The 461,373-nt window shown below is 67.6% G+C and carries 378 protein-coding genes, 2 tRNA genes, 3 pseudogenes and 1 riboswitch (2 of these 384 cut by a window edge); of the genes and pseudogenes, 156 read left to right on the top strand and 227 right to left on the bottom strand.

Annotation, left to right across the window (positions count from 1 at the left end; genetic code table 11):
• A protein-coding gene (locus KZ820_RS05870) for a dipeptidase (RefSeq protein WP_219747639.1) crosses the window boundary here: on the top strand, positions 1 to 31 show its end. 1,199 nt of this gene lie to the left of the window's left edge; 31 of the gene's 1,230 nt are visible here — the last part of the coding sequence; its start codon lies off the left edge, out of view; its stop codon occupies positions 29 to 31.
• Between the two features lie 76 nt (positions 32 to 107).
• Here the strand turns inward: KZ820_RS05870 and KZ820_RS05875 are convergent, their stop codons facing one another.
• The 7 genes from KZ820_RS05875 to KZ820_RS05905 form a co-directional block, all read right to left on the bottom strand.
• A complete protein-coding gene (locus tag KZ820_RS05875; RefSeq protein ID WP_219747640.1) occupies positions 108 to 2,810 on the bottom strand; it encodes a TonB-dependent receptor in 2,703 nt (900 codons plus the stop codon).
• A gap of 382 nt (positions 2,811 to 3,192) precedes the next feature.
• Positions 3,193 to 5,118 (bottom strand): NPCBM/NEW2 domain-containing protein, encoded by a 1,926-nt coding sequence (locus KZ820_RS05880; RefSeq protein ID WP_219747641.1) that lies wholly within the window; start codon positions 5,116 to 5,118, stop codon positions 3,193 to 3,195.
• 135 nt (positions 5,119 to 5,253) lie between these two features.
• Positions 5,254 to 6,183 carry an N-acetylglucosamine kinase gene (locus tag KZ820_RS05885; protein WP_219747642.1) on the bottom strand — a complete coding sequence of 310 codons (930 nt, stop codon included), beginning with the start codon at positions 6,181 to 6,183 and terminating at the stop codon, positions 5,254 to 5,256.
• Complete coding sequence (locus KZ820_RS05890) at positions 6,180 to 7,322, bottom strand: SIS domain-containing protein (RefSeq protein WP_219747643.1); 1,143 nt, start codon at positions 7,320 to 7,322, stop codon at positions 6,180 to 6,182. Before KZ820_RS05890 ends, KZ820_RS05885 begins: the two co-directional genes overlap by 4 nt.
• Complete coding sequence (locus KZ820_RS05895) at positions 7,315 to 8,598, bottom strand: D-tagatose-bisphosphate aldolase, class II, non-catalytic subunit (RefSeq protein ID WP_219747644.1); 1,284 nt, start codon at positions 8,596 to 8,598, stop codon at positions 7,315 to 7,317. Before KZ820_RS05895 ends, KZ820_RS05890 begins: the two co-directional genes overlap by 8 nt.
• Positions 8,599 to 8,669: 71 nt before the next feature.
• Positions 8,670 to 9,614, bottom strand: coding sequence for a DMT family transporter (locus KZ820_RS05900; RefSeq protein WP_258047746.1), 945 nt, complete (start codon positions 9,612 to 9,614; stop codon positions 8,670 to 8,672).
• Positions 9,611 to 11,701, bottom strand: a complete 2,091-nt coding sequence (locus tag KZ820_RS05905; RefSeq protein WP_219747645.1) for a glycoside hydrolase family 36 protein — start codon at positions 11,699 to 11,701, stop codon at positions 9,611 to 9,613. The genes KZ820_RS05900 and KZ820_RS05905 overlap by 4 nt, the downstream gene beginning before the upstream one ends.
• Before the next feature lie 129 nt (positions 11,702 to 11,830).
• On the opposite strand from KZ820_RS05905, the gene KZ820_RS05910 reads away from it, so the two are divergent.
• Positions 11,831 to 12,916: an amidohydrolase family protein gene (locus tag KZ820_RS05910; protein WP_219747646.1), complete on the top strand. Its 1,086-nt coding sequence runs from the start codon at positions 11,831 to 11,833 to the stop codon at positions 12,914 to 12,916.
• 306 nt (positions 12,917 to 13,222) lie between these two features.
• Here KZ820_RS05910 and agaR read toward each other — a convergent pair whose 3' ends face one another.
• Positions 13,223 to 14,002 carry a transcriptional repressor AgaR gene (gene agaR / locus KZ820_RS05915; protein ID WP_219747647.1) on the bottom strand — a complete coding sequence of 260 codons (780 nt, stop codon included), beginning with the start codon at positions 14,000 to 14,002 and terminating at the stop codon, positions 13,223 to 13,225.
• 155 nt (positions 14,003 to 14,157) lie between these two features.
• Between agaR and KZ820_RS05920 the strand changes: the two genes are divergently transcribed.
• From KZ820_RS05920 to KZ820_RS05930, 3 genes are all read left to right on the top strand, one after another.
• Complete coding sequence (locus KZ820_RS05920; RefSeq protein WP_219747648.1) at positions 14,158 to 17,076, top strand: TonB-dependent receptor; 2,919 nt, start codon at positions 14,158 to 14,160, stop codon at positions 17,074 to 17,076.
• Between the two features lie 134 nt (positions 17,077 to 17,210).
• The gene (locus KZ820_RS05925; protein ID WP_219747649.1) at positions 17,211 to 17,792 is read left to right on the top strand and encodes a pseudouridine synthase; all 582 of its coding nucleotides are present in this window, start codon (positions 17,211 to 17,213) and stop codon (positions 17,790 to 17,792) included.
• Positions 17,793 to 17,853: 61 nt separating this feature from the next.
• Complete coding sequence (locus KZ820_RS05930; protein ID WP_219747650.1) at positions 17,854 to 18,684, top strand: 23S rRNA (adenine(2030)-N(6))-methyltransferase RlmJ; 831 nt, start codon at positions 17,854 to 17,856, stop codon at positions 18,682 to 18,684.
• A gap of 161 nt (positions 18,685 to 18,845) precedes the next feature.
• On the opposite strand, the gene KZ820_RS05935 is transcribed toward KZ820_RS05930, so the two are convergent.
• Positions 18,846 to 20,297 carry a glycoside hydrolase family 125 protein gene (locus KZ820_RS05935; protein WP_219747651.1) on the bottom strand — a complete coding sequence of 484 codons (1,452 nt, stop codon included), beginning with the start codon at positions 20,295 to 20,297 and terminating at the stop codon, positions 18,846 to 18,848.
• A gap of 174 nt (positions 20,298 to 20,471) precedes the next feature.
• On the opposite strand from KZ820_RS05935, the gene KZ820_RS05940 reads away from it, so the two are divergent.
• Positions 20,472 to 21,902 (top strand): glycoside hydrolase family 125 protein, encoded by a 1,431-nt coding sequence (locus KZ820_RS05940; protein WP_219747652.1) that lies wholly within the window; start codon positions 20,472 to 20,474, stop codon positions 21,900 to 21,902.
• A 12-nt stretch (positions 21,903 to 21,914) separates the two neighbouring features.
• Here KZ820_RS05940 and KZ820_RS05945 read toward each other — a convergent pair whose 3' ends face one another.
• Positions 21,915 to 23,102: an ROK family transcriptional regulator gene (locus tag KZ820_RS05945; protein WP_219747653.1), complete on the bottom strand. Its 1,188-nt coding sequence runs from the start codon at positions 23,100 to 23,102 to the stop codon at positions 21,915 to 21,917.
• Between the two features lie 261 nt (positions 23,103 to 23,363).
• Between KZ820_RS05945 and KZ820_RS05950 the strand changes: the two genes are divergently transcribed.
• The 6 genes from KZ820_RS05950 to KZ820_RS05975 are packed head-to-tail and all read left to right on the top strand — an operon-like array spanning position 23,364 to position 32,125.
• A complete protein-coding gene (locus tag KZ820_RS05950) occupies positions 23,364 to 24,701 on the top strand; it encodes a sugar porter family MFS transporter (RefSeq protein WP_219747654.1) in 1,338 nt (445 codons plus the stop codon).
• On the top strand, positions 24,698 to 25,627 hold the full coding sequence (locus tag KZ820_RS05955) for an ROK family protein (protein WP_219747655.1): 930 nt from the start codon (positions 24,698 to 24,700) through the stop codon (positions 25,625 to 25,627). The genes KZ820_RS05950 and KZ820_RS05955 overlap by 4 nt, the downstream gene beginning before the upstream one ends.
• Complete coding sequence (locus tag KZ820_RS05960) at positions 25,614 to 27,338, top strand: class I mannose-6-phosphate isomerase (protein WP_219747656.1); 1,725 nt, start codon at positions 25,614 to 25,616, stop codon at positions 27,336 to 27,338. Before KZ820_RS05955 ends, KZ820_RS05960 begins: the two co-directional genes overlap by 14 nt.
• 37 nt (positions 27,339 to 27,375) lie before the next feature.
• A complete protein-coding gene (locus KZ820_RS05965) occupies positions 27,376 to 30,162 on the top strand; it encodes a TonB-dependent receptor (protein WP_219747657.1) in 2,787 nt (928 codons plus the stop codon).
• Positions 30,162 to 31,313, top strand: coding sequence for a glycoside hydrolase family 76 protein (locus tag KZ820_RS05970; RefSeq protein ID WP_219747658.1), 1,152 nt, complete (start codon positions 30,162 to 30,164; stop codon positions 31,311 to 31,313). Before KZ820_RS05965 ends, KZ820_RS05970 begins: the two co-directional genes overlap by 1 nt.
• The gene (locus KZ820_RS05975) at positions 31,280 to 32,125 is read left to right on the top strand and encodes an SGNH/GDSL hydrolase family protein (RefSeq protein WP_219747659.1); all 846 of its coding nucleotides are present in this window, start codon (positions 31,280 to 31,282) and stop codon (positions 32,123 to 32,125) included. The genes KZ820_RS05970 and KZ820_RS05975 overlap by 34 nt, the downstream gene beginning before the upstream one ends.
• 110 nt (positions 32,126 to 32,235) lie before the next feature.
• Here KZ820_RS05975 and KZ820_RS05980 read toward each other — a convergent pair whose 3' ends face one another.
• The 3 genes from KZ820_RS05980 to KZ820_RS21770 form a co-directional block, all read right to left on the bottom strand.
• On the bottom strand, positions 32,236 to 32,571 hold the full coding sequence (locus KZ820_RS05980) for a hypothetical protein (RefSeq protein ID WP_219747660.1): 336 nt from the start codon (positions 32,569 to 32,571) through the stop codon (positions 32,236 to 32,238).
• A gap of 163 nt (positions 32,572 to 32,734) precedes the next feature.
• The gene (locus tag KZ820_RS05985; RefSeq protein WP_258047747.1) at positions 32,735 to 33,931 is read right to left on the bottom strand and encodes a DUF2252 family protein; all 1,197 of its coding nucleotides are present in this window, start codon (positions 33,929 to 33,931) and stop codon (positions 32,735 to 32,737) included.
• Positions 33,932 to 34,038: 107 nt separating this feature from the next.
• Positions 34,039 to 34,194, bottom strand: coding sequence for a hypothetical protein (locus KZ820_RS21770; protein ID WP_258047748.1), 156 nt, complete (start codon positions 34,192 to 34,194; stop codon positions 34,039 to 34,041).
• Between the two features lie 215 nt (positions 34,195 to 34,409).
• On the opposite strand from KZ820_RS21770, the gene KZ820_RS05990 reads away from it, so the two are divergent.
• Both KZ820_RS05990 and KZ820_RS05995 read left to right on the top strand, forming a co-directional pair.
• A complete protein-coding gene (locus tag KZ820_RS05990; RefSeq protein WP_219747662.1) occupies positions 34,410 to 34,844 on the top strand; it encodes a pyridoxamine 5'-phosphate oxidase family protein in 435 nt (144 codons plus the stop codon).
• A gap of 170 nt (positions 34,845 to 35,014) precedes the next feature.
• On the top strand, positions 35,015 to 37,102 hold the full coding sequence (locus tag KZ820_RS05995) for a catalase (protein WP_219747663.1): 2,088 nt from the start codon (positions 35,015 to 35,017) through the stop codon (positions 37,100 to 37,102).
• A 141-nt stretch (positions 37,103 to 37,243) separates the two neighbouring features.
• Here KZ820_RS05995 and KZ820_RS06000 read toward each other — a convergent pair whose 3' ends face one another.
• From KZ820_RS06000 to KZ820_RS06010, 3 genes are all read right to left on the bottom strand, one after another.
• On the bottom strand, positions 37,244 to 37,438 hold the full coding sequence (locus tag KZ820_RS06000; RefSeq protein WP_219747664.1) for a hypothetical protein: 195 nt from the start codon (positions 37,436 to 37,438) through the stop codon (positions 37,244 to 37,246).
• Between the two features lie 315 nt (positions 37,439 to 37,753).
• Positions 37,754 to 39,109, bottom strand: coding sequence for a sensor histidine kinase (locus tag KZ820_RS22130; protein WP_219747665.1), 1,356 nt, complete (start codon positions 39,107 to 39,109; stop codon positions 37,754 to 37,756).
• Positions 39,106 to 39,783 (bottom strand): response regulator transcription factor, encoded by a 678-nt coding sequence (locus KZ820_RS06010; RefSeq protein ID WP_219747666.1) that lies wholly within the window; start codon positions 39,781 to 39,783, stop codon positions 39,106 to 39,108. Before KZ820_RS06010 ends, KZ820_RS22130 begins: the two co-directional genes overlap by 4 nt.
• 99 nt (positions 39,784 to 39,882) lie before the next feature.
• Between KZ820_RS06010 and KZ820_RS06015 the strand changes: the two genes are divergently transcribed.
• Positions 39,883 to 41,088, top strand: coding sequence for a glycosyltransferase family 4 protein (locus tag KZ820_RS06015; RefSeq protein ID WP_219747667.1), 1,206 nt, complete (start codon positions 39,883 to 39,885; stop codon positions 41,086 to 41,088).
• Entirely contained in the window at positions 41,085 to 41,786 is a 702-nt protein-coding gene (locus KZ820_RS06020) for a hypothetical protein (RefSeq protein WP_258047749.1), read from the top strand. The genes KZ820_RS06015 and KZ820_RS06020 overlap by 4 nt, the downstream gene beginning before the upstream one ends.
• A gap of 33 nt (positions 41,787 to 41,819) precedes the next feature.
• On the opposite strand, the gene KZ820_RS06025 is transcribed toward KZ820_RS06020, so the two are convergent.
• Genes KZ820_RS06025 through KZ820_RS06035 form a run of 3 tightly spaced genes read right to left on the bottom strand, consistent with a single transcriptional unit; the run spans position 41,820 to position 45,589 of the window.
• Positions 41,820 to 43,727, bottom strand: coding sequence for a BCCT family transporter (locus KZ820_RS06025; protein WP_219747668.1), 1,908 nt, complete (start codon positions 43,725 to 43,727; stop codon positions 41,820 to 41,822).
• A 51-nt stretch (positions 43,728 to 43,778) separates the two neighbouring features.
• A complete protein-coding gene (locus KZ820_RS06030; protein WP_219747669.1) occupies positions 43,779 to 44,624 on the bottom strand; it encodes an undecaprenyl-diphosphate phosphatase in 846 nt (281 codons plus the stop codon).
• Positions 44,621 to 45,589 carry a lysylphosphatidylglycerol synthase domain-containing protein gene (locus KZ820_RS06035; RefSeq protein WP_219747670.1) on the bottom strand — a complete coding sequence of 323 codons (969 nt, stop codon included), beginning with the start codon at positions 45,587 to 45,589 and terminating at the stop codon, positions 44,621 to 44,623. Before KZ820_RS06035 ends, KZ820_RS06030 begins: the two co-directional genes overlap by 4 nt.
• An 807-nt stretch (positions 45,590 to 46,396) precedes the next feature.
• Between KZ820_RS06035 and KZ820_RS06040 the strand changes: the two genes are divergently transcribed.
• The 5 genes from KZ820_RS06040 (at position 46,397) to KZ820_RS06060 (ending at position 50,481) form a co-directional block, all read left to right on the top strand.
• Positions 46,397 to 46,669, top strand: coding sequence for a PadR family transcriptional regulator (locus tag KZ820_RS06040; protein WP_219747671.1), 273 nt, complete (start codon positions 46,397 to 46,399; stop codon positions 46,667 to 46,669).
• Positions 46,666 to 47,310: a hypothetical protein gene (locus tag KZ820_RS06045; RefSeq protein ID WP_258047750.1), complete on the top strand. Its 645-nt coding sequence runs from the start codon at positions 46,666 to 46,668 to the stop codon at positions 47,308 to 47,310. Before KZ820_RS06040 ends, KZ820_RS06045 begins: the two co-directional genes overlap by 4 nt.
• Positions 47,311 to 47,437: 127 nt before the next feature.
• A complete protein-coding gene (locus tag KZ820_RS06050; RefSeq protein ID WP_258047751.1) occupies positions 47,438 to 47,962 on the top strand; it encodes a hypothetical protein in 525 nt (174 codons plus the stop codon).
• Positions 47,963 to 48,144: 182 nt separating this feature from the next.
• Positions 48,145 to 49,530 (top strand): serine hydrolase domain-containing protein, encoded by a 1,386-nt coding sequence (locus KZ820_RS06055; RefSeq protein ID WP_219747672.1) that lies wholly within the window; start codon positions 48,145 to 48,147, stop codon positions 49,528 to 49,530.
• Between the two features lie 201 nt (positions 49,531 to 49,731).
• Entirely contained in the window at positions 49,732 to 50,481 is a 750-nt protein-coding gene (locus KZ820_RS06060; RefSeq protein WP_219747673.1) for a sulfite exporter TauE/SafE family protein, read from the top strand.
• Between the two features lie 139 nt (positions 50,482 to 50,620).
• Here KZ820_RS06060 and KZ820_RS06065 read toward each other — a convergent pair whose 3' ends face one another.
• Together KZ820_RS06065 and KZ820_RS06070 are read right to left on the bottom strand one after the other, a co-directional pair.
• Positions 50,621 to 52,738 (bottom strand): outer membrane protein assembly factor BamB family protein, encoded by a 2,118-nt coding sequence (locus KZ820_RS06065; protein ID WP_219747674.1) that lies wholly within the window; start codon positions 52,736 to 52,738, stop codon positions 50,621 to 50,623.
• A gap of 263 nt (positions 52,739 to 53,001) precedes the next feature.
• Entirely contained in the window at positions 53,002 to 53,871 is an 870-nt protein-coding gene (locus KZ820_RS06070) for an alpha/beta fold hydrolase (protein ID WP_219747675.1), read from the bottom strand.
• 93 nt (positions 53,872 to 53,964) lie between these two features.
• Here KZ820_RS06070 and KZ820_RS06075 point away from each other — a divergent pair, with 93 nt between their 5' ends.
• Complete coding sequence (locus KZ820_RS06075) at positions 53,965 to 54,858, top strand: LysR family transcriptional regulator (protein ID WP_219747676.1); 894 nt, start codon at positions 53,965 to 53,967, stop codon at positions 54,856 to 54,858.
• A 247-nt stretch (positions 54,859 to 55,105) separates the two neighbouring features.
• On the opposite strand, the gene otnI is transcribed toward KZ820_RS06075, so the two are convergent.
• Genes otnI through KZ820_RS06090 form a run of 3 tightly spaced genes read right to left on the bottom strand, consistent with a single transcriptional unit; the run spans position 55,106 to position 59,420 of the window.
• Positions 55,106 to 55,912: a 2-oxo-tetronate isomerase gene (gene otnI, locus KZ820_RS06080; protein WP_219747677.1), complete on the bottom strand. Its 807-nt coding sequence runs from the start codon at positions 55,910 to 55,912 to the stop codon at positions 55,106 to 55,108.
• Entirely contained in the window at positions 55,909 to 57,198 is a 1,290-nt protein-coding gene (locus tag KZ820_RS06085; RefSeq protein WP_219748176.1) for a glycerate kinase type-2 family protein, read from the bottom strand. The genes otnI and KZ820_RS06085 overlap by 4 nt, the downstream gene beginning before the upstream one ends.
• On the bottom strand, positions 57,195 to 59,420 hold the full coding sequence (locus KZ820_RS06090) for an alpha-amylase family protein (protein WP_258047752.1): 2,226 nt from the start codon (positions 59,418 to 59,420) through the stop codon (positions 57,195 to 57,197). The genes KZ820_RS06085 and KZ820_RS06090 overlap by 4 nt, the downstream gene beginning before the upstream one ends.
• 236 nt (positions 59,421 to 59,656) lie before the next feature.
• Here KZ820_RS06090 and KZ820_RS06095 point away from each other — a divergent pair, with 236 nt between their 5' ends.
• Entirely contained in the window at positions 59,657 to 61,252 is a 1,596-nt protein-coding gene (locus tag KZ820_RS06095; RefSeq protein WP_219747679.1) for an L-lactate permease, read from the top strand.
• Positions 61,253 to 61,294: 42 nt separating this feature from the next.
• Here KZ820_RS06095 and KZ820_RS06100 read toward each other — a convergent pair whose 3' ends face one another.
• From KZ820_RS06100 to KZ820_RS06115, 4 genes are all read right to left on the bottom strand, one after another.
• Positions 61,295 to 62,089, bottom strand: a complete 795-nt coding sequence (locus KZ820_RS06100) for an FCD domain-containing protein (protein ID WP_219747680.1) — start codon at positions 62,087 to 62,089, stop codon at positions 61,295 to 61,297.
• Between the two features lie 65 nt (positions 62,090 to 62,154).
• Positions 62,155 to 64,302, bottom strand: coding sequence for a beta-galactosidase trimerization domain-containing protein (locus KZ820_RS06105; RefSeq protein ID WP_219747681.1), 2,148 nt, complete (start codon positions 64,300 to 64,302; stop codon positions 62,155 to 62,157).
• Positions 64,299 to 65,192 (bottom strand): 2-hydroxy-3-oxopropionate reductase, encoded by an 894-nt coding sequence (locus tag KZ820_RS06110; RefSeq protein ID WP_219747682.1) that lies wholly within the window; start codon positions 65,190 to 65,192, stop codon positions 64,299 to 64,301. Before KZ820_RS06110 ends, KZ820_RS06105 begins: the two co-directional genes overlap by 4 nt.
• 28 nt (positions 65,193 to 65,220) lie before the next feature.
• Complete coding sequence (locus KZ820_RS06115) at positions 65,221 to 68,025, bottom strand: TonB-dependent receptor plug domain-containing protein (protein WP_219747683.1); 2,805 nt, start codon at positions 68,023 to 68,025, stop codon at positions 65,221 to 65,223.
• A gap of 504 nt (positions 68,026 to 68,529) precedes the next feature.
• On the opposite strand from KZ820_RS06115, the gene KZ820_RS06120 reads away from it, so the two are divergent.
• The 4 genes and pseudogenes from KZ820_RS06120 (at position 68,530) to KZ820_RS06135 (ending at position 73,449) form a co-directional block, all read left to right on the top strand.
• Entirely contained in the window at positions 68,530 to 70,644 is a 2,115-nt protein-coding gene (locus KZ820_RS06120) for a malate synthase G (RefSeq protein WP_219747684.1), read from the top strand.
• A gap of 30 nt (positions 70,645 to 70,674) precedes the next feature.
• A pseudogene (locus KZ820_RS06125) lies at positions 70,675 to 70,928 on the top strand (SDR family oxidoreductase); the annotation flags it as partial.
• Positions 70,929 to 71,344: 416 nt separating this feature from the next.
• Positions 71,345 to 72,172, top strand: coding sequence for a c-type cytochrome (locus KZ820_RS06130; RefSeq protein WP_219747685.1), 828 nt, complete (start codon positions 71,345 to 71,347; stop codon positions 72,170 to 72,172).
• Positions 72,173 to 72,333: 161 nt separating this feature from the next.
• Positions 72,334 to 73,449, top strand: a complete 1,116-nt coding sequence (locus KZ820_RS06135) for a Gfo/Idh/MocA family protein (protein ID WP_219747686.1) — start codon at positions 72,334 to 72,336, stop codon at positions 73,447 to 73,449.
• Between the two features lie 214 nt (positions 73,450 to 73,663).
• Here the strand turns inward: KZ820_RS06135 and KZ820_RS06140 are convergent, their stop codons facing one another.
• Positions 73,664 to 74,164 (bottom strand): TlpA family protein disulfide reductase, encoded by a 501-nt coding sequence (locus tag KZ820_RS06140; protein WP_219747687.1) that lies wholly within the window; start codon positions 74,162 to 74,164, stop codon positions 73,664 to 73,666.
• On the opposite strand from KZ820_RS06140, the gene KZ820_RS06145 reads away from it, so the two are divergent.
• Positions 74,163 to 76,130 (top strand): energy transducer TonB, encoded by a 1,968-nt coding sequence (locus KZ820_RS06145; RefSeq protein WP_219747688.1) that lies wholly within the window; start codon positions 74,163 to 74,165, stop codon positions 76,128 to 76,130. The two genes, KZ820_RS06140 and KZ820_RS06145, sit on opposite strands and share 2 nt — an antisense overlap.
• 105 nt (positions 76,131 to 76,235) lie before the next feature.
• Here the strand turns inward: KZ820_RS06145 and kdpC are convergent, their stop codons facing one another.
• From kdpC to KZ820_RS06170, 5 genes are all read right to left on the bottom strand, one after another.
• Positions 76,236 to 76,835 carry a potassium-transporting ATPase subunit KdpC gene (gene kdpC / locus KZ820_RS06150; protein WP_219747689.1) on the bottom strand — a complete coding sequence of 200 codons (600 nt, stop codon included), beginning with the start codon at positions 76,833 to 76,835 and terminating at the stop codon, positions 76,236 to 76,238.
• 11 nt (positions 76,836 to 76,846) lie between these two features.
• Positions 76,847 to 78,880: a potassium-transporting ATPase subunit KdpB gene (kdpB, locus tag KZ820_RS06155; protein WP_219747690.1), complete on the bottom strand. Its 2,034-nt coding sequence runs from the start codon at positions 78,878 to 78,880 to the stop codon at positions 76,847 to 76,849.
• An 11-nt stretch (positions 78,881 to 78,891) separates the two neighbouring features.
• Complete coding sequence (gene kdpA, locus KZ820_RS06160) at positions 78,892 to 80,595, bottom strand: potassium-transporting ATPase subunit KdpA (protein ID WP_219747691.1); 1,704 nt, start codon at positions 80,593 to 80,595, stop codon at positions 78,892 to 78,894.
• Between the two features lie 13 nt (positions 80,596 to 80,608).
• Complete coding sequence (gene kdpF / locus KZ820_RS06165) at positions 80,609 to 80,698, bottom strand: K(+)-transporting ATPase subunit F (protein WP_219747692.1); 90 nt, start codon at positions 80,696 to 80,698, stop codon at positions 80,609 to 80,611.
• A gap of 110 nt (positions 80,699 to 80,808) precedes the next feature.
• A complete protein-coding gene (locus tag KZ820_RS06170) occupies positions 80,809 to 81,687 on the bottom strand; it encodes a TorF family putative porin (RefSeq protein ID WP_219747693.1) in 879 nt (292 codons plus the stop codon).
• An 881-nt stretch (positions 81,688 to 82,568) separates the two neighbouring features.
• On the opposite strand from KZ820_RS06170, the gene KZ820_RS06175 reads away from it, so the two are divergent.
• The gene (locus KZ820_RS06175) at positions 82,569 to 83,351 is read left to right on the top strand and encodes a FadR/GntR family transcriptional regulator (RefSeq protein ID WP_219747694.1); all 783 of its coding nucleotides are present in this window, start codon (positions 82,569 to 82,571) and stop codon (positions 83,349 to 83,351) included.
• A gap of 83 nt (positions 83,352 to 83,434) precedes the next feature.
• On the opposite strand, the gene KZ820_RS06180 is transcribed toward KZ820_RS06175, so the two are convergent.
• From KZ820_RS06180 to KZ820_RS06190, 3 genes are all read right to left on the bottom strand, one after another.
• Positions 83,435 to 85,291 carry a GH35 family beta-galactosidase gene (locus KZ820_RS06180; protein ID WP_258047753.1) on the bottom strand — a complete coding sequence of 619 codons (1,857 nt, stop codon included), beginning with the start codon at positions 85,289 to 85,291 and terminating at the stop codon, positions 83,435 to 83,437.
• Complete coding sequence (locus KZ820_RS06185; protein WP_308462138.1) at positions 85,227 to 88,235, bottom strand: TonB-dependent receptor; 3,009 nt, start codon at positions 88,233 to 88,235, stop codon at positions 85,227 to 85,229. The genes KZ820_RS06180 and KZ820_RS06185 overlap by 65 nt, the downstream gene beginning before the upstream one ends.
• Positions 88,236 to 88,571: 336 nt before the next feature.
• Entirely contained in the window at positions 88,572 to 89,474 is a 903-nt protein-coding gene (locus KZ820_RS06190) for an SDR family oxidoreductase (protein ID WP_219747696.1), read from the bottom strand.
• Between the two features lie 96 nt (positions 89,475 to 89,570).
• Between KZ820_RS06190 and KZ820_RS06195 the strand changes: the two genes are divergently transcribed.
• The gene (locus KZ820_RS06195; protein WP_219747697.1) at positions 89,571 to 90,407 is read left to right on the top strand and encodes a helix-turn-helix transcriptional regulator; all 837 of its coding nucleotides are present in this window, start codon (positions 89,571 to 89,573) and stop codon (positions 90,405 to 90,407) included.
• 105 nt (positions 90,408 to 90,512) lie between these two features.
• Here the strand turns inward: KZ820_RS06195 and KZ820_RS06200 are convergent, their stop codons facing one another.
• Complete coding sequence (locus KZ820_RS06200) at positions 90,513 to 91,559, bottom strand: PEP-CTERM sorting domain-containing protein (RefSeq protein WP_219747698.1); 1,047 nt, start codon at positions 91,557 to 91,559, stop codon at positions 90,513 to 90,515.
• Between the two features lie 82 nt (positions 91,560 to 91,641).
• Positions 91,642 to 93,486, bottom strand: coding sequence for a toll/interleukin-1 receptor domain-containing protein (locus tag KZ820_RS06205; protein ID WP_219747699.1), 1,845 nt, complete (start codon positions 93,484 to 93,486; stop codon positions 91,642 to 91,644).
• Positions 93,487 to 93,720: 234 nt separating this feature from the next.
• On the opposite strand from KZ820_RS06205, the gene KZ820_RS06210 reads away from it, so the two are divergent.
• Complete coding sequence (locus tag KZ820_RS06210; protein ID WP_219747700.1) at positions 93,721 to 95,505, top strand: hypothetical protein; 1,785 nt, start codon at positions 93,721 to 93,723, stop codon at positions 95,503 to 95,505.
• Between the two features lie 253 nt (positions 95,506 to 95,758).
• Here the strand turns inward: KZ820_RS06210 and KZ820_RS06215 are convergent, their stop codons facing one another.
• The 5 genes from KZ820_RS06215 to KZ820_RS06235 form a co-directional block, all read right to left on the bottom strand.
• Positions 95,759 to 97,009 (bottom strand): dicarboxylate/amino acid:cation symporter, encoded by a 1,251-nt coding sequence (locus KZ820_RS06215; RefSeq protein WP_308462139.1) that lies wholly within the window; start codon positions 97,007 to 97,009, stop codon positions 95,759 to 95,761.
• Positions 97,010 to 97,045: 36 nt separating this feature from the next.
• Positions 97,046 to 97,630 (bottom strand): FMN-binding negative transcriptional regulator, encoded by a 585-nt coding sequence (locus KZ820_RS06220; protein WP_219747701.1) that lies wholly within the window; start codon positions 97,628 to 97,630, stop codon positions 97,046 to 97,048.
• The gene (locus KZ820_RS06225) at positions 97,627 to 98,589 is read right to left on the bottom strand and encodes an alpha/beta hydrolase (RefSeq protein WP_219747702.1); all 963 of its coding nucleotides are present in this window, start codon (positions 98,587 to 98,589) and stop codon (positions 97,627 to 97,629) included. Before KZ820_RS06225 ends, KZ820_RS06220 begins: the two co-directional genes overlap by 4 nt.
• A gap of 127 nt (positions 98,590 to 98,716) precedes the next feature.
• Positions 98,717 to 99,556 carry an AraC family transcriptional regulator gene (locus KZ820_RS06230; RefSeq protein WP_308462140.1) on the bottom strand — a complete coding sequence of 280 codons (840 nt, stop codon included), beginning with the start codon at positions 99,554 to 99,556 and terminating at the stop codon, positions 98,717 to 98,719.
• Positions 99,557 to 99,564: 8 nt separating this feature from the next.
• The gene (locus KZ820_RS06235) at positions 99,565 to 101,793 is read right to left on the bottom strand and encodes a TonB-dependent receptor (protein ID WP_219747703.1); all 2,229 of its coding nucleotides are present in this window, start codon (positions 101,791 to 101,793) and stop codon (positions 99,565 to 99,567) included.
• A 183-nt stretch (positions 101,794 to 101,976) separates the two neighbouring features.
• Between KZ820_RS06235 and KZ820_RS06240 the strand changes: the two genes are divergently transcribed.
• Both KZ820_RS06240 and KZ820_RS06245 read left to right on the top strand, forming a co-directional pair.
• The gene (locus KZ820_RS06240) at positions 101,977 to 104,145 is read left to right on the top strand and encodes a prolyl oligopeptidase family serine peptidase (protein WP_258047918.1); all 2,169 of its coding nucleotides are present in this window, start codon (positions 101,977 to 101,979) and stop codon (positions 104,143 to 104,145) included.
• Entirely contained in the window at positions 104,142 to 105,161 is a 1,020-nt protein-coding gene (locus KZ820_RS06245; protein WP_219747705.1) for a histone deacetylase family protein, read from the top strand. Before KZ820_RS06240 ends, KZ820_RS06245 begins: the two co-directional genes overlap by 4 nt.
• A gap of 663 nt (positions 105,162 to 105,824) precedes the next feature.
• Here KZ820_RS06245 and KZ820_RS06250 read toward each other — a convergent pair.
• Positions 105,825 to 106,346, bottom strand: a complete 522-nt coding sequence (locus tag KZ820_RS06250) for an MgtC/SapB family protein (protein WP_258047754.1) — start codon at positions 106,344 to 106,346, stop codon at positions 105,825 to 105,827.
• A gap of 244 nt (positions 106,347 to 106,590) precedes the next feature.
• On the opposite strand from KZ820_RS06250, the gene KZ820_RS06255 reads away from it, so the two are divergent.
• Entirely contained in the window at positions 106,591 to 107,406 is an 816-nt protein-coding gene (locus KZ820_RS06255) for an acid phosphatase (protein ID WP_219747706.1), read from the top strand.
• Positions 107,407 to 107,506: 100 nt separating this feature from the next.
• On the opposite strand, the gene KZ820_RS06260 is transcribed toward KZ820_RS06255, so the two are convergent.
• Complete coding sequence (locus KZ820_RS06260; protein WP_258047755.1) at positions 107,507 to 107,875, bottom strand: DDE-type integrase/transposase/recombinase; 369 nt, start codon at positions 107,873 to 107,875, stop codon at positions 107,507 to 107,509.
• Positions 107,876 to 108,196: 321 nt separating this feature from the next.
• Between KZ820_RS06260 and KZ820_RS06265 the strand changes: the two genes are divergently transcribed.
• Together KZ820_RS06265 and KZ820_RS06270 are read left to right on the top strand one after the other, a co-directional pair.
• Positions 108,197 to 108,646 (top strand): response regulator, encoded by a 450-nt coding sequence (locus KZ820_RS06265; protein ID WP_219747708.1) that lies wholly within the window; start codon positions 108,197 to 108,199, stop codon positions 108,644 to 108,646.
• A 93-nt stretch (positions 108,647 to 108,739) separates the two neighbouring features.
• Positions 108,740 to 108,925 carry a hypothetical protein gene (locus KZ820_RS06270; RefSeq protein WP_219747709.1) on the top strand — a complete coding sequence of 62 codons (186 nt, stop codon included), beginning with the start codon at positions 108,740 to 108,742 and terminating at the stop codon, positions 108,923 to 108,925.
• A gap of 231 nt (positions 108,926 to 109,156) precedes the next feature.
• Here KZ820_RS06270 and KZ820_RS06275 read toward each other — a convergent pair whose 3' ends face one another.
• A complete protein-coding gene (locus KZ820_RS06275; RefSeq protein ID WP_308462141.1) occupies positions 109,157 to 110,962 on the bottom strand; it encodes a diguanylate cyclase in 1,806 nt (601 codons plus the stop codon).
• A 259-nt stretch (positions 110,963 to 111,221) separates the two neighbouring features.
• Between KZ820_RS06275 and KZ820_RS06280 the strand changes: the two genes are divergently transcribed.
• Positions 111,222 to 111,629, top strand: coding sequence for a hypothetical protein (locus KZ820_RS06280; protein WP_219747711.1), 408 nt, complete (start codon positions 111,222 to 111,224; stop codon positions 111,627 to 111,629).
• Between the two features lie 185 nt (positions 111,630 to 111,814).
• Here the strand turns inward: KZ820_RS06280 and KZ820_RS06285 are convergent, their stop codons facing one another.
• The 12 genes from KZ820_RS06285 to KZ820_RS06340 form a co-directional block, all read right to left on the bottom strand.
• Entirely contained in the window at positions 111,815 to 113,110 is a 1,296-nt protein-coding gene (locus KZ820_RS06285) for a serine hydrolase domain-containing protein (protein WP_219747712.1), read from the bottom strand.
• 497 nt (positions 113,111 to 113,607) lie between these two features.
• Positions 113,608 to 115,539: a S9 family peptidase gene (locus tag KZ820_RS06290; RefSeq protein ID WP_219747713.1), complete on the bottom strand. Its 1,932-nt coding sequence runs from the start codon at positions 115,537 to 115,539 to the stop codon at positions 113,608 to 113,610.
• Positions 115,540 to 115,685: 146 nt separating this feature from the next.
• On the bottom strand, positions 115,686 to 116,423 hold the full coding sequence (locus KZ820_RS06295) for a porin family protein (RefSeq protein WP_373369001.1): 738 nt from the start codon (positions 116,421 to 116,423) through the stop codon (positions 115,686 to 115,688).
• 1,205 nt (positions 116,424 to 117,628) lie between these two features.
• Positions 117,629 to 117,778, bottom strand: a complete 150-nt coding sequence (locus KZ820_RS06300) for a hypothetical protein (protein WP_219747714.1) — start codon at positions 117,776 to 117,778, stop codon at positions 117,629 to 117,631.
• 137 nt (positions 117,779 to 117,915) lie between these two features.
• A complete protein-coding gene (locus KZ820_RS06305) occupies positions 117,916 to 118,326 on the bottom strand; it encodes a c-type cytochrome (protein ID WP_219747715.1) in 411 nt (136 codons plus the stop codon).
• Positions 118,316 to 119,209, bottom strand: a complete 894-nt coding sequence (locus KZ820_RS06310) for a cytochrome c oxidase assembly protein (RefSeq protein WP_219747716.1) — start codon at positions 119,207 to 119,209, stop codon at positions 118,316 to 118,318. Before KZ820_RS06310 ends, KZ820_RS06305 begins: the two co-directional genes overlap by 11 nt.
• Entirely contained in the window at positions 119,197 to 119,511 is a 315-nt protein-coding gene (locus KZ820_RS06315) for a hypothetical protein (RefSeq protein WP_219747717.1), read from the bottom strand. The genes KZ820_RS06310 and KZ820_RS06315 overlap by 13 nt, the downstream gene beginning before the upstream one ends.
• A complete protein-coding gene (locus tag KZ820_RS06320) occupies positions 119,505 to 120,131 on the bottom strand; it encodes a cytochrome c oxidase subunit 3 (protein ID WP_219747718.1) in 627 nt (208 codons plus the stop codon). The genes KZ820_RS06315 and KZ820_RS06320 overlap by 7 nt, the downstream gene beginning before the upstream one ends.
• Complete coding sequence (locus KZ820_RS06325) at positions 120,128 to 122,017, bottom strand: cbb3-type cytochrome c oxidase subunit I (RefSeq protein ID WP_219747719.1); 1,890 nt, start codon at positions 122,015 to 122,017, stop codon at positions 120,128 to 120,130. Before KZ820_RS06325 ends, KZ820_RS06320 begins: the two co-directional genes overlap by 4 nt.
• Positions 122,014 to 122,997, bottom strand: coding sequence for a cytochrome c oxidase subunit II (gene coxB, locus KZ820_RS06330; protein WP_219747720.1), 984 nt, complete (start codon positions 122,995 to 122,997; stop codon positions 122,014 to 122,016). The genes KZ820_RS06325 and coxB overlap by 4 nt, the downstream gene beginning before the upstream one ends.
• An 8-nt stretch (positions 122,998 to 123,005) precedes the next feature.
• Positions 123,006 to 123,476 (bottom strand): hypothetical protein, encoded by a 471-nt coding sequence (locus KZ820_RS06335; RefSeq protein ID WP_219747721.1) that lies wholly within the window; start codon positions 123,474 to 123,476, stop codon positions 123,006 to 123,008.
• Positions 123,477 to 123,617: 141 nt separating this feature from the next.
• Positions 123,618 to 123,809, bottom strand: a complete 192-nt coding sequence (locus KZ820_RS06340; RefSeq protein WP_219747722.1) for a hypothetical protein — start codon at positions 123,807 to 123,809, stop codon at positions 123,618 to 123,620.
• Between the two features lie 663 nt (positions 123,810 to 124,472).
• Here KZ820_RS06340 and KZ820_RS06345 point away from each other — a divergent pair.
• Complete coding sequence (locus tag KZ820_RS06345) at positions 124,473 to 126,620, top strand: putative bifunctional diguanylate cyclase/phosphodiesterase (protein WP_219747723.1); 2,148 nt, start codon at positions 124,473 to 124,475, stop codon at positions 126,618 to 126,620.
• A 54-nt stretch (positions 126,621 to 126,674) separates the two neighbouring features.
• Here KZ820_RS06345 and KZ820_RS06350 read toward each other — a convergent pair whose 3' ends face one another.
• The 3 genes from KZ820_RS06350 to KZ820_RS06360 form a co-directional block, all read right to left on the bottom strand.
• A complete protein-coding gene (locus KZ820_RS06350; protein WP_219747724.1) occupies positions 126,675 to 126,896 on the bottom strand; it encodes a hypothetical protein in 222 nt (73 codons plus the stop codon).
• A gap of 247 nt (positions 126,897 to 127,143) precedes the next feature.
• Positions 127,144 to 127,623: a group I truncated hemoglobin gene (locus KZ820_RS06355; RefSeq protein ID WP_219747725.1), complete on the bottom strand. Its 480-nt coding sequence runs from the start codon at positions 127,621 to 127,623 to the stop codon at positions 127,144 to 127,146.
• Between the two features lie 28 nt (positions 127,624 to 127,651).
• Positions 127,652 to 128,524: a DUF3034 family protein gene (locus KZ820_RS06360; RefSeq protein ID WP_219747726.1), complete on the bottom strand. Its 873-nt coding sequence runs from the start codon at positions 128,522 to 128,524 to the stop codon at positions 127,652 to 127,654.
• A 109-nt stretch (positions 128,525 to 128,633) separates the two neighbouring features.
• Here KZ820_RS06360 and KZ820_RS06365 point away from each other — a divergent pair, with 109 nt between their 5' ends.
• Together KZ820_RS06365 and KZ820_RS06370 are read left to right on the top strand one after the other, a co-directional pair.
• A complete protein-coding gene (locus KZ820_RS06365) occupies positions 128,634 to 129,239 on the top strand; it encodes a cupredoxin domain-containing protein (RefSeq protein WP_219747727.1) in 606 nt (201 codons plus the stop codon).
• 5 nt (positions 129,240 to 129,244) lie between these two features.
• Positions 129,245 to 131,593 (top strand): putative bifunctional diguanylate cyclase/phosphodiesterase, encoded by a 2,349-nt coding sequence (locus KZ820_RS06370; protein ID WP_308462142.1) that lies wholly within the window; start codon positions 129,245 to 129,247, stop codon positions 131,591 to 131,593.
• A gap of 97 nt (positions 131,594 to 131,690) precedes the next feature.
• On the opposite strand, the gene KZ820_RS06375 is transcribed toward KZ820_RS06370, so the two are convergent.
• Positions 131,691 to 132,092, bottom strand: coding sequence for a hypothetical protein (locus KZ820_RS06375; RefSeq protein ID WP_219747728.1), 402 nt, complete (start codon positions 132,090 to 132,092; stop codon positions 131,691 to 131,693).
• 296 nt (positions 132,093 to 132,388) lie between these two features.
• Here KZ820_RS06375 and KZ820_RS06380 point away from each other — a divergent pair, with 296 nt between their 5' ends.
• On the top strand, positions 132,389 to 133,444 hold the full coding sequence (locus tag KZ820_RS06380) for a GGDEF domain-containing protein (protein ID WP_219747729.1): 1,056 nt from the start codon (positions 132,389 to 132,391) through the stop codon (positions 133,442 to 133,444).
• A gap of 157 nt (positions 133,445 to 133,601) precedes the next feature.
• On the opposite strand, the gene KZ820_RS06385 is transcribed toward KZ820_RS06380, so the two are convergent.
• From KZ820_RS06385 to KZ820_RS06395, 3 genes and pseudogenes are all read right to left on the bottom strand, one after another.
• Positions 133,602 to 134,642, bottom strand: a complete 1,041-nt coding sequence (locus KZ820_RS06385; protein WP_219747730.1) for a HupA family protein — start codon at positions 134,640 to 134,642, stop codon at positions 133,602 to 133,604.
• 176 nt (positions 134,643 to 134,818) lie between these two features.
• The gene (locus KZ820_RS06390; RefSeq protein ID WP_219748137.1) at positions 134,819 to 135,031 is read right to left on the bottom strand and encodes a flagellin; all 213 of its coding nucleotides are present in this window, start codon (positions 135,029 to 135,031) and stop codon (positions 134,819 to 134,821) included.
• Positions 135,032 to 135,158: 127 nt separating this feature from the next.
• Positions 135,159 to 135,368 (bottom strand): annotated as a pseudogene (locus KZ820_RS06395) (IS6 family transposase); the annotation flags it as partial.
• Between the two features lie 344 nt (positions 135,369 to 135,712).
• Here KZ820_RS06395 and KZ820_RS06400 point away from each other — a divergent pair.
• From KZ820_RS06400 to KZ820_RS06435, 9 genes are all read left to right on the top strand, one after another.
• On the top strand, positions 135,713 to 138,574 hold the full coding sequence (locus tag KZ820_RS06400; protein WP_219747731.1) for a TonB-dependent receptor: 2,862 nt from the start codon (positions 135,713 to 135,715) through the stop codon (positions 138,572 to 138,574).
• An 80-nt stretch (positions 138,575 to 138,654) separates the two neighbouring features.
• The gene (locus KZ820_RS06405) at positions 138,655 to 140,331 is read left to right on the top strand and encodes an alpha-amylase family protein (RefSeq protein ID WP_219747732.1); all 1,677 of its coding nucleotides are present in this window, start codon (positions 138,655 to 138,657) and stop codon (positions 140,329 to 140,331) included.
• A 145-nt stretch (positions 140,332 to 140,476) separates the two neighbouring features.
• The gene (locus KZ820_RS06410) at positions 140,477 to 140,959 is read left to right on the top strand and encodes a FadR/GntR family transcriptional regulator (protein WP_308462143.1); all 483 of its coding nucleotides are present in this window, start codon (positions 140,477 to 140,479) and stop codon (positions 140,957 to 140,959) included.
• Complete coding sequence (locus KZ820_RS22135; RefSeq protein ID WP_308462168.1) at positions 140,850 to 141,215, top strand: FadR/GntR family transcriptional regulator; 366 nt, start codon at positions 140,850 to 140,852, stop codon at positions 141,213 to 141,215. Before KZ820_RS06410 ends, KZ820_RS22135 begins: the two co-directional genes overlap by 110 nt.
• Before the next feature lie 584 nt (positions 141,216 to 141,799).
• The gene (locus KZ820_RS06415; protein WP_219747733.1) at positions 141,800 to 142,648 is read left to right on the top strand and encodes a LysR substrate-binding domain-containing protein; all 849 of its coding nucleotides are present in this window, start codon (positions 141,800 to 141,802) and stop codon (positions 142,646 to 142,648) included.
• A gap of 113 nt (positions 142,649 to 142,761) precedes the next feature.
• Positions 142,762 to 143,409: a redoxin domain-containing protein gene (locus tag KZ820_RS06420; RefSeq protein WP_219747734.1), complete on the top strand. Its 648-nt coding sequence runs from the start codon at positions 142,762 to 142,764 to the stop codon at positions 143,407 to 143,409.
• Positions 143,406 to 144,335, top strand: coding sequence for an ABC transporter substrate-binding protein (locus tag KZ820_RS06425; protein WP_219747735.1), 930 nt, complete (start codon positions 143,406 to 143,408; stop codon positions 144,333 to 144,335). Before KZ820_RS06420 ends, KZ820_RS06425 begins: the two co-directional genes overlap by 4 nt.
• A gap of 206 nt (positions 144,336 to 144,541) precedes the next feature.
• Positions 144,542 to 146,854 (top strand): TonB-dependent receptor, encoded by a 2,313-nt coding sequence (locus tag KZ820_RS06430; RefSeq protein WP_219747736.1) that lies wholly within the window; start codon positions 144,542 to 144,544, stop codon positions 146,852 to 146,854.
• A 32-nt stretch (positions 146,855 to 146,886) separates the two neighbouring features.
• Positions 146,887 to 148,242, top strand: coding sequence for an LLM class flavin-dependent oxidoreductase (locus KZ820_RS06435; protein ID WP_219747737.1), 1,356 nt, complete (start codon positions 146,887 to 146,889; stop codon positions 148,240 to 148,242).
• Between the two features lie 35 nt (positions 148,243 to 148,277).
• On the opposite strand, the gene KZ820_RS06440 is transcribed toward KZ820_RS06435, so the two are convergent.
• The 7 genes from KZ820_RS06440 to KZ820_RS06470 all read right to left on the bottom strand — a co-directional run bounded on the left by KZ820_RS06440 (position 148,278) and on the right by KZ820_RS06470 (position 157,785).
• Complete coding sequence (locus KZ820_RS06440; protein WP_219748138.1) at positions 148,278 to 149,507, bottom strand: rhodanese-like domain-containing protein; 1,230 nt, start codon at positions 149,505 to 149,507, stop codon at positions 148,278 to 148,280.
• Positions 149,508 to 149,521: 14 nt separating this feature from the next.
• Positions 149,522 to 150,088 (bottom strand): cysteine dioxygenase family protein, encoded by a 567-nt coding sequence (locus tag KZ820_RS06445; RefSeq protein ID WP_219747738.1) that lies wholly within the window; start codon positions 150,086 to 150,088, stop codon positions 149,522 to 149,524.
• The gene (locus tag KZ820_RS06450; protein ID WP_219747739.1) at positions 150,085 to 150,864 is read right to left on the bottom strand and encodes an ABC transporter ATP-binding protein; all 780 of its coding nucleotides are present in this window, start codon (positions 150,862 to 150,864) and stop codon (positions 150,085 to 150,087) included. Before KZ820_RS06450 ends, KZ820_RS06445 begins: the two co-directional genes overlap by 4 nt.
• 4 nt (positions 150,865 to 150,868) lie before the next feature.
• Positions 150,869 to 151,663 (bottom strand): ABC transporter permease, encoded by a 795-nt coding sequence (locus KZ820_RS06455; protein WP_219747740.1) that lies wholly within the window; start codon positions 151,661 to 151,663, stop codon positions 150,869 to 150,871.
• Positions 151,664 to 152,068: 405 nt separating this feature from the next.
• On the bottom strand, positions 152,069 to 153,571 hold the full coding sequence (locus KZ820_RS06460; protein WP_219747741.1) for a nucleoside hydrolase-like domain-containing protein: 1,503 nt from the start codon (positions 153,569 to 153,571) through the stop codon (positions 152,069 to 152,071).
• A 285-nt stretch (positions 153,572 to 153,856) separates the two neighbouring features.
• Complete coding sequence (locus KZ820_RS06465) at positions 153,857 to 155,320, bottom strand: CehA/McbA family metallohydrolase (RefSeq protein ID WP_219747742.1); 1,464 nt, start codon at positions 155,318 to 155,320, stop codon at positions 153,857 to 153,859.
• Between the two features lie 92 nt (positions 155,321 to 155,412).
• Positions 155,413 to 157,785 carry a TonB-dependent receptor gene (locus KZ820_RS06470; RefSeq protein ID WP_308462144.1) on the bottom strand — a complete coding sequence of 791 codons (2,373 nt, stop codon included), beginning with the start codon at positions 157,783 to 157,785 and terminating at the stop codon, positions 155,413 to 155,415.
• Between the two features lie 241 nt (positions 157,786 to 158,026).
• Here KZ820_RS06470 and KZ820_RS06475 point away from each other — a divergent pair, with 241 nt between their 5' ends.
• A complete protein-coding gene (locus tag KZ820_RS06475) occupies positions 158,027 to 158,410 on the top strand; it encodes a hypothetical protein (protein WP_219747744.1) in 384 nt (127 codons plus the stop codon).
• Here KZ820_RS06475 and KZ820_RS21780 read toward each other — a convergent pair.
• The 4 genes and pseudogenes from KZ820_RS21780 to KZ820_RS06490 form a co-directional block, all read right to left on the bottom strand.
• Positions 158,407 to 158,661, bottom strand: a complete 255-nt coding sequence (locus tag KZ820_RS21780) for a hypothetical protein (RefSeq protein ID WP_258047969.1) — start codon at positions 158,659 to 158,661, stop codon at positions 158,407 to 158,409. The genes KZ820_RS06475 and KZ820_RS21780 overlap by 4 nt on opposite strands.
• A gap of 125 nt (positions 158,662 to 158,786) precedes the next feature.
• A pseudogene (locus KZ820_RS22365) lies at positions 158,787 to 159,200 on the bottom strand (IS110 family transposase); the annotation flags it as partial.
• A gap of 236 nt (positions 159,201 to 159,436) precedes the next feature.
• Entirely contained in the window at positions 159,437 to 160,459 is a 1,023-nt protein-coding gene (locus tag KZ820_RS06485; RefSeq protein ID WP_219747745.1) for an alpha/beta fold hydrolase, read from the bottom strand.
• A 1-nt stretch (position 160,460) separates the two neighbouring features.
• Positions 160,461 to 160,877, bottom strand: a complete 417-nt coding sequence (locus tag KZ820_RS06490) for a hypothetical protein (protein ID WP_219747746.1) — start codon at positions 160,875 to 160,877, stop codon at positions 160,461 to 160,463.
• Between the two features lie 85 nt (positions 160,878 to 160,962).
• On the opposite strand from KZ820_RS06490, the gene KZ820_RS06495 reads away from it, so the two are divergent.
• Complete coding sequence (locus tag KZ820_RS06495) at positions 160,963 to 161,901, top strand: LysR family transcriptional regulator (protein WP_219747747.1); 939 nt, start codon at positions 160,963 to 160,965, stop codon at positions 161,899 to 161,901.
• 262 nt (positions 161,902 to 162,163) lie between these two features.
• Here the strand turns inward: KZ820_RS06495 and KZ820_RS06500 are convergent, their stop codons facing one another.
• Positions 162,164 to 163,300, bottom strand: coding sequence for an aldo/keto reductase (locus KZ820_RS06500; protein ID WP_219748139.1), 1,137 nt, complete (start codon positions 163,298 to 163,300; stop codon positions 162,164 to 162,166).
• 95 nt (positions 163,301 to 163,395) lie between these two features.
• On the opposite strand from KZ820_RS06500, the gene KZ820_RS06505 reads away from it, so the two are divergent.
• A complete protein-coding gene (locus KZ820_RS06505; RefSeq protein WP_219747748.1) occupies positions 163,396 to 164,280 on the top strand; it encodes a LysR family transcriptional regulator in 885 nt (294 codons plus the stop codon).
• A 109-nt stretch (positions 164,281 to 164,389) separates the two neighbouring features.
• Here KZ820_RS06505 and KZ820_RS06510 read toward each other — a convergent pair whose 3' ends face one another.
• Positions 164,390 to 165,550: an FAD-dependent monooxygenase gene (locus KZ820_RS06510; protein ID WP_219747749.1), complete on the bottom strand. Its 1,161-nt coding sequence runs from the start codon at positions 165,548 to 165,550 to the stop codon at positions 164,390 to 164,392.
• A 51-nt stretch (positions 165,551 to 165,601) separates the two neighbouring features.
• Here KZ820_RS06510 and KZ820_RS06515 point away from each other — a divergent pair, with 51 nt between their 5' ends.
• Positions 165,602 to 166,264 (top strand): TetR/AcrR family transcriptional regulator, encoded by a 663-nt coding sequence (locus KZ820_RS06515; RefSeq protein ID WP_219747750.1) that lies wholly within the window; start codon positions 165,602 to 165,604, stop codon positions 166,262 to 166,264.
• 25 nt (positions 166,265 to 166,289) lie between these two features.
• Here KZ820_RS06515 and KZ820_RS06520 read toward each other — a convergent pair whose 3' ends face one another.
• The 8 genes from KZ820_RS06520 to KZ820_RS06555 form a co-directional block, all read right to left on the bottom strand.
• Positions 166,290 to 167,039, bottom strand: coding sequence for a DJ-1/PfpI family protein (locus tag KZ820_RS06520; protein WP_219747751.1), 750 nt, complete (start codon positions 167,037 to 167,039; stop codon positions 166,290 to 166,292).
• Between the two features lie 42 nt (positions 167,040 to 167,081).
• Entirely contained in the window at positions 167,082 to 169,304 is a 2,223-nt protein-coding gene (locus KZ820_RS06525) for a xanthine dehydrogenase family protein molybdopterin-binding subunit (protein ID WP_219747752.1), read from the bottom strand.
• Positions 169,301 to 170,290, bottom strand: a complete 990-nt coding sequence (locus tag KZ820_RS06530; protein ID WP_219747753.1) for an FAD binding domain-containing protein — start codon at positions 170,288 to 170,290, stop codon at positions 169,301 to 169,303. The genes KZ820_RS06525 and KZ820_RS06530 overlap by 4 nt, the downstream gene beginning before the upstream one ends.
• Complete coding sequence (locus tag KZ820_RS06535) at positions 170,287 to 170,832, bottom strand: 2Fe-2S iron-sulfur cluster-binding protein (RefSeq protein ID WP_219747754.1); 546 nt, start codon at positions 170,830 to 170,832, stop codon at positions 170,287 to 170,289. The genes KZ820_RS06530 and KZ820_RS06535 overlap by 4 nt, the downstream gene beginning before the upstream one ends.
• Before the next feature lie 10 nt (positions 170,833 to 170,842).
• Complete coding sequence (locus tag KZ820_RS06540; protein ID WP_219747755.1) at positions 170,843 to 171,259, bottom strand: nuclear transport factor 2 family protein; 417 nt, start codon at positions 171,257 to 171,259, stop codon at positions 170,843 to 170,845.
• Between the two features lie 188 nt (positions 171,260 to 171,447).
• The gene (locus KZ820_RS06545; RefSeq protein WP_219747756.1) at positions 171,448 to 172,383 is read right to left on the bottom strand and encodes a LysR family transcriptional regulator; all 936 of its coding nucleotides are present in this window, start codon (positions 172,381 to 172,383) and stop codon (positions 171,448 to 171,450) included.
• Between the two features lie 552 nt (positions 172,384 to 172,935).
• The gene (locus KZ820_RS06550; protein WP_308462146.1) at positions 172,936 to 173,505 is read right to left on the bottom strand and encodes an aldo/keto reductase; all 570 of its coding nucleotides are present in this window, start codon (positions 173,503 to 173,505) and stop codon (positions 172,936 to 172,938) included.
• On the bottom strand, positions 173,484 to 174,200 hold the full coding sequence (locus tag KZ820_RS06555; protein ID WP_219747758.1) for an IS6 family transposase: 717 nt from the start codon (positions 174,198 to 174,200) through the stop codon (positions 173,484 to 173,486). The genes KZ820_RS06550 and KZ820_RS06555 overlap by 22 nt, the downstream gene beginning before the upstream one ends.
• Positions 174,201 to 174,442: 242 nt before the next feature.
• Here KZ820_RS06555 and KZ820_RS06560 point away from each other — a divergent pair, with 242 nt between their 5' ends.
• The 3 genes from KZ820_RS06560 to KZ820_RS06570 all read left to right on the top strand — a co-directional run bounded on the left by KZ820_RS06560 (position 174,443) and on the right by KZ820_RS06570 (position 179,045).
• Entirely contained in the window at positions 174,443 to 176,830 is a 2,388-nt protein-coding gene (locus tag KZ820_RS06560; RefSeq protein WP_219747759.1) for a DUF5703 domain-containing protein, read from the top strand.
• Positions 176,831 to 177,202: 372 nt separating this feature from the next.
• Positions 177,203 to 177,856, top strand: a complete 654-nt coding sequence (locus KZ820_RS06565; protein WP_219747760.1) for a TonB family protein — start codon at positions 177,203 to 177,205, stop codon at positions 177,854 to 177,856.
• Positions 177,857 to 178,601: 745 nt separating this feature from the next.
• Positions 178,602 to 179,045 (top strand): hypothetical protein, encoded by a 444-nt coding sequence (locus KZ820_RS06570; RefSeq protein ID WP_219747761.1) that lies wholly within the window; start codon positions 178,602 to 178,604, stop codon positions 179,043 to 179,045.
• A 551-nt stretch (positions 179,046 to 179,596) separates the two neighbouring features.
• On the opposite strand, the gene KZ820_RS06575 is transcribed toward KZ820_RS06570, so the two are convergent.
• Positions 179,597 to 181,702, bottom strand: coding sequence for a putative bifunctional diguanylate cyclase/phosphodiesterase (locus tag KZ820_RS06575; protein WP_219747762.1), 2,106 nt, complete (start codon positions 181,700 to 181,702; stop codon positions 179,597 to 179,599).
• 799 nt (positions 181,703 to 182,501) lie between these two features.
• Positions 182,502 to 183,044 carry a hypothetical protein gene (locus KZ820_RS06580; protein ID WP_219747763.1) on the bottom strand — a complete coding sequence of 181 codons (543 nt, stop codon included), beginning with the start codon at positions 183,042 to 183,044 and terminating at the stop codon, positions 182,502 to 182,504.
• A 436-nt stretch (positions 183,045 to 183,480) separates the two neighbouring features.
• Between KZ820_RS06580 and KZ820_RS06585 the strand changes: the two genes are divergently transcribed.
• The 11 genes from KZ820_RS06585 (at position 183,481) to KZ820_RS06635 (ending at position 198,993) form a co-directional block, all read left to right on the top strand.
• A complete protein-coding gene (locus KZ820_RS06585) occupies positions 183,481 to 185,325 on the top strand; it encodes a methyl-accepting chemotaxis protein (RefSeq protein ID WP_219747764.1) in 1,845 nt (614 codons plus the stop codon).
• Between the two features lie 295 nt (positions 185,326 to 185,620).
• Positions 185,621 to 187,549, top strand: a complete 1,929-nt coding sequence (locus tag KZ820_RS06590) for a methyl-accepting chemotaxis protein (RefSeq protein ID WP_219747765.1) — start codon at positions 185,621 to 185,623, stop codon at positions 187,547 to 187,549.
• A 419-nt stretch (positions 187,550 to 187,968) separates the two neighbouring features.
• The gene (locus tag KZ820_RS06595) at positions 187,969 to 188,742 is read left to right on the top strand and encodes a Crp/Fnr family transcriptional regulator (protein ID WP_219747766.1); all 774 of its coding nucleotides are present in this window, start codon (positions 187,969 to 187,971) and stop codon (positions 188,740 to 188,742) included.
• Between the two features lie 58 nt (positions 188,743 to 188,800).
• The gene (locus KZ820_RS06600; RefSeq protein WP_219747767.1) at positions 188,801 to 189,043 is read left to right on the top strand and encodes a DUF6894 family protein; all 243 of its coding nucleotides are present in this window, start codon (positions 188,801 to 188,803) and stop codon (positions 189,041 to 189,043) included.
• A 1,252-nt stretch (positions 189,044 to 190,295) separates the two neighbouring features.
• Positions 190,296 to 190,568 carry a PadR family transcriptional regulator gene (locus KZ820_RS06605; protein ID WP_219747768.1) on the top strand — a complete coding sequence of 91 codons (273 nt, stop codon included), beginning with the start codon at positions 190,296 to 190,298 and terminating at the stop codon, positions 190,566 to 190,568.
• On the top strand, positions 190,565 to 191,209 hold the full coding sequence (locus tag KZ820_RS06610; protein WP_219747769.1) for a hypothetical protein: 645 nt from the start codon (positions 190,565 to 190,567) through the stop codon (positions 191,207 to 191,209). The genes KZ820_RS06605 and KZ820_RS06610 overlap by 4 nt, the downstream gene beginning before the upstream one ends.
• Positions 191,209 to 192,312, top strand: coding sequence for an acyltransferase family protein (locus KZ820_RS06615; protein WP_258047928.1), 1,104 nt, complete (start codon positions 191,209 to 191,211; stop codon positions 192,310 to 192,312). The genes KZ820_RS06610 and KZ820_RS06615 overlap by 1 nt, the downstream gene beginning before the upstream one ends.
• Positions 192,313 to 192,362: 50 nt before the next feature.
• On the top strand, positions 192,363 to 194,843 hold the full coding sequence (locus KZ820_RS22140; RefSeq protein ID WP_219747771.1) for a TonB-dependent receptor: 2,481 nt from the start codon (positions 192,363 to 192,365) through the stop codon (positions 194,841 to 194,843).
• A 755-nt stretch (positions 194,844 to 195,598) separates the two neighbouring features.
• Positions 195,599 to 196,174 (top strand): YdeI/OmpD-associated family protein, encoded by a 576-nt coding sequence (locus tag KZ820_RS21800; RefSeq protein WP_258047930.1) that lies wholly within the window; start codon positions 195,599 to 195,601, stop codon positions 196,172 to 196,174.
• Positions 196,175 to 196,406: 232 nt separating this feature from the next.
• Positions 196,407 to 196,748, top strand: a complete 342-nt coding sequence (locus KZ820_RS06630) for a hypothetical protein (protein ID WP_219747772.1) — start codon at positions 196,407 to 196,409, stop codon at positions 196,746 to 196,748.
• A gap of 343 nt (positions 196,749 to 197,091) precedes the next feature.
• Positions 197,092 to 198,993 (top strand): sensor histidine kinase, encoded by a 1,902-nt coding sequence (locus tag KZ820_RS06635; protein ID WP_219747773.1) that lies wholly within the window; start codon positions 197,092 to 197,094, stop codon positions 198,991 to 198,993.
• Positions 198,994 to 199,439: 446 nt separating this feature from the next.
• Here KZ820_RS06635 and KZ820_RS06640 read toward each other — a convergent pair whose 3' ends face one another.
• Entirely contained in the window at positions 199,440 to 200,420 is a 981-nt protein-coding gene (locus tag KZ820_RS06640) for a hypothetical protein (protein ID WP_219747774.1), read from the bottom strand.
• A gap of 808 nt (positions 200,421 to 201,228) precedes the next feature.
• Between KZ820_RS06640 and KZ820_RS06645 the strand changes: the two genes are divergently transcribed.
• Positions 201,229 to 201,519, top strand: coding sequence for a DUF6894 family protein (locus tag KZ820_RS06645; RefSeq protein ID WP_219747775.1), 291 nt, complete (start codon positions 201,229 to 201,231; stop codon positions 201,517 to 201,519).
• A gap of 561 nt (positions 201,520 to 202,080) precedes the next feature.
• On the opposite strand, the gene KZ820_RS06650 is transcribed toward KZ820_RS06645, so the two are convergent.
• Both KZ820_RS06650 and KZ820_RS06655 read right to left on the bottom strand, forming a co-directional pair.
• Positions 202,081 to 202,611 (bottom strand): hypothetical protein, encoded by a 531-nt coding sequence (locus tag KZ820_RS06650; protein WP_219747776.1) that lies wholly within the window; start codon positions 202,609 to 202,611, stop codon positions 202,081 to 202,083.
• 1,239 nt (positions 202,612 to 203,850) lie between these two features.
• Positions 203,851 to 204,141, bottom strand: coding sequence for a hypothetical protein (locus KZ820_RS06655; RefSeq protein ID WP_219747777.1), 291 nt, complete (start codon positions 204,139 to 204,141; stop codon positions 203,851 to 203,853).
• A 123-nt stretch (positions 204,142 to 204,264) separates the two neighbouring features.
• Here KZ820_RS06655 and KZ820_RS06660 point away from each other — a divergent pair, with 123 nt between their 5' ends.
• The gene (locus KZ820_RS06660; protein WP_219747778.1) at positions 204,265 to 204,750 is read left to right on the top strand and encodes a nuclear transport factor 2 family protein; all 486 of its coding nucleotides are present in this window, start codon (positions 204,265 to 204,267) and stop codon (positions 204,748 to 204,750) included.
• 179 nt (positions 204,751 to 204,929) lie between these two features.
• Here the strand turns inward: KZ820_RS06660 and KZ820_RS06665 are convergent, their stop codons facing one another.
• Together KZ820_RS06665 and KZ820_RS06670 are read right to left on the bottom strand one after the other, a co-directional pair.
• Positions 204,930 to 205,700 carry an enoyl-CoA hydratase/isomerase family protein gene (locus KZ820_RS06665; protein WP_219747779.1) on the bottom strand — a complete coding sequence of 257 codons (771 nt, stop codon included), beginning with the start codon at positions 205,698 to 205,700 and terminating at the stop codon, positions 204,930 to 204,932.
• Positions 205,701 to 205,797: 97 nt separating this feature from the next.
• Positions 205,798 to 206,694 (bottom strand): LysR family transcriptional regulator, encoded by an 897-nt coding sequence (locus tag KZ820_RS06670; RefSeq protein WP_308462147.1) that lies wholly within the window; start codon positions 206,692 to 206,694, stop codon positions 205,798 to 205,800.
• A gap of 110 nt (positions 206,695 to 206,804) precedes the next feature.
• On the opposite strand from KZ820_RS06670, the gene KZ820_RS06675 reads away from it, so the two are divergent.
• From KZ820_RS06675 to KZ820_RS06700, 6 genes are all read left to right on the top strand, one after another.
• Positions 206,805 to 207,479 carry a peroxiredoxin-like family protein gene (locus KZ820_RS06675; protein WP_219747780.1) on the top strand — a complete coding sequence of 225 codons (675 nt, stop codon included), beginning with the start codon at positions 206,805 to 206,807 and terminating at the stop codon, positions 207,477 to 207,479.
• Between the two features lie 51 nt (positions 207,480 to 207,530).
• Positions 207,531 to 208,247 (top strand): SDR family oxidoreductase, encoded by a 717-nt coding sequence (locus tag KZ820_RS06680; RefSeq protein ID WP_219747781.1) that lies wholly within the window; start codon positions 207,531 to 207,533, stop codon positions 208,245 to 208,247.
• A gap of 28 nt (positions 208,248 to 208,275) precedes the next feature.
• Positions 208,276 to 208,962 (top strand): SDR family NAD(P)-dependent oxidoreductase, encoded by a 687-nt coding sequence (locus KZ820_RS06685; protein WP_219747782.1) that lies wholly within the window; start codon positions 208,276 to 208,278, stop codon positions 208,960 to 208,962.
• Between the two features lie 1,477 nt (positions 208,963 to 210,439).
• A complete protein-coding gene (locus KZ820_RS06690; RefSeq protein WP_219747783.1) occupies positions 210,440 to 212,548 on the top strand; it encodes an ATP-binding protein in 2,109 nt (702 codons plus the stop codon).
• Positions 212,549 to 213,262: 714 nt separating this feature from the next.
• The gene (locus KZ820_RS06695; RefSeq protein WP_219747784.1) at positions 213,263 to 214,600 is read left to right on the top strand and encodes a S41 family peptidase; all 1,338 of its coding nucleotides are present in this window, start codon (positions 213,263 to 213,265) and stop codon (positions 214,598 to 214,600) included.
• A gap of 489 nt (positions 214,601 to 215,089) precedes the next feature.
• Positions 215,090 to 215,338 (top strand): hypothetical protein, encoded by a 249-nt coding sequence (locus tag KZ820_RS06700; protein WP_219747785.1) that lies wholly within the window; start codon positions 215,090 to 215,092, stop codon positions 215,336 to 215,338.
• A gap of 179 nt (positions 215,339 to 215,517) precedes the next feature.
• On the opposite strand, the gene KZ820_RS06705 is transcribed toward KZ820_RS06700, so the two are convergent.
• From KZ820_RS06705 to KZ820_RS06715, 3 genes are all read right to left on the bottom strand, one after another.
• Positions 215,518 to 216,633 carry a helix-turn-helix transcriptional regulator gene (locus tag KZ820_RS06705; RefSeq protein ID WP_219747786.1) on the bottom strand — a complete coding sequence of 372 codons (1,116 nt, stop codon included), beginning with the start codon at positions 216,631 to 216,633 and terminating at the stop codon, positions 215,518 to 215,520.
• 132 nt (positions 216,634 to 216,765) lie between these two features.
• Entirely contained in the window at positions 216,766 to 217,062 is a 297-nt protein-coding gene (locus KZ820_RS06710; RefSeq protein WP_219747787.1) for a type II toxin-antitoxin system RelE/ParE family toxin, read from the bottom strand.
• Entirely contained in the window at positions 217,059 to 217,316 is a 258-nt protein-coding gene (locus KZ820_RS06715) for a type II toxin-antitoxin system ParD family antitoxin (RefSeq protein ID WP_219747788.1), read from the bottom strand. The genes KZ820_RS06710 and KZ820_RS06715 overlap by 4 nt, the downstream gene beginning before the upstream one ends.
• 129 nt (positions 217,317 to 217,445) lie before the next feature.
• Here KZ820_RS06715 and KZ820_RS06720 point away from each other — a divergent pair, with 129 nt between their 5' ends.
• The gene (locus tag KZ820_RS06720) at positions 217,446 to 217,934 is read left to right on the top strand and encodes a nuclear transport factor 2 family protein (protein ID WP_308462148.1); all 489 of its coding nucleotides are present in this window, start codon (positions 217,446 to 217,448) and stop codon (positions 217,932 to 217,934) included.
• A gap of 940 nt (positions 217,935 to 218,874) precedes the next feature.
• On the opposite strand, the gene KZ820_RS06725 is transcribed toward KZ820_RS06720, so the two are convergent.
• From KZ820_RS06725 to KZ820_RS06760, 8 genes are all read right to left on the bottom strand, one after another.
• Entirely contained in the window at positions 218,875 to 219,432 is a 558-nt protein-coding gene (locus KZ820_RS06725; protein WP_219747789.1) for a hypothetical protein, read from the bottom strand.
• Between the two features lie 252 nt (positions 219,433 to 219,684).
• Positions 219,685 to 221,676, bottom strand: a complete 1,992-nt coding sequence (locus KZ820_RS06730; protein ID WP_219747790.1) for a S9 family peptidase — start codon at positions 221,674 to 221,676, stop codon at positions 219,685 to 219,687.
• A gap of 54 nt (positions 221,677 to 221,730) precedes the next feature.
• Positions 221,731 to 224,529: a TonB-dependent receptor plug domain-containing protein gene (locus KZ820_RS06735; protein ID WP_219747791.1), complete on the bottom strand. Its 2,799-nt coding sequence runs from the start codon at positions 224,527 to 224,529 to the stop codon at positions 221,731 to 221,733.
• 253 nt (positions 224,530 to 224,782) lie between these two features.
• Positions 224,783 to 225,679 carry a LysR family transcriptional regulator gene (locus tag KZ820_RS06740; protein ID WP_258047762.1) on the bottom strand — a complete coding sequence of 299 codons (897 nt, stop codon included), beginning with the start codon at positions 225,677 to 225,679 and terminating at the stop codon, positions 224,783 to 224,785.
• 399 nt (positions 225,680 to 226,078) lie between these two features.
• Positions 226,079 to 227,047 carry a zinc-binding dehydrogenase gene (locus KZ820_RS06745; RefSeq protein WP_219747792.1) on the bottom strand — a complete coding sequence of 323 codons (969 nt, stop codon included), beginning with the start codon at positions 227,045 to 227,047 and terminating at the stop codon, positions 226,079 to 226,081.
• 68 nt (positions 227,048 to 227,115) lie between these two features.
• On the bottom strand, positions 227,116 to 227,691 hold the full coding sequence (locus KZ820_RS06750; RefSeq protein ID WP_219747793.1) for a DNA-3-methyladenine glycosylase I: 576 nt from the start codon (positions 227,689 to 227,691) through the stop codon (positions 227,116 to 227,118).
• Positions 227,692 to 227,710: 19 nt separating this feature from the next.
• Positions 227,711 to 228,499, bottom strand: coding sequence for an SDR family oxidoreductase (locus KZ820_RS06755; RefSeq protein WP_219747794.1), 789 nt, complete (start codon positions 228,497 to 228,499; stop codon positions 227,711 to 227,713).
• On the bottom strand, positions 228,490 to 228,825 hold the full coding sequence (locus KZ820_RS06760) for a nuclear transport factor 2 family protein (RefSeq protein ID WP_219747795.1): 336 nt from the start codon (positions 228,823 to 228,825) through the stop codon (positions 228,490 to 228,492). The genes KZ820_RS06755 and KZ820_RS06760 overlap by 10 nt, the downstream gene beginning before the upstream one ends.
• Positions 228,826 to 228,922: 97 nt before the next feature.
• Between KZ820_RS06760 and KZ820_RS06765 the strand changes: the two genes are divergently transcribed.
• Positions 228,923 to 229,825, top strand: coding sequence for a LysR family transcriptional regulator (locus KZ820_RS06765; protein WP_219747796.1), 903 nt, complete (start codon positions 228,923 to 228,925; stop codon positions 229,823 to 229,825).
• A gap of 320 nt (positions 229,826 to 230,145) precedes the next feature.
• On the opposite strand, the gene KZ820_RS06770 is transcribed toward KZ820_RS06765, so the two are convergent.
• The 10 genes from KZ820_RS06770 to KZ820_RS06815 form a co-directional block, all read right to left on the bottom strand.
• Positions 230,146 to 230,367 (bottom strand): hypothetical protein, encoded by a 222-nt coding sequence (locus KZ820_RS06770; RefSeq protein ID WP_219747797.1) that lies wholly within the window; start codon positions 230,365 to 230,367, stop codon positions 230,146 to 230,148.
• Positions 230,360 to 231,889 (bottom strand): FAD-dependent oxidoreductase, encoded by a 1,530-nt coding sequence (locus KZ820_RS06775; protein WP_219747798.1) that lies wholly within the window; start codon positions 231,887 to 231,889, stop codon positions 230,360 to 230,362. Before KZ820_RS06775 ends, KZ820_RS06770 begins: the two co-directional genes overlap by 8 nt.
• Before the next feature lie 21 nt (positions 231,890 to 231,910).
• On the bottom strand, positions 231,911 to 232,480 hold the full coding sequence (locus tag KZ820_RS06780; protein WP_219747799.1) for a Dps family protein: 570 nt from the start codon (positions 232,478 to 232,480) through the stop codon (positions 231,911 to 231,913).
• Between the two features lie 69 nt (positions 232,481 to 232,549).
• Positions 232,550 to 233,353: an SDR family NAD(P)-dependent oxidoreductase gene (locus KZ820_RS06785; protein WP_219747800.1), complete on the bottom strand. Its 804-nt coding sequence runs from the start codon at positions 233,351 to 233,353 to the stop codon at positions 232,550 to 232,552.
• 11 nt (positions 233,354 to 233,364) lie between these two features.
• Positions 233,365 to 234,891, bottom strand: coding sequence for a GMC family oxidoreductase (locus tag KZ820_RS06790; RefSeq protein ID WP_219747801.1), 1,527 nt, complete (start codon positions 234,889 to 234,891; stop codon positions 233,365 to 233,367).
• The gene (locus tag KZ820_RS22145; RefSeq protein WP_219747802.1) at positions 234,888 to 236,225 is read right to left on the bottom strand and encodes an alpha/beta hydrolase; all 1,338 of its coding nucleotides are present in this window, start codon (positions 236,223 to 236,225) and stop codon (positions 234,888 to 234,890) included. The genes KZ820_RS06790 and KZ820_RS22145 overlap by 4 nt, the downstream gene beginning before the upstream one ends.
• 185 nt (positions 236,226 to 236,410) lie before the next feature.
• Entirely contained in the window at positions 236,411 to 237,304 is an 894-nt protein-coding gene (locus tag KZ820_RS06800) for an SDR family oxidoreductase (RefSeq protein ID WP_219747803.1), read from the bottom strand.
• A gap of 51 nt (positions 237,305 to 237,355) precedes the next feature.
• A complete protein-coding gene (locus KZ820_RS06805; RefSeq protein ID WP_219747804.1) occupies positions 237,356 to 239,182 on the bottom strand; it encodes a glycoside hydrolase family 15 protein in 1,827 nt (608 codons plus the stop codon).
• A complete protein-coding gene (locus KZ820_RS06810) occupies positions 239,179 to 240,186 on the bottom strand; it encodes an SDR family oxidoreductase (RefSeq protein WP_258047763.1) in 1,008 nt (335 codons plus the stop codon). Before KZ820_RS06810 ends, KZ820_RS06805 begins: the two co-directional genes overlap by 4 nt.
• A 778-nt stretch (positions 240,187 to 240,964) precedes the next feature.
• The gene (locus KZ820_RS06815) at positions 240,965 to 241,363 is read right to left on the bottom strand and encodes a VOC family protein (protein ID WP_308462149.1); all 399 of its coding nucleotides are present in this window, start codon (positions 241,361 to 241,363) and stop codon (positions 240,965 to 240,967) included.
• Positions 241,364 to 242,031: 668 nt separating this feature from the next.
• Between KZ820_RS06815 and KZ820_RS06820 the strand changes: the two genes are divergently transcribed.
• From KZ820_RS06820 to arsH, 4 genes are read left to right on the top strand one after another with little or no spacing between them, the layout of a single operon-like run.
• Positions 242,032 to 242,364, top strand: a complete 333-nt coding sequence (locus KZ820_RS06820) for an ArsR/SmtB family transcription factor (RefSeq protein ID WP_219747805.1) — start codon at positions 242,032 to 242,034, stop codon at positions 242,362 to 242,364.
• Positions 242,365 to 242,375: 11 nt separating this feature from the next.
• Positions 242,376 to 242,804 (top strand): arsenate reductase (glutaredoxin), encoded by a 429-nt coding sequence (arsC, locus tag KZ820_RS06825; protein ID WP_219747806.1) that lies wholly within the window; start codon positions 242,376 to 242,378, stop codon positions 242,802 to 242,804.
• Positions 242,804 to 244,090: an arsenic transporter gene (locus KZ820_RS06830; RefSeq protein ID WP_219747807.1), complete on the top strand. Its 1,287-nt coding sequence runs from the start codon at positions 242,804 to 242,806 to the stop codon at positions 244,088 to 244,090. The genes arsC and KZ820_RS06830 overlap by 1 nt, the downstream gene beginning before the upstream one ends.
• Before the next feature lie 40 nt (positions 244,091 to 244,130).
• Positions 244,131 to 244,883 (top strand): arsenical resistance protein ArsH, encoded by a 753-nt coding sequence (gene arsH / locus KZ820_RS06835; RefSeq protein ID WP_219747808.1) that lies wholly within the window; start codon positions 244,131 to 244,133, stop codon positions 244,881 to 244,883.
• 213 nt (positions 244,884 to 245,096) lie between these two features.
• Here the strand turns inward: arsH and KZ820_RS06840 are convergent, their stop codons facing one another.
• The 4 genes from KZ820_RS06840 to KZ820_RS06855 all read right to left on the bottom strand — a co-directional run bounded on the left by KZ820_RS06840 (position 245,097) and on the right by KZ820_RS06855 (position 251,337).
• Positions 245,097 to 246,134: a serine hydrolase domain-containing protein gene (locus KZ820_RS06840; protein ID WP_219747809.1), complete on the bottom strand. Its 1,038-nt coding sequence runs from the start codon at positions 246,132 to 246,134 to the stop codon at positions 245,097 to 245,099.
• 321 nt (positions 246,135 to 246,455) lie between these two features.
• Positions 246,456 to 247,454 (bottom strand): hypothetical protein, encoded by a 999-nt coding sequence (locus tag KZ820_RS06845; protein ID WP_219747810.1) that lies wholly within the window; start codon positions 247,452 to 247,454, stop codon positions 246,456 to 246,458.
• 219 nt (positions 247,455 to 247,673) lie between these two features.
• On the bottom strand, positions 247,674 to 249,164 hold the full coding sequence (locus tag KZ820_RS06850) for a PepSY domain-containing protein (protein ID WP_219747811.1): 1,491 nt from the start codon (positions 249,162 to 249,164) through the stop codon (positions 247,674 to 247,676).
• A gap of 1 nt (position 249,165) precedes the next feature.
• Entirely contained in the window at positions 249,166 to 251,337 is a 2,172-nt protein-coding gene (locus tag KZ820_RS06855) for a TonB-dependent receptor (protein WP_219747812.1), read from the bottom strand.
• A 100-nt stretch (positions 251,338 to 251,437) separates the two neighbouring features.
• Positions 251,438 to 251,644: riboswitch (cobalamin riboswitch) on the bottom strand.
• Positions 251,645 to 251,710: 66 nt separating this feature from the next.
• Here KZ820_RS06855 and KZ820_RS06860 point away from each other — a divergent pair.
• From KZ820_RS06860 to KZ820_RS06905, 10 genes are all read left to right on the top strand, one after another.
• Positions 251,711 to 252,199 (top strand): DUF2946 family protein, encoded by a 489-nt coding sequence (locus tag KZ820_RS06860; protein WP_258047764.1) that lies wholly within the window; start codon positions 251,711 to 251,713, stop codon positions 252,197 to 252,199.
• Between the two features lie 81 nt (positions 252,200 to 252,280).
• The gene (locus KZ820_RS06865; RefSeq protein ID WP_219747813.1) at positions 252,281 to 254,626 is read left to right on the top strand and encodes a TonB-dependent receptor; all 2,346 of its coding nucleotides are present in this window, start codon (positions 252,281 to 252,283) and stop codon (positions 254,624 to 254,626) included.
• Positions 254,627 to 255,191: 565 nt separating this feature from the next.
• Entirely contained in the window at positions 255,192 to 256,691 is a 1,500-nt protein-coding gene (locus tag KZ820_RS06870; RefSeq protein ID WP_258047765.1) for a recombinase family protein, read from the top strand.
• Positions 256,692 to 257,049: 358 nt separating this feature from the next.
• On the top strand, positions 257,050 to 257,682 hold the full coding sequence (locus tag KZ820_RS06875; protein WP_132911411.1) for a tyrosine-type recombinase/integrase: 633 nt from the start codon (positions 257,050 to 257,052) through the stop codon (positions 257,680 to 257,682).
• A gap of 260 nt (positions 257,683 to 257,942) precedes the next feature.
• Positions 257,943 to 258,947: an aldo/keto reductase gene (locus tag KZ820_RS06880; RefSeq protein WP_219747815.1), complete on the top strand. Its 1,005-nt coding sequence runs from the start codon at positions 257,943 to 257,945 to the stop codon at positions 258,945 to 258,947.
• A 509-nt stretch (positions 258,948 to 259,456) separates the two neighbouring features.
• Positions 259,457 to 260,416, top strand: coding sequence for a hypothetical protein (locus tag KZ820_RS06885; RefSeq protein WP_219747816.1), 960 nt, complete (start codon positions 259,457 to 259,459; stop codon positions 260,414 to 260,416).
• Between the two features lie 959 nt (positions 260,417 to 261,375).
• Positions 261,376 to 262,143: an SDR family NAD(P)-dependent oxidoreductase gene (locus KZ820_RS06890; protein ID WP_219747817.1), complete on the top strand. Its 768-nt coding sequence runs from the start codon at positions 261,376 to 261,378 to the stop codon at positions 262,141 to 262,143.
• 3 nt (positions 262,144 to 262,146) lie between these two features.
• The gene (locus tag KZ820_RS06895) at positions 262,147 to 263,061 is read left to right on the top strand and encodes a glycoside hydrolase family protein (protein WP_219747818.1); all 915 of its coding nucleotides are present in this window, start codon (positions 262,147 to 262,149) and stop codon (positions 263,059 to 263,061) included.
• A gap of 889 nt (positions 263,062 to 263,950) precedes the next feature.
• Positions 263,951 to 267,226, top strand: coding sequence for a TonB-dependent receptor domain-containing protein (locus KZ820_RS06900; protein WP_219747819.1), 3,276 nt, complete (start codon positions 263,951 to 263,953; stop codon positions 267,224 to 267,226).
• Positions 267,227 to 267,370: 144 nt separating this feature from the next.
• The gene (locus tag KZ820_RS06905) at positions 267,371 to 267,901 is read left to right on the top strand and encodes a recombinase family protein (RefSeq protein ID WP_219747820.1); all 531 of its coding nucleotides are present in this window, start codon (positions 267,371 to 267,373) and stop codon (positions 267,899 to 267,901) included.
• A gap of 427 nt (positions 267,902 to 268,328) precedes the next feature.
• Here the strand turns inward: KZ820_RS06905 and KZ820_RS06910 are convergent, their stop codons facing one another.
• The gene (locus KZ820_RS06910; protein ID WP_219747821.1) at positions 268,329 to 268,808 is read right to left on the bottom strand and encodes a hypothetical protein; all 480 of its coding nucleotides are present in this window, start codon (positions 268,806 to 268,808) and stop codon (positions 268,329 to 268,331) included.
• Between the two features lie 151 nt (positions 268,809 to 268,959).
• On the bottom strand, positions 268,960 to 270,165 hold the full coding sequence (locus KZ820_RS06915) for an ABC transporter permease (RefSeq protein WP_219747822.1): 1,206 nt from the start codon (positions 270,163 to 270,165) through the stop codon (positions 268,960 to 268,962).
• A gap of 148 nt (positions 270,166 to 270,313) precedes the next feature.
• On the opposite strand from KZ820_RS06915, the gene KZ820_RS06920 reads away from it, so the two are divergent.
• The gene (locus KZ820_RS06920; protein WP_219747823.1) at positions 270,314 to 270,664 is read left to right on the top strand and encodes an EF-hand domain-containing protein; all 351 of its coding nucleotides are present in this window, start codon (positions 270,314 to 270,316) and stop codon (positions 270,662 to 270,664) included.
• Here KZ820_RS06920 and KZ820_RS06925 read toward each other — a convergent pair.
• Positions 270,661 to 270,807 carry a hypothetical protein gene (locus tag KZ820_RS06925; protein WP_219747824.1) on the bottom strand — a complete coding sequence of 49 codons (147 nt, stop codon included), beginning with the start codon at positions 270,805 to 270,807 and terminating at the stop codon, positions 270,661 to 270,663. The two genes, KZ820_RS06920 and KZ820_RS06925, sit on opposite strands and share 4 nt — an antisense overlap.
• 594 nt (positions 270,808 to 271,401) lie before the next feature.
• On the opposite strand from KZ820_RS06925, the gene KZ820_RS06930 reads away from it, so the two are divergent.
• Positions 271,402 to 272,217, top strand: a complete 816-nt coding sequence (locus KZ820_RS06930) for a hypothetical protein (protein WP_219747825.1) — start codon at positions 271,402 to 271,404, stop codon at positions 272,215 to 272,217.
• A 226-nt stretch (positions 272,218 to 272,443) separates the two neighbouring features.
• The gene (locus tag KZ820_RS06935) at positions 272,444 to 273,055 is read left to right on the top strand and encodes a hypothetical protein (protein WP_308462150.1); all 612 of its coding nucleotides are present in this window, start codon (positions 272,444 to 272,446) and stop codon (positions 273,053 to 273,055) included.
• Between the two features lie 81 nt (positions 273,056 to 273,136).
• Here the strand turns inward: KZ820_RS06935 and KZ820_RS06940 are convergent, their stop codons facing one another.
• The 5 genes from KZ820_RS06940 to KZ820_RS06960 are packed head-to-tail and all read right to left on the bottom strand — an operon-like array spanning position 273,137 to position 279,747.
• Positions 273,137 to 274,687, bottom strand: coding sequence for a tannase/feruloyl esterase family alpha/beta hydrolase (locus KZ820_RS06940; RefSeq protein ID WP_308462151.1), 1,551 nt, complete (start codon positions 274,685 to 274,687; stop codon positions 273,137 to 273,139).
• Positions 274,674 to 276,659 (bottom strand): alpha/beta hydrolase domain-containing protein, encoded by a 1,986-nt coding sequence (locus KZ820_RS06945; protein WP_219747827.1) that lies wholly within the window; start codon positions 276,657 to 276,659, stop codon positions 274,674 to 274,676. The genes KZ820_RS06940 and KZ820_RS06945 overlap by 14 nt, the downstream gene beginning before the upstream one ends.
• A complete protein-coding gene (locus KZ820_RS06950) occupies positions 276,656 to 276,976 on the bottom strand; it encodes an AtuA-related protein (RefSeq protein WP_219747828.1) in 321 nt (106 codons plus the stop codon). The genes KZ820_RS06945 and KZ820_RS06950 overlap by 4 nt, the downstream gene beginning before the upstream one ends.
• Entirely contained in the window at positions 276,977 to 278,320 is a 1,344-nt protein-coding gene (locus KZ820_RS06955) for an acyclic terpene utilization AtuA family protein (RefSeq protein WP_219747829.1), read from the bottom strand. It lies immediately after the preceding gene.
• Entirely contained in the window at positions 278,317 to 279,747 is a 1,431-nt protein-coding gene (locus KZ820_RS06960; protein WP_219747830.1) for a CitMHS family transporter, read from the bottom strand. The genes KZ820_RS06955 and KZ820_RS06960 overlap by 4 nt, the downstream gene beginning before the upstream one ends.
• 179 nt (positions 279,748 to 279,926) lie before the next feature.
• Between KZ820_RS06960 and KZ820_RS06965 the strand changes: the two genes are divergently transcribed.
• The gene (locus KZ820_RS06965) at positions 279,927 to 282,710 is read left to right on the top strand and encodes a TonB-dependent receptor domain-containing protein (RefSeq protein WP_219747831.1); all 2,784 of its coding nucleotides are present in this window, start codon (positions 279,927 to 279,929) and stop codon (positions 282,708 to 282,710) included.
• Between the two features lie 7 nt (positions 282,711 to 282,717).
• On the opposite strand, the gene KZ820_RS06970 is transcribed toward KZ820_RS06965, so the two are convergent.
• From KZ820_RS06970 to KZ820_RS07030, 13 genes are all read right to left on the bottom strand, one after another.
• Entirely contained in the window at positions 282,718 to 283,614 is an 897-nt protein-coding gene (locus tag KZ820_RS06970; protein ID WP_219747832.1) for a LysR family transcriptional regulator, read from the bottom strand.
• 316 nt (positions 283,615 to 283,930) lie between these two features.
• A complete protein-coding gene (locus tag KZ820_RS06975; protein ID WP_219747833.1) occupies positions 283,931 to 284,299 on the bottom strand; it encodes a low molecular weight protein tyrosine phosphatase family protein in 369 nt (122 codons plus the stop codon).
• Positions 284,300 to 284,308: 9 nt separating this feature from the next.
• On the bottom strand, positions 284,309 to 285,103 hold the full coding sequence (locus KZ820_RS06980) for a phytanoyl-CoA dioxygenase family protein (protein ID WP_258047767.1): 795 nt from the start codon (positions 285,101 to 285,103) through the stop codon (positions 284,309 to 284,311).
• Between the two features lie 900 nt (positions 285,104 to 286,003).
• The gene (locus KZ820_RS06985; protein ID WP_219748149.1) at positions 286,004 to 286,213 is read right to left on the bottom strand and encodes a DUF4287 domain-containing protein; all 210 of its coding nucleotides are present in this window, start codon (positions 286,211 to 286,213) and stop codon (positions 286,004 to 286,006) included.
• Positions 286,214 to 286,989: 776 nt separating this feature from the next.
• Positions 286,990 to 287,379, bottom strand: a complete 390-nt coding sequence (locus tag KZ820_RS22290; RefSeq protein ID WP_219747834.1) for a response regulator — start codon at positions 287,377 to 287,379, stop codon at positions 286,990 to 286,992.
• 606 nt (positions 287,380 to 287,985) lie between these two features.
• A complete protein-coding gene (locus KZ820_RS06995) occupies positions 287,986 to 288,171 on the bottom strand; it encodes a hypothetical protein (RefSeq protein WP_219747835.1) in 186 nt (61 codons plus the stop codon).
• A gap of 68 nt (positions 288,172 to 288,239) precedes the next feature.
• A complete protein-coding gene (locus tag KZ820_RS07000) occupies positions 288,240 to 288,494 on the bottom strand; it encodes a DUF6894 family protein (protein ID WP_219747836.1) in 255 nt (84 codons plus the stop codon).
• Between the two features lie 699 nt (positions 288,495 to 289,193).
• Positions 289,194 to 289,529: a hypothetical protein gene (locus KZ820_RS07005; RefSeq protein ID WP_219747837.1), complete on the bottom strand. Its 336-nt coding sequence runs from the start codon at positions 289,527 to 289,529 to the stop codon at positions 289,194 to 289,196.
• A 414-nt stretch (positions 289,530 to 289,943) separates the two neighbouring features.
• The gene (locus tag KZ820_RS07010) at positions 289,944 to 290,132 is read right to left on the bottom strand and encodes a flagellar FlbD family protein (RefSeq protein ID WP_219747838.1); all 189 of its coding nucleotides are present in this window, start codon (positions 290,130 to 290,132) and stop codon (positions 289,944 to 289,946) included.
• Positions 290,129 to 290,308, bottom strand: a complete 180-nt coding sequence (locus KZ820_RS07015; protein ID WP_132908826.1) for a hypothetical protein — start codon at positions 290,306 to 290,308, stop codon at positions 290,129 to 290,131. The genes KZ820_RS07010 and KZ820_RS07015 overlap by 4 nt, the downstream gene beginning before the upstream one ends.
• Positions 290,309 to 290,438: 130 nt before the next feature.
• A complete protein-coding gene (locus KZ820_RS07020) occupies positions 290,439 to 290,609 on the bottom strand; it encodes a hypothetical protein (protein WP_219747839.1) in 171 nt (56 codons plus the stop codon).
• Between the two features lie 222 nt (positions 290,610 to 290,831).
• On the bottom strand, positions 290,832 to 291,590 hold the full coding sequence (locus tag KZ820_RS07025; RefSeq protein ID WP_258047937.1) for a spermidine synthase family protein: 759 nt from the start codon (positions 291,588 to 291,590) through the stop codon (positions 290,832 to 290,834).
• Between the two features lie 309 nt (positions 291,591 to 291,899).
• Positions 291,900 to 292,106, bottom strand: a complete 207-nt coding sequence (locus tag KZ820_RS07030; RefSeq protein ID WP_219747841.1) for a cold-shock protein — start codon at positions 292,104 to 292,106, stop codon at positions 291,900 to 291,902.
• Between the two features lie 775 nt (positions 292,107 to 292,881).
• Between KZ820_RS07030 and KZ820_RS07035 the strand changes: the two genes are divergently transcribed.
• Positions 292,882 to 295,269: a DUF5703 domain-containing protein gene (locus KZ820_RS07035; RefSeq protein ID WP_219747842.1), complete on the top strand. Its 2,388-nt coding sequence runs from the start codon at positions 292,882 to 292,884 to the stop codon at positions 295,267 to 295,269.
• 855 nt (positions 295,270 to 296,124) lie between these two features.
• Here KZ820_RS07035 and KZ820_RS07040 read toward each other — a convergent pair.
• The 7 genes from KZ820_RS07040 to KZ820_RS07070 form a co-directional block, all read right to left on the bottom strand.
• Entirely contained in the window at positions 296,125 to 296,736 is a 612-nt protein-coding gene (locus tag KZ820_RS07040; protein WP_219747843.1) for a class I SAM-dependent methyltransferase, read from the bottom strand.
• Positions 296,733 to 297,356 (bottom strand): PIG-L deacetylase family protein, encoded by a 624-nt coding sequence (locus KZ820_RS07045; protein ID WP_258047768.1) that lies wholly within the window; start codon positions 297,354 to 297,356, stop codon positions 296,733 to 296,735. The genes KZ820_RS07040 and KZ820_RS07045 overlap by 4 nt, the downstream gene beginning before the upstream one ends.
• 26 nt (positions 297,357 to 297,382) lie before the next feature.
• Positions 297,383 to 298,357 carry an acyl-CoA dehydrogenase family protein gene (locus KZ820_RS07050; protein ID WP_219747845.1) on the bottom strand — a complete coding sequence of 325 codons (975 nt, stop codon included), beginning with the start codon at positions 298,355 to 298,357 and terminating at the stop codon, positions 297,383 to 297,385.
• Positions 298,354 to 299,391, bottom strand: coding sequence for a glycosyltransferase family 2 protein (locus KZ820_RS07055; RefSeq protein WP_308462152.1), 1,038 nt, complete (start codon positions 299,389 to 299,391; stop codon positions 298,354 to 298,356). Before KZ820_RS07055 ends, KZ820_RS07050 begins: the two co-directional genes overlap by 4 nt.
• A 284-nt stretch (positions 299,392 to 299,675) precedes the next feature.
• Complete coding sequence (locus tag KZ820_RS07060) at positions 299,676 to 300,809, bottom strand: glycoside hydrolase family 130 protein (protein ID WP_258047769.1); 1,134 nt, start codon at positions 300,807 to 300,809, stop codon at positions 299,676 to 299,678.
• A gap of 37 nt (positions 300,810 to 300,846) precedes the next feature.
• On the bottom strand, positions 300,847 to 301,725 hold the full coding sequence (locus KZ820_RS07065; protein ID WP_219747847.1) for a FecR family protein: 879 nt from the start codon (positions 301,723 to 301,725) through the stop codon (positions 300,847 to 300,849).
• Positions 301,726 to 301,736: 11 nt separating this feature from the next.
• A complete protein-coding gene (locus KZ820_RS07070) occupies positions 301,737 to 302,264 on the bottom strand; it encodes an RNA polymerase sigma factor (protein WP_219747848.1) in 528 nt (175 codons plus the stop codon).
• 148 nt (positions 302,265 to 302,412) lie between these two features.
• Here KZ820_RS07070 and KZ820_RS07075 point away from each other — a divergent pair, with 148 nt between their 5' ends.
• The 3 genes from KZ820_RS07075 to KZ820_RS07085 all read left to right on the top strand — a co-directional run bounded on the left by KZ820_RS07075 (position 302,413) and on the right by KZ820_RS07085 (position 308,440).
• A complete protein-coding gene (locus tag KZ820_RS07075; protein WP_258047770.1) occupies positions 302,413 to 305,853 on the top strand; it encodes a TonB-dependent receptor in 3,441 nt (1,146 codons plus the stop codon).
• A gap of 72 nt (positions 305,854 to 305,925) precedes the next feature.
• Entirely contained in the window at positions 305,926 to 306,759 is an 834-nt protein-coding gene (locus tag KZ820_RS07080) for a sugar phosphate isomerase/epimerase family protein (protein ID WP_219747849.1), read from the top strand.
• 1 nt (position 306,760) lies between these two features.
• A complete protein-coding gene (locus tag KZ820_RS07085) occupies positions 306,761 to 308,440 on the top strand; it encodes a GMC oxidoreductase (protein ID WP_219747850.1) in 1,680 nt (559 codons plus the stop codon).
• Positions 308,441 to 308,808: 368 nt separating this feature from the next.
• Here KZ820_RS07085 and KZ820_RS07090 read toward each other — a convergent pair whose 3' ends face one another.
• Positions 308,809 to 309,714 (bottom strand): LysR family transcriptional regulator, encoded by a 906-nt coding sequence (locus tag KZ820_RS07090; RefSeq protein WP_219747851.1) that lies wholly within the window; start codon positions 309,712 to 309,714, stop codon positions 308,809 to 308,811.
• A gap of 114 nt (positions 309,715 to 309,828) precedes the next feature.
• Between KZ820_RS07090 and KZ820_RS07095 the strand changes: the two genes are divergently transcribed.
• The 3 genes from KZ820_RS07095 to KZ820_RS07105 all read left to right on the top strand — a co-directional run bounded on the left by KZ820_RS07095 (position 309,829) and on the right by KZ820_RS07105 (position 311,925).
• Positions 309,829 to 310,746: an alpha/beta fold hydrolase gene (locus tag KZ820_RS07095; RefSeq protein WP_219747852.1), complete on the top strand. Its 918-nt coding sequence runs from the start codon at positions 309,829 to 309,831 to the stop codon at positions 310,744 to 310,746.
• Entirely contained in the window at positions 310,743 to 311,219 is a 477-nt protein-coding gene (locus KZ820_RS07100) for a cupin domain-containing protein (protein WP_308462153.1), read from the top strand. Before KZ820_RS07095 ends, KZ820_RS07100 begins: the two co-directional genes overlap by 4 nt.
• 532 nt (positions 311,220 to 311,751) lie before the next feature.
• Positions 311,752 to 311,925: a hypothetical protein gene (locus tag KZ820_RS07105; RefSeq protein ID WP_219747853.1), complete on the top strand. Its 174-nt coding sequence runs from the start codon at positions 311,752 to 311,754 to the stop codon at positions 311,923 to 311,925.
• Positions 311,926 to 312,038: 113 nt separating this feature from the next.
• Here the strand turns inward: KZ820_RS07105 and KZ820_RS07110 are convergent, their stop codons facing one another.
• From KZ820_RS07110 to KZ820_RS07135, 6 genes are all read right to left on the bottom strand, one after another.
• Entirely contained in the window at positions 312,039 to 312,866 is an 828-nt protein-coding gene (locus KZ820_RS07110) for a flagellin N-terminal helical domain-containing protein (RefSeq protein ID WP_219747854.1), read from the bottom strand.
• 292 nt (positions 312,867 to 313,158) lie between these two features.
• Positions 313,159 to 313,563 (bottom strand): hypothetical protein, encoded by a 405-nt coding sequence (locus tag KZ820_RS07115; protein ID WP_219747855.1) that lies wholly within the window; start codon positions 313,561 to 313,563, stop codon positions 313,159 to 313,161.
• 471 nt (positions 313,564 to 314,034) lie between these two features.
• Positions 314,035 to 314,742 (bottom strand): fimbrial biogenesis chaperone, encoded by a 708-nt coding sequence (locus KZ820_RS07120; RefSeq protein ID WP_219747856.1) that lies wholly within the window; start codon positions 314,740 to 314,742, stop codon positions 314,035 to 314,037.
• Positions 314,730 to 317,183, bottom strand: coding sequence for a TcfC E-set like domain-containing protein (locus tag KZ820_RS07125; RefSeq protein WP_219747857.1), 2,454 nt, complete (start codon positions 317,181 to 317,183; stop codon positions 314,730 to 314,732). The genes KZ820_RS07120 and KZ820_RS07125 overlap by 13 nt, the downstream gene beginning before the upstream one ends.
• Positions 317,184 to 317,217: 34 nt before the next feature.
• Positions 317,218 to 317,682: a hypothetical protein gene (locus KZ820_RS07130; protein WP_219747858.1), complete on the bottom strand. Its 465-nt coding sequence runs from the start codon at positions 317,680 to 317,682 to the stop codon at positions 317,218 to 317,220.
• A 29-nt stretch (positions 317,683 to 317,711) separates the two neighbouring features.
• Positions 317,712 to 318,287 carry a hypothetical protein gene (locus tag KZ820_RS07135; RefSeq protein WP_219747859.1) on the bottom strand — a complete coding sequence of 192 codons (576 nt, stop codon included), beginning with the start codon at positions 318,285 to 318,287 and terminating at the stop codon, positions 317,712 to 317,714.
• Positions 318,288 to 318,535: 248 nt separating this feature from the next.
• Here KZ820_RS07135 and KZ820_RS07140 point away from each other — a divergent pair, with 248 nt between their 5' ends.
• Positions 318,536 to 318,796, top strand: a complete 261-nt coding sequence (locus tag KZ820_RS07140) for a hypothetical protein (RefSeq protein WP_219747860.1) — start codon at positions 318,536 to 318,538, stop codon at positions 318,794 to 318,796.
• Between the two features lie 45 nt (positions 318,797 to 318,841).
• On the opposite strand, the gene KZ820_RS07145 is transcribed toward KZ820_RS07140, so the two are convergent.
• Entirely contained in the window at positions 318,842 to 323,398 is a 4,557-nt protein-coding gene (locus KZ820_RS07145; RefSeq protein ID WP_219747861.1) for a YadA-like family protein, read from the bottom strand.
• 727 nt (positions 323,399 to 324,125) lie between these two features.
• On the opposite strand from KZ820_RS07145, the gene KZ820_RS07150 reads away from it, so the two are divergent.
• Positions 324,126 to 324,560, top strand: coding sequence for a hypothetical protein (locus KZ820_RS07150; protein WP_219747862.1), 435 nt, complete (start codon positions 324,126 to 324,128; stop codon positions 324,558 to 324,560).
• 919 nt (positions 324,561 to 325,479) lie between these two features.
• Here the strand turns inward: KZ820_RS07150 and KZ820_RS07155 are convergent.
• From KZ820_RS07155 to KZ820_RS07165, 3 genes are all read right to left on the bottom strand, one after another.
• Positions 325,480 to 326,196, bottom strand: a complete 717-nt coding sequence (locus KZ820_RS07155; protein WP_219747863.1) for an IS6 family transposase — start codon at positions 326,194 to 326,196, stop codon at positions 325,480 to 325,482.
• 167 nt (positions 326,197 to 326,363) lie between these two features.
• Positions 326,364 to 332,702, bottom strand: coding sequence for a hypothetical protein (locus KZ820_RS07160; RefSeq protein WP_219747864.1), 6,339 nt, complete (start codon positions 332,700 to 332,702; stop codon positions 326,364 to 326,366).
• Between the two features lie 201 nt (positions 332,703 to 332,903).
• Positions 332,904 to 339,896, bottom strand: a complete 6,993-nt coding sequence (locus KZ820_RS07165; RefSeq protein WP_219747865.1) for a hypothetical protein — start codon at positions 339,894 to 339,896, stop codon at positions 332,904 to 332,906.
• A 184-nt stretch (positions 339,897 to 340,080) separates the two neighbouring features.
• Here KZ820_RS07165 and KZ820_RS07170 point away from each other — a divergent pair, with 184 nt between their 5' ends.
• Positions 340,081 to 341,727: a hypothetical protein gene (locus KZ820_RS07170; RefSeq protein ID WP_219747866.1), complete on the top strand. Its 1,647-nt coding sequence runs from the start codon at positions 340,081 to 340,083 to the stop codon at positions 341,725 to 341,727.
• A 735-nt stretch (positions 341,728 to 342,462) separates the two neighbouring features.
• Entirely contained in the window at positions 342,463 to 342,720 is a 258-nt protein-coding gene (locus KZ820_RS07175; RefSeq protein WP_219747867.1) for a hypothetical protein, read from the top strand.
• A gap of 470 nt (positions 342,721 to 343,190) precedes the next feature.
• Here the strand turns inward: KZ820_RS07175 and KZ820_RS07180 are convergent, their stop codons facing one another.
• The 8 genes from KZ820_RS07180 to KZ820_RS07215 all read right to left on the bottom strand — a co-directional run bounded on the left by KZ820_RS07180 (position 343,191) and on the right by KZ820_RS07215 (position 354,243).
• Positions 343,191 to 344,939, bottom strand: coding sequence for an MBL fold metallo-hydrolase (locus tag KZ820_RS07180; RefSeq protein ID WP_219747868.1), 1,749 nt, complete (start codon positions 344,937 to 344,939; stop codon positions 343,191 to 343,193).
• Between the two features lie 12 nt (positions 344,940 to 344,951).
• Positions 344,952 to 347,117, bottom strand: coding sequence for a gluzincin family metallopeptidase (locus tag KZ820_RS07185; RefSeq protein WP_219747869.1), 2,166 nt, complete (start codon positions 347,115 to 347,117; stop codon positions 344,952 to 344,954).
• Positions 347,114 to 348,325 carry a T6SS phospholipase effector Tle1-like catalytic domain-containing protein gene (locus tag KZ820_RS07190; protein ID WP_219747870.1) on the bottom strand — a complete coding sequence of 404 codons (1,212 nt, stop codon included), beginning with the start codon at positions 348,323 to 348,325 and terminating at the stop codon, positions 347,114 to 347,116. Before KZ820_RS07190 ends, KZ820_RS07185 begins: the two co-directional genes overlap by 4 nt.
• Positions 348,326 to 348,829: 504 nt before the next feature.
• Complete coding sequence (locus KZ820_RS07195; protein ID WP_219747871.1) at positions 348,830 to 349,285, bottom strand: DUF4231 domain-containing protein; 456 nt, start codon at positions 349,283 to 349,285, stop codon at positions 348,830 to 348,832.
• A gap of 575 nt (positions 349,286 to 349,860) precedes the next feature.
• A complete protein-coding gene (locus KZ820_RS07200) occupies positions 349,861 to 350,946 on the bottom strand; it encodes a CHAT domain-containing protein (protein WP_219747872.1) in 1,086 nt (361 codons plus the stop codon).
• Positions 350,947 to 351,011: 65 nt separating this feature from the next.
• Positions 351,012 to 351,947 (bottom strand): cyclic nucleotide-binding domain-containing protein, encoded by a 936-nt coding sequence (locus tag KZ820_RS07205; RefSeq protein WP_219747873.1) that lies wholly within the window; start codon positions 351,945 to 351,947, stop codon positions 351,012 to 351,014.
• The gene (locus KZ820_RS07210; RefSeq protein WP_219747874.1) at positions 351,944 to 352,672 is read right to left on the bottom strand and encodes an E2 domain-containing protein; all 729 of its coding nucleotides are present in this window, start codon (positions 352,670 to 352,672) and stop codon (positions 351,944 to 351,946) included. Before KZ820_RS07210 ends, KZ820_RS07205 begins: the two co-directional genes overlap by 4 nt.
• Positions 352,669 to 354,243 carry an adenylate/guanylate cyclase domain-containing protein gene (locus KZ820_RS07215; RefSeq protein WP_219747875.1) on the bottom strand — a complete coding sequence of 525 codons (1,575 nt, stop codon included), beginning with the start codon at positions 354,241 to 354,243 and terminating at the stop codon, positions 352,669 to 352,671. Before KZ820_RS07215 ends, KZ820_RS07210 begins: the two co-directional genes overlap by 4 nt.
• A gap of 243 nt (positions 354,244 to 354,486) precedes the next feature.
• On the opposite strand from KZ820_RS07215, the gene KZ820_RS07220 reads away from it, so the two are divergent.
• From KZ820_RS07220 to KZ820_RS07230, 3 genes are read left to right on the top strand one after another with little or no spacing between them, the layout of a single operon-like run.
• Complete coding sequence (locus KZ820_RS07220; RefSeq protein ID WP_219747876.1) at positions 354,487 to 354,891, top strand: hypothetical protein; 405 nt, start codon at positions 354,487 to 354,489, stop codon at positions 354,889 to 354,891.
• Positions 354,884 to 355,345, top strand: a complete 462-nt coding sequence (locus KZ820_RS07225) for a helix-turn-helix domain-containing protein (RefSeq protein WP_219747877.1) — start codon at positions 354,884 to 354,886, stop codon at positions 355,343 to 355,345. Before KZ820_RS07220 ends, KZ820_RS07225 begins: the two co-directional genes overlap by 8 nt.
• Positions 355,346 to 355,351: 6 nt before the next feature.
• On the top strand, positions 355,352 to 355,831 hold the full coding sequence (locus KZ820_RS07230; RefSeq protein WP_219747878.1) for a hypothetical protein: 480 nt from the start codon (positions 355,352 to 355,354) through the stop codon (positions 355,829 to 355,831).
• A gap of 62 nt (positions 355,832 to 355,893) precedes the next feature.
• Here the strand turns inward: KZ820_RS07230 and KZ820_RS21815 are convergent, their stop codons facing one another.
• Together KZ820_RS21815 and KZ820_RS07235 are read right to left on the bottom strand one after the other, a co-directional pair.
• The gene (locus KZ820_RS21815; RefSeq protein ID WP_258047771.1) at positions 355,894 to 356,019 is read right to left on the bottom strand and encodes a hypothetical protein; all 126 of its coding nucleotides are present in this window, start codon (positions 356,017 to 356,019) and stop codon (positions 355,894 to 355,896) included.
• Positions 356,020 to 356,121: 102 nt separating this feature from the next.
• Positions 356,122 to 357,207: a ComEC/Rec2 family competence protein gene (locus KZ820_RS07235; protein WP_219747879.1), complete on the bottom strand. Its 1,086-nt coding sequence runs from the start codon at positions 357,205 to 357,207 to the stop codon at positions 356,122 to 356,124.
• A 606-nt stretch (positions 357,208 to 357,813) separates the two neighbouring features.
• Here KZ820_RS07235 and KZ820_RS07240 point away from each other — a divergent pair.
• The 3 genes from KZ820_RS07240 to KZ820_RS07250 are packed head-to-tail and all read left to right on the top strand — an operon-like array spanning position 357,814 to position 360,403.
• Positions 357,814 to 358,314 carry a DUF3489 domain-containing protein gene (locus tag KZ820_RS07240; protein WP_219747880.1) on the top strand — a complete coding sequence of 167 codons (501 nt, stop codon included), beginning with the start codon at positions 357,814 to 357,816 and terminating at the stop codon, positions 358,312 to 358,314.
• 2 nt (positions 358,315 to 358,316) lie between these two features.
• Positions 358,317 to 358,724: a DUF2924 domain-containing protein gene (locus tag KZ820_RS07245; RefSeq protein WP_219747881.1), complete on the top strand. Its 408-nt coding sequence runs from the start codon at positions 358,317 to 358,319 to the stop codon at positions 358,722 to 358,724.
• Positions 358,721 to 360,403, top strand: a complete 1,683-nt coding sequence (locus tag KZ820_RS07250; RefSeq protein ID WP_219747882.1) for a recombinase family protein — start codon at positions 358,721 to 358,723, stop codon at positions 360,401 to 360,403. The genes KZ820_RS07245 and KZ820_RS07250 overlap by 4 nt, the downstream gene beginning before the upstream one ends.
• Here KZ820_RS07250 and KZ820_RS07255 read toward each other — a convergent pair.
• The 3 genes from KZ820_RS07255 to KZ820_RS07260 all read right to left on the bottom strand — a co-directional run bounded on the left by KZ820_RS07255 (position 360,400) and on the right by KZ820_RS07260 (position 361,503).
• Positions 360,400 to 360,939 carry a Ros/MucR family transcriptional regulator gene (locus tag KZ820_RS07255; RefSeq protein WP_219747883.1) on the bottom strand — a complete coding sequence of 180 codons (540 nt, stop codon included), beginning with the start codon at positions 360,937 to 360,939 and terminating at the stop codon, positions 360,400 to 360,402. The genes KZ820_RS07250 and KZ820_RS07255 overlap by 4 nt on opposite strands.
• 163 nt (positions 360,940 to 361,102) lie before the next feature.
• The gene (locus tag KZ820_RS21820) at positions 361,103 to 361,228 is read right to left on the bottom strand and encodes a hypothetical protein (RefSeq protein WP_258047772.1); all 126 of its coding nucleotides are present in this window, start codon (positions 361,226 to 361,228) and stop codon (positions 361,103 to 361,105) included.
• 71 nt (positions 361,229 to 361,299) lie between these two features.
• Positions 361,300 to 361,503 (bottom strand): helix-turn-helix domain-containing protein, encoded by a 204-nt coding sequence (locus tag KZ820_RS07260; protein ID WP_219747884.1) that lies wholly within the window; start codon positions 361,501 to 361,503, stop codon positions 361,300 to 361,302.
• Between the two features lie 134 nt (positions 361,504 to 361,637).
• On the opposite strand from KZ820_RS07260, the gene KZ820_RS07265 reads away from it, so the two are divergent.
• Positions 361,638 to 362,150, top strand: a complete 513-nt coding sequence (locus KZ820_RS07265) for a hypothetical protein (protein ID WP_219747885.1) — start codon at positions 361,638 to 361,640, stop codon at positions 362,148 to 362,150.
• Positions 362,147 to 362,473, top strand: coding sequence for a hypothetical protein (locus KZ820_RS07270; RefSeq protein ID WP_219747886.1), 327 nt, complete (start codon positions 362,147 to 362,149; stop codon positions 362,471 to 362,473). Before KZ820_RS07265 ends, KZ820_RS07270 begins: the two co-directional genes overlap by 4 nt.
• A gap of 79 nt (positions 362,474 to 362,552) precedes the next feature.
• Here KZ820_RS07270 and terL read toward each other — a convergent pair whose 3' ends face one another.
• From terL to KZ820_RS07325, 11 genes are all read right to left on the bottom strand, one after another.
• A complete protein-coding gene (terL, locus tag KZ820_RS07275) occupies positions 362,553 to 364,031 on the bottom strand; it encodes a phage terminase large subunit (RefSeq protein ID WP_219747887.1) in 1,479 nt (492 codons plus the stop codon).
• Positions 364,015 to 364,437 (bottom strand): DUF5681 domain-containing protein, encoded by a 423-nt coding sequence (locus tag KZ820_RS07280; protein ID WP_219747888.1) that lies wholly within the window; start codon positions 364,435 to 364,437, stop codon positions 364,015 to 364,017. Before KZ820_RS07280 ends, terL begins: the two co-directional genes overlap by 17 nt.
• A gap of 10 nt (positions 364,438 to 364,447) precedes the next feature.
• Positions 364,448 to 365,836: a site-specific DNA-methyltransferase gene (locus KZ820_RS07285; protein ID WP_219747889.1), complete on the bottom strand. Its 1,389-nt coding sequence runs from the start codon at positions 365,834 to 365,836 to the stop codon at positions 364,448 to 364,450.
• Between the two features lie 587 nt (positions 365,837 to 366,423).
• Positions 366,424 to 366,514: transfer RNA gene (locus KZ820_RS07290), tRNA-Ser, on the bottom strand.
• Between the two features lie 73 nt (positions 366,515 to 366,587).
• Complete coding sequence (locus KZ820_RS07295) at positions 366,588 to 367,193, bottom strand: ABC-type transport auxiliary lipoprotein family protein (protein WP_219747890.1); 606 nt, start codon at positions 367,191 to 367,193, stop codon at positions 366,588 to 366,590.
• A complete protein-coding gene (locus tag KZ820_RS07300; RefSeq protein WP_132907167.1) occupies positions 367,190 to 368,152 on the bottom strand; it encodes an MlaD family protein in 963 nt (320 codons plus the stop codon). The genes KZ820_RS07295 and KZ820_RS07300 overlap by 4 nt, the downstream gene beginning before the upstream one ends.
• Entirely contained in the window at positions 368,152 to 369,081 is a 930-nt protein-coding gene (locus KZ820_RS07305) for an ABC transporter ATP-binding protein (RefSeq protein ID WP_219747891.1), read from the bottom strand. The genes KZ820_RS07300 and KZ820_RS07305 overlap by 1 nt, the downstream gene beginning before the upstream one ends.
• Positions 369,081 to 370,190, bottom strand: a complete 1,110-nt coding sequence (locus KZ820_RS07310) for an ABC transporter permease (protein WP_219747892.1) — start codon at positions 370,188 to 370,190, stop codon at positions 369,081 to 369,083. The genes KZ820_RS07305 and KZ820_RS07310 overlap by 1 nt, the downstream gene beginning before the upstream one ends.
• A 225-nt stretch (positions 370,191 to 370,415) precedes the next feature.
• Positions 370,416 to 371,669, bottom strand: a complete 1,254-nt coding sequence (locus KZ820_RS07315; RefSeq protein ID WP_258047773.1) for a DUF445 domain-containing protein — start codon at positions 371,667 to 371,669, stop codon at positions 370,416 to 370,418.
• A gap of 399 nt (positions 371,670 to 372,068) precedes the next feature.
• On the bottom strand, positions 372,069 to 375,278 hold the full coding sequence (locus KZ820_RS07320; protein WP_219747893.1) for an efflux RND transporter permease subunit: 3,210 nt from the start codon (positions 375,276 to 375,278) through the stop codon (positions 372,069 to 372,071).
• Between the two features lie 15 nt (positions 375,279 to 375,293).
• Positions 375,294 to 376,463 (bottom strand): efflux RND transporter periplasmic adaptor subunit, encoded by a 1,170-nt coding sequence (locus KZ820_RS07325; protein ID WP_219747894.1) that lies wholly within the window; start codon positions 376,461 to 376,463, stop codon positions 375,294 to 375,296.
• Positions 376,464 to 376,683: 220 nt separating this feature from the next.
• Here KZ820_RS07325 and KZ820_RS07330 point away from each other — a divergent pair, with 220 nt between their 5' ends.
• Positions 376,684 to 377,361 (top strand): SIMPL domain-containing protein, encoded by a 678-nt coding sequence (locus KZ820_RS07330; protein ID WP_258047774.1) that lies wholly within the window; start codon positions 376,684 to 376,686, stop codon positions 377,359 to 377,361.
• A gap of 160 nt (positions 377,362 to 377,521) precedes the next feature.
• On the opposite strand, the gene KZ820_RS07335 is transcribed toward KZ820_RS07330, so the two are convergent.
• The 3 genes from KZ820_RS07335 to KZ820_RS07345 form a co-directional block, all read right to left on the bottom strand.
• Complete coding sequence (locus KZ820_RS07335) at positions 377,522 to 377,779, bottom strand: GlsB/YeaQ/YmgE family stress response membrane protein (protein WP_183921614.1); 258 nt, start codon at positions 377,777 to 377,779, stop codon at positions 377,522 to 377,524.
• Positions 377,780 to 377,887: 108 nt separating this feature from the next.
• Positions 377,888 to 378,187 (bottom strand): CtrA inhibitor SciP, encoded by a 300-nt coding sequence (gene sciP / locus KZ820_RS07340; protein ID WP_183921615.1) that lies wholly within the window; start codon positions 378,185 to 378,187, stop codon positions 377,888 to 377,890.
• Positions 378,188 to 378,296: 109 nt separating this feature from the next.
• Entirely contained in the window at positions 378,297 to 378,479 is a 183-nt protein-coding gene (locus tag KZ820_RS07345) for a hypothetical protein (RefSeq protein WP_183921616.1), read from the bottom strand.
• Positions 378,480 to 378,587: 108 nt separating this feature from the next.
• Between KZ820_RS07345 and mnmA the strand changes: the two genes are divergently transcribed.
• Both mnmA and KZ820_RS22150 read left to right on the top strand, forming a co-directional pair.
• Complete coding sequence (mnmA, locus tag KZ820_RS07350) at positions 378,588 to 379,685, top strand: tRNA 2-thiouridine(34) synthase MnmA (protein ID WP_219747896.1); 1,098 nt, start codon at positions 378,588 to 378,590, stop codon at positions 379,683 to 379,685.
• Between the two features lie 236 nt (positions 379,686 to 379,921).
• On the top strand, positions 379,922 to 380,629 hold the full coding sequence (locus KZ820_RS22150; RefSeq protein WP_219747897.1) for a FadR/GntR family transcriptional regulator: 708 nt from the start codon (positions 379,922 to 379,924) through the stop codon (positions 380,627 to 380,629).
• A gap of 43 nt (positions 380,630 to 380,672) precedes the next feature.
• On the opposite strand, the gene KZ820_RS07360 is transcribed toward KZ820_RS22150, so the two are convergent.
• On the bottom strand, positions 380,673 to 382,403 hold the full coding sequence (locus tag KZ820_RS07360; RefSeq protein ID WP_219747898.1) for a class I adenylate-forming enzyme family protein: 1,731 nt from the start codon (positions 382,401 to 382,403) through the stop codon (positions 380,673 to 380,675).
• Positions 382,404 to 382,468: 65 nt separating this feature from the next.
• Between KZ820_RS07360 and lgt the strand changes: the two genes are divergently transcribed.
• The 4 genes from lgt to pgeF are packed head-to-tail and all read left to right on the top strand — an operon-like array spanning position 382,469 to position 385,654.
• Entirely contained in the window at positions 382,469 to 383,371 is a 903-nt protein-coding gene (lgt, locus tag KZ820_RS07365) for a prolipoprotein diacylglyceryl transferase (protein ID WP_258047775.1), read from the top strand.
• Entirely contained in the window at positions 383,368 to 384,387 is a 1,020-nt protein-coding gene (locus KZ820_RS07370; RefSeq protein WP_373369005.1) for a class I SAM-dependent methyltransferase, read from the top strand. Before lgt ends, KZ820_RS07370 begins: the two co-directional genes overlap by 4 nt.
• A complete protein-coding gene (locus tag KZ820_RS07375; protein WP_258047776.1) occupies positions 384,384 to 384,899 on the top strand; it encodes a GNAT family N-acetyltransferase in 516 nt (171 codons plus the stop codon). Before KZ820_RS07370 ends, KZ820_RS07375 begins: the two co-directional genes overlap by 4 nt.
• The gene (pgeF, locus tag KZ820_RS07380) at positions 384,896 to 385,654 is read left to right on the top strand and encodes a peptidoglycan editing factor PgeF (RefSeq protein WP_219747900.1); all 759 of its coding nucleotides are present in this window, start codon (positions 384,896 to 384,898) and stop codon (positions 385,652 to 385,654) included. Before KZ820_RS07375 ends, pgeF begins: the two co-directional genes overlap by 4 nt.
• A gap of 186 nt (positions 385,655 to 385,840) precedes the next feature.
• Here pgeF and hslU read toward each other — a convergent pair whose 3' ends face one another.
• Together hslU and hslV are read right to left on the bottom strand one after the other, a co-directional pair.
• A complete protein-coding gene (hslU, locus tag KZ820_RS07385) occupies positions 385,841 to 387,142 on the bottom strand; it encodes an ATP-dependent protease ATPase subunit HslU (protein ID WP_219747901.1) in 1,302 nt (433 codons plus the stop codon).
• 66 nt (positions 387,143 to 387,208) lie between these two features.
• Positions 387,209 to 387,775, bottom strand: a complete 567-nt coding sequence (gene hslV / locus KZ820_RS07390; RefSeq protein ID WP_219747902.1) for an ATP-dependent protease subunit HslV — start codon at positions 387,773 to 387,775, stop codon at positions 387,209 to 387,211.
• A gap of 125 nt (positions 387,776 to 387,900) precedes the next feature.
• On the opposite strand from hslV, the gene KZ820_RS07395 reads away from it, so the two are divergent.
• A complete protein-coding gene (locus KZ820_RS07395; RefSeq protein ID WP_132908728.1) occupies positions 387,901 to 388,089 on the top strand; it encodes a hypothetical protein in 189 nt (62 codons plus the stop codon).
• A gap of 192 nt (positions 388,090 to 388,281) precedes the next feature.
• On the opposite strand, the gene KZ820_RS22155 is transcribed toward KZ820_RS07395, so the two are convergent.
• The 3 genes from KZ820_RS22155 to KZ820_RS07410 all read right to left on the bottom strand — a co-directional run bounded on the left by KZ820_RS22155 (position 388,282) and on the right by KZ820_RS07410 (position 389,898).
• Entirely contained in the window at positions 388,282 to 388,887 is a 606-nt protein-coding gene (locus tag KZ820_RS22155) for a cell wall hydrolase (RefSeq protein WP_308462154.1), read from the bottom strand.
• A 120-nt stretch (positions 388,888 to 389,007) separates the two neighbouring features.
• Positions 389,008 to 389,553, bottom strand: coding sequence for a hypothetical protein (locus KZ820_RS07405; protein WP_219747904.1), 546 nt, complete (start codon positions 389,551 to 389,553; stop codon positions 389,008 to 389,010).
• Between the two features lie 72 nt (positions 389,554 to 389,625).
• Positions 389,626 to 389,898, bottom strand: coding sequence for an SWIB/MDM2 domain-containing protein (locus tag KZ820_RS07410; protein ID WP_219747905.1), 273 nt, complete (start codon positions 389,896 to 389,898; stop codon positions 389,626 to 389,628).
• A gap of 174 nt (positions 389,899 to 390,072) precedes the next feature.
• Between KZ820_RS07410 and folE the strand changes: the two genes are divergently transcribed.
• The 3 genes from folE to KZ820_RS07425 are packed head-to-tail and all read left to right on the top strand — an operon-like array spanning position 390,073 to position 391,782.
• The gene (gene folE / locus KZ820_RS07415; RefSeq protein ID WP_183921627.1) at positions 390,073 to 390,699 is read left to right on the top strand and encodes a GTP cyclohydrolase I FolE; all 627 of its coding nucleotides are present in this window, start codon (positions 390,073 to 390,075) and stop codon (positions 390,697 to 390,699) included.
• On the top strand, positions 390,696 to 391,445 hold the full coding sequence (locus KZ820_RS07420) for an SDR family oxidoreductase (protein ID WP_219747906.1): 750 nt from the start codon (positions 390,696 to 390,698) through the stop codon (positions 391,443 to 391,445). The genes folE and KZ820_RS07420 overlap by 4 nt, the downstream gene beginning before the upstream one ends.
• The gene (locus KZ820_RS07425; RefSeq protein ID WP_219747907.1) at positions 391,438 to 391,782 is read left to right on the top strand and encodes a dihydroneopterin aldolase; all 345 of its coding nucleotides are present in this window, start codon (positions 391,438 to 391,440) and stop codon (positions 391,780 to 391,782) included. The genes KZ820_RS07420 and KZ820_RS07425 overlap by 8 nt, the downstream gene beginning before the upstream one ends.
• 111 nt (positions 391,783 to 391,893) lie before the next feature.
• On the opposite strand, the gene KZ820_RS07430 is transcribed toward KZ820_RS07425, so the two are convergent.
• Both KZ820_RS07430 and KZ820_RS07435 read right to left on the bottom strand, forming a co-directional pair.
• On the bottom strand, positions 391,894 to 392,745 hold the full coding sequence (locus tag KZ820_RS07430; protein WP_219747908.1) for an MBL fold metallo-hydrolase: 852 nt from the start codon (positions 392,743 to 392,745) through the stop codon (positions 391,894 to 391,896).
• The gene (locus KZ820_RS07435) at positions 392,745 to 392,933 is read right to left on the bottom strand and encodes a hypothetical protein (protein WP_219747909.1); all 189 of its coding nucleotides are present in this window, start codon (positions 392,931 to 392,933) and stop codon (positions 392,745 to 392,747) included. The genes KZ820_RS07430 and KZ820_RS07435 overlap by 1 nt, the downstream gene beginning before the upstream one ends.
• A 206-nt stretch (positions 392,934 to 393,139) precedes the next feature.
• Between KZ820_RS07435 and KZ820_RS07440 the strand changes: the two genes are divergently transcribed.
• Positions 393,140 to 393,676 (top strand): glycoside hydrolase family 108 protein, encoded by a 537-nt coding sequence (locus KZ820_RS07440; RefSeq protein WP_219747910.1) that lies wholly within the window; start codon positions 393,140 to 393,142, stop codon positions 393,674 to 393,676.
• 11 nt (positions 393,677 to 393,687) lie between these two features.
• On the top strand, positions 393,688 to 394,095 hold the full coding sequence (locus KZ820_RS07445; protein WP_219747911.1) for a holin family protein: 408 nt from the start codon (positions 393,688 to 393,690) through the stop codon (positions 394,093 to 394,095).
• A 266-nt stretch (positions 394,096 to 394,361) separates the two neighbouring features.
• Here KZ820_RS07445 and map read toward each other — a convergent pair whose 3' ends face one another.
• Positions 394,362 to 395,186, bottom strand: coding sequence for a type I methionyl aminopeptidase (gene map / locus KZ820_RS07450; RefSeq protein WP_183921634.1), 825 nt, complete (start codon positions 395,184 to 395,186; stop codon positions 394,362 to 394,364).
• Between the two features lie 52 nt (positions 395,187 to 395,238).
• On the opposite strand from map, the gene KZ820_RS07455 reads away from it, so the two are divergent.
• The gene (locus KZ820_RS07455) at positions 395,239 to 395,997 is read left to right on the top strand and encodes a competence/damage-inducible protein A (protein WP_219747912.1); all 759 of its coding nucleotides are present in this window, start codon (positions 395,239 to 395,241) and stop codon (positions 395,995 to 395,997) included.
• A gap of 181 nt (positions 395,998 to 396,178) precedes the next feature.
• Here KZ820_RS07455 and KZ820_RS07460 read toward each other — a convergent pair whose 3' ends face one another.
• Positions 396,179 to 397,291, bottom strand: a complete 1,113-nt coding sequence (locus tag KZ820_RS07460; protein WP_219747913.1) for an RluA family pseudouridine synthase — start codon at positions 397,289 to 397,291, stop codon at positions 396,179 to 396,181.
• The gene (gene crcB / locus KZ820_RS07465; RefSeq protein WP_219747914.1) at positions 397,288 to 397,662 is read right to left on the bottom strand and encodes a fluoride efflux transporter CrcB; all 375 of its coding nucleotides are present in this window, start codon (positions 397,660 to 397,662) and stop codon (positions 397,288 to 397,290) included. Before crcB ends, KZ820_RS07460 begins: the two co-directional genes overlap by 4 nt.
• Positions 397,663 to 398,226: 564 nt before the next feature.
• Here crcB and KZ820_RS07470 point away from each other — a divergent pair.
• Complete coding sequence (locus KZ820_RS07470) at positions 398,227 to 398,448, top strand: hypothetical protein (protein WP_183928480.1); 222 nt, start codon at positions 398,227 to 398,229, stop codon at positions 398,446 to 398,448.
• A gap of 64 nt (positions 398,449 to 398,512) precedes the next feature.
• Here KZ820_RS07470 and KZ820_RS07475 read toward each other — a convergent pair whose 3' ends face one another.
• The 6 genes from KZ820_RS07475 to KZ820_RS07500 all read right to left on the bottom strand — a co-directional run bounded on the left by KZ820_RS07475 (position 398,513) and on the right by KZ820_RS07500 (position 404,677).
• Positions 398,513 to 399,079 carry a glycine zipper 2TM domain-containing protein gene (locus KZ820_RS07475; protein WP_219747915.1) on the bottom strand — a complete coding sequence of 189 codons (567 nt, stop codon included), beginning with the start codon at positions 399,077 to 399,079 and terminating at the stop codon, positions 398,513 to 398,515.
• A 94-nt stretch (positions 399,080 to 399,173) separates the two neighbouring features.
• Positions 399,174 to 399,602 carry an OsmC family protein gene (locus KZ820_RS07480; protein WP_219747916.1) on the bottom strand — a complete coding sequence of 143 codons (429 nt, stop codon included), beginning with the start codon at positions 399,600 to 399,602 and terminating at the stop codon, positions 399,174 to 399,176.
• A 107-nt stretch (positions 399,603 to 399,709) separates the two neighbouring features.
• Complete coding sequence (locus tag KZ820_RS07485; RefSeq protein ID WP_183921641.1) at positions 399,710 to 400,015, bottom strand: glycine zipper 2TM domain-containing protein; 306 nt, start codon at positions 400,013 to 400,015, stop codon at positions 399,710 to 399,712.
• Positions 400,016 to 400,330: 315 nt separating this feature from the next.
• Entirely contained in the window at positions 400,331 to 401,119 is a 789-nt protein-coding gene (locus tag KZ820_RS07490; RefSeq protein ID WP_219747917.1) for a crotonase/enoyl-CoA hydratase family protein, read from the bottom strand.
• Positions 401,120 to 401,206: 87 nt separating this feature from the next.
• Entirely contained in the window at positions 401,207 to 404,014 is a 2,808-nt protein-coding gene (locus KZ820_RS07495; RefSeq protein ID WP_219747918.1) for a TonB-dependent receptor, read from the bottom strand.
• A 456-nt stretch (positions 404,015 to 404,470) separates the two neighbouring features.
• Positions 404,471 to 404,677: a hypothetical protein gene (locus KZ820_RS07500; protein WP_219747919.1), complete on the bottom strand. Its 207-nt coding sequence runs from the start codon at positions 404,675 to 404,677 to the stop codon at positions 404,471 to 404,473.
• 187 nt (positions 404,678 to 404,864) lie between these two features.
• Between KZ820_RS07500 and KZ820_RS07505 the strand changes: the two genes are divergently transcribed.
• From KZ820_RS07505 to KZ820_RS07515, 3 genes are read left to right on the top strand one after another with little or no spacing between them, the layout of a single operon-like run.
• Positions 404,865 to 405,521, top strand: coding sequence for an HAD-IA family hydrolase (locus KZ820_RS07505; RefSeq protein ID WP_219747920.1), 657 nt, complete (start codon positions 404,865 to 404,867; stop codon positions 405,519 to 405,521).
• Entirely contained in the window at positions 405,518 to 405,733 is a 216-nt protein-coding gene (locus KZ820_RS07510) for a hypothetical protein (RefSeq protein ID WP_219748177.1), read from the top strand. Before KZ820_RS07505 ends, KZ820_RS07510 begins: the two co-directional genes overlap by 4 nt.
• On the top strand, positions 405,730 to 406,410 hold the full coding sequence (locus KZ820_RS07515; RefSeq protein WP_219747921.1) for an ATP12 family chaperone protein: 681 nt from the start codon (positions 405,730 to 405,732) through the stop codon (positions 406,408 to 406,410). The genes KZ820_RS07510 and KZ820_RS07515 overlap by 4 nt, the downstream gene beginning before the upstream one ends.
• A gap of 144 nt (positions 406,411 to 406,554) precedes the next feature.
• Here KZ820_RS07515 and gmk read toward each other — a convergent pair whose 3' ends face one another.
• The 3 genes from gmk to KZ820_RS07530 form a co-directional block, all read right to left on the bottom strand.
• Positions 406,555 to 407,214: a guanylate kinase gene (gmk, locus tag KZ820_RS07520; RefSeq protein WP_183921647.1), complete on the bottom strand. Its 660-nt coding sequence runs from the start codon at positions 407,212 to 407,214 to the stop codon at positions 406,555 to 406,557.
• Between the two features lie 143 nt (positions 407,215 to 407,357).
• On the bottom strand, positions 407,358 to 408,140 hold the full coding sequence (locus KZ820_RS07525) for a metallophosphoesterase family protein (protein ID WP_308462155.1): 783 nt from the start codon (positions 408,138 to 408,140) through the stop codon (positions 407,358 to 407,360).
• Positions 408,131 to 408,943: a hypothetical protein gene (locus tag KZ820_RS07530; RefSeq protein WP_219747922.1), complete on the bottom strand. Its 813-nt coding sequence runs from the start codon at positions 408,941 to 408,943 to the stop codon at positions 408,131 to 408,133. The genes KZ820_RS07525 and KZ820_RS07530 overlap by 10 nt, the downstream gene beginning before the upstream one ends.
• A 291-nt stretch (positions 408,944 to 409,234) precedes the next feature.
• On the opposite strand from KZ820_RS07530, the gene KZ820_RS07535 reads away from it, so the two are divergent.
• Entirely contained in the window at positions 409,235 to 411,553 is a 2,319-nt protein-coding gene (locus KZ820_RS07535; RefSeq protein WP_219747923.1) for a TonB-dependent receptor domain-containing protein, read from the top strand.
• Positions 411,554 to 411,570: 17 nt separating this feature from the next.
• Here KZ820_RS07535 and KZ820_RS07540 read toward each other — a convergent pair whose 3' ends face one another.
• On the bottom strand, positions 411,571 to 412,440 hold the full coding sequence (locus tag KZ820_RS07540) for a phosphorylase family protein (RefSeq protein WP_219747924.1): 870 nt from the start codon (positions 412,438 to 412,440) through the stop codon (positions 411,571 to 411,573).
• Between the two features lie 24 nt (positions 412,441 to 412,464).
• Here KZ820_RS07540 and KZ820_RS07545 point away from each other — a divergent pair, with 24 nt between their 5' ends.
• Positions 412,465 to 412,893, top strand: coding sequence for a DUF2147 domain-containing protein (locus KZ820_RS07545; RefSeq protein ID WP_219747925.1), 429 nt, complete (start codon positions 412,465 to 412,467; stop codon positions 412,891 to 412,893).
• 69 nt (positions 412,894 to 412,962) lie between these two features.
• Complete coding sequence (locus KZ820_RS07550; RefSeq protein WP_219747926.1) at positions 412,963 to 413,268, top strand: hypothetical protein; 306 nt, start codon at positions 412,963 to 412,965, stop codon at positions 413,266 to 413,268.
• Between the two features lie 15 nt (positions 413,269 to 413,283).
• Here the strand turns inward: KZ820_RS07550 and KZ820_RS07555 are convergent, their stop codons facing one another.
• A complete protein-coding gene (locus KZ820_RS07555; protein ID WP_219747927.1) occupies positions 413,284 to 414,123 on the bottom strand; it encodes a DUF2306 domain-containing protein in 840 nt (279 codons plus the stop codon).
• Between the two features lie 59 nt (positions 414,124 to 414,182).
• On the bottom strand, positions 414,183 to 415,028 hold the full coding sequence (locus KZ820_RS07560) for a DUF6454 family protein (protein ID WP_219747928.1): 846 nt from the start codon (positions 415,026 to 415,028) through the stop codon (positions 414,183 to 414,185).
• A 300-nt stretch (positions 415,029 to 415,328) separates the two neighbouring features.
• On the opposite strand from KZ820_RS07560, the gene KZ820_RS07565 reads away from it, so the two are divergent.
• The gene (locus KZ820_RS07565) at positions 415,329 to 416,141 is read left to right on the top strand and encodes a hypothetical protein (protein ID WP_219747929.1); all 813 of its coding nucleotides are present in this window, start codon (positions 415,329 to 415,331) and stop codon (positions 416,139 to 416,141) included.
• Between the two features lie 5 nt (positions 416,142 to 416,146).
• On the opposite strand, the gene KZ820_RS07570 is transcribed toward KZ820_RS07565, so the two are convergent.
• Entirely contained in the window at positions 416,147 to 416,773 is a 627-nt protein-coding gene (locus KZ820_RS07570; protein WP_219747930.1) for a DNA-3-methyladenine glycosylase family protein, read from the bottom strand.
• A gap of 54 nt (positions 416,774 to 416,827) precedes the next feature.
• Here KZ820_RS07570 and KZ820_RS07575 point away from each other — a divergent pair, with 54 nt between their 5' ends.
• Entirely contained in the window at positions 416,828 to 417,145 is a 318-nt protein-coding gene (locus KZ820_RS07575; RefSeq protein WP_219747931.1) for a 2Fe-2S iron-sulfur cluster-binding protein, read from the top strand.
• 145 nt (positions 417,146 to 417,290) lie between these two features.
• Here the strand turns inward: KZ820_RS07575 and rlmB are convergent, their stop codons facing one another.
• Positions 417,291 to 418,040 (bottom strand): 23S rRNA (guanosine(2251)-2'-O)-methyltransferase RlmB, encoded by a 750-nt coding sequence (rlmB, locus tag KZ820_RS07580; RefSeq protein WP_219747932.1) that lies wholly within the window; start codon positions 418,038 to 418,040, stop codon positions 417,291 to 417,293.
• A gap of 212 nt (positions 418,041 to 418,252) precedes the next feature.
• Here rlmB and KZ820_RS07585 point away from each other — a divergent pair.
• The 8 genes from KZ820_RS07585 to cobA all read left to right on the top strand — a co-directional run bounded on the left by KZ820_RS07585 (position 418,253) and on the right by cobA (position 428,017).
• Positions 418,253 to 418,338 (top strand) — tRNA-Tyr (locus tag KZ820_RS07585).
• A 200-nt stretch (positions 418,339 to 418,538) separates the two neighbouring features.
• A complete protein-coding gene (locus KZ820_RS07590; RefSeq protein ID WP_219747933.1) occupies positions 418,539 to 419,120 on the top strand; it encodes an ANTAR domain-containing response regulator in 582 nt (193 codons plus the stop codon).
• Positions 419,117 to 420,328, top strand: coding sequence for a CmpA/NrtA family ABC transporter substrate-binding protein (locus tag KZ820_RS07595; RefSeq protein WP_219747934.1), 1,212 nt, complete (start codon positions 419,117 to 419,119; stop codon positions 420,326 to 420,328). Before KZ820_RS07590 ends, KZ820_RS07595 begins: the two co-directional genes overlap by 4 nt.
• Positions 420,329 to 420,578: 250 nt before the next feature.
• A complete protein-coding gene (locus KZ820_RS07600) occupies positions 420,579 to 421,814 on the top strand; it encodes a nitrate/nitrite transporter (protein ID WP_219747935.1) in 1,236 nt (411 codons plus the stop codon).
• Positions 421,815 to 421,850: 36 nt separating this feature from the next.
• Positions 421,851 to 424,331, top strand: coding sequence for a nitrite reductase large subunit NirB (gene nirB, locus KZ820_RS07605; RefSeq protein WP_219747936.1), 2,481 nt, complete (start codon positions 421,851 to 421,853; stop codon positions 424,329 to 424,331).
• The gene (nirD, locus tag KZ820_RS07610; protein ID WP_219747937.1) at positions 424,328 to 424,666 is read left to right on the top strand and encodes a nitrite reductase small subunit NirD; all 339 of its coding nucleotides are present in this window, start codon (positions 424,328 to 424,330) and stop codon (positions 424,664 to 424,666) included. Before nirB ends, nirD begins: the two co-directional genes overlap by 4 nt.
• Positions 424,663 to 427,248 (top strand): nitrate reductase, encoded by a 2,586-nt coding sequence (locus KZ820_RS07615; protein ID WP_219747938.1) that lies wholly within the window; start codon positions 424,663 to 424,665, stop codon positions 427,246 to 427,248. Before nirD ends, KZ820_RS07615 begins: the two co-directional genes overlap by 4 nt.
• Positions 427,238 to 428,017, top strand: coding sequence for a uroporphyrinogen-III C-methyltransferase (gene cobA / locus KZ820_RS07620; protein ID WP_219747939.1), 780 nt, complete (start codon positions 427,238 to 427,240; stop codon positions 428,015 to 428,017). The genes KZ820_RS07615 and cobA overlap by 11 nt, the downstream gene beginning before the upstream one ends.
• Before the next feature lie 505 nt (positions 428,018 to 428,522).
• Here the strand turns inward: cobA and KZ820_RS07625 are convergent.
• A complete protein-coding gene (locus KZ820_RS07625; protein WP_258047778.1) occupies positions 428,523 to 429,764 on the bottom strand; it encodes a hypothetical protein in 1,242 nt (413 codons plus the stop codon).
• A 153-nt stretch (positions 429,765 to 429,917) separates the two neighbouring features.
• Between KZ820_RS07625 and KZ820_RS07630 the strand changes: the two genes are divergently transcribed.
• Positions 429,918 to 431,723 carry a methyl-accepting chemotaxis protein gene (locus KZ820_RS07630; RefSeq protein ID WP_219747940.1) on the top strand — a complete coding sequence of 602 codons (1,806 nt, stop codon included), beginning with the start codon at positions 429,918 to 429,920 and terminating at the stop codon, positions 431,721 to 431,723.
• A 40-nt stretch (positions 431,724 to 431,763) separates the two neighbouring features.
• Here KZ820_RS07630 and KZ820_RS07635 read toward each other — a convergent pair whose 3' ends face one another.
• From KZ820_RS07635 to KZ820_RS07670, 8 genes are all read right to left on the bottom strand, one after another.
• A complete protein-coding gene (locus KZ820_RS07635) occupies positions 431,764 to 432,957 on the bottom strand; it encodes a multidrug effflux MFS transporter (protein WP_219748158.1) in 1,194 nt (397 codons plus the stop codon).
• A gap of 171 nt (positions 432,958 to 433,128) precedes the next feature.
• Positions 433,129 to 434,268, bottom strand: coding sequence for a metallophosphoesterase (locus KZ820_RS07640; RefSeq protein WP_258047779.1), 1,140 nt, complete (start codon positions 434,266 to 434,268; stop codon positions 433,129 to 433,131).
• 49 nt (positions 434,269 to 434,317) lie between these two features.
• Positions 434,318 to 435,304: an NAD(P)H-dependent flavin oxidoreductase gene (locus KZ820_RS07645; RefSeq protein ID WP_219748160.1), complete on the bottom strand. Its 987-nt coding sequence runs from the start codon at positions 435,302 to 435,304 to the stop codon at positions 434,318 to 434,320.
• Between the two features lie 645 nt (positions 435,305 to 435,949).
• Positions 435,950 to 436,222, bottom strand: a complete 273-nt coding sequence (locus KZ820_RS07650; protein ID WP_219747941.1) for a hypothetical protein — start codon at positions 436,220 to 436,222, stop codon at positions 435,950 to 435,952.
• Positions 436,223 to 436,360: 138 nt separating this feature from the next.
• Positions 436,361 to 437,398: a sensor histidine kinase gene (locus KZ820_RS07655; RefSeq protein ID WP_183921666.1), complete on the bottom strand. Its 1,038-nt coding sequence runs from the start codon at positions 437,396 to 437,398 to the stop codon at positions 436,361 to 436,363.
• A 7-nt stretch (positions 437,399 to 437,405) separates the two neighbouring features.
• Positions 437,406 to 437,855: a response regulator gene (locus KZ820_RS07660; protein ID WP_183921667.1), complete on the bottom strand. Its 450-nt coding sequence runs from the start codon at positions 437,853 to 437,855 to the stop codon at positions 437,406 to 437,408.
• On the bottom strand, positions 437,852 to 439,375 hold the full coding sequence (locus tag KZ820_RS07665; RefSeq protein WP_219747942.1) for a sensor histidine kinase: 1,524 nt from the start codon (positions 439,373 to 439,375) through the stop codon (positions 437,852 to 437,854). The genes KZ820_RS07660 and KZ820_RS07665 overlap by 4 nt, the downstream gene beginning before the upstream one ends.
• 55 nt (positions 439,376 to 439,430) lie before the next feature.
• Complete coding sequence (locus tag KZ820_RS07670; protein WP_219747943.1) at positions 439,431 to 441,782, bottom strand: PAS domain-containing protein; 2,352 nt, start codon at positions 441,780 to 441,782, stop codon at positions 439,431 to 439,433.
• 100 nt (positions 441,783 to 441,882) lie between these two features.
• Between KZ820_RS07670 and KZ820_RS07675 the strand changes: the two genes are divergently transcribed.
• The 3 genes from KZ820_RS07675 to KZ820_RS07685 all read left to right on the top strand — a co-directional run bounded on the left by KZ820_RS07675 (position 441,883) and on the right by KZ820_RS07685 (position 443,649).
• Positions 441,883 to 443,211, top strand: coding sequence for a PQQ-dependent sugar dehydrogenase (locus KZ820_RS07675; RefSeq protein ID WP_219747944.1), 1,329 nt, complete (start codon positions 441,883 to 441,885; stop codon positions 443,209 to 443,211).
• 56 nt (positions 443,212 to 443,267) lie between these two features.
• Positions 443,268 to 443,408: a lmo0937 family membrane protein gene (locus tag KZ820_RS07680; protein ID WP_219747945.1), complete on the top strand. Its 141-nt coding sequence runs from the start codon at positions 443,268 to 443,270 to the stop codon at positions 443,406 to 443,408.
• 97 nt (positions 443,409 to 443,505) lie between these two features.
• Positions 443,506 to 443,649, top strand: coding sequence for a lmo0937 family membrane protein (locus KZ820_RS07685; RefSeq protein ID WP_219747946.1), 144 nt, complete (start codon positions 443,506 to 443,508; stop codon positions 443,647 to 443,649).
• A 147-nt stretch (positions 443,650 to 443,796) separates the two neighbouring features.
• On the opposite strand, the gene KZ820_RS07690 is transcribed toward KZ820_RS07685, so the two are convergent.
• The 4 genes from KZ820_RS07690 to KZ820_RS07705 form a co-directional block, all read right to left on the bottom strand.
• Positions 443,797 to 444,648 (bottom strand): PP2C family serine/threonine-protein phosphatase, encoded by an 852-nt coding sequence (locus tag KZ820_RS07690; protein ID WP_219747947.1) that lies wholly within the window; start codon positions 444,646 to 444,648, stop codon positions 443,797 to 443,799.
• 27 nt (positions 444,649 to 444,675) lie between these two features.
• Entirely contained in the window at positions 444,676 to 446,034 is a 1,359-nt protein-coding gene (locus KZ820_RS07695) for a dihydrolipoamide acetyltransferase family protein (protein ID WP_219747948.1), read from the bottom strand.
• A gap of 6 nt (positions 446,035 to 446,040) precedes the next feature.
• Entirely contained in the window at positions 446,041 to 447,045 is a 1,005-nt protein-coding gene (locus KZ820_RS07700; RefSeq protein ID WP_132908876.1) for an alpha-ketoacid dehydrogenase subunit beta, read from the bottom strand.
• Between the two features lie 181 nt (positions 447,046 to 447,226).
• Positions 447,227 to 448,504 carry a 3-methyl-2-oxobutanoate dehydrogenase (2-methylpropanoyl-transferring) subunit alpha gene (locus KZ820_RS07705; protein WP_258047780.1) on the bottom strand — a complete coding sequence of 426 codons (1,278 nt, stop codon included), beginning with the start codon at positions 448,502 to 448,504 and terminating at the stop codon, positions 447,227 to 447,229.
• 434 nt (positions 448,505 to 448,938) lie between these two features.
• Here KZ820_RS07705 and KZ820_RS07710 point away from each other — a divergent pair, with 434 nt between their 5' ends.
• Together KZ820_RS07710 and KZ820_RS21840 are read left to right on the top strand one after the other, a co-directional pair.
• On the top strand, positions 448,939 to 449,688 hold the full coding sequence (locus tag KZ820_RS07710; protein ID WP_219747950.1) for an ImuA family protein: 750 nt from the start codon (positions 448,939 to 448,941) through the stop codon (positions 449,686 to 449,688).
• Entirely contained in the window at positions 449,603 to 452,308 is a 2,706-nt protein-coding gene (locus KZ820_RS21840) for a Y-family DNA polymerase (RefSeq protein WP_258047781.1), read from the top strand. The genes KZ820_RS07710 and KZ820_RS21840 overlap by 86 nt, the downstream gene beginning before the upstream one ends.
• A gap of 548 nt (positions 452,309 to 452,856) precedes the next feature.
• Here KZ820_RS21840 and KZ820_RS07720 read toward each other — a convergent pair.
• Together KZ820_RS07720 and KZ820_RS07725 are read right to left on the bottom strand one after the other, a co-directional pair.
• Positions 452,857 to 453,261, bottom strand: a complete 405-nt coding sequence (locus KZ820_RS07720) for a type II toxin-antitoxin system VapC family toxin (protein ID WP_219747951.1) — start codon at positions 453,259 to 453,261, stop codon at positions 452,857 to 452,859.
• Positions 453,258 to 453,542 carry a type II toxin-antitoxin system Phd/YefM family antitoxin gene (locus KZ820_RS07725; protein ID WP_219747952.1) on the bottom strand — a complete coding sequence of 95 codons (285 nt, stop codon included), beginning with the start codon at positions 453,540 to 453,542 and terminating at the stop codon, positions 453,258 to 453,260. Before KZ820_RS07725 ends, KZ820_RS07720 begins: the two co-directional genes overlap by 4 nt.
• 41 nt (positions 453,543 to 453,583) lie before the next feature.
• On the opposite strand from KZ820_RS07725, the gene KZ820_RS07730 reads away from it, so the two are divergent.
• The 4 genes from KZ820_RS07730 (at position 453,584) to KZ820_RS07745 (ending at position 458,952) form a co-directional block, all read left to right on the top strand.
• Positions 453,584 to 456,916, top strand: a complete 3,333-nt coding sequence (locus tag KZ820_RS07730; protein WP_219747953.1) for an error-prone DNA polymerase — start codon at positions 453,584 to 453,586, stop codon at positions 456,914 to 456,916.
• 88 nt (positions 456,917 to 457,004) lie between these two features.
• The gene (locus KZ820_RS07735; RefSeq protein ID WP_219747954.1) at positions 457,005 to 457,448 is read left to right on the top strand and encodes a BLUF domain-containing protein; all 444 of its coding nucleotides are present in this window, start codon (positions 457,005 to 457,007) and stop codon (positions 457,446 to 457,448) included.
• Between the two features lie 183 nt (positions 457,449 to 457,631).
• Complete coding sequence (locus KZ820_RS07740) at positions 457,632 to 458,525, top strand: DUF535 family protein (protein WP_219747955.1); 894 nt, start codon at positions 457,632 to 457,634, stop codon at positions 458,523 to 458,525.
• A 136-nt stretch (positions 458,526 to 458,661) separates the two neighbouring features.
• Complete coding sequence (locus tag KZ820_RS07745) at positions 458,662 to 458,952, top strand: hypothetical protein (protein WP_219747956.1); 291 nt, start codon at positions 458,662 to 458,664, stop codon at positions 458,950 to 458,952.
• Between the two features lie 9 nt (positions 458,953 to 458,961).
• Here the strand turns inward: KZ820_RS07745 and treF are convergent, their stop codons facing one another.
• Positions 458,962 to 460,536, bottom strand: coding sequence for an alpha,alpha-trehalase TreF (treF, locus tag KZ820_RS07750; RefSeq protein ID WP_308462156.1), 1,575 nt, complete (start codon positions 460,534 to 460,536; stop codon positions 458,962 to 458,964).
• Positions 460,537 to 460,682: 146 nt separating this feature from the next.
• Positions 460,683 to 461,373: the 3' portion of a fumarylacetoacetate hydrolase family protein gene (locus tag KZ820_RS07755; RefSeq protein ID WP_219747957.1), read on the bottom strand. 311 nt of this gene lie beyond the right edge of the window; 691 of the gene's 1,002 nt are visible here — the last part of the coding sequence; its start codon lies off the right edge, out of view — the gene reads right to left on this strand; it ends in the stop codon at positions 460,683 to 460,685.

Here is a 461,373-nt window from a genome sequence, read left to right on the forward strand (position 1 = left end):
GGTCAAGGCGGAGCTCACGTCGCGGCAGTGACCGGGTCGGCGGGACGCAACGTGGTTCACGCCCGACGGGCCGGTGCGCGCGAAACCGCGCCGGCCCGTCGTCGCGCTCACATGATCAGGCGGGCGGTCAGGACGAAGCGGCGCTCCTGTTCGAGGAAGCTGGCGGGCAGCTCCGCACCGCTGCCGATCAGGATGTACTCCTTGCGCTGCGTATCCAGCAGGTTGTTGACGTTGAAGCCGAGCTGGACGTTGCGCGTGACGAAGGCGTTCACCGACAGGTCGAGCTGCCCGTAGTCGCGGACGTAGCGCTCGGCGCCGAACTGCCGCCCCACGTTGTCGTCGCGCAGATAGGCGCTGCGCCAGGCATAAGCGAGCCGCGCGTCGATCCCGGCATGATCATAATAGAGCACCGCATTGGCGCTCTTCTTCGACAGGCCCGGCAGCGGCGTGGTGCGCGACACGCCGTCGGCGCTGCGCACGCTGGCCTTGCTGTCGGCATAGGTGAAGTTGAGGATCGTGCCAAAGTAGCTCAGCGCGCCGGGCAGGAAGAAGAAGGGCGACTGGAGCCCGGCCTCGAGCCCGTGGATCGTCGCGCTGTCGCCGTTGGTCGGCTGGGTGAAGGCGATGATGCCGCTGGTCGGCAGGCCGGTCTCCTGGTCGGGGAAGCTGGCCAGCTCCGAGACGGTCGTCTGCGAGATAAGCGAGCCGATCTGCTTGGCGAAGCCGTTGATCGTCAGCAGCGCGCCCGGGTGGAAATACCACTCGAAGCCGAGATCTTCCTGGTCGGCGAGATAGGGTCGGAGATTGGGATTGCCGCGATTGCCGGTGCGCGGCCCCGAGTTGATCGTCGTCGCGGGGCTCAGCTGATCGAGCGTCGGGCGCGTCATCGCGCGCGAGTAGGTGCCGCGGATCAGCATGTTGGGCGCGACCTCCCAGCGCGCGTTGATGGCGGGCAGGAAGTTCGTGTAGCGCGCGTCGACGTTGCTCGGCGTCAGCTCGGTGCCGATCAGGCCGAAACCGTCAGATGACGTATCCGTCACGATCACGCGCAGCCCGGCGTTGACCGACAGCGCGCCCATCGTGAAATTGCCCTGGAGGTAACCGCCGTAGGTCTGCTCCACCACCTGGAAGGAGTTGAGCTGGTCGCCCTGGGGATCGGTCGCGAACTGGTCCGAGGTGAACGGGTCTAGCCCCGGGTAGATCGTCTGGATCAGCTTCGCGCGATCGACCGAGAGGATGCGATCGGGCGTGGTCGCGTTGCGCACGCTGAACGGCAGCGTATCGGCGAACGCACCGAGGCCGAGCGGGCTAGCGCCGAGCAGCTCGGCACCATTGTACAGCCCGACGTTGCGCGCCTGCTGGCGCGAGGTGCGGTGGGTGTAGCGCGCGCCGGCCTGGATGCTGGTGAGGCCGGGCACGCCCTCGAACTCGCGGGTCGCGTCGACGCGACCGACATATTCGTCGATCGTGTTCACCGCGCGGTTGAAGATGAAGACGTTGTAGCCGAAGCGATCGGGGTTGCTGCTGAAGTCCGTCGCGGTGGAGGAGAATTGCGGCACGTCACCGTCGACGCGATAGGTCACGTCGGCACCGTAGGCGGCGAAGGAGTAGAGGTCGAGCTCGTTGCTCGAGCGCTGGTGCGCGTAGCTGAAGCCGGGCGTGATCGTCAGATGGTCGGCCGCCTCCCATTTGGCGCGCAGCGTGCCCTGATAGACCTTGTTCTCCTGCGGCTGGTAGCTGTAGCCGACGCGGTTCTGGATGTTGCGGAAGGTCGCCTGGGTGACCGCACCGTTCTCGATGACATAGTCGGTCGGCGCCTGGTTGCCCGGTGAGCTGGTGCCGTCGGCGAAGAAGCTGGTCCCCTCGATCGGCGCGTCGGGGCGATCGTCGATCTGCGTTCCCTTGCGCCGCGCGTAGAGGAAGTCGGCGGTCAGCTCGAGCCGCTCGGTCGGGCGCGCCTGCCCGGCGACCGTGACGCCGAGATTCTCGCGCTTCTGCTGGTAGCTGTAGAAAGCGGTTGTGCGCGGCGTCGCGGCATCGAGCAGTGTAGCCGGCGCGGCGGCGAGCACGTCGGCCGAGGCGATGTTGCGGAACGCGACCCAGGGCCCGAAGTCGACCTCGTTCGTGCGGAAGTCGGTTTTCGAATAGGCCGCGGCGACGGTGATGCCGTAACGGTCGTCCCAGTTCTGGCTGACGAGCCCGAACACGCGCGGCACCGCCTTGCCCTTCTGACCGATCGTGACGCCGCCGGTGGCGGTGGCGCGGAAGCCGGGGATGTCGAAAGGCTTGGGCGTTTCCTGCAGGATCGTGCCGGCGAGCCCGCCCTCGACGGTGCTGGCGGTGGGCGACTTTTCGACCGTCACCTTGGCGAACAGCTCGGGGGCGAGCACGCTGAAGTCAAAACCGTTGAGCGCGGTGCCGCCGTTGATCTCGCTGCGCGTGAACTGCGGGCCGAGGCCGCGCAGGTTGATCGTCTGCCCCTCGCCGTTCACCGAGCGGTCGATCGTGATGCCCGGCACGCGCTGAAGCGACTCCGCCAGGTTGTTGTCGGGGAACTTGCCGATGTCCTGCGCCGAGATCACGTCGACGACCGAGATGGAGCGGCGCTTGTCGGAGAGCGAACGCTCGATGCCGGCGCGCAGACCGGTGACGACGACGTCGGTTCCCTCGGCGTCCGACGAAGCAATCTCGGCGCCGTCGGTAGGGGCGTTCGCGCCGATCGTCTGCGCCTGCGCGCTGACGCTGGCCGAGAGGATCGCAGTTCCGACGAGGAGGGTTCGACGCAGTCGGCGATACGCACAGCTCTTCATGTTAGCCCCCTGTTTCGTTTTGCATCGTTGTTCATCACGTCAATGCCGCTGCTCGCTGCACCTGCGGCGGTGGCCGGCGTCGCCCGCTGGCGCGGCAGTCGCGCATCTCGATCGACTACATGTCGGGCGATGCCGCTGGAGCACCCCGGCCCTCCGCTTCATTGAGCCGATCAGCAGCTTCGACGCGCTTTCTTTCGCTGTGGTATCGTCAGCGCAACATAGCCGTCAATACGAAAAGAAGTGAAAGAACGCGAATATAGATGAAACGCAACGTCAGCTTAGACGGTCGCGCAACAAACGTGCGGTACCCGGTTTATCGATCGGTCCGGTACACGGGAAGGGCGGCAGCCCAGCGGCGGCTCCGATCGGAACGGCGTCGCTCCTACCGTGACGCGAGCCCCGCTCCGCCGCCGCGCAATGCCGCTTCGGCCCATGTCGTGACGAGCGGCAAATCGGTGGCGTGCCCGACCTTGCGCGTGACCAACTCGACCACCCGCACGCCGCGCAGCTCGGCGCGCAGCGGGCGCGCAGCCTCGCCGAGGCGCATCGCACCCGAACGCGCGAGCAGCCGACCGTCGCCGTAGACCAGGAACTCCGCGGCGTCGCGCGTGTCGCGGGTGGAATCGTCGACGCCGACGAGCGCCTCGAACCGCGCGGCATCTCGCGTCCGCACCTCGAGCCGCGACTGCGCCAGCACGCCGATGCCGGTATCGTAGCTACGCCCGGCGACCTGCAGCGTCTGGTCGAAGGGCGTGGCGTCCGCCTGCGCGCCGCCCCAGCCGGCGTAGGTCGGGCGCTCGCCGGTGTCGCGCGTGCCGCTCCACTGCCCCATCATGCGGTGCACCACCGGATCGGGCTCGGGCGCGACCACGCCGTCGACCGCGACGTTCACGTCGCCGGGCACCTCCGAGAGGTACATGCCGTCGGGCAGCCGTCGCACGCCGCTCACCTCGAAGACGCGGCTCTCGCGCGGCGCCAGCGTGAACGTGGTCTCGCCGGTGAAGGGCACGAGGGTTCGACCGCTCCACAGGTCGCGCAGGGTTATCGGCGCGTCGGGCACGAGCTTGAGCTGCGCCGCGGTGAGGTTCATCTCCGCCGGCGCCAGCCCGCGGTTGAGCAGCACGACCGCCTTGTGGCCGTTGCTCAATGTCTTCACGATCGTCTGCACGTCGTCCGAAGCGTAGGCGATCACGCCCTGGTGGCCGGTGGGGTCCTGGTTGACCCGCACGATGTCGGCATTGCCCCAGATCCTCATCAGGCTGTCGGGCGCCTGCCGCAGGTCGTAACCGATGAACAAGGGCGCGTTGATGATCGCCCAGAGCGCGAAATGCGTGCGCGCCTCGGTGAGGTGCTGCGCGTCGAAATCGCCTTGGCCGATGAACAGCATGTCCGGGTCGTTCCAGGCGCCGGGCTTGGCGTAGAGCGCGCGGGTCGACGCGCTGTCGAACGAGTGGAGCATGCGCGTCCAGTGCGGCGTGATGTCCTGGCTGGTACGCCACATCTGGCCCACCTCCTTGCCCCAGCGGCGCACGTCGGCGCTGCCCCAGGTGCACAGCGCGAGGATCGAGTCGCCGTCCGGCCGATAGCGCGCGATCGCCGCGGCGACCGCGGCATAGAGCGAGCGCACCTGGGCCACGTCGGTGCGGTTGATCGAGGCCTGGTCGATCAGCGGCGAGAAAGCGCGGTAGCCGTTCTGCACCACCACCGGCGCGCCGGGTGCGTAGACGTTGATCCCGCAGGCGTCGACCTTGAGATAGTCGAAGCCCCAGTCGCGGAAGTAGAGTGCCACGTCCTGGTCGACATGGCCGTACAGGCCGACCTCGCGCTCCGCCGTCGTGCCCTCGGGCAGGTTGGGCGAGTGCAGGTCATAGGCCTGCGAGCAGGCGTTGCGCCCGATGTCGCTGTACAGCCCGGCCTTGAGCCCCATCGCGTGGAGCCGGTCGGTGAAGGGGCGGAAGCTGCTGTCGCCCCCGGCGATCGCGGCGGAGGGGAAGATGCGCGTGCGGATCATCAGCCGCCCGTCGGCGGTGCGGCGCTTGAGCCACCAGCCGTCGTCGACGTTAACGTAGCGATAGCCGAGCTTGGCCAGCCCGCTGTCGACCAGCTTCTGCGCGGCGCCGAGCACTTTCTCCTCGTCCACCTCGGTGCGGAAGGCGTTCCACGAGCTCCACCCCATCGGTGGGGTGCGCGCGGCAGCATGCTCGGGCGCCGACCAGCGACCGGTCGGGGCGAGCGGGTCGGGCGCCGCCGCGGCGGGGCCGGCGAGCACGAGCGCGAGCGTGGCGAGGGAGAGGGTCGGCAGGCGCATCGGACGGGACCTCGCTGTTCGCCACATATTTGATTTCACTTCGGCGCGGGAGAGAGCCGGAGATGATACCTGCTCGCTCCGCCGTGCTCCCGCGCACGCTGGAGCACAGCGGCGGATCAGGCGGGGACCAAAGCGCTACTGCTGCGCCAGGTGCCGCGCGTAGAGCGCCGCACCATAGCCGGGCGCGTGGAGCGGCTCGACCGGCGTGCAGCCCGCCGCCTCCAGTCCCCTCGTGAAAGCGTCGCGCACCACGGAAACGTTGGCGAGCACCCCGCCCGACCAGGACACCGCCACGCGCTCGTCGGGATCGAAGCCAAGCCGGTCGCGCACCGCGGTCGCGAGCAGCACCAGCTCGGCCGCCGCCTCCGCCAGGATCGCGCGCGCCGCGGCGTCGCTCGCGTCGGCGGCGCGCGACACGATCGTCGCCAGCGCCGCGATCTCGCCGCGCGCCATGCCGCGCGCGCCCATCACGCGCTCGCACAGCGCGAGGTCGTGGTCGAGCGCGAGCGCCTCACGCAGCAGCGCGTGCAGCGGGCCGACCGGTACGCGCCCGTCGCTCATCCGCGAGAAAGCGGCGAGCCCGGCGCGTGCGATCCCATAGGCCGAGCCCTCGTCGCCGAACACCTCGCCCCAGCCGCCCGCGCGCGCGCCGCGGCCGCCGCGCTCGCCATAGGCGATCGAGCCGGTGCCCGCGACGACGTTGATCCCGTCGGCGCACGCAAGCGACCCCGCCCAGCCGCACACCATGTCATTGTCGCAGCGATAGCGCGCGTGGCCGAGCAGGTCGCGCACCGCGGCGTCGAGCCGCGGGTCGACCTCGCTGTCCTCGCCGTAAGCAGGCAGCCCGAGGAAGACGTGGTCGAGCTGCGCGGGCGCGGCGTCGATCTGGGTGCAGATCGCGCTCACCCCCTCGGCGATGCGCCGCACCGCTTCCGCCTCGCCGACCTCGAGATGGTAGGTCGTGCCCGTCACCGCGCGCGCGGTCACCGCGCCCGCGGCGTCGATGCAGACGAACTCGGTCTTGGTCCCGCCGCCGTCGACGCCGAGATAGAAGCGCGCGCTCATGCCTCGTCGGCGTGGATCCGCACGCCCTGCACCACGCGGTTGACGGTGCCGCTCGCGTTGGGCTGGTCGGGCGTGAGTCCGAGCGCGAGCGAAACGTGGAGCGCGAACAATTGCGCCGGCACGATGTACGGGAAGAGCAGGTCGGCGTCGGGCGAGTCGGCCATCCCGGCGAGTGCGATCGTGGCGCCCTCGTCCGCCCCCGCCGAGATCACCGCCACCTCGCCCGCACGCGCGTCGGCGCGCAGCTCGGCGATGATGTCGAGGTCGTAACGACGAGTCAGCGGGTCGTTGGCGACGAACACCACCGCCAGCGTACGGTCGGTGATGATCGTCTTCGGCCCGTGGCGGAAGCCCAGCGCGCTGTCGAAGGCGGTGACGACCCCGCCGTCGCTCAGCTCCATCAGCTTGAGCGCGGCCTCGCGCGCCAGCCCGCTGAACACGCCGCTGCCGAGATAGACGACGCGGTCGAACCCGCGCGCGGCCAGCGTCGCGGCGACCGGCTCGGCGCGCGCCAGCATGTCCTGCACGCCCGCCGCGATCGCCTCGATCCGCGCGTCCATCGCGGCAATGCCGCCGAGCGCGGACAACGCCGCCAGCGTCATCGCGGTGAAGCTCGACGTCATCGCGAAGCTGCGGTCGTGCGTCGCCTCGGGCAGCACGATCACGTGCGCGCGCGGACCGCCGCGGCGCGCCAGTTCACCCTCTGCGTTGCAGGTCACGATCAGATGATGCGCCTCGGCGACGCGGCGGTCGACCAGCTCGACCGCGGCGACGCTCTCGGGACTGCTGCCCGAGCGGCCGAACGAGACCAGCAGCGTCGGCGCGGCGGCGCGCAGGTGCAGGTCGGGCGCGCCGACGATGTCGGTGGTGGCGATCGCCTCGACCGAGCGGCCGAGCGCGCGCGACAGCCACGGCGCCAAACACTCGCCGATGAACGCCGAGGTGCCCGCGCCGGTCAGCACGACGCGCAGCTCGGGGCGCGCGAGCAGCGGCGCGAGGAACGCGTCGATCTCGCCGCGCGCGTCGCTCAGCAGCTTCTGGGTGGCGCGCAGCGTCGCGGGCTGCTGCGCGATCTCGCGGCGCGTCCAGGAAGAGTCGCCGGGCTCCGCGGCGGGGGCGGCGATCAGCGTGTCAGTCATGGGGAAAGCAGGCTCCGTTATAGGCGTCGAGCGTGGCGCCGACCTGCGCCATCACGAGCTCGGCGGGATCGAGGCCGGCGCGGCCGGCGCGCACCGCGGCATAGGACGCGGGCAGATACTGGCTGAGCAGCGGCAACGGCGGCGGGGTCTCGCGCAAATTGGCGAACAGCCGCTCCTGCGCCGCCGCGATCGTCGCGTCGGGCCAGTAATAGCGGATCCGGTCCGACAGGCTGTATTGCAGCTGCAGGTCGAGCGCCGCGCCGGTGGCGTGGTAATATCTCGCCCAGTTCTTCGGCTCGGCGCGCAGCCGCTCGAGCGTGACCGCGCGCAGGTTCGCGCGTTCGCCCTCCGCGACCGTCTCGCGCTCGATCGCGTCGAGCGCCCATAGCGCCTCGCGCAGCGCGAAGGTGACACCGGGGCCGACCTTGAGGATGGCGAAATGGTCGCGCACCAGCGCGGCGAGCGCCTGCGGCGTCTGATAGTCGGTCGAGTGCGCCTCATAGACCAGGTGCGGCACCGGCTCGATCGCGCGGCTCAGCGCGACCGCGCGCTCGGGGCGATAGTCGACCACCTTGTCATGGTCGAACTCGACGCCGGGCTGCACCACGGTGGCGATCACGCGTTCCCACGCGTCGGCCAGGCCCGCGGCGCGGAACAGCTCGCGGTGCATGTCGACGGTGGCGATCGCCGCTTCGGGACCGGTCACCGCCAGCTCGTCGAGATCCTCGGCGGCGCCGCCGGGCACGGGCACCTCGGTGCCGATGACATAGACCGGGGCCGCCGCGGGATCGCCCGCGAAGGCGTCCTCCGCGGCGCGGCACAGACGCGCGGCGCGCTCGGCGATCGCCCGCTCGGGCAGCGGCACGGGATCGTCGGCGCAGCTCATCGAACAGTCGAGGTGGATTTTGGCGAAGCCGGCGCGGACGTAATCGGCGACCATCACCTCGGCCTTGGCCATCGCCTCGGCCGCGGGCAGCGCGGTCCAGGCGTTGGGGCCGAGATGGTCACCGCCGAGCACCAGCCGCTCGGGCGGATAGGCGACGCGCGCCGCGATGCGCTCGACGAAGGCGCAGAAATCGGCCGGGACCATGCCGGTATAGCCGCCGTCCTGGTTCACCTGGTTGGAGGTCGCCTCCACCAACGCGAAGGGCGTGTCGTGCGCCAGCGCGTGGCGCAGCGCCGCCTCGATCACCAGCGGGTGCGCCGAGCAGACCGAGGTCACGCCGACGCGCTCTCCCGCCTTATGCCGGTTCACCAGGTCGAGAAGTAAGTGCACGTGCGTCTCCCTATACGCGGCCGGCATAGCGCCGGCCGCAGCAGAACACAAGAAAGCGAAACTTAGCGAAACTAAATAGTGGCGGGTGCGGGTTCGGCCTCGCTCTCGGGATCGGTCGCGTCGGGCTCGATCGCGAGCAGCAGCGAGGCGGTGAGCGCGAGCACGATCCCCAGCGTCTTGAGCGGCCCCGGCACGACATGGAGCACCGCGAGCGAGATCAGCGCGGTGGCGAGCGGTGCCCCCGCATTGGCGAGCGGCGCGACGATGATCGCCTTGCCGTAGCGAAAGGCGAACACCAGCGTCAGCGCACCGATCGCGTTGAGCAGCTGGATCGCCGCGGCCAGCCCCGGCCCGTCGAGCCCCCAGTTGATCGCGCGGCTGGTGTCGGTCATCGCCCAGGCCACGGGGGCGAGCGCGAGCCCCGACAAGGTCATGTAGACGAAGATGCTCTCCGCCGAAGTGACGTGGTTGGCCGCCTTCATGAAATAGGCCTGCACGCCCCAGCACAGCATCACCGCTACCGCGGGCAGCAGCCACGCCGCCGAGGCCCCCGCCCCGCCCGCGCCGGGCGCGAAGTCGAAGGTGGGCAGCGCGAGGAGCGCGAGCACGATGCCGAGCGCGCCCAGCCTGCCGGTGCGCTCGCCCATCAGCAGGAACGACAGCGCGATCGTCACCACCGGCGACAGCGAGATGATCGGGAAGATCAGATAGGCCGGTCCGCGCGCCACCGCATAGAACAGCAGCATCTGCCCGCCCGCGCCGAGCAGCCCCACCGCCAGCCCGTAGCCGATCGCGCGCGGCGAGCGGTCGAGCTGCCAGCCCGCCTGTTTCAGCACCACCAGCGCCGGCGGCACCATCGTCAGCGCCCAGACGACATAGACCAATGTCTCGGGGAAGCCGCGCTGCGGCGACAGGCCCGAGAAGGCGCCCCACACGCCCCATAGCACCACGGTGACGAGCGCGTTGACGAGCCAGCCGCGTCCCGCCGGCGCCCCCGTGCTGATACCGCCGCTCATGCCGCGCCCCGCGCGACCGGGGTGGCGCGCACCAGCAGCGCGCGCTCGAACGTCGCCGTCAGCGTCGGCCGGGTGCGCGAGGCGGTGCCGAGCGAGCGGCCGGTGAAGCCGTCCACCAGCGCGTAGCTCCCCTCGCCCAGCCCGCGCAATGCGATCGGGCCGGACCAGCTATCGGCGTAGAAGGCGTAGTGAAGCACATTGTCCTTGGCGATCGCGTGCGCCTCGGGCTTGTCGAAGCCGATGTCGTACAGCCCGCCGAGATACTGCCCCTTGGGCAGCATGTGCTCGCGGTACAGCGCCACCCACTTGCCCCACAGCGCCTCCTTGGCGGGGGTGAGGACGAACCCGCCCGGCGGCAGCTTCTCCATCGGCTTGGGCGTGTCGCGCGGCCAGGTGAACTTGGTCGAGGGGATCGCGCCGATGCCGTAAGCGGAGGCGAAGTCGTCACCGCCGTCGCTCAGCTCGACATGGTCGCCCGAATAGGGCGCGGACGGGCCCATCAGCGCCTTGAACGTCTTGCCCTTCAGCCGGATCTGCCAGGACGACAGCGGGTCGGAGGCGGGCGTGTTGTTGGTGGCGGGCAGGTTGTGGAAGGCGAAGCTGTCGCCGCACGGGCACAGCTCGACCACGGCCTGCGGGTTGGCGGCGACCGCTTCGTCGTGGATCGCCTTCCAGAAATCCTGCAGCTTCTCGCTCGATTCCTCAGGGCGCGCGTGGCGGTGGGCGGGATTGTAGCAGGGCGCGACACCGTTGAGATGCTGGCCGTCGAGCTTGAGCCCGTCATAACCCCAGTCGGTGACGATCCGGCGCACCAGCGCGCGGAAATAGTCGACCGTCGGCTGATATGCCGGGCAGAGCGTGAAGGCGTTCCAGAAGCTGACGTTCTGCGCCGAGCCGTCGCGGTCGAGCAGCAGCATGTCGGGATGGTCGCGCAGCAGGTCGGTGCCGGGATCGACCGCGAGCGGCGCCAGCCACAGCCGCGGGCGCATGCCGTCCGCCTTGATGCGATCGGTGAAGGCGCGCATGTCGGCGTCGCCGCGCGGGAATTTGGCGGGGTTGAGCTTCCAGTCGCCCTCCGCGGTCTGCCAGCCGTCGTCGAGCACGGCCCATTCGAAGCCGAGCGCCTTGGCCTTGGGCAAGGTGCCGTAGACCTGGTCGAGCGTGAAGTCGCGCTCATAGCCCCAGGCGCACCAGATCGGCCCGTAGCTCGACTCGGGGATCGCGGGCGCCGCGACGCCGCGCTCGGCCATCAGCCGGCGATAGGCGTCGAGCGGGCGGAAATGATCGCCGGTGTGCGCCATCAGGAAAGCGGTCGGCAGCGTCAGCGTCGCGCCGGGCGCGAGCAGCGCGGGCTGGTCGCCGCTCAGCCCGATCCGGGTGGCGCCGGGCTGCGCCGCGACCGGCAGCGCGACCTGGCGCGGGCTGGTCTCGAGGTGGCCCACCGCCAGCCCGACGTCGCGCCGCCACACCACCGCCACGGGCGTCCCGCCGCCATAGTCCGAGGCGTTCATCCCCATGAAGTTGCGCTGCTCGAACCCGGGCGCGACCTTCTGCACCCAGTCGCGCCGGTCGGGATAGGAGGCACCCGCGAAGGTCCAGACGCCGTCGGCGTGCGCGGTGAGATCGTGCGTGGCGACGCGCCAGCCGGCGATCGCCAGCGGCATTGCGCCGGTGTTGCGATAGCTCACCTCATAGAGTGCGAGGCCGGGGAAGGCGTCGAGGAAGGTCACCGCCACCATCTGCTCGACCCGCCCGCCCGCAGTGGCGCGCAGCACGTGGCGCCGCCCCCTGCCGTGCGGCCCGGCGGCGGACTCCTCGCGATGGTCGAGCAGCAGGAAGCTGCCGAGCGGCGCCGCGCCCGCCAGGAACAATGCCTCGGGCTGCGCACGCGGCGTGATCACCTGGCCGCGATGCGCGACCGTGGCGCGCATCGCGCGGTCATAGTCGATCGTCAGCGTGCCGTCGCTCAGCCGCACGCCCGCGGGCGCGGCCGCCCACACCGCGCCGCCGAGCTCGGGGAGCGCCACCGCCGCGCCGCCGACGAGCAGGCGGGCGAGCATCGATCGGCGCGTGGCGGTGAACGGCATCGCTGACTCTCTCCTGTGCGGCTCGCAGGCCAGTGAGAAAGAGCTTGCACCAACGCGGACGGGCGCGCAAACGAAAACCGCAACATCAACGCGCGTTTTCTTTCGTTACGCGCGAGTGGGAGAGAGACGATGAGCCTGATCGCGGCCCTGCTGATGGCGAGCGCGGCGACGCCCTCGGCGCATTACACCGAGGCCGATTTCGCGCGCGTCGCCAAGTTCGACTCGCACTTCCACGCCAACGTCGAGGACCCGCGCTTCCTCGCTTTGGCCAAGCGCGATCGCTTCGAGGTGCTGTCGATCAACGTCGACTATCCCGACTTTCCCCCGCTCGCGCGCCAGGCCGCGATCGCGCGCACGATGCGCGCCGCCGACCCGGCGCACTTCCGCTACGCCACCACCTTCTCGATGGCGGGCTTCGGCACACCGGGCTGGACCGAGCGCACGATCGCGCAGCTCGACCAGGCCTTCGCGCGCGGCGCGATCGCGGTGAAGGTGTGGAAGAACATCGGGATGGTCGCCAAGGACGCGAGCGGCAAGCGCGTCTTCCTCGACGACCCGCGGCTCGACGGCGTGATGACGCATCTCGAGCAGCGCGGCATCCCGCTGATCGCGCACCAGGCCGAGCCCAAGAACTGCTGGCTCCCGCTCGACCAGATGACCACCGACAACGACCGCGAATATTTCAAGGCGCACCCGGAATATTACATGTACCTCCACCCCGAGGAGCCGAGCTACGAGGCGTTGATGGCGGCGCGCGATCGCTTCGTCGCGCGGCACCCGAAGCTGGCGTTCGACGGCGCGCACATGGCCAGCCTCGAGTGGAGCGTCGACGAGCTGGCGCGCTTCTTCGACCGTTACCCCAATACCGTGGTCGACCTTGCCGCGCGCCTGTCCAACCTGCAGGTCCAGTCGAACGCCGATCTCGCGAAGGTGCGCGCCTTCTTCATCAAGTACCAGGACCGCATCCTCTACGGCACAGACCTCACCGACAGCCCGCCCGACCCCGCGGCGCGCGCGCAGAACCCCCCTGCGACCAGCGACTTCCCCAAGGAGGCCGACCGCGTCTGGCGCGCCGACTGGCGCTATCTCGCGACGCCGCTGCCGCAGCGCGTCGACGCCATCGGCGCCGACGCCAAGGGGCTCAACCTGCCGCGCGCGGTGATCGACAAGATCTACTGGGGCAACGCGCGGCGGTTCTTCCACCTGGCGGGGTGAGGTGTTGGGGCGGAGGCACGTGCTTCAGCCTCCCCCACACGCTTAGCCCGTCATCCCGGACCTGTTCCGGGATCCAGGCCACCGCGAGAGCAACGCAGGTGGAACAAGCGGCACCGTGGATCCCGGAACAAGTCCGGGATGACGGAGGGAAGGGAAAGGGAGCGGCTCGCTTCAAACCCTCACGCTCCTGCGCACGCAGGAGCCCAGAGTCTCGGGCGACGACCCGTGTGGCCCCGTGTTCCTGCGTGCGCAGGAACACGGGCGCGCTCACCACCGCCGTCTCCGCATCCGCGGAGACGGCCCCCATCACGCCACGTGCAGGCGGAACCCCAGCCGCTCGGCCGCGGCCTGCAATCCCTCGGACGCGCTGGCGTCGGTGACGAGGTCGTCGATCTCGGCGACGTTGAGGATGCGGTGCAGACACACGCGGCCGAACTTGGACTGGTCGGTCACCGCGATCACCTGTTGCGCGGCGCGCACCATCTTGCGGTTGAGCATCGCCTCGGGCTCGTAGTGCGTTGTGATGCCGCGCTCGAGATCGAAACCGTCGACGCCGAGGAACAGCTTGTCGACGTGCAGGTCGTCGAGCGCGGCCTCGGTCTGCGCGCCGTAGAAGGCGCGGTTGCGCCGGCGCAGCGCGCCGCCCAGCATCACCACGCGGATCCGCTCCTTGCGCGCCAGCGCGCAGAGGATGTCGAGGTCGTTGGTGAGGACGGTAATCTCCTCGTCGTCGGGCAGATGGTGCGCGATCTGGAGCGTCGTCGTGCCCGAATCGAGCACCACCGACTCGCCCGGCCGCACCATCGCCGCCGCCAGCGCGCCGATCCGCGCCTTCTCGTCGACGTGCGCCGCGCGTTTCGCTTCCACCGCCGGCTCGGCGATCACGTTCACCGCGTCCGCCACGATCGCACCGCCATAGGAACGCTCGGCCACGCCGCGTTTGGCGAGGAAGTGCAGGTCCTTGCGGATCGTCTGCATCGACACGCCGAAGCGCTCTGCGAGCGGTGCGACCTGCACGCTGCCGCGCTCGCGCACCATCGCGCTGATCTGCTGCCGTCTGCCGCTCGTGTCCCGTACCGTGGACATCGCATCCTCCCGTTCGCGCACCGGCTTACCAGCCGTGACCGACGGCTACAATGCTCCCACTAGGTTTCGTTTCTTTTCTATTTGACAGTATTGCTACGCTCACGATAGCAAGTCGCAACGTTTCGCACCGGGTGCGGGGAAGAGGGAGAGTGGCGATGACGCAGCTGCAGCACGGGCGCGGCAAGATCCTGGCCGGCGCGAGCCTGGCCGCCCTGCTCGTCGCCGGCCAGGCCGCGGCGCAGGACGCCACTGCCCCCGTCGACGGCACGCAGCAGTCCTCGACCGCCTCGCCCGACCCGCAGGCGGTGCTGTCCGACCCCTCGCAGCAGCCCGGTGAGACCGGGCAGCCCGACGGCCCCGTTACCACCGGCGGCGACATCGTCGTGCGCGGCGTCCGCGGCAGCCTGCTCCGCTCGATCCAGGCCAAGCGCAACGCCGACACGATCGTCGACGCCATCTCCTCCGAGGAGCTCGGCAAGTTTCCCAACCGCAACGTCGCCGAGGCACTCGCCAACATCCCGGGCGTGACGGTGGGGCGCGACGGCCGCGGCGAAGGCCGCGACATCACCGTGCGCGGGCTCGGCTCCAACTTCGCGATCACCACGCTCAACGGCCGCATCCTGCCGACCGACGGCACCGACCGCTCGTTCCAGTTCGACGTGCTGCCGTCCGAGATCATCTCGGGCGCCGAGGTGAAGAAAGCGGTGCGCGCGTCCGAGCTCGAAGGCAGCATCGGCGGCAACGTCGACCTGCGCACCGCGCGACCGCTCGACCGACCCGGCTTCCACGCCTCCGCCGCGCTGGAGGGCCAGTATAACGACCTTGTCGACAAGGGCGGCTACAAGGCCAGCGGCGTCGTCAGCACCACCTTCGCCGACGACACGATGGGGTTGCTGGTCGGCGCCAGCTACAACAAGTATAAGTTCCGTACCGACAATCTCGGCGAATATTCGATCACCGACGGGACCGAGGCGGGCTATGGCATCGACTTCAACCGCGACGGGAAGGTCGATCCGAACGCCGCCGGGCCGGCCTATATCTGGCCGGATTACTACAGCGTCGGCTATGTCACCGGCGAGCGCGAGCGGATCGGCGCGGCGGGCGCGTTCCAGTGGAAGCCGTCGAGCCGCGTCGAGCTGACCATCGACGGCGTCTACAGCCATTTCGACGTCACCCAGCACAATTACCGCTCGTCCAACTACCTCAACCCGCTCGGTGACGACGGCTCGCCGCGCTGGGACACGGCGTCCATCTCGGTCGACCGCAACAACGTGGTCACCGGCTTCGCCATCAACGACCTCGTCTCCGAGGTGCTGACCACCGACGAGCCGCGGCAGAGCCAGACCTATCAGATCGGCGGCCGGATCGACTGGCGTCCGGTCGACCAGCTCAAGCTCGCCTTCGACGGCTATTACGGCAAGGCCACCAACAATACCGGCGGTCGCAACCGCTTCGTTGTCGCGGGCGTCCCCGGCGCCGCCGCGACCTTCGCGACGCGCGACAACGGCCTGCCCGATCTCGCGATCACGCTACCCGGCGGTCGGACGATCGATCAGGCCACCAACGACGACTATCGCGCGCACTATATCGGCATCCAGGGCCAGGACGTCTCGGACGAGATCAAGAGCGCCAAGGTCGACGGCGAGTATCGCATCAACAACGGCGCATTCAAGGCGATCAGCTTCGGCGCCGCCTGGACCGACCGCCGCAAGAACGTCACCACCGTCGACAACCAGTACACGACGTCATGCAACTATTGCGGCTATCCCTTCACCTTCGGGCAGATCGGCGCCGACGTGGTGCGCCCCGGGCAGGCCAACATTCTCGACAAGCTGCCGGGCAACTTCCCGCGCAACTTCCCGACCTTCGACATCGACACCTATCTCGCCGCGCTGCCCAGGGCCGACAACAACCCGGCGGTGCTCAACCCCAACAGCTGCCTCGATGCGAGCGGCGCGACGATCGAGGGATGCGCGCTGTCGCCCTATCCCGCGGGCTACTCGACCCAGATCATCCAGGACGACCTGCCCGCCTCCTACCGCATCCGCGAGCGCACCTGGGCGGGCTACGTCCAGTTCAACCTCGCCGGCGAGCGCTGGCGCGCCGACATCGGCGGGCGACTGGTCGCCACCAAGGTGTCGTCGGTGGGCTATGGCGCCTCGATCGCGACGATCATCCCGCGCGCCGGCACGCAGGACAATGCGGTCGCCTTCAACGAGGTCGAGCCGATCACGGGCGGCGGCGACTATCTGCGGCTGCTGCCCGCGGCGAACTTCGCCTATGATCTCGCGGACGGGCTGCGCGTGCGACTCGCGGCGTCGCAGGCGATCTCGCGCCCGACCTTCGCCGAGCTGTCCCCGGCCAAGGACGCCACCTCGGCGCAGTCGGGCACCTATATCATCTACGACGCGGGCAACCCGAACCTAAAGCCGACCGAGGCCAACCAGCTCGACCTGTCGCTCGAATATTACCCGTCCAATCGCCTCGCGCTGACCGCCGCGGCCTTCTACAAGCATATCACCAACTTCGTCTCGACCGTGCCGGTCGATGTGGTGGTCACGCCGACCGCGCAGCCTGCCAACCAGCAACAGAATTTCGACTTCGTCGAGTATCAGGTGCGCAACGGCGACAGCGCCGACGTCTACGGCGTCGAGGTCGGCGGGCAGTATTTCCTCGACAACGGCTTCGGCGTGCAGGCGAACCTCACCTACAATCGCTCGCGCGCGACATCCGGCGACGTCACCACCGACCTGCCCGGCGCGATCCCCTTCTCGGCCAACGGCAAATTGTTCTATGAGAACCACGGGATCGGCGCACAGGTGTCGTACAGCTTCCAGTCGCGCTTCACCTACGCGCAGTCGGGCAACCTCGCCTATCTGCCGGTGAAGGAGGATCCGTACCACGAGGTCTCGGCGACCCTGTCCTATGACCTGAGCAGCCACCTCACTGTCTACGCGCAGGGCTCGAACCTGCTCGGCCAAGCGGTGAAGCGCTTCAACGACCTACGCAACGTGCCCAACTTCTACGAATATTCGGGTCGGGCCTTCTTCTTCGGAGTGCGCGGCCGGTTGTAATCGCGTGACACGACAGGCGGGCGCGCATCGGGACGGATATCGGTCGGCCGCATCGGCTTGCCTGGTCGGTCGGGCTCGCCGCGCCCGTGCACGCGCCAGGAGACATCGCCCCGGCCGAGCGATAAGGGCGCCGGATGAGCCGGCTGTTGCTGTTCAACAAACCCTTCGGGGTCCTGTCCCAGTTCACCGACCGCGGATCGCCGACGGCTCGGTCGACGCTCTCGGACTTCATCGACGCGAAGGGGGTCTATCCCGCCGGGCGGCTCGATCGCGACAGTGAGGGCCTGCTGCTGCTATGCGACGACGGCCGGCTACAGGCGCGCATCGCCGATCCACGCTTCAAGATGCCCAAGACCTATCTCGTCCAGGTCGAAGGCGATCCGCGGGAGCCGGACCTGGCGCGCCTGCGGCAGGGCGTCAGGCTCAAGGATGGCATGACCCTTCCCGCCGAGGTCGATCGCATCGATGCGCCGGAGCTGTGGCCGCGCGATCCGCCGATCCGCCGGCGCGCGACCATCCCCGACAGCTGGCTGAGGCTCACCATCCGTGAAGGGCGTAACCGGCAGGTACGCCGCATGACCGCGGCGGTCGGGTTGCCCACGCTGAGGCTGGTCCGCTGGTCGATCGGCGACTGGTCGCTCGCCGGGATCGCGCCGGGTGAGTTCGAGGTGTTCTCGGGACCGAGCGCGCTCGCCAACGGCCGGACCGAGTCATGACGGTGCGCGCCAGGAGAACGGAGGCCCATACAAGGGCAGGTCAGCGGGGCTCAGATAGAAGATGAACTATCGCCACTCCTTCCATGCCGGCAACAGCGCCGATGTCGTCAAGCACAGCCTGCTGATCGAGCTCGTTCGGGCCTTGCAGCAGAAAGACGGTGCGCTGACCCTGATCGACACGCACGCCGGCTGCGCGCTCTACGACCTCGGCGGCGAACAGGCCCAGCGAACGGGCGAGGCCGCAGGTGGCGTGCTGCGGGCCTTCGCCGACGCGAACCCTTTGTTGGACAGCTACCGCGCCGCCGTACAGGCAGTGAACGTCGGAGCGGAGCCGCGTCTCTATCCCGGCTCACCGCAGGTCCTGGCGCAGTTGCTGCGCCCGCAGGACGTGTTGATCGTCAACGAGAAGCATCCCGAGGACGCGCGAGCCCTGCGCGCCGCGATGCGCGGCACGCCCGCTGCCGTGCATGAGCGCGACGCCTATGAGCTGTGGCTGGCACTGCTGCCGACCCGCACCGGTCGCGGGGTGGTGGTGGTCGATCCACCGTATGAGCAGACCGACGAACGCGCCCGCATCACCGCCACTTTGGCCGCGGCGCACCGCAAGTGGGCGCATGGCGTGACGGTGATCTGGTATCCCTTGAAAGATCGCGTGACGCATCAGCGATGGAAGGACGCGCTGCGGCGGCTCGACATCGCGAAGTTCCTGTCGATCGAGCATTGGTTGTACGATGCCGATGCGCCCGGCATCTACAACGGCGCCGGCCTGTTCATCATCAATCCACCCTATGCCTTCACGCAGGCGTTGGCGCCTTTGCTGGACGCTCTTCGCGCCGCACTGGCGCCAGAAGGGCATCGGGGCGAGCTCACGGCGGATTGGTTGAAGGAGTGAGTCGCGCTCAGCGATCGGCCCGCATGCTAGCGGGTCGTTGGCCATGCTGATCACCCCAGCGATCGACTGACGCGAGCGCGGCTCGACCCGCTCGCCGCTCACGCAGCGACGGCACGCGGAACGGCGATGCTGCCGGTGGTCGGCGGCATCCCCGCAGGGTGTCACAGACGCTGGCGCAGCGTCTGCGGCCTGTCGCGTGCCAGGGTCACGATCAGTTCGCCCAGCAACCCGTTCGCCCAGGCGAACCACGGCCGGGTGAAGCGTGCGGGATCGTCCTTGTGGAAGGTCTCATGGACGAAGCCAGTGTCGGCATCGGTGTCGCGGATCGACCTGAGGCACGCGCGGATCAGCGCGTCGTCGCGGCTCGAGGCAGCGCGCACCAGCGTCGCCATCGGCCAGATCAGGTCGAAGCCGGCGTGCGGCCCGCCCAGCCCCGCCCCGGCGCGACCGCGGACGAACCAGGGATTACGCTCGCTCCACGCCGCCGCCTCGGTGCGGCGCCAGAGCGGATCGTCGAGCGATGCACAGCCGAGGAACGCCAGGCCGGAGAGCGAGAGCTCGCAGCAATCGTCCATGAACAGCGCGTTGCCGAAGCCGTCGACCTCGAACGCCCAGACCTCGCTCCCGTCCGCCAGCCGCATGCGGCCGTGCGCGGCGAGCGCGGCCTCGATCTCCGCCGCCAGTGCGGCAGCGTCGGTGGCGAGCGCGGTGTCGCCGCGCGCCTCGGTTGCGACCGCGGCGAGTTCACGCAGCGTTCGCGCGGCAAAGATGTTGGCGGGGATGAGGAACGGCAGGATCGTCGCGTCGTCGGACGGGCGGAAGCTCGAGTGGATCAGGCCGACCTTGCGCGTCGGATTGCCGACGCTCCACAATTGCGTCTCGGTCGGCTGCACGCTGCTGCGCTGGAAGCGGTACGGGCCGAGATCGTCGCGGCGCTGCTGTTCGCGGAAGGTGCGGACGATCGCGCGCGCCGACTCCGCCCATTCCGCGGTGAAGGCCGCGCGATCCCTGGTCGCGCGCCAGTAGCTCGACGCGAGCCGGAGGACGTAGCAGAGCGAGTCCACCTCCCACTTCCGCTCCGCCACACCGGGCTTCATCTCCGTCTGGTCGTGCTGCGACGAGTCGAGGTCGGTGCGCCCGCCCGGATCCTGCAGGAAGGCGTTGGCATAGGGATCGATCAGCACGCAGCGCGCCTGCCGCGCGATCAGCCCGCGGAACAGCCTCGTCAGCGCCGGGTCGCCCGCGGCGAGGTGAAGATAGGGGCGCAACTGTGCCGAGGAATCGCGCAGCCACAGGCACGGGATGTCGCCGGTGATGACGAAGGCGTCGTCGTCGGTGACCGACAACACCGTCGTGTCGAGCGTGTTCGGGTAGCAATTCTCGAACATCCACGCGAGCTTCGGGTCGGCGATCCGCCGCTTCAAGCGCACGATCTCGCGCTCCACCGCGGCGCTGTGGAAGCGGCGCTCGGATAGCGGCGGACGCTTCGACGGTCGTGCCGCCGTGGCGGCCCGGGCCGGCCGGGCGGCGGCGAACGCGACCGGTGCGGCCAGCACAGTGCGTCGGTCGAGGCCGAGCGTCGCACCCGTTCCGGCGCCGTGTCGACCGTCCATGCTCAACCTCCTCGTCTGCCGGCTGGCGCTACATCGGCGCCCGCCTCTCATCCGCCTGGCTAGCATAGTCGCGGCATAATCTTCCACCTACTTTCTTTTTGATTGCTGTGCCTCCATCCCCGTGTCACATCGCGCTCGATCACCGGCCGCACCGGGGCAGACCAGGAGAGAGACATGCACCCGACGCGACGCGCCGTCATGGGCGCCGCCGCCGCGCTGACGATCGGCGCCCCCGCCGCTGGCGCCGCCCCGGCCGGCTTCGTCAGCCAGCGCCCACCGGTGGCGAAACGCCGCTTCGTCAGCGCCGCGGTGGAGCGCGAGCTCGGCCGCCTCAAGGCCCGCATCGCCGACCCCGAACTCGCGTGGATGTTCGAGAATTGCTATCCCAACACGCTCGACACCACCGTCTTCACCGGCACGATCGACGGCAAGCCCGACACGTTCGTGATCACCGGCGACATCGACGCGATGTGGCTGCGCGACAGCGCGGTGCAGGTCGAACCCTATCTACCTCTCGCCCGGGACGACCGGCCCCTGCGCGAGATGCTGCACGGGCTGATCCAGCGCCAGGCGCGCTGCATCCTGATCGACCCTTATGCCAACGCCTTCGTCCGCGACCCCGGCGCGCGCTCCAACCTCGACTCGGCGACGCTCGACGACACCGAGATGCGGCCGGGCGTGGCGCAGCGCAAATGGGAGATCGACTCGCTGTGCTACCCGATGCGGCTGGCGCACGATTACTGGGCGATCACGCGCGACCGCGCGCCCTTCGACGACCTGTGGCGCCGCTCGGCCGCGCTGATCGTCGAGACGCTGCGCGTGCAGCAGCGCAAGGAGGCGCCGGGGCCATACCGCTACCAGCGGCTGACCAAGATCCCGACCGACAGTCTGATGCTCGACGGCCATGGCCCGCCCTCGAACAAGGTCGGCCTGATCCACTCGGCCTTTCGCCCCTCGGACGACGCCTGCGTCTACCCCTTCCTCGTCCCCGCCAATCTGTTCGCGGTGTCGAGCCTGCGTCAGGTCGCGCGCGTCCACCGCGAGGCGCGCGGCGACGCCGCTGCGGCGCGCGAAGCGGAGGCACTGGCGAACGAGGTCGAGGCGGCGGTGCGCGCGCACGCGATCGTGCCCGACGGGCGCGGCGGGCAGGTCTGGGCCTATGAGGTGGACGGCTTCGGCAACTGGCTGTTCGCCGACGACGCCGGGATCCCGAGCCTGTACGGCCTGCCGCTGATCGAGGCGGCGTCGGTCGACGACCCGCTCTACCAGCGCACCGCCGCGCTGGCGTGGAGCCCGCGCAACCCCTTCTTCGTTCAGGGCAGCGCCGCGAGCGGCATCGGCAGTCCGCACATGGGGCTCGACAAGGTGTGGCCGATGGCGCTCATCGCGCGCGCGATGGTGACGCGTGACGAGGGGGTGGTGCGCGACTGCCTGCGCACGCTCAAGGCGACGCACGCGGGCACCGGCTTCATGCACGAGTCGTTCCACAAGGACGATCCGGCGCGCTTCACCCGCGCCTGGTTCGCCTGGGTCAACGGCATGTTCGGGCAGATGATCGGCGCGGTCGCCGCGCGCTACCCGCGGCTGCTCGCCGAGCGCCTCTGAGGCGCACGCGGCTTAGTCGGCGGGCGACAGGAAGACGAGGTCGTTGAAGGGCAGGATCGCGGCGCCGATCGCGGGCGCGTCGGCGGCGAGCTGCGCGGTCAGCACGGGTGCGGCGGGCACCACCGGATCGTCCACTGCGTCGCGGTGCCGCTCGATCGCGGCGGTGAGTTCGTCGATAAGCGACACCGGCAGCCGCCCGCCGATCACGATGGCGCCGGGATCGATCAGGCAACTGATCGTCGCGATCGGCCCCGCCAGCGCGGCGGCGGCGCGCTCGATCCAGCCGCGGATCACCGCGGCCGCGGCGGCGTCGGCGCTCGCCAGCTCGGCGGGCGCGATCGGCGCGACGCCGTGCGCGGTGAGATCGGCCTTGAGCGCCGAGAGCGAGACGATCGACTGGAGCGGCGCGCCGGCGCGATCGGTCAGGAAGCCGATCCGCCCGGCGCGGCCGGTCGCGCCATGGTGATAGTTGCCGGCGACGACCAGCCCGCCGCCCAGACCGGCGGAGAGCAGGACGTAGAAGAAACTGCGGTGCGCCAGCCCGCTGCCGAAGCGCGCCTCACCGATGGCCGCCGCGGCCGCGTCATTCTCGGTGATCACCGGCCACGCGCCGAGCGGCGCGAGCAAAGCGGGCAGGTCGATGCTGTCCCACTCGGCATAGGCGCGCGGCAGGCCGGGCAGGTCGACGTGCCCCAGCCCGCCCGGCAGCGCGACGCCCATGCCGAGCACGCGGTCGCGCTCGACCAGGCCCCCGTCGAGTAACGTGGCGAGGGCGTCGCCGATGAAGGCAGTGACCGCGCGCGGCGCGGCGAAGTCGATCTCCTGCGTGTAGCGCGCGCGCACCGCGCCGGTGAGATCGAGCGCCACCAACGTGATATGGTCACGGTCGATGTTGACGCCGTAGCTGAAGCAGCCGTCGGGGTTCACCGCGAAGCGGATCGCGGGCATGCCGCGCACGCCGGTGCGCCGGCCCTTCTCGAACACGAAGCCGCGGTCGGTCAGCCGCTGGGTGATGTTCGCGATCGCCGCGGGCGACAGGCCGGTCTGCTCCGCGAGCTGGAGTCGCGTCGACTCACCGGCGCGCAGGATTGCCTCGAGTACGAGCCGCTCGTTGCGCTCGCCCGCGCGCGCCGGGTTGGTGCCGTGCAGCGTCCGCTGGCCCGTCCCGCTCGCTCCCGTCGCATGTGGTGGCAGGGGCAAAAAGGGTCTCCGAAGCGGTTGCCGAGAAGCGGCCTTTCACAGGTAAACGCCGCGAGCCTCAGGTACAACTGCTGCTCTGCATCAAACTTACACCTACTTTCTTTTTTAAATTGACGCGCTCGCCGGATCGCGGGAAAGGACGGCGACTGCCCCGATCGCGGCGCGCCTCCCAAGGGCGTGACACAGAGCGCGACCCGGTGAGGCAGGAGGGAGAGGGTGGCGCGATCGCATCGCGTCGCCTCCGGTCGGGAGGAGCGTGCCATGGGCAGTGCAGCACCGCGCGCGCGCCTGTTGTTCACCGCCTTCGCGGTGTCGCTCTCCGGCCTGCTCTTCGGCTTCGACACCGCGGTGATCGCGGGCGTGACCGGCGCGTTGCGCGCACAGTTCGGCCTGTCGCCCGCCGCCCTGGGCGTGACGGTCTCGTCCGCGCTGCTTGGGACCATGGTCGGCGCCGCGGTAGCGGGCGTGTACGGCGACCGCCGCGGCGCACGTGCCGGCCTGCGGCTCGCCGCCGCGCTCTACCTCGTCTCTGGCCTCGGCTGCGCGCTGGCGTGGGACTGGGGCGCGCTGATCTTGTTCCGCGTCATGGCCGGCGTCGCGATCGGCGCCTCCTCGGTGCTCGCGCCGGTCTATCTCGCCGAAGTGGCGCCGCCCGCGCGCCGCGGGGCGATCGTCGGCAGCTTCCAGATCAGCATCGTCACCGGCATCCTGCTCGCCTACGCCAGCAATGCTGCGGTCGGCGCGCTGCTGGCGGACGCGGCGGCGGCGTGGCGGTGGAAGCTCGGGCTGACCGCGTTGCCCGCCGCGCTGTTCCAGCTGCTGCTCGTCGCGGTGCCCGACAGCCCACGCTGGCTGATGCTGCGCGGCCGGCGCGACGAGGCCGCGGCGGCGGCGCTGCTGCTCCACGGCGATCCCGCGGTCGACGTGCCCCCTGCCCCGCCGGCGCGCGCGGCATCGCTGGCGTCGCTGTGGCGCGAGGCGCCGCGGCCGATGATGCTGGCGATCGTGCTGGGCGCGCTCAACCAGCTCACCGGCATCAACGCCATCCTCTACTATCTCAACGACATCTTCGCCGCGGCCGGGTTCCGCCAGATCTCCGCCGACCTGCAGTCGATCGCGGTAGGCGCGGCCAATCTCGTCTTCACGCTCGTCGGCATGGCGCTGATCGACCGGCTCGGCCGCCGCCCGCTCCTCCTCGCCGGCGGCGCGGCGATGGCGGTGCTGCTGCTCGCCGCGACCGCGGTCATGCTCGGCCTCCTGCCGCGCGCGCTGATGCTGGCGGTGCTGGTCGGCTTCATCGCCGCCTTCGCCACCTCGCAGGGCGCGGTGATCTGGGTCTATCTCAGCGAGATCTTCCCCGCGCACGCGCGCGCCGCGGGCCAGGCGCTGGGCGCGGGCACGATCTGGCTGTTCGACGCGTTGGTCGCGGCGATCTTCCCCGTCGCCGCCGCCGCCTCGCCCGCCGCGCCGTTCCTGTTCTTCGCCGCGTGCATGGCGGCGCAGTGCGTGCTGGTGTTCCGCTGGTTCCCCGAGACGCGCGCAGCGTCGCTCGAGCAGATCGAGCGGCAGATGCGCGGCGCGCCGGAGCCGGCGCGATGACCGCCTATCTCGCGGTCGACGTCGGCGGCTCGCACATCGCCTGCGCGCGTGTCCGCGGCGGCACGGTGGAGGGGCGGCGAGAGCTAAAGGTGACCGCGCCGTCCTCGCTCGCGGCGGTGCTGCCGGCGCTAGAGGCGCATCTGGTGGCGCTGCGCGGCAGCGAACCCGCCGCCGGCGTGTCGATCGCTTTCCCCGGTCTGGTCGACCCCCGCTCGGGTCGCGTGGTCTCGACCCCGGCGGGCAAGTTCGAGGATGCGGTCGGCTTCGACTTCGCTGGCTGGGCGAGCGAGCGGCTCGGCCTACCACTGATGCTCGAGGTTGACGGGCGCATGGCGCTGCTCGGCGAGCATCGCTACGGCGCGCTGCGCGACGCCGACGACGCGGTGCTTCTCAGCCTCGGCACCGGGATCGGCTCGGCCGCGCTGATGCAGGGAGCGGTGGTGCGCGGGCGTAGCGGGCATGCCTCGGTGCTCGGCGGCCATCTCACCGTCGCGATCGACGGGCCCGCGTGCCTGTGCGGCAACCTGGGCTGCGCCGAGGCGCTGGCGTCGAGCTGGGCGCTGCCGCGGCTGATCGCGGCGCTGCCGCGGCGCGGCGCGCTCCACGATCTCGCCGCGCCCGACCTCAAGGCGGTGTTCGACCTCGCGCGCGACGGCGACGACGGCGCCGCGACTTTGCGCACCGCCTGCCTCGCCGCCTGGGCCACTGCCGCGCTCAACCTGGTCCATGCCTATGACGCGACGCGCGTGCTGGTCACCGGCGGGGTCGCCGCGGCGGCGGAGGTGGTGCCCTTCATCCAGGCGCATGTGCGCCGCCACGCCTGGTGCCTGGGCGAGCCGCCGCTGGTGCTGCGCGGCACGCTCGGCGCCGACGCCGCGCTGCTCGCCGCCACGCCGCTGTGGGAGAGCCATCGTGACCAACTATGACAAGCGGCCCGTCGTCCGCGTCGACGACGCGGCGGACGTCTGCCTGGTCGGGTGGGGCGCGATCCTGCCGCGGCTCGCCGCGGCGTGTGACCTCTGCGTCGAATGCTACCCCGGCGCGCCGGTCGCGGCGATCGTCGCGGTGCTGCGCGAGGCCTGGCCCGAGGCGGAGGTGGTCGACACCGCCGCGCTGTTCCGCGATCCCGCGGTGCTCGACGCCGAGATCGACGAGATGCTCGGCGACGACCCGGTGTTCGCGCGCTTCCCCGCGATCGGCATCGCCGACTTCCTGGACGAGGCCAAGGTCGCGGCGTGGCGCGCGGAGCGCGCGCCGGGTCGTCGCACGGTCGTCGTCGGTCCGGGCGCCGCCACCGTGCTGCCCGCGCGCGACCGGCTGGTCTATGTCGCGATGGCGCGCTGGGAGCTCCAGCAGCGCCAGCGCCGCGGCGAGATCGCCAGCCTTGGCGGGAGCGAACGCTCCGCGCGCGCTGCGGCGCTCTACCGCCGCGCCTTCTTCGTCGACTGGCGCGTCGGCGACGCGGTCAAATATGCGCTGCTGCCCGACGCCGACTTCGTCATGGAGGCGAACGGGCCGGTGCCGCGGATGATCGCTGGCGACACCTATCATCGTTCGCTCGACGCGGTGGCGGCGCGCCCGTTCCGCGTCGTGCCTTTCTTCGACGCCGGGCCGTGGGGCGGGCAGTGGATGCGGCACAACTTCGACCTGCCCGACGGCCCGCCCAATTACGCCTGGTGCTTCGACTGCGTGCCCGAGGAGAACAGCCTGCTGCTCGGCTTCGGCGAGGAGGCCTTCGAGCTCCCCGCGCTCGACCTCGTGCGGCTCCGCCCCGACGCGCTGCTCGGCGGCGACATCGTCGCGCGTTTCGGCGCCGAGTTCCCGATCCGCTTCGACCTGCTCGACACGATGGAGGGCGGCAACCTCTCGCTCCAGGTCCACCCGCGCGCCGACTATGCGTGCACCGCTTTCGGCCTGCCCTACACCCAGGACGAGAGCTATTACCTGCTCGACGCCGGCGCGGACGCCTGCGTCTATCTCGGGCTCACCGACGCGGCCGAGCCCGACGCCGTCACCGAGGCGCTCACCGCGGCACAGGCGGGCGGGCCCACGCCCGACGTCGACGCGCTGGTCAACCGCCTCCCCGCGCGCGCGCACGATCACTTTCTCATCCCCGCGGGCACGATCCATTGTTCCGGGCGCGACGCGATGGTGCTCGAGATCAGCGCCACGCCGTATATCTTCACCTTCAAGCTATGGGACTGGGGCCGGGTCGGGCTCGACGGTCGCCCTCGCCCGATCCACCTCGAGCATGGCCTCGCCAACATCGACTGGACCCGCCGCGAGACGGTGACGCGCACCGAGCTAGTCAACCAGGTCACGCCGGTCGCGAGCGGCAGCAACTGGCGCCGCGAGCGCACCGGGCTGCACCCGCTCGAGTTCATCGAGACCGAGCGCGCTTGGTTCGAGACGAGCGTCGAGCTCGACACCGCGGGCACGCTCAACGTCCTCAACCTCGTCGCCGGCACCGCGGCGGTGGTGGAGAGCCCGAGCGACGCCTTCGCCCCCTTCGAGGTCCATTATGCCGAGACCTTCGTGATCCCGGCGGCGCTCGGCCGCTACCGCCTGCGTTCGCTCGCGCCGCCCGGCGCGACTTGCGCGGTGATGCGCGCCTGGGTGCGACCGACTGGCCAGTGACATGACAGCAACGACAAGAACGCAGGGGAGAGTGACCATGATCCAGTTGAACCAGCTCGCGCGGACCTCCGCGCTCGCGCTCGCCGCGGCCTCGCTGTGGCCCAGCGCTGCCATGGCGCAGGACGCGCCACCCGCCGCGCCGGAAGGCCAGGCACCCGCCGAGGCCGGGCCGCCGGCCGCGGCGGACGGCGCGGTCGCCGCGGCGCCCGGCTCGGACGACATCGTCGTCACCGGGCTGCGCCGCAGCCTCCAGACCGCACAGGCGCTCAAGCGTGACTCCGACCAGATCGTCGACGCGGTGGTGGCCGAGGACATCGGCAAGCTGCCCGACAACAACGCTTCCGAGGCGCTGGCGCGGATCACCGGCGTGCAGGTCAACCGCAGCAGCGACGAGGCCGGCGGCGTGCAAGTGCGCGGCCTGCCCAACCTCACCACCACCTACAACGGCCGCGAGATGTTCACCGCCGAGCTGCGCAACGTCGCGCTGCAGGACTTCCCCGCGGGCGCGCTCGCCGGGCTGGAGGTGTACAAGACCACCAGTGCCGACCTGATCGAGGGCGGCATCGCCGGCCTGATCAACGTGCGCTCGCGCCGCCCGTTCGACTTCGACGGTTTCCAGATCGCGGGCGCGGTGCGGGGCACCTACGGCGACCAGGCACGCAAATACGATCCCAACTTCAACGTGCTGGTGACCGATCGCTGGGACACCGCGATCGGCGAGCTGGGCGCGCTGGTCAACGTGTCCTACACCCAGCTCCACTACCTGACCTCGTCGCGCTACATCAACGGCAACATCGTCAGCCCGGGCGCGAACCAGCCGGTCGACGGCCCGCGCGACTTCGTGCTGCCCGAGAGCGCCGGCGTCTATTACGACCGCGGCAAGCGCTGGCGGCCGTCGGTCAACGGCACGATCCAGTGGCGCCCCGCCCCCAACCTCGAATTCTACGTCGACGGGCTGTTTCAGGGCGCGCGCACCGACGTCGCCAATGATTTCGCGGGCTTCGACCTCGTCAACAACAACCCGGCGCTGAGCAACATCGTCCGCAACGCCGCCGAGCCCGGCACGCTCGAGAGCGTCACCGTCACGCCCGATTTCGCCAACGGCCGCGGCATCGACTTCTCGCGCAGCACGCGCGCGGGGCGCACCAACGCCTATCAGGGCGCAATCGGCGGATCGTGGAAGACCGGGCGCGCGACGCTGACGACCGACTTCGCCTATACCGACTCCAAGGCCGAATATACCGACTATAACGTCGACTTCGCACCGGCGACCGCGCAGTCCGCCAACCTCGTCTTCGACATCGGCGGGCAGGACGGTGGTGCCCAGTTCGGCCTGCCCGGCTTTGCCGCCAACGATCCCAACAGCTACATCCTGCGCGGCATCTACGACCGCCGCTCGCTGGCGACCGGCAAGGGCATCCAGTGGCGCGTCGACCTCAAGCTCGACACCGAGCTGCCCGTGATCACCCAGCTCGACGTCGGCTTCCGCCTGACCGATCGCGACGCACGGCTGCAGAGCGGCGGCCGCTACGCCACGCTGCGCCCGCTCGGCCTGCGCCTCTCCGACATCCCCGGCGGGGATACCGGCACGCCGATCGACCGCGGCTTCCGCGGCGGCCAGGCCCCCGGGCTGAGCCAGTGGTACGCGCCGACGCGGGCGGGGATCGTCGACAATATCGAGGCGCTGCGCGATCTCGCGCGGAGCGGCCTCGACCAGATCGGGACCGCCAACGCGCAGGCCGAGCGCGCGCTGTGGAACTCCGACATCCCCGCCTATGTGCAGAACGAGCGGCTCGACGCGCTGGAGAAATCCTACGCCTTCTACGGCCAGTTCCACTACGGCTTCGACGTCGGCGGCGTGCCGGTCGACGGCGTGGTCGGGGCGCGCATCGTCAACACCAAGGCACAGCTGACCGGCAACGCGCTGGTCGGCGGGGAGCTTCAGACCACCACCTCGCGGCAGAACTATGTCGACGTGCTGCCCAGCGCCTCATTCCGCGCCAAGTTCACCGACCAGCTCCAGCTCCGCCTCTCCGCCACCGAGACGCGCACGCGACCCGAGTACAACCAGCTCAACCCGGCGGTGACGATCGGCAGCCCCGGCGTGACGCCGATCACCGGCAACAGCGGCAACATCAACCTGCAACCGATCCTGTCGACCAACTATGACGCGTCGCTGGAATGGTATTTCTCCAAGACCGGCTCGCTGACCGGGGCGATCTTCCGGCGCGACGTGCAGGGCTTCATCACCAATCTCAACAGCCAGGTCGACCTCGGCTATCCCACACTGGTGACGGTCAACCGGCCGGAGAACGGCGGCAAGGGCCGGCTGCAGGGCGCCGAGGTGGCGTTCCAGACCTTCTTCGACTTCCTGCCCGGCGTGCTGAGCGGCTTCGGTACCCAGCTCAACGCCACCTATATCGACGCGTCGCAGGCGCTCCCGATCGCGCTCGGCGAGGCCGGGCAGGACAGCGACATCCCCGGCGTGTCGAAGTGGAGCTACAACGCGGTGGGCATCTACGAGAAGGGACCGGTGTCGGCGCGGCTGGCGTATAACTGGCGCTCGCGCGTGACCAACTTCTTCGCCACCGACAACGCCGGGCAGCTGATCGGCGCCGAGTTCAACCGGCCGATCGAGCGGCTCGACTTCTCGCTGTCGGTCGCCGCGATCGAGGCGGTGACGCTGACCTTCGACGTCAGCAACATCACCGGCTCGCCCTATCGCGCGCTGCGCGCGGTGCCCGGGCTGGCCAACGCGAGCTACCCGCGCGACGTGCGGTACGAGAGCCGCGTCTTCGCGCTCGGCGCGCGGTTCCGCTTCTGATGGCGGCGCTTCCGACGCGACGCGCCTTCGTCGGCGGCGCGCTCGCGCTCGCCGGCTCGCGGGGGACGGCGGGGACCGCCCCCGCGCCCGGCGCGCGCGCGCTCGCCTGGCACGCGGCGCTCGAGAAGGCGTTCGCGGTGGGCGACGGCACCGGGCTCTACCGCGAGTATCACCCGCCGCGCGCGGGGGACGAGCGTTACTCGACCGAATGGCCCTTCTCGCAGGCGCATGTGGCGCTGCTGGACCTCGCGATGATGCCGGGCGCCGCCGGTCGCCGCTTCGCGCCCGCGCTCGCCCAGGTGCGCGCGGCGCAGCAGCGCTACTGGTCGACGACCTCGACCACCGGCGTCGCGGGCCATCTCGCCAAGGTGGTGGCACCGCTCGGCCGCGGCGACGATCTCTACTACGACGACAATATGTGGGTCGGGCTCGCCGAGGTGCAGCACCACCTTTTCCGCCGCGACGCCGAGTCGCTGCGCCGCGCGCGCGCAATCTTCGCGCTGATCCGCTCGGGCTGGTCCGAGGAGAAGGGGCTGCCTTCGCCCGGCGGGGTGGTATGGACGCAGAAGAGCGACAACGGCGACCGGAACACCGTGTCGAACATGCCCGCGGCCGAGCTCGGCGTGCGGCTGTACCTGATCACGCGCGAGCGCGCCTATCTCGACGACGCGCTGCGTTACTATCGCTGGACCAACGCGACCTTGCAGCGGCGCGATGGCCTCTACGCCGACCATATCAAGCGCGACGGCACGATCGAGCCGCGCGTGTGGAGCTACAACCAGGGCGTCCCGGTCGGCGTCAACGTGCTGCTGTGGCGCGCCACCGGCGAGGGGCGCTACCTCGCCGAGGCGCGTAGGATCGCCGCCGCGAGCCGCGACCAGCTCGTCGCGGGCGGCCAGGTCGACGATCAGCCGCCGCCCTTCAACGCGATCTATTTCAAGAACCTGCTGCTGCTCGCCGACGCGACGCGCGAGCGCGGCGACCTAGATGCGATGCGCGGCTACGCCGATCGCATGTGGCGGCGCCGGCGCAATGCCGCCGGGCTCGTCCAGTTCGCCGGTCGCCGCGCCGAGCTGATCGACACCGCGGCGCTGGTGCAGGTGGAGGCAGTGTCGGCGTGGCGACCGGCCGACTGGGCGCTGCTGTACTGATGCGCGGCGCCGTCGCGCTTTTCGCGCTCGCGCTCGCCGCGGCGCCGGCGTCCGCTGCCGCGCCCCCGCCCGGCTCGACCTATGTCGCGCTCGGCAGCTCCTATGCGGCGGGTGCGCGGATCGGCGCGCCGGCGCCCGCCACGCCGGTGCGCTGCGGCCAGACCGTCAACAACTACCCGCGGCTGGTCGCGGCACGGCTGCACCTCGACCTCGTCGACGCGAGCTGCGGCGGCGCCACCACCGAGCATCTGCTCCGCGCCTGGGACGAGCTGCCCGCGCAGCTCGACCATCTCACCCCCGCGACCCGGCTGGTGACGGTGACGATCGGGGGCAATGACGTGCACCTCGTGGGCGATCTCGCCCGCGCCGAGTGCACGCCCGCGCGCGACGGTGCGCCTCCGCGCTGCGGCCCGCCGCCCGCCCCGAGCGCGGCGGAATGGACGCGACTGGAGCGCAACCTTACCGAGGTCGCGCGCGAGGTGCGCCGCCGCGCGCCGCGCGCCCGGCTCGTCTTCGTCGACTATCTCGACATGCTGCCGGTGCGGCCCTGCGCCTCCATCCCCTATGACGCGGCGAGGCTGGCGCGGGCGCGCGCGACCGTCCGCCAGCTCGCGCGCGTCACCGCGGCGGTGGCGCGGCGCGAGCGCGCGACGCTGCTGCGCGCCGGCGCGCTCTCGCGCGGCCACGATTCCTGCTCGGCCGAGCCCTATGCCGTCGGGCGCTCTGACACGGGAGCGTCGTGGCACCCGACCGCGGCGGGACATGCCGCGGTCGCGGCGGCGCTCGTCCGCCTGCTGGACAACACCGGCTGACCCGTGCGCCCGTCGGCGTCGTCGACAGGCGGTAGTGCCCGCGCGCGACCGCGGCGCGCGGTCGCCAGGACGAGCAGCGCCCCGCGTATCGCGGGCCGGGTGTCGAGCTGTCAGCGCTGCTTCTTCGTGATGGTCGCGGTGAAATCCGGATCCTTCTTCGCCACCCAGTCGACGAATTTGCGTACGTTCGGATGATCGAGCAGACCGCTCACGTCCATGCCGTGACGCTGCAGTTCGGAGTTCGTGAAGTTCGCGATCAGGGTCTGCTGGCAGATCGGATGCATCGGCACGACGTCGCGGCCGCCACGACTCTTCGGCACAGGATGATGCCACACGATCGTCTTGCCGGTCGGCCGCCCGCAGAGCCAGCACGGCACCGGCGCGGACGCGACCTCCTCCTCCTGCGGAAGATGATCGTACGGATCATGTTTGGAACGTCTGGCCATCGCTCGATCCGCCTCCACCGCGGTCGCCAGCCTGTAGCCAAGCGGTTCGGCGCTTCCAACCGAAAGCTGCCGACGCGAGGCTCGCGTCGCCGACCTCTCGCGAGACACGCATCGCCCCTCGCGAGACCCGACGGCCGCGCGGCAGTCCACCTCGACGGTCGTGCTACGCTGCCAGCCGGCGCAGCGCGACCGTGCGGCAATGGTCGAGATAGCCGCTCTCATGCTGGCCGGCGAGCGCCACGACGCTGCGCCACAGCCACGTCGGCGTGCCATTGTCGTCGGTCGTGTCGGCGAGCAGCCGCTCACCCCACATCGCGCGACTGCTCGCGTCCATCTGCCGGCTGTGCGCCACGCCGACGACGAAGGCGAGATAGCGCGCCGCCCGCACGGCCTCGTCGCGGGAGAATTGCTCCACCTCGATCTTGAGGTCCTGCGGCGCGAGCTCGCGGATGAAGAAGGAGCCGTCGATCATGGTCACCGGCAGCATGCGCGAGCCCAGGAAGGGAGACAGCGCGCAGGCGGCGCGACGCACGCGCTCGGCCGGATCGGCGGGCATCGCGGCGGCGTGGGTGGTCGGCGCGACCGACGCCACCGCTTCCTTGATGTCGACCAAGGCGTAGCGCGAGCGCCGCCGCGTGCGATCGAGCGCCACGAGCACCGCATAGCGTCGCAGCCCGAGCGAACTGCACCCCTTCATCCAATAGGCCGCGTCGACGAGCCGGACGCGGCGCCGGCGATTGCTCGGATCGAGCGAGAGTACCATGTCGCACACGTCGGAACGGGAGAAGAGCTCGTCGAGCGCCCCGCGCTCGCGGTCGGTGAGCGGCCAGAACTTGTCCCCGAGCGGCAGGCGCGGCTCGCCGCCTTCCAGGCGTTCGCGCGCGAGATGTTTCCAGCGTCGCCGCGCGGCGCGGCGGCGCACGCTCTTCACCGCATCGGGCTCCACCCCGGCCTGACCCGCGACCGGATCGACGATGCCGGCGACATAACCGGCGAGCATCGCATCAAGGATCTGCATCGTGGCCAGGCCGGGCAGGTCCGAACCGCGCGCGGCGGTGGCGAGCGACAGGCCGAGCCGGATCAGGTCGTGCGTCGGATTGCCGATGACCGCCTGATCCAGATCACGGATATGGACGTCCAGTCCCTCACCGCCGTCGGAGATCGCGCCGAGGTTGCCGAGATGGCAGTCGCCGCAGATCCACACCGGTGGCCCCTCGGGCAGGCGGACCGGTGCGGCCGCCAGCCACTCGTAGAAGCGCGCGGTGTTGCCGCGAACATAGGCGTGGGCGGATCGGGCCATCTTGGCGTCGCGGGCGGCGCTGAGCGCTCCTCGGCGTTGCGACGGGACGACGCCGTTCAATCGGGTCGCCTGATATGGGTTATCGTCATCTCCGCCGAACGGCGCGTGGCTCGCGTCGTTCCGTCGCCGTGGCTGGCCTCGGCGATCAGAGGCGCGAATGAGCTCCCTTACTGGCGCATCTCGTCGATCAGCCGCTCCGCCTCGCGCTTGGAACGGAAAACGATATCGATCCAGCGATCCTCGGTCGGCAGATAAAGGCCCCATTGCTCTTCGCCGTCCACGGAAGGGCGACGCGCGGCGAGGTAGCGGACATGTTCAGACACATTGCCCGCTTAGCTCACCGCGGCGGCGATGATAGAGGCGCTGTGGTCCCGCGCTGGGACAAGTGCCGGCACGTCGATCGGCGAGAAGCGGTCGCACGATCAGGCGAACAGCCGAGACCGATGAACCAGCGCGCCCGCGCATCGTTGAGAAGGTCAAGGCGGATCAGTGAGTTGGCGGCGGTCGCCGACGTGTATGTCGCCGATCGTGAGGGCACATGGCCGAACTGACGTTGCACGAGCTGTCACGAAAGATGGCGAAGCTCGATTTCGCGATGCTGGCCACGCGATCCGCCGCGGGCGCGCTCACCGCGCGGCCGATGAGCAACAACGGCGACGTCGAATACCGGGGCGACAGCTATTTCTTCGCCATCGACGACTCGCGCAAGATCTCCGACATCCGCGCCGACCCCGCGGTGACGCTGAGCTACACCGGCGCCGTCGGGATGCTCGGCGGCCCGCCGCTGTTCGTCGCGGTCGAGGGACGGGCCTTGCTGATCGAGGACCAGGCGCAGTTCGAGGCGCATTGGACCAAGGACCTCGACCGCTATTTCCCGGAGGGCATCGACACACCGGGCATCGTCATGATCGTCGTCCGAGCGGACCGGATCCGCTATTGGGACGGCGGCGATGAAGGCGAGATCGCCGTCTGAGCCACGGCGCAGGGGCGGAAGACGCGCCGGCCGCAGCTGTTCGAGGCGTTGCAGCGGCTTGCCGCGCCCGCCGCCCTCGCGTCTCGCCGGCCGATCGTGCTGATTTAGATTATACATGTACCCGAGACCCGCGCTGATCCGTTCGCTCGCTTGATTCCCAAGGAGCTAACATGGCCGAGTCATTCTCACGCAGCGCCGGCGCAGGTGGCGAAACGCATCAGGTCGCCGACGATGCGCATCCTGTCCTCACCACCAATCACGGGACGCCGATCGCGGACAACCAGAACCAGCTGAAGGCCGGCCCGCGCGGGCCGGTGCTGCTGGAGGACGAGATATATCGCGAGAAGATCAATCATTTCGACCACGAGCGCATCCCCGAGCGCATCGTCCACGCGCGCGGTTCTGCCGCCCACGGCTATTTCGAGTGCACGAAGAGCCTGGCCGACATCACCGTCGCCGACCTGTTCCAGAAGGAGGGCCAGCGCACCGAGGTGTTCACGCGCTTCTCCACCGTCGCCGGCGGCGCGGGGTCGGTCGATACGCCGCGCGACGTGCGGGGCTTCGCGGTGAAGTTCTACACTCGCCAGGGCAATTGGGACCTCGTCGGCAACAACATCCCCGTCTTCTTCATCCAGGACGCGATCAAGTTCCCCGACCTGATCCACGCCGCGAAGATGGAAGCCGATCGCGGCTATCCCCAGGCGGCGACCGCGCACGACACCTTCTGGGACTTCATCAGCCTGATGCCTGAATCGACCCACATGATCATGTGGGCGATGTCGGACCGAACGCTGCCGCGGACCTTCGCCAACATGGAGGGGTTCGGCGTTCACACCTTCCGTTTCATCAACAAGGAAGGGAAAAGCACCTTCGTCAAGTTCCACTGGAAGCCCAAGGCGGGTCTCGCCTCGACGATCTGGGATGAGACGGTGAAGATCGCCGGCGCCGATCCCGACTTCCAGCGCCGCAACCTGTTCGAGAGCATCGATCGCGGTGACTTCCCGACCTGGGAGCTGGGCGTGCAGCTGTTCGACGAGGAGTTCGCCGACAGCCAGCCGTACGACGTGCTCGACGCGACCAAGATCATCCCGGAAGAGGTCCTGCCCGTCACGATCGTAGGCAAGATGGTGCTCGATCGCTACCCCGACAATTTCTTCGCCGAGACCGAGCAGGCCGCGTTCGTCCCGAGCCATGTCGTCCCCGGCATCGGCTTCTCCAACGATCCACTGTTGCAGGGCAGGCTCTTCAGCTACACCGACACGCAGCTTTCGCGGCTCGGCTCGGTCAACTTCCACCAGCTGCCGATCAACGCTGCCAAGGGCCGCGCGGCGGCGGCGGGCTGCCCCTTCATGAACCAGCAGCGCGACGGCCACATGCAGATGGCGGTGCCGAAAGGCCGCGCCAACTACGAGCCCAACAGCCTGGCCCGAGCGGGCGAAGAAGCCGGCGCGCGCGAGGATCCGACCGCGGGTTACACCACCTTCCCGTCGCAGGAAGAAGGCCCGAAGCTGCGCGTCCGCCCGGAGAGCTTCGCCGACCATTACAGCCAGGCGCGCTTGTTCTTCCGCTCGATGGATCCGGCCGAGCAGGCGCATATCGCCTCGGCGCTGGTGTTCGAGCTGAGCAAGGTCAGCATCGAGCATATCCGCGTGGCGGTGATGGCCAATCTTCGCAACGTCGACGAGAGTCTCGCCAGCCGCGTCGCCGACGGACTCGCGATGGACCTGCCCCCCGCGTCGAAGACGGCCGCGCCGGTGCTCGACATGGATCCCTCACCGGCGCTCCGCATCATTCGCGGTCCGCTCGAGAAGCACACGCTGGAGGGTCGCACCGTCGGCATCCTGATCGCGGACGGCACCGACGCCGGCGAGCTCGACGCGGTGAAGACCGCGGTGAAGCAGGCCGGCGGCACGCCGATGACGATCGCGCCCAAAGTCGGGAAGGTGCCGCTCGCCGACGGCTCCGCCATCACCGCGGACGCGCAACTGTTCGGCCAGCCTTCCGTGACGGTGGACGCCTGCGCGGTGATCCTGGCCGAGGCTGCCTGTGCCAAGCTGCTCAAGGAGGGGGCGGCGGTACAATGGGTGATGGACGCGTTCGGTCACCTGAAAGCGATCGGCTACAACGCCGCTGCCAAGCCGCTGCTCGACAAGGCGGGCGTCGAGCCTGACGACGGTGTCACCGACCTGGCCGGCTTCGTCGAGGCGGCGAAGAAGCGCTACTGGGATCGGGAGCCCAGCGTCCGGACGCTGGCGTGATCGACGCCGCGGCTGGTCCTGTCCCGCGGGACCAGCCGCGGCGCCGCACCTTTCGGGCGCGCGTGTCGCCTATTCACCTCGTCGCCACGTCAGCCGGTCGGTTCCCGGGCTCGCGACAGCGGACCACGCGAGCGCGGGCCGTCATCCGTGATGTTGCAGCAGGCCTGGCGTCATCGACTCGCTGGTCATGGCGAAAACCTCCGCACCGCCCTCGCTCGACAAGGTCAGCGCCTGATCGGTTGCCTGATCCGCGAACAGACCGATGCGGCTGGCAGCAAGGATCACGGCGAGACGTGCGCCGTCATCACTCGCCCGCGCGAAGCGGACCGAGGCCATGACGCGATCGTTGACCCTGTGCTCCAGTCTGTAACTCGGCATCGATTATCCCCCCGATCGCGTCTTCTCATCTGCCGGCGCGCATCCCGCTTCACCGCTCCTCGATGGCCCGCGAGACAGTAGCGATCCGTTCCCCGCGCTGGCTCACCCGCGCTACCTGATCGAACCATCGGCGGGCGACCAGGTCGCTGCGATCCGGCGCTTGCCGCGATGCGGTCTACGAAGACCAGCTTACCTGAACCTTACGCGGCGACGGCCGTCGACTCGACATCTACCGGGGAGCGCCGTCGTTCTGACTCACTCACCCCGCTCCTTCTACCGAGAATCGTTCGGCTCGGGCATCGCGAAGCGGAAGCGCGTCTGCCCGGGGCGGGACACCAGCTCGACGTGGCCGCCATGGATGCTCGCGACCCGCGCCACGATGGCGAGGCCGAGCCCGGCACCACCTCCCGCCCCGCGCTCGCGCCGCCAGAAGCGCTGGAAGACGGCGTCCTGCTGATGCGGCGCGATCCCGGGGCCATCATCGGTGACGCTGACGTCACCCGCCGAGCTTACCTCGACCGTGACGCTCGTGCCCGACGGCGTGTGCTGAACCGCATTCTCCACGAGCGCGCCCAGCGCGCGCGCCAGGAAGCTGGCATGCCCGGAGACCATGACGGGAGCTGCCGGCCGGTCGAGCGCGATCGCGTGACCGCGCCGGTACGCCAGCGGCGCGATCGCCGCGACCGTCTGCTCGGCCAAAGCGGCGAGGTCGACCGGTGCGTTTGGCACGCGCGCGAGCGAGTCGAGCTCCGCGATCTCCAATAGCTGCGCGACGATCTGCCCCAGAGCGTCGAGGTCGCGCTTGAGCGCGGCGCCGAGCGCGGGATCGCTCACCTGCTCGGCGCGAATACGCGCGAGCGTGATGGGGGTCCGCAGCTCGTGCGCGGCGTCGGCGGTGAAGGCGCGCTGCGTGTCCAGGCTCTCCGTCAAGCGGTCGAGCGCGTCGTTGACCGCCTCGGCGAGCGGGCGCACCTCGGCGGGCAGATCGGCCGCGGCGAGCCGCACGTCGGGTCGCGCCGGACCGACCGTGCGCACCAGTGCCGAGGCGCGACGGACCGGGCGGAGCGCACGTCGCACGATCAGCGCGTCCACGCCGAGCAGCAGCACCAGCAGTGGCAGCACCACCAGCGCGGCGTGAGCGAGGAACTGCTGGATCACGTCGTCGACGACGTTGGCGGGATGGTCGAGGTTCTGCACCGCGACGATCCAGTGGCGCTCGCCGCCGAGCGTCACCGGCACGCTCAGCGCGGCGTAGAAGGCACGCCGGGAGCGCCGCGTCAGATAGCGTTCGCCGTCCCCGCGCGCGATCCGGAGCGCGGGGCGCAGCGCCGCGGGCAGCCGGTCCAGCACCACCGTGCCGCGCGCATCGACCACCGCATAGCCCAGACCCGCCGCCTCCAGCCGCGTACGGTCCCCCGGGCTCGCCGGGGCCGACGCGCCTGCCGCGCGTGCCGCGACCTGGTCGCGCACAGCCAGCGCCTCCGACCGCAGCGTCTGCCGCTCGAAGCGGTCGGCGGTGGCGTTGAGGAACAGGTAGACGCTCGCCGATGCCGCCAGCGCGGTGAGCAGCACCGCCGCCGCGTGCCACCACAGGATGCGCGCGAGCAGCGAGCGCCGCGGGCGTCTCACGCCCCCGTCTCGGCCAACATGTAGCCGACGCCGCGCACGGTCACGATCTGCGCGCTGGCGCCCGCCTCGGCGAGGCGGCGGCGCAGCCGATGGACGCAGACCTCCAGCGCGTTCGAGCCGAGCGTCTCCTCCATGCCGAACAGCTGCGCCTCGATCTGCGCCTTGGCGACGACGCGCTCGCGCCGCTGGATCAGCAGCTCAAACAGCGCGAGCTCACGCGCGAACAGGACCGCCGGACGCCCGGCGACGCGCACCTCCCGGGTGGCGGGATCGAAGCGCAGATTGCCGCACGCGATCGGACGATCGGCCACCAGTCCGCTGCGCCGCAGCAGCGCCTGGACGCGCGCGACCAGCTCCTCCGGCGCGAACGGCTTCACCAGATAGTCGTCGCCTCCCGCTGCCAGCCCGGCGACGCGATCCTCGACGCTGCCGCGCGCGGTGAGCAGGATCACGGGAATGGTGTCGCCGCGCGCGCGCAGCTGCCGCGCCACCTCGCGGCCGTCGCCGTCGGGCAGGCCGACGTCGAGCACCACCCCGGCATAGCTGCCGAGCTCCAGCATCAGCAGTGCGTCCTCGGCGGTGCCGGCATGGTCGCTCGCGAACCCCGCCTCCGCCAGCAGCCGGCGCAGCAGCGCGACCAGCTCGTTATGATCCTCGACGATCAGCAGCCGCACGCGCGCCCCCACCGATCCGCCGTAAGGCTGGCGTAAGCCGCCCGGCCTAGCCCGCGCCGGAGCGACGCAGCCCCCGCGCCGCGACCGAAGAGATCAACCATGGCCACCATCGTCACCCGGGTGCGCGACCGCGCTCCCGCTCCTGTCCCCGCGCCTGCCTCGACGCGTCCGCCACGGATCGCGCTGTTCTCGGGCAATTACAATTATGTTCGCGACGGCGCCAACCGCGCGCTCAATCGCCTGGTCGGCGACCTGGAGCAACGCGGTGCGCACGTGCGGGTCTATTCCCCTACCGCGCGCGAACCCGCCTTCGCTGCGGCCGGAACGCTCGTCTCCGTCCCCTCGGTGAGCCTGCCGGGACGGGGGGAATATCGGCTCGGCCTCGGCCTGCCGCGCGGCGTCCGCGCCGACCTGCGCCGCTTCGCGCCCGATCTTATCCACGTCTCCGCTCCCGATTGGACTGGCGCCGCCGCGCAGCGCTTCGCGCAGGCCGAGCGCCTGCCGCTGGTCGCCAGCCTGCACACCCGCTTCGAGACCTATGCCGCTTTCTACGGCGCCGGTCTGATCCGGCCGCTGCTCGAGCGCCATCTCGAGCGCTTCTACGCGCGCTGCGACCGGGTGCTGGTGCCCACGCTGCCGATCCTGGAGGAGTTCGTCGCCGCCGGTGCGGGCGCGCGCGCGCGGCTGTGGAGCCGCGGCGTCGATCGCGCGCAGTTCGATCCGGCGCGCCGTGATCTGGGCTGGCGCCGCGCGCACGGCATCGCCGACGATGCCTGCGCGATACTCTTCTTCGGGCGGCTGGTGCGCGAGAAAGGCGTCGCCGATTACGCTCAGGTGATCGAGGCGCTGGCGACCGCCGGAGTCGCGGTGCGGCCGCTCGTGGTCGGCGACGGACCCGAGTTGGCTGCCCTGCGCCGCCGCCTGCCGCAGGCGGTGACGACTGGTCACCTGGCCGGCGCCGAACTCGGCCGCGCGGTGGCGAGCGCCGACATCTTCTTCAATCCCAGCGTCACCGAGGCGTTCGGCAACGTCACGCTGGAGGCGATGGCGGCCGGGCTGCCGATCGTCAGCGTCGACGTGGCGAGCGCGCGCGCGCTGCTCGGCGACGACGGTCTCTACTATCGCCGCGGCGATCTCGCCGGCGCGACCGAGGCGCTGGCGCGGCTGACGATGTTTCCCGATCGCCGGCGTCTGCTCGGCCGCCGCGTCCGCGTCGCGAGCGCCGGCTGGAGCTGGGAACGCGCCAGCGCGATGGTCTGGGACACCTATCACGAGCTGCTCGCCGAGCGCGGGGATGGCCGATGAGGCGCGCCGTCGCGCTCGTCGTGCCGCTGCTCGCCTGCGCTCCGGCAGCGGCGCAGGAGGCACCCGATATCGCCGAGCCGATGGTGTTCGATCTCGTCCGCCCGCTCGGCGCCAGACGCGGCGAGCTCGAGGTCAACACGCTGGCGCAGCGCGACCTCTCCGGTCCGTCGCCGGTCGTGGGATGGGCGCCCGAGGTGGAACTGGCGGTCGCCGACGGCTTCGCGTTGGAGCTGGAGCTGCCGTTCGAGAACCGGCGCCTCACCGACCTGAAGCTGGGCGTCCAGGGCACGTTCGGCCTGCTCGACGGCGGCCGTGGCATCCACGGCGTCCAGTACCTCGGCCTGTGGAACCGCGAACATCGCCGCTGGGAGAGCTCGCTGCTCTACGTGATCGGCTATCGCTTCGGCGCACGCGTGAGCACGCTCAGCATGGTCGGGATCGGCGACGTCGGCGCGGCGGGAGCAGCCGAGCGGGCTCTCCTGGTCAATCACACCAGCTTCTACGCCGCGGGGGATGACACCACGGTTGGAATCGAGATCAACGTGCGCGCGGGTCGCGAGCGATCGACGCTGATCATGCCGCAGCTGCACCAGGCGCTGTCGCCGCGGCTCGAGGTGCAGGCCGGGCTGGGGGCCCGGCGCGAGACGGGCGATGCCTGGCGCCCGCGCGCGGGCATCCGCCTCGTCCGCTCCCTGTGACGTGCGGGATCCGCGCACGCGCTGAGGCCCCGACTAGCCGAGCCGCCAGCGTTCGAGCTGAGCGACGACGTCCGCCTTCACCTGTTCGACGGTGAGATCGGTGAGGTCGCGCGCACGCGTGCCCACGCTGCTCTGCGCGGCGAGGAACCACGCCACGCTGCGGCGCGCCTCCGACGCCTCCAGCGCGGTGTAGGCGGCGAGCGGCCGTGACCGGGGCGTAAGGCGATAACTGAAGGCGCGCTGGGTATCGGCGCCGACTGACAAGGCGATCGCGTCCTCGGTCAGCACGAGCTCGCTATCGGTCCAGCCTTCCTCCCGCAGCGCCTCGTACACCGATCGGAGCGCGGGTTCGCCGGTGTCGCGCAGCTGTCGCAGGATGTCGTCGCGGCGGGCCGGCACCAGCAGTCGCCTGAGCCGCTCGCCGACCGCCGGCGCCGCGTCGGAGAGCGTGATGCCGGCGAGATCGGCGTTGGTCTGCCGGATCAGCCCGATCGCCAGCATCAGCATGATGAAGCAGAACGGCAGCGCCGCGAGCAGCGTCGCCGCCTGGAGCGCGCCGAGGCCGCCGGCGATCAGCAGAAGCGCCGCGGTCACGCCCAGCAGCACGCACCAGTAGATCCGCTGCCACCGCGGCGTGTCTTCCGCGCCGCCCGAGGCGAGCGTATCGATCACCAGCGCCCCCGAGTCCGCCGAGGTGACGAAGAAGACCGCCACCAGCGCGATCGCCAGCGTCGAGGTGAACCCCGCCGCGGGCAGATACTCCAGGAATTTGAACAGCGCGGTCGAGAGATCGGCCTGGACCGCGCGCGCGATGCCGCCGTGTGCGACGCCGAGGTCGAGCGCGATCGCGGTGTTGCCGAAGACTGTCATCCACAGGAAGGTGAAGGCGGTCGGCACGAACAGCACGCCGATGACGAACTCGCGGATCGTGCGTCCGCGCGAGATGCGCGCGATGAACATGCCGACGAACGGCGACCAGGCGATCCACCACGCCCAGTAGAACAGCGTCCAGTCCGCCATCCACGCGCGCGGCTCATAGGCGTAGAGCGTGAAGGTGCGCATCACGAGATGGTCGAGGTAGAGGCCGAAGTTCTGCACCAGCGCGCGCAGCAGGAACAGCGTCGGCCCGAGCGCCAGAACGAACAGCATCAGCAGCACGGCCATGGCCAGGTTCAGCTCGGACAGACGGCGGATGCCGCGGTCCGCGCCGCTCAGCACCGACAGCGTCGCCGCGCCCATGACCACGACGATGATCGCGATCTTGGTGCTCACGCCGTCGGCCACGCCGTAGTTATAAGCCAGCCCGGCGGTCATCTGCGAGACACCGAAGCCGAGCGAGGTGGCGATGCCGAACACCGTGCCGCACACCGCGAAGATGTCGATCGCGTCGCCTAGCGGCCCGTCGATGCGCCTGCCCAGTAGCGGCGACAGCCCCGACCGGAGCGTCAGCGGCAAGTCCTTGCGGTAAGAGAAATAGGCCAGGCTGAGACCGACCAGCGCGTAGATCGCCCAGGCGTGGACGCCGTAATGGTGGAAGGTGATCGCCATCGCCTCGCGCGCGGCGCCGATCGTCCCGCTCTCGGCCTCCGGCGGCGAGATGTAATGCTGGATCGGCTCGGCGACCGCGAAATACATCAGGCCGATGCCCATGCCCGCGGCGAACAGCATCGCCAGCCAGGACACATAGGGGAAATCGGGCTCGGCGTCGTCGGGGCCGAGCTTCAGCCTGCCCGCGGGACCGAAACCGAGCAGGACGACGACGACGAGGAAGAACGCCACCGCGGCGATGTAGAACCAGCCGAACGTATCGATCGCCCAGGCCTGCGCGGCCTTGAAGGCGTGATCGGCACTGCCCGGCACCGCGATGGTGGTGAGGAGCAGCGCGGCGATGATCGCGGACGCGCCCCAGAAGACGCGGGGATTGATATGGCGGGCTGTCATCCCGGCGCTTTAACCTAGATCGCGATCGATGACGACCGGGCCCCACCCGCCTCAGCGCGCCGCGATAGTGCCGCTCGCCAGCAGCGCCAGCACGGTCGCGCCGACGGCGAGCCGGTACACGACGAACGGCAGGAAGCTGCGGGTCCGAAGCAGGCGGAGGAAGGCGACGATCACGCCATAGCCGACGATGAACGCGATAACGGTCGCGAGCAGCGTCGGCCCGGCGTCGATCGGGTTCGCCTTGCCCCAGCTGTCGGCCAGCTCGAACACGCCCGAGGCGAGCACCGCCGGGATCGCGAGCAGGAAGGAATAGCGCGCCGCCGCCTCGCGCGTGTAGCCGAGCAGCAGCGCCGCGCTGATGGTGCCGCCCGAGCGCGACACGCCGGGCACCAGCGCGAGCGCCTGGGCGAGGCCGAGCAACAGACCGTGGCGCCAGCCGAGCCGCTCGAGCGACCGGCGGCGCGCGCCCAAGCGGTCGGCCAGTCCGAGCACCAGTCCGAAGCCGATGAGCATGGTCGCGGTCACGTGCAGGTCGCGCAGATTGCCCTCGATCTGATGCTTGAGCGCGAGCCCGAGCAGCGCGATCGGCAGCGTGCCGAGCAGGATCAGCCAGCCGAGCCGCGCGTCGGGCGACGATGCCGCGCGCGGTCGTGCCAGCGCGCCGCACCACGCCACCGCGATCCGCCAGATGTCGCGGCGGAAGTAGAGCAGCACCGCGGCCTCGGTCCCGATCTGCGTGATCGCGGTGAAGGCCGCGCCGGGGTCACCGCCCGAGGGGAGCAGCGCGCCGGCGATGCGCACGTGCGCGCTGGACGAGACCGGCAGGAACTCGGTCAGTCCCTGCACCAGGCCGAGAAAGGCGGCCTCCAACCAGCGCGCGCCGTCGGTGGTGATCATGCGCGATCGGTCCTTCCCCGATCGCAGGATCGATGCGCGCGCGGGCGGCGCAGCGCCGCGGCCTCTAGGCTGAGGAAGAGCAGCAGGCCGATCGCGAGCGGGATGAGATAATAGACGAGGCGGAAGATCAGCAGCGCGGCGAGCAGCGCGGCCCGATCGACCTGCGGCAGCGCCACCAACATGATCGCCTCGAACACGCCCAGCCCACCGGGCGCGTGTACGACCAGGCTGGCGATGATCGCGACCAGATAGCTCACCAGCACCGACTGGTAGAGCTCCATGCCCGGGGCGGGCAGCAGCACGAAGAGCGCGCCCGACGCGATCAGCAGGTCCGTCACGCCGAGCGCGAGCTGGAGCAGCGCCACGCGCCAGCCGGGTAGCGGGAGCCGCCAGCCGAACAGCCGCAGCGGAGCGCCATCGCGCCGCGCGAGCAGCAGGACATAGCCGCCGAGCAGCGCGAGGATCAGCACCGCCGCCAGGCTCTGTAACGCGGGAGACGGGACCCAGCCAGCGACCGCCGGCACCGTCGGCACGATCAGTAGCATGGCACCGAGCAGCAGGAGTGCGCCGAGCCAGAAGGTGACGCCCGCGGTGACCATGATCTGCCCGACCTCTGCGGCGGAGAGTCCGTGTCGTCGATAGATGCGATAGCGTGCACTCCCGCCGGTCAGCACCGCGAAGCCGAGATTGTGGCTGAAAATGTAGCTGGTGAAGGATGCGATCGCGGCGATCGGATAGGGAACGCACCGGCCGAGCAGGCGCAGCGACAGCACGTCATAGCCGGTTAGCACGACATAGCTGGCCGCGCTCAACGCCAGCGCCGCGGCGAGCGCCGGCGTGGGCATCGCGTGCAGCGCCGCCCGCACCTCGTCCCAATCGGTGCCCGCGAGGATCTCGCGCAGTGCGAGGCCAGCGACGGCCAGCACTGCGACCGTCAGGGCCGCCACGATCAAGGGACGAATCACGTGAACTCTGTCTCGGCGTCTCACGCCGCGTACCGACGTGCCGCTCTCGGCGGTCGGGTCCGGGGCGCGGCGGGGCCGGCGCGGTGGTCGAGACCTTTCTGACGGCGCGCGCTTACACGAACCTTACTGCAGCGACTGACGGAGGCGGATCAGAATAGCCGCTTAGACGGAACGAGCGGCCCGAGCACAGGTGGCGCGCGCTGGCATCGACATGCGTCGCTCACACCTGATGGACGATGCGCGCTTCAATGCTCCAACGAACGCTGCCGGTCTATTTTCCACGGTGCGGTCCGGCCAGTCTCACCGGTCGCTGTCCGCGATGAGCGACCGTCGATGCCCGACGCCGCCGCCTCAAGCCCGAACCAATGCGGTCGTTCGACCGCGACGAGGATCGCCAGGAGGCCGCCCGCCACCGCGACCCACACAGAGAGCCCTCGTACCGTCATCAGCTTCTCTCCCTCAGCGCACACGGGGTTTCGACGCGATCGAACATCTATATCCGACGTACGGCTCACGATTAGCTCAGGGGTGACAAAGTTTGTCTGAGAGGGCCGAGGTCGCCCCACCTCTGTGACCCAGCGTTGCCTCGCAGAACGGTATCAACAACGCGCGATCGCGCCGCCTCACGTCTTGATCGTGCTAATGGGTGCTGTCGGACGGCGCGACTGCGTCCCGTGCACGATGCTCCGACTTTCGCAGGCTAACCGGGACAGAAAACCCGATCGAGGCCGCACAGCACCCCGTTGACTCTTAAGTCTACATATGTTGCTATGGGTCATGGCGCGGAACAGGCAACCCTCTCGACAGATGCGTCTCGTTCTCGCCGTGCTGCTCGAACAACGCCTCGAGTGGCGACATGGCTACGATCTGCTCAAGCAGACCGGGCTGTCTTCGGGGACGCTCTACCCGCTCCTGATGCGCATGACCGACGGCGGGCTGGTCGAGGCGGAGTGGCGCGAGCCCGCGAAGGTCGGGCGCCCGCCGCGGCACGCCTATCGGCTGACGGCATCAGGGATCGCGTTGGCATTGCAGCTCGCCGGATCCAGCGACGTGCTGTCAGGCAGGGAGGCACTGGCATGACGAAGACCTTCCCGCACGCAGTCATGGCGCTCGCGCTGGCGATTGTCAGCGCGGAGCGCCGCAGCTGGGCGCTGGCGATGCGGGCGGAGTTCGACGTCGCAGCAGTGGAGGGCGGCGCGCTGTCCTTCGCGTCGGGTTGCCTGGTCGCGGCCTGGCGGGATCGCCTGTCGCATGCACGCGGTCGCTTCGTGCCTGGTCTCTATGCTTTGGCCTTGCTCCTCATGCTGCCGATGGCGGCGTTGCAGATCGGCTGTGCGGTGCTCGGACTACCGTACCTCTATCCCGGCCAGCGCGGCCTCGCCGGCGCCATGCTGGTCGGCGATGCACATGAGGCCTTGCTGAGCGGCATCTATCTCAGCGCCGTCCCTTCGCTCGTGCTGTTGCAGCTCATGACGGGGCTCGCGCATCTCAGGCTCGCCTGGGTGCTGGTGGAGCAGGACTGGTCCGCCGCGCTGGATTGGGCGCTCCGTACGCTGGCCGCGACGATCGCGCTCATCGTCTTCATGGGCGTCCTCTTCCTCGATAGTCGCCAAGTGCTGCTGCAAGGCCTGGTGGTCGGGATCGAACTCGCCCTCATCGTTATCGTCGCGCGGCGCCACCGATCGCTCTGGCCGACAAGCGACGTCGAACGGACCGGCTGATATCCGACCTGGCGGGCGCCGGGATCTTTTGAAGTCACTTGCTCGGGCGAGCGGCCCGAGGGCGACCCGGCGCGCCCGATCCCCGCCGCCGCATCGGATCCCCTCAACGTCGAACAGGAGAGCTACGATGTCTTCTCGTCCCGGTCGCCGCGCGGCGATCTTGCTGGTGGCGATCCCGTTGGGGATCGCGACCAGTCCTGCCTGCGCGCAGGCAGGAAGTGCTTCCCCGGCGGACGACTCGTCGTCACCGTTCCTCGGGCGTTGGGAGCTCGACCTGCGTCGCCTGCCGGACGATTACGGCGCCGCGCCCAAGCGGGTCACCTACGGGTTCGCGGACATCGGCGCAGGCAAATGGCGCAGCACGATCGACGTGACCGACCCTGATGACCGTGTCCGCCACATGGTCGTCGACTTTCGACGCGATGGCACGGCGGTTCGCGGCGGGGGAGACACGAGCGAGGCCGATGAAGCCGCGTTTATCTCCCCGTCGCCGCGGGTGCTGATCATGAACCTGGCCAAGGAACGGCGACCCGGCTCGGTCCGCGTCTACACCGTGTCCGACGATGGCGGCGAGATGACCGAGAGCGCCGCTTCGGTCACGACGAACGGCGCCCCGATGATCCGGCGCTTTCACTACAGGCGTCTGCCCTGAAGCAGCCCGCTCCGCGGAGCACGGACACGAATACGGCGATCGCGGCCGATTGGCTTTCTGGCGCCATCCCGCACCACGACAGGAGAGACGCGACGCGATGGGGGAATATCTGCGCCTGCCTATGTCTCCCGGCAGCGTTGGCGCTGCCCCGCACGGCCGGCGCTCAGGTGGCGGGATGCGCGATGCCAGCGCGCGCGTCGGGCGGCGCGAGCAATGCGCACAGCCTTTACGTCGAACGTCATCTGCGGCCACCGGTGATCAGGCGCGGCGACCGACCGTTCACGATCGCCGACCGCCTGCGCCAGTATGACGTGCCCGGGGTCAGCGTCGCCGTGATCCGCCGCGGTCGCATCGCCTGGGCGCGCGGCTGGGGCGTGCGTGACCTCGTCAGCTGCGCGCCGGTCACGCCCGAGACCGCCTTCCAGGCAGCGTCGATCAGCAAGGTGGTGACCGCGATGGTCGCGCTCCGCCTGGCCGAGCAGGGCCGGATCGACCTCGACCGGGACGTGGACGATACGCTGCGATCCTGGCGACTGCCGCATGATCCGCGGCTCGCGCCCGGCGGGGTGACGCTCCGCCAGCTACTCAGCCACACCGCCGGCCTGGGCGTGCATGGCTTCGCCGGCTACGCACGCGGCGCGCCGCTGCCCACGCCCGTCGAGATCGTCGACGGCACTGCGCCCGCCAACACGCCGGCGGTGCGCAGCGTCCTGCCAGCCGGAGGCCAGTTCAGCTATTCTGGCGGCGGTTATGTCGTGGCGCAGCTCGCGCTGTCGGACGCGAGCGGCCTGCCCTTCGCGGAACTGGCGCGCCGGGAGGTGCTCGGCCCGCTCGGGATGAGCCGCAGTGCGTTCGCCATGCCCCCATCCGACGCGATCCGCGCCGACATGGCATCCGGCTCGGTCGGGGGAAAGCCCCTGCCCGGCGGCTTCAAGCTCTACCCCGAACTCGCGCCGGCGGGCCTGTGGACGAGTGCCGGTGACCTCGCCCGCGTCATCGTCGACCTTCAAGCCTCCGCGTCCGGACGGCGAGGGCACCGCCTCTCACCGGCCATGACACGGCAGATGATGACGCCGATCAAGGACAATTGGGGCCTTGGCCTGGCTCTGTACGGGGGCGCGCGCGCGAGGTTCATGCATGACGGCGTCAACGAGGGCTATGAGTCATTCATGATCGCCTATGCGGGGGGCGGCGACGGCATCGTCGTTTTGACCAACGGTGGTGACGGGCATCGCCTGATCGGCGAGATCGTCCGCGCGGTCGCCACAGACTATGGCTGGCCGGAGATCGCCGCGCCGGCGGCCGAGGAGAGGAGGTTGTCGCCGGCCGAGCTCTCCCGGGTCGCCGGTCGCTTCGAAGGCGGCGACCTGAAGGTCGATCTCGAGGCTCGACCGGACGGCCTGTTCGCGCGCCTCGTCGGCGGCGTGCAGGCCGAGCGGCTGATCGCCCTCTCGCCGTCACGCTTCCGCTCGGACTCACTCGGTGTCACGGTCGAGTTCGACCGTGATTTCCAGAGCTGCACCATGATCGAGGGTGCGCCGCCGATGAAGCTCTCGCGCATCAAGTAAGATGCCATCGAGGGTCATCGCGGCAGGACGGGACAGCGCGGACAACCCGATGGCGCGATAGGAGGATGGGGCGGACCGGACGCGCGGTTGCATCGGAAGAGAGCATCGGAGGCGGTGGATCGCCGAGCAAGCGCCTCGGCGGCGCTCACCTTATCGAGCTTGCCTGTGGGCTAGACCCGCCGGACCGGATAACGGCACGCCATGATCACCGACTGGCACTTCTATGCCCTGGCCATACCCGCCATCATCCTGCTGGGACTCGCCAAGGGCGGCTTCGCGGGCATGGGGGCGTTGTCGCTCCCGCTGCTCGTGCTGGTGATCGATCCGGTTCGAGCCGCGGCGATCACGCTGCCGCTTCTCATCGCGCAGGACATCGTGGGCGTGTGGGCGTTCCGGCGCAGCGTCGACTGGCGCCTCATCGGCTGGATGCTGCCCGGCGCGATGATCGGCATCGCGCTGGGATATGGCTTCGCCGCGAGCGTGTCGCCCAAGGCGGTGATGGCCGCGGTCGGCGTGATCTCGATCCTCTTCGGCCTCTACCGGCTCTGGATGGCGCGCCGCCCGCGTCCCCGCGAGATCGCGCGTTGGCCCGAGTGGCTCGGGACCCTATTCGGCGTGGCCTCGGGCTTCACCAGCCAGATCGCGCACGCGGGCCAGCCGCCCTTCCAACTCTGGGTGCTTCCCCGTGATCTGCCGCGCGAGCGCCTGGTGGGCACGACCGCGATCTTCTTCGCCGCGGTGAACTGGATCAAGGTGCCGGCCTATCTCGCGCTCGGCCAGTTCACGCGGGCCAACCTCCTGACGTCGTTCCTGCTGCTTCCCGTAGCGCTCGCTGCCACGGTCGCCGGCGTAGCATTGGTTCGCCGCATCGCGCCGGAGCGCTTCTTCACGGCCATCTACGTGCTGATGATCGTCGTCGGCGCGGCATTGACATGGGAGGCTCTGGCGTGACGGCGGCCGGGCCGCTCGCACGGCGGTGACGCGCGCATCGCGGGTGAGGCGCGCGCGCCACGCCAGTGACCGGATCGACCAACCAGATGCCCTCGTCATCAGGCGGCCCGCTCCCGCTATTGCCGCACCGAGGCTCGCGTCACCGTCGCCGCGGCAGCGTGAAGGCGATCACCGAGCCGCCCGGCCGCCGCCCGCGATCCTTGCCGCCGCCCGCCGCGATCGCGACATATTGCCGGCCGTCGACCGCATAGGTGGCGGGCGTCGCGAGCCCCGCGGCGGGCAGCTCGGTCGACCACAATAACCGGCCGTTGCGCTTGTCATAGGCGCGGAAACGACGGTCGTAGACGGTCGCGGCGATGAACAGCAACCCGCCGCGCGTGACGACCGCGCCGCCGTAATTCTCGCTCCCCGTCTCTGCCGGTCCGAGCTCGGGATAGCGGCCGAAGGGCACGCGCCACACCCATCGACCGGTGTTGACGTCCAGCGCGGACAAGGTGCCCCAGGGCGGCGTCAGCGCGGGATAACCGTCGGGGTCGAGCAGGCGATGGTAGCCGTCGAACACATAGGGCTCGTCGAAGACCGGCGCTGCCGCGGGCGTGGCGTCGCTCTCGTTGCCGCGCGGCGCCGTACCCTCCCGATCACCCCTCAGGTCGCGCACCAGCGTCGCCACCTGCGCCGGCGACAGCGTGCCGGCGAAGCCGGGCATGCGCCCGCCGCCCTGCGTGATCTGACGCCCGAGCTGCGCCGCGCTCAGCCGTGCGCCGACGTCGCGCAAGCCGGGCACCTGCGGCGGATCGCCCGCGCGATCGGCGCCGTGACAGGCCGCGCAATGGTTGGCATACAGCGCCGCACCCGAGCTGCCCGCCGCGCGCGCCGGGCGCGGCTTCAGTCGCAATGTCCAGGCCATCTCGTTGGCGTTGACGTAGAGCAGACCGCTGTCGGGATCATAGGCCGCCCCGCCCCACTCCGCGCCACCGTCCATGCCGGGCAGCAGCACCGTGCCCTGCAGGCTGGGCGGATCGAACGGGCCGCGATTACGCAACCCGGCGAGTTGCGCCGTCACCGCGGCATGCGCTGCCGGCGTCCGTCGCGTCACGATGTCGGGTGTGAGCCGCTGACGCGCGAACGGCGCGATCCCGGTCGGCATCGGCTGGGTCGGCCACGCCTGCTCGCCGGGCATGTCGCTGGCGGGCACCGGTCGCTCCTCGATCGGATAGAGCGGACGGCCGTCGCGCCGATCGAACACATAGACCAGCCCCGACTTGGTGGTCTGCGCGATCGCGGGCACGCCGCGCACCGTCACCAGCGTCGGCTGCGCCGGGAAGTCGCGGTCCCACAGGTCGTGATGGACGCTCTGAAAGTGCCAGCGCCGTCGGCCGGTGCGCGCGTCGAGCGCGACCAGGCTGTTGGCGTAGAGATTGGCGCCCGCGCGCGTCGGCCCGTAGAAGTCGCGGTCGCCCATCCCGCTCGAGGCCACGGGCAGGAACACCAGGCCGCGCGCGACGTCGACGGTGAGCCCGGCCCAGGCGTTGGCGCCAATCTCGGTCTTCCAGGCGTCGCGCGGCCAGGTCTCGGCGCCGGGCTCGCCGCTGTGCGGGATGGTGTGGAAGGTCCAGCGGATCGCGCCGGTGCGCACGTCGAAGGCGCGGACGTCGCCCGGCGTATGGCCGGTCGAGCCCATGATGATCAGGTCCTCGAACACCGCCCCGGGCGTGACATTGTTGACGGTCAGCTGCGCGTATGGCCGCCCGAAGCCCTCGCGCAGGTCGACGCGGCCGCCGCGGCCGAAGCGCGCGTCGGGGCGCCCGGTCAGCACGTCGACCGAGATCAGCTCCTGACCGAAGGTGAAGAGGATGCGGCGTTCCTCGCCGTCCCGCCAATAGGAGACGCCCCGCAGGCGCTGGCGTGTCGCGACCGGCGCGGGCGCCGGGTCGAAGGCCCAGAGCTCGCGCCCGGTCGCGGCGTTCAGCGCCACGAGCCGTCCCTTGGGCGTGACGATGTACATGCGGCCGTCGACGACGAGCGGGTTGGCCTGCATGTCGGATTGCGAGCCGCCCTCGCCGAACGCGTCGCCGCTGTCATATTCCCACGCCTTCGTCAGGCGAGCGACGTTGCGCGCGGTGATCTGGTCCAGCGCGGAATAATGCGTGGCGGCGGGATCGCCGTGGTAATAGGGCCAGTCCGCGGCGGCCGGCGCCGGCGCGTCGTCGCGCGGCGGCGGCGCCCCGCTCCCCAGAAACAGCGCGCCCGCGAGCACAACCGTCGCTCTCCCTCGCCCGCCCGCCCGCATCGTCGCTCCCCTTGTCGGCCCCTTCTCGGCGACGCGTCACCGTGCATCCAGCGTAGGCGGAGGCGCCACGCCATGTCATCACCCCGTGTGCGCCGGTCGCATCGACTAAGGACCGGCCCCCTCTCCCAAGGATTATGCCGAGCGGGGCACATTCCGCTCGCTCGGTCGAGGCGAGTCCCACCAGCGCTTCGGCGGCACGTGAGCGGCCGCTCAGGCATGGCGTGCAGCAGCTATCGCTGCGGCCCGAGCCGACGTTCGAGGAAGTCGTCGATCAGTGCTGCGATCTCGGCACATCGCGTGTGCAGCGCGAAATGGCCGGCATCGAGCAGGTGGATCTCAGCGTCCGGCACGTCGCGCGCGTAGGCCTCGGCACCGGCAGGCAGAAAGAAGGCGTCATGCCGCCCCCACGTCGCCAGCAGCGGCGGTCGATGCCGGCGCAGATACGCCTGAAAATCAGGGTAACGAGCGACGTTCGAGCGGTAATCGAGGATCAGATCGAGCTGGATCTCGATCGCGTCCGGCCGCTCCAGGAAATGTTCGTCGAGCAGCCAATGGTCCGGCGCCACCGTGCCGTCGGGCGCGCCATGCTCGTGCTGGAAGCGGATCGCCGATGCCGCGAGCGACGCCCGGCACGCCTCCCGGTTCGCCGCACTCGGATCTCGCCAGTAAGCCTGCCACGGCTCCCATTCGCCGCTGAACCCCTCCTCATAGGCATTGCCGTTCTGGGTGACGATGGCGGTGACGCGCTCCGGATGGCGCACGGCGAGGCGAAACCCGATCGGCGCACCATAGTCGAACACGTAGAGGGCATAGCGCTCAAGCCCGAGCGCCTCGACGAAGCCCCCGAGGGTCTCCGCCAGCGCGTCGAAGCTGTAAGGATATCCTCCGCGCGCCGGCGCCTGCGTCAGCCCGAAGCCGGGCAGGTCGGGCGCGATCACGCGGTAGCGCGCCGCCAGCAGCGGGATCAGGTCGCGGAACATGTGGCTCGAGGTCGGGAACCCGTGGAGCAGCAGCAAGACGGGCGCATCTGCGGCCCCCGCCTCGCGGTAGAACATGGTCACATCCCCGACCTGTCGGGTGCGGTAGAAGACAGTCGACATCGAACTCTCCTGATCGGTCGGTCCGAACATATTACCTGCGCCGATCAGCGGAATGCTTGATCCTTGACCATCTCGATTGCAGGATCTGAAACGATGGACCGGCTCGATGCGATGGCCTTGTGCGTGGCAGCAGTGGAGGAAGGCTCGCTCGCGGGCGGGGCGCGCCGCTGCGGTCGCTCGCCGGCCGCGGTAACCCGCGCGGTCGCGATGCTGGAGCGCCTCGCGGGCGAGCCGCTGCTGCTGCGCTCGACGCGCCGGCTCCACGTCACTCCATCGGGTGAGCGCCAACTCGCCGTATGGCGCGACGTCCTCGCCCAGCTGCGCGGCATCGCCTCGGACCAGACCGGCGATGGCCTGAGCGGCCGGATCGTGCTCACCGCCCCCGAATTGTTCGGGCGACTGAAGGTGATGCCCGTGGTCGAGACCTTCCTGACCGAACATCCGGGCGTCTCGGCGCGCGTGCTGCTGTTGAATCGGCTGGTAGACCTGATCGGCGAGGGCGTCGACGTCGCGGTGCGACTGGCGCCGCTATCGGATTCGACGTTGCACGCGGTCCGACTGGGCGAGGTACGAACGCTGCTCTGCGCCGCCCCTGACTATCTAGGACGCCGCGGCGCTCCCGCCACGCCGGCCGACCTGGAGTCTCACGCGTGCATCGGGCTGAACGCCGACGGTGATCGGGAGCTATGGTCGTTCGCGACGCCGGCCGGCCGGGCCCGCTCGGTCAGCGTACGAACTCGCCTCAGCGTCAACAACGCCGGTGCCGCGATCGACGCCGCGCTGCGCGGCCAGGGGATCGTGCGCGTTCGCTCGTACCAGGTGGGCGAACACCTTGCCCGCGGCCACCTCGTCCGCCTGCTTCCCGAGGCGGAGCCGGCGCCAACGCCGGTACAGCTCGTCTTCCACCCCGAGCGCGCGCGGCGAGGCGCGCTGCGCGCTTTCATCGATCACGTGACCCCGGCGTTGCGCCGGTCTTTCGTCGCGTGAATCGAGCGGGAAGGGTCACGGCGGTGCGGCCGGCCGTACCACGGTTCAGCCGTCGCTCACGTGGCGACGCGGGCGCATCGCCCGATCGCCGGCCACGCTCAGGTGCAACGATGCCCGACGAGGCGTGATCCTCGACGTCCAGCCCGCGCGACGCTTCGTCTTCTCCGACATTGCGGCAGGTTGTTCGCACCTGACACGATGATGGCGCAACCGCCCCGCTCGGCTTACCGGTCGAGCCGCACTTCAACTACACTGTCGGCGCCGTTCTCGCCGTCCTTAGATAGGGTCGCGCCCAGCCCAGACCGGCGAGCGTGCCCGCCGCGGGGACATATTCGCAGCCGATCCAGCCGCCGTAACCGAGCGAGTCGATGTGCGGCAGCAGCCAGACATAGTCGATTTCGCCCGTGCCGGGCTCGTGTCGTCCCGGGTTGCCGGCGATCTGGATGTGGCCGATCCGCGGCAGCAAGCGCTCGATCGAGCGCGCCACGTCACCCTCCGAGATCTGCAGGTGGTAGACATCGAACAGCAGCTTGACGTTGTCGCGCGCGACGGCGTCGATCACCGTTAGCACCGCGTCCGAGCGATCGTAGAAATAGCCGGGCACGTCGACGCGCGTGTTGATCGGCTCCAGCACCAGCGTCACCCCCGCCTCGGCGGCGCGATCGGCCGCGTCCCTCAGCCCGGCGACGAGCGCGCGCGTCCATTCGGCGCGGTCGGCGTCGGCGGGGATCTTGCCCGCCATGGCGTGGAGCGTGGTGCACCCGGTCGCGCGCGCATAATCGAGCGCGAGCGTCACGCCGCGCGAGAACTCGTCGGCGCGTGCGGGGTCGGCGGCGAAGCCGCGCTCGCCCGCGGCCCAGTCGCCCGCGGGCAGATTGAACAGCGCGACGGCGAGCCCGTTCTGCTCTGCCGCCGAGGCGACGTCGTCCGCGCTCTCGCCATAGGGCGAGACGAACTCCACCGCCGCGAAGCCCGCATCCGCCGCGGCGGCGAAGCGATCGAGGAACGGCAGGTCGGTGAACAACATCGAGAGGTTGGCGGCGAGACGGATCATGCACTCTCTCCCGGCAGCACCAGCACTGCCCTGAAATCGTTGACGTTGGTACGTGTCGGGCCGGTGACGAGCAGGTCGCCGATCGAATCGAACAGCGTCGCGCTGTCATGCCCGGCGAGCCGGGCCGCGGCATCATGCCCCATGGTGGCCGCGCGCGCGATCGTATCGGGCGCGACCAGCGCGCCGGCGGCGCGGCTGGCGCCGTCCTCGCCGTCGGTGTCCGCCGCGATCGCCCACACGCGCGCATCACCGTCGAGCGCGCAGGCGAGCGCGAGCGCGAACTCGGTGTTGCGCCCGCCGCGGCCGTGATCGCCGCCGTTGAGCGTCACGGTGGTCTCCCCCCCGGACAGCAGCACGGTCGGGATCGCCACCGCGCGCGCCGCCAGCCGCGCCATCTCGCGCCCGAGCGCGTGGCTCTCGCCCTCCAGATCGTCGCCGAGCACGACCGGCTCGATCCCGAGGTCGCGCGCCGCCGCCGCCGCCGCCGCGAGCATCCCCGCTGGCGTGCTCGCCAGCCGCACGTCGGGCGGCTCGGTCGCGGGCGGCGCGGGGAGAACGCAGCCGAGCCGCGCCGCCACCGCGGGCGGCAACCGCTCGCCGAGCAGCGCGATCACCGGGGTGAGATCGATCTGCGCGGTCGAATCGGGGACCGACGGCCCCGAGGCGATGGCGGCGACGTCGTCGCCGGGAATGTCGCTGATCGCGATGGTGACGACGCGGGCGGGCCTCGCCGCCGCGAGCAGCTTGCCCCCCTTGATCGCGGAAAGTCGACGCCGCACCGTGTTCATCGTCCGAATGTCGAGCCCCGAGGCGAGCAGCAGGCGGCTCACTTCCTGCTTGTCGGCGAGGGTGATACCCGGCGCGGGCAGCGCCAGCACCGACGAGCCGCCGCCGGAGATCAGCACCAGGGCGAGGTCCTCCGCGCCGAGCCCCTCCACCGCGGCGAGCACCGCGCGCGCCGCCGCCTCGCTCGCGGCGTCGGGGACCGGATGCGCCGCCTCGCGCACCGCGATCCGGCCCGCCGGCATCGCATAGCCATAGGGTACGACGACCACGCCCGAGAGATCGACGTCGCCCCACGCCGCGTCGACCGCCGCGGCCATCGCCGCCGCCGCCTTGCCCGCGCCGACGACGACGCAGCGCCCGAGCGGCGGCGCCGGGAGATGGCGTGGCAGCACCCGCGCGGGATCGGCGCTCGCCACCGCGACGTCGAACAGCCGGCGCAGCGCGGCGCGCGCGGCGGCATCGTCCCAGCCGCGGTCGAGCGGCAGCGACGCCGCGCTCACGCCAGGTCCACCGCGACGACCTCGTGGAGCGCGACCCGGGGCACCTCGACGATCAGACGGTCGCGGTCGCGGCGGAAGCGCGCGTCCTGCTCGGCCTCGAGCAGCCGCACCCGCGCGGGCGTCGCGCTCGGCGGCAGTCGGAGCGTCACCTGATATGGCCCGGCGGGCAGCACCTCGCGCATATAGCCGCGCATCGCCATCGGGTTGGTGAGGTTGACGAGATGCGCCGCGAGCGAGCGTCGCTGACGCCAGTAGGCGATGTCGAGCAGTCCGGGCCCGCTCACCTCCAGCGGCGGCGCAGAGTCGCTCGCCCAGCGCACCGCATTGGCGAGCAGGGTGAGGTGATCGCCGGTCGAATTCTCCCAGAAGGTGCGGTCGAGATCGAACGGGAAATAGACCACGCGGCCTCTCCCAAATCGGCCCGCGAACACCATCGGCGTGTCGGTCTGGCGCGTCGCGGTATAGACCTTCTCCATTGGCAGGTCGGGGTAGCTCGGCACCAGCGTGAACGGCGCGGGCGCGGCGCCGGCGCGCGCGCGAACGTGGACCCGCCGGGTGCCCCCCATGATGCGCGGCGTATCGTCCAGACCCGCGGTGAGCGGGTGCGGCCCGCGCACGCTGAGGTAGCTGTTGGGCACGCGCTGGTCGACGCGACCGGCGAAGTCGCAGCCGAACAGGTCGGCGAGGCCGAAGTTCGCGCGCCGCTTGCCCCATTCGTCGTACAGCGAGGTCTCGTGCGTCGCCACCAGCGCGCCGCCGCGCTCGACATAGCCGCGCAGCGCGGCGCATTGCGCGTCGGACAGAGCGGCGATGTTGGGCAGCACGATCGCCTGGTAGCGGTCGATCGCGGCCGGCTCGAGCAGCCGCTCGTCGACGAAAGCGAAGGGCACGCGCGCCTCGACCAGCGCCTGGTAGAATCCATTGACCGCGTCGTCCGATCCGCCGCGGAGCGACTGAGCGTCCTGCGGCCCGCCCGCGCCGCCGCCGACCGGCTCGGCTACATAATAGGTCGAGGTCTGCGCGGAATGCAGCATCGCCACGCGCGCGAGATTCTCGGTGTTGCGAAAATAGGCCTCGTGGCGCGCGTGCCACGCGTAGGAATCGGCGACCGCGGGCACCCAGCGCTTGTCGAACACCTCGGCCTTGAACTTGGTCATCCATGGGCGAAAGCCGTGCGCCAGGCCGTCGTGCAGATAGGCGCGAATCTCGGTGGGCGCCTGCACCGAATCCATGAAGCGATAGGGGGTCGCGGTCTCACCCACCGCGAAGATGCCGCTGACCGGGCGGTCGGGCATCAGGCAGGCGGTCTCCTTGGCGCTGCGACCGTTGAGCCAGGCGGGCGCGTTGCCGCTGCGCGCCTGGCGATCGGCGAACAGCGCGCGCGCGGTGCGGCGGAGCCGACGCGGATCGAGCCGACCCCAGGTGCCCGGCGTGAAGAAGGCGCGCGGGTTGGCGGCGGTGACCGTCTTGTTCCAGGCGTCGAGCTGCGCGTAGCGGACCTCGTCGTCCCACACGAGATAGGCGCGCACCGCGGGATCGGCGACGTCGGTGAGCGCGGCCGGGATGGCGCGACCGCTCGCGGCGCGGAACTTCGTGGTGCAGACGTCGCAGTGACAGATCCCCGCGCTGCCCGCCCAGCGATTGCCGAACACCCCGTCCACCGGGTAACGCGAGACGATCTCGCGCAGCACCTGCGGCATCCACTCGAACGTCACCGGCCCGTTGGGGCAGGTGAGGTACAGTTCCGGGTCGGCCGGGTGGCGCTTGGGCTGGCCGCTCGCGTCGCGCGCGACCCAGCCGGGTTGCGCGGCGAGCACGTCGGCGCGCATCGCGTGCGGATCGACACGCGCCAGCACGCGGATGTCCATCGCCTTCGCCTCCTGCACCAGCTCGCCGAACATGTCGCCGCCGCCGAGGAAGGGGCTGCGATAATGGTGCGGCACCTCGGTCGGGTAGAAAGCGGTGACGCCGCCGGCGCTGAGGCACACGCCCTGCGTGCGCGTGCGGCGCAGGAAGTCGAGCCAGAACGCCTTGTCGTAGCGGCCGGGATCATCCTCGGTCGCGCAGATCTGCACCCAGCGCATCGGCTCCCATTCCCACCCGGCGCCGGGAGCCTGCGCCTCCCCGGGTGCCGCCGGGGCCGCCGCCACCCCGAGCGCGGCGGCACCGCCGATCACCGCACGGCGGTCCAGCACCGGACCCCGGGCTTCGCTCTCGTCCATGTTCCTCTCCCCATCTGGAATAGTGGCTAATCTTTCTTACCATGGCCCGCAAGGGTGAAGAATCGCCGGGTAGAATGTTGCACGTCGCTACATTCGTGCGACCGGAGCCGGGTCGAACAAAGCGCATCATGTAAATGATTTTGGCTAACTCAACTATCCAATTGATCAGCTTGTGGCACTGTCCTATCCAATCGGCCCGACGCCCACAGGCGCGGGGTCAGCGAGGGGAGAAGGACATGTTCCACCAACAGGTGACGCCCGTGGCGGGTGCGCTGCTGCCGTCCTTCCTCGTCGCCGCGCTGCCGATCGCCACCGTGCTCCTGCTGCTCGGCGTGCTGCGACGCCCGGCGTGGCAGGCGTCGCTCGCCGGCCTCGCGGTCGCGCTGCTGCTCGCGGTGATGGTGTGGCGATTGCCCACCGGCCTCGCGCTCAACAGCGTCGCCGCCGGCGCCACCTTCGCCGCCTGGCCGGTGATGTGGATCGTGCTCAACGCGCTGCTGCTCTACAATGTCGCGGTCGCCTCGGGCAGCTTCGCGGCGTTCAGCGCCTGGATGGTGCGGCACCTGCCCAACGACCGTCGCGTGGCGCTGATCGTCATCGGCTTCTCCTTCGGCTGCCTGCTCGAGGGCGTCGCCGGCTTCGGCACGCCGATCGCGATCACCAGCGCGCTGCTGGTCACGCTCGGCTTCCCCGCGGTGGAGGCGATCGTCTTCACCCTGATGTTCAACACCGCGCCGGTCGCGTTCGGCGCGCTGGGATCGCCGATCATCACGCTCGGCGCGGTGACCCAGCTGCACGACGTCGCGCTGGGGGCGATGGTCGGGCGCCAGCTACCGCTCATCGCGCTGCTGCTGCCCTTCTACGTCATCGCGGTCTACGGCGGCGTGCGCGCGGTGCGCGGCGTATGGCCGGTGCTGCTGGTCGCGGGCGGGTCGTTCGCGACGATGCAGTTCGTCTCGTCGAACTTCCTCGGCTACGCGTTGACCGACGTGCTGTCGTCGCTCGCCTCGCTGATCTGCACGCTGGTGTTCGTCAAGCTGTGGCGGTTCGCGCCCGATCCCGCCTTCGCGCTGCGTCCGGCCGAGGACCTGCCCGCCGCCGCCGGTGCCGGGCTGAAGGGCTGGCTGCCGTGGATCGTGCTCTCGGTGACGGTGATCCTGTGGGTGCACCTGAAGGTGAGCGCGCTGGGCGAGTTCAAGCTCGACTGGCCGGGGCTGCACGAGGCGATCTTCATCACCACCTATGGCAAGGCCTATGCCGCGGTTTGGTCGTTCCAGCCGCTCGCCACCGGCACCGCCATCCTGGTGGCCACGATCATCACCGCGCTACTGGTGCGGCTGACGCGCGCGCAGCTCGCCGCGGCGGCGCGCCAGACGCTGCGGCAGATCCGGCTGCCGCTGGCCACCACGATGACGATCGTGGGGCTGGCCTATCTGATGAACTATTCGGGCATGGCCTATACGCTGGGGGTCGGCGTCGCCTCGGTGGGGCCGCTGTTCCCGCTGCTGTCGGCCTTCCTCGGCTGGCTCGCGGTGTTCCTGTCGGGCAGCGACACGTCGGGCAACGCGCTGTTCGGGAACCTGCAGGTGGTGGCGGCGCGCCAGCTCGATCTCGATCCGGTGCTGATGGCGGCGACCAACGCCTCGGGCGGCGTGCTCGGCAAGATGATCTCGCCGCAGAACATCGCCACCGGCACCAGCACCACCGACTGCCGCGGCCACGAGGGGACGATCCTGGCGCGCACCTTCAAGCACAGCGTGGCGCTGACGCTGCTGCTCGGCGTGATCGTGATGGTGCAGCAGCACCTGCTGCCGGGCTTGATCCCGGGCTGACGGCACGGCGGTGCCGCGGATCGGCGGCGCACCGCTTCGGCGCTAGACCTCCGCCGCGCCGCGCCGCCGCGGCGCGACGATGTCGCCGCGGGCGAGCCGCCGGATGCTCGCTTCCAGCCGGCGTTCCGCCTCCTGGATCTCGCGCTGGGTCCGCATCGCGGTGGTCATGTGAAGCCGCGCCGCGGCGCGCGCCGCCTCGATCTCGCCCGCCATGATCGCGTCGTAGATCGCCTGATGCTCGCGCAGCTGCGAGTCCTTCTCGCGCCGATGCTCGTAGAGGTTCTTGCGGTTGAGATAGACGTTCGAGCGCAGGATGCCCTCGATGCTGCGCATGAAGTGCAGCATCATCAGATTGTGGCTCGCTTCGTAGATGGCGAAGTGGAACTCGGCGTCGGTGCGCGCGATCTCGTCGACGTCCTGCGCCTCGTGCGCCGCCACCATCGCGGCGAAGCAGCGCGTGATCGCCTCGCGGTCGACCGGGGAGGCGCGCTCGGCCGCGAAGGCGGCGGCAGCGGCCTCCATCTCGGCGCGCAGCTCGAGACAGTCGAGCCGCGCCTCGGGCGTGTCCATCAGCTGGATCAGCGGGTCGCGCAGGCTCTTGCCGATCTGGTCGCTGACGTATGCGACGCCCTGCGCGTTGGTGGTGAGCAGGCCGGCGGCGATCAGCTTGTCCAGCGCCTCGCGCAGCGAGGGGCGCGATACGTCCAGCTTGGCGGAGAGCTCGCGCTCCGACAGCAGCCGCTCGCCCGGGCGCAACGCCCCTTCCAGGATCATCTGCTGGACATGCTCGGCGATCGCGTCGGCCAGCTTGGCGGGGCGGAGCGAGGGCGCGTTCATCGGGAAGAGCCTGGCAGCATGGCAGGAATATAGCGCCGCGCGAGGCGTGCCGGAAGGACGAAGGCTCAGGCGGTGAGCAGCACCGCCTCGAAGGCGCGCACCGGCGGGAGCGCGAACCACGAGAAGCCGCCGCGGCGCTCGCCGGTGATCGCCTGCCCCGCCACCAGCGCGCGCGCGCCGCGCGGCGTGCCGCGTACGCCGAGGCGCAGGCCGTGCAAGGCGGGCGGGTCGACGTAGCGCGTGTCGCGCTGGCCGGCATAGTTCACGACGGTGATCAGCGCCGCGCCGTCGTCGCGCGCCAGCGTCATCAGCTCGACCGGCCCGTCCCCCGCGAGCACGTAGCGCGGCGCCGGCTGGCCTCGCGCCACCAGCGCGGCGATCAGCTCGCGATGCGCGGCGAGCCCGTCGCGGTGATAGTGCCAGCCGATCCACCACGGCACGTGGATCGCCTCGCCACGACCGTGCGCCAACGCGGCGACGCCGGGGTCGCGTCGCGCCGGATCGCCCGGCACGGCATAGCTGAACTCGGGCGGGCCGTAGCGCTGGTCGGGCGCGAAGCGCATCAGCGCCGCCGCGCCAGGGCGCGACGTCCCGCCGACATAGTCGCCGTCGAGGGGCACGCGGCCGGCGACACGGATCGTCCCCAGCTTCGGATCGAGCGTCCAGCCCTCCGCCGCGCGCGGCGCTGCGTAGCGCGCCAGCGGGAAGGCGGCGAGCGGCACCGTCGCGCGCGCGCGGCCGCGCTCGTCGTAGCCGCCCAGCAGCCCGGTCGCGATCAGCGTGCCGCCGCGTGCGACGAAGCCGTCGAGCGCGCGCGCCTCGGCGTCGGACAGCAGCATGACGTTGGGGCAGAGGATCACGTCATAGCCGGCGAGATCGTCGCCGCCGTCGGCGACGCGCGCGTCGCTGATCAGGCGGAACGGCACGCGCGCATCGACCAGCGCGCTGTACAGGCCGCGGAACTCGCTGGTCTGCCGCGCCGCGTGCGGCGTCATGCCGGCGCGCCGCGCCGTCGCGCCCGACTGGTAGAGGCCGACGCGCGCGTCCGCCGCCATGCCGGCATAATGCGCGGCGTGGGCGGCGCGCCAGTGGAACAGCGCGGAGACCGGCGGCAGGTAGCCGGGGTCGTCCTGGTCCGCGAGCGTGCCCATCAGGTACAGGTCGAGCTTGGCCCCCGCCCCCATCGCCTGAGCGAGGCGGTTGGCGTGATAGGCCGCGCTCTCGGTCACCTGCCGCCAGGGATAGTCGACGTGCGCGGTCGAGGTCGACGACCAGGGTGTGCCGGGCGCGCGCGCCAGCGCGGCGCGGCATTGTTCGCCCGACTGGTGCGCCCACTCGGGCGCGGCGCGATCGACGCGGCGCTGCACCTCGCCGCGCCCGACCTGCTCGACGCTGTCGTGCTGCGCGATCGGGATACCGGGCGCGAGCCGGGCGACATGCGCCACGATGCGCTGGCGCAGGTCCTCCGAGGTGCGCGCCTGGAAGTCGAGATAGTCAGGCCACGCCGGGTCGGCGAAGCCCTCGCGTGCCGGCAGGGCGCGGCCGTACATCGCGCGGAAGGCCGAGGCGCAATTTTCGCAGACGCAGATGCCGTGATCGACGTTGGCGTAATCGGTGCGCGGATAGCCCGTCATGTTGAAGAACAGGCCATCGGGCCGGTAGCGCGTCAGCCCCTCGCTGAGCAGCTGCAACCCATAATCGCGCGCCCAGCCGCCGTTGGGGCACGCCTGATAGGTCCCCGCGAAGGTACGCGGCGTGCCGTCGCGGTTGCGCATGAACCAGCCGGGATTGGCATCATAGGCGGGCTTCATCGCCTTGGAGAGATCGAAGCGGCCGACATAGGCGAGCCCCTCGGCGCGGGCGGCGTCGATCATCGCGCGGACGAAGTCGCCGCGCAGATAGGGGTTGCGCCGCTGGTAGCGCAGCACGGTCGGGTAAAAAGCGACGATGCCGCCGATGTTCGAGACGATCGTGTTGCCGCCGAACGCACGCACCGCGCGCGCGATCGTGCGCGGATCCTCGCGCGCGTCGACCTCGCGCAGGTTGGTCTGCACGATCCGATAATCGCCCTCCCACCAGCGCCGCGGATCGAAGGTCGGGACGCGCGCCACGGCGCCGGGCGCCGCGTCCGCCGCGCCGGCGACACCCAGCCCGGCGAGCGACAGCGCCTGGATCACGCCGCGCCGCGACCAGCGATCGGCCGGCGCGCTCACGGCGCCGCTCGCGCGATCTCGTGATCGGCCAGCGCCTCGAGCGCGCGCACCAGCGCCGAATGGTCCCAGTCGGCGCCACCGCGCGCGACACAGGCGCTGAACAGCTGTTGCGCCCCCGCGGTCCCCGGCAGTGCCAGGCCGAGCGCGCGCGCGCTGCCGAGCGCCAGGTTGAGGTCCTTCTGATGCAGCGCGATGCGGAAGCCCGGCGCGAAGGTGCGGTCGATCATGCGCTGGCCGTGTACCTCAAGCACGCGGGAGGCGGCGAAGCCGCCGAGCAGCGCCTCGCGCACCTTGCCGGGATCGACCCCGGCCTTGGCGGCGAACAGCAGCGCCTCGCCGACCGCGGCGATGTTGAGCGCGACGACGATCTGGTTGGCCACCTTCGCCACCTGCCCGGCGCCGACCTCGCCCACCAGGGTGATGTTCTTGCCCATCGCGCCGAACAGCGGCTTCGCGCGCGCGAACGCCGCCGCGCTGCCGCCGCACATGATGGTGAGCGAGGCTGCCTTGGCACCGACCTCGCCACCCGACACCGGGGCGTCGACATACTCGCCTCCCGCTTCCGCGACGCGCGCGGCGAAGTCACGCGTGGCGATCGGATCGATCGAGCTCATGTCGATCACCAGCGTGCCTGGTCGCAGCCCGGCGACGACGCCATCGGCGCCGAAGAGCGCGCGTTCGACGTCGGGCGTGTCGGGCAGCATCAGGATGACGGCCTCGACCGCCGCGGCGAGCGCGCGCGCGCTGGCGCACACCGTCGCGCCACCTGCGACAAGTTCCTCCGGCGCCGGGGAGCGATGCGGCGCCAGCCAGAGCTGATGCCCCGCCGCCTGAAGGTGCCCGGCCATCGGCCGTCCCATGATCCCGGTGCCGATGAACCCGATCCGCATCGTCTCTCTCCTTCTTAGGCGGGCATGATCAGAAGCGCAGCCGCGCGCCGACGCCGACCACCCGCCCGCGCAGGTCGTGATATTGCGACAGCGTCGCCAGCGCGACCGTGATGCTCGATTCCGCCAGCAGCGGCGGAGCGGTGTCGGTGAGGTTCTCGACCTTGGCGTAGAGCTGCAACCGGTCGGTCACGTCATACTGCACCGACATGTCGGTGTAGAGGAACGCCGGATAATGGTTGCGGTTGAGATCGAGCGGGCCGAACGCATTGTCGAACGTGCCCGGCCCGATATAGTTGAACAGCACGCGCAGGTTCAGCGGCCCCTGATCGTACAGGAAGGTGGTCGACCCGCGCCACTTGGGCGTGGCGAAGCCGCCCTGCAGCTGCCCGGCGGTGTCGACCTGACCGGTCGCGGTCGAGGAGATCAGCCGGTCGACATAGGTGGCCAGCGCGCGAGCGGTGAATCGCCCGGCGAACAGCGGGAAATTGTAGCTCGCCTCGAAGTCGATGCCGCGCGTCTTCAGCGTCTGTGCGTTGAACGAATTGGCGTTGACCTGGGTGATCGCGCCGCTCTCGTCGCGGATCACGCCCTGGCAGAAGATCGGGTCACCGCGGCCGCAGCGGTCCACCACCTCCTGCTGTCCCGGCGTGATGATCGCGTCGCGCAGGTCGATGTCGTAGAAGTCGGCGGAGAGCTGGAGCCGCGGGATGAAGGCGGGCTGGAGCACGATGCCGCCGGTAAGGGTGTACGCCGTCTCCGGCCCCAGCTTGGGGTTTCCGCCGATCAGGAAATTGACGTTGGCGGTGCGGTTGGTGAGAAAGTCCGTGACCGTGCCGATGCGGATATTGGCTTGCGCGAACAGGTCGTTGATCCGCGGCGCGCGAAAGTCGCGCGAGTAGGTGCCGCGCAAGCGGACGCTGTCGTTGATCGCGTAGTTGAGGCCGACCTTCCACACCCCGGTCGACCCGACGGTGCTGTAGTCGACGAAACGGCCGGCGAGGTCGAGGTCGAGGTTGCGCGCGAAGCCGGTCTCGCGCGCGAGCGGGATCGAGATCTCGCCATAGCCCTCCTTCACCTCGAGCTTGCCGTAGTAGGAACCGAACGTGCCCTGGCGCCAGCCGTTGACGTCGGAGACCGGGTCCGAGCGGTTGTCGACCGAGTCCCGGCGATATTCCGCGCCCAGCGCGACCTTCACCGGGCCGGCCCAGGTGTCAAACAGGTCGCCGGAGACGTTCGCGTTCGCGATCGCGCTCTGCGAGCGCGAGTCCTGCCGCGAGGTGCCGAGCACGTAGGCGTTCACCTCCGGCGTGAGCGCGTCGATGCCGAAGATGTTGGCGGGCACGCAGCCGTTGCCGGGACTGGTCAGCGTCGATCGGCACACCACCTGGCCCGACGGACCGACCACCGGGTCGAGCGCCAGCGCCCATTTCGCCTGGTCGCGATTGTTGCGGCCGAGGATCAGCGAGCGCGCAAAGGTATAGCTGCCGCCCAGCTGCCACTTCCACGTCTCGCTGAGCTGGCCGCTGAGGCCACCGCTGACGCGGTAATAGCTGTTCTCTGTCGAGTTGAGGTTCCGCCCCTGCTCGGGATTGTAGCGGCCGACGCGGATCGTCGTGAGATTGTTCGCGATCATCGCGTCGCGGATGTTGGCGGGCAGAAAGGCGTTGTCTCGGCGGACCGTGATGTCGCCGTTGTTGGTGTTGTAATTGCCGGTGCTGCGCGCCAGCGTGTTGGCGGCGAGAACGTCGAGCCTCGCCGACAGGCTCTGCGATACCTCGTAGCTCAGCCGCGCGAAGCCGCTGATCTGCCGCGATGCCACCTGCAGCGGGGCGAAGTTGGGCTGCGGCATCAGCCCCTCGCCCCCCTCCATCCAGACCGTGCCGACGTTGCTGCCCTGCTGGAAGCGCGACTGCGCGCCGCCCTGCCCGAACTGGATGTTGCGCAGCGGCCCCGGCGTGGTGATGACGCCGCCGGCGGTCATCTGCGAGTAGCGCGCGTCGGGCACGATCAGCTGGCGGAACTCGCCGTTGGTCGGCGTGTAGGCCGCGTTGGGGATGAAGGTGACGCCGCGGCGCCCCCACTCGCGCGCGCCCTGGTAGATCACGTCGGGCTGGTCGAAGTAGGAAGCGGCGGCGACGAAGCGCCCGCGTCCGTCGCCGAACTTGCCGCCATAGATCGCGCTGGCCGACACCTGGCCGAGATCGCCGTGGGTGGAGACGTTGTACTGCGCGTCGATCTTCCCGCCCTGGACGTTGTCCGCCAGGATGAGGTTGACCACGCCCGTCACCGCGTCCGACCCGTAGACGGACGAGGCGCCGGCGGTGACGATGTCGAGCCGCGCCACCAGCGGCGCAGGGATGATGTTGATGTCGAAGCCGTTGGCGATCGGGCTGCTGTCGAGCACGCGCTGCCCGTCGATCAGCAGCAGCGTCCGCGTCGAACCGAGCGCGCGCATGTTGAAGGTGGCGAGACCGAGGTTGCGCCCGCTGCCGTTGTTGCGATTGGGGCGGAGCGCCGGGATGTCGCGCAGCAGGTCGACGACGTTGGTCGCCGCTTTCTGCTCGAGCTGCTGCTCGGTGATCGTGGTGATCGGCGTCGGCGTCTGGAAGGTGGAGCGCGCGATACGGCTGCCGGTCACCACCACGTCGTCGAGCGCCTGCGTCGCCGGATCGGTGGCCTGCTCCTGGCCCGGGTCGGAGTACACCTGCGGCGTAGCGGCCGAAGCGGCGGCGTCGACAGGCGCGACCGCTTGGGCTGCGGCCGCGCCGGCCTGAACCAGCACGAGCGTCGACACGCCGAGTGCGAGCGCGCGCGCGCCCAGGATGCTGCTCATATCCCCTCCATCAGATGGTTGTACCATCTCTCGCGTCTTCTAAGCTATGGATAGAATATATTACCACTCTGTCCAGTGGTTAATATGCCATACCGTACAGCCATGTTTCGTCACGAAAGGCGCGCGGATGTTTACCGTCGGGGAGACTCTCGGTTATGGACAGATAATGGTCTTTCGCCGCGTTTTCTTTGGACTGCGGGCGCGCGCGCGAGCGCTGCCGGGGCGATCTCAGGTCGGGGGTGGAGCAGCGAAGGCGTCGGGCATTCGCGGGATCGTGCCGGACCGAGTGCCCCGGGCGGCGGGGCGTTCTGCCGCCGCAGACCAACCACCACGAGGAAGAGTGACCGCCTTGTCGAACGACAGCATGACGACGACCGACCACCAGCCGGGTCGCGCCCGCGTCGGTGACACGGGTGATGACGCCGCCCTCCTGCCGGCAGCGATACCGGAGCGGGTGGGGGAACGCCGCGCCGCTCGTCGTCACGGGCGGCTGGGCTGACGACCGTGGTTGCCTATGTGACGCGCGCCGGCCTGTCGGTAGCCGCCGAACTCGCCGCCTTCGTCGAGGACGAGGCCTTGACCGGCACCGGCGTGTCGGCCGACGCCTTCTGGGCAGGCGCAGCGGCCATCGTCACGCGGTTCGCGCCGGAGAACCGCGCGCTGCTGGCGACGCGCGACCGGCTTCAGGCCTCGATCGATGCGTGGCATCGTGAGCGCCGCGGCGCGCCGATCGACGCCGACTCCTATCGCGCCTTCCTCGAGGAAATCGGCTATCTCGTGGCGGAGCCCGCGCCCTTCGCGATCACCACGCACGGCGTCGACGCGGAGGTGGCGACGCGCGCGGGGCCGCAGCTCGTCGTCCCCGCGCTGAACGCGCGCTTCCTGCTCAACGCCGCCAACGCGCGCTGGGGAAGCCTGTACGACGCGCTCTACGGCACCGATGCACTCGGCGATCCCGCTCCGTCCGGTGGCTATGATCCCGCGCGCGGCGCGGCGGTGGTCGCCTTTGCCAAGACCTTCCTCGATGCGACGGTGCCGCTCGCCGGGATCAGCTGGGCCGACTGGCGCGGCGGGACGCCCCCGCTCGCCGATCCCGCGCAGCTGGTCGGGCGCCGCGGCGACAGCCTGCTGCTGCGCCATCACGGCCTGCACATCGAGGTGGCGATCGATCCCGGGCATGCGATCGGCCGCGACGATCCTGCCGGGATCGCCGACGTCGTGCTCGAGTCGGCGCTGACGACGATCGTCGATCTGGAAGACTCGATCGCGGCGGTCGACGCCGCCGACAAGGTCGCCGCTTATGCGAACTGGCTGGGCCTGCTCCGCGGCGATCTGACCGCCACCTTCGCCAAGGACGGGCGGAGCGTGACGCGGACGCCCGCGCCCGATCGCCGCTACACCGCGGAAGACGGCGGCACTCTCGTGCTGCCGGGACGATCGCTGCTGTTCGTCCGCACCGTCGGCCACCTGATGACCACACCGGCCCTGCTCCTGCCGGACGGCACCGAGGCGCCAGAAGGTATCGTCGACGCGCTCGTCGTCGGCCTGATCGGCACGCACGACGTGCGCGGCGATCGCGCCGCCGGCAACAGCGCGGCCGGGGCGATCTACGTGGTCAAGCCGAAGATGCACGGCCCCGAAGAATGCGCCTTTACCGATCGCCTGTTCGATGCGGTGGAGGATCTGCTCGGGCTGGCGCGCCACACCATCAAGGTCGGCGTGATGGACGAGGAACGCCGCACCTCGGCCAACCTCGCCGCCTGCATCCACGCGGTGCGGCATCGCATCTGCTTCATCAACACCGGCTTCCTCGACCGCACCGGGGACGAGATCCACACCAGCTTCGAGGCCGGGCCGATGGTGCCCAAAGCGGCGATGAGGGACAGCACGTGGATCGCCGCCTACGAGGATCGCAACGTCCGCATCGGGCTGGCGTGCGGCCTCGGCGGTCGGGCGCAGATCGGCAAAGGCATGTGGGCGGCGCCGGATCGCATGGCCGACATGCTGGCGCAGAAAAGCGCGCACCCGCTCGCCGGGGCGAGCACCGCGTGGGTACCCAGCCCGACCGCGGCGACGCTCCACGCGATCCACTATCATCAGGTCGACGTCGGCGCGCGCCAGCGCGCGATCGCCGGCCAACCGGTGCCGCCACTGGCGGCCCTGCTCTCCATCCCGCTCGCCACGCCGACGTGGCTGCCGCACGATGTGCGTGCCGAGCTGGACAACAACGCGCAGGGCCTGCTCGGCTATGTGGTGCGCTGGATCGACCAGGGGATCGGCTGCTCCAAGGTGCCCGACCTGACCGACGTAGGGCTGATGGAAGATCGCGCCACGCTGCGTATCTCGTCGCAGCATATGGCGAACTGGCTGCACCACGGGGTCTGCTCGCGCGCGGACATCGAGGACGCGCTGGCGCGCATGGCGGCGCGGGTGGACCAGCAGAACGCGGGCGAGCCGCATTACCGGCCCCTGCTGGCTCCCGGTAGCCTCGCCATGGACGCCGCACGCGCTATGATCTTGGACGGCGCGCGCCAGCCGAACGGCTATACCGAGCCGCTGCTGCATCACTATCGGACCGTGGCCAAGCAGGCGATGGATCGCGCGCGGGCCGACACGTGATCGCCCGGCACGATCCGGATTTCCGCCGCGTTGTTCAGGTCGCTGGCGAACGAGTGGGCACCGCTGGAGATCACCGTCAACGCGATCGCGCCCGGCTACATCGCCACCAACAACGACGCGGCGCTACGCGCCGACGTGGAGCGCGCGCGATCCTCGGTCGCATTCCGGCGGGACGCTGGGGTGAGCCAGGCGACATCGGCGGAGGCGCCGTCTTCCTCGCCTCGGACGCGGCCGCCTATGTGCAGGGACACGTGCTCGCCGTGGATGGCGGCTGGCTGGCGCGCGGAGCGGACGATCTCGTGAGCCTCCGACACCAGGATGGGCGATTGAACCACGCTGACCGGTCGCGATCGTCACTTGCCGACTGAGATCCGCGACGGAGATGTGAGACTGGACGCGGCGGGCTAGGCGCGCCCGGACCAGAGCGCTAGTCTGCGGTATCGGGCCGCGATCCCACGGCTCCAGCGCTCGACGGGCGCTGACACAGCGAAGGCGAAGCACCATGTTGTCGTTCAGATCCGCTCTGCTGAACGGTGCGGTCGTGGCGGTTCTCGCCTCCGGCTTCGTCGCCTGTCGCGCCTACCAGGCGTTCGCCGCCGAGAAAGCGACGTTCGATCCTCCGCCGGCGCTGGCGCGAACGGACTTCCCCGCTTGGCCGTACCCGCGCGGCATCCCGGACGACGAGAAGGAAGAGGGCAAGTTGTTCCACGTCCCCGGGAGCAAGCAGGCCTTCACCTTCACCCAGATCAACGGACAGCGGGCGACGATCGACTGGTTCCCGGAGCGTCATCCGACGCCGCCACCGCCCGTGATCAGCGGAAGAGAGGGTGCCTATAACGCCTGCGGACAATGTCATCTCATCGACGGCGGCGGTAAGCCGGACACGAGCGATCTGCGCGGTCTGCCCGTCGACTACATGCTGCAACAGCTGGCCGACATGAGGGACGACCATCGGCACGCGTCGATCAACGGTGCGCCGCTCGCCAAGATGATCGAGATCGCGAAGGCACTGCCGCTCGACGATGCGCGACAAGCCTCCGAATATTTCCACTCGATCAAGCCTGTGAAGAGACTCCGTCTGATCGAGGGCGATGTCGTGCCCGTCACCCACCCGGCGGCGCACGCGATACAGAAGGTTGACCCGAGCGGCGCCACCGAGCCGATCGGAACCCGGATCATCGAAGTGCCGCAGAACTTCGAGCGCACCTCGTTGCGCGATCCGTCGTCCGGCTTCATCGCCTATGTACCGGCGGGCAGCATCAAGAAGGGCAAGGCACTGGCGACGAGCGGCGGAGGGGGCAGGACCTTGCCCTGCGCCTCGTGCCATGGTGACGACATGAGGGGATCGGGCGCCGAATTCCCTGGGATCGCCGGCCGATCGCCGACCGCTATGGCGCGCCAGCTGTATGATTTCAAGAGCGGCACGCGCGACGGCAAGAACGCGGTGGCGATGAAGCCGGTGGTCGCGCGGCTCTCCGACGCGGACATCGTCAATCTCGCGGCCTATCTGGCATCGCTCGATCCTTGACGGCGTCGATCCCGCGTCACGCTCGGCGGCGCGGCGCGGTAAGAGGGGCGCGGCAGCGGCTCGGATGCGGCCAGGTGGTGATCTGATCCTGCGCCTCGCCCCCGCAGCGCGTCGGACCTGAGGTGAATGGGCCGCCTCCCGCGCGGTTCGCTGGAGGTGAGATGTACCGGCTGATCGCTCTTCTGATGATCATGTTCGCCGCGACGGCGGCGACCGCGCCGCAGCGGCCGGATCGACCGGTTCGCGTCGCGATCGCGCGCCTGACCCACGGCCATGTCGGCGGACTTCTCGGTCGGCGCGCGATCGGCGATGTCGAGATCGTCGGCATCTACGAGCCCGATCGCGCCGTCGCCGCGCGCTACGTCCGCGATTACCACCTCGATTCCGCGCTCGTGCACGACCGGCTCGCGCCGATGCTGGACCAGGTACGACCTGAGGCGGTGCTGGCCTTCGGTGCGGTCGCGGAGCACCGCGCCGTGGTCGAGGCGGCGGCGCCGCGGCGGATCCATGTCATGGTCGAGAAGCCGCTCAGCTTCGACGCGGCGGAGGCCAGCGCCATGGCGGCCCTGGCGCGACGGCACCATGTCCAGCTGCTCACCAATTACGAGACCAGTTGGTATCCGAGCCGAACGGCGCTGGGTCGGGCGCTCGCGGCAGGCAACGTTGGGGCGATCCGCAAGGTGGTATTCCGCGACGGTCATTACGGCCCGAAGGAGATCGGCGTACAGCCCGAGTTCCTCTCCTGGTTGGTCGATCCGAGCGCCAACGGCGGCGGCGCGATCGTCGATTTCGGCTGCTATGGCGCCAACCTGATGACCTGGCTGATGCAGGGCAAGGCGCCGACCAGTGTCACCGCGGTGACGCAGCGGCTCAAGCGCGACCCGGTCTACGCGCGAGTCGACGACGAGGCGACGATCGTGCTGACCTATCCGAACGCCACCGCCGTCCTGCAGGCGTCGTGGAACTGGCCCGACCACCGCAAGGACATCGAGCTGTTCGGCGAGACGGGCGTGCTGTCGACGCCCGACGGGAAGACGCTGGTGCTGCGGCGCCGCGGCGAGTCGACGGTCCGGACGCTCGCGACGCCCGCACCCACGTTCACCGACCCGTTCGCCTTTCTGGCCGCGGTCGTCCGCGGGCGCACCGACGTGGCCGAGACAGACCCGACCTCGCTCGACAACGCGCTGGTTGTGGCGCGAATCCTCGATGCTGCGCGGCGCTCCGCCGCGACCGGGCGGACGGTGGCTTTACCGACGTCACCCGGCGCGACGAATTGAGATAGCGATCGGGTTAGATGCAGCCCGATCTTGCACGGTGCACTGGAATGAAGGTCGGCGAGCAACCCCGATCGGGAAGCGGGACATCAATTCCAGTCTCCACCGCTCCTCTCGTGTGAGCGCACGCGCGACCGCAAGCCCAGGTGCTTAGGGCGCCATCCCTCTTGAAGCGAGGAGATACATCCGAAGCGCAGCTCTGCCCGATCGAGCGAGGCTAGGACTTCCCACAATCGGCAATGAGAAGGCCGACGCGCTCAGCATCCATGCCGCCGCCTTTCGCAGCACACACCCGGCCACTTGCATCAGTCACAAGCCCGAACGGCAGGCCCGCCGCCCGTGACATGGCATCGCTACGATAGCGACGTTCTTCATTCGCCGGCGGCGTCCAGCGGTAGACCGCCGGAACACCGCGCCACATCGCCTGGGCACGAGGTCCGTCCTCTACCATGAACACACGCACCGCCCGAGGTTTGGCCGCCTGCGCGATCGCATCGAGCCGCGAGATCTCAGCGTGACAAGGGGCGCACCAGGGAGCGACGAGCAACAGCACGCTGCCCGCCGGGTAGCGGACGGGCTGTTCGGCGGCGAAGGCCGGCGCGCCGAAGCATGTCAGAACGGTGATGACTCCACGTCCCATCGCACGCCAACGTGCGCTTCTTCCCTCGACAGCGCCGTCGTGCCGTGATGTCTCTGCCGCAAACAAGGGAGGGGTCATGTCCGTATCATTGCTCGCGCTGGCGTTGGCGGGTCAAGCGGCAGCAGCCGCGCAAGCGCCCGCGCCTGCGTCTCCGCCTGCGCATCAGAGCGCACAGGCGCGCTTCGACGCAGCGAGCCAGGCTGTGGCGGAGGGCCGCTGCGCGGAGGCCGTCAAGATGTTCGCTACGATGGCGAAAAGCCGCAATCCTCTACTCGCTGCCACGATTGACGTGCGCAACGGGCGCTGCCTGGTTGATCTCGGGCAGGTGGAGGATGGCAAGGCAGCGATCGCGCGGGGGCTGCCTGTGCTTGCTGGCAAGGGCGTCGAGTTTTCCGGTGACGTCTACGAGGCGCACATGACGCTCGCACGCCTGGCCGAGCGCACCTTCGACTATGATGAGGCAGCTAAGGAATATCGCGCCGCGGCTGATCCGCTGAAGGGGGGAGCGCGGGTCCCGGCATTGTTGCGCCTGGCATTGGTGACGATGTTCGATCACGACGGCCGCGCGCTGGCCGCGGCCGAAGAGGCCCGCACACTGGTGCTCGCCGAGCCGGCTCTCAGCAAAAAGGACCTGGCGGCGGTGCAGACCGTGCACGCACGCGTCCTGCTGAACGAGGGACGCGCGAGGGAGGCTTATGCCGAGCTCAAGAACAGCCTGAGCAAGCAGGGCGGACTGACCAGCCGTGTCAGCGCCGACGATATTGCGACACGTTCGGACCTGGCGATCGCGGCGCTGAAGAACAACGATCGTGACAATGCGCGACTCTACCTCGCCTATACCGGTGCTGGGCGGATGCGGGACACACCGTTCACCAGAGCCGCCTCGATGGATCCGCCGGCGTGCGGCGAAGGTGGGCTGGTCCCGGAGGATGAAGCGATCGTCGAGTTCTCGCTGGAGCGCGACGGGCACGTCGCCGGTGTCGCCCCAGTCTACACCAACGGCGATCGCGCAAAGGCACTGGCATTCGCTCGCGCCGTGACGGACTGGTCGTGGCGTGCGGAGGACGTCGCCAAGATTCCGGCGCTGTTCCGCTACACCACCCGGGTCGAGTTGCGCTGCGTCAGGGCGGACGGTGCGCCTGGCGTGACACGCCCCCTCAAGGATGCGTTCGAGGCATGGCTGGTCGAGAAAGGTGCGCCAACCCCAAAATGGGCCGAGCAACCCGCCGCGGTGGCGCTCGCCACGCAACGCACGGCGCTCGCCGCGGCCAACACCAAGAACGATGCCGTAGCCCAGGCGCAGGCCGCACTGGCTCTGAGCGACAATCCGGTGCTGGACGGACAGGAGCGCCCCGCCCTTCACGCCATCGTGCGAACGGCTGTGGCATCGCTCTCGCCGCCGGTCGCGGTGCGCACCTATGTCGAGATGGTCGCGCCCGAGAAGGTGGACGAAGATAGCGAGTCGTGGCGGACGCGGATGCGCGCCATTCTGGCGCGGCCTGACGTATCTGGCGATCCACTGTCGGCGGCAACGCTGCGACTGCTGATCGCCCAACCCGCGTACCGCAAGGGACCGCCTGCGGACGCGGCCGTTCTCGTGGCAGCGGTGAGCGGCGACCCGGCGCTGCCACCACGTCATCCGTTGAAGATCGCGGCCTTGCTCGAGGAAGCCAACGTCCTTGCGGCGAAGGGCGATGTCGCGGGCGCTCGTGCCGTGTTCGATCGCACCGGGCTCACTGCCGAGCAATGTGCGACCGTTGGCCTTCAGCCCGCGGTACAGCGCATGAGTGGCAGCGCCAGCGACTTTCCCCAGGAGGCACAGCGGCTTGGCTTCGAGGGCTGGGTACGCACCTCCTTCGACATCACTCCGGACGGACGTACGATCGCGCCGCGAGCCGTAATCGCCTACCCGCCCTTCATTTTCGACGAAGCCGCGAATGGCATCATACGCGTCGCTCGCTTCAGCAGCACCTTCCGACCGGAAGGCGCGCTGGCCTGCTCAGGTCAGCAGCAATCCGTGCTTTTCCTGCTCCCGAACCGGTGACGCCGGGCGCGACGCCGCGAGTAATCGGGAGCCGTCCCCTTCCCTCCTGCGCTGCCTGGCGCAGGAGGGCGGCGGGATCCGGTCACTCGCCAGCCCCGGCCAACATCAGCGCAACGGCGTGTCCGCTGCCGCGGTGCGCGGCAGCGCGTCGAGTGCCTGGTTGAGCGCGAGGACGTTGACATGCTCCTCGCCGAGAACGGAGCCCTCGGACAGCTTGACGACCAGATTGCGCACCCGATCAACCGACACACCTCGCACGCGCGCGATCCGTGGCGCCTGCGCCAGCGCGCTCGCCGGTGACAGATCAGGATCGAGCCCCGAGCCGCTTGCGGTGACCAGATCGCCCGGGAGCGGGCCCGAGACACCCTCCCCCTGCCGCCTCGCGACGTCAGCCTTGACCCGGTCGACGAGCGCCTGGCTCGCCGGTCCGAGGTTGGAGCCGGAGGACGACAACCCGTCATAGCCCTTGCCGGCAGCCGACGGGCGGGTCTGGAAGTAGCGCTCGGTCGTGAACGCCTGACCCACGACGGTCGAGCCGATCACGATGCCGCGCGTGTCCCGCACGAGGCTGCCGTTGGCCTGGCTCGGGAAGATCGCTTGTCCGATGCCCGTCATGGCGAGCGGATAGGCGATACCAAGGAGGGCTGCGAACAGGACGGTCATGACGATCGCCGGGCGCAGTGCGGAAGAGAAGTCCTTGCCCATCTTCTATCTCCTTAGGCGAGGCCGAGGCCACCGACGACGAGGTCGATGAGCTTGATGCCGACGAACGGGGCGAGCAGGCCGCCGAGGCCATAGACCGCAAGGTTGCGCGCCAGCAGCGGGCCGGCCGCCATCGGCTTGTACGTCACGCCCCTGAGCGCCAGCGGCACCAGCAGCGGGATGATCAGCGCGTTGAAGATGATCGCGCTGAGGATCGCCGACTGCGGGGTCGCGAGCCCCATCACGTTGAGCACGCCGAGGCCCGGATAGAGCGCGACGAACATCGCCGGGATGATCGCGAAATATTTCGCCACGTCGTTCGCCACCGAGAAGGTGGTGAGCGCGCCGCGCGTCATCAGCAATTGCTTGCCGAGCCCGACGACCTCGATCAGCTTGGTCGGATCGCTGTCGAGGTCGACCATGTTGCCCGCCTCGCGCGCCGCCTGCGTGCCGGTGTTCATCGCCACCCCGACGTCGGCCTGCGCCAGTGCGGGCGCATCGTTGGTGCCGTCACCGCACATCGCCACGAGCTTGCCGCCGGTCTGCTCCTGGCGGATCAGCGCCAATTTGTCCTCGGGCGTCGCCTGGGCGAGGAAGTCGTCCACCCCCGCCTCGGCCGCGATCGCCGCGGCGGTGAGCGGGTTGTCGCCGGTGATCATCACGGTGCGAATGCCCATGGTACGCAGCTCGCCGAAGCGCTCGCGGATGCCGGCCTTGACCACGTCCTTGAGGAATATCGCGCCGAGCAGGCGGCCGTTCTTGGCGACTGCAAGCGGCGTACCGCCAGCCCGCGAGATTTCATCGGTGATGCGGCGCAGCTCGGTCGCCGCGGCGGTCTCGCCTGCTCCGGCATTCGCCTTGAGGATCGAGTCGACCGCACCCTTCTGGATCAGCGTGTCACCGGTCTTGATGCCGGAGACGCGCGTCTGCGCGGTGAAGGGGATGATCTCGGCGCCCTGCGGCATCGGTCGCCGCGAGTCGAACTTGTCGCGCGCGAGCACCACAATCGAGCGGCCCTCGGGGGTCTCGTCGGCGAGGCTTGCGAGCAGCGCTGCTTCGGCGAGCTCGGCATCACTCACGCCGCCGACTGAGCGGAACTCGCTTGCCTGGCGGTCGCCGATCGTGATCGTGCCGGTCTTGTCGAGCAGCAGCACGTCGATGTCGCCCGCCGCCTCGACCGCCCGGCCCGACTTGGCTAGCACGTTGAAGCGTACGAGCCGGTCCATGCCAGCGATGCCGATCGCCGACAGCAGCGCCGCGATCGTGGTCGGGATCAGCGTGATGAGCAGCGCGGCGAGGATCGCCACCGGGATGCTGCCGCCGGTATAAGCGGCGAAGCCCGGGATCGTCGCGACCGCGATCAGGAAGATGATCGTCAGCCCGACGAGCAGCACGGTGAGCGCCACCTCATTGGGGGTCTTCTGCCGCTCGGCCCCCTCGACCAAAGCGATCATGCGATCGAGGAAGCCTTTGCCCGGCTCCACCGTGACCTTGACGCGGATCTCGTCGGAGATGACGCGCGTGCCAGCGGTCACCGCCGAGCGGTCGCCGCCCGCCTCGCGGATCACCGGCGCGCTCTCGCCCGTGATCGCGGCCTCGTTGACCGAGGCGACGCCGGAGACGACGTCGCCGTCCGAGGGGATCAGGTCGCCCGTCTCGACCAGCACGATGTCGCCGACCTTGAGCTGGCTGGCGGCGACGCTCTCATACTGGCGACCGTCACCTTTCAGCCGCTTGGCGGTGAGCTCGGCCTTGGTGGCGCGGAGGCTCGCCGCCTGCGCCTTGCCGCGCCCCTCCGCCAGTGCCTCGGCGAAGGTGCCGAACAGCACCGTCAGCCACAGCCACACGACGAGCTGCGCCTTGAAGGCGAGCGTCAGCCCGTCGCCGCCCATGTTGATCGTGATCGTCAGCAGCGCCGCCACACACGCGGTCACGAACATGACCGGGTTGCGGACCAGCTCCTTGGGATTGAGCTTGAGGAAGCTTGCCTTGATCGCGGCTACGACGAGGTCGGCCGTGAACAGGCTCTTGGTCTGGGTTTTCGCCATATTGGCCCCCGTTAGAACAGCTGGCCGCGGATCATCGCGAGATGATCGGCGATCGGACCGAGCGCGAGGCTCGGCAGGAAGGTGAGGCCGCCCAGGATCAGGATGATGCCGACGAGCAGCCCGACCCACAGCGCGCCGGTAGTCGGGAAAGAGCCCGCGCTCTCCGGCGTGTACTTCTTGGCGGCGAGGCTGCCCGCGATGGCGAGCATCGGCACGATGATGAAGAAGCGGCCGACCCACATCGCTACCCCCAACAACCCGTTGTAGTAGGGGGTATTGGCGGTGAGACCGGCGAAGGCGGAGCCGTTGTTCGCCACCGCACTGGTGAAGGCGTAGAGGATCTCGGAGAAGCCGTGCGGCCCCTTGTTGAGCGGCCCCGCCAGCCCTTGCTGCAGCACCGACGACAAAGCCGTGAGCCCGAGGATGACGAGCGGCAGCACCGCGATCGCCAGCACCGCGAGCTTCACCTCGCGGCTCTCGATCTTCTTGCCGACGTACTCGGGTGTGCGCCCGACCATCAGCCCGGCGACGAACACCGCCAGGATCGCGAACAGCAGGAAGCCGTAGATGCCGGCGCCGACGCCGCCGACGACGACTTCGCCGAGCTGCATGTTGAACAGCGGGATCATCCCACCCAGCGCGGTGAAGCTGTCGTGCATGGCGTTGACCGCGCCGCACGAGGCCGCGGTGGTCACCACCGAGAACAGCGCCGAGGCGGCGATGCCGAAGCGCGCCTCCTTGCCCTCCATGTTGCCGCCCCCGACGCCGAGCTGGTGCAGCACGGGGTTACCCGCAGCCTCGGCGGCATAGGTCACGCTCACGCCGGCGAGGAACAGGATCAACATCGCCGCCAGGATCGCCCAGCCCTGGCGCGTGTTGCCCACCGCCCTGCCGAAAGTCCAAGTCAGCCCGATGCCGAGCAGGAAGATCGACAGCATCTGCACGAAGTTGGTCAGCGCGGTCGGGTTCTCGAACGGGTGCGCCGAATTGGCGTTGAAGAAGCCGCCGCCGTTGGTACCGAGCATCTTGATCGCTTCCTGGCTGGCCACCGGGCCGAGCAGGATCGATTGGCGCGCGCCCTCCAGCGTCTGCACGTCGACGACGCCGGCGAGCGTCTGCGGCACGCCGCTGGCGATGTAGAAGAGCGCGAGCGCGACGCAGAGCGGCAGCAGCAGGTAGAGCGTGATGCGGGTGACATCGGCCCAGAAGTTGCCGATCGTCTTGGTCTCGCGTCGCGCGAAGCCGCGGAACAAGGCGAAGGCGAGCGCGATGCCCGTCGCCGCGGAGAGAAAGTTATGGATCGTCAGCCCCAGCATCTGGCTGAGGTTCGACATGGTGCTCTCGCCGCCGTAGCTCTGCCAGTTGGTGTTGGCGGTGAAGCTGATCGCGGTGTTGAACGACAGATGCTCGCTCACCGCGCCCAGCCCTTGCGGGTTGAGCGGCAGCACCGCCTGTAAGCGCAGCACGGCATAGGTGAACAGCATCAGCGCGACGTTGAAGAGCAGCATGTGGAGCGCGTAGCGCCGCCATCCCTGCTCCTCCTTCGGGTCAATGCCCGCGAGCGCATAGAAGCCGCGCTCGACCGGGCCGAGCACGACGTGCAGCGGCGTGCGCCGCCCCTCGTAGAGCGCGAACATCCACATGCCGATCGGCTTGGTGAGCGCCAGCAGGATGCCGACGAACAGGAGGATCAGGAACCAGCCCTGGAGTGTCATGGGACCGCCTCCTTCAGAAGCGTTCGGGGCGGATGAGCACCGCCACCAGGTAGACGAGGAGGCCGAGCGCGGTGGGCGCGGCCAGCCAGAGGTCGAGCGTCATGTCGCGTCTCCTCAGGCGTTGTCGCACAGGCGGACATAGGCGAGCGTTAGCGCCACCAGCCCGACCATGATCGCGACCCAGAGCAGGTCCTGCATCACATCAACTCCGCGTCAGAAGGCGGCGGTCAGCGAGACCACGACGGTGCTGCCGGCGATGTTGCCGGTGCCGTCCTGGCCCTTGCTGAAGCTCGGCCGAAGGTAGCTCGCCGCACGATCCGAGATGTCGGTATCGATGTAGCTCACGTTGAAGAGCACATTCTTGTACGTGGCGTCGGCGCCGAGCGACCAGTCCCAGTACGCCCCGGTCGGCGCCACCGCGGTGGCGTTGGGGCCGAGACCGTCCTGACCCCAGCTATGGCCGATATGCGCTTTGGCGGTGAGCGGCGTGCCCGCGAGCGCCAGCGCGCCGTCGCCCCACAGGTAGAGGTTGTCGTCCTTGGCGCCGGGGGCGGTGTAGACGCCCGCCGCGGCGTCGGCGCCGGTGCGGTACCAGCGCCCGATCGCCTGCTGCTTGGGCGCATAGGCCGCGCCGGCGGTCAGCGTCGCCGCGCCGGCGGTGCCGCTCAGCTTGGCATAGGGCTCGGCGAAGTCGGTCTTGTCGGCGCCGCCGGGGTACATGTACCAGGTCAGCCCGACGTCGAGCGTGGCGTTGTCCGCCAGCTTTGCCTTGTAGCCGCCGATCAGGTCCAGCTCCATGTTGGCGCCGCCGAACGTGCCCCAGCCCGCCAGGTTCGACGCCCAGGTGCCGACATAAAGTCCGCTCTCGTGCGAGACGGTGATGCCGCCCTGCACCGCCATCTCCTGATCGGACTGCGACACGCCGCGGAAGCGATAGTCGGACGCGATGGCGGCAGAACCGCTGACCGTGACCGGTGACGCAGGAGCGGCAGTCTCGGTCGACTCGATCTTGTCCTCGACCGTCGACTGCGCATGCGCGGCGATCGGCATGCCGAGAACGGCAGCGAGCGAGGCCGCGAAGACGAACTTCATTCTTGTTACCCCTCGAAGGGGCACCATCACGTGACGGTGCCTTCAAGGATCGCCGATTAGGCGCACCGATCGTAGCAATTCGAGATCGATAATGAGCAAGACCGTATAGTCGGCATATAGCTGACACTATCGGTGCTGCCTGCCGGCGACCGCCGGTGCACGACCGACCGTATGTATCCGCCAGGGGTTCGTTGAGCATCGCCTACGCGTCGATGAGAAAGACACGGTTGTAGCCGTGATGTCGAGCTTAGCCCGCATCGGACTCGTTTGATCGGCGCCGATATCCTCGGCGAGACCGCCTTCTGATCGTGGTTTCCCTGACAACGACATCCAACAGCGACGAAGCTGTGTCGGATGCGCGACAAAGCAGGTCCGTCTGACATTCATCTTCTGGCTGGACCCTCAGAGTAAGGCCACTGAAGTCCTAAGGGTTTGCCGTCTGCACCTGCGCGCTCATACCTTTGCCCAACAACCGGTCGTCCAACGCGCCCTCCCCAGCTCCCAACTTCGATCGTTCCTTCATCCCGTGCTCACAGCGCCTGAGGGTTTGCAGTGGTGTCTGATCGACTAGATTGGCAGGAGCTGCTGCTCCTATCTTGGTGACAAGAGGGTGCCGGCATCGGCAGGTGCTTCCCGCACATGATCTCGACCTTTTACCTTCGCCGGCCGGCAGCATGGTGCGAGAGGCGCTCGCGACGGCCGCGCTTCCTTGCTCGGTGGCAGGGACGTCTCCGCTCCTCGCGCGACCTAGCGAGCCTTCGAGCTCGATCGCGTTTGGGAATGTCTGACACCATGGTAGAGCATGCAATCTAACGATGATGGTGCGAGTGGTGTTCGGACCGTGACCCACGCCGCGCAGTGGATAGGACGAAACGACGCTGATGACTGATCGGTCCAAGGATGCACCCGAGAGACTCTACATGCATGTAGCAAGGCGTCTGCAGCAGTCGATCAGACTGGGGCACTATCCGGTGAACAGTCGGCTGCCGTCTGAGCGTGAGATCGCGGATGCATATGGGGTCAGTCGACCAACGATCCGCGAGGCCACTATTGTTCTTGAGTTACGAGGCCTGGTTGAGATGCGCCACAGAGCGGGCGTTTACGTCATCGCCACCGAGCCCGAAGAAGTTGAATCCAATCTGGCGGACAACGTCGGCCCTTTCGAGGTCACCGAGGCACGGCGGCTCTTCGAAGGGGAGGCCGCGGCTTTGGCGGCTGGGACAATCGAGCAAGCCGAGCTGACCGAACTCGAGGACTTGCTATCGCAGATGGCAGAGGATGAATTAGATCAATCGATCCGGGAACGCGCAGACCGGGATTTTCACCTGACGCTGGCTCGCGCAACCCGCAATGAAGCGATCGTGAGCGTCGTGCAGACTCTCTGGGACAAGAGGTACAGCTCCCCGCTTTGCGCCTACCTCTTCTCGCTTGCCAAACAGATCGGCATCCAGCCGCCGGTCGAGGATCATCGGCGAATCCTCGCCGCACTACAGGCCCGAGACCCGGAAGGGGCTCGCCAGGCGATGCGGGCTCACCTGACGCGCGTCACCGAGAGCCTCTATCGAGCAACGGAGCACGACGCACGCGAGCGCACGAGGCTCAAGATGGACGAGCGGCGGCACGTCTTCGCGCGGCGCGCAGGAGTGTCCGAGCCCGCCGAGTGACGGCGCGACGTTCCGCCTTGTCAACGATCCGTCGGTCCGCGCTGATCTGACGCTGGCGACGCCCCGCGCGGCTCGTCCAGGTGCTAGCGGTAGCGGTAGAGCCGGACTCGGTAGATCTTCCTGTCGCCGGCGTCCTTCGAGAACAACCGCAGTGATTGCCCTTGCCCCGTCTCGTCCCCGTTCAGTCGCCGCCCGGCGACCATCCCGCCGTCGCGAAGGTATTGCTCATCGATGCTCTCGATGCCGACGATCGGCTCGCCGGGGCGATCTGTGGTGAAACTGAGCTGCGCATCGCCGCTGCCGACGACCAGGAACTCATCCGAGGTGGTCTGCAGGAACATCGCCGCGACGCGACTGGTCTGGTCGACATCACCCTTCGGTCCGCCGGCGCGCGTCATGTTGACCACATAGTCGCCGATGCGTCCGCGTCCGGCGCGCTGCGCGCCGCCTTCCATCAGCACGGTCGTGAGCCCACCTTCTACCTGCTTCTGCAGGATCAGAGGAGCGAGAGGGGCAAGCTGGCCGTAGAGCGCTGTCATCGCCGGATCGCCCTCGCCTGCTGCACTGAGCCCGATACTCGCGTCCCCCTGCAGCACCACGCCCTCACCGTCGATGCCGAAGGGCGAGAAACCGACGGCGCGGAGCGTACCGAGGCTGTAGAGCGCGTTGGCCGCCCCGACCGGGCCGCCGCGCGCCTCCGGCACGAACAACGGATTGTCAGAGCGCGCGTACTGCGACGCCCAGTTGGCGTAGTCCTCGAAATAGATGTCGGGCGCGAGAAAGTCGAGCGACGGCGCGCCCGCCTTGTAGATATCGATGGCGTACGGGAGCGGGCCGCCCGAGTTATATTGGCCGGGCTCGTAATTGGGCCGGATCAGCGCCGCATTGGTGAACATGGGGAGCCGGTACTGCGCCTTCCCCGCTGCGGTGACGCCCTCGATATAGGTTGCATAGGCCCATGACATGAACAGCGAGTCCGTCATCGCCGCATCACCGAACACCTCGCGCCACGTCCCCGCGGTGCGCGCTCCGGCGGCCTCCCAGGCGGTGCGCAGCGTCGGGTGAAGCGTGGAACGGTTCGCGGCAAGGTAGCGTAGCAGCGGCTCGGGCACCGGCGCGGCCAGCGCAGCGTCAGCGGGCGCCGAATGATCGCGCGATTCCGGTATGACGCCGACCTCGTTCTCGACCTGCACCATCAATATCGTGTGCTGCACCTCGTCCACCGCGCGCAGGTGTCGCATCAGCGCGGTGAAGGCGCGCGCATCCGCGTCGCGCGTGCTGGTCGAGAATGGCGACAGCCGTTCGGTTCCCCGACCGTCGCTGGTCTCAGCGCGCGGGAACCGCGTCTGATCGCGCTTCACCCACGCGGGCACGTAGCTGGAATAGGTGTTCTTCCACGCCCCGAACCAGAGAAGCACCAGCCGGAGGTTCTGGGCGCGCGCGCCCTTCAGCAAGCCATCGACATTGCTGAAGTCGAAGCGGCCTTCCTGCGGCTCGATCGTCTCCCACGCGATCGGGGCGAGCACCGTATTGAGGTTCATTCCCTTCAGCTTTGGCCAGATCGGCGCCATATAGGCGAGGTCGCTACTGCTGGAGTTATGGAGTTCGCCGCCCAGCACGAGGAACGGATTGCCATCGACGATCAGCTGCGTCGCCTCACCGCGCCGCTCAAGGTGCGGTGCGCCCGCGGACTGCGCCTGTGCGGCCGTGCTGGCGAGCAGGACGATCCCAGCCGAGAACAGACGGGTAGCGGCTAAGAGGCTGGACATCGCAGCTCCTTGAGGCTTGTAGCGTGAGAAAAGGGTCGGTCCCTCGTAGGAGACCGACCTAGCATCGACACATCTCGGAGAAGGAGTCGAGACGTGCCGGAGTCGATCAGAAGCTGGCGCGCAGGCCGAACAGGACTTGCCGCCCCGGATAGTAGACGTTGTACGTGGCATTGTCGTAGCCGAAGGTCGTCCGGATCGGCGCATTGGTGAGGTTCAGCATGTCGAGTGTGAGCCGCACTGCCTTGTTCATGAAGGGCAACTGATAGCCGGCCGACAGGTCGAGCTGGCCGCGCGCGTCCGCCAGCAGGCCAAGCGGGAGGTTGTTCTGCGGCGCGTTGGCCGCGATCACTCCGCCCTGCCAGACGTAGTTGAGGCTCAGTGAAAGGCCATAGTTCTCGTAATAGCCCTGCAGATTGTACTGCCAGCGCGGGACGCCCGCGGCGACGAGCCCGCTGTCGGACTTCTGCGTGATGTGCGTGCCGTTCGCCTGGAAGCCGAGCCCCTTGAACAGGAAGTCGAGCGGCTGATTCCACGTCCCCTCAATACCCTTGATCACGAGGTTGTTGAGGTTGACCGGCAGGTTGACCGTGATCGGCACCGCGGAAACCGCCACGCCCGAGGCGGCGGCACGGTCGAGCAGCGCCTGGCGCTGCGTCGCCTGCAGTGCGTCCACCGGGATGTTGAGCTCGGAGAAGGGAGTCGCCTGCTGGATGGTGGCGGTGAAGCCGTTGATGCTCTTACGGAAGAGCGCCACGCCGATGTAGCCGGCGCCGCCCGTGTAGAACTCGCCACCGACATCGATGTTGTCGGACGTGTAGGGCTGGAGCGCGGGGTTGCCCGCCGTGGCGATCTGCGCGCTCGGGTCGGAGAAGGTGACGCCGGGAAGGATCGAGCCCGCGTCAGGCCGCGTCAGCGACTTGGACACGGCGAAGCGCAACTTTAGATTGTCGAGCACGTCGTAGCTGAGATTCGCCGACGGCAGCACTTCCTCGTAATCCGAGTCCGCGACGATATCGACGATGGCGGTGCCGATCTGGCTGGGACCGACGACGTGCTGCTTGGTGTAGGTGTAGCGGAAGCCCGCGTTCGCGCGAAGCTCGCGGCCGAACAACTCGGACGTGCCGTTGATCTCGGCGTAGCCGCCGTAGACCTTCTCGTCGATGTCACCCGTCGATCCGCCGGTCACCGCTCCGCGGGTCTCCGGCGCGGTATCGCGGAACTGCGCATAGTTGGTCACCTCCTTCAGGCGATCGAGGTCGGGGACGATGAAGCTCGTGACGCCGAACGTGCCGCGCGACAGATGGCCGAAGTTCGTCGCCGAGGTGCGCATCAGATATTGCGGGATCGCGCTGGTGGGGACGCTGCCGGTGTTGCCGGTGCACGGGCTGCCGCACACGGACAGCTGGAACGGGTTGGTGTTGTCATAGGCGCGGACGCTGCGCTTGGCCTGGTCATAGGCCGCGCCGAACTTCACGTTGAGCGCGTCGTCGCCGACATAGACGTCCAGGTGTGCGCCGCGCGTCTCGGTCTCGCGACGCACGTTCTGGACGTTGACGCGATACCATTGCCAGCCGAGGTTCGGGTCGCCCAGGTCGACGTTGGCGGCGATTGTCGGCTGTGGGTTGCCGTTGGTGTTGTCGTAAGTCACCTCGACGCCAGAGTTGGGCGCGGTCTGGAACGCGAAGGTCGGCTGCTCCCGGAAGAAGGTGCTCTTGCCGAAGTTGGCCGACAGGTCGACCTTCACCGTCTCGCTCGGCTTCCACGACGCGCTCGGCGTCACGTTCCAGAACTTGGTGTCCTGGTTGAAGATGCTGTTCTCGGAGAAGAAAGACGAGTTGGCGAACACGCCCGAGGTGACCACGTTGTTCGAATCGACCTCGATGTCGAACGGCACCATGCCGCCGGTCGACTGCGGCGACGTGCCCGGCCCCGAGTTGCGGACCTGCCAGTTCATGTTCGAGCGCAGGTAATCGCGCTTCGACCGCGCCCAGATCCCGTCGAGTGCGAAGTGCAGCGCGTCCGAGGGGCGCCACTCGACCGCGCCGACCACCGAGATGCGCTCGCGGGTGCCCTCGGTCAGCACCGGCCGGCCGAGCCGCGGGATGATCGCCTTGGAGAGCTGCGACAGCGACAGCCCCGAAGTCGCCGCGAGGTCCACCGGCGTGCCAGCGACCAACCCATGGCCGACGTTGGCGGGTGTGATCGAGGCGAAGCTGAAGCCGTTGCTCTCGGGCGGCGAGACGTTGCACCCGGTGCCGCAGGCGAGGTTCGCGTCGGTGAAGCCTACCGTGTCGTAACCGTCGACACGGGTCTTCTGGCGGACGCCCGCGACGCCGAGCAGCACGCCGAACGTGTCGCCGAAGGTGTGGCTGGCGACCAGCGCGCCGCGCGGCCCGACCTTGTCGTTGCTGTCGGTATAGGCACCCTGCGCGACCACGGTGATATGCGTGCCCGGCTTGTCGAACGGCCGCGCGTTGCGCAGGTTGACCGTGCCGGCGATGCCGCCCTCCAGGGTCGAGGCGGTCGGCGTCTTGGCGACGTCGAGCCGGGTGAACAGCTCGGAAGGGAAGAAGTCGAGGTCCACCTCGCGGTTGCCGCCGCCGGAGCCATTGGTGCCGCCGTCCGACGCCACGGCGAACTGAGTGCCGTTGAGCAGCACCTTGGAGAAGCTGGGACCGAGACCGCGGATCGAGACCTGCGTGCCCTCGCCGCTGATGTCGCGGTTGAGGCGCACGCCTGGTATGCGGTTGAGCGTCTCGGCGAGATTGGTGGCGGGAAGCTTGCCGATGTCCTCGGCGAAGATCGAGTCGCCGAATGCGACCGAGTTGCGTTTGGCGTTCGTCGCGCTTTGCAAAGAGGCGCGGATCCCGGTGACGACGATGTCGGCGCTCGGTTGGCCCGTCTCGGTGGTCTGCTCGACGCTCTGCACCGCACCCTGCGGCACCTGCGCGTCCGGGTTGGCGGCGGTATCCACCTGGGTCGCCGGAGAAGGCTGCTGACCGCCAGGTCCCGATGCTCCGGCGTCCTGCGCCTGCGCCTCGGCAGCGATAAGGGCAATTCCAGCGGCAGCGACCAGCAGTGCCAAGCGATTGTTGTGGCGACGTCGTACGGACACCAGGCCTCTCCTCCGATGTTGTGACGCCCGCTTCGATCCGGCGGGCTGCGCAGCGCCGTTAGCGCTATCATCGAATTGGTAGGCCGAGAAGCTGAGGTCGTCAAGCCGGTGAAGAGCTCTGGCCTGACAGTTTTCTGCCATCACTCCATATAGATGTCAGTCACGTGTTCGATCCTGCGATCGGTGCAGGTCGCTCGGAGGTGCGAGGGGTGTCTATCGCGTCTTCCGGGATAGCCGCCTGTTCATCTGGGAGCGGGTCGGGACGCGGCTTCACGCGTCCGGCGCCGTTGCTGGCCGACCTCACGATCCGATCAGCCAGCGAGCAACGGCGATCGATCAGCCGGCGGTGATCGCCGCATGATCCATTCCGGCGAGGTCCGTTAGGAGATCGGGGCCGCTCGGCTCCCACCCAAGCCGCGCGCAGGTCCATGCGTTCGACGCGGTCATGTCGAGGCCGGCGAAGGGCGCCATCCAGCCGAAATAGTGTTCCACTTCATCTGCCCCGACCGATCGGACCGGCAGCCCGGTGCCCGTACCGATCGCCTCGGCGATGGCGCGGGCGGTGACGCCCTCCTCCGCCGATGCATGGTAACGCGCACCTGGCTCGCCCTTCTCCAGTGCCAGGGCGTAGAGCTTCGCCACATCGCTGACGTGCGCCGCCGACCAGCGCGACTGTCCTTCGCCGAGATACGCAATTGCGCCGGCGCGGCGCGCCTCGGCGATCAACGGCGTGATCAGCCCGGCCTTGGTGGTGTCGTGCACCTGCGGCAAGCGGATGGTGCGTACGTCGATGCGCTGCGCGATCAACGCCGCGCCAGCGAGCTCGGTCGCAATGCGCGGATTGGCGTGGCGAGGGTTGAGCACGTCCTCGGTCGCCGGACCTCCGTGGAGCGGAGTGCCGATACCGACGCCCGAGGTGATCAGGATGGGCTTCTGCGTGCCGGCCAACGCCTCACCCATGGCGGCGATGTTGCGCTCATCCTTCTTGGTGTTCTCGAAGAACCGCTCGAAGTTGTGGTCGAACGCGCAGTGGATCACCGCATCGCTCGCCTGCGCGCCACTTACGAGCGTCGCGGGCGCGTCGAGGTCGCCGCGGTGGACGTCGACACCGGCCGCTTCAAGCTGACGGGCGCCCGCGTCGGAACGCGTCAGGCCGAGCACCCGATGGCCGCGGGAGAGCAGTTCGGGAATGATGTGCGAGCCGATGAAGCCGGTCGCACCGGTCAGGAACACACGCATGATGGGTCTCCGTCTTGTCAGAACGGCATATCGCGGCCAGCCGAAACCTGTTAAAGTAGTGAGCTTATCGGGGTATAAGCTTCAACAGGATCGACCGTGGCCAGTGAGGCACCCAACCAGCTCGGTACGTATCTGCGCGATCGTCGCACCCGTCTCGATCCGGCGGCTCTCGGGTTCGGCGGCGGTCGGCGCCGCACGCCTGGCCTCCGGCGTGAGGAGGTGGCGAGCCGAGCCAATATCAGCCCGACGTGGTACACGTGGCTGGAACAGGGCCGCGGCGGCGCGCCGTCGGCGGACGTGCTCGACCGCATCGCCAAGGGGCTGATGCTGACGGAGCCGGAGCGCGAGCACCTGTACATGCTGGGCCTCGGGCGACTGCCCGAAGCGCGCTATCAGGCGGTTGACGGCATCACTCCCCGGCTGCAGCGCGTGCTGGACGGAATGGTGTCGAGCCCGGCCATCATCAAAACGGCGATGTGGGATGTCGTGGGCTGGAATCGTGCGGCGGCGGTGCTGCTGACCGATTACGCGAAGCTGCCGCGTGAGGGGCGCAACATTCTCCGCCTGATGTTCGGCAGCGACCATGTTCGCAGGCGGAATGAAGACTGGGAACGCATCGCTCGCTTCGTCGTCGGCGCCTTTCGCGCCGACGTGGCGCGGGCCGGCGCGAGTGCCAGCGCGGAGGTCACGAAGCTGGTGGGTGAGCTATGCGGGATCAGCCCCGAGTTTGCAGCCCTGTGGCAGGACAACGACGTGATCGCTCACGGGGAAGGCGTTAAGCGGATTTACCACCCCGATGCAGGGCCGCTCGCGATGGAGTTCTCCTCTTTCGCTGTCGAAGGCAGGCCGGAGCTGGTGATGATCATCTATAATCCCGCGTCACCCGAAGATGCCGAACGACTGCGCGTGCTGCTGGACGCGCACGATGGTTGATCCAACAGGTACGCGCGAGGTGTCTCTCGACCCAGTAGCGGACGCCCGGGCGATCTTACCCGCTCTCAACTTCGGCAATTTGATTTATCGTGGAGAGACAGGCATTTAAGCTGTCGCACCGGATCGCCTGAGCGTCGACGCCGCACGCGCGCGGCGCAGCATCATGCCGATGAGCCCCATACCCACGATCAGGCTCATCCACGTTCCCGGCTCGGGCACCGCGCCGAGCTTCAGCGGATCATAGCCGCCGTCATACGTCACCGGCCCCTGCGCCGGCGGCAGCTTGGGGTAAGGGCTGCCCGAGAGGTTGAAGGCATAGGGCACCTCCACCGCGTCATACTCGCGGTTGATCAGCGTCACCGCATCATCGCTCGCGAGCCCGCGCGCGAGGCTCGACACGCTGCCGTTGCGCCGCGGGTCACCGAACACGACCTGCAACCCGTTGCAGCTGTTGATGTCGCCGCACTCGCCGAAGGCAGTCACGAAGTAGGAGGCGTTATATTCCACCTCGGTTGTCGCGCCCGCGGCGAGCGAGCCGAGCTCGAGGTTGAGCGGCGTGGTGCTCCAGTCGAGCACGCGGCCGTAACCGAAGTCGGTGAAGGTCTGGCCAAGGAAGGGATCGCTGTTGAATTTGTCGTCGCCGACCCTCAGTTCCTCATCGTTGACGTTGCCATAGGCCGAGTACAGCACGTTGTCCTGCTGCCCGCGCGTGCGCTGGATCACGCTGAACTCGAAGCCGCCACGCGCCGGCGCGCCGTCGACAATAGCGAGATGCCCCGGCGTGATCAGCGAGTCGAAGCGCAGGTCGACCGCGTTTGGCCCGGTGTTGGTGACGCTGAAGGTGATCACCGTGCTCGACGCGATCGAGCAGCCGCCGACACAATAATCGTTGTGCAGGAAGAAGAAGCTGCCAGAGCCCGCCTCGCCCACGAGGTCGACGCCGAGGTCGGACTGGGTCGGCGAACGCTGGCCGGTGAAGATCTGCTCGCGCGTGCCGCCAGGATTGCGCCCCGGCAGCGACCCGTCCAGGCCGAAGGCGTAGCCGAGGCCGTTGCTTACCGTGACCGTCTCGATCAGCGCCGCCCGCGCCGGCAGCGCCGTTGCCAACAGCCCCGCCGCCGCGGCGACCGCGAACACTCTTCCCCTGTTCATCGCGACACCCCCCGCGTTTGATGGTTAAGACGTTAAGGGGCTCGCGCGCCGCCGATAGGTAAAAACTTGCTGTTTCGTGGATTTATTTGTTCGCGGCGCAGCCGGCGCGCACGGTCGCGAGGGCCGCGCCGGTAGGATCGATGCGACGCTGCAACGCGAGCGCGTCGTCGCAGGCGGCCGCGGCCATGGCAGCGCGCCGACCCGCCGCGAGCACGCGCGCGCGCAGCAGGCGCACCTCGACCTGATCGGGATCGGTCGCGGCATAGGTCGCGTCGTAGATCGACTGGGTCGCGGCGACGTGGCGCAGCGCGGCATCGATATCGCCCGCCGCGGCCTCGGCTTCGGCGGCGTAGAAGTGCGCATCGCCGACTGAAGATGCAGTCGGACCATAGAGACGGGTGTAGATTGCCGCGGCGCGATCGAGCACAGTCAGCGCCCCCGGTCCGTCGCGTTCCGCGATACGGATGCGGCCCATCAGCACCAGCGCGTCGGCGACCGCTGGATGGTCGCGCTCGAGCACGCGGTCGTATATCCGCAGCACCTGCGCCATGCGGCGCTCCGCCACCGCGACCCGGCCGCTCTCGAAGTCGGCGAAGGCGCGGTTCTGCAACGCGCGCGCCGTAAGCACATGGGCAACGCCGAACTTGGCGGCATAAGTCGCGACCGCGCGCGAGAAGAGCGGATCCGCCTCGGCGTAGCGGTGCAGCCGCACCAACGCGATAGCCTGGTTCATCCACACGCCGCCGAGCGCCTCGCGCTGGTCACCGTCGAGCGTGCCGCGCCGCCGCGCCGCCTCGGCAAGGTCCCGCTCCGCGCCGGCATAGTCGCCGCCCAGCACCTTGGCCTGCCCGCGCGCCCCCGCCGCTGCCGCCTCGACGCTGGGGGCGTAGCGCGCGCGTCGATCCACCGCCGCCGCCGCGGCGTCGAGCGCGCGACGCGCGCCCCGGGCGTCGCCACGCTCATAAGCGACGCGCGAGAGGCCGAGCTCGACGAGCGCGCGCTGCTCGCCGCGCGCCGGCAGCCGCGCCAGCGCCGCGCGCAGATCGCGCTCCGCCTCGCGTGGCAGGCCGAGATTGGCGTAGATCTCGCCGGTGGCGCGCAGCAGCCGCGCGCCGACAGCGGGCTCGTCGGCCAGCTCGGCGCGCGCGCTGCGGCTCGCGCGGGTCAGCACCGTCAGCGCGGTGATCGTGCGCGGGTTCTCGGTCGCCGGGTTGGCGATGTTGAAGGTGCCGATGAGGAACTCGAGGCTGCGGTCGGCGAGACGACGCTGACGCTCGGCGACGCGTCGCTGGCCCTCGGCATAGACCGCCAGCCCGACGGTGACGAGCGCCACCGCCACCGAGGCGGCGGTGATCCACATCAGCCGGCGCTGGCGCCGGGAGACGTCGCGACGCACCAGCGAGTCGAGCCGAACGTCCGCGAGCGCGGCGATCAGCTTTAGCGCGGCGAGCCGGCGGCCGTCCTTGCCCGGGCGGACGTCCGCCGCGATCGGCTCGGCGGGTACGTCGCCGAGTTCGCCGTCGGCGCCGATCCGCCAGCGCAGCGCCGGCGGAAAGCATTCGTCGTCCGGATCGCCGGGCTCGCCGGCGACGATCAGTGCCAGAACGCGGCCCTCGCCGTGGAGCCGCTTGAAGCTGAGAACTTCCTCGTTGACCCAGCGCGACCGCGCCGCGTGCGGGCTGCACACTACGATCAGGCAGCGCGCGGCGACCAGCGCGGCGCGCAGCTCCTGGCCGAGGTCGCCGCTCGCGGGCAGCTCGTCGCGGTCCCGGAACACAGGTGGCAATCGCCGCGGCACCGGGCCGAACGTCGAGTCGGTGCCGACCAGTGCGCGCGGCAGGCGATAGGTTTCGATCCGGTGGTGCAGCCAGCGCACCGTCGCGGTGTCGGCGTGGCTGTAACTGATGAACGCGGCGTACTGACGCATCGGCCCCCCACGCCGTAGCTCGATCGGATAGCGGGGGGTGCCCGATGCCGCCGCGCCCCGCGCCCGGTCCTCTCCCGCACGGGCGAGCGTGGCAGAGCGCGCGAGGGCTGGCAATGCGATGGTTAACGGGATCGTCGCAAGGCGCTTGCCCCGGCGCCCCGAAGCCTCGTAGCAGGAGGTGCGAGACGCGCGGTCGGGGGGCCGAGATCAGATGTCAGTGGGCGAGGTTCAGTCGTGAGTCACCCGCCGCGCCCCGGCTTCGGATTGGCGGTCGGGATCACCGGGCACCGCCCGCCGCTGCTGGACGCTGCCGCGGCCGAGCGCGCCGCGCCTCGTCTGCGCGAGGCGCTGGTGGCGCTGGCCGAGGCGGCGGCGCGGATCCATGCCGCCGAGGCGCGCTATTTCGCCGACGCGCCACCGTCGCTCCGCTTCGTCACCCCGCTGGCGGAGGGCGCCGACCAGCTCGCCGCGGAGCTCGCGCTCGCGGCGGGCTATCGCGTCGAGGCGGTGCTGCCACTGCCGCGCGACGACTATCGCCGCGACTTCACCGACAACGCCAGCGACAATGCGTTCGACGCACTGCTGGATCGCGCGGGATGCGCGCTCGAGTTGCCCGCACTGCCCGCGGGGCGGCCGGCGAGCTATGCGCTGGCGGGGCGCGCGGTGCTGGCGCACAGCGACGTGCTGGTGGCGCTGTGGGACGGCGCGCCCGGGCGCGGCATCGGCGGCACCGCCGACCTCGTCGCGCGTGCGCTGCGCCAGGGGCTTCCGGTGATCCACGTGCCGCTCGACGGCGGTGCGACGGTGATCCGCTGGGCCGGTTACGACCCGCTCGCCAACCCCGATTCCTTCGATCAGATGCCCGCGCGCACGTTCGATCCCGCCGCGGCCGACGCGCTGGTGGTGCAGCTGCTCGCGCCGCCCGCCGCACCGGTCGAGCGCGCCTGCCTAGACCGGTTCCTCGGCGAGACCGAGCGGCGGGTGCGCGCGCGCGTCGAATATCCGGCGCTTCTCGCGGTGCTGGGAATCAAGCGCCTGCGCCGCGCCACCTTCCGCAGCGGACCCTATGATGCCGACACGCGGCGCGAGTGGGAGCGCTTCCGCACCTTCTGCCGCGACGGCGCGCACGGCGTGCGGCCGCGACTGGACTCGATCGAGGCGGCCTATGGCTGGAGCGACCGGCTCGCGCAGCATTTCGCACAGAGCTATCGCAGCGGGCACGTGCTCAACTTCCTGCTCGGCGCCGCGGCGGTGCTGCTGGCGCTCTCCGGGCTGCTGTTCAAGGAACTGAAGTTTTGGCTGGCGCTGTGCGAGCTCGCCGCGGTGGCGGGGTTCGTGCTCAACACGCGCGTCGGCATCGCGCGCGAGTGGCATCGGCGATGGCTCGATTATCGCCAGCTCGCCGAGCGATTGCGGCCGATGCGCAGTCTCAAGCTGCTCGGCGTCGGTCGCCCCGCGGTGCGCCCCGGCGCCGAGCGCGAGCCGCGCTGGCTTGACTGGTACGCCGCCGCGGTGTGGCGCGCGAGCGGGTGCGCGAGCGGCTGCCTCAGCGACCGGCGCGCGGTGGCCGCCTTCATCGCCGAGGAGGAGCTGTGCCCGCAGCTCGCCTATCACCGCGCCGCGGCGCACCAGCTCCACCTGCTCGACCATCGGCTACATCGGATCGGCATGTGGCTGTTCCTCGCCTCGCTGCTGAGCTGCCTGGTGTTCCTGGTCGGCTATGTCGCGGCGCACGCGTGGGTGCGCGCGAACGCGGGCGTGTTCGTCGCCCTCTCGGCCGGGCTGCCGGCACTGGGCGCTGCGATCTTCGGCATCCGCGTGCAGGGCGATTTCGGCGCCAGCGCGGCGCGCTCCAGTGCTACCGCGGCCGATCTGGCGCGCTACGTCGACGCGCTCGAAGCCAATGGCGACGACCTGCCGCGCGTCGTCGACCTTGTCGAAGGAGCCGCCGCGACGATGCTGGCGGATCTCAGCGACTGGCGGCAGGCCTATGAGCGCCGACAACTGGAGCTTCCCTAGCTGCACCGCAGCCATCGCCAGACGAGGGCGGACGTCGATAGCTCATCCGGGCGCTGCCAGTCTGACGCGAACTCGTCCCGACGCCAGGCACTCCGGCCTTCATGCGCGGCGAGTCAGCTGGCGACTGCCTGCCACTCGGCCAGCACCGCTGAACGGCGCTACTTGTAGGTTTGACATCGCCCCACCCGCTCATTTGCGTCGCTCGAGGTGCACTAGGATCGAGGTGGCTGGCGTGGCTAGTATCCTATCGCTCTCAGACTTCGGGCGATGGTCTCGTGCGGCGATCCCGGCCGGGGTGGCGCGCGCCAGCGATGCGCAGCACGGCCAGGTCGGCGGTGACGTTGCCGAGCGTACGGAAGATGTCGGGCACCGTCTCGATCGCCAGCAGCAGCGGCAGCAGCGTCACGGGCACGCCCATGGCGAGGCAGACCGGCGCGATCACCGCGAAGAACGACACCTGCGCAGGTAGCCCCACAGCGGCCACGCTCACCGTCGCCGCGACCACCGCGCCCAGCCCCAGCGTCGCCGGGCCGAGCGCGACGCCGTGCACCGCGGCGAGATTGGTCGCCACCGCGACATTGGCCGCCGCGGTGGTGGCGCGGAACAGCGACACCGCGAGCGGCAGCACCACGCCCGCGGCCTCGTCGCGCACGCGCAGCGCGGGCGCCGCCGCCACCATCGCGGGCAGCGAGGCGAGCGAGGACTGCGTGCTCACCGCGATCACCTGGGCCGGCAGTGCGGCGCGCGCGAAGGCGAGCGGGCTGATCCGGCCGAGCAGCGCCGCCGCGACATAGGCGAGCGCGATCGAGGCGAGCGCGGCGCCGACGATCACCGCGACATAATGCGCCAGCACGCCCGCCGCGCCCCCGCCGAGCACCAGCCCGACCCCGATCGCGAGGGCGAAGACGCCGAGCGGCGCCACCCACAGCACCCAGCCGACGATCCGCAGCATCGTCTGTGCCACGCCGGTGAACACTTGCACTAGCGCGGCGCGGGGCCCTGGTTCGATCCCGTTGGCGGCGAGGCCGAACAGCAGCGCGAAGACGACCAGCGGCACCATCGCGCTCTCGGCCGCGGCGCGCACAGGGTTGGTCGGCACGATGCTGCCGAGCCAGTCGGACGCGGCGGGTACCGCCGGGCCGGGGCCGCTCACCGCCGCGGGCAGCGCCGCCGCGGCCGCGGGCAGTGGCGCGAGCTGGAGCAGCAGCGCGGTGGCCGCGGCGCCGACCGAGGCCGCGACGAGCAGCAACACCGCGAACCAGCCGAGCGCGCGCGCGGCGAGCCGCCCGCCCGCGGCCTGCTCGGCGGCGCGCATCACCCCGGTGACGAGCAGCGAGAAGACCAGCGGCACCACCGTCATCGTGAGCGAGTCGAGCCACAAGCCGCCGACCGGCTTGGCCACACCGGCGACGACGGGCGCCGCCGCGCTGCCCGCCAGCAGCGCACCCGCGACCAGCCCCAGCACCAGCCCGGCGAGGATTCGTGCCGAGGGGCCGCTCAGCACGTCGGCGCGGTCGCGTTCGACGGGGCAAGAGCGCGGTCAGTTCGCATCGTCGGGTCGGTTCCTCCGCATGGCCGCGACCAGCACCGCGTCACCGTGCCCGGCGACGATCTCGGCGAAGGTCGCCGCGCGCTCGTCCTGGCCCAGCTTGAACTGCGGCTCGCACGAGACGATCCGCGCGCGGAAGGCGACGACGTGGCGCGCGAGCTCGTCGAAGCGCGCGCCCATCTGCTCGGGTCGCCACCCTCCGGCGGGCTCGAGCTGCGCGGCGAGGCGGCGCAGCGCGTCCTCGGTCTCCTCCGGCACGAAGGCGAGCGTGGCGGTGATCCGCAGTGCGGCATAGTTCCAGGTCGCGCCCCAGGTCGGGTTCGACACCAGTCGCGGCGAGACATAGCCCTCGGGCCCGCGGAAAAGGATGAGCGCCTGCGGGTCGCGCTCGAATGCGGCGAGCTGCGGGTTGCGACGGGGATAATGGCCGACCAGCGCCACCGGCGTGCCGTCCGCGCTGCACTCGGCGATGAGCGGGAGCAGCGTGGCGTCGCGATCGCCCGACACCACCCAGGCGAGCGGGTGGTCGCGGATCAGCGCGCCGATCTCGGCCGGCGAGAGCGGGACGAAGCTCACGCCGGCGCGTGCCCCAGCACCGCCGCGAGCCAGCGCGCGGCGTCCTCGAACGCCGCGTCGGACAGCGGCGAGACCGACACCGCCTCGAGGAAGCTGTGCGTCGCGCCGGGATAGATGCACGCCTCGACCGCGACGCCGGCGGCATGGAGCCGCTCCGCCATGGCGCGGTTGGCGTCGGCGAGGATGTCGCACTCGGGGATCGTCACGAAGGCGGGCGGCAGGCCGGTCAGGTCGGCGCGCGCGGGGACCACCAAAGGGTCGTCGAGCGTCGCGGGCTCGCCGGCATAGTCGCGCCAGAACTGGTCCATCTCCGCGATCGTCAGCATATAGGCGGGGCCGTCGTAGCGCGCGTAGCTCGGCGTCGGTGCCGGATCGAAGGCGCCGTAATTGAGCAGCAGCGCGGCGGGCAGCGGCTCGCCCAGCGCGCGCAGCCGCAGGCTCATCGCCACCGCGAGATTGGCGCCGGCGGAGTCGCCGCCCACCGCGATCCGCTCCGCGGCGATGCCGTGCGCGGCCGCTTCGCCCCGCAGCTGGCGATAGGCCGCGACGACCTCGTCGAGCGCGACCGGGAAGCGCGCCTCGGGCGACAGGCTGTAGTCGATCCCGACGACCACGACGCCGGCGCGCGCGGCATATTCGCGCATCAGACGATCATGCGTGTCGATGCTGAACATCGTCCAGCCGCCGCCGTGCACGTACAGCAGCGCCGACCGCGGCGTCCGGCTCGTGCCCGGGTAATGGAACCGCGCGCGGCAGCCGGCGAGCGTGCCGTCGCGCGTCTCGGCCATCGCCGGCCCGCCGGCACGCCACGGCGCGCGCACCACCTCCGCGGCGGCGCGGCGCTCGGGCAGCGGCAGCGCGGCGAAGTCTGAGAATTGCCCGTAGCCGTGGTTCAGCGCCACGACGAAGCGGCGAATGTCGGGGTCGACGTCGTCGTGCGCCTCTTGGGTGGAAGTCATGCGTCCTGCTCCTCGCGCGGGCGCTGACGGCCCGTCGCGCTGTCGTGTTCCCGCGCGCCGCTCTCGCACGGCTTCACCCGTCCCGCCCCTATCCGCGCGGGCCGATCATGCGCGCGCGCGGGCCGCGTCACGGCAGCGCGTAGAGGCTGGGCGGTACGCCATAGGCGCGGCGGAACATCGCGGTGAAGGCGCTGGGGCTGTCATAGCCGACGTCGAACGCGATCGTCGTGACCGAGCGCCCCGCCGCCATCAGCGACAGCGCCTCCATCAGCCGAACCTGCTGCCGCCACACCGCCAGTCCCATCCCGGTCTCGCGCTTGAACGCGCGCGTGAAGGTGCGCCGCCCCATGCCAGCGACACGCGCCCAGTCGTCGACGTCGCGGTCGTCCGCCGGCTGGGCGAGGATCGCGCGGCAGACGCGCAGCAGGCGCGCGTCGGCGGGCATCACCGCGCCATAGGGCGCCAGCGGCATGGCGGCGATCTCGTCGAGCAGCACCGCGACGATGCGCCCGGCATGGCCGTCCGCGTCATAGTCGGCGCCGAAGGACACGACCTTGAGAATCAGCGCCTTGAGAAAGTCGCTCACCTCGATCACGCGGCACGGCGGCGGATCGGGGTAGAGCGCCGGGTCGACGTAGAGCGTGCGCAACGACACCGGGCCGCGGCACGACACCTCGTGGCGCTGCCCCGCCGGTAGCCACAAGGCACGCTGCGGCGGCACGACGAAGCTGGTCGACGGCGTCTCCACCGACATCACGCCCGAGCAGGCGTACAGCACCTGGATCCAGTCGTGCGCGTGCATCGGGTCGACGAAGCCGACGCCATATTCGTCGGTGAGCCCGCGCACCGGCAACGCCGCACGGCCGTTCGGCCCGGTCACGATGCTGTGTGGTCCATCGTCGCGAAGCTGCCACGCGCGCCGCGGCGGGACAAGGCCGCGGCGCGGGCCCGCGGCGATGGCGGCCACTCCGCCCCTCACCGCAGCGCGAAGCGCAGGTTGGCGCCAATTGTCCGGGGCCGCGTCACGCTGCCGGCGAAGGAGAAGGGGGCGTTGAGGATGCCATAGGTGTCGAACAGGTTCTTGGCGAACACGCCGGCCTCGATGCCGTCGCCGAGCCGGATCGCGGCGTTGAGGTCGACCAGGCTATAGTCCCCCTTCTGCAGCGTCGCGCCGAAGGCGACCGGGGCCGCCGATAGATAGCGGTGCGCAATGCCGATGCGCGGCCGCAGCGGCGAGCTCCGCAGCTCCCAGTCGAGCTGGTTGGCGATGATCCAGTCCGACGCGCCGGGCAGCTGCGTGCCCGCGGCATAGCCGCCGCCCGCCGCATTGCTGTCGGGCAGCAGCCCGGACAGCCGCGCGTCATTGTAGGTGACGTTGGCGCTGTAGGTCAGGTTGGCGGTCGGACGGAAGACCAGCGACAGCTCGACGCCGTCGATCTTGGCCCCGCCGCCGTTGACGGTATAGGCATCGAAGGTGACGGGCGTGAACAGCCGCGACTGGATGTCGTTCCACTTGATGTGGAAGGCGGCGATGTCGAACGACATCGCGCCCGGCACCAGCTCGAACTTGGCGCCGACCTCGTAGTTCTGCGTGCTGTCGCTGCCGAACGTCAGCGGCGTGCCCGAGGCGGCGCTGTAGACGTTGACGCCGCCGATGCGGAAACCCTCGGAATACAGGCCGTAGAGCGTGAAGCGGTCACTCGGCTTGTAGGCGAGCGACACCTTGGGGACGAAGCCCGACTGTTTCTGCGAGCCGGGCTGATAGTCGAACGGCGCGATCAGCGCTGCGTTCGGCAGGAACTGCAAGCGCGGCCGCGACTCATATTGGAAGACGCGGCCGCCGAGCGTCAGTGTCACCTGGTCGAAGAAGGTGTAGGCCAGTTCGCCGAAGGCGGCGATCTCGCGCACGCGGTTGGTGCTGACGGTGCGCCGCAGCAGGTCTCCCGGCGCGATCACGCTGCTGGGCTGGCCGTCGAAGTCGGCAGGGTTGGCGTCGATATAATCGGCGATGCCGTCGAGCCGCGCGCCGTCGGTCGAGTCGGACCGCAGCTTGGTGTAATTGGCGCCGATCAGCCAGGTGAACGGCCCGGTGCCGCTCGAAGCCAGCCGCATCTCGCCATAATAGTTAGTGGACTTGCCGGTCGAGCTGGAGAGCTGCGGCGTGCCGGTGCGCGCGTCGATGCCGAGGAAGATGGAATCGTCGAACGCCAGATCCGCCTTCTTCTGCGTGTAGCTGCCGATCGCGGTGAAGTTGGCGAAGCCGAGCTCCTGGTCGAGCCGCAGGCTGTACAGCTGGATCTCGGTGTCCTGGTATTCGTCGACGTTGGTGTTCCGCTCGAACGTCTTCGGGTTGTCGCCGAACAGCACGTAGGTCTGGTCGTCGAGGTCATATTCCTGGTACATCGCGAGTGCGGCGAGCTTGGTGGTCGCGCCCGGCTGCCATATCACCGAGCCGCGCAGCCCGCGCACGCGCAGGTCGTTGCTGCCCTTCTCGCCGGTGCCGACGTTGTCGAGATAGCCCGCGTCGTAGCGCTGCAACGCCACCAGCCGCACCGCCAATTTGTCGTCGACCAGCGGGACGTTGACCATCGCCTTGGCGGCGTAGCTCGCCTCGCCTGCGCGCCGCGTGCTCGATACGATCCCCTCGGCGCCGGCGTCGAGCCGGGTGGGGTCGGCCTCGTTGACGACATAATTGACCGCGCCGCCCAGCGAGGAGGAGCCGAACAGCGTGCCCTGCGGCCCGCGCAGCACCTCAACCTGCTTCACGTCGAACGCGTCGATATCGGGGATGACGAGCGGGAAACCCGGCTCGACCAGCGGGATCTGATTGATGTAATAACCCGTCGTCGCCTGGTTGGCCTCGTGATAGGTGGTCGAGGCGACGCCGCGGATCACCACCTCGGAGACGCCCGGCTGATAGTCGTTGAAGACCACGCCCGGCACGCGCGTGATATAATCCGACAGGCTCTGCGCGTTGAGCCGTTGCAGATTCTCCTGGGTCACCGCCGAGACCGAGCCGGCGACGTCGCTCGCGGCCTCGTCGCGCTTGGTCGCGGTGACCACGATCTCGCGCTCGCTGCCCGCGTCGGCGTCCGCGCTCGCCGCAGTGGGCGCTGCCTGCGCCGCCGCGGTGGTGCTCGCGAGCGTCATCGCCGCCGCTGCCAGGATACTCGCCCCCGCGAGTTGTGAAACGATCGTGCGCATCGCCGCCCCCGTTCTTCTCAACATTGCTGTCGAAGATCATAGTTGACGCCGTTTCTTGCGGCGTGGCCGCGCGGACAGGGCCGATCGCCGTCGCGATCGGGCCATTTGCGCGGGCGCGATTGCGGCACGCGCCGGCCTGGCCCTAGCGTCGGCGACGACGCAGCGCGAGGACCCTTGACCGTCATGCCCTCCCCCCTGACCGATCGCGCGCGCCGGCGCTTCCTCGTCGGCGCGGGTGCGACGGCGTTGCTCGTCGCGACGGAGGGGCCGGCGCGCGCGGGCGCCGCTCTGCCGACGCCGCCGGTCACGCCGCGCGTACCGCTGCTGCGTCACCAGCTCGGGCGGACGCGCGACGATCCCTATGCCTGGCTCAAATACGTCCCGCCTCAAGGGCAGCGCGACATCGCGACGATGCCGTCCGCGATCCGCGATCATCTGCTCGCCGAGAACGCTTATGCCGGCGCCGTGCTCGACCGCGTCGCCACCGCGGAGCGCCGCTTCCTCGCCGCGCTCGACGCGCGCGCGCCGCTGGGCGGCGGCGCGCCCGACGTGACGCGCGGCGGCTGGACCTACAGCGTCGACGAGGCCGCGGGCGCGCACCCGCGCTACACCCGCCGCCGCACCGACACCGGGAACATCGAGCTGCTGCTCGACGAGAACGAGCGCGCGCACGGCCAAGCCTATTACCGCACCACCGGGCAGCAGGTCAGCCCGGACGGGCGCCTATACGCCTGGGCGGAGGACGTCGGCGGCAACGACCGGCATCGGCTGTGCGTGCGCGACCTCGCCAGCGGCGCGGTGCGCGTCGTCGTCGACACCGACGCTTATGGCTATGGCGGGCTGGTGTTCTCGCCCTCGTCGCGGTGGCTGTTCTGGATCTGGCGCGACGCGCGCAACCGGCCGACGCGGGTGTATCGCACGCCGGTGACCGGCGGCGAGCGCGTGCTGGTCTACGAGGAGCACGACCCCGCGATCTTCATGGCGATCGCGCGCACCGCGGCGGACGGTTTCGTCGCGATCACGCTCTCGGGCCCGGACACGAGCGAGGTGCGGCTCGTCGCCGCCGAGGCGGAGGAGCGCGCCCCCGCGCTGGTCCGCCCGCGCGCGCCCGGGCGTCGCTACACGATCGATGAATGGGACGGCGCGCTGATCGCGCTGATCGAGGACGAGCAGGCGATCGACGGACGCGTCGCCCGGCTGGATCGCCGCAGCTTCGCCGAGACGAAAACGCTGGTGCCGCACCGCGCCGGCACGCAGATCCTCCAGCTGGTGCCGTTCCGGCGCACGCTGGCCTGGGTCGAGCGCCGCGACACCTTGCCGCGGCTGATGCTGCTCGCCCCCGGCGGCACCGCGCGCGAGGTCGCCTTCGCCGGCGACGCCTATGCGCTGACAGTGCCGGGCGAGCAGGATTATGCCGCACCGACCTGTCGCGCCACGATCGAGACCCCCGCCGCGCCGCCGCGCTGGGTCGCGGTCGATCTCGCGAGCGCGCGCGTGACGACGATCGCGACGCAGCGGTTCGCCGGCTACGACCCGGCACGCTTCACCGTGCGCCGGCTCTACGCCACCGCGCCTGACGGCGACCGCGTGCCGATCACCGTGCTGACTCGCCGCGGCGCGCGCGCGGATGGGCGTTCCCCGCTGCTGCTCTACGGCTATGGCGCCTACGGCGTGTCGAGCGAGGCGCTGTTCGACGTCGCGCCCACCGTCCTGGTGGAGCAGGGCTGGACCTACGCGATCGCGCACGTGCGCGGCGGCGCCGAGAAGGGCCGGCGCTGGTTCCTCGACGGGCGTCGCCACCACAAGCGCAACAGCTTCACCGACTTCATCGCCTGCGCGCAGCATCTCGCCGCGACCGGCCATGCGGCGCGCGACCGGATCGTGTCCTACGGCCTGTCCGCGGGCGGGCTGCTGGTGGGGGGCGCGATGAACCTGGCGCCGGCGCTCTGGGCGGGGGTGATCGCGACCGTGCCCTTCGTCGACATGCTCAACACGATGAGCGACGCGGATCATCCGCTGGTGCCGCTGTTCCGCCCGGACTGGGGCGATCCGCTGTCGAACGCGGCCGACTATGACTACATGCTGGGCACCTCGCCCTATGAGAATGTACGGCCGGCGCCCTACCCGCCGCTGTTCACCACCGCCGGGCTCAAGGACGATCGCGTCGGTTACTGGGAGCCGGCCAAGCTGGTCGCCGCTGTCCGCGCCGCCTCGACCGCGCGCGCGCCCGCGCTGCTGCTCACCGACCTTGCCGCGGGCCACCAGGGCAGCGCCGGGCGTGACTCGGTCAACCACAAGATGGCGCGGCTCTACGCCTTCGCGCAGGGCTGCGTCGACGGGAGCTTCGCGTGACGATCGTGTTCGACCCGCGCCAGCTGGCGCACGCCCCCGTGCGCGAGCTGCACAACGGCGACTGGATCGCCTACAACGAATGCCCCGCGCGCGCGGAGTCGATCGTGGCGGCGCTCGGCGCCACGACGTGTGCGCGCGACCTCGGCATGACGCCGCTCGCGGCGGTGCACGACCCCGATTATCTCGCCTTCCTCCGCGTCGCGCACAGCGACTGGATCGCCGCGGGGCGGCAGGGCGACGCGATCGGCTATACTTGGCCAGTGGTCGGACGGCGCGCGCTCGACCTGACGCGGATCGACGCGCGTCTCGGGCGCTACAGCTACGACGCGGGGACGCCGATCGCGGCAGGCACGTGGGAGGCGGCCTATTGGTCGGCGCAGACCGCGCTGACCGCGCTCGACGAGGTCGCCGCGGGGGCGACGCGGCGGGCCTTCGCGCTGTGCCGCCCGCCCGGTCACCATGCCGGGCGCGACTATCTCGGCGGCTATTGCTACCTCAACAACGCCGCGATCGTGGCGGCCGAGGCGCGGCGCCGCGGGCTCGGCCCGGTCGCGATCCTCGACGTCGACTATCACCACGGCAACGGCACGCAGGACATCTTCTACGCCGACGGCGAGATGCTGTTCGTCTCGATCCACGCCGATCCAGTGACCGACTATCCCTTCTACTGGGGCCATGCCGACGAGATCGGCGCGGGCGCGGGCCGCGGTGCGACGCTCAACCTGCCGCTGCCGCGTGGCACCGGCTGGACGAGCTACGAACCCGCGCTGGACCGCGCCCTCGAGGCGATCGCACGCTACGGCACTCGGCTGCTGGTGCTGTCGCTGGGCGCGGATCTCTACGCGGGCGACCCGATCTCCTACTTCACCTTCGCGCGCGACGATTTCACCGCACTGGCCGCACGGCTCGCGGCGAGCGGACTGGCGATCGTGACGGTGATGGAAGGCGGCTATGCCACTGCCGCGCTGGGAGACAATGTCGCGGCGTTCGTCGCCGGGCTGCACGGCGGAGAGTAAGCGGCAACCATCAATATGATGCCAAAGACCCCTAAGCAGCCGTTCAGGCGCGACCGCGGCGCAGTTCATTCTCGGCCCCCATGGCGTGCTGGACCAAACCCGCGATCTGGAGCTGATCGGGGTCGGCCGAACACGACTCGAGATGGACCTCTTCCGCGTGGCCGCGGCGCAGGCTCGCGGATCGTGCCACACAGAGATGGCGAGGCGGGATATCTTAGACAGATGTATCAGCGAGTGTCACGGGCCCTTGAGAGCGGCCGCTCTTGACCCTCTCAAACCGCATCGTTGCACCTTGTGCAATCATGATTGCAGAGACAGATTGTTGCGCATCTGGGAAACATTCCTAAATGGGCGCTCGGCCGGTATGTCGGCCACGGAGACTACCCATGCGTATGTTTGAGACCGCCGCCAGCACCGCGCTGGCGATCGCGGCGCAAGCGCTGGTGGTTGGTGTTGTGCTTACCACGCTCTGATCATCGGCTGACCGCTCCCCTTACCAAGGGGAGCGGCGCGTCCGTTCGAGATCGAACGCTCCCATAGGCCGCAGCATTCGACATACTCTCGCTCCGGTGCGATGGCGACGGTCTATGAGGCTGGGAGCGCCGTCTCAGCCGTCGACGCTCGAGCCGTTCGCCTCTTCATCACTCGATCGTCCTTTGCGGCTTACCTCAAGGGACTGGACACCTGGAACCATCCGCAGGCGCCCCCCCCAACGCGTAGGTCCGCCTGAGACACTCGCGTCAGGTGCAGCGTCCACGCTGCCTGATCAGTTTGGACCGGCGTGACCAGCATCCTGCGGACCTGCCCGCCTCTCACGCGCAACAGCTTCCTGATCTGCTTCTCGGACAGCGCGCCGCGCTCGGCGACGGCGCGGATCACGCAGCTTTGGACACGCGCTCGATAAACTTCCTCGAGCGGCTTGAGGCCGGCAAGGATGACGAGGATGATGACGGTGGCTATCGCGGCAGCAGCGTAGAGGCCGGCTCCTGCGGCGAGGCCAAGCGCGGCTACCGCCCAGATGCTGGCGGCCGTGATCATGCCTCGCACGGTGTTGCCGCGATGCAGGATCGACCCGGCACCGAGGAACCCCACGCCTGAGACGACCTGCGCAGCGATCCGTGAGGGACCAAGCATCAGGTGGGCCATCCGCTTGGCAACCTCGAACCCGTGAGCCGAGACGATCATGAGCCGTGCCGCCCCAGGGCGACCAACATGTGCGTCCGTATGCCAGCCGACCAGAGCAGAGGCTCGCGCTCGAAGCCGACGAAGCTTCCCAGCGCTGCTTCTGCCAACAACCGTATAGCGATACCCACATGCGAGATCACATCAGCGTAAAGCGTCGAGGCCCCGCTGCGTTCCGGTGCAAGGTCAACAAGGTTGACCCATCATCGCAGCGCCGACACAAGGCAGCCTGCACCGGGAGATCAGCATGCGCCTTTGGCTCAAAGCATCGTGTCTGTCCGCGCTGGCGCTTGGCGTCGGGGCGGTCGCCTTCGGCGCCGATCGGCCGTCCGGGTACTTGGCGCCAGGCGAGTTCGATGTCACTCACGTGATCGAGCCGGCGCCCCGGAAGGGCGATCCTCGCTACGAGACCGATCGCAAGATCTTCAAGGCGACGCGCGCGCTGGTGGGCACGCCGCGGTGGCAGCTCGCCACCAACGACGCCGAGATCAACGCGCGCGCGCTCCTGCGTGATTTCAGCTGCTCCGTCGGCGTGGTGTTGACCCCGGAGAGCGCCCCTCACGTCGCGAACGTGATCGCACGCGCCGCGCGGGACACTGGGGCGCAGACATCGCGCGCGAAGGAGTTCTACCAGCGCAATCGACCATACACGATCGACAAGGGACGCATCTGCCAGGCGCCGGCCGAGCTGTACGACGAGAAGGCGCACCGGGTCAGCTACGACTATCCATCGGGGCATACGACCTACGGGTGGACCCATGCGCTGGTGCTCGCCGCGCTGGCACCCGATCGGGCGCAGCAGATCCTGGAGCGCGGGCGTGCTTATGGCGACAGTCGCTTCATCTGCGGCGCACACAACGAGAGCGCGGTCGAGGGCGGCATGCTGTCCGCCTCGGCCACGATGGCGCTCGTGGCCACCAAGACGGCCTATCAGGCCGACCTGTCCGCAGCGCGTGCCGAGCTCGCCGCATTGCGCGCGAGCGGTCCGCAGCCGCAGGGATGTGAGACGGAGGCTGCGCTTCTCGCACAGCATGTCATGCCCAATCTCGGTCGCGACCATTGAGCTCCTTTGCGGCTGGATCTGCAGGGCGTATCTGAGGGTGCTGTCAATTTTATGCGACATCGTCTCTACACGATATAGGTCGCCTTCGGCCCACGTCGGATCAGCTGACGAGCGCCTTCCACTCGGCCAGCGCCTCGGAGCGGCCCTTCTTGTAGGCCTGCCTGTCGACGAGATGGCGTTCGTGGTGGAAGGGGGCATGGACGGTGGCGTGAACCGAGGCGAACTTCTGTGGCGTTCGCATTCGTCGAAACCGCAGCATCGCTCGTTCTCGTCGTCGGAACGGCAGGTGCGAGTTCTCGACGCGGTTGTTCGCCCAGCGACCCACCTCCTGCTTCTCGCGGCTGCTAAGCTCCTTCAGCGGCGCACCGTTGGAGCGCAGACCATCGGTGGTGATCGCCTCAGGCGAGCCATGGCGTTTGAGCGCCTTCTTCATACGTGCGAGCGCTGCCCTGGTTTGGCAGATAAGCAAGTCGATGCTGACGCCTCGTACCTTTGGCCAGGCCGAGGGGTGTGACCAGACATGTCGATCGAGGTCAAAATCACAGTTGAAGGCGGCTCGAACCGAGACGCGCTAGCTTGGCGGGATGGCCATGCTTCCCTGCCTACCTTGCTCGGCGGCTGGATACCGCCAGGATGCTGAGCGATGTCGTCGCCTCGCTGAAGGCGTCGCAGACCACGACGCAGAGCTGATGCGGTCGCTCGCTCGCGTCAACGATCTTCGCGTTGTGCAGGCTGAGGCGTGTGAACGATTGCGCGCCGCTGCACCCAACATAGGTGAAGGCATTTTTCTTTGACCTCGAACCCCAATCTCGGCCTTGATGTGCATCATAAGTCACAAGGAGAAGCGCCCGTGGCTGGCGAAGCTGCGTTCATCCTGCTGATTGAGGATGATCCTGACATAAGCGCCATAGCGATCATGGCATTGCACCTAGATCCAAACTTTACAGTCACAGCCATGCGGACCGGCTCGGACGCTCTTCAACACCTCGAACATTCACCGAGACCGGATATTATACTGATCGACAACAACCTCCCTGACATGGAGGGAGTGGCTCTCTTGCAATCTATTAAGGTTAATATGGAGGATGCACCTCCAATCGCGTTTCTCACAGCGGCGGTGCGATCCTCCGATGTCGAGCGGTATACGGCGGCAGGCGCGGTGGGCACCATCGCGAAGCCGTTCGACCCGATTAGCCTGGCTGCGCAGGTTCGGGCACTGCTCCCTTCGACGCTCGGCTAAGTCGCTGCGTCGATTTCGGCGCAAGCAGGTAGCGCTTTTGTCAGAAGATGGATGCTACTCGGCGCTGATGCCCAAGCGACGAAGGCCAATCACATGACCGACAAGCCGAACCTAGTGGAAGCGTTCAGTGCTGCGTTTCTTGATACGTTCGGCTCCCGAGCGATCGAAGTGGCGGAAAGCCAGCGCGATCAGGCAGATGGCATCGTTCGAGAGCGATGGCAGCAGGTCATCGACGCGCTTATGGCGCCTGCGTCGCAAGAGACTGAGCGCACTACGTAGCACGCCCAAAAGGAGGTAACACGGCGTACAATCGCGTAAGCGCGCTTAACCGCGTCACAGAGATACTCCGCGCTGCCTGACCCAACAGCGGCCCCTGATGATGTCCCAATTGCCTCCATCTTCGATCGGCTTTTCAGGTCTGCGATCGAGGCACTCGCGCGGGCTTGATGGCGATCTGCCTGGCCTCAGGAAAGTTCTATGGATCTGTTACCGGCGACGATCCGGTACGTCTCAGGCGGCGAGACGCTCGGCCACGATCGCTCGGTCACGCCCTTCCCGCTTCGCGCGATAGAGCGCCGCGTCGGCACTCGCGATCAGCGGTGGGTTGTCCCGGCCCAAGGCTTCGCCCCACTCCGCCACACCGAACGAGAGGCTGATGGGTCCCAACGCACGCGCGCCCTGACGCGGCCGCAAAGAAGTCAGCGCGGCGCGAAGCCGGTCGATCCTAGGCAGCAGCGCCGCTGCCGTCGCGCCAGGCGCGATGATCGCGAACTCTTCGCCGCCGTAGCGGCAAGCGACGTCGCCGTCGCGAAAATGCTCCCGCAACGCGGCGCCGACAAGCTTTAGCACGGCGTCGCCGGCGTCGTGGCCGAACTCATCGTTGAAGCGCTTGAAGTGATCGACGTCGCACATGACAAAGGCGAGCGGCGTCCCGGCGCGGGCCGCGCGCGCGATCTCAAGCTGAAGGGCTTCCTCCATGTAGCGGCGGTTGTTCAATCCGGTGAGCGCGTCGCGGACGGTCTGCTCCCTGAGATCGCGCTGAAGCCGATGATTGACGAGAGCGGAGGCGATGTTTTCGCCGAGCGCGTTGAGCCGGAACGCTTCCTCGACGCCGACGACACCCTGGAGATAGAGCAACCCGATGACCTCGCCACCGGCGAGCAGCGGCTCGCAGCGGTAGGCGCCGGCATCGTCCGCAGCGTGACGACAGCCCACCTCCTCACTGTCGCCGAGCACGACATGACCCTGACCGAGACGAAGCGCCCAGCACTCGTCCGGACCGAAGCTCTCTGGCAGCATCTCGCCCTCACCCCAGCCGGCAAGCCGTACCAACAGATTGCGGGAGTTGTTGTGAGCGTAAAGCGCGCCCGCCACTCCTGGCAGCACCTGCGGCACGAAACAGTCGATGATTTGCGCCAACTCGGCATCGGTGCGCGCCGCCTGAAGCCGATGCGCCATGTCACCGAGTTTCGCGATCACGTGTCCACGTGTCTCCAGAGCGCCACGCTGCGCGAGCAGGTCGGCGTTGGCCGCCTGCAGTCGTAAATCGGTGGCACGTTGCTCGCAAAGTGCCTCGCTGAGCCGCTCCGCCATGCGGTTATAACCGGCGGCAAGGCGATCGAACTCGAGCGAACCGGTGCGCGTATCGAGCCTGCTGTCCCCCTCCCCTTCGCCCAGCGCCTCCATGGCATCAAGAACACGACGGAGGGGCCGCCGCACGCCGAATGCCACGGTGCCGACCAGAAGGGCGAGCAGCACCGCGACGAGCGGTCCACCAACTATCACGGCGCGCTTGGTGCCGCCGAGGCGCGCCTCAGCGTCCGCAGCGCGTTGTGCCAGCAGGTCACGCTCGGGCTGTAGCAGGAGACTTGCGCGCCGATCGACCTCGGCCATCAGCTCGCGCCCTTGTCCTGCGGCGACGATCCGCGTTGCTGCTGTAAAATCACCCCGGCGGCCCAGCAGCAAGGGCGTGCGCAGCACAGTGATCCGCCGCGCGACCGCGTCTTTAAGCGCGACGGCGCGCTCGTGCTGGAGTGGATTATCCGCGGTGAGCCGTTCGAGCCGGCCGAACTGGCGGGCGGCGTCTGCGAGCCGCTGGTCGACCGTCGCGACGAAGCGGACGTCCTGCGTCAACAAGAAGCCGCGCTGGCCTGATTCCGCCTCGCGCAGCTCGGCGAGCGCTTCGTCGAGGCCGACGATCACCTGTTGGGAATGAGTGACCCATGCGAAGCTCTCGCGCGTCTCGAGCGACGATTGCAGCAGCAGCGCGATAAGACCGGCTAAAGCGGCACCGACGATGACTCCAAGAACGGTCACGCGCGAGATCAACGAGGGGAGCACGGCGAATGATCCAAATCAAGTTGCTACGTTGGGGGCGGTAGGGCGGCCATGGTTTCTGACACGTTAAGATCAAGCGCTGGCTCAAGCGCGTGAGCTCAGCCATCCCCGCCTTCGTTCCGACGCCTGGCATGCCGCTTCTAACGCCACTGACGATGACGTTGTCACCGTCTGCAGCTTGCCGAGTGCCGGCATGCTGATCTAGGTCAGTTCGGCAGGGAGGGGATTATATGGCAACATGCTGCGGACGTTGAGCGGCTATCATCGTCGGATCGCGATGGGGCTCGACGAGATTAGACGTTTGTGCCGGGACGATGCTCCGGATACCATCGTGTTGCCCCGCGCACGGGCCGCGCTCGGACAAGTCAGCATCGAACGCAGCCGCTTTATCAACCAGGTGGTTGTTCCTCGGCTGTTGGTGGGGGCGAACTATGCCTCTGCGCGAGATATGCTGGCCCTACAGAACTCATTTGCTGCCAATCGCTTGGTGTCGGATCAGCACGTAGCCAAATGGACAGATGTGACCATTGCTGCTGACTGGTCGGGCTACCGGGCCGCAGCCGCCGCGATCTGGCGCATGATGGAGCAGCAGATGGCTGACGAGCAGGCTCTCGTCAGCAGGCACCTTGAACATGTTTACCTTTGACTGACCGGAGTGTCAGCGGCTCCCGACCTCGGTGGTGACGACCATGATCGGACGCTGTCCGGGCAGCGCGATGGCATCGAGCGCTTTTCCAGCCACCCCTGCGGCCCAGTCGCGAGTGGTGCTGCCGGCATGGGCGGACGGCCTTGTGCCTAGCTAAGAACCAGAAGCGGTAAAAAGGCGACCTTTTAGCGAGCAGGAAGTCTATGGGCTGCGAACAGCGCGATGCTTTCAGCGGTGCCAGGATCTCGGTTTGCCAAAACAATGACGGTATAGCCGTTATCTAGAGAATGAAGCAGCAGGCCGCTCATGCCCGGCGCTCCGCCGCCATGTCCGATGTACCGACCAGCGCCGGGCATCGATCCGCCAAAGTCGAAGCGCGCGAGCTGTCCGTCCTCCGTTTGCACCCCGCCCTCGACGAGCTTTGCGAGGGTCTCACGCCGCAGTAGACGATTGGACGTAAGGCCTGCCACGAAGCGTTGGAAGTCACCCACTGTGGAATAATCGCCACCCGCGGACGTGCCCCCGAGCGGCAGTGTCTCGTCTGCTCGCTTAAGGCGTGCGCCAGATCCCATATAACTGACGGCTCGCCGAGGAAGAACGATGCTCTCTGGCTGATTACCAGTAGAGGTCATACCTACAGGGCGGAGTATGCTACGTTGGATATACTCATTGTAGCTCAACCCGGACACCTTCTCTATGATGCGACCGAGCAGAATGAAGCCGTAGTTACTGTAAGACGACCGACTACCAGGAGAAAATTCCGGGGCACGTGATCCATACAAACTGACGTAATCCGAAGTGTCGCGCAAAGAGGCTTTGTTCGCCTCGAATTCAGGCCCGAAGATATCGCCAGTTCCTCCGGTGTGAGAAAGAAGCTGCGCGACAGTGACCTTCGTTGCCGTATCTAGGTTCGGGTAATCGGTCAGGTATGTTCCGATGGGTGCGGCCAAGTCGACCCTACCTGCCTCGACCAGCTGCATGACGCCTACAGCCGTGAGCATCTTACCCATCGAGCCGAAACGAAATTGTGTATCGAGGCGGTTTGGGGTGCCAGCCGCACGATCCGCGAGGCCATACGCTTCTTGAAAAAGCAGCCGCCCGTTGCGCGCAAGCAGGATAGCGCCGGAGAACCGATCCTTCGCAGCCCTGTCCGCCGCACGCTGCCGAACAGCCTTGACCAGCATTGATTGACTTAGCCTCGGCGGCTGCGGGGTACCGGCTGGATGCTCGTCGCTTAGCCGTGTGAAGATGAATTCTATCTTGTCCCCATACTTTTCTCCTAATTTGAACCTTGCAACGCCGAAGGAGTCGTATTCGGGATCGAAGATCCAAAGATCTACATGTTTCTGATCTAGGGATTTAAATCCACAAAACTGAATTTCTCGAAGATTGCTTCGTAGTTCAAGCCACTGCCTCGCACCATCTCGCAGGATGGGACCTCGCTCTTTGATGAAGCGGATGTACTCGGCATCACTCGCCATGTTTATGGCTCTAAACCATTGCTCAGCTAAGCTGACTACCGCACTCGCTGGGCGAGACTTTGACGCAGTCGTTGCAGGTGCCCGTTGGCACCTAAAGGCGTACGATGACGGCGAGCTCGGATCGGAAGCGACAAGCGACATTGCAAGAGCGATCGGAAGCATGTGTCACCTGCACGAGACGAGGAGAGTGACCCACCTTACGCACGTATTTCATGACCGCAACATGCGTGATCAATGGGCAAGCGTGACACTTGATCTTCGCTATCGCGCTTGCGGTTTGGCACTAGCTGTTCAGCAGCTTCTACATTCTAGAAGTGCCCAACTTTGTGGTAGCGCAGGTTGGCCAATGGCCGACACTGGGTGAGCTCGGCCCGCTCCGCGCTCGTGGCGAGGACCCATTCGCGATTGTTCGACACCGATCTAGGCAGCACCGAGTCCGGGCATTCGTTTATCCCGAAAACAAAATTGCGCCACCACTCAGTATCAGGCTCGCTGGCCTATCTTAGATACCGATCAAACCAAGCCACTGATCGCTGGCGTACGTCTGCAGCGTTCTTGGGATCGCGAATACCATGTCCTTCGTCGGGGTAGATGACGAGGCTGGTCGACACGCCCAGGTCCTTCAACGCATGCCAGTACTCGATCGACTGGGTCGGCGGCACCTCGATGTCTCGTTCGCCCACGTAGATGAAGGTGGGCGTCCTCGCCTGCTTGATGACCGTGATCGCGGACACGCGGGCGTACGCCGCGGGATCGTCGTACATCGACGCGCCGAAGAACGGCAGCATCCACTGATCGATGCCGTTGGTGCCGTAGTAGCTGATCCAGTTGGACAGCCCAGCCCCCGCGACGATAGCCTTGAAGCGGTTCGTCTGCGTGTTCGCCCACATCGACATGAAGCCGCCGTAGCTGCCACCGGTCAGCCCCAATCGCGCGTCGTCGATCGGGGCGATTTTTTCCACGGCGTCGATCCCCGCAAGGATATCGCGCAGGTCGCCCCCGCCGAAATCACGACGATTGGCGGCGGTGAACGCCTCGCCCTGCCCGTAACTGCCGCGCGGATTGGGCAGGAACACCCAGTAACCGCCGGCGAGCAGAGCCCCTGGGCCGCTCTCGCGCGTGACGTAGCTAGGGGTAGAGGCCGCAGAGGGACCGCCGTGAACGATCGTCACCATGGGCGCCTTCGCCGCCTTTCCGGCGTTGGTTGGCGCGAGCAACCAGCCTTGAACGTCGAAGCCCTCATTTTTCCAGGTGACGCTGCGCGCGACCACGTTGGCGGGCGCCTCGTCATTGTCTCGGGTTATCCGCTTCGGTCGCGAGATCGGCCCTGCCCAGAGCGCGGGTGCTGTGGCGAAATCCTGCACCGACGTGGCAATCGTCCGGCCGTCGGCGCTGACCGCGACGCGACCGTCGCCCGCGACGAAGGACGCCGGGAGGCTCCACCGAACACGCATCTTACCGTCGGCGGCGACAGTGGCGACCTCCGCCGCGTCGCCCGTGAGACGCGCTGCGAGCAGCCCCGACGATGGCCAGTGAAGCGAAGTCACGGTGGTCTTCGCACCCGCTGTCAGATTTGTTGGCTCGCCGCCCGCGAGCGGCACCGTCCACACATCGCCGCCGACCGGGCCAAAATCGCTCATCAGTCCGCCGATGTAGGCGACGGTGCGTCCATCGGGTGAGACACGAGGCATATTGATCTGCGTCTTCGGCTTGGCGATGGGCCGCACCGTCCCGGTCTCCGCATCGACAGCGTCGAGCGTCGCTACCCACCAATTGTTGTCGCCATTGCCGATCGCTGTGGTTGCCACCAACGTGCGGCCGTCTGGCGCCCAGTCATACTCGTACACGTAGCGCTCGGCCGGTGACAGCGGGCGGACCGCGCCGGTGGCGAGATCGACCACCACGATCCGCTGCTCGTCGCTCTTCTCTCCGATCTCGCCGACCTGACGGATGCCCGCCTGCGTCGCGCCAGCTTCCTTGGCCGCGCCGTAGGTGGCGAGCATGGCCAGCCGCTTACCGTCCGGAGAGAAGCGTAAGGTCTGGGCTATGCCGTCGATGACCGCCACCTGCCGTTCGCCCGCGCCATCGGCGAGCACCACCGTCACCCTTCCCTTGTCGCGCGCAAGGAAGGCGAGCCGTCCGTCAGCCGAGAAGGTCGGCGAAGCGTACGTGCACGCGGCACATGGATCGATCATGCGGACGACGCCGCCACCCTCCACCCGTCGGACCACCACCGCGGAGTGATCGTTGCGTACGTTCTCGACCGCAACGACCCGGTCGCCGTTCGGCGCCATTTGCACGGCGGCGAACTGGCGTATCGGCGCGGCCTGCCCGACTGCAGATATTGGAACGCTGACGAGCGCCAAGGCGACGGCGGTGCAACCCGCACGCAGACCAGCGGCGGTTCGCGGATCGACGGGAAGCGGCATGGAGGCACTCCGAAAGCATGCAGATCGCTTCTGCGTCGATCGCGTGATAGTTACAATAGGATCTGACCGGCCCAGGCTCGGAAGGCCGGAGACCCCGATGAAGGCCTCGCCTTCCCCAACTGGCCGACCGATCCTCTCTCGGCCGCTTAGAAATCAAAGCTCGCGCCCGCTCTGAAAACGCGTCCGATCACACCTGCGTAGTGCCAGGTCGGCTGGTAGTTGGTTCCGAAGTAGGAAGCGGGCGCAATCGGCGCCCTTGCATTGGTAACGTTGTTGACGTTGACGAAGAACGTGTAGCTGTCGTTGACCTTCACCGATGCGTTCAGATCCGCGTAGATGAAGCGCTTGATGTAGCAGGCGTCGTCGCCGGTGCCGTACAGGTTCTGGTCGCATGACAGGTCGATGTTGCCGGCATCGTCGGGGTCGACCTCGTCCGCCGCGACCGACTTGATGCGCGAGACGTAGTACGCCGTGGCCGTCACCGAGAACGCGCCGAACTCGAGCGTGTTCTGCCAGTTGCCGCGCCAGCGCGGCGTGCCTGCGCCCGAGGACAACTCGTACGGTCCCAGCGTACCGACGTACCGGCGCACCACGCCATTGCCGAAGTCGACGTTGAACTTGTCGATGTAGTTGGCGTCCAGACGGCTGAAGAAGCGGATGTCGCCCGTGATCGGCGCCCGCACCGTCGCCGAGAAGTCCAGGCCCTGGGTCTTGAAGTAGCCGGAGTTCACGTAGGGTCCGTTGATGACCAGCACGCGTGGCAGGGCGTTCGGGAACAGCGGATCCGGCGCGTCGACGATCGCGGCGGTGTAGCCCGCCGGCAGCGGCTGTCCGGCAAAGTTCGCGGCGCGCGCCGCGCCCGCGTTCGGACCCGCGACGTTCACGTCCTTCTTCCTCACGATGTAGAAGTCGACCGTGAAGCTGAATCAGTGCACCGGCTCGACCACGATGCCCGCGGTGAAGCTGCGCGACGTCTCGGGCTTGAGGTCCGGACGAGCGTTCACGAGCGGTCCCCGTTGTTATCGCCTGCCCTGTCGACGACGTCGCGGGAAAGCTGTCAGCTCACCGAAAACTTTGCGGCCCGATGGCATAGCTCGAGTGTGTCTGGCATGTTGCGCGTTGTAGAGCATCGATTGCGTCTAAACGGCTGAAGCAGATCCGGCGCGGCCCGTTTCAAACCGATGGTCAGAGCTCTCCGGTTCACGTGCTTCCTCACGAAACCAGAGGATTGGTGCTCGACCCGCTGCCGGGTCATAAGGAACGCAACCATGCGGAACAGCTGCTAGAAAGGCTTATGGATCAACCGAGATACATTAGATTGATGTGGATCAACCCGACGCGCGTGTGACTTGATGACCGATAGGCGTGGCCAAGGTTCGTTAAGGCGAACCATTTCACCGCTTCGGAGCAATCTTCCTCCAAACGTATGGCTGCCCTTCAGCTAACGTACCGCACCGCAGTAAACGAGGTTGAGCCGTTCTGGTCCGACAGCGGCGTTGGAACGAAACATGGTCGACGGAACGTCCGATGACGACTGGGAAGTGCTCGCCGAAGCAGCCCTTGCGGCTGCTAGGAACGCTGGAACGGACGAAGAGAGGCGTCACCAGCTAGAGCGTGCCGCCATCTACGCCGAGCTTGCTGAGCACGCACGCTGGCCGCGCTCGAACGTGCCGCCCACGTCAGATTGACCGCAGCCCGGTGACTCCGTTTTTGCCAAGATGCATGGGCCGCGCTTAACACACGTTGCGATCGCTTAAACTTGCGGCAGGGACGCCGCGGGCGCTTCATAATCGTGTGCGGTGACTCACGGATGCCGCGATCCAGTCGGTCGCGCCGAGCTCGCGATCTGCCTTGCTCGTCGCAATGTCCGATGGATCTCTACGGTCGACGATCCGATGCAAGTCAGCGACCCGCCGCTCGGCCACGATCGCTCGGTCACGCGCTTCACCTCTCGCACGGTAGAGCGCCGCGTCGGCACTCGCGATCAGCGATGGGTTGTCCCGGCCCAGGGCTTCGCCACACTCCGCCACACCGAACGAGAGGCTGATCGGTCCCAACGCACGCGCGCCCTGACGCGGCCGCAAAGAAGTCAGCGCGGCGTGAAGCCGGTCCAAAGCAGCAGCGCCGCTGCTATCGCACGAGGCGCGATGATCGCGAACTCCTCGCCGTCATAGCGCCGAGCGACGTCGCCGAGGCCAAAAGTTTCGGGATCATCGCTGTGCTTTCCCGCTAAGATCACGTCACCTCATCCATTTGCGGTCGCTTATTGAACGACCTCAGTCAGGTGGGCCGGAACGCTTGCTCACCTCATGAGCTGCGCCATTCATCCTCGGTCTAAGCGCTCCCTCTGCCCAACCAGCGGGTACCAAGACCCAGTCACTTCAGTGTGTAAAGGTAGGCGGTGATGTCGCGCGCGTCGCCTCTCGTGACGCCCTGCTCAGGCATGCCATTTCCCGGCGCGACGGCCTGCGGATGGCGTAGCCACAGCATCATCGCCTCCGCGTCGTTCGGCAGGCGCCCGGCGATCGTCACCCGCACCGCCACCTTCGCCAGTGACGGGCCGACCGAGCCGCTCGCGCCCGCGATGCCGGAAATGACGTGACAGCTGCCGCAGCCATAGCGCGCGATCGCGGCGCGGCCCGCCGCGACCGTCCCGCCGCCGCTCACCTGCTCCGCCATCACGCGGGTACGCGCGCGCGTCTCGGCGTACATCGCCGCGCCGGCCGTCATCGCCGCCAGGAAGCTGGCCGCGAGCAGCAAGGCGAGCCACTTGAGGCTAGCCGGCATGATGCGCTCCCGTCCCCGCACCGACGAGCAGCCGCCGCATCAGCACCAGCGCGGCGCCGGCATGGACCAGCCCGCCCGGCACCCACATCAGCAGCCCCGCGAGCTGCTGGTCCTCCGCCGGGGTCAGACCGAATGGCGCCAGGCCGAGGCTGGCATAGCCGGCGTACCAGGGGCTGGTGGCGAAGGCCATCAGCGCGCCGAGCGCGCCCGACACGATCGCGGTGGCGACGAGACACAGCGCCGCCATGCCGGCCGGTGTGCGCCGGTGCAGCATCGCGGTCCAGAACAGCAGCGCCGTGACGAGGAAGGAGAGATGCTGCGCCACGTGCCAACCCTCGCTCGCCAGCGCGCGATCGAACAGGACGGGAGCGTGCCACAGCCACAGAGCGGCGGCCTGGAGCGCCGTCGCGGTCACCGCGCCGGTGAGCCGCCGCCAGGGCGCGGCGATCATCGGCACCCCCGAAGCGATGGCGCGCCGGCCCGCCGGCAGGAAGGCCCAGAGCATTACCGCCATCGGCTCGGCCAGTACCAGCAGCGGTGCACCGACCAGCATCAACAGCTCATGCTCGAACATATGCGCCGCGAACGAGCGCTCCCCGGCCTCGTGGAGCGGCGACACCAGCGCCGCGGCGAGCACCCCCATCCCCGCGGCATAGAGCAGGCCGCGGCGACGCAGTGCGCCGCTGCCCTGCGCCGAGCGCGCGTGCAGCCGGCGCCACCCGCGCGCGAACAGCCACGCGGCGAGCAGCAGCGGCACGACGATCCACGGGTCGAGCGTCCAGCCCGGCGGCGCGTGATGGTCGCGCGCGCCGGTCGCATGGGCCGCGGCGGGCACGGCGCGCAGCAGCGCCGCGAGCGGGAGCAGGCCGATCAGCCGACGCATGCCGGCAACAGCAGGATCGCGAGCGTCTGAAAGGCGATCGCCAGCGCGAAGATGCCGGCGAGCACCAGCGCCAGCCGCGCCAGCCACGCGCCGGCGAGCAGGTCGCCACCGCGTCGCGCCAGCGGCCGCGCGAGCGACGCCGCGAGCGCACAGACGGCGAGGCTCACCGTGCCCCAGGCGAGTCCCCAGCCGGCGAGGTCGCAGCGCGCGTGCAGCAGCGCGGACAGGCCCTGCTCGAAGCCGAACCAGGCGAGCGGCGGCACTGCCAGCGCCGTCCAGCCGCGCGCACGCACGCTTACCATAGCCGCGCCAGCCCGTAGACGATTGCGCCGATCGGCAACCAGGTGAGCACGACGAAGGTCCAGTAATTGGCATTGTCCTCGACATCGGCGAACTGGTCGTCGCCGATCTCGTGGGTGAACAGCCACGCCGCCTGCACTGCGGTGTCACCCCAGTCGGTGACGACATGGCTGGTGTGCAACACCATCAGCATCCACACCACCGAGCCGTAGGCGTCGCTGTCCCAGCGCGTGTTGAGATGCGCCAGCTCATAGCCGCGCGGGATCAGCAGCAGCAGGCCGAGCACGGCCATCGCCGCCACGCCGACCCGCACCCCCCGCGCGTCCTTGGCGAGCGCGCGACGGCGCACCCACAGGTTGGGGAGCTCGCTCAGCAGCAGTCCGAGCGTGAAGACCAGGCCCCAGCTCAGATCCGGGGGGCGTGCGCCGGGCGGCGGCCAGGCGGGGGCCTGCTGAGTCATCAGGTACAGATAGGCCGCGGCAGCGAGCGCGAAGCCGGTGCCCTCGATCAGCATGAAGCCGATGTTGCCCCACCAGACGAGGTGGCGCACGCCGCTCGCGCTCGCCGGCAGGCCGGAGAGATCGCCGACGACCTGCACGTCGCGCGGCGCCACGACGCTCATGATCGCACCCGCAACGGGCCGGTCGTGGCGCGTCCGCGCTGCGGCCAGAACCAGCCGGTCAGCGCCGCCGCGATCGGCAGCGCGCCCGCCGCGATCGCCCAGGGCGTGAAGATGCTGCCGAGGAACATCGCCGTCACCGCCAGCGCTGCGACGACGGGCCAGATCGACGGTGCCGCGCTCTTCTGGCGGTACAGCGGCGCGGCATCGACCACGGAGGTGACGATCACCTCGCGCCGCTCGATCGCGACGCCGTCCATCACCCGCAACACCGGCGAGTCCCAGAGCGGGGTGAGGCTATCGACTACAGGCGTGTAGGCGAGGTTCCACGGCGGCGACGGCGACTCCCCCGCCCATTCGAGCGTCGACGCTCCCCACGGATCGGCCCCCGCCGGCGCGCCGCGCCAGTAGCTCAGCAGCGCGTTGGCGACGAACACCAGTCCGCCCGCCACCGCGATGGCGCTGCCCAGCGTCGCGATCTGGTTGAGGCCCTCCCAACCCATCCCGGCGGGATAGGTATAGACGCGCCGCGGCATCCCCATCAGCCCGAGCAGGTGCATCGGCGCGAAACCGAGATTGAACCCGCCGACGATCAGCGCGAACGCGACCCGCCCCCAGCGCTCCGACATCATCCGCCCGGTCGCCTTGGGGTACCAGTAGCAGAAGGCACCGAAGAGCGGGAACATCGCCCCGCCGACCAGCACGTAGTGGAAGTGCGCGACGACGAAATAGCTGTCGGTCAGCTGGAGGTCGAGCGCGGCCGAGGCGGTCATCACGCCGGAGAGCCCGCCGAGCACGAAGGTGGCGACGAAGCCGAGCACCCACAGCATCGGCGTCGCCAGCCACGTCCGCCCGGTCGCCATCGTCGCGATCCAGCAGAAGATCTGCAGCCCCGCGGGCACCGCGATCGCCATGCTCGCCGCGGTGTAGAAGTCGTTGCCGAGCCGTGGCAGTCCGACCGCGAACATGTGGTGCACCCATAGCCCGAAGGCGAGGCAGCCGATCGCCAGGATCGCGAGCACCAGCACGTGGTGGCCGAAGAGGCGCCGTCGCGCAAAGGTCTCGACGATCGACGAGACGAAGCCGGTCGCGGGGATGAAGATGATGTACACCTCGGGATGGCCGAAGAACCAGAACAGGTGCTGGAACAGCAGCACGTCGCCGTTGGCGGCAGGCGCGAAGAAGTGCGTCGAGACGAGCCGATCGGCGATCAGCATGCTCGTCACCAGCATGATCGCGGGCATCGACAGGATCGTCATCAGCGACGCCACCAGCATCGCCCAGAGGAACACCGGCATGCGCGCCAGCGTCATGCCCGGCGGCCGCATCTTCAGGATGGTGGCGGCGACGTTGACCGAGGCGCACAGCGCCGCCACCTCGGTGAAGGTGATCATCTGCGCCCAGATGTCGGCGCGATGCCCGGGCGCGTAGTTCGGCCCCGATAGCGGTGGATATTCGAACCAGCCGAGGTCCGGTGTGACGTCGAGCGCGTGCGCCACCCACAAGGTCAGCACGCCGCCGAGATACAGCCAGTAGCTGAAGGCACCGAGCCGTGGGAAGGCCATGTTGCGCTGCCCCAGCATCAGCGGCACCAGCCACAGCGCCATCGCCTCCATCGCCGGCACCGACACCAGGAACAGCATGGTCGAGCCGTGGAGCGAGAAGCTCTCGTTGTAGAGCTGCGGCCCCATCCGATCGTTCTCGGCCCAGGACAGCTGCCAGCGCATGTCGAGGGCGAGCAGGCCGGCGAGGAACAGCAGCAGCAGCGCAGTGACGATGTAGCGCGCCGCGATCCGCTTGTGATCCACGGTGGTGAGGAAACCCCACCAGCCCGGCGGATCGCGCCAGGTGAGCGAGAGCCGGTCGCGGCGGTCGAGGTCGGGGATCATCGTAGCGTCGCCAGATAGGTCGCCACCGCGTCGGCGTCGGCGGGGGTGAGCGGGATGGCGGGCATCGACGTGCCGGGCTTGATCGCCTTCGGCTGCGCGATCCAGCCCTGGAGATTGCCGCGCGTCATCGTCAGCGCGCCCGCGGCGAGGGTGCGGCGCGCGGCGACATGGGTGAGGTCGGGGCCGGCGCGCCCTGCCGCTCCGGCGCCGCGGATCGCGTGGCAGGCGGCGCAGGTCGCCTGGAACGCCGCGGCGCCGCGGCCTTCGGCGGGAGCGGCAGGCGCCGCCTGTGCGGCCAGCCAGGCGCGAAACGCCGCGGGCGGCTCGACCTTCACCGCGAACGCCATGTGCGCGTGCTGTGTGCCGCAGAATTCGGCGCATTGCCCGCGATACCAGCCGGGGCGGCGCGCGGTGACGTCGAGCCGGTTGGTTCGCCCCGGGACCATGTCGAGCTTGCCCGCCACGTTGGGCACCCAGAAGCTGTGGATCACGTCCGCAGAGTTCAGCACCAGCCGCACCGTAACGCCCTGCGGCAGATGAAGCTCGTTGGCGGTCTCGATCCAGCCGTCGCTCACGCGGTCGCGATACTGGACCCGCCACCACCATTGGTGACCGGTGACGCGCACCTCGAGCGCCGGGGCGGCGCGCGTCGCGAACAGCGCGCGATCCGCGAAGAAGCTGCCGGTGATCAGCACGGTGAGCCCGAGGACGATGGCACCGGCGACGACGGGCAGCGTACGGTCCAGGCGGGCGTCGACGCCGCCGACCAACGTCGCGTCCCTGCGCGCGTCGGTGCCGCGTCGACGCCACGCGCGCCACAGCGCCCACCCCAGCCCCGCCAGCACGACGGCGTAGATCGCGCCGCTTACCCACAGCATCAGCCCGAACAACGAGAACAGCGCGTGTGCCTGATCGCCGCCGGGATCGAGCGCGCTCTGCGGCCCCGCGCATCCGGCGAGCAGCAGGCCGGCGGTGGGCAAGCCGCGCCTCACCGCACCGGCCCCGACCAGCTGCGCCCGTGCGGCTCGCCGACCTGATCGATCGCGAGGCGCCGGCGCTTCTCGGGCGTGTGCTGCGGTAGGTCGCGAACATAAGCGGTGAGCTGCCACAGCGGCTCGGCCGGGATGCGCGCAGCATAGTTGAGCGCGCCATGGCGCCGCGCGATCGCGGCATAGACTTGGTCGAACCCGCCGCCATGCTGCCAGCGACCGTCGCCGAGGTCGCGCACGCCGACTGCGCCTTCGACGTGGCAGGCGACGCAGCCGTACCAGCCGAAGTAACGGCCGCCCTGCGCCACCTGGTATACATTGTCCTGATAGTAAGGGATGCGCGGGTCGGAGCCGCCGCGCGGCGGGGTCTCGCCGAGCGACGGGCCGATGTCGCGCGCCTCGCGACCGCAGGCGGCCAGCAGCAGCGCTGCCAGCACCGCCGTCGTCGCCCCACCGCGCCCGATCGCCATCGCTCTCCCTTGCCGTCACTACGCAGAAACAAAATGTTAGACGGCCGGACGGCGGGGCGCATTGTGCTGGATCAAGCGTGGGCGCGCCTGCGATGAAGCGTAGAGGCAGGCGCCGCCGCCGCCACACCGGCGCCTTCGCGCTTACCCCGTGGCATATTCCATCTGCGGCTCCAGCACCGTGTCGCCGTCGCTATAAATCGTCACCGGGATCGACTTGGCCGCCGGCGTCTTGCTGCCGACCGCGTGATGGCGGTCGACGCAGTCATCGGCGACGGTGCGGGGCGCGGATGCCCGTAGCCAGGTCATGAAGGCGGCTGCCACGAGTAAGCTCACAAGGAACGCTCCGGGAACCGCGTAGATGGTGGGGCGCCGCTCAGCTCGCACGATCGAAGGAGGGCTAGATGGCGACGGGATCCTTCTTGACCGTGGCCACACTCCCGGAAAGGTCGGACGCTTGGGGTGCTAGCTGCTGGGACTCGTCCGCTGCCGTCATCAGCTCGCCGGACGGCGGCAGAGGGTTGGCACGCGACACCCGTGTGCGCTGGGCGCTTGAGGAAGTCGGCCAGCCTCATGACGTCCGCCTCGTGTCCTTCGAAGCAACGAAGAAGCCAGCGCATCTTGCGCTGCATCCGTTCGGCCGAATCCGGCCTATGAAGACGGCAGTCTCGTCCTGTTCGAGACCGGCCCGATCGTCCTTTACATCGCGGAGCGGCATGCCGGTCTGCTTCCCGCCGACCCTGACGCCCGAGCTTGCGCGAACATGTGGACGCTCGCGGCGCTGAACACGGTAGAATGCCTGCGGTGAGTGGCACTCGGGTTCAGCTCACGTTAGACCTATGTCTAACGATCTCCTCTATATCTTTCGCTCGGTCGGCTTGCGCTAACCAGCCTTAAAGCGTTGCTGGGTATAGTTTTCTTCAACGCTACGCAGCGATTGCTGACGGGCTCGGTTGGGGCAAGGCGGGCTGGAAAGCTGGTTCGATGCAGCGGTCATCTGTGAAGCACGACGTCGACTCAAGGCCGCCTTCAACCCCTCGATCTTTGCTGGACGCGCTTGCCGCCGCTCAGCGTGACGCAGATCACTACCGCACCAGCGTGGAGATGGCCCGGCACATCAGCTGGAGCGCGGACGCGAGCGGCGCCATTCGGACTGCCAGCGCCCGATGGACAGAAGTCACCGGTATCGATCTCGCGGAAGCTCTGGACAGCGGCTGGCTTGACGCCCTTCATCCTGACGACATCGAGCGGACGCGACACGCCTGGCGTGTGGCGCTCGAGACCAGCTCGCCGGTCGACGTCGACTACCGTCTACGCACGCCCGGCGGCCATCGCTGGTTCCGGTCATGTGCCTCACCACGAATGGATTGCTCGGGCGCGGTGCTCGGCTGGTTCGGCACGCTCGAAGACATTGACGATCGGAAGCGGGCCGAGACGGCCCTGCAAGCGAGCGAGGAACGCTTCCGCTTGGCCGCGGAGGCGGCGGGCGTTGGCATCTGGGACTATGACGTCCTGCTCGGCAAACGTTTATGGTCGGACGTATTCCGTGCCATGCTCGGTCTTGCTCCCGAGGTGCCGGCGGAGCCTGCCACCGCCCTCGCCCTGGTCGTTCCAGAAGACCGGCCCATCCTGCAGCAGCTCGTCGACTCGATCAGCCACGGCGACGCTCACCCTCGCTTCGAGCTGACGGTCCGAATTCACCGCGCCAACGACGGTGCGCTGCGCTGGATGCAGACCAGTGGTTGGCGAGTGAAGTCGGCGAATGGTCGCATGGAGCGCGTCCTCGTCACCGTCCGCGACGTCACCGAGCAACTCACCGCCGAGCAGCGAGTGCGTTGGGCGGCCGAGCACGATCCGCTGACCGGGCTGGTCAATCGAGCCGCTTTCAACGGCCTTCTCGATGGAGCCATCGCTCGCGCGGATCGATCGGCCAAGGCAGTGCTCACGCTCGCGCTGTTCGACGTCGACCATCTCAAGGAGACCAACGATACCGTCGGGCACGACGCCGGCGACCTGTTGCTCAGGACCGTCGCGGAGCGACTCGTCGCCGCCATTGGGGATGACGCTGTGATCGCGCGCCTTGGCGGCGATGAGTTCGCGGCGATCTTCGAGGCAGCCTCACAGGAGCTTGCGGTTGAACGCCTGCAAGCCGCATTGCGCGCGCTGCGCGCGCCCGTGGCGACCGACTCGATAACGCTCGACTGCCAGGCGACGGCGGGACTGGCCTTCTACCCGCAGGATGGGCGCGGCGCGCGTGATCTGCTCAAGACGGCCGATCTCGCACTTTATTCCGGCAAGGCGAGCGCGCGAGGAGAACTCTCGCGCTTTCGACCCGAGATGCGGTCGAGCATGCAGCGCCGAACGTCGATGCTCTCGGTAGCGCGGATGGTCGCGCGCGACGATCGCGTTGTACCGTTCTACCAACCCAAGGTGAGACTGAGCGACGGCACGCTGTCGGGGTTCGAGGCGCTCCTGCGTTGGCGGCATGACACGTTGGGCATTCAGGGGCCCGAAACGATCGCGGCCGCGTTCGACGATCTCACCGCGGCGATCTCGCTGGGTGAGCGGATGCTCGAGCAGGTCTGCGCCGATCTCGCGCGCTGGCGCGACACGGGCCTGCCGCTCACGCGCGTGGCGCTGAACCTGTCGCCTGCCGAGTTTCGCCGTGACGATCTGTTCGACCGCATCATGGCGCAGCTTGGCCGCTATGACTTGCCCGCCGAGCTTTTAGAGCTTGAGGTTACTGAAACGGTGTTCCTCGGGCGCGGAGCCGACACCGCGGGCGACACTCTGGCCGCGTTCCACGATGCCGGCGTCACCGTCGCGCTCGACGACTTCGGCACGGGCTACGCCTCGCTCAAGCACCTGCGGGAATTTCCGGTCGACGTCATCAAGATCGATCGCAGCTTCGTCGCAGATCTCCTGACGGATCCAGGCGACGCTGCCATCGTCAACGCCGTGCTGAGCTTGGCGAACCAACTCGGGATCGCGGTGGTCGCCGAAGGCGTGGAGACGTCGGAGCAGGCGGCCTATCTGCTCGCGCAGAACTGTGGCCATGCACAGGGCTATCTGTTCGGCCGGCCGATGCCCGCCAGAGCGGCAGAAGCGTTGCTCACAACGGCTTCAAAGAGCGGCGACGCCCACTAGCGTGCTATCAACGATGATCGCAAAATCTATGCTGAGCTCGGCTCCTACATGCCACTATTTGCCCGTCTTCGTTGGATCGCCGTCGCGAAGCGATGCACGCGGCACCGGCGGAGCCCTCCGACGCTCCACCGCTTGCTGCGACTCAACCACGGAAGCGTAACGCTCAGCAAGTTCCGAGTGCATTTTCGCGATGTTCGGATCGCGCGCCTCGGCCGCACGCTTGCGATGCGTTGCTTCCCTCCGGCGGTAGTAGTCTAGCGAGTTCTCGTCGTTCATAGCGCACTCGGTTCGCGAGCCGACTTTAATCGCGATTAGAAAACCCTGCCTTTATCTCGGTCAAGCCCTTGCATCGTAGCACCGATGATTGGTGCTGCACACCAAGAGGCTGACCTCGGCTCGCGGCATGTCTGGCTAAGACTTAATCGTCGACGCCTCTGTAAAGAGCCTGCCATCCGCTCGCGCAACGGCAAGCCTAGCTCGCTTCCACGCGCTAAACGCACCAGCTAAAAACATGACTGCCAAATCACCGCTGCACAACTGCGCTTCGCATGGGAGCGAGCTTCGCCAAGAACCGGTTTTGCGCAGCGAAAGGCACTCGCTCGGTGGCCATGGCTCGTTGCAGGTTCTCGACAAGGCGATTCATGTCGGCTTGCTGCACGCCCATGTTGGTGTGCGCCGTCCGCATGTCCCTTCCGGTGTAAGTGCAACCGGCATTTAGAATATAACAGAACTGCTCGAAAATCACGCGACGCAGTCTTACCGCATCCTGGTTCTTGAAGATCTCGCCGATGTGGGGGTCAGCAAAGTTCGAAGTGACAAAGCTGTCGACGATACGACGGATGCCGGGCTGACCACCAAATTGCCGCGCCATACGGTCGCCCGAGAATGGCTTGGCTCCGGCGTTGGCTGGGTCGACGCGATATGGTGCGACCGCCTCTTCGCCCTGCGGAGCCGGCGCTGCAACCTGCGCAGTTGCGAGAAGGATCGACAGCAAGACCATCATCGGGATGTCTCCTATTGAACAGACAGCGTCAGAAGCTACCTTGAAGCTGGACTAGCAACCCGCGCTGACCATCGACTGTGGCGATTGAGCCGAGATCGGCAAAGGCCATGGTTGCAGTAAGGTGCCCGCCGATACCGTAGGCGGCAAAGATGTCCCACGCGTCGTCCTCGCGAGCAAACGCGAGATTGTTGGGCTTCCTCCGGTATTCAGCGCCGACAACAAGGCGGCGGCTGAACTGATAACCAATCGAAGCCTCAGGAACGACACGCCTTTGTGTCCCGTTCGGCCCGCCGAAACCGAGCAACCCAAGCTGATTCGCCTTCGTCGCCCGGATGGTGGTGTTCACTAGCAGCGAGTAGTTCAAAATAAGCTTCGTGGCGGTCACATAGAGGTCGGCACCCGAGCGCTCGTGCGCCCCGACTGCTCGAGCCACGAGCGGGTCAAGACTTTTCTTGTACTGAACGCCAAGGGCGATGGCGGGCATCCAGGTCGGACCGAAGACCGCATCACCTGCCAGCTTGACCTTGGCCCCCCACACATCCTGGTCGAAGGAGAAGTTATCTCCGAGCCCAAGAGCTCCGCCAACTTTGTTTGTGTCGAACGACTGACGCGCGTAGCTAAGCTCCAGGCGATCCCGAAGGCCAACTGCCACCGAGAATGCCTTGAGGTCGTAGTCGGGCAGCGTGACAACGGTGACCGCTGCCTGTGCGCCAAAGCCGTCGCGTGTCTCGTTCCCGGAAATCACCGCCCAAGGTGCAAGCCCGCCTCCGGAGCTGCCCTCCACGGTCGAGATCCCGTTCGTCAGAAGGAGCTTGCCAGCCCCTCCCCCCTGCTGCGCGGCCGCCGGACTTGCCGCGGCGACCGATGCCAAAAGCACGAAGTAGATGGAGCGCGGTACCATAGGTTCCGCATCGCAGATTGTGGTTAAGTACTCACTTACACGGATCTAGCAGTCGCGCTGCGGAATGGCCGTTCACCGATGTTTGACGACTGGCTGTCATAAGGCGCTCATGAGCAGATTTGCCCTGATCGCGTGTGCCAGCGCCTGTACGGCAGCGCAGGCCCAAGCGGCGACCGTCTCAGTCCACGTCGTCGATGCTGGCGGACAGCCGGTTTCGGATGCCGTCGTCACCATAAGACCGCCCGCAGGACCACCAACCCAGCCGATCCGCTTCGCCTGGCGCATGGCGATGGTGCAGAAGGACATCACTTTCAACCCGCATGTTCTGATAGTGCCGGTGGGCGCCACCGTCGCTTTTCCGAACCAAGACAAGGTTCGCCATCACGTCTACAGCTTCTCCAAGCCGGCCCGCTTCGAGCTGAAGCTCTTCGGCCGAGATGAGACGCGCAGCTACACCTTCACCAGACCGGGGGCAGTCGCGCTCGGGTGCAACATTCACGACACGATGAGCGGCTTCATCAAGGTCGTTGACACGCCGTTCGCCGGCAAGACGGATGCCGCAGGCAACGTCAGCATCCCGTCGGTGACGGCGGGCGCAGCGACGCTCACCGTGTGGCATCCGCGCTTAAAGGCTAAGGACAACGAAGCTAGCTTCGCGCTGCCCGTCTCAGCGATCGGCGACGTGTCGCGCCAGCTGCGGCTTAGTCTGCGCTGATCGCTGTGTTTATCGTTCCCCAGATCGTGCGCGCGGTGCGGCGACGCATCGTCGGCTCGCTATCGACGAAGCTGACGCTGTTCTACGCGACGCTGATCGCCGTCATCGTCGTGACGACGCTCGGCACGGCGAAGGCAGGTATCAGCGGCTATGCCGAGCGCATGATCCGAAGCGAGATGGTGAGCGGCGCGGCTGTGTTCGACCGCGTCATCACCATGCGATACGCGCAGCTGGGCGATGCGGGCCGCGTGCTCGCCGCAGACTTTGGCTTTCGCACGGCCGCAGCGACTGGCGACGCTCCGACGATCGCCTCCGCGCTTGACTCGCTGCGTGCCCGCTTGCGGCTTGATGAGGCCGTCTACGTCTCGACCGCCGGGCGGGTGATAGGCTTTCGCAGCAAGTTGGCACAACGGGAAGCCACGGCGCTGCGCGACGCACTGGAGGATGGCAGCACCAGCGGTATTCTGACCATCGGGGACCGGCACTTCAACGCCACTGCCGCGGAAATCCGAGCGCCAGTCACGATAGGCTGGGTCGTCTTCGCCAACGCGCTGGATACACGCGAGATCGCCCGCCTTTCGCGGTTGTCCGCCATAAACCTGTCGCCGCGGGTTGTGCCTGCCGTCAACCTCTCGCCGAGCGAGCGCTCCGGCGCCGTTGTGGAGAGGCGGGTGAGCGGCCAAGACATGCTGCTGCAGGCTACGCCGCTCGCCACCTTCGGGCGCGGCCGACCGCAAATGCTGGTGTTGCAGTATAGCGTCACCCGCGCGATGGGTGATTACGCTCCAATCCTTTGGTTGCTGTTCGCCTGCGGCGTCGCCGGAACTGCCTTGGCCGCGCTTGGCAGCTGGCTTCTCGCGAAGCGGATCACTCGACCGATCGCGACGCTCGACGCTGCGGCACGCCGAGTGGCTCAGGGTGAATACGCCCAAGTGCCCGTTACCACGCGAGACGAGCTCGGCACTTTGGCTGAAAGCTTCAACCGCATGGTCGATGACATCGGCCAGCGCGAACGTCAAATCACTCATATGGCGCTGCACGACGGCTTGACCGGGCTAGCCAACCGAGCATTGCTGGGAGAACGCCTTAGTGCACTGTCGCTCCGTCCCACAGTCGGTCGGCAGCATGCGCTCTTCTGCCTCGATCTCGACAACTTCAAGGTTGTCAACGATACGCTGGGCCATCCGACGGGCGACGCGTTGCTCTGCGAGATCGCTCGGCGCCTCTGCGACGTTGCGGGTGACGGCTTCGTCGCGCGGCTCGGTGGCGATGAGTTCGCCCTGGTCGTCGACGACCTGCGCTTCTCTCACGCTCGATTCGCGCACGAGCTCATCCGTGCCGTGTCTGCACCCTGCGTCGTCAATGGGCACCGAATCGTGCCGGGTACCAGCGTGGGGATTGCCATCTTCGGACCGGACGGTGGAGATGCGATGACGTTGGCGAAAAACGCGGACCTCGCGCTCTACCGCGCCAAGCACGAGGGGCGCGGGGGCTTTCGCTTTTTCGAGGCCGCGATGGACGCGGAGGCACAGCGACGCCGACAGATGGAGCTCGATCTCCACGATGCGATCGAGCACGGTCACTTATTCCTGATGTTCCAGCCTCTCTTCAACCTGTCCGAGGGGCGTATCTCCGCGTTCGAGGCGCTGCTGCGCTGGCAACATCCCGAACGTGGCACGATCCCGCCGGCCGACTTCATCCCGCTCGCTGAAGACACCGGTTTGATCGTCCCGATCGGTGCATGGGTGATTCGCGAGGCGTGCAGGATCGCTTGCGACTGGCCAGATCACGTCCGTATCGCGGTAAACGTCTCACCGGTACAATTTCGCAATCCGGGGCTGAGCGCGGTGATACTTCAGGCGCTTGCGGAAAGCGGGCTCGCGCCTGAAAGGCTGGAGCTCGAGATCACCGAGAGCCTGTTCATCGACAATCCTCAGACGACGCTGGCGTCGTTGCATAGCTTACGGAACCTCGGCGTGCGGGTGGCATTGGACGATTTCGGTACGGGCTATTCCTCCCTCAGCTACCTGCGCTCCTTTCCGTTCGACAAAATCAAGATTGATCGCAGCTTTATCATCGATCTGCTGAACAGCGACGGAGCTACCGCCATCATCAAATCGATCACGACGCTCGCAGAAGCGCTTGGGATGGAGACGACGGCCGAAGGAGTTGAGAATGCCGGTCAGCTGGATATCCTTCGCGCGCAAGGTTGCAGCCATATTCAAGGCTACTACTTCAGCAAACCGATCGGCGTGACCGAGATCACCGCGTTGATGGCTTCAAAAACCGGGGACGAGGCAAACCCCCGGCTCGAGCCAACAGACATGTCATGGGCATCTTCCACTCGGATGTGAGCGTCGCCTCACCCTAGACCCTGTTCGCCACAATTTACGCTTGGTGGCTCAGGCGGCCACCTCCACTCTCATCGCGCTGACCCAGAACTACGGGCGATCAGGAAGCCAGCTGGAGCTTGTCGAGGACCTGAGTTTCCTCGCGCTCGATGTAGCTGCGGAGGTCTTCAGCCAGCGGGCGGAACGCGGAGGCGAAACCGCTCTGGTCGTGCTCGATGCGAGCACTCGACCAAGCACCATTGAGACAGACCAGAGCAGCACGCCATTGTTGCAGTTCGCGATGAAAGGTGGCAGCGACGCGCGGGCATAATAGGCCGGCGTTAACGGCCGCTCGGATGCTTCTGCCTTCCGCCTCGCAGTGTGTATTCACGAGTCGAGAGAAGCTCAGCCTTAGTCGGCCGAGACTGTCACGCCGGCATGGTTGCTGCGCTGACGTCTCAGCGAGGATCGCGGCAGCGAGATCGAGCATCTGGCGGTGCTCCGCCACGTGGATAGCCTTCATGTACTTATCCGCCTGGGTGACCGACAAGATCGTTGGATTGGGCGCAAGGCGTTAACGCGCCTTGTCGCCTGCGAGCACGACTGCTGGCGATACGACCTTTGTAGAACCGCAACGCGCATTGCGCGCTGTTCGGCCGGGGCGTGCATGATCGCACCGTTCTGCGGTAACGCGGCTTCTCATGATCTTAATCTGTCACCGTCAGGGTCGAGGGCGAGATGCCTTTACCGCCCCTAGACCACGCGCCTCAGCACGAGGATCCTTATGCCGAGCGGGTCGCTAGCCTGGTCGCGACAAGAATGCCCGCGACCATCATGAGCGCGCTTTTCCTGCTGGTGGCCACGCTTGTGTCGTTGCGCTCGCGCGATGGCGCTGCGTCGCTGCTTCTAGGCATCGGCGTAGCAGTCAGCGGCTGGCGGCTATGGATCCTCTATCGCGGCCGAGCACGCTGCGCTGCAGCGGCCCTCTCGAGGGATGACGCGCATGAGCTTGAGCGACGGTTCGGCGTGTCTTACCTCGCCTTCGCCGTGCTGTTCGGCTGCTTTGCGGCGCGCGCGTTGGTGCTGCCCATCTCATCGCTTCACCTGCCGGTCGCGATCCTCGTCGTGGGCTATGCCGCAGGCGCCGTAGCCACCACGGCCTTACGACCGCTGATCGCCGGGGGAAGCGTCCTTCTGGCGGTCCTGCCGTCCGTCCTGGTGTTGGCCGCGCGAGCAGAGCCCGACCATGCGGTCGCAGCGTTATGCCTCGTCGCGCTGCTGACGGGCGGGCTTCGCAGCCTTACCAAGCGTCACCTTGCACAGGAGCGGCAGTCCGCCACAAGTTCCGCCTTCGCAGCGCTCGCGCGCCGCGACCACCTGACCGGCTTGATGAACCGCTTCGCCCTCGCAGAGGCGATCGCGGGCTTCAATCCCGCCGGTGCTTCCGCAAGCAGCTATGCACTTCACTACCTCGATCTCGACGGCTTCAAGCAGATCAACGATCAACTCGGCCATGCTGCGGGTGACGCGCTCCTCTGTGCCGTAGGCGAGCGATTGACCGCAGCGGCACGAAGCCGTGACGCTGTCGCGCGTCTCGGTGGAGACGAGTTCGTCGTCATGCAAGTCGATGCTTCTTCGACGAGGGTGGTCACCGAGCGGGCCCACGAGATCGTGCAGCGATTGAGCGCACCCTACCAGATCAACGGGCAGGTCGTCAGCGTCGGCGCCAGTATCGGCTCGAGCCGACCGTCCAGCCGAGCCGGCGAGATGAAGTCCCTGCTTGAGGAAGCGGATGCGGCGCTTCGGCGTCACAAGCTTAGTCGTGCCGTATGTGCCTCGTCGGTTCGGCGCCAAGGGCTCGAGGCGTGCGCCTAAGCCGTTAATCTGGTTCATGCTCTCGGCCGGGCCGATTGACGAGGGCGGGCTGCGGTCGTGGGAAGCGCTCGCACATCAACCTATAATCAGTTGTTAGTCGCCTTTCTGCCGAGATGCCCATTGATGCGGGCGTCTCCGGGCCCCACCCCAGATCGGTTCAGTGGCCCGACCCCAGGATCGCACCTCCGATGAGGATGCCGCTCGGACCTCGAGCCGAGATCGTGAAGCCGAGCTCGCTCGCATCGTCGCCATAGAAGCTGCCGGCCACCGCCCCGTACTGCACCATGTTTCCGGTGCCAGTCACCTGGATCGAGCGCGTGACCAACTTGCCGCGGACGATGTCCGCAACGAAGTCAATCGTCAGCGCGGTTCCACGATTATCGGTGCGCTCATATTGCGAAAACTTGATCAGCCCGGTCACGTGTGACTGCGCGCCATCGAAATAGACGTTGAGGACGCAGTCACCCACCAGCCGGCTCGGCGCCTCGCCGGTCGGGTAAACCGTTCCGAAAAGCTCGCCAACGTAACGCGAGCTTCCCTTCTCCGGGACAGAGCTCGTCAGCGTGTTCGAACCGAAGACGCGTATGCCGCGGAAGTTGGGGCTCCCAACCTCCAACAGGCGTGCGTGCTTGGGCAGCATGCCGGTTGTGCTGCTGGTGCCCGGGAGCTTCTCGACGATTTCCGCGAGCGGCATAGCGAGCGGCTCGGAGTCACTCGGCGATGTCCACAGCAACACTGGCATTTGTCGCGGAAGCGTCCCCATCTGTGTGAACCGCAAAACGGAGGACGCCTGATAGGTCGCTGGCGATGCCGAGATGCTGATGCCGCTGTGCGAGCCAAAACCGCTGGCTCTGATCGTTTCGTTGCCATCGAGGCGGAAGTCTTCGAAACGTGTAGCTGCCGGTGCGTGCGGATCCGACACGATGATCGGCGAGGAGCTTTCCGCGGGGATCGACATCTGCAGCACGCCCGACGCGTCGGTGTCGACGCCAACCTCCACCGTCGTGAAGCTGAGCGCGTTTGGGATCGGAGCTGGCGTCGGCGTCGCGATGGGCGACGCAGGTACCGACGCCTGCGCTGGGGCGGGCGCAGATGTTGACGCTTCCCCACCTCCGCCCCCGCAAGCTGCGATCGCGAGACTCGCCGTTAACATCAAGCCGCGTTTGAAGATGCCGATTGATCGATGGGAAAGGGTCAAGGCAACCTCCTGAGAGACGTCATGACAAGCCGGAGCTAGCGATTGCTTAACCGACCTAGCATGTAAGACCGAAGTCGGAGATGTTGCTGCAGAACGCCGTTGAGGCGTAAACGGCGCTGGGCCGGCTGTCGACCGGCAGCATCTGCTTTGATGTATCTATTCGCTAGTGGGCACTGTCAGCTGAGCAGCTTCAACACACCCTGGCTGGATTGATTGGCCTGAGCGAGCATGGCGATCGGGGTCCGGGTCAGGATCTGCAATTTCGCAAGCGCGGTGGTCTCAGTCGAGAAGTCGGCGACCTCGACGCGACTGCGCGCTGCCGTGAGGTGGGTCACATGGGTGAGCGTGTCGTTGATGGCCGACTGCGGGCCGTTCTGCGATGAGCCCAGCGATGCGCGCGCGCTCGAGACTTCAGCGTAGCATTGTCATAGTTGGACAACAAACCGCTTGTTGGTGCTGTCAGCCTGATGCGAACTCGTCTCTGCACGATGCACTCCGGCCCTTGCAGGTGACTGATCAGCCGGCGAGCGCCTGCCACTCAGCCAGCGCCGCGGAGCGGCGCTGCTTGTAGGTCTGCCTGTCGACGAGGTGGCGTTCGTGGTTTAAGCGGTTGTGGACGTTTGGGTGAACCAAGGCGAACTTCTTTAGCGTTCGCATTCGTCGAAAACGCAGCATCGCCCGCTCTCGTCGCCTGGACGGCAGGTGCTTTGGGGAATTGCGGGTTCGTTCGGCTTGGCGACCATGCGCCAACACGGAAGAGAACGTTCTCTGCGAAATAAAGCGAAATGGCTTAAAAACCTACTGGCGAAACTTCTTATATCTAATTAAACCCACCTAGTTGGTGATTAGGATCGGGCGGCAAGCCGCCGTGCGGCCGATCACAACGCGGTAAAGGTTGAGGTACAGGCCGCAGACGAGAGGCGCCGTGATGGAGCGCTTCGCGGCTTCAGATCGTCGAAGCGGATCAATACCGGTCTTCTATCGAACATTTCGTTAAGCAGCGTCACCACCAACAGGTCGGGCGCCCGCTGACTTAGTCACATGTCCAACTGCACCTGGGAGGGGTTGTCATGGCTTCTAAGATGAAGTTCACGCTCTTGGTCGGCGCCGCCTTGCTTGCGGCTCCTGCCGCCGCGCAGGACGCTGCCCAGCCGGCCGCAGGCGCGCCGCAGACAAGTCCCGGCGGCACCGTACAGGAGCCGACCCCTGCCGCCGCCCAGGTCGGTCCAGGCGTGATCGACACCACCGACGACATCGTCGTGACGGGTATCCGCAGCAGCCTCGCCTCGTCCGCCAGGATCAAGCGCGACGCGCAGCAGATCGTCGACTCCATCTCGGCCGAGGACGTCGGCAAGTTCCCCGACGCCAACATCGCGGAGTCGCTCCAACGCATCACGGGCGTCGCGATCGATCGATCGGGCGGCGAGGGTCAGTTCATCACCGTCCGGGGGCTCGGGCCCGAGTTCAACACGGTGCTGGTCAACGGCCGAGTGATGGCGACCGACAATCCGGGCCGCGAGTTCTCGTTCGACGTGCTATCGTCGAACATGATCCAACGTACCGATGTCTTCAAGTCGAGCGTGCCCGAGCTCCAAGAGGGCGGCATCGGCGCGACGGTCAACATCATCACCGCGCGCCCGCTCGACGGCCGCAGCGGCTTCCATCTCGCCGCCTCCGCGGGCGGCATCTACGACACCTTGCGCGAGAAGCTCAGCCCCGACTTCTCGGCGGTGACCTCGGTGACCAACGAGGCCAAAACGCTGGGCCTCGTGCTTTCGGGCTCCTACACCGATCGGCGCAGCCAGCTCGACTTCGTCGATGTCGGCGGATGGCTCTACGGCCCGCAGAACGTCGTGAACGGCACCGGTGACTCCGCGGGCCTCCAGCCGGGTGCGATCACCAGCACCGGTGCGACCGTGAACGTGCCGCAGAGCGTCAACTACCGTCGCGAACTCGATCGTCGGCGCCGGATCAACGTGGCGGGTGCAGTGCAGGCCCAGGTCAGCGACCAGCTGCTGCTCACCGTCGACGGCATTTACTCCAAGTTCGACGTCTTCGCGGACACCAACAGCTTCGCCAACTTCTACTCGAGCCCGTATATCGGATTGCAGCTCGATGACACCGCCTCGGCGATTGGCTTCAACCGGCCGGGCCAGCAGTTCCTCGCCGCCAATCCTGCCCTCAACGGCCTCGTGTCGCTGTCGCAGAACGACAACATCGTCAGCAAGAACGTCCGCCAGACGCAGACCTACCAGATCGGCGGCAACCTGAAGTGGAACCCTGCCGAGGACGTCGAGGTGCGCCTCGACGCCTCGACCACCCAGGCGACGCAGCGCGCGCCCAACCAGTTCGTCGTGGTCGGCTCGCTCGCGCAGACCAGCCCGCGCTTCGACCTCAACAAGGACGGCGACCTGCCGATCGCGTCGAACTTCGGCAACATCACCGATCCTTCGCTGATGCGCGCCCACTACACGGGCGTCGACGCGGACCGCGTCCGCGACACCAGCTCCGAGTTCCACCTCGACACCGACTATAAGATCCATGACAGCATCCTGCGCTCGGTCCGGATCGGCGTGGCCTATTCGGATCGGACGAAGGATCGCCGCTCCTTCAGCAACCGCGACGGGAACAGCGCCTACACCGGCTATGAGATCCCGATCGATCCGTCACTACTGTCGACCTATAAGCTCGACAACTTCCTGCCCGGCGTGTCCGGCAGCGAGAGCGCGCCGCAGCAGTTCTTCACCTACGATCCCAACGCGATCATCGCCTTCCTCTCCGATCCGAGGACGCTCGCCTTACCGCGTCAGGGTCGCACCGCGGCGGAGCAGGCCGCGGAGGCCGCACGTCTGCTGGCGCTGCCCGGCGGCCCTTTCGGCCTGCGAGAAAATCCTGGCAGCAACGCCAACGTGAACGAGCGACTGCTCGCCGGTTATGTCGCGATGTCGTTCGGCGGCGAGAACTGGAGCGCCAACGCGGGCATCCGTGTGGTGCGGACCCAGACGATCTCTCGTGGATTTAGCCAGCCGGTGGTCGACGTCTCGAACGCTCGCGGTGACGACACGCTGATCTACACCTACGGGCCATCCACGCCCATCTCGGTGCGCAACAGCTACGTCAACGCGCTGCCCTCGGCGAACATCAAGTTCAACGTCACAGAGAAGCTGATCGCGCGCGCCGCTTTCTCGCAGACGGTGACGCGACCGACGCTGACGGATCTGGGCGTCGACAATTCGTTCGGCGGGCGCATCTCCGTCCCGCTATCGAGTGGCGGCAATCCGACGCTCGAGCCGTTCAAGTCGACCAACTATGATCTGTCGATCGAATATTATCTCAACTCGATCAGCTATGTCAGCGTCGGCGGCTTCTACAAGGACCTGAGCAACTTCCTCGAACTGCAGACCGTGCCGGTAGAGCGCTTCGGCCGGACCTACCAGGACACCCGTACGCGAAATGGTCAGAGCGGCTATATCCGCGGAGTCGAGGTCGGCGGGCAATATACGTTCGACTGGCTGCCCAGCGTGCTGTCCGGGTTGGGCGTGGCGGGCAACTACACCTATGTAAAGAGCAAGGCTGAGCGCGACGCTTCGCTGGCCGACTATGACTGCGGCTACAACGGCCTGTCGCCGCACTCGGCCAACGGCAGCATCTTCTATGAGAAGTATGGTCTGTCCGCACGTGGCTCGTACAATTGGCGCTCGGACTATCTCCGCTCGTGCCGCTCCGATCAGAGCCGTCCGCGCAATCGCTCGAGCTACGGGCAGCTGGACTTCAACGTGGGCTACGACGTCACGCCCAACGTCCAGATCTACGTGCAGGGAGTCAACGTGACCAATCAGCGGATTGACGAATGGTCGGCGATCGAGGAGCGGTTCCTGCTGCTGCAGGAGACCGGCGCCCGCTACAATTTCGGGGCGCGCGTCAAGTTCTGAGCGGACCTTCGTCGATGAGCGCGGTCGTGGGCGAAACTTTGCGCGACCGCGGCTCTTCGCTTCAACGGAGAACACGAAGAATGCTGATCAATCGTCGTGATCTCGTCACGCGGGCAGGTGCGCTCGGCCTCTCATCGCCGCTCCTCGCGAGCGCGGGCGATGCGGCAGCCCGTGGGGGCGCCGCACCCGACGCCCTCGGCGCCCCTGATGCGGTCGCGGCTCGCACTGCGGACGGCACGGTCGCCGCGCTCACCCAGCAGGGCACGACCTGGAGCACGCGCGGACTGAAGCTCAGCGTCGACGGTGACCGGCAGGCGAACGGGCACGGCTTGACTGTCGCGCTGGAGAGCGGCGGTACCGACGTCACCTTCGTACGCTTGCGCTGGCGCCGGCGGATCGCACCCGACGCGCGTGTGCTCGCGGACACGTGGGAGCGCGCCTATGGCGAGCTCGGCTGGCGCGGCCTTGCTCCCGAGCGAGCGCTCCCCTGGTATTTCGTGCTGCAACAGGGCGAGGACGTCGCCGCCTTCGGCGTAAAGACCCAGCCCAACGCTTTCTGCTTCTGGCAGTGCGACCCCGATGGTCTGTCGCTGTGGATCGACCTGCGGAATGGCGGCGAGCCCGCGAACCTCACCGGCCGTCACCTCGCACTATGCCGGGTGCTCTCGTCGCAGTGGAGCGGCGGGGCAGACAGCTACGACCGCCTGCGCGCCTTCTGCACGCGGATGTGCCAGAAGCCGCTGCTGCCGGCCGGACCGATCGTCGGCAGCAACGACTGGAATTACGCCTATGGCCGCAATACCGCGGCGGGAATCCTGCGCGATGCCAAGCTGATGGTGGAGCTATCCCCGCCGGGCCACCGACCGTTCGTCGTCATCGATGACGGCTGGCAGGACAAGGCCCGCTTTCCCGACCTGAGCGTGCTCGCGGCGCAGATGAGACAGAGCGGCGCGCGGCCCGGTATCTGGATCCGTCCGCTCCGCGCCGAGGAGCAGGTTCGCGCGACGCGGTTATCGCCCAAACGCTTCGGGGACGCCGCTGCGGCGGAGATCGCGGCCTACGATCCCTCGGTGTCGGACGGCATGGACGCCATCCTGCGCTCAGTACGCGACGCGCGCGCGCAGGGCTTCGAGTTCATCAAGCACGACTTCACCACCTTCGAGATCTTCGGGCAGTGGGGCCGCGACATGGGCGCGCAACCCGGGCGGCGCGGCTGGCGCTTCGCCGACCCGACGCGCACGACGGCGGAGATCGTGCTCGACCTGTACCGATCGATCCGCTCGGCGGCGGGGTCGAGCTGCACCATCCTGGGCTGTAACACCTTCGGTCACCTCGCCGCGGGCATCTTCGAGACGCAGCGTATCTCGGATGATACCAGCGGTCGCGAGTGGGAGCGGACCCGGCGCTTCGGCGTTAACGCGCTGGCCTACCGCCTCCCCCAGCATCGTACCTTCTTCCACGCCGATCCCGACATCGTCGCGGTCACCCGCATCATCCCCTGGCGGCTCACCGCGCAGTGGCTCGACGTCGTGGCACGCAGCGGGACGACCCTGTTCATCGCCCCGGCACCCGACGCCATGACCGACGAGGCCAGGGCTGCCGTGCGCGCCGCCTTCGCCATCGCCGTCGGCGAGCCTCAGGGACATCCGATCGCCGGATCCACCTCCCCGACCCCAGAAGAGTGGCGGTTCACATCGCCCCCGATGACGAGGCGATACGATTGGGACGTACCCGATGGAGCCGATCCCTTTGTGTGACAAGCCGGTCCGCGCCCGGAGGCGAATGGCCGTACGCGCGAGCCGCCGCGCCCGTACATACCGTTTGTCCGACCAGCTGCCTGCTCGGCGAGGCGTGCTATGACCCGTGTGCCAAGCCCTTCGGCTCGCCCAGCAACACCCCGCCATGGCCTTTAGGGTGACATCCGCTAGCGGCGGCTCGGACAGGGCGCCGATCGGCAGGCTGGATCTTGGGCGCAACCTGACATTCGGGCTGCTGGATCTGCTCGGACGCGCGATCGTGGCAGGCGATTATGAAGGCCCTTCGTTCCCGAACGAAAAGGAGCTGGCGACGCGTCACGGTGTCAGCCGCTCTGTCACGCGCGAAGCGTTGAAGATGCTCGCAGCCAAGGGCCTGATAGGCACACGCCCGAAATCGGGAACCTTTGTGATGCCGCAGGAGCATTGGAACCTGTTCGACACCGACGTGCTGAGCTGGATGCTCGAGCGTCCCCCGTCGATTTGCGCTGCTGCGGCGCTTCAACGAGCTGCGAGCCGGGATCGAGCCTCAGGCTGCCGCACTCGCGGCGCATCGCGCCGACCAGCAGCAGCGCGAGGCGATCCGGCGCGGATTGGAGCGGATGCGAGCGGCCGAGCGCGACCAGGATGATCCGCTAGACTCCGATCTCGCCTTCCACGAGGCGGTTCTACGGGCCACCGACAACCCGTTTTTCATCCAGTTCCGGGACGTCGTTGCCACCGCCCTGCGCGTCTCAATACGTTTGACCAACAAGATCGCGGGTCACACCGCGCGCGTCGACGAGCATGACGCCGTGTACCGGGCGATCAGCGCGGGTGACGGCGCCAGCGCCGCCGAGAACATGCGAGCTGTGATCGACGAGGTTCTTATGACATCGACCGAGTAGATCCGTGACGAGGCAAATAACGCTTTGAAAGCCGATCAGGCTGTGACTACCCTCGCCCTCTCCAGACCACGCCCTCTCATCAATTGTTGCCGTTGTTATCTAAGAGCGGATGGAGGCGGTCCACTCTCGGCCACTCAGGCCCGCATGGCGCCCTTCCAACTTCGGACGCTTGTTCATCTCGCCGCTCGACCCGCGCGGCTGCCCAGCTGACCTGATGGGGAGCAAACTGACCGTAATCGGGGTGCTGCTTGACTATATCTCAAGCGGACCGGGCAGTCCTCCCTACCGCTCGGCGAAGGATCGAACCGCGCACGTCTTCGCCGACGGGATTTGAGACCTCGGTTCCATTCGGCGATCAGGTCACCGGATATTTGCGCAAGGACCGAGGTAGCAAGATGGGCGACGTGGCTGGGTCGCGCGCCGCGACTGGCGGATCCGAAGCGGCCGATTACCAATTCGTCTGCGATGAGGCCTCCGCAGACTAGCCCATGACGACCTATCGGAACAAGCCGATCCGCGCTGGACGGCGCCTCGACGATAGTGATATCATACCGGATTAGTAGGGTATCGAATGAGGCCTGACTGTGCCGGTGAACTTGCCAACCAACGTCCTGCGCAGCTTCGTCGCGATCGTGGACTCCGGATCGATGCTGAGCGCCGCCGATCAGGTGTTCGTCACGCAATCCGCGCTGAGCCTCCAGATCAAGCGACTGGAGGACATGCTGCAGCAGAGCCTGTTCACGCGCGACGGGCGCAAGCTCACGCTCACGCCCGCGGGCACGTTGATGCTCGACTATGCGCGCCGCGTGCTCGCGCTCCACGACGAGGCGGTGCAGGCGGTCGGCTCGGGTCAGTTCGCCGGTCCGATCCGCATCGGCATGGTGCAGGATTTCGCGGAGGCGCTGCTCGGCGGCGTGCTGGCCCATTTCGCCCGGCTCCATCCCGAGTCGCAGGTGTTCGCGCGAGTCGCCGGCACCGCCGAGCTGCTGAGCCTGCTCGCACGCGACCAGCTCGACATCGCGATCGGCTATGCCGGCGCGCACGAAGAGGACGCGATCCTGCGCGCGCCCACCGCCTGGTTCGGCAAGCCCGACCTGCTCGCGCGCGAGGTGCTGCCACTGGCGGTGCTGGAGCGCCCGTGCCGCTTCCGTGAGGCCGCGATCACCGCGCTCGACGCCAGCGCGCGACCGTGGCGCATCGCGGTGGAGACACCCAATCTCTCCACGCTGCGCGCCGCGGTCGAGGCGGGCCTGGGCGTGACCGCGCGCACCGCACTCTTCCTGCCCGACGAGGTGCCGCTGCCGCCGGGCGTGCTGCCGTCGATGCCGCCGGTCACGACGATCATCCGCGCCGGGGAGCGCGCCGATGTCGCCACGCTGCGGCTGCGCGACCTCAGCCGCGACGTGATGGCGCAGCTCCAGCCCGCCTTATGAGCAGAGGTCATCCACACCGCGGCGAAGTCGTTGGAGGCGCATCCGCCCGCTTCCTAGACCCGCCGGGGCGCGCGCCGCGGCGGCGCGGCGCGGCGAGACGGAGGAAGGCGGTGATGACGACGTTGAGGGCACGTTTCCGCGCGCTGGAGGAAGCGCGCGAGCGCGACTGGCCTCGCGCGCGGCTCGAACACAATCGCGCCGAGCGCCGGGCGCTGCTGGATGCCAGCGATCCGGGACGAATGGTGACGCGCGGCGACCGGCTGCCGGACGCGCCGCTGCTCGACAGCCGCGGCGGCGCGCTGACGCTCGCGCAGGCGGTGGGCGCGGGGCCGGCGATCCTGATCTTCTTCCGCTTCGCCACCTGTCCGGCGGACGCCTTGGCCCTGCCGCATTATGACCGCGCCTTCGCCGCGGCGGGCGTGCCCGTCGTGGCGCTGAGCCCGCAGCTGCCCGAGCGGCTCGACGCGATCCGCGTCGCGCACGCACTGCAACTGCGCGTCGTCAGCGATCCCGGCGGCGCGCTGGCCGAGCAGCTCGGGCTCAACTTCACGCCGATCGACACGCCCGAGCCGCCCCCCGCCGGCTGGATCGGCGAGGTCACCGGCACGGGCACGTGGAAGCTGCCGCGGACGAGCGTGCTGATCGTCGACGGCGAGCTGACCGCCCGCTACGTCGCGATCAGCCCCGACTGGCTCGATCGCGTCGAGGCCGAGGACGTGCTGGCGGCACTGGCCGCGCCGGCACGGGCGGACGCGGCATGAGGCTGCACCGCCGCTCCCTCCTCGCCGATGCGGGTCTGGGCCTGCTCGCCGCCTGCGCGCGCGGTGGCGCGCGGGACGACGTGCTGCTCGTCGGTGACCAGCGCGGCGGATCGAAGGTGGTGCTCGACGCGATCGGCGCCCTTGCCGCCCTGCCCTATCACATCGAATGGTCGTCCTTTCCCAATGCGGCACCGCTGCTGGAGGCGCTCAACGCGGGCGCGATCGACACCGGCATCGGCGGTGACGCCGCCTTCATCTTCGCGATCGGCAGCGGCGCCAAGATCAAGGCGATCGGCGCACAACGCTACGAGGGGCCGGGGCCGGTGCTGATCGTCCGCGGCGACTCGCCGATCCGCACGGTCGAGCAGATCGCGGGCAAACGGATCGCGACGCCGCGCGGGTCGATCTCGCACAATCTGATCCTCGCCGCGCTGGAGGCGCAGGGGCGCCCGCTCGACGCGGTCAACTTCGCCTTTCTGTCGCCGCAGGACGGGCAAGCGGCGATGCAGGGGGGCTCGGTCGATGGCTGGGCGATCTGGGATCCTTATGCCGAGCTGGCAGTGCGCGGCGGCGCGCGCGTGGTGGGCGGTCTGGACGGGCTGGTGCCGTCCTACGCGCTCGTCTTCGGACGCGACGGCGCGATCGCCGACAAGCGCCCGCTGCTCGCCGATTATCAGGCGCGACTGCGACGCGGCTGGGCGTGGGCGGCGGCGCACGGCGACGATTATGCGCGGCTGCTGGCGCGGGAGACCGGCGTCGACGTCGCGGCGTGGCAGTCGGTGACCCGCCGCACGCGGCGGCTGGCGGCGCCGATCGACGCAACCCTGATCGCCGATCAGCAGCGCACCGCCGACCGCTATCGCCGCGCCGGTCTGATCGACCGGCCGGTCGATGTCGCCACCGGTTTCGACGCCAGCTTCGCCTGAGCCGCGATCATAGCCGTTGAAATGTTCTCATAGCATCTAATCACCTACTGAAATGATAGGTAAAAGGATGTAGGAGACCCAGGCAATGATGGGGGTTTCCGATGACGCCAGCCGGCAGGAATACGATCAGAAAAGCTTTTCTTGCGACGGCCTCTATTTTGTCTTTCCACGACATGCCGGCGCTTGCACTTGAAGCATCCACGCCGATGGCGCCCGTGTTCGCGGATGAACCTAAGCCAGAAGACGATGTCGCCGATCAGCCGGGCGGCGCCGACATTACCGTGACGGCACGCTACCGGCGCGAGAGCGCGCAGGACGTGCCGATCGCGATCACCGCGCTCGCCGGCGACACGCTCGAGCGACAGGGGGCCTTCAACCTCAAACAGGTGGTGCAGCAGCTCCCCAGCCTCAACATTCAGGGCATCAGCGGGCGCAACCAGACGATCACCGTCCGCGGCATCGGCACCAACGCCGGCGGCACCAATGACGGGCTGGAGCAAGGGGTCGGGCTCTACGTCGACGGCATCTATCGCCCGCGGACCGGCTCGGTGATCACCGACCTGATCGACGTGGAGAGCATCCAGTTGCTGCGCGGGCCGCAGGGCACCTTGTTCGGCAAGAACACCGTGGCCGGCGCGATCGACATCCGCACCCGCGAGCCGAGCTTCGACGGCCCGGAGGGGCGCGCCGAGATCAGCTACGGCAATTACGATTATCTGCGCGGTTATCTCGCCGTAGGAGCACCGCTGACCGACGATCTCGCGGTGCGGGTCAGCTATCTGCGCACGCAGCGCGACGGGCTGATCTACAACACCACCTATCGCGAACGCTGGGACGGACTGGACAATCACGCCGCGCGCTTCGACCTGGTGTGGAAGCCGCGCGACGATCTCAAGCTGCGGCTCATCGCGGATTATAGTCTGCAGGTGGGCGACGTCGGCTTCCAGAGCGTCGCCGCGGTGCTGCCGACCACGCTCGGCAACGGCACGCAGGTGCGCGGTTTCTATCGCCGCGCGGCGGACGTCGGCTATGCGCCGATCGCGATCGACCCGTTCGCGCGCCGCGTCGACGTCGACAGCTCGCAATATGACGAGATGCCGAGCTGGGGTGTCTCGCTGCGCGGCGACTGGACCAGCCCGGGCGGGCTGACGCTCACCTCGCTCAGCGCGTTCCGCCGCTGGCAGTGGATCCCCAATTACGACGGCGACCAGTTCGGCGCCAACGTCTCCACCCAGTCGATCGTCAAGACCGATCAGCGCCAGGTGAGCCAGGAGTTGCGCCTCGCCTCGCCCGGCCACCAGACGATCGATTATAGCGGCGGCCTCTATTTCTTCTGGCAGGAGGCCGACGATCTGTCGGTCACCGGCTATGGCCGAGACGCGGCGGCGTGGCTCACCACCGCCAACACGCCGACCGCGCCGGTGAGCACCCTGCCCAGCGCCGCGCTCGACGGACTGCTCGCGATCGCGCGCGTGGTGCCGCAGACGTACAGCTACGCCGGCTATGGTCAGGCGACGTGGAACGCCTCGCCCGTGTTCCGGCTGACCGCCGGGCTGCGCTATACGTGGGAGCACAAGACCGGGCTCTACGATGCCTATGCGGGCGGCACCGCGGCGCCGCTGTCGAGCTTCGCCGCCGCGCTGCAGCCAGCGATCGCGGCGCGGCGCGCGGCGCTGACGCCGACCGGCTCCTACACCGCGTCGCGCGACACGCGGAACCTGTCCGGCATCGTCACCGCCGCCTACGACCTGTCCGCCGACGTACACGGCTATGCGACCTATTCGCGCGGCTACAAGTCGCCCGGGATCAACCTGATCAATCGCAGCAACGGCGTCGACATCTTCGTCCGGCCGGAGAAGGTGGACGCCTATGAGCTGGGGCTCAAGAGCCGCTTCTGGGGACAGCGCGCCGAGCTCAACCTCGCGCTCTTCTGGACCGACGACAGCGACTATCAGGCCAATTTCGTCAACAACACCGTCACCCCGGTGGTCGCCTATATCACCAACGTCGGCAAGCTGCGGTCGCGCGGGGTCGAGCTGGACGCGCGCGTCGCGCCGCTCGACGGGCTGACGCTGACGGCCGCGGGCACCTACAATGACGCGCGCTACGTCACCTATCGCGCCGCGCCGGCGCAATATCTCAACAGCTATCTCGGGCTGATCGACCTGTCCGGCCGCACCGCCTCGAGTGCGCCGAAATGGGCGCTGACGGGCGCCACCGAATATGTCCATCATGCCGGGGCACACGACCTCTACGTAGGGGGTGACGCGAGCTATCGCTCGGGCTTCTACGCCGCGGTCAACCTCGATCCCTATTCCTGGGTGCCGGGCTATGCGCTGGCCGGGCTGCACGCCGGGGTGCGCGACGCCGAGGGCCATTGGGACCTGTCGGCCTGGGTCCGCAACCTCACCGGCACCGACTTCTACAACACCAAGGCGGTGAACAACACCTACGGCCTCGTCTTCGCCGCGCTGGGCGAGCCGCGCACCTACGGCATTACGCTGCGCGGCCGGCTGTGACGCCGCATCCCCGATCCTGAGGAGTGACCATCATGACCAAGCGACAGCTCAAGCTCGGCCTCGTCCCCACCGGAGTCGGTGGTCCGGGCGAATATAATCGCTGGCTCGACCCCGAGATCCCGGTCGACGCCAGCGTCAGCATCGACTGGTACATCGACGTCGTGCGCCACGCCGAGGCGGCCAAGTTCGACCTCGTCTTCATCGTCGACAGCCAGTTCATCACGCCCGACTCGCCGCCGCACTATCTCAACCGGCTCGAGCCGCTGACGCTGCTGTCCGCGCTGGCGGTGGCGACCCGCCATATCGGGCTGATCGGCACGCTCACCACCTCCTACAACGATCCCTATAACGTCGCGCGGCGGCTCGCCTCGCTCGATCTCATCAGCAAGGGGCGCGCTGGCTGGAACGTGGTCACCAGCGGCGACGCCGGCACCGCGGGCAATTACAACCGCGACGAGCATTTCGACTATGACACGCGCTACGCCCGCGCGCACGAGTATCTCGACGTGACGCGCGGCCTGTGGCGCTCCTACGAGGATGACGCGCTGGTGCGCGACCGGACGACCGGGCAGTTCCTCGATCCCGCCAAGCTCCACACGCTCGACCACAAGGGGCGCTTCTTCTCGGTCGTCGGGCCGCTCAACATCCAGCGCTCGCCGCAGGGCGAGCCGGTGATCTTCCAGGCCGGCGACAGCGAGCAGGGGCGCGACCTCGGCGCCGCGATCGCCGACGGCATCTTCACGCACGCGCAGAGCCTCGAACAGGGCCAGGCCTTCTATGCCGACCTGAAGGGACGCGCGTCACGGCTCGGCCGCGACCCGGATCAGGTCGTCGTCATGCCCGGCTTCACCGTCTATGTCGGCGATACCGACGCGGACGCGCGCGAGATCGAGCGGCACTGGCGCGCGCACGATCACAGCTTCGAACAGGCGCTGGGCGAGTTCGGCCGCGCCTTCGGCTGGCACGATTTCCGCCAATATGAGCTCGACGCGCCCTTCCCGGTCGGCGCGCTGGACCATGCCAAGACGAGCTTCTTTACCCAGGCCAAGAAGATCACCGATCTGGCGGTGGCACGCGGGCTGACGCTGCGCCAGGCGGTGGAGACGCAGCGGTCGGGCCGCTCCAGCCCGTTCGTCGGCTCCGCCGCGACGGTGGCTGCCGAGATCGAGCGCTGGTTCGAGGCGCGCGCGCTCGACGGGCTCAACATCCACGCCGGCCATCCCAGCCAGTTCCGCCGCTTCACCGAGGAGGTGGTGCCGATCCTGCAGGAGCGCGGCACGTTCCGCCGCGATTATACGGCGACCACGCTGCGCGGCCATCTCGGGCTGCCGATCCCGTTCAACCGCCGCACCGCGCCGCCGCAGGAGCTGGAGATCGCCGCGGAGTGAGACATAGCGGGCGCCGGTTCGACCGGCGCCCCGGCTCAGATAACGTAGAAGCCGTGCGTGGCATCGCGCTCGAGCTGGGCGACCAGGCCATATTCCCAGTCGAGATAGGCCTGCATGGCGGCGTGCTGATTGTCGGTGCCCTCGTACGGCCGCTTGTAGCGCTGGTCGGCCGCCAGCGCGGGCCAGACCTCGGGCGCGCCGGTCTCCAGATCCGGCCCGAAGCCGCCCTCGAGCACATAGACCTCCCAGCCCATCTGCGCGAGCCAGGAGGCGGTCATGTCCGCGCGCGATCCGAGATCGTCCGCCAGCAGCAGTCGCGCGCCGCGCACCGGCGCCGCCATGTCGGTCTCCTGCACCAACTGGCCGCCGGGATAGTGGCGGAAGCCGGGAAGATGCCCCGCGGCATAGTCGGCCGCACCGCGAACGTCGAAGCGGTACAAGGTCCGCGTCGGGTCGATCGCCAGCGTGGCCGCGTCCTCGGCCGACAGGTGGCGGACGCCCGCGCGATACGCCACCGCGCGCGCCGCGACGCGCGCCGCCGCGACGTCGCCCGCCGCGGCGTCGCGCGACGCGCCGTGCTCGAGCGCCTGCCCCGCCAGCGTCCAGCCGATCGTGCCGTTGCGCAGCGCCACGACGCGGTTGCGCACGCCGGCGTTGCGGAGCGACTGCGCGCCGATGATCGAGCGCGTGCGGCCAGCGCAATTGACGATGATGGTCGTGCCCGGATCGGGCGCGGCCGTGCCAGCGCGCAGCACCAGCTCGGCCCCGGGCACGCTGAGCGAGCCCGGGATGTTCATCGTGGCATATTCCACCGGTCGGCGCGCATCGAGGATGGCGATATCGGCGCGCGCGTCGATGAGGGCGGCGACGTCCTCGGCCGCGAGTGAGGGCGTGTGCCGCCGCGCCTCGACCAGCTCGCCGAACGCCTTGGAATAGGAATTCACGTCCTCGAAGATCTCAAAGCCGGCGGCGCGCCAGCCCGCCAGCCCGCCAGCCAGCCGCGCCACCTCGCCATAGCCGAGCGCGGCCAGACGGCGCGCCGCCTCGTCCACCAGGCCCTCGCCATCGTCGTAGAGCACGATCGGCACGTCCCGCCGGGGCAGCCGCGCGTGCGCCTCGATCGCGATCCGATCGAGCGCCAGATGGGCGGCGAACAGCGGGTGTCCGGTGGCGAAGGCGGCCTCGCTGCGCAGGTCGAGCAGCGCGATCTCGTGGCGCAGCAGCAGCGCGCGGCGCACCTCCGCCGCGGTGCGTTCGATCGTCATCATGTCATGATCCCTCAGAGCGACAGCGCGGGCGCGGGCGAGTAGCCCGAGACGAACGGTTTGGCGTCACCCGACGCATCGTAGGTGAAGCGCCGGACGGCGCCGATGTCCGCGCCATAGACGTGGATGCTGACCGACGGCGCGTCGGCGAGCCCGTTGCTCACCTTGTGCAGGTCGCCGAGCGTCGGCGACACCGCGTCGATCGCGCCGCGCTCCAGCCGCGTGACCTCGGTACGGCGCAGCCCCGCCGCGTCGCGAACGTAGCTCTCCGCGATCTCGGCGCCGCGCAGCACCCCCACCAGTCCCCAGACGCGATGATCGTGGATCGGCGTCGACTGCCCCGGCCCCCAGACGAAGCTGACGACCGAGAAGCGGCCGCCGAGGTCGCGGTGGAGCAGATATTGGCGGTAGCGCTCGGGATCGGGCATCGCGTGCGTGTCGGGCAGCCAGTCGTCGGCGGCGAGCAGGTCGCGCAGCAACGCGCCGCCGCGCGCGAGCGTCGCGGTCTCGTCCGGGCCGGTATCGAGCAGTGCCGAGAAGGCGGCGACGAAGCGATGGAGCGGCGCGAGCGATCCGCTCACGCGTGCCGTTCCAGCAGGTCGGCGTAGGCGGCGCCGCCGACGTCGATGCCGAGGTGACGCAGCAGCGTGGCGCGCAGGTCACGGACGATCGCGCCGCGGCTGCCGCGCGGGGCGAGCAGCCGCTCCTCCGCGACGATGCGCCCGCGGTCGAGCACCAGGACTCGGTCGGCCAGCGCCATGGCCTCCTCGACATCGTGGGTGACCAGCAGCAACGCCGGGCGATGGCGCTGCCACAGCGCCAGCACCAGCGCGTGCATCTTCATCCGCGTCAGCGCGTCCAGCGCGGCGAAGGGTTCGTCGAGCAGCAGCAGCTCGGGCTCGCGCACCAGCGCCCGCGCGATCGCGGCGCGCTGCGCCTCACCCCCCGAGAGCGTCAGCGGCCAGGCGTCCACGCGGTGCGCCAGCCCTACCTCCTCGAGGGCGGCGAGTGCGCGCGGCCGCGCGTCGCGCCCGCGCAGCCCGAGCGCGACATTCTGCCACACGCGCTTCCACGGCAGCAGCCGCGCATCCTGGAAGACGGTGGCGCGCGATCCGGGCAGGCGGATGTCCTGCGCCTGCGGCGGGTCGAGCGCGGCGAGCGTCCGCAACAGCGTGGTCTTGCCCGAGCCGGACCGGCCGAGCAGAGCGACGAACTCGCCCGGTGCGATCGACAGGTTCAACGAGTCGAGCACGACGGTGGCACCGAAGGCGCGCGACACGTCGCGGAGCCGCACGACAGGTTCGGGTGGCAGCGGATCGGGCACGATCTGCAGCGGCGAGCGGAGCGCCTCGGTCATCGTCTCAGGCCTCCACCAGCGCGGGGCACCACGCCAAGGTCCGCGTCTCGATCGCACGCACCAGCGCGTCCCCCGTCAACCCCAGCAGCGCATAGACCAGCAGGCAAACCACGATGATGTCGGTGCGCATCGCGTCGCGGGCGTTGTTGATAAGGTAACCCAGCCCGGCCGAGGCATTGATCTGCTCGGCGAAGACCAGCATCAGCACCGAGATCGACAGGGCGTAGCGCAGGCCGGTCAGCAGCGCGGGAAGCGCACCGGGCAGCACGACCTCGCGGATCAGCGCCGCGCGCCCCAAGCCGAAGCTGCGCGCCGCGTCCATCAGCCGCACGTCGACGCCGCGGATGCCGGCGTGAAGATTGATGTAGACCGGCAGCATCGCCGCGAAGGCGATCAGCGCGATCTTGGTCGTCTCGCCGATGCCGAACCAGATGATGAACAGCGGCGTGAGCGCGACCACCGGGATGGTGCGCTTCACCTGCACCAGCGGGTCGATCCAGGCATCGCCGCGTCGGGCGAGCCCCGCGGCGAGCGCCAACGCGACCCCGACGGTGGCGCCGATGATGAGGCCCAGGATCGCGCGCCGCAGCGACACCGCGAGGTTGATCGGCAGATCACCCGAGCCGATCATCTGCGCCAGCGTACTCCCCACCGACGAGGGCGCGGCCAGGGTGTGAGCCGGAATGACCCCGAGCCGGCAGAGACCCTCCCAGACGAGCAGCAGCAGCAACGGCGACAGCCAGCGGCTTTGGAGCGGATCGCGGCGCAAGGTCGAACGGGCGTGGGTAGGCAGGGGCATGTCGGGCGTCTCCGAGCCGCACCTTTCTCCACCATGACGCGCACGACAAACGAGGTTTCGCGCAGCGCTATGAGCGACGCTCATACTGGTGGATTGATAAAGATGTCGCGGCCAGCATGGATGTTCGTCGGAAGGCAGGACGCGCTGACCAGCCCGGTGAGACCCGCTCTGGGTGGAAGCGCAATGATCCGTTTGGGACGCGGGGCCGGCTCTTGCCTCTTGGACAGTTGTGATCCGCGACAATGGTCTTTCTTTCAGCGGTGCGCTCCAGGCCTGCCTCTAGCGGACCGAACGATCAGACTACGCGACGTGGACGTCGCAAAAGCCAGGGCTATGCCCATGCGGCAGGCACAGCGTCCTCGATTTCGCAGGAGATTATGGATGCGACCGGTATGCCTTCTACCCTCAGCGGCTCACCGACAGGATGATCCGGCGGTAGCTCGTCAGGCTCGGGACGCCGTCGTCGGTCACCTCCAGCACGACGTGGACTGTGCCGCGATCGCACCGTACCGAGCGCGTCGGCCACGGCGTGTCGCAGAGCCGCGTCGGCGTGATCGCGGCGACCGCGCGGTCCGTGCCCGCGATCGTCACCACCGCGGAGCGCTGCCCCGCGGGCTGCCCTGCCTCGGGATAGGCGTACCAGCGATAGTGCAGCCGATCGCGGTCGGGATCCGCGCTGGCGCTCGCGTCGAGCCGCATCGCCTGCCCTAGCCGGACGTCGCGTCGCACCCATGCAGTGCCGGTGTCGCCGTCGATGGCGGCGAGCGGGGCATGGTTGGCGCCGCCCCAAGGACGATGAGTCCAGGCCATTCGCGCCGCGAAATCATGCTGGAAGGCGGTGCGCCAGCGCCAGATCGTCGCCTGATCCGAGACAAGAGACTGGCCGTCGCGGCCGATCACCGTGTCGCGCGAGCTCAGCCGCAGCGTGTCGTCGCTGCCCTGCGTCCAGATCGCGCGGGTCTCGCCGGCAGGGCGGCGAAGCACGTACCGCCCGCCCCAGCCGCCCCAGTCGGGCTGGTCTTGGCGGTTGAGCCCGTTCGGGATCAACCCGAGAAAGGCAGGCGTGTCACCTTCCATAATATAGGCATAGCGCAGGTAATGCCGGGCGAGCGGACGGTCGCCGCGAATATGGCGGTCGAGCCAGTCATTGGTCACGGTGCGAGGGTCGCCCCCCGCGCCGTTGCGATAGAAGGCATCGCCGCTGATCCCGGTCCAGGTCGCCGCCGCGTAATCACCGCTGTCCTGCGATGAAGGCGAGACGATGAAGAATAGGTCGGGAAACTCGCGCCGGACCCACGCGCCCGAGTCGTCCTGGTCGGAGATGGCGTAGACCCGCAGCCGCGACACGAACGCGCGCAGTGCCTCGGGCGATCGCGTCCGCCGCACATCGTAGAGCGCTTGCGCCAGCGCGTTGGTGCCGCCCCAGGCGCTGATCCACAACGGCCGCACGTCGGCGCGGTCGGCCGCGGCGATGATCGCGCGGGAGGCCGCGGAGGCGCGCCCCTCGCCCACCCCCGCCATGCCATAGACTGGGAGTCCCTCCACGACGCGGCCGAGCAACTCGGTCGCGGTCGGCCATCCGCGGGCGTGTCGCATCAACCGCGGGCGCACGGCGCCATAGTCCGCGACGATCGCGCGCAGCGTGGGCGCGTTCGTCGTGTTACGCAGCCAGGTGGACGTGACCGCGGCGAGCCCCTCGATGTCGACCGACTGCGCATAGAGCAGCAGGCGGACGAGCGACATCTGGTCGTCCGGCTCATTGCCGATGTCGGTCAGGACGAAGAGGCGCGCCCGATCGGGCGGCTGGGGCACCGGCGGGGGCACCGCTTCGCGCGGCACCGAGGCCGCGGCGCCCGACATCGCCGCACCCGCGATGCCGGCAGCGAGGAACAGGCGCGGGATCGTCATCAGTGCGAACGTCGCATAGCGGCGAGCGGTTGGCCAGCGTCTCGCGCGGCTTCAGTCTTCGGGTCGAAAGCTGTCGTGCGTCGCTGGGTTACTTGATCGTCCGCTATTGGGCGCACCGCGCCCCCTCCCTCTCGCGTCGACGACCAGAGACGGTCGTTATCCGCGCGGGAGAAGCGTCCCGGAAGCAGTCATCTGTTCAGGATCGGACGTGGATAGGAAGCGTCAGCTTCCAGGCGGAACCTTGTCAGTGGAGGTAGCCCATTGCCCCGCCTCGCCGCCGTGCGATCATTCTATCGTTCGGCCGCACGGGGCTAGATAGATGGCGTTGCCGATCAGCAATGGCGCGCCGTCCCGCTCGACGACCGCCGCCACCCACTTCGTCGCCGCGCCTTTGCCCAAGGTGGTCCGGACCGTTGAGTCAGCCTCGCTGATCGCGGTCGCATTTATCTCGCCGCGGTCGCCGAGCAATCTGACTGTGGCGCCCATACCACCGATCACGTGCGTACTGACGTAGACGGAGCCGCACAGCGGCAGGCTTCCCCCCATCGCCGCCCTCACCCCGCCCGCGGTCGCGGTGAAATCGAGTAGGCGTTCCCTCGTGCCGGCGACGTCGACGAACACCCGGCCGGCGCGGATGCCGTCGAGGATAGCCGGCGTCGACAGCTCGTTCGCCTCGATCACCGTGGTCGGACGCCCGACACGCGACGGACCGGTCACACCGTCAGGATCGTGACTGTCGCTTCCCGCGATCGCCGTGACACGATCTCCGGCGTCGAGCCGCTCACGCCATCGCGTCAGCCCCGTCATGGGGCCGGTGGTCACCGCGGCGTTGATCACCTCGATCGCGTCGACCCGGCGCCAGTCGGTGTCGGGCCATGTCCAGCCGCACCCCATGCAGCGCTCGCCCGACGGTAGTTCCGGGTGGTTGAGCGAGAACAGCGCGCCGGCGGCATGCGCGTCACGCTGCAACGCCGCCATGCCCTCGCGCCCCGCGAGCCGGAAGTCGACGAAGCGAGACGGCGCGAAGATGTTGGCGTGGCCGTGGAAGGTGGTGAGCTCGACGCCGGGGATCAGCAGCAGCGGCGCGACCCAGGGCTGAAGCTCGCGCAACGCGGCGAAATGCGCGACGGTGTTGTGGTCGGTCACCGCGACGAAATCGAGCCCCGCCGCCGCGGCGGCGAGAACGGTGCGGAACAGCGGACACGGCACGCGCGCGGGAACCGCCGCGGCGGCGGTAGCGCGGGTGGCGCAGGAGCCGTCACTGTTGGCGTCGTGGAGGTGGAGGTCGCCGCGGTACCAGGCGCGGCCGCTACGCAGCGGCGCGCCCTCGGCCTGGACCGTGGCGGCGCGCCCACCGGCACGATCGAACCAGAGCTGGACGCGGTAGCGGCTGTGCGTGCCGGCGCGGATGTTCGGCACGCCGAGCATCACCTGCCATGTGCCAGCGGGAAGCGGGCCGGCGAGATAGCCCGGCGTCGCGTCGGTGGTGGCCACCGTCACGCGGTCGCGCGCGCCGCCGCTCCAGCCGCGGAAACGCGTCGGATCCCACAACCCGAGGTCGAGCACCGTGTGGTCCGCCTTGTCGTAGCTGAGCGCGAGCGTGATCCGCTCGACGCCCGCAGGGACGGTGACGGGAACGGCGCGATAGGTCTCGTGGTCGGCGCGGGTGAGCTCGCCCGTGAGGGTGATATCCTGAGCGCGCGCGACCTGCGGGTCGAGAAGAAAAAACGCGAGGAAGGTCAGGAGCAAGCGCCACGCATCGCCCTTCTTCTTCCCGAGCGAGGGCGACGACGCCCGGAGCGGCCCGCGACGTGAGAGACGGCAAGGCGCCACGCTCCCGCTCAGAACCGCACGTCCACCGCGAAGCGCACGTTGCGCCCGAGGATCGGGCGGCCGATGAACAGCGAGTCGGTCGCTTGGCCGCTGGTCAGCTCGCCCGCGCGCGGGTTGCCCTCGGTCAGCCCGAGCGCGTTGGTGAGATTGTCGCCATAGGCCCAGAGCGACACGCGATCGGTCAGAGTGAACCGCGCGCTCGCGTTGAGCACGGTATAGGCCGGCAGCTCGGAGGTATTGGCCGCGTCGGCGTAGCGCTTGGTGTAATGCTCGACGTCGCCCTGCACGCGCAGCCGATCGCCCAGCAGCGTCACCGCCGGCGTGGCGCGCAGCGCGAGCTTGGGCACGCGCAGCAGCTGGTTGCCCGAGTAATCGCGCGGCGTCAGCGTCGTACCCGCCAGCTCGTTGTAGCGCAGGTCGCGGAAGGTCGGATCCTGCGCGGTGGCGTTGAGCGTGAAGTCGAACCAGCGCACCGGCCGCACCGTCGCTTCGAACTCTAGGCCATAGGCACGCGTGTTGGTGTAAATCGTCTGCTGTGTGTAACCGCCGGTCGCGGCGTCGAACTGGAAGTTGCCGATCGAGTAAGCGTCGAAGTCGGTCAGGAAGGCGGTGGCATAGGCGCTCAGCAGCGGGTCCGCATATTTCAAGCCGGCCTCGTACATCCGGATGCCCTGGGTCCGCGGCTGCGCGGTGGCGCTGGTGATGAAGCTGCCGACGCTCGGCAGGCGGAAGGCCGAGGTGTAACGCGCGAAGACACCCGCCACGTCGGCGAACTGCCAGTCGACGCCGATGGTCGCGCCGACCCGGTCGAAGGTGCGATCGAAGCCGACGAACTGGCCGTTGCCGGTGAGCACGTTGTTGTCCGCCAGCGTCGCGGGGTCGCCGAGGTTGACGCTGGTCGACCCCTCCTGCGCCCCATCGGTCTGGACATGCTCGTAGCGCAGCCCGCCGTCCACCCGCACGCTCGGCAGCAGCTGCCACTCGTCCGAGGCATAGACCGCCCAGGTCGTCTGCTGCCCGCTGCCGTCGGCGAACTCGGAGCCGTAGCGCGACACGCCGTTCTGCGTCGCCGCGCCGACCACCTGCCCCGCCGCGTTCACCGCGACGAAGTCGAGCAGGCGCGAATTGTCGGAGACGTCCTGCAGCGTCGTCGCCGAGTAGCGCCGGAAGGTCTCCTTCACGCGCGCGAGATAGCCGCCGATCGCGACGTCGTGGCTCTGGCCGAACAGCTCGAAGCGGCGGCTCAGCCGCAGGTCGTCGAGGAACTCGCTCTCGATCACCGTCACCGGGCGCGCGCTGTTCTCGAACACCAGCCCGTTGCCGTTCTGCGCGGCAAGGTCGAACGCCTCGCCCGTGTCGGTGTAGCGCAGCCGCACGTCGCTCGCGCCCGGGTACGCCGCGAGCAGCGCGGCGCGGCGCGACGCGACATAGCTCGCCGCGGTCGCGATCGAGGCGGGATAGACGCCGTTGCGCACCGTGTTCGACGAGCGATAGCGCGCGTTGTTGGTCAGCTTGAACCCGTCACCCATGTCCCAGGCGGCGAGCACCGAGAACTGGTCGAGCCGGATGCTGGTGCCGTCGGTATTGTCGAAGTTGACCGGACCGTTCGCGCTGCGCAGCGTGCGATAGGCCGAGGCGCGACTGGCGGTGGTGCCGTAATGCGGGTCGAATCCCGGTATGCCGGTGACCTTGCCGTCGCGGTTCTTGGTCAGCGGGATGCCGGTGTAGAAGATCGCGTTGTCGTCGAGGTGCTTGTAGCTGAGCGTCAGCTGCGCGTCGCCGAAATCCTTGGCGAGGTCGGCGCGCACCTGCCCGCCCTTGTTGCCGGTATAGCCGGGATCGCGCACGCCCTGTTCGCTGCGGTAGAAACCGCCGACGCCGAGCGTCCAGCCGTCAGCCAGCGGCGTGCCGACCCAGCCGTCGAAGCGGAACAGCTCGGCGGTGGGTCCGTAGAGCACGCGCGCGTTGGCGCTGAGCGCGTCGCCGGGTTTGCGCGTGATGTAATTGACCACGCCGCCGGGCGCGTTGGAGTAGAAGATCGAGGATGGGCCGCCTCGCACCACCTCGATGCGCTGGACCGACTCGTCGATGCGATAGGCCTGGTCGGCGTTGAGGTAACCGAGCGCGGGATCGTGCTGCACCGGGAGGCCGTCCTCGAGCAGATTGATCGAGCCGAAGCCGTCGACCGGGATGCCGCGCGCACGCACGTTGCCGCTGCCCTCGCCGCCCGAAGCCTCGACCCAGAAGCCGGGGACCGACTTGAGCGTCTCGGTCACGCTCGACGGCGCGCGCGAGCGGATCGCGGCGTCGTCAAGCGTGGTGACCGAGTAGCTGGTCTCCAGCTTGGTGCGCTCGCCGCTGCCGGCGCGACCCGTGACCACGATCTCGTCGCCCTCTGAAGCGGCCGGCGCGCCGCCCGCGGGCGCCGGTCCGGTCTGCGCCGATCCCGATGTAGCCGCGAGACAAGCAGCACCGGCACACAGCGACGCGAAAACTCTGGCTCTCATCATTTCCACCCGTGGCGTACTTCAATTGCTTGCGGGTCGGTTAGGGCAAAGGCATGTCACTTCCGAGACAAGCCCGTCGAACAGGCGGGAACGGTTTCGACCGCCTCGACGCGGTGTGGACCGCACCACAAGCGCCCACTTCGCGCTGTCTCCTTGGCGGCAGGAACCAAGCAATCACTCAGACTTCTTTGCATGGCGCATTGGGCGCAACTACGAGCTCTTCCGCCACCAGCTTGGCACCAATGCGCGCGGCGCCTGGCCGACCAAGTTCAATGGTGGCAATTTCACGGTCGATCCCGAGTTTACCCAGCCCGAGCTGCGCCTCTCACCCGATTATCGCGCCTGGGGCGGCGGCGAGTTCACCGCGCAGAACCAGCGGCTGGTCCATTGGCCGATGCTGAAGAGCGGCGACTCCGACCTCATGCGACCGCAACTCGACTTCTACCGTCGGCTCCGCCGCACGGCGGAGCTGCGGACGCAGCATTATTGGGGGCACTAGGGCGCGTGCTTCGTCGAGCAGATCGAGAATTTCGGCCTCTGCTGCGGGCAGGAGTGGGGCTGGCAGCGGACCTGGAACAAGCCCGCCACGCGCATCGCCGCAATGGCGGTTGCGGTGATCGGACCGATGCCGGGGATCGTCATCAGCCGGCGCGCCACCTCGTCCTCGCGGGCGCGACGCACGATCTCCTTTTCCAGTGCCGCGATCCGCTCGTCGAGCCCGGCCAGCATGTCGACCACCATCGCGAACATCGGACGTGCCGCCTCGGGCAGCGTTTCCCGATCTCGCCACCCTCTAGCAGATCGGCCAGCATTGCGAGGTGAGCTGTGCCCTTGGGCGCGACCCAGCCATACTCGGCCAGGTGCCCGCGGATCGCATTGCCGAGCTGGGTGCGCTGCTTCACGGCAAGGTCGCGCGTGCGGAACTCCAGCGCGGCCGCCTGTTGCTGCTCAGTCTTTACCGCCACGAACCGCATGCTCGTCCGCTGCGCCGCTTCGCAGATCGCTTTCGCATCGACCGCATCGTTCTTGTGCCGATTTACATAGGGCTTCACGTACGCTGGCGGAATGAGCCGAACTTCGTGACCTATAGCCTCAAGTTCTCGCGCCTAGTGATGCGCACCACCACACGCCTCCAGCGCCACCAGGCACCGCGGGTGGGCAGCGAAAAAGTCGAGCAGCTTGCCTCGCGTGAGCCGGCGACTGGACACCGCTCGACCAGCAGCATCAGCTCCGTGCGCGTGGAAAACTTGCTTGGCGAAATCCAACCCGATCGTGGTAGCCTCTAACATGGGCGCCTCCCTCGGTGGTGCTTCAACACCTCCGCTCTGGCACATCGATACCGTCGAGTGGCGTCCACCCCATCATAAACGGCCATTCAGCTGCACGATTCGGTTGATCGAAAACCGGCCATTCGTTCATACCTCCATTCTGAAGCGGTCGCGTGGAAGATGCGCGGTTGAGGCGCTGCAACTTGGAGGACCGGCTCATTCTCCCCAACGCTGCAGCGATGTTCCTCGCACGAGCTTCAGGACCGCTCTTTGACAGTATCGAGCCATCGTCCGAGCGCGTCGTTCACGGCGTCAGGCGCTTCCAGCATCAGCATGTGACCGGTCTCGACGACGGCCTCCGTGAGCGTGGTGCAATCCTCCCGCATCGGCACGGCGAGATCGCTGTGCACCGTGTCGCAGACGGTGTCCCAAGCGGCGTGGACGAACAGCGCGGGCAGATCGATCCGGCCGAACGCGGGCGCCTCCCGCGCGAAGATCGCATTGTCCGCGTCGTTGAGATACCAGGCGTTTGCTCCTCGAAAGCCTGTCCGCTCGAACGCGGTTACAAAGGCTTCGAAGGTGTCAGCGCTGAGCATCGTCTCGTCCCTCGCCATCACGGGCGCGCGCTGGTCAGGTCCGAAAAAGCCGCCGCGCGATCGCACGTCCGAGTATTTTGACGGCCTGCCAATGACATCGGGCGACGTGCGACGATACATGGCCGCGAAGGTGGCGCGGACGTCCGCCGCGAGCGCGCCCGCGGCAGGGCCGGCATGCTCGCGGTGGTAGAGCCAGTAGTCGAACTGTCCGGCCGGATGAGCCTCCATCGGGTAGAGCCCGCGGTTCACCGTCGCGATCATGTTCTCGGCGGTCGCGCCGCGGGCAAAATACGGCACGCACAGCGCCGCGACCGCTCGACATCGTTCGGGATGGTGCGCCGCTATCGACCAGACCGGTGCGCACCCCCAGTCGTGCCCGACCCAGACAGCCGGCGCCGCGCCGAGCGCGTCGTGCAGTTCGATCAAGTCGGCAGTGATCTCGCGGACCGAGTAATCCGTCACCCGCGTCGGGACCGAGGAGGCGCCGTAGCCGCGCATGTCCGGCGCCACGCATCGACAACCCGCGGCGGCGAAATGGCGCAGCTGATGCTCCCAGATGATGCCGAGCTCGGGCCACCCGTGGACGAAGATCATCAACGGCCCCTCGGCGGGTCCCGCCTCGATCCAGACAGTGCGATGGCGCGGCGTCTCACAGGCACCGCTGCGGAACCGATCGGCCGTCATGTCAGCGCTCCTTGGTAGCGATGAAGCGCCAGTCGGCGAGCACAGCGAAGCGGTGCGGCTTGGCGTGCCGGACGTAGGTGTCGCTGGCCAGGATGCGCCGCAGGTCGGCGAAGTCGGCGTAACGCACGATCGCGATCTCGTCCCACAGGTCGTCTTGGCCGACCAGAAGACCGGCGAGCTGAGCGCCAGCATAGACGAGCTCCGGCGCGATGCCGAGTTCCTCGGCAGCCAGCCGGAAGCCGCCGACATACCCATGGTAATATCCGCTCCGCGAGTCCGCGTGCGCGCCCTCGAAGCCGAGGGGGTAGTCGGGCGTCGCGCGAAAGCGGAGCAGGTTGACCATGACGACGGGTCCGTCGCCGATCGCGCGTGCGGCCTCATCCAACTCAGGGTCCTTGAGATCCATGTTCGGGTTCATCGTAGCGCTCCTTGTTGATCGAGAGACCATCGCCACGTGCGGCGCTCTTGTGTAGAGCTGGTCGAAGCAGGACGGAGTTGCCGCCGTGTCCACACCGCCCTCGTTCCAGCGCCTCATCAACCTGCTGCACTTCGCTCGCGTGGTGGACGCCGGATCCTTCGCCGAGGCCGCCCACCGCGCGGGCACGACGACCTCTGCGCTCTCGAAGGCTGTCTCGCGGTTCGAGCAGGCGCACGGCGTCCGCCTGCTCCACCGCACCACCCATGCCATCTCGCTGACGCCCGAGGGCGAGCGGCTGCTGGAGGGCACGCGCGATCTTCTGCGTGAGGCGGAACGGCTCGAGGCGGTGCTTGACCGCGCCTCCGCCAGCGGCGCGGGCGGGCGTATTCGTCTGAGCGCACCGGCGTCGCTGATCCGCGCGCGGCTGGCGCGGCAGATGCCAAGGCTGCTGCGCGCGAACCCGGGCATAGAGCTCGAGCTCAAGGCCGACGACGGCACGCTCGACCTTGCCGCCGAGGGGATCGACATCGCGATCAGGCTCGGCCCACTGGAAGGTCAGCCCGGCATCGTCGCCACGCCACTCGGTAGGTTCCCGTGGGTGCTGTGCGCGACGACGCGCTACGTCGAACTGATCGGCGCGCCACACTCTCCGGCCGACCTCGACGCGCACAAACAGATCGGCTTCCGCGATCCCGCCAGCGGCCGACTGCTCGCGTGGCAGTTCACCGACCCAGAGACCGGAACGACAATCCGGCACCTGCCCCGGCCACGTATTGTCGTAGAGGACATGAGTGCGATCTGGTCGATGATGCGCATGGGGCTTGGCCTCGCCTGGTTACCCGAGTGGGTCGGGCTGCGCGATTTGAGCGATGGGCGCATCGTCGAACTGCTTGGAGACTGGCGCGGCCCGGAAACAGCGGTCCATGCCGTCCGGCTCGACCGTCGGCACACGCCGATCCGGGTCAGGCGGCTTCTCGATGATCTTCGCGAGGCAGCCCTGGAATGGCGATCTGCCAAATCGTGAGCGGCAGCAGCCTGACGAGAAAACCTCCTCCGGTACCAGGTGCCGCACGAGTGACGGCCTCGGCGCCCGCAAGGGTCGGGTGAACGCTCTAGCTTCCCTTACCCCATGCCCACATTCGATCGCTCCTTATGGGCCCAAGCGCACCGCGAGCCACTCCTCAGAGAGGACTCAACAATCCGCCGCTAGCGCGGTTCGCTGCCGCCGTCACGAAGAGACGCTTGTTCATCGACGGGAACAAACGTCCACGTGCCCGGCCTACTTATCAAGCGACCAAGCCCGTATGGTCGTAAGATCTGCCGGTAGCCTCACCCCAGCGTCGGACGGCGGTGCCGCCGAAGATGCTCGTTAACGGCAAATCAAAGATGAAATAGGGGTTGAGCGGCGGCAGCGCTCCCGCCGCGTCGAGACGCTGCTGCTGCGATGAGGACAGCACGATGTCGAGCGACGCGACGTTCTCCCGGACCTGCTCGGGTCGGCTCGCGCCGAGCAACACGGAAGAGACGCCCGGCCGGTTCATCACCCACGCGAGCGCGACTTGCGCCATCGTCCGACCAACCTCCTCCGCCACCGCGCGCAGCTCGTCGACGATGCTGAAGTTCGCCTCTGTGAACAGCATTCCGCCATAAGGATTGTCGCCGTTCAGCCGGCCATCGCTGCCGCCACCCGGCTTTCCCCGCTTGTTAGGAACACCGCCCGCCGGCCCAAATGCTGCGAGCTTGTCGCGCCCGTACTTGCCCGTCAGCATGCCGAAGGCGAGCGGGCTCCAGGCCACCAGCCCCAGGCCCAGTGCTCGGCCTGCTGGGATCAGGTCCAGCTCGACGCCTCGATCAAGAAGCGAGTAGCTGTACTGCAGCCCGACCGGTTGCGGCAGTCCGTGGGCACGGGCCAGGGTGGCCACCTGCGCGGCATACCAAGCGGGGGCGTTGGAGAAGCCGTAGTAGAGGATATCGCCGCGGCGCACCGCATCGGTCAGCGCGCGCAGCACCTCCTCCGGCGGCGTCGTGCGGTCCCACACATGCGTCCAGTACATGTCGATATGGCCGCAGCCGAGCCGCCGCAGCGATCCCTCGAGACCATCCCGGATGTTGCGCGCCGAGTTGCCGCCCGCGAGCGGGTTGCCCGGGCAGCGCGGGAAGCCCGACTTGGTGGCGATCACCAGTCGGTCGCGACCGCCGCGCTCCCGGAGAAAGCGACCGATCATGGCCTCGCTCTCGCCGCCCGAGTAGACGTCGGCGGTATCGATGAGATTTCCACCCGCGTCGACATAGGCGTCGAAGATTGCTCGCGCTCCGTCTTCCTCGGCGCCCCATCTGCCCGCGCCGAAGGTCATCGTGCCGAGCGCCAGCGGACTCACCGCCAGGCCCGAGCGGCCCAGCGTGCGATAAGATGTCAGGTCCATGGTGCAGCACTCCTCGTTCCCGAACACAGGTACGCCCCGAGCATTGTCAGGATTAGCCGTTGCCGATCGCAAGGGCTTGTGAGCAGGATGCATCAATGCGGCGCGGTGACCTCGACGATCTCGCAGCCTTCGCCAGCGTCGCGCGGACACGCAGCTTCACGCGCGCGGCGGCTGAGCTGGGGCTATCCCCGTCCGCGCTGAGCCACGCGATGGCGGCGCTAGAGCGACGGCTCGGCGTGCGGCTGCTCGCCCGCACGACGCGCTCCGTCGCGCCCACCGCCGCCGGACAGCAGCTACTTCAATCGCTCGATCCAGCGCTGGCGCAGGTGCGGGACGGCGTGGCATCGCTCGCGGACTGGCGCGGCGCTCCGTCCGGCACCGTTCGGCTCGCGACCTTCGGCTATGCCGCGCGGACGATCCTGGCGCCGCGATTGCCGCAGTTCCTGCTCGACCATCCGGACGTTTCGGTGGAAGTGATCGTCGAGGATCGGCTGATCGACCTCGTCGCCGGCGGCTTCGATGCCGGCATCCGGCTCAGCGAGGCGGTTGAGAAGGACATGGTCGCCGTGCCGGTGGGCCCAGACCTGCGCACCGTCGTGGTCGGGACCCCCGCTTACTTCGCGCGGCACCCGCCGCCTGCAACCCTCGCCGAGCTCGATCGGCATGTCTGCGTCAACTATCGCCTGCTCGGCGGGGGTGGCCTCCTGCCGTGGGAGTTCGAGGACGCAGGGCGTGACGTGAGGCTCAAGGTGCCGGGGCAGCTGATCGTCAACGACGAGGTGCTGGCAGGCGCGGCGGTGCGCGCCGGCGTGGGCCTGGGCTACATGATGGAGCACGACGTCGCCGACGAGATCGCCGATGGTCGGCTGGTCCAGGTGCTGGCGCCCTGGTGCCCGCCCTACCCCGGCTGCCGTCTCTACTACCCCGATCGTCGGGTCTCTCCGGCATTGCGCGCGCTGATCGATGCGCTTCGCGCGTGACCTGACCCGGAAACGATCACTGCAGGCGCCCTTGTCCGCTCTCTATCTCGGCCAGTCGTTGATCCGGCGGGCAACGCTCGTGACGCTCCTCGAAGCTGTATGGGAGGGGTCACCAGCCCATGTGACCCGCGGCGATCTCTCGATCGCGAGCGGCGAGCTCCGCCTCGTCGGCCGGACACATCGTCGACATGCCTTCGTCCGCCGCCCGCTGCTGGATCTGCTCAACGAACGGCCGCAACTCGTCCTCATAATGACGGAACGCTGAAGCATGATCGTCAGGAAATCGCTCCAAAGCGGCCGCCAGGCGACCGGCACCGATGATCGCCATCGAGCCGCCGAGACCAGCGAGCGGAGAGACGCAGTAGCCCGCGTCGCCCACCAGAACGACCCGCCCACGAGACCAACATGGCATCCGGATCTGATTGATCCTGTCGAAGTAGAAGTCATCGTCGCCCGCGACGGAGGCCAGCATGTCGGGCACCTTCCAGCCCAGGTCGCCGCACCGCTGCTGGATCAGTCGCCGCTGCTGCGCGCGGTCGCGATAGTCATAGGCGATCTCGGCGTCGGTGCGGAAACCGAAGCCGATGTCGGTCCGATCATCGTAGCCGTTGAGCATGGCCATCCGCCCGGGCGCGCGGAAAACCTCGCTCGTGTCGGCGGCCACCAACCCCGTCTCTGGCACGACCTTCAGGAAGAAATACCCACCCAGAAAATAGGTGAATTGGTCTCCGTTCCCGAATACAAGTCGCCGCGTGTTCGACCGGTTGCCATCGCACCCCACCATTAAGGCGACGTCGCGGCGCTTGCCATCGTTCAAGGTCACGGACACGCTTTCGGCCTGTTCGTCGAGGCTCGAGATGGATCGGCCAAACAGCACCTCGACGTCGTTGGCCACCGCGCCGAACAGGATGTCGAGCAGATCGTCGCGATGGATCTCGTATCGTACCTCGGAGGCTTGATCGCCGCTGACCCCGATCGACCCCAGTGTCGTGTTGTCCGCGTTCTTGAACTCGAAGCGGCGCGACGGCAGTGCCTTGGCACGAACGAGCTCGACGAGCCCCATTTGTTCGAGGATCGCGATCGTCTCGCCCTCGATATCCACAGGCGTTCCACCGCGCCGCAATCCCGCAGCCGCCTCCACGACGGTGACCTGATAGCCGAGCCGGTTCAGGCCGTAGGCGGTCGCTAGGCCGGCGAAGCTGGCACCGCTGATGAGGGCCGCGCGGCGACCTACGTCTGCCCCACGCTCGTTGAAGGTTGACGACACCATAAAAACATCCTCAATCTGGACGAGCTACGGACATATACCGAGTACATGTTAATGCGCAATACGAACAATGACCTGCGGCCAGACAGGCGTACCCGCAAGCGCATGGCCACTCGCCAGGCGATCTCTGACGTCGCGACGCGCCTGTTCATGGAGCGCGGGTTCGATCAGGTGACCATCGACGAGATCGCGAACGCCGCTGACGTTGGCCGCATGACGGTCTTCAACCATTTTCCCCGCAAGGAGGACATGTTCTTCGACCGTGAGGAGGAGGCACGCGCGCTGGCGTTCGAGACGGTTCGGTCACGCACGCCGGGTAGCTCGCCGATCGAAGCCTTGGGGACCCTCGCGCACCGCATGATCGAGCAGCCGTCGGAGGCCTTTCCCTTGTTCGAAGCTACGCGGGTGTTCGTCGAGACGGCACAGGCGAGCGAGACGCTGAAGGCGCGCGCGCGGCAGATGCGCGACGATTTCGTCAAGGATCTGGCGTTACTCTTCCGGCAGGAGCTGTCCGACGAAGACGACGAGAACTTTGCCTTTCTGGCAGCGGGGCTGATCACCTCGGCATGGAGCACGGCATTCCTGCGGGCGCACGATGAACTGAGCCGGACGGGTGACGCGCAGGCCGCCAAGAGCGTCTTTCTTTCGATCGTCGATCGAGGGGTCGTCGGTGCGTTGACCGCCGTTGAAGGAACCTCGCTCGCAGGCACGCGGTGACTTAGAAACGGTCGTCGAAGGTCACCTACCCGCCCTTCAAAGGTCGGACCGCGAAGGGATCGCTTTCGGGGTCGTCGTTCCAATGGTACTCGGCGACGGCGGCTGCCGCTCTAGCCGCCGTGCGGTCATACAGACGCTCCACCAGCGCCAGCGCCATGTCGGTTCCCGCCGACACGCCGGAGGAGGTGACGTACTTGCCATCAACGACCCAGCGCGCCCGGGAACGCCAGATCACCGCGTCCGACTGGGATCTGACCCATTCGAAAGCGAGTTTGTTGGTGGTCGCCGCCCGGCCATCGAGGACGCCCGCCCTCGCCAGGATCGCCGCGCCTGTACAAACCGACGTGGTCCACGAGCTGCCCTCGTCCTGCCGGCGAACGAATGCGAGCAGCGCCGCGTCATCGACGAGGCGGCGGGTGCCCGCCCCGCCGGGCACCATCAGCACGTCGAGCGGCGGGGCGGAGGCGAACGAATGGTCCGGTGTAATCCGAACACCATGCGATGACTGCACCGGGCGTCCGTCCGCCGAAACGAACGTCAGTCCATGGTCCGCCAAACGACCCCACATCTGTACCGGGCCGAACACGTCCAGCGTCTCGAAGTCATCGAACAGGACGATGCCGATCTGCTTTGGCTTCATCACCTCCACCTGCTGGTCATGCGTAGACGCCAGTGGATCTAACCTCCCCGCGAGAGCCGACTTCGCGCCCGCGACGATCGCGGCGGCGGCGCCGCCGATCATCACTCGTCGCGTAAGCTGTTCGGCGATCGACATCGCTGCGGATGCTCTCCCGCACTGCCCAGGTCAGACAAGCGCTCACGGCGTGATTCCGGGAAACAGCTTGTCGAGGGTAATGGGAAAGTCCCGAACCCGTACACCGGTCGCGTTATAGATCGCGTTGGCGACCGCCGCACCCGAACCGCACACGCCTAGCTCTCCGATACCCTTGGCCAGCAGCGGGTTGGCCAGACGATCCCGCTCCTCGAGGTAGAGCACGTCGATGTCCGGGATGTCGGCATGCACCGGCACGTGGTATTCGCCGAGGTCGCGGTTCACGACCTTGCCCGTGCGGACATCGTGAACGAGCTCCTCGGTCAGAGCGCCGCCGATCCCGAACACGATGCCGCCGATCGCCTGGGAAGTCGCTGTCTTGGTGTTGAGAATGCGGCCGGCAGCGAACACGCTGTTCCAACGCGCGACGCGCATCTCTCCTGTGACGGCATTCACGCGCATCTCGCAGAAATGGGCGCCATAGGACGACTGGCTGAAATGGGCATTGCTCGTCCCGGGAGCTGTGGCACCATCAACCACCATGCCGTTGCCGACCAGCTCGGAGAGCGGCCGCCGAACCTCGCCGGCCACGATCATGCCGTCGGCGAAGACCGCATTCCCGCTTGTCACGCCGGCCGCCTCTGCCAGCATGACGCGCAATTTCTCGCAGGCGGCGTAGACGGCAGAGCCGGCGGTGGTCGCGCCCCAGCTACCACCCGATCCGGCGCTGGTCGGAGCGTCGGTATCGCCCAGCCGCACCTCGACCCGATCGAGCGCCACTCCCAGCAGGTCGGCAACGATCTGTGACAGGATCGTGTAGGTGCCGGTACCGATATCGGTCATCTCGGTTTCAACCGCCGCCAGTCCGTCCGCGTCGATCCGCACGCGCACTTTGGCCGGTCCGAACAGGTTGCCGCGCGCCGACGCGGCCATGCCGTGCCCGATCAGCCACTCGCCGTCCCGGCATCGCCCGGGAGCGCGGTTGCGCGCCGTCCAGCCGAACCGCTCGGCACCGACGCGCAGGCATTCGGCGAGCGAACGGCTGCTGAACGCCTGGCCGGTCTCAGGATGCACCTCGGGCTCGTTGCGCAGGCGCAATTCGACGGGATCCAGATCGAGCTTCTCCGCCAGCTCGTCCATCGCGCACTCAAGCGACAGCTGCCCCACCCCTTCGCCGGGCGCGCGCATGGAGACGCCCAGCAATTTGTTCACCCGCGCGACCTTGTGATCGACCAGACGATTGGGGGCGGCGTACAGTAGATGCGTCGCGATGCCGGCTGGCTCGAAAAACATCTCACCTTCCAGCTGATCGGTGATCGTCTCGTGCGCGATCGTGGTGAGCTTGCCGTCTGCGTCGGCGCCTAAGCGCAGGCGCTGGTGCGTGGCCGGACGTCGGCCGGTCATCTCGAAGACATGCTGGCGTGGCAACGCCACCTTGACTGGCCGGCCGAGCCGTTGCGCGGCGATCGCCGCAGCCGCCGCTTCGGGCATGAGGCCGAGCTTGCTGCCGAAGCCACCGCCCACGAACGGCGCCAGCACCCGCACCTGTGCGGTCTCAAGTCCCAGCAGCGTCGCCAGCTGGTCGCGCGTCGTCACCGGTGACTGATAACTGCCGTGCAATGTCAGGCGCCTGCCGTCCCACTGCGCCACCGTGGCATGCGGCTCCATCGGGGCATGGCTCTGACTGGGCGTGGTCCATACCTCATCGACGACGACGGCTGCCTGCTTCAGCGCGCCCGCGACATCGCCCTGTTCGGTATGGATCAGGAACAGGCCGAAGATGTCGTTGGTCGGCGGTTCTGCCGAGTCCAGCACCTCTGCCAGGTCGAAAACGCCGGGCTTTCGCTCATACGAGAGCCGCACCGCAGACGCGGCTGCGCGCGCCCGCTCGAAGCTGTCCGCCACGACCAGAGCGATCGGCTGGCCGAAATACACCACGTCGCGCGAGCCGTGCGGCGGCGCCGCAGCCCCGGCGAAGTCTCCGCCGTTGCGGATCAGTCGAGCGTCGGTGATGACGGCAAGCACGCCCGGCATCGCCTCTGCAGCCGCAGTGTCCAGCCGATCGATACGCCCGCTACCGACTGGAGCGCGCACCAACATACCGTACGCCAGATCGCCGGAACCGTGCTCGGCGGCATAGCGCGCCTGCCCGGTCACCTTGAACGGCCCGTCGACGCGGCTAACCGAAGTGCCCACGAGCGGCGCGGGCGCGGTGTCCAGCAACGAGCGCTCGAACGGCGCGTCCATGGTGATGCTCGCCTCGCTCATGCGACCGTCTCCGTCAGCTTACCCAGCACCGCAGCCAGCGTGCGGCGCAGCAGGGGTATCTTGAAGTCGTTCTCGCCGTGCCCGATCGCCGCTGCGAGCACAGTGTCCGCCGCCTGATCGAACAAGGCGCGGCTCGGCTGCTGGCCGACCAGAAGGTCTTCGGCGGCACGATCGCGCCAAGGCATGGTGCCGACGCCGCCGAAGGCCAGCGCGGCCCCGCTTATCCGATCCTGCTCCATCGAGACGATGCCGGCGACCGACACCAGCGCGAAGGCGTAGGAAGCACGATCGCGCACCTTGCGATACGTTTGCCGGCCGGTGGGGGGAGAGGGCAGCAGCACCGCGGTGATCAGTTCGCCCGGCTGCAAGTGCGTCTCTATCTGCGGCGTGTCGCCGGGCAGCCGGTAGAGCTCGTCCAGGCTCAGCGCGCGGCGCTCACCTGATGGCAGCACCGTCTCGACGCGCGCATCGAGGACGCGCATCGCCACCGCCATGTCCGACGGGTGAGACGCGATGCACTGCTCGGACGTGCCCAGGACCGCCATGATCCGGTTGAACCCGCCGATCGCCGAGCAGCCCGATCCAGGCGTGCGCTTGTTGCACGGCACGGCCGGGTCGTAGAAGAAGTAGCAGCGCGTCCGCTGGAGCAGGTTTCCCGCAGTGGTCGCCTTGTTGCGAAGCTGGGCTGACGCGCCGGCCAGAATCGCGCGCGACAGGACGGGATAACGTGCCCGGACGAGCGGGTGCGCCGCGAGATCCGCGTTCGACACCAGGGCGCCAATGCGCAGCCCACCTTCGTCGGTCCGCTCGATCTGGCGCAGATCCAGTGCGCCGATGTCCACCAGTCGGCGCGGCGCCTCGACCTGCAACTTCATCAGGTCGAGCAGGTTGGTGCCGCCGGCGATGAAGCGCGCGCCGTCGCGCGACTGAGCGGCGGAGAGGGCCTGATCGCGGTCTGCCGCGCGCAGATAGTCGAAGGCGATCATGCCCCCTCCCCCTCCCTGCTGGCAGCATAGGATTGGATCGCCGCCACGATCCGCGGGTAGGCTGCGCACCGGCAGAGATTACCGCTCATCCGCTCGCAGATCTCGCCGAGATCGAGTGGCGGCGCGGGCATCAGGTCACCACTGACATGGCTCGGCCAGCCGGCAGCGACTTCCTCCAGCATGCCGAGGGCCGAGCAGATCTGCCCGGACGTGCAGTAGCCGCATTGGAACCCGTCCGCGTCGATGAACGCGGTCTGCAACGGGTGCAACGCGCCGGGTGCCCCCACACCCTCGATCGTGGTGATCTCGTCGTCGGCGTGCATCATTGCCAGCGAAAGGCAGCTGTTGATCCGTCGGCCGTTCACCAGCACGGTGCAGGCGCCGCATTGGCCATGATCGCACCCTTTCTTGGTCCCGGTCAGTCCGAAGCGCTCGCGCAGGGCATCGAGCAGCGTAGTGCGGGTGTCGATCCGCACCGAATGTGGTACGCCGTTGACCCGCAATGTGAGCGGGGCTTCGACCTCGGCGTCGATCCAATCCATCGCCGCCCCGTCACGGCCTGGGGCGCGCGAGCGCCGCCTTGAACGTCGGAATGTCGAGGAAGGCCGTGACCTCCACGATCCGGGACCCGCGCACCGTCAAGATCCAGAGATAGGTGTTGCGGTATCGCGTGCCGTCGGGGAACGGAGCAGTTCCGTCCCATTGCACGATCACATCGTCGCCGTCGGCCCAGATGCGCTTGACCTCCGGCCTCAAGGGCGCCGCCAGTCGCTCGCGCAGCGGCCCTGCCGCAGCGTCGAGAAGCGCCTGGCGCGAACGGTGGGTTTGCGAGACCGCCGGATCGTTGCCGGTGATGTGCCATACCACGTCATCGGCGAGCAGGCTGAAAACATCGCCTTCGCCTCTCGCCCATTTAGCGAACGCCTCGGCGATGAAGGCACGACTGCCCTCCGTTGTTGACGCCGTCACGGCCGGTCTCTCCTGTGCAAGCGCTGGCGCAGACCCGATGCCGATGAGAGCCAGCGAAGCCAGGGGCGACACAATTACCGGTGTCATCTGCGACAGCCTCCCACGCGCAACGATGCGCAGTTGAGGCGTTAACACGCAGGCCCAGCGAGCGTCTGTCGCCTAAACGTCTCGCGTAGACGGACCGTCAGTCACGTCCAGGATGAGCAGGCGACCGTTCCCTCACATTTCTCCCCATAGCGGCGGATAAAATCTTTGAAGGCCTCAATCGCGTGCGATTGATGCGCTTGTGCCGGCGTATAAAGGTACCCCGGCCATTGCAGGTGGTTCCACTCCGGCAGCACCTCCACCAAACGACCGGTACGGAGGTGTTCTGACGCTACGACGTCGAGGAGCCGGACGATCCCGAAATCGTTGAGTGCGGCGGCGACGAGCGAAGGCGCATCATTCAACGTCAAGCCGCAGTCGGGCGCCACGACGTGCTGCTCACCCGCTGCGTTGACGAAGTGCCAGAGGTGGGGCCTGCCCGTTGTGTCATCGAACATACGCACACAGGTATGCCCGCTCAGCAGGTCATGCGGCGCAGCCGGCGTGCCATGCCTGGCGATATACTCTGCACTGGCGCAGGTTACCACGCGACTTTGCAGCAGCAGCTGCTTGTTGAGATCACGCGCTTCCGGCTCGCCGAAGCGAAGGGCGAGATCGACGCCCTCCGCCAGGAGATTATCAACACGGTCACGCACGAGCACATCGACCTTCACTTTCGGGTATTCGGCTAGAAAGCGCGGGAGCAGTGGGATGAGCAGATACGGTCCGAACGCCCCGTCGGTGGTAATCCTGATCCGGCCCTTCACCTTGTCGGGCCGAGAAGGCGTCGCGATGCGGCCGAGCTCGGCGAGTAGCGGAGTGACTTCCTCCAGCAACGCACGTCCTTCATCGGTGAGTTTGAGGTGCCGGCTGGTGCGGTCGAACAGCCGCATCCCTGTCCGTTCCTCGAGCCGCCCAATCGCCTTGCCGACGCCCGACCGCGACAATCCTATCTGTTCGGCCGCGCGCCCATAGCTTTCGGCACGCGCAACGGCGACGAACACGGTTATTCCGGAGATGATCCGACCGTCGAACAGCACGCGAGGCCAAACTCCTTTCCCGTCATTCAGAAGCAATGGGTCGTTCAGCCCGCCAGTGTCTTCGCCGAGAATCGACGCGGCGGGCTGAGTGCTTTTCAGCTCGCTTACGCAGCGTATCTGGCAGAGAGGGGCAGCAGCGCAATCACCGAGCGAGGCGACCAGACTACCGCATCTGCCGCGCTGCTCACGAAGGGTGGCGATCGCGTCCGCTCCGATCAGGGAGCCTCCCTCGAGGTTTCGCCGCAAGCCTTTGTAACCCAAGGATAGCGACGGTCGAGCCCCCCTCCCGAGGAGTTGTGTGACCCTTGGACGCTCCTTTTTGTCCGCCCTGAGCCGATCTTATGGCGCCGCCGCTCACCGACGAACGAGTTCCAGGGCGCTCGGCGACGACCAGCCGGGAGGGATCCGCGATCGCGTACGTTCCGCATGCTAATTGGCTCCGCGGACCGGTCTGATATCGCCAGAAGAGGAACTGCAATGATCGCGGTCGCAGTAAAAACTTTATAGAAGTCTGCGACGATAAGCATGCCAGTCTGTGCGACCCCGCCGGCTTCAGCGATCCACCATCGTCAGCGCCTTCTCACCGTAGCGCTCGCCTGATACGCCGAGCGTCGCCACGGCGCCGTCCAGACGCGCTACGTCGTCCTGCGAAAGCATCAAGTCGTCAGCGGCGAGGTTCTCCTCCAGATAGCTTCGTCGCTTCGTCCCCGGGATCGGGACGATGCCATTCCCCTTCTGAAGCAACCAGGCGAGCGCCACTTGCCCCGGCGTCGCGCCGTATGGTGCCGCGATCTCGCGTACCAAGTCGGCGATACGTTGATTGGCGTCGAAGTTCGCACCCTGCAAACGGGGATCGCCCGTTGAGCGGAAATCTCCGGCAGGATAGTCCTCCGCGCGCTTGGCCGTACCCGTCAGGAACCCCCGACCGAGAGGGCTGAAAGGAACGAGGCCGATGCCCAGCTCTGCGAGCAGCGGCAGGATCTCGTCATCGAGGTTCCGCTCCCAAATAGAATACTCGCTCTGCAAGGCGGCGACAGGTGCTGTCAGTCTAACGCGAACTCGTCTCTGCACGATGCACCTCGAGCTTTGTGGGCAACGGATCAGCTGGCGAGCGCCTGCCACTGAGCCAGCGCCGCGGAGCGGCGTTGCTTGTAGGTCTGACGGTCGACGAGGTGACGTTCGTGGTTGAAGTGATTGTGGACGTTGGCGTGGACCGAGGCGAACTTCTGTAACGTTCGCATCTGTCGGAAGCGCAGCATCGCTCGCTCTCGTCGCCTGAAGGGCAGGTGCGAGTTCTCCACCCGGTTGTTAGCCCAGCGACCCACCTCCTGCTTCTCGCGGTTGCCAAGCTCGGTCAACGCGGCACCGTAGGAGCGCAGACCATCGGTGATGATCGCCTCAGGTGAGCCGTGGCGCTTGAGCGCCTTCTTCATGAAGGAGAGCGCTGCCTTCTTGTCGCGTGTCCTGGTAACGTAGCTCTCGAGGATTTCGCCCTCGTGATCCACCGCTCGCCACAGGTAGACCATCTCGCCATTCAACTTCACGTACATTTCATCGAGGTGCCAGCGCCAGTGCCGGAAGCCGCGCATGCGGCTCACCCGCTGCCGCCGCACCTCGCCCGCGAACAGCGGACCGAACCTGTTCCACCACAGCCTCACCGTCTCGTGGCAGATGTCGATCCCGCGCTCGAACAGCAGGTCTTCCACGTTCCGCAGCGACAGCGGGAAGCGCACATACATCAGCACCACCAGGCGGATCACCTCGGGCGACGAGTTGAAGTAGCGAAACGGACTGGCTGGCTTGCGCGGGCGGGGCATGCCCCTCTCCTACCCCGGCGAGCTCCGGGAGTGCATTAGCTTTGACAGAGCCGCATCGAGCGCCGTTCCCAGCCACCTCAAGGTCAATCGCGTCAGCACCAGGAGAAGGCACCATCTGGCCATCAGCTCTCTAGGCGTGGTCCATCTTGCGATCGCGAGAGATAGGCGCAGATTTGTCCGCCAACTAGGCACCTTTGTGCACCAATCCTTGCCTCGCCGCTCATCAGCCGCGACACTGCACCATGGATGAGGCGAAACGCGCGACGCTGGCGGGTCTGACGGCGACGGCCGTGGTCGCCTCGGCGAGCCCTGGTGCCGGCGCCGAGTGGCGGCAAGACGGTGTCGATCCGCTCGATCGACGCATGGCCGGCTATGATCCCGTGTGGCGCAGCGCCAGCCGCAACGCGGGCGAGTCAATGCCCTGCGGGGCGGGCGATATCGGGCTGAACGTGTGGGTCGAGGGCGACGACGTGCTGTTCTACGTCGCCCGCAGCGGCGCGTTCGACGAGACCAACAGCTATCTAAAGCTCGGCCGCGCGCGGCTCCGCTTCGATCCGTCGCCGTTCGGCCGCGGCGCCTCCTTCGAGCAGCGCCTCAACCTCGTGACGGGCGAGATGGTGGTGACCTGCGGCGATATCGTCGTCACGCTGTGGGCGGACGTCGCGGCACCGATCGTCCGCGTCGCGGTTGAGAGCACCGCCGCTGTCGCGATGACGGCGACCTGGGAAAGCTGGCGAACGCACGACCGCGACTATCTGCTGGCCGAGATGTCGATGCACCGCGCCTATGATGGCGCGCCCGTCACACCGCACCAATATGCCGATGAGGTCGGCTTCGCAGAGGGTGGTGTGCTCAGCCTTCACCACAATCGAGACGACAGCGTCTTCGACCTGCTCGTCGAGCAGCAGGGGCTGGATAAGGTAAAGGCTCAGCTGTGCAACCCGCTCGCCGGGCTGGGCTTCGGCGCCTTGTTGCGCGGTGACGGGTTCGTTCCTGCCGGTACGGCCGAGGGACGATATGCCAGCACCGCCTTCATCGGCTGGACGCTCGGCAGCCGCCGCCCGCGGCGCCGGCACGCGCTCCGCCTCTTCTGCCACATCGCCCAGGTGCCGACGCGCGATGAGTGGATCGCGGGCCTGCGCCGGCTGGCTATGTCGGATCCGGGCGCGGCAGTGTCTCGCCGGCGCAGCCGACGATGGTGGCGGTCCTTCTGGGAGCGCAGCTGGATCGTGGTCGAGCCCGGCGGCGCTCGGCCGAACAGCCAGCCGTGGCGCATCGGGCGCAACTACCAGCTCTTCCGCCACCAGCTTGGCACCAACGCACGCGGCGCCTGGCCGACCAAGTTCAATGGTGGCAATTTCACGGTCGACCCCGAGTTTACCCAGCCCGAGCTGCGCCTCTCACCCGATTATCGCGCCTGGGGCGGCGGCGAGTTCACCGCGCAGAACCAGCGGCTGGTCCATTGGCCGATGCTGAAGAGCGGCGACGCCGACCTCATGCGACCGCAACTCGACTTCTACCGTCGGCTCCGCCGCACGGCGGAGCTGCGGACGCAGCGTTATTGGGGGCACAAGGGCGCATGTTTCGTCGAGCAGATCGAGAATTTCGGCCTCTGCTGCGGGCAGGAGTGGGGCTGGCAGCGGACCTGGAACAAGCCCGCCACACGCATGCCTGGGGTGGAGGACAGCGCCTTCGTCGATTATCTCTGGGACACCGTCCTCGAATTCTGCCTCATGATGCTTGAGGTCGGTCGTTTCACCGGTGCCGACGTGTCGGGCGACCTCGCGTTCGTCGACAGCTGCCTCACCTTCTTCGACGAGCATTACCGGCGGGAGCACGCGCGCATCACCGGATCCGAGCTGGGCGCCGACGGCAAACTGGTCCTCTTCCCGGGCACCGCGTGCGAGACCTACAAGAACACGCTGAACTCGACCGTCACCATCGCCGGCCTGGACGCAGTTCTGGCCGCCCTGCTCGCCCTGCCCGAACGGATGCTCGGCACGGCGCTTCGCGCGCGCTACGCTGCCCTGCGCGCGACCTTGCCGACGCTCCCGACCCGCCGCATGGGCGACCGTGAGGTGATCGCGCCCGCCGCGCTATGGGACCGTATCCAGAACGTCGAGATCCCGCAGCTGTACCCGGTTTTTCCATACCATCGCTTCGGCGTCGGCCTCCCCGACCTTCAACTCGCGGTCGACACCTGGCACCACGGGATCGACACGGCTGCGCAGAAGGACATCAAGAGCTGGCACCAGGATGCGATCTTCTGCGCCCGCCTTGGCCTGACCGACGAGGCTGCCAAGCTCACCGCGCACAAGTTGGACGATTCGGGCCGCCGCTATCCGACCTTCTGGGGTCCCGGTCACGACTGGGCGCCGGATCATAACTGGGGCGGGTCGGGGATGATCGGTCTACAGGAGATGCTGATGCAGACGCCCGGCAACTCGATCCACCTCTTCCCCGCCTGGCCACGCGATTGGGACGTCGACTTTCGCCTTCACGCGCCGCACGGCACCCGCGTCGATGCCACCCTGCAAGCGGGCCGGTTGGTCGCGCTGTTGGTTGAACCCCCTGCCGCCCAGTCGCGGGTGGTGCTGCCGGCATGGGCGAACGGCCTTGAGCCTAGCTAGACCCAATTTCGGTCACTCAGGGCCGCCTGTCGGCCGCCCAATTTCGGACGCTTGTTCACCTCATCGCGCGCGACAGCACGCCGGACGGGCCGTGCCGTTGCGTCCGCAAAAAGGCAGGACCGACAGCGCTTGTATTGAGCACCGTCGACATCTCGGCCGTGGGGTCCTCCGCCGCGAAGTGCGCTACAGAGCGTCGGGAACGCTCGATATGGTCAGAATGCCTTTTGTCCGACGCGTATACCCCTTGCACGTACTCTGCGGTGCAAACTACGCTTCGAAGCTGGGGATGGTGGCGTGATCAACTGACCTAGGCGGGCGTCTGGGAGAGGTGCTGCGACAGAGCATCAGCCACATAGTGGGGAAAGGTAGAAAATGATCTGGCTGGCTATGCTCATGCTTGAGGAGACCCAAGCAGCATTGACGCCTGCGACGGTTATCAATCAGAGTGAATTGCTGTCGCCCGAGGACTATGTCACGCGTGCCGCAGGCCTTGAGAAGAGTGGTTTGACAGTCGTCGAGGTTCTCGTCGATCAGACAGGAAAGCCGCAAACGTGCGGCGTAGCCTCCTCCAGCGGGTCCAAGGACCTCGATTTAAAGGCCTGCGCAGCGGCGGTGCTCCGGGGCAAGTACACGCCGGCAGCAGACGAAAATAAGCGGCCTATGTATGGCATTCTCCGACTACGCGTTCGATGGATATTGACCAACGTCTTCGATGGGCCGTCTGGTAAGCCCCAGTCCCCTCCCGACATCGTGTTTGAGGTTGCTAAGCTGCCCGAAGCGCGAAAGTCTGTCCAAATCGCTCTGACATACCTCGTCAACGAGCAGGGCGCGATCGAACGCTGTTCCGTCTTGCAGTCAAGCGGCTTTCAGGCGTTCGACGCGAGCGCCTGCGCTACCATGAGAAAGCTATATCGTTTCGCTCCGGCCAAAGACAAGGCCGACAAGCCGTGGCCGGTCGTCCGCATGCAAAGGGTTGAGTTCACGACCGCCCAAACACCTCCCCGTGACGCCCCTGAGGCACCATAATGGGCGCTTGCGGCCGCCTCCCGTCTCGTGGCAAGGGACCCATAACCGGTCACTCACGGCGCACTGCCCAGCTCCCAAGTTCGGACGCCCATTCATCTCTGCGGTCGACACGGGTGACGCGCCGCAACGCCGGTGACCTGGTCCGGTCTTGGCAGGAAAGCGGACGTTGCGGCTAGTCGACGCAAACGCCCCCTTCGGGTGAGACCTTGCCATCCTCGACCTTCGCATAGCAGCCAAACGTAGACCGTTCTGCCTCGCAGACGCCGAGAGCGGGTGCTCCAGGTTCAGGGTCAAACCCAGGTGGGCCCGCGATCTCTAGAATGCATTGGCCTCGGCAATCAGATTTGCCTGAGCAGATCTTGCCTCCGTCGGAATACCGGAACTGACAGAACGGGTAGCCGAAAGGGCCACGACTTTCGTATCCGCCTTGCAAGACGCAGCTCCGGCTCTCCGACGCATTCAAGCGCTTGAGCGGCCGGCTGCAACTGCCGATCCCGAGGATAGCCAGCATGAGCAGGGCCGTTGCGGGACGGAAGAGTGCGGATCCCATCGAGCAAACGTGTCATACGGACGAGATGTCGGCAATTGGGCGCTAGCGGCCGTCGCGAGGGGGTATTGTGCGGGTATAGCAGCCGCGCTCCTCGGAATTTGCAGGGGGCGAGAACGAAATCGCGGCTGAGGGCGTCTCCGCCGCAATGGTGCCGCATCCGGTTGCCACGCACCAGGGCGCGTTGCAGGTTACCTCATGAGCGATTTCACCTGGCTGCACCCCGAGCGTCACGACCTGTACCTAGCCGCGCGCATCTTCGCGGGAGGAGAGCGCGATGGTGATTGGATCCAGTGGGCAACAAACACGGTGCTGATCCACATCGAACTTTACGACGACCCGCTGCAGGGCAGGAACGCCTGGCTCTTCGATGACGAGCTCGCCCCAGCGAATGCCTTCGGGGAAGCGTTATGGGCTGCCGTTGAGGCTGATCCTTACAGAGCGCCTGCGCTGCTAGCGTCCTCCTCCGTCGCCGAAGCTGTCCAGCTAGCAGCGGCGACGCTCGTCGCCGCGATCGAGCGGAACGGCCGCGGAATTTCAAATAGCTTGGCGATCGACCTTGTCCGAGCAGCCGCAGCCGAGCGCCTTTCTGGAGGTGTGCAGGGCTGGTGGGCGAACGTTCTCCCGTTCTTAAACAAGTGACCTGCCTAGGAGGCGGAAATTGTCACTTAGGCCCAGGCGCGTGGCGAGCGTTCAACCGCGGGTATCGCGCGGGTACAGGGGCGCCCGATCACCGCTCACGTCAAGCCCGACCGCACCACCTCGGCGAAGGGCTCCTCCACCGCGTTGTTCGCTCTTGGCAGGAAAGCGGCCTGTCACCTTTCGGACGAATACGGCGAAATGCGGACGCTTGCTCAGCTGGCGATCACGAGGCTTGATGGCCTTCGCCGAGAGTTGAGCCGTCTTGCCCTAGAGTTTGCCGGGTACTGTACGACATGTGACCGCGACCGCGACCGCTCCAGTATCGACGATGGAGCGTGAGAATGGATTGCAACGAAGAGAATACAAGCATTGCTTAAGGGAGCTTACGAAGCAGTCTGGTTCATTGACGCCCCGCTTCCCTGCTGCCCCGAACCTGCTTCCTTATTGGGCGCCATCCAAAGCCCTTTATGAGAAAAGGGCAGCCGTATGCTTGCAGCCAATGCGGCGCCCTTCTCCCGGCCCATCTTTTGTCGCAGGCTAAAGCCTCTTGCTCACGGTAGAGCGATCGACGATGAGGCCGAGCTATATAAGGCAACGTCATCGTCATGCCTCGCGGTAGGAGCTGCCAGCCTCTTCGCCATACCGCGGTTCGCGTGTAGAAAGTCGCGTACCATGCTCTCGACGAGGGGACGTCCAAGCAGATAGCCTTGCACGTGAGTGCAGCCCAGTGAAACGAGCATCTGCATCTGCTCCTCGGTCTCCACCCCCTCCGCGACGACGCCCATGCCGAGCGTCTGACCGACCTGTGTCACGGCTTGGATGATCGCTTGAGCGGCCAGCGCGGTCGGCGCCGTCTCGACGAAGGAGCGGTCGATCTTGACCTTGTCGAACCGGAATCGCTGGAAGTAGCTGAGCGAGGAATAGCCCACCCCGAAGTCGTCCATCAGGATCTGGATGCCGATCGCGCGCAGCTCCTCGAGCTGCTGGAAGGTGCGCTCCACGTCCCGGATCAGCAGCCCTTCGGTCACCTCCAGCTGCAGCCGACCGGCCCGCAGGCCGCTCGCCGCCAGCACGCTGCGCACGGTCTCGCACAGGCGGCCCGTCTGGAACTGAAGCGGCGACAGGTTGACGGCCACCGACACATCGTCCGGCCAGGAGCGTGCGGCGTCGCACGCGCGGCGCAGCACGTTGGTGCCGAGCGCCTCGACCAGACCGCACTCCTCGGCCAGCGCGATGAACTCGGAGGGCGGGATCGGGCCCTTGGCGGGATGGTGCCAGCGCGCCAATGCCTCGAAGCTGGTGACCAGGCGCGTCTCCGTCGAGAGGACGGGCTGGAAGGCGACGTCGATCAAGTCTTGCTCGAGCGCGAGCCGCAGCGCCTGCTCCAGGCGACGGTGCTCGCGCAGCGCGGCGTCGAGCGCAGCGTCGTAGAAGCAGGTCGAACCGCGCCCGTTCTCCTTGGCGCGATACAGCGCCAGGTCGGCGGCCTGTCGCACCTCTATCGGCGTGCCGCCGTCGGTCGGAAAGGCTGCGCCGCCGATGCTGCACCCGATGTAGGCGAGCGCACGATTGGTGGTGATCGGCACCTCCAGCGCGGCGACGATGATGGGCGCCAGCGCGCGCGCGCGCGCGCCCGCGTCATCGCCGACCAGGATCAGCGCGAACTCGTCGCCGCCGACACGGGCGACGACGTCGCCCGCGCTGACGACACGGCCCAGCCTGACACCGACCTCGCCGAGCACCTCGTCGCCGGCCAAGTGGCCGAACTGATCGTTGACCGACTTGAACCGATCGAGATCGATGCTGAGCACGGTGAAGGGCGTCGTCGCGGCGACGAGCGTGTCGATCCGCTCGACGAAACCGGCGCGGTTCCGCAGGCCGGTCAGCGAATCATATTCGGCCAGCCGTCTGACCTCGGCCTGCGCGCGCCGCGCCTCGGTCATGTCCTCGGTTATTCCGAGCAGCAGACGCTTGCCGCCGGGAGCCGGGTCAATCACGAGCCGCTTAGTCCTTAGGGTGAAACGCCGCCCATCAGCGCGCACGTAATTGCCCTCGAATACGTGAACGCCAGGGCGCGCCTCGGCGGCTCGGTCGCGAGCCTCGTAGGCCTCGCCTCTGCCGGGAAAGAGCTCGCTATCGGTACGCCCGACGAAGTCGCTCTGCGGCCGACCGGCAAGTTCGGCGCCAGCCTTGTTCATCAGCAAATAGCGCTGATCCTCCGCGTTCTTGACGAAAAGCATGGCGGGCAGGTTCTCGATCACCGTGTCGAGGAACACGCGCGCCTGCTCGCGCTCGTGCTCGAGCAGTTTGCGCGATGAGATATCGCGCACGATCGCGGCGAAGGCGACGGTCGCCCCGTCGTGCCAGCGCCCCAGCGACAGCTCGATCGGGAACGTCTCGCCGTCCGCGCGCAGCCCGATCAGCTCGACCGGCTTGCCCTGGAGCGTCATCGCGCCGCCCGCCGCGGCACGCGCGAAGCCGCGCGCGTGCGCGCCGCGGAAGCCCTCGGGCATGATGATACTCAGCGGCGACCCGATCGCGACTTCGGCCGCATGCCCAAACATGCACTCAGCAGCGGCGTTCCAATAGGTAATCCGCCCGCTCGCGTCGGCGCACAGGATCGCGTCGGAGGTGACGTCGGCCACCTTGGCGGCCATGCGGCCAATCTGTCGAAAGCGCGCGCTTTCCATTCGTTCGACGATCATGCCGGCGAGACTCAGCAGAGCGTCCTCCTGAGCCGCGGTCAGACGGTCGCGCGGCGCAGTGTCGAAGACGCACAAACGTCCGACACATGCTCCTGTCGGAGATACGATCAGTGGCGCACCGGCGTAGAAGCGGATCGCGCCGTCACCCGCGATCAACGGGTTGTTAGCGCAGCGTGGATCGAGCTGCGTGTCGGGGATGACCAGCAGATCCCCGCGCGTAATCTCAAGGCTGCAGAAAGCGTGCTCGCGCTGCATCTCCGGGACTTCTACGCAGACGCGTGACTTGAACCAAACACGGTCCGCGTCCACCAGCGTGACCGCGGCGCTGGCCGTGCCGCACGCGAGGGCCGCGAGCCGTGTGACGGCGTCGAAGCTCCCCTCGGCCGGCGTGTCGAGGAGGTTCAGGCTCAGGAGGCTCGTAAGCCTCGACGCCTCCGCTTCATCGGCAGTCTTCAGAGCTTCACTCATTTAGTCGCCATACGCCGACAAAGCTAAACGCTTTGTCACCGTTTCGCCGCTACCAACCCCGCTGGCTTGTGCCAATACCGAAGCCGGCGGATCGCCAGCAACGCCACTAGCCCGCATGCGCACAGACTTAAACTGAGACGTTCATGATGCATACGGCGGGTGACCAGGACGAGTGGCGGACATTGGCAGGAAAGCGGGCGCTCGCGAGGGGTGGCAGGGTGAGGGCTCTGTCGCCTTGATCAGCAACCCGGATGCAGGCAAGCTCAGATTGACTAAAGTCAATTTAGTTTGGAAGCCATTTGGAGAGGAATGCATCAGCCCTCTCCTCAAGGTCGGCGGTACGCCTATCATCGAATGACCATTCGATATCTCGGCTTTTCAGACCTAGATATGCCTGAACAGCGACTAATGCCGCATCTCGGAGTGGTCTACTTCTTTCTTTAATGCTATCAGACAAGATAGCCGCCACTCTTGCGCTCATCGGAACTACGTCGGGTCCGATATTATTGAGGGCCGCAAGCCGCGCCATATCCATAAAGTCGTTGTCGTTTCCGCGAAGGCATTCGCAGACCAGTTTGTCATAGCCATCGGCATCGCGATACAGGCGACCAACTCCGGTGATAACGGCTGCCTTAAACGACCAATCTGACTGCATCCTAGCACAATTGACGATCGCGTCGCCGTCAACATCTCTCGCGTACTTCAGGTATGGGGTGATAACGTCTTCAAGCCGACTAACGTCACAGGCCTTGATAAGGCTCTCAACAAAGGCTCTATCTTCGGCCGTATCCTCACCGTTCCTGAAACGATCTGCAAGCGATTTCACTGCAAAAGCCTCTTCGATTGAGTGAGCCGACGCGAGCTAAACAATAGCCTCAGAAGCCGCTGAGCAGGCTTGAGTGTCGGTTCGTCCCACCGACCGATCGCTTCATTATTATCCAGGCATGCCAGAGCGGCCTTAAGTCCGAAAGTGGGCGGTTCCGGCCCCCTGCCCTCTCGTGCCGAGGACCCAGTATCGGTCATTCCAAGCGCCCTGACCTCGTCCCAACTTCAGACATTTGTTCATCTTGAGCCCGGCCCCTCGCCGGTTGACCGCTGCAAGCCTCGCTTACCCAGATAGCACTTCGTACCGGATGCGTCGAAGCTCGCTGGCAGCAGCGCCCACGCAGGCGGATTTGGTGGCCGTCTAAAGCGCCAGACAGTGGCAGCTCGTTAACATATGTTGCTCTACGTTGCTGACACCTCTTGAGAGTGTCGCAAACGTGAAGAACCTGAAGATCAGCTCGAAGCTGCTCGTTGCCTTCGGCATCCTACTCGGCTCCCTCCTGCTCATGGCAGCCGCGTCCATCACCAGCCAGCGCACCTTGAACGGCGCAGCCGAGCTGCTCGGGCACGACCGACGGGACAAGCTGGTCGCCGTTGCCGCGCTCGACACGGCGACGTCGGACTACCGAAACGCCGAGGCGAACAGCATCCTATCCGAGGCGCCTGCCGACATCGCCGCTGCCGAAACCGACGCGGCGGCTCAGGCGGCAGAGGTCGGCAAGAACGTCGGGTTCTTGGACGAGGCGCTTAAGAACCCTGCCGCTCGATCCATGTTCGAGCGGTTTGAGGCGGATTGGCGCACTTACCTGGCGCAGTCGAAGACCACACTGACGCTATCGCATGACAATCAGAACGATGCGGCGCTCGCCAGCTTCCGGCGCAGCAAGGCGATCTACGATCAAGCCAGCGATGATGCCGGCAAGCTGAAGGCGATCCAGATCAGCCTGATGGACGGCGACATGGCCGCGGCTAACGCGACCTACACGACCTCGCGCAGTGTCTCGATCGGGATCGCCGTCGCGGTGCTTGCGCTCACCGTCGTCATGCTGTTGTCGCTGATCCGCGGCATCGCGACCCCGCTGACGGCGATGACCGCGACGATGCGCCGGCTCGGCGCGGGTGACCTCAACGCCGAGGTCGCGGTCGACCCGCGGCGCGACGAGGTGGGCGAGCTCGCGGGCTCGATGGTGGCGTTCCGCGATCAGCTCGTCGCCGCCGAGCGCGCCAAGCAGGAGCAGACCCGGCTGATCGTCGACAGCGTCGGCAGCGGGCTCGACTCGCTCGCGCGCGGCGACCTGACCGCACGTATCGAGGCCGATCTCACCGGCCCCTTCGCCAAGCTCAAGGACGACTTCAACAACGCGATGGATTCAGTCGCGGGCACGCTCACCGCGGTCAATGCCAGCGCCGAGGGGATCACCAACGGCGTCAGTGACATCCGCCAGGCGTCGGACGATCTGTCGCGTCGCACCGAGCAGCAGGCCGCCAGCCTCGAGGAGACCGCGGCGGCGATGCACCAGATCACCATCACGGTGCGCGAGACCGCCGCCAACGCCACCAAGGCCAACGGCGTGGTCATCAACACCCGCCGCGACGCTGAGCAATCGGGTGACGTGGTGCGCCGCGCGGTCGAGGCGATGAACGGGATCGAGCGCTCCTCGACCGAGATCAGCGACATCATCGCGGTGATCGACGGGATCGCGTTCCAGACCAACCTGCTCGCGCTCAACGCGGGCGTCGAGGCGGCACGCGCCGGCGACGCCGGCAAGGGCTTCGCGGTGGTCGCCTCCGAGGTGCGCGCGCTCGCCCAACGCTCCGCCGACGCCGCCAAGGACGTAAAGAGCAAGATCACCGCCTCGACCCATCAGGTCGACGCCGGGGTCGAGCTGGTGGCGCAGGCGGGTGAGGCGCTTACTCGGATCACCGGGCAGATTGGCGAGATCAGCACGCTCGTGTCGGATATCGCCGCTGCGGCCGAGCAGCAGGCGACCGGGCTCCAGCAGGTCAACACCGCGGTCAGCGAGATGGACGGCGTCACTCAGCAGAACGCCGCGATGGTCGAGGAAGCCACCGCCGCGGCGCGCAGCCTCGCCGAGGAGACCGAGAACATGTCGCGTCAGGTCAGGCGCTTTAATTTAGGCGAGGCCGCGGTACCGACCTCGCCGGTCCACCAGCTCCAGGCACGCGCCGCGCAGGTTGGTGCTCGATTGGCTGGCACCGCGCGTGCGCGGCGCACCGGCGCAGCAGCGGCGTCACCGCAGGATGATTGGTCTTCCTTCTAGGAGATTGATGATGGACCGACGCCAAGAAGCCGCTTCTTCCGTGGTTGTCGCCGAAGCTATCCTGCTGTCTGCACAGGCAGAGTGCCTGCTGCTGGATCTGGCCGAGCTTAGGCAGCAGGTCGAAGCGACCCTTGGCTTGCTACGGGCGTCCAAGGAGGGCGCCCGAATAATTGCATCTTCAGCTACGACGAGACCGGCGTGATTGGTCTAGGTAGGTCGAGGATGCCAGGCCTGGTGCCGTGCTACCGAGCCGCGCCTGTCGCCGCCTAACGCGCTCGTTCGTCGGCTCTCGCACGTGAAGAACTTGGTGATTGTAGCGGGGTATGGTGACGCCATGCACGGCAAGGTTCACGTGGAGCAGGATGACCGCAGGTCGATGCTCGATCACGCTTTAGATTATCGGCGCGACTTCGTGGCGCCGCTCGTGCGTATGATCGGCCTGGCGGTCGCATCGGTCGCAGCGCTGCTGCTTTGGCTTTCCGTACAGGCGGACAAACGCGAAATGGAGACTGAGCGGAATGCCGCCAGGACGGCTATCGACATGCACCTGGCCGACATGCAGCGGTATCTGAAGGACTGCGCCGCCTGGGACGTGGCGCTGCAGAACCTCGTGGTGAAACTCGACATTGGTTGGGCGAACGAGAACATTGGGCCCTACCTCTTCAAGTCGCAGGATTACGAGAGCAGCTTCGTCGTGGACAGCGCGGGCCATACTACTTACGCCTCATACGGCGATCGCCTCGTCAGACTGGATGCAACGAGCTACCTGGGACTGCCGGTAAGCCTGGCGATCAACACGCTGAAGACCGCCTCGGCGGCATCCCACCGGCAGATGTCGGGCCTCACGCTAACGGCGAGAGGGAGCGTCGCTGCCTTCGCTGTCGCACCAATCACCCCCGACAAGGGACTAGTTGCGCAGCCGCCTGGAGGACCGTCGTTCCTAATCCTGGTCGACGATCTGACCGCACGAGACGCTCGGAGCATTGGTGTCAACCATCAGCTTGCCGATCTCCGGCTGGTCCCCACGGGCCAGCCTGCCGATCTGGTGCTGAGGACGTTGCAGGGTCAGGCGGTCGGCGGGCTCCGCTGGTCTCCGAGGCGGCCGGGCTCGGCACTGCGGCGGCAGGCTGTTCCCATCATGCTGATGGTCTGCCTCGGGCTGGCCCTTGCTGGCAGGCGACTGCTCGCCCGGGCGCGGACGGCCATTGCCGACGCAAACGCGGCAACTGCCGGCGCGGATGCGGCGACGCGCGAGGCGCTGGAGGCTCGAGAGCGCGTGGCGGCACAGGAACGTGAGGCGCGGCTGACGCTTGAGCGCACGGTGTCGGAGGTGAGGACGGAGAATATCAAGCTGAACCGGCAGGCGGAGGCGAGCAGGAGCGCGGCCCTTCAAGAGGCCGGTAGGGCGTTCCAGGTCCGCATCGCGCCGGAACTCGCGGCCATTCGCACCAACGCGGATGCTATGACCTCAGCGGCGGAGTCGGTCCGCGCACGCGTGATCGGCCTCTTGGACAGCATGGACGCCACAAGCCGGCTGGCGGAGGATGCAGCCCGACGAAGCGCTGCAGTATCGCCCGAGACGGCCGCCTTCGACACCTCGGCAGGCGCCATCGCCGAGGAGGCCGTAGTGGGCCTTGACCTCGCCCGGGCTGGCACCGCGCACGGAGACGACGCGAGTGCCTCCCTGATAGGCCTTGCCGAGGCGCTTGACAGCATCGATGCGGTCGTCGGCTCGATCGACGCGATTGCGCGGCAGACCGACTTCCTTGCGCTGAACGCCAAAATCGAGGCTGCTCGGTCGGGAGGGGCGGGCGCAGGCTTCTCCGTGGTCGCCGCCGAGGTCAAGACGCTGGCGCTGGAAGCAGCGGATTTGACGCGCTCGGTGGCTGAGAAGGTCGCGGGCGTGCGTACGAGCGCCGGCGTCGCCGCGGCATCGATATCGAAAGTCTCGGACGCGCTCGCGAGGTCGGAGCGCGCGTCAGACGCCATCACGCACGCCGTCGAACGGCAGCGTCTCGGCGCCACTATCATTCGCGAGAGCGTGGATTCGATCGTTGCCGGGAGCCAGGCTCTCACCCTGTCGGTTCAGCAGTCGCGAGACCTAGTCGTAGAGAGCAGGCACGATGCCGATGTGCTGGAGGCTATGTCCCAGCAGCTTGATGCCTCTCTCGCTAGCCTGAGATCCTCGTCCGACCAGTTCGTAGAGGAACTCGCGAGGGCGTAGCGCAGGCCGAGCGGGTCAGGGCCAGCGACCAGTTCTCGGGCGCGAAGCCGATCGGCCGGTCAGCGTGATCCGAATAACGGGTTGAAGCAAGAGCCGCCGCTCACATCAACGACGCTGGATGTCTTAAGCCTGGTCGACAGCTGCCGCCATATCCTGCTTCAGCGAGTGACCCAAGAGCAGTCGTTCAGAGTTCCAGGTCAGCCTCCCAACTTCAGCCACTCGTCCATTGGCGGGATGGGACCCTAGGCAACCCGCAGGTCTGGTCGGCGTTAGGCCAGCGTGAGCCTAGGTCCGCTCACGCGTAGCCATCGTTCTGCCTGCCACCGCCCGCTTACAGCTCGATTAGGGTCAGGATTGCTAAATCCCCCCCTTATGATCATGACCGGCATTTGATCTTGCAGAGCCGAGGGAGCACAACGATGACGCTGGTTGAAGGGGGTGAGGTACTCGCCCTTTGGCTGCAGCGGCTCATGCTCCGCTCACCGCTCAGCCAACAGGATCAGGACATCGTCAGGTCCTTTCCAGGGGTCATACGAAAGGTCGACGGTACACGTGACATCGTTCGGTTGGGGGAGAGGACCAGCCACGTCTCGCTCGTGGTAGACGGCATTGTTGCGCGCTTTGGTCAGACGGCTGACGGGAACCGGCAATTCACCGCCTTCTTCATCCGCGGCGACATGGCCGATTTGCACGCAGCGGTAATGCCTGTCGTGAGTTCCCCTCTGCAATCCACATGTCCCACGGTCCTCTACCAGATCGATCGTGAGATCATCCGCACCGCGGCCGCTCAATCACCTTCCCTGGCAAAGGCGTTTTGGTGTGATTGCGTGACAGAAAGCCAGATCGGCGCTGAGTGGCTTGTGTCTATCGGTCGCGGATCAGCACTCTCGCGCATCGCGCACCTCTTGTGCGAGCTTGCCTGCCGATACGGCGTCATGTCCGGCGAGCGCGATCGCTTCCCGCTCCTTCTCACACAGGCGCATATCGGCGATGCTGTCGGGCTCACCGCCGTACATGTAAATCGAATGATTCGTGCGCTACGAGAGAGTGGCAGCGTGATAGCAGAGGCTGGCCACGTCACGATCCGAGACTGGGATCTTCTCCGTCGGCAGGGCGGCTTCGACCCTGGATACCTGCATTTAAACGACCTCGATTCGCGTAGCGGCCTGCATATCGAGTTGGAGCTGCAGTAAGAACGGGGAGCCTGGCGACCGGGTGAGCGTTAGCCACCCGCCAGCAAGGATACTCGTGATGCCGCGCTTCCTGTTTCACCTACACGAATGCGGCGTCAACACGCTTGATGACAGCGGCCGCGAGCTACCAAATCTCACCTCCGCATTAGAAGCGGCGAGAAGAGACGCTTTATCGATCATGGCTCACGAAGTGCATGACGGCCACCTTTGTCTCAGCTGTCATATCGAAGTTGAGGAGCCGGCCACCGGTAAGCGAACTTCGCTTGCATTCAGGGACGTGCTGTTGGTGAGCGGCCTATAAGCGGCCTACAGATTACCTTATGAGGTTTGTTCGATGTCTGGGGCACCCTGTCCCTATCGCATTGAGGACCCAATTGCAGATATTCGCGGCTCGTTTTAGCCTCCCCAGCTTGGGTCAATTCTTCGGTTCAGTTTGGGGCGTACGGATTCCTCGCGGGCACTTACGTCGCTGGAGTGGTCGCGATGCGATATCACTCCGCATATATGTGATTGCCCCTTGCGCTCTCCTCTCGCTGCCGTGATCATGCCTGTATCGCGTTCAGCAATCGATGGAGGCGCGGCATGCACGTAAACGCTGAGGGCGAGGACACTGAGTCCGAGCGCGCGGAGGTCCACTTCCTTGCCGCGCTGCTAGACGAGCTGATGCGCAAGGTACTCGCGGCCGGCGTCTTAACCCAGGCGGAGCTAAACGAGGTGGAAGCGGCAGCTGCTAAAAGGGTTGGTGGTGTTCCTCGCGCTTGGTAGCACCGATCAGACCAGCCGTTTACCCGCCCGATACCGGCTCTCCGCTCCCTGAGCCAAGGACCCAGAACCGGTCACTCAGGCGCCCCTTCACGCTCCCCAACTCCAGCCGCTCGTTCATCTAGCCGCTTGCGCCTTCTGGGCGCTCCGCGCAGCGGTCCGGCTGGCCTGATGGCAGGAAAGCAGAATGGCTGCTGTCGACGAGCGTCTTGCAGAAACAGCCGTTCGGGCAGAGCCTCTCGCCATGCACTCCCTCACGCTCCTTTGCTTACCAGTGGCGCTGACCGCTTGCTCGTTAAGTTCAGACGAACCCAGCAAGCGGGACGCGGTCCGCGATGCCTCGGAGGAAAGCGAGCCTGCCGCAATCAGATCCGCTCGGCAGGCCTGTAAGCACCTCCGCGAGTCGCCGAGAGAACGTGAGAAGTTCGACGTCGGCATCTCGGACTATGAAGCGTGCCTTGGCCGAAGGGCGAACCTGACCCACCCGGCTGATCCGCGACTTTGTCATCTCGCTAGGAGCAGAGTGTCGGCTTCTGGGACCTGCATCTTAGGGGAGTGATGTCCACGAGTGAGCGCTAGCGGCCCTCACGTTTCCTAAGCTGAGGACCCAGGCCTGTCCTCCTTGCTTTTAGAGAACGGACATTCCTTCATACGGCGAGCGAGGGCGCTGGGTGGCGCATGAACTTGCCGACGTCTAACGCCGACCGCTGGTGAGGTCAGCGGGCTTGCAGGTGTAACTCTACATATGTATAAAAAATTAAATGGTCCGGTCTCGTCGTCCCTCACCTCAGATGATCGCACTCCTCCTGGCGCTGTCTGAGGAGGCACCGGGATGGACGCACGGTTATGAGCTGATGAAGGTCACGGGACTGAAATCAGGCTCGCTCTACCCGCTCCTGATGCGGATGACCGACCAGGGCTTGGTCGAGGCGGAATGGCGCGAGCCGATCGTGATGGGACGGCCGCCACGTCACGCCTACCGACTGACCGCACAGGGGTTGGCGCTGGCGCGCGGCGCGACGAACGATCTCCCGCTCCCTCGTCTTCCGGCTCTCCCGGCATGAGCGCCTCGCTGTCGCGTATGGTGATGGCGGTGGCGATCGCGAGCCTCGGTCCGCATCGCTACGGCTGGAAGCTGGCGATGGAAGCCGAGCTCGAAGAGGTGATGGCGGAAGGCCAAGGCCTGCCCTTCGCTACCGGTTGTCTGTTGACGGCGTGGCGCGAGCTGCCGGCCCACGTGGAAGGGCGGCTTGTCTTGGCCAGCTACACCTTGGTGCTGGGTTTGATCCTACCCGCGGCGGCGCTGCTGCTGGCCGGCGTGTTCGCCGGCTACCCTTATCTCCTTGCCTACGGCACCCAAGCTACGAGCTCGTTCGCGGGAAGTCAGATGCTCATGCCTTGGCTGAACGCCGGCAACGCCGCCGCAATGCCGGCACTCACGCTGATCGTGTTGCTGCGTATCGCCAGCGACGTGCTGGCCGCATGGTTCGCGGCGGAGCGGGACTGGACGCGAACGGCTGCCGCACAGCGGTTCGGCGCGGCGACGACCCTCACGCTGGCTACGTCGGCTGGCTTGGTCCTGCTCGACGCGACCTGCGCCTTGCTGCCCGCCCTCACCTTGGTGCTCGACGTGCTCGCCGTTGCCCTGCTGCGTCGCTTGTACATCGCGGCGGAACAGGATCACTCGGTGGGCCAAACGACGTGATGCGGCGAGGTGAAGGTCTGCTCCGGCTGCCACCTTCACCTACTCCCGCAGCGACGTGCCATGCTTCCACGCCTCCCGACCTCTTCTATAACCTGCAGGCCCTACGAGGCTATGCGGCGGTCAGCGTCGCCACCTTCCACTTCGCGCTGATCCCGGCGGCATCAGTGCCGTGGCCCTACGGCAGCTTCGGCGTCGACCTGTTCTTCGTGCTCAGCGGCTTCATCATCGCGTGGAGCACCAGGGCTGGGCACCACGGCTTTCTGATGCACCGCGCGATCAGGGTCCTTCCGGCCTACTGGATCGCGACCGGCCTGTTTGGCGTGATCGTGCTCATCGCCATGCCTACTGAGGCCGCGCTCGGCTGGATCGGCCGATCGCTGCTGTTCCTGCACGGCACGGACGGCCGGCCACCCCTCCTCTTCGTCGGCTGGACGCTGGTCTATGAGCTAGTCTTCTATCTACTGTACGCTGGCGCGCTGCGCGCTGGGCCACGCCGCGCGCCGTTCCTCGCCATCGCAGCATTGCCTGTGCTGGCTTATGGTGGACGGCTGATCGGCCTTGCTCCGCGTGACTGGCCATTGCTGATCGAGTTCGCCTTCGGTCTGGCGATCTTTCTGTGGGTCGACCGGCGACGTACGCCTTTTCCGCCTGGCGCGGCTCTGGCGCTGGTGCTCGTAGCGGCTGCGCTTCTCTACCTATTGGAACTCGGCCTACACGGGCGGGACGGCGGCGCTGCCGACCAGATCCGGGTGGCGGCGCTCGGCTTGCCTGCCGCGGCGGTCGTGCTGGGGCTGGTGCAGCTCGAGCGCGCAGGGTTCGCGCTGCGAAGCCGACCCGTCCTCGCGCTGGGTGCAGCTTCCTATGCTGTGTATCTGCTTCACCCGATTGTTTTCTCCTTCGTACTGCCCGTTGCGCCCGGATCATACGCCCGGCGCTTCGCCGTCTTCACCCTTCTGCTGGCGATCACCATCGGCGTGTCGTTGGCCTTTCGCGCCTGGATCGAGGTGCCCATGCTCCGCTTTATGCGGCGCTGCCTGACCGGCATCGCGGCCGCGCCGAGCCGGGCCACGGCGAACGTACCATCGTCGAGGGAGGGTATGTGAGGCGGTACCGTACGGCTTCCCTGCTGGCGGTGAGCTGGGTCGGGTCTCACGTGACCGATGCCTGCGCGCAGGAGGTACCTTCCGGGCGGCCGGCCGCCACCATCGACGCAGCACCGGACATCGTCGTCGTGGGCCGCCGCGGCTCGGCCGTCACCGACATTGCCCCGCTCGCGGAGCTGGACGCAGACGCTATCGCCGCGCTCGGCGCGCAGAGCCTGGACGAGGTGAACCGCGCCATCCAGGGCCAGACTCGCGCCGCCGACGGATCAGCGCCGATCCTTCTGCTCAACGCGCAACGCGTTTCGGGCTATCAGGAGATCCAGTCGCTCCCGCCCGAGGCAATCGAGAAGATCGAGATCCTGCCTGAGCCGGCAGCGCTGCGGTACGGCTTTCCACCGTCGCGACGCGTGGTGAACTACATCACGAAGCGCCGCTTCACCCAGGTGGAAGCGCGCACGGCGCTCGGATCGACGCTGCCGACCGGGCGCGGGACGATCAATGCTCGCTCGGGCTACACCCACCTGCGCGACGACGCGCGGCTCACCGCCAATCTGGACTATGCCCGCTCCGATCCGCTCTACTGGTCCGACCGCAGGCTTCAGCCCGATCCCGACGTTCCGTTCGACGCGCTGGGGAACGTCACCGGTCTTGCCGGGGGTGCGATCGACCCGGCCCTGTCCACGCTAGCGGGGGGCACCGTCATGATCGCGCCGGTTCCGGCCGACGCCGGGGCGCGCGAAACGCTTGTGGGCTATGCTGCGGCGGCCAATCGGCCGCGCCTGTTTGATTATGGACGCACCCTCACGCTCGCGCCCGCCAATGACACGATCAAAGGCGAGGCGGTTTTGGGCGCTCGTGTCGGCGCGACACTCGGCGCATCGCTGTCGCTGTCGCTTGAGCACAGCCGCGATCGCTCACTGGCAGGACCGGCTTCCGCCTCGCTGATCGTTCCGCCGAGCGACCGCTACTCGCCCTTTGCTGGGCCGGTGATGCTGAACCGCTTCCTCACCGAAGCGACTCCGCTCCATGTGTCCGAGGGGCGCACCACGCTCGCGGTCGGCGCGACGCTGCGCGGCGCTCTCGCAGGCTGGCAGTGGGACGCGACTGTCGCGCTGAACCAGACCGTCCAGAGCGGTGTCACCGAGCGAGCGATCGACCTATTCGGCGCGCAGGCCGCGCTCGTCGGCGGAGCCGACCCTTTTGTGCCGCTAAGCTCCGCCCTGCTCGCGAAGCGGCTGACCGATCGAACGTGGCAGCGTACCCGCACGCTCGCGGCCAAGCTCGTCGCCAGCGACGATCCCTTCCTCCTGCCCGCCGGCCGCGCGACTGTCACCGCCACGTTGGAGGCAACGCGATTGTCCGCAGCCTCCTCGCTGCGCGGCGTCGACACCTTCGACCTGCGGCTGAGGCGGAACCAAGCCGAGGTCGGTCTGGCGCTCAACCTGCCGCTCGCCTCGCGCGCCAACAACGTGTTGGGGGCGATCGGAGACGTGTCGGCGAGCGCGTCGGTGAACGTTCGCCAGATCGAGCGCTTCGGTACCCTGTCCGACAACACCATCGGGCTCGCCTGGACTCCCTTCCGAGGACTGCAACTGATCGGCTCGCTGCGCCGCAGCCGAGCGGCGCCCGATCTGATCCAGCTGTCGGCCCCGCCGCGTACGCTCGAGAACGTGCCGCTGTTCGATCTCGCCAGCGGACGCACCACGGTCGTGACGCTGTCGCGGAGCGGCAACCCCGCCCTCCTGGCCGACCGTCGCACAATGCGATCGCTGTCCCTCACCTGGAAGCCGTGGCAGAACAGCGAGCTGAGACTGGCAGCGTCGTACGAGGTGACGCAGATCCGCGACCAGACCGGCGTCCTGGTGACGCTCACGCCGCGGGCCGAGGCGCTGGTACCAGAGCTGTTCGTCCGCGATGCCGGTGGACGCCTTCGCTCGGTGACCTTTCGCCCAATTAACTTCGATCTCGAGCGTCAGCGCAAGCTGCAACTGACGCTGACCTCGAGCGGCCGGATCGGCAGGTCTCCGCTAGCGTCGAGCAAAGGCGAGGCTTCGCCCGGCGACGAGCGGCCGAGCTATTATCTCGGGCTGATCCCGACCTACGCCTTCGAAGACCGGTTGCGGCTCCGCGAGGGTGCCTTCTTCCTGGACCTGCTGAATGGTGACACGATCGGGAGCTACGCGCCGCGCGTCTCGGGCTATGCTTATGCCGGGGCGAACAAGCGCGGCTACGGCGGGACGCTTGGCCTCTACTACGGCGGCGAACGCCTCATCCGCGGCGATGATCGGCTCAATGACCTGCGTTTCGCCTCCATCTTCCAGGTCGCCCTCTCCGCCTATGTGCCGGTCTCCGGCCTCCTCCCCGACCGAGACTGGGCGCAACACCTGCAACTACGGCTGGAAGGTGCCAACCTCCTCGACTCCCGTCAGCAGGTGCGGAACGGCAGTGGGGCTACCCCCAGCCGGTACCAAACCGACTCCATCGACCCGCTCGGCAGGACCGTGACCGTCTCGCTTCGCAAACGATTCTGAGGAGACAACCTCCCAGTACCGGGTGGGACCCATAAGCCGCCACTCAGGGCTACCTGGCCCCCTCCCACCTTCGGACGCTTGTTCATCGTGCCGCTCGAACCGTCTAGGGCGTTCCGCACAGCTGTCCGCTGGCCTGATTGGCGGCTTTGAGACTGGCCGCTTTCGAGCGACGAAGGCCGAAGAAGCAGTTATTATTCGCCCCGCCGCCTCCTTGCTTGCGCCTCTTGCCAATCAGTTCGGCTATACCCCCGGAGGCCTCGGTACATCGACAGACCAAAAAGTAGCAGGCTGAGGACGATACCTATCGGCAAGCCCCAATCGTATAGTACGTCGCCGGGTGCGGTGCCCGCTATGTATCCAACGATTCCAACCACCAGGATTGGGACGCACCAGAGCAGCTTTTGGGCAAAGAGAGACACCGGATTGAAGCGGAGCCTCTCCCAATCCTTGTCTATCCAATCGATTAGAGACCTAAGCGCTTTCACGACGCCCTCCTTCAGCCATCGATAACACTGTGAACGATTGTCGCCTATCAGGAAGGCCGTAGGTGAGCCCGAAGGGCCAACCATGGGCGCTTTCGGCCCTCTGCCCTCTCGTTCCGAGGACCCAAAAGCGGCCATTTAGCGCCGGCTGCATGCTTCCCCAGAGCCGCCGTTTGTTCATGCGACGATCGCCTCCGTCAACCATTTGACGGCGACATCGGGGGAGGTGTCATGCGGCTTCTCAGCGGCGTACGCTTACGTTAGCTTCTGGTGATGACCAATCCTCAAGCCGATGCTCTCGCGTTCGAGAGCCCGAAGGATCTGGCCTGCTGGCTCGCTGAGCACCACGCGGACAGTGCGGAGCTTTGGGTCCGCATCTACAAAGCGGGATCGGGCCAGCGCTCGGTCACATGGGCTGATTGCGTCGTAGAGGCGATCCGCTTCGGCTGGATCGACGGCTTGAAGCAGTCCGGCGACGAGCGCTCCTACCTCCAGCGTCTAACGCCGCGTCGGGCGGGGTCGAGTTGGTCAACCAAAAACCGTGAACATGCCGATCGGCTGATCGCTGAAGGGCGCATCACCCCCGCCGGGCTCGCCCATGTCGAGGCCGCGCGCGCTGATGGACGTTGGGATGCCGCCTATGACGGCTCGGCCACCATGGTCATTCCGCAGGACTTTCTGGACGCGTTAGCGTCCCTGCCCGAGGCCGAAGCGTTCTTCCGGACGCTTGACCGCAAGAACCTGTACCCGATCTACTACCGCCTGCAGACGGCCAAACGGCCGGAGACACGCGCGCGCAGAATGCAGCAGATACTTCAGCAGCTCAGTCGAGGTGAACGCTTCCACTGAGACCCAGGATCGGTCACTCAGGGCCACCTGACGCCCTCCCATCTTCGGGCGCTTGTTCACCTCGCCGATCGGGCCTTCTGGACGTGCGCCGCTGTCCGGCTGGCCTGATTGGCAGGAAAGCGGATGTTGGACCCGCTGCGACAGCAGCGGGCTCGGTCACGCGATGAACGGCCTCCAACGCCTCATTGCAGCCGCTGCTTGAGCCGCTATCCTCGCGTCGGAGGGTAGTCGTATGGCCATGTTCGGCATCGCACTTTTCTTTGGTCTGCTACTCTGCGGATTAGCGATCCGTGCGAATTCGCGCTTCCGCCGTGAGGATCGACTCCCGATGCAATGGTGGCTGACTGGAGACGTGACGTGGTCTGTTCCTCGGGTCCTGGCTCTCGCATTCATCCCGGCGTTGGCGATCGGCGTTCTGGCGATCAATGCTGCGCTAGCGATGAACCTGCAGCCCCGGCCGGGCCAGGAGGGTATGGTGCTGCCGGGGCTCATCGGCACCGGCCTTCTTTTCCTCATGGTTCAGCGCCTTCACTTCTGGCTCATCGAGAAGACGCTGCGTCGTGGTGACAGCTAACCCTTCTCACGGCGATCGCCACCGCTCCCGATCGGACCTACCTTGAGCGTCTGACATTGGGCGCTTGCGGCCCTTCCCCCTCGTGCCGACGACCCAGAAGCGGCCATTCCCGACATCCTGCCCGCCTCCGAACTCCGGTCATTCGTTCATGTCGGCGACCGAGGCGTTCGGCCACTCGGCGCACGTGAGCAAGACGCACGCGTGCGGCCGAAGCGTTTCGGCAGCCGCAAGGTGCTATGCGCTGGGCGAGACTTTCGCGTTGCCTAAAGCGTTTCGGAGGAGGTCGAGAAAAGCTGCGGCACATTGATTTTGATCAATGGCCTTGGATCCTTGGAGGCATCAGTTGGTCGAAGAACACAGGTCACCGCAGACAATTGGTTCACGTTCTTCGATCGACAACGAGCATTCGTGGAGCCGTCTCCATCTCCTGGCGGCGTGTAGCGCGCTCACCAGCGTGATCATCGGCGCTATCGTGATTGTCGGCTGGACGCTCGACGCGATTACGTTGACCCAGTTCTTTATGGGTCGCAGCGCGATGCAGCCGGTCACCGCCGTATGCGCCGTTCTAACGGGTGCGAGCGTTCTGAGCGCTTCGAGGCGAGCGATCGGGATCGCCTCGGCGCTCGCGCTGTGCGTTACGATCATAGCTATTCAGACGTTGGTACAACACGCTTTCGCCGTCGACTTGGGTACCGACAAATTGTTGTTTCCGCGAGCGGTCGCGGCCCAACCGGCATTTTACTCGTTTCCAGGGAGGATGGCGGAGCCGACCGCGGTATCGTTCCTGCTCATCGCGGTGGCGCAGTTGCTCGCTGCCCGCCACGGGCGCCGCTCGAGCCTGCTGCTCACCGCCTGCACCACGATCGTGCTGATGCTGGTGACCATCGCACTGGCGAGCCATCTCTTCGTCGTCGCCCCGCTGACCGGGATCCTCGGCTTCACCCAGGTCGCGGTTCCTACCGCCTTGGCGCTGGGAGCTAGCGCGATCGGTGTGCTGGCGCTTCGTCCAAGCGAAGGCTGGCTCGGCCTGCTGGTCGGTGAGAGTGTGGCGGCCACTGCCGCTCGGTGGCTGGTGCCCGGCGTCGTGATCGTGCCGACGGTCGTTGCCTGGCTTGCTGCGCGCGGCTCGGCCGCCGGCGTGTTCCCGAACGACTTCCGACTGGCCTTCACGACGGCGCTGACCGTCATCCTGCTTGTCACGCTGGCGCTATGGGGTTCCAGGCAGCTGGACAAGCTGGTGAGCGTTCGCCGGGTCACCGAGACTTTGCGCGAGAGCGAGGCAACCCTGCGCGCGTTCTTCGAGACGGAAGGACTGCTCGCCTCCATCGTCGAGGTGCGTGGGGGCGACGCACGCTATTTAAGCGCGAACCGCGCACTCTCGCGGCTGTACGGCCGTGAGGACGTCAGCGGTCTTGCCGTGCGGGAGGTCCAGCCGCCCGATGACGCAAGTGCCTTTCTCCAACGCGTGAAGCAAGCGCAGGCGAGCGGCCTACCCACCAGCCTCGAGCGATCGATCGAGGCGAGCAACGGAGTGCGGTGGTTCATCGAGACGATCAGCCCCATCGCAGGCAGCCCGGTCGACGCGCCGCGCTTCACCACCGCGGCACTCGACATCACGGAGCGCAAACGCGCCGAAGCGCAGCAGCAGCTGTTACTGCTCGAGCTCAATCATCGTGTGAAGAACACGCTCGCGGTGGTGCAAAGCCTGGCTCTGCAAACGTTTCGTGGCGATCAGGCGACGCCCGCGGCGCGGCGCGCCTTCGACGCACGGCTTGCTGCCGTAGCTGCGGCGCATCACCAACTCGTGCGACAGGATTGGCGTGCTGCCTCCATCGGCGTGCTCGTCGGCGATGTGGTAGGCCCAGGGTGTGGCACGACCTTCGACCGGTTCGACATCGCCGGCCCCGACGTCATGCTCCCGCCGCGCACCTCGGTCTCGCTCGCGCTTGCGCTGCACGAGCTATGCACCAACGCGGTGAAATATGGCGCCCTATCAAACGACTCCGGCCGGGTCGCAGTGAGCTGGTCGATCGTCGGCGAGGCGCCCGGCCGGCTGCGATTGATCTGGCAGGAGAGCGGCGGCCCGCCGGTCAGCGCACCGTCGGCGCGCGGCTTCGGCTCCCGTCTGATCGAGCGGGCACTCGCGGCCGAGCTCGAGGCGCCGGTCGAGCTGATCTTTCTGCCGGGCGGCGTACGCTGTGTGGTCGAGACAATTTTTGCAGAGGCGTCCGCCGACGCGGCTTGAGCGGGAGGTCTCAGCACGGACCATTTCGTCCGGGCAATTGCATTTCACTGCCTTCCGTCGCTGACATGAGACCCAAATCCGACGCTCCCGGCGCCCTCCCAACTCCCAATTTCGGCCGTCCGTTCACCTCGGTCTCGAATCTTTTCGACGGTCCGCAAGGCCCTCAAACGGGCACGGTGCGAGGAAAGCGGCCTGTCACCTTATCGGACGGAAACGGCGAGTTGCGGACGCTTGCTCACTTGGCGATCACAAGGTTCGAGGGCCTTCGTCGAAAGGGCGAGCCGCCCTGCTCTTGAGTTTGCCGGGTACTGTTCAGACGCGGCTGTGACCTTAGACGCTTCGGTATCAAGGATGAAGCGTGGGCATGGATTGCAGAATGATATCAGAATCGCTACTTGAGGCGGCCACCGCAGCGTTCGGGTATCATGATGCCCAACTGATATTCGCTACTTTGCCAGGCTTGCTTCCTTATTAGGTCCCATCCAAAGATCCTCATGAGAAAACGGCAGCCGAATGCTTGCAGCCCACTTTTTGCCATCGATCTGGACAGCTCCTTTTTCCTTTCGAGTGGCAAGGAAAGAACGCACAGCCGGCAACTCCGAGGACGGCATAAACAGACTGTAGGATTCGCCGCGTTTACGTGTTGTCGAACTCTCGAGAGAGGGCCACTGCTTGGGCCAAATAATCGACCGATCAGGAGCGTATTCGTAAGGCCAAATCATGATCTCAATTTCACGAGGGAGCCAAGGTCGGGCGCTCTGAACATAGAATTTGCGAACGCGATCAAGCGCCGCAAGTACCGGATCTGGGATCCTGCTCCTAACATTTCCGTCCTCTAAGGATCCATATATTGAAATTACAACCGGGCTTTTCCCAATGAATAGTAGTAGGTTGTTGATCGGTTGGTCCGTTGAATCTGCAGCTTCGTATTGGCCTGAAAGCTGAGCTAGCTCCGATCCGGCGAATTCTTCAGTGAATTTCTTAAGACCATTCGGATTAAACCTAGCGACACCGAAATCATTCGCTCTTCGAAACAGCACAGTTCCATCGCTGTAGAGCGCGAAAGTCGGTGAGTCGGATCCGACCACCATAAGCCACGGATCTTTCGATAGCAGCACGATTAGCGGAAATGGGGTCGGTGACCCGCGAGCAGCAGCAAGCGCGGCAGGTCGCGTGAAAAACGCTGTTTGCGTTTTATCCGGTTTGAGAGCGCTCGCTTTCGTAGAAGGCGCCGCTGCCTGGCATCCGGCCAATAACACCAGAAGCGAGCAGACGATGCACAACGAGGTGCGGATCAAGGCACGATCGATCATCCCGACAGGCTGACCGAACGGCCGCTCACGAGCAATAAGCTTGACGGCGCTGACTGGCGCTTTTTGGGCGTCGTGGACCGGGCCGCGCCGCGCGCATACCATGGAACTGATCATTGCTCGTCACTGCACGGCGAAAATGCCGATGGCTCCCAGCAGAGCGATAGCGGCGCCCAATAGGGCGAGAACCCCTAGCGTGGCATCATGCCGTCGGCCCGACCTACGGTCGGACACCATGTGCCGGCCGCAATAAATGATGTTTACCGTAAGCAGGACGGGGGAGGCAAGCAGCAGCACCGCCAGCATACTACATATCGCCTGTTGCCAATCTCGCGAACGTCCGCATCGGGGGTTCCTGCCAAACCCTTTGGATGTCCGCAGGTGGGCGCTTGCGACAGCCTGCCCCCTCGTGCCGAGGACCCAGTAGCGGTCACTCAGGAGCCCCTGCCCGCCTCCCAACTCCGGTCACTCGTTCATCTCGCGGGTGGAGCCTTCCGAGCGATCCGCGTAGCTGTCCGGCCGGCTCGATTGGCAGGATTGCCGTCCGGCCGATATGAGAGCGGCGACGGCGTAAGCCGACAAACGCGCCCGTAGAGGGGTATGCTTGGAACAGCGAATTACTAGCGAAGCGAGAGTCTATGCGCAGCGCTGCCGGTATACATGGTTCGCGTATGAGAACATACGAGGAACATGTAAGGAAGTGGGTCTAGTTCCGACGAAAGGGTGAGAGAAAGTTGAGCGAGATCAAGCTTTTCTGATCCACATCAGTTGTCGCCGTCAGATGTGAGCGTAGATTGTATATGGAACGGACAAGTCGCGGCGCCAGTAATCGGGCCGACCTGGTCCTTCATGTGTGGCTTAAGGGCAAGCGGTAGCGCGTATTCGCTATGAGGCGCAGTTGCGCGCCTAACTTCAAGGAGGCCGTATGCCTCGCTTTTTCTTCCATGTGACTGACGGCGTCGACATTAGAGATGAGGAAGGAACGGAGCTTCCAAACCTCAAGGCTGCCCGACGAGTCGCCGTGCAGTACGCAGGCGCGCTGCTCAGGGAAGTCGACAGCGATGAGCTTGATCGTCACGATTGGGTAATGACTGTCACTGATGATACCGGGCTAACGATGTTCACCCTGAACATCTTCCTCATGCTGGCTCCAAGCATCAGCGGCCTAGGAGATCAGGGAGGGGGCAGTGCTACGCATGCCTATGAACGCCTATAATGAGGGACGGCTCGTCGCATTGAGGCGGCAAGGATCGATAGAGGATTGCCCCTATCGTTCCGACCTCATGGCGCAGGAGCGGCAGGAGTGGCTGAGGGAATTTGCGGCCGGAACGTGCCTCGACGGCTTCCTGTCAGTGGCCCCGATGGTCCCTAGGGCGCCGGGGGGCGGCGAGAGGGCCTGAGCGCCGTCAGGTACACCCATAGGTAAACCCACGCCTCGATCGTGGCGCGGTTCGATCAGTCCCGCAGAAAACGTAAGCTCCTGATTGGCGTTGCTGAATGAACGTCCACGATCGAGATCGCTCTGCGCCTCCTCGGATGCCCTTTTATGGGCGCTTGCGCCCCCTGCCCTCTCGTACCGAGGACCCACTTTCGGTCACTCGAAGCCACCTGCCGTCCTCCCAGCTCCGGTCACTCGTTCATCTCGCGATTGGAGCGTTCCGAGCGATCGGCGTAGCTGTCCGGCCGGCTTGATTGGCAGGAGAGCGGAACTTCGCCGTTGAGCGCTTTGGGCTACTCTGCCGGAGGGTTCCTACGCCGCCACGTTTGCCACTCCGTGTCAGCTGTTCGCCTCTTTTTGCAGCAACTCGTAGACGCGCCGCGCATCTGGCACGCGGATAAGCTGTGGCGTGGAATCGAAAGTAGGCTGCCAAATGCCGAAACTATTCTGACCGCTGAAAAGCCCGCCGGACACACCAAACCGTATTGATCCCGAGCCATCCGATCGCTCGTCGAGTTCGATCGTGGGTAGACGTTTTATGTCCAACGACTTTAGCTTCGAACCTCTTGCAATCAAGACGCGTCTGTTCGTTATGAAAATTGAGGTCGATCTACGGATTATCATTTCGGCGAGAAAACGACCGATGATAAAATAGAGACCGATAAGTAGAAATGGCAGGCCAAATATCTTGAATGATAGTTCCGCATCAGTTACCCACACGGAGGCATTCCAGAATAGCGCAAAGCCGCCCCATAGGAAGCTAAAAGGGACCAGGAAAACGTCGACCGAGCGGAAGAGTATGCCGGCGAACGGACGCCCCTCCCAGATTATCTGCTCTCCCGAAAGAAGCTGCGCCCTTGCTCCTGTCACGGATCACCCCCTTTTCAGCCGCGGCTGTATTCCTCAGCAGCGTTCCAAAGCATCTAAGCCAGCTGCACAACGCCCGCAAATGGGTTCTTGCCTTCGCGGCGGGTACGGCGTGGGCGTCGATCCCACCATCCTTGGAAGTGCGAGAGGCTAGGCCGGAAGCACGGCCTTGGTTCTACGCCGCGGTGAAAGCGGCTGGTCGGGTTTCGGGGAGGCGGCCGGGGATAGCTGCCGCGGCGATCGACGTTCCTTTCTCGAGAACGGTCCGTTTAGGATCCTTCTGGTCTAGATGCCTTGGTAAGAACCGCGGATAATGGTACGTCAATTTGGTGAGGTGTGGCGTGGCTATGATCCGAGCTGCTGTTCTGGTTTGCACAGCTGCCCTCTCTGATGCTTCGATCGCCCAATCAGTCACCTCAATCTCGCCATTGCAGGGCGAAGCGTCCGGTCCCCCGGCACGTCCCTCGACCTATCCGCTTACTCAGGCTGACCTGCTTGTGCTTCGTCAGGCTCTGAGGCCAAAGGATGAGCGGACACCGAGGCAGCGCTGTTTGGACAAAGAGCGGCGCATGCTGGGTGGGCACGTTTCCGATCTCGCTGCAGCCGCTACTGACCTGAAGTGCAGTCAGCTGTGACACGCCGCTGAAAGGGCGTTTGTGAACGAACGACCGCCTTAAGGCGGCTGGATTGCGTAGCCGGTGGGAAGGTTTGATGCGCTTCCGGCCCCTTCCCTCTCGTGGCAAGGACCCAAAACCGGTCACTCAGGCGCTCCTGCCCGCTTCCCAACTCCGGTCGCTCGTTCACCTCGCCGCTCGAGCCTTTCGGGCGTTTCGCGCAGCTGTCCGGCTAGTCTGATTTGGCAGGAAAGCGGACATCGAGCTTGCGGCGAACGCGCAGCCGCTGATGCATTATTCGGTCGAAAGTGGGCGGACGCTCACGGCTGAAAAGCCAGCTTGCGCCGCCGCCACCTTAGCTCTGTCTACACACTTCCTTGGTGTCCCCTCACGGACTGAAATGATGACCTCCCGTCCGCCCCACTTCCAGCTTTGTCTTAGATACCTACGAAGGCCCGTTGCCGCTTCATAGTAGCTGTCGGGGCTCTGCCAGTAGGCGCATTTTCCGTCCAACGCGCCGACCACCACGCGAACATCTGGTGGAAGGACCGCGCTTGCAGCCGCGATCAAGCCAATAAGGATCATCGCAAGAGCATGCCTCAGACGGTTCACGCCCACAAGTTAGGCGTTAGCTGCCGTTCCATTTGAACCGCTCTACTTGGGCTTTGTCGCCTCCCATGTGGCGAACGAACGACTCCCGCAGATCGTCATAGTGGGCCTGCCACTTCGCCGGGTCGTCGCTCAGGTCGATGCCATCAGCGGCGAACAGCCACATGACGAACTGGTCTGCCGTCACCTCTCCGCTCGCTGGCAGATAGTCGGTGACGTGGCGCGGCTCACCTCCGACCACCGAACCGCACCAACCCTTCTCCACGCAGACCTCATGCATCATGGCGTCGAAGGCTGCCTGTTCGTTCATGGTACGAGCATACCAGAGCCGATCGACGATGTCCGCTTGTGGGCGAAGCGGGACGTCAGCTCTCGGTGGCGCTTCGCTGAGGTATCTGTCAGTCTCGTCGTCAACGCCTATCGGAGACTCGACATGCGCCTCGTGCCTGCGTCCACCGTCGGCCTCGTCCTCGTACTGTCGTCACCGTCTCTCGCCCAAACTCAGCCCTTGAAGGGGGCGGAAGCCGCGCTGGCCGCTCTCGACATGGAGCAGAAGGGAATGGTTGCCCGCGCCGACGTCGGCGCGCTGGACGCTTTGTCCGCGCCCGGACTGACGATCAACGCCCCCACCGGTCGCGTCCTCACCCGTGCGCAGTTCCTTGCGATGATGCGCGACGGCCGCATCGGCGCGGAGGATTTCGAGCGCACGATCGAGAGCGTCACCGTCGACGGCGACGTCGGCGTTGTGATGGGACGCGAGGTCTTCACGCCCACCCCGCAAAGCGAGCTCGGCCGCACCTACGGCGCGGTTCCGCTCGATCGCCGCTACACCAACGTGTACCGCCGGGAGGGCGGCAGATGGCGCTGGTTCGCGCGGCATGCGAACGTCGTGGCAAAGAGGGCAGCGGAAGCCCGCTAGTCGGCGTGGCGACCCTCCTGCCCTCTCGCGCCGAGGACCCACTTCCAGCCATTCAGGGCCTATCCGGCGCTTCCCGGAACCGGTCATACGTTCATGTGGCGATCACGAGATCAACCTGGACTTGCTTCTCGATCGACGGGCGACACCGCCCGGCATCGCTGCCGGACGGCTGAGCCTGGTCAGCCCTGCGCGGCCATTGTGCGAGCGACATCGGCAGCGCTGATGCCCTCGAGCGCAAGCCCGTAACTGGCGCCCTCATCGATCAGGCGGCGGAGCTGCTGGGTGAGCGCGATGCGGGTGTAGCGGCCGGTGAGCGGCGGGAGTGCCGCGATGCCGTCGGCGATCTCGTGCGCACGGGCGAGCAAGCGGTCGGCGGGCACGATCTCGTTGACCACGCCGTAATCCTTGGCCGTTTCGGCATCGAGCAGCTGCCGGGTCAGCAGGAAGTAGCGGCCGCGGATCGAGCCGATCACGTGCGGCCAGAGCAGGTGCACGCCGTCCCCGGGCACAATCCCAAACTCGAAATGCGGCTTGTCCTGGAACACTGTTTCCGGCGTCGCGAGGATGATGTCGGTCAGCAGCGCATATTCGCTGTGGAGCAGCACCGGGCCGTTGAGCGCGGTGATCATCGGCACCTCGATGTCGAGGATGTTCGACAGCACCTTGCGGCCCTCGCGCAGGATCTTGTCGTAGCCCTGGGGGCTGAAGAAGTCGAAGCCGTCCGGATCGATCGTATCCATGAAGGCATCGCCAGTGCCGGTCAGGATCACCGCTCGAGTGTCGCGATCCTCGCCGATCTGATGAAACAGCTCGACGAACTGCTCGTGCGTGTGGCCGTTGAAAACGAGCTTGCCGCCACCGGTGTGGAGCGCGACCTCGAGCACGCCATTGTCCTTGCGGGTCAGGCGGGCATTGGGGAAAGCGTCACGATAGGTGTCGAACTTGGCCATGGTGCTGATCCTTGATCTCGTGCCGGTCGGAAGCGCCGGCGTGGGATCAGCTAGGCGGGTTCGCGGCAGCGCGGACGATGGCGCGAGGCAATAAGGCTTATGCCGCCGCGGAATAGACGCCGTCGAGCGCCGCCTCGACGAAGCTCGCGAAGGCCCGCGCCTTGGCGCTGGCCATACGACCGCCCGGAAAGACCGCCCAAAGGTCGATCGGCGGCAGCGACCAGCCCTGCAGCACGCGCACGACCGCGCCGCTCGCGAGCTCCGGTCCGAACATCCAATCCGATCCGATCGTCAGCCCCATGTCGGCGAGCACCGCCGCGCGCAGCCCTTCCGCGGCGTTCACGCGCACCCGGCCACGCACTGTCACCGATGCTTCCGTTCCCGCACGCGTGAACGACCACGCGTCAGTCAGCTGGGTGTAGATGATCGTCTCATGCGCCGCGAGGTCGGCGGGGCTTCGCGGCTCGCCGGCGCGCGCGAGATAGGCCGGCGTCGCGAACACCGAGCGGCCGCCTGTCGCCAGCTTGCGCGCGACGGCCGAAGAATCTGGCAGCGCCCCCATTCGCAGCGACACGTCTATGCCCTCGGCGATCAGGTCGATCGCGCGGTCGTCGAGGATGACGTCGATCTCGAGCTCGGGATGTGCGTCGAGAAAGCGCGGCAGCAGCGGCAGGATGTAGAGGCGCGCGAAGGTGGTCGCCGCCGAGACACGCAGGCACCCCGAGAGACCCGCGCCCGCGCCGCGCGCGGCCAGCTCGGCTTCGTCCGCCTCGCGAATGGCGGTCTTGGCGCGCTCGTAGAAGCGCATCCCCGCCTCGGTCGGCGTGAGACGATGCGTCGAGCGGGTCAGCAGGCTAACTTGAAGCCGCCCCTCGAGCTGCGCGACCGTCTTCGACACGGCGGGCTGGCCGACATTGAGCTGGCGCGCGGCGGCGGAGAAGGAGCCCGTCTCCACCACGCGCACGAACGTCGTCATCGCCTGATATCGGTCCACGTCATTCCTCCTCGGAATGAGCGTTATCGCTCCGACCCGGCTGCCCTGTCGAGGAGCGACAGTGCATCTCCTCCCTGTCCGGCGATGCCGCCGCCCCGAGGAGAAGACCCATGACCCTGCAAGCCAAGCTCGATGCGTTCAAAGCCGATTTCGAGGCGGGCAAGCCGCCCTACAACGTGCCGCCTTCCGTCATCGAGACGATGCACCGGGCGACCGCCGAGCTGATCGCGAGCGGCGCCGCAGCCCGCGCGCTCAAGGCGGGTGACAAGGCACCCGCCTTCACGCTCAAGAATCCCGAAGGCCAGCCCGTTTTGTCCGCTGACCTGCTCGCCAACGGGCCTCTGGTCGTCAGCTTCTATCGCGGCGTCTGGTGCCCCTATTGCAACATGGAGCTGCAGGCGCTCCAGGCCGCGCTGCCCGCCTTCGAGGAGCTTGGCGCCAGCCTGGTGGCGATCTCGCCGCAGACGGCGGTGAACAGTCGCAAGTCGGTGCGCCAGAACGAGCTCGGCTTTCCGATCCTGTCGGACACGCACAATGACGTCGCGGCCGCCTTCGGCCTGCGTTTCGAGCTGCCCGATTACCTGATCGATCTCTACAAGGGCCTCAAAAACGACCTGCCGGCGTTCAACGGCGATCCCAGCTGGACGCTGCCGATGCCCGGCCGCTTCGTCATCGGTCAGGACGGCACGATCCTCTACGCCGAGGTGAACCCGGACTATACGCGCCGCCCCGAGCCCGAGGCCATGCTGCCGGCGCTCCGCCGCGCCGCCACCGTCGCCGCCTGAACGTCATGCCCGGCCGCGTCACGTGGCCGGCCGCCAGCCACGGGGACTTGTATGCCACGCACCTTCCTCATCACCGGCGCTAGCAAGGGCATCGGCCTCGCGCTTGCGCATCGCCTGACACGCAGCGGGCATCAGGTCGTGGGTCTCGCCCGTGGCGAGGCTCCGCGCTTTCCGGGCACGCTGGCTAAGGTTGATCTGGCCGATGGCCGTATGACGGACGAGGCGCTCGCAGATCTAGTTGCGCGGTTCGACTTCGATGGCGTCGTCAACAATGTCGGGATCGTCCGGCCGCAGCGTCTCGGCGCGGTGGAGATCCCGGCGCTCGAGGAGGTGATGCGCGTCAACCTCCATCCCGCGCTCCAGTCCGTGCAGGCGCTGCTGCCCGGCATGACGGCGCGCGGCTGGGGCCGCGTCGTCAACATCACCAGCCTCACCGTCCTCGGCGCGGTCGAGCGCACCGCTTATGCCGCCGCCAAGGCTGCGTTGGTCAGCTTCACGCGAAGCTGGGCGCTGGAGCTCGCAACGACAGGGATCACCGTCAACGCTGTCTCACCAGGCCCGACCGAGACCGAGCTGTTCCGCGCCAACAACGCGCCTGGCAGCGAGGGCGAGCGCCGCTACCTGGCGGGCGTGCCGATGGGCCGCTTCGGACAGCCCGACGAGATCGCCGCCGCGATCGCCTTCCTCCTGTCCGAGGACGCGGGCTTCGTCACCGGCCAGACCATCCAAGTCGATGGCGGCGCCTCGATCGGCAGAGCCGCGTTCTAATTGCGATATACAATAGGGAGAAAACAACATGACCGATCAGACTGTCCTCGTCCTTGGCGCATCGCGCGGACTGGGCTTTGCGCTCGCCGAGGAGTGGCTCGGCCGCGGCTGGAACGTCATCGCGACCGCACGCGGCTCATCGGACGAGTTGAACGCCCTCGCTAAGCGTAATCCCGGCAAGCTCGAGATCGAGAACGTCGATATCAATGACGCGGATGGTGTGCGGGCCTTGCGCGATGGGTTGGACGGCCGGCGCCTCGACGTCCTCTTCATCAACGCCGGCATCGCCCGCGCCATCAAGGCGAGCCCCGCGACGGCGAGCGAGCGCGACTTCCTCGACATGATGCTCACCAACGCTTTCTCGCCCGTGCGCGCGGCCGAGATCCTGCGCGACCTCGTGCCTGCGGGTGGAACGATTGCGATCATGACCTCCGAACTCGGCAGCATCGCGAACGCGAACGGCGGTTGGCAGCTCTATTCGTCGAGCAAGGCCGCGCTCAACATGCTGATGAAGGGCTATGCCGCCAAGAACGCCGGCGACGGGCACACGCTGCTGCTGGTCGCTCCCGGCTGGGTCCGTACCGACATGGGTGGCAGCGACGCGGCGTTGTCGATCGAGGAAAGCATCCCGTTGGTCGTGAACATGATCGGGGCGAACCGTGGAACGCCGGGGCTGCGCTACGTCGACCGCTTCAACCAGAGGTTGCCTTGGTGACCCAGTAGCGGTCGTTCAGGGACCTAGGAGCACCATCCGAAAGCCGACATTCGTTCATCGGCCCGTGCGGGCGATTTCAATCTCCATAGTGCCGTTCAATTTCGTCCAACCGAAGTGTGATCGCCCTGCTAGGCAGATGGATGGTTAGCCTCTGCCGCTCCTGTTCGTTGAAACGAGCCGCCTTGATCAGCAGATCACGGATGGCGGCGCGACCAACGACCCTGTCACCTCCAAGCCATCCACTACCGAGGGCGATCTCAGGTGCTAGAACGAGGAGGCCGTAGGCGTCAGGGGGAACATGCTCGATTATGACAGTGGTGCCCTTTTCGCCCTGATCTCAAATTCGTTCTAGCCTGAGGATCTCGGCTTGGCGACCACCGGACGTTTGGACCCAATTTCGGTCACTCAGGGCCGCTTCCCGGAACCCCATTCTGGACGCCTGTTCATTTCACCGCTCGGGCCTTCCGGACCTTCCGAGCAGCTGTAGCTCCGCCTCGCCTAGCTGCCACCACGCTGCGCTGACGCCGCGAGCTGATCGAGCTTCCAAGGGCTGATCTCAAGTAGGAGACCTCGCTGGCTCTTGCCGAAGGCCTTGAGCGGCACACGCGCCTCGCTGTGCGCGGTCCTCACGACCGCCTCGCTGTCGGTCACATAGGTGACTGTGCCGATCGGAGGTCCGTAGATGCTGTTGACCGTAGCGCCTACCACGATGTCGGAGGCTGTCGCTTGCGAGGCCGGTAGGAAGCGGGGCTTGCTTGCCAGGCCAGCATAGCTCCACGGGTTCGGCTCGTACGACCCTGAGGACGTGGAGGGGAGCGGCGGGAGCGGCTGCGGCGTAGACGATTGAGCCATCGCTGCTCCGGTCAGCGTGGCAGAAGCGACAAACGAGATGAGGTAAGCTCGGCTGAACATAGCACCTCCTGCTTCAGCAAATCGCTGGCGAGGCGATGCTTGCATCGGCAGGTGAGTCGTGCAAGCTACGGGCTCAAGCACCACCTGGGCTAAGCGCTTTGCAGCGCTGACAAACGGCACGCTGCGACCTGCGCGCGGAGATCTTTGTCGATCGTACCTGTGCCGTCCTATCGGTGCTTCTGGGCAAACCGATGGGTCATCGCGCGGTCTGAAAGTCAGGTATATCCAGGTTCTATCACGTAGAGACCCAATAAACGGTCACTCAGAGGCTTCTGCCCGCCTCCCCACTCCGGCCGCTCGTTCACCTCGCGGTAGAGCCCTTTAGCGCGTCGCGCTGCGGTGCTTTCAGGCCGTGCTGGGCAATGCGGACTGCCGATCCGGGTACCGGTCCGCCCGCTGCAAAGCGAGGCGCTACTGCCCCGTCCGTCGACGCCACTCAAAAGCGCAAGCTCCATCGATTTTGCCGTTTGTCGACGCGCGTTGGAGCGTAGACCCACGCTGATGGTTGAATGCGCCGGACCGAGTAGGAGTTACGCGTGGAGCGTTGCATAGGCGATCAAGCCGAATGGACGATAAGGTTGGCGTGCCGTGGCGGCGTGAGATGAGCGGACGAGACCTCGACCGGCTTATCGTGGATAGCGCCACCGACTTCGCCATGATTGCCACCGACGTAGATGGCCACGTCACACGGTGGAACCCCGGCGCCGAGAAGGTGCTTGGGTGGACGGAGGCCGAGATGCTTGGCGAACCGCTCGAGCGCATCTTCACGCCGGAAGATCGCGCCATCGATCGAGCACTAACGGAGATGCGTCTCGCACGCGAGACAGGGAGAGCGAACGACGAACGTTGGCACTTGCGCGAGGATGGAAACCGCTTCTGGGCTCAGGGAGAGATGACGCCACTGCGATCAGCCGACGGCGTGCTGGGGGGATACGTGAAGGTGCTGCGGGATCGTACTACCGAGCGACTTCGCGAGGAGCGTCTAAGCCTGCTTGTTAAAGCCTCCGATGGCCTTCTGTCCGGATCCGACCCCGACGCGGTGAACCAGGCGGTTCTTGAGAGCGGCATTCGATCGCTCGGTTTCGACCAGAGCTTCACCTACGCCCTCAGCGAGGACGGGCGGCACCTTCGCCTCATCTACTCGGTGAACGTGCCGCAGGAGCAGCAGGAACAGCTCCGGCATGCTCCCTTCACATTGCCGCTCTGTGGCATCGTGGCGGAGCAGCGTGAACCGCTCATCCTGAACAAGGCGCAGCTGAGTTCGAGTTCGCGCTACGAGGTCGCCTACAATGAGGGCATCACCGCGTACGCCGGGTACCCCCTTCGCGGCCGGGCCGACCTATTCGGTGTCATCTCCTTTGCATCGTTCCACTGTAACCAGTTCGACCCTGAAGCACTGACCTTCTTCTCGACCCTCGCTCGGTTCCTGGCGGTCGGGCGGGAGCGGCTGGAGAACGAGGGGACTTTGCGCAACCTGGCCCATCAACTCGAGGTCCGGGTCGACGAACGCACTCGAGAGCTCCTCAAGGCCGAGGAAACGCTGCGGCATTCGCAGAAGATGGAAGCGATCGGCCAGCTCACCGGGGGCGTTGCGCACGACTTCAACAATCTGCTGACGGTGATCCGCGGTTCAGTCGACCTGCTACGCCGCGGCAATCTCGCGCCCGAGAAGCACGCTCGCTACATTGACGCGATTGCTGACACTGCGGCGAGAGCGACGAAGCTGACAGGCCAGCTTCTGGCCTTTGCGCGCCGCCAGGCGCTTAAACCCGAGGTGTTCGACGCGGTAGCCCGGGCGAACAACGTGGCGGACATGATCGACACCATCACGGGCGCGCGTGTCGCCGTCCGGCTCCGACTGCCGACGACCCCCTGCTATGTGCGCGCCGACCTTAGCCAGTTCGAGACCGCACTGGTCAACATGGCGGTCAACGCACGGGACGCCATGGATGGTGCTGGTACGCTGACGATCGAGGTTCGCTGCGGCGCGTCGCTCCCGCCGCTGCGTGGACACGCCGGCTCACCGGGCAAGTTCGTCGCTGTATCGCTGACCGACACCGGTACCGGCATCACCTCTGGAGACCTGCAACGCATCTTTGAACCGTTTTTCACGACCAAGGATGTAGGCAAGGGCACGGGGCTTGGTCTGAGTCAGGCGTTCGGCTTCGCCAAGCAGTCCGGCGGTGACATCGAGGTGACGAGCGAGGCAGGCGCCGGTGCCACGTTCACGCTCTACCTGCCCGAGGCGGAGAATGGCCCGGAAGCGATCGATGAGAGGCCGGCAGGAACCAGCAGCGGAGAAGGTGCGGGTCTGTGCGTTCTCGTGGTCGAGGACAACGAGGAGGTAGGGCGTTTCTCAACGCAGGCGTTAGAGGAGCTGGGTTATGAGACGCGCTGGGTTGCTACGGCGGAAGAGGCGTTAAGCGTTCTGGAAGGAGGAAAGGCCGGCTTTGATGTCGTCTTCTCCGACGTCGTCATGCCGGGTATCGGCGGGCTTGAACTTGCCAAGAGGCTGTCGCGCGACATGCCTGAACTGCCGGTGGTTCTCGCCAGCGGCTACAGTCACGTGATCGCGCAGGAGGGAAGCCATGGCTTCACTCTCGTCCACAAGCCGTATTCCGCGGACGAGGTATCACGAGTGCTTCGAGCAGTCACGAGCGAGAGCGCCCGCTGAACTGACGCTCACGATGTATGGCCTGCTGGGTTGGCGCGCGATAGGCTATACGACGCAACTGAGGCTTGACGGCACTACTTGACCCAACTCCGGTCAATCAGGTCGGCCTGCCGGCCGCCGAACTTCGGACGCCCATTCATCTCGCGGCTTAAGCCTTCCGATCCCTCCGCAACTGTTCGTCTGACCTAATTGGCAGGTAATCAGCCGTGCGAACGGCCGTCAGCTGCCGCTACCAGAGAAGATGATCAGTAATCACACCGAACCTGACGAGCACGCCAAGCGCCGCGCCGACGAGAAGTAGGACTCCGTACGTGCCTATGGCTCGCGCCCGGCTTCGACGATCCGTTTGATAGCTCATGTCTGACCGCCTTGTAGCTTGTCGGGCATTAAGGATGAGCGATCCGGCCCATGTCTGCAATGGGGCGGTTCCAGCCCCCCTGCCCCCTCGCGTCCAGGCCCAAGAGCGGTCATCCAGCCGCCCCTGACCGTTTCCCAACTCCGGCCGCTTGTTCATCTCACCGCTCGAGCCTTCCGGTCGTTCCGCGCCGCTGTCCGCCTGACCTAATGGCAGGTTTACGGACCGGCCGATTACGGGCGCAACGCCGGCCTCGATGACAGATTGCATGCTCCCCGGCCGATCAGAGGCCCTTGAGCGAGCATACTACGTCGGGCACCCTGGCTGCACGAGTTTTGCCCTTCGGCGGGGACAGCACCATGAAATTCCGGCCTGTCGCGTTTTTAGCGTCCGTGCTTTTCGCGGCCTTGGCCGCACGCACGCCCGCGCAAACCACTACGCTGGGCGCTTCTCGGGTTGCGTCCTCGCCGCTCGACGCTGCCAGTCGCACCGCGATCGCAACGCGATTGGCGGCCGAGTTGCGAAGCCGATACGTGTACCCAGACGTCGGAGAGCGGGGTGCTGCCGCGATCACCGCCGCTGCAGCATCAGGAGCGTACGATCGGATCGTGGACATGCCGGCGTTCACCACACGGCTGACTGCTGACCTACGCCGCGTCATGGACGATGCGCATCTGGTGGTATTCGACTCAACTAGCCGGCCGCCTTTTCCCGTCGAAACTGGGCTGCCAGGCGAGGCCGGGATCGTCCGCGCTGACCGGCTGACAGGCGGCATCGGCTACTTAGAAATGTTTGGATTCTCCAATCCTTGGGCCTTCAAGCCCGCGCTTGATCGCGCAATGGCAGGACTGAAAGGTAGCCGCGCCTTGATCCTTGACGTGCGCGGCAATGGTGGCGGTGATCCGGCCGCTGTAAGCTACTTAGTAAGCTACTTTTTGCCCGCTAGCAAGCGTATTGAAGTTAGCAGCATCGTAGCGCGTAAGAAGGGGACCGCCTCAGTAAGGAGAAAATCATTCTTTAGCGAACCCACGCCAACCAGCTTTGCTGGTACGCCTACTTATATCCTTACCAGCGGCCACACCTTTTCAGGTGGCGAAGAGCTCGCCTACGACATGAAGACGTTGAAGCTAGGTACAGTGGTCGGCGAGGTGACTGGTGGCGGCGCAAACCCAGGCGAGCAAATAACAGTCGGGGAAGGTGTAACGGCATTCATCCCGACCGGTCGCCAGGAAAGCCCCATTACTAGATCCAATTGGGAAAAGCGCGGAGTACAACCCGACCTGAAGGCGACCGCTGCGGATGCGCTCGCAGTGACGATGCGTCGCCTCGGCCAAACGCCCGCTCCCGCGACAGTCGAAGCGGCATCACCTGTATCAGTCTTCTCGCGGCGGACCATGCCGCTAGTGGGCTCGGAAGCGATGCTACGTCGCCTTCTTGCCAACCTTAACGCGCCTGAACCTGATTACACATTGCTGCCGTCAGACATCCCGGACGCCGGCCGAGAGGCACTCGCGGAAACACACCGGCGTTTAAAGCCGCTCGGCACACCAAAGGCCATCCGCTTCCGAAAGCCTGACGCATTCGGGAATGATGTATTCGAGCTTATTTATCCCGATCGTTCCTTCGTCGTTGCAATTACCCTCGACAGGGCCGGTAACTTTATCGGCCTCATCGGCCCCGATCGGGTTGCGACTTAGCACGTCATTTGTACTTAGCGCTGCGGTTTCAAGCCGAAGTGCGACACGCCTTGTGGCAGCGTGGCCAGCGTGTGGCCCTCCAAACAGCGCACCGCTGGCGACGCTCATGGGATAACTGAGCAGGGAAGCGGAAGGGCAGCTTACGGTCGGACGCGTGGCGAAAGCTGCCACTTAAGAAGCGCGCGCATTCGCCGACCCGTCTGGGCGTAATAAGGAGAGCTGTGCCAGTGGCGATGCCGAGGCGTAGAGGAAAATCAGATCGGCGGATTGAGCCAAGATGCGCGAGGGCATATTCGGAAAATCACAGCCGGACCGCTGCAGTGCGCTCAGCGGCGGCAGTTGCCGCTCGGCTGCGAGTGCCGGAGGGGGACTGACCGCACATAGGTCAGACACTGCATCATTCAGATCCTCGGTCCAGTATGGTTGCAAGTTCGCTTGCCTTCGTCTCCAAACAGGAGCGATGTGACCGAAAAGGCAGAGGAAAATTCGATGACCGTAGGTACGCTGCTCCTCTCCGCTTTGGCGCTTGCTCTGCAAGCCGATCAAGGCGGCGCGCAGGACAAAGCCGCAGATCCTTTGATCAAGGAACGGCCGATCTGCCGAAGCGAGGGACGGAGTGGCTCGCGCATGCAACGCCGTGTCTGCCACACAAAGGCTGAATGGCAGCAGATCGATGCGGCCGCCAGTCCGATCAAAGGTGGTTCACCAGACTGGATCGGGCCAATCGGAGGCAAGTAGATCGGGTGAGTAGCGGCCTGGCCGCTTTCGCCTGGTGTTCTGCAGTGACGTTCTATCGATCAACCGGCTCTCTGCAGATCAGCTCGATGCAGGCCATGCTCACTGAGCGCAGCGAGAGCTATGCGGTGCATCATCCCCCTGCGCGCACGAAGCCGCGGGACTGCCGCGTCGCGGTAGGCTCAGGGTATAGGCGTGCCTGGTGGGGCGATGATCCCTCCAGCCATGCGTCCTTGCCCATCAAGGACAGCCGACATCAAGACACCCCCATTGGCGAAAACCAGATTGTAGACGTCGTCGTTCATCCTGCCCTTGCCACGATAGGTGACCGACTTCAGCTCTCCCATGGATGCGAACATGGGCTGAGACATCGGCATGTCTCGTCGCACCAGAGCACCGAATTCCGGAGCGAGCTTATCGTAATCGGGCGATCCGCTAGCCAGGCCAGCGACAAGGCGCCGTACAGCGGCTTCCGTACCAGGCGACGGCGTTACCGAGACAGGGCTGCGATTGCCCGGTCGTAGCATGCCTCCGGTCATCCTGCCCTCGCTGTCGATTGCGGCCGACATCAGGACTTCACCGTTGGCGAAGACGAGGTTGTAGATGTCGTCCCGCATTGGCCCACGCGAGCTGAACGTCACGCTTTTGAGCTCGCCCAAGGCTTTAAACATAGGGTGTGTCCCCGGCAGGTCGCGGCGCACGACCTCGGCAAACGCGGGCGTTAGCTGGCGATAATCGGGCGAGCCGCTAGCGAGGCCCGCGACGAGCTGTCGCAGAACAGCTTCTGTCCCGGGTCTTGGCGTCGCGCTGGAGGACCCGCTCGAAACGGACTGAGCGGCGGCTTGAGAGACAGCCTGCGACCCAATGGGCGCGGATGCCTGTAGCCAGGTTATAAAGGCTGCTGCCACGAGTAAGCTCATAAGGATCGCTCCAGAGACTACGTAGAGGGTGGGGCGACGCTCAGCTCGCACGATCGAAGGGGGCGAGATGGCGACGGGATCCTTCTTGACTGTGGCCGCACTCCCGGAAAGGTCGGACGCTTGGGGTCCTAGCTGCTGGGACTCGTCCGCTGCCGCCACCAGCTTCGCTGCCTCCAGCGACGACGACAACCCCAGCTTCGCCCGAGCCATCTTCAGCCGTTTCTCGACCGCGTGGGGGGAGACGCCCAAATCGAGCGCCATCTCCTTCGCAGTCTGGTGATCCAGGCACCGCTTCAGGCACTCTCGTTCGCCTGGCGTCAGGCGCAGGATCGCGGCTCGCATGCTGTCGTCAATTTCGTTCATCGTCATACGAGCCATGGTAGAGCCTCAGGCAAAAGTACCAACTCGGCTGGCCTGGTACCGCTCTGGTACCCTAATCGGGGGGAGCTCTCCCCGCCTGAATGTCGTGCTTGTCGCCGCATCAACGCGGACCGCAGCGCACCCTGTCAGTCACAGCAGATCCAGATGCTCGGCGTAATCCATCGCGCCGTGGAGGATCGTCAGGATGACCACAGCGTCCGGCTCGACACGGTAGAAGACGAGGTAGTTGCCATGAACAAGGTGGCGGACGCCCTGGCTCTCAAAGCGCGGTACGAGCGGAAAGCGGTTCGGGAAGGAGGCGAGGCTCATGCACCGATCTCGGATTTCGCGGACGAAGCTGAGCGCGCGTGCTGGATTGCGCTCGGCGATGGTCACGCCAATGCCCTCGAGAGCCCGCTCCGCCTCACCCGTCAGCCGGACCTTCATCGCTGTCCGTTGACCGCCTTTGCGAACCGCTCCTCCAGCCGGTCGAACACCGCCGCGGCATCCTGTGTCTGGCCACGATCCGCGTCTCTAAGCCCCCGATTGATCGCGGCATCGAGCGTCGCCAGACGCGCCTCGCGGTCCTGCACGAGCCGGACGCCTTCGCGCAGTACTTCACTCTTCGAGTTGTAGCGGCCCGTCTCCACGAGGCTGGCAACGAAAGCCTCTAACTGCTGCCCAAGCTCCGCACTGATCACCTGGCACCCTCCATCACCCTGCTATCAACAGTTATCAGCTTTCCACAGCCGTGTCCCATATTTTACGTGCAGACCTAGGAGAAGCTTGACCGGCGTGTTAGTGCCGCAACACACACAGGGAGCTCAGCCGTGTCCGTCCTGCATGCCCTCGCGCAAGGCGCTGCCGCAGCCGCAATCGTCGTGCCGCCGACCGGTCCCGCGCTTACTGCCGAGATCAGGACGCGCGACGCTGCTTTTTTCGCCGCATTCTTCGAGCGCTGCGATCGTCAGGTCGTGGCCGCCTATCTCACGCCCGACTTCGAGATGTACCACGATAAAGGCGGCAAGCTGGCCGGAGGGGCAGCGGTGTTCCTGGACGATTACATGAAATCTTGTACCGAAGCTGCCAAGCCAGATGGCTGGCGTCATCAGCGTGAGCTGGTGTTATCCTCCCTGCGCGTCGAGGCCGTGCCAGGCTTTGGAGCCATCGAGGAAGGCGACCACGACTTCTACGAAGGCAAAGGGGACCGCCCAAAGCGGAAGGTCGGAACGGCACACTTCGTCCAGCTATGGCAGCGCGCGCCAGACGGCTGGCGCCTGGCGCGCGTCTTCAGCTACTCGCATCGCAAGACTCCCTGACTACGGAATGGCCTCAATGAGGGCACGCCGTACCCTCCTAAACCGTGCTGAGACCCAAAAGCGTCGCACTGCCCGCTCGTACGAGGACCCAGAAGCCGCCGTTCCCGGTGCCCTGCCCGCTTCCCAACTCCGGTCGCTCATTCACGTCGGTAATTCAGGCATCCGGGGATTTTTACGTAGCTGTCTGGCTGGCTTAGTCTGGCAGGTTAGCGGTCAGTCCGCTTCCTCCGAGCAAGGACATTCCTTGACCCTACCTACTCTCGAACGCCGCTGACAATGGCCGGAATCAATGAGCGCTAACGGTCGTCGCAAGCGGGTATCGCGCGGGTACAGGAGCGCGCTCGGGGGCATCTGCAGGGGGGGGGGGGCACGAACGGCATCGCGGCGGAGGGCGACTTCGCCGCAGTGTGCCTGCTGAAGGTCTAGACGCCTTGGAATGCAAAACCCAGCCAAACGTAAGCTGCGATGAACGCTAGCGATGAGACCCCGACTATCAACGCGCCAGGAAGAGGATGACCCCTCGCAAGCCGAGCGAGGGTCAACGTGAGCACGATCATCAGCAGGGGAATACCTAGAAGAGGTATGGTGTCATGATTGTAGGTGCCACGATTATCGTAGAGGCCGGAGTGCCAGAAAAACGATATAGCGGAGATCAAGGGCACGAGCCAGAACGCGCATCCCAACGCCGTTAGAACGTAGGTTTTCATACCGTCAGGATGCCTTTGAAAACGAGCGTCTGCCAGTGTGCGCTTGCTACCCCCGTCTCTCTTGAGCGAGGACCCAATATCGGTCACTCAGCGCCATTTACCCGGCTCCCAAATCCCGCCATTCGTTCAGCCGGCTCGCAACAGTCGTGCTTCGGCGTGACTGGCCACCCTCTGGCGCTAAAACAACAAGGAAAGCGGACGCCGAGTCTTCCGGCCAATCGAGCGCTGCTCGATCACTTGCCAGATCCGAGCGCGCGCCGTGCCTCTGGAACGACCGTGTAGACCGCCTGCCGCTTAGCGCCGCGGTTTCGATGATCGACACGGTAGCCCTGATAGTGCCGCGTGATGAGGCCGGCGCGGACGAGCTCTGAGACGGCGCGACTGACGTTGGTACGGCCCGACCGACGGAGACGTTCGCCCACTTTCTCGTCCACGAGGCGTTGCGCAAGCTCCAGGTCGGCCGGGAGAACGCGCTCGGCCTCAAGCTCGCGACGCACCTTCTGGGAGAGAGCGAGCCGCCGAGGATCGCGCTGCGCGACTGGCAACAAGGCGTCGCAAAGCCAGTCACGGATCGGGATAATCGTATCGCCTTCGCGGATGTGCGGTCCCGCCGAGCCGGTGCCCGCCCCGGCCTGAGCGATAAGGTTCAGAACCATAAAGCTGTAGCGCGGTCGCTCGCAAGACGCGGTCAATCGCTCGAGGATTGCGGGTAGGTCAAGCGGCGGGCGGGAGGCGCTACGCTTGGCTTGCTCGTCGCACCGCTCGGACGGGAACAGGTCGTGCTGGAACATGGAACATTACAAGCACAGTCGGACTCGCGAGTGAATCCCCTTCTTCGATCCGACGCCGTTTGACCACTCGTGGCACTTTGCCGGTCGGCAAAGTGCCACGGCTGTCTCCTCCGTGTTCGTGTGAAGCGTGATGCTGGAAAAGGAGTTCACGCTCGCGCCCTGAGATACTTTGGTCGGTCTCTGCACTCTCGCCTTCATGCCTGAGACCCGGAAGGGCGGTCAGACAGTCAGGCGTTATCGCGCAGGTGCATCTCAACGTGTCAGATCGGCAGACCCTGCAAGTAAGGTGGTCTGCCAGAACAGCATCGATGCGTTGAAATAATAGTCGCTGTTCTCCTTCTTGCGGAAGCCGTGGCCCTCGTTCTGCGCGATCAGATGCCAGGCCGTGCCGCCGCGGCCGCGCACCGCCGCGATCATCTGATCGGCCTCCGACTTGGGCACGCGCGGGTCGTTGCCGCCGGTCGCCACCAGCAGCGGCATGGTGATCTTGTCGACGCTGGTGAGCGGCGAGATCGCGGTGAGCTTGGCGCGCTGGCGCGGTTCGCGCTCGTCGCCATATTCGACCCGGCGCAGGTCGCGGCGATAGCTTTGCGTATTCTCGAGAAAGGTGACGAAGTTCGAGATCGCGACATAGCAGTTCGCGCCCTTGAACCGCGCCGCGTAGCGGATCGCGCTGGCGTAGCACATATAGCCGCCGTAGGAGACGCCGGTCACCGCGAAGCGCGTCGCGTCCAGCGCCGGGTCACGCTCCAGCGCGTCGAGGAACGCGCCGATGTCGCGCACGGAATTCTCGCGCAGGTCCGGGCCGTTGTCGAGGTTGACGAAGCGCTTGCCGAAGCCCGACGAGCCGCGCACGTTAGGGTAGAACAGCGCCACGCCGAGCTCGTTGAGCAGGTAATTATCCGCGCCGAGGAAGTCGGGGCGGGTCTGGCCCTCGGGGCCGCCGTGGATGTCCACTACCAGCGGGCGCTTGCCCGGGAAGCGGCGCGCGTCGGGGCGGTAGAGGAAGCCCGACACGGTCTCGCCGTCGAAGCTCTTCACCTCGACCAGCTGCGGCGCCGCGTTGCCGGCCGGATCCAGCCCGCCCGCCTCGCTGTCGGTCCAGCGCGTCACCGCCAGGGTGCGCGCGTCCACCGCGAAAGCGTCGCCGGGCACGCGCGCCGCGCCGATGCTCAGCCCGATCACGCCCCAGGGGGAGATCTCTAGCGCCGGGCCGATGCTGTACGGGATGACGCCCTCGGGCAGGTCGGTCACCGGCCGCACCGTCCCGCCGGCAACGTCGAGCACGCGCAGCCGGCTGATCCCCGCCTCGTTGACGGCGTAGGCGATCGTCGCGCCGTCGGGGGACAGCGCATAGTCGCTCACGTCCCAGCGCGGCTCGCGCGACACCGCTGTGAAGCGGCCGCGCGCGTCGAGCCGGCCGAGCCGCAGGAAGTCGGCACCGCCGGCATCGGACACGACCCAGATGGTGCCGTTCGCGCCGTAGCGCGGATGCTCGTACGACACCTGCGCCTTGACGTCGGTGAGCGCGCGGAGGGCGCCCGAGGCGAGGTCGAGCTCGTACAGATCGGCCTTGTTGATCGACTGGCGGTTGAGCACCAGCGCGCGGCGCCCGTCGCTCGAGAAATCGGCGATGTTCCAGCCGCCGCCGCGCACCTGCGCGACGCGGCGGTCGCTGGCGCGGTCGCGTGGGTCGATGACGTAGAGGTCGCTGTCGGCGCCGTTGCGCCGCGTCGAGGAATAGCCGACCAGCGCGCCGTCGCGACTCCACGCACCGAACCAGTTGCGGCTCTTGCCGTCGGTCAGTAGCTCGAGCCGGCCGTCGGCGAGGCGGTAGAGCTGGTAGAACTCTCCCCCGCCGACGTCCTTCTGCACAACCAGCGCGTCGGCGCGGCCTGGCGCCAGCGTGGCGGCGAGAACCGGCTCATCCTCGAAGCTCAGCTGGTGCCGCGACGCTAGCGGCGCGGCGACGCGGTGCACCTGATCGGTGCTACCAAAGCGGGTGCGGATCAGCATCGAGCGGTCGGCGTCGTTCCAGCCGAGGAACTGCGCGCGGCGCGACTGGAGATAGGGGCGGGTTGCGTCGGCGAGCGCAACCGGGATGGCCGGGACACCGTCCGCGACGATCGCCGCCGGCTTGGCCAGAGTGGCGGCGGGGATCGCGCCGGGATCGCCCGCCTGCGCGGCGGCTGCGAGCGGGAGGAGGAGCGAGGTGGCGAACAGGACTGGGCGCAGCGGCCGCATGGCAGGTCTCCGGGAAGAGGACCGTCGCCGCCGAGGACGGCGACGGTCAGGGGATCAGAAGCGGACGCGAGCGCCGACCGTGACGTAGCGGCCGATCACGTCATAGTAAGGCGAGTAGAGCGAGCCCACCGGCGGTGCCTTGTCGAACAGGTTGCTCGCATTGGCGTAGACCTCGAGCGACGGCCCGCTCGTCACCGGTATGCGCGCGGCGAGCTGCAGGTCGACATAGGTGTAGGCGCCGATATGGCCGTTGGTAATGTCCTGTGTCAGGTTATACTCGCCCGGCGAGATGTAGCGCGCGCGCAGCTCGGCCGAATAGGTTTTGTCGTCATAGCCGATCGCGCCGTTGACCCGCCATTTCGGCACGCCCAGCCCGAACGAATAGCCCTGCGAGCGGACATACTCGATCTGGCTGACACCGTCGTCGGTGCTGAGCCCGTCGACCCAGGTGCCGAGCAGGCGGAAGCGCAGCCGCCCGCCGCTGTCGACCCCTAGCCGGCTGAGCGGCAGCAGGTACGACAGCTCGGCGTCGATCCCGTTGGTCTTGTACTGCGACAGGTTGACGAAGGTGGAGCGAGTGCGGACCAACGTGCCCGCGGCGTCGCGGTCGATCCGCGAGCACAGGTCGAGGTTGCCGGCGAAGCAGCGCGTCACCAAGTCCTGTGGCGCGATCGTGGTGATCACGTCGTCGATGCGAATATCGTAATAGTCGACCGTCAGGTTGAGCCCGGCGACTGACCCGGGCGACCAGGTCACGCCGCCGGTGAAGGTATTTGCCACCTCCGGGCGCAGCGCGACGTTCCCGCCACCGATGTTCTGGACGTAGACGCTCTGCCCGGTCTGCGGGTCGGTCAGGTTGTTGTAGCCGATCGTCGACTGGGTGAAGAGCTCGGACAGGCTGGCCGAGCGGATGTCGCGCGAGTAGGTCGCGCGGCCGCGCAGCCCGGGAAAGAACTCGTTGGTGCCGCCCAGCTTGTACGACCAGATCGAGCCGGTGGTGCTATAGTCGCTGACGCGCACCGCGCCGTTGAGCTCGAGCCGGCGCAGCAGCGGCGTGTCGTGGATCACCGGCACCAGCAACTCGCCGAACGCCTCCTTCACCGTGAAAGCGCCCGCGAGCGGCGAGAAGCTGAACGAGGTGAAGGCGCGCGCCAGGTCGAGCGCGCCGACACGCGTGTCGATCTGCTCCTTGCGCGCCTCGAACCCGGCGGCGAACGAGACGTCGCCCGCGGGCAGCGCGAACGGCTCGCCGCGCAGCGAGAAACCGGTGACGTCGAGCTTGGTGGTCGAGCGAGACATCGGTGTGCCGGTGACATAGGCCGCCGCCGCGGCGGACGGCGCGCCCTCGCCGAACAGGTTGATCGGCACGCAGGCGGTGCCCGGGTCGGTCAGCGCAACGCGGCAGATCGGCTGGCCCGTGGTCGGGCTGACGATCGAGTCGACCGCCTGAGCATAGTTCTGCGTAAGGATGAAGCCCGGCGTGTCGATGTTGTTCTGGAACGCGCCGTGGGTGTAGTAGGCGCTCCAGCGCAGCCGGGTGCCGATTGTGCCGTCCAGCGCCAGCGTCGCCTGCGTGGTCTCGCGTTCGAAGTCGATCGTCGAGTAAGCGAAGTCGTTGTTGAAGCGACCGAGGAAGAAGCTCGTCTGCCCCGCCGCGGCCATCTGCTCGCGCACCGCCGCCGGGAGAAAGGCGTTGTCGCTGCCGATCCGCAGCCCACTGGTGGCACTGCTGCGGTTGTGATCGCCGAACCAGATATAGTCGTTGTACATGCGCGAGTGGCGCACCTCGGCGGTGGCCTTCACCGCGTCCGATAGCTCGTAGCTGACACGCGCCAGGCCATTGTAGCGACGCTGTGGCGTCACCAGCGGGCTGAGGTCGTCGTTGGACGGTCCCTCGCCGCCGATCGAGTTGGTGCCGCGCACGGTGCCGCCGTCGAAGCGGCGCAGCGTGCCGTCGGAGTTGAAGGCGTTGCCAGCGAGCACGCCCGACATGATCAGCCCGCCATAGGCCGCGTTGGAGAAGCCGACGTCGGGCGCGAGCACGAAGCGTCCGGCGCCGTCGGCCACGGTGGCCCAGCGGCCGATCCGCGGCCGGCTGACCTTGGGCACCACGCCGTCATTGTCGAGATACTCTCCGCCGACCAGCACGTGGCCGCGCCCGCCTGCGAATTCGGCGCCGAACGCGCCCTCGAAGCGGCGCTCGGCGGCGTCGCCGAAGGAGGAGATGCCCGCCTGCGCGCCGAGCCGCAGCCCGTTGAACCGGTCGTCGATGCTGACGTTGACCACGCCCGCGACCGCGCCAGAGCCCCAGGCAGCCGAGGCGCCGCCGGTGACCACGTCGACGCTCTTGATCAGCACCGTCGGGATCGTGTTGAGGTCGTTGTCGCTGGCGAAGCGGCGCCCGTCGAGCAGCACCAGGGTGCGGCTGGTGCCGAGGCCGCGCAGGTCGACCGGCGCGGTGCCCGCGCCGGTGTTGGTGCCGGTGGTCTGCGCCGAGGTGGTGGCGCGGAACTGCGGCAGGTCGTTGAGCGCCGCGGCGACGTTGGGCCGGCCGCCGACGCTCAGGTCGGTCGCGGTGACCCTCAGCGTGGGCGTGGGCGCGTCAAAGCCGGCGCGATCGATGCGCGACCCGGTGACGACCACGTCCTGCCCGGCGGCGTCGCGCTGGTCGAGCGCGCTCGCCTGGTCGGGCGTGGCGGTGGCCGAGGTGACGGCCGGATCAATGCCGGCATCGCCGGCGGTCGCCGTCGGAACGGCCGACTGCGCGAGCGCTGGCACGGCGAGCGTGGCGGACAGCGCGAACGCGCTGCCACCCGCCGCGAGCGCGCGGCGGAACAGATTTACGTACAACATCAACAAACCCCTTCGCGTGGCCGCTCGCGCGGCGCGTCGTCGTTCTCCCTGCGGAAAGCCCGGTGGCGGGCGGTGCGGCCGCTTGGCGGCGCGCGGCCGGGCATGGTGACGGCGCGCCCGACCGCATCGCGAGATGCTCGGGCGAGCGTATCTGTCACCGCTCCCGATCTGTGTGACACGTTCTTGCGTCGACCGGGGCGAAAGGGAAAGACTATTGCCCGATGTTTTCCTGATGGCACGCCATAGCCGCGCGCTATAGGCTCAGGTCTGTCGCGAGGCTGGCGACCAGATGGTCAAGGAAGTTGGCCGCCAACGCCCCGGGCGGGCGGTTCTCGGGATAAAGGGCGTAGACATCGAACGCGATCGGTGGATCGAGCGGACGGCTCTCCAGTCCCTGCGCCACCGCGGTGCCCGCCGTGTAGCTATCTACCACGGTTACGCCTACGCCTGCCTCGACCAGCGCGGCGGCGACGAAGAAGGTGCGCGCCGCGGCAACCTCGTCGAGCTGCACGTCATGCTGCTCCAGGGCTGCGAGCAGCAGCTGTCCCTGCGGCCCGCTGTCAACAGTCGAGACGAAGGGCAGGCCGCTGAGCCGGTCGAGCGGCACGCGCGCGGGCGGTTCGCGCAACGCCCCGGCGCGGTAGAGGAGCACCATCTCGCCGCGGCCGACGCGCAGGCTCTGCAACGCCGCACCGCGCGGGCGGTGATAGCTGATCACGATATCGCTCTCCCCCTCGAGCAGGTTGCGCGCGATATCGGCAGTGTGGATGGTGTGGAGCTCGAAGCGCACCTCGCGATGGCGCTCGAGGAAGCGCGCCACCGCTCGCGGGATCGCGCCCAGCCCTAGCGAGGGCAGGGTCGACAATCGCAGCGTAGTTTCGCGGCCGCGTCGCAGGTTGCGCGCGCGTTGCTGCATAAGATGGACGCCGTCCTGAATCGCGGCAGCGTCGTCGAACAGCGCGTGCGCGTCGGCAGTGGGCACCATCTTGCCCTTGATCCGCTCGAACAGCGGGAAGCCGAGTACCTGCTCGGCGTGTTGCAGCACCTTGGTGACGGACGGCTGCGACACGTGCAGCGCGCGCGCCGCCGCGCTGACCGACCCGGCCGAGTAGACCGCGTGGAACACCTCGATATGCCGCAGACGCATCATGCCATCATCACGTTGGCGTGGTGTTGCAGGCCTTGATCGATGTCAACGCCGGCTGCCGTTAGCTCTCTGGACCTGCCGGCCCCGCAACGACACCATAGAAGCTAATGTGCTCGATTGGATTGGTTCGAGCTGAGATCAGGGAGACCCAGAAACGGTCACTCCCGGCGCCCTGCCCGGCTCCGAATATCGGACGCCCATTCATCTCCGCGGCCGAAAAGCGTGAGGGGCCGCAAGGCCGTTGCCGTGGTCGGGTCTGGACCCACAATCGGTCATTCACGGGCCACCTCTCTGCTCCCGAGAACGGACTTTCGTTCATGTCGCGGTTGAGGTCCTTTCGGAGACGAGCCTTGCCAGTTAACGGCAGCCGAATGATTGAAGAGGAGATCCGCCAGGCCATCGTCATCGCGTGAAGACGGTCTTCCCATGAGTCCGGCCTTCAATCATGTCGCGGAACGCCCCGCGAGCCTCGGTCATCGGCACCACCGATCCGACTTCGGGCGTGATGTCGTTGGCGATGATGAAGCGCATCATGTCGTGCATCTCGTCGAGCGTGCCCATGACGGTGCCGCGGACGTCGAGCTGCTCGACGAAGATCGGCACCAGATTGGTCTCGGCCATGTGGCCCGATACGATGCCGTTCACGACGACCACGCCCCCGCGCTTTGCGGATTTCAAGCTGTGCTCCCACGTCGCCGTGCCGACGTTGTCGACCACCGCATCGACGCGGCCCGGCAGAGCCTCGCCATGCCGGAAGATCCGGTTCACGCCGAGTTTCTCAGCGATTTTCGCCCCCTTGTCGTTGCGAGTCGTGACCCACACCTGGATGCCGGCAGCGCGCGCCAGCTGGATCATCGCGGTCGATAGGCCGCCCGAGGCGCCCTGCACCAGCACGGTCTGGCCCGGCATCAGCCGCGCCTTGGTGAAGAGCGAGCGGTAGGCGGTCAGCCAGGCCGTGCCGAGCAGCGAGGCGTGGAGCGTCGAGAGGCCTTCAGGGATCGGCAGCGCGTTGCGCTTCGGGACGGCGACATAATCGGCCATCGTGCCCGGCACGAGCTCGCTGAAGATGTGCCAGTTGGGGGCGATCGTCTCGTCGGCCTTCCAGTCATCCGATCCCATGACCGGATAGATCACCACCGGCGTGCCATCGTCGAGCAGGCCGGCACCGTCATTGCCCAGGATCATGGGATAGGGCACGGGCTTCTCGTCGACGAGTCCGCGCAGGGTGAAGACATCGTGACGGTTGAGGCTGGCGTGGGTGATTTTCACGCGCAGCCAGCCTTCCTCGATGACCGGCTCCGGCATCTCGCCCAGGACGAGCGAGGCCATCGGGTCGGTCGGATTGGGTTCCTTGGCGTAGACGGCGAACATGGTTCCTCCTTTCCGAAGGTTGAGTTCGGATTTGCGTGCGCGGGGCGCGCGCCGTTTTTGCGCGACGTTCAGGAAGCTTCGTGGCGTCGGAAGCAGTCGAGCGCGTGATCGTTGACGATGCCGACGGCCTGCATCCATGCGTAGGCTATGGTCGGCCCGACGAACTTGAAGCCGCGTCGCTTCAGTTCTTTGGAGATGGTCTCCGACAAGGCCGTGCTCGCGAGCCAGCTCTTGCCGTCACCGAGGATCGGCTGGCCCTCGGTGAACGACCAGCAGAAGGCCGCGAAGTCCTTTCCGCGCGCTTGCATGTCGCAGTAGATTTGCGCGCCCTTGATGGTCGCCTCGATCTTGGCCCGCGCGCGAACGATGCCGGGATCGGCCATCAGCCGCGCGACATCGTGCGCACCAAATGCCGCGACCTGCGCCGGATCGAACCCCGCAAAGGCGGCGCGGAACGCGTCGCGCTTGCGCAGGATCGTGATCCAGGAGAGCCCCGCCTGGAAGCCCTCCAACATCAGCATTTCCCATAACATCCTGTTGTCACGCTGCGGCACGCCCCATTCGGTATCGTGATAGGCGCGTATCAGTGGGTCGCCCTCGGCCCAGCTGCAGCGGGCGACGGATGAGCTGTCTACCGTCGTCATCGTTCCATCTCCCATCACGTCACACGGTACGCACGGTTCCACCGTCGATCACGAATTCGGCGCCGTGGATCGCTGCGGCGCGATCAGACGCGAGATAGGCGATGAGGTCGGCGACCTCGTGGGGCTCGGCGCCGCGACCGATCGGGATGCCACCCAGCGCATCGAGCACCGACTGGCGTGCGTCCTCGATCGTGCCGCCGTTGGCTTTTCGAAGGATCTCGAGAAAATCGCTGGTAGCCTCGGTCATAATCCAGCCTGGCGAAACCGAATTGACCCGCACGCCCTTGGGCCCGATCTCCTTCGAGATCGACTTGCTGTACGTCCGGAGCGCCGCCTTGGCAGCGGCATAACCGGTGGTTGAGTCGGGCAGCGGCAGGATCGACTGGATCGAGGTCACGTGGACGACGGTGCCCGTGCCCCGTTCGATCATCTGCGGGATCAGCAGCCGGTCAAGCCGGACGGTCGCCAGCAGGTTGAGGTTGAGCTCGGCCAGCCAGTGCTCGTCGGTCAGCGCGGCGAACCCGCCGCCGGGCGAGGACGAGCCGCCGACGACATGGGCGAGGATGTCGATGGCGCCCAGCCGCTCGATCGCCGCCTCGGCCAGCGCCTCGCCGCCCGCCGCGCTCGTCAGGTCCGCCTCGACATAGTCAACGCCCTCGATCCTGTCCTTGATCCTGCGGGCGGCGGTTATGACGCGCGCGCCGCCGGCCAGGAATCGTTGGACGGTGGCGCGGCCGAGCCCCTTGGTGCCGCCGCTGACGAGAACGCGCTTGCCGGCGAACTCGCGCGGGTTCGCGGTCATGCGCATACCGTCGTCTCCAGCGTCTTGATGGCCTCGCCGGTCATTGTGAAGCGATAGGTGAAGCGGAGCGGGCTGCCCGGGAATTCGCCGTGCGCCGGCCCTTCGAGCACGATAACGCCGTCCTCCTCGCGCGCCGCATCGGGCTCGAAGATCGCCTTCACCGCGATCGCCTCGTCCTTCAGCATCCTGGCGATCGCGGCCTTGCCGACGAAGTCCTTGCCGTTGTCGGTGAAGACCGCATCCGGCGAGAAATGCTTCATCATGCCGTCCAGATCGAGGTGCCGGTTGGCCTCGATATAAGCCGCGACCGGTGCTGGCAGGTTCAGTGACATGGTCGTCTCCTCGGTTGTGACGAGGACGATTTTAGCGATTGCGTGCGCACCCGATAATCGAGACAAAACGGAATGGCATGTTACGGAAGGCGGGATAATGGCGCGGCATTCCCTGGTGGAATTGGAGGCTGTGCTGGCGATCGTTCGCTGCGGCTCGTTTCGCGCAGCGGCGCTCGATCTCGGCATGTCGACGACGGCGATCAGCAACGCCGTTCAGAAGCTCGAGCGGGAGCTTGCCGTACGCCTTTTCAACCGCACGACGCGTAGCGTCTCGCTCACCTATGCCGGGCGCATCTTCGTCGCGCAGATCAAGCCAGCGTTCGAGGGCATTCAGAAGGCGATGGACACGGCGCGGTCGCAGCAGGAGGCGCCGTCAGGAACCCTGCGGATCAACGCCTTCGCGACGGCAGCGCGCGAGATCATGGCGCCGCTCATCCTGACCTACCTCGAATACTATCCGCAGGTGCATATCGACATCGTCACCGAGGGGCGGCTGGTCGATGTCGTCGCGGCGGGCTTCGATCTGGGCGTGCGCGCCAAGGATTTGGTGCCGAGTGATGCAATCGCGATCCCGCTGGGTCGCGAGCGACGCATCGCAGTCGTGGCGTCGCCGAATTTTCTCCAGGGCAGAGCCGTTCCCAGCGTGCCGCAGGAGCTGCTTTCCCACCCATGTATCCGCGGGCGGCTTCCCAATGGTGCCCCGCTGCGATGGCGCTTCGCCAAAGACGGCGAGGAACTGCTGCTCGACGTCGACGGCCCGATCACGCTCGACGAGGCATCCCTCGCCCGGATCGCGGTGCTGAACGGCGTGGGGATCGGCTACTTCATGGAGCCCGACGTCCGCGATGATGTCGCAGCGGGCCGGCTCGTGCGTATTCTGGAGGATTGGACGCCACCGCTCCCCCCTTTGTGCCTCTACTATTCCAACAGACGCAATTCGGCGGCCGCCTTTACAGCTTTCATTGCGCTTGCGCGCGACTTTTCCGCCGGACGCCTCTGACCCATCAGCAGCCACTCAGGGGCTTCCGCCCATCCCCCAACTCCGGCCGCTCGTTCATATCAGTGCCCGCGCTGCCTAAGTGTGCCGCAGAACGGTCAGAATGTCCTCCGCAAGATAAAATAAAGCTTCGCCGCTTCGGCTCTCACCATTTGATTGCTAAGATCCATCCAGAAAATGGGCATATCAAGTAAGCACTTTCTACACGTAATGGAAGGGGCCTGCACTATCCTTGGCGAATCGGCGTAATCAGATCTAGAGGATCCGTTCATGTCCAAGTAGGCGATGCTCTTCGCCAGATCGCCTGTGCAGGCGCGGAGGGATCAATGTGCTTCGGCATGCGACGTTGTCACATCCGTCGAACAGGTGAACTGCTTGGGCAAATCCGTGATCTTCATCACGCGCGTGTTGAAGGTCGCACTCGCATCGACGTTTTCCGCGTTCAGTGCAGCATAATCGGCAATCGCTGCGGCGCCCCGTTTGTATGCGCGGTCGTCCCACAGCAACTGCAAGCCAAAAAGGTTTCTTCCTTTGGTTTTACTCACGAGCAGGCAGCAAGTTTGACCCGCGTCGCTCGAGTTCCCGCTCGAAGGCCAGCGCGGCACAATCGCGCCCGCAGGTGAGCAGCGCCTGCCGCTCCCCCTCTTCGGCATAGGTCACTGCGACGTCCTGCGCTGCCGCGTCGCCATCCAGCGATCGGTCATCCGGCGCCTCAACGTGGCCGACGTAGCGCAGGCTGACGTCGTAATGGCCCGACCAGAAGAACGGCACATCGTCGTAGCCGCCGTCGACAAGCCCGAGCAGGTGGCGCGCCAGCCACTGACCCATATGCTGCGCCACCAGCCAATGTTCGACCCGGATCGGATGACCCAGCCGCGGGTCAGGCGCGCTCGCGATGTCGCCGATTGCGTAGATCACCTCGTCCGAGGTGCGCAGGTCAGTGTCGACGGCGATGCCGCCACCAGCCATCTCGTTCACCAGTTTCAATCCCGCCGCCCCGGCCAATTCGGTGCGCGGCCGGACTCCGGTGCCGGCCACGAGCAGATCGCTTTCGATGCGACTGCCGTCGTCCAGCGTCGCCTCCTGCCCGTCCCAGCGCGCGACCGCGCGACCGGCGCGGAAGGTGACCCCCTTGCTCTCGTGTAATCGGCGGATCATCGCACCGACTTCCGCGCCGGCGGTCTTCTCGAGCGGCACGTCGGCGTCGGACACGACCGTCACTGCCAGTCCGCGCGAGATGAGCGACGCGGCCACCTCCATCCCGATGTAGCTCGATCCGATGACGATCGCCCGGTCGGCCCCTCCCGCTGCCGCTATCAGCGCGTCGGCGTTGGCAAGCGTGCGGACGACATGCACGTCGGCACGGTCGTTCCCCGCGAAGGAAGGAATCTGTGGCGCAGCCCCGGTCGCGAGAACGAGTCGATCGTAGGCGACGACCTCACCGCCCTCGAGCTCGACATGCCGCGCTTCCCGATCGATCCGTATGACGCGTGCGCCGAGCTGGACGGTTGCTCCCGCCGGCGCCGGCAGAGGCAATGCGTCGCGCTCGACCTCGCCCGCCAGATATTGTTTGGAGCAGGCAGTGCGGTCGTAGGGTGCGTCCCGCTCGTCACTGAGCAGCGTGACCGCGCCGCCTGCGCCATGTCGCGCCAGCATCTCGGCGCAGGCATGTCCGGCGGCACCGCCGCCGACGATCACCACACGGCCGAGCCGCTCGGCCGCTCCCGGTCGCGCGATCTCTGTTGCAGGCAGCTTCGCGCCGACCCGAACGATCCCGGCCTCTTCGATCACCTCATAGCGATCGAGCCGACCGAAGGCGGGCGCGCTCACCGCCTCGCCAGTAGCAGCATCGAAGCGTGCATGATGCCATGGGCAGCGTAGCGTGCCGTCGGCGACGATGCCCTCCTCGAGCGGTGCGCCGGCGTGCGGACAGGTGCCGGCCAGGGCGCAGAGCCGACCCCGGCTACGCACGAGGAGGACGTCCTCGCCTTCGACCTTGCCCGCGACGATCGAATCGTCACCGATGTCGGACGCGGGCACGCCCTCCGCAAGATCGCGCTGTGCCATGGCCGCGTCGCTCCGCTGAGGTCAGTCGGCGCGCTGCAGAGCGGTCGCGGCGAGATGCTCGCCGATGAACCACACCTGCGGCTCGTTCGAGCGGATGATGTCGCTCACCAGCAGGTCGTTGGTGCCGTCATCACCCGACTCATCAGCCGCCTTCGCGCCCTCGTGCGCCTGCTCCAGCACGACGCGATGCGCCTCGAGCAGCCGCGCGAGCATCGTCGGCACGTCTTCGCGACCTTTGGGAGGGCGCTGGATCCGCGTCATCTCGGCGACGTCGTGCGGCGTGGCGATGCTGATCCCCCCGAGCGCCTGGATCCGCTCCGCCACCATGTCGACCAGCTCGGCCTGCTTGTCATAATGCGTGTCGAGCAGCAGGTGCAGCTGGTAGAAGGTCGCGCCGGACATCTGCCAGTGATGCTTCTTGTAGAGGTCGCGCAGCATCATCGTGTCGGCGAGCACCTGGTTGAGGATCGACACGCTCTGCTTGCGCGCGTTGTCCGACAGGCCGAGCGGGAGCTCTTTGAGCGTGCCGAACGGCTGGATCTCGCGATAATCGATTTTGTACTGGGGCTGAGCTTCGTCCGTGGCGGCCACCGGGTGACTCCGATCATTGATCTAAGTGAGAGAGCGTAGCGATCCTGAGGGGTTAACGGTTCCGCCCCGTCAGCCGGCGATCGTGGAGACCGAGCCGGAATCGACGCGGATGCCGGCGCCGTTGATGAAGCTCGCGTGCTCGGAGACGAGGAAGACGACGGCCGCAGCCACCTCTTCCGGCTTGCCGCGCCGCTTCAGCACCATGCCGGGCCGTTCTTCTTCAAGGAAGTTGGCGATCGCCTCGTCGAACGAGGTTCCCTTCTCCTCGGCGCGCTTGCGCATCATCGCGTCCGTCATGGGCGTCGCGATGAACGCCGGCGAGACGGTGTTGACCAGCACGTTGTCGCAGCCATAGGCCTTGGACAGGCCCTTCGCGAGGCTGAGGATGCCGGCCTTCGACGCGCAATAGGCGAGTTCGTCGACATAGGGCTGCACCGCATCCTCGGACGCGAACAGCACGATCCGGCCCCAGCCCTTCTCGCGCATCGCCGGGATCGCCTCGCGGCACATGCGCACCGCCCCCATCAGGTTGATGTCGAGCGTCTCGAGCCAGCCAGCATCGTCGACGTCGAGGAAGTCACCGGTCGCGCCCGTGACGCCGGCGGCGTTCACGTAGATGTCGGGTGCGCCCAGCTTCTCGCGGATCTGCCGCCAGATCGCTTCGACCTCGTCGCGCTTGGTGACGTCGCCGGTCACCGCGACGATCTCCCCGAGCGGCGAGAGCTCGCTGACTGCCTGGTCCAGCGTGCCGTCCGGCTTGTCGGTGATCGCGACGCGCACGCCCGCCTCGAGCAGCAGCCGCGCGGTCTCCTTGCCCATGCCCGAGTCCGCCCCGCTGATCAGCGCGACGCGTCCCTTGATTCCCAGATCCATGTCTCTCTCCTTCAGCCTCGCGTCGCGAGGAGTCGGTCGGCGGTGCGCAGCGACAGCGCCATGATCGTCAGCGCCGGATTGGCGGCGAGCGCGCTCGGGAACACCGAATTGTCGCAGATGAACAAATTATCGATATCGAAGCTGCGCCCATCAGCGTCGACCACGGCGCGGTCGCCGTCGCTCCCCATGCGGCACGTACCGATTGTATGGGCGGAGCGATCGACCGCGAAGATGTCGCGTGCGCCCGCCGCCTCCCAGATCGCGGTCATCGTCTTTCGCGCATGGGCATCGATCGCGCGCTCGTTCGGCCCGTAGCTGAAGTCGATCCGCGCCTTGCGCAATCCATAGGCGTCGGTCTCGTCCGCCAAAGTCAGCCGGTTGTCGTCGGACGGCAGGCAGTCGCCGTTAATGCCGATCCCACCCAACCGGTTGTAATCGTCGAGGAGGTCGACCAGCGCCTGCCCCCACAGCCCGGTCCCGCGCGCCAGATTGGTGGCGAGCGTCACCGGCATCACGCCCAGGCTCTGGATCAGGTAGCCGCCGGCATGGTCGGCGTCGGCGGCCCGCATCATGTCCTCGGTGATCAGCGACGAGGGATAGCCGCGGTTCATCCGCATGTCGGCGTCGAACCGGCCCCACACCTGCGTCGCGACATGCGCCATGAAGTTCCGACCCACCTGACCGCTCGAATTGGCGAGATCGAGGTTCAGCAGCAGCCGCGGCGTCTCGACCCCGCCGGCGCACAGGAACAGCGCGCGGCAGGCCAGGCGTCGACGCTCGCCGCGGCGGACATAGACGACGCCGCTCACCCGGCCGCTGCCGCCGCGTTCGATGTCGACGACGCGGCACTCCGCGCGCACCTCGGCGCCATGTGCGACCGCCAGCGGCAGCCAGCTCGTGTCGGTCGTTGCCTTGGCGGCGGTGCGGCAGCCCTGGTGGCAGGTCCCGCAGTTGATGCACGCTTGGCGCTCGCCCCAGTGCGGCTGCGCCCGGTCGCGGGAGACCAAAGCGGCGGGGGCGTCGGTGGCCGCGATGCCCAGCGCCGCGCAGCCGCGGGCCATCGCGTCGGCGGGCGCATTGCGCGCGACCGGCGGCAATTCGTAGCGCCGCCCCGCGTCCCACGGGTAACGCGCCGGGCCGGACACGCCGATGAAGCGCTCGACCGCGTCGACATAGCCGATCAGTTCGTCATGCGCGATCGGCCAGTCCTCGCCCTGCCCGCTCTCGCTGCGCAGCCGCAGGTCGCGCGCGTCGGGCCGCGGGCAGAACGCGCCCCAGTGCAAGGTCGAACCGCCGACGCCCATGCCCGAATTGTTGGCGCCGAAGGCGGTGGGGTCGGCGCCGCCGCTCAGCCGCTCCTCCATCCAGTAGATATCGGCGGCGAGCTCGTCCGCGACATGGTCGTCGGGCCGGAAGGCGCGGCCCGCCTCCAGCACGACCACCGAGACGCCCGCCTCCGCCAGCCGCGCAGCGAGCGGCGCGCCGCCCGCCCCGCTCCCGACGATGACGACGTCGGCTGTGTCCGCCGCGGCGCTCATGCGCGCGCCTCCAGCCGCTGCCAGTCCTCGATCGTGTCGGCCGCGGTGAGCCGATACCCTTGCTTGTGCGGTCCATCACCGCCGACGGCGAAACCGTCATAGCCGATCCGTGCCATGGTCGCCGGTAGCGCCATCCACTGCCGCGCGATCTCCGCGCGCGCCTCGGCGAACCACAGTCGCATCTGGCCAGTGTCGGATGCCGCGCCATCGGGGCGACACGAGCCGTCATCGATCACGCGCAGGAACTGGTCACGATCCGCGGGCGTACGCTCGGCGAAGCCGTCGGCGAGACGATCGAGGGTGTCGAGCCCCGACGCCCAGGCCTCGGCGTCGGCCGGCAGATCGGCGGAGCGCCAGCCATCGCCGACGCCGCTGGACAGCATCGCGTCGATCCGGGCGGCGAGGTCGACCGGATCGGCGGCGCCCGGCAACACCGTCTCGACCAGGGCGGCGAGCACCGCGCGCTGCTGCGACGACAGCATCTTGCCCGCCGGCGGTGCGGCGTGCCGCTCAGTCATCACCGCGCGTGTCCGGCGGCTGACGCGATCGGACGCGAGCAGCGCCAAGAACGGGGCGGGCAAGGCTCGGGCGAAGGCCGGCGTGACATGGTCCCGGATCAGGGCCGCGACCGCAGCGGGCTGTTCATAGGGCAAGAGATGCGCGGCACCGGCCACCACCTCAACGCGCGCGTCTCGATAGTGCGGCAGGTTGAGCCGCCGCTGCGCGTCCTCGCCCAGATCGCCGTCCTCGCCGCCGACGACGATCAGCGCCGGTACCGAAAGCGTCCCCGCCGCCGCCTGCCAATCCTCGCGGCTGTCGCGCTCCAGCCAGCCGGTCCAGGCGCGGCGACCGGAACGCTCCACGTCGGCAATCGCCTGCGCGCGCAGCGGCTCAGGCAGGCGGTGGGCGGTGTTGGCATCGACGAACGACGCCGCCTCGTCCGCACCGATCCGGCCATCGGCGAACCAGCCGATCATGTCGGCGCGACGCTCCTCCGCCATCGGCTCGGGCGCGGGCGGCGAGGCGGCGAGCAGCACCACCGCGGCGAGACCTGCGAAATCCGGGTCGCCGTCGCGCGCGCGGGCGGCGGCGAGCGTCGCGATCTTGCCGCCCATGCTGTGGCCGATCACCGCCCAGCTCTGCCGTTCCCGAGCCGATACCTGTGCCGCGAACCAGTCGACCAGTCCCACGACGTCGAGATCGGCATCCGCGCTGTCGCCGAAGCCGGGAAGGTCGAGCGCGACGCAGTCCCCGAGATCGCCCAGTCCGGTAATTACCTCATCCCACTCGCGCGCACTCGCGCCAAGCGCGTGTAAGAAATAGAGCTGTGCCACGCGCTTACCTATTGATGTTGATCAGTGATCCCCATCAAGTGTCGGCATGCGGATCCGTTCCGGCATACCGAGCTCGTCGTCGCGATTTCGCTGATATCGTGAACCCGTATACTGACGACACGCGGCGTGCACCGCGGATCTCTCAGCGTTGTGACGGCAGCACCAGCGGTGCTGCCGCAGAGGTTTTAGGCTACACCGGCGCCGCCCGTGACGCCGTAGACCTCGCCGTTGATGAAGCTGGCCTCCTGACTGGCGAGCAGCACGTATACCGCCGACAGCTCGACCGGTTGGCCGGGACGACCGTACTGGCTCTCCGAACCGAACTTCTCCACCGCCTCGGGAGGCTGGCCGCCCGACGCCTGCAGCGCCGTCCAGAACGGACCCGGGGCCACCACGTTGGCGCGAATGCCCTTGTCTAGCAGCTGCTTGGCCAGCGCCTTCGTGTAAGCGACGATTCCGGCCTTGGTCGTGGCATAGTCGAGCAGGATCGCCGACGGCTCGTACGCCTGGATCGAGGCGGTGGTGATGACGCTCGCGCCCGCTGGCAGGTGCGGCACCGCCGCCTGCGTGATCCAGTGCATGGCGTAAAGGTTGGTCTTCATCGTCTTGTCGAAGTCGTCCGACGTTACCTTCGAGATGTCCTCGCGGTTCTGCTGTCGACCGGCGTTGATGACGAGGATGTCGAGCCCGCCCAGCGCCGCTCTGGCCTGGCTGACCAGTTCGCGGCACCATGACTCGTCGGTGATGTCGCCGGGCAGCGCGACTGCCGTTCGCCCCTCAGCCTCGATGAGTTTGACGACCTCGTCGGCATCGGACTGTTCGGTGGCGAGATAGGAGATCGCAACGTCTGCACCCTCGCGCGCGTAGGCGATCGCGGCGGCGCGACCGACGCCGCTGTCACCGCCGGTGATCAGCGCCTTGCGCCCTTTGAGCTTGCCCGCGCCGACATAGCTTGTCTCGCCGTGATCGGGCTTGGGATCCATCTCGGCGGCGAGACCGGGGACGGGCTGTGGCTGGCGGGGGAATGGCGGCTGCGGATATTGCGTGCGCGGATCCTGCATGGTCAGGCGATCGGTCATGAAGATGCTCCAGCTTGTGTGGGGGACCAAGGAAAATGAAGCGGATGGGCGTCAGCAGTCGTCCTCGGCGGCGAGCACATCGAGCGCCATGACGTGCGCGAGGTGCGACAGGCCTTGTGGCAGGTTGCCGAGGAACGCGCCGGAGCGCGGATCGGCCATCTCGCTCATGACGCCGACGCCGCGGTCGATTGCCCGCGTGATCGCCACCAAGGACTGTTCGGCGCGGTCGCGCTGTCCGAGCAAGGCGCGCGCCTCCACCATCCAGAAGGTGCAGGCGAGGAAGCAGCCTTCCTCGGCGGCGACGTCGCTGTAGCGGTAGTGATAGGGGCCGGCACCGAGCTCGGCGTCGATCGCGTCGAGGGTCTTCTCGAGCCGTTCACGACCGTCGAAGCCGAAGCGCACCATGAGCGCGAGCGAGGCGTCGAGCCTGTCGCTTCCGGGATAGAAGACGAAGGCCTGCTTCGGCTCAGACCAGCAATGCTCATCGATCCAGCCCGCGATCCGGTCCCGTTCGCGTGACCAGCGCTCGCGGCAGGTGGTGGGTAACTGTCCCTCGTCCGCCAGCTCGACCGCGCGCGCGAGCGCCTGCCAGCAGCTGACCTTCGACATGGTGTAATGCTGCGGCTCCTCCAGCTCCCAGATGCCGGCGTCCTTCTTGCGCCACGCGTCGGCGCACTGGTCGGCGAGGTGCGAGAGCAGCTCGGCGCTGGACGCGTCGAGAATGTTGCCGCAGGCGACGAAGCGCGCCGCGGTTTCGAAGATGTCGCCATAGATGCCGTGCTGGTGCTGATCGGTCGCGGCGTTGCCGACCTGCACGGGCGTCGAGCGGCGGTAGCCCGGCACCTCGATCTCGCGCAGCCCGGGCACGACGGCGCCGTCGAGCGTGTAGCAGACACGCGCGCCATGCTCGGCCAGTCGCTTGAGCAGCCAGCTGAACGCCGCCTTGGCCTCGGCCTGCGCACCTGCCGCGAGGAAGGCTTTGATGGTATAGCCCGCGTCGCGGATCCAGGCGTAGCGATAGTCGTAGTTCTTGTGACCGCCGACACCCTCCGGCAGAGACGTCGTGGCGGCCGCGGCGATCGCGCCCGAGGGCGAGAACAGCAGGAGCTTGAGCGCGAGGACGCTGCGAATGAACGCGGCGCGATGCGGGCCGTTATGTTCGACCCGATCGGACCAGGCCCGCCACTCGGCGTCGGACGTGTCGATGCGCTCGTCGATCCGGTCAATCGTCGGGACCACCAGCGGTTCGTCCTCGCCGGCGACGATCGCGACGACCTCGCGCTGGCCGTTCGCCACGGTGAACTCGGCCGTGACCGCCTCGTCGGTGCGCGCGACCGCTATCCCGTCGCTGTGGAGCAACAGCCCGAGCACGCTCCCGACGTGGAAGACGGCGTGCTTGCCGATGGTCGAATGGTAGGGACTGGCGCCGTCGGCGCGCCGGCCGGGGCGCATCTCCATCCGGAAGCACATCGACCCGCTCAGCCCCTCGATCCGCCGCCCCAGCTCGGCCCAGGGAAGACGGCCGGCGGTACCGCTGTTCATCGACTCGGTCAGCTTGGCGCTTCCCGTTGCCGTGGTGAAGACGGTCTCGAGCACGTTGCTGTCGGGACGGTAGCGCCGCTCGACCGTGAAGCTGTCGGTCGGCGTGACGACGAAGCGGCCGCCCTCCTCGGGATCGAGCAGGCGATCGAACAGCGGCGGCGAGTCGAGATTGGGCACGCACCACCAGTCGATCGAGCCGTCCGCGCCCGACAACGCGACCGAACGACCATCGCCGAGGGCGCCATAGTCTTCGAGCGCCAGATAGCCGTCTAGCCGAACGCCGCCAGGTGCCGGTGCGGTGAGCGTGCCGCGAAGCGCGTCGAGCAGCCCGCTCATGAACGCTGGCGCGGCGGAATACGTGCCAGACCAAAGGCGGCTGCGGCGCCAACGCCGAGCAAACCACCCGCCGCGCCGAGCTTGAGCAGGTCGCGCTGCCGGCTCGAGAAGATCTGAAACTGGCCGGCTTGCACCCGATCAGTCGACGGCCCGTCGATGGCGGCAGGACCCTCGTATGGCCTGTCGAGATTGCCCTGCCGATCCGGCGCGGGTGCGCCGCTCATCGCCTCGATCTGCTTGGCGGCCTGGCGGTCCGCGAACGCCGGCGCGAGTGACTGCGCGATCGCCATCATCGCGGTCGACCGCCCGACCCAGAACTCGCGCTGCGGCCGCTCCACGGCTTCGCGGACGGCCTCTGCGCAGAGCCGCGGGTCGAACAACGGATTGGGGAGGATCTGCTCGCGCCCGCTACGATTGCGCGCCCAGGTCGGCTGCGGTGTGTTCACCGCCGGCAGGTAGATGACCGACAGCGAGACCGCGCTCTCGTCGGCGATCAACTCGGCACGCAGCGAATCGGTGAAGCCCGTCACCGCCGCCTTGGCGGCGCAATATGCCGCTTGGAGCGGTGCCGGTCGCTCCGCCAGGCCCGACGAGATCTGGACGATCGCGCCCTTGCCCCTCGGCTTCATGTAGCGGAGCGCCGCCAGCGTGCCGTAGACCTGGCTCAGATAGGTCGTGGCGGTGACACGCTCATATTCCGCGGCGGTGATCCGGTCCGCTGGGGCGACGACGGTCGACATCGCGTTGTTGACCCAGGCGGCTACCGGGCCGAGTTCGACCTCAACGCGCGCCACTGCAGCATCGATCGCGGTCACGTCCGCGACGTCGGCACTGATCGCCAGCACCTTGAGTGCGCCAGCGGCCGTCAGCAATCCGCTGGCCTGCTGCAGCCGTGCCTCCTGCCGTGCTACGATGGCGACCTGCCAGCCATCGCGCGCGAACCGCTCGGCGATCGCGAGGCCTATGCCTGCGCTGCCGCCTGTCACCACTATGGTCTCCGCCATGCCGCCTCTCGCTTCTTCGTGGGAAGCCCCGTGGTCGGATGACCGGCACGATCCGCACCTGGGGTTCGGAGCCGACAACGCCCTTGCTCTAAATCATATCCGCAGGTTAGCGCCGCACTTGAGCTGGCAGCCGTTCGCCGTCACTGTCGCCCACACCTTTAAAGGCGATCCAGGACTCAGCGAGAGGTGTAGCGGCCGGAATATCACTTAGTACTGACCCAATACCAGTCACTCAGGGCGACCTGGCGCCGCCCCAGCTCCGGACGTTTGTTAATCTCGGCGCTTGCGCCCTCCGAGCGTTGTGGCAGCTGTCCGGCTGGCCTGCTTAGGACATTTCGGCTAGTGGCTTCCGCTTTTCTTTCCGAGCCCGAACTCGACCCGCACGGCCACTCCTCCGCCCTCAACAGCACCCAAGGTGACTCCTAGCGCGAGGTGTAGGCGAAGCGGCGTGCTCAGGATGCTCTCGGTCTCGGGTGGTCCGCCAGGGGACGCAGGCGAAACTGCTCCTGATCGGCTCGGCCGCAGACGACTACCTCGCTGCTCGCGGTCAGCGGGCATCGTGTCGACGCCCCCTCAAGGCTGTCGAGAACCTGAAGAGGGCCGGCAAGCGTCGCCGCAGTATAAAGCGCCGTATGGCGGGTACGGCGAGTACAGCGGGTACAACGAGTACAGCGGGTACAGCGGTTCCCAATGGAGGCCAGACTCTAACGGGTAGCGGCCTGTCCGGATTGCGGGAACAAGGTTCGCCAGGGTCAGAGGCGAACCCGTGCGGAACGGATTAGGCAGGGAAATGAATTCCGCATAATTTGTTGCCGTCGGGGTCACGAAAATAGGCCAATTCGATGGTGCCCATGGAGGCAGTTTCACGCGGTCCGGGCGGAGCTTCGATCGACGTTCCGCCAGCGGCTACGGCGGTATCGTGAAGCAGCTTCACCTGCCCGGGCGAGTCGCAGGAAAAGGCGACGGTGCTGCCGTTGGCGACGCTTGCCGGCTCATCGTTGATCGGCTCGCTGACGATGAAGTTGGTCCCGGCGCCATCATTATAGATCAGACGTGTATGGCCGCTGTCGGCGATGTTCCGCGTCCCTTCCCCTGCACCCAAGGTGCCGAGCACCGTGTCGTAGAAGCGCTTGGACCGTTCAATGTCGTTCGATCCGATCATGGTGTGGAAAAGCACGCATACTCTCCTGAAGGCTGATCGAAATCCGATCGCCCTTAGCGATCTCCCCTACCCGGGACGTGACCCGCAGTCACGCCTTCCCTGAAATTGTCCGCTACTGGGCGTTTAAAGCGGACGTCGATACCTGGTATCGTGCGGGTACAGCTGGATCAAACAGCAGCTCTAAGCCAGCCGCAGAATACCTTCGAGCGGAGGCCTCCTCCGCGATGGCTCACGCGCGAGGACCTCTTATTGATCATTGTGCCTGTAAATGTTGAACGCTAGCAAGTTTACATGGTTCGTGATCCAGCCGCCCTTAGAGCTGAAGCTGCGGCATACCGCTCCCTTGCTTCAGAGCTGGGAGGCGACACAATGGGGCAAGCGCTTGAGCAAGCTGCACAAGCGCTCGAGGCATTGGCTATCGAGCTTGAGGCGTCGCTTTACTCGCCTTTTCCTGATCAGGGCTAACAGTAGCCAATGGCAGCGAGCGGGTACTGTACGGCTACCAATCGGTTGTTCGCATGAACCCGCTGTGCCCTTGCGTCAGCGAAGCGTGGGCCTCTTCCCCCGCGACGTCGGCTCTTTGGCAGGTTAGCTGCCGGTCCGCCTTCCGGCACGCAATTGTACATCGCCGTCGTGCCGAATTTATGACTAGCAGCCGTCCTAGTATCCGCTAATCTCGATACATGGATAGCGAATCAGCCATCGCGGCGTTGGCGGCTCTCGCTCAAGGCACCCGCCTTGACGTGTTCCGCCTCCTGATCCGGAACGAGCCGACCGGCGTGGCGGCTGGCGAGATCGCTCGCCAGCTCGACGTGCCGCAGAACACCATGTCGGCGCACCTCGGGATCCTCGCGCGGGCCGGCATCGTCCGATCCGAGCGGCACAGCCGCTCCATTATCTACCACGCCGACCTGGACGGCCTGCGGGCGCTGACGCTGTTCCTGGTCAAGGACTGCTGCGCCGGCTCGCCCGAGCTGTACGCGCCGCTCCTCGCCGAACTCACCCCCTGCTGCTGAAAGGACGCGCCATGGCCGTCGACGTCGTGATCTACCACAATCCCGCCTGCGGCACGTCGCGCAACACGCTGGCGATGATCCGCAACGCCGGCATCGAGCCGCATGTCGTGGAGTATTTGAAGACACCGCCGGCCCGCGCGCTGCTCGTCGAGCTGATTGACCGCGCCGACATCAAGCCCCGTGATCTGCTGCGCGAGAAGGACACGCCCTATGCCGAGCTCGGTCTCGGCGACACCTCGCTGACCGACGACGCCCTGGTCGACGCCATGATCGCGCACCCGATCCTCATCAACCGGCCGCTGGTCGTCTCGCCGCTCGGCGTGAAGCTCTGCCGCCCGTCGGAGGCCGTCCTCGACCTGCTGCCCGAGCCGCAGCGGGGCGCGTTCGCGAAGGAGGATGGCGATCAGGTCGTGGACGCTTCCGGGCACCGCGTCGCCTGATGCTCGTCGCGCTCGCCATCTTCGTCGTCACGATCGTGCTGGTCATATGGCAGCCCCGAGACCTAGGCATCGGATGGAGCGCGATGGGCGGCGCGGCCGTGGCGCTGCTCGCCGGAGTGGTCTCGCTCTCCGACGTGCCGGTGGTGTGGGGCATCGTCTGGAATGCGACCGCGACGTTCGTCGCGATCATCATCGTTAGCCTGCTGCTGGACGAGGCCGGCTTCTTCGAATGGGCGGCGCTGCACGTCGCCCGATGGGGCGGCGGGCACGGTCGACGACTGTTCGTCCTGATCGTCCTCCTCGGCGCAGCCGTGTCGGCGCTGTTCGCCAATGACGGCGCGGCGCTGATCCTGACCCCGATCGTCATCGCGATGCTGCGGGCGCTGGGCTACCGCGACAAGGCGACGCTGGCGTTCGTGATGGCGGCGGGCTTCGTGGCCGACACGGCCAGCCTGCCGCTGATCGTGTCCAACCTGGTCAACATCGTGTCGGCCGACTTCTTCCGCATCGGCTTCGCCGACTACGCCTCGGTGATGGTGCAGGTGAATCTCGCGTCGATCGCCGCGACGCTGGTCGCACTGCTGCTGTTCTTCCGCCGCGACGTGCCAACCGGCTACGACGTCGCGCAGCTCCGCACCCCGGCCGACGCGATCCGGGATCCCGGCACGTTCAAGGCGGGCTGGGCGGTCCTCGCCGCCCTCCTGGCCGGCTTCTTCCTGCTCGAACCCATCGGCGTTCCGGTCAGCGCCGTCGCCGCTGCCGGCGCGGTCCTGCTGCTCGCCATCGCCGGGCGCGGTCACGTCATCGAGACCCGCAGGGTCCTGCGCGGCGCACCGTGGCAGGTCGTGATCTTCTCGCTCGGCATGTACCTGGTCGTCTACGGCCTGCGGAACGCCGGTCTAACCAACCATCTCGCCGGTCTCCTCGACCGCTCCGCCCAAGGCGGCGTCTGGGGTGCGGCGTTCGGCACCGGCATCATCGCCGCGCTGCTGTCGTCGGTCATGAACAACATGCCGACGGTCCTGGTCGGCGCCCTGTCGATCGACGCGACCCATGCCACGGGCGCCGTCCGCGAGGCGATGGTATACGCCAACGTGATCGGCTGCGACCTCGGCCCCAAGATCACGCCGATCGGGTCGCTCGCCACCCTCCTGTGGCTGCACGTCCTGGGACAGAAGGGCATCCGCATCGGCTGGGGCTACTACTTCCGCGTCGGCGCCACGCTGACCGTCCCCGTGCTGCTGGTCGCGCTCGCCGCACTGGCGATCCGGATTAACGCCGGATGAGCTGCGGAAACCCTCTGAACCCCACCGGAAACCCCTTCTGATGCCCCTCCGCACCCTCACTGACCCAGACTACCTGCCGGCGCTCGACCGCCGCTACGCGCTCGACAGGCCTGCCGTGGGGCTAGGTGTGAACGATCCGCCCCCGCGGTTCCTGCTGCTCTACGGATCCCTGCGCGAGCGGTCCTACTCCCGGCTGTGCGTCGAGGAGGCGGCACGCCTGCTGCGTTTCTTCGGCGCCGAGACGCGCATCTTTGACCCGTCCACCCTGCCGTTACCGGATCAGGTGGCCGGCGACGATCATCCCGCCGTCCACGAGCTACGCGAGTTGTCGATGTGGTCGGAGGGACAGGTGTGGTGCAGCCCGGAACGGCACGGCCAGATCACCGGCATCATGAAGCTGCAGGTCGACCACTTGCCGCTGTCGATGGGCGGGATGCGCCCGACGCAGGGCCGCACCCTCGCCGTCATGCAGGTGTCAGCCGGATCGCAGTCGTTCAACAGCGTGAACACCCTGCGCGTCCTTGGCCGATGGATGCGGATGGTCACGATCCCGAACCAGTCCAGCGTCGCCAAGGCGTTCAATGAGTTCGACGACACCGGCCGCATGAAGCCGTCCAGCTACTACGACCGCATCGTCGACGTGATGGAGGAGCTGGTCCGCTTCACGGTCCTGCTGCGCCCCCACACCGCCCAGCTGGTCGACCGATACTCGGAAAGGAAGGATGCCGGCGTGCCGATCGACGCGACAACCGACCTGTCGAGCATCGCCACGGCGCCGCAGGGCTCAAGCTGAACGAACGGCAGCTTTTAGGTCAGAGCGACGTTGCTCTGTATGGCTGAGATTGGGCGATTTTGCCCCCTGCCCTCTCGCGCCGAAACCAAGCTGCAGACATTCACGGCCCACTTCACCCTCCCCAGCTCCGGCCGCTCGTTCAGCTTACTTCGATGTCTCAGTGTTTGGCTCTTACCACCGCCTGAGAGCCTCGCTACCGGCAACGCTCCAAACCTAGGGACGCGACACATGCTCGAGCAGCCTGGCCGTCAAGGCGGCTCCTTTTTCGCCACCGCAGTTCGTCACTGCGGCATAACCGCGGCCCCGCTGGCGGTCGATCAACGCACTCGCAAACCATAGGGTGTTTGAGCCATTGTGCGACAGTACGCGCGCGGGCGAACCGGTTGGTCCGTCGAGACTCCAGCCCCCCGCATATCGCAATTCAGGCGCTACGGGGGTCAGCAGCCGCGAGAGGGTGTTCGGCTCAAGGAGGGGTGCTCCGTCGCGCAGGAAGACCGACAGAAACTCGGCATAAGCTGACGCGCTGACATTGACGCCGCCAGAGGGCCAAAGAACGGCGGGGTTGTCCGCGACGCCGACCGGATCGACGTGCTGCAGGGCTCCATCGACCAGCTCCCGCCCCCACGGACCCATCCGCGGAGGAGCGCCAAAGCCGGCTTCCGTCATCCGGGCGGGCGCGAAGATCTCGGCGCGCAGCACCTCTTCCCAGGGCGCCTTGGCCGCCTCCTCTACAGCAGCTCCGATCAGCACATAGTTCAGGTTGCCGTACCTGTATGTGCCGGGCTGCTCCGCTGGCGGGCTGCTTAAAATGTGCTCGACGACGGCGCGGCGCTGCTCACGCACGGGTCGACGATCAACACGCCACCGGTCGAGCCATGGACCATCAACCACGCTGTCGGTCAGCCCGGAGGCGTGGCTCAATAGATGCTCAACTCGAATGGTGTTCCAGGCGGCGTGACAGGGCATCGCCGGGAAAAGATCGCCTACGCTTGTGCCCCACCGACAGACTCCCCGGTCGACCATCCGTGCGTATAGCGCAGCGGTCATCGCCTTCGTGTTCGAGCCGATGTGCCAGCGGAAGCTCGGATCGAGTAGGGCGCCGCCTTCCCCTTCCGAGATGATCCCAGAAATGCCCTTACTTGTACAAGTCACGACGACGGCGCCGTCGATCCGCATATCCGATGCGAGAACGCCGCGCGAGCTAGCCAGGGCAGCTATGCCAGTAAGAAAACCTCGGCGCAACAGTTTCACAACAAGGAACCCCAGACCTCCACAAAGAATAGCGACCCAAGCGTATGCCGACAAGCCGACCCGAGCAGAATAGCCGCATTCCAAGCAATCAGAAGTACGCTTTAGCCATCGATCGCTTGCGATCCGCAGCCCTCTCGTACCGGTGACCCATTTACGGACGTTCCCGGTAGCTCATTCTCTTCCTGAAAGCAGTCGCTCATTCATGTAGGCCGATCGACCGGTTTGGCGGCTTCGGTCAACTACTTGAAACGGCTCGAGGTACGAGGAAAGTTGCCAGTCTGGTTTAGGACTGCAGGTTCCGTTGTGAGTCCTCGCTGTCCATCATCGCTGACCCACCGACACCGCTGGCGGGGAAGAACTGATCTGTCCCAACCAGAAGAAGCCGTCGTAATCTGCATCCGAGCCACCCTCAGGCAAATTTCCCAATTGTATGAACGGCGCCTTGTCGAGGTCTCTGCTGCCGACAACCGGGAACCTGCCACAGACGATTGCATCAGCAGAGAGGTGCTTACCTGGTTCTTTTCCTTGCTCAACACTGGGATTTTGCTGACAGCTCCAAGCAGTGCCTCCCGCGGTTTTCATGTCGAGTGTCACGACAGTAGCACTCGCACCGAGTTGCATCGCCATGGGCTTAAATTCTTCAACGCCATGATCCACTACGCGCTTTCTGGCGTGGATATTGCCAACTAGGACGAGCACGTGATCATAGGGCTTGGCAAAGGCCGCCATTGAGATGTTCTCTGCTTGAGCCGCTTCATGTGCCCCTTGGCCGGCTAGGTGAGAAAATCGGCGGGCCTGAGCGTCGTCCTTGGCGCCGTTGAACGCTACGATGTCGATCGCCTGGCCGCGTCTTGCCAGTTGGTGCAGATGCACCAGCAAGCTCAGCATTGCCTCACTTCCGACCCCGTCATCGCGGCTGGCCCATCCGGCCCTTTCCAGCTGCGAGGCGAAACGCGCTTGGGGCAGGCGCCATGCCTTCTGAAATGCGGTGTTTTCCGTTGATGAGTGCTCCACCGCGACTAAGACACGTTCGCCGCGCGAAGCCAAAGCGCAAGCCAGATTGCCAACGAAGGCAGGCGCCTGCTGCGTTCCATGTATCTCACCAAAGATAACGTAGCGCGGCTTACGCATGACGATCGTATCCCAGCCGGCGGGAAGCGGGCAGCTCCGCGACCCCTTCACAACTGCACTCGCCTGCCTCACCGCCACCGAGGTCGCATCATATCCCTGAGACATGGAAGAGGCCGGAACCAAAAAAGCCCAAACGGTAACGACAACGGCGTGCACCACTTTCATCTCGCGCTCCTGGCCGGTTGCCATGTGAGACGGCCTTATAAAGCTGCTACGAAGGTATGTCTGGTGTTCAGCAGCCGAATCATCGGCTGCTTGGTCGATTTTGGGCGCTTGCGGCTACCTGCCCGTTCGTGCCGAGGACCCAAAACCGGTCATTTAGTAGGTCCCAGTCGCTCCCCGACTTTTGCCGTTCGTTCATCTCGCAGCACGAGGCTCGTACGCCGGCTCTGCGGATCTCCTTAAGGTCTAGGATGAAGGGGGCGGCACGCTGAGCCTTAGCAGGATTATGGTGCGCGACGCGCGTCGCCATCCGAGCAAGACGCCACTTACGGAGGTGACTACCCCGGCGATCGAGAAGAGCCAGATCCAGGCTCGGCGTGCAGGTGGATTGATCACCAACGGGATAGCATCCCAGCGATGCAGCAGATCGTAGGCGACCCGGTACACGCGCCCCCGCCGATCGATCCTGCTGAGTACCGCGCCAGTGGCCGGATCCAGGTACAGCCAAGTCCCGCTCGGATCCTGGAAGCGAAGCCGCAGGACCGGCAAGTGCGGCTCGCTGCCGACGTCATACCAGTAGAAGTCGGGCGCGGTCAGGCTGCTCACCCGCGCAGCGGCGCCGTCAGGAACCAGTACCCGCGCCGCCTTCGAAAGGCGGCTGACGTTCGGTAAGGTACGCCCGCCCTCAGCAGCGACGACGAGGCGCCTGTCGGAGCTTCGCCACTCGAGCAAGACTAACCCGGCCGCGCGCACGACGTCCAGACGAACTGCCTGGCGGGGTGCCACCGCGTCCAATCCTGGAACGTCGATCGGCGGCAGCTTCGCCCGCTCATAGCGCAGGATGGCGCCTTCGCCCGGGCCTTCGCTCCGGAAGAAGTGTCCCGGATCGACCGACAGCCACCCGCTCACGATCCAGAAGGTCAGCATCACGCCACCTGTGAGGCCTGCGACATGGTGCCATAGCATCCAGCCTCGGTACGGCGTCACGCGGCCGTCCTTGAAGCGGCGTCGGCCGAGCCGAACGCGCAGCAGCCCAATCCACATGCCCGTGATCGCGGCGAGCACGCACGGTCCCGCCACCCAGATTACCACCTGCCGCCAGCCCTCCGGATGCTGGCGCAGCGCTGTAGGGTAGATCCAGTGCGGCACCGCGCCGAGCCAGTTCCAGAAGCGCTCGTGCGCGTCGGTGTCGAGCATAACTGCTCCAGTGCGGCTCGATATGTAGATTGCACGACCGCCTGGTCCCTCCAGCGTCGCGCGCCAGAGCGGTCGATGCGGGTCATAGCGGCCGGCGACAGTCCACTGGTCGCGCTCCAGGGCCTCGATGGCAGCCACCTGTGCGCGACCGAAGGCGGACGCAATACGCACCGCCTCGACGCGGCCTACATGACGGACCGGCGTCGCGGTATCGGCGTCGATCGTCACGAGCTCGCCTCCCCGACCTGTCACGCGCCACACTGGACGACCGGCCATCATCTCAAGCCGCATCGCGCGCGGCTGCTCTGGCAGGTTAGCGAGCTGCTCGGCTTCTCGTGGGGGTAGGTGCACCTTGGGCCAGTCGATCGGCGGCTGACCCGCCAACGCCTCGCGATCGGTGAGCGCCGGGTACGGGACGTAGAGCATCACCAGCCCGGACAGGAACCACAAGAGAAAGAGCAGGCAGCTGGCCACGCCGATCCAACGGTGGATCAGGTACAGCCAGCGCCTGGCCGCTGGCGGCGGGAACGAGCGCGCCATCTCACAGCCGCGCGCGCAGCGCGACATCGAGCGAGCGCGGCCGGCCGAGCAGCCACTGCGCCGTGCCGTAGGTCGAGGTCACGTAGCGCGTGTCGAAGAGGTTGTAGACGCGCACGTCGGCCGCGAGCGCCGGCGTGACAGCGAACGAGAGGCCGCCATCGGCGACGGTGTAGGCGGGCACCCGCGCGCTGTTGGCCGAGTCAACGAAACGCGCACCGACGTGGCGCAACCCCGCCTGCGCGCGCACGCCGCGGCTCTCCCAGATAAGCCACAGGTTGCCGGCGCGCTCGGGCACGTTCGGCGGCGTGTTGCCGGAAAGATCCGCCATGCCGCTGAGAAAGTCGTCGAAGCGTGCGTCGAGCAACGTCCCATTCGCCTCAACCGAGAAACCGCCTACCAGCGCGAGTGACAGCGCCGCCTCGATCCCCGTCGACGACTGCCGCCCGATCTGCTCGAGCGGGCCATTGGCGACGCGCTGCGCGACCAGGTCGTTCTTAACGATGCGATAGCCGGCGAGTGTCACGTTTAGGCGTCCGCCGAGGAGCGCTGCCTTGGCGCCCGCCTCGACCTGGTCGCCCTTGGCATTGGTGAAGGCGAACTGCGTCGCGCTGGTGGTGAAGGTGGTCAGCGTGCCGACCGGATCCACGCCTGTGGCATATTGCGCGTAGAGCGAGACGTTGCGGGTGGGCTGGTAGACGGTGCCGACGCGCCAGGTCGCGTCGCGGAACCTCTTCTCGCGCGCGCCGCCCGGGAAGGCGTTCGCCTCGCCCGCCGGGGCGCCGGACGCGTCGTAGAGGATGTTGCGGCGGCGCACCGCGTCCTCCTCGTAGCGGAAACCGCCGACCAGTGAGAGCCGACGCGACAGCCGCAGCCGGTCCTCACCGAAGATGCTCCACTCGGTCGTGGTGGTGCGATAGCGCGGCAGCGTCGCCGCGCGGTCCTCCAGCATGCCGGGAGCAAAGTCGAAGGGATCGACCGCATCAGCCTGATTTGCGACGGCGAAGTTGTTCGAGTAGCGCAGGGCCACGCGGTTGACCTCGGCGCCGAGCACCAGGTCGTTGGCCAAGCCGCCTCCCAGCGGTGCGCTCAGCTTTACGCTCGCCTGGTCGCCGTACTGGGCGATGTCCTGAACGATCCCGAGGTTGTCCGATCGCTCGATCACGCCGTTCGGCCGACCGGCCGCCGGCGTCCAGGCGTAGCTCTCGAGGTCGTACCAGCTGCGTTTGCTGGCGAGCCGATAGGCGGCGTTGGTGAGCGTCACCGCGTCGCTGAGTTCCCACTCGGCGACGAGCGTCTGGCGATCGTCGCGGAAGCGGATGTCGGCGTCGGCGACGTTGTAGTTGCGGCGCCGGTTGCGCGGGTCGAGCCGGCCGTCGATCAGCGGCGTGCCCCAGTAGCGCATTGGTGAGACGTCGCCATAGTCGCCGCGCAGCGTGAGGGTGAGCCGCTCGGTCGGCGCGAACCGCAGCGCGCCCGACAGCGCCAGGCTGTGGTTGTCGCTGCGGTCGACCCAACCGTCTGAACGACGGTAGCTCGCGTCCAGGCGGTAGCCGAGCTGCTCGCCGAGCGGACCGCCCGCGCCCGCCGCGACATGCCATGTGTCCTGCGCACCGTAGCTCAGCTCCGCGTCGTAGCGTGCGGTGTCGCTCGGCGCGCGCGAGAGCACGTTGACCGCGCCGCCTAGCGCGCCCTGGCCGTAGAGCACCGAGGCGGGGCCGGTCAGCACCTCGATCCGCTCGACGTTCCAGGGATCGGTCGGGAAGGTGACCGTGCCGGCAACCGGGAAAAGCCGGATGCCGTCGACCAGTTGCAGCACCGAACCCTGGCCGACGAAGCCGCGCGCGGCGAGCGCGGTGTTGCCGTTCCCGGCATTGGCCGCGGCGGTGATGCCGGGCGCGCGCGACACCGCCTCGACCACGGTGAGATCGCCGCGCGCGCGGATCGCGTCGCCCTCGACGGTGGCCACGCTGGCGGGTAGTTCGAGCGGCGTGAGGCCGAGGCGGCTGCCGGTCGCGCTCGGCCGGTAGAGCGCGCCGTCGCCGCGGCCGACCACGAGAATGTCGTCACGCGGCGGTACGCGATCGTCGTCCCGCGCCAGCGCGCTGGAGGAACAGGTGACGAGCAGCAGCGCGGCGACGTGCGTCGCCGGACAATAAGTGGCGATCATCTTCATAAACCCCGATGAAGGACGGGGCACGCGGACCAGACACCGGCGCGCGCGGACGGGAGCCCGGCCGCGGCATGCGAGCGACCAGACCGGGCACCCCGCCGGTGGACGTTATGGCGTCGAGGCAGGTCTCCTGGCTCGCGGGTCGGTGCGGATGGTCTGGCCTTCCCGGCCGCGCGAGCGCGACCAGTGACACGGAGCGACCACCTGCTCGCCGCTTACAGTTGCGGGGGCAGCGCCGGCATCGCACCGGCTTCCCGTCTTAGCTCCGGCGCGGCGAGCCGACCGGAGAACCTTGACCCGCATCGCATCGGCGAGCCAGGGCGGCGCGTCAAGCTCATATAAAGATATCTTTATATGAGCTGCCGGACAGCGGCGCTTGGGGCGGCGCGTCGCGCACCTGCTATGGTCCTTCTTCAGTGACATGGTTGGCAACCCGAGGTATTCACAGCTCGTGGATGCGATACGGCACCTCCTCGCGCATCGCCGCTCCGCCGTGTTCCTCTGCACGCTGACGTTGCTGCTGAAGCTGCTGATCCCCATGGGCTATATGCTCGCTGCCGATGACGGGCGGCTGTCGCTCATCGTCTGTTCGGGCGTCGCGCCGCCGCCCGCGGCCGCGACCGAGATGTCGGCGATGCACGGCGACATGGCCGACCATGATCGCGGATCGGGTCACGGCAAAGCGGAGATGCCCTGCGCCTTCGCGGGCATGACCGGCGCGGCGCTCGCGTCGACCGATCCGCTCCAGCTCGCCGCGCTGATCGCCTTCGTGGTCGCCGGCGGGATGCTCTGGCGTGCGCCCGACAGACCGCGAGCCGTGGCGCGCCTAAGACCGCCGCTACGCGGACCACCAGCCTACCTCTGACCTGCCACTCAGTGCCGTTCGGAACGGCGCTCACCCATCGTGCGCCCGACGGATCAGGTCGGGCGGGTCAGAGGTACCCCCATGTTAAAAACCTTTCAGCTTGCGAGCACCGCGGCGTCGTGCCTGCTGCTCGCCGCGCCCGCCCTAGCGCGTGGCGGCATTGCTACACCCGGCGATGTTCTCTGGAGCGATGGCAGCGAAGAGGTCATCGTCACCGCCCAGAAGCGGGAGCAGGACGTCCGCGACGTGCCGGCGAGCGTCAGCATCCTGTCCGACGAGACGTTGCGGCGGCTGAACGCGAGCGACTTCTCCCGCGTTGCCGACGCCGTCCCGAGCCTGGCGTTCGCGACCACCGGGCCCGGCAATTCGCAGTACATCATCCGCGGGATCGGCGCGGTCGGCTTCGTCCAGTCGCCCACGACAGGCGTCTACCTCGACGAGACGCCGCTGCAGACGCGCGCGCTGCGCGGCTTCTCGCAACCGGATCCACAGCTCTTCGACATGACCCGCGTCGAAGTCCTGCGTGGTCCACAGGGCGTGCTGTTCGGGTCGTCATCCATGGGCGGTCTTGTTCGGATCGTGACGAACCAGCCCGACGCGTCCGCCGCGGCGGGGCGAGCGACCGCCAGTGTCTCGGCGGTGCGCGACGGGGAGACCAGCTGGGACGCCAAGGGCATGCTGAACCTGCCGCTGGTCGCCGACACGCTCGCGCTCCGCGTGAGCGGGGGTGTCGTGCGGCAGGGAGGGTGGATCGACGATCTTCGTCCGACCACGGGTAACCTGACGGAAAACCAGGGCACCGACCGAGTGAAGAAGGACGTGAACTGGGCGCGGACCGGCACAATCCGCGCCGCGCTCCGCTGGACCCCCACCCCCGATCTGGCGATCACCCCCAGCCTCGTCTGGCAGAGTGCCTTCAGCAACGCCGACCGGCCGCACAGCGACGTGACGTTCGGCCGCCGCGCGCGCGTGAAGGCCAGGTACGAGGACACGTTCGCCCGCGACCGCTTCGTGATTGCCTCGCTTCTGATCGAGCAGCACGTCGACGCGCTCGGCGGCGCGGACCTTACCGCCAACAGCTCCTACATGGATCGCCGATCGCGGCTCTCCTTCGACGTCACCGCGTTTGACTCCCCGATCGTCGAGGACATCGTCGGATCGGGTCCAGGTGGACGGCTGTTCCCCACCCCTCTGCGCGACAGGGGCGCCACAGCGCAGTTCACGCAGGAAATCCGCCTGGTATCGGACGGTACCGGGCCGCTCCAATACGTCATGGGAGGCGTCTACCGCGACCTGCACCAGCGCTCCGGCCGCACGATCACCGTCTCCGACCTGTTCGGAAATTTGGCGCCGGGGCCGCTCGGCGCGAGCGCACCGCCTGTGATCCAGGACACCGCCGTGGACTTCAGCGAGAGCGAACTCGCCGGCTTCGCGGAGCTGACCTACGCGGTCACGTCAACGCTCAAGATCGCAGCGGGCGCACGCGTCTTCGGTTACCGCCAGCGCGAGGCGAGCAGGCGGTATGGTCTGGGTGGGCCGGCAGGCGGTGACCTCGCCTACGATTACGCGGAGCGCAATCGCGAGACCGGCGTCACGCCCCGCTTCTCCGTGAGCTACGCGCCGGGCGAAGCCGCGACGGTGTACGCCAGCTTCGCGCAGGGCTTTCGCACCGGCGGCGTCAACGCGCCGATCACCGACGATATCTGCTTGCCCGCGGAACGGCGCGCCGCGGGCATCCCAGACGTGCCCCCGCCATACGGCAGCGACCGGACCGACAATCTCGAACTCGGCGCCAAGACGAGCTTCCTCGGCGGGCGCCTGCGGATCGACGGCGCCGCGTTCGCGATCGACTGGAAGGATTATCAGCAGGCCTTTCAGGGCGCCTGCGGCGTGAACAACGCGACGACCATCTCCTTCACGGTCAACGCCGGCCGCGTCCGCAGCCGCGGGGGCGAACTCGAGGTAACCGCGACGCCGCTCGCCGGTTTGGAGCTTCATGCCGGCGGCTCGTTTACCGATGCCACCTACCGCAACGCCGTACCCAACCTGCTGCTCGCCGCGGGATCCCGAGTGCTGGACGTGCCACGCTGGGCCTGGAACGGGCGCGGCAGCTACGACTTCGCGGTCACTGGTGCCCTGCGTGGAACCCTGTTCGCGGCGGCGCGCCACGTGGGTGGCTCGAACAGCGGCTTCGGCGAGGGTGAGGTGCTGCCGCGCCCGGCCTACACCCTCGTCGACGCGACCGCGGGCGTTAGGACCAGTGCCGGTATTGGCGTCGACCTCTTCGTCACCAACCTGTTCGATGCGATCCCGGTGTTCGGCCAGGAATTCACCACGTCGCCCGGCAACACTACCGCAACGAGCTACTTCTCGTATCTCGTCGGTCCGCCGCGGACGATCGGACTGCGGGTGTCGTTGGGGATCTAGCCGGGCATGTTCAGGAGAGAGGGCGTATGCAGCGCCCTGCCTCTCGCGGAGACCCAATACCGGTCACCTAAGGCTACTCGTCCGCCGCCCAACTCCGGCCATCCATTCAGCTCAAACGCGCCCGTCATACCGCAGCCCCACGGCTGAGGGATTAGGGCGCGAGGAGACAGGCCCTTCTGCAAGGCGAAGGCCGCTGCGCATTCAGCCCTGGGCTATTTCAGGAAAACCCACGACGCTGACGACAGGCCGAACGCCGCGGGTCGCGCGCAAGCGCTGCGTGGCAATCTTCGCATTGCTCCGATGCCGTACGATCCGGTCAGCTCGCATCTCGTGCTCTAGCGCCTCAAGCCTAAGCCGGTCTGCGTCCGGGCCGCGCCCGATCATATCCGCGATCCGGCGGCAGCGTTCAGCCTCGCGCCGGAGACAAAGGGGATCGTCAATCAGCATGGGTCAGCCCAGTCATAATCAGCCGGCGCGTTCTAGCCGCTAGGAGCGAAGGTGGCATAAAGGGGATTGCCAAACGAGGGCGGTTAACCTGCATCTAAGCGGCTATCAGCTGCGGAGAATGAGGTTGGGGAGTCAGGTCGCACAAGCAAAGGTCAAGGCATACTCGTACCAACGATTTAGCAGTCCCTCGCAAGCGAACGGTGACAGCCTTGCCCGACAGACTGCGTTGGCAAAGGCGTACGCCGAGCAGCACGGCCTGCACCTCGACGATGAGTTGACCTACCGCGACTTGGGGGTCTCCGGCTTTCGCGGAAAAAACGCCGCTCATGGCGAACTGGCCTGCTTCCTTGAGGCCGTTCGGACGGGACAGATACCCGAGGGTAGCTTTCTCCTCATTGAAAGCCTGGATCGGCTCAGCCGCGACAACATCCTTCGAGCGCAAGCCATCCTCACCAACCTTGTCGTGTCGGGCGTGAACGTGGTCTCGCTGGCGGACAACCGCCTCTACTCCGAGGAGAGTCTATCGGACGATCCACTAGGTCTCATTTATGCCCTCATTGTCTTCATAAGGGCAAACGAGGAGAGCGCGACCAAGTCCATGCGCGCGCGCCAGGCATGGACACGCAAACGTGCAGCTGTCCCCTCCAAGATTCTAAGCAGCAAGCTTCCTGATTGGCTAACTTTCGAGAACGGACGTATAGTTCCGATTGCCGCGCGAGCTGAGCTGCTGAAGCGCATTTTCGACAACGCAGAGGAGGGTCAGCCGCCACAGCAGATCGCTGAGACGCTCAACAAGGAGCAGGTGCCACGTTGGAGGATCGACGGACCATGGGAACGCACCACGATCGCCGCTTTGATCAATAATCGTCGCGTGACCGGTGCGCTGCCGCTCCACGAGTTCGTTTACAAGCGCAACGTGCAGCACCGATTGCCGATTGGCGTAGTCGGCGGCTACTTCCCAAGGATCATAGAGCCCGAAACGTTTCTTCGGGTCTGGTCCATTTGCAGCAATCGTCGCCGTGGAGGGAGCGCCGCGAAACGCAACGTTTTCGCAAATCTGCTACGATGCGCAGACTGCGGTGCGGACGTCCGACACAAGCCGATTGGCGAGGAAGGAAAAGGTGTTCTCGTCTGCGCAGGGGCTAGCATCGCGCACCGATGTAGCGCTCCCGAGTACTCCTATGCTGCATTGGAAAGCGCAATGCTGGCCCACCTGGGCCCTTGGTCAGCCGAGGGAATTCTCTGGATCAGAAAAGCTGACCCCGGCGGGTGCCGGAATTCTCGCGGCGCTCCTTATCGGCTCCTTGGCAACGAGGCGCTCTCCTGGCACCACGATCGACTAAGCAGCGAGCTAGCTCAACGTTTTCCCGGCAGATACGGGCAAGCACCGAGCTTGGCAGATTACATGGTCACATCACGTGGGCGTCGTTACCTGTTGAACGATTGCTCGACCTTGCTGGCCGCCGGCGAGACCGGCCTCTCGACCTCACGTGAGCGGGTGAACGCCAATGCTGCTTTGCGTCGCATGTTCAGCCATGGCTCCGTGGATCTGCGAACAGGCGCATGTACCCTCTTGTGCGGAAAGGCTGGCTCGGTCGATATTAGATCACAAGCCTAGTCGCCAAAACTGCCGATCGATCCTCTACCTATGATCGGCAGATATCAATGCTTGGATCCCAAGCCCGACGGGCTGCGCCGGTTTAAGAACCCTTGTACCGGCGCAGCCTTTCTTCCGATCAGATCTCCGACCCTCGCCATCCAATCTTCACCGCGAGCGTCTCGGTTTCGGGATTGCCGGGCTCGCCTGAGCTGCTCAGGGAACGATGCTCGAGCGGCTCGACCAAAGCGACTCGCCTTGCAAACTCTGGTCGCCCCGCAAAAGACCAGTAAAGCGCGTCGACCGCGCTCGGAGTCACTTCACGTGGAGCGTCATAAAGCGTAGCATCAAGGCCGACTCGGACCTTTGGAGATGAGCGATGGGTCACTCGTCGATTGACCCTGCCTTTCATGAACTACGGCCGTGGAATGACGGTCGAGTTAGCGGCCCCAAGCGTGCCCTTAAACCACAGCAGGTCTGGGCCATCCGCTTCTTTCTCGATCAGCACCGACGGCTCCGAGATCGCGCCCTGTTCGATTTCGCTATCGACAGCAAATTGCGCGGTTGTGACGTAGTGAAGGTCCGCATCGGCGACATTGTTGTCGGCGGGCGTATACGTGATCGCGCGATTGTCGTACAACAGAAGACCAAGCGACCGGTACAATTTGAGCTTGTTGAGCCCGCGCGCCGGACACTCCATGACTGGCTGCAGCATCGCGGCGGCACCCTGAACGACTTCGTATTCCCAAGCCGAAACGACTACATGGACCACATGAGTACCAGGCAATACGCCAGACTTGTTCGTGAGTGGATCGTGGGCATCGGCCTTCAGGCAGAGGAGTATGGAACTCACTCACTTAGGCGCACAAAGGCGTCGATTATTTACAAAGCAACGGGCAATCTACGCGCCGTGCAGATCTTGCTAGGTCACGCCAAGATCGAAAGTACGGTCCGGTACCTTGGCGTTGACGTTGAGGACGCGTTGGAGCTCTCAGAACGCACCGAGATTTAGCAGCTTGACCCATCATCTCGAGTCGGTCATTCGCGCCACCTTCGTCGCTTCCCGATTATCGACGTTCATTCATGTTCGAAGCGCGAGTGTGCAGTGAGCATCAACGCGCGCCGTGCGGTCGTCAACGCGCTCGCTGCGCATAGTGCGGGCGCGCATTTTCACCTATCTCGCGTCGGTCAACAACCTTGCGGATCGCAGCGCGTTCACGCTCGATCCGCTGGCAATCGGTTGACACGCATTCAGGCCCAAGGACCCCTGTCATGGCACTCAAGGATCTCCTGCCCTCGAAGCTCGGCTTCGGCGCCGCACCGCTCGGCAACATGTTCCGCGCCATCCCCGAGGACGAGGCGCTCGCGACCGTGGCAGCGGCCTGGGACGACGGCATCCGCTACTTCGACAATGCTCCCTTCTACGGCGCGGGCCTTGCCGAGATCCGCATGGGCGAGGCGCTAAAAGACAAGCCGCGCGACCAGTACGTCATAAGCACTAAGGTCGGCCGCATCGTACTCGACGAGGTCGAAGGGACGCCGCGCGACAATGGCGAGAAGGGTGATGTGTTCGCCAACGGCCGGCCGAACAAAGTCATGAACGACTATTCGCACGACGCGACGCTGCGCTCGATCGAGGACAGCCTGAAGCGCCTGCAGACTGACCGTATCGACATCGTCTGGGTCCACGACCTGGCGCAGGATTTCTACGGCGACGCCTGGATCGGGAAATTTGAGGAGGCGCGCACCGGTGCTTTCAAGGCGCTCGACCGGCTGCGTGACGACGGCACGATCAAGGCCTGGGGGCTCGGCGTGAACCGCGTCGAGGCGGTGGAACTGCTGCTCGATCTCGATGGCCCACGACCCGACGGCTCACTGCTCGCAGATCGCTACACCTTGCTCGACCATGACCGCGCGCTCGAGCGACTAATGCCGAAGGTCGCCGACCGTGGCCTGGGCATCGTCGTCGGCGGCCCGTACAGCTCAGGTGCGCTCGTCGGCGGCCCGAACTTCGAATATGCTCCCGCCTCCCCCGAGATCCTTGCCAAAGTCGCCGCCATCAAGGCGGTCGCCGATCACCACGGCGTCAGCATGAAGGCCGCGGGGTTGCAGTTCTCGCTCGCCAATCCCGCGGTCGCAGCGGTGATCCCCGGCGCCAGCCGGCCGCAACGCATTGCGGAGGACACGGCGGCCCTGAAGGAGCCGATCCCTGTAGATTTCTGGCGTGAGCTGCGCGACGCAGGTCTGATCGATAGGGCGGCACCATTGCCACGCTGACCCATAACCGCTCGTTCACCGCCAGCTACCTGGACCCACAACCGGTCACTCAGGGCCGCCTGCCGGTCCCCCAACTGCGGACGCTCGTTCAGTTCGGCTTCCGAGTACGTCACCCGTGACGTTGCTACGGGTCGATCGGGAGCAGCTGTGCGGCCGGCTCGAAGGTCGCTGCCGTCCCTGAATGGGCGACATGGTCTCTTTTGCTCCTCGTGTTCGCGCTCGTCGGTGCCGCGGTCGCCTCTCACCGCGCGGCGTGCGCAGGCCGACGCGAGTTTAGCGGAGCTCATGCGCCTATGACCGACACGACATGCCCATTGTGTCACTCCGATCCGGATCGACAGCGATGACACCTCCCGATCCTCTGGGTTAGGCTCGCACCCGACTTAGACGGGGAGACTGTCGCGATGCGGAAGGTATGGCTGACGGCAACGGCGTTGTGCGGGACCATAGCGTTCTCCGCCGCACCTGCGGCTTATCGAACTCTCCCGGTACCCGCGGACAAGGGCTGGATGCACGCGCAGACGAAGCTGATCCTGCGCGCGCAAATGGCAGGCCTCGCTCGCACAGGGCTGAGCGACTCGACCGCGACGGAGCATGATATCGCCGCGCAGTTCGAAAAGGCGGACCACTCGATCAGCGCCACTCTCTATCTGTTCCACTCTGCACTACCCGAGCCCACTGTCTGGTTCGATCGATCGCGCCTCGCGCTCGAGCAGCGCGATCTTTTCCGCCACGCCGCGCCGGCGAGCGAGGCGCCGGTCGCCTTTGCCGCCTCTGGTACCGTCGCGTCGTCGCTGCGGCAAACCTACGCGATGGTCGACGGTCCTTTCCGCAGCACCGCTCTGGCAGTGATGCCGCTCGGTGAATGGTTGGTCGTCGTGCGGATGTCGGCGAAAGAGAAGGCCGCCACTCTGGACCGGCAGATGAGCGACTTCATCTCTGCGCTTCGCCTACCGGCCGATCCGTCTGCGACGATTGCAACGCCGGTCGTCGCGTGCGCCACGCCCCTTCATTTCACGAAAGCGAAGATGGTGAAACCAGAACCCACGGATCTGCTGGTCTCGTTGATCAGTGGCGCGGCGGCGCGCGAAACGAAGGATCAGCCAGCCCCTCCCCGGCGTCATTGGTGCCGCGAGGGCGATCCCGGCGACGGCTTTGCGGCTTATCGGGCAGATGACCAGACCGGCGACGCCAGCGGCTACACGCTGGCGATGCAAGACGCGGGTCGTGTCGTGTGGGTCAATCCAAGCCTGATGTCGCAACTGGATGGGGAGCCAGCCGGCGGCGCGAAGAAGGCGAAGATCAACTACACGGTGACCCTCGCCGACGTCGACGGACGCTCGCTTACCTTCCCTTCCTTCGCCGGCCTTCCGGCACCGCGGCAGGTGTATGAAGCGGTCGCCAAGCAGCGACCGGTTGGGATGGCGAAGGGCAAGCAGGTAACGCTCGACAGCAACACCTTCAAATAAGGCGGTTCGCTGCCGGATTTGGGCAACCGCGGATTAGCAGACCCGCTGCTCACGAGGCGTCGCCCGCGCTATGACCCAGCTTGGGCGCTTGCGGCCCCCTCCCCTTTCGTGGCGAGGACCCAGCATCGGTCACTCAGACGCCCCTCCCCGCTTCCCAACTCCGGCCGCTCGTTCACCTCGCCGCTCGAGCCTTTCAGGTGGTCCGCAGCTGTGCGGCTGGCCGTATTTGGCAGGATAGCCGCCGTTCATGGCTGCACCGATAAGCCGTTAGCCGATCGTCCCGAGCCACAAGAAGCCCCAGACCGTGGCTGTCAAAATCCAGAGTGCGACGGCGGATTTAGTCCATCCTCGCAATGGAAGCACGAATATGCCGGTCCAAAGGCAAACGACCGACCATTGAAGCCAACAAGCTCAAATTGGAAAGTTCCACTCGTTTTCATGATCACTTCGACCAATCGTATATGGCATTGTGGCTATGCTGTAGATTAGCCAGAGCAGGCCTGCCCCAAATACCACGGTCTTCCAGGTATCGTGAGGAAATCTAAGCCTTACCTCAAACATAGGTGCACCCGCGACGCAATCAGGCTGAGAGCATAGCATCTTTGCCACTGTCGGCTACTGGGCGCTTGCGGCCCCCTGCCCACTCGAGCGGACGACCCAACTCCGGTCACTCAGGGCCACCTGGCGCCCTCCCATCTTCGGACGCCTGTTCATCTCGCCGATCGGGACTTCTAGACGTGCGCGCCGCTGTCCGGCTGGCCTGATTAGGCGTTGCCGCCTCCTCCCTTAAGTGGCGAGGCCTTAGAAGCGGATGTTCTCGGCGCGTCGTCGTTCGCCCGATAGGATTTCACGAAGGTCGCGCCGGCCGCATCCTGTCAGACCGGCTGATCGGACCATTGTGCGAAGCCATGTGACAATCGTTGTCGTTGATCGTTGATGATGCCGCGAAGGGAGAGGCTATGGTGGAGGGTAAGGTCGCGATCGTGACGGGGGGCGAGTCCGGGATCGGAGCCGCCTGCGCGAAGGCGCTGGGCGACGCCGGCGCGAGCGTCGTCATCACCTACTTCCGTGACAAGGAGGCGGCGGACGCCGTGTGCGCCTCGATTGGCGCCCCGGCGCGGGCTATCGCGGTGCAGACCAACGTCGGCGATGAGGCGCAGGTCGAGGCCCTTTTCTCGACCGCCGAGCAGACCTTCGGCACCGTTACTCTGCTGGTCAACTCCGCCGGGCTCAACATGACCGGTGTGAACCTGGTCGACATGGAGCTGGCGCAGTTCGACCGGGTGATGCGATCCGACCTCTACGGGCCCTTCCTCACCTGCCGCCGCATGGTTCGCGCGCTAGAAGAAAAGGGCCTGAAGGGCCGCGTGGTCAACATTTCCTCGATCCACGAGAGGGCGCCGCGCCCCGGCGGGGTCGACTATGATGCGGCAAAGGGCGGCCTGTCGCAGCTTACCGCGACGCTAGCGCTGGAACTCGCGCCCAAGGGCATTGCGGTCAACGGCGTCGCGCCCGGCATGATCCTGACGCCCATGAACCAATCGGCGCTCGACGACCCGCGAGAATTGAAAGCCAAAGAGGCAGCGATCCCTTGGGGCCGCGCGGGGCGCCCCGACGAGGTCGCGACGCTGGTCAACTTCCTGCTGTCATCTGCCGCCGACTATATCACCGGCACCACCGTGACGATCGACGGCGCACTGTCGCTCACCGTCGCGCAAGGCGCCTGAGCAATGCCGGCCCTTGTCGACCTCAATGTCGAGCAGATCGACGCAATCATCATCTCGGGGCCACCCGCGGTGGCCCAGCGCGACTTGATGAGCCCCTATGTCTGGCGACGGCCGGACGGGAAGTTTGCCATGCTGGTCCGGGCCGTCCCGCGCGGCGACTACGATCACGGCGCGGCGAGCGACACCGGCACGATCTGGCACGCGCTGTCCGACGACGGCCTGTCGTTCACCGTCGAGGGCGGCCCGGTGCTGACGCCCGGCCCCGGCCTTGATGACATCGGCGGATGCGAGGATCCCACCCCCGTCGTGCAGCCGGACGACAGTCTGGTCGTCTACTACACCGGCGTCGACGAAAGCCGCGCCCATGCGGAACTGCTCTACGCGACCGGCCCTTCGCTCCACCAGCTGACGAAACAGGGCGTCGCTATGCTCAACTCGCAGAGTGAGGGCAACATCAAGGAAGCGACCGTCGATCGTACGAAGTCCGGCGAATGGCGCATGTTCTACGAATATGCCCATGCCGAGGCGTCGTTGGTCGGGCTGGCGATCGGCCAGACGATCGCGGGACCGTGGGATCATCAGGTGCAGCCGTTCGCACCCAGGCCGGATGGATGGGACAGCTGGCATCTCTCCACCGGTCCGCTGCTGACCGACGACAAGAACGTGCCGATCATGTTCTACAACGGCGCGACCCGCGACGCGCGGTGGCGGATCGGCTGGATCGCGTTCGACGCCGAGTACACGCGCGTCCTCGATCGCTGCATCGAACCGCTCATCACCCCGCCGCCTGCGCTCGAGCGTACCGCGACCGACATCGCCTTCGCAGCCTCTGTGACCATCGTCGACGGTGCGATTTGGCTCTACTATTCGTTGGCGGATGCCAAGCTCTTCAGGGCCATCGTTCGCCGTGGTCTATAGTGCCTCGACCCAACGCCGGTCACTCAGACGTCCCTCCCCGTTTCCCACTGCGAACGCTCGTTCATCTCGCCGGTTGAACCTCTCGGGCGTTCCGCGCAGCTATCGGGCTGGCCTGATTGGCAGGAAAGCGGCTAGTCGGGTTTCGGGAAGGCGACCCGCGTTATTTGCCGCAGCGATGACGTTCCATCTTCGACAACGATCCGTTTAGGGTCTTTTAGCTCTGGATGCCTTGGTAAGAACCGCGGATAACGGTACGTCGACTTGGTGAGGTACGGCGTGGCTTTAATCCGAACTGCTCTTCTGGTTTGCACAGCCATCGTCGCCGATGCTACGACCGCCAAATCAGTCACCTGAATCTCGCCACCGCAGGGCGAAGCGTCTAGTTTCCCGGCGCGGCCCTCGACCTATCCGCTTACTCAGGCCGACCTGCTTGCGCTTCGTCAGGCTCTGAGCTCAAAGGATGAGCGTACACCGAGGCAGCACTGCTTTGACAAAGAGCGTCGCAGGCTAGGCGGACACGTTACCGATCTCGCTGCAGCCACTATTGACCTGAAGTTCAGTCAGCTGTGACATGCCGCTTGAAGGGTCTTATTTCTGGAACGACTGCTTCAGAGCACGACACTGCTCCCGCCCAGAGAGCACACGTGAGCGTTCGCCGGAAGGCCGATCTCGTCATGAGAGTTGCCCTACAGGGTTCTCGCTCGTCGGGGAGGGCGGCCGCTCGAACCGGCATGCTGCAACAGTCAGGTATTGTTCATGTTGCGGGATTGTCACACCGCTGTAAAAATTCGACATCCGGCAGGCCGGCGGTTTACCAGTGCGGCCGAAACGGCCAACCTTCCTGCCATAAGCGCCTTAGACGCGCGCACGACCAGGGAGAAAATCGATCATGTTCCGACTCTTGGCCGCTACCGCCCTCGTCAGCTCGATGAGCGTTTTGCCCGTAAGTGCTACAGCGCAGAACGCCGGATCACCGGCTCCGACGGACCAGCAAGACGATACGCAGAATCAGAGTTCTCCCATCGGCGGCGATGCTACTTCGGCGGTCGACACCAGCCCAGGCGGCGGCGTTGCCGACGTGGTAGTGACCGGTTCGCGCATCCGGCGGCCAAACCTCGAATCAACGGTCCCGATCGCCAGCATCCGCACGCAGGACATATACAGTCGCGGCGACCCGAACGTTGGCGAAGCGCTCAATGATCTGCCGCAACTGCGCAGCACCTACTCGCAGCAGAACCCGGGTCTGGGCATCGGTGTGGCAGGCCTCAACCTGCTCGATCTGCGAGGGCTTGGAGTTCAACGCACCCTCGTCATGGTTAACGGTCGGCGCCACGTGCCGTCCGATATTCAGAACACCGCCGCGGCCGTGGATATCAACACAATACCTACCGACCTGATTGAACGTATCGACATCGTGACGGGCGGCAACTCGGCAGTCTATGGCTCGGATGCCATCGGCGGTGTCGTCAACTTCGTTCTGAAAAGCAACTTCGAAGGACTCCAGCTTCGGGCCGGCGCGGGTGTTCCCGAATACGGGGCGGGCAGCAACCGCTACGTCAGCGGCATCGCTGGCAAAAATTTCGCGGACGGTCGAGGCAACGTCACGCTGGCGCTCGAGTATTCAAATCAAGATCGCCTGTTCGCTTCCGACATTCCATATCTGCGACAGAACAACGGCTTTATCACCAATGATGTCGACGGTGCCGGTCTGACGAACGGTAGTGACGGCATTCCCGACACGGTCTTCGGCCGGAACATCCGGTCAACGACGATCGCGCGGTACGGCTTGGTTCCCGTCGTCCAGACTCGGAACAGCGCTGCGCCGTGCGGCACGGGTATACCTAGCGGCACGGGCGCTCGCACCAATTACAATTGCAACTACATCTTTGACTCGTTCGGTAATCTGTCACTACAGACAGGCAATCGGGTAAGTACCGGTCCCACCGGTACTTTCCTAGGGGGTAATGGAGACAACGGTCGAGAGGATCGCCAATTCTCGGTCCTACCGCAAAATGAGCGTTTCACGGCCAATGTGCTCGCGCATTTCAAGGCCAGCGACGCGGCCGACTTCTTCGTAGAGGCAAAGTACGCGCGTGCCCACACCGTCGGCTCCAACTCCGGCCCCGCTTTCAACCAAGGTTTCAATCAAACTTATTCGGACTACCGGGCAAATTACCGGCTGGATAATCCATTCCTAGGTTCACAGGCGCGCACTCTCCTGACCAACGCAATCCTAGCGTCGGGCAGCAATACGAGCCTGACCGGTGGTGGTGGCGCCCTGACGGCGGCGGATCGTGCGGCAATTGCGGATGGCAGCTACCGTTTCACCGTCGCGCGCAACTTTACCGATCTGGGCATCCGTGACGAGGACACAGTTCGAGAAGTGTATCGTATCGTGCTTGGCGTGCGCGGAGACGTTACCGATCACGTCAACTACGAGGTTTCCGGCAACTACGGTCGCGCCGATCAGCGCATCCGTATTTTGGGCAACGTGAACCTGCAGCGCCTGTTGCTGGCGCAGGATGCCGGCGTAGACCCGAATAATCCTGGCGCAGGTATCCAGTGCCGCTCGAAGTTTGACCCAACGGCTCGCGATCTGGTCGCCGATCTGGAGGGCAACTCGATCGCGGCTGATCGCCTTGCCAGCGATATCGCCGCCTGCGTGCCGTACAATGCCTTCGGCGGACTCGATAACTCGGCAGCGCGCAATTACATCGTGAGCAACGACGGCAGCCGCGGCAGGCTTGAGCAGTACAATGCTACGGCGTTCGTCAATGCGGACTCCGGTGGCTTCTTTAATCTGCCCGGTGGTGCGGTAGCTGTGGTTCTCGGTGGCGAATATCGCAAGGAGAAGGCGAGCTTCGTCGCCGACCCCGACGTTCGCGACGGGCTCACCTTCCTGAATTCGCTACAGACGTTCACCCCGCCGAGTCTGGAAGTGGTCGAGGGTTTCGGCGAGCTGAACATACCTATTTTGAAAGACATGCCCTTCTTTGAAAGCCTGACGGTTAGTGGTGCGGCACGTTACTCCCACTACAACCGCGCATATGGCTCGACCGGTGGCGTATGGGCTTGGAACTTTGGCGGCGAGTGGGCTCCTATCCGGGATTTGCGTTTCCGCGCCAACTACGGCAAAGCCGTGCGCGCGCCCAACTACACCGATACGGCGACACCAGCGAATCAGGACTTCGCCAGTTTCCTCGATCCGTGCAATGCGGGTCGGATCGGTGCGGGCACGCCAGAGCGTGTTGGCAACTGCCAGGCGGCACTCGGCGCCAACCTTAACAACACAGACTTTCAAAATCTGACAAACTTGCAGTATTCTTTAGAGTTGGTCAACGGTCCCAACCCTAATCTCCGGGCGGAGTCTTCGAAGTCACTGTCAATCGGCGCAGTCATGACGCCGCGCTTCCTTCCGGGCTTCGACCTGACGATTGATTATTGGGACATCGACGTCAGTAACGTCATTACGGCCGCCACGGCGCAGCAGATCGTCGATCTTTGCTACGACCGTGGTCAGTTCTGCGACCTATTCCGGCGTTATGACGGGACGGGCACCGGGCCTGGCGGCGAGGTCCCAGGGCAGATCTTGCAGGGCTCCCTGTTACAGTCCAGCCTCAACTTCGCTTCGTTGAAGCGTCGCGGCATCGACGTGCAGCTGAATTACAATCACAGCGTGGGTGAGAATGCGAGCCTAAACATCCGCTCCTTCTACACACATTCGTTGAAGAACAGCGATTACACAAACCCCACTGACCCGAACTTCGAAACGCGCAAGCGGATGCAGCTTGGCGATCCGAAGGATGAATTCACCTTTAACGCAGATCTGACACTGGACAAGTTCACGATTGGATATGGTGCTCATTACATCGGCCCGATGTATACTACGCCTTACGCCAACATTTTCCCAATCAATGGCAATCCGCCGCTTAACGAGGATGCGCGTGATCGCCTTACCTATCCTAGCGTGGTCTACCAGAACGTGCGCTTCTCGCTTCAGGTGGGAGCGACCTCAGAAACGCGCAAGGGTGTGGAATGGTTTTTCGGCGTCGACAACGTGGGTAACGTGAAGCCTCCGCTTGGCGCTACTGGCACAACGGCTGATAGCGCGATCTACGATGTGCTTGGGCGGACCTATTACACTGGTCTGCGCGCGACCTTCTAACCGACGCTCACGTAGCGGCGGGGTTACTCCCCGCCGCCCACTGCAAGTACTCCGTCAGCTGCTCTGAGGAGGCCTTTGGCCGTCATAGCCATAGCCTCTTAGAGCAAGTCAGAGGCGCCGTTTATGGTTTTGACGCGCGGTTACATGAGGCTCGGGCAGATCGGAAGGACTCTGCGGGCCGATCGGGCCTCACTGCACCATATAGGGTGCGCTGACGTCTACGTGGAAAGAGTCGGAGCTGGAGCACCGCAGCGACCGATGTTGTCTCGGTTATTACAATCAGCTGAGGCCGGAGATTTAGTTTGCGTCCCGTCGCTCAATGACCTCGGAAGATCGCTCCCTGAGCTTAAGGAAACAGTTCTTCTCTTCAGAAATGCCGGCCTTCACCTAAACTGCATCCTCGAAGAGATTAATACATTTGAAGGTTCAAGTGAGATAGTGTACAAAACCATCGAGGCCGTGGTGCACTTCCAAACCCGGAGACACGTGGACCTCATCAAGCTGGGAATGCAAATTGCAGCGGAGACCGGCAAGCCTACTGGACGGCCAAGAGTTGACAGCAGTAAGGTTGAGACAGCGAAAAGATTAGTTAAGGCTGGACTTCCCGTAGCTGAAGCTGCGAAGAAAGCTGAGTTGTCGGTGCCCACGCTGTATCGGTACCTTTCAAGACTGTGAAAGTTTCCCAATAAAACGATAGAGTAGCAATAAGGTTTTGCTGCGCCGGACCGTGAGCTTTGCTTTTCTAATTTGGTTGCTTGACCGATGTGTTGGCCGTTCTTCGCCGCGTGCGGCTCAGGTGACGCCGCTGGCAGAGCGCAGCCCCGGCTTGAGCGCGTGTTGTCGCCGAGATCGTGGTCGCCGTACGCGCATACGAGCACGACCATTGTATTTTGCACGTACCGGCTCCCGGCCTAGCCGCACAGCAATGTTCGTCGCCGCCTATATGATCGCCATCATCCAGGTTAAGCCTCCAGGCAACGGAGTTCACCTCCTAAAGGATTAACGGGCTTCTTTTTAGCTCTTGCGCCATCGTCTGTTCGACCACCGGTTTGTTTTCAGATACTTGCTGTGCGCGCTGAAACAAAGAGCTTTAATCTGCCTCTTATTCAAGTGTGGTAGCGATTCCGTTAATTTGGGGCAGTCCACGTATGAGACGTTGAAGCAATACGTAAGGAGCGCTTAGTCGGTAAGTTAGGGTTCCTTCTTCACAGGTATCGTGTATGATAACAGTCGTATTTTGCCACTGCATCCAACTCGACAGTGGAGGGCGCCAATTATTTTGATCTCGATCCTTAAGAAAGCCGCTCGCTTCTAAGCGAGACGTGATTAAAGCGCAGCCTTCTGCGTCGGTCCGCACCCACGCCTTATCCTGAAGTCGGAGAGCTGACCAGCCGCCAAGAAAGGCGGTAAACATGCACAAAGGATACCCTTCGCTTAAAAAGTAAAAAACCACGCCGATCAACAACGTTCCTACAATCAAGAAGGCAGATTGAGCGCGGTTGGCGAATACAAACAGCCATCCCAAATAGCCTTCTTTCTCAAAGCGAAGGGACGTTATCAGCATGGCCAAGCCTTTCTTCACCTGTAGCTATCGCTTATTTCGCCACCTAAAACCCTGATTGAGAACTAAACCCACCGCTCTTGCCCTCTCGTCTCAAGGACCCAACAGCGGACACTCACGCCCTTGAAAGCGCCGCCTGATTGAGGCCGTTGGTACACTCGGCTTGCCTGCGCTACTCGTGGCGAAGTGCATCGATAGGGTCCAGCCCCGCCGCCCGACGGGCAGGCACGAAGCCGAAGACGATCCCGATGATGGCCGAGAAGCCGAAAGCGAGCGCGTTGATCGCCGGGTTGAACGACCAATCCAGTGACATGAGCCGGGAAAGCCCGGCTATGGCCACCTGCGCGAGCAACAGCCCAGCGAGACCCCCGAGGCATGAGAGCGTCACCGCCTCGACAAGGAATTGCAGCAGCACCTCGCGAGCGACGGCGCCGATCGCGAGCCGGATGCCGATCTCGCGCGTACGCTCGGTAACGGCGACCAGCATGACGTTCATGATCCCGATGCCACCCACCACCAGGCTGATCGCCGCGACCGCAGCGACGATGCGGGTGAGGGCTGCGGTGGTGCCGGAAAGCGTCTCGGAGATCTGGCGCGTGTCGATGATGAGGAAGTCGTCGTCCTCGCCCGCTTCCACATGCCGGCGTTCGCGCAGCAGGCCGGTGAGCGACGCCTTGATCTGCTCGGTGTCGTAGGCCGGATCCACACCAACCAGCAGCGCCTTGATGTCCCTCGTGCCGAGAAAGCGGCGGGCCACGGTCTTGATCGGCATAATCACCAGATCGTCCTGATCGCCGAACTGCCCCTGCCCCATGGTGGTGAACAGCCCGATGACCTCGCAGCTGACCGGTCCTGCGCGGAAGCGTCGGCCGATCGGATCCAGCTCCTTGAACAGGTTCCTGCTGACGGTGCTGCCGATCACGCACACGGCCTTGCCCGCGCTCTCCTCCGCCGGCGTGAACACCCGCCCCGCCTGTAGCGGCCAGGGCTGGATGACGAAGTAGGTCGCATCCATGCCGAAGATGCTCGTCGACCAATTGTTGCCCTCGTAGAAGACCGCCGAGGTGGCCTGAGCCTGAGGTGCCACGCCGGTGACGCCACTGACTTGCCGCTCGATGGCGACCACATCGCTGGGATCGAAGCTGGCTGGAGGTGGCCCACCGCCGCCGCGTCGGGTCGCTTGCCCCGGATGAACGTGCAGCAGGTTCGTGCCGAGATTGGCGATCTGCTTCTGCACGGAAGCCGACGTCGCATCGCCGAGCGTGACCATCGTCACGACCGCCGCGACGCCGATAACGATGCCGAGCACAGTCAGGAAAGACCGGAGCGCATGTCGCCGGATCGAACGCGCTGCGAGCAGGACCGTCGTACCGAGCATCTCGCTGACTCTGCGGCGTTAATGGCGCTGCGGCAAGGCCAAGCGAACACCACTGACACGAACAACGCCACACGCCCCTTAATGGCAGGTTCACTGACCGATTGAGAAGGTGCCGAGCATAGGCCGATCAAGGCCGAGGAGAGTGAGCATGCTGAGCGCTGTGCTGCTACTCGTGTTGCTGCAAGCCGCAGCGACTCAGGCGGCCAATCCCGAGTCGCGCTTCGGCCGAGAGATCAAGATGGACGTTCAGCTTGATGCGGCCTTTCTGGCGGCCGCGGACACAAACCACGACGGAGCGCTCGACCTCAACGAGTTCACCGCCGAGTTTGACCGCCGCATCGATGCGATGATCGCAGGCGATGTCGAGGCGCAGAGGAAGATCAAACCGGCGGATCGAGCCAAGATGCGCGAGGGTATGATCGCCCCTGGCTTTCGCGGAATGGACAAGAACTCGGACGGCCTTCTCACCAAGGACGAGGTGAAGAGCTTCAGCCGTTAGCTCCTCGCGATCCAGCGCGACAGCAGGCCGGCGATCACTGCTAAGATCATCCATACGAAGGCGACTACGGCGAGCGCCAGGGCTCCATGACCCTCCCAGTCGCTCTCTGCCGCCACGGCCTCATACCAGATGGTGATGATCACAATTGGAACCATGGCTGCGGCAAAGATGCCACGTGGGGCCGGCGGCGCCAAACTAAGGGGGCGGCTCCTCCCGCTGCTACTGCAAGCAGGCAGACGAGCAGAAGCACGCTCACCGCGGTTGAGGGTCCCGTTCTTCTGCGTCCCGCGCTTCTCGAGAGACATCCCGCACCGCGGCGCACAGCTTATCCGCGAGCATAAGGGCTTCGCCCATCGTGAGCGTGAGCGCCCAGGTTCCACCCTGGGCATTGATATCTACCAGGATCTTGCCAGCCTCTGTGCTGACGGAGACGGGCTCGGCAGGGTCAGGCATATGGGTACACCCTCATCCTATGGGCCCCTCGCCGCAGCGGCGTGGCCGGTGACAAGACAAAGCGATCTGGGAACGAAAGGATGCGAGGAAGGCAAAGGTATGCGACTGCCGCGATCGCAGCTCACCGAACCTGGCGCTGCAAACCTTAAGGGGCTGTGCCTCCTCGTAAAATTTTGCGCAAGACAGAGTAGGCCTATCCAGTGGGCCAGCGAGCCGCTTAGCATGATCCGACGAAGCTTCGATCTGCTGATGGACTGCGCAGGTGTCGGTAAGGAGAAGGCTGCTTGATCATCATGGTAGCAATGGCTGCGGCAACGATGGCGCAAGCGCAACCGGCTGCGCCCACCCCTGCCGATGGCGCGGACGTCGCCGAGCGTGTCGCGCAAGCCTCCAGTGTCGGTAGCCTGCTCTACGCTTTTGACCGCGCCGCTTGGGTCAGTAGCGACGCACTCACCGCGCAGGTCCCGCAAGATCGCCTGACGGGTCTTGCCGGATATATCGTCGAGATCGCCGAGGCTGGCGTTCTGCGCGTAACCTATTATCGAGGCGCAGCCGCGACCGCCGACGTCATGTTCGTGGTAGATGTTCGAGACGGTAAGGTTGTCCGCAGCGAGCTCCTCACCCACCCTGTGCGGCTGCTCCCCGCTCAAGCAAGGCTCGCACGAGCGCGCGAGATCGCCGTCAAGCGCGCTAGAGAGCGCAACTACAAACCTTGCACGAAGGCACCCTTCAACACGGTTGTATTGCCTTCGCGCGACAATGGTCCGATAGCGGTCTACTTGCTTTCGGCTCAGCAGAAGGCTGACTCGTGGCCGATGGGCGGCAACTACCGGGTGATCGTTGCCCCCAACGGCACCGTGTTAGCTTCTCGTCCGTATAGCGTTCGATGCCTCAACGTGTCGCGACCTCATCTACCGGCTGGTGCGAAACCGGTCGGCTTCATCGTTAGCCACCTTCTCGACCCGACACCAACTGAGGTCCACGTGTTTGCCTCCTACAGCATGCACTCTCCGGTGTTTGTCACTACTCCGGACAAGAAAATTTGGAAGGTTGAGGGTCGTACTATCACGCTTGATGAAGAGGCGTCGAAACGCCATTGATAATCAATGCAGTGTAACGCCGTGATTAAATGAGGCGTCTCGCGCTGCCTTCATGGGGACGAGAAATCATCGTTCTCCGCCGTCGCGCGGCTGACCCGATACCAGTCACTCAGAAGCCCCTACCTTCTTCCCAACTCCGGCCGGTCGCTCATCTCCACTTCAAGGCTTCCGAGCACTCCGCAGAGCCCCTCGGCTGGCTGAGTAGGGGCGGAAAGCGGACGTTGACGTGGTCTGGATTGCCCAGCACGATCAGCCGATGTTCGAACCGAAGCCGACAGCTCGCGCCGATATGACGGCCGGGGCGCTCTATGCAGTCACCGGTGAGGGTGGATGGACTTACTATGGCCAGGTCACATCTGAGAAGAAGGTCGGCTTCTTCCATCGGCGCGATCGAGAGACAGTTGCGGCCGAATTAGTGCTCACCGGACCGATAATGACGGTGACTAGCGTCGCATATCCGTCGATCACGCGGGCTTTGCGAGCGGGCTGCTGGCGTAAGCTGGGCCGCTTTCGTTTGGCGGACGAGCTTTGTGCGCCACTGCCCTCGGTTCAGTGGCCGGTCGGCACCCTCACTGTGACAGTTTGGGTGGGGGACGGTCCGGATCACGACACGCGTGTGGAAGACCCCGCGATCCAAGACATGGAGCTGATGGCGGTCTGGGACGCCGTCGAGCACATCCCGGCCCGGCTGACTGCCGACTTCGGCACGGAAGAGGCCAGTTGGCATGTTGGTGGCCCGATTTGGCGGGAACGGCGGATCAAAGAGGAAATAGCTCAGCGATCCGATCAACCGTGCCATCAATTACCCGCAGATTGGGTACCTACGAGCAAGCGCTAAACGCCAGCCGTGCAGAAAGGGCTATGTCCGCTTTTGGGCGCTAGCGGCCCCTCCCCTCTCGCGCCGAGGACCCATTTGCGGTCACTCAGCGCGCTTTCCCAGCCTCCGAACTTCGGACTCTCGTTCATGTTGGGTCTGGGCGCGAGCGCCCTGCAGCGTAGATGTTTTAGCGCCAGCTTCGCACTTGTAACTCGCCGCTGAGCGTGGGTCGCCCGCAACAAACACTGAGCGCGCCGAAACGTCGCACAAAGGGCGCTGCGCGCCGGTGCTGTCGGTCGCGATGAGGCTCATTGGCGCTTTGTCGCGCTCCACCCAGGCCTCGATGGCAGGCTGCGGATCGAAGCGGGCGAGACCTGGCCCACCCACACAGTGGCCCATGCCGGGCGCAAGGAACAGCCGGTACCACGATGCGGCATATCCCGTTCGGCGCAGCATAGTCGATCGGTATGAAAGCGTGTCGAGCGGCGAGACGACCGGATCGGCGAGCCCGTGATATTGGATGAGCTTGCCGCCGCGTCGCCGAAAGGCGATGAGGTTGGGATCCGTCGCGTCGATAGTGCGGGAGAGACGCTGCTGCGCGCTCGTCAGGTCCCGCGGAAAGGCGAAGTGTCGCCAGTCCCACGTCTGGCCTCGAGCCGCCCATAGCCGCCAAAAGTCGGCCCGCGCAGGTTGCGTTGGTTGACGCGGGTCCGCCCAGTAGGCGTCCCAGCCGAGCTCGCTCCCAGGCAGCCACGGGAACGTAACACGCGAGCCGTTACGCGGGTCGCGGGCGCCGTTGTACATCGCGCGCGCCGCTTCGACCTTCTCGGGCGTGAGACACGAGGCAGTCACATTCGGCCGGCAGAGCAGCGCCTCGGGCTGGGGGCGACAGGAGAGCGGGTCCTCCAGCCAGCGCCCGGCGCCCGTCCCTGTCGCAGAGCATCGGGCGAGCGCGTTCTGGTGCAACAGCGCTAGATCGCGGCTATCAAGGATTGCCGTGAACGGCGCCGTTCGGCGGTGATTGCTGATGAACTGCCACAGGAAGGCAGCATTCAGCCGTACCCTGTTGCTGCCTGGCGCACCCGCGACAATGCCGTCGAAGTCTGCGGGGAATCGCTGCGCCTCAGACATCGCCTGATGGCCGCCGGTCGAGCAGCCCGCAAAATAGGAGTGACTAGCTTCGCGCCCGTAGTAGCGCACGACGGTCATCTTGGCTGCGACGACGGAGACGTGCACCGCGCGCCAGCCCCAATCGACGATCGCCTGAGGCCTGCCCTGCGCGAAGGTCGGCTCATCACCCTCGTGCCCGGTGTCGGTCGCCACCACGGTGCTACCCCGCGCCAGCGCCGCCTCCATCGCTCGCTCCGGCAGCGCGGAGGAATAGCCGCCGTTGCCGAGCATCTGCAGCCTACCTGTCCAGCGACTTGGTGCTGGGAGTAGAACAGTCACGCCGACCCGCGATCCGGCAGCAGGCCGCAGTATCCGCTGGACACGACAGTGTGCCGGCACGGCCCCCTTCTCGACCATCCATTCGGCCTGCGCATCGCCGCCCGTCAACGCCGCGCATTGCTCTGGGGCTGCCGGTCCTCGCGCGATCGCCGGCGCCGCCGTAAGTGCTAAGCCCAGCAGGATCGCTGCCTTAACGCAGGACATCACTGGCCTCGGCCTCGCGGATGAGGCGCTCTCCGTCTAGTGGCAGCAGCCATCGCCGGGCCACCTGCTCGGCCACTGCGGCACGGATGCGTGCGACGAAGCCCGCGTGATCGCCGTAGCGCGATTGCAGCGACGGACGCGGATCCCCGGCGGCGCGTCGCTCCGCCTCTGTGCGCGCAAACGGGATGAAGCCGCCGACAAAGCCGCACCCGCCGCCCTTGCCGTAGCCGGCGGCAAGCTCGTTCCACCCGGTGTATGTACCAACGGGTACGAGAAGCTGCACCGAGGGCACGCCCGCAGTTTCGTTGCCGTCGCTGTCGACTTGGGGGACGCGCTGAGGGATGATGCCGCGAGTCGTCGGCGGCTGTTTTTCCAGCACGCCGCTGAGGTCGACATAGTCGAACGAAGCGCCGAAGTCATAATCGGGCATGACGTTGAGCTTGCCGGTCGGCGTCGGCGCGTGCGGGATCGCCGGCCATCCCATCGCGCTCGCGTCCGCCGGCACCAGCTCGCCGCGAGCGAGTGTCGGGTATCGACTGGGTGGCGGAGGCGTGTCGGTCTTGACCCAGGCGGCGAGCGCGGCGAGCAGCGCACGCCGCGTGTCGTTGGAGGGATTGGGGTTGAACGCCATCACGCAGGCGGGCGCGCCCGGGTAGGGCCGCTCGCCCAAGGGTGGAAAGCCGCCCACGTAGGATCCGCCGTGCGTCACGCCCGGGAAGTAGTAGCGGCGGACATTCGCGGGCAACGGCACGTCAGCTCGCGCGTCGGTGCCGATCAGTCCCGGCGACATGCGTAGCCCCCAGAATTCGGCCGAGCCGAAGGTCTCGATGATTTTGGGACAGGTGCGATCGGCATTGCAGCGATCGAGCAGGCTCGACACGCCGCGGCCGCGCGCGCGATCGTCGTAGCGGCTCCACCAGAGCGATCCTTCGCTACCGGGTTCATAAGCTCGCGCTGCGCCTCCGGGGACGCCGAAGCGGATATTCAGCGGCACCTGGCGCGCCGCGATGTTAGGGTTGGCGCCGTCGAAAACACGGCGCCCGTTCTCGGCCGCGTTGAAGCCGAGTGCGATCAGGCTGCGGACGAAATTGCCTGATTGTGAGGTGCCGGTGATGATCGACCAGCGGACTCGGCCGTGGATCGGGTTGGGGGCACCGACGTCGTCAGCGGTGGCGTAGCGAAGGAAGGCGTTGAGGTCTCGCACGGCGGCGAAGCCTATGCCCAGCACTTTCGGGTCCTTGCCCCGGTACACCAGCGTATAGGCGCGGGAAGCCTCGAACCCGTCGCGCAGGCAGAGCCGGCGCGGGTCTGGCGTACCCGGAAACGGAACGCGCTGGCAATCGGCGAAGCGCCAGTCACGCGGTGCCACCGCCGCGCGCGGCGCCGTGTCTCCAATTTGGTAGAACAGTTGCGCACGCGCGGTATCGAGCGTGACGGGCAGCGGCCGAAGTGTGGGGCGGCCGATGCCGCCGGTGATCGCGATGTCGCGGCTCCTCGACGGCACGTCGGTGAAGCGCTCCAGCACCCAGCCGGTCAGACCCGGCGCGGTCGGCACGTCTAGCGTCTGAATGCCCGGCTGTTCGGCGATATCGCCCTGCCATCCGCTGACCACACGGATCGCGCCGCCGGCATCCGCGGCGACGTCGCCGTTGCCGCGATTGGGCACATCGTACAGCAGCACGCCGCTGTCGCGCGAGCGATCGAGCGGGAGCGCGATCGCGAACGTCGCCCGGTAGCCTACTCGACCGTTGCTCTGGCGCCTCGCGTGCGCGATGTCGGTGATGAGGCGGTCGCGCGCGGACCGAGGGTCCACTTCCCCCTCATAGTGCCCGCGCAGCACGCGATAGGCGGGAGCCGTGCCACTTGCGGCGAGCTCCTGCGTCTGCTCGACCACGATGCGGGTGAGCCGCGCCTCGGCGGGCGTGACCGCGAGCAGCGCTGGGCCGGCAAGCAATGAGAGCGGCCGCCTCATCGCGCCGCCTCCCCCGTGCCGAGATCGAGATCGAGGAGCTGAGCACCGAGCGACTTGCCGTGAGCGTCGAGTGCGAGTGACCGAGTGACGCCCCCGCTGAGCGCCCCCTCGACGACGAAGTTCAGCGCGCCCAGTGCTGGCAGCTCGTAGCGGTGCACCACGCGCGCGCGGATCTGCGGCAGGTGGCTGAGCACGCGCTCGAAGGTGAGCGCTCGCTCGATCAGCGGGTAGTCGGCAGGGTCATACGCGATCACCGATATCTGCGAAATATCGCCCTTATCGCCCGTGCGCAGGTGCGCGACATCGCCCAGCAGCATTCAAACCTCCACCATCTCGATCGTCGGCCGCACTAGTGCGGCGGGAAGCAGGGTCGAGGCGACCGCCAGCACCGGACGTAGCAGCCGAGTCACCCCACCGCCGCCGAACGGCCCGTTGGTGTAGAGCGCCTCGATCTCTGCCCCGATCGCGGTCGCCGACGCCGCGTCCGCAGCCCGCCCGGCGACACGCAGTCGCACCTCGCGCGGCGTCACTGATCCGCCGCGGCCGCTGCGATCCACCGAGTCTATCCCGATCAGGTCGCACCGGAGCTCCTCAACCGCGGCACCCACGATCATCAATCGCTCGCGCACGATGGCGGCCGCTAGATGGGCGCGTTCCACCGCGTCGGCACCGGCGTAGGAGATCTGTCCCTCGCCGATGAAGCCGTCGTCGTAGCCGATCGACACTTTGAGCGTGTCAGGCCTTGCCGCGCCTCCCCCACCGCTCACCGCGACGCGATCGTCGCCGAGTTCCGCGAACTTCACCGAGGTGAAATCGGCGATCACATCGGCCTGGTAATAGGCGGCCGGGTCAAGGATCTCGTAGAGCAGCTGCTCCTTGCACGTCGCGAGCGACAGGTGCCCTCCCGAACCGGCGACCTTGCCAAGCACCGCGCTTCCGTCGGCGGTGACGTCGGCGTACGGGAAGCCGAGCCGTGCCAGGCCTTGCACGCGCTTGCGCCGCATGTCCGCGAAATAACCGCCGGTCAGCTGGCCCGCGCACTCGAGCAGGTGTCCGATCACGGTGCCTCGTCCGAGCAGCGGCGCATCGTCAAGCGACCAGCCGAAGGCATGAATCATCGGTCCTACGAAGAGCGCTGGGTCGCCGACCCGGCCGGTGATGACCACGTCAGCCCCTTGCGCGAGAGCGCGCGCGATCGGGCCCGCGCCGAGGTAAGCGTTGGCGGAGACGATCCGCTCGAGATCGGAGGTTGCACCCGGGCGATCGATCAACGCCCGCGGCGTCGCCGTGATGAGGTCGAGCACGTCATCGCCGAGGACCGCGGCGACGCGGAGCGGGGCGAGACCTTGCGCACGCGCCAGATCGGCGACGGCGTGCGCCGCCCCCACCGGATTAGCCGCCCCGGCGTTGGTAACGATACGGACGCCGCGGGCGCGCGCACCCGGCAGCACGCGGCGCATCCGCTCCAACAGAAGGGGGTCGAAGCCGCCCGCGGGGTCGCCGCGCCGCGCCTGCTGCGCGGCGGCAATGGTGCGCTCGGCGAGGCACTCGAAGACGAGATAGTCAAGCGCGCCACTCTCGACGAGCTCGACCGCGGGTTCGATTCGGTCGCCCGCGAAGCCCGCGCCGGCGCCTATGCGAATGCTGCGGGGCGCGATCACAGCGGCAGCACTCCGATCAGCAGCGCTGCTACGACCATGACCAGGCTCGCGGCGAACAACCATGGGATCGAGAAGCGCTGATGGGCGCCCAGCTCAATGCCGCTCAGCCCTGCGACGAGGAAGGTGGCCGGGGTGAGCGGGCTCACCGGAAAGCCGGTGGTCATCTGGCCGAGCAGCGCGGCGCGCGCGATCGTCACCGGCTCGGTGCCAAACCGCTCGGCTACGCCCGCGAGTACGGGTAGAACGCCGAAATAGAAGGAGTCGGGATCGAACACGAGGCTGAGCGGCATAGCCGCCACACCGATCAGGACGGGCAGGTGCGCCCCGACACCCGAAGGCACATGGCGTGCGGCGCCGTCAGCCATAGCGGCGATCATGCCGGTGCCATTCATGATCCCCGTGAAGGCGCCCGCGGCGAACAGCACACCGGCCATCAGCAGCGCGGCCGGAGCATGCGCGTCGATGCGCGCACGCTGCGCCGCCGCGCTCGGGTAGTTGACGATCAGCGCCACGGCGGTGCCGATCATGAAGACGACGACGGGTTCGACCGCGCCGCTCACCATCGTGCCGACGACGACAAGCGTGATCACCAGATTGAGAAGCAGCAACCGCGGCCGCTGTAGCGCGATGACGTCACCGGCTAGCGGCGCCACGGTCGTTAAAGCGTCGCTGAGTGGTCCCGCGACGCGGCTGTGACGCAATCGACGCTCCTCGCGGATGCCCAGCCACCATGCAGCGGCGAAGACGAAGCCGAGGCCCGCGAGCTGAACCGCGATCATCGGCGTGAAGATCGTCGCTACCGGCGTCTTCAGCGCCGCCGCGGCGCGCAGGGTAGGCCCAGTCCAGGGCAGGAAATTGACGCCCGCGGCCAGCGAGGCGGTGCAGGCTAACACCCGCCGGTCCATGCCGAGCCGATCATACAGCGGCCGCAACGCCGGAATAGTGATCAGGAAGCACACCGCGCCCGAGCCGTCGAGATGGATCAGCAGCGCCAGAGCCGCGGTCCCCAGCGCGATCCTTGGCGGATGTTCGCCGACGAGCCGGAGCACGAGATTGACGAGCGGCGCGAGCAGGCCCGCGTCGGCCATTATGCCGAAGAAGAGGATCGCGAAGACGAACATGCCCGCCACCGGTGCGATCCGCGCGATGCCCGCCAGCACGTGCGCCGGGATCGCCGCACCCGCACCGATCACGATCGCTGCCAACACCGGAACCAGCACGAGCGCCGCTAGCGGCGACATGCGGTTCGTCAGGATGAGCGCGAGCAGTGCCAGCACCGCCAGTGCGCCGATGATCGCCAGCATGTCCTCCCCTCCGCTCAACCGCGGACGAGCATCATGTGAACTCGACCACGATGCAGCAATGACAATTATTTGATCGATCGATAGCGGAACGCGATCGATGGGCCTGACTCGCCGTCCTTCCACTAATGTTATTGTTCCATCTCAAAATTCTATTTTCTAGCAGGGACGCTGTGCCTCATTCTGGCGCGAGGCTGGGGACACGGCCAAGTTCGGGGAGGATCACGGCGCGACTGACTGCGCCCCCTCGACGGTCGATGTCGCCGATCAAAGCGCCGGCGAAGGTGCTGTTCAGGAGGGGTTCTATGTCTTTCAGCGTCCGCATGCGCCGCCGTGCCGCCGGCCTCTCACTCGCCGCGCTCGTTGCAGCCATGGCGGGTAGGGCCGAGGCCCAGACGAGCGATCCAGCCGACATGCCCGCGGCGGCGGCGACGGACAACCCAGAGACCGGCACGGAGGTGGTCGTCACCGGATCGTATCTGCGCAACGTGCGCCAGGAGGACCGTGCCTCTCCCATCCTCTCCGTCACCGCGGACGATATCGCGCGCACAGGCGTCAACTCTCTCGCGGATATCACAAGATACATACCGCAGAACGTCGGCAGCGCCGGCGGCATCCAGGATCTCGCGAAAGGCGGCGGCGCTGACTCGCGCGATACGCGTTCGGCCAACCTGCGCGGGCTCGGCGCCGGAGCGACGCTTGTTTTGCTCAACGGGCGTCGCGTCGTGCCGATCGACGGTTTCGTCAACCTCAACAGCCTGACCCCCGAGATTGCGATCGCGCGCGTTGAGACTGTCCTGGACGGCGCCTCGTCCACGTACGGCGCCGACGCGGTTGCGGGTGTCTTCAACGTCATCACCGACACACGCTTCAAGGGTGTGAAGGTCAACGGCCAGTACACGCATATCGCGGACACCCCCGCCTTCAACGTCCAGGCGATGGTCGGTGTAGGAAATGATACCATCCATAGCGTCACGTCGGTTGCCTATCGCAACATAGACCGGCTGCAGAACGGCGATCGGCGCGTGACGAACTTCTTCAACCCCTCGTCGGGCTCGGGAGCCAACCCCGGCTCGTTCGTGCTCTACGCCCGCCCGCGCGCCGCCGACGGCGGTGACGTCATCATCAACGGCAACAATTACTCGACCTTGTACGACAGCTTCCGCAATGCAGCTGGCCAACTCAGCGTCGTCGACCCCGACTGCGGCTCGGCCGCGACGCAGAGCCGCTACGTTCCTGCGGCGAACAGCCCGGGCTTCGGGCTGGGCGCCTGCCAATTCAGTTTCCAGGCGCAGAACCCGATCCGCCCGGCATCGCAGTCGGTGCTGGTTCACAACGACACCCGCGTCGATATAGCCCCCGGCCATACCCTGTTCGCGGAGATCGCGCTCTACCATCAGGACTCGCAGCGTTACGGCGTGCCGTCGTTCGCGCAAAACCGTAACGGTCCGCGTCCGCCGATCGTGCCTGCAGCCAATCCGCTCAACCCGTTCGGCGTCGACGTCGGTTTCGTCGGCCGCGCGATCGGGTCGCAGGGCTTCGCCGGGATCGAGTACAAGGTCCAGCGCGACCAGGTCGATCAACGCCACGTGGTCGTCGGCGCCGAGGGCAAGGTGGCGGGCACGTGGCGCTACACCACCAACTTCACCTGGTCGCGCGGCGAGGTGAACTCGATCGATAAGGACACCGACATGCGGCTGTTCCAGGCCGCGCTCAACGGCTTCGGCGGCCCGAACTGCAACAACCGCTTCAATGGACCGGGCAGCGGTGCCGCGGCGGGCACAGGCAACTGCCTGTTCCTCAGCCCCTTCGCCAAGGACAACCTAACCCAGGACCCATCGCTCATCTTCAATATTCAAACGGCGGAGACGGCTACCACGATCCGCGAGTTCCTGATTGGTGAGGCCGTGGTCAACGGCACGCTGATCGAACTCGGCGGGCGTCCGCTCGATCTTGCCGTGGGCGCGCAATACCGCCAAGAGCGCCAAATCGGACGCTACTCCGACCTGTATCAGAACGGCTTCGGCGCCTTCAACGGCCCCTTCCGCGACACCGACCTACGCCGCGAGGTGAAGAGCCTGTTCGCCGAGGCGAATATCGCGCCGGTGGATTCGCTCAACATCAACGCGGCGGCGCGCTACGAGGATTACGGCAACTTCGACACGATCGCGCCGAAGATCTCAGCCAACTGGCGCATCGTACCGCAGCTGGCGGTGCGGGCCTCGGCGAGCAAGGCGTTCCAGGCCCCGGCCATTGCCAATTCCAGCGACGCGCTGATCAGCACCAACGTCGCCAACATCATCGACCCGCTCGACGGCTCGCTCGTGTTCCGCTCGCTGCAGCAGTATGGCAACCCGGGCCTGCAGCCGCAGAAGGCGGACGTGTTCAACGTCGGCGCGACGCTGCTGCCGGTCCCTGGTGCCAGCCTCTCGATCGATTACTGGCATTACAAGTACAAGAGCCAGATCCAGCTGCAGAACGGCCAAGCGGTCATCAACGCCGACCCGAACGGCCCAGCAGTGATCCGCGATGCCAACGGCGTCGCGCAGTCGGTGATCGTGACGTCGTACAACGCGCCCAGCGGTACCGCGACCGCGGGCATCGACGTCGCCGGCCGCTACGATGTCGAGTTCGGAGCGCTGCGTGTCGGCTTGCGCGACAATCTCAGCGTCCTCCTCACCTATGACGTGGACACCGGCACGACGGTCTATGACGGCGTCGGCACACGCAATAACTATCAGACTTCACCGCTCACTGCCGCGGCCGCCCCTCGGTACCGCAACGTCGCCGGTGTCGACTTCTCTCTTGAAGATCACGCGTTCAGCCTCGACTGGCGGTACGTGTCGAGTGTTCGGGACGATTACCAACAGGTGCTGGGCGCGCCCGAGGTCGCGCGCATCGGTGCCTGGTCGGTGTTTGATGCTCAGTACAACTTCCGCTTCGGTGACGGCGGCCGATTCGAGCTCGGCGTCGGCATGACCAACATCTTTGACAAGGAACCGCCCACGGCGATCTACACGGGCTACCTATCCTCGGTCGCGGACCCGTACGGACGACAGACCTACGTACGCGCGAGCGCGCGTTTCTGACGGACGCCTACGCGGCACGCGCCGTCTTCACGAAGTGATCGAGAAAGGCGCGCGCCGCGGGAGGCAGCGTGCGCGCGGCGAGATGGGCCACTCCGATGGTCCTCTCGATCACTGGGTCGACGAGCGGGCGTTGAGCGATCGTCGCGCTCGGCAGCATCCTCACCGTAGATTGCGGCAGCGCGGTGATGCCGAGATTGGCGTCGATGAGGCCCCCCACAGTGGCGAGCTGGGTACAGCCGTAGAGCGCCCGCGCACTCACGCCAGCGCGGATCATCGCGGCATCGGTGAGTTCGCGGACGCTGCTGCTTGGTGCCATGGCTATGAACGGATGATCGGCGAAGATCGTCCAGGACGCCGCTGTGCCGTCGTCAAGCGCGCTACCAGCACGAACAACAAGCACCATCGCGTCCTGCAGCAGCGGTGTGAAGGCGAACTTGTCGGCTTCGGGCGGGGTCGTCACGGCGAGATCCACCGAGCGTTCCTCCATCTGCTGGTACAATGCACCCGAGAGATGGTCGCGCATCACGATCTCCACCATCGGATGCTGCGCCTGGAAGGTGGCGATCGCCGTCGGCAGCAGTCCGGCCGCGATCGAAGGTAAGGCACCGATCACAACGCGACCGCGCTCTCCCGCAAAGGTCTGTGCCAGTTCTGAGAAGGCATGATCGAAATCTGCCGTCAGCCGCTCGACGATCGGCAGTAGAGCCTCTCCGGCGCTCGTGAGAGAGACGTTGCGCGAATTTCGATCGAACAACCGGGTGCCGAGCTGTTCCTCGAGAAGACGGATCGTGCGACTGAGCGCTGGCTGCGATACGTTAGCCACGCGGCCGGTCTCGCTGAAACTGCGAAGATGGGCGACGTGCATGAAGAGCCGCAGGCTGGTCATACTGGGATTGCGTCGCATCGCAGGCTCTCTCCCACCAACCGTGCTGCGATCGTCTCGTCGCTTTCTTGATTGATCAAGCTGATCGATACCCGCGTGATCATGTGAAGCGCAAGCCGAGTGGCCTTTAGACAGCTCGCGATCTCAGCTACCAGCCGGAACTTCGTTGAGAGCAGAAGCGACACGGTGGTGACCAGCTTTGGGCGGTTGCGGCCACCTACGCTCCCGAGCCGAGGACCCACTTTCGACCGTTCAGCCTGCCCTTCCCGGCCGCTCACATCGGACATTCGTTCAGGAGAGGATCGAGGCAGCTCACTCGCGATGTCGAGCCCGCCGATCACGCGGCTGGCTCGTACGTCGGTGGCAATGCAGGCAGGTGGCGGCTCACCTTGGTCTCCAGTAGCCGGATCAGTTCGGGCTGCATGAAGGCGTAGTCGTCTGGTATGTCTAGGCAGACCACCCGCCTGCCCCCAACTGCCGCCCGGAAGCGCCTTTGAAGCTTGCTCCGGTGTGCCTTTTCCATGACGAAAATCACATCGGCCCACGCAACCAGCTCGGCCGTAAGCGGATTCTCGGCATCGTGATTGGTGCCGGCGGAGTCCACCTCCAGGTCCTGCCGGCGCGAGAACACCTGCTCGGCCGTAGGGCTGCGGAGCTTGTTCTGGCTGCACACGAACAGCACCGTCTGTACGCGGGGGCGCTTCAACCCTAGCCTCTACAGGCCGCGCCAGGCGAGTGGACCTGGCGCGGAAACGGCCGAGAAGTCGACCTGGAGCACGCGGCGCCGGCGCGGCGGATCAGCGGCGAACGAGGCGTGGATGATCGGCGTGGCGTATAGCCACACGTCACCGCGTTCGGCGAGACATAGCCGCTCGCCAAACGTCGCCACGACGCGCTCGATCTCGGCTTCGGGCAGTCGGCCCAGCCTGTGCGAGCCGGGCACGATGCGCAGCGGTGCGTTACGCTCGTCGACCGCATCCAGGTGCACGCGCAACGTCACCATGCTCTCGAGGATCTCGAAGGGCGGCTCCACCTGGATCAGCCCGGACTTGACGGTCCACGGCCCGTACCCGTCGGTGTCCACTCGTTCCTTGACCACGATTGTACGATCCTGGTGCCAGCCGAGCGCCCAGTTCCGCTCCGCACTCTTATCGAACAGGATCGCACGAACGGGGCGAGCCTGATCTCCGAGCACGGATGCCGCGATCGCGCCGATGGGTCCCGCGCGATCAAGGAAGGACTGCGCCTGCCGCCCTTCCGCAATCCGCACACCCGGCTTGCTTGCCGGCAGCGCGGAAAGGGCAGTCTCTAGGCAACCGCACGCAGCTTCGTTCAAAGCTTGTGCGAACAGTTGCGCTCCGTCATCGTTGAGGGTGAGGTCAGCGGAGCGGCAGAGGGGTTCGAGCATGTGGCTGACGCTAGCCCGACTTAGTCTCGGCGTCGACCCGAGGACCCAGATCCGGTCACCCAGGATCACCTGGCGCACGCCGAATTTCGGGCGCTTGTTCATCTCGCCGCTGGAGCCCTCCGGGCATCCCGCGCAGCGATCTGGCTGGCCTGATGGGGAGGTTAACGGCTCACATTCGAGAGGACGCTGCAGCTTTGCGGCTTCTTCCGAAGCGTCGCCGCGACATGTTTGTTTAGTGGAAAGCGGACGTAAAGCGCGGCAACATGCTCCTCGGGAGGTGACCGGATGTTTGACACGATTGGAGCGTTCAAGAAGCAGTTCACGCGCGTAGAAGGCGGCTATCTCATCTACCCTTCGCAGAAGGTCGGGGGGAAGCTCGTTACCGAAGAGGAGTATGAGCACCTTGTCGGAGCTTGGGAGCGAGTTGCTGGACGATCAGGCCGATGGAAAATTATAGGCGCCACCGTCGCTGTCATATCTCTCTGGACGTTGCTGTCTGAATTAGTCGCCCCTCCAAAATGGTTAGAGACGACCCTCATAGCGGGCATAGTAGTAACCCTGTCCACTTGGATACTTTGGGTCAGCAACACACCCCGACGCCTAGTGAAAAATCGACTACCAGTCACTCCTCCTAGGAAGGCAGCAGAGGCACGCAGGGATGCAAGGAGCGCGCTAAGCTGGCGCTTTGTCATTTCCGCACTCTTTTTTAGCGGAGCGACTTTTCTTGGCAGCGCCAGTGCCACCGAACGCTCCACCGGCAAATGGGCAGTGCTTATAGGCAGCGGGGCGATGCTAGGCCTTTATATCTGGATCACCCTGAGGAAGCTGACGGATCGGACACGCTGAATATCGCAAGTTGGGCGCTTGCGGCCGCCTGCCCTCTCGTGCCGAGGACCCACAATCGGTCACTCAGCCGCTCCTCCGCGCTTCCCAACTCCGGTCGCTCGTTCACCTCTCCGCTCGACCCTTTCGGGCGTTCCGCGCAGCTGTCCGGTGAGCAGGCTAGCCCTTCTCAGACAGGGCGTGTGCCACGACCGCATTGGCATGCCCGTGTCCCATACCGTGCTCATCCTTCAGCATGGCCACCAACTCCATGTGCTTGGCGGGAAGACGGTCTCGGACGATCTGCTGCCATTCGGCGATCGGCTTGCCGTACTTTTTTTCGATCGACGGAAAGTAGGACGCGGGTCCCTTCACCGGTTCACTTGCCATCGACGTCACCCTTCGACTCGTATGAAGCTCCGCCATCCTCGAGCCCTTCACGAGCAACCGCAAGTTAGATACTCCTGAGGCTGATTGCGTCACGGCGCCTCGGCGACCCACAAGCAGTCGCTTAGGAGCCCCTACCCGCTTCCCAACTCCCGCCGCTCGTTCATCTCCCATTTCGAGGCTTGCGGGCTTTCTGCGGAGCCGTTCGTTTTGGCTGAGAATGGGCGCTTAGCTGACGCAGGCGCGGGTACTGGGCGGGTACCGGCGGCGCCATCGCTAGTATCTGCTGCGAGCCGCGATGGCATCGCCGCGCAATTGCCTTCGCGGCAATGGTCGCTTGTGAAGGAGAAGCGTGCCGGATACAAGCGGCTGATGATGGCAGGTGAGGGCCGAAATTAAGCTCAGGCGATCACGCACCGCTCCACTCTCGGCATGACAGAGAATGACTTCGGGGTGTGGGTGAGCAACCACATAAACCTGTATGCTTAGGCTCTCGTTGGGAACGCAAGCTCGCGGTCTAAGCTGGAAGCAGCGTAGGCCGTGATAGCATCGGTCACCTGCCGCTAGCGCTCTCGAACGACTGCTGTCAGCCTCATCGCGCTGGCTCTCCGCGACCTCGATCGCTCGACCGCGTAACGCCCCGTGGAAGGCAGCGTTAATTAATTCATCTAGGTCCCGCTGGTCGGACATCTCGGAGCCCTTCGCCGTCCGAGCGGGAGCTATTACCAATCACCGCTTAGCGAAGCTCCTACGACTTCAATGGAATTTTCTGTAGCGGCCTAGACAAAACTGGAACGGAGTAGCCTGTGAACCTGAGCGGCCAAACCGATCGGATCGAAGGGCTTGGCGATGGTCCCGACAGCTCCGGCGGCTGTGTAGCGCTCGATGTCAGCGGAGCGCACCGATGCCGTGAAGAATGCAATCGGGGGAGGCTCGCTCATGTCTCGCCTGATCGCCCTCACCAGCGCGACACCCTCCATGTCAGGAAGGTTGTTGTCAGCCAGTATCAGGTCCGGTTTGGGCGCATGCCGAAGGTGGTGGAGCGCGTCAGCGCCAGTTCGCATAGGCGTCACTGTAAGATTTGGATCAAGGTGCAAGGCCATTAATGCTATGGCGCTTATGTCTGGGTCATCCTCAACCAATAAGATGAACGTAGCCGCTCCGGGCACTAATTTTCCTCCTCGTAACCATTCGTCGCATGATGACGGGTTATTATTCTCGCTGCCAAATATTGTTAAACCTACCTATGTTTGGTTGAGCACGGCTCGTAGGCGTTCTGAGGCTGCGGCTTGATGCGCGCGTTCGTCGTTGATGCGACCCAGCGAGAGCATCAACTCTGAGTCCCGCTCGCTTAAACCATTCGCCAGACGACGACATCGAGCAGCCTCGTCCCGGTACTCGGCCGCTGATCGCGGAAGGCAGGGTAGCATAGCCATGAGTTGAAGCTCGCATGCTCGACTCATTGGCGCCATCAACTGCGGCTGTGATGTCGATTGGTAAGTAGGGCCATACTGCGCCTACTTCGGTTGAGACTCGCGAGAGAGGTATGACACTCCTCCCCCAGCGCGGGCGAGGCGCACAAAGTCGTGCGCTATCCCCGTATCGGCCTCGGCCCCTTAGCGAGGCCGTCCCGCGACCCCGCTGGCCTTTCAGGCTGGCCGGGTCCAACTGCGAACGGTTTCTTCAGCAATCGATCGTACAAGAGCTCGTCGGTGTTGAACTCCCGACAGGCTGCGCCGGCGGACCTCGCGATAAGATGCCGGCGCAGCCCCTTTTCAGCGTGTCTCCGGGGCGGCCGGAGGCTGCTGACGCTCTCCAGCGCTCGGCGTCACCTCAACAGCCGCTGCTATGAGTTGTTGAGCCAGGTCGATCGCCTCGCCGGCTTCCAGGGTCATGCAGCAAGGAACGGGCTTTTCCACGTCGACAAGGACCTTGCCGTCACTCGCCTCTACGTCGGCCATTTCACGTCTCCCTATCCCTCGACGGGTCTACGAGAAACCACCGTTATCTCGCCTAGCCTCACGCCGACTTAGCTGTCGAAGCGCTTGCCACTCGCCGGGGCGTCGTACCCGTTGATCGATAAAGCGGCGAGAGTGAGGCCACTTTCGTCCGTCACATCGATCTGCAAATAGCCTTCGCTCCAGAATGAGCCGTCGACGAGCGCCAATGCGCGACTGGCTTCCTCGACAGCTTGAGCCCTGGCAGCCGATAGATCTGGAAGGTCGACAACCTTGTTGCCCAACTCCCCGGAGTCGTCGCTGATTGTGAAATGAAAGTTCGGCATGGGAGCTAAATGCGGTCATGCCCACTTAGATGCTGCCGCTAATATAAGTTGGTCTAATTAGAAGCGCGTGCTCTCAGAGCGCCAAACCGCGTCGCTGGATCTCAGCCGCCAGAGCATCGCTCTCCTCATCGCCAGGCTCCCCCAAGGTATGCAGGAATGCTACGCGAAGGCACCGGTCGTCCTCAGGCACGAACACCTTCCGTCCGCCAGGCCCATCAACGAGAACGTAGCTGAAGCGAACGCCTTGCACGTGTGTCGGGTCTGCCCTGTCGCACCTCGTTACACCGGGTCTGACGCCGATCATCTCACCGTTTGCGGGCCCGCCATAGGCGTAGAAGTGTCTGAAAGTGCCTCCTCTGCCCCTACTCAGCTGCCGGTGCTCCTCTTGAAAGCCGGGTTAGGCTGGCGCCGCCCCTCATCGTTCCGGACGTCGGCCACCGTGTTCTGACCCTCTGTGTCGCTTCGTACCAAACCATGCTCAACCCGCTTGTCGTGCGATTGAGCTTCGTACTCCCGATTGGCCGCGTCCAGCCGTGCTTTGAGGAACGTACGTTCACTCTTATCCATGGCTCAGACCCTTAAAGCTGCGACGATCAAATCGACCGAACTTCGTACACGTATACAGTCGCTGCCCGGGCGGCGAGCGTTTCAGGCCTAGCGCGAGCGTCGCACTGAAAAATCCTCCCGCGGAAGGCGGTTTTAGCCCAGCGGTTCATCGCTAAGAAAGCCGATCGCTGTCCGCGCGAGTTCCCGAAAGCGGATGTGCCAGAGTTCGCCTGCGTCAGCCCATCTGCGCGTCCACTGTGTGTCGTCCCGCTGGTTTTCCCACGGCTCCTCGGCGAGCCGCTCGACCAGCCCCTCACGATCGATCGCCGTGCATACCGCGCAGCCGGCCGAGTTGTGCCCTAACCCTGCGGTGAGGTAATCGTTTGGACGTTGCGGCCTCCGACCTATCGAGCGGAGGACCCAATGCCGGTCACCTAGGATCACCTGCCAGCCATCCAGTTCCTGACATTTGTTCATGTAGGTGCTCAAGCCATCCGAGCATTCCGGGAAGCAATTTGCTGGCCCGATTGATCGTTAATCGGGATGTAGCTTTCGGGCGGTATAAGCTTAAAGCCGCTGCGGTCAGGACAGCTTCGCCTCCATGAAGCAGAACAATGCCATTCCCTCGCCGCTGCGACAGGACGCGGGACGCCCGCAGAGTTGCTGTCAAGGCGACGTCGCGACAAACTCGATAGAACCTTCAACGCCGCCGAGATGAAGGCGAGGAAGGCGGGCGGCGGTGTTTGCTTCTTTCGAGCCGCGCGTGAGCCTTGGGTCCGATCGTTCCTCGCTCCCAAGGTCGTCTACGCCGCTTCGGCCCGCAGGCATCGCTCCCGAACATTGTCCAGAGTCGCCACAGCTGCTTCATCCCGGCAACGCGCGGCGTTGGCAGCGTATAATCCACTATCGTGCATGTGACGCTTTCTCCTCGCTGAAGCGCCGAATGACCTCGTCGCAGGTCTCCATGACAAAGAGAGCAGCGCCGTTCGCGGCGTAGATGGCGGTTTGCTCCTGATTAGCGGATCGGACATGCCAAACCGCGGAAGGATTGACGGCAAGCTTGGATCCGTCCTGCGCGGTAAGCTCGATCATGCTGCCACCTGAGTAGCCAGACGCGCCGACGCGCCCGCGAGCCGATACATCGCGTTTACCTGTGCGGCGTAAAGATCGGCAAGACCCTGATGCGAGGTTCGGCTCGACGGGCATGTCGCACTCGCGACGCGCGCAAGCGAGGTCTGATGGCGAGCGAGAAGATAATTGAGGTCCATAGCGGTCTCCTGCTTGTAAGCGGGAGCGCATGGGTCTCACAGCCGCCGACGCTTACATCTGGAAGCCGGCGATGACCTCTATGTGGGGACGCTTCGTCAGATTACGAGCAAATAGTTATGGCAGCTGACGTCACAGGCTCCTGCCTTTGTTTGCCGGCCCCGTACCGCGCGCTGGAGGAGAGGCGGCGGTCGCCGCGCCGATCAGCTCCGAGGCAAGATCGATTGCCTCCGCGCAATTGAGTGTCAACGGATCGCCGGCGTGGTTGGCGATGCTAAGGCAGACCTCCCTATCCTTGGTCATCACTCGCACCTTCATAACGCGCCACCTTCCCATGAGCGCGTCGAAACAGGCCGACGCGCATATCAGTCCCGATTAAGCCGCTGATCTATGTGTGAAATAAAAGGCGGGCATGTCTCACGCCGGGATCAAGCACCTACAGCCCGAGGTTGACGGTTCGGCCCGATCAACATCGTTCCAGCGGAGCGCCAATGGGCGAGCTGAAGCCACCCACGGGTGGACGTGTCATGCGGCAATATATATGCGTGCCTCGGCGGCGCCTTCATCATCCAAGACGCGGCCTGATCGGCCCGCGGTGGCGAGCCAGATCGTATGAAACGGGTTGTCCTCGCTGCCTTCTGTGTCGACGCGGACCTCTTCCACCTCGAAGCCAGCGGCGCGCAGTCGATAGGTGAAGCTGTGATCCGGATAGGCCGACCAGATGGCCAGTACCCCGCCCGGCCGCAACGCCAGCCGCGCAGCGCGCAAACCCCAGTTGGAGTAGAGGCGTTCATTGGCGAGGCTGATCAATCCATCTGGTCCATTGTCGACGTCCAAAAGGATCGCATCGAAGAGCGCAGGCTGCTGGACGATGAGATCGTGTACGTCCGTCACCTCAACCGACACCCGTGCGTCATCGAGAGACTCGTCGAACAGGTGACGCAAGGGGCCGGCAGCCCATGTCACGATCTTGGGCACCAGCTCGGCGACGACGATGCTGGCGTTGACCGGCAGCGCCGTCCGCGCCGCAGCAAGGGTAAAGCCCATGCCTAGGCCACCGATCAGAACCTGCGCCTGTTCGCTCATGCCGCGCAGGGCTAGCGTCGCCAATGCCCGCTCCGATCGATAGGACCAGCTTGCCATCAGCTGCTCGCTGCCGAACATGATCTCGAAGTGGCGGCCATGACGAAGGAGGCGCAGTTCACCGCCCCCGGGTATCTCCCCCGTGTCGATGAGCACGCCTTCTGCGTGTCCGCCACCGCCGCTGACAGCGGCTTCGATCATCGCCAACGTCAGCTATCGCGCCGGACGGGCGACGCAGGCCCAGGGTCCGGGCTTGCGCTCGATTCGGCCCGCAACTTCTCTGAAGCCGCTTTGACGCGCGCTGCGTCTGCCCGTTCGCTGCGGATGGCCAGTGCATCCAAGGCAAGCGCGGCAAGCTCGCATCGCTCGCGCACGTTCTGAAGGGGCGACGCGTCGCCCGCCGACCGCTGTCGAGCGGCCTCGTCTCGGTAGAATTGTAAGGACATGACAGCTCCTGCGCATAAGGACGGCTCGGCAGAGACCGTTATGATCCCCGCCGATCGGCCTTGCTCAGGCTGCCTGCAAATTCACCGCCGACGTCTTACCGCGACCATCTGTCTCAAGCTCGTATGAGACGCGCTGCTCCCTATCGAGCGTGCGCATGCCAGCGCGCTCCACCGCCGAAATGTGAACGAAGGCGTCCTCGCCGCCGTCCTCCGGCGCGATGAAGCCATAGCCCTTGTCGGCGTTGAAGAATTTTACGGTACCGGTGATCATATGAGGTTCCTTTGTCCCAAGCGTGGTCGGGCATATGCCAACAGCGGCACATCCCGGCTTCGTGAGGCTAAAAAAGGACAAGACGAGCCGCTGCGGCTCAATATCCGTCACAGGCGACGTTTAGCCGTTCCTCTATAGGAGCGCAGCGCCGAAAAAGATAGAGCGGGCGTCGCAGATTGTGGCTGCCCGCCACCCGAGTAGATAGTTTGAGGAGCGTTATGGCTCCGCATCCAGCCATTTTGCGACGAGGTGGAGATCGTCAGCTCGCCGGAGAGGCTTCACTTCAGAGTTCCATCGATCGGTTTCCAAGTCGGACGCCGCCTGCGAACAGACCGGCCTCCCGCATCGATAGGGTTCGTGGTCAGCAGCCCAGCTCGACTCGAACGGGCAAGCGGGAGCCAATCAAGGGCGCCGCGTAAATCGGCCAATGCGCTTGCGGCCGTTCCCTCTCGCGCCGACGACCCACTTGCGGTCATTCAGAACCATCTGCTCGCCGCCTAACTCCCGCCGTCCGTTCATCCCGGCACTCGAGCCCTTCAGGTATTCTGCGCAATAGGGTGCGCCTTTACCAGGATGAACGCGGCGGGCAGCACGCCACCACCTGGCTGCGTGAACGTGTCGGTCAGCTTGGAGCCGCGAAACGCAAGTAAGAGCTGATGAGTGCCTCCCACCGTTCCGACCCAATTTGGACAGGCCGCACCCTCCACTAAGTTGCCGGAGAATATGCCGTGGCGTCAGTCCTTGCCTCGCCGCTGAACAGCCGCGACACTGCGCCATGGATAAGGCGAAACGCGCGACACTCGCGGGCCTGACGGCGACGGCCGTGGTCGCTCCGGCGCTGCCCGGTGCAGGCGCCGAGCGGCGGCAAGCCGTTGTCGATCCGCTCGATCGACGCATGGCCGACTATGATCCCGTGTGGCGCAGCGCCAGCCGCGACGCCGGCGAGTCAATGCCCTGCGGGGCCGGCGATATCGGGTTGAACGTGTGGGTCGAGGGCGACGACGTACTGTTCTACGTCGCTCGCAGCGGGGCGTTCGACGAGACCAACAGCTATCTGAAGCTCGGCCGGACGCGGCTCCGCTTCGATCCGTCGCCATTCGGCCGCGGCGCTTCCTTCGAGCAGCGCCTCAGCCTCGTGACGGGCGAGATGGTGGTGACCTGCGGCAACCTCGTCGTCACGCTGTGGGCGGACGTCGCGGCACCGATCGTCCGCGTTGCGGTCGAGAGCACCGCCGCTGTCGCGATGACGGCGACCTGGGAAAGCTGGCGAACGCACGACCGCGACTATCTGCCGGCCGAGATGTCGATGCACCGCGCCTATGATGGCGCGCCCGTCACGCCGCGCCAATATGCCGATGAGGTCGGCTTCGCAGAGGGTGGTGTGCTCAGCCTCCACCACAATCGAGACGACAGCGTCTTCGACCTGCTCGTCGAGCAGCAGGGGCTGGATGAGGTGAAGGATCAGCTGTGGAACCCGCTCGCCGGGCTTGGCTTCGGCGCCTTGTTGCGCGGCGACGGGTTCGTTCCTGTCGGGACGGCCGAGGGACGATATGCCAGCACCGCTTTCATCGGATGGACGCTCGGCAGCCGCCGCCCGCGGCGCCGGCACGAGCTCCGCCTCTTCTGTCACGTCGCCCAGGCGCCGACGCGCGATGAGTGGATCGCGGGCCTGCGCCGGCTGGCTATGTCGGATCCGGGCGCGGCAGTGTCTCGCCTGCGCAGCCGACGATGGTGGCGATCCTTCTGGGAGCGCAGCTGGATCGTGGTCGAGCCCGGCGGCGCTCGGCCGAACAGCCAGCCATGGCGCATTGGGCGCAACTACCAGCTTTTCCGCCACCAGCTTGGTACCAATGCGCGCGGCGCCTGGCCGACCAAGTTCAATGGTGGCAATTTCACGGTCGATCCTGAGTTTACCCAGCCCGAACTGCGCCTCTCACCCGATTATCGCGCCTGGGGCGGCGGCGAGTTCACTGCGCAGAACCAGCGGCTGGTCCATTGGCCGATGCTGAAGAGCGGCGACGCCGACCTCATGCGACCGCAACTCGACTTCTACCGCCGGCTCCGTCGCACGGCGGAGCTGCGGACGCAGCGTTACTGGGGGCACAAGGGCGCATGCTTCGTCGAGCAGATCGAGAATTTCGGCCTCTGCTGCGGGCAGGAGTGGGGCTGGCAGCGGACCTGGAACAAGCCCGCCACGCGCATGCCCGGGGTCGAGGACAGCGCCTTTGTCGATTATCTCTGGGACACCGTCCTCGAATTCTGCCTCATGATGCTCGAGGTCGGTAGTTTCACCGGCGCCGATGTGTCGGGCGACCTCGCGTTCGTCGACAGCTGCCTCACCTTCTTCGACGAGCATTACCGGCGAGAGCACGCGCGCGTGACCGGTTCCGAGCTCGGCCCCGACGGCAAACTGGTCCTCTTCCCGGGCACCGCGTGCGAGACCTACAAGAACACGCTGAACTCGACCGTCACCATCGCCGGCCTGGATGCGGTTCTGGCCGCCCTGCTCGCCCTGCCCGAGCGGATGCTCGGCACGGCGCTTCGCGCGCGCTACGCTGCCCTGCGCGCGACCTTGCCGAAGCTCCCGACCCGCCGCATGGGCGGCCGTGAGGTGATCGCGCCCGCCGCGCTATGGGACCGTATCCAGAACGTCGAGATCCCGCAGCTGTACGCGATTTTTCCTTACCATCGCTTCGGCGTCGGCCTCCCCGACCTTCAACTCGCGGTCGACACCTGGCATCACGGGATCGACACGCCTGCGCAGAAGGACATCAAGAGCTGGCACCAGGACGCGATCTTCTGCGCCCGCCTTGGCCTGACCGACGAGGCCGCCAAGCTCACCGCGCGCAAAATGGACGATTCCAGCCGCCGCTATCCGACCTTCTGGGGTCCCGGTCACGACTGGGCGCCGGATCATAACTGGGGCGGGTCGGGGATGATCGGTCTTCAGGAAATGCTGATGCAGACGCCTGGCGACTCGATCCACCTCTTCCCCGCCTGGCCGCGCGAGTGGGACGTCGACTTTCGCCTTCACGCGCCGCACGGCACCCGCGTCGATGCCATCCTGCGAGCGGGCCGTTTGGTCGCGCTGTTGGTTGAACCACCTGCCGCCCAGTCGCGAGTGGTGCTGCCGGCATGGGCGAACGGCCTTGAGCCTAGCTAAGACCCATTAGCGGTCGTTCCAAGCGTCTTGCCCGCCTCCCACCTCCGGTCGCTCATTCATCTTGGCGTCCGACGCCCTTTAAGTGCTCCGCGCAGCTGCCCGGCTAGCCTTATTGGGAGGTCAGCTGCCCTTCCGCTTACCTGGCGCAGGCGGCCACTCGGCTTAGCAGGCACCCCGATTTAAGATCGTTCGCTGGTAGTGTGTTGCCTACTCCTTTGCACCCGTGAGGCGGTGCGGGCTGTGCGCTATACCTGCGGGTGGCCTCGACCCCTTGAAGCGAGAGGCTGTCCCGAGGCCCGGCTGGCCCTCACGGCCGGTCGGGTCCATCGAGTCGACGTGTTCTAGCCGGCCTTGAGTGCGCGTTGACAACACGCAATCGTCGCAGCCCCGCGCTCCTGAGGTTCGACGGGTAAGTGTTCGCCTATTCTCAACACCTCATCAGTACGCAGGTCACATGCCCAACGGCCCAACCATCATCGCCAAGCTCCGGTCCGCTCACCCAAAGATGACGTGGGGCCTCTACCTGCCTGATGAGGACCGCTGGCTGGACCTCCTCTTCAACCAGGAGCTTGAGGCTCGTCGGTTCGCTAAAAATCTCATGCAGGCCTCCACAACGGCCTAAGGCGCAGAGGCGAACGCAAGTCTCGGGCTGGCATTTCAGATGACCTGAAGGCCCTGCAAAATCGATGTCGATTCCGGGAGCATGCGGGACACGAGTGATGCACTCACGATTCCATCGCCGTCACCGGACACTTAAGATGGACGGTTATCTTAAGCTCAGGACAGGCCTGGATACCTGAGCTTTTTACGCTGACACGACGTCGATTTGAAGTCGTCCGCGAACGGGAACAAGCCTTAGTCGCCTGATGATCCCGCCCCGGAACAATGCCGCTCACTGAGGCTGCAGGCCAGCACGACCCAGCGTCCGGTTCGACGCACGATGCGCACCTGCCAGCGGCGCCCCGTCGCTCGGAGGAAGGCACGCTGCAGATGCGGGGCATGCTGGGCGAAATCGGGATAGTCGACGCGGTGGTGCGCCAGGACCAGAATGCCGCCAGCCCGGAGCGCGGTGGCGACGTCCCGTGCGGTGCGCGCCATGTCGCGTGCGGACAGATAGTAGATGACTTCCGCCACCACGGCGATGTCGTAGCGCAGGCGTGGCAAAACCGCGGGAACGATCAGCTTCAGCGCACGCGCTCGCCGCCGCCCCTTCAGCGCCCTCGCCACGAGAGTCGTGCCGCTCTCGGTGCCCTCGGTCGCGTCCAGCCGCAGGGCGCGTGCAGCGATCGCCGCGCTGTTGGAGCCGTTTCCCGCCGCCAGTTCGAGTACTCGGCCCAAGGGGCCTGCCCCCATGGCGTGCAGGATGGCACGACGCTTCACCGCCTCGTCCCGGTTCGTGAACGTGGACCAGGGATCATCGTCATCGACGAACTTGCGATCGAAGCCGGTCAGCGAGATCGGTCTCATTGCCGGACTTCCACGAACACTTCCTGCTGGCGCGTGAAGGCCGCGATCTGGCGGCGGGTCATCGCAAAGCCCGCAGGATCATCCATGATGCGGCCGGCCTGGGTGCGATAGCTGCGCACCGCATGTCGTTTCGCGAGCCGCTCTTGCGCCGTCAGGAAGAGGCAGCGAGCGCCGGCTGGCTGCCGGCCCGCCGGCCACACGGGATAAGCCAGGCGGCGCAGCTTCGGCCGGCGCAGCGCCGCCACGCACGCCGCGACCGTGCGATGGTCGGGATGATCGTCACTCGCCGCCGGCGCTGCGATCAACGCCGGGCCGACATGGCCCAACGCGCGCGCGAGGCCGCGGCGGGCCGCGACAATGCGCGTGTGGAGGCGACCGTCGGGAAGATCGAGGAACGTCACGGCCCCCGCAGCCACGCCGATGCGGCGCATGGCATGACGGCTCTCCCGCTGCCGCTCCGCCACCAGCCGCCGACGCGGCCACCTGAGGCTATTCGGGTGCGATGCAGCCCCGTCGGTCACCACGACCACCCGCACCGACGCACCGTGTCGGCGCAGTCGGGACATCAGCGCATGGGCGCCGATCGCCTCATCGTCGGGATGGGGAGCGATGACCAGCAAACGCCGGGGCCCGCCGATCCGGAGCCTCACAGGCATGGCGTCAGCGTCCCCGCCGCCACTGCGGCGCCAACGATCATCCGCTGCGCGTCCGGCGCGGGCTGGCGCAGGTACATCGCCAAATCGGTGATCGCTGCTGCCAGCGGGTGATCGGCGAAGAGCGATTGTACCCCCACCGCCTGTTGGGCGAGTTCGATCGCCGGGCCGCCAGCGGCGTAGACGGCGGCACGCGCAGCCGCGACCAGCGGAAGGCGCTTCGCCTCTTCGGCGAACCAGCCGGCCGCGGCGGTCCGGATCGCGCCCGTCGCCGTCTCGGCCAGACCGTATAGGGCGGCGAGGCGTCCCGCTTGGTGCGGATCGCCCGCTCGGTCTGCGGCGGCGAGATGTTCGGCGCTATGGTCGAGCAGCGCCGCGATGCCGCCTGCCTGAACCGCCGCGAAGCGCAACGCGCCGCCGCTGAACCACGGCTCGCGTATGTAGTCGCCCGGTGCGCCGATCAGGTCGTCCGACGCGACCTTCGCGGCGTCCCATCGAACCGAATGCGTTTCCGACCGCTGCATGCCTGCCACTCGCCAGAAAGATCGATCGATCGCCGGCGGGGTGCGCTCGAGATCGAGGAGGAGCAACTGCCGCCCGCCCTCGACATCAACACTGACCAAGGCATGGGACAGCAGGCCGGCACCGCTGGCGAAGCTCTTGCCTCCGGTCAGCCGCCCACCATCAAGTCGCAGAGGTTCGCCCGGCAAATCCGCGTTCCAGACGCCGAAGGCAGCACCGCTCGCGACCGCCGCGGTCGCGCGGGCACGCTGTGTCGCGTCGCCGTAGCGGTGGATGATCTGCAACGCGTCGACGTGCCCCTCCAGCAGTCGCCCGAGCGGCAGGTCGGCACGGCCGACGGCATAGAGAAGGCGAAGCAAGCGCAGCAGCGTATCGGCATCCGCGGGATCCGCGAGGCCGGGCAGGAGCGTCGATCGCGCAGCCAGAGCGCGGCGCAGGTCGCTCACGCCGCGCGTCGCCCGGCGGTGATCGCTGCCAGCTTGGCCTCGGCGATCGCCAACGACACCCGCCGCATCCCACCCGGCGGGGTCGGTACGACCCGCATGGCGAAGGCCTCTGCGTTGGGACAGTCGCGGGCGACGCCGACGAGATGGTCGATTGTCAATCCGACGGCGACTGCCAGGCTAGCGAAGTCGGCCGTAGCAAAGGCCAGGCGTGCGATCCCGTGACCGCGGTACTGCCAAGCGGCGTCGCGAGGATCGGCTACGTCGATCGCCTCTCCATCGCGATCGAGCGTGCGAAGCGTGCCGGCTAATCCATGCGCGACGCGGCCAAGGCGGCGATCGGAGGTGTGCACCACACACGTCGCATCGCGGCGCACGCGCAGGCCCGCGCGCGCCGCGTCGTCGACCAGTCGTCCATCCTCTCCGTTCGCCAGCGGCTCGAAGCCGCCGAGGCTGCGGTAGCTGGCGACACGCAGCCCGAGGTTCGCGCCGCTTGCGTAATGATGCGTTGGCTTTCCCTCCCAATCAACCGGATCGAGTGAGCGTCGCAGCGCGTGAAGCGCGTCGTAATAGGCCTCCAGGCGGTCCAGCAACGGGTTCGACCGAGTGACGGTCCGCACCACCTTTCCAGCCACTACATCAGCCTGGCGCAAGCCGGCCGCTATCGTCTGCAGCCAGTCGCGCGAAGGGATGCTATCCGCGTCCGTCGTGAGCAGTACGCCCCCACCGTCCAGGCTGCGGTCGCCCAGCATCATGGCACGGTGCCGTGCGCGGCCCGCGTTTGCGTCGGGTGCTGCCACCTCCTCGACGATCACCGGCATCGAGGCGTTGGCCGCATAGTCGCGCACCAAGGCGAGGCTTGCGTCATCGCAGCTATCGAGCAACACGCAAAGCCTAGGAGCAATGCCCACTCGCTCCAGCCGCTCTAAAGCGACAAAAAGTTGGGGGAGCACGGCAGCTTCGTTCCGGACGGGCACGCAGATGGCGAGCGGAAGCGCCTTTGCACGCGACGCAGACGTAGGATTGATCTCGCTCACTTACCTGAATTAGCGGCATCGCGGACGCGTTACGTTGATCTTGATCAGGTTGTAAGGCCGCTTGCTCCGGCGGGCAGCAGAAGCAGCTTGGAGCACAACGCGGCGGCGCTGGAGCTCCTCTCAATCATGCGATCGAGCTAACTATAAGAGGGCATCTCGCCTTCCTCGGGCATGACCCAGAATCGGTCACTCAGGGCCACCTGGCGCCCTCCCATCTTCGGACACTTGTTCATCTTGAGGCTTCAGGACCAGCTGGCGTCGGCGCCATAAGGCAACGCGGCTGATCAAATCGCTCGTGCTTGTGCAACCCCCACCAGAGAGTCCGCCGAGCCGTAGTAGAGGAACCACTCGCCTCTGAACGGCACCAGACCCTCAATGAAGGTGGTGCCTGCCTGATACTGCCCGGTGCGCTCCCAAGGCAGAGCGGGACTAAAGAACGGCTCGTCCGACCGCGACAGCACGTGTGTCAGATCGGCGGGATCAAGCACCGCCATGCCTCCGGCGTACTCGAAGGGCGAGCGGGACCGATCGCCGCCTTCGTTAGCGTTCCTACCGTTATAGAGCACGACGACGCCAGCCTCGGTGAGGATGGGTGGCGGCCCTACCTCGGCCAACGAACTGTCGAACCGTCCCTTGCGTGGCGCCATGACGACCTTCAGTACGCCCGGCGACGCCTCGAGCGGAGTCCAGCGGACGAGATCGTCGGAATGGGCGGCGTGGATCGCGCCCTCGCCGAACAGCATCCAATATCGGCCGTTGAGACGCACAGCGACCATGCGGCCGTCCCGAACCTCGTGAACGACGGCGGCCGACTTGGTTCGGAAGTCCTCGTAACCCGTGCCCGCGAAGGCAGACCCATGTTTGTGCCAAAACATGAGATCGCGCGACGTCGCGACGCCGATGCGCGTCGTTCGACGGTTGAATTGGGTGTAGGTGCAGACGAAGGTGCCGTTGTCACGTGCTGCCAGCCGCGGATCCTCGCACCCGCCATCCCATTCGGCTTCGCGCTGGTCGTCCTTGGCTGGAAAAAGCACCGGGCTCGGCAGCGACTCGAACGTCAGGCCGTCCACGCTTCGCGCGAGACCCAACCTTGAGGTGTGCCCTCCGACCTTCATGATCCCTGTGTCGTCTTCCGCCCGGAACATAACGTACACCGCATCATCCATCACGATGGCGGCAGGGTTGAAGGTGTGCAGCGCTCGCCATCGTATCGGGGCGTCGCGCATTGGACAGTGGAACACAGCCGACGGGTCGGGACGGAGGATCGGCTGAGCCCGAGCGACGCGCTTGAAGTTGGGGCCGATACCCGCGGTCCCTCGTGACTCTGCGGCGAGAACGCGTGGCGAGGCCAGCAGTGGAAGCGAGGCCAGCGCGGTCAAGACCGATCGGCGCCCTAGCCCGTCTCCCGTCAAAGTCATGCCCGCTCCCTTCTAGTTGAACCTGCCCAGCGCAGCGTCAGCTCGCGATTAGCTTGCCGCCGGGAACGGCGGCAGAGCGTCGACCAAGAACCACCTGGCTCGCGTCGCGCCTGAGCACCTGCAGATCAAAGTAGGTGCTCAGCGCCGCGCTCACGGCGTCGACGTCTCCGGCGCGGAAGACGCCGCTGATCTGAGCGTGCTGCAGCTCGGGCTCTGCCACGACGATCTTGGTGGCCGAGTAGCGATTGACCTCAGCAAGCGCGTCGAAGAGCGTCAGCCCGCTCAGGTCGACGAGCCGGCGCTGCCACGCCAGCGCGGCATCCAGGCGCACGCGGACCGGCCTGCTCAGCGACCCTCCTGAGAGCCTTACCTGCTCTCCAGGAGCCGTAAGTTGCCTGTCCTGCTCGCGACGGTCATCCGCGGCTTCGACGAGCACCTTGCCGTGCATCAGCGTCACGGCCGTTCGGCCAGGCAGGGCCACCACGTCGAACGCGGTGCCGAGCGCAGTCACGCTCATCCCGCGCGCCTTGACCCGGAACGGTTTGGACGCGTCATGCGCCACGCTGAACTGCGCCTCGCCCCTGACCAGGTCCAGCTCGCGTCCGAACCAACCAAGCCTGACGCGCACCGCAGTACCGGTATTCATCCGAACCACGCTACCGTCGGCGAGTGCCACCTGACGCATCTGGCCCACTTGGGTCTCGTACAACTCGGTGCTCGGATGCATTACGAGGACCGCCACGGCAGCCGCTGCGGCCAGCGCGCCGCCCAGTGACCATCGGTTCACGGCAGCGTGTCGCCACCTTGCTGCACGGCGCAGCCTAATCTGCTCCGCAGCGGCGTACTCGCGTGCTTCGCGGACGACCGCGCTTCCGCGCAGGCCTTCGAGCGCTTGCCAGATCGGATCGTCGTCCACAGGTCCTGTGCTCATCGGTCGCCGCCATTCGCTTCGCGCATCCGTCGGCGGCAGTGCTCCAGAGCGGCCCGGACGTGCTTCTCAACCATAGAGACGGACAGGCCGAGCATTTCCGCAATCTCCGCATGCGATCGGCCATCGAAGCGAAAGAGGACCAGTGCGGCCCGTCGCTTCTCGGGCAGCTCCTTCAGCGCATTCTCCAGGACGGCAAGCTGCTGACGCGACGAGAGCACCTGCCATGCGTCGGGCTCGTCGGCGGCCACGTTCTCGTCCATGTCGCCGGCGTAGATGGCCCTCGTGACGGCGGCACGCCCGCGATCGCGCACGAGGTTCGTCGCGACGGTGTGCAGGAAGGCGCCCTCGTCGCGGATCGGTGCACGTTCGCTCGCGCTGGCCAGCCGCACGTACGCGTCCTGGACGACGTCCTCTGCCTCCTGCGCGCCCATCCTTCGGCGAACGGACGCGAGCAGGCGCTTGTACAGGCCGCGCTCCTCGAACGACGCCGTCGCCATTTCGCGTGCTGTCGGCGCCTTCGCCACAGACGTCCTCTCTCGTTGTGTTTTCGCGGACGGACCATAGGGATCAGGCCGCTGTCAACGGATATCGTAAGATCAATTATTTTTGTTGCAGCGATTACGGGTCGGCTCACGTCGTCCGTCAAACAAGTCAGGCGCAACGGCGCACGGCATGGTCGATCCGCAACCGCGGAAGGCCTGTGGGAGGGGAGAGATCATGAGGCGCAATGCAGTGCGGTTGCTCGTAACCGCTTCGGCGATCGTCATAGCCGGGACGAACACCGTGTCCGCACAGACGGCGGGTACCACGGCTCAGTCACTTGCCCCACTGGGCAGCATCCTGAAGCAGTTGGCACGGCAGAATGGCCTACAGATCCTGTTCGCCGACGACGATGTCGCCGGCAAGATGGCACGGCTGCCGGCCTCGCCTGCTGCTCCTGTCGAGGCGCTTGAACGAGTACTTGCCGGAAGCGGGCTGACCGCCACGGCGGCGGGGCATAACACCTTCGTCATTCGCGGCGCGCCGCGGCGCACCGTCGCCATGCGCATCAGCCAGCAGGTGCCTGCCGCGGCGACTCCCGCACCCGCATCACCGATTGCGGCGCCTGCGGAGCAGGTTGGTAGCGTCGTGGAGGACGAGCCCGTCGCCGACATCGTTGTCACCGGCATCCGCGCGTCGCAGGCGCGATCGATCGAAGTGAAGCGGAATGCCGACAGCGTCGTCGAGGCGATCAGCGCGCAGGACATCGGCAAGCTGCCGGACGTCACGATCTCCGACTCTCTCCAGCGCGTGCCGGGGGTCCAGATCAGGCGCGACGCCGGCGAGGGCGCCTCGGTGAACATCCGCGGGCTTCCGCAGGTCACGACGCTGCTGAACGGCGAGCAGTTCCTCGGCGCAGCGTCGGTCACCACGGTGCAGCCGAACTTCACCGACATCCCGTCGCAGCTTTTCTCAGGCGCGACTGTCTTCAAGTCGCCGACCGCCTCACTTCAGCAGGCCGGTCTGTCCGGCACGGTCGACCTGCTGACGCGACGCCCGTTCGACCTGAAGAAGGGCCTGACCGTGGCCGCAGCCGCGGAGGGTCAGTACGGTGACCGGACCGAGCGCTGGAACCCATCCTTTAACGGGCTGGTGTCGTACAACAGCGGCCGCTTCGGCTTCCTCGCATCGGCGGCGTACAGCGACCTGGATCTGTCGAACAGCCTGCAGGGCATCCGCGATGCGGGCGTCAACATACGCAATGAGTTCGGGAGGGGGCCGGCCAACGGCTCGCCCGCTCTTCCCGGCGACTTCGCCGTGGGAAACAACGGCGTCAATCGGGGCACTCCGGTCCGCGACGCCACCGGAGCGCTGCTCGGCTACGACCTGAACGGCGATGGCGACGCCAACGACACCTACCTGACGCCCGGATCGCACGCGTCCTGGACGCGCATCACCAGCCGCCAGCGGTTCGGCGCCAATGCGTCGTTCCAGTTCCAGTTCAACGACTCGCTCCGGCTGACCGCCGACGGCTTCTACACGCGGCAGCTACAGTATGATCGCACCTCGGGCACGCTGTTCGAGCCGGTGGACTCGCAGACCGCTCCCTTCGTGCCGACCGCTTCGCGCGACACCGGCGCGCAGGTCTCGCAGGTGGTCAACCTGGGCGGAGGCCAGACCGAGCGGCGGCTGTTCAACCTCAACACGATCCAGAGCTACCTCTACGACCAGCCCAACTTCGACAGCTACTCCGAAACGTTCCGCATCAAGACGGAATCGCAGAATTACAATCTCCAGCTCGACTGGCAGGGTGACGGCATCAAGGCCACCGCGCGCGCCATCTACGGCAAGGCGACCCGTCGGCTCGATCAATCCTACGCGCAGTTCAGCCTGACGGACGGCTTTCAGTGGGCGTATCAGGGGGTCGGCAACTACCCGGCGTCAGACGGTGGCGACCGGCGCTTCAACCCGACCGGCTACCGGGTCTACAGCCAGAAGGCGACGATCGACTACACCAGCGGGCTGCCGGTCTACACCTTCCCGCAGACTTTCCTCGACCAGACGCAGGACGCCTCCCGCTACGGTCTGAAGACGCTCACCTCGCAGAATAACCTTCGCCAGAACGGCGACCTGTGGGCACTCCGCGGTGATCTCGAGTGGGAGCCCAGCAACGAACTGCGGATCAAGGCCGGCGGCCGCTACGGAGAGCGCAGCGTCGACCAGTTCTCGTTCGAGCGGATGTCACCCCGCTACGCCGGGAACACCGACAATCCGCAGAACCCTGCCGCGGGCTGTCTGATCAAGTGGAAGGCGTTCGACGTCAACATGAACAACCCGGCATGTCGGGTGCTCGACGCGCAGGGCAACGCCTACACGGCCGGCCTGACGCGGCAGCTGAACGATCCCGCGTTCCGGGACAACCTTAAGCAGGTGAAGCTGCCGGCCAAGGGCACCCCCACGGTGTGGGTGCTTGACCCCAAAGCGATGGACGACGCAGCGGCCTTCCACGAGGCGCTCTACCCCGGGAGCCGCGAGAACGTGAACCCCGCGGACTCGTTCTCGATCGATCTGCGGCAGATCTCCGGGTACGTCGAGGTAGTCGGCGAGGGCGAGCTCGCCGGCCTGCCATTCCGGGCAAACGGCGGCATCCGCGTCGTCAACACGCGCTTCAAGGTTCGGCAGAATATCGTCGGCGCGCCGCAGCCCTATGGCGTCTCCGGCGTGGACGCGGGCGACATCTTCACGGACCGTGACTTCACAGACATCCTGCCCGCGTTCAACATCGCGCTGGACGTCACGGACAAACTCCGAGCTCGCGCAGCGTTCGCGAAGACCATGACGCTGCTCGACTTCTCGCAGTGGGGTGGCGGGCTCAACGTCAACTACGCGATCGATACGACCTTCAACCCGCCGATCTTCGCGGCGAACGGCGCTACCTCGCGGGGGAATCCGCAGCTCGACCCGTGGCGCGCCGACAATGTCGAGGCCAGTCTCGAATACTATACGGGCCGTTCCAGCCTTGTCGCCGCCGGCGCCTTCTACATCAGCGTGGATAGCTTCATCGCGAACGCCACCATCAACCGCGACGACCTGCCCGACAACGACGGCGTGATCCGCCGCACGGTCCCGGTGAACACGGTCGTCCAGGGTGCGGGCGGAACGCTGAAGGGCATCGAGCTGTCCGCGCGCCAGTCGCTGGGCGACTATGGCGTGGACGGACCGCTCGGCGGCTTCGGCCTCGACGCCAACTACACGCTGTCGCTCGGAAGGACCGGCCGGGTCGATCTCGCGGGTGACGACCAGCCGTTTCAGGACAACTCGAAGCATCAGATCAACGCGGCGCTCTGGTACGAGAAGTACGGTTTCCAGGCGCGTATCGCTTACAACTACCGCTCGAAGCGCCTCGTCTCGTCCGACTACAACGGCATCGTCGGCCTGGCGCTATACCAGCGCCCCACTCAGTACCTCGACGCGTCCGTCTCCTACGACGTGTTACCCAACATCACGCTGTACGGCCAGGCCTCGAACCTCAGCGGCGAGACCGAGCGCTACTATCTGACCTTCCCGGACCAGGCGATGTACCAGAACATCTACGAGCGCCGCTTCACGGCGGGTGTCAGGGCTCGCTTCTGATGCGTCTGCTGGGGGAGCAACCATGGCCGCATGCCGGCCCCTTCCAACATCGACTGCGAGGACGATCGACCTATGATGGACAGACGTACCTTCATCGGCGCCACGGCCGCCCTTGCGGCGGCGCCGGCAGCCGCACGGAAGGCCGAACATGCGGTCGGCCTGCAGCTCTACACTCTGCGGACCCTCTTCGAGCCTAACCCCGTCGGTACGCTCGAGAAGGTTGCGCGGATCGGCTACCGCGAGGTCGAGTATGGCGGCGGCGGGTACGACCGCATGGACCACGCCATGCTTCGGCGGACCATGGACAGGCTGGGTCTGCGCGCGCCATCGATCCACGTCGGTATCGAGGGCATTCGGGAGAACTTCGCCGCCTCGGTGACGATGGCGCGTGCGCTCGGCGCCGACACGCTGATCCTTGCCAGCGTCGACTTTGCCTCGCGAACCGACGAGGGATGGAAGAAGGCGGTCGAACTCATGAACCGCCGTGCCAGGGAGCTGCAGGCGCAGGGGCTGAGCTTCGCCTACCACAACCACGATTGGGAGTTCACCGACCGATCGGGGGGCATGCCGCTGTTCGACTACCTCGTCGCGAACGGCGACCCGTCGCTCGTCAAGCTGGAGCTCGACGTCTTCTGGGCGATTAAGGCGGGGCGCGAACCGGAGGCCATCGTCCGCCGCGTGCCTGGACGCATCTACGCATATCACGTCAAAGACATGACCGCCGCTGGCGCGATGACCAGCGTAGGTCTCGGCAACCTCGACTATGCCAAGCTGTTCAAGCTCAATCGAGCGGCCGGCGTCCGGCACTTCTACGTCGAAAATGACCGCAGCCCTGCCCCTTTCCTGCCTGACGTCACGACAAGCTACGGCAACGTTCGACGGCTGCTGCGGCAGGCCGGAGCCTGACGTGGCGGTGACAGATCGCTTCGACGCCATCGTCGTCGGATCCGGTGTCAGCGGTGGCTGGGCCGCGAAGGAGCTGACCGAGAAGGGCCTGCGCGTCCTCATGCTCGATCGCGGTCGCATGGTGGAGCATGGCACCGACTATACCTACGACGGCAAGCCGCCGTTCGAGATCCCGGCGCGCGATCGTATGCCCGCGCCGCTCGTCGCGAGCGACTATTTTATCGCCACGCACGGCTACGTTTCGCCTGCCAATCAGCACCTCCACAACAACGATCGGCTGAACCCCTATGCCTATGAGGAAGGCGACAAATTCTACTGGATCCGACCCGGCGCGGTCGGCGGCAAGTCGCTGATTTGGGGACGCTGGACGTTCCGCTGGGCGCCGCACGATTTCGAGGCGAACAAGCGTGACGGTCACGGCATCGACTGGCCGATCCGCTACGACGACGTTGCGCCATGGTACAGCTATGTCGAGCGGTACATTGGCGTGTCGGGCTCCCGCGAGAACCTGCGTGAGCTGCCCGACAGCGAGTTCATGCCACCGCTACCGATGAACATCGCGGAGGAGTGGGTGAAGCCGCGGCTCGAGGCAGCCTTCCCCGGCCGCAAGCTGATCCACTCGCGCATGAGCAACATAACCGAGGACAAGCCCGATCAGAACCGGAGCAAGTGCCAGTACAGATGGCAATGCGCCCGGGGCTGCTCGTTCGGAGCCTACTTCTCCAGTCAGGCGGTGACGCTCCCCGCAGCACAGGCGACAGGCCGCTTCACCCTTCGGTCAGATGCGGTGGTCACGAACCTCGAGTACGATCCCGCCGCGAAGCGCGTCACCGGTGTGCGGGTGGTCGACACCAGGACGGGGGCGGCCGAGGTGATTTCGGCGCGGCTCGTGTTCCTCTGCGCGTCGGCCATGGCCTCGGTCCAGATCCTGCTCAACAGCCGGGCAGCCGATGGCAGAAGCCATTTCGACCGGAGCGGGACGCTTGGGCGGTACGTCATGGATCACATCTTCCGGGTCAACATCAGCGGCGATGTCCCCGGCATGACTGAGTACATCGAGTACGGGCGCCGGCCGGGGGGCGTCTACGTACCACGCTTCCGGAACATCGCGAGCGATGACGACGTCCCGTTCCGCAGAGGCTATGCCTATCAGGGGCGGGCCTCCCGCAGCCCGGCGAAGCCGGTCGGCTTCGGCGCGTCGATGAAGCAGGGGATGCGGCAGTACGACGGCTGGCGTTTCGGGCTGAGCGGCTACGGCGAGTGTCTGCCGTACGAGGACAACAGGGCATCGCTGCATCCGGACAGGGTCGATCGGTTCGGCGTTCCCCTCATGAAGTTCAACGTCACCTTCCGCGACAACGAGATGAAGATGATGACCGACGCACGCGAGCAGGGTGAGGCCATGCTGCGCGCTGCCGGCGTCCTGAACGTCAAAAGCGAGCGACTGGAGCACGTTCCGGGCGACGGCATCCACGAGATGGGAGGGGCGCGGATGGGGGCTGATCCACGAGCTTCCGTCCTGAACGGCTGGAGCCAGGCACACGATGCTTCCAATCTCTTCGTGACGGACGGAGCGCAGATGGCGTCGTCGTCGTGCGTCAATCCGTCCCTCACGTTCATGGCGATGAGCGCGCGAGCCGCCGATTATGCCGTCAAACAGGTGCGGGCTGGGGCAATCTAAACGGGCAGACAGATAACGTTCTGCCGCAGAGATAAGGTCAAGGAGTTCAATCGCGACATCAACGACGCGTGATTAGTTAGCCTGTCTACCTTTGACGGGGTAGACGGGCACAGCCGCAGCTTGGAGCTGCATCCTCCCGACTTGGCCCGGCAGTGTCCCCACGCCGGGCTATTTTTTATCGCTGACGAAGGTCGTCCGGATAGGCGAGCTTAAGTTGCCAACATAAAAAGCGGCTGCCGGTGTCGCTATTGAAAGCGCGCTGCTGGTGAGTAGCGACCCATAAACAAATGTTTAGCGATCAGAGCGAGCATCCCGTAGGTGGACCTCTGTTAACGTCGGCACCGCGACTAACACCTGCGCAAAGCCGGCTAGGATAAATCGACATCCCAGTAAGCCGGAGTGCCGAACTCGGTTCGAAGCCAGGCGACCAGCGCGGCCAGCTTGGCTGACGGGCTTCGATTGGCTGGATAGGCAACGTGGATCGTGGCGCCCTCAGCTTCAACGCCCACGTCAACGTGCACCAGCGATCCATCGGCTAGGTCGCGATGGATGAAGAAGGTAGGCAAAAGGGTGACGCCGAGGCCAGCGAGTGCCGCGTCCCGCATGACCAAGCCGTTGTTGACCCGCAAGCAAGCCGACGGCCTTACAATCATGGTGCCCGATGCGTCGGGAAAGCGCCAGTCGGCGTCGCGGTTGGTGTACAGGATCGCACTGATCCGATCGAGCTCGGCCAGGGTCCGCGGCCAGCCTCGCTGCTCCAGGTAAGCGGGGGAGGCAACAAGAAGGCGACGGCTGGAGGCGAGGTGCCGAACGATCAGACGCTCGTCCGTGATCGGACCGTGCCGAATGACGGCATCGTAGCCGTCGCCGGCGGCATCGACGAAGCGGTCGTCGAGGTCGAGCGTGAGCTGGATCTCAGGATGCAAAGCGAGGAAGCGGTAGATAGCTGGGCCAAGGTGAAGCGCACCGAAGCTTATCGGCCCCGCCAGACGTAGAGGCCCAGCAAGCGAGCCGCGGCGCTCGACGACCTCCGCTTGCGCGTCCGACACCTCGCGCAGGATCGATCGAGCTCGGACGATCAGCGCGTCGCCGTCGGCCGTCAACGCGAGGGCTCGCGTCGTTCGCTGCACCAGCCGCGCGCCGACGGTGCGCTCGAGTTCCGCCAGCCGATCGCTGACGACGGATTTGGCGAGCCCTAGGCGCCGAGCCGCTGCGCTGATCGAGCCCGCTTCGGCGACCGCGACAAGTGCTTCCAACCCGTCCAGCTTCATCATCGTTCGGCATTTCCGGACGCCGTGTTCGGGATCGACCGGCTAGTCAGCAGACTGGCCTTGACGCAACTTGCTGTCGAGAGGCCAACCATTGGAGGTCGGCCCGGGAGGGTCACGATGATCCGATCTCTCTTTGCGGCAGCCATCCTCGTCGTAGCTGCCACCAGTTCGCAGGCGCAGGTAAGGCCCTTTCCACCGACATTCCACAAGCAGGACGTCAAGGCGAACGGGACCACGATCCACGTACGGGTCGGTGGAAGCGGGCCAGCCGTCGTGCTTCTCCATGGATACGGCGAGACCGGAGACATGTGGGAGCCGCTCGCCGCCAACCTGGTACGCGACCATCTGGTGATCGTGCCGGACCTCCGCGGCCTCGGCCTGTCCGCTAGGCCCGCTGGCGGGTACGACAAGAAGACGCAGGGAGAGGATGTCGCCGGCGTCCTTGATGCGCTGAAGGTCCGTAAGGCTGATCTGGTCACCCACGACATCGGCAACATGGTGGGCTTCGCCTTCGCGGCCGAGCACCGCGACCGGGTTAGACGCTTCGTCCTGATGGACGCGCCCATCCCCGGCGTGGGCCCTTGGGAAGAGATCCTCAAGAACCCGCTGCTGTGGCATTTCCGCTTCGGTGGCCCGGACATGGAGCGGCTGGTCGCGGGGCGCGAGCGCATCTACCTCGATCGCTTCTGGAACGAGTTCTCCGCCAAGCCGGACCGGTTCACCGAAGCGTCGCGGCAACATTACGCCGCGCTCTACGCCATGCCTGGGGCCATGCACGCCGGCTTCGCACAGTTCGCCGCCTTCGATCAGGATGCGATCGACGATCGCGCCTTCCTCGCGGAGGGGAAGCTTGCCATGCCCGTCCTGGCTGTCGGCGGGTCGGCTTCGTTCGGTTCCACCATGGCGGCGGTGATGCGGTTCGCTGCTACCGACGTTGAGGAAGCCGTCATCCCGGACGCCGGTCACTGGCTGATGGAGGAGCAGCCACAGGCGACGGTCGCCGTCGTTCGAGCCTTTCTGGACAAGGGCAAGTGAGCGCCCGCCTGCTCCTCGCCGGCGTCACCGCCTCCTTGCTCGTCGCCGCTCCCATCGACGCGCAGATGCAGGCGAAGCGACTGACACCACACGAGATCGCGGCCCTGCCGGCCATGGGCTCAGGTGCGGGAACGTCTGGCGTGACCGGCATCCGCAGCGTAGTGCTCGCCGGCGATCCGACGCAGGCCGGCCTCTACACGATCGAGATCCAGGTTCCGGCCCACACGCGCATCGCCTCGCACACTCATCGCGACGATCGGACGGCCGTCGTGGTCTCCGGGCGATGGTACATCGGGTACGGGCCCACCGCTACCGACGCCGCGGCATCGCCATTGCTACCCGGCAGCTTCTACACCGAACCTGCCGGGGCCGCGCACTTCGCGCACACCAAGGATCAGACAGCTGCAGTGATCATTACAGGTGTGGGACCCACGGACACGATCTATGTCGAGGAAGCCGACACACCGCGCTGATCGCTCCGGTCGGACCTGGATGCTTGATCCTCGTTTAGCTGATGTGAACTCGCTACGGGGATAGGCGGCAGCAAGCGACGACCCAATACCGGTCACTCAGGGCCACATGCCGGCCGCTCAATTTCGGACGTCCATTCATCGCGGCATTCAGCCCGCATCGGCATTCTGCGGAGCTATTGGATTGGTTTGATCGGGCACAAACGCGGACGTCTAGCAGTGAGTGCAGCGCTGCGTGAAAAAACGGTTACGGCCTCGCTACCCGACCACCTACGTACAAGAGGCGACGCCTTGAGAGGCCCAAAATTCAACCACGCTGTTTTCGCGCGGTGGGGGAGCGAGAGCGGAGAAGCCGTGGCAGCGATCGGCAAAAGCGCAAAGTCCTTTGATCCGATGAGCTTGGCCGCACAGATCCGAGCGCTTCTGCGTTCGACCTTAGGCTAAGTCGTTGCATCAGTTCATGAGCAGGCGAGTAGGAGTTTCTTTCATCACCGCGTGCTAGCGCTCGCTGCTGTTCAGAATGGAAGGCTGCTTGATGACCGACCGGCGGGACCTTATTGAAGCGTTCAGCTCAGCTTTCCACCTGACCTTCGGCAACCGAGCCATCGAGGTCGCAGAGGGCCAGCGCGATCTGGCGAACGGCATCGTTCAGGAGCGCTGGCAAACGGTCATTGACGTGCTTACGGCGTCTGCGTCTTCAATCGCCTGAGTTGTCGGCGAAGGCATTTGGCGAGTACGGCTTCTCGTGTCCTGGGACCGACGCGGTGGGCAGCCCTAATCTTCAAGCCAGCTTTAGGTACGTACGCAAGGTGGCGTTTGGCGTCAGTTTAGCAGCTCAAGCACACCTTGCTGCGTCTGATTGGCCTGCGCCAGCATCGCGGTCGAGGTCCGAGTTAGGATCTGAAGCTTGGCGACTGTGGTCGTCTCGGTCGAGAAGTCGGCGTCCCCGATGCGGCTGCGCGCGTCGGTCAGGTTAGTGACGTTGACGGTGGCGTTGTTCACCGCCAATTCGAGGCGGTTCTGCGACGAACCCAGCGCGGCGCGGGCACCCGAGACCTCGGCGATCGCGTCGTCATAATTGGCCAGCGTCGCGCTGGTGCCGGCGGCGTCGAAGGCGAGCGCGGTGACCACCGCCAGGTCCGAGCCGCCGCTCGTCGAGAAGTCGACCGACTTCAACTTGACCGTGTCACCGCTGTTCGCACCGGTCTGGATCGTGAAGCCGGTCGCCGCGGCCGAGTCGAACAGCTTCTTGCCGTTGAACGAGGTGTTGGTGACGATCGAGCTGATCTGGTCCTTGAGCGCCGACTGCTCGGCACGGATCGAGGACACGTCCGAGGCGGCATAGGTGCCGCTGCTCGCCTGCACCGTCAGCTCGCGCATGCGCTGCAGCATGTTTGAGACCTCGCCCAGCGCGCCTTCCGCGGTCTGCGCCATTGAGATGCCGTCGTTGGCGTTGCGGATGCCCTGGCTCATGCCGCGGATCTGCGAGGTCATCGACTTGCTTATCGCGAGGCCGGCCGCGTCGTCCTTCGCCGAGTTGATGCGCTTGCCGGTCGACAGGCGCTCCATCGAAACCGACAGCGCCTTGTTCGCGCTGTTCGAGGCGGTGGTGGCGCGCAGCGCCGAGGTATTCGAGTTGATCATGGTCATCAGCCTACCTCCCGAACAACGTCAAGCCACCCTTCGACAGCGTCTTGCATGTTCAGGCAAACGACCAGCGGCCACTCTCCTTTATAGGCCTGATTGCGCCATCGCCCCTACTTAGACCATAGTATTGTTGTTGAGTCTAATTTGGACGGTATGCCAATCCTAATCTGGCAAAAGCTGAGCGCGGCTAAATTTTGGGGCTGTTCCGCGATCGCGTTGACCATCACCTACCTCAAAGCGATGGTACGCCTCCTCGCCAGACTCCACATGATCGGGGGCGCGCACCACATATATGTCAACGTCGTCCCGTCGTCCCAATTGCGGGCGCAAGCATTAATGCCGTTTGATATGCACCAGCACTAGGGTCTCCCTCCTGAAGGACGTGGCGGCGCAGCGCGTCGATCAGCACGCCAAATCCCGAAGCGAACCCGCACGCATCCCGCGCGATGCGTTCCGCCGGCCAGTCCCCGTTACAGATCGCCAAGTTCGTCCGCCAGTTCGTCACGTCGGGCCGAACCGCGGTCGCCAGCGCGGAGCTAACAGCTCCCGAGCGCACGGCCGTTTCGATCGCCACTTCCTCATCGTTACAGTGGCGGTTGACCACGCGTGCGAAAAGCAGTCGCAGCCGCGCAACCTCCTGCATGCATGGCACCGGTCTACCGGCCGCGGAGACAAGGATTTCTTCAGCAAGCCTGAGCATGTCCCTATGCTCCTGCAGATGGACGGACGTCACTAACGCGCTCCTCATCATACGCCTGAAATCGTCTTCGATTGAGCGATTAGCGAACCGTTTAATGTGACTGCTGCGTGAGCGGTCCTACGACCTAGGTAGAACGGGCATTTGATTATTGCAGACGTCTAAAGCACGTGGTGGCCATTGAATGATAAAAAGATACGAGGTCGCGCGATCTGGATCGATCGGGCTCATCAACAATCCGCCTCCCGCGCCTCATCCGGTGGGAGCTGATTGCGCGCGAGTGAAGCCGCGCGTTGGAAAGCCGCTGAAGCGTTGAATATCCAAGCTCGTCATTCGAACAACGGCATGGCGACCGCAGCGGTGTGCGAACTCTCTCCTGTCAGCCACCACGCCAGCCGACAGCATAGCGTGCAGATGCGACCTCCGCAGTGCTGAGGCCGCGGGCGAACCATTGTTCCGCCGTGGATCACCCGATCAATAGCGCTCCTCGTGACTCGCCGCGCCGACCGCGACCTGGTAGCTCACCCTGCCTGGCCCCGGAAGCGGCTGCGACCACGTCGCCCCGGAATAGAGCCGCCGCGATGGCAGCGCGCGGCAGTTCGCCGGGATGGCGTCGGCGCAGAGCTTGCCGTCGTACAGCTCGGTGTTGGTGTTGCCCTCGTTGCGCAGCAGCAGCGTTTCCCCGTCGCGCCTTCCCACCACGCGGCCGGCCGGGGCGGCGGGTCGCTGGATCACGAGAACGTCGTAGCCGATCAGCAGCTTGAGCGCGGTCACCGCGGCCGAGACCGGGCCTGCCACCGGCTTGACGGTGACGCGGTAAACGCGATCCGCCTCGGCGCGCGGGCGGATCGCGGCGATGCGGATCGGCTTGCGCTCGCCCGGCTGGAGGATGAGCCGCTGCGGCGACACCAACAGCCCGCCCGCCTCAGGGTCGACGATCGCGGTCCGGCCCTCCTCGGGTGTGCCCGGCGCGGTGATCTCAAACGGCGCCACCGCCACATAGGCAACCTCCTTGCCATCATTGGCGACCTCGATGTCCTGCGCCAGATCGCTGCCGGCGGCGAAGTCGACCACCACCTGGCTGAGCACGATATTGGCGTGCGCGGGCGGGGCGATCGCGATCGCGGTGAGCGATACGGCGGCCAGGCGAGCGGCTGCGAGGCGGGCGGTCAGGGCAGGCATGTGACGTCTCCGAGGCGGGTATAGGTGGTGGTAGCGCTCGCGGCGGCAAGGCGGGCGGTGCAGGCGAGGCCGGCGCCGGTGCGCGCGGCGAGGCGCGCGTCGGCCGCCGCCTGAATTTGGAAGAAGCCGTTCGAGTCGGTCGCGGCGATCGCGTCGTCGGCGGTGAGATCGGCGTCCGCGATCGGCGCGCCGGCGCGGTCGACCAGCCGCCCGAACATCGCGCGAACCGAGCGAACCTCCCAGTCGAGCGCGACCACGCTGCCGGGGAAAACGTCGACCGTGCGCGGGCCAGTGTCGAACGCTATCAGCCCGGTGGCGATCGCGCGCAGCCGCACCTTGTAGCGACGATAGGGCTGCACCGCGAGCGTCAGCCGCTGCCCTCCGCGCAGCGTGCCGCGCACCGCCTCGTCGACCAGCAGCTCGAAGGAGGCGCGCGGGTCTCCGCCGACCGTCACCGCGATCAGGCTGTCGTTCTGCCCAGCCGCGCCGAGCCCGAGGCCGCGCCGCGTCACTGCGAACGAGGTCTGCCCCGTCAGGCCGTATTGCAGTCCGCTGCCCATCGCGCCGGTGCGACCGGTGAGGTTCAGCGCGGCGAGGCCGAGCGCACTACGGCGCTCGCTACTGAGCTGGACGATCGTGCCGGCCGCACCGCGCTGCACCAGCGCCCCGGCATCGATCGCGCCGCCGCGCGCGTCATCGCGATGCAGCGAGGCGGCTGTCTCGAACGCGGGCGAGAGGCTGCGATCGTCGCCGTTCGCGCTGCGTTGTACTCCCAGCGCGGTGCTGAGCGCCGCGCGCGGCCCGAGCAGCTGCAGCTGGATACCGAACGCCATCGCATCACCGCGCTGCGTGCGCGCGTATTGGCCGATGAGCGAGAGCTGGAGCCGGTCGCGCTGCAGCACCGACCATCGCGCGCTGGGACCGACCGAGTAGTTCGTCGAGCGCTCCGCGGATCGGAACAGATAGCCCGACAGCCCGAGTTGCGCGTGCGGCAGCGTGTAGGAAAGGCTGCCCAGCATCTGGGTATAGCTTGATCCGGCGCGGTCGTCGCGGACCCTCATCAGCGGTGCGATGACGCCCGCCGCATCGTCGGCCGCGATCAGCGCGGTGCCGTCGGCGCTGCGCACGTGCCGGACATCGAGGCTGTAGCTGAGCGCGCTGCTGCCGCTCGAGCTCAGCTGCGCCGCCACGCCGCGATCGCCGCGGCGCGACCCGAGCAGTGCGACCCGCGCCTGCGCCAGCGCGGTGAGCAGCGAGAGCCCGCCCTCCGCCACCGCATTGGCGCGCGTCACCATTGCCGCAGCGTCCCAGGCGAGGTGCGTGCCGAATCGGCCGCGCGCGCCACCGGTCGCGATTGCGACCCGCTCGCAGGCGCGATCCTGCCGGTCGCGGGTGAGAACCCCGAGATGCGCGTCGAACACGACCCGCCCGGCGGGGGCGAGCGCGGCGCTCTTGGTGAAGAATCGCTGCTCCACTCGCGTCCCGCCGCCCGCTTCCTGGATGCGCAGCTCAATTGGGTAGGAGCCGTCGGCGAGGCCGCTGGTGTCGAGCGCCTGGTTGCCGCTCTCATAGCTCTGCGAGCTGACGAGCCGGCCCTGAACGTAGACGTCGACGCGCGAGCGCTGCGGCAGGAAGACGATCAGCGGCGTGCCGCTCAGTGCCACCCGGTCGGCGCGCGTGTCAAACTGCGTGGCGACGCCAACGCCGATTATGCGCCGGCGTCCGACCAGGTCCACGCCGGGCGCGTAGAACAGCCCGCCGCGCAGCCGCAGGTCGCGGCGGTCGACCTCGGCGGCCAGCGTATCGAGCCGGCCGCCGTCCCATGAGGAGAGCGAGGCGTCGGACAGCAGGTGCACCGCGCCGCGCCCGGCCACCAGCCGGTTGCGGATGGCATAATTGGCGCGGAGCCCGCCGCCGCCGGCCAGCGCCACGCCGACCGTGTCGACCGCCGAGGGCGCGGCGTCGGCATCCTCGAGGTAGCGCGCCTCCTCCCCACGCACCGCCAGCAGACGTGGGTCGAGCGCCAGCGTTAGCCGGAAGGCGGCGGGATCGTAGGACGCGGTCACGCGGGGGCGCGACGCGGCCACGCAGCCGGAGGTGTCGGTGCAGCTTGGGTGCGCGCCAATTGCCAGCGGCGGCGTCAGCGCCGCGACGACGAAGGTGCGGTCGAGCAGGTCTGGGATCGCCGCCGCAACGGCGGCGGGATCGAGCAGGCGCGCCTCCGCGAGACCGACCTCGGCGGCATATTGGCCGATCCGCCGGTCGGCGACATAGACGTCGACCACGATCCGCTGGGTCGCCGCGAGCGTGGCGAACTCGGCCGGCATCGCCGCGGTGACCTGCGGCGGTGCCGCGTCGGCGGCGTGCGCGGCGCCCGCGGGCAGCACGGCGCCCAGCAAGGCGAGCAGCAGCGCCGCGTGGCGCCGGAGCCCGTGCGCCACAGGCCGGCCGCGTCGGTCCGCGCGCGCCTTCATGTCAGTTGGCCGACAGAAGGATGGTCAGCGTGCCGCTGAAGTTGCCGGCGGTGGCGGTGCTGAGACTCGCGGCGCGCAGGATCACGACCAAGCTGGTGTTAGTGGCCTGGAGCACCGGGCAGCTCAGCAGCATGGTCTGTCCGGTGAGTGGGACGTTCGCGGTGAGTCCGGTGCCCGAGCTCTGCCCCGCCGCGGTGTTCCACTGCACCTCGTAGGGGAGCGTCCTGGTGCCGTTGGCCAGCGTGAAGGCGCCGCCAGCGCCCGAGCCCGAGGCCGTGACGGTATAGCGGCCGCCCGTCAGTCCGCTGAAGGCGCAGATCGACTGGCTGCGGACGAGATCGGCGCCGAAGCCCGTGATCGTGCCGAAGGCAACATCGCTCAGCCCGCTGACCTGGACGGTCTGCGCCGCGGCGGGAATCGTCTGGGCGGCAAGCGCCAGGGCCGCCGCTCTCGCGAGGCGTCGCATAGCCGACACCGCCAGCCCCGCGTCGCCGGCTACTGCGGGGTGACGAGCAGCGTCAGCGAGCCGGTGTAGCTCGTCGCCGAGGTCATGCCCTGCAGGTTCGAGGCGGCGATCGAGATGATCAGGCTCGACGTGGTCGCCGCGCCGGTGCTGCACGTCGGGTTGGCCGCGGTGCTCGTCATCCCCGCCAGCGCGGTGCCGGCGGTCAAGGCCGTACCGCTGTTCTGCCCGGCGCTGGCGCTCCACTGCACCGAATAGGGCACGCTGAGGCTGCCGTTGGCGAGCGTGAAGGCGCCGCTGGTGCCGCTGCCAGTGGCGGTGATGCTGTAACCCTTCGTGGCGGTGTTGCTCCACACGCAGTTGCTCTGCGACGCGGTCGCAGCGCTCGCGGGATCGACGTTGGTGAAGGCGACGTCGGTTAGCCCGGTGATCTGCGCGCGGTTGGCGACGCTGGCGGTGATCGTCACCGACCCGGTCGAGGTCGCGCCTAGGCTGCCCTGGGTCGACGCACCCGCCGGCACGGCGCCCGCGACAGAGGCGAACAGCGCGGCTGCGGCAAAAATCCTGCTCTTGGCCGCCCGACGACGTGCCGAAACAACATGCACCATGACAATGTCCCCCGAAATTACGCACGGTGGCGAAGGAAGTGGTCGAGGAACTGGGTAGATGAACGCCCTTAACAAGCCGGAAGGCTTCCAACGCGCTTAGACCAAGGTATAAGAATCACGGCCGTTTTGTCGTTGCCACGACGCATCGAGAGGGAGCGGCGGCATCCCAACGGCTACGCGAACCATCTTGCGGGCGCGGCGCCCGAGAACCATTGTGCGCTTCGGATCAACGGAACGAGGGCCTGATCGTGGCGGTAGCCGATGTTCACAAGATCGCGGGCGCGATCGAGGCGGTGATGCACCAGGCCGACACCGCGTACATCGGCGTGGTCGCGCTGCTGCAGACGCTGCACAACCGAGGCGCGCTGACGCAGGACGAGATCAAAGCGATCGCGGACGCGATGGTCGCCTCGGTCCCGGTTGAGCGCCATCACGCCTTTGCCCAGTCGTTCGCCGGCATGCTGCCCGGCTACCGCTCGCCTAAGGCGGGCGCGATCTCGCAGGACTGACGGGCGGGAGCCGACCGGCCCCCGCCCTGCCTTCCACGGCGCCGATCAGAACTGATAGCCGATCCCGATGTTGGCGCCGACGCGTTTGCGACTGTTGTAGGTCGCGCCGAGCTTCACGATCGTGTGACCGTCCTCCATGATCCGCGACACGCCCATCGCCACCGCCGACTGGCCCTGGAAAGTGCCGGCGCCGAGCGAGAACATGCTCTTGCCCTCCTCGTAGGGCTGCGGCATACCCGCCATGGCCAGGGCCCCGGCGACGCCCGCGCTGACGTCGCGGTTGACGCGGCCGAGATCGAACGAGAGCGCCGCGACGCGCTGGTCGGTGTAGCTGTTGGCGGCGTCGACCGCGGCGCCCATCGCACTATTAAGCTGCGCGACGTTGACCGCATCGCCGTCCGACGTGCCCGGCGCGAGATTGTGCAGCGCGACCGCCTTCTCGCCGCCAAGCGTGACGGAATCGCTTCCATCGCCGTCATACTGGATCGAGCGGCTGCTGGCGGCGAGCGCCGCGTCCGCCTTGGTCTCAACCGAACTGACCCGGGTCTCGACGGCGGCGACTCGCGTCGTGGCCGCCGCGAGCTGGGTGCTCGTGCCGGCGCCGGCGTCGCCTGCCACGACCGGCGCCGAGGCGGTGCCGTCATTGGTGTTGGTGACGGAGGGGTTGCCTCCCGAAGCTCCGCTCGACGGAGCACCCGGCGCACCCGCCGTGGTGCCACTCAGCCGAGCGTTGATCGCCTGCAGCGCGTCGCCCACGCTCGAGTAGGTGACACCGTTCAATGTGTAGCTCGGCGCCGCCAGCGCTCCGGTCGCGCCGTCGTAGCTCGCACCCCCGCCGAAGCCCGCGACGAAGGCCGCGCCCATCGCACCCGACACCCCGCGCAGCTGCGACACGTTGACGGCGTCGGTGTCTGCGCCGCCTGCGGCGACGCCGGTGATCTGGCGGTTGCCGATCGGCGAGTAGGTGTTGGTGGCCGGGTTGAGGTAGGCGATGTTGCGTGCGATCGCGACCTCACCGAGCGACTCCTGAGCGCCGGTCAGACCGAAGGCAGTGTAGCCGCCGACCGCGCCGCGCGTCGTCTGCGACGCCGACCCGAGCGCGACGCTGCCTTCCTTGTCGGCGATTGCGCCGGAACCGAAGGCGCTCGTCGCGAAGCCACTCGCGCTAGAGAGCGTACCCACGGCCGTGGAGCCAAACCCTTCGGCCCGCGCGACTGTACCAAGGGCAGTCGAGTAGGAGTCGCGCGCCTCTGCGGCGTAGCCGAATGCGGCGGCATACGTCGCCGTCGCGGCAGCCATGTTGCCGATTGCAACCGCGCGCGTGCCCTGCGCAATAGCAGTGTTGCCGATCGCTAGCGTGTCGGTGGCGTTGGTCACCACGTTCGCGCCGATCGCGAGCGCCCCATCTCCGGTGGCGCTGTTGTTCGTGCCAATTGCGATCGCGCCGTTGCCCGATGCCACGTTGGTGAAGCCGAGCGCGGCCGCACCGAGGCCGCTCGCTTGGTTGGTCGAGCCGATCGCGGTGCTGCCGTCGCCGTTCGCGACGTTGACGTTGCCGAGGGCTATTGCGCCGACGCCCGTCGCGTTGTTGTCCTTGCCAAGCGCGGTCGCGCCGGCGCCGGTCGCATAGTTCGGGTCGCCGATCGCCACCGCGCCGTCGCCTGAGGCGACGTTGCCGAGGCCGATCGACACCGCCTTGCCGTCCATCGCCTTCGCGCCGTCGCCGATCGCGACCGAGCTGATGCCGCCAGCCACCGCGTTACGCCCGACGGCGATCGCCGCCTCGCCCGACGATGCCGACGCAGGGCCGATCGCCGTCGAGTCGAAACCTGAGGCAGCGCTGTCCGCCATCGTCGAGTTTGCGTGGAAGTACTTGGCTCCCACAGCGTCAGGGCTGCCCGTGCCACCCCCCGTTCCCGTGCCGCCGCCCGAACCTGCGCCCGGCGCGGTGCCGAGCGACGTCTCGATGGCGCCAAATACGGACTGCACCGAGCCGTAGGACTGGCCTTTGAAGGTGAAGTTGCCGGAGAAGCCGCCCGCGGGATCGTAGCGGAAGCCGCTACCGAGCGCACTCGCCACGGCGTTGCCCATCGAGAAGAGCTGGTTGCCGTTGACCGCGTCGAAGGAGCCCCCCCCGATCATGCCGTCAGCGACGCCATGCAGCCGGACCGGGCCGCTGTCGGCGCCGATGAGCGTGAGGTCCTGCGAGACGCGCCCGCCGTTTGGTACGGTCGGCGCCGCCGCATCGGCGTAGCGCACCGGCCCACGCGCGCCAGTGTCGAGCGCGCTGCCTAGCTGGCCAAGATCCTGCGTGAGCCCGCCAACACGTGAGTCGAGCGCGCCGAGCAGCCCCGCCTGGAGCGCAGCAACATTGGTCAGCGTGCTGACCGTCTGATTGGTGTCGAAAAGCTGGCCTGAGGTGGCTGCATCGCTTGAACCCGCCGCCAGCGTCCCGGCCGCGACGTTGCGCAGCGCGACGGGCACACCTGCCATTCCCAAGGTTGCCGAGCCGTGGCCAGCGTCGTCGTAGCGGAGCGCGAGGTCGCTTAGGCCTTGGTAGCTCTGCGCCAGCGCGAACAGCTGGCCACCGTTGACGGCGTCGGTCGAGCCGCTCGACAGCCGCGCCTCCGCGACATTGTGCAGCGCCACCGGCTCTGGATCGCGACCGACCAGCGTGAGGTCCTGCGATACGGTGCCGCCGTTCGGAACGGTCGGGTTCGCCGGGTCGGTGTAGCGCACCGGGCCGATCGCGGCACGCTCGGTGTCGCTACGCAATGCAGCGATCGCGTTCGCGTTGTTGCCTAGCAGCACGCTCTGCGCGGTCACCGTCGTGCCAACCGCAGCAAGCCCGGTGCTCACGGTCGCGAGATCGCTAGCCTGGCTCGTGACGTCATTACGCAGCGCCGTCACCGAAGCGTTTGTGTCGGCGAGCTGCCCGCCGTTCACCGCCTCAGTCGATCCCGGCGCGATGCTGCCAGGCGCCACATTGGCGAGTATCACCGGCGCCGCGTTGGCGCCGCCGAGGGTGATACGGGCGCGGGTAAGGTCATCATACTGAACCGAGACGGAGGCCAGACCACTGATTTGCTGGCTGACGTCGTAAAGCTGACCGCCGTTGACCGCGTCGGTCGACCCCGCCGCTACTTGACCCTCCGCGACGTTGTGGACCCGAACTGGGCCGGGTTGGGCTCCCAGCACCGCCACGTCGTTGGTGGCGGTGGTGGTGGCCACCGTCGGCGCGCCCGGGTTCACATATTGCACCGGGCTGACGTTGCCGCTCACGCTCATGTTGCGCAGTGACAGAATTGCGTCGGCGTTGGCGGTGATCCGCGCGTCCTGATCACCGAGCAGCGTGCCCTGCGCTGCGACCGTGCTGCCGAGCGTGCCCAGCGTGCCCGCCTGCGCGGTCACCAAGCCCTGAAGGCTGGCGATGTTGGCGGCAGCGGTGGCGAGGTCGCTGCCCTGCTGAGTCAGTGTCGCACCCTGAGTACCGACGGTGGCGCCGAGCGTGCCGAGCTGCGCGGTGTTGGCGGTGATCCGCACCTCATGGTCGGACACCTGGGTCTGCAGGTCGGTGACGGCGCTGCCGGTGCTGCCAAGCGTGGCGCGCAGCGTCGCTACATCGGCCACGTTGGCGCCAACGCTGGCCTGGAGCGCGCCGATGTCGGTCGACTGGCGCGCGATCGTCGCTCCCGCGGTCGCGACGTCGGTCGCGAGCGTGCCGACACTGCCCTGAAGCCCCTGCAGTACCTGTCCCTGCCCCGCGACGCTGCCGGTGAGCGCCGTCATCCCGTCTGTCAGCGTGGCAAGCATCCCCAAGTTTGCGCTGATCTGCGCGCCCTGCTGGTTTACCGACGCCGACAGTGTCGCGAGGTCGGCGACGTTGCCCGAGACCGTCGCCTGGAGCCCCTGAAGCTCGGTCGTCTGGCTTGCAACGGTCGTCCCCAGCGCGCCGACCGCCGCGTTCACCGTGCCGAGCAGGTCGGCGTTGGCGGTGACCTGGGCGCCCTGCTGGTTCACCGACGCCGTCAGCGTAGCGACGTCGGCGACGTTGCCCGAGACCGTCGCCTGTAGACCCTGCAGCGCGGTCGTCTGGGTCGACACGGTCGCACCAAGCGTGCCAAGCCCCGCATTCACCGTCCCGAGCAGATTGGTGTTTGCGGTGAGCTGCGCGCCCTGCTGGCCCACAGTGGTCGACAGCGTGGCGAGATTGGCTACGTTGCCGGTGACGGTGGTCTGCAGTCCCTGAAGCGTCGTCCCCTGCGCCGCCACGGTCGAGCCGAGCGTGCCGAGCCCTGAGCTGACGGTGTTGAGCAGGCTGGTGTTGGCGGTGAGCTGAGTCTGCTGCTGGTTCACCGAAGCGGTCACCGTCGCGAGATTGCTGGTGTTCGCTGTGTTCGCCGCCTGCACCGTCTGCAACGTCGTGGTCTGGTTAGCGACCGTCGTGTTCAGCGTGTTGACACTGGTGTTGAGCGAGTTGGCGAGGCTGGTCGTCGCGGTAAGCTGGGTGCCCTGCGCAGTGACGGTTGTGCTCAGCGCATTCAGATTGTCATTGAGGCCCTGAAGCGTGAGGAGCTGCGCGGACGATGCCGTCGGCTGCAAGGCCACAGCGCCGGCAAGTAGCGTCAAGCAGGTCGACTGACGCAACCGGAAACGAACGGCGCGACTTGCGGCACGAGTTTGAACAGCCATCTCAATCCCCGTCTGAGCGATGAGGACGGGATCGCGTTCGCTGGTTAACAAGCAGAAATCAAATGGGTTAATGGATAGACACTTAGACCTAGGTCGTAGTCAATCTCTGCGATTAACACGTAGTTAACCAAAAAAGCTAGTTTGAAGATGATCACGTGAGACAGCGCGTTGGGCTTGATTATCCCAGCGCCCTTGAGTGGCCCGCTCGCACAGTCACCGTTGAGCAATCGCGACATCAGCTGGTATGCGGGCTTTTGTTATCTCCTGATTACGGCGTGCATGAAGTGAAGACCCACAATCGGCCGTTCAGCGCCATATCGACCCCTCCTGAGAGCGGCCGCTTGTTCACCGCCACCGGCGACGCAGACTATGTTCCCCTCGTTGCGCGCGACAGCGCTCTATACACTTTATCGAGAAAAGCTGGCGGATGGGGGTTTCGATCGGCGTCGACCCTCGACATCGCTGAAGACCCGAGTTCCTCGGAGGTTGCGGTGATCGAACCGCAGGAGCAGGTCGACCTCTACGCGGGCCACATGCTTGCGCGAGGCAGTGCGCTTGAGGCACATCCGTTCCTACGAGCGCAGTCGTTCTCCTCGCCATTGTCGCCGTCGGCGTCTCCGCGCCGGAAGTCAGCCCGGTGCAGGCGAAGTTCAAGGTCGAGGCGGTGCTCAAGGACGAGGATCCGAGCGTGGACGGCATCAGGACGCTGGCGGTCGAGAGGTCGCCGGCGTTCTCGCTCGTCCTCGCCCCGGACATGCGGCGACGTGGCGGCGGTGGGGCGATCTGTTCAGTCAGGGATGATAGACGGCTCACGGACTGCCGCCTTCATGATCTTGCGCCCTCGTCCGAGGGCATGACAAGGGTGTATCATGATGCGCTTTCGCGAATACGGATCGCCAAGGCTCCCTTTGCGGGGGTGCGCGGGCGCCTCATCAGCGTCGCGGTTACGTTCGATACGATCGTCGACCGAGCTCCCGAGGGTCGCGAAGCCGTCTGCAATCCGCCGTTTTGCACGAGCGAGGGCGGTGTGCCGCCGCCTCCGCCTCCGCCACCCTCGACCGTTCCAAAATGAGGAAGGCCGGATGACAGTCGCCGTTGCTGCGTTAATCTTCGCTCTGGTTCCGCTCGGCGGGTTGCCTTCGTCCGGCCCGCCGACTGCATCTGACAGGAAGATCTGCCGGCGGGAGGACAGCACGGGCAGCATTCTGTCGAGGCGGATTTGCCATCGCCGAGGCGAGTGGGAGCGTGTCTATGAAACTCGTCGCAGAGCCGCCGACGAGGCTATGCGGTCCCGAGGGGCTACGCGTCCCGCCTCTCAGCTGGATCAGTAGAACAGCGCGGCCTCAATGGGCGCTTGCGGCCCCCTCGCCCTCTCGGGCCGAGGACCCAGAAGCGGTCACTCAGGGCGCCTTCCCCGCCTTCCAGCTTCGGACGCTCGTTAATCTTGGCAGTCGATGCCTTTGAAGCTCTGATTCCAAGCGGCACCCGATCTTGTAGCCTGTAGCAAGGGCAGCGCGATCGATGACGCCGCAGGCCTGCTCGTTATCGGCGGGGTATATATGACAATGCTCCGGTCGCGTTGACGACCGAGGCTCTCGTCAACCCTCATGCTGGTAAGGTCCGAGCTTATTTGTCACTTTCGCGAACTGCACGATGTGCTCTGCGGTCCGTTCCGGGCGACAAGAAGGAACGTGAAAAGATAAGACGCGCCATCGGTGGAAGGGGACCAAGCGGTCGCCGCGGCGGCCGAGGCAGTGCTCGCGGGACCGCTTGAGCTGTGGGAGCGATCGCGGCGCCGCTGGCCGCCCTTCCGTGAAGCGGCTGCTGGCGCTCACCTTCGATGAGACGTGCGAGTGGTGGTCCGAGAAGCTTGTAGACGTCTGACCTTGGGGTTCCTCGGCCGACGATCGTTCCGCCTAGAATTCGGGGTGCTGTCGATCTAATGCGAACCCGCCTCTACCCGATGCACCTCAACCTTCGTAGGCGGCGGGTTAGCTGGCGAGCGCCTGCCACTCGGCCAGCGCCGCGGAGCGGCGCTGCTTGTAGGTCTGCCTGTCGACGAGGTGACGTTCGTGGTTGAAGTGGTTGTGGACGTTGGCGTGGACCGAGGCGAACTTCTGTAAGGTGCGCATCTGCCGGAACCGCAGCATCGCCCGCTCTCGTCGCCTGAAGGGCAGATGTGAGTTCTCCACCCGGTTGTTGGCCCAGCGACCCACCTCCTGCTTCTCGCGGTTGCCGAGCTCCGCTAGAGCAGCAGCGTAGGAGCGCAGACCATCGGTGGCGATCGCCTCAGGTGAGCCGTGGCGCTTGAGCGCCTTCTTCATGAACGCGAGCGCTGCCTTCTTGTCACGGCTTTTAGTAACGTAGCTCTCAAGGATCTCGCCCTCGTGATCCACCGCCCGCCACAGGTAGACCATTTCGCCATTCAGTTTCACGTACATCTCGTCCAAATGCCAGCGCCAATGACGAAAGCCGCGCATTCGGCTCACCCGCTGGCGCCGCACCTCGCCGGCGAACAGCGGACCGAACCTGTTCCACCACAGCCTGACCGTCTCGTGGCAGATGTCGATCCCGCGCTCGAACAGCAGGTCCTCCACGTTCCGCAATGACAGCGGGAAGCGCACGTACATGAGCACCACAAGCCGGATCACCTCCAGTGACGAGTTGAAGTAGCGGAAGGGCGAGGCTGGCTTGCGCGGGCGAGGCATGCTTCTCCCCTACCCCGCCCGTCGCTGTAGGTGCATTAGCTTTGACAGAGCCCCTGCACGACGTCGGCCTGTCCGGCCTGAATGCGATCTGGATTCTGATCCTCGCCCTGCTCGGCGACCCGCTCGAGACACGGTCGCAGATCCTCATGGTCTAGTCATATGAGCTTTCATCCCAGCTCAATTGGTCGCGACACCCCAATCACCATCATTTGAGCCTCGCGCAGTTCGGAGTCGACGGTGTCCAGATCAAATGGTGACGCCTGGACGTTTGGAGGCGTCGCAGGCGTAACGGGGGCGGCTTTCAACACGGCATCGAGGATACGGAACGGCGATGTCGCGAGCGGCTCGTCTTCGGTACCGAAGGAACGAGCCTCCTTGGTTGCCAGCACGGTCAGCAGGCGGACACGCCCGGCGGTGGGCCAAAATCCACTCGGGAAGCCGATCGAAGATCCAGCCGCGTCACTCGTGTTCAGCGGTGCGGCGAATACCGGCATCTCGGACAGGCGGCCTTCGGCATTGGTGATCCATCGCGTGACGACAGCGATTAGCCTGTGGCCGGGAGCAGGAGCTTGCGGGGTGCCCTGTTCGTCATTGGGTAAAGGGTGGACCGCGGTCGCCGCGCCTCCCGCAATGAGCATAGCCCGTCCACCGGAGATTTTAAACGCCAGGTCCTCGACCCTCCGGATGGATGATACTGCGGGCCCAAGGCTGGCCGGGCGGCACCGGAAGCGTGAGGAGTCGCCGAAAAACTGAACCCAGAACGGGCTGGAGAAAGCGCTCACGGAGAATGGCTGCAGTTGGGCATCTTTGAGAATTTCGGGCGTGCCTGGCAGATCGATGCGCAGTGTACCCTTTCCTTCGGGAGTTTTGAGACGCGCAAGCATGCCACCCCGCCACTGCCGCTCGCTTGCCGTCGATGCGGCGCCCGGCCGAGCCCAAACGATGACGTCGAAGGTGTCTGGGGCCTCCTCGGCGGCGTTCGGATCGACCGGTGCGGTTGGGGAAATGTCGATACGTAGCTGGACCGAGCCGTTGTCTAAGGCCGGAAATTCAATCGGCGGCAAATGATTGATACGCCATCCCGGATGGTCGGGGTCCATTAGGGGTTCGGACATCGCGGCGCGAAGACGAACGTCGTCTCCTTGGCGCTCAATTGTAATCGCCAGCCGTCGAGGAATCACGTGGGGTGGGACATCGTCCTCGATCTTCACCGCGATCGGCGCGTCGCCATCGATAATCGGCAGTGTCCAGTCGAGGCGTAATCCCTGGAACCCTAGAGGGTGATTAATATACGGGCAATTCGGGGCGGCTGGCACAGGTGGGACGGGAACCGGCGCGGCTGTTTTCGGTGGACTAAAACGCCATGCGAGCCGACGCCTTGGCTCAGTTATGGTGCCGAGTGCCTCCGCCCACTGCCAAAGCGCAAGGCCGCTTAGCAATCCGGCTGGACGTTCGATGAGCTCGGGGTCGGCGAGCCGCCGGTAAAGGAGTTGAAACAGCGGCCTCGCCGCCAACCGCTCGGTTAGTGTCGTATCGGCTGACGGCTCAACCTGCGGTTCGACTATGAAGCTGCTGCGCCTGAAGTCGCTGCTTGCACCTTCGCTCTGGGTCCAGCCGAGCGGACCGGACAACGACAGGCTGGTGCTAGCGAAAGGCGCGGCCTTGCCGGTGAGGATGGGATCGGGACCCCAGCTTTGCCAAAATGTGGGATATTGCAGCGCCTGCTCGATGGCATTGTCGTTGCCGAACAACGATCGCAGCTCATTCTGCCGCCAACCGGGCTCATTCGCATGGCCCACGAAAGCTTCCGGGAGCGGATGTCGCGTCAGGAGGCTGACCAGCTGCAACCGGTCGCCGAGATTGCCCAAGGCGTGCCACGGCTCGTTGAAAAGAAGCATGACCGGCGCGGCCGCTGAAGCCTCACGCAGTTGTTCGGCGAGAGGCAGCCACAGTTCGAGTCCTGGCCGGCGAGGCTCGGGAGGTTCCGCGGAGACACCGGCCGAAGGTGCGATCGCACCCCGCGCGAGGACGTGAGCCCAGCGGGCATGTCGCAGGTCCTCAAGATCCTCGTTCGGACCCTCGAGCGTTCGGCGGTTGAAGCCAGGTTCGCTAGGATAACGACCTTGGAATTCGAGTGCGAAGCGCCAGAGGGTGGGGTTGCCACGGTAAGTCATGTCGCGCATGACGAGCGGTGTTTCCGGGCGCTCATCCAGACGATCTCGACGGCGGATGTGATAAGGAGTGAGTGCGACGGGTCCCTCACGTTCGGCGTCGGTGTCCTCGCGTCCGGTGAACAGCCGTTGCGCCCAAGCGCCATAAGCCTTGAACCCTGCGTCGTCTGCGGGCGGAGCTTCGCCCCCAGTCCGTCCGCGCCAGGTCCAGCGCTGGTCGAGTACCGTCACATCCGCGAACAGACGCATGACGCGCGCGGCTGCACGAGTTTGCGGCGCTGCAAGGGTCGGGCGAGCCTCGACGCGTTGCAGCCGCCCCGTGCCGTCAGCGAGAACCTTGCCCCAGTCTACGAAGACATTGCCGGTGCGATTTGTGAACCGATTGCGCCAAGGGTCGCTGCCTAGGGCGTCCTGTATGATCTTTTGGTCGGCTGAGGCCTCGGCGCGAAGCCTTAGTGGCGCCCCAAGGACATGGCGGTCTACCCGCCGACGGCCTCGTGCTAAGGCGGCCGAAAAACGCGCTTTTGGTCCTTCGAAATCGTCGATATCGACGGCCGCGTAGACGCGCACTTCGACCGTTCTACCGGCGGGGATCGTCACCGTTGCCTGGCTTCCTGCTAACACGACATCGATATCGGCGGCGTCGGGGTCGAAGTTGGCCGGCGGCCCGCGCCGGAGCTTGAGTTCTAGGCCGAGCTTGCGATCTCCATGCGGATCTTTGCTGGTATCCTGACGAAGCGGGATTTCAAGAAGCGCACCGCTGGTTCGCGTGCGCGGGAACAGCGGGACGACTTCAAGAAAGAGGGCGGTGACCCGCGGGTGGTCGAGCGTGGTGTCGTTGCCAATTATCGCTGGCTGCTGAGCCGCAGTGTAAGCCGAATTGATCCTGCGATTATGCTCGGTGCTGCCGAGCGGTGTCGCGGACAGCACGTGACGGACCCAAGTTGAGAGTGGGACCGCCGGGGGACGTGCGCGAAAGACGGCATCGCTAGTCCGGCTGTCGAGTGCTGCGATCTCGGCCTGCTGGCCGGCCGTCTCCGGGCAAACTTGCCGATGCGATCCGATCCAGACTCGTGGCGGAACGATCCGAGCGGCACCCACGACGGCACCGATGGCGATGTGGATGTCGTTCGCCGTGACTGCGGCCGCAAGGGTGGCATCGCCAAGGGGCTCTGAAACGTGGACGAGATCGGGTTCGAGGGTCGCGACATTTCCAGCGGCGTCCGCTTCCATGAGGAGATTCGCGGCTACGGAGATGGTGCCAGGTTCCCACGAGATGATGAACTGCAAATGCCACTCGCCGGTATCGGCGGCGCTCAACGTATCGCGCTTGGCTTCGGGAAGGACGACGAGGATTTCACCGGCCGCCTCAGCGACCTGCTGTAGGGCGCCGCCGCGAATGCGGATTACGAGGGCTTCACGCGCTGCTCCCAACCTTCCTTGGCGAAGTGCAAGGACCGCTTCGCCGCCTTGACCGAGCGACAGGCCGTAGATCTTGATGTCGAGTTTACTGGACGGGGCGAAAGGTAAAATGCCCGAACCGTCCTGTTCGGAGAGATAGAAATTCGCAGTCTCGCCCTCGGGGATGTCGATAGGGGGCGGCAGGTCCGGAAGTTCAGCAGCGAGCGGCCGCGCGCCTTCCGGCACGCGCTTCGCTTGGCTCCCAGATTGACGCTGATCCCAGCGCGGCGCGGCGATCGGCGTGCGGCAAAGGTAGTGAACTGGGGCGGAGAAACCCGGTTCGTCCACCAACGGCCGGCGCAGCGCGGCGGGGTCGCCCGCGCGCCAAAGGCTGGGAGGAAGCGCGCCGCCTTGGGCGACAAGAAAGCTGCGGAAGCTGTACATCCAGCCAAAGCGCATTTGAGGAATGGTTCTACCCCAAGCGACGTCAGCATCGACGCCATCGAACGGCTGCAACGCATATAGCTCGTCCGGGTCCGCGTCGCTTTGCTCTACCGTCAAGGGAGCGACGAGTGGCCGCGCCTGAAACGCAAAAGTGCGGATATCGGCACCCTCGCGGGCGGTCGGCCGAGATCCCACCGCAAGCTCCTGGTCAGCCTCATTCCAGGGATACTGGACGCGTGCGGCGTTGAGCGTGAAAGTGTCGGCAAAGGCAGCGGTTGAAGCCGCGTCAGGGGCGAAGGCGCGGCCGTCTGCTTGGACGAGGACGGCCACGCCGGTGGTTTCGCCGACGAGATCGTCGGTCGCGATCGCGTCGCCAAGATCATAGGGAACTACGATGGGATGAGCGTCAGGAATCGGCAGATCGACGGCCGTCCCACTGTCGAGCGGAACAAGTAGGGTCGACTCTCGCGCCTCGGCTTTTCCATAGGTGGCGGTGAAACGATCAATGAGGACCGTCCGCAGGTGAGCGAGACGGTCCACGTCGGCGGCATCCTGCGAGAGCGGCAACAGGGGAGGGTGCAGCGCGGGATCGAACCGGGCCGTTATCCAAGCGGAAAAGGCATCGCTGACCATGGCGAGCATACGCTCGCGAATGGCAAGCCCGACGACGGGAGTAGCGGCGGCACCACTAGCGAGCGCGCCTGCGAGCGTTGGTGGTGCCTGAACCAGCCAGCCCTGCGGATCGAGCTTTGCGAGTCGCTCGGTGAAAGCGCTGATGAAGAGCGGCTGCACGCCCGAGGGGTCGGCCTGGGCCGCCCGGCCTATGAGGTCAGGGAGCCCAACGCTGCCGAAGCGAAGGTTGAAGGCTTGGATCGCGAGGACCTCAACGGTTGGTGGGCGGGATCCGAGCTGGGGAAGTTCGGCCGTTGCATCGGACAGAGCCAGCTTCACCGGTGCATGGCCGTCGTCGATGGTAATCATGCCGACGAGACGACACGTTTGGTCGGCACCGACAGGGATCGGAGCGCCGAACGCGGCTCCTGCGAGCATCCACTGTGCGCCCGCGGCGCTTAGCGTGAGCACCAAATCTGCCTGGCCGCCGGCGCTTAGTCCGACGGGATCGGCCGCCAGGCGAAGAGTGAGGAGATCGCCGGCAGCCCCGCCTGGCAAAGAGACCGTAAAGTCGAGCTCAAAGGGTTGGGTTGAAAGGCTAGGCTGACCCGGATCCACTCCCCCTGTAAATGTGGGGATGAGGGTTACCCATCCGGTCGGCTTCCCGGTTAGCGCCTCTGAGACGTAGGCTTGGGCGATCGGTAGGATGTCGTTCGCCGCGAGTGCGTATCCAGTTCCGTCGGGACCAGCCAAAGCCTGGCGCCATTGACGCAGGAGCAACGTCGCCGTGACGTCCTGGCGCGTCAACAAGGCGCCGCGAGCCGCAAGCTCCGCCGTTGCGGTCCGGGCTGCCGCCGACCCGCCTCGATCTTCGGAGTCGATAAAGGCCGCGAACAGACCGGGCCAACCCGCGGCGGCATACCGCGTCTCGTAGGCGGCAAGGGCACTCAGCACGGCGTCTCGTGCGCCGGGAGGAAGCGGGCTCTGATTGTCTCCGCTGGCCTGCGCGAGCGCGTTCAATAGGCGTGCAACGGGAAAAGCGCGCCCAGCCGTTGCCATGATCCCGGTACCCGAGGCATCGCGAGCTGCCGCCACCGAGACGCGGCGAAGGAATGCGTCCCAATCGGCGCCATCGTTCTGGGCGGGATTGGGTGGCACGGGTGGGACCGGAGCCGGTGGATGGTAGATGGCTCTCGCGATCTCGGGATCGGCGAGGCGCGCCGTGAGATCGAAGGCCTCCGACACACGGCGCACAAATTGTGCTGGCCAGTCATTGTCGAACTGGGAGGTTTGTCCCATCGCGCCGGAAAGCGAAACGTCGAGCGTCGTCGAATCGACGTAGCTGAGCGGGGCGCCGCCAGCATGATGAAGCGAGGGCAAGACCAGGGCGCGGATCTCCGAGCCGGCCACTGCAGGGGTGTAGGTAACGAGCAGGGCTTCGCGGTTATCGTTTCCGAGTTCCAAGGTCTCGGGCACGCGCACTCGTTCCCAGCGATCGGGGAGATAGTCCTGACCCGCCAGTCGGAAAGCTGGCGCAAAGGCAGTGCGATTGGGGAGGCATTCGGCAAGGGCGGCGACGTCGGGGCGCAGGAGCGAGGCGAGACCAAGTTTGCGAGCAAGGGCACCGGGCCCTGTGCCTAGCCCTTCAAGCGCATTGAGCCACGTCCTCGGCCCGTGCACCGGAAGCGGACTCAGGGCAACGATATCGGGATCAGCGCCTCCGGCGGTCCGCGAGACAGTCACGGCGCTTGCACCAGCAGGCAGGCCGGGCGCTGGAGCGGGGACTTGGCCGAGGCGCTGCTCGATCGTCAGCGCGATCGGTCCTGCCAGCGGGACATGCGGGTGCGCGGAATCAATCGGGGCTGGATCGAAGGTCATGTCGGGCTTGGCAAGGTGCCAATCGAGCGTGTCCCAACGCCAGGGCTGGAGGAAAGGCCATAGGGGATCTGCGGGGGCTAGGTCGCTCACCCGCTCCGCGGCGCAAGTAAGCCGGGCGACGTAGAGCGCTTTAGGGTCGGCATCGGGCGCCTTGCCGGCGCGGATCTGACAGCGCAGGATGATGTCTGGCATCGGTGTTCCTCAGGCGAAGCTGTCGCTATAGCTGCCGCCACCACCGCCCGAGAGGCGGTAGTTCACGGCACGGTCGACCTCGAGTGTGTAAAAGAACGAGATCTTAATGCGGACGGAGAGTTGACCGCTCGCACTGGCGCCACCGGCGGTGTCGTAGCGGGTCTCCAGTCGTAAGGTGATGCTGCAGTTGACAATCCCGAGGATTACGAGATTTCCGCTGGCGATAATGAAGGCAATAAGGGCGCCGCCCGCGCCGCCGCCGCGCGTCGAAAAGTAGAGTTCGATCTCGACGCCAAACTGAAGATAGCCGTGGCCTTTTGCGATCCCGGCGACATTAAGTGTTCTGCCAATGCCGGCCATGACCGCGATCGACATCCGCTGACTAACCTCGCCACGGCTGGGTACAACGCGCGCGTTAGAGGTCAGATACCCGCCGCCGATCATCGTGCCCACACACATCGTGAAGGGTGACATCTTCGAATTGACGTCGGCCCGGACCTCAATGAGGAAGCTCGGTGAGACAATCACGGTGAATTCACAATTGAGCTGTATGCCCGAGATCGAAAAGGCGCCGAGTTCTATGTCGCCGATCGAGAGCGAGAATGGGGCGGTCATGCCGACGATGCGGCCATCGGATTCGATCGGTCGGACCTTGGTGAGGGTCTCGCCGCCAAATGACTTGAGTAACTGAACCAGATACTGGAGCGCGTCGGCGAGACGGATACGGTCCGCCTGCACGTCGAAATCGAATTTGCCGCTGTCGTCGAAGCGCAAACCGGTCTCGACGAATGTCACCAGTCGCGTGCCGAAGACGGTGAGTTGCCAATCACCCGTGATGGCGCCAGCGATCTTTTTGGAGGCTCCACCGTCCAGGCGGGCCTCGAAGCGCGCATCGGCACCAAAATGACCTTTTAGAATGTCGAGTTGTACCGGACCGAGCGCAAAGATGCGACGAGGCTTTCCCGAGGCCTCCTCGAGCGGCGCGTTGACTTTGCAGGTAAGCCAGGCGCGTCCCTCCTCTGGCTTGAAGCCATGCGAGATCTGGACGGCGTCTGCGTATTTGCCGCCCAACGACGGAAATTTCTCTCCGACGAAGAGATTAGCAAGGTCCAGCCCACCGATTTGTGGGACGATGCGCGATATTTCGAAGTTCTTCAGTGCGTCAGGCGTGAGGCTATTGCCAAGCTCGCGGAACGGAATGCGGAGACCGAACTCGCTGAGCAACTCATTCAGCGCTTCAGCCGCCTGACCGGCGGCCGCGACGGTGCTGGCTGCTCGGTTGACCTCAGCAACAACTGGAGACAGCCTGACCCCGTGCTGGTCGAGCGCGTTGAACACGTACGCAACGCCGGGCCGGTTGAAGTCGAGCATCTCGACCTTGGGCGGATCACCTACCGCGCGCATTAGCGCCAATGCTCGGTCGCCTTTTTGCAGAACCGAATCGACCTGAGCGGCGGCGCGATCGGCGGCGCCGATTAGGCGGCCGAGTTCAGCACGCTTTTCCTCGGCAACCGCCGCGACTTTGTCGATGGCGTCCCACACGGCCTGCTCGAGGTCCGCGACTTTGGTTTCCATGTCCGCCGTGACGTCCTGGATCCCGCTAGCGATTTCATCGATCGCTTCGCCAATACGGTCGAAGGCGGGATTGTCGATGAACTGGACGAGTTGATTTTTCCAGTTGGCGAGTTCGTCCTTCAAGCCGTCGCAGACTTTGTCCGCAAGAGCGTCCGCTCCCGCTGACAGGAAAGTGCCACCTTTGGTTAGGGCCGCGTCCGCCTTACCCTTCCATTCTCCAACCGACCCGCGCGCCGCCAAGACTACGTCGTGTGCAGCCTCAAGACCTCCGGATTCCAGCCGGACGCAGCGATCAAGGCCGGCGTAAAAGCGGTTGCGCCACGCTTCGAGAGGGCGGCGTACCTTGGCGATCGCCTTCGGCCACTGCTGCGCAAATGCTTCCACCAGGGTTTGCACCGGCGCGGATGCCGCGTCGAGGACCTGTGCGGCTTCGCGAGCGAGATCGCCGAGCCTCTCCTCCAGATCGGCTTCAAGATCGGTAACCGATTGGTCGAGGTCAGCGATCCGTGCGGCAATTTCGTCCTGGACCGCCTTGATTGACGGGTCCGCCAGTTGCGCCCAGACAAGCGCGTTTTCTCGGATCCATTGGAGGAGCGGTTGCGGCTGCCCGGCGAGGGCATCCTGGACAAGGGCAGAATTGATCGCGTCCCTGAACGCGGACAGACTGGTGATCGCTGCATCGAACGCGGCAAGCACTGACAGCGGGTTGTTCGGAACATCGGATCGACGCGCCTTTGCGGTCTTGATCGCGCTGTCCAGTCCCTGAGCCAGCTTAGCCGCATCGCCGCGAATCTGATCAGCAGACGCTGCGAGTGCCCGGCATTCGCGGGCGAATACTCTGGCTTCGGCTCGGCCCATTGCCCCTGCATGGGCCAGAAGTGTGTCGAGATCCTGACGTGCGTGGGTCTGCGCATCGCGCCAAACTTCGAAGATGCCGAACATGCGCACGACTTCGTCGCGCACCCGGGCGATCTCGGCGCCCGTCTGTGCCCCGGCTTCGAGGCCGGCGAACTGGATCCGGTCGAGCGTCTGGAACGCGAGGGCAAAGACGCCATCTATGTCCGAACCTGCCTGTGCGAGTTGGTCCGCAAAGTTACTACCCGCTACGTTGATGCGGCTGTCGATGTCTTGAAGGACGCCATCGATCTGCGACGCGAACCGGGCTGTCTCTTCCTTCGCCGACGCGATCCGGGTGTCGACGGCCGATTGCAACAGGCGCTTGAGTTCGGCGCAGCCGTCCTGCACCAATATTTCCGGATTGAGACCTGCGATCGTGTCCCGCGCTTTGCCTACCTCTCCGGCCGCGCCAAGTTGCTTTGCCGCTTCGGCTATACCGCCGAGGGCGCGCTTCGCTTCTGCGCTTCGGCGAGCCAGTTCGTCTCGCGCTTTGAACGCCGGATCGCTGAGGGGGGCCTCGCGCACCTGCCGCGCGAGGTTCTGTACGATGGCCCGCGCATCGCCGGCGACCATGCGCAATTCGTCGATACCGGATAGAGCCAGGGGTGCTGCCGCCGAAGATGGCGGCGACTTCGGCGCCGCACGGGCGATCGTAACCGAATCGATCGCAGCGAGCGGTGGGTCCGCGTCGAACGTGTGGGCCACGGCGACGGGCTCGCCGCGGATCAACTCTATCGCAAAGCGACCCTGTTCAGCCGGAGAAACGACCGGTTTGGCCAGCTTGGCATCGAACGGTTGCGAACCAGATCCATGCTCAAGCGGAACCTCGGGCCAAAGTTCGTCCGCCCAGTCGATACCTTCAGTGACCGCCCAAGCGTCGGTATCGTCCGTCTCGCCCGGGCGGGTCGAGGCGAAGAACACGAGGTTTTCCGGGTATCGAACCTCCTGCTCATGCTCCTGCCCATCACGGCCGGCACACACCAGAGCGATATGGGGAATGGGATAGATGGCGGCCGGAGAGTCTTCGGTTGAAACCTTGAGCGTACGGAACACCGAACGCCACAGCGGGACCATCCAGCCTGCGCCAGGAACGTCCGCACCCCATCGAGAATCGACGCGAATTCGCTGGGAGTGAAACCGACTTGCAAGGAGAAAACCCGCTCGTTCGGCGGCATCGGGTAGATCGGGGTAGCGACGCTCAGGTTGAACTATCTCAACATATTCTTCCCACTTGCGGAGGACCACCCGCCCGGCATGCGCATCCTGCTGCTTTCCAATCGGCGGCTCGTTGTAGAACTGACCTGCCGGAACCACCTCACGGCGATATATGATTACATGTTTGGCCTTATTCCAAAGTGCGCCGATGCGCCCAATGCGTTCCAAGGCAAAGAAATGTGTTCGCCCGAGAGCAACCGTTGCTTCGATCGCAGTGCGGCGGTTATCGAAGAGGCCGCGCACGTTGCCGTAACCGCCGAGCGGCGTGATCGTCAGATCGCGGACCCGGCCTGCATTTGAGCGCGGTTGCGCATAGACGGACTCAACGATATTTCGAGATTCGAAAGCCCAGCCAGCGCCGCCGGCAAGATGTCCCTCGGCCGATTGCTGGGGTGGTTGGCTATCATCCGGATGGGTCCACGGTCCATGGTCGGGCGGAGGGACATTCGGAATTGGGTATTTGAGGCGTGCGCTTGTGCGCAGCCGGAAATCAACGCCTGAGCCCTCGAGTTCGAACCGCTCGGCTTGGTCGGTTCGAGTTACCGACAATGCGAGCGGTCGGGTTAGCGCGGCGCGACGCAGGCTGTTCCAGTCATCTATCCACTCGCTGAGGCCGGGGTTGCTTCCGGCACGAGAACGGGTCAGGCGATTAGGAGGGACACCGTAACGCGCAGAGACATCGGAGAGGCGCAATTGGGCGTTCTTGAGACTGCGATCGCTTACGGCGCCCGCCATGCCGTAGAGCAGTTCGTAAGCCGCGCGGCGCATGCGGGCACCTGGCTCGAAGACTCCCGGCCGACCAAATATGCGGTCGATATTCCACGCGGGCTCGACAAAGCCGGAATCAAGAGGAGAGGGGTCGATCTCGACTACTGCTGGCGGTGTCAAACGGAAGTCCGCTCGCGCGTCAGGTTCGATGTCGAGGTAGCCTTCGGCAGAGGTGCCTTTCTCCATCGCCTCGCCGATGCCCTGCGGACCGAAGACGAGCGTCGCCGTCTCGTCCGGATCGCGTAGACGCCAGCTTCCGCTAGTCTCGGCACCAGATGACCAAACCGCGACTTGGCTGTCAGACGCGTCGGCGCGCCGCGCAAGGACGGGCATTTCGAGCCGAACGACCTGCATGGGCAAGCGACCGACAACCAGCCAGCGCTCGGGGGGCGAGAGAGCGTTGAGCGGCTTTTGCAGCGACAACGACATGCCGAGCTGGGGATCGAGTCCCCAACCGAAAGACTCGGTCACGCGAAGCACGCCAGTGACGCCGCCAACGTCTTCACTGTCGAGCGGCAAGAGCAAGGGATAGTCCGGCGCATTCTCCAACTGAACGGCCTGAACTGGAAGATCGCGGTCCGCCGGAGGTCGGTCGGAAGCACCGGGTCGGGCGCTGAATATCGGAAAGGCAGCGATCAGGCGGAGACGCAGGCCTGATTGATTGCCTATTCTCGCCACGGCCGGGACAATCGTGAGCCTTACGGCATCGGTTTGGGCGTTCGGTGCCGAACCTCCAGCGCGCAATTGCCGCATACGCAAATCAAGCGCGCCGATACGGAGACGCTCGCCGGCAACGATGTCGACCTCCGCAGCGAGCCGCAAAAGCACCCGTTGCGCGCGAAACCGGCCAGCCTCATCAGCATCAGCTGCACCAAGGTCCTCCCCGAGTTGAGTTTCCTCGTCGGGCGTGGGATCAAGCGAAGGGTAAAATTTGCCGCCAGCGTAGGCATTCCCCTCATGGGTGAGCACTGCTGGCCACGTCGCAGTGCCCGGCGCGGCGGACACTCGGATCGTTGCCTGCAACGCAACCTCAAGGCGGGCTAGATCGATGGCGCGCCGCCAAGGCTCGTTGTCAGTAAGCGTTCCTTCGAGATGGAATTCGCCATCAAGCCCTGGCGCAGCGCCAAACTGAGGCGCAAAGCTGATTGGCGGCATGCCGCGTGCGACTGCTCGCGCCTCGGCGCGCTCTGCGAGCATGTCCCGCAGTGCCGCAAGGGGGCGTTTAGTGCCGACCCCGGAGGGCAGGGGATCAAGCTCGTCAGCCGGTATGGCAACTGAGACCCGCCATTGAATTGTTCTCGCGGGAACAAGCCACTCCGCCGAGGCGCCGTCTCCGATCGGAGGCAAATCTAATTCGGCGCGTAAACGTCGACGGTTATCGAGCGCGTTAGTCGCAGAGATGGTAAATCCAGATGGTAAGAGAAGTGCCCTGCGACCGGGGCTTTCTAGCTGGGTCTCGATCGGGAAATTACCAAAGAGAACGGGAGTAATGCGCTCTGGAGTGTTCGGATCAGCGGGCGTGGTTGTTGAGCGCCGTCGCAACCCGAACCCGCGGATGGGTGCACGATCGAAATTTGTGCGCAGACCCTTCTTCTCTAGTAGAGGCATTCCCCGTCCATCGGCGCGGGCCTTCCGCCATTGGGTTACTTGCAGACCTTCTGCCAATGGTCCGAGCACCTCGGCATCGACTCCAGAGAGCGCATACAGCGAAGTGGACGTGTAATGTGACAGGCCGCTCACTGGATCGAGTTCGGGGACCGCATTGGTCCACTTCCAAGACCGGTCGAGGTGGCCAAGAGTTTCCTGATTTAGCTCAGAGACACCGGCTGCCCAGAAAGCGAGGGCCGGGTAACGAAGGTTGCCATGACGCATCCATGGATCGGACACATTGGAGTGCCACGTCTGGAGGGCGGCGGCAGCACAGGTCGGTTTCCCAATGGCATCACCTTCTGCATGGGCATTCAGCGGATGGCGCAGGCGGTGGTCGACAACGATGTAATCCGGGCGCTGTCGCACTGCTTGGGGGCTCGGTAGAAGAACGAGGATGCTGCTGCCGAGCGCTTCCGCTGGGTCGTCGGGGTTGGCGAGGTCGAGCACGAGGCGCGGGATCGCAGTTTTCCAGGCGATGCCGAGCGGTTGATCCATTCGCTGGCCAAGGGGCTGTAAGCGCTCGCCGGTTCCATCTACGAAATACGCAATGCGCTCGATGCCCGGTATGCGAATCGTTCGACGGTTCTGGGTTCCGAACGTCTCGAACAGGCCTGCCTGCGAAAGCCGTCCCTGCGGGAAATCCCAAGGGACATAGAAGCGATCCGCCGTACCGTCCTTGCGAAAGGACTGGAAAACGCAGTTGAGAGCATCGTCCGGAGTGATCTGTCCCCCGTTGGCGAACCACTGATCGAGTCCATCTGCGTCGAAGAAACCGATGAACTGCTGGCAGTCGCCCCCGACTAGCCGGGAGCCGACCACGATGTGTCTGGGCTCGCCTAACGATTCTTTGCGCGTGGCGACAATCGCAATAGCGGTTTGACGGGTTTGGCTCGGCATCGCGTCCCCCACGAGCGATCGGGCGAATCTCTCCCCCGAGCGGAGTGTCCGATCTATTGAGAGCAGGCGCAAGCAGTAATTCAGCAGGAGATATTTTCGATTACTACTGTAGTGAACATTGTCGAATCGCAGATGAGCGTCTATGATCTAAGGCCATTCTGTTCGAGGCGCCGGGGGATACGCCATGAGCAATGATGACGCTGCCAAGGTCTTGTTCGCCGAGACTCGTAATTGGCGGGAGGATCCGTCCGAACCCGAGCAAGTACGGATCGCTAGACGTGTGCTGGCGAGAGCGATTCGAGCAAGTGATGGCAAGGGTTTCGCGCCTGGAGATGAGCCAACCTTTGCCGAACTTGGAAACCCCACGACCTTCGCGATTTGGCAAGACTGTTTTTCAGCGACCGCAGAAGCTTGGGCGCCGGCCGAGTCGGAAAAAGCGGATCTGGGATATGTGGTCAGCCAGCTTCCGCCACAGGACAATGCTGCTTACTTAAAGGCGGCACCCAAGCTCAATGGTGCGACGCCGGCCAGCGCCCATGGCCCGTTTCGGTTCGCGACCGGCGGCGGAGCATACAGCGTTTATGTCTTCGACGGGGTCGAGGGCGTGGGACCCGGCCTCTTTCCGCCGCGCAGTGCTCCGGTCACGGGACTTGGCGGGTCGAGTCGGTTCCGCCACGCCTGGCCGGCAGCGTTGGCCATCCTCTTCTGCGTGGCCCTCCTAAGCGGCGTCGCCTACGACGCATATTGCCGCGGCGTGAGTGCAACGGCGACAGCGATCCGGCCCAGCGGCCTGGCGCAGAGATTGACCAGAGTCATCGCGGATGTCGATCCACGCCTCTCGGATGAGGCCCGAAGAATTGCCGAGGACGTCGTCAGCGAAGCAAAATCGGTACCTGTCGACCAGGCTGCTTGGTGGCAGAGTGTCAAAGCAAGCACGGGTATCCCTGCGAGAACAGCGGCTACCGCCGCAGAGATCGATACCAAGGCGGCTGCTGCCAAGGCATCGACCGTGAGTCTAGTTGAAGCCCTTGCGCCCACAAATTTGGGTGCCGGGGTGCTCGATGACATGAAGAAGCGAGCGGGTGATGCAGTCGATCATGCATTTCGTGATGATCCGATTGCAATCCGGCCAGTGGTCAGCCTTGGTGGCCCGTGGCTCTTCGCGATTGGCTCGTTGGTTGTGATCGCGGGAGTCGTCGGCATGGGCTTCTGGGGCAGTGTGTTAGGTGCGTTGATCGACTCCCGTAACCGGCTCAGCCTCTCCCGCCTGCAGTTGATGGCGTGGACGATCGTCGTGCTAAGCCTTTTCGGTATCACAAGCCCATTCCTTATTGGCGCGAGCGAAGGGGCGGTCAGCTTACCTCAATATCCTTGGGAAATCTGGGCTTTGCTCGGCATTACGATCGGGACACCACCGCTAAGCGGCCTCATTCTCGTCAGCAAAAGCGGTCAGGCGCCTCAGCCAAACGCGGAACGGTCAATCCGTGACGACCCAGATGCGACCAATGTCGGCCGGGTGGAGGTTAACCTCGATCCGAACGGATGGAGTTTTCTAGACCTTTTCCGGGGAGAAGAGGTCTCAAACCGCGACGAGATTGATATTTCGCGGTTTCAGTATTTTGTGATCACCATCATCTTGCTCATGGTATTCATTGGCCTAATCGGCACCGAATTGTGGTCACTCCGAGCCGGGCAGGACTGGGATATTTGGGCCAAAACCAAAAGCTATCCGACGCTCAATGAGACTTTCATCGGTCTCTTAGCGCTCAGCCACGGTGGCTATCTGGGCATGAAATTGCTTGCCAAGCCCGACGTGAAGCCGGGTGGATAGGCGGGAATGGACGAGCTGAAATCAAACTTCTGACGTAAATGCATCGATCCGGTCGCCAACAGAGGAGGCGCTTATGCCACTTGAAATCCGTGTGAGCCTTCCAGCGGACCGACGGAATACGGGCACCCTGGAACTCGTCGATCCAGCTACGGGTCTCAGGTTCTTCGGACCGGTTCCGGCGCTAGGACGCGGTGCGCGAAACATGTCGGCGGCGCACGGCAATCCGAACGGTGTCTCCACACAGCCCTTTGGTGACACCCCCCTTGGGGGATATCGCATCCCACAAGTGCTTCGCAGCGGCGCTGGCACGACCCACCCCGCCGACGTTTACGGCTCGGTAGGCGTCATAGTGCTCGATCCCGTAAGCGGGGATGCTGAGGTCGCGCAAGACAATGGTCGGACTGGCCTCCTAATTCACGCCGGTCGGCAGGTAGCGACGCCCACGCCACTCCCGGGGCATCTGCGACCGACCAACGGCTGCATCCGCATTCTGGAGCCCGACCTTGCGGCGTTGATCCAGGCGATGCGCGACAACGCTTTTCTCTTTCCCGGCGGTGTAACTGTGCAAGTCGGCTCTGCAGGCCCGGCAGGGATCACAGACGAGGACGTCGATGACGGTGATCCGCCAGATTTCAATGGGACGCCCATTTTGCCATGATCTCCGTGATCTGCTGACCCTTGCCCTCTCATCAAGGAACCATCGAGAACACTTTCCGCTGAGTTAGGGAGACCGATATGCCTGCTGACAAAGTAACATTTCGCAACGACACCAGCTTAGACGTTGCGATTTTGGTCTTTTATGGTGCAACCGACGGACTGTGCGTCGACAAGCCGCGCCGGCGGAACATAACGATGCAGCCGGGAGCAAAGGACGATTTTGACTTTGGTCCGGATCTCATTTGCTATTGCTATCAGCCCGCTGTTTCAGGACCGCCACCTGAGAACTGCGGACACCAGCAGGCGCGCCCCGGCGATCTGGTGGTCCTAATTTAAGTGTAGTGATCTGATTCAGTTGGTGCAGAATGGTCAGTCCATATCGCGTTGAACGCGAAGACTGTGCAGAGTGGACAACAACGCTCGTGCCGAGCCGTGAGAGCGCTATAGAAGGGTCGGTGGTGTTCCTCGCGCTTGGTAGCACCGATCAGACCAGCCGTTTACCCGCCCGATGCCGACGCTCCGCGCCCTGAGCCAAGACCCAGCCTCGAACTTTCGACGCAGCATCTGCGCTCCTCGGAAAGCGGTCGTCCGTTCAGCCGGAGCCTGAGCCATCGCCGCCGCTGCCGCTGCCGCTGCCGCTGCCGCTGCCGCTGCCGGCATTTACTTCGCGCTCAGTGAAATCACATGCTAGCGTTCGATCGCGATGCATTTGGCTTCAACAATCGACGCAGAGTTCGACAAGCCGAAGCTTCGACGCGCATGGCGGGAGTAAGTGTTGAAGAAACTAAAATGCTTTAGGCACGCCGCTACGCTCCGACGCCCAGCGTAAGTCGCACCCACAACGGATCGTCGCCCTGAGCGTAGTCGAGCTCGAAGATGCTGCCCGAAAAGGCAGCCTTCTCCTCCGCGATTTTGCCATCCCCGCTGATGATGCGGTTTGATGTTTTGATCTTCAACCGCGTGTGAAGCTTGTCGTAGGGCATCGCCCAGCCATTAGGGTTACTCCTCGTCTTCTGCTCGCGCGCAACCGCTTCGACCACCGGGATCATGGCGACAAGACTCGGGCTGGTCATCAATTCCAAACCCTGATCCCGCACCGTTGCATTGTGGCTACCGTGATGGCCAACTTTATAGAACACCACGCGCGAAAGGATGTCGGTCGCGCTGACCGCGTTCTCGCCGGGCGTACTCGGACCAACACGACCATCTGCGTCTGGTTTGCCAGCCGCCGAGGGGTACTTCTGATCGTGCCACGAGAGCCAGTTGCCGACTTGCGCATCCGCCGGAAACAGAAGGACGCGGCCGCCGGTAACCTCGATCGCGAGCGCAAGCGAGGTGTTGTTGACGTCACCGTCGATCTTGAGCGCCAGCGTCTCGGCCGATCCCAGCCATTCGCCATCAATACGCCGCGCCTCCGACACGGGATCGTGATCGTAGTAGCGCTCCGCGAGATGATCGAGCGGTTCGGAGATCGGGGCTTGCCAGCGCTCGACTCCATCTTGCATCGGCTGCTCGCCGCGCGGGCCGCCGCTAGTCGGCGGCTCCTGCCAGCGATCGAACAGGTCAGCGAAAGGCAAGTTGAGCTCGGGCCGCCGCCTCTCGGGCCCTCGCTCCAGCGGCTGGCACGCGCTGGTGGCAGCGGGGGCGGGCTTCGAGGGACCTCTGTCCGCTGCGAGTAGCGAGGAGACGTCAGCGGCGAGCGGCAGGTACTCGTCGACGTCTGCGGGTGCGAGATAGACCTCGCTCGCGTTGGCGTCGGGATCGAGCTGGAGCAGCCGGGTTCGCGTTCGCGGCGGCCCTAGAGTGATCGCGCGCAGGCGGTCCTTTATGCCGAAGTCAATCTGCTGACCGGGTTCGAGGTACTTCACCCCCGCGTCGCCGGCCTTCTGCTTAAGCCAGTAGAACACGTCGGCGCAGCTGCGCGGTGGGAGCTTGGGCGCGCGCGGCTTGGCCGTTTCTCGGCTTGCAGCGAACGAACTGGTGGGGGAAGGCACGTCGTCGATCTCGCCGTAAAACTGCAGCAAGTCACTGATGCGGGCGATGCGGTCCTGCGCCGCATCGCTGTCGAGCCGCAGGCCGAAGCGGCTGCCGGCCGCGCCCGCCGTGGCTTCGGCGACGAGCGCGTGAAGCGCGGAGAGTCCCTTCGAATGCTTGTTACGGATGGCAGTAGCGAGGTCGTCCTTGTCGTTCTCGGTCCACGCGAGCCACACCGCCTTGATCGTGAACGTCTCGAACACGTCGTGGTGGAGGATAAACCCGCTGAGGTGATCATAATGCTCGTGTGTGGCAATCACCAGGTCAAGCGTGCGCGCGGTGGCTTCGGCAAGGTCGTTCACGACCGCTTGCATGTGACCGACCGCAGCTTTGGTCGCAACCTTGGTACTGCCGATGCACTGCAGCACGCCGCAATCGATCAGCGCGCGGTATACCTCGCCGCCTAAGGTGTGAGTGAGCAGGAAACAGTCGCCGAGCAGGCCACGGTACATCCGCACCGATATCGTCTCCCGCTGATCTTCGGCCGCGGCGAGCAAAGATTGAATGGGTGCCTGCGCCATGCCTCGCTCCCTTCAATATCGGTGCAGCAGCGCGAATGGTTCGGCGCGCTGGCCGTGCCGGTCGTAGACGATGCCCATTCCTGCGGGGCGGAGCAGAAATTCCCGTTGGTTGGCGAGCCGGGCATCGTCGCTGATGCTCTTGCTGATTACGTAGCGCAGCGCACGGGTGCGCAAGTCGATAATCAAGGTCGCGCCGCCGCGCAGATGGAAGTCGTACGGCCGCTCCTCCTCGTCTGGGTCTGGCACACGAGCGTCTTCCGCACGCTGGTCGTCGGCATCGAGATAGCCCCGACGCCGCTGGGTCACCTCAATGATCAGCTGCCGCGCGTCCTGCCCGTCCGGCCCGGCACGCCGGGTCGAGCGAACGCTCGAGACCTCAACCGATGGATTTCCGCGCGTAGTTCCTAACGTGTAGAGCTTCGGGCCGTCCGGGCGCTCAAAATAGACTCCAAGCGACCTCTCCCAGGCCCTATCGACATCACGCCTGCGACGGACTCTCTCGGCCCTTCCGCTCGCGATCAGATCGATGATCGCGAGCCAGCGCCGAAAATGCGTGTTCTTGCGCGCGAGATCACCCTTGAGCTTTGACAAGTCATCATCGGCGAGCCCGATCCACAACAGGTCGGCTTCGACAGCGTCGATCAGGCTCTCGGCCGCGCCATTGGCAAGATCCTCGCGCAACCTCGCAAGTAGCTTTGCGAGACGATCCTTGTCAGATTTGCTAGCGGCGCCGTGTTCGGGCACGTACTCGAGCTCGGGCTGGACTAGCCAGTACCAGATCCGCCGCCGATTGGCTTCCGCGTTCTCGAGTACCTCGACGCGCTTGAAGCGCGGCACCAGATCGAGCCCTCCGCTTTCGACGTCGTCGACGCTTAGCGGCTGGCCATCGGGGCCGATCGGCGCCGCGCTCCACAAGAGGTTGTCGGGCGAGAGTGACAGGCAGTTGTCGGGAAATATGCCGCGCCGCCGGAATGCCTCGATGAACGCAAGGCGATAGTTGAGCGTATCGTCGGGGATCAGGTCGGCGTCTGCGGTGACGATCGCGCGCAGGAACTCGCCGAAGCGGACGTCGACGGGCGGTAGGTAATCTAGCGCGCGGATGCACATCCGCAGCACGTGATCGGCGCTCTTGCGTGCTTCGGACGCGAGCCGCGCGACGAGATCGGGATGCAATCGCTGCGGCTGACCGGGCTGGACACCGCCGATGCGCATCAGGTCCGTGCTGCGTGCGGCGTAGATCGTGAGGAACGCGTCAAACACGGCGGCGACGAGGATCGCACCGCGCTCGTGCGGCTCGGCGGTGCCGGCGAGCGCGTCCGGGTCGGGCGCCTTGTCGATGTAGTCGCGCAGCGCCTTGCGGTCCGAGGTGCCCGAGGCGAACTGCTGCGCCAAGCCGGAGAGCAGATTGCTCTGCTGGTCGAGCTTCCCGCCCTGCCGCGCGATGTGCTCGCTGACCGCCTCGGTCATCTGGAAGTGCGAGAACAGCGCCGATATGTCAGCGAATGCTTCGTGGAAGGCGAGGCTGTCGATGCTGGTCGCGTCCGAATAGCGGGGGTGCAGCCCGTCCAGAATCGCGTGGGTGGTTTCGTGGACGATGATGTCGTGCGACAGCGCGGTGAAAATCCAGCTCGCCCCGGCCTTGCGCTGCGAGGCCTTGAAGTAGCCGAACAGCAGCGCGCGCTTCTCGCGGCTGTAATAGGCATTGGCCTCGCGCAGCGCGTGCGGGTAGACGCGCAGCCGATCGGTCGAGCGATAGGTCTCGTGGTTCTCATCCCACGCAGGACGCCAGGTGACCTTGCGACCGAGCGCGCGCTCGAACTGCTTGATCGTCTTCATCGCCACCGCGAAAACCATCTGCTGGTGGAATCGCGGATCGCCTTCGGAGGGCGGCAAGCCGTCCTGCGCGAGAACGTCGGGGTGATTGAGGTCGATCGGCTCGTAGAACTGCTGGCTGACCGGATCGATGTCGACGACTTCGAGATAGTCGTTGATAGGGCCGGGCTGAAGCGGATCCTCGGTCGGGTCGTTCCAGGCCAGCGTTATGATCGCTTGGCTGAACGTCGCCGATTGGCGCTCGATCGCCGCGCTGGGATCAAATGCGTAGACCCGCAGTCGGCGCCCCGTCGGCTGCGGCAGCGGCGCCGAGCGGTGCGCGGTGGGTTGCGGCGAGTCGGTCATGGCGCCGCCTGTGCAGCCTTCCCGAGTGCGAACTTAGCGGAATCGAGCGGCTTACCGCTGATCGCATCGGTCGGACCAAAGATCCCCGCCGGGTCGCAACCAAGGCGCCCCGCCCACTCGACCACCGCGCCGGGGCGGTACGTCAGATCGGCACGCCAGCGGTCGAACACGCTGCCGTCGATCGTCTCGTTGACGGTCTCGCTCCAGCCCGGCTTCTTGTCGGCGTGAGTCGTCGTGGCGACGCGTCTGCTGCCGATCGTGCGGACGAATGGCCCCGAGACGAATTTGTAGAGCCCAAATGCGAAGGCCCCGTAGCTGTCCGTGATGGGACCGGAGATCGCGTCCGGCGCCTGCTCAGGGAACCTGGTCAGCCGCAGACCCAGCTCGTGCGCGTGCATGGCGAGCCAGCGCATCGGCAGCTCGGGCAACGTCGTCGGGTTGCCCCCGCCGACGTCGGCGTGCGCACCGACGAACCAGCGCTGCTCGACCTTGGGCTCGCGCTCACCGCCGGGCAGCCGCGCATCGGGTACCTGCGGCACGAACCGCGTCCAGAGCGCCGGGCGGAACGCCTCGCGGTGTTCGTCGATCGCCAACGCATGGAAAGCGTTCTCGTAGATCGTGCTGAGCCGGGTGTGGTGGAACAAGAACCGCCGGCGGCTGAGCCCCGGGATGTTGCCAAAGGGAATGCCCAGCGCGCCCACGGTGTCCCACACACCGATCATCTTGATCGGCACGCGCTTCGACGCGGTGAGCAGCGCCTTCTCGTCATCGCTCAGCGGGCCTCCTTGGCTCGCGACGTAATCGAGCTTCCAGCGCGGGCGGACCTCGGCATCGAGCTGATAGCGCTTGTAAAGCGCAACAGCGCTGAGTGCTGAGCCGCGGTGTAGAAGGCCGCATTTGGCGATCAGCCCGGCGAGGCTGCGCGCGGTAAACGCGCCGCGGCTGAACCCGAAGATGTAGATTTCGTCGCCTTCGTCGTACTTGCTCACCAGCCATTCGTAGGCAGCTAAAACGTTCTCGCTAAGACCATAGCCCAGCGCCCCGCCTCGCAGCCATTCGAAACGCTTGGTGCCGACCCCAGGCTCGTAATAGGCGCATTGCGCGATGACGCCGTCGACTTGCGCGACGAAGCTGCAAAGCCGCTCAACGTTGGTATGCGTCTCGACCTTGTTCCAGGTCCCGTCGAGAAATAGCGCGATCCGCTTCATGTCTGCACCTCCCCCCGGAGTCGCATCGACTATCGGTATATACGGCCCAAATGCACGCTGCGTCAAATCGGACGGCGCGTGGTGCGACCTCACGACGCCTACTGAGGCGCTATATCGAAGAGCTGCGCGTAACCGCCTGCACCCGACGGCTCGATCGGGACTGTTCGACGGCGCGGATTAAGATCAGCGAGCTGCACAGGAAGGGCGCGCAGCCGACGCTGGTTGAGCGGCATCAGACTTAAGCGGCATACCCAGCGACCCTCGGGCGGAAGCCTTTAGCCCGTGCCAAATCGCGCCACCCCTAGATGAGGAGACGGGCTCACGCACAGGTTCGATACGAACGGCCAACGCTTGAAGCGGCGGCATCATCGACGATGCGACCATTCCGTGTTCCGATGCGGGCCCCTGTGCCCGCAGCAAGAATCGACTTGCCGCGGGAAGAAGCACTCAAAGCTTCCGGAATGGCGCTCGGGAGCTGGGTCCAAACATCCTGGTGTAGGCCGCTTACGCGTTCCGCTTCCATTCCACGATCCGAAATTTAAAAAAGTTATCGGCCTCACTTTGTTGAAATTTTACAACGTCTTCATAGAAGCGCTCGAATACGTCGGCAGGCGACTTCAACTCGCTGGCCGCGCGTCCGGCTTTCAATGAGGCGATCCCATGGTCATAGTCTTGGCGCAAACGACCCAAGGTCATTTCGGCAGAGCGGAAATGGCGCCATTCCTCGCCCCAGCGGAACTGCGTGTCCAGACCGGCGAGAACTGCGACAGCTATGGCAAAAACGGTTGACCAGGATCGTTCGGCGAAAGCGCTCAGTGCGGGCAGCGACGCGCTTCCGACTACCAGCCCAAGGCGCAGTAAAATGAAGAGCACCATCGATCGATCGGCAAGTTTCTTCATCTTATGTTGATCTCGTCCGACAGCCGCCAGAAAGTCGCGATCGAATTCTGTATCCGCCATGTCAGACCTCCCGCCCAGTGATGAAATTGCGCGCCCTAGAATGGGTAAGCGGATACCGCATTTACGCATCGGACAACAGCCTTTCGCCGAGTTCGACCCGAAGGTTATGACAAGAGGCTTCCACTTTCATTGGACGGCATCGTCTCATTCACGCCGCCGTGCGTGCCGCAAGGACGCACGCCGCCCCACTCCTTCGCCGGAACCCAACCAACCCAGCGCCGTATCGCCACGGCCGATCACACCGACGTTCGGTCGCGATTGCTGGGCCACGTGGGAGACCTTGGACCGGGGCTTTGTGGATCACCTTCCCGACGTCCTCACCTATGTCAGTGCGCCGCTGGATCATGACGTGCGTGTCGATGACGATGTGAGCGCCACGCTGATCGCATCAACCAGCGGCAACGACGGCGACCTGCTATCTTCGCTCTGCCCCAACCCGTCGCTACGGGATCTCACGGAGGTTATGCGTGACGGGATCGCGAGCCTGGTACTTTCAGCCAACTCACCCAGCTATCTGTGGTCCGTTCCTTCCGCGATCCGGACCTCGCGCGACCGACGGGGCGGCAGAGCTTCGTTCACGGCGACGACGGCGCACGAGGCGCGGGACGTCGGCCGCGCCGGCTGCCGCCCTCGCGCTCGAGATGCGCTATCGTCCTCTCGACGAGCTCCTTGAGGCTGGGCGGCAGCTCGCCGCGCCACCGCTCGTCCAAATAGTGGCGCCGAAGCGCTTCGCTCATCATGGCCGAGGCGCTCACGACGCGTCGGTCCGTCGTGGTGACGGCCACGTACCAAGCCATGTCGCCCCAGTACTCGTGGGCGTCCGCGATCCAGATCTCCCCTGCGACCGGCTGGGATTCGAAAATCCAGCTGCGCGCCTCCTCCAGGCTCTCACCTTTTCCAGGCCTTACCGACTCGTCGTCGGTGAAGAACACCGTCTGGCGCGCCGCCGCGGGCGCACCGGCGACGCAGAACTGCACCTGGGGGTTCTCGGGCCGGAAGTCTCCCGCCGGCTCGGTCAGCCCCTCGTCGAGCCACCCATCCAACACGGGCAGACAAGCGACGATCCGCAGCGGGTCGACGAGGCGAACGCCGCCCGCCTCCTCCCACCGCCCGGTCGGATGCAGGGTGGCGCCGACGGCTCCGTGATCCGCCACCTCGACATGGGTCGTGGCGATCGCGAAGGCGTCGCCGATCGACGAGCCGTCCGCGAGCCGCTGGTACAGCGCGGCCGTCAGCGAGCGAGCCGCATCGTTGGTGATCGTCGCGTCAGTGCCGATAGCCCAGTCCGCGCCGCCGTGCGCGACGAGTTCAGCTGCAACGCTTTCGGACGAGCAGGCGTTGAGGACGACGAGCCTGGGCCTGGCGGACAAGCCCTTCAGCAGCGCCGCAAGAGCTCTGCCGTCCAGCTCGACCTCGCTACCGTCCCCTTTCGAGAGCAGCAGCGAGCGACCGTCGCCGTGCGCCGCGAAGTGCAGCACGTCGGGCCGGAAGCGCCCGATGGTCGCGGTCAGGGCGTTCAACCTCAGGTCGCTGTATATGCGGAACTCGATGGGGTCGGCGCCGGCGCCACGCTCAAGCAGCTCCTGCAGGTCGTTGATCTCGCCGGGCAGGTCCAGGTCGTCATGACCCTTCGGGTTGCTGGCCACATACATCACCCGCATCGGACACCCTCCTCATCCGCCGTCTTCGACCACCTTCGGACCGTGCCCGGTCGTGGCGCTCACCCTCAAGAAGTAGACCGCAGCCTCGACCTCGCCTTCCGTTCGGCGACGAACTCCGTGATGGCCTCGATGGCACGCGCAAGCGCGACGCGCGTCGGCACGCCCTCGTCCGGCAGGGAGTAGGTCATCGGCTGCATGCCCTTGAACAGCCGCGGGGCCGCGCCCGCCGCCCACTCGGGCACCATCACGAGCGTGCGGTGGCGCGACAGCTCCGACATGACGTAGCCTAGCTCGAAGCGCACGGTCTGCCACTGATCGCCGCTCGCCCGCTCTGGCGGATCGCACAGGTCGTCGGGGTCGGCCAGCACCACGCCGAAGTCGGCCGCCCTCGCCTGCTCGTGCAGGACGTCGACCTGATGCTCTCCGGGGGGAACGAGGTCGTCGACGTTCCACAGCTCGACGTCGTGGTTCCTCAGAAGCGCGAGCCTGATCTGCTGGGCGATCTCCCTGCGGCTCTCCGATGCGATCATGAAGATGCGCGGCCGCTCGTTGACGGAGGCGATGAGCTGGTTGCGCTGTTCGATCTTGTGGGTGAGCTCGACCGCGAGCAGACGCCACAGCTCGGGTTCGCCCCGTCCCGCGCCCTTCAGCGCCGCCGATCCGCAGCGCAGCGCCACCACGGGCTCGCGCGCCGTCACCGTGGCCGTGCGGCAAAGCCGCGGGTTGATGGCGGCGAACTCTCCGACCACATCGCCGGCGCCTCGTCCGTAAGGCAGCCTCTCGCCGTTGACGATCAAGTCGACGGATCCCGCCAGTATGAACCAGCAGTGGTCGTCATTCGCCCCCTGGTGCATGAGATCCTCGCCCGGCGCAAACGCGACGAGCTCGCCGGCGTCGACGAGCGCTTCGGCAACGCTCCGGTTTCCTCGGACCGTCTTCTGGCTCAGCATCGCCTCGATCTGATCGTCCCGATCCTTGAAGCGGTCGATCTGTCCCGTCACGCCACCATCCTCCTGTCGATCAGCGGGCACCCGGGCATGCGGCCGCAGCACCTATAACCGCCGCGCCTCGCGGCCGCGAAGTAGTCCGCCTCGGCCTGCCGCCGCGCCCGCTCGGCGGCAAGCACGCGCTCGACCGAGGCGCGATGGCGGCAAGCGTCGAAGCGTACCGGCGACCCCGACGCATCGAGGCAGCCGCGTGGACACGCCGCGCCCCGCCGCACGCGTCGTCCTCCCTCCTTCAGGCGCTCGGCAAACCAGCCGTCGTCGACCTCGATGCACCGGGCGTACTCGTCGGTCATGCCGATGGCTGCGGCGCCGGCCTCGGCATCGGCCTGCCGATCGGCCGCGGTGGGCCCGTGTGACAGCCACCGGCCCGCGGGCCAACGGCCGCGCCGCTCCGCGCGCTGCTCATTCACGAGCCACTCGCCGAGATCCTGCCAGAATACGGCGAGCTCGCCCGCATCCTCGACGCGGTAGCCCCGCCTGCCGAGGCAGAACGAGGAGTCGCCGTTGACGTGCAGCTCCGGGCAGCGCCTCGGCAGCCGCGTGCCCGGGCTGCGCTCGCCAACGCGCACGAACCCGTCCTCCGTCCACATCCTGACCAGGGTAGCCGGAACGACGGCGCCGCTCGGCAGCGGCGGCGCGACGATCCACTCGCAGCGGCCGGCGCCGAGCGGCGCCGCCCACGGCGGGGCGGACGCGGAGAGGGCGTCCCCGAGCGTCACCGGTCGAGGTAGGCGCGGGCCGGCGGCGCGGCCGCCGCGGCTGCGGCAGCCGAGGAGAGGATCGCGGGGCTGCGGGTCGGCAAGCTTGCGACCGTCGCGGAGACCCGCCCAGAACCGATCTGCGTAGCCACGTCGTCATAGTCGAGGTTGCCGGCCGTGCGACCAGGCCCGAACAGCGCCTTCACGCCGACCGAGGCCGCGGCGTAGGCGCTTGGGCCGATGCGGGTCTGATGCCCCTTGCATTCGCGCTGGCAGGACTCCGACTCGCGAATGGCGAGGCTCGACGCCACCCGCACCGCCCGGTCGCCGCGTATGCCCACCCGCGACACCGGCGTGGGTCCGGTCTCGAGTCCGATCGCGAGGCCCAGCTTGCGCGTCTCGGGCATCAGTTCACCGCAGAGATCGAAAGATGAGCGGAGCGCGCCGGCGCACAGCGCCGCCTGGTCCACCGTCGAGCGCAGGTCCACCTCCTGCGACGAGCCCTCGGCCATGATCGCGAGGATGCAGTCACCGATGAAGCGAACCTTGCGGCCGTCGAAGTCGCTTTGCACGACGGCGTTGAGCTCGGAGCGCAGCACGTGCAGAAGCCGCACCGCGTCGCTGAGGCCGCCTTCGGCCATGCAGCGGTCGATGTATGCCGTGTAGCCGTCGAGGTCGGCGAAGATCGCCGCCAGCGGCATCCTGACCGACCGACTGGGCGAGAGCGCCGCGTAGTCGATGGTGCGCAACGGCGGGGTGTGCTGATGAAACCGGAAGTCCGAGGGCGCGGGAGGCCTAGCGCGTCCCTCGCGCACCTCCCCGGTCCACTCGTCGAGGCGCGCCGTGACGACGGCGCCGCGGTCGCGGGTTGCCGATCTCGCCCGCAAAGCCTCCAGCTCGAACAGGGAGGCTGGCATCGCGCGCTCCTCGAACAGCGTCGTCGCGCGTCGGAACGTCAACGCCGCGCGCACACGGTCGGAGAGGAACACACCCTCCTCGTCACCCATGGCGAGCTTAGCCGCGTGATTCGCCGAAGGCCCCACGAACATCGGCTCGCGCTCGTCGCTCCTGCCGCTGTTGATCGCGACGCAGGGCCCGAGATCGATCCCGACGCGGAAGCGCAGCTGCACGCCGAGCTCCGAGAGGAAGCGGTCTCCGCCCAGGCGCGCCAGTGCGGTCATCTCCTCGGCTAGGTCGAGCGCCGCCGCCACGCGCTCGGCCGTCGACGCCTCGCCGCGCGGCTCGATCACCACCGCGTGCAGGCGAGCTCCGTGATAGTCGACGCGCTGGGCGCCGGCGCCCTCGACCACCCGGTCGGCGGCCGAGTAGAGGGTCGAAAGCAGCGCCAGCCCGCGTGCGTGGCTCGTCGGCGTCTCGACGCCGTGCTCGAGCCTGACGTCGTCGTAGTTGAGCAGCTGCACATAGACTTGGACGGTGTCTACGAGCACCGCCGCTCCGTTCGGCAGGTCGAACAGCGGGCGGTCGGCCAGCGGCGCCCGGCCCGCCGCACGCGCGGCCTCGCGCATCCGCGCGAGCCTCGGCAGGTACTCGTCCGCGTAGCGCTCGACCTTCACGACCGGCGCCGACGCCATGAACCCTCGAATGCGCGCCTCGGCGCGCGACCTGCTCCACGTCATTCGTCATCCCTTTCTCAAAATTCGCGCCCCGCCGCCTGTCGCTCCCGTTTTAACGTATATGTTAAGCAGAACGACAGCTTCAAGGCTGTCGCCCTTCTTTCCTGTGGATAAGCCGAAACCGATGGACCGTTTACGACTTAACGCCTACGTTAAGCGCGAGAGGTTCGGGCGATGGCGCTTCGAGGCATCAGGAGCGAGATGCAGATTGCGGCCGCCCGCGTGACTGGGCGGCGCTGGGCCGTGGCGATGCGGGACGCGGAGTGGGAGCGTTTCGGCACGGGGATCTGCGCGGCCGCCCGTCTGCGTCTTACCGCCGTGATGGAGCACTTCTGCGACCATGGCGAACGGGATCTTCCCCGCGGCGCGTTCCGTTGGCTGACGGCGTCGGGTCGGCCAAGGGGCGCCGCGCGCGAGGGCGCCTTCGAGGCGAGAGGAACCGTGCTGCGAGGACACGCGACCGATCGCGTGTTCTTCGTGACTAAGATCGCCGTCGATCCGACGGTCTCGGCTCCGCCGGCCCGCCGTCGGCGCAGGCTTGAAGGTGGTGGGGAGCGGCAGCTTGCGCTGGCGCTGCTGACAGCAAAGGAAGAAGGCGATGGCTGAGACGGATCAGAGGGATCGGCTCGACGAGGTCGACAAGCTGTTCGAGGAGTCGTTCCTGCTCGCCACACAGGTGATGCTGCAGCGCCTCCTGAACAAGAAGCAGCTGAAATACCGTGACCTCGCGAAGCGGCTGGGCGTGAGCGAGGCGCGGGTGAGCCACATGTTCGGGGACGAGGCCTCGAACCTCACAATACGCACGGTGGCCCGCATCTTCCGGCAGCTAGGCGAGACTCCGGTCATCCTGTCCGTTCGGGACTTGGAGCGGGTGACGGCCGGCCGGGACGGCTGCCTCGAGAACGTCGCCGGTTGGACGATGCTAGCCGACGAAGTGGGGCCGTTCGACGTCGTGCGCGCCAAGGTGGTGACGGAAGGGGACGTGACCGCCGACTGGCGCCCGTCGCGATCGCGCGAGTGGATGGCGGCCGAGAACCAGCTTCTAGGACGGAGGGCCTGAGCGCCCATGGCCGGAAACGCCGCGACCGTCGACACCAAGGTCTACAACGCCCTTATCGGCCACGCGACCCTGCGGGGCATCTGGATGACTGAGTCGCGCTTCGACATGAGCCCCCAGGTGCTTGATCCCGACGACGCGCCGCTTAGCCACTCGCTGCGGACCCACGACGTCGAGGTGACGCTGGAGGACGAAGGCGTTGTCTACGGCTTCGTCCGCTTCGAAGCGGTGTCGCGACGCAAGCGGAAGCGGGTGATCAACGTGGCCGCCAAGTACTTCGTCAGCTACCGGGTCGAGGGCGGCTGCGATCAGGCGATGGCAGAGCTCTTCATGGACCGCGTCGGCAAGCTCGCGGCGTACCCCTACTTTCGAGCGCTCGTCGCCTCCCTCGTGGGCCAGGCCGGCGCGCAGGTCCCCACTCTCCCCATCATGACCTTCCAGCCGAGAAGCATCCGCTACGCAAGCGACCGCGAGACTGTCGCGGACTGATGCGCGGTCAGAAGGCGCGGCGAGCATCCGGCATTCGTCGCTGCCTCCATCGCGAACAACAGCTACGATCGGGCTATGGCGCTGCAGGGGATCTCATCCCGCCGAACCTCGCCAAGATGCCTTTCCGACAGGACCAGTTCGAGTTTGAACTTGATCTCGTCGACGCTCGTCCAGGTGTAGTCCATCATCCCCCATATCTCTTTCGGCAAGCGTCGCAGATCGCCATTTCGAACTTCGCGGGCCGACCCTCCGGACCAATGTGACGCCTCAATTTAGGAACAGGCGCCTCGCTAGGATTCCCGGTCCATCATAACGTCGATCTCAATCAAGCCCTGCAGCCCAGTCGGGAAGTGGGCGCGATAGCCATACTTCTCCTTGGTCGCCGGATCGTCCCAAGGGAGCGCCCATTCCGATGCATAGTTGAACCAAATGTCCTTCGGTCCTTCGACCCCGAAGTGAAGAAAGCGCGCGATCGCCTCCGGATCGGGATGCTGGTGCAGAGACCCATTAGTCGAGATCGCGAGCTGCCTGCAGCTGATCGCCTCTATCAGCTGCCGCGACGTGTTCTTCTTGCTGCCGTGGTGTGAGGCCTTGAGCAGGTCCAGTCGGAAGCGCCCCCCCTCCTTTTCCGCTAGGGGAGCGAGCGACGACGCCAGCAGGTCGGGATGGGCGTCGCCGGCGAGCAGCACGCGCCGTCCCTGCCACTCGGCGACGAGGGCGATGCTCGTCCCGTTGGGAAGCTCTGAATCGCTCTCCCCATCGGCAATGTAGTCCTCGATCGAGATAGGTGTCGCCACGGGCTTGCGCGCGATTTTTCCTGGGCCGCGGGTGCCAGCTCTCGCACTGGCCGTGGTCTCCCGGTAGGCGTCCCATTTCACGCGCATGGCCGCGAGATGGCTTGCGGCAGGCGACAGCATGGTGATCTTCAGGCCTTTGACCTCCAGAACCGAGGGCGCTTTCTCGATCGACGCTACGCCTTCCTTGAACGGCGAATTGAGGGGTAGCCGCAGTCGGGAGATCGCCTTCGACCAGTCGTCGCCTTGGCGCATGCTGCGCACGCCGGTGCGCGGGCCCGCGCGGCCCATTTCCTCGAATCCGTTATACCAGACCTGTTCAGGCAGCAGCGGGCGGTTCACGTCGTCGAGGTAGGCGAGCGCTCCTTCGATGTGGTCGGCGTCCACGTGCGAGAGCACGTAGAGATCGACCCTCTCTCCAGCATTCTTAATCGTCGACAGTTCATCGAAAAGGTGGAGGTAGGCGCTCTTCCTGCCTCCATCGACGATCATGTGGTGAAGCGCGCCACCGTCACCCCAGGTCAGTATCATGCAGTCGCCGTCCAGCGCCGGCAGCATCTTCAGTCCGAACGTCGTCGCCAAGGGTTTCTCCGTCGCACGTGATTTTGAACTACCGTATGTCTTCGCATGGAAAAGATCGACAGCCGTCGCATTGTCACTTCCAATACGGGAGCGATCCATGAAATAGGCAGATACCGCAATGTAACAGATCGGGACGCACCAGTCGTTGGACCCGCAGCGGAACCTACCTGTCCAGGCTGGGCGCCCGCATGGCCTGGAACGCGTTGGCTACTGCCCCGAAGAGCGGGAGCAGAGCGATTAGCGGTGATGGCGCAAAACCAAGTGGCAGGCGCGCGAGCCCCCTCCCCCGTCTCCTGAACGGACGGCCGGTTTTCGCGGCCAACCGCCCGATAGCGGACGGGCAGCTATCCACCCTCGACCGGCGATCGAGCCCCTTCCCCGGCGCCTGAACGAGCGGCCGGTTTTCTCGGCCGTCCGCCCGAAAGCGGACAGGCAGCTATCCACCCACTACGTCCAAGCCGCTGGACTTCGGGCCCACCCAGAGCGACAGCACAGCTCGACTTAGGCACTGGTGCGGCCGGGTCGCTGCCCCGCCGACACGATCGACGGGGCTGCGGGTGGTGGGAGCGGCACTGGCGCCGCTCTCCTCGAGAACGAGGACCCACCATGCCCAAGCTTACCGACAGCCACACACTCCTGCTCGCCCACGCCGCACAGCGTGACAGCGGCAGCCTGTTCCCCCTCCCGGAGGCGCTCGCCGGCACGGCACGCACAATCAAAGCGATCGCGTCGCTGCTGCGCCAGGGTTTCGTGGCCGAGCAGGAGACGCGCGTCGCGGCCGAGATCGCGCGACAGGATGACGACCGCCGCCTCGGCGTCTTCATCACGCCGGCAGGGCTGGCCGCCATCAACGCCGGCGGATCTTCCGTGGCTAGCGAACCTACCAGTGACGCCGATGCCGCTGCGCCGCGCACCACCAAGGTGTCGACGGTGGTGGCGCTGCTCGAGCGCGACGAGGGCGCGACCTTGCCGGACCTCATCGCAGCGACGGGCTGGCTGCCGCACACCACCCGTGCCGCGCTGACGGGCTTGCGCAAGAAGGGGCACGTCATCGAGCGCACCCGCCGCGACGAGCTTACCTGCTACCGCATCGTGCGGAGCGCCTAACGGTGACGGACGATCAGATCGCGGCGCTGGAGGCACTGTCCTCCAGCGAACTGCGCCAGCGCTGGACCGAGGTGACCGGCAGCGTGGTGCCGCAGGTCAGCCCCAAGCTGCTGCGCCTGGCGCTCGCCTGGGAGCTGCAGGCGCGAGCACATGGCGGCCTCTCGCGCGAGACCACACGCGAGCTCGATCAGCGCAGCCGCGGGAACACCAAAACGGCCCGGCCGTCTGCGGGCATGCGGCTGGCTCGCGAGTGGCAGGGCCGCCTCCACGTCGTCACCGTCGGCGAGGATCAGGTGGTGCGCTGGGACAATCGCGAGTGGCGTTCACTCAGCGAGGTCGCGCGCGCGATCACGGGCACGCGCTGGTCGGGACCGGCGTTCTTCGGGCTCAAGAAGAAGGTGGCGGCATGACGACGCTGCGCTGTGCCATCTACACCCGCAAGTCGAGTGACGAGGGGCTCGAGCAGAGCTTCAACAGCCTCGATGCGCAGCATGAGGCGTGCTCCGCCTATATCCTCTCACAGGCCTCGCACGGCTGGTGCGAGGTGGCGACCCGCTACGATGACGGCGGGCTCTCCGGCGGCACGCTCGAGCGCCCTGCGCTGCAGCGGCTGCTCGCCGACGTGGCAGCGGGTCGCATTGACATCATCGTGGTCTACAAGGTCGACCGGCTCACCCGCTCGCTGCTGGACTTCGCCAAGCTCGTGGAGGCGTTCGACAAGGCTGACACCAGCTTCGTGTCGGTGACGCAGTCGTTCAACACGACCACGAGCATGGGCCGGCTCACGCTCAACATGCTGCTGTCGTTCGCCCAGTTCGAGCGCGAGGTCACCGCCGAGCGCATCCGCGATAAGATCGCGGCCAGCAAGGCGCGCGGCATGTGGATGGGCGGCACGCCCCCGCTCGGCTACCGCCCCGACGGCCGCAGCCTCGCTGTGGTCGAAGAACATGCCGCGCTCGTGCGCCACATCTTCGCGCGCTATCTTGCACTCGGCACCGTGCGGCTGCTCGAGGCCGAGCTGAAGCAGCACGGCGTTCGCGTGCCCGAGCGCGCGACCGCCGGCGGTAAGCCGCTTGGTGGCGGCTGGTTCTCGCGCGGCGTGCTGTACCTGATGCTGCGACGGGTCACCTACGACGGTCGCATCGCGCACGGCGACAAGAGCTATCCAGGCACCCACCCTGCGATTATTCCCTCTGACACCTTCCAGCGCGTGCAGGCCATGCTCTCCGAGCACGTGCAGGGCTCCCGCACCGCGCCGCGCGCCAGCAACCCCAGCCTGCTCGCCGGCAAGATCGTGGACGACGGTGGCGAGCCGCTGGTGGCGTCGCACGCGACCAAGGGAAAGGCACGCTACCGCTATTACGTCAGCCGAGCGCTCCACACTGGCGCCAGCAGCACCGGCCTTCGCGTCCCCGCGCGCGAGATCGAGCGCGTCGTCGCTGATCGGCTAGCGTCACAGTTCGACGATCCACTCGCGCTCACCGCGGCAGCCTGGCTCGATGTACCAGCCGACTGCTTCGCGAGCCTGCACGAGCGCTGCGGTGACATCGCCGCCAGGCTGCGCCGGCTGTGCCCGAGCAGCGTCGCGGCGCTGATCGCGCAGGTTCGCATCGCGGATGCGCGCGTGCACGTCGACTGTCACGCGGACGCGGTCGCCACGCTACTCGCCTGTGCGCAGCATGAGGATGCTCCTGCCCTGCTCACTCTGACCGCCGAGGTACGCCTCACCCGCTCGGGCACCGCGATGCGGCTGGTGCAGCGCGACGGCAGCGCCAGCGCCGCGCAGGTCGACGCATCGCTGACACGCCAGCTGCTACTCGCGCGCGGCTGGTGGAAGGAGCTGCGCGGCGGCGAGATCGACATCACGCGGCTGGCCACGCGTGAAGGCCTGACCGCCTCCTATGTCACGAGGGTGCTGCGGCTCGCCTTCCTGGCGCCGAGCATCACCCAGGCGATCCTCGCCGGGCGGCTACGTGCTGGCGTCAGCGCGGCGACGCTGACCGCGACCGGCGGCGTGGATGCGAGCTGGCGAACGCAGGAGGCGCGGCTGCTGCCGACGCCCGCAGGCGCCGGCCTGCGGCGAGCCTAGGAGCGGATGCCGAGCGTCTTGCGCGCCGACGCCACCGCGGCCTTGCCGCGCTTCGCCGCCTTGCCGACGACCTCCTCCGCTGCCTGCTCGATGGCAGCGCCGGCCTCCTCGACAGCGGCCACCGCCTTACGACCGAGGCCGAGCTGCTTGGCGAGTGCGCGGCGACCCTCGCTGTAGCCCGGCGCCACCATCGGGTAGTCGGGCTTGAGGCCGAAGCGCGCGCGATACTCCGCGGGCGTGAGCCCGTGACTGGCGAGATGCCGCTTGAGACTCGCGTAGGGTTTGCCATCGATCATGCTGATGATGCGGTCGCGGTTGGCGAGCGACTTGCGCACCGACACCGCGGGCGTGTGCTCCGCCGCCGCGGGCGGGTCCTGCTCAGATGTCGGCGCCGTCAGCGACAGGACTGCCTCATGCATCGACTGTAGAATAGCCGGCACGTCGCTGGCGCTCGCGCGCGTGTGCGGGTTGGCGAGCCATGCCATCGTCACCGCGGTGGCTAGGCCGAGGGTGTCATTCTGTTCTTCGCCGCTCATCTCACCGCCCCAACTCATCATCAATCCTTCGTCGTAGCACGCGCTCCGCTGATCCGTCGACGGACAACTTTGCAAGACCGGCACAGCGGCGTATCAATCAGGTGCAAGTGTTAACCTACACTTCGCCTGATCGCGTCGACAACATGGGCGATGGTCGTGAGTTCTATAACGAGGCGACCCAGCTCGCCGACGCGCTCCGGCGCCAGTGAGTCGAGACGACCTTGGCCGACACGTCCTCCATCAGCATGCCGGCCGCCGTCATATAGCTGCGGATCAGATCGTCGTTCACGCACGCCTCCTGCCTGGCGACAGAGCCGTGGGTGCACGCGGAAGTCGAGCCGCAGCTTTCGGCCGCGGCGATCAGGCGAGCAGATCGCTCGCCGTGAGCGCGAAGGGCGCAGCGAGCTTCTCGACCACCGTGATCGTCGGATTGCGCGAGCCGCGCTCGATATCGCTCACATAGGTGCGGTGGACACCCGCACGGTCGGCATAATCCTCCTGACTCCAGCCCTGTTCGAGCCGCAGGCGGCGCAGATTGGCGGAGAGGCGCTGGCGAACGTCCACGACGTGCTGAAGAGCGCGATGTCGACGAACGATCTACAGACGATGAGAGACATTCGAGTTGATTTGACCGCCACGTCGAGCATGACGTCGGTCACTGATCGTCGACACAAAGGTCGGCGGCAGCAGGGAGTGTCATGACCCAGTTCATCCTGTTTATCGACGACGTCGGCGCCGAGTTCACCAAGGCGCGGGTCACCCGCCGCGACGTGACCGCTCTGTACGAGTGGAAGGCGATCCAGTTCGTGCCGGTCGAGGTCCGGCCGCTCGAGGTGACGGCCGAGGGCGGCGCGGGCAAGCGCGCAGCCGGCGGCTTCCTCCTGCTGGGCCCTGTCGGCGCGGCCGCGGGCGTGTTGCTCGGCAAGGGGCCCAAGGTCGTGTTTGAGCTCGTGCTGCGCGACGGGACGACCCGCAAGGGCGTAGTACACCAGCGCCAGTACCCGGTGCTGCGCCGGCAGGTGGCCGCCATCCAGTCGTACAAGCCCGGTCAGCTGCGCAAGCAGTTCGCCACCGTCGTGGCGGTCCTGCTGCTCGTGCCGCTCTGCATCGGCCTGGGGCTGGTTGGCAGCGCCGTGCTCCTGGCGCTCATCATCGGTGTGACGGCGTTCGTACGCCATCTACGCCGCAGCGACACGGAGGTGACGGCATGAGGCTGCATCGAGCTGCCGCGCTCGCGCTTGGCGCGCTCCTGAGCGGCTGTGCCGCAACACCGTGGGACTTTCCGGTCCCCACCATGATCGGCGACAAGCAGGGCGTGTCGATGACCGGGTTCATGAAGACCGACAGCGAGGACGAGGTGCGCCGCCGCCTCACCGAGCGCATGCGCTGCCCGCACGATCTTGAGTTCGCTTCGCTCACGACCAGGCGGGCCGACAACAAGCTCGGTACCCACATCCTCCAGTACCAGGCGGTGATGCGGTGTGCTAACGAGGCCTCTAGCGCAACGCCGCCGGGCAGCCTCACAACCTCGTGACAGAGCCTCGAAGGGGGTGAGGCTTATAGGGCGGCCCGGCCGCGCTACTCGCCTCACCTCTTCGATCGTCAGCCTGGCCTCAGCGCCTCCGCGGCCCACCCGTGGGGCGGCGATTGCGTTCGTTGTTGGCAGCGCTGCGGCCGCGGCGCCCGGCGACCCAGTGGACGAACTGTGTGACGCTATCGACCTGATCGTCGTGAACCAGATTGGGGAAGCCCATCATCTCCCGCCGAAGCACCTCCAGCCACGGCGCTGCCTCCGGGAAACGCACCTGGCCTGAATAAAGCCGTTCCGAGCTCGTGGTGAGCCGCTCCTGCTTGCCGATCTTGGGCGTGTAGCCGTGGACCTCACACGTGGCGGCGTGATGCTCCGGCGCGCCCAGACAACGCCAGTCGCGCACCAGCTCGTGCTGGAGGGCGATCCCGGTGCCAGCGTGCTCGATGATGATCGTGTCCGTCCTCCACCGCTCGCGCTGGTGGCGCACGCGGGCGAGCAGGTCCGGGTAGCTGAGGCGCTCTCGAACCACCTCGAGGAGCAACCAGCTGTCGTTGTGAAAGCCCCAGGTCGTGCCCACCGACCAATCCGAGCGCGGTCCGTCGTGAAGCGCTGTATCCCAGCTCTGCACGACGTGGAGCAGCCGCTCGCGCGGCGGCGCGTCTCGGTAGGTCGCGATGCGGTTCCACTCGAGTAGCGCGCTCTCCGGCGGCGTCGGGTTCTGCTGGTACTGCGCCTCGAAGTCCGGCCCGCCCATCGCGAGCCGGAACTCGTCCAAGATTGGCCGAGGCTCCGTGCGCGGCTTGAGCAGGTCGCCGGGCTCGCGCGTGATCACCTGCCCGTTCGACAGCGCGAACACCTGCGACGTCTCCGCGATGGCGGGCAGGTTCAGATGCTCGAAGCCCATGTCGATCATGCGCGCAGCAAGGTCGTCCTCGTGGAGGCGCTGCTGCACCGCGATGATGGTGCCCACGGACTTGTCGTTGAGGCGGTTCACCAGCGTGTTGCCGTAGAAGGTGTGCACCTTCTCGCGCAGCAGCGGCGAGCGCGCGTCGTCGGCCTTCATCAGGTCGTCGACGATGATGGTGTCCGCGCCGAAGCCGGTCAGCGAGCCGCCCCGCGAGGCCCCGCGCCTGAAGCCATTCTGGCGTGTGCGCACCTCGGCAACCGTGTTGCGCTCGATGCTGCGCGCCGTCTCGGGGAAGACGTGGGCATACCAGCCCGACCGCACGATCTTCTGAAAGTTGCGCGAGTGCTCGCGGGTGAGGTCCTCGGCGTAGCTCACCGCCATGATCCGGCGCGACGGGTTACGCCCCAGCATCCACGCCGGCAGCGCGATGGTGGTGGCGATGGACTTGAGGTGCCGCGGCGGAATGGTGATTAGCAGGCGGCGACACTCGCCGCGCTCGACGCGCTCGAGATAGTCGCTGAGGATGGTCAAATAGTCGCTGCGCTCCAGAGTCGCGGCCGGGTCGAGCGTGGCGAACACACGCTCGATGAACACTTGAAGGTCGGTCCGACACAGCGCGGTGACCGCGCTCGCGATGTCAGGCGGTGCCTGCATACCCGCCTCCTTCGGCCATGCGCTGGGTAAAGGCCGCCAGGATCTCGCGGTCACGGCTGTGCTCCGCATCCATCGGCGGGAGCACCTCGGGCACGCTGTCCCGCTCGCCGCTGTAACGCAGCGTCGCCTCGATGAATTTCAGGTCTCCTTTGACGGCCTCGTTCACCAGGCGAGCCGCCATGGCCTCACGCTTGGTCATCGTCACCGCGCGGCCTTCGATCGTGCCCTTGATCTTCCGGTCGAGCTCGCGCCGCACCAGCGTCGAGAAGTTCTTGGAGCCTCTCGGGCGTCCGGCCGGATTGCCCGACTCACCGGGCCTGAAGCGGTGTTCGCGCGGCGGATCGCCACGCATCGGCTGATGAGGTGTGGGCTCTAGGCTGTGCCCGCCATGCTGTAGCTCTGACATGCCACCCTCCTCACGCCGCGCGACGCGTGCGAGCACGCGCGACCGGAAGAGCAGGTGCAGCCGACGGCACACCGTTGCGCTCGGCGCGGACCTCGCGGAAGGTCTGCCCCGTGGCTTCAAGCCGCGCCTCCTCACCCGCGAAGTCCTGCCACCGCATGATGCCCGTGTCGGCGTACACGGGGTCAAGCTCGGTCGCGTAGCCGATCCGACCGCTGTCGTGGGCAGCGACGATGGTCGTCCCGCTACCGGAGAAGAGGTCGAGCACGATCTCCCCTCGCCTGGTCGAGTCGAGGATGGCATCGCGCACCAGCGCCAGGGGCTTTACCGTTGGGTGCAGCTCGCGAGCGCGTACGCGATCTTCGCCTGCGCCGTGCATGCCCGGATAACACCAGACGTTATGTCGGTCGCGCCCGTGCTTACCCAGTTGAACCTGGTTCAGGTGCGCACTACCTGTTTTGGCGAGCAGGAAGATGAGCTCGTGCCGTGAGCGGTAGAAGCTCCCGAGACCTCCCGATTGCTTATCCCAAACAATGAGATTGAGCAATTTAAGCTTGCTTTTTTCCGCAGCACCAAGGACGTGACGCATGTGGCGAAAGTCCATGCAAAAGTATACAAGCCCGCCGCACATTAGGCTTTCAGCCGTTCTCAGCATGGTTCGCGTCAGGAATTCGGTGAACTCGTCATCCGACATTTCACCTGAGGCCATGACGAACTCGCCGTGCTTCCCCGAACCACTGACATGACCGCCGATTTTAACGTTGTATGGCGCATCCTCGAAAGCTGTCCTAGCTTTCTTACCGTCCATCAGCCTTGATACTGCTTCAGCATTGGTTGCATCATCGCACAGCAAACGATGCTGACCTAGCAACCACAGGTCACCGCGACGGCTGGTCGGCGCCCCCGCAACGACGGGAACTGGCTTATCGCTGACGGCAGACGAGAAAACGATGGCGTCGATCTCCGGCTCAACGAAGCCGGTCAGCTCCAGGCTGAAGTCGAGGTCGAGCTCCAGAAGCTCGCTGAACTCGAGCTTGAGTACATCACGGTCGAAGCCGCTGAGCGTCGCAAGCTTGTTTTCCGCCAGCACAAAGGCTCGCTTCTGTGCCGCATCGAGGTGCGAGAGCGTAATGACGGGCACCTCGGCAAGGCCAAGCTGGATGGCAGCCTCGACCCGTGCGTTGCCGGCGATGATCTTGTCGTTCTCGTCGACGAGCACCGGCACCGAGAAGCCGAAGGCGGTGATGCTTTTGGCAATCTTGCTGATCTGGTCGCGCGAGTGCGTACGTGCCTTGCGGCCGACGGCGCTCAGCGATGACGGTGAAACTAAGCGAATTTGGCGCGAAAGGCCGGCCAGCACGTCGTGCTGCGCCGCCTTCGCCTCAGGCGAATGCGAAGTCATGGTGATATTCCCGGTTGACGTAGAAAGTAGTAGACCTGTCTTATCTTACGTCGGTGGCGGTAAGTGGGTGCCCCTCACTGCAAATTGATCGCATGTGACAGACGTTTATGGACATGGACCCGATCCAGGCCCCGCACCCCTCACCGCATAGGCTCACCATCGTTACCTCAGATGCCACAAAGCTAGGCAGGGACTTTGTGGTTTCAATGGCGTTCTGACAGATACTTTGCTGAAAAGGCGTTTGCGCCGCCCTGTTCCGGTGAACGGCGTCACCAGCGCCAAGCCGCTTCTCACGATGGGGAGGCAGCGCTTCCTCGGATCGCCGGCACGTCCGATGGGCCCGGTTGACCCTGTTTCGCCCTGTATTTGGCGCCAGGCGCTTCCGCCGGCACAGGCGTGACGCGCAACCGTACTGCGGCTCATGTGACCGGAGAAACGCGCGAGATTGATGGCGCTCGGAGCGCTCCGCTACCGTCTCTGCGGTACGGGCATCCGGAGGATCATGCGCCTGAATGGCGCAGAAACGCGCGGTTTTCGCAGTGCCGATCGTGGAGGACCCGGCGCTCCTCTACAGGGAGGAGACTGGGTGGCGGAGCGGGAGGGATTCGAACCCTCGATACGCTTTTGGCGTATACTCACTTTCCAGGCGAGCGCCTTCGACCACTCGGCCACCGCTCCGCATACCCGGAAGCCCGCCCGCCTAGAGGCTCGCGCGCCCGCGCGCAAGCCGCCTCGCGCACGGGCGAGCGTGTCAGCGCTGCCCCGCGACCCAGTCGGCGACCTGCTGCGCCACCTGGTTGGCCGCCTGGCTCAGCGCGGCGCCGGCCGAGGGCGCGTCGATCGCCGCCACCGGCACGCGCGCCTCGAAGCGCCGCTTCTCCACGTTGGTCGCACCCGCCGGAGTCAGCGCGGCGTCATACACCACCAGCGCCTGGCGCTGCGTCGCGTCGAGCCCGAACCAGCGCAGCTCGCCCGCCAGATTGGCGCTGGGATCGCTGAACGACTGCGCCGGCGACAGCACCACCATGTTGGCGCGCGCGGTCACCGTATCGGCGAGCAGCCGCGCGAAGAGGCGCGCAGGCGGCTCGGCCCATTGCGCGTCCTTGACATAGGCGATGGTCGTGTCGGTCTCCTGCACCGGCACGCGCGTGGTCGCGATCGCGGTCGGCACCGCGGGCACCTGCACCACGATCGAGCGCGCATTGGCCGAGTTCTGCGCCGCCCCGGGCTGGGGCTGCGACTGCGCCGCGATCGTCAGCAGCGAGGGCGGCGGCTCGGCGCCGAACCGCACGCAGCCCGCCAGCAGCACCGGCACCGCCGCCACGAGGAGAGTCTTGGCCACCGATCGCACGATCATTTCCCCTTGTAGTCCGGCAGCTTCTGTTGCCCGATCAGGGAGCCGGCGCCGCCCTGCTCGACTCGTTCGGAGATCGCCGACAGCGACGCGGTGGTGACGCGCAGGTCGCGCACCAGCTGGTTGATCTGCGGGATCGTCTGCTTGCTGAAGGTGGTCAGCCCCGGTCGCGCGTCGCCGATGGCGGAGTTGAGCGTGTCCGCGCTCGCCTGCGCCGAGGTGATCGCCTTGTTCAGGTTCGCCATAGCGGGCTGCACGTCGTTGGCGAGCACGCCGTTGGTGGTCTGCGCGAGCTCGCCGATCTGCTGCGCCGCGTTGCCCGCCTGCGCGATCGCGACGCGGGTCTGCGCCAGCGTGGCGGCGATCTCGGGGCCGCGGTCGGCGAGCGCGTCTGTCAGCCGGTTGGTGTTGTCGAGGATGCCCGCGATCGAGGCCTGGTTGCGGTCGCTCAGCATGCCGGTGAGCCGTTCGGTCAGCGTCGACAGTCGCTCCAGCAGCTGCGGGGCGGAGTTGAGGATCGCGCCGATGCCGCCGGTCTTGGTCGGGATCACCGGCTTGCCCAGCGGGCAGACGTTGCCGGCGTCATTCTCCGGGCAGGCGATCGGCGGCGCACCCTTGATCGCGCCGTCGAGGCTGACCGTGCTGGTGCCGGTGAAGCTGCCCTGGATCGTCGCGGTGGTGCCGCGCAGGATCGGCGTGTCGCCGTTGACGCTGATGCGCACGCGGACGAACTGCGGATCGGGCTGCCACAGCGAGATCGACTTCACCTGACCCGAGGGCACGCCCGAGAAGGTGACCGACGAGCCCTTGGCGAGGCCGTCGACCGCCTGGCGGAAGAAGATGTCATATTCGCGCTCCTCGGTGCCGCCGATGCGCGCGATCCACACCGTGAAGATGGCGACCATCGCCAGCAGGATCAGCACGACGGCGCCGACGAGGACGTGGTTCGATCGCGTTTCCATCACTCTGCCCCTGCGGCCCCGCGGGCCCTGTTGTCGGCGAGGCCGCCCTGGCTGTGCTGCCCGGTGACTCGCTCGCTCACGTCGGTCGGGTGCGCGCGCGCGTCGACGTCGGCGGCGTCGACCCGCTCCGCCGCCGCGCTCTGGGAGGCGACCGCGGCGCGCCCGCGCGGCCCGTTGAAATATTCCTGGATCCAGGGGTGATCGAGCGCGAGCAGCTCGTCGATCGTGCCCACCGCGATCACCTTCTTGTCGGCGAGCACCGCCACCCGGTCGCAGATCGCGTACAAGGTATCGAGGTCGTGCGTGATCAGGAAGACGGTGAGCCCCAGCGTCTTCTGCAACGCACGCGTCAGCTCGTCGAAGCCGGCGGCGCCGATCGGGTCGAGCCCGGCGGTGGGCTCGTCGAGGAACAGCAGCTCGGGATCGAGCGCGAGCGCGCGCGCGAGGCCGGCGCGCTTCTTCATTCCGCCCGACAGCTCGGCCGGATATTTCGGGCCAGCGTCGGCAGGCAGGCCCGTCATCACTACCTTGTACGAGGCGATCTCGTCGAGCAGCGCGAGGTCGAGTTCGGGATAGAATTCGCGCAGCGGCACCTGCACGTTCTCGGCGACCGTCAGCGTCGAGAAGAGCGCGCCGCCCTGGAACAGCACGCCCCAGCGCTTGCGGATCTCCACCGTCTCATGCTCGGAACGGCCGAGCGTCGGCTCGCCGAACACCTCGACCTCGCCGTGATCGGGCGATTGCAGCCCGATGATCGAGCGCATCAGCACCGACTTGCCCGTTCCCGATCCACCGACCACGCCGAGGATCTCGCCGCGGCGGACCTCGAGGTCGAGGTTGTCGTGGATCACCGCGTCACCGAAGCTGTTGCGCAGCCCCTTGACGCGGATGATCGGCTCGTCGCGCCGGCGGGTGTCACGCCGCGCCATCAGATCCAGCCAATCTGTTCGAAGAAGACGGCGAAGAAGGCGTCCACCACGATCACCATGAAGATGGCCTGCACCACCGCCGAGGTGGTCTTGAGGCCGACCTGTTCGGCGTCGCCTTTCACCTGCATCCCCTGGAAACAGCCCGCGATGGCGATGATCGCACCGAACACCGGCGCCTTGATCAGGCCGACGAAGAGGTCGGTGATCGGCACCACCTCGCGGATCCGCGCCACATACGCCACCGGCGGTATATCGAGCGCGAACCAGCACAGCAGGCCGCCGCCGATGATCGCGATCACCGAGGAATAGAAGCCGAGCAGCGGCATCAGCACGATCGCGGCGAGCGTGCGCGGCAGCACCAGCGCCTCCATCGGCGAGACGCCGATCGTGCGCATCGCGTCGATCTCCTCGGTCAGCTGCATCGTGCCAAGCTGCGCCGCGAAGGCCGAGCCCGAGCGGCCCGCGACCATGATCGCAGTCATCAGCACGCCGAGCTCGCGCAGCGTGATGCGGCCGACGAGGTTGATCGTGAAGGCCTCGGCACCGAACTGGCGCAGCTGCACCGCGCCCTGCTGCGCGATGACGATGCCGATCAGGAAACTCATCAGCCCGACGATGCCGAGCGCCGACACACCCACCACCTCGAAGCGCTGAACCGTTGCGTTGAAGCGGAAGCGGCTGGGATGGCGGATCACGCCGCCGAACGCCGCAATCGTCGCCCCCATGAAGCCGAGCAGCCCGAGCGAGGTGCGCGCGGCGTTGCTGGTTGCCTCACCGATCTCGCCGAGCACGCGGCGGAACGACGAGCCCGATTGCGGCCGCATCTGCACCGGCTGGTCGGCGGCCTCGACCTGCTCGAACAGGTGGCGCGCGTCCTCGTCCAGCCCCCTGATCTCGGCGTCATGCTGGCGCGCGAAGCGGTGGATCACCCAGGCGCCGATCGTGTCGATCCGGTCGACGTCGGAGAGGTCGACGGTGGCGACCTCGCCCTGCACCTTGCCGAGCCGATCGGGCAGGTTACCGAGCCGCGCCAGCGAGAGGTCGCCGGTGAAGCGCAACACCGGCGCCTGGCCGTCTCTCTCCTCGCTGAAATCAGCTGCCGCGGTCATCTGTTATCCCATGCGGCAAAGCTCATGCCGCCACAAGCGTTCCGGCGCGCAGTTCGTTCCGCGGGCGTATCTCTCGGCGAAGGTGAAGGTGCGTCCCCGCAGCCACCGCCCCGGCGGACCCCGAGGCCCAGGTGGGGGACGCTACCGAGTCCCACAACAGCCTTCCCACCTCGATCCCGGCGTCCGCCGGGGTGGAAGAGAGAAGGAGGCGCCCCTCCTTCCGCCTCACAACATCACGTCGACCGCGTGGATCAGCACGCCCACCAGACCGCCCACCAGCGTACCGTTCACGCGGATGAACTGCAGGTCCTTGCCCACCGCATGCTCCAGCCGCGCGGTGATCGTGCGCGAGTCCCAGCCGCGCACCGTCTCCGACACCAGCCGAACGATCGAGTCGCCATAGTCCGCCGCCGCCCCGACCGCGGCGCGGCGCACGAAGCGGTTGATCGTTCGCCCCAGTCGCGGCTCGTCACGCAGCGTCGCGCCGAGCTGGCGCAGCGCGTCGCCCAGCCCGCCGCAGAGGATCGCTTCAGGGTCGCGCGCGGCGCGCAGCATGGCCGCGCGCGCCTGCTCCCACAGGCCGTTGATCCAGTCCTGCATCGCGGGGTTCTCGAGCAGCTCGAGCTTGAGCGTCTCGACCCGCGCGTGCATCGCCGGATCGTGCTGGAGCCGCTCGGCGAGCTGCGCCAGCCCCTCCTCGGCCTTGAGCCGCAGCGGGTGCTCGCGGTTCTCCGCCATCTCCGCGACCATCTTGTCGAGCCCGTCGATGATCTTGTTCGCGAGCGTCTCGTCCAGCCCGGTCCAGCGCAGGATCGAGCCGGCACGGTCGTGCACCATCGCGCGGACGAGGTGCTCGTTGCTGGCGAGCGCGTCGCGCGCCCAGAGGATCAGGTTGTCGATCACCGCCAGGTGACGCCCCTCCGCCAGCGCGGCGGCGAGCGCGCGGCCTAGCATCGGCGCGAGCCGCGCCTCGCGCACGCGTGCTACCAACATCGCGCGGACCATCCCGCCGAGCCGCTCCTGGTCGAGCGATTGGAGGACCTCGACCGACAGACGCGACACGCCGCGCGTCAGCCGGCTGCCCGCGGCGGGAGGGTCGGCGAGCCAGCGCCCCGCGGCCCCGGCGACGTCGACCCGCCCCATCCGCCGCGCCACCACCGCGGGCACGAGGAAATATTCGCGCAGGAACTGGGCGAGCTGGTCGCCGATCCGGTCCTTGTTGCGCGGGATGATCGCGGTGTGCGGGATCGGCAGTGCGAGCGGGTGTCGGAACAGCGCGGTCACCGCGAACCAGTCGGCGAGCCCGCCGACCATCGCCGCCTCGGCGAAGGCGCGGACGAAGCCCCAGGCGGCGTGCTGCGGCTCGAGCGCGCGCGAGGCGAGGAACACGCCCGCCATCAGGACGAGCAGCCCGGTCGCGACCAGCCGCATCCGCACCAGAGCGGGCGGCGGCGCGGTGGATCGGGCGAGCGCTGGCATCACCGGGACAATCCGTGAATAGCGCGAATGTTCAAGGTCGTTCGTGATGAGGGGCACGCCGACGCCTTCCTCGCGATGACGCCCCGGCGGAGCTTTCTCGCCTCACGTCACTCCCACCCGGCGCACGCCGGGGTCCAGGCGGGAAGGCCGTCGTGAGCGCCACGGAGGTCACCCAACTGGACCCGGCGTGCGCCGGGGTGGGACGTGGAGGGGAGATCGGCTCACCCACCTTCGCACCGGTCGCCCGATCCGACACCCCGCTCACTCCGTGCCTCTCGTTCCCCGGCGAAGGCCGGGGCCCAGATGGGAAGGCCGTCGTGGGTCTCACCAACGTCCCCCAACTGGGCCCCGGCTTTCGCCGGGGAACGGGAAGGCAAGAGCATTCCGCCTCGCGCCCCCTCACTCCGCCGGGCTGGTGCCGTCCTCGTGGAAGCCGATCCGCCCCGGCGGCGCCGGTATCGCGGGGTGCGGCGCGTGCTCGATCAGCGTCCCCTCGTCGCCGGGGCGATAGGTGAGCAGGCGACGCCCGAGCCACGGGCCGACACGGCGCTCGATCCCGATCGCCAGCGAGAAGGCCGCGGGCACGATCAGCAGCGTCAGCATGGTCGAGACGGTCAGCCCGCCGATCACGACGATCCCCATCGGCGCGCGCCACGCCCCGTCGCCCGATAGCGACAAAGCGGTCGGCACCATGCCCGCGACCATCGCCACGGTCGTCATCACGATCGGCTGCGCGCGCTTGCGCCCGGCGTCGACGATCGCGGCATAGGGCGCCACGCCGGCGGTCATCTCCTCCAGCGCGAAGTCGATCAGCAGGATCGAGTTCTTGGCGACGATACCGAGCAGCATCAGCAGCCCGATGAACACCGGCATCGACAGCGCGTCGCCCGAGATCAGCAGCGCGAGCAGACCGCCAAGTGGCGCCAGCAGCAGTGAGCCCATGTTGACCAGCGGCGGCAGCAGCCGGCGGTACAGCAGCACGAGCACCGAGAAGACGAGGAACACGCCCGACACCACCGCGGTGACGAAGTTCATCAGCATCTCGAGCTGCCACTTGGCCTGGCCGACGTTGAGCTCCTGCACCCCCACCGGCAGCGACTTCATCGCCGGCAGCTGCTTGATCTTGGGCAACGCGACGCTCGTCGCCACGCCGGGCTGGAGATCAGCGCCGATGGTAAGCTGGCGCTGCTGGTTGATCCGCTGGATGCGCGTCGGGCCCGAGCCGAAGCCGATGTCGGCGACGAGGCTGAGCGGCACCGAGCCGCCGCTCTGCGTCTGCACCGGCAGGTTCTGGATCGTCGCCAGCCGCGAGCGCGAGCTCTGTTCGAGCGCGACACGGATCGGGATCTGCCGGTCGCTCAGCGAGAAGCGCGCGCTGTTCTGGTCGATGTCGCCGATCGTCGCGATGCGGATCGCGTTGGACAAGGCCGCGGTGGTCACCCCCAGATTGGCGGCGAGGTCGGAGCGCGGCTTAATGATGATCTCCGGCCGGTTGAGGTCGCCCGCGATGCGTGGCGCGATCAGCCCCGGCATCTTCGCCATATCCTGCACGATGCGGTCGGCGGCCTGGCGCAGCACGACGGGGTCGTCACCGCCGAGCGTCACCGAGATGTCGCGGTTGTTGTCGCCGAAGCCGAACTGCGACTGGAAGTTGACGCGCGCGTCCGCGATCTTGGCGAGCTGCGGCGCCAGGCCACGTTCGAACTCGGTCGAGGTCTTGTCGCGCTTCTCGCGCAGCTGCGCGGTCACGCGGCCCGAGCCCACCAAGGTGCGGGTGTAGACGCTCTCCACCTCGGGCTGCTTGCGGATCAGCTCATAGACCTGGTCGACCACGCCCTGCGTCGTCTCCAGCGTGCTGCCCGGCGGCATGGTGATCGTCACCGTGCTGCGCGGCTGGTCCGACGCGGGCTGGAACGACATCGGGATCTGCGTGAACAGGAAAAGCGTGAGGAGGAACGCCCCCACCCCCATCATCACGGTCCACAGACGATGATCACGCCAATAGCCGAGCGCGCGATGCACCCCGCCCTTGGCGCGGGCCCCGGGCGCACCCCCCTCGTCGAGGGTCCAGGCGAGCACGCGCTGATAGAAGTTCATCACCGGCCCGCCGCCGTGCTCGACATGGCCGCCGGCACGCAGGAAATAGGCCGCGATCATCGGCGTGATCAGCCGTGCGACGGCCAGGCTCATCAGCACCGCCACCACCACGGTGAGCCCGAAGTTCTTGAAGAACTGGCCGGAGATGCCCGGCATGAGGCCGACCGGCAGGAACACCGCGACGATCGCCATCGTCGTCGCCAGCACCGCGAGACCGATCTCGTCGGCGGCGTCGATCGCCGCCTGATAGGCCGTCTTGCCCATGCGCATGTGGCGGACGATGTTCTCGATCTCGACGATCGCGTCGTCGACCAGCACGCCCGCCACCAGGCTCAGCGCGAGCATCGTCATCTCGTTCAGCGTGAAGCCCATCAGCTCCATGAACCAGAAGGTCGGGATCGCCGAGAGCGGGATCGCCAGCGCCGAGATCACCGTGGCGCGCCAGTCGCGCAGGAACAGGAACACGACGACGACCGCGAGGATCGCGCCCTCCAGCATCGCGTGGATGGCCGACTTATACTGTTCCAGCGGGTATTTGGAGCCATCGACGCGGAGCCGGAACTTGACCTTCGGATTGCGCTTCTCGAGCTCCTCCAGCTTCTTCTTGCCCTCGCGGAAGACGGTGACATCGGACGAGCCCTTGGCGCGCTTGAAGTCGAAGCTGAGCACCGGTTTGCCGTCGACCGCCGCGGCGGAGCGCTGCTCGGCGTAGAGGTCGCGCACCGTGGCGACGTCGGCGAGGCGGATGGTGCGGCCGTCGCCGACGTTGATCTGCGTCTGGCCGAGGTCGTAGGCGGTGCGCGCGTTGCCGAGCACGCGGACCGACTGTTCGGCGCCCGCGATCTCGGCGCGGCCGCCCGGCGCATCGAGGTTGACCTGTCGCAGCTGGTTGTTGATCTGGCTCGCGGTGAGCCCCTGCGCCGCCAGCCGCGCGGGATCGAGGATCACGCGGATCTCGCGGCTGACACCACCGTTGCGCTCCACCCCGCCCATGCCCGGGACGGAGAGCAGCTCCTTGGTCACCGTATTGTCGATGTACCAGCTGAGCTGTTCGATCGTCATGTCGGTGGCGATCGCGCTGTAGCTGCCGAGATCATTGTCGTTGATCTTCACGCGGCTGACCTGGGGCTCGAGGATCCCCTCGGGCAGGTTGCCGCGGATCTGGGTGACCGCGTCACGCGCCTCGTTGACGGCGCGGTCCACCGACTGGCCGATCGCCATCTGCACGATCGTGGTGGAATTGCCCTCAGACACGAACGACTGGATCTCGTCGACGCCCTCGAGCGTGCGCACCGCGGCCTCGATCCGCTGCGTCACCTGTGTCTCGAGCTCGCTCGGGGCGGCGCCCGGCTGGGTGATGGTGATCGACACCGCCGGGAAGTCGATGTCCGGCGAGTCGTTGATGTCCATGCGGATGAAGCTGACGATCCCCGCGACCGTCAGCATCACGAAGAGGACGATCGCCGGCACCGGGTTGCGGATCGACCAGGCGGAGATGTTGCGAAAGCCCATGGTTCTGATCCCGCTTTACTGGCCCGCGACTCGCGCCCGCACCGGTTTGACCTTCTGGCCCGGGTTGAGGAACGCGCCAGCCGACTGCACCACGCGCTCGTCACCGTTGAGCCCGCTGGCGATCGCGACCCGATCCTCGGTCACCGTGCCGAGCTTCACGTCGCGACGCTGCGCGCGATCCTCGGCGTCGACGATGTACACGTAATTGCCGCGGTCGTCGCTCAGCAAAGCGGATTGCGGCAGCGAGGGCTCGCTCTCTGCCCCGGCGGTGATCGTCGCCGAGGCGAAGCCGCCCGGGCGCAGCGCCGGGTCGTAGCTGAGCTGGATGCGCGCGATGCCCTGGCGCGTCTGCGTGTCGATCACCGGCGCGATCTGCCACACCCGCCCGGCGAAGGAGCGCGTGTCGCCGACCGGCGTCACCTTCGCCGCCGAGCCGACGCGCACGCCCTGGAGGTCGTTCTCGGCGAGCTGCGCGCGCATCTCCATCTCGCCGTCGCGCGCCATGCGGAACAACGTGCCCGAGGCCGAGCTGACGATCTGCCCCGGCTCGACCCCGCGCGTGAGGATCAACCCCGCCGCGGGGGCGCGGATGTCGAGCCGGGCGTTGCGCGCGCGCTGCTCCGAATAGGTCGCGCCCGCCACCTTGAGCCGCGCCGCGGCAGCGTCGCGCGTGGCGATGCGCCGCTGCACGTCGGCCTTGGAGATGAAGCCGCGGTCGACGAGGCTCTGCGCGCGCTCCAGCTCGGCCTGCGCCAGCACCAGGTCGGAGCGCGCCACCGCGATCTGCGACGCGAGCGACTCGGCGGTCTGCACCTGCACCGAGCGATCGATCGTGGCGAGCACCTGGCCGGCGCGGACCCACTGGCCGGGCTCGACCAGCACGCGGCTGACCATCCCGCCCTCGCCCGCGACGCCGACCGGCATCTCGCGCTTGGCCGCGAGCGAGCCGGTCGCGCTGACCTGGCGCGCCACCGCCGCTGCGCCGGGCACCAGCACGGTGACGGTGGGCGCCTGGTCGGCCGGCGCGGCGTGCGGCGCGTCCTTGTGGCGGGTAAGCAAATAGCCGGCGAGCGCGGCGACGAGCAGCGCGATGCCCGCGATCAGGATCCAGCGACGCCGACGCCGCGGCGTGCCGTCCTCGATCATCAGCTGCTCGCCCTGCAGAGTACCAGCCTCGTACGTCATCCATCCCCCTCCGGCCGGTGTGTATTACCCGCATACATCACCGCGTACAAGTCCGGCGCTGCCCGAGCGCGACATTTTGTGCAAGCGACAACGTAAGTTATCGCGTTCAGCTTGCGTTTCATCGCGGTCCAACACAGCGCAAGTTGTTGAACCACGGGAGACTGAAAAGATGAATCGGGCATTGGCTGGCTTGGCGCTATCGCTCGCTACGCTACCCGTGATGGCGAGCGCCCAGGCGCCGCTGCCGATGGCGACGGTGGTGCCCGAGGGCACGATCCTCGACGTCACCGCGGTCGGCAAGGTGTCGCGCGTGCCCGATCTCGCCACCGTGCGCGCGGGCGTGGTGACGCAGGACGCGGTCGCCGCGACCGCGATGCAGCAGAACGCCGACCGTATGGCCGCCGTGGTCGCCGCGCTTACGAAAGCCGGGATCGCGCCGCGCGACATCGCCACCAGCCGCGTCGCGCTCTCGCCGCAATATCGCTACGCCGAGAACCAGCCGCCCGCGATCACCGGTTATCAGGCGAGCAACGCGGTGACCGTGCGCTTCCGCGACGTCGCCAAGGCGGGACCGGTGCTCGACGCGCTGGTGCGCGCCGGTGCCAACCAGATCGACGGACCGACGCTGTCGCTCGCCGATGCCGCGGGCGCGCTCGACGAGGCGCGCGCCGACGCGGTGGCGCGCGCGCGGGCGCGGGCGACGCTCTATGCCAAGGCAGCGGGGCTGACGGTGGAGCGGATCGTGTCGATCGGCGAGGCCGGCGAGAGCGACGGGGAACCGCCACGCCCGTTCGCGCAGATGCGCATGGCGGCGGCTCCTGCGGCCGCCGATAGCGCGGTCCTGCCCGGCGAGAGCGAGCTGAGCGCGACGCTCAACGTGCGCTTCCTGCTGAAGTGAGGGGGTGGGGCCAACTGCGGGAGCCATAGATCATCCCCGTACCGGGGAGGATCTCTAGCGCTTGCTCCCAGCGAAAAAAGGCGGCCGCCCCGCGAAGGGCGACCGCCTCGGTCAGCTCAGCGCGCGCCGCAGGTGCGGCGCCGGCTCAGCGCTCAGGCGCTCAGCGCACCCGGCCGCGACGGACCAGATTGACGATCGCGAGCAGCACGATCGCGCCGACCAGCGAGACCAGGAACGAGTAGATCGTGAGCGGGGCGTTGTTGATCGAGCCGCCGGTGAACAGCAGGCCGCCGAGGAAGGCACCGACAACGCCGACCACGATGTTCAGGAAGATGCCCTGCTGCGCGTCCGTGCGCATGATGATGCTGGCGAGCCAGCCGATCACACCGCCGATGACGAGCCAGATGATGATACCCATGATAATACTCCCCTGCGATGCGCCCACACGGTGACGGGCTCTGCGGGGAATACTCACGAGGCCGGCGCATTGTTCCGGCCCCGTAATTCTGAAAATGGGACGTCGGCGTTAGAAGTTCTGCTGCCGCTCGTAAAGCGTCTTATAGTGCTGGATCCGCGTCACGCGCAGCCCCGGCATGCCCGATCGATCGATCGCGCGCTGCCAGCCGGCGAACTCCTCCACCGTCAGGCCGTAGCGCTGGCAGACCTCGTCGACGGACAGCAACCCCCCGTTGACTGCGGCGACCACCTCCGCCTTGCGCCGCACCACCCAGCGGGTGGTGTCCGCCGGCGGCAGCGAATCAAGCGTGAGCGGCTCGCCGAGCGGGCCGATCACCTTGGCCGGACGGATTTTCTGGTTCTCGATCATTCCTTACCTCGGTTCCGGGGGTATTCCCCCTCGCCACGTTGGACCCTTGTTGTGTCTCTTCCGTAACGGACGCTGGTTGAACACGCTCTAAAGTGGACCGGTAAACGAGCTATTCACGCCTACTCCAATCACTCAGAACGGCTGCCGCGGTGGCGTTGAACGTACCGCTGGCGCCGCGCTCGCCCTGCGCCGTGTCGAGCGCGCGAGCGACCTGGGCGGTGCGCGAGGCGAGCTGGCGCTGGCGCAGCGCGGTGAGCAGCGGCGGGTCGTTGTGGGTCGGTTCGAGTGACATGCCGGCTGCTGTAGCGCCGATGGTCTGAAGGTCGCGTAAAGTGCGGCGCAACGCTTCGTTCATTTCGGTTTACGCGGCACGCCCGGAAGGAGTATCCGCTGGCGCATCATGGACAGCGTGGATTTCCAGCTCGCGCCCGGCGCGCGACGCATCGTCGTGGCGATGTCGGGCGGGGTCGACAGCTCGGTCGTCGCCGCGCTCGCCGCGCGCACCGGCGCCGAGGTGATCGGCGTGACGCTCCAGCTTTACGACCACGGCGAGGCGACGAAGCGCGCGGGTGCCTGCTGCGCCGGGCGCGACATCCGCGACGCGCGCGCGGTCGCCGACCGGCTCGGCATCGCGCACTACGTCTTCGATCATGAGAGCAGCTTCCGCGCCGGCGTGATCGACCAGTTCGCCGACGACTACCTCGCCGGCCGCACGCCGATCCCGTGCGTCCAGTGCAACATGGGGCCGAAGTTCACCGACCTGCTCGCGCTCGCGCGTGATCTCGGTGCGGACTGCCTCGCCACCGGCCATTATGTCCGCCGCCTCGTCGGTACGGGCGGCGCGGAGCTGCACCGTGCCGCCGACCCTGCGCGCGACCAGAGCTACTTCCTGTTCGCCACGACGCAGGCGCAGCTCGACTATCTGCGCTTCCCGCTCGGCGCTCTTCCCAAGGCCCGGGTGCGCGCGATCGCGGCCGAGATGGGGCTGCTCGTCGCGGACAAGCCCGACAGCCAGGACATCTGCTTCGTCCCCGACGGCGACTATGCCGGCCTCGTCAAGAAGTTACGCCCAGCGGCGGCGACCGGGGGCGACATCGTCGACCTCGCCGGGCGCAAGCTGGGCGAGCATCGCGGGCTGGTCCATTACACCGTCGGCCAGCGCCGCCGGCTCGAGATCGGCGGCAGCGCCGAACCGCTCTACGTCGTGCGGCTCGAGCCGGCGGCGCAGCGCGTCGTGGTCGGGCCGCGCGCGGCACTCGCGGTCGCTGCGGCGCGGCTCGAGCGGATGAACGTGCTCGGCCCCTTGCAGGGCGCGCTCACCGCCAAGGTGCGCTCGATGGCCAAGCCGGTGCCGGCGCGGCTCGAGCGGGACCGGCTGGTGTTCGACTCGCCCGAATATGGTGTCGCGCCGGGCCAGGCGGCGGTACTGTACGACGGCGACCGCGTGCTGGGCGGCGGCTGGATCGCCGAGACCGAGGCCGCGCTCGTGCCGGCTTGATGCGTCACGGCTCACCCCCGCTCTCGCCGCCATCCCGGACGTATTCTCAAGGTCCACCGATCCGCGCAGTCTTGGGCGTCGTCCTGAGCGCAACGGTAGCTCCCGGAACAAGTCCGGGATGATCTAGGGGCATACGGCAGCGCCCGCGGCCCGCAGCGACCGCCGAAATTGTTAGACAATTAGCTTGCCGCCCGTTCGCGACCGCCTAGACTGTCGCTCCGGGAGGGAGACGAGCAGTGGCGAACGGAGAGCGTCGAGGACCTGCGCATGTCACGCTCGCGCGCACGCTCGGGATCGCGATCGTCACCGGCGACTATCCCAGCGGCACGGTGTTGCCGGGCGAGCTCGAGCTGGCCGGCCAGTTCGGCGTGTCGCGCAGCGTCATCCGCGAGTCCCTTCGTATGCTGAGCGCCAAGGGCCTGGTCGAGAGTCGGCCCAAGGCCGGCACGCGCGTGCGCGAGCGCGCGCAGTGGAACCTGCTCGACCCCGAGCTGCTCGCCTGGATGTTCGAGGGCGCGCCATCGCTCGGCTTCGTGCGCAGCCTGTTCCAGCTACGCATGATCGTCGAGCCCGCCGCGGCCGAGCTCGCCGCGGTCCAGCGCAGCGCGGCGCAGTTGTCGCGCATGGGGCATGCCGTCGAGGTGATGGCGCAGCAGGGTCTGCGCACGCAGGACGGGCAGACCGCCGACCAGCGCTTCCACGCCGCGATCCTGGAGGCGACGGGCAACGAGCTGCTGGTGAGCCTGTCGAGCAGCATCGCCGCGGCGGTACGCTGGACCACCTTCTTCAAATATCGCGTGCCGCTCCAGTATCGCGACCCGATCCCGCTGCACCGCGAATTGTTCGAGGCGATCGCCAACGGGGACGCGGGGGCAGCGCGCGGCGTGACCGAGCGGCTGATCGCGCAGGCCGGGCTGGATACCGAGCGCGCGCTGGGGGCGTGACGGTGTCCGAAATCCTCCCCGGCAAGGGGAGGAACGATTTACTTCAAGCCGCGGCGGCCGCCTCGGTCTCGGCGACCGTACGGAAGCGGCTGCGCAGTGTGATCTTGTCGATCTTCTCCGTCCCCAGCCGCGGCAGCGGCGCATCCTCGATCCACAGCCGCGCGGGCACCTTGAAGGCGGCGACATGCTGCGCGAGGAAGGCGAGCAGGTCCTCGCACGCCACACCGCCCGCCACGCTGAGATGCACCACCGCGCCCGGCACCTCGCCGTAGCGCGCGTCCGGGAGCCCGAACACCGCCGCCTCGGCGACCAGCGGATGCGCGTAGAGCGCCGCCTCGACCTCCTGGCAGCTGATGTTCTCACCGCCGCGGATGATGATGTCCTTCTTGCGGTCGACGATGAAGAGATAACCGTCTTCGTCGAGATAGCCGAGGTCGCCGGTGCGGAAGAAACCGTCGGCGGTGAAGGCCGCCGCGGTGTCGTCCGGCCGGCCCCAATATTCCTGGAAGTTGGCGGCGGAGCGGATGCCGATCTCACCGGTCGCGCCCGGCGCCAGCGCGGTGCCGTCGTCGGCCAGGATCGCCAGCTCGACCAGCGGCGCCGAGGCGCGCCCGGCGCTGTCGGGCTTGGCGATGTAGTTGCTGCGCCAGTTGCCCGTGCCGATCGCGTTGGTTTCGGTGAGGCCGTAGCCGATCAGCGGCGCGCCGGTCAGCTCGGCGTCGAGCCGGCGGACATGCTCGACCGGGCGCGGCGCCCCGCCCGCGGCGAAGTCGGTGACGGTCGACAGATCGTAGCGCGCGCGCTCGGGATGATTGACCATCTCGTAGCTCATCAGCGGCACGCCGACGAAATAGGTCACCTTCTCGCGCTCGATCAGCCGCATCGCCTCCTCGGCGTCCCATTTGGGCATGAGCACCAGCTTGCGCCCCATCGCGAAGCTCTGGAGCAACGTCGGCACCATCGCGGTGACGTGGAACAGCGGCAGGTTGAGCAACGTCGCGGGTTGCAGCCCCGTCAGCGCCCCGTCCTGCGCCGCGATCCCCATCATCATCAGCGCCGAGGCGAGGAAGTTGAAGGTTCCCTGCAACACCTGACGGTGGGTCGACAGCGCCCCCTTCGAGCGCCCGGTCGAGCCCGAGGTGAACAGGATCGTGGCATGATCGTCCCCGTTCAGGGCAGGCAGCACCGCGCCCGCGCCGTTGCCGAGATCATCCTCGGCGTGCGCCAGCACCTCGGCGAGCGCGGTCTCGATCGGCTGGAGATCGTCGAACACCTCGACGCGCACCGCCGCCCCGCCAGGAATCGCCGCGAGCCGGCGCGCGCGCGGCGCGTCGGCGAAGACCAGCGCGACCTCGACCTCGTCGAGCGCGGCGGCCATTTCCTCGGCCTGCCACCAGCCGTTGAGCAGCGTCGCCACGCCGCCGGCCATGATGATCGCCATGTAGAGCACGATCCAAGAGGGCGAGTTGCGCGCCGCGATCGCCACCCGGTCACCCCGGCGCACGCCATAGCCCGCCACCAGCGCGCGCGCGGTACGAGTCGCGAGGTCGTGGACCGTGCCGAAGCTCAGCCGCTCGTCACCCGCGACCAGGAACTCGCCGTCGCGGTGCTGCTGGCAGAAATGCGCGAAATAGGCGGGCAGTGTCGGCGGCGCGGCCGCGATGATCGGCAGCGTCCGGCCGAAACGCTCGACCTGCCCGAGGGGTAGCTGACCGCCGTCACCGGTCAGCGCCGCCATCACCGCGTCCATCCGCCGGTCGAGCTCGGAAGCCATCACTCTCTCCGCTTGGTTCTATGCTTTCCTCCCCTTATGCAGGCGCCATTGAGAAGGGGAAAGCCTTGATCCTGTCCGCCCTCGCCGCCGCCATCCCGGGTGCCGGCGCCGCCACCGGCCACGTCCGTTTCGCCGACCTCGGGCTGCATCCCGACGTCTTCTCGATCGGCGTCTTCACGCTGCGCTGGTACAGTCTGGCTTATATCGCAGGCATCGTCGTCGGCTGGTGGTATCTGCTCAAATTGCTGGCCCAGCCCGGCGCCCCGATGGCGCGGCGCCACGCCGACGACCTCGTCTTCTACGCCACGCTCGGCATCATCCTCGGCGGCCGGATCGGCTATGTGCTGTTCTACGCGCCCGAGATGCTGACCCGGCCGCTGTCGATCCTGCGGCTGTGGGACGGCGGCATGTCGTTCCACGGCGGCGTGATCGGCACCTCGCTCGGGCTCATCTGGTTCGCTCGGAAGAACGGGCTCAACTGGCTGCGCGTCCACGATTACGTCGCCTGCGCGGTGCCCTTCGGCCTGTTCTTCGGGCGGCTCGCCAACTTCGTCAACGGCGAGCTGTGGGGCAAGCCAGCCAGCGTCCCCTGGGCAATCGTGTTCGAGCGCACCGTCCCCTACGGCGTGCCCGAGCCGGCGCGCCACCCCAGCCAGCTCTACGAGGCGGGGCTGGAGGGCATCGCCTTGTTCCTGCTGCTGTGGTTCTTCTTCTGGCGCACCGACGCGCGCTACCAGCCGGGCAAGCTGGTCGGCCTGTTCCTCGCCGGCTACGGCCTGGCGCGCTTCACCGTCGAGTTCTTCCGCGAGCCCGACGCGCAGCTGCGCGCCTTCGCCGAGCACACCGGGCTGCACATGGGCCAGTGGCTGTGCGTGCCGATGATCCTCGCGGGGCTCGCACTGATCGTCACCGCGCCGCGCCGCCGCCAGCGCGTCGAGCCCACCGTCGGGCTGGACAGCGTGGCGTGAGCGAGCCGCTGCTCGCCGAGCGGCTGGCGCGCGCGATCACGCTGGGCGGGCCGATCCCGGTCAGCCAGTTCATGGCCGCCGCCAACGCGCATTATTACGCGACGCGGGACCCGCTCGGCGCCGCGGGCGACTTCACCACCGCGCCCGAGATCAGCCAGATGTTCGGCGAGCTGATCGGCGCCTGGGCTGCCGACCAGTGGGACCGCGCCGGTCGCCCCGCGGTCGCCTGGGTCGAGCTCGGCCCCGGGCGCGGCACGCTCAGCGCCGACGCGCTGCGCGTGATGGCGCGCGCCGACCTGACGCCGCCGGTCCACCTCGTCGAGACCAGCGCGACGCTGCGCGCCGCCCAGGCCGAGCGGCTGCCCGGCGCGACCTGGCACGATTCGCTCAACACGCTCCCTGAGGACGTGCCGCTGCTCGTCGTGGCCAACGAGTTCTTCGACGCGCTGCCGATCCGCCAGCTCGTCCGCCGCGCCGACGCGTGGCACGAGCGGCTGGTGGCGTGCCAGGACACGCTGTTCGTGCCGATCGCGGGTGCCACGGTGCCCGACACGATCGTGCCGCCGGCATTGCGCGACGCCGCGCCCGGCGCGGTGATCGAGACCTCGCCCGCAGGCGTCGCGGTGATGGCCGACCTCGCCGCACGGATCGTCGCGCAGGGCGGTGCCGCGCTGGTGGTCGACTATGGCTATGAGGGGCCGGCGATCGGCGACACGCTCCAGGCGGTGCGCGCGCACGCCTTCGCCAATCCGTTCGAGGCGCCGGGTGAACAGGACCTCACCGCGCACGTCGACCTGGCGACCTTGGGGCTGGTCGCCACCGCCTCGGGCGCGCGGTGCGAGGGGCCGGTCGGCCAGGGCGCCTTCCTGCGCGCGCTCGGGATCGACCAGCGCGCCGCGGCCCTCGGCGAACGGGTGACACAGGATCGCGACCGATTGGTCGAGCAGATGGGGGAATTGTTCAAGGTGATCGCCGTGACCCACGACCAATGGCCGCGCCCGGCGGGCTTCGCATGATGCCGCGCCCGACGCTCCGTCCCGCAACGGTCGACGATGCCGCCAGCCTGGCCGGCGTGGCGCGCGCGACCTTCACCGAGACGTTCGGCACGCTCTACTCGGCCGCCGACCTCGCCACCTTCCTCGAGCAGCACACGCCCGAGGACTGGGCGCGCGAGGTCGCCGACCCGGGCTATGCGGTGCAGATCGTCGAGATGGGGCATGTCGCGGTCGGCTACATCAAGCTCGGCCCGCCCAAGTTGCCCTTCACGCCGCCCGAGGGCGCGATCGAGCTGCGGCAATTCTACCTGCTCCAGCCGTGGCAGGGCTCGGGGCTCGGGCCCGAGATGATGGAATGGGCGCTGGCCGAGGCGCGCGCGCGCGGCCACCAGGCGATCTACCTCTCGGTGTTCACCGACAATTACCGCGCGCGGCGCTTCTACGCCAAATACGGCTTCGAGGACGTCGGCCCGTACCAGTTCATGGTCGGCGACCACGCCGACGAGGACGTCGTGATGCGCCGCACACTGTGACCGCGCCCGAGCCCTTCCGCGCGCGGCTGCTCGGCGCGGTGCCGCACGGCTTCCTCGGGCGCGCGGGGGGCGTGTCAACTGGACTGTACGCCGGGCTCAACTGCGGGATCGGCTCGGACGACGATGCCGCCAAGGTCGCCGCCAATCGCGACGCCGCGCTGGCGGCGGTGGCGCCGGGGGCGTGCCTGCTGACGCCCTATCAGGTCCACTCCGCGGACTGCGTCACGCTCGACGCGCCCTTCGCCGAGCGGCCGCGCGCGGACGCGCTCGCCACCGCGACGCCGGGGCTGGCGCTGGGGGTCGTTACCGCCGACTGCGCCCCGGTGCTGCTCGCCGATCCGGTCGCGGGCGTGGTCGGCGCCGCACACGCCGGGTGGAAGGGTGCGCTGGCGGGGGTGACCGACGCCACCGTCGCGGCGATGGACGCGCTGGGCGCGGCGCGCGAGCGGATCGTCGCCGCGGTCGGCCCGTGCATCGCGCGCGCCAGCTACGAGGTGGACGCTGGCTTCCGCGCGCGCTTCCTCGACGACGACGCGGCCAACGAGCGCTTCTTCGCCGACGGTCGCGCCGGGCATGCGCGCTTCGACCTGGAGGGCTATGTCGCGCACCGGCTCGCCGCGGCGGGCGTGGTGCGGGTCGAGACGCTGGGGCTCGACACCTACGCCGACGAGCGACGCTTCTTCAGCTATCGCCGCTCGACCCACCGCGGCGAGCCGGGCTACGGCCGCCAGATCGCGATCATCGCGGTCGGCTAAGGCGCTGGCACTTTCAGAGGCACATCCTCTCTCCCGCACCACCCCGGCGAACGCCGGGGTCCAGGTGGGAGACGTCAGCGAAGCTCACTTCGACCTTCCCAACTGGACCCCGGTGTTCGCCGGGGTGGTGCTTGGGGTAGGGCACCTTCCGCGCCCCCGCACCCGCCGCCCCCGCCCCACCGCGCCTCACAGCACGAAGCGGCTGAGGTCCGAGTTGCGCGCCACGCTCGCCAGCTGCTTGTCGACATAGGCCGCGTCGACCACCAGCGCCTCGCCCGAGCGGTCCTCGGCGTCGAAGCTCACCTCCTCCAGCAGTTTCTCCATCACGGTCTGGAGCCGGCGCGCGCCGATATTCTCGATCTCGCCGTTCACCTCGGCGGCGATCCGCGCCACCGCGCGGATGCCGTCATCGGTGAAGCTCACGTCGACCCCCTCGGTCGCGATCAGCGCGCGATATTGCGCCGGCAGAGACGCCTTGGTGTCGGACAGGATCGCGACGAAATCGTCTTCCGTCAGCCCCTTGAGCTCGACGCGGATCGGCAGGCGGCCTTGCAGCTCGGGCAGCAGGTCGCTCGGCTTGGCGACGTGGAAGGCGCCGCTGGCGATGAAGAGGATGTGGTCGGTCTTCATCGGGCCGTATTTGGTCGACACCGTCGTACCCTCGATCAGCGGCAGCAGATCGCGCTGCACGCCCTCGCGGCTGACCGAGCCGCCGCGCACGTCGCTCACCGCGATCTTGTCGATCTCGTCGAGGAAGACGATGCCGTTGGCCTCGGCATCGGCCAGCGCGACGCGGCTGACCTCGTCCTGGTCGAGGCGCTTGTCCGCCTCCTCCTCAACGAGCTTCTCCCACGCCGCGGGCACCAGCAGCTTGCGCCGCTGCTTCGGCCCGCCGCCGAACGCCTTCCCCATCATCTCGGACAGGTTGATCATGCCGACCGAGCCCTGCCCGCCGGGCAGCTCGAACGGCATCTGCGGCGCCTGCTGCAGCTCCAGCTCGATCTCGGTCTCGGACAGATGGCCGTCGCGGAAGCGCTGCTTGAAGCTCTCTCGCGTCGCCTGGCTCGAGTCCTTGCCGACCAAAGCGTCGAGCAGCCGGTCCATCGCGGCGGCCTCGGCCTTGTCCTTCACCGCGAGCCGGCGGCGCTCCTTCTCGAGCCGCACCGCTTCCTCGACGAGGTCGCGCGCGATCTGCTCGACGTCGCGGCCGACGTAGCCGACCTCGGTGAACTTGGTCGCCTCGACCTTGACGAAGGGCGCGTCGGCCAGCTTGGCGAGGCGGCGGCTGATCTCGGTCTTGCCGCAGCCGGTCGGCCCGATCATCAGGATGTTCTTGGGCGTCACCTCGTCGCGCAGGTCGGGCGACAGTTTTTGCCGCCGCCAGCGGTTGCGCAGCGCCACCGCGACCGCGCGCTTGGCCTCCTTCTGGCCGATGATGTGCGCGTCGAGCGCGGCGACGATCGCCTTGGGGGTGAGATTATCGTTCATGCGGAATCAGAGCCTTCGTCGGCGAATGTTGAGTAAGTTGAGCCGCGGCGCGGTACCGCGCGCGGCTCAGTTCGCGCTGTCCAACGTCTCGATCGTCAGCCGGTCGTTGGTGTAGACGCACACCTCCGCGGCGATCGCCATGGCGCGGCGGCAGATCGTCTCGGCGTCCTGCTCGTAATCGACCAACGCGCGCGCCGCGGCGAGCGCGTAATTGCCGCCCGAGCCGATCGCCGCGATCCCCGCCTCGGGCTCGAGCACGTCGCCGTTGCCGGTGAGGATCAGCGTCACGTCCTTGTCAGCGACGATCATCATCGCCTCCAGGTTGCGCAGGTATTTGTCGGTGCGCCAGTCTTTGGCCAGCTCGACCGCGGCGCGCATCAGATGGCCGCCGTGGCGCTCCAGCTTGGCCTCGAGCCGCTCGAACAGGGTGAAGGCATCGGCGGTGGCGCCGGCGAAGCCGCCGATCACCTTGCCGTCTCCGAGCGTGCGCACCTTGCGCGCGTTGGGCTTCATCACGGTCTGGCCCATGGAGACCTGGCCGTCGCCGACCACGACGACCTTGCCGCCGCGTCGAACCGATAGGATGGTGGTGCCGTGCCAGACCGGCGCGGCGTGTGGATCGTTCCCGCTCATGCCGTGCGATATGGGGACCGTGCCGGGGTCTCGGCAAGTGTACCCGGAAAGGACGGGATCCTTGATCGACGCTGTGGCGAGACGGCCCGGACCGCGGCATAGCGGGTGCCGGAGAGTGAGTAGCGATGATTACCGACAGGGACCGGCTGTATTTCCAGAGCCGCGCCGAAGCCGAACTCAAGCTGGCCGCCGAAGCGAAGGATCACGCGGTCTGCCAGGCGCATTATGAGATGGCGACACAGTATCTCGAGGCGGCGCACGGCGCGCACATGCGCCTGCCGCCCGACCCGCAGCGGATGGCACGCCACGGGTGAAAGAATCCTCCCCTCCTAGCGGGGAGGATCTTCACGTCGCGGCCGGTTTCAGCGGAAGATGCCGGCCGCGATGAGGTAAGAGTCCGACCCGTACTGATGGTGAGATCAAGCGCCCGTCGAGACTCATCGCGGACGTGACCTAACCCGGAGCCGGGCCGTCGCCGAACAACCGACCCTGTACGCCGCCCCAGCTCACGACCGGACGTAGAACAGGTGCGTCCCCACCCGCGCGACCTTCACCAGCGAGTTGCGCCAATAAGGCACCATCCAGTCGGTGTGGTAATGCGTCGCGTGGCCCACCTCGGCGTCGACCTCGCCCGCCAGCGCACGCCGCGCCATCCGCCGCGCACCGATCCAGCCCGTGCGGACGGGGCGGCGCCCGACCGATCCGTCGCAGGTGAAGGAGAATTGGCAGCCGCTGTCGCGCGTGGCGCCCTGATAGACCACGCCACACACCGTCTTGGGATAGCCCGGCGCGCGCACGCGGTTGAGCACGACTTGGATCACCGCGCGCTGGCCGCGTCGGTCATCACCCGCCTCGTACAGCGCCGCGGTGGCGAGGCACTCGACCGCCTGCGCGCGCTCCGCCTCGCCGCCGCGGAAACGGTAGCGCGGCGCGGTGCGGCGGCGCTCGGCGTGGAGCGGGAAGGCCTGATTGGAGGCGCGCGCGGCCTCGGCGCTCATTCGCGCTGTCGCGGAGCGCGGCGCGCGCGGGTGCCAGCTGTCGAGCCAGCCGAGCGTCACCGCCGCCAGCGCGAAGGCGGCGACGATCAGCGGCCAGGTCAGCCACGAGCGCACGCCGCGCCGGCCGCGCCGACGCGCCGGTCGCCGCCGGGCGGGAGTACGGGAGCGTCGTTGCGCCATTGCCGCGCTGTACCGCGCCGCGCCGTGCCGGGGAAGTTGCTGCCCGCGCGTCCGCTACCGACGGGTGAGATGCGCGACGAAGGCATCGGCGGCGGCGCGGTCGCGGCCGAAGCAGATCAGCGAGCGCCGCGCCCCCTCGTGCGGGTCCAGGCGATACAGCAGCGCCACGCGCCACGCGCGCCGGCCACGCCGCGGCAGCACGCCCGCGATCTGTTCGGGGTCGAGCCGCACCGTCTGATAGGCGGTGGAGCGATCGACCAGCCATAAGGACTTCCCGTCCGCGACCGCGACCGCGCCGGGTCCCGCGAGGCACCATCGATGCGGGAGCGCCGTCCCGCTGATCGCAGCGAGCCGTTCGGCCAATGCGTCGGCCCGGTGACGGTCGAGCCGACGCGCGAGATAGAGACAGGCCCCGGCGAACACCGCCAGAACGGCCGCGGCGAGCGCGAGGCCGCGCGACAGCGCCAGCAGCGACGCCGCGGCCGCGCCGGCGGCGTAGGCCCGGCAGCGACGCGGCCGGCCGCCGTCGCCTTCGCCCGGGACGAGCGGCACCAGTGCGGGAGAGAGGTCGGAGGGCGGCGCGGCGGGGTGGAGCATCATCCTCCATCCTAGCCGCGCCGCGGGTCGTGGACGGCGCGCGCTCGCCTGTTCGGGTCGCGCCGCCGCGCCGGGTCAGGCCTTGACGTGCTGCGAGATGTACTTGTTCATCTCGAACATCGTCACCTTGTCGCGGCCGAACACCTTCTTGAGCTTCTCGTCGGCGACGATCTCGCGCTTGTTCTCCGGGTTCTGCAGGTTGTTCGACTTGATATAGTCCCACACCTTGCTGATCACCTGGCTGCGCGGCAGCTTCTCGTTGCCGACGATCGCGCCGAGCTCGGCCGAGGGCTGGACGGGCGCGTGGATGCCGCCGGTCTTGCCGCCGCTGGTGGTGGTGGTCGCCATGTTCTTCCTTCCTGTTCGTGCCGGCCGAGCCGGCCGGTCCTGCGAGCTGTCGCCGCCACGACGCGGCGGCGCTGGTGCGCCGGCCCGCGCCGTTGCCCGCGCACCGATGATGCGCGAGCGTAACGGTACGCCGCGCACTGGATCGCCGTCGCCGCGCCGTCTAGGGGAAAAAGCATGAGCGACGATACGCGACACACGCCCGACGACGGCGACCTGGTGGCGGCGACGGGCAAGATCCCCGTCCCCGAGGAGGTGGCCGAGGCGGTGCGCACGCTGCTGCGCTGGGCCGGCGACGACCCGACGCGCGAGGGGCTGCGCGATACGCCGCAGCGCGTCGCGCGCGCCTGGAAGGAATATTGCGCCGGCTATGCCGAGCATCCCGAGGTGCATCTCGCGCGCGTGTTCGAGGAAGTCGGTGGCTACGACGAGATCGTGCTGCTCAAGGACATCCCGTTCCAGTCGCACTGCGAGCATCACATGGCGCCGATCATCGGCAAGGCGCACATCGCCTATCTGCCGCGCGACCATGTCGTCGGCATCTCCAAGCTGGCGCGCGTGCTGCACGGCTTCGCCCGGCGACTCCAGGTGCAGGAGCGGCTCACCGCCGAGGTGGCGGACTGTATCTGGCACAATTTGCGCCCGCAGGGCGTGGCGGTGGTAATCGAGGCGAGCCACGCCTGCATGACCGCGCGCGGCGTGCGTACCCCCGGCGTGGCGATGGTGACGAGCCGGATGATGGGCGTGTTCCGCGACGACGACCGCAGCCGCAAGGAAGTGCTGGCGCTGATGGGCCTGTCGTGACCGCGCGACGCGTGCTGGTGACCGGCGGCGCCAGGCGGCTCGGCGCCGCGATCGCGCGCGCGGTCGCGGCGGCCGGGCACGTGCCGGTGATCCACTACGGCCGCTCGCGCGACGAGGCCGAGGCGCTCGCCGCCGAGCTGGGCGGCGCGGCGGTACAGGGCGATCTCGCCGACACCGAGGCGCTGCGCGACCTGCTCGAACGCGCCGGCGACGTCGACTCGCTCGTCAACAGCGCGTCGCAGTTCGACTATGACTCGCCCGCGGCGATCGACCCGGCACTGGCGGCGCGGCTTCACGCGGTCAACGCGGTAGCGCCCGCGGTGCTCGCCGCCGCGCTGGCGGAGCGCGACGACGCGCGCGCGGTGGTCAACCTGCTCGACCAGAAGCTCGCCAACCCCAACCCCGACTTCTTCAGCTACACGCTCTCCAAGGCGGCGCTGGCGAGCGCGACCGAGCTGATGGCGCAGGCGTTCGCGCCGCGCGTCCGGGTCAACGCCGTCGCGCCCGGGCTGACATTGCCGAGCGGCGACCAGAGCGACGCCGCGTTCGACGCGGTCGCGCGCGCCAACCTGCTGCGCCGCCCGGTCGGCGCCGAGAACGTCGCCGCCGCGGTGGTCTACCTGCTCGAGGCGGAGAGCGTCACCGGGCAGACGCTCTACGTCGACGCGGGCCAGCGCTTCTGCCGTAGCGACCGCGACGTCATGTTCACGGGCGGCGACCCGGGGGGCGCGCGCCAGCATGGCTGAGTTCACCACGCTGATCGAGGACATGGCGGTGGCGATGCGGCTCGGCATCCACCCGCACGAGGCGGCGCCGCAGCGCGTGCTGCTGTCGGTGTGGCTGACGGTCGACTACCCCGGCGTGCCGGCCGACACGATCGAGGCGGTGCTCGACTATGACCGCGTCCATGACGGGATCCGCGCGCTGGCCGACGAGGGCTTCGCGCTGCAGGAGACGCTGGTCGAGCGAGTCGCCGCCCTGTGCCTGGCGGACGCGCGCGTGCGGCGGGTGCGCGTCCGCTCGGTCAAGGCGGATGTGTACCCGGACGCGCGCGTCGGCTGCGAGATCGTGCGCGGGCGCTGAGCGGCGGGGCCGCTTCTTTCATCCATTATCCGCGACTGACACCGCGAAAGCGGACCTTCGATCCTCCCTGGGAGGGGAGGACCTCTGAGCGACTTGACGCTCTCGAGCGCCTCAGAACACCGGCCCGTCCTGCCCCGCCAGCAGCTCGAACTCGACCGCGTCGTGCGCGCAGAACATGCGCACCTCACCGGCGTGATCGAGCGACAGCCGCCGCAACCGGCGCTGGTTGGCGAGCCGCGCGCTGCGGTCGACCTCCATCAGCTTCTGGTAGCCGCGCAGCCCCGGCGGGCAGTGATAGGCCTCGCTGCCGACCTCGCCGCGGAAGAAATAGGCGTCGCCGGCGTGCAGCAGCCACTGCCCGTCGTCTTCCTGGATCGCGACGCCGGCATGGCCCCAGCTGTGGCCCGCCAGCGGTACCAGCAGCAGCTCGGGCGGCAGCCCTTCGAGCTGGCGCACCGCGTCGAATCCGAACCATGGCTCGCCGCCGCCCGCGGGGTAGAGCCGCCAATTCTCCGCCTCGTCCCACTGCTGCGGGCGATAGCGCCGCCGCCCGACGAAGGCGCCGCCCGCGCGCGCGTCCGCCACCTCGCGCTCGCGCGACAGCAGGTGGACCGCGGCGTTAGGAAAGTCCTCGATCCCCCCCGCATGGTCGAAGTCGAGGTGGGTCAGCACGATATGCCGCACGTCGGCGGGATCGAAGCCGCGCGCTATCACTTGCGCGCGCGCGGTCTCCTCGCCGCGGAGCTGCGGGTTGCACAATTCGATGAAGAACTCGGCGAGGCGCTGCCGCGGCCGCGCCACGTCGCGCGTGCCGTAGCCGGTATCGACCAGCACCAGCCCCGCCGCGCTCTCGATCAGCAGGCAGTGGCAGACGAGGTGCGCGCGAGCGCCCGCGCTGCTGCCGTCGAACAGCGCGCCGCCGGCGGGGCAGCAGGTGCCGCAGTTGAGGTGATGGATACGCATCAGGCGACCTCGATCTCGGCCGCGCTGGGGTGCGCGACGGCGCGCGCGTGCGGCGCGAGGCGGCGGCGGGTGCGCTCGTCGATCGCGGGCCGCGCGATCCGCCAGGCGCGCGCGGTGAGGAACGCCCCGCCGGCCAGCGCCAGCACGACGGCGGCGCTCCAGCGCGTGGTGGTGAGGGGTAGCGCCATCGTCTCGCTCGCTGCTGCGGAAGGGTGGGCGTTCAACGGCGGGAGGCGGGAGGCGTTGCGGCCCGGGGCAGGTAAAGTGGCTGATTTGGATTTAAGGTCAGTGGGTTGAGGATCAAATGCTTCCCGGAAAGGGGGGATCGAAGAAGCCCTGTCCTACATGCCAATGTTCCCGCTATGTTCCGTCCTCCACCAACCCAGGAGGACGCATGATCGACGAGCTCATCGACGCGGTGATCGACCGCGAGGGCGGCTATGTCCGCCACCCCGCCGACCGCGGCGGCGCGACCCGCTACGGCATCACCGAGGCAGTCGCGCGCGCCAACGGCTTTGTCGGCGACATGCGCCAGTTCGCGCGCCCCGCCGCGGTGGCGATCTACCGCCGCGCCTACTGGCAGCAGCCCGGGCTCGACCGGGTCGCGACGCGCGCCCCCCAGCTCGCCGCCGAGCTGTTCGACACCGGTGTCAACATGGGGCCGGCGACCGCGGTGACCTTCCTCCAGCGCGCGCTCAACGCGCTCAACCGGGGCGCGAGCGACTATCCCGACGTGCCGCTCGACGGGCGCGTCGGCCCGGCGACGCTCGCCGCGCTCGATCGCTTCCTCGCCACGCGCGGCGCGGCGGCTCAGGCGGTGCTGATCAAGGCGATCGACTCGCTCCAGGGCGAGCGCTACCTCTCGCTCGCCGAGCAGCGCCCCGCCGACGAGGTGTTCCTGTACGGCTGGCTCGCCCAGCGTGTCGGCTGAGGGAGGGCGACATGGCACTTCTCGACGGACTGGTCGCGCCGGTCGCCGGCCTGCTCGACAAACTGATCCCCGATCCGCGCGCGCGCGAGGCGGCCAAGCTGGAGCTGCTGCGGCTGCAGGGTTCGCAGGAGCTGGAGCAGATCAAGGCGCAGCTCGCCGCGGTGGTCACCGAGGCGCAGTCGGCCGACCCCTGGACCAGTCGCGCGCGGCCGAGCTTCCTGTACGTGATGTACGCGCTGCTGCTGTGGAGCATCCCGATGGGGCTGATCGCGGCGACCCGGCCCGAGATGGCGAGCGCGATCGCGCGCGGCATGAACGCCTATCTCGCCGGGCTGCCCGAGCCGCTCTACACGCTCTTCGCCACGGGGTATCTCGGCTACACCGTGGCGCGCGAATGGGGCAAGGCGAAGGGGCGGTGACGGCGTAAGCCGGATCGGCGGGGATCGCGGGACTCACCGCCCTCCCCGCGTGACGCCCGCGGGCGAGATCGTGTCCGCCGGACGCGACCTCGCCCTAGCGCGGCAGAAGGCGGTGTCACGCGGGATCGCCAGCGCGTAGCCGAAGAGTAAGCGCGACGCCGACGGTGTGGCCAGCGATACCGGCAACCCGGATCAACCTACTCAGGCCCTTCTCCAGCCTGCTTGCCCCTGATCGCCGTAGCGCCCTGGAACGTCGGGTAAGCGCCTCAGTACGGCGGCTTGTCCAGCCCCGCGGGCGAGCAGGTGAAGATCTCGCACCCGTCCTCGGTGATGCCGATCGAATGTTCGAACTGCGCCGAGAGCGAGCGGTCGCGCGTCACCGCGGTCCAGCCGTCCTCCAGCAGCTTCACGTCGGGGCGGCCGATGTTGATCATCGGCTCGATCGTGAAGATCATGCCGGGGCGCAGCTCCACCCCCGTCCCCGGCCGCCCCACATGCACCACCTCGGGCGCGTCGTGGAACAGCCGGCCGAGGCCGTGGCCGCAGAAGTCGCGCACCACGCCGTAGCGGTTCGACTCCGCGTGGCGCTGGATCGCGTGCGCCACGTCGCCCATGTGATTGCCGGGGCGCGCCTGCTCGATCCCCAGCATGAGGCACTCGTACGTCACCTCGACCAGCCGCTTCGCCTTCAGCGGCACGTCGCCGATCAGGTACATGCGACTGGAGTCGCCGTGCCAGCCGTCGACGATCGGGGTCACGTCGACGTTGACGATGTCCCCCGACTTGAGCGGCTTGTCGGCGGGGATGCCGTGGCAGACGACATGGTTGATCGAGATGCAGGTGCTGTGGGCATAGCCGCGATAGCCGAGCGTCGCGGGCACGCCGCCGCCCGCCAGGATGAAATCGTAGATAAGCCGGTCGAGCGCCGCGGTAGTGACGCCGGGCACCATGTGCGGCACCAGCATGTCGAGCGTCTCGGCGGCGAGCCGGCCCGCCTTGTGCATGCCGTCGAAGGCGTCGCGGCCGTGCAACTTGATCGCGCCGGTGCGCCCGTGCGGCGCGTCGCTGGTGACGGTGACATAATCGGTCATCGCGGCGATATAGCGTGGCTAGGGGGCGATTGCGAGGCTATGCCCGCCCGCTATGGAGACCGAACGCATCTGGACCGCGGCGCTCGTCGTCATCGGCGACGAGATCCTCTCCGGCCGCACCCAGGACAAGAACATCGCCCAGCTGGCGAGCTGGCTCAACGTCCAGGGCATCCGCCTCGCAGAGGTGCGCGTGGTGCCGGACCGCGAGGACGCGATCGTCGAGGCGGTCAACCAGCTGCGGGCGCGCAACGACTATCTCTTCACCACCGGTGGCATCGGCCCGACGCACGACGACATCACGGTCGACTCGATCGCAGCGGCTCTGGGCGTCGGCGTGGTCCACCACCCCGACGCGGTGGCGGTGCTGGAGCATTATTATGCCACCCGCGGCGGCATCACTCCGGCGCGGCTGCGCATGGCGCGGGTGCCGGAGGGCGCGACGCTGATCGAGAACCGCGTCTCGGGTGCGCCCGGGATCCGCGTCGGCAACATCTTCATCATGGCGGGCGTGCCGCACATCACCGCGGGGATGCTCGGCTCGCTCACCGGCACGCTCGAGGGCGGGCGCCCGGTGGTGAGCGGGACTGTCGGCTGCTGGGTGGCGGAGAGCGAGGTCGCCGACCTGCTCCGCGCGACGGAGAAGGCGCACGAGGGCGTCTCGATCGGCAGCTATCCCTTCTTCCGCGAGGGGCGCACCGGCGCAAATTTCGTCGTGCGCTCGCCCGACGCGGCGCTGGTGGAGCGCTGCCTCGAAGACCTGCGCGCGGCGCTGGCGGCGGCGGGGCATGAGGTGGTGGCGGGCGGGATCTGACGCTCGCCGGTCCGCTCGGCAGCCGTGTCACGACCTCCCATCATCGCCAACTCGACCCGATATGTCGCGCGGCGCACACTCGACCGGGCATCTGGCGACACCATCGGTTCGGGTTGAGAACCGAAGAGGCCGTGGGCAACGCCGGACGAGGAAGAGAGCGACGTCACCCGCGCCGCGCGCGTCAGCCGCGCCGGCCGCCCCTACCCTCACCGCCCGCGCGGGAGCGCCGCTCGCCGCGGCGCTCCTTGCGCACCGTCTTGGCATGCGCCCGCGCGCGCGCCTTCTTCTCCTCGCGCGTCGGCGGCGCGCGCTCGTCGAGCGGCATCATGTCGCCCGCCATCGCCTCGAAGCCGAGCGAGGCGAGGCTCTCGGCGAAGTGCGACGGCAGCTCGGCGGTGACGTCGATCTCGCCCCCGTCGGGATGGTCGACGCGGATTCGGCGCGCGTGGAGGTGCATCTTGCGGCTGATCCCGCCGGTGAGGAACGCCGCCGGGCCGCCGTACTTGCCGTCGCCCACGATCGGGTGGCCGATCGCCGCCATATGGACGCGCAGCTGGTGCGTGCGCCCGGTGAACGGCTGCAGCTCGACCCAAGCGGTGCGGTTGCCGGCGCGCTCGATCACGCGGTAGCGGGTCCGCGCCGGCTGGCCCTCGGCCTCGTCGACGTGCATCTTCTCGCCGCCGGTGCCGGGCTGTTTGGCGATCGGCAGCTCGATCGTGCCGTCGTCGATCGAGGGCACGCCGACGATCAGCGCCCAATAGACCTTCTTCGCGGTGCGGCCCGAGAAGGCCTTGGCGAAGAAGCCGGCCGCGCGCGGGGTGCGCGCCACCAGCAGCGCCCCCGAGGTGTCCTTGTCGAGCCGGTGGACCAGCTTGGGTCGGCCCTGCGACTCGTCCTGCAGGGCGTCGAGCAGCCCGTCGACGTGCGCGGTGGTCTTGGTGCCGCCTTGGGTGGCGAGCCCGGGGGGTTTGTTGAGCACCAGCGCCTGCGCGTCGCGGTGGATCACCAGCTCGCGCGCGAAGGCGATCTCGTCGTCGCTGAGCGGGGCGCGCTGGCGCTCGGGTCTGGCGTCGCTGCGGACGGGCTCGGGCGGGGGAACGCGCAGCACCTGACCGGCCTGGACGCGGTCGCCCGGACCCACGCGCGCGCCGTCCAGCCGCAGCTGCCCGGTGCGCGCCCACTTGGCGACGGTGGTGAAGCTCGTGCCGTCGAGGTGGCGCTTGCACCAGCGGTCGACGCGGATCCCGTCGTCGTCGAGCGCGACGGTGAACTGGCGGACGCCCTCGGTGCTCATGCCGCCACCCGCACGAGCGCGAGCCCGGCGAACACCGCCGCGATCGCGCCGACCACCGAGACGAGCGCATAGCCGAGCGCGCCGAGCGCGGCGCCGCGCTCGATCATCGTCGCGGCGTCGAGCGCGAAGGCGGAGAAGGTGGTGAAGCCGCCGAGCAATCCGACGCCGAGCAGCAGCCGCCAATTCTCGCTGCCGCCGCTGCGCGCGAGCGCGCCGACGAGCAGCCCCATCAGCAGCCCGCCGACCAGGTTGACGGTGAGCGTGCCCCAGGGCCAGTCGGGTCCGAGCGCCGCGGTCATGGCGCGCCCGGTCAGGTAGCGCCCGGCCGTACCGACCGCGCCGCCCGCCATGACGAGGAAGAGGGAGTTCATCGCGCCGCCCTAGTCGCTTTCGCCGCCGAAGGAAATCGGCGGGCGCTGGGTGGAGGACGGTGGTGGCTCGTTGCCCTCAGCGAAGAACCCAGGCCGAGATCCACCCGACCCGCGCCGACCACGCCGTCATCCCTGCGAAGCCTCCAGACGCGCTGACGCCCGCGCTATAGCCGCACGTTCGCGCGTCTAGATGGCCGCCTCCGCAGGGATGACGGTGATGGTTCGGGAATGAACGTGGTGGGTGTGGAATGACGATGATGCGCGAAGAACGGGGACGAGTCGCTGGCATCCGCGACTAGCCGACGCCGAGGTCGCCTGACCCGCCCCACCCACACCGTCATCCCTGCGAAGGCGGGAATCCAGACGCGCTGACGGCAGCGACGTATGCGCGACGTCCGCGCGTCTTGATCCCTGCCTTCACAGCGATGACGGTGTGACTTCGGGGTGCGACGCCAGTCATCGGGCAGCGGGACAATCGCCCGACCCGTCGCCTCGCGCCACCCCGGGTACGCCCGTCACCGTCTCACCCTTGCAATACACCTCTGCTCTCGCCATCTTGCGGAAATGCTCAACCTGTTCTCGATCCTGATCGGCCTCGTCGCGCTGCTGCTCGGCATCGTGCCGTTCCTGCCGTTCCTCGCTTGGGGCTATTGGTTCGTCATCCCGATCGCGGTGGTCGGCGCCGCGGTCGGCGCGCTGTCGTCGCGCAACACCGGGCGCAACCTCAACCTCGTGCTGATCCTGATCTTCGGGCTGCGGCTGATGCTCGGCGGCGGGATCATCTGACGCGATACGGGCCCCGGCATCGCTGCCGGGGCCCGCCCGTACGCATCACTGAACGCGAGAAGCCTCAGCGGCAGACCACCTGGCCGCGATCGACCTGCTGGCCGAGCAGCGCGCCGCCGCCCGCGCCGATCACGGTGCCGAGCAGGCGCGACCCGCCGCCTGCGATGATGTTGCCCAGCGCACCGCCGGCGAGGCCGCCGACGATCAGCCCGGTCGTGCCATCGTTGCGGCGGCAGTAATAGCGATTGTCCGAGCCGCGATAGATGCGGTCGTTGCGGCCGAGCGCGCGGGCGCGATAATAGCGCCCGTCGCGATAATAGCGGTCGGCGTAATAGGCGCGCTGCCCCGGCTCGAACCGGTTGTAATCGTAGCGCGCCGAGCGGCGCCAGTCGCGCACCCGATCGTTGCGGTCGCGTCGCGCGTCGCGGACGTTGTCACGATACTCCCGGCGCGCGTCGCGCACGTCGCGGCGCGAGTCGGCGTCGCGAAGGTCCTCGCGATATTCCTGGCGCGCGTCGCGGATATCGTCGCGATACTCGCGGTTGGCGCGGCGCGGGTCCTGCGGCGCGGCCGCGGCGGGGACGCTGGCCAAGGTGGTGGCGGCGAGCGCGGCGGCGAGGATGATACGCATCACTGATCTCCCTACAGAGTGATGTCGCATGAACGGCGCCGCCGCGCCCCGGTTGCGTGAACGGGAAACTACCTCTTGTTCACTTCAGAGACACTTACGACTCCAACTTGTGCGTGAGCGTCACTTCTGCGTTCAACACTTTGGAAACAGGGCAATTTGCTTTGGCGTCCTCGGCGATGCGCTCGAACTCGTCGGGCGCGATGCCGGGGACCTTGGCGGTGAGGTCGAGCTTGGAGGAGGTGATGGTGAAGCCGTCTCCGTCCTTGTCGACGGTCACCCGCGCGCTCGTCTCGAGCGTGCCGTCGCTGTAGCCCGCACCGGCGAGCGCGAAGCTCAGCGCCATGGTGAAGCAGCTGGCGTGCGCCGCCGCGATCAGCTCCTCGGGATTGGTGCCGGGCTCGTCGCCGAAGCGCGTGCCGAAGCCATAGGGCTGCTCGTCGAGCGCCTTGGACTGGGTCGAGGTCCAGCCCTTCCCCTCCTTGCCGAGACCTTCGTAGCGTGCCGAACCACCGCGCGTAGGCATGAGTCACTCTCCCGTTGGGGGCCGTAAAAAGAAAGGCGCGGCCCGCACTCGCGGACCGCGCCTCCTCCAACGTTGGTCAAGCCGAAAGGCTCAACCGTGGCGTGGTCTCAGCGGCACTGGCGCTTGCCGCTGCGCTCGATCTCGCGGCCGGCGAGCGCGCCGCCGACGCCGCCCAGCACGGTGCCGAGCGTGCGGTCGCCGCGCGAATCGATGGTGCGGCCGAGCAGACCGCCCGCCACCGCGCCGACCACCAGGCCGGTGGTGCCGTCGGGCTTGCGGCAGCGCAGGCGACCGTCGTTGCCGCGCCACTCGCGATACTTGTACCGGCGCTGCGCGTCGGCATCGACGGTGGTGGCGACGAGCGTCGGCGCGACCATCGCAGCGGCACCGAAGGCCAGCATCAGCTTACGCATGACTTCATTCTCCCGTTCGAAATTCGTGTTGGCGACGTAACGTGTCGCTTCTAGCGCGGTTGCATGAACCGGGAACAACGTGGCGTTCATGGTGTTGCACGCGTCCCGCGGCGGGGCGGCGAAAGCGGGGCGACGGAAGGCGGGGCCGGGGCCGGGGCCGGACGAAATAGGGATCAAGCCGCCCCCCCACACTCCACCGTCATTTTGAACTCGTTTCAGGACTCACTGTCCGGCAGGCGCGGCGGCTTCTGGGTACGGGCATCCTGGATCCTGAGACGAGTTCAGCATGACGGCAGGAAGGGGAGCGCAGACTCCTCATCCCTCATCGCTGAACCGCGGCGCGCGTTTCTCCACGTTGGCGCGCACCGCCTCGGCCTGGTTGGGCGAGCGCAGCAATGCCAGCTGCGCCGCGCTCTCGGCGGCGAGGATCGCGGGCGCGTCGGCGTCGGCGGCGAGCGCGAACAGCCGCTTGGCGGCGCGCACCGCGTCGGGGCTGCGCGCCGCGATGGCGCGCGCGATCGCCAGCGCGCGCTCGCGCGGTTCCGGATCGAGATAGGTGACCAGCCCGCACGCCTGCGCCTCGGCGGCGTCGAGCTCGCGCGCGGTATAGACCAACTCGCGCAGCACGTCCTCGCGCACGCTGCCGCGCCACAGGGCATAGCCCCCCATGTCGGGCACCAGCCCCCAGTGCACCTCGCGGATCGCCAGCCGCGTGTCGGGATGCGCGACCCGCACGTCGGCGCCGGCGAGCAGCTGGCAGCCGCCGCCGAAGGCGACGCCGTGCGCGGCGGCGATCACCGGCACCGGCAGCGCGCGCCAGCCGGTGCAGACATATTGCACGTCGTTGCTCGCGCCGCGCGTGCGCTCGCCCAGCGCGAGCCCCGAGCCGCCCGCCGCCATCGCCGCCATGTCGAGCCCGGCGCAGAAGCCGCGCCCCTCGCCCGAGAGCACCACCGCGCGCAAGCCCGGTTCGCCCGCGAGCCGGTCGATCGCCGCCGCCAGCGCGGCGAACATCGCCGGGTCGAGCGCGTTCATCTTGTCGGCGCGCGCGAGCCGCACGTCGGCGACGCCGTCCTCCAGCGCGATCGTCACCCGCTCGTCCATCCCGCCTCCGATCGCGCACCTCGCCTTACCGCGCGAGGAACGGCCGCGCGGCGGCCGGTGTCAACAGGGGATCGGCGCATCGCCCGCTCACAGCGACCCGCGCAGCTGCACCCCGACCCAGCGCGGGATGCCGGGCTTGTACTGGTTCCACGACGGTTGCAGGCTGTTGTCGACGTCGAACAGGTTGCGCACCAGCAGCGCGACGTCGAAGCGCCCGTCGCCCAGGCCCAGCCCGGCCGAGACGTCGGTGATCCCCCAGGCGTGCGTCCTCGTGTAGCGCGACAAGGTCGTGTCGGCGAGATAGCCGCTCTGGACGTTATGGTTCACGTCGACGTGGAGCACGCGCCCCGGCGCGACCGGATAGGACCAGTCGCCGAACAGGTTGCCGCTCCACCGCGGCGCGCCCGGCAAGGCGCTGCCGCTGGCGTCGTGATAGGGGCCGGCGGGATTGTCCCCGCCCAGCTCGCCCGGGTTGGGCGCGCGCGGGAACGAGCGGTAGCGCGCGTCGGTATAGGCCCCGGCGAACCGCAGCGTCGTATAGGGGATGGCGAACAGCGCCAGGTCCAGCTCGACCCCCTGGCTGCGCACGCGCGGCACGTTGCCCAGCGCGGCGCGATAGGCCGGGTGGCCGTCGCCGTTGAGCGCGCTCTGCACCGGGTCGTAGACGAAGGTCGGCTGGATATAGTCGGCGAAGTCCTCGCGGAAGCCGGTGACGCTCGCCTGGAGCTTGTGCGCCAGCGCGATCGTGCGCACGCCTAGCTCATAGGCGTCGACCCGCTCGGCCGCCACCGGCAGCGAGGTACCGCCCGCCACCGTCGCGCCGACGATCTGCGCCACGCCCGGCTTCGCGCCGTGGCGATAGGAGGCCACGATCGTGTGCTCGGACGTCAGCTTGTAGCTCGCCGCGAGATCGCCCGTGACGAGCGTGCCGCGATACGGCTCGGCCTCGCTCCGCCGGTAGAGCGCGCCCAGTCGCGCGGCGCGTACCCCTTTTGCGGCACCGAGCTGCGCGCGCTGCGCGTCGGTCAGATCGGCATAGCGGGCGACGTGGAAGTATTTCTGCGCGGTGCGGTCGGCCAGCGCGTGCTGCGCGGCGTCATTGTTCGCGGTCAGCGCGCCGTTCTCGTCGCTGTCGAAGCCGCCGAGCACCACGTCGTTGACCCGCGCGGGGTCGAGCTCGGCGGCGAACCCCTCGGACTGGATGAAGCTGCGCGCGCGGCTGTGCCGCGTCTCGCGCGACACCCGCGCGCCGGCGTCGAGCGTGAGCCGCGCCGTCGCGTCCCAGCTGAGGTGCGAATAGGCCGCGAGCGTGCGGTTGAGGTAGCGCTCCTGCCGCTTAGTGATCAGCGCGTCGGCGGCGTTGAGCAGCAGCCCGCGCCCGGCCGGGTCGACCGCGTCGGGCAGCGCGGGGTCGACCGGGTCGAGCAGCGCATATTGCGCGGGGCTGGCGTACCAGGCGCCGGCGTCGGAGCCGTAGCGTTCGGTCTGGCTGTAGTTCGGAAACAGCCCGCGATAGGCGAACAGGCCGCCGCGGTAGCTCAGCTCCTTGAGCGGGCGGGCGTCGAGCCGCAGCTCCTGGCTCCACTGCTCGAAAGACGTCTGCGTGCCGCGCGGTGCGCGCAGCCATTCGAACTGCGTGTGCGAGCCGGCGCCCTGCGAGAAGGAATAGTTGCGCCACGCCGTGATCGAGCGCAGCACCGTGTCGGGTGCGAGCGTCAGCCGGATGTCGCCGGAGGCGCCCTTGGTGGCATAGGTGTTGGGATATTCGCCGATGGTGTTGATCGCCTTGGCGGTGAAGTCGCGCACCGAATAGTCGCCGCGCTGGCGGAACCAGCGTCGCTCGAGATGGCCGGTGTCCTCGTTGGCGTAGTTCACCGCCGCCGGTCGGCCCGTGGCGGGATCGATCCAGTCATAGGTCGGCGGCGACACCAGGTTGAAGGCGAAGCAATTCTCGCAGATCTCGCGGTTGGTGGGGGTGACGTCCGCGATCAGCCGCGCCTCGATCGCGGGCGCGGGCGTCACCAGCAGCTGCGCGCGCACGCTGGTGCGATCGGTGTTGCGCCACGTGAAATGCGTGTCGTTGCGGTTCTTGTAGGGGCCGTCCGCCTGCTCGCGATTTATCGAGACGCGATAGGCCAGCAGGTCGTCCACGATCGGTCCGCCGAGGACCGCGGTCGCGACCAGAGTGTTGCGCTGGCCGACGGTGACCGCGGCCTCCGCCTCGGGCGTGAAGCTCGGCTTGCGCGTGCGGATCACCACCCGCCCCGCATCGGTCGCGCGCAGCCCGTCGCTGCCGGTCGGCCCGCGCACCACTTCGACCGTCTCGACGTCGAGGTAGTTGCTCAGCGCCGAGATCGCGCTGATGCCGTGGCTGACGTCGTCCACCGCAACGCCGACGCTGGGTTCGAGCACGCCCGCGCCCGCGGCCCAGCCGACGCCGCGGATGAAGATCGACGCGGTATTGGGGTTGTTCCACGACGTGCGCACGTTGCCGATGCGATTGACGATGTCGCGGAAGTTGTTGACCTGGAACTTCTCCAGCTCCTCCCCCGTGATCGCCGAGGTGGAGCGCGGTGCGTCCTTTAGCCGCACCGCGGTGACGGTGATCGCGTCGTCCAGCCCGCGGTCGCCGCGGGCGTCGCTTGGCGTGGCGGCGGGTGCGGGACTGACGGCGGCGACTGCTGACGAGTCCGGTGCCGTGACGCCGGACCGCGCGAGCGCCGCCCGCAATTGCGCCACCTCGTCCTGGAGCGCCGCGTTGCGCAGGCGCAGCGCCTCGGCTTCCTGAGCCGCGACGGGCAGGGGCAGCAGCGGCGCCACGCCGGCGAGCAGCAGCGCCAGCCAGCGCCGCCGGAACCCGGCTTGAGCGATACCGAGAGAAGGGTAGAAAGACATCGCAGCGACTCCTCGATCTCGCGGACGATCGCTCGCGCGCGACGAGGATCGCCGACAGGGACTGAACGCCCTCTCCCGCACCGATGATAAGAACGGCGCGAGATGATCGAAGATAGATTTTCTGTGACGCCCGCGAGAACTTAGCGAAGCCTCGCGATTACTTGTACATAGCAACCCGTTACGAGATTTATTCTCCGTTCCGGGTCATCTCTGCTACGCGCCGCAACACAAGTCTTGCTAGCACGCGAGGTGCAGCCCTCCTTTAAGGGAGAGGTTGGGGCGGGGCGTAACCGGGAGCGCCGCGCTCGCGGACGCCCCTCACCCCCGCCCGCTCACCTGAACGGGCGGGCAGTCGCCACTCGACCTCTACGAGAAGAACATCTTCCCGCCACTGCGATAGTCCCGGGCTTCAACCCCGCTCGCGCGAGCGTCGGAGCGCGACCCGCCGGGCCCCGGTCAGACCGAGAGCGTCTGCCCGGTCGCCAGTCCCCAGGCGGCATAGAGCGACAACGCGGCAGTCAGCGCGCAGGTCGCGCCGAACAGGACATAGCCCACGTAGGTCAGCACCGCCGGGTTCGGCCGCGCCAGCCGGCGATTGTGCGACGCGCCCGAGAGCACGAAGCTCAGCAGCATGCCATAGGTCAGTGCAACGGCTTCCAGCATTCCCCAACACCCTCGTGATCGCTCATCCACGCGGCCGCCCCCCGACGCCCGCGCCGGCTTAACCATATTCGTTCCCTCCTACGAAGGGGTTAACGCGCACCCCGCCGCGCGACACGCACGCCTCGCCGCTGCGCCGCAGCATGAACCAGGCTGGCGCTGGCCGGTCCATCGTCCTAAGCGCGCGCTCATGTCCCCACGTCTCGCCGTGTTCGACTGCGACGGCACGCTCGTCGACAGCCAGGCCAATATCTGCCGCGCGATGGAGGCGGCCTTCGCCGGCAACGGCCTCCCCGCGCCCGCGCGCGAGTCGATCCGCGGCATCGTCGGGCTCAGCCTGATCGAGGCGATGGCGGTACTCGCGCCCGCCGCCGGCGCGGACCGGCATGCCGCGCTCGCCGCCGACTACAAGGCCGCCTTCCAGCGCATGCGCGCCGAAGCGGCGCTCGACCCCGAGCCGCTGTACGACGGGCTGGTCGAGGCGCTCGACACGTTCGCGGCCGCGGGCTGGCGGCTCGGCGTCGCCACCGGCAAGTCCGATCGCGGGCTCGCGCTGCTGCTCGCGCATCACGGGCTGACCGAGCGCTTCGTCACGCTGCAGACCGCCGACCGCCACCCGTCCAAGCCGCACCCGTCGATGCTCCACGAAGCGATGGCGCAGGCCGGGGCGGCGCCCCATATGACGGTGATGATCGGCGACACCAGCTTCGACATGGCGATGGCACGCGCCGCGGGCGTGCGCGCGATCGGCGTGACCTGGGGCTATCACCGCGAGGAGGCGCTGTGGGCGGCGGGCGCCGTCGCGGTGGCGCGGCGCTGCGACGAACTCGCCGGGTGCTGCGCGTGAGCGCGCCGCGCGACCCCGCCTTCGCGCGCTGGTTCGCCATCGCGGGGGTACGGCTGGCGACGAGCTTCGGCGCGATCCTCGGCGTGGTGCTGCTCGGCCGCGCCGAGACTCTGCCGACGCGGCTGCTCGGCGTCGCGATCGTGCTCTCGGCCCTATGGGTGATGGCGACGGTGCCGCGCTCGCTCGCGGCACGCTGGCGGAGCGAGCGGTGAGGCGCTTCTGGCGCGAGGTGGCGGTCGACGCCGAGCGCGTCGTGCGGCTCGACGATCGGCCGGTGCGCACCCCGGGCCGCGTGGCGCTGGCGCTGCCGAGCGCCGCGCTCGCCGCGCTGATCGCGGACGAGTGGCGCGCGGTGGGGGAGACGCTCGACCCGCGCGCGATGCCGCTGACCGGGCTCGCCAACGCCGCGATCGACCGGATCGCGCCCGCGCGCGAAGGCTTCGCCGCGGGCCTGGCGCGCTATGCCGAGAGCGACCTGCTCTGCTATCGCGCCGACGCTCCCGCCGCCTTGATCGCGCGCCAGGCCGCCGCTTGGGACCCGCTGCTCGCCTGGGCGCGCGAGCGTTACGACGTCCACTTTGAACTGATCACCGGCGTGATGCACCGCGCGCAACCGGCGGCGACGGTGGCGCGGCTGAGCGAGGCGGTGACGAGCCGCGACCCCTTCGCGCTCGCCGGGCTGTCACCGATCGTGACGGTGACGGGCACGTTGGTGGGCGCGCTCGCACTCGCCGAGGGCGCGGTGAGTGCGGACGCGCTGTGGGACGCCGCCACGCTCGACGAGCGCTGGCAGGCGGAGCATTGGGGCGAGGACCCGCTCGCGGTGGCGGCGACCGAGGCGCGTCGGCGCGATTATGACGCGGGGGTGGCGTTCCTCGCGGCGCTGTAGACGCAGTCGGCCGACGAGTGATCGTGCTCCGGCGAACGCCGAAGCCAGGACCACGAGGTCACGCACGCGACCCTCGGCTCCTGCGTGCGCAGGAGCACGAGCCCTCGGACGGCGGATACGCTACAACGCGCCCGCCCGCGCCCCTCACCCCGCCGGCGTGCGCAGCTTGCGGATGAAGCCGATCAGCCCGGTCTGGCGCGAGCGCTTGAGCCGCTCCGCCGCCAGGATCGTCTTCACCTTGGCGAAGCAGCTCTCGACCTCGTCGTTGACCAGGACATAGTCATAGCCGTCCCAGTGACTGATCTCGGCGTCGGCGCGCGCCATGCGGCGGTCGATGATCTCCTGCGCGTCGGTGGCGCGGCCCTCGAGCCGGCGGCGCAGTTCCTCCATCGATGGCGGCAGGATGAAGACGCGCACCACGTCGCCGCCCGCGATCTGGTGGAGCTGCTGCGCGCCCTGCCAGTCGATGTCGAACAGCACGTCCTTGCCCGCCGCCAGCATCGCCTCCACCGGCGCGCGCGGCGTGCCGTAGCGCTGGTCGAACACGTGCGCCCATTCCAGGAACTCGTGGTTGGACGCCATCTCGCGGAAGCGGTCGAGCGAGACGAAATGATAGTCGCGCCCGTCCTCCTCGCCGCGCCGCATCGCGCGCGTGGTGGCGGAGACCGACAGCGACAGCTCGGGCTCGCTCGCCAGCAGCATCCGCGCGATCGTCGACTTGCCCGCGCCCGAGGGCGAGGAGAGGACGAACAGCACGCCGCGGCGCTTCATATGGTGCGGGTCGGCGGGGGTGGCGGAATCCATGCCGGCTGATGCCCCGCGGGGTCGCGGCGCGTCAAGGCAAAGCGTCCGGGCGCGCCAGGGGCTTAGAGCTTCACCCCGCGTCATCGTAGAGGCAGCATGCTCCGGCAGGCGCCGGGGCATGAGGCGTTCGCGGTCGACCCTGTCTAGCCGGCGGCGACCGCCTGGACGACCGCCAGCCCCTCTCGGTCGATCCGCAGCGCGGTGAGCACGCCGGTCTCATAGGCGCCGGTGTCGAGCCCGATCCGGTGCGGCAGCAGCACCGGCCGCTCGCTCGCCCAGGTATGGCCGTGCACCACGATCGTCTCGGCGGGGCGCGGATGCTCGAGGAAATCGTCGCGGATCCACAGCAGGTCGTCGCGCTGCTGCGCGCGCAGCGACACGCCCGGCCGCACCCCGGCATGGACAAAGGTATAGTCGCCGACGCGCACCATCGGCTCGAGCCGCTCGAGCAGGCGGAAGTGCGCCACCGGCATGACGTCGAACAGGCGGTCGCGCAGCGCGGTGAGCGCGGCGGCGCCGGGCTCCTCCTCCGCCGGGGGCTCGACGCCGTAGGAGCGCAGCGTCTCCGAGCCGCCGTAGCGCAGCCACTGGCCGTGCGCCGCGGGCCGCTCCATGAACAGGCGGAACATCGCCTCGTGGTTGCCCTCGAGCAGCCGCGCGGTGATCGCGCTGGAGCGCGCCAGCCACGCCAGCGCGGCGAGCACCTTGGCCGAGTCGGGGCCGCGGTCGACATAGTCGCCCAGCAGCACCAGCACCGGGGCGAGACCGGGCGAGCGCTCGCCCGCGTCGCGCGCGACCCAGGCGAGCAGGGCGTGGAGATGGTCGTAGCAGCCGTGGACGTCGCCGATCGCGTAGAGCGGCCGGTCGCCGGCGCGCGCGCCCGCTGGAGCGGCGTGGCGCTCGTGGCGCAGCGTGATCAGCGCCACGTGCTCCGCTCGTCCCCGCGCGTATCCTCGCCCGGGTCGCTGGCGAGCATGTGGAGGTCGGCGGCGATCATGCCGTAGACGCGCAGCGCCTCGCGCGGCCGGTCGCGCCCGACGCGACGCGCGCGCAGCCACTCGCCGCGATAGTCGCGCAGCAGCCGCGCGCTCACCCCCGCCTGGGTCGCCTCGGCATAAGCGCCGGCGACGTCGCCGTCGGCCTCGTAGAGCCGCTCGGCCGCGCAATAGGGGTCGTCGAGGCAGCGCTCGCCGCGCAGCGCCGCGGGTCGCGCGCTCGGCGCGGCGGGCACGCGCGGCGCCGCGGCGAAGCGCGTCGGCGCGGCGGACCGCGGCGATGCCGTGTAGCGCGGTGCGACGGGCGCGGCGCTGGCGCGCGCCACGGTCGGCGCGTCGGCATCGGCCATGGGAGCCGGTTCTGCAGGGCGCGCGGGGTCGGTGACGAACGGCGCCGGCTCGGGCGCGGCGGCGAGCGCGGTCGCGGGCGGGGCGACCGGCAGCGTCGCGGCCGACGCCCCCGTCGTCGGAGCGACGCGCGCGCCGGCGTGCACCGGCGCGGTGGCGCCAGGCGGCGGGACCACCGGCCCGACCGCGCTGGTCCCGGCGAGCACCCCCGCGGTCACCGCCACCGCCAGCCCGGCCGCGCCGAGCGCGAGCGAGCGAACGCGCCGCGTCGATCGCACCGGCAACGGCCGCGGTGGGGACGCGGGTGCGGGTCGGACCCCCGGCCCGAACAGCGCGGCCATGTCCTTGGCCACGTCGCGGCCAGCGATACGGTCTGGGTCAGTCATGGCGCCGTTCCTGCCCGCATGCCACTGAACCGACGCTGTATGCGGGTGGGGTCATCCGATCGCACCGTCGCGGGGCGGTCCATCGCCACGGCCTCTTGGCTCTCCCTCAAACATCGCTTTGATCGTAGGCGTATCCGCGGTTGGGCGTGAGATCCTATCGGTTCCGGCGAGAAGCTGCCCACCCCCCCCAATCTCCCCCATTCTGGCGGAAGCCTTGTTTCCGCCACGCTCCGGCTGCGATCCGGCGCGCTTTGGCGGCTTGGCTGCGCGCGGGCGAACGGAGCGACGCGGATGCCGGGCGAGCGGATGACGATGCTGATGCTGGGCGCGGCCGCACTCCCAACCCCCGCGATGGCGCAGGAACGCGCGGACGCGCCGCCCGTGACGGCCGAGCCCGACGTCGTCGTCGCGGCGCGGCGGCCGCCCGGCTCGGCGATCGGCAGCAACGAGCCCATCGCGGTGCTCGACCAGCGCGCGCTGCGCTCGCTCGGGGTTACCGGGCTCAAGGAAGTGCTCGATCGGCTCCGCCCGCTCACCGCCGGAGTCGGCGGCGCCGAGCCGGTGATCCTGCTCAACGGCCGGCGGATCAACGGCGTCGCGCAGATCCAGTCGATCCCGCCCGAGGCGATCGAGAAGGCCGAGATCCTGCCCGAGCAGGACGCCGCGCGCTTCGGCTACCCACCCACCGCCCGCGTGCTGAACCTGATCACCGCCAAGCATTTCCGCTCCACCGTGGTGCAGCAGCTCGCCGGGCCCACCACGCGCGGCGGCGGCGCGACGCAATATGCCGAGGCCACCGCGACGCGGATCGACCAGTCGCGCCGCGCGACGCTTCAGGTCTCGCACTTCCGCCAGCTGCCGGTGCGCCAGTCGCAGCGCGCGATCGCGCCCGAGCCGGTCCCGCTGCTCGGCGGCGGCAGCGTCGACGTCGGCGCCGGGCGTACGCTCCAGCCGCTGACCGACACGGTGAAGGTCGACGCCACCGCCGCGCGGCCGATCGCGGCTAAGCTCGACGCCGACCTCAACCTGACGATGGAGGCGGCCCGCAACCTGCGTCGCAACGGCCTCGCCCCGCTGCTCGGCGAGGACGAGCCGGTGCCCGGCCGCTATCTCCCCGGCACGTCGCTGCGCCAGCGCGACACCGCGCTGACGCTGCGCGGCAGCGCCGGGCTGCACGGCAGCGCGGGGCGGTGGATCTGGGACGCGACGGGCGGGTACGAGCGGATCCGCGGGGCCGTCACGGCGGAGCAGGCGCGCGCGCTCGACGATCGCGCGCGCGTGCTCGCCTCCCGCGGGCGCTCGCTCACCGCCACTGCCAGCACCCGGCTGACCGCGAGCGGCCCGCTGCTGCGCCTGCCCGCGGGCGAGCTGCAAGTCACCACCAGCGCCGACCTCGCGCGCGCCACGAGCGACGGTAGCGCCGCCGCCGACCTCCCGCTGCTCGCGACGCCGGTGCCGCGGCTGCGGCGCACCAGCGCGGGCGCGAGCGTGGGCGCGGTGCTGCCGATCGCGGCGGCGAGCGAGGGCGTGCTGGCGCCGCTCGGCCGACTCGCCGCCACCGCCACGCTGGGGGTGAACCGGGTAACCGGGTTCGAGCGGCTGACCAGCCTCAGCTATGGCGCGACCTGGCAGCCGGCGCGCGCGGTGGAGCTGACCGCCACGGTCAACCTCTCCCAGACCGCGCCGCCGATCACCTCGCTGACCGGCGCGCTGGTGGCCGTGCCCAACCTCCCCGTCTTCGATTATGCCACCGGCGACAGCGCCTTCGTCGACGCCGTCTACGGCGGCAACCCCGCGCTGCCACCCGAGCGCACCCGCCTCACCACGCTCGGGGTCGCGCTGCGGCCGTTCGCCGAGCGCAGCGTCGACCTGCGGCTCGACTATCTCGTGACGCAGGCGCGTGACCGCACCATCACCCCGGTGAGCGGCTCGTCCGCCTTCGAGGCCGCCTTCCCCGACCGCTTCGTGCGCGACGCCGCGGGGCGGCTGGTGCGGCTCGACCTGCGCCCGGCGGCGGTGGCGGCGGAGGACGAGCGCAGGCTGCGGTTCACGCTCAACCTCTTCACCGAGCTCGGGCCCAAGCCGCCCGCGCCGCCCGCCACGTCCGACCCCAAGGCGCCGCCACCCGCGCCGCCCAAGCCGCGGCCGAGCGTGTACGTGATGGGCAGCGCGACCTGGCGGCTCTCGGATCGGCTGACCCTGCTGCCGGGCCAGCCAGCGCTCGACCTGCTCGACGGCGCCACGCTCGACGGCAACGGCGGCCGACCGCGCTGGGAGGTCGAGGGCAATACGGGGATCAGCTACGGGCCCGCATCGCTCGGCGTCTACGCGCGACTGCAAGGCGCGACGCGGGTGCGCGACCTGTTGCCAGCGGCCGACCTGCGCTTCTCCGGGCGCGACTGGCTGGTGCTGTACGGCAACCTCGACGCCGAGAAGCTGGTGGCACGGCCCTGGGCGAAGCGGCTGTCGCTGTCGTTCACGATCGAGAACCTGTTCGACGATCGGATCGCGGTGCGCGACGGGCTGGGCGCGACGCCGCTGCGGTTCCAGCCGGGGCTGATCGACCCGGTGGGCCGCTCGATCCGCCTGGGCGTGCGCAAGCTGTTCTGAGCCGCGCCGAGGCAAGCTCAGCCGAGCACACGCGCCAGGATCGCCGCGTTGCGCTCGAGCAGCGCGGGGTCGCGCGCCGCTGCCGCGGTGAAGATCGCGCCGTCGAGCGCGGTGTCGGCGGGCACGGCGGATCGCTCGGACGGCAACAGTGACGCCAGCGCCGTCACGGCCGCGCGTGCCACCCGCCCGTTCGCCGCGGCCTGCGCCACCACGGCTGCGAGATCGACCGCGGGCCCCTCGTCGCGCCACGAGTCATAGTCGGTGACCATGCCGACCAGCGCGTAGGGCAGCTCGGCCTCGCGCGCGAGCCGCGCCTCGGGCAGCGCGGTCATGCCGATCACGTCGCAGCCCCAGTCGCGGTACAGCCGGCTCTCGGCGCGCGTCGAGAACATCGGCCCTTCCATCGCCAGGTAGGTGGCGCGCTCGGCCACGCGCCCGCCCGCCGCGGTGACCGCCGCCGCCGCCAGCGCGGAGAGTCGCTGGCACAACGGGTCGGCGAAGCTGACATGCGCCACCAACCCGCTGCCGAAGAAGGAGGCGGCGCGCGCGACGGTGCGGTCGACGAACTGGTCGACGAGCACGAAACTGCCCGGCGCCAGCTCGTCGCGCAGCGACCCGACCGAGGAGAGCGCGATCACGTCGGTGCAGCCGGCGCGCTTGAGCGCGTCGATATTGGCGCGCGCGGGGATGTCGCCGGGCGCGAGCCGGTGGCCGCGGCCGTGACGCGGCAGGAACCGCACCGGGACGCCGCCGAGCCGGCCGAACAGGAGCTGGTCGCTCGGCGCCCCCCAGGGCGTCGCGACCTCGCGCCACTCGGCCTCTTCCAGACCGTCGATCGCGTACAGGCCCGAGCCGCCGATGATCCCGATCGTCCATTGCGCGTTCATCTCTGCTCCTCGATAGTCCGGACCATGCGTTCCACCCTCTTCGCCGCGCTCGCGCTGCTCGTCCCGGTCGCGCTGACCGCCCCTTCCATCGCCGACGCCGCGACCCCGATCGCAGGACGCTATCTCACCGAGGACGGCGCGGGCGTGGTAACGGTCGGGCCGTGCGACGGCAGCGTCTGCGGCCGGCTCACCACCATTCTCAAGAAGCGTCCCGGCGCGCCCGACACCGACGTCAACAACTCCGACGCGGCGCTGCGCTCCCGCCCGATCCTGGGCCTGCCGATCCTGTCGGGCTTCACCGACGAGGGCAAGGACTGGCGCGGCAAGATCTACGATCCGCGCAATGGCAAGACCTACAAGTCGATCGTCGCGCGCAACGCCGATGGCACGCTCAACGTCAAGGGCTGCATCGCCTTCTTCTGTCAGACGCAGGTGTGGAAGCCGGCAAAATGAACGCGATTTCGCGTGCTTAGCGGCATCTCTCCGGGCTAGGCTGCGTTGGGGAGCCGCAAGGAGAGAGACATGCGTTCCATCCTGATCGCCGCCGTCGCGATGATCCTGCCGCTCGGCGCCGCACCGGCGTCGGCGCAATGGGCCGGCTTCGTCGATACGTCGCCGCCGATCACCGCACCGATCGTCTCGAGCAATTTCCTGCTCGGCGGCGGGCGCGACACGCCGACGATGTGGCGCCAGCGGGTGCATCTCGCCGACCAGCTGCGCGCCGAGGTGCGCGACATGCTGGCGGCGAACGACGGCGAGCTCACCGACAAGCAGGTCGCGTACATTCGTAAGCGGGTCCGCCGCATCAACGGCAATCGCCTGTTCTAGGCTGCACGCGCCCCTTCAGCCGAGCAACCCCGCGGCGATCCCCGGTCCCCAGGATCGCAGCGTGAAGAACCAGGTCGCCGCCGCCACGAAGGCGGTGGCGGCGAGCAGCACGGCCGTCGCGCCGACGATGGCCACCGCGCCGGGCGGGCGACGGCGCACCCGCACGAACAGTTCCGCCACCGCGAGGTTCGGCAGGTAGAAGAGGAAGGCCATCGCCTGGTCGAAGCCGCCGCGGAAGTCGGCGGTGTGGCCGTCGCGCCCCACCGCGAGGAACCAAGCGCCATATTCCATCCGGTACAGCCACGAGCCGACCGTGAGCGCGAACAGCCGGATCGCCCAGGCGCGGTGGGCCTCGGTACGCCCGGCGCGCGCCGCGGCATAGGTCAGCGTCGCGGCGCTCGCCATCAGCGCGCCGTATAGCGCGAACCCGGCGCTCATTACCGCGCCGCCGATCGTGCCGCGCGACAGGATGAAGCCGAGCCCGCCCAGCCCCGCCACGCCCGCGCACAACACGTACAGCCGTCCCAGCCAGCGGTGCAGCGCGGGGTGACGCCGTCGCAGCCGGCCGATCAGCTGGAGCGGGCCGAGCAGCAGCAGCACGCCGCCGGTGGCGAAGTGCGCGCCCATCGCCAGCGTCGCCAGCGGCGCGGCGGGATCGTGCAGGTTGGCGAGCGACTCGTTCCAGCGCGCCGCCTCGCCGCGCAGCGCCGCGCCACCGAAGAAGGCGATGATATAGGCGCCGAAGATCGCGCCGCTGCCCCAGCAGCACGCCACCAGCAGCCGCGCGCTCCAGCGCAGCGCGCGTGCCGGCCGCGCCGCTTGTCCCTGCCCAGCGTCCGCCGCGACCGTCGCCATGCGCCGCCTCCTCTCGCGCGGCGATCGTCGCGCCGCGCCAGCTGCTTGGCAAGCCGCGCTCAGGCGGCGAGGCGGAAGTGGAACAGCCGGCTCGGCCCGTCCTCGGGCAGCAGGTAGAGGTCGCGCCCCTCGATCGCCATTCCCTCACCGGTATAGGGGCCGCCGCGTCCGATTGGTCGCACCGGACCGATCGCCCCGGCGCGCAGCGTGCGGCGCAGCGCGAGCGAGGGCCAACCGAGAAAATCGATGGTCCCGTTCCACAGGTCGAGGTTGCCCCCGGCGACCAGCACGCCGTCGACGAACTTCATGTCCTGATAGTGCGTCGCAGAGGGGTTCGCGACGGTGCGCACCGGCGCGCCGTCGGCGGTATCGATCACGTAGAGCAGCCGGCTGTCCCAATTGCCCGCGACCAGTCGCCCGTCGGGCGCGACCGCGACGCAGCCGAGATGATCGGCGACGCGCAGGCGGCGCCGCACGTGCAGCGTCGCGGCGTCCAGCTCGATCAGCACCGCCGAGCTGTCGGGCCGCATCTCGGCGACCGGCACCCACAGGCTGCCGTCGTGGAAGGAGAGTCCGCCGGGATGGTAGCGCACGCCGTCGGTAAGCTCGACCCGGCGCAGGAAGCGACCGATGGCGCGATCGAACTCGTGGAGGTAGCCGCGTCGTGCCGCACCGTCGACCGAGGTGACCCAGATGCGGTGCGCGCCGACCTCGACGCCCTGGACATGGTACAGCTCGCCGTCGAGCGACAGCGCACCCAGCATCCGCGCGTCCTCTACCGCGCCGTCGAACCGCTCCGACGCACCCGCGACCGACAGCCCGGATAGCAGCAGCAGCGCCGCGGTGACCGCCGCCCGTGCCACCCGCCGACTGATCGTCCGCTGCCCGATCGCCTGCCGCCCCATCTGCGCCTCCGCCGCCGCGTCCCTGCCCCGCCTTGGCAGGCCCGTGTGTCAGCTACGCTGAGCTTTGGTTGCAGATCGGCGGCAGCGCGCCGGGATGGGTCGACGGGTACGGACCTGCCGATCATGCGGCGGCGTCGTAGCGGGCGGGGCCTCACCCCCCGTCGCTTGTAAGGATCGCCGCGGGCGCGGCTGAGTCCGTCCAATCGAACGCCGGCGGAAGGCGGTATCATGGCCGTGCCGGGGGAGAACGGCGAGTGCGCCATCGGCAGGATCAGCGGCGCGGGAGGGAAAGGGACGGTGATGCCTTATCGTCATGGCCATCGGGCAGTGCTGCTGCTGTTGCCGCTGATCCTGTTGGCGTTCTGGCCCGGCTATTTCGGCGCACTGCGCGCCGCGCCGCTCGCGCTCCACGCGCACGGGCTGAGCGCCACCGCCTGGCTGATGCTGCTCGCGCTCCAGCTCTGGTCGATCCACGACCGCCGCGTCGCGCTCCACCGCGCCGCCGGGCTGGCGCTGTTCGCGCTGGTGCCGCTGTTCGCGGGCGCCAGCCTCGCCGCGATGCAGGGCGGCATCGCGCTATTCGCGGCGCGCAGCGACCCCTTCCATTCCAGCTTCGGCGCGCGGCTCGGGCTCGTCGACCTGCTCGCGCTGGTCACCTTCGTCGCGCTGGTACGCCAGGCGCTGCTCGCACGGCGCCAGGTGCGCGCCCATGCCGCGGCGATGCTGGCGACCGCCCTGCTGGTGCTGCCGCCGATCGTGGGACGGCTGTTCCCCGCCATCCCCGGCTTCTTCGACTGGGACGTGGCGGGGCACAGCGGCTTCGCGCTGTCGTTCCAGATGGCGATGCTGGCGTCGATCGGCGGCGCGCTGGCGCTATGGCGCGGACGGCGCGACGGCGGAGCGTTCCTCGCGACCGCGGGCTCGCTCGCGCTTCAGGCGGTGGCGTTCGACACGGTCGGCGCGGGCGCGGCGTGGGAGAGTGCGGCGCGCGCGTTGCTCGCGGTGCCCGCGGCGCTGCTGTTCACGCTCGGCGCGCTGGCCGCGGCGGGCGCGCTCGCCGAGGGCTGGCTGCGCGTCCCGCCGCGCGCGCGGCCGCGGCTCGGCCTGGCCTAGCGACCTCACACCGGCGCGGCGTCGGCCCCCGCGCCATAATGGTGCCAGGTGAAGATCGCCGCTGCGCCGCGATGCGGGCGCCACGGCTCGGCCAGCGCGCGGGTGAGCTTCTCGCTCGGCCGCTCGGCATGGCCGAGGATGCGGCCGGTCTCGATCTGCACCGCCAGGTCGCCCGCGGGCCAGATGTCGGGGCGCCCCTCGGCGAACAGCAGGTACACCTCGGCCGACCAGCGCCCGATGCCCTTCACGGCGACGAGCTGCGCGATCGCTTCCTCGTCGTCCGCGGGCAGCGCGGCGAGATCGAGCGCGCCGCTCGTCACCAGCCCGGCGAGGCTGCGCGCATAGCTCGTCTTCTGCCGCGAGAAGCCGCACGCGCGCAGTTCCTCGTCGCCGAGCGCGGTGACCAGCGCGGGGTCGCCGGGATCGCCGCGCTCGGCGAGCTTGCGCCACACTGAATCGGCCGCGCGCACGCTCACCTGCTGGCCGACGATCGTGCGCAGCAGCGTGGCGTAGCCCGTCGCGCGGATGCGCGGCGCGGGATAGCCGACCCGCTCGATCGCGGCGGCGAAGGCGGGCTCGATCGCGGCCAGCGCGTCGAGCCCAGCGGTGAGTGCCGCGGCGCTCAGCCCCATTGCGCGGCCCGCACGCAAGCGGCATGGATCGGGCGATTTTCGGTGGAGACCAGCATGCCCAAGCTTATCGTCGAGACGCGCGCGGGGGAAGAACGCGAGATCGACGGCGCCGCCGGACTGTCGGTGATGGAGGTCATCCGCGAGGCCGGGATCGACGAGATCCTGGCGCTGTGCGGCGGCTGCTGCAGCTGCGCCACCTGCCACGTCCACGTCGACCCCGCCTTTGTCGCGCTGCTGCCGCCGTTGGGCCAGGATGAGGACGACCTGCTCGACGCGGCGAGCGACCGCGACTCGACCTCACGGTTGTCGTGCCAGATCGAGTTCGGCCCGGCGCTCGACGGCCTGCGCGTACGCGTCGGCGCGGACGACTGAGGCGGTCCTGCGATCGCTCGTATGAATTCGTTGAAAGACGCGGGGCTGAACCGCGTACCGGCGCTCGCCGCCTAGGCGCGCGATCGCGAGAGGACACAGCCGAGGGCTCCCGCCCTGCGCCCCCGCGCCTTAGCGCGGACGCCCCTCAGCCGACCCGCGCCGCGGCGGCATAGAGCGCGATCGCGGCAGCGTTGGAGACGTTGAGGCTCTCCACCTTGGCCGAGATCGGCAGCCGCGCCAGCTCGTCGCAATGCACTTCAGTGTTGTGGCGCATGCCCTCGCCCTCGGCGCCGAGCACGATCGCGACCCGCTGAGCCCCCATCGCCTGCGCCAGCGTCTGCGTCGCATGACCGGTCAGCCCGATGCGCCAGAAGCCGGCCTCGCCGATCTCGTCGAGCGCGCGCGCGAGGTTGACGACGCGCACCCACGGCACCGTCTCGAGCGCGCCCGAGGCGGCGCGCGCCAGTGCGCCCGATTCGGGCGGCGCGTGGCGGTCCTGCGTGACGATGCCGAGCGCGTCGAAGGCGGCGGCGGAGCGCAGGATCGCGCCGACATTGTGGGGGTCGGTCACCTGGTCGAGCACGACCAGCGGGCGCTGGTCCTCGCGGCCCTCCTCGAGCAAGTCGCCGAGCCACACGTCCTCGAGCGGATCGACCTCCGCGACCAGCCCCTGGTGCGGCGCGTCGGCGGGCACCAGCCGGCCGAGGTCGGGCGCCTCGGCGAAGACGATCGGCAGCACCGGCGGCAGATCGAGCGGGGCCAGCGCCTCGCGCGTGCCCCAGACCTTGCGCACCGTCCGCTGCGGGTTGGCGAGCGCGGCGAGCACCGGATGGCGCCCCCACAGCCGCGTGCGGTTGCCCTGCTGCTGGCTCGGTCGATGTCCGCGCCGTGCCATCAGCCGCGGTTCCGGCGGGCGGTGAGAGGAGCGAGCGGACGACGCGACATGGGAAGGAGCTTTCCGGCGGTAGGAGGAAGTGCGGCGGACGCTATGCGCCCGCGGGCCGCGACGCAACCGCCGCGGCGCTCGCGAAAAGGCAGGACGGAAGGCGTTGACAGCGCGGTGCGGCGCGGGCATTGGGCGCCCTCGCTTTCGACAGCGCCGCTCGTGGAAGGGTGGCCGAGTGGTTAAAGGCAGCAGACTGTAAATCTGCCCACGCAAGTGTACGCTGGTTCGAATCCAGCCCCTTCCACCAAAACCCAATCTCACCTGGTCTCAGTCGCCGCCACTCTGGGCGACGTTCCCGTGCCGTGGCGGGTTGTTTTCGGCCCCTGTCGTTCGGCGAAATTCCCGGCGGCGCTTCCCCGCAGGGGTGCAACCCCGCAGCGGCCTTCAACGGCATCGAGGGCAACGGCAGGCTGGCGGCACGATCACCCGTTCGGCTAGGGAGTGAGCGTGAGGATCGCGATCATCGACACCAGCACAACGCGCGCGGCCATCATCGCCGACGGGCTGCGTGAGGCCGGGCTCGACGATCAGGTGGTGATCGATCCCGCCGGGCCGCTGGTGGCGCAGATCGAGGCGTGTGCGCCCGAGGTCGTGCTGATCAATCTCGAGAATCCCAGCCGCGACCTGCTCGAGGACTTCTTCGCCATGTCGCGCGCGCTCGACCGGCCGATCGCCATGTTCGTCGACCAGTCGGACGCCGAGGCGGCGCTCGCCGCGGTCGACGCGGGCGTCTCGGCGTATGTCGTCGACGGTCTCGCCAAGCAGCGCATCAAGCCGGTGCTCGACGTCGCGGTCCGGCGCTTCCAGGCCTTCTCGCGGCTGCAGACCGAGCTGGCCGAGGCGCGCTCCGCGCTGGCGGACCGCCAGACGATCGATCGCGCCAAGGCGATCCTGATGCGCCGTCGCGGCATCGACGAGCCCGCGGCTTATGCGCTGCTGCGCGGCCATGCGATGCGATCGAACCGGCGCATCGCCGAGGTGGCGGAGGCGATCGTCACCAGCGACGCGCTGATGGGAGACCTGCCGTGAGCAACGAGACGCTGCGGATCGGATTCCTGCCGCTGGTCGACGCCGCGCTGCCGATCCTCGCGCATGAACTCGGCTTCGCCGAGCGGGAGGGGCTGGCGCTGCAGCTCGTCCGCGACGTCACCTGGGCGACGGTGCGCGATCGCCTGCTGTACGGCCACACCGACGCCGCGCACATGGTCGCGCCGCTCGCGCTCGCCACGGCGCTCGGGCGCGACCGGCCGGCGGTGCCGATCGCGGTGCCGTTCGTGCTCGGGCTGAACGGCAACGCGATCACCTTCTCCACCGCGCTGGGCGCCGCCTGCGGGCTCGGCGACTCGCTCGGCGACCCGGCGCAGGTCGGCGCGGCGCTGCGGGAGGTGGCGGCGGCGCGCCGTGCCGACGGGCATCGCCTGCGCTTCGGCGTGGTGCACCGCTATTCCAGCCACAATTACATGTTGCGCTACTGGCTCGCCGCTGTCGGCATCCGCCCCGACCACGATGTCGAGATCGTCGTCACCAGCCCGACCTTCGCGGCGGACGCGCTCGCCGCCGGCGAGGTCGACGGACTGTGCGTCGGCGAGCCGTGGAACTCGATCGCGGTCGATCGCGGCGTCGGCCGGATCGCGCTGGCGACCGCGCAGATCTGGCGGCGCGGGGTCGAGAAGGTGCTGGCGATGCGCGCCGAGGTGGCGGCCGAGCGTGCCGACGCCACCGCACGGCTGGTGCGTGCGCTCCACGCCGCCGCGGCGCACTTCAGCCTGCCCGAGAGCGCCGAGGAGAGCGCCGAGATCCTCGCGCGCCCGTCCTATCTCGACGCCCCCGCCGAGGCGATCCGGCGCGCGATCACCGACCGGGTGCGGCTCGTCGCCGGCGGCACGCCGGTCCATTATGCCGACTTCATGTTCCAGTACCGCGAGGCCGCCAACTTCCCGTGGCGCAGCCAGGCCGCGTGGCTGTACGCGCAGATGACGCGCTGGGACGGGCGCGCCTTCGAGGCCGCCGAGGCGGCGGTCGCGGCCGCCACGTTCCGCCCGGACCTCTACCGCGCCGCGCTCGCCGGCACGGGCGCTCCGCTGCCCGGCGCCAGCTCCAAGCTGGAGGGCGCACTCGACGCGCCGATCGGCGCGGGCTCGACGCAGGGGCGGCTGGTGCTCGGCACCGACCGCTTCTTCGACGGCCGCGCCTTCGATCCCGACGACATACCAGGGTATCTTGCCGGCCTGCCCTGACGGCGCAGCGGTGCTGCACCTGCGAGAAGGGGCTTGTGCGCGCGCCGCGAATCAGGCAGCTTCAGGGCTGCCCGGCAATGGCGTCGGGCACGAGATAGCAGCGTCTCCCACTCCAGCGCCGGGGTGAAGACGCTGACGGACCAAGGGCCCCGCGCCCCGTCCGACGAGGCAACGAAGCCGCCAGGATGCGCCCGCCATGGGCCGCCGTCCTGGCGGCTTTTTTCGTTTCTGGTTCCGCGAAGGAGCAGCGATGGCGACGGCATATTGGGATCGAACCGCGGGCAAGACCGGCGACTTCTGGCGCAGCGGCCACACGCCGACGCTGGTCGCGGCCTTCCTCTATTTCGACCTCGCCTTCATGGTGTGGGTATTGCTCGGCCCGCTCGCGCCCGAGATCGCGCTGACGCTCGGCCTCACCCCGGCGGAGAAGGGGCTGATGGTGGCGACGCCGACGCTCGCCGGCGCGGTGCTGCGCGTCGTCAACGGCCTCGTCGTCGACCGGATCGGGCCCAAGCGCGCGGGCGCGATTAGCCAGATGATCGTCATCGCCGGGCTCGCCAGCGCTTGGCTGCTCGGCGTGAACAGTCTCGCCGGCACGCTGGCGCTGGGAGTGATCCTCGGCTTCGCGGGCGCGTCCTTCGCGATCGCGCTGCCGCTGGCGAGCCGCTGGTATCCGCCCGAGCATCAGGGCAAGGCGATGGGACTCGCCGGCATGGGCAATTCCGGCACGGTGCTGGCGGCGCTGTTCGCGCCGGCCCTCGCCAAGGCTTTTGGTTGGAACGCGGTGCTGGGGCTCGCCTGCCTGCCGCTCACCGCGGTGCTGATGGTCTATATGGCGCTGGCCAAGGACGCGCCCAACCCGCCGGCACCGCGCTCCTTCGCGGCCTATCTCAGTCCGTTGCGCCAGCGCGACGCCTGGTCGCTGATGGGCTTCTACGCGGTGACGTTCGGCGGCTTCGTCGGGCTGGCGGCCAGCCTGCCGATCTACTTCACCGACCGCTTCGGGCTGAGCACGGTTGCGGCGGGCTATGCCACCGCGCTCTGCGTCTTCGCCGGCTCGCTGGTGCGCCCGATCGGCGGCGCGCTAGCGGATCGGATCGGCGGTAGCAGCGCGCTGTCCGCCGCGCTGGCGCTCGCCGCACTGGCGCTGGTGGGGGTGAGCGCGGCGGGCACGATGGTGGGCGCGTTGGCCTTGTTCGCGCTCGCCATGCTGGCGCTCGGCGTCGGCAACGGCGCGGTGTTCCAGCTCGTGCCGCAGCGCTTCGCCGCGGAGATCGGCGTGATGACCGGACTGGTCGGCATGGCCGGGGGCGTGGGCGGCTTCTATCTCGCCTCTTCGCTCGGCGTCGCCAAGCAATGGACCGGCAGCTTCGCGCCCGGCTTCCTCGTCTTCGCCGCGCTCGCCGGGCTCGCGCTGCTCGGCCTGACCCTCGTCAAGGCGGACTGGCGCCGCCGCTGGAGCGCCGGCGGCGACGTCCGGATCTGACCTCACCCGACACCCTCGATTCAGACGGGAACTACCGTGAAACACGACCCCATCGAACCGCCCGCCGCCGATGCGCGCGAGCATCTGATCGTGATCGGCAACGGCATGGCCGGCTGCCGCGCGGTCGAGGAGCTGCTGGCCCGCGACCCCGCGCGCTATCGCGTCACGATCATCGGCGCCGAGCCGCTGGTGAACTACAACCGGATCATGCTCTCCCCCGTGCTGGCGGGCGAGAAGAGCTTCGAGGACATCGTGATCAACGATGCCGGCTGGTATGCCGACAACGGCATCACGCTGCTGAGCGGCGACCCGGTCGCTGCGATCGACCGCGCCGCGCGCACCGTGACCACGCGCTCGGGCCTTACGCTCGCCTACGACCGGCTGCTGATCGCCACCGGCTCGGACCCTTTCGTCATCCCGGTGCCGGGCCACGATCTGCCGGGCGTCGTCAGCTTCCGCGACATGCGCGACGTCGAGGCGATGCTCGCCGCGGCGGCGCGCGGCGGCAGCGCGGTGGTGATCGGCGGCGGGCTGCTCGGGCTGGAAGCGGCGCACGGGCTCAGCTTGCGCGGCATGCGCGTGACGGTGCTCCACTTGATGCCAACGCTGATGGAGCGCCAGCTCGACGAGGCGGCGGCGTGGCTGCTCAAGTCCGCGCTGGAGGCGCGCGGTCAGACGGTGCTGACCGGCGCCGACACCGCCGCGATCCTCGGCGACGGCCGCGTCGAGGCGGTGCGACTCAAGGACGGCACCGAGATCGCGGCGGACCTGGTGGTGATGGCGGTCGGCATCCGCCCCGCGGTGGCGCTGGCGCGCGCCGCCGGGCTCGACGTCGGTCGCGGAATCCGCGTCGACGACCATATGGTGACGAGCGACCCGGCGGTGCTCGCCGTAGGCGAGTGCGTCGAGCACGAGGGCCAGGTCTACGGGCTCGTCGCGCCGCTGTGGGACATGTGCCGCGCGCTCGCGGACGGGCTGGTCGGCACGCCGAGCGGCTACCGCCCCGCGCCGACCGCGACGAAGCTCAAGGTCGCCGGGCTCGACGTCTTCTCCGCGGGCGATTTCGCGGTCGGCGACGGCGCCGAGGACATCGTGCTGCGCGACGCCAGCCGCGGCATCTACAAGCGCGTCGTCGTCCGCGACGATCGCGTGGTCGGCGCGGTTCTGTACGGCGATACGGCGGACGGCAACTGGTATTTCGACCTGCTCAAGCGCGGCGAGAGCGTGGCGCCGTTCCGCGACGCGCTGATCTTCGGCCAGGCCTTCGCCGCGGAGAGCGCCCCGGCGGACCCTAGAGCGGCCGTTGCGGCGCTCTCCGACGGGGCGGAGATCTGCGGCTGCAACGGCGTCAGCAAGGGCAAGGTGCTGGCCTGTATCGACGGCGGCGCGCACGGGCTCGACGCGGTGCGCGCCGGGTGCAAGGCGTCGGCGAGCTGCGGGGCGTGCACCGGCACGGTCGAGGCGCTGCTCGCGTGGCGGCTCGACGGCGCGGTCGAGACCGGGCCGAAGACGCTGTGCCGCTGCACCAGCTTCGGTCACGACGACGTGCGCCGCGAGATCGTCGCGCAGGGCATGCGCTCGATCCCCGAGGTGATGCAGCGGCTGCACTGGTCGACGCCGGACGGCTGTGCCTCGTGCCGGCCAGCGCTCAACTATTACCTGCTGTGCGCGCTGCCGGGCGACTATGTCGACGACCAGCAGAGCCGCTTCGTCAACGAACGACTCCACGCGAACATCCAGAAGGACGGGACCTATTCGGTGGTGCCGCGGATGTGGGGCGGGATCACCAGCCCGCGCGAGCTGCGCGCGATCGCCGACGTGGTGGAGAAGTATGACGCGCCGATGGTCAAGGTGACCGGCGGCCAGCGGCTCGACATCTTCGGGATCCGCAAGGAGGACCTGCCCGCGGTCTGGGCCGATCTCAACGCCGCGGGCATGGTCTCGGGCCATGCCTATGGCAAGGCGCTGCGCACGGTGAAGACCTGCGTCGGCAGCGAGTGGTGCCGCTTCGGCACGCAGGACTCGACCGGGCTGGGCGTGAGGATCGAGCGTGCCACCTGGGGAAGCTGGATGCCGCACAAGTTCAAGATCGCGGTCAGCGGCTGCCCGCGCAACTGCGCCGAGGCGACGATCAAGGACTTCGGCATGGTGTGCGTCGACTCGGGCTACGAGCTCCACGTCGGCGGCAACGGCGGGATCAAGGTGCGCGCCACCGACCTGCTGTGCAAGGTCGCCACCGAGCGCGAGGCGATCGAGATGTGCGCCGCCTTCATCCAGCTCTATCGCGAGGAGGCGCGCTACCTCGAGCGCACCGCGCCCTGGATCGAGCGCGTCGGCCTCGCCTACGTCCAGTCGCGGCTGCTGCCCGACGCGGACGCGCGCGCCGAGCTGGCGCAGCGCTTCTGGTTCTCGCAGCAGTTCACGCAGGACGATCCCTGGGCGGCGCGTGCCGCCGGGGCCGAGCGCGAGCATCACGCGCCGATGGCGCGCTTCCAGCCGCAGGAGGAGATGGCATGACGGGTGAGTGGCTCGACATCGGCTGGATCGACGAGATCCCGCTGCGGGGCAGCCGCGTCGTGCAGGTCGACGGCGGCGACGATATCGCGCTGTTCCGCACCGGTGACGGGCAGGTGTTCGCGCTGCGCGACCGCTGTCCGCACCAGCACGGCCGCCTGAGCCAGGGCATCGTCCATGGCGCGACGGTGACCTGCCCGCTGCACAATTGGCGGATCGCGCTGGCGAGCGGCGAGGCGCAGGGCGAGGATCGCGGCTGTACGCCGACGGTGCCGGTCAAGCTGAGCGGCGGGCGCGTGCTGCTGTGCCGCGCCAGCACGCTGCGGGCGGCGGCGTGAGCGTCCGCACGACCTGCGCTTATTGCGGCGTCGGCTGCGGCATCGTCGCCACCCTTACTGGTGAGCGCTCGGTCGAGATCGCGGGCGACGCCGACCATCCCGCCAATCGCGGCCGGCTCTGCTCCAAGGGCACGCATCTGGGCGAGACGGTCGGGCTCGACGGCCGCCTGCTCCACCCGATGATCGGCCAGCGCCGCGCCGGCTGGGACAAGGCGCTCGACCTCGTCGCGCGCCGCTTCCGCGCCGCGGTCGCCGAGCACGGCCCCGACAGCGTCGCCTTCTACGTCTCGGGCCAGCTGCTGACCGAGGATTATTACGTCGCCAACAAGCTGATGAAGGGCTTCATCGGCTCGGCCAACATCGACACCAACTCGCGGCTGTGCATGTCGAGCGCGGTGGCCGGGCACCTGCGCGCCTTCGGCGAGGACGTGGTGCCCGCCAGCTACGACGACGTGGACGGCGCCGACCTCATCGTGCTGGTCGGTTCGAACACCGCCTGGTGCCATCCGGTGCTGTACCAGCGGGTACGCGCGCGCTGCGCCGCCGGCGCGCGGATGGTGGTGATCGACCCGCGCCGGACCGAGACCGCCGAGGAGGCCGACCTCCACCTGCGCCTTCGGCCGGGCAGCGACGTCGCGCTGATGAACGGGCTGCTCGCCTGGTGCCGCGACCATGACGCGCTCGACCGCGACTTCCTGCGCGACCATGTCGCCGTGCCGGACGGGTTCTGGCAGCAGCTGGCCGACGGGAGCGATCTCTGGTCAGTGGCGCGCGCGTGCGATCTCGCGCCGGCCGAGCTGCGCCGCTTCTACGAGCTGTTCGTCGCGACGCCGCGCACCGTCACGCTGTTTAGCCAGGGCGTGAACCAGTCGGTGACCGGCACCGACCAGGTCAACGCGATCCTGAACGTGCACCTCGCCACCGGGAGGATCGGCAAGCCCGGCGCGCAGCCCTTCTCGGTCACGGGTCAGCCCAACGCGATGGGCGGGCGCGAGGTCGGCGGGCTCGCCACCACATTGGCGGCGCATCTCGATTTCTCGCCACCGTCGCGCGCGCTGGTGCAGCGCTTCTGGGGTTCACCCACGGTCGCGGCCAAGCCCGGGCTCAAGGCGGTCGACCTGTTCCGCGCGGTGGAGGAAGGTCGAATCAAGGCGCTGTGGGTGATGGCGACCAATCCGGCGGTGTCGATGCCCGACGCCGGGCGAGTCCGCGACGCGCTCGCGCGCTGCCCCTTCGTCGTCGTGAGCGATGTTGTCGAGGAGACCGACACCGTCCGCCTCGCGCATGTCCGGCTGCCCGCCGCGGCCTGGGGCGAGAAGGACGGCACCGTCACCAACTCGGACCGCACCGTCAGCCGCCAGCGCGCGATCTTCCCGCTCCCCGGCGAGGCGCGACCGGACTGGTGGATCGTCGCGCAAGTGGCGCGTCGTATGGGGTGGCGGACCCCCTTCGCCTATGACCGGCCGGCGGAGATCTGGCGCGAGCACGTCCGCCTCTCGACCTACGGCAACGCGGGTGAGCGGCTGTTCTCCCTCGCCGGCCACGCCGCCGGCGGCAACGCCGGCTATGACGCGCTGGCGCCGTTCCGCTGGGGCGGCACGCCCTTCGCGGACGGGCGTTTCCCCACCGCGGACGGGCGCGCGCGGCTGGTTGCCGTCGCGCAGAAGCCGCTCGCCGCGCCCCTGCGCGACTGGCCGCTGCTGCTCAACACCGGGCGTTACCGCGACCAGTGGCACAGCATGACCCGCACCGGCCTGGCACCGAGGCTCGCGCGTCATCGTGAGGAGCCGTTGGTCGAGCTGCACCCCGACGATGCCGCGGCCGCTGGCGTGGCCGATGGTGGGCTCGCCCGCGTGACGACGCCGCAGGGCGAGACACTGTATCGCGCGCGGGTCACCGACGCGCAGCGGCGGGGCGAATTGTTCGTGCCGATCCACTGGACCGCCCAGATCGCGAGCGGCGGGCGCACCGGCCGGCTGACACGCGCGCAGGTCGACCCGTTCAGCGGGCAGCCCGGCTTCAAGTCCTGCCCTGCGGCGGTTGACGCGGTAACCACCGCCTGGCGCGGGTTCCTGCTCGTCTCCGGCGAGCCCGCGCATCGCCCCGATTGCCTGTGGGCCACGCGGGTGAGCCTCGCCACCGGCAGCCTGTGGGAACTCGCCGGCGACGGTGCGCTCGCCGCGATCGAGGCCTGCCTCCCGGCGGGCGAGCGGATCGAGGCCGCCGATCGCGCGCGCGGCACGCGGCGGGTGGCAGTGTTGGCAGAGGGCCGGCTTCGCGCCGCGCTGTTCGTCACCGCGACCGGCGAGTTGCCGCCGCGCGACTGGCTGATCGCCCAGCTGAACGCACCCGCCGCGCCGACCTTGCTCGCCGGACGCCCGCCCGGCGGCGCGGTGGATCGCGGCGCGATCATCTGCGCCTGCTTCGACGTCGGGCTGCGCACGATCACTGCCGCGATTCGCGACCGCTCGCTCGCCGACGTCGCCGCGATCGGCGCTGCGCTCGGCGCTGGCACCAACTGCGGCTCGTGCCGCCCGGCGCTGGCGCGCCTTCTCGCCACGGAGACGAACGATGCCGCATGACGATTTCCCGCCGGGCATGGTGTGGCTGGTCGGCGCCGGCCCGGGTGACCCGGACTTGCTCACGCGCAAGGCCGCGCGGCTGATCGGCGCGGCGGACGTGGTGTTTCACGATGCGCTGGTGGGCGCGGGCGTGCTCGATCTCGTCGCGCCGGACGCGCGCCGTATCAGCGTCGGCAAGCGGTCGGGGCGTCACTCGGTCGCGCAGGGCACCATCGACGGATTGATCGTCGCCGCCGCGCGGGAGGGGGCGCGGGTCGTCAGGCTGAAGGGCGGCGACCCCGCCATCTTCGGCCGCACCGCGGAGGAGATGGCGGCGTGTCGGGCGGCCGGCGTGCCGGCACGGATCTGCCCCGGCGTGACCGCCGCCAGCGCGGCGGCCGCGGCGGCCGGAAGCGCGCTCACGTCGCGGGGCGTCGCGCGCCGGCTCGTGTTCGTCACCGCGCACCTCGACACGGGCGCGCCGGCCGCGTTCGACGCAGCGGTGCTGGCGGATGCGGGCGCGACGCTCGCGATCTACATGGGACGCGCCGCGGCCGGCTCGATCGCTCGGCAGCTGATCGCGGCGGGGCGCCGCGCCGACACGCCGGTGCTCGTGGTGGTGAACGCCTCGCTGCCGCAGGAACGCGTGGTTCATGGCCGGCTCGACGCCCTCGCCTTCCTGGTCGAGGCGGTCGGCGCGCGCGAACCAGCGATGCTGCTGATCGGAGAGGCGGTGAGGAGCTCCGCTGCGGCGGCGCATCCACTGTCGAACAGCGCCGTATGCGTGTGAGGCGCCGCTCGGTTCGCGCCGGCAAGCTCTTCCGCCCGCCAGCCTGCGGCTGGAGCACGTTCGCGGTCTATGTCGCGAACTGCTGTGCGATGACGATGCTGACGCGGTGGCTGCTGGGCTAGAACGACGTCGTGGCTTTGCTCCGGAACATGCTCGAGTCGGGGGGGCGTCGCGGGTCGACGCGTCGCTCGCGGCTTGGCACAGACGCATGGGCAGCGCGCCAGCCCTCGGCGAGCGTCGCAACCCGCCCGCTCACGCCCGGCAGCCGACATTGCCGTGATGTTTCCCGATCCCGTCGCGACGCTACGCCGAAACACAATGAAACTGGCGTAGTTCAACAGCTTAAGCGACGGTCCCGGTGCCGCGCTCATCCGTGAAGGACCGGTTGCTGTTGCCGTATCGGGAAGAGCCGGGCCGGGGAGACCCGATCTGAGCGCGGCGCTACCTTGCCCTCGGGCAGCAAACAAGCCGGGCACGCGCGGCTGACGCGCGCGCCCTTGCCGCCTCACAAGGCCCAGGTCAGCTCCAGCCACAGTTTCTGCGTGTCGGTGGCGAAGCCGTCCGCGCGGTACGTGGCGTAGCGCGCCGAGATGCCGTAACGCGCCAGCTTGGCCGAGGCGAGCAGGTCGACCTCGTCGCCGTAGCGGCGGTCGACTCGCTCGGCGTCGAAGCGGTGGTACACCGCCTGCACGCCCACCGCCTTGAACGCGCCCAGCTTGGGCCAGCCCCATCCCAGGCTGCCGTACAGGTCGCGCACGCCGTCGGGCGGGGTGGTGGTGAGCTTGTCCGCCCAGCCCTGGAACTTGAAGATCGAGGCCAGCGGCGTCTGGAACGAGGTGAGCGCGGTGCCGTTGCCCGCGCCGAGCACCTCATAGCCCGCGCCGACGTGCAGCGCGTGCACGTCCAGCGCGCCGTCGACGAGGTAATAATCGGCGCGATAATCGTTGGGGTTGCGATGATAGTCCGACTGGGTGGCATAGCTCAGCTGCCACGACGCCTTCACCTTGGGCGCGACCGCGCGCGATCCGACCAGCCGCGCGCCGTAGCTCTGGCTGGACAGGCGATAGCCCTGCACCGCGGCCTCGTCCTGGTCGATCAGATAGGCGAAGCCGGTCAGCGTGCCGAGCGGCGTGTCCTGCGCCAGCAGCGCGAAGACGTTGTCGCCGCCGATCGCGGTCGGCTTGGCGCCGCGGCCGTTGATCCCGCTCGGCGTCCGTACGCTCCACGCATAGGTGAGGTCGGCGCGCAGGTGCTTGGTCAGGCTGAGCTGGCCGCGTACCGCGTCGAACGAGCGCGAATTCTGCCGGATCGCCGCGGCGCCGACGAAGCGCTCGTCCTCCAGCCCGATCTTCTGGCGCCCGCCGATGAGCGTGAACGGTGCCGACTTATATTGCAGCTGCGCCCGGTACAGCGCGATATTCTCCGGATCGCCGACGACGGGATAGCCAGCACCATGGCCGACGCTGTCGTCATAATGGTCGACGATGGCCAGATTGCCCTGCGCCTCGACCAGCGCCGACCACGGCCCGCTGCTCGCCGCCACGCCGCTGCGCACGCGGATCGTCACCGCGTCCGCCGCGCGCGCGATACCGTCCTGCTCGACGCGCTCGTAGCGCAGCCGCACGTCCTCGGTCGGGGTGAGTTTGATCGGGTCGGCGAGCGCGGGAGCGGCTTCGAGCGACAGCGCGGGAAGCGCGACGAGGGTGGCCGCGGCGAGGCGGCGGGTCAGCGGTGACAGGTGAACCATGGCCCTCCCGGTAAGCGCGCCCGCTTGCGATGTAGTTAACGCCGGACACTTGGACGAAGGCGTAAATTACGCATGATGACACGTCTTTGGTCGCAAAGTTAGTCGGCCCTTAACTCCGCGCGGCTACCACGTCACGATCGCCAGGAGAGGTTCGTGACCATTCGTAATATCGCCATCCCGCGCAAGCTCGCGCTCGCCTTCGCGGTGTTGATCGCGACCTTCTCGATCGTCAGCCTCGTGGTCTTCGCCAACGTGCGCACGCTCCACCAGGTAGCGGTGACGCGCGACGAGGCGAAGCTCGCCTCCGACCATGCCGACGACATGCTCAACGGCGTGGTCGAGGGGCAGAGCGCGGTGCGCGGTTACGTGCTGCTCGGCAAGCCGGCCTTCCTCGACACCTACAAGGAGAATGCCGCCGCGATCACCGCCGCCGCGGCCGAGTTCAATCGCCACGCCGCGCGGCCCGATCAGGGCGAGCGCGTGCGCCGCTTCCTCGCCGCGGTGGAGACGTGGCAGCGCACCAAGGTGGAGCCGACGCTCGCCGCCTTCGCCGACCCGGCGACGCGCGAGCAGGCGCGCGAGCTCGCCGGCTCCAAGCAACTCGGCGCGATGCGCGACTCGATCAAGGAGATACAGGCGGCGCAGCAGGCCTGGGTCGATCAGCAGGACGCCGCGCAGCGCCACGCCGAGACGATGGTGACGCTGGCGCTCGCGCTCGGCGGCGCGATCGCGGTGGCGCTGGCGGGCGCGATGGGCATGCTGCTGTCACGCTCGATCGCGCGGCCGGTGGTGGCGATCGCCTCGGTGATGGAGGAGCTGGCCGCGGGGCGCCACCAGGTGGCGCTGCCCAGCGCCGATCGCCGCGACGAGATCGGCACGATGGCGCGCGCGGTGGCGGTGTTCCGCGACGCCGCGGTGGAGAAGGCGCGCGACGAGCAGGAGCGCCAGGCGGTGTTCGCCGAGGTGGGCGATGGCCTCGCGCGGCTCGCCGACGCCGATCTCGCCGCACGCTTCAGCGACTTTCCGCCGGCCTATGCCAAGCTGGAGCAGGACTTCAACGCCGCGATGGACGCGATGGCGCAGGTGATGGGCGCGGTGACCAGCGCCACCAACGGCATCAACGACGGCGCCGCCGACATCCGTGCCGCCTCCGACGATCTCTCGCAGCGCACGGAGCAGCAGGCCGCCAGCCTGGAGGAGACCGCCGCGGCGATGGAGGAGATCACCTCCACCGTGAAGGAGACGGCGGCGAGCGCGGCGCAGGCCAACCAGACGGTCGAGGCGGCGCGGGTCGAGGCCGAGCAGTCGGCCGAGGTGGTCGAACGCGCGGTCGCCGCGATGGGCGGGATCGAGCGCGCCTCGAGCGAGATCGGCGAGATCATCGGCGTGATCGACGCCATCGCCTTCCAGACCAACCTGCTCGCGCTCAACGCCGGGGTCGAGGCGGCGCGCGCGGGCGACGCGGGCAAGGGCTTCGCGGTGGTCGCCTCCGAGGTCCGCGCGCTGGCGCAACGCTCCGCCGAGGCGGCGCGCGACGTGAAGGGCAAGATCACCGCCGCGACCGGTCAGGTCGACGCCGGGGTCACGCTCGTCAACGCCGCGGGCGACGCGCTGGCGCGGATCAGCGCGCGCGTCGGCGAGCTCAGCGGGCTGGTGCGCACCATCGCCACCGCCGCCGAGCAGCAGGCAACCGGCCTCCAGCAGGTCAACACGGCCGTGGCCGAGATGGACAATGTCACCCAGCAGAACGCCGCGATGGTGGAGGAGGCCACCGCCGCGGCACGCAGCCTGGCGGTGGAGGCCGACTCACTGGCGCAGCAGGTGGCGCGCTTCCGCGTCGGCGCTACCCCGCGCCCGGCGAGCCCGGTCCACCAGTTGCAGCAGCGCGCCGCTGCCGGGGTCCGCCGCCTCGCCGGCGCGCGCGCGACGGCGGTGAGCGACGACTGGTCGGGGTTCTAGGTACCAGATCCTCCCCGCATCGCGGGGAGGATCTTGCCCCTCACCCCATTCGGGCGCGGAAGAGCTGGCCGCCCTCGATCACCCACACCAGCGCCAGGACCGCGACCCCGATCGCGAGATATCCCAGCGCCAGCGGCAGCGTCGTCCCCGCGTAGGACTGGCCGATCGCGCTGCCCACCAGCACCGCACCTATGCTGGTGATGAAGCCCTGCACCGAGGAGGCGGTGCCCGCGATATGCCCGACCGGCTCCATCGCCATGGCGCCGAAGTTCGAGCCGCACAGGCCGATGCAGGTCATGCTCAGCGCCTGGAAGACGATGTAGCTCACCAGTGTCTCCCATCCCGCGGTGATCACCAGCAGGTGCAGCACCGACAGCGCGATCAGCGCCAGCACCGCCGCCTGCGAGATCAGTCGCGTGCCGAGCCGCTCGACCAGCCGGCTGTTGGCGAACGAAGCGCACCCCATCGCGCCCGCGCACAGCGCGAACAGCAGGGTGAAGCGGTCGCCCGCGCCGAACTCGTCGACGAAGATCTGCTGCGCCGACGAGACGAAGGCGATGATCCCGCCGAACGTCAGCGAGGCCGCCACGGCATAGCCGGCGGAATAGCGGTTGGTCAGTGTCTGGCGATAGTTGGCGCGCAGGTTGGCGAGCGAGATGGTGACGCGCCGCTCGGCCGCCAGCGTCTCGGGCACGCGCAGCAGCGTCCAGCTCAGCACGAAGGCGGCGAACCCGCCGAGCGCGTAGAAGATGAAGCGCCACGGCCCGAAGGCGAGCAGCCCCTGCCCCAGCGTCGGCGCCATGATCGGCACGATGAAGAAGATCATCTGCGCGATCGACATGGTGCGCGCCATCTGCCGCCCGGAGGCGGTGTCACGCACGATCGCCACCGCCAGCACGCGGGTCGAGGCCGACATCAGCCCCTGCAGCAGGCGCGCGCCGAGCAGTGCGGGGAAGGTGGCGGCGCTCGCCGCGAAGACGCTGGCGCCGACGAAGCCCGCCAGCGTCACAATCAGCACCGGGCGGCGGCCGTAGCGGTCGGCGAGCGGGCCGTAGAGCAGCTGTCCCAGGCCGAAGCCCATCATGTAGACGGTGACGATCCACTGGCGGTGGTTGGCCGCGCTCACCGCCAGGTCGTGGCCGATGTCGGCGAGTGCGGGCAGCATGAGATCGACGCCGAGCGCGTTCACCCCCATCAGCGCCGCGATGAAGGCGACGAACTCGCGCGGGTGCATGCCCCGCGGCGCGGGGTGCGGGTGCGGGGCGGAAAGGGACGTCATGCCTGCCCTATCGTCCTCCGCGCCGCAGTGCACAAGCGGCTGACGAGGCTACATTTCAACGGTTAGCACCTGATCCGGGCGGTCGACCCGTGCCGCGGCGCACGCCGGGAAACGAACGCGGTCCTCCTAACCCGCGCGCCGCAGCGTGATCCGCGTCATCTCGGACGGGCGTCCCAGCCGCAGCGCGAAGCCGGGCCACAGCGCAGTGCCGTTGCTGACGTAGAGCGTCATCGTGCCGACCTGGTAGCGGCGCGACACGAAGCCGTCATTGCCGCGCGCCACCAGCCGGTCGAGCCCGACGATCATGCCGCCGTGCGTGTGCCCCGAGAGCTGGAGCGCCACGCCGCGCGCCGCCGCCGCGCGGGCGTTGCGCGGCTGGTGGTCGAGCAGCACCACCGGCACGCCCGCCGGCGCGCCCGCCAGCGCGGCGGCGAGGTCGGGCGCGGGGTGGCCGGTCCCCGCCGCGGAGGCGTCGGTCACGCCGGCGAGCACCAGCCGCTCGCCGCCGCGCTCCAGCACGGCGTGCGCGTTCGGCAGCAGCCCTACGCCAAGACCGGCCAGGTGCCGCATCCAGGCGTCGTAATCGAAGAAATACTCGTGGTTACCCGGCACCGCCCAGATCCCGTCGGGGGCGCGCAGCCCGGCGAGCGGTGTCACGTCGTCGCGGCGCATCGCGACCGAGCCGTCGATGAAGTCGCCGGTGACGACGATCAGGTCGGCGCCCGCGGCGTTGGCGCGCGCCACCATCGCCTCGGCCCAGCGCGCCGGGAACAGCTTGCTGAGATGCAGGTCGCTGAGCTGAAGCAGCCGGTAGCCGTCGAAGCGCGGCGGCAGTCCGGCGACCTCCACCGTGATATCACGCAGCGGCGGCTGGCGCAGCGCGTTGGCGACACCGACCGCGGCGAGCACCGCCGCCATCGCCGCGGCGGCGTAGCGCGCCCCGTCGGGCAGCGTCGCGCCGCGGCGGACCAGCTGCGCCACCAGCAGGCCGAGATCGAGCAGCAGCTGAAGCGCGAACAGCAGCACGATGGCACCGAACGCCCAGTTGAACAGCACCACCATCGCGCGCGGGAACTCGGGCGCGAACACCGAGCCCGACGACAGCTTGCTCCAGTAATGAAACTGCGACGCGGCGAGCAGCAGCACTGCGATGCCGCCCTTGGCCCAGAGCGGCAGCGCCAGCGGCCAGAGCGTGCGAACGACGACGTAGAGGCAGGGCGTCGCGAAGATCAGATGGAAGATCGTGGGTCTCCTCGCCCGCCCCAACCAGCGACGCGCGCCGACGTTGCATCAGGCGACGGACGCTTCGCGCGCCTCAGCCGGCGCGGCGCTCCAGCGCGTGCGCCGCCTCGGCCATCAGCGCGGCGATGATGTCGGCGATCGGCTCTTCCTTGGTGACCATGCCGACCGACTGGCCCGCCATCACGCTGCCGTGCTCGACGTCGCCGTCGATCACCGCACGGCGCAGCGCGCCCGCCCAATAATGTTCGATCTGGAGCTGTGCCTCGGCCATCGCCACGCGCCCCTCGTCGAGCGACGAGGCGACCTCGCGCTGCTTGGCGGTGAACAGCTCGCCACCCGCGTTCTTGAGCGCGCGGACCGGGATCACCGGCAGGCGCGGATCGATCTGGACGCTGGCGATCGCGTCGCGTGCGCTGGCGCGGATGAACGCCTGCTTGAATCTCGGATGCGCGATCGACTCGGTGGCGCAGACGAAGCGCGTGCCGAGCTGGACCCCGGCCGCGCCCATGTCGAGATAGCCCGCGATCGCCTCGCCGCGCCCGATCCCGCCCGCGACGAACACCGGCACCTGGCTCGCGATCTCGGGCAGCATCTCCTGCGCCAGCACGCTGGTCGAGACCGGCCCGATATGGCCGCCCGCCTCCATCCCCTCGATCACCAGCGCGTCGACGCCCGAGCGGATCAGCTTCTTGGCCAGCGCCAGCGTCGGCGCGAAGCAGATCACCTTGGCGCCGCCCGCCTTGATCGCCTCGAGCGAGCCCTTGGGCGGCAGCCCGCCCGCGAGCACGACATGGCCGACGCCGTGGCGCCCGCACACCGCGATCAGCTCCTCGAGCGCCGGGTGCATCGTGATCAGATTGACGCCGAACGGCCTGTCGGTGAACGACTTGGTGCCGGCGATCTCGGCGTCGAGCAGCTCGGGCGTCATCGCGCCGCAGGCGATCACGCCGAAGCCACCGGCGTTGGACATCGCCGCGACGAGATGGCGCTCGCTCACCCAGGACATCGCCCCCGCCATGATCGCCACCTCGCTGCCGAGGAAAGCGGCGCCGCGCGCCATGCGGCGGGCGAGGCGCGCGGCGCCGCTCGCGGCGTCGGTGGCGGGAGCGTCGGTGGCGGGAGCGAGCGTGTCGGTCATGCCCTGCCCTAATCACAGCGCGCGGCGACGGCAATCACTCGCGCCGCGATGGGGCGAAGCCGGGAGGTGTTCCCCCGATTTTCCCGGGTCTTCACCGCGCCGATCGGCGCGCTCCCGCTACGAGAAGGGGCAGTGGGCGGGCGAGCGAGGGAATGACGATGCCGGACGAGAGATGGCCGCGGCGACGGCGCGCGGCGCTGCTGATCGTGCTGGTCGCGGCGAGCTGGGCGGTGCTCGCCGGGTCGATCGCGCTGGCGCTCACGCTGCTTCGCTGACCGGCGGCGAAGGCACTGAACCAAAGCGGGAAAATATGAAAAATGCGTCAGTGCGACTCGCTTTTAGCGGCGCGGCCGTTTGCGTAATCTGCTCGAACAACATCGGGAGGGGATGATGATGAACGGCATGATGTCGACGCGTCGGCGTTACTCGGTGCTCGCGGTGCTGACCGCGGCGAGCTGGGCCACGGTCGCGGTGGCGGCCGAGATGGTGTTGCAGTTGGCGCGCTGAGCCGCGCCGTAGACGGGTCGGCGCGGTACCCGGGGGGGCGCCGCGCCGACCGACCTTCGATCAGTTGCTGTCGCTATTGTCGTTGTTGTCGTCGCCATTGTCGGCGACGAGCAGCACGATGCCGGTCAGCGCGGCGAGGATGCCGATGCTGATGAGCGTGGTGGTCGGCACCTCGGCGCCGATCCGGCTGGCGTTGGCGCTGCCGCTGGCGGCGCGCGCCGAATGCGCGACCGAGAGCGACGACGCCGGATTGGCGGCGGGCGCGGCGACCGCGGCGGCGGGCAGCGCGAGCATCGCGGCGACACCCGCGACCAAGTTGATGAGACGCGACATTCGGTGATCTCCCTGACGGCGCCACCTCTGCGCGCGGCGCGTGGGGCTTCCTAGAACAGGCTGTTGTTGCAGTCATTTGACAATTGCGGCGGGTGGGACGGGCAACGTCCTCCCCGCTCGTTGGACAGCGCCTGCCCTTTACCGGATCGCCGCCGCCAGCACCGCGCGCGTGCCGGGGTGCGCGGCGTCATAGTCGAGCGCGGCGTCGAGGCTCTGCGCCATGGCGCGGATCAGCCGCGATCCCACGCCGGTGCCCTTGGGCCCGTCGTCGCCGATGCCAATGCCATCGTCCTCCACCACCAGGCGGAAGCGCAGCTCGCCGTCGCGCGCCAGTGCGATGCGCACCTCGCCGTCGCCGCCGGGATACGCGTATTTGCACGCGTTGCTCACCAGTTCGGTGACGATCACGCCGAGCGACACCGCCCGGTCGGTCGGCAGCCGCAGCGGCTCGGCGGCGAGGCTCAGCCGCCGCGGCGCCTCGCTGGTCGACCAGGTCGCGCCCAGCTCCTCGATGAGCTGCGCGAGATAGTCGCGCATCTCGACATGCTCGACGTCGTCCCCGGTGTAGAGCCGGCGGTGGACCTGCGCGATCGCGCTGATGCGGCGCTGCGTGTCCTCCAGGGCGGCGCGTGCGCCCGGATCCTCCAGCGCGCTCGACTGCATCCGCACCATCGCGGAGACGAGCTGGAGCGAGTTGGCGACGCGGTGGTTCACCTCCGCCAGCAGCGCCTCCAGCCGCGCGTTGCTGGCGCGCAGTTCGGCCTCGGCGCGGGTCTTGAGCGCCTCGACCTCGGTGCGTGCGAGCACCTGGCGGAAGGTGGCGTCGAGCAGGTCGAAGAAGTCGTCGCCCGGCGTCTTCACCACATAATCGGCGGCGCCCGCGCGCAATGCCGCCACCGCGACCCGCGTCTCCTCCGACCCGCTGACATAGACCACCGCCGGGGGCGTGGGCAGCGCGTGGAGCCGCTCGAGCGTCTCCAGCCCGTCGATCCCCGGCATGTAATGATCCACCGCGACGAGGTCGAAATGCTCGGCCGCGGCCGCCGCCACGCCCGCCTCGCCGCCGTCGGCGGTGGCGACCTGATAGCCGCGCCGCTCCAGCGCGCGGCTCACCAGCCGGCGGATGCCGGCATCGTCGTCGATGTAGAGGATGCGGGTGCCGGCGGCGATGGTCACGGGTCGCTCAGTTCGCCCCGTCGAGGTCGGGCACCTGGATCACCGACAGGAACAGCCCGAGCTGGCGGATCGCCTGGGCGAAGCTCTCGTAGTTCACCGGCTTGGTGATGTAGACGTTGGCGCCGAGATCGTAGCAGCGCTGGATCTCGCGCGAATCGTCGGTGGTGGTCAGCACCACCACGGGGGTGCGCTTGACCGGACCGTCGCTGTTCTTGATTCGCGTCAGGATGTCGGTGCCGCTCATGTCGGGCAGGTTGAGGTCGAGCAGGATCAGCGCCGGGCCGCTGAGCGCGGGGCCGACCGGATCGTTGAAGATGTAATCGAGCGCGCTCGTCCCGTCGGTGAAGTGACGGATCTCGTTGAGGATGCCGGCGCGTCGGATGTTCTTCTCGATGAGGCGCGCGTGGCCCTCGTCGTCCTCGATCATGACGATGCCGACCGACTGATGCGCGTTCATTCGTTTTTTCCCTGTCCTTCAGGACGTTGCGATTCCAGCGTCAGTGGTAGTGATAGCGTGAAGGTCGCGCCCTGTCCCAGGTTGGAGTCGACGCTGATCGTGCCGCCCAGTCGAAACACCAGCGCGCGCACCGTGGCGAGCCCGATCCCTTCGCCCGGCTTGTCCTGCGCGCCCGAGCGGCGGAAGAGGTCGAACACGCGCGCGTGGTCGCGCGGGTCGATACCGCGGCCGTTGTCGACGACGGCATAGATCACGCGCTGCGGCTCGCGCCGCCCGCTCACCGTGATCCGTCCGGGCACGCCGGGGCGCAGGTATTTGACCGCATTCTCGATAAGGTTGGAGAACACCTGGTCGAGCGAGAAGCGGTCGCTGATCACCTCGGGCAGCATCCCCGTCACCTCCAGCGTGGCGTCGGCGTCGGCGAGCCGGTGGGCGAGCGTGTCGCGGATCTGCCCGATCAGCTGGCCGACGTCGATCCGCTCGGGCGCGAGCTGGCGCCGGCCCTGCCGCGAGAGCTGGAGGATGGCGTTGATCAGCCGGTCCATCTTCTGCGTCGAGGCGCGGATGAAGCCGATCGCCTCGGGCAGGTCCTCGCGCGCGGACAGCCGCGCCTCCTCGCTGAGCAGCTGCGGCGCCTCGGCCTCGACCGAATCGACCAGCGCGCCGAGCTGGCCCGTTGCCGCTTCCAGCTCGGCGGTGAAGCCCATCACGTTGACCAGCGGCGAGCGCAGGTCGTGGCTGACGATATAGGCGAAGCGCTGGATCTCCTCGTTGGCGCGGGTGAGATCCTCGGTGCGCTCGGCCACCATCTCCTCCAGGCTGTCCGCCAGCGACTGGGTGGCATCGCGCGAGCGCGCCAGGTCGCGCGTATAGGCCAGCACGGTGAGCAGCGCGACCACCGCGAGCGCGGCGAGCAGCACCGCGGCGAGCACCAGCACCGCGTAGAAGGCGCGCTCGGTGACGCGCAGCTCCTGGTCGCGGATGGCGAGCAGGCGACGTTCCTCGCGCGCCATGCGGTTCATCAGAAAACGCACCGCGCGCATGCTGTTCGCCTCGGTGTCGGCGCGGAAGGCGGCGAGGGCGGCGCGTTGGTCGCCGCGCTCGATCAGCGCCATCGTCTCGGCGCGACGCTGCGCCAGCGCGCCGAGCTGGAGCTGGAGCCCGGCGAGATTGTCGCGCTGGCGCGGATTGTCGGCAGTGAGTCGCGCCAGCGTCACCAGCCGCTGCGGCAGCTCGGCGGCGGCGCGGTGATAACCCTGGCGGTAGGCCGCGGTGGCGGGCGCGAGCAATGCCCCGCGCCGCGTCGCCTCGGCCTCCTCGATCACGCGGCGCACTTCCAGCACCGCCTTCTCGACCTCGTAGGTATGGACCACGGCGCGGGTGTGCACCTGGTTCTGCCGCGTCACCCAGGCAGCGCCGCCGCCCGCGGCGAGCAGCGCGAGGAACCCGGGCACCAGCAGCGCGGTGAGCCGGGGTGCGATCTTGCCCTCGGGCGGCAGGAGGAATCGGGGCGTGGCCACGGCGCCGGCGGTTAGCGCGCGCGCGCGGCTTAGACCAGCCGCGACGCGCGCCGGCTCATCCCTCGGCCGAGCTCGCCGAGACCGGCAGGGCGATCGTGCAGTGCGCGCCGTCGGGCTCCAGCGTCAGCGCCGCGTGCGCGCCGAGCTGATAGGGCAGCGCCTGCTCGATGAGCTCGCGCCCCTGCCCGCCACCGCTCGTCGCGCCACCCGCCGCCGGCATGTCCACGCCGCGCTCGCGCCAGTCGATGTGGAGCCACGGCCGCAGGCCCGGCCCGGCCGGCTCTATCCGCCACCTCACGGTCAATTGCCCGCCGGGCTGCCCGAGCGCGCCATATTTCACCGCGTTGGTGGCGAGCTCGTGCAGCGCCAACGCCAGGGTCTGTACCGTCGAGGAGCGCAGCCGGACGCCGGTGGGTCCGTCGAGCGTGGCCCGCTCGATCCCGCCCATCGCGGTCAGCTCGCTTCGCAGCAGGTCGTCGAAGGTCACCCGGTCGACCTCGTTGAGCCGCGACAGCAACGCCTGCACGCGCGCCAGCGCGTCGAGCCGATCGGTGAAGCGCGCGCGGAAGTCGACGAGGTCGGTGCTGGTCCGCGCCATGTTGTCCGCGATCGAACGCACCACCCCCATCAGGTTGCGCGTGCGATGCTGGAGCTCGGCGATCAGCACCGCCTGGCGCTCCTCCCACTCGCGCCGGTCGGTGACGTCGACCATCGCGCCCACCATCCGGGTCGCGCCGTCGGCGTCGTAGAAGAAGCGACCGCGCGCGTCGTGCCAGCGCACCGTGCCGTCGCGCCGGACGATGCGGAACTCGCGGCTATATTCGCTGTGGCCCTCCATCGCCGCGCGGAGCGCCGCCTCGACGCCGGGGCGATCCTCCGGGTGCAGCCGATCGCGCCAAGCCTCGTAGCTCGGCTGGATCTCGCCGACCGCGTAGCCCTGCATGCGGAAATGCTCGTCGGACCAGTGCACCTCGCCGGTGCGGACATCCCAGTCCCACAGCCCGAGCCGACCGACCTCGATCGCGCTGCGCAGCCGCTCCTCGCTGCGCCGCACCGCCTCGGCGGCCTGGCGCGCCTCGGTGATGTCCTCGCCGATGCCGCCGATCAGCGTCACCGTGCCGCCGTCGCGGATCGGGAAGGCGGTGTCGCGGATCCAGCGCGTCGCGCCGTCGACCGGGCGGTGGAGGCGATAGTCGAAGCTGACATGCTCGCCGCCGCGCACGCGCGCCATCGCCGCCTCGGCCAGGGCGTGGTCCTCGGGGTGGACGAGATCGAGCCAGCTTGGCGCCGCGTCGCCCGCGATCGCGCGGTCGGGGCTCAGCCCGTAGACGGTCTCGAACGCCGGGGTGAGATATTCCCAGCGCAGCGTCGCCGCGTCGCGGATCCACAGCACGTCGTGCGAGGCCTCGCCGAACTGGCGCAAGCGCTCCTCGCTCTGGCGCACCTTGTCCTGCGCGGCGGCATCGCGCAGCCGCAGCAGCTCCTCCTGCGCGTTCTTCCAGGCGCCGATGTCCTTGGTGGTGGTGGCGACACCGTCGTCGAGCTTGACCACGGTCTGGAGGAACCAGCTGTCGAACTGCTCGTGGACATAGTGGCGCTCGTCCTGGCGCGGCTCGCCCGTCTCGGTCACGTGCTTGAAGGTGGCGAAGATCCCTTCCTCCACCACGCCCGGATTGCGCTCGAGCAGGCTCTGCCCGCGCACCTCGCCATATTTACTCTCGGAGGTGTGGTTGTTGAGCAGCCAGCGGAAGTCGACGATCGCGCCGCTCTCGTCGCGCACCGCCTCGAACACCTGAATCATGTCGGTGGAGGCGTCCATCGTGGCCTGCAGCAGGTCGCGCCCGTGCGCCAGCTCGGCGGTGCGCTGGCGCAGCACCAGCGCGCTCGCGGCGAACTGGGCGAGACTGGCGAGCAAGCGCGCGTCCTCCCGGTCAAAGGTGCGGTCGTCCTCGTGCGCGACCAGCCACAGAGTGCCGGCGGCACGACCGTCGCGGTGGAACGGGACCAGCAGCAGCTCGCGCACCGGCGGGTCGAGCGCGGGTCCGGCGAACAGCTCATCCGGCCGCTCGAACAGCAGCGCGGCGTCGCGCGCGATCGCGACCCCGCACGGGCTGGCGTCGAGCGGCATGCCGCCGCCGCGATAGCGCGCCCAGGCGCCGGACAGCGCGTCCCAGCGGAAGCCCTGCGGCTCGCGCAGGCTGACCCCGGCCGAGCCGGCCATCCCGTGCGCGACGATCTGATCCGTCAGCCGCTGGAGGAGTTCGGCGGGATGGTCGGCCAGGTCATTCGCGAGCGCCGAGAGGATCGCCGCCTCGGTGGCATGGTCGGGCGCGCGCGACGGGCGCGCCGCGAGCGCGTCCGCCGCCGCTGCCCCGAGCGTGACGGCGCTGACCGATCCACCGTGCATCGCACTCCTCCCCGATCGCACGACGCTACACCGGTGCGGGGGTCGGCGGCAACGCACGCGACGGTGGCGCGGGCCGCGGCTTGGCCCTACATCTGCGGGTATGCGCAGACACATCCTCGCCGTGCTCGGCCTCCTCGTCCTCGCCGCGATCGGCGTCTTCGCCTATCTCGCCTGGCCCGACGCCGCGCGGCTCGACGTCGCCGCGGTGAGCGGCGCGCGGCCGACGATCACGCCGCCGCGCGAACAGATGCTGCCCACGGTCAAGACCGCCGATCCGATCGGCTGGAAGGCGGGCGAGGCGCCGACGCCCGCGGCGGGGCTGCGCGTCGCCGCCTTCGCCACCGGGCTCGACCATCCGCGCTGGCTCTACCGCCTGCCCAACGGCGACGTGCTGGTGGCCGAGACCAACTCGCCGCCGCGCGAGGGCGGCGGCATCCAGGGCTGGGTGATGCGCCACCTGCTCGGCAAGGTCGGCGCGGGCGGCGCCTCGGCCAATCGCATCACGCTGCTACGCGACGCCGACGGCGACGGCCGCGCCGAGATCCGCACCGTGTTCATGACCGGGCTCACCTCGCCCACCGGCATGGCACTGTTCGACGGCCAGCTCTACGTCGCCAACACCGACTCGCTCGTGCGCGTGCCCTATACCGAGGGCGCGACCAGCGTCACCGCCAAGCCCGAGTTGGTGGTCAAGCTGCCCGGTGGCGGCAATCACTGGGCGCGCAACGTGATCCCGGCGGAGGACGGGCGCACCCTGTACGTCTCGGTCGGCTCGGCCTCCAACGTCGCCGAGGGCGGGTTCGCGCGCGAGAAGTTCCGCGCCGCGATCCTTCAGGTCTATCCCAAGGAGAAGACCTTCCGCGTCTTCGCCACCGGGCTGCGCAACCCCAACGGCATGGCACTGGTCCCCGGCACCAACCGGTTGTGGACCGTGGTGAACGAGCGCGACATGCTCGGCTCCGATCTCGTCCCCGACTATCTCACCGCGGTGGAGCTGGGCGACAACTTCGGCTGGCCCTGGTATTATTGGGGCGGATACATTGACACACGTGTCGAGCCGAAGAACCCGGAGCTGCAGCAATATGTGAAGCGCCCCGACTATGCGCTGGGCCCGCACGTCGCCGCGCTCGGGCTGAGCTTCGCGGGCGACGCCAAGCTGGGCGGGCAGTTCACGCGGGGCGCCTTCGTCGGCGAGCACGGTTCGTGGAACCGCAAGCCTCTGTCGGGCTACAAGGTGGTGTTCGTGCCGTTCGACGCGGCGGGCTGGCCGGTGAAGGGCGCCAAGCCGGCCGACGTGCTGACCGGCTTCGTCACCCCGGACGGCGACGCGCACGGCCGGCCCGTCGGCGTGATCACCGATCGCACCGGCGCGCTGCTGGTGGCCGACGATGTCGGCAACGCGATCTGGCGAGTCACCGGCGCGCGCTGATCCCGTCTCCGCTCCGCTCGCGCTATGATGAGCGCGGGCGGAGTGCGGAGTGAGTGATGCTGTGGACGATCGTCGTCATCCTGGTGGTGCTGTGGCTGCTGGGCTTCAGCTTCCATCTCACCCACGGGTTGATCCACCTGCTGCTGGCGATCGCGCTGATCGTCGGCTTGGTGCAGCTGTTCACCGGGCGACGCTGAGCAGCGCGCGCGTGTGCCTGTAACGAATTGTTGCCAGAGCGCGGAACAGCGGACGGGCGGCGGGAGTTTTCCTCTTCCCACTCAGGAGGTTACCTCGATGCTCTGGACGATCGCCGTTATTCTCCTGGTGCTCTGGCTGCTCGGCTTCAGCCTGCACGTCGCTGGCGGCCTGATCCACATCCTGCTGGTGATCGCGATCATCGTCGGGCTGGTGCAGCTGTTCAGCGGTCGACGCGTCTAGGCAGGGCGTATTCCCCACAACGGTCGCTTATCACCTCGGGCTTGAACCCGGGATCCATCCTTCCTCGCGCCTCCCAGTCGTCGCCCGCGCGAAGCATGGGTCCCCGGCTCAAGGCCGGTACAACGGTCATCGGACGCACAGCTCCGCTCAGGCGACCGCTTCTTCTCGAAGGCGAGGACGAGGCCCTACCCGAACCCATAGCGCCGTGGCATCGTCACTTCGCTTGAATCGCGGGAAGCGTCGGCAATCGGGATCGTCTCGCTCGATCGCGCGCAGCTCCTCGGCCAGCGCCGCCACGCCGCGCTCGCGGACCGCCGCCATCAGCCCTGGCGCGTCATAGGCGTCGTAGCTGTCGACCAGCGTGGCGAAGCCGTCGCTCATCAGTAGCAGCGTGTCGCCCAGCGCCGCCGTGACGCTGGCGTGGTCGGTCGAGGCCGACGATGCTGCCGCCTCGACGCCGAGCACGCGCCGCCCGGGCCGCTCACGCGCGGCGCGACGATCCGCGATCACCGCGGGCGTTCGCACCCCGCCGAGCGCGTCACCCAGCGCCGCCGCCTCGACGCTCTCCGCCGCGCGATCGGGCGCGGGGGTGAGCCAGTCGACCGCCCCGTCGGCGCGCGCGCGCAGGATCGCGCAGTCGCCCGCCCAAGCCACCTCGAGCGAGCCGCCGACGAGTTGGACCGCGGCGAACGAGGCGCTCGGCAGCTCCCACGCGCCCGCTGGCTCACGCCGCCGCTCGGCCGCGTAGCGCGCCGCCACCGTCTCATACACCGACGCGCAGGTGGCGCGCAGGTCGGCGGCCTCGCCGAGCCCGAAGGCGGCGTCGACGGTCGCCGCGAGCCAGGCCGCGCCGCCGCGATCGCCGAGCAAGCCGGGCGGGGCGAGGTCGGTGGCGCCGTCGATCACCCAGGCGCAGCGCGCGCTCGCGCCGGCGCGGTCGTCGTTGGGCGTGGCGAGATCGCCGCACAGGCTGAGCGACTGGAGCAGGTCGAGGTGCATGGGCGGCCCCTAGCCGCCCCGCACGGCTCAGTCGACGAAGAGCAGCGCCGGCGCCTCGATCAGCCCCTTCAGCGCCTGCACGAAGCTGGCCGCGTCATGCCCGTCAACCACGCGGTGATCGCAGCTGATCGACAGATTCATCAGCTTGGCCCGACGGATGGCATCGCCGCGCCCGGCCTCCTCGGGGGCGACGAAGACGGGGCGCTCGACGATCTTGTTCGGGCCGATGATCGCCACCTCGGGTCGATTGATCACCGGCGTCGTCGCGATGCCGCCGAGCGGACCGAGCGAGGTGAGCGTGATCGTGCCGTTGCCGAGCTCGTCGGGGCGCAATTTGCCCGCGCGCGCCGCCGCGGCGAGGCGCGCGATCTCGGTGGCGAGTTGCCAGACGTTGCGGTCCTGCGCGTCGCGGATCACCGGCACGGTCAGGCCGGCGTCGGTCTGCGCCGCCATGCCGAGATGGACGCGGCCGTGGCGCGTCACCACGCCGGCCTCGTCGTCGTAACGCGCGTTGAGCATCGGGAAGTCGGGCAAGGTGCGGCACAGCGCGACGATCAGCAGCGGGAGCAGGGTCAGCTTGGGCCGCTTGGCACGGCGCGCGTTGAGCTGCGCGCGCAGCGCCTCCAGCGCGGTGACCTCGATCTCCTCGACATAGGTGAAATGCGGGATGTGGCGCTTCGCCGCCGCCATGTTCTCGGCGATGCGCCGGCGCATGCCGATGACGCGGACCTGCTCGTCGTCGCGGGCGCGGCTGGCGTGGGGGGCACGATAGCCGTCGCCGGCTCCGTAGCGGAGGAAGGCGTCGAGGTCGGCGTGGCGGACGCGGTCGCCCTCGGCGACGCGGACCTGCGCGAGGTCGACGCCGAGGTCGCGCGCGCGCGCGCGAACCGCGGGTGAGGCGAGGATCCGCGACTCCTCGCCGGTATGGAGACCGCTCGCCGCAGGCGAGGGGTGGAGGGGGGCTTCCGCGGGCGCAGCGGTCGTTGACGTGGCTTCTGCCGAGGTCGGCCCTTGCGGCGCGCCCTCTCCACCACCGGCCGCGTCGGGGAGGATCGCGATTTCCTCCACTCCCGGATTCTCCGCCTCGAGCGTATCCTCCTTCATCGCGGGCGGCACGTCAGCGTCAGCGGCGGCCACCCCCTCCCCCTCGGTCTCGATCACCACCAGCGGGGCGCCGATCGAGACCTGGTCGCCGACCTCGCCCGCGCGCTCGACCACCACGCCCGCGACCGGGCTCTCCATCTCGACCGTGGCCTTGTCGGTCATCATGTCGGCGAGCTGCTGGTCCTCCTCGACGCGGTCGCCGACCTGGACGTGCCAGGCGACGATCTCGGCCTCGGAAATGCCCTCGCCGATGTCGGGCAGCTTGAAGGTGAAGCGCGCCATGTGCGTTTAGTCCTTGAGAATCTTCTTGAGCGCCTGGCCGATCCGCACCGGTCCGGGGAAATAGGCCCATTCCAGGCTGTGCGGATACGGCGTGTCGAAGCCGGTGACCCGCTCGACCGGCGCCTCGAGGTGGTAGAAGCAGCGCTCCTGCACCAATGCGGCGAGCTCGGCGCCGAAGCCGCCGGTGCGCGTCGCCTCGTGCACCACCATGCAGCGGCCGGTCTTCTTCACCGAGCGCTCGATCGCCTCGATATCGAGCGGGACGAGCGTGCGCAGGTCGATGATCTCGGCGTCGACGCCGGTGTCCGCCACCACCTGCGCGCAGACATGGACCATCGTGCCGTAGGCGAGCATCGTCACCGCCTCGCCCGCGCGCACCACATTCGCCTGGCCGAGCGGCACGGTGTAGTATCCGGTCGGCACCTCGCCGCCGGGGTGCTTCGACCAGTTCTCCGCCGGACGGTCCCAATGGCCGTTGAACGGGCCGTTGTAGATCCGCTTGGGCTCGAGGAAGAGCACCGGGTCATTGTCCTCGATCGCGGCGATCAGCAGGCCCTTGGCGTCATAGGGCGTCGAGGGGATCACCGTCTTGATCCCGGAGACGTGCGTGAAGATGCCCTCGGGCGACTGCGAGTGGGTCTGCCCGCCGAAGATGCCGCCGCCATAGGGCGAGCGCACCGTGATCGGCGCGGTGAAGTCGCCGGCCGAGCGATAGCGCAGCCGCGCCGCCTCGGAGACGAGCTGGTCGAGCGCGGGATAGATGTAATCGGCGAACTGGATCTCGGGCACCGGGCGCAGGCCATAGGCACCCATGCCGATGGCGACGCCGACGATGCCGATCTCAGTGATCGGCGTGTCGAACACGCGGGTCTTGCCGTATTTCTTCTGCAGCCCCGCGGTGGCGCGGAAGACGCCGCCGAAATAGCCGACGTCCTCCCCCATCACGATCACGTCGGGGTCGCGCGCCATCATCTCGTCCATCGCCGCATTGATCGCCTGGATCATGTTCATGCGGGTGGAGGGGGCCTCAACGGCGTTCTCTATCGTGTCGTTCACCCAACCCACTCCGTCATTCCCGCGCAGGCGGGAATCCACAACCTCTGACGTGGCGACACTTGCGAGAACCTGCGCGTCTGGATGCCCGCCTTCGCGGGGATGACGGCGGCGGGCGTGGCGCGGTGAGGCACCCTCGTCACTTCCGCGCCCACGGCCGGCCGCTCGCCGCTTCCTCGTCGATCATCATCTGGCGCTGCTCGCGCAGGTGCCAGGGCATCTCCTCGAACACGCCGTCGAACAGCGAGTCGAGCGGCTGCGCCAGGCCGTGGCCGAGGATGCCGTTGGCCTCCGCCGCCTTCTGCGCGGCGCGGACTTCCTCGGCCACTTCGCGGTCCATCGCCTCCTGCCGCGCGTCGTCCCATTCGCCGATCGCCACCAGATGGTCCTTGAGCCGGCGGATCGGGTCGCCCAGCGGCCAGGCGGTCGGCTCGCCGGTGGAGCGATATTGCGACGGGTCGTCGGAGGTGGAGTGGCCCTCGGCGCGATAGGTGAAATGCTCGATCAGCGTCGGCCCGACGTTGGTGCGCGCACGCTCCGCCGCCCACAGCGTCGCGGCATAGACCGCGAGCGGGTCGTTGCCGTCCACCCGCAGCCCCGCGATGCCATAGCCGATCGCGCGCGCCGCGAAGGTGGTCGCCTCCGCCCCGGCGAAGCCCGAGAAGCTCGAGATCGCCCATTGATTGTTGACGACGTTGAAGATCACCGGCGCGCGATAGACGGTGGCGAAGGTCAGCGCGGAGTGGAAGTCGCCCTCCGCGGTGGAGCCCTCGCCGCACCAGGTCGCGGCGATGCGCGTGTCGCCCTTGGAGGCGGACGCCATCGCCCAGCCCACCGCCTGGGGATATTGCGTGGTGAGGTTGCCCGAGATCGAGAAGAAGCCGAAGCGCTTCTCCGAATACATGATCGGCAGCTGCTTGCCCTGCAGCTTGTCGCCGGTGTTCGAGTAGATCTGGTTCATCATGTCGACCAGCGGGCAGCCGCGCGCGATCAGCAGCCCCTGCTGGCGATAGGACGGGAAGCACATGTCCTCGGCGTCGAGCGCGTGCGCCGCGGCGACAGCGACGGCCTCCTCGCCGAGCGACTTCATGTAGAAGCTGGTCTTGCCCTGACGCTGCGCGCGGAACATGCGCTCGTCGAAGGCGCGCACCGTCGCCATGTGGCGCAGCATGCGGCGCAGCGTGTCGGGGCTGAGCCGCGGGTTCCACGCGCCGACTGCCTGGTGCTGCTCGTCGAGCACGCGCACCATCGTGTAGGCGAGGTCGGTGAAGTCGCGCGGGTGCGCGGCGGTGTCGGGGCGCGGCGCGGCGCCCGCGGGGGGCACCTCCAGGTCGCCGAAGTCGGCCGCGTCGCCGGGGCGGAAGCGCGGCTCGGGCACGTGCAGCGTCAGCGGCTTCAGGTTGCGGGCGTCGCCCAAGGTCACTCTCCTCGCCGCCCGATTAGGTCCGGGAGGCTTCGGGGCGGCTTGTAATTATATTTCAAGCGAAGCGGAAGCCCCCTGATGGAGACGGAGGATGATGATAGCGGCGCGCGACGGGTGAGGACGAGGCGGCCGCACGATGAAGGCGATGCGCCGCACCCATCTGGCGTCATCCTGAACTCGTTCAGGATTTACCCGTCCGCGAACATCCGGCCGCTGGCTATGCGGCACCGTGGATCCTGAAACCGAGTTCAGGATGGCGAAGGTGGGAAGCGACCGCCTGCGTCGCCCTTCGATAGCTCTGCGGCTATAGGTCGCGATGGATGATCGGCGCTATTGAAGCTCAAGCAGACGCATCGTCCGAACAGACCGACTCGACTCCTCCCTCTAGAACAAAGTAAGAACGACGCTCCACCAGCGAGTCGTTATCTGTGTCCGAGTCGAGCGTCCTCCAGTCCCTGCGCGATACGCTCAGCGCGATCGAGGGTGACGGCCATCGCCGTCGCCCGGTGCTGCCGTTCGGCGTGCCCGCGGTCGACGAGCGGCTCGCCAACGGCGGTCTGCGGCTCGACGCGCTGCACGAGGTCGCCGCCGCCACCTCCGCGATGGGCGACGACGCCTCGGCCACGCTCTTCCTCGCCGGGGTCGCCGCGCGCGCCTGGGGGCCGGTGCTGTGGGTGGTGCGGCGGCGCGACCTGTTCGCGCCCGGCCTCTACCAGTCGGGGCTCGCGCCCGATCGCGTGCTCTACGCCGAGGCGAGCGACGATGCCGAGGTGCTCGCGCTGATGGAGGAAGGCCTTCGCCACCGCGCGCTCGGCGCGGTGATCGGCGAGACGCGCCGCGCGGCCATGGCCTCGACGCGCCGGCTCCAGCTCGCCGCCGAGGGCGGGCGCACCATCGCCCTGCTGCTCAAGCGCCACGCGCGCGAGGGCGCCGACCCGCTGGCGGTCCCCTCCGCGGCGGTGACGCGGTGGCGCATCGGCTCCGCCCCCTCGGCGCCGCTGCCGGTGGCGGGCGTGGGGCGCGCGCGCTGGGATCTCGCGCTGGTGCGGCAACGCAACGGCGAACCTTTTCAGACAATCGTGGAGGCATGCGATGAGACGGGTCGCATCGCTCTACCTGCCCGACTGGTCGATCGACCGGCTGCGGCGGGCAGAGCCGGCGCTCGCGCCGCCGCCTGAGCGCGTGGCGCTCGACCTCGCCGCGCTGAAGGCGGCGGGCGACGCCGAACAGGGCGGCAAGCAGTGCGACGCGCCGCGCAACACGGGCTGGCGCCCGGGCGCGCGCTGGGCGCGCGACGACGGCGGCTATCTGCCCGGCCCGCTGCGCGGCGTCGATGAGGCGACCGGCGGCGCGGGCGCGTGCTGGGCGGGCGAGACCCGCGCCGACGTCGCGCGCCGCGTCGCCGCGATCGCGCCGCACCAGCGTCCGCCGATGCGCGAGATGGGCCGCCGCAGCGAGGCGGCGGAGCACCCGTTCAAGCGGCTGCCCGGGGACGATGGAGGCAAGTCCACCGGCTGGCCCGAGTCCGCCGTGCACCGGCGGACGCACGAAGCCCGGGGTGACGATGATAGCCCCGCGCTATCCTGCCGCATGCCCGAGCCGAACCGTGCACCGCCGAACGCCGGAGCCCCGTGCCGCGAGGATGACGCTCGTCGCTCTGGGCTCCTGCGTGTGCAGGAGCACGCCCGCGGTTCGAGCGCGGCGATGGCGCCGGTGCGCATCGGCGGCGAGGGCGTACGGCCGGGATCGCGCCAGCGCGAGCGGGGCGCGCGCGGGCTTGAGCCGCGAGGCCGGGGGGAGGAGGCGCGCCCCTCGCCCCCCGCTCCTCCGTCATCCCGGACGTGTTCCGGGATCCAGCCTTCCGCGCGCGCCTCGACCGCTGAGCACGCGGGACCGTGGATCCCGGAACACGTCCGCGATGGCGGGAGGGGGCAGGAGGCCGCGCGCGCCGCGCCACCCCGGCTCGGCGCGAACGGTGCTGCCGCAGCCGGCACTCCCTCCGCCTCAACCTCGGACCCCGCCGCCGTGTCCGAGCACCGCCGCGTCCCCCACGTCTCCCCCGCGCTGAGCGGCGCGTGGAACGCGATGCCCGCGATCCGCTATCCCGGCGACGGGCCGCACCCGGACAAGACCGCCGCCAAGGAGCGCCGACCCGGCTCGAACGACCCTGGCGCTGCGGTCAAGGAGGTAGCCGCCTTCTTCGACACCGGCCGCACCACCGCGGGCACGGTCGCGCGCGTCTGCCGCGACCCCGCCGCGGCCGTCCCTCCCGGCCCGGCAGCCAACACCGCGCCGCCACTCGTCACCGTGCAGAAGGTGGGCAGCCGGGTCGAGATCGCCGCCGCCTCGCCAGCGGCGCGCGCGATCGGGGTCGAGCCCGGCATGGCGTTGACCCAGGTGCGCGCCGCCACCCCCGAGATCGTCGTGCGCGACGCCGACCCGGAGGGCGACCAGCGCGCGCTGCACCGCCTCGCGGTCGCGCTGGCCCGGCGCTGGACCCCGGTGGTGGCGATCGAGGATTCGCAGTCGCTGCTGCTCGACCTCACCGGCGTGGCGCATCTCCACGGCGGCGAGGCGCGGCTGGCGCGGCGGCTGGTGCGGCTGCTCGCGCGGCTCGGCATCACCGCGCGCGTCGCGATCGCGGACACCGCCGGCGCGGCCTGGGCCTGCGCGCACCATGCCGAGCCCGAGCGCGGCGGCGTGACCATCCTGCCGCCGGGCGCGACGCTGGACGCGCTCGCGCCGCTGCCGGTGGCGTCGCTCCGCGTCGACGAACGCGCGCTCGAGCTGCTGCGCCGGCTCGGCGTCGACACCGTCGGCCAGCTCGCCGCGCTGCCGCGCGCGCCGCTGGCGCGCCGCTTCGGCACCGCGCTGGCGCAGCGGCTCGACCAGGCGAGCGGGCGCGCGCCCGAGCCGCTCGCGCCGGTGGTGCCGCCGGTGGCGATCACGGTGGAGCAGCGCTTCGCCGAGCCGCTGCTCACCGCCGAGCCGATCGCGCACTGGATCGGGCAATTGGTCGACCGGCTCGCCGCCGAGCTGGCGCGCGCGGGGCGCGGCGCGCGCCAGCTGCTGCTCGCCGCGACGCGGGTCGACGCCGCGGTGCAGACGCTGCGGGTCGGCTTCGCGCGGCCGACGCGCGCGCGCGATCACCTGCGCCGGCTGCTGGTGCGCCGCGTCGAGCGGATCGACCCCGGCTTCGGGATCGAGGCGCTGACGCTCCACGTCCAGCGTGCCGACCCGCTCGCGCCCGAGTATCTCGACGGTGATCTCGCCGAAGGCGAGCGCCCCGACCTCGCGCCCCTCGTAGACGCGATCGTCAACCGCATCGGCGCGGCGCGGCTGTGGCGCGCGCGCGCGGTGGAGAGCGACGTGCCCGAACGCTCGGTGGCGGGCGCCGCCCCGCTCGACCCGCCCGAGCGCGCCGCGCCCGCGCTGCGGCGCGACGACGTGCGCCGGCTCGACACGCGCGACGCGGACCACCCGTGGCACCCGCGCTGGCCGCGCCCGACGCGGCTGCTGCGCCACCCGGAGCCGCTCGACCATGTCCTGGCCGAGCTCCCCGACCAGCCACCCAAGCGCTTCACCTGGCGCGGCGAGTCGCATGTGGTGGTGCGCGGCGACGGGCCCGAGCGAATCGCGGGCGAGTGGTGGCGCCGCCGCGGCGAGCGCGACGCGGTGCGCGACTATTACCAGGTCGAGGACGAGGCGGGCCGGCGCTACTGGCTGTTCCGCCGCGGCGACGGCGAGCGCGGCGCGACCGGCGACCTCAGCTGGTACATGCACGGGACGTTCGGGTGAGTGGGCGGGTGAGCAGGGGTTGCCTCGCGACGGTGCGGGGTAGGCCGCGGTACGACGGCGTCGGCGGCCGACTCTTCGCCGCGGTGCTCCTGCACACGCAGGAGCCTAGGGTATCGAGCGCCGACGTCTGTGCCCGCAGTTGGTGGACGGCCTGCCGCTTGGCCCTGGGTTCCCGCGTACGCGGGAACACGGCGGAAGGTACCGGCGGGTGGGCTCGCGCGTGGCGGACGATGCGCCGCGCGGGTCTGTGTTCCTGCCGGCACAAGAGCATGATGGTGGGAGACGATCCCACCCTGCCCCCTCGACTCGATTACATCGGCGACCTACGCGCCGCCGCCCTCCTCTCGCGTCGCCCCGGCGGAGGCCGGGGCCCAGTTGGGAAGGCTTTCGTGAGACTCAACGGCGTCCCCCACCTGGGCCCCGGCTTCCGCCGGGGTGACGGTAGCGGGTGTGGTCGCCGTATCGCTTCCATCACTGCTGCACCGGGCGGCAACGCCTGGCACTGCTACGACTCTCAACGACTCCCCGACAACGTCACCCCTACCCCCTCACCCCCGCGCGTCGATCGCACGGAAGTGCCCCGCCGCGGCATAGCGCAGGATCTGCTCGTCCGCGGTGACCAGCGCGCAGTCGAGCGCGCGCGCGGTCGCCACCATCAGCCGGTCGCATGGGTCGCCGTGGAGGCCGTTGCCGAGCCGCCCCGCCTCCAGCGCGATCGCGCGCGACACGGGCACGTCACGCGCCGCGAGGCTCGCGAGGCTACGCTCGACCCATGTGGCGAGCGGCAGGCCGAGCACCAGCCGGCCGCGATCGACCAACATCGCGATCTCCCACGCCACCATCGCCGAGACGCGACGGTCGTCGTCCCCCGCGATCGACGCGCGGGCGCGCGCGCCGAGCCGCGGCGAGTCGTCGACCGCCCAGATCACGACATGCGTGTCGAGCAGGATCACCGCGGCGTGTCGTCGCGCGCCGGGAAGCCGAGCGAGTCCCACGCCGCGTCGCGGGCGCCGTCGTCCGGTTCGAGCGGCGCGACGATGTCGCCGTGAACCGCCACCGTGCCCCGCATCGCGCCGAACGGCCCGGCCTGGTCGGCGCGCAGCTCGCGCGCGGTGAGCGTCAGCGCGGGGCGACCGCGCCGCGTGATCGTCAGCGGCTCGCCGCTGCGCTCCATCTCGCCGAGCAGCGCGAGGCAGCGCGCCTTGAACTCGGTGATGCCGACGATCCTGCCCATCCGCGCCTCCAACTGACCATTTCATATAGTCGGTTCGTCCCGTGACGTACAGCGAGCTCCAGGTCACCACGCATTTCTCGTTCCTGCGCGGCGCCTCGTCGTGCGAGCAGCTCGTCGCCACCGCGGCAGCGATGGGGATGCCCGCGCTCGGGATCGTCGACCGCAACTCGGTCGCGGGCGTGGTGCGCGCGCTCTATGCCTGCGACCAGGTGCGCCGCGACAGCGGGCTAGAGGTGCGCTCGATCCCGGGCTGCCGGCTCGACCTGGTCGACGGCGCCTCTCTGCTGGTCTGGCCCGAGGACCGCGCCGGCTGGTCGCGGCTGACCGAACTGCTCAGCCGCGGCAAGGCGCGCGCCGACGCACAGCGCGGCGAGAAGGGGCGCTGCTTCCTCCACTGGGAGGACGTCGCCGCGCACGCGCAGGGCCTGGTCGCCGCGCTGGTCCCGGGCCACACGCCCGACCCAGAGCCGATGCGCTGGATGGCCGACCTGTTCGGCGACGCCGGCCACGTCTGCCTTACTCACTATCGCCGCCCCGGCGAGCAATTGCGGCTGCACCGGCTGAGCGAGGCGGCGCGCGCGCACGGGTTGACCCCGCTCGCCACCGGCGACGTGCTGTACCATGCGCCCGAGCAGCGCATGCTCCAGGACGTCGTCACCGCGATCCGCGAGAAGTGCACGATCGACGAACTCGGCCTGCGCCGCGAGCGCAGCGCCGACCGTCACCTCAAGCCGCCGGCCGCGATGGCGCGGCTGTTCCGCGACCGGCCCGAGGCGCTCGCCGCGGCGGCGGCGATCGTCGAGCGCTGCACCTTCTCGCTGCGCGAGCTGCAATATCAATATCCCGACGAGCTGGTGATGAGCGGGCGCAGCGCGCAGGAAGCGCTCGCCCGCCTCTCGCGCGACGCCCTGACGCGGCTGTTCGACGCCGCGCCGCCGCCGCGCTACGCCGAGCAGCTGGAACACGAGCTGACGCTGGTCGAGCGGATGGGCTATGCGCCCTATTTCCTCACGGTCAACTCGATCGTCAGCTTCGCGCGCGGGCAGCAGATCCTGTGCCAGGGGCGCGGCAGCGCGGCCAATTCGATCATCTGTTTCGTGCTCGGCATCACCTCGATCGACCCGATCAAGCACCAGTTGCTGTTCGAACGCTTCATCTCGGAGGAGCGCAGCGAGCCGCCCGACATCGACATCGATTTCGAGCACGAGCGGCGCGAGGAAGTGATCCAGTGGATCTACGAGAGCTACGGCCACGACCATGCCGCGCTCACTGCGGTGGTCAGCCGCTTCCGCACCCGCGGTGCGATCCGCGAGGTGGGCAAGGTGCTCGGCCTGCCCGAGGACATGACCGGCGCGCTCGCCAGCCAGGTATGGGGCTGGTCGAACGAGGGCGTGCCGACCGAGCATGTCGAGGCGCTCCACCTCGACGCCGCCGAGCCGCGGCTGGCGCTCGCGCTCGATCTCGCCAAGCAGCTGATCGGCACGCCGCGCCACCTGTCGCAGCACCCCGGCGGCTTCGTGCTGACGCGCGACCCGCTCCACCAGCTCGTCCCGATCGAGCCCGCCGCGATGGTCGACCGCCGCGTGATCGAGTGGGAGAAGGCCGATATCGAGGAACTCGGCTTCATGAAGGTCGACATCCTCGGGCTCGGCATGCTGGGCTGCATGCGCCGCGCCTTCGACCTGCTCGCCGCGCACAAGAACGTCGACATGGACCTCGCCAGCCCGCCGCTGCAGGGCGACGACCCGGCGACCTACCGGATGATCCAGCAGGCCGACACGCTCGGCGTGTTCCAGATCGAGAGCCGCGCGCAGATGAGCATGCTGCCGCGGATGAAGCCCAGGACCTTCTACGACATCGCCATCCAGGTCGCGATCGTGCGGCCGGGCCCGATCCAGGGCAACATGGTTCACCCCTATCTCAAGCGCCGCGAGGGGCGCGAGACGGTGGAATATCCCAACGAGGCGCTGCGCGCGGTGCTGGAGAAGACGCTGGGCGTGCCCTTGTTCCAGGAGCAGGCGATGCAGGTGGCGATCATCGGCGGCGGCTTCACGCCGGGCGAGGCGGACGAGCTGCGCCGCGCGATGGCGACCTTCAAGCTGACCGGCGGGGTCGGGCGCTTCCGCGAGCGGCTGATCGCGGGAATGCGCGGCAACGGCATCAGCGAGGCCTTCGCCGAGCGGCTGGTGGCGCAGATCGAGGGCTTCGGCAGCTACGGCTTCCCCGAGAGCCATGCCGCCAGCTTCGCCAAGATCGCCTACGCCTCGTCGTGGATGAAATGCCACCACCCCGACGTGTTCTGCGCGGCGCTGCTCAACGCGCAGCCGATGGGCTTCTACGCCCCCGCGCAGATCGTCCGCGACGCGCGCGCGCACGGCGTGGAGGTGCGCCCGCCCTGCGTGCTGGAGAGCGAGTGGGACACGGCGCTGGTGGAGAGAGATGTGCCCGCGGCGTCCGGGGTGAGCGCGCGGCGTGGGGCTGAGGCTAGCGACGCAGGTGAGGTTGAACCCTCCTCACCTTCCCTCCCGCTCGCCCCGCTGCGGCTCGGCCTGCGCGTGATCCACGGCCTGTCGGGCGAGGACGCCGGGCGGATCCTCACCGCGCGCGCGCACGAGCCGTTCCGCTCGGTCGAGGACCTGTGGCGCCGCTCGGGCGTGCCGCTCGCGACGCTCGAGAAACTGGCGCGCGCCGACGCGTTCCACGCGCTCGGGCTCGACCGCCGCCAGGCGCTGTGGTCTATCCGCGGGCTGGGCGAGACGCCGCTGCCGCTGCTCGCCGGGATCGAGCGGCGCGAGGAGCCGGTGACGCTCGCCCGGCTCACCCAGGGCCGCGAGGTAGTGGAGGATTATCGCGCCACGCAGATGTCGCTGCGCGCGCACCCGGTCGAGTTCCTGCGCCCGCGACTCGACGACGCGCGCGTCACGCGCTGCGGCGATCTCGCCGGCAAGCATGGCAAGATGGTCGAGGTCGCCGGCATCATCCTGGTGCGCCAGCGCCCCGGCTCGGCCAAGGGCGTGCTGTTCATCACGATCGAGGACGAGACCGGGGTCGCCAACGGCATCCTCTGGCCCGATCGCTTCGAGGCGCAGCGCCGCACCGTGATGTCGTCGGCGATGGTCAGCCTGAAGGGGCGCGTGCAGCAGGAAGGCGCGGTGATCCACGTCATCGTCGAGCGAGTCACCGACCTCACCGCGATGCTTCGCTCGGTCGGCGACGTCGACCTGCCGCGGCTGGTGGCGCGCGGCGACGGCGCTACCTATCCCGGCGCGCCCGACCGCGGCGACAAGGAATGGCAGCCGCGCCCGCGCTCCGACTATCACTTCCGCGAGCGGCGCGACGACATGATCCCGATCGCCAGCCACGACTTTCACTGACTGCAACTATCTACAATCTTCGACAAGCATTTAGCGTCATCGTGCCGATGGCCGACGCGCGCCGCCCTCTCCCTCGGACGACCCGCCCTTGGCCGCTACCCTGCACCAGATCGTCTATATCAGCCGCGCCACCGCGCCGCTCTCCGACGACGCGGCGGCGACGCTGTGCCGTGCCGCGGCCGAGCGCAACCGCGGCGCCGGCATCACCGGCCTGCTGCTCCACGACGGCGCGCGCTTCATCCAGGCGATCGAGGGCGACGAGGCCGCGCTGCGCGCGCTGATGGCACGGATCACGCGTGACCCGCGCCACCACGCGATCGGCTTTGTCAGCGACAGTCCCGTTGCCGCGCGCCAGTTCGGCGACTGGGGGATGGACTATCGTCGCGTCGACGACATCCCCGCCGCGGCCGACTTTCTCACGACGGTCAAGCGCGCGCTCGCGGGGGTTGACGACCCCGGCCTGCTCGCCGCCTTCATCGGCTTCGCGGTGATCGGGCGCGGGGAGCGCCGCCGCGGCTTTGTCCCGCGCTGAGACGGCGGACCGTGCCGCGTCCCGGCGACCGTCCCAACCCACAGCAAATTAGCTTGAACTTTCCGGTGCTTTGCAACATCGCCCGGCGGCGCGACCCCGGCCCCTGGCCGCCGCGGACGCGATCGCAGCCGGGACGCAGGGTAACAGAACGGATGAGCACGGGCTCCGATCGTCGAGGCACGCATGCCGGCGCTTAAGCCATCGCGTCGCGCGCGGCAGCTGCTCGGCCTGCTGCGACACCCGGTCGAGCAGGTGCGGCTGCGACGCGCCATGTCGCGCGCGCGTCGCGTCGGCGTCGCCGCGTCCAAGGGCGCCGGCGCGCGTCATGGGTCGTTCAAATATGTCGGCGCCTATCTCGCCGCCCCGCTCAGCCGCCGCCAGCGGCTCGCCGCGCTGATCCACCATCATGACTTCGTCGCGCGCCACGCCGCGGCGCACGGCGATACGCTGTGGCGGGCGCCGTTCACTCTGTGGGAGCGACACGACGAGGAGGGTCGCCACCATGCGCTGCTGCTAACCCCCGCGCGGCTGGCGCCGATGGAGGGTGAGGTGGAGCTCGCCTTCCTGCTCGACGGGCAGCGGCTGTTCACGCTGACCTTCGCGCTGGTGAGCGGCGCGCTGATCGGCGCCGCGGACGTGCCCGTGCTGCTCGTCGGCGGGCTGCAGGGCGGCTATCAGGTGCGCGAGGAGCTGCGCTACGCCGCGCGCGCGAACGGCGAGATCGCCGCGCCGACGCTGCTGCTGCTCGCCGCGGCGACGCTGGCAGAGGCGCTCGGCGCGGCGCTGCTGGCGGGCCCGTCGAACCGGACCCAGGTGGCGGCAGGCTATGTCGTGGACGGACGATCGAGCTCGCTCGACTATGACGAGCTCTGGGCCAAGCTCGACGGCGAGCGCACCGCCGCCGACTTCTTCCTGGTCGACCCGCGCCGCGAGGAACCGGAGGAGGGCGAGGTCTCGGGCAAGCACCGCTCGCGCACACGGCGCCGCCGCCGTATGCGCGCCGCCCTTCGCGCCGAGATGCTCGCCGCGCTCGCGGCGGCGACGGGGCGCACCGATCTCGTCGCGGCACCTCTGTAGAGAAGTGCGGCGCTTAACCGGGGTGGCGCAGTATAATGTAAGATTTACCCTCGCCTCGGGTCGACTCGTCCGATTGACTTAGTCAATGCGAAAGCGCAGCGTCTTGCTCGTTCCAGCGTCAACACTGGAGGCGATCATGACAGAACAGCGTCAACACGAGCTCGACGAGTCCGAATCGGCGCGCGTCACGCGTCTGTCGAGCGAGATCAAGGAGCGGCTCGACGAATTGGCCACGATCTTCCGCGGCGCCGTCGGGCTCGGCGAACTCCCCGAGGGCGCGCTCAAGTTCGAGGCCAAGACGGTGAAGCGCGGCGAGCGCCGGCTCCAGACGGTCGAGCTGATCTGCGACTGCAGCGAGTGCGGCTGCATCACCACCTTTCCGAACGGCCGTGTCCTGGTCGAATGGCCCTGCGGGACCGCGGGCTGACGCAGACGACTATCGCCCTTCCCGCCCGTAGCGCTGTTGCAGCGCACGGGTGACGCCGTTGGTCCAGCCGAAGCCGTCCTGCGTCGGATACTCGCCGCCGCCGCCGGCGCGGCTCTCCTCGACGTCATATTTCTCGAGCAGCTTGCCCGAGGCGCGATACTCGCGCTCGACCGTGGCGAGAAAGCGCGTGCCGATCTGCCGCGCCACGCGCTCGGCGCCGTAGCGACGCAGCCCCTCCACCGCGATCCATTGCAGCGGCGCCCAGCCGTTCGGCTTGTCCCACTGCTGCCCGGTCCCCGCGGCGGTGGTGCGCAGCCCGTTGGCGGCGAGCAGGTCGCGCTCGATCGTCTGCGCGACTCGTGCGCCGCGCGAGCGCGACGCCACCTCGGTGAACAGGGGATAGACGGTCGCCGCGGTGACGCCGGCGCGCAGCCGCGCGGCGGCGAGGTCATAGTCGCCGTAGCGGCCGTCGCGCTCGCTCCACAGCCAGCGCTCGATCGCCCGCTGGCGCGTCGTCGCGGCGCGCTCGAACGTCGCCGCGCAGGGTCGCGCCAGCGCCCGACAGCGGGCGGCGATCGCGCGCTCCATGCCGTAGAGCAGGCTGTTGAGATCGGCCGGAACGATCCGGGTGGTGTCGATCGTCGGCAGCGTCCGCCCGTCGGCGAACCAGCGCGAGCTATAGTCCCAGCCGCTCTCCGCGCCGGCGCGCAGGTCCTGGTAGACGCGCGGGTCGCCCCTACCGGTCGCGACATCCTCGCGGTAGCTCTCGTCGCGCGGAGTCGACTTGCCGTCGCCGTAGTGTTGGAGGCGTGCGCCGTCGGGCATGGTCGCGGAGCGCTGCTCGATCCAGAAACGATGCTCGGCGAGCAAGGCGTCGAGCCAGCGCGTCTGGGTGGCGCGGTCGACGTCGCGCACCAGGCCCATCATCAGATAGAGGAACGGCGGCTGCGAGCGGCTGACGTAATAGGTCCGCGTGCCGTTGGGGACGTGGCCGTAGCGCTCGACGAGCGAGACGAAGTTCTCGATCATGTCGCGGGTGAGTGGCTGCTGGCCGTCGGCCTCCAGGCCGAGCATCGTGAAATAGCTGTCCCAGTAATACATCTCGCGGAAGCGCCCGCCCGGCACGACATACCGGTGCGGCAGCGCGAGCGCGGAGGAACCCGGCGGCGGGCTCAGCGGCGGCCTTGTGAGCTGCGGCCACAGCGCGCGAATGTGCTCGGCCAGCGGCGGCCGTGCCGCGCTGGGAAGCGGGGTGCGGCCCGGCTCGGGCACGTCGAAGTTGGCGAGCACGAAGGCGCGCAGCCCGGCATCGTCGAGAGCACCGGCGCTGGCATAATCGGCCATGATCGCGGCGGGGCTGCGCTTCGGCGTGGCGTCGGCGAAGGTCTTGCCGTCGGGGAAGAGCCGGCGGCGCTGCACCTGGTCGAACAGCGCGCCGAACAGCTCGGCCGGCGAGGCGGGATAGGCGCGAGCCGTCGCGGCAGGAGCGGCGGGCGCGGAGATCGCGGCCGTCGTCTGGGCAGCAGCGACGGCGGACAACAGCGCGAGCGCCAGCCCGGCGGCCACCATGGTGCTCTCGCGCACGCGGGAGCGCGGGCGATCCGCACGTCGCGGCCCGAGGTATCGCTTGGCGCTGGGCTCCTGCCTTCGCAGGAGCACGGCGCGGGAGAGGGGAACGTCGGCGCTCCTGCGGCAACCGCGCGCCGCCGACCCGCCAACGTCCCGACCGCTCACTCCACCACCTGCTCGATCGCGCCGAAGATGGTGTGGTGGCGATCGTCCTCGGCCCAGATCCGCACCGTGTCGCCGCGGCGCAGGAACGGCGTGGTCGCCCCGCCGCCGCGCAGCGTCTCCACTGCGCGCTGCTCGGCGATGCAGGAATAGCCCACCCCGCCCTCGCCGATCGGGCGACCGGGGCCGCCCTCGGCGTCGCGGTTGGAGACGGTGCCCGAGCCGATGATCGTGCCCGCGCCGAGCCGGCGGGTCCGCGCCGCGTGTGCGATCAGCGCGCCGAAGTCGAAGGTCATGTCCTCACCCGCCTCGGCACGGCCGAACGGCTGGCCGTTGCGCTCCACCATCAGCCGGCGGTGGAGCTTGCCGCCCTGCCACCACGCGCCGAGCGACTCGGGGGTCACGAACACCGGCGAGAAGGACGAGGCGGGCTTGGACTGGAAGAAGCCGAAGCCCTTCGCCACCTCGTCCGCAATCAGCCCGCGCAGCGACACGTCGTTGGTCAGCCCCACCAGCCGGATCAGCCCGAGTGCGGCGTCGCGTGTCGTGCCCTGCGGCACGTCGCCGGTGACGACGACGACTTCGGCCTCGAAGTCGGCGTCCCAGCTCTCGTCGGCGAGCGCGATCGGGTCGCGTGCGCCGAGGAAGGAGTCCGACCCGCCCTGATAGAGCAGGGGATCGTGCCAGTAG

The sequence above is a fragment of the Sphingomonas citri genome (genome assembly GCF_019429485.1).
GTDB lineage: Bacteria > Pseudomonadota > Alphaproteobacteria > Sphingomonadales > Sphingomonadaceae > Sphingomonas > Sphingomonas citri.

Excerpts from the sequence above, each read along its gene's own strand:
- KZ820_RS05875 (WP_219747640.1), bottom strand. The coding sequence starts at position 2,810 with ATGAAGAGCTGTGCGTATCGCCGACTGCGTCGAACCCTCCTCGTCGGA.
- KZ820_RS05880 (WP_219747641.1), bottom strand. The coding sequence starts at position 5,118 with ATGCGCCTGCCGACCCTCTCCCTCGCCACGCTCGCGCTCGTGCTCGCC.
- KZ820_RS05885 (WP_219747642.1), bottom strand. The coding sequence starts at position 6,183 with ATGAGCGCGCGCTTCTATCTCGGCGTCGACGGCGGCGGGACCAAGACC.
- KZ820_RS05890 (WP_219747643.1), bottom strand. The coding sequence starts at position 7,322 with ATGACTGACACGCTGATCGCCGCCCCCGCCGCGGAGCCCGGCGACTCT.
- KZ820_RS05900 (WP_258047746.1), bottom strand. The coding sequence starts at position 9,614 with ATGAGCGGCGGTATCAGCACGGGGGCGCCGGCGGGACGCGGCTGGCTC.
- KZ820_RS05905 (WP_219747645.1), bottom strand. The coding sequence starts at position 11,701 with ATGCCGTTCACCGCCACGCGCCGATCGATGCTCGCCCGCCTGCTCGTC.
- KZ820_RS05910 (WP_219747646.1), top strand. The coding sequence starts at position 11,831 with ATGAGCCTGATCGCGGCCCTGCTGATGGCGAGCGCGGCGACGCCCTCG.
- agaR (WP_219747647.1), bottom strand. The coding sequence starts at position 14,002 with ATGTCCACGGTACGGGACACGAGCGGCAGACGGCAGCAGATCAGCGCG.
- KZ820_RS05920 (WP_219747648.1), top strand. The coding sequence starts at position 14,158 with ATGACGCAGCTGCAGCACGGGCGCGGCAAGATCCTGGCCGGCGCGAGC.
- KZ820_RS05925 (WP_219747649.1), top strand. The coding sequence starts at position 17,211 with ATGAGCCGGCTGTTGCTGTTCAACAAACCCTTCGGGGTCCTGTCCCAG.
- KZ820_RS05930 (WP_219747650.1), top strand. The coding sequence starts at position 17,854 with ATGAACTATCGCCACTCCTTCCATGCCGGCAACAGCGCCGATGTCGTC.
- KZ820_RS05935 (WP_219747651.1), bottom strand. The coding sequence starts at position 20,297 with ATGGACGGTCGACACGGCGCCGGAACGGGTGCGACGCTCGGCCTCGAC.
- KZ820_RS05940 (WP_219747652.1), top strand. The coding sequence starts at position 20,472 with ATGCACCCGACGCGACGCGCCGTCATGGGCGCCGCCGCCGCGCTGACG.
- KZ820_RS05950 (WP_219747654.1), top strand. The coding sequence starts at position 23,364 with ATGGGCAGTGCAGCACCGCGCGCGCGCCTGTTGTTCACCGCCTTCGCG.
- KZ820_RS05955 (WP_219747655.1), top strand. The coding sequence starts at position 24,698 with ATGACCGCCTATCTCGCGGTCGACGTCGGCGGCTCGCACATCGCCTGC.
- KZ820_RS05965 (WP_219747657.1), top strand. The coding sequence starts at position 27,376 with ATGATCCAGTTGAACCAGCTCGCGCGGACCTCCGCGCTCGCGCTCGCC.
- KZ820_RS05970 (WP_219747658.1), top strand. The coding sequence starts at position 30,162 with ATGGCGGCGCTTCCGACGCGACGCGCCTTCGTCGGCGGCGCGCTCGCG.
- KZ820_RS05980 (WP_219747660.1), bottom strand. The coding sequence starts at position 32,571 with ATGGCCAGACGTTCCAAACATGATCCGTACGATCATCTTCCGCAGGAG.
- KZ820_RS05990 (WP_219747662.1), top strand. The coding sequence starts at position 34,410 with ATGGCCGAACTGACGTTGCACGAGCTGTCACGAAAGATGGCGAAGCTC.
- KZ820_RS05995 (WP_219747663.1), top strand. The coding sequence starts at position 35,015 with ATGGCCGAGTCATTCTCACGCAGCGCCGGCGCAGGTGGCGAAACGCAT.
- KZ820_RS06000 (WP_219747664.1), bottom strand. The coding sequence starts at position 37,438 with ATGGCCTCGGTCCGCTTCGCGCGGGCGAGTGATGACGGCGCACGTCTC.
- KZ820_RS06015 (WP_219747667.1), top strand. The coding sequence starts at position 39,883 with ATGGCCACCATCGTCACCCGGGTGCGCGACCGCGCTCCCGCTCCTGTC.
- KZ820_RS06020 (WP_258047749.1), top strand. The coding sequence starts at position 41,085 with ATGAGGCGCGCCGTCGCGCTCGTCGTGCCGCTGCTCGCCTGCGCTCCG.
- KZ820_RS06025 (WP_219747668.1), bottom strand. The coding sequence starts at position 43,727 with ATGACAGCCCGCCATATCAATCCCCGCGTCTTCTGGGGCGCGTCCGCG.
- KZ820_RS06030 (WP_219747669.1), bottom strand. The coding sequence starts at position 44,624 with ATGATCACCACCGACGGCGCGCGCTGGTTGGAGGCCGCCTTTCTCGGC.
- KZ820_RS06040 (WP_219747671.1), top strand. The coding sequence starts at position 46,397 with ATGCGTCTCGTTCTCGCCGTGCTGCTCGAACAACGCCTCGAGTGGCGA.
- KZ820_RS06045 (WP_258047750.1), top strand. The coding sequence starts at position 46,666 with ATGACGAAGACCTTCCCGCACGCAGTCATGGCGCTCGCGCTGGCGATT.
- KZ820_RS06050 (WP_258047751.1), top strand. The coding sequence starts at position 47,438 with ATGTCTTCTCGTCCCGGTCGCCGCGCGGCGATCTTGCTGGTGGCGATC.
- KZ820_RS06055 (WP_219747672.1), top strand. The coding sequence starts at position 48,145 with ATGCCAGCGCGCGCGTCGGGCGGCGCGAGCAATGCGCACAGCCTTTAC.
- KZ820_RS06060 (WP_219747673.1), top strand. The coding sequence starts at position 49,732 with ATGATCACCGACTGGCACTTCTATGCCCTGGCCATACCCGCCATCATC.
- KZ820_RS06070 (WP_219747675.1), bottom strand. The coding sequence starts at position 53,871 with ATGTCGACTGTCTTCTACCGCACCCGACAGGTCGGGGATGTGACCATG.
- KZ820_RS06075 (WP_219747676.1), top strand. The coding sequence starts at position 53,965 with ATGGACCGGCTCGATGCGATGGCCTTGTGCGTGGCAGCAGTGGAGGAA.
- otnI (WP_219747677.1), bottom strand. The coding sequence starts at position 55,912 with ATGATCCGTCTCGCCGCCAACCTCTCGATGTTGTTCACCGACCTGCCG.
- KZ820_RS06090 (WP_258047752.1), bottom strand. The coding sequence starts at position 59,420 with ATGGACGAGAGCGAAGCCCGGGGTCCGGTGCTGGACCGCCGTGCGGTG.
- KZ820_RS06095 (WP_219747679.1), top strand. The coding sequence starts at position 59,657 with ATGTTCCACCAACAGGTGACGCCCGTGGCGGGTGCGCTGCTGCCGTCC.
- KZ820_RS06100 (WP_219747680.1), bottom strand. The coding sequence starts at position 62,089 with ATGAACGCGCCCTCGCTCCGCCCCGCCAAGCTGGCCGACGCGATCGCC.
- KZ820_RS06110 (WP_219747682.1), bottom strand. The coding sequence starts at position 65,192 with ATGCGGATCGGGTTCATCGGCACCGGGATCATGGGACGGCCGATGGCC.
- KZ820_RS06115 (WP_219747683.1), bottom strand. The coding sequence starts at position 68,025 with ATGAGCAGCATCCTGGGCGCGCGCGCGCTCGCACTCGGCGTGTCGACG.
- KZ820_RS06135 (WP_219747686.1), top strand. The coding sequence starts at position 72,334 with ATGTACCGGCTGATCGCTCTTCTGATGATCATGTTCGCCGCGACGGCG.
- KZ820_RS06145 (WP_219747688.1), top strand. The coding sequence starts at position 74,163 with ATGTCCGTATCATTGCTCGCGCTGGCGTTGGCGGGTCAAGCGGCAGCA.
- KZ820_RS06140 (WP_219747687.1), bottom strand. The coding sequence starts at position 74,164 with ATGACCCCTCCCTTGTTTGCGGCAGAGACATCACGGCACGACGGCGCT.
- kdpC (WP_219747689.1), bottom strand. The coding sequence starts at position 76,835 with ATGGGCAAGGACTTCTCTTCCGCACTGCGCCCGGCGATCGTCATGACC.
- kdpB (WP_219747690.1), bottom strand. The coding sequence starts at position 78,880 with ATGGCGAAAACCCAGACCAAGAGCCTGTTCACGGCCGACCTCGTCGTA.
- kdpA (WP_219747691.1), bottom strand. The coding sequence starts at position 80,595 with ATGACACTCCAGGGCTGGTTCCTGATCCTCCTGTTCGTCGGCATCCTG.
- kdpF (WP_219747692.1), bottom strand. The coding sequence starts at position 80,698 with ATGACGCTCGACCTCTGGCTGGCCGCGCCCACCGCGCTCGGCCTCCTC.
- KZ820_RS06170 (WP_219747693.1), bottom strand. The coding sequence starts at position 81,687 with ATGAAGTTCGTCTTCGCGGCCTCGCTCGCTGCCGTTCTCGGCATGCCG.
- KZ820_RS06175 (WP_219747694.1), top strand. The coding sequence starts at position 82,569 with ATGACTGATCGGTCCAAGGATGCACCCGAGAGACTCTACATGCATGTA.
- KZ820_RS06180 (WP_258047753.1), bottom strand. The coding sequence starts at position 85,291 with ATGCCACGTACAACGTCTACTATCCGGGGCGGCAAGTCCTGTTCGGCC.
- KZ820_RS06190 (WP_219747696.1), bottom strand. The coding sequence starts at position 89,474 with ATGCGTGTGTTCCTGACCGGTGCGACCGGCTTCATCGGCTCGCACATC.
- KZ820_RS06200 (WP_219747698.1), bottom strand. The coding sequence starts at position 91,559 with ATGAACAGGGGAAGAGTGTTCGCGGTCGCCGCGGCGGCGGGGCTGTTG.
- KZ820_RS06205 (WP_219747699.1), bottom strand. The coding sequence starts at position 93,486 with ATGCGTCAGTACGCCGCGTTCATCAGTTACAGCCACGCCGACACCGCG.
- KZ820_RS06225 (WP_219747702.1), bottom strand. The coding sequence starts at position 98,589 with ATGACTTCCACCCAAGAGGCGCACGACGACGTCGACCCCGACATTCGC.
- KZ820_RS06235 (WP_219747703.1), bottom strand. The coding sequence starts at position 101,793 with ATGCGCACGATCGTTTCACAACTCGCGGGGGCGAGTATCCTGGCAGCG.
- KZ820_RS06240 (WP_258047918.1), top strand. The coding sequence starts at position 101,977 with ATGCCCTCCCCCCTGACCGATCGCGCGCGCCGGCGCTTCCTCGTCGGC.
- KZ820_RS06250 (WP_258047754.1), bottom strand. The coding sequence starts at position 106,346 with ATGATCGTCTCGGCTCACGGGTTCGAGGTTGCCAAGCGGATGGCCCAC.
- KZ820_RS06255 (WP_219747706.1), top strand. The coding sequence starts at position 106,591 with ATGCGCCTTTGGCTCAAAGCATCGTGTCTGTCCGCGCTGGCGCTTGGC.
- KZ820_RS06270 (WP_219747709.1), top strand. The coding sequence starts at position 108,740 with ATGACCGACAAGCCGAACCTAGTGGAAGCGTTCAGTGCTGCGTTTCTT.
- KZ820_RS06280 (WP_219747711.1), top strand. The coding sequence starts at position 111,222 with ATGCTGCGGACGTTGAGCGGCTATCATCGTCGGATCGCGATGGGGCTC.
- KZ820_RS06285 (WP_219747712.1), bottom strand. The coding sequence starts at position 113,110 with ATGGCGAGTGATGCCGAGTACATCCGCTTCATCAAAGAGCGAGGTCCC.
- KZ820_RS06290 (WP_219747713.1), bottom strand. The coding sequence starts at position 115,539 with ATGCCGCTTCCCGTCGATCCGCGAACCGCCGCTGGTCTGCGTGCGGGT.
- KZ820_RS06305 (WP_219747715.1), bottom strand. The coding sequence starts at position 118,326 with ATGCCGGCTAGCCTCAAGTGGCTCGCCTTGCTGCTCGCGGCCAGCTTC.
- KZ820_RS06310 (WP_219747716.1), bottom strand. The coding sequence starts at position 119,209 with ATGCGTCGGCTGATCGGCCTGCTCCCGCTCGCGGCGCTGCTGCGCGCC.
- KZ820_RS06315 (WP_219747717.1), bottom strand. The coding sequence starts at position 119,511 with ATGGTAAGCGTGCGTGCGCGCGGCTGGACGGCGCTGGCAGTGCCGCCG.
- KZ820_RS06320 (WP_219747718.1), bottom strand. The coding sequence starts at position 120,131 with ATGAGCGTCGTGGCGCCGCGCGACGTGCAGGTCGTCGGCGATCTCTCC.
- KZ820_RS06325 (WP_219747719.1), bottom strand. The coding sequence starts at position 122,017 with ATGATCCCCGACCTCGACCGCCGCGACCGGCTCTCGCTCACCTGGCGC.
- KZ820_RS06335 (WP_219747721.1), bottom strand. The coding sequence starts at position 123,476 with ATGGCGATCGGGCGCGGTGGGGCGACGACGGCGGTGCTGGCAGCGCTG.
- KZ820_RS06350 (WP_219747724.1), bottom strand. The coding sequence starts at position 126,896 with ATGAACGACGAGAACTCGCTAGACTACTACCGCCGGAGGGAAGCAACG.
- KZ820_RS06355 (WP_219747725.1), bottom strand. The coding sequence starts at position 127,623 with ATGATGGTCTTGCTGTCGATCCTTCTCGCAACTGCGCAGGTTGCAGCG.
- KZ820_RS06360 (WP_219747726.1), bottom strand. The coding sequence starts at position 128,524 with ATGGTACCGCGCTCCATCTACTTCGTGCTTTTGGCATCGGTCGCCGCG.
- KZ820_RS06365 (WP_219747727.1), top strand. The coding sequence starts at position 128,634 with ATGAGCAGATTTGCCCTGATCGCGTGTGCCAGCGCCTGTACGGCAGCG.
- KZ820_RS06375 (WP_219747728.1), bottom strand. The coding sequence starts at position 132,092 with ATGAAGGCTATCCACGTGGCGGAGCACCGCCAGATGCTCGATCTCGCT.
- KZ820_RS06380 (WP_219747729.1), top strand. The coding sequence starts at position 132,389 with ATGCCCGCGACCATCATGAGCGCGCTTTTCCTGCTGGTGGCCACGCTT.
- KZ820_RS06400 (WP_219747731.1), top strand. The coding sequence starts at position 135,713 with ATGGCTTCTAAGATGAAGTTCACGCTCTTGGTCGGCGCCGCCTTGCTT.
- KZ820_RS06405 (WP_219747732.1), top strand. The coding sequence starts at position 138,655 with ATGCTGATCAATCGTCGTGATCTCGTCACGCGGGCAGGTGCGCTCGGC.
- KZ820_RS06410 (WP_308462143.1), top strand. The coding sequence starts at position 140,477 with ATGGCCTTTAGGGTGACATCCGCTAGCGGCGGCTCGGACAGGGCGCCG.
- KZ820_RS06420 (WP_219747734.1), top strand. The coding sequence starts at position 142,762 with ATGACGACGTTGAGGGCACGTTTCCGCGCGCTGGAGGAAGCGCGCGAG.
- KZ820_RS06425 (WP_219747735.1), top strand. The coding sequence starts at position 143,406 with ATGAGGCTGCACCGCCGCTCCCTCCTCGCCGATGCGGGTCTGGGCCTG.
- KZ820_RS06430 (WP_219747736.1), top strand. The coding sequence starts at position 144,542 with ATGGCGCCCGTGTTCGCGGATGAACCTAAGCCAGAAGACGATGTCGCC.
- KZ820_RS06435 (WP_219747737.1), top strand. The coding sequence starts at position 146,887 with ATGACCAAGCGACAGCTCAAGCTCGGCCTCGTCCCCACCGGAGTCGGT.
- KZ820_RS06440 (WP_219748138.1), bottom strand. The coding sequence starts at position 149,507 with ATGACGATCGAACGCACCGCGGCGGAGGTGCGCCGCGCGCTGCTGCTG.
- KZ820_RS06450 (WP_219747739.1), bottom strand. The coding sequence starts at position 150,864 with ATGACCGAGGCGCTCCGCTCGCCGCTGCAGATCGTGCCCGATCCGCTG.
- KZ820_RS06455 (WP_219747740.1), bottom strand. The coding sequence starts at position 151,663 with ATGCCCCTGCCTACCCACGCCCGTTCGACCTTGCGCCGCGATCCGCTC.
- KZ820_RS06460 (WP_219747741.1), bottom strand. The coding sequence starts at position 153,571 with ATGACGATCCCGCGCCTGTTCCTCGCTGCCGGCATCGCGGGTGCGGCG.
- KZ820_RS21780 (WP_258047969.1), bottom strand. The coding sequence starts at position 158,661 with ATGTTCGCGATGGTGGTCGACATGCTGGCCGGGCTCGACGAGCGGATC.
- KZ820_RS06485 (WP_219747745.1), bottom strand. The coding sequence starts at position 160,459 with ATGACGGCCGATCGGTTCCGCAGCGGTGCCTGTGAGACGCCGCGCCAT.
- KZ820_RS06490 (WP_219747746.1), bottom strand. The coding sequence starts at position 160,877 with ATGAACCCGAACATGGATCTCAAGGACCCTGAGTTGGATGAGGCCGCA.
- KZ820_RS06500 (WP_219748139.1), bottom strand. The coding sequence starts at position 163,300 with ATGGACCTGACATCTTATCGCACGCTGGGCCGCTCGGGCCTGGCGGTG.
- KZ820_RS06505 (WP_219747748.1), top strand. The coding sequence starts at position 163,396 with ATGCGGCGCGGTGACCTCGACGATCTCGCAGCCTTCGCCAGCGTCGCG.
- KZ820_RS06510 (WP_219747749.1), bottom strand. The coding sequence starts at position 165,550 with ATGGTGTCGTCAACCTTCAACGAGCGTGGGGCAGACGTAGGTCGCCGC.
- KZ820_RS06515 (WP_219747750.1), top strand. The coding sequence starts at position 165,602 with ATGCGCAATACGAACAATGACCTGCGGCCAGACAGGCGTACCCGCAAG.
- KZ820_RS06520 (WP_219747751.1), bottom strand. The coding sequence starts at position 167,039 with ATGTCGATCGCCGAACAGCTTACGCGACGAGTGATGATCGGCGGCGCC.
- KZ820_RS06525 (WP_219747752.1), bottom strand. The coding sequence starts at position 169,304 with ATGAGCGAGGCGAGCATCACCATGGACGCGCCGTTCGAGCGCTCGTTG.
- KZ820_RS06530 (WP_219747753.1), bottom strand. The coding sequence starts at position 170,290 with ATGATCGCCTTCGACTATCTGCGCGCGGCAGACCGCGATCAGGCCCTC.
- KZ820_RS06535 (WP_219747754.1), bottom strand. The coding sequence starts at position 170,832 with ATGGATTGGATCGACGCCGAGGTCGAAGCCCCGCTCACATTGCGGGTC.
- KZ820_RS06555 (WP_219747758.1), bottom strand. The coding sequence starts at position 174,200 with ATGCCCCGCCCGCGCAAGCCAGCCAGTCCGTTTCGCTACTTCAACTCG.
- KZ820_RS06560 (WP_219747759.1), top strand. The coding sequence starts at position 174,443 with ATGGATGAGGCGAAACGCGCGACGCTGGCGGGTCTGACGGCGACGGCC.
- KZ820_RS06565 (WP_219747760.1), top strand. The coding sequence starts at position 177,203 with ATGATCTGGCTGGCTATGCTCATGCTTGAGGAGACCCAAGCAGCATTG.
- KZ820_RS06570 (WP_219747761.1), top strand. The coding sequence starts at position 178,602 with ATGAGCGATTTCACCTGGCTGCACCCCGAGCGTCACGACCTGTACCTA.
- KZ820_RS06575 (WP_219747762.1), bottom strand. The coding sequence starts at position 181,702 with ATGGCCGCCAAGGTGGCCGACGTCACCTCCGACGCGATCCTGTGCGCC.
- KZ820_RS06595 (WP_219747766.1), top strand. The coding sequence starts at position 187,969 with ATGACGCTGGTTGAAGGGGGTGAGGTACTCGCCCTTTGGCTGCAGCGG.
- KZ820_RS06600 (WP_219747767.1), top strand. The coding sequence starts at position 188,801 with ATGCCGCGCTTCCTGTTTCACCTACACGAATGCGGCGTCAACACGCTT.
- KZ820_RS06605 (WP_219747768.1), top strand. The coding sequence starts at position 190,296 with ATGATCGCACTCCTCCTGGCGCTGTCTGAGGAGGCACCGGGATGGACG.
- KZ820_RS06610 (WP_219747769.1), top strand. The coding sequence starts at position 190,565 with ATGAGCGCCTCGCTGTCGCGTATGGTGATGGCGGTGGCGATCGCGAGC.
- KZ820_RS06615 (WP_258047928.1), top strand. The coding sequence starts at position 191,209 with ATGCGGCGAGGTGAAGGTCTGCTCCGGCTGCCACCTTCACCTACTCCC.
- KZ820_RS21800 (WP_258047930.1), top strand. The coding sequence starts at position 195,599 with ATGACCAATCCTCAAGCCGATGCTCTCGCGTTCGAGAGCCCGAAGGAT.
- KZ820_RS06630 (WP_219747772.1), top strand. The coding sequence starts at position 196,407 with ATGGCCATGTTCGGCATCGCACTTTTCTTTGGTCTGCTACTCTGCGGA.
- KZ820_RS06640 (WP_219747774.1), bottom strand. The coding sequence starts at position 200,420 with ATGATCAGTTCCATGGTATGCGCGCGGCGCGGCCCGGTCCACGACGCC.
- KZ820_RS06645 (WP_219747775.1), top strand. The coding sequence starts at position 201,229 with ATGCCTCGCTTTTTCTTCCATGTGACTGACGGCGTCGACATTAGAGAT.
- KZ820_RS06655 (WP_219747777.1), bottom strand. The coding sequence starts at position 204,141 with ATGAACGAACAGGCAGCCTTCGACGCCATGATGCATGAGGTCTGCGTG.
- KZ820_RS06660 (WP_219747778.1), top strand. The coding sequence starts at position 204,265 with ATGCGCCTCGTGCCTGCGTCCACCGTCGGCCTCGTCCTCGTACTGTCG.
- KZ820_RS06665 (WP_219747779.1), bottom strand. The coding sequence starts at position 205,700 with ATGGCCAAGTTCGACACCTATCGTGACGCTTTCCCCAATGCCCGCCTG.
- KZ820_RS06675 (WP_219747780.1), top strand. The coding sequence starts at position 206,805 with ATGACCCTGCAAGCCAAGCTCGATGCGTTCAAAGCCGATTTCGAGGCG.
- KZ820_RS06680 (WP_219747781.1), top strand. The coding sequence starts at position 207,531 with ATGCCACGCACCTTCCTCATCACCGGCGCTAGCAAGGGCATCGGCCTC.
- KZ820_RS06685 (WP_219747782.1), top strand. The coding sequence starts at position 208,276 with ATGACCGATCAGACTGTCCTCGTCCTTGGCGCATCGCGCGGACTGGGC.
- KZ820_RS06690 (WP_219747783.1), top strand. The coding sequence starts at position 210,440 with ATGGACGATAAGGTTGGCGTGCCGTGGCGGCGTGAGATGAGCGGACGA.
- KZ820_RS06695 (WP_219747784.1), top strand. The coding sequence starts at position 213,263 with ATGAAATTCCGGCCTGTCGCGTTTTTAGCGTCCGTGCTTTTCGCGGCC.
- KZ820_RS06700 (WP_219747785.1), top strand. The coding sequence starts at position 215,090 with ATGACCGTAGGTACGCTGCTCCTCTCCGCTTTGGCGCTTGCTCTGCAA.
- KZ820_RS06705 (WP_219747786.1), bottom strand. The coding sequence starts at position 216,633 with ATGGCTCGTATGACGATGAACGAAATTGACGACAGCATGCGAGCCGCG.
- KZ820_RS06710 (WP_219747787.1), bottom strand. The coding sequence starts at position 217,062 with ATGAAGGTCCGGCTGACGGGTGAGGCGGAGCGGGCTCTCGAGGGCATT.
- KZ820_RS06725 (WP_219747789.1), bottom strand. The coding sequence starts at position 219,432 with ATGTTCCAGCACGACCTGTTCCCGTCCGAGCGGTGCGACGAGCAAGCC.
- KZ820_RS06730 (WP_219747790.1), bottom strand. The coding sequence starts at position 221,676 with ATGCGGCCGCTGCGCCCAGTCCTGTTCGCCACCTCGCTCCTCCTCCCG.
- KZ820_RS06735 (WP_219747791.1), bottom strand. The coding sequence starts at position 224,529 with ATGTTGTACGTAAATCTGTTCCGCCGCGCGCTCGCGGCGGGTGGCAGC.
- KZ820_RS06740 (WP_258047762.1), bottom strand. The coding sequence starts at position 225,679 with ATGATGCGTCTGCGGCATATCGAGGTGTTCCACGCGGTCTACTCGGCC.
- KZ820_RS06745 (WP_219747792.1), bottom strand. The coding sequence starts at position 227,047 with ATGTTCGCCGTCTACGCCAAGGAACCCAATCCGACCGACCCGATGGCC.
- KZ820_RS06750 (WP_219747793.1), bottom strand. The coding sequence starts at position 227,691 with ATGACGACGGTAGACAGCTCATCCGTCGCCCGCTGCAGCTGGGCCGAG.
- KZ820_RS06755 (WP_219747794.1), bottom strand. The coding sequence starts at position 228,499 with ATGCGCATGACCGCGAACCCGCGCGAGTTCGCCGGCAAGCGCGTTCTC.
- KZ820_RS06760 (WP_219747795.1), bottom strand. The coding sequence starts at position 228,825 with ATGTCACTGAACCTGCCAGCACCGGTCGCGGCTTATATCGAGGCCAAC.
- KZ820_RS06765 (WP_219747796.1), top strand. The coding sequence starts at position 228,923 with ATGGCGCGGCATTCCCTGGTGGAATTGGAGGCTGTGCTGGCGATCGTT.
- KZ820_RS06775 (WP_219747798.1), bottom strand. The coding sequence starts at position 231,889 with ATGGCACAGCGCGATCTTGCGGAGGGCGTGCCCGCGTCCGACATCGGT.
- KZ820_RS06785 (WP_219747800.1), bottom strand. The coding sequence starts at position 233,353 with ATGGATCTGGGAATCAAGGGACGCGTCGCGCTGATCAGCGGGGCGGAC.
- KZ820_RS06790 (WP_219747801.1), bottom strand. The coding sequence starts at position 234,891 with ATGAGCGCCGCGGCGGACACAGCCGACGTCGTCATCGTCGGGAGCGGG.
- KZ820_RS06800 (WP_219747803.1), bottom strand. The coding sequence starts at position 237,304 with ATGACCGATCGCCTGACCATGCAGGATCCGCGCACGCAATATCCGCAG.
- KZ820_RS06805 (WP_219747804.1), bottom strand. The coding sequence starts at position 239,182 with ATGAGCGGGCTGCTCGACGCGCTTCGCGGCACGCTCACCGCACCGGCA.
- KZ820_RS06810 (WP_258047763.1), bottom strand. The coding sequence starts at position 240,186 with ATGGCGGAGACCATAGTGGTGACAGGCGGCAGCGCAGGCATAGGCCTC.
- KZ820_RS06820 (WP_219747805.1), top strand. The coding sequence starts at position 242,032 with ATGGATAGCGAATCAGCCATCGCGGCGTTGGCGGCTCTCGCTCAAGGC.
- arsC (WP_219747806.1), top strand. The coding sequence starts at position 242,376 with ATGGCCGTCGACGTCGTGATCTACCACAATCCCGCCTGCGGCACGTCG.
- KZ820_RS06830 (WP_219747807.1), top strand. The coding sequence starts at position 242,804 with ATGCTCGTCGCGCTCGCCATCTTCGTCGTCACGATCGTGCTGGTCATA.
- arsH (WP_219747808.1), top strand. The coding sequence starts at position 244,131 with ATGCCCCTCCGCACCCTCACTGACCCAGACTACCTGCCGGCGCTCGAC.
- KZ820_RS06845 (WP_219747810.1), bottom strand. The coding sequence starts at position 247,454 with ATGGCAACCGGCCAGGAGCGCGAGATGAAAGTGGTGCACGCCGTTGTC.
- KZ820_RS06850 (WP_219747811.1), bottom strand. The coding sequence starts at position 249,164 with ATGGCGCGCTCGTTCCCGCCGCCAGCGGCCAGGCGCTGGCTGTACCTG.
- KZ820_RS06855 (WP_219747812.1), bottom strand. The coding sequence starts at position 251,337 with ATGAAGATGATCGCCACTTATTGTCCGGCGACGCACGTCGCCGCGCTG.
- KZ820_RS06865 (WP_219747813.1), top strand. The coding sequence starts at position 252,281 with ATGTTAAAAACCTTTCAGCTTGCGAGCACCGCGGCGTCGTGCCTGCTG.
- KZ820_RS06870 (WP_258047765.1), top strand. The coding sequence starts at position 255,192 with ATGAGGTTGGGGAGTCAGGTCGCACAAGCAAAGGTCAAGGCATACTCG.
- KZ820_RS06875 (WP_132911411.1), top strand. The coding sequence starts at position 257,050 with ATGGGTCACTCGTCGATTGACCCTGCCTTTCATGAACTACGGCCGTGG.
- KZ820_RS06880 (WP_219747815.1), top strand. The coding sequence starts at position 257,943 with ATGGCACTCAAGGATCTCCTGCCCTCGAAGCTCGGCTTCGGCGCCGCA.
- KZ820_RS06885 (WP_219747816.1), top strand. The coding sequence starts at position 259,457 with ATGCACGCGCAGACGAAGCTGATCCTGCGCGCGCAAATGGCAGGCCTC.
- KZ820_RS06890 (WP_219747817.1), top strand. The coding sequence starts at position 261,376 with ATGGTGGAGGGTAAGGTCGCGATCGTGACGGGGGGCGAGTCCGGGATC.
- KZ820_RS06895 (WP_219747818.1), top strand. The coding sequence starts at position 262,147 with ATGCCGGCCCTTGTCGACCTCAATGTCGAGCAGATCGACGCAATCATC.
- KZ820_RS06900 (WP_219747819.1), top strand. The coding sequence starts at position 263,951 with ATGTTCCGACTCTTGGCCGCTACCGCCCTCGTCAGCTCGATGAGCGTT.
- KZ820_RS06905 (WP_219747820.1), top strand. The coding sequence starts at position 267,371 with ATGAGGCTCGGGCAGATCGGAAGGACTCTGCGGGCCGATCGGGCCTCA.
- KZ820_RS06915 (WP_219747822.1), bottom strand. The coding sequence starts at position 270,165 with ATGCTCGGTACGACGGTCCTGCTCGCAGCGCGTTCGATCCGGCGACAT.
- KZ820_RS06920 (WP_219747823.1), top strand. The coding sequence starts at position 270,314 with ATGCTGAGCGCTGTGCTGCTACTCGTGTTGCTGCAAGCCGCAGCGACT.
- KZ820_RS06940 (WP_308462151.1), bottom strand. The coding sequence starts at position 274,687 with ATGTCCTGCGTTAAGGCAGCGATCCTGCTGGGCTTAGCACTTACGGCG.
- KZ820_RS06945 (WP_219747827.1), bottom strand. The coding sequence starts at position 276,659 with ATGAGGCGGCCGCTCTCATTGCTTGCCGGCCCAGCGCTGCTCGCGGTC.
- KZ820_RS06950 (WP_219747828.1), bottom strand. The coding sequence starts at position 276,976 with ATGCTGCTGGGCGATGTCGCGCACCTGCGCACGGGCGATAAGGGCGAT.
- KZ820_RS06965 (WP_219747831.1), top strand. The coding sequence starts at position 279,927 with ATGTCTTTCAGCGTCCGCATGCGCCGCCGTGCCGCCGGCCTCTCACTC.
- KZ820_RS06970 (WP_219747832.1), bottom strand. The coding sequence starts at position 283,614 with ATGCGACGCAATCCCAGTATGACCAGCCTGCGGCTCTTCATGCACGTC.
- KZ820_RS06980 (WP_258047767.1), bottom strand. The coding sequence starts at position 285,103 with ATGAACAAGCGCCCGAAATTCGGCGTGCGCCAGGTGATCCTGGGTGAC.
- KZ820_RS06985 (WP_219748149.1), bottom strand. The coding sequence starts at position 286,213 with ATGGCAAGTGAACCGGTGAAGGGACCCGCGTCCTACTTTCCGTCGATC.
- KZ820_RS06995 (WP_219747835.1), bottom strand. The coding sequence starts at position 288,171 with ATGGCCGACGTAGAGGCGAGTGACGGCAAGGTCCTTGTCGACGTGGAA.
- KZ820_RS07000 (WP_219747836.1), bottom strand. The coding sequence starts at position 288,494 with ATGCCGAACTTTCATTTCACAATCAGCGACGACTCCGGGGAGTTGGGC.
- KZ820_RS07010 (WP_219747838.1), bottom strand. The coding sequence starts at position 290,132 with ATGATCGAGCTTACCGCGCAGGACGGATCCAAGCTTGCCGTCAATCCT.
- KZ820_RS07015 (WP_132908826.1), bottom strand. The coding sequence starts at position 290,308 with ATGGACCTCAATTATCTTCTCGCTCGCCATCAGACCTCGCTTGCGCGC.
- KZ820_RS07020 (WP_219747839.1), bottom strand. The coding sequence starts at position 290,609 with ATGACCAAGGATAGGGAGGTCTGCCTTAGCATCGCCAACCACGCCGGC.
- KZ820_RS07025 (WP_258047937.1), bottom strand. The coding sequence starts at position 291,590 with ATGATCGAAGCCGCTGTCAGCGGCGGTGGCGGACACGCAGAAGGCGTG.
- KZ820_RS07030 (WP_219747841.1), bottom strand. The coding sequence starts at position 292,106 with ATGATCACCGGTACCGTAAAATTCTTCAACGCCGACAAGGGCTATGGC.
- KZ820_RS07035 (WP_219747842.1), top strand. The coding sequence starts at position 292,882 with ATGGATAAGGCGAAACGCGCGACACTCGCGGGCCTGACGGCGACGGCC.
- KZ820_RS07040 (WP_219747843.1), bottom strand. The coding sequence starts at position 296,736 with ATGAGACCGATCTCGCTGACCGGCTTCGATCGCAAGTTCGTCGATGAC.
- KZ820_RS07060 (WP_258047769.1), bottom strand. The coding sequence starts at position 300,809 with ATGACTTTGACGGGAGACGGGCTAGGGCGCCGATCGGTCTTGACCGCG.
- KZ820_RS07075 (WP_258047770.1), top strand. The coding sequence starts at position 302,413 with ATGGTCGATCCGCAACCGCGGAAGGCCTGTGGGAGGGGAGAGATCATG.
- KZ820_RS07080 (WP_219747849.1), top strand. The coding sequence starts at position 305,926 with ATGATGGACAGACGTACCTTCATCGGCGCCACGGCCGCCCTTGCGGCG.
- KZ820_RS07090 (WP_219747851.1), bottom strand. The coding sequence starts at position 309,714 with ATGATGAAGCTGGACGGGTTGGAAGCACTTGTCGCGGTCGCCGAAGCG.
- KZ820_RS07095 (WP_219747852.1), top strand. The coding sequence starts at position 309,829 with ATGATCCGATCTCTCTTTGCGGCAGCCATCCTCGTCGTAGCTGCCACC.
- KZ820_RS07105 (WP_219747853.1), top strand. The coding sequence starts at position 311,752 with ATGACCGACCGGCGGGACCTTATTGAAGCGTTCAGCTCAGCTTTCCAC.
- KZ820_RS07110 (WP_219747854.1), bottom strand. The coding sequence starts at position 312,866 with ATGACCATGATCAACTCGAATACCTCGGCGCTGCGCGCCACCACCGCC.
- KZ820_RS07115 (WP_219747855.1), bottom strand. The coding sequence starts at position 313,563 with ATGCTCAGGCTTGCTGAAGAAATCCTTGTCTCCGCGGCCGGTAGACCG.
- KZ820_RS07120 (WP_219747856.1), bottom strand. The coding sequence starts at position 314,742 with ATGCCTGCCCTGACCGCCCGCCTCGCAGCCGCTCGCCTGGCCGCCGTA.
- KZ820_RS07130 (WP_219747858.1), bottom strand. The coding sequence starts at position 317,682 with ATGCGACGCCTCGCGAGAGCGGCGGCCCTGGCGCTTGCCGCCCAGACG.
- KZ820_RS07135 (WP_219747859.1), bottom strand. The coding sequence starts at position 318,287 with ATGGTGCATGTTGTTTCGGCACGTCGTCGGGCGGCCAAGAGCAGGATT.
- KZ820_RS07155 (WP_219747863.1), bottom strand. The coding sequence starts at position 326,196 with ATGCCTCGCCCGCGCAAGCCAGCCTCGCCCTTCCGCTACTTCAACTCG.
- KZ820_RS07160 (WP_219747864.1), bottom strand. The coding sequence starts at position 332,702 with ATGACCTTCGATCCAGCCCCGATTGATTCCGCGCACCCGCATGTCCCG.
- KZ820_RS07165 (WP_219747865.1), bottom strand. The coding sequence starts at position 339,896 with ATGCCGAGCCAAACCCGTCAAACCGCTATTGCGATTGTCGCCACGCGC.
- KZ820_RS07170 (WP_219747866.1), top strand. The coding sequence starts at position 340,081 with ATGAGCAATGATGACGCTGCCAAGGTCTTGTTCGCCGAGACTCGTAAT.
- KZ820_RS07175 (WP_219747867.1), top strand. The coding sequence starts at position 342,463 with ATGCCTGCTGACAAAGTAACATTTCGCAACGACACCAGCTTAGACGTT.
- KZ820_RS07180 (WP_219747868.1), bottom strand. The coding sequence starts at position 344,939 with ATGGCGCAGGCACCCATTCAATCTTTGCTCGCCGCGGCCGAAGATCAG.
- KZ820_RS07185 (WP_219747869.1), bottom strand. The coding sequence starts at position 347,117 with ATGACCGACTCGCCGCAACCCACCGCGCACCGCTCGGCGCCGCTGCCG.
- KZ820_RS07190 (WP_219747870.1), bottom strand. The coding sequence starts at position 348,325 with ATGAAGCGGATCGCGCTATTTCTCGACGGGACCTGGAACAAGGTCGAG.
- KZ820_RS07195 (WP_219747871.1), bottom strand. The coding sequence starts at position 349,285 with ATGGCGGATACAGAATTCGATCGCGACTTTCTGGCGGCTGTCGGACGA.
- KZ820_RS07200 (WP_219747872.1), bottom strand. The coding sequence starts at position 350,946 with ATGCGGGTGATGTATGTGGCCAGCAACCCGAAGGGTCATGACGACCTG.
- KZ820_RS07215 (WP_219747875.1), bottom strand. The coding sequence starts at position 354,243 with ATGGCGTCGGCGCCGGTCGTGAAGGTCGAGCGCTACGCGGACGAGTAC.
- KZ820_RS07220 (WP_219747876.1), top strand. The coding sequence starts at position 354,487 with ATGCAGATTGCGGCCGCCCGCGTGACTGGGCGGCGCTGGGCCGTGGCG.
- KZ820_RS07225 (WP_219747877.1), top strand. The coding sequence starts at position 354,884 with ATGGCTGAGACGGATCAGAGGGATCGGCTCGACGAGGTCGACAAGCTG.
- KZ820_RS07230 (WP_219747878.1), top strand. The coding sequence starts at position 355,352 with ATGGCCGGAAACGCCGCGACCGTCGACACCAAGGTCTACAACGCCCTT.
- KZ820_RS21815 (WP_258047771.1), bottom strand. The coding sequence starts at position 356,019 with ATGATGGACTACACCTGGACGAGCGTCGACGAGATCAAGTTCAAACTC.
- KZ820_RS07240 (WP_219747880.1), top strand. The coding sequence starts at position 357,814 with ATGCCCAAGCTTACCGACAGCCACACACTCCTGCTCGCCCACGCCGCA.
- KZ820_RS07250 (WP_219747882.1), top strand. The coding sequence starts at position 358,721 with ATGACGACGCTGCGCTGTGCCATCTACACCCGCAAGTCGAGTGACGAG.
- KZ820_RS07255 (WP_219747883.1), bottom strand. The coding sequence starts at position 360,939 with ATGAGCGGCGAAGAACAGAATGACACCCTCGGCCTAGCCACCGCGGTG.
- KZ820_RS07265 (WP_219747885.1), top strand. The coding sequence starts at position 361,638 with ATGACCCAGTTCATCCTGTTTATCGACGACGTCGGCGCCGAGTTCACC.
- KZ820_RS07270 (WP_219747886.1), top strand. The coding sequence starts at position 362,147 with ATGAGGCTGCATCGAGCTGCCGCGCTCGCGCTTGGCGCGCTCCTGAGC.
- terL (WP_219747887.1), bottom strand. The coding sequence starts at position 364,031 with ATGCAGGCACCGCCTGACATCGCGAGCGCGGTCACCGCGCTGTGTCGG.
- KZ820_RS07280 (WP_219747888.1), bottom strand. The coding sequence starts at position 364,437 with ATGTCAGAGCTACAGCATGGCGGGCACAGCCTAGAGCCCACACCTCAT.
- KZ820_RS07285 (WP_219747889.1), bottom strand. The coding sequence starts at position 365,836 with ATGACTTCGCATTCGCCTGAGGCGAAGGCGGCGCAGCACGACGTGCTG.
- KZ820_RS07295 (WP_219747890.1), bottom strand. The coding sequence starts at position 367,193 with ATGATCGTGCGATCGGTGGCCAAGACTCTCCTCGTGGCGGCGGTGCCG.
- KZ820_RS07300 (WP_132907167.1), bottom strand. The coding sequence starts at position 368,152 with ATGGAAACGCGATCGAACCACGTCCTCGTCGGCGCCGTCGTGCTGATC.
- KZ820_RS07305 (WP_219747891.1), bottom strand. The coding sequence starts at position 369,081 with ATGGCGCGGCGTGACACCCGCCGGCGCGACGAGCCGATCATCCGCGTC.
- KZ820_RS07310 (WP_219747892.1), bottom strand. The coding sequence starts at position 370,190 with ATGACCGCGGCAGCTGATTTCAGCGAGGAGAGAGACGGCCAGGCGCCG.
- KZ820_RS07315 (WP_258047773.1), bottom strand. The coding sequence starts at position 371,669 with ATGCCAGCGCTCGCCCGATCCACCGCGCCGCCGCCCGCTCTGGTGCGG.
- KZ820_RS07320 (WP_219747893.1), bottom strand. The coding sequence starts at position 375,278 with ATGGGCTTTCGCAACATCTCCGCCTGGTCGATCCGCAACCCGGTGCCG.
- KZ820_RS07325 (WP_219747894.1), bottom strand. The coding sequence starts at position 376,463 with ATGACGTACGAGGCTGGTACTCTGCAGGGCGAGCAGCTGATGATCGAG.
- KZ820_RS07330 (WP_258047774.1), top strand. The coding sequence starts at position 376,684 with ATGGCGAGCGCCCAGGCGCCGCTGCCGATGGCGACGGTGGTGCCCGAG.
- KZ820_RS07335 (WP_183921614.1), bottom strand. The coding sequence starts at position 377,779 with ATGGGTATCATCATCTGGCTCGTCATCGGCGGTGTGATCGGCTGGCTC.
- sciP (WP_183921615.1), bottom strand. The coding sequence starts at position 378,187 with ATGATCGAGAACCAGAAAATCCGTCCGGCCAAGGTGATCGGCCCGCTC.
- KZ820_RS07345 (WP_183921616.1), bottom strand. The coding sequence starts at position 378,479 with ATGTCACTCGAACCGACCCACAACGACCCGCCGCTGCTCACCGCGCTG.
- mnmA (WP_219747896.1), top strand. The coding sequence starts at position 378,588 with ATGGACAGCGTGGATTTCCAGCTCGCGCCCGGCGCGCGACGCATCGTC.
- KZ820_RS07360 (WP_219747898.1), bottom strand. The coding sequence starts at position 382,403 with ATGGCTTCCGAGCTCGACCGGCGGATGGACGCGGTGATGGCGGCGCTG.
- KZ820_RS07375 (WP_258047776.1), top strand. The coding sequence starts at position 384,384 with ATGATGCCGCGCCCGACGCTCCGTCCCGCAACGGTCGACGATGCCGCC.
- hslU (WP_219747901.1), bottom strand. The coding sequence starts at position 387,142 with ATGAACGATAATCTCACCCCCAAGGCGATCGTCGCCGCGCTCGACGCG.
- hslV (WP_219747902.1), bottom strand. The coding sequence starts at position 387,775 with ATGAGCGGGAACGATCCACACGCCGCGCCGGTCTGGCACGGCACCACC.
- KZ820_RS07395 (WP_132908728.1), top strand. The coding sequence starts at position 387,901 with ATGATTACCGACAGGGACCGGCTGTATTTCCAGAGCCGCGCCGAAGCC.
- KZ820_RS07405 (WP_219747904.1), bottom strand. The coding sequence starts at position 389,553 with ATGATGCTCCACCCCGCCGCGCCGCCCTCCGACCTCTCTCCCGCACTG.
- KZ820_RS07410 (WP_219747905.1), bottom strand. The coding sequence starts at position 389,898 with ATGGCGACCACCACCACCAGCGGCGGCAAGACCGGCGGCATCCACGCG.
- folE (WP_183921627.1), top strand. The coding sequence starts at position 390,073 with ATGAGCGACGATACGCGACACACGCCCGACGACGGCGACCTGGTGGCG.
- KZ820_RS07425 (WP_219747907.1), top strand. The coding sequence starts at position 391,438 with ATGGCTGAGTTCACCACGCTGATCGAGGACATGGCGGTGGCGATGCGG.
- KZ820_RS07430 (WP_219747908.1), bottom strand. The coding sequence starts at position 392,745 with ATGCGTATCCATCACCTCAACTGCGGCACCTGCTGCCCCGCCGGCGGC.
- KZ820_RS07435 (WP_219747909.1), bottom strand. The coding sequence starts at position 392,933 with ATGGCGCTACCCCTCACCACCACGCGCTGGAGCGCCGCCGTCGTGCTG.
- KZ820_RS07440 (WP_219747910.1), top strand. The coding sequence starts at position 393,140 with ATGATCGACGAGCTCATCGACGCGGTGATCGACCGCGAGGGCGGCTAT.
- KZ820_RS07445 (WP_219747911.1), top strand. The coding sequence starts at position 393,688 with ATGGCACTTCTCGACGGACTGGTCGCGCCGGTCGCCGGCCTGCTCGAC.
- map (WP_183921634.1), bottom strand. The coding sequence starts at position 395,186 with ATGACCGATTATGTCACCGTCACCAGCGACGCGCCGCACGGGCGCACC.
- KZ820_RS07455 (WP_219747912.1), top strand. The coding sequence starts at position 395,239 with ATGGAGACCGAACGCATCTGGACCGCGGCGCTCGTCGTCATCGGCGAC.
- KZ820_RS07460 (WP_219747913.1), bottom strand. The coding sequence starts at position 397,291 with ATGAGCACCGAGGGCGTCCGCCAGTTCACCGTCGCGCTCGACGACGAC.
- crcB (WP_219747914.1), bottom strand. The coding sequence starts at position 397,662 with ATGAACTCCCTCTTCCTCGTCATGGCGGGCGGCGCGGTCGGTACGGCC.
- KZ820_RS07470 (WP_183928480.1), top strand. The coding sequence starts at position 398,227 with ATGCTCAACCTGTTCTCGATCCTGATCGGCCTCGTCGCGCTGCTGCTC.
- KZ820_RS07475 (WP_219747915.1), bottom strand. The coding sequence starts at position 399,079 with ATGCGTATCATCCTCGCCGCCGCGCTCGCCGCCACCACCTTGGCCAGC.
- KZ820_RS07480 (WP_219747916.1), bottom strand. The coding sequence starts at position 399,602 with ATGCCTACGCGCGGTGGTTCGGCACGCTACGAAGGTCTCGGCAAGGAG.
- KZ820_RS07485 (WP_183921641.1), bottom strand. The coding sequence starts at position 400,015 with ATGCGTAAGCTGATGCTGGCCTTCGGTGCCGCTGCGATGGTCGCGCCG.
- KZ820_RS07490 (WP_219747917.1), bottom strand. The coding sequence starts at position 401,119 with ATGGACGAGCGGGTGACGATCGCGCTGGAGGACGGCGTCGCCGACGTG.
- KZ820_RS07495 (WP_219747918.1), bottom strand. The coding sequence starts at position 404,014 with ATGTCTTTCTACCCTTCTCTCGGTATCGCTCAAGCCGGGTTCCGGCGG.
- KZ820_RS07500 (WP_219747919.1), bottom strand. The coding sequence starts at position 404,677 with ATGCTGGAAGCCGTTGCACTGACCTATGGCATGCTGCTGAGCTTCGTG.
- KZ820_RS07505 (WP_219747920.1), top strand. The coding sequence starts at position 404,865 with ATGTCCCCACGTCTCGCCGTGTTCGACTGCGACGGCACGCTCGTCGAC.
- gmk (WP_183921647.1), bottom strand. The coding sequence starts at position 407,214 with ATGGATTCCGCCACCCCCGCCGACCCGCACCATATGAAGCGCCGCGGC.
- KZ820_RS07530 (WP_219747922.1), bottom strand. The coding sequence starts at position 408,943 with ATGACTGACCCAGACCGTATCGCTGGCCGCGACGTGGCCAAGGACATG.
- KZ820_RS07535 (WP_219747923.1), top strand. The coding sequence starts at position 409,235 with ATGCCGGGCGAGCGGATGACGATGCTGATGCTGGGCGCGGCCGCACTC.
- KZ820_RS07540 (WP_219747924.1), bottom strand. The coding sequence starts at position 412,440 with ATGAACGCGCAATGGACGATCGGGATCATCGGCGGCTCGGGCCTGTAC.
- KZ820_RS07545 (WP_219747925.1), top strand. The coding sequence starts at position 412,465 with ATGCGTTCCACCCTCTTCGCCGCGCTCGCGCTGCTCGTCCCGGTCGCG.
- KZ820_RS07550 (WP_219747926.1), top strand. The coding sequence starts at position 412,963 with ATGCGTTCCATCCTGATCGCCGCCGTCGCGATGATCCTGCCGCTCGGC.
- KZ820_RS07555 (WP_219747927.1), bottom strand. The coding sequence starts at position 414,123 with ATGGCGACGGTCGCGGCGGACGCTGGGCAGGGACAAGCGGCGCGGCCG.
- KZ820_RS07560 (WP_219747928.1), bottom strand. The coding sequence starts at position 415,028 with ATGGGGCGGCAGGCGATCGGGCAGCGGACGATCAGTCGGCGGGTGGCA.
- KZ820_RS07565 (WP_219747929.1), top strand. The coding sequence starts at position 415,329 with ATGCCTTATCGTCATGGCCATCGGGCAGTGCTGCTGCTGTTGCCGCTG.
- KZ820_RS07570 (WP_219747930.1), bottom strand. The coding sequence starts at position 416,773 with ATGGGGCTGAGCGCCGCGGCACTCACCGCTGGGCTCGACGCGCTGGCC.
- KZ820_RS07575 (WP_219747931.1), top strand. The coding sequence starts at position 416,828 with ATGCCCAAGCTTATCGTCGAGACGCGCGCGGGGGAAGAACGCGAGATC.
- rlmB (WP_219747932.1), bottom strand. The coding sequence starts at position 418,040 with ATGGCACGGCGCGGACATCGACCGAGCCAGCAGCAGGGCAACCGCACG.
- KZ820_RS07600 (WP_219747935.1), top strand. The coding sequence starts at position 420,579 with ATGGCGACGGCATATTGGGATCGAACCGCGGGCAAGACCGGCGACTTC.
- nirD (WP_219747937.1), top strand. The coding sequence starts at position 424,328 with ATGACGGGTGAGTGGCTCGACATCGGCTGGATCGACGAGATCCCGCTG.
- cobA (WP_219747939.1), top strand. The coding sequence starts at position 427,238 with ATGCCGCATGACGATTTCCCGCCGGGCATGGTGTGGCTGGTCGGCGCC.
- KZ820_RS07625 (WP_258047778.1), bottom strand. The coding sequence starts at position 429,764 with ATGGTTCACCTGTCACCGCTGACCCGCCGCCTCGCCGCGGCCACCCTC.
- KZ820_RS07635 (WP_219748158.1), bottom strand. The coding sequence starts at position 432,957 with ATGCACCCGCGCGAGTTCGTCGCCTTCATCGCGGCGCTGATGGGGGTG.
- KZ820_RS07645 (WP_219748160.1), bottom strand. The coding sequence starts at position 435,304 with ATGGCGCGCGGCGCCGCTTTCCTCGGCAGCGAGGTGGCGATCATGGCG.
- KZ820_RS07650 (WP_219747941.1), bottom strand. The coding sequence starts at position 436,222 with ATGTCGCGTCTCATCAACTTGGTCGCGGGTGTCGCCGCGATGCTCGCG.
- KZ820_RS07660 (WP_183921667.1), bottom strand. The coding sequence starts at position 437,855 with ATGAACGCGCATCAGTCGGTCGGCATCGTCATGATCGAGGACGACGAG.
- KZ820_RS07670 (WP_219747943.1), bottom strand. The coding sequence starts at position 441,782 with ATGCACGGTGGATCGGTCAGCGCCGTCACGCTCGGGGCAGCGGCGGCG.
- KZ820_RS07675 (WP_219747944.1), top strand. The coding sequence starts at position 441,883 with ATGCGCAGACACATCCTCGCCGTGCTCGGCCTCCTCGTCCTCGCCGCG.
- KZ820_RS07680 (WP_219747945.1), top strand. The coding sequence starts at position 443,268 with ATGCTGTGGACGATCGTCGTCATCCTGGTGGTGCTGTGGCTGCTGGGC.
- KZ820_RS07685 (WP_219747946.1), top strand. The coding sequence starts at position 443,506 with ATGCTCTGGACGATCGCCGTTATTCTCCTGGTGCTCTGGCTGCTCGGC.
- KZ820_RS07690 (WP_219747947.1), bottom strand. The coding sequence starts at position 444,648 with ATGCACCTCGACCTGCTCCAGTCGCTCAGCCTGTGCGGCGATCTCGCC.
- KZ820_RS07695 (WP_219747948.1), bottom strand. The coding sequence starts at position 446,034 with ATGGCGCGCTTCACCTTCAAGCTGCCCGACATCGGCGAGGGCATTTCC.
- KZ820_RS07700 (WP_132908876.1), bottom strand. The coding sequence starts at position 447,045 with ATGAACATGATCCAGGCGATCAATGCGGCGATGGACGAGATGATGGCG.
- KZ820_RS21840 (WP_258047781.1), top strand. The coding sequence starts at position 449,603 with ATGAGACGGGTCGCATCGCTCTACCTGCCCGACTGGTCGATCGACCGG.
- KZ820_RS07725 (WP_219747952.1), bottom strand. The coding sequence starts at position 453,542 with ATGGGCAGGATCGTCGGCATCACCGAGTTCAAGGCGCGCTGCCTCGCG.
- KZ820_RS07740 (WP_219747955.1), top strand. The coding sequence starts at position 457,632 with ATGCCGGCGCTTAAGCCATCGCGTCGCGCGCGGCAGCTGCTCGGCCTG.
- KZ820_RS07745 (WP_219747956.1), top strand. The coding sequence starts at position 458,662 with ATGACAGAACAGCGTCAACACGAGCTCGACGAGTCCGAATCGGCGCGC.